A 461,373-nucleotide genomic window follows, 5' to 3' on the forward strand; every position below is an offset into this window, starting at 1 on the left:
TCTTTTTCTTTGTTGTACTCCGTTTTTTCTTCCCCTATTTTTCGGAGGGTATCTCGCAACTCTGTTACCCGACCTAAAAGGTCCTTGCGGGAATGAGGGGTATATTCCTTCCAAAAGTCTTTAAGGGTATGTTCAAACAATTGTAGTTCCTGTAATTTCCCCTTTATTTCTTTCCGTTTGAGGTCAAGATCGTCCCACTTTTGTTCCAACTCCACCAAATAGGATTCCCAGTCTTCGGCCTTTAAGCGCGTATTGAAATGATGGAAGATGTGGGCGGATTCACTTAGCTGGAAGGTAGCGTCCTTTTCCGGTTCCATTTCCATCTGTGACTTGTTTATCAAAATGACTGGGATGGTCAACTCTTCTTTATAATGGCCTAGAGTGGTTTTCACTTTCGTTAGCTGCACGTCCTCAACCAGGATAGAAAATGGAAGCAACGGGTTCTTCTTCAAGAGTTCTTTTTTCGAGGTATCATCCATAGTTGATTTTGTAATCCACTCCACTCCGAGTAGTACCTCGATGTCTCTCTGAACCAGGTAATCTTTGACTCTCTCTAACTCTTGGTGAATATGGTATCCTTTGTTTTCAATGATGGCACGGATTTGTCCTATCTCATCCATTTGAATGGATAACTGAGTCGCTTCATCATCGTACTGACTCTTCAAGCGGTCTAACCTGATTGCAATCAGATCCCTGTCCTCAAACAAGCTATTGCCTACTCGTACCGTGACATACTTATAGGTGCTATCAATTAAGAGTCTTTCTCTTTCAGAAAATTTGTCATAAGCAGCTTCCGCTTCATCCAAGTCTTTTCGCGTCAGTTTTTCTTTCGTGTTGCATTGTTCTAATAGCTGGTCAAGGTCATTGATCCGATTCCTGCACTGTTCCGCTTGTGCTTTATAAAACTCCTCTTCCTTAACAACAGCGCTTAGCTTTTCCTTTAAATGGTGGTGTGTGGTTTGTTCGTCCTCTTTCCAATCCTCAATCAATCCCTGTTTCAACCCTATAAGGTCTTTATCATAGGTTTCCACCTGATGTTGAAGAACCACCTGGCGTTTCCCCAGCTTTTCCATTTCCTGATTGGTCTCGGTCAAGATATCCTGAACTTTTTCCCGTTCCCTTTTAATTCTATATTGTTCCTCTTTCAAGTCCCGTTCCGCCTTTTGATTTTGCTGATACAAATAATAGAATTGGCGGGATAAGGTGTTTCGAATGTTTCCTAATTCCTTTTGCCGTTCTCCTCCCTCGAGCCGCGCTGCCTCCAATTCACTTGTCTTTTTGGCAAGCTTGGTTTGGTTCGTCTGATAATCCTGGTAGGATCTTGCCGCCAGCTGTTCTTTTTCCCTACGCTTTTCACTTTCCAGATTCGCCACAGTTTTAATGAACGTTTCCTCATCCAGTGCCGCTTTTTCTTTAGCTTCCTTATATTTCTTTTCAAGAAGGAACACATCATACGAACGAATTTTCCAATCCAGCTCCTCTTTCGTATCTGCCAGCCTTATTAATTCGGAGACAATACCCTCTAATTCCAAGGCATTGGCTTGGGAACTTTCCAAAAGCGTGAAATACAGTCTGGATAATAGCGTTTGGGACTCAATCAGGGATTGTTTGAGTGCATTGTAATCTTTGCAAACCTGTATAATACCGCCCGCGTTATTATTGATCACTCCATAATCCTGCAGATTTTTCCTCATTTTAGGAAGTTCCATCAAACTATCCTTATATTCGCGGAAAGATTCTTTGAAGGAATACCTTTCCTTTTCATCCGGATACAAGCTCTCCAGTACGGACGGTATTATGAGCTTTTCCAATAGCCTTTGGGTCGTATTGACCTTACCAAAGAAGTCCGTTACCCCGCCCTCCGAACTGTTGACCAATGAGATATTTTTCCATTCGGTAGAAAGGATGTTATAGGATTCCAATTCCTCTTGATAACGGGTGTTGGTGGGAGGCAGATTGACCCCTTTCGACTTTTTCAGTTTTTCTCTTAGCACGTTGTAATTGGCCACTTTACGGTCGATGATAAAAGGGAGGTCCTCTATCCGGTATGCCCCTTCAAATTCATATTCAATGATGTAATTGAAATATTGGTATTCATCCTTTGAATCTGCAGTTTTCTTCCCAGTATTTTCGAAGCAAAAGCCGGTCACAAAGGGAAAGCGCTGTTCATCGTCGTGTACCCATTCTGCCGCAATGTGAATGGTTTGGCCAACCGGAACCATTTCTTTCATACTTCTTTCACCCATCTGATGATTAGGCAAAATCAACTGGTGGATAAACTGGATGATGCTTGATTTTCCTCCGCCATTTTCTAATAAAAAGAGACTGCTCCCCCCGTACAGGTGAAAGGTCTTATCGGTGATAATCTTATTCTTGTCATCTAATCGGATATTGGACAATCGCACTTTATTGACTCTCGGCATAATCAGGCACCCTCTCATTCACTTCATTCAACAGACTTTTAATCTCATTGATCCGGCTCTCTTGATGATAATAGTGGTCGATAATGTGTTTCATTTTTTCCGTCATTACAATTTCTTGTTCTTCCTTCAACACAAGCATTTTTTCTTTCTCCAGAAAGCCGAGCGCTTTTAATAGAAAACCATAATCCATCGTCCGTGCTTTCCTCAATTCTTTGACTTTATCCGTTACTTCCGAAAGGTTGTGCCATTCATTCAGCAAATAAGGGATATTCAATTCATATCGATAAGCTAATTCCAGCTGTTCCTCTTCCGGAATTTGGCTGAATTTGCCCATCCATTCTTTGGCTTTGTTTAAAATATCGTCCACTTTCACAAAGGAACGGGTCTCACCTGTCAGCAAAAATTGGTCGCCGTAAAACTCCGATATGACAAGCATCCAGATAAACTGTGCCAAGTACAGTTCTTTATTGTCACGAAACTTCCCTTTTTCTCTGAGTTCCTCGTTGGTATAACTGAAAGCATCATTGTGTACTTCCGGAACAAAATAGAGCGTATCCTCCACTTTCACAATGATGGCCTGGTCAATCGGCAAAAACACACGTTGCAGGACTTCGCGAATATCCGGGTCTGAATACAGACGGAACAGATCGGCATCCTTCTTTTTCTTTATTTCCCCTTTGATCATTAACTGTTGGTGCAGTTGATAGGCTTTGATCAGCACATCTTCTTCATAAATCATTCCATTTCATCCTTCCGTCGTATGACATAATCCGTGATGATGGTGCCGTCCAAAAAGGTATAGGTTTTGTCGGTTTCATACATCTCAAATTCCTGTATTTCGAGCAGCCCTCGATGTTCTCTTGTCATTTCACACAATAACTGGGTTTCCCGGGTATCCCATATCAATTCCTCTTCGCTTATGAGTTCCAATTTTTTGTAATCGCTTTGATGCAAGGCAATGCTTAGCTCCAGGAACCGTTGTTGATGTTTTTCCTCCAAGTCGACATACGCCTTGAAATTGGTTTTCCTTAGACTTACTAAACCATCAGATACAAAATAAAATTCCTTATCGACCAAGGGAAGAAGTATGAATTTAAGAAGTTCTTTATCCAGTGCAAATTCTTGTTTTTCCCTCAATTCAGCGAGTTGGTTTTGTTTTTGCGCCTCTTCTTCATCTAGTTCAATGATTTCTTCCTCCAAATCTTCAGTCTTCCTCCGAATCGTTTGTGGAGCAAAAGCGAGGAGCGGATTATACGCCTTTGGCACTTTGATGGGCATTATAGGTTTTAAAATTTTCCCGATTTTTTCTTCCGTGATTTTTTTCTCAACCCAGTTTTCCAAAATCTCCTGTTCAAAATGAAAATGTCTCGAAAAGGCATTTTCTATTAATCTTTGAATGGAGTTAGTCAACATGGTAAGCAGCCTGAATTTTTTTGCGAACAACCTTTCATGTCTCGGTGCAGCATGCTGCAATAGCCTGTCTATTTCTAGAACAACATCATAGTTTTTGGTTCCCTTTTTATCCAATACACCGTTGATATAATTCATTTTGACCCGATCAACGTTTTCCTGCAGGTCGGCGATTTGTTCTCTTTCGTTTTTTGTTTGTTCATAGGATCGCTGAAGTCGTGTCTCCATTTCCTTTTGGTTAAAGGCAGATAGCACGTTTCGCTTAATCCTTTCCCCGTACTCATCCATCGCCCGGATTTGGGTGTCAATTTGGAACAACAACTCTTTCGCAATGCTTAAAACTTGTGAGTAAGCACCCTTTTCCAACTGTTGTTTAAAATATAATAAAGTAATAGAGATTTGCATCTCAGAAAAGTACTCTTTCGTTTTAAACAGTAATTCAATTCCTTTATCGGATAGGCGAAGTTTTACTTCTTTATTGGTGTGGTCGGCATAGGTCCAGTTGTCATATTCAATTAATTTAAACCGAACATATTGGATTTCTTTTTTCTGATAGTCCATATAGTCGTAGATAAAGTCTTGGCCGTTATTCCGCAGCTTTTCATCCACAATATAGTTTCTCAGTTCATTAATTTCCTCATGAGTATAGGCTTCCTGATACATCTCGTTCATTAATTGACTTAAAAACTGATTCAACTGATCGTTCGTTACATTTCCACGTTCGGTTAGCATCTTCTCTAACATAAACAGTAAGACACCAAACCCTATTTCCATTAGGTCTAAATCTTTAAACTTTGGATTTTTGCCTTGGTTTAACTCATAGACCGGCAAGAAAAGCACTAAGTTTTGGTAGCGTTCATTCATCCCTTCAAACAGTTTTTTCAATTCCATTCGAAAGCCCCCTTAACACCTCTATACTTAATGACTCTTGCGGTATATATTGATCCTCTTTCAGGTACCGTAGATAAGACTGTTGTTCCTCTTTATCAAAGTTGCTCAAAAAACGGGTAATGGCCTCCTCGTTCCATTCCTGGTCCTTCTTGACCTTGCCGTCTTTTCTCCGTTTCCACATTTCCCTGTAAAATGAGGTCATTAGATTAATTTCCCTATCACACAAAGACTGCACCCGGCAGAATATGCTGATGCCTGTTGGGTCAAAATCCCCGAAATAATAGATCGGTGTTTCCACCGGAACTTGCAATTCATCCATATAGTCTATGGAGCGGGTAATCTTGTTCCCTTCTCCGTACACCAACATAGAAAATCGAATTCCATTCCACGAATAAATCCCTTCTTTAAATAACTTTTTCAAGCTAAAAAAAGTGTCCTTGTTTTCCACGATTAAAATGGAGTTGTTTTCAGCCTGTGTTACGCTGTAGTAAAAAAAGGGTTCATACGTAAAGTAGCAGCATAAGTCCTGGTATGTGATGCCGATATTGGCTAGAATCCTTTTTCCTTTTTTGCTGAATAACAATTTTTCATCCCCAAACAATTGGTAGGACCGTTCATTTACAGACAATACCGGTACACTTTTCCTTTTATTCGTCAGGAATTGGCTAATAGCCATTAATTGACTCTTTTCCTTTTTATATTGATCCGGCCTATTTAAATAATAGGTCATTGATATACTGGTATGATAATTGGTCAACATTTCGTCTTTCAGATGGTCATTTTTTGCCTTTTGTTTTATTTTTTCATATCGATTTAGAATACGGCTATCCATTGAATAGGATTTGGATGATTTTATTGGTTTTACTTTTCCTTCATCCACAAGGTCCAGAATGATATTAGCCATTTCTTTATAAAACAGTGGTGTTCTTAACCCCTCATTTTTCAAATATAATTCGAGCTCCATTACTTCAAATCGTAGTTTTTTTAAATTTGCTATATATTGTTCGATGGTTATTTTCATCTTTGCCTTCTCCACCTTCCACATCTCCTATAATGCCTAATATGAGCATGTTTTCACAGGTAAATAACAAGCTACGGATATATAGACCTAAATATATTCCAAATTTTCACACCCGCACTACCAATTATAAACAATTGTTCTTCTGAATGCCCACATTTATCTGAGTGATTGTTTTGATAGAATAATTTATTAATAATGAAATCTATGATGAATATGGGATAGTAATGCAAGATGCTAGTCGTACTTCAACTATCTATATCATTTATTGTCCTTGGTGTGGTACTAAGTGAAATAGCTCGAAAAGGAGATTATGGTTGGAGTCTCTAGAAAAATTAGGGTATAGTAATCCGTTTAGGCAAAATATACCTAAAAACATATGTCTGGTGAGTTGTACAAGGATAAAAGTATATTATATAAATAATTTTTATGATTTAATGGTTTTTAACTTAACTATTGAACTCCTAACAGTATTTCAAGTTTGGGGGCGATGTTTATAGAGAACATCACCCTAACGCTAACGGGTGCTTTAACACTATAAAAAATAAAATTAAAAAGCCTAAAATATGCAAGTTTTTATAAAAACTAGCATATTTTGGCTTTTCTGACTTCAAAATAGGTACTTCTATTTTCTGCATTTTTCATTTGCCAATTACATACCTTATTAAGCAAAGATATTAAAAAATATATTCCTGTAGGAACGGATTTGAAACTTTTTTTTCATCAGTAACAAATGTGACACTGTACCTTGCTCTTGTTAATGCAACATAAAATCCAGCCTTAGTTTTACTTACAGCTTCCACATTTCCCGTTTTTAAATATTTATTGATAGGTCCGTTGCATAATATGAGTACCCGGTCAAATGTTAACCCTTTTGATTTTCCAAAATTTAAGGCATGAAGATTACCTGGTATTTTTGTCACTTTATTATAACGAAGGATTTTTGGTGAATACATCTCTACATAACTTTGAACATCTTTTGTACGGATAAAAAACAAACCATCATGTCCAGTAACGTTATCATTCAAAGAAATTGTTTTCGGCATATCCGGATAGAGTGAATCAGCCATGTCACAAATAAGTTGATTGCTTCTTCGACATTCTTGCCTATATTCTATCAGACATAATTCTTCTAACTCCCAATTTTTGAATAACTCAAAAATGTGTTCACCTTTAAATTTTTTATTTTTTCTTGCGTTATTAGTGAAATATGTTGCTTGACGATTATCTCCAACCATTATTGTTTTTATGTTGGAGGTAAGCAATAAATACAGTAAATCCAAATCTGGACCTGCAAGATCTTGAATTTCGTCTATCATTATAATATCGTATAATCCTTCTAATCTACTAATAACAGCACCTTTTGATTCCTTATTAACACGACAAATAAAGTCACAAATCTTATCAGTGTAGATACGGTTTCCTGATTTAAAATAGTATCTTTCAATATCGCTTTTTGCAATCCATTGGGAAGATTGACCAGAAACAAATTCAATATTTTCGATTCTTTTTTTGTCATATAATACATTTTGATAGGGTCTGACACACTCATGCAATAAGAATGAAAACCAGGTTTGAATCTTTACATTGGTGGGAATATAGCCTAATTCCTGAAAGAATTTCTTTCTAATTTCCTCCGAATTATCGATTGTAAAAGTTGTAATTAAAATACGTTCTTTCCCATTCATAATAGCTGTTTTTACTAATTCGGTTGTTTTTCCAGACCCAGCTGCAGCAATAATTATTTTATTATTTAATTGCATCTTGTATATACTCCGGTATTTTAAGGTCTTCGTTTGTATCGAAAAGCATCATTGCACAGTCGCTCTTATTTTTTTCCATGTATTTCATCATTTCGGATTTACTTTTTTTCTTTGTTCCAAAGATTCTATTTAATAAATCCAGGTCATTATATAGACATATTTGGGGTTCTAATGTTGGATAATCAGTGTTCTTACCATAACAAATCTTAATAGTTGGATGGTCATCTAAATATGTTTTATATTTCTTATTAATGTTTTGCTCAATATCTCCATCATTGTCTGTAACTACCACCACATTTTTTCCTAGCATGTCAGCAATTTCAAGAAATCTTTTAAACGAAAGTCCTCTCACGGTTATGACATCAATTCCATGTTCAATCGGCAAACATTTATGCTTAAGTAAATAGGCTTTTTGAACAATTAATTCATCTGATGGACCCTCGACTAAAATAGCTCTTTTTGACAATAAAAGTCTTAACGTATCATAACCTGGAAGTTTTTTAAAATATTCGTATGTATCTTCATTCAACTCTTTTAAATTCATATGTTTTTGTTCATTTAATAAAATCACTTTATCCAATCCTAGCTTATTTAGAACATAAGTGCTGTGGGTCGTAACCAATATTTGTTTTCCTTCACACTTTTTATTTATTTCACTTATTAATTTGCTCATGTTAGTAAAGGACAAGTGGTTTTCCGGTTCTTCGATTAGTATAATTTGAGCTTCTTTTGCCCGTGTTTCTAGTGCAAGTTTCAACTTAACAGCATTTTGTTCCCCTTTACCAATTAAGTCAAAAGGAATATCATCCAAATATGCTGTTAAATTTGATTCCCAGCCATTCTTCTGTGAAATATCTAATGAAACCTTTAGTTCTTTGTCCGATATTTCTCCTGTTTTAAGTGAAAGGTTTTCATTTAAATCCAAAATTGATGGTATTTCCGAGAACCTTTCTTTTAAGCTCCTATAGTTTAATGTTAGAGCAACTCGGTCTTTTAGTTCTAGCGTATCGCCAATTACATTTGATACATATCTTGTAGCACCATACATTGCACTGCTTTTCGTTGTATCAATTAATAAACATTTAACCGGAACACTTCTTGATGTGATCTGATTATATGCGAATGAAAACCAATTTACTTTGTAATACTCGACCGGGACGGTTTTAATTTGTTCCGAATCCTTTATGTATTGTTTGTATTCCTCTGCATATTCTTCATCAAACTCAATGGAAAGGCTAATACCACAATAATCTTCTCTTCGTGAATTATTTGTTCCTTTTAAATTAATGGTTTGTTCTGTTTCCTTTAAATAGACTTCAATTAATATCTTTGGTGGTTCAGCGTTCTGACGATTAATTATTCTTGAAATATAATCAGCTACTGCTGCATGATTAAAAATATATGGATTTAATTCATTGTAAATACTTTTACCATTCAGATTGCCACTCATTGCTAGATTAATAGCTTCAAGTATAGTTGATTTACCCTGTTCATTGTTTCCGACAATAATGTTCATAGATTCATTAAGTGGCATAAACAGTTCTTGGATTGATTTGAAATTTTTAATTAAGATTTTTTCTATCAATTGCTACACCCCATTAATTTATTAATACCATTTAGTAATCCCACTTTATATTTAGAAGATTGTTCCAATTAGTAATTATACATTATTTTACTAACTTATCAGATTTTGTTGAAAAATTTAAGAAAAATGACACCAATAAAATTTTTGAATTGTAAGATTAAAAAAATTAATAGAATTGGTTATAAAAGAAAATCATGAAAAAGGGGATAGCACATGAAGTTTTCGAATGCTTTTATAGAAATGGATACATATATTCGAACAAATTTACATTCAATCTCATGTAAAGAAATTTTCAAATCAAAAAGACTTTTACAGCATTGTTGAAACATTAAGTGGAAGTACAGCGAACCTAACGGGTATTACAGAATTACTAGTTTTTAGATTTCTTTATCATGCCCTAGGGATGACCTCAAGAGTAGAAAATAAATCAGTACGTGATATTAACAATTCATTATTTATTGGAAAAAGTATACAGGAATTAACGGAAAAATCCAAGAGCCAGATATTGTAATTGAGCAAAATAACGTAATCCAGTATCTTTTCTCAATTAAAAATCTAATGAGCACTGTAAACCCTACAAATAATGAAAGAGAAAGTTCTTTAGTCCGAGATCTAATCAAAATAAATGGAGTTTGTACCACAGCCATTCAAGATATTTTTAGAATTAATAATATTAGGCATGGAGCAAACAGTAATTTTAGATCTATAACGGTTATTTATTCCGAAGTACCTAAAAGGCACCAGAAAGCGATTGACTTAATTCATGATAATTTCACTTGGCACAGTTTTTTAATACTTGAAAACAATAATAATTTTTTCCTTGACGAACTAAATGAAAAGCTGGATTTTACAATCTGCAGATAATCAAAATGTCATTCAGGGTTTTTTACTGAAAGATAAGAAAAGTGAAGTTTTCCGCTTAATTCAACAATAATGACATGTTGTTAACAATAAATAAAGAAAAGAAGAGGAGTGGGCATCCCACTCCTTTTATTACGACATGCTTTTGTTTTTTTAACACGACAAGTATTTTTCCCCTCAGCTAAGAACTATTATGATCTTCTTATTCAACTACCATGAAAATTAACTTCTGTGAGATCCGAAAAATGTTAATACTTAAACAGACGCAGCTCATTCATCTTTTTAAAAGGGGAGAGCGGCTGATCTTTGGTGTTTATATACTTGTGTTAATGGATTAGGAAGCTCCTATTATTTTAACCGTATAGCCTAAGTTTTCTAGTCTTCGAACCGAATGGTGTACAAATGACCTTTGATAGATTAACACCTAATATCAAAGCAAGAAATACCATTACTTATAAAGTGAAAAATAGAAATTATGTTGCTAAATTTGTTCCACCAACATTTAGATTAGAACCTGTATTTGCTGAGGAATTAAGTAAAATAGATAATAATGAAGAAACTATTATAAATTCTCAAATAGATGAATTACGGAAAGAATTTCTTATTTCCAGACTTAAATATTGGGTGGATTTCGGCAAAAGACAACCAAAAGGATTGAGAAATTCAGGAGATTGGGAATAAACCTTTTGTTATTCGAAGTAAGGATGCGATTATTAAAAATCTGCCTAACCAAAAAAACAGCAGTTTCCAAGTATATTGGAGCTGCTGATTTTTAATTTTATCGGATTATAAGTTTAGAGTTGTAAATCGCGTATTTACAACGTTAAGAGTTCGTCATAATAAAAATCCCAAAACAAAAATAAAAATCTTAAACATTCTTATGCTATAATGTGGTAAAAAATCGAATATTTTGAGAGGGAAATATGCGATACAAAATTGATTTCGGCCTAGCTTTTGCAATATGTATAATAATCATGATATTAGGTCAGGTTTGGACTTATCTTGGGGAACTTCCGGAAGCATTTACTTATGGAAGTATTGTTTATAAAGTGGTTGCCACACTATTTTTCATTTTAACAAACCTATCCATCGGTACAGCAGCAGCTATCGTATTTTACTTCATGCAACAGTTTATCGAAAAAAAGAAAACCTTTGAAACATACACCGATCTTCGAGCTGATTCATATCAATTGCTTTACGTTAATATGATGATCCTTAGAGATATACACGGGTTTGAGGAATTGAAAAAAGGTCAACAAAGATATGCAGATTTTTTCTATACATTAGACGCACCTCTACTTTTCGAAGTTTATAAAAACATTCAAGAGAAAGAGTTTAAAAATAATCTTAAAGAATATTTTTAAATGCACCGAAAGAAAGATTACAAAAAATTATGGTGAGGTTTGAAAAGACAATTCAATCCTTAGAGACTAAGAAGGATAAAAGGTACTTTAAGGGTAGTAAAGACTTAATTGAATCTGTAACTGTAAGTTTTCGGGATGATGGAGATTTTGCGATAAGTTTTGAGTGGATTATAAATGCAAAAAGTGATAAAGAGAAAGCAAATTATGTAGAAGCAACGGTTGATGATTATTTGTATGTTTTACAATCAAGTATTGAACTTCATGAAGAAGTACAAGAATTTATTAATTGTATAGAAAAGAAGAAAATAATCAAATTTATGCGAATGCTTGATTAAAATAAGATTGCCCTCCAGTTAATAATCTGGAGGTTTTTTTATTTTGTTTCAATAGAGTACAGTCTATTGAGACATATTCAAAGTACCTCTAAATTAGGATTTATAATGTCTTATAAGACTTGTATCAAAATGCTTAACGTTGTAAATGCGGTTTCCTGACGCTACTCCTAAAAGAAAAAAATCTGTACTGTTGTGCAGCTAATGCTTATGCACTTCCATTTCAGGGATAGCTTTGTATCAATAGCCTTTATTCTTTTGAGATTGTGAAGTGATACACCTAAACTAAAGAAGCAGGTTCAATAATCTCTTCGAAAGAAAGATTTATGGGGAGAAAACCCCCAATACCGAAAATTATATGGTGCCATTACGAGGCGCGGTGGAACGGCGCATTTCTAGGAAAATTATTATATGTCATCTTAAAACAGCAGCCTTTTACGGCTGCTGTATTGGTTATTCATGCGTATTTTTTTAATATGTTTGAATCAAACGGAACCAACCGTATCTCTTCCGGCGGGATTCTTTTTCGTTTGAGATATGCCGGGTGCCAAGGATACCACGTCATCGGTTTCCCCCGGTCAATTTGCACCAGCCGGTCATGATGACTCTCCAGCATTCGCCGGAATTCCTCTGGCAGCAAAATCTTTGTTTTTCCTTTCACCAATCCTCCCCAACCAATCCAAACAAAGGTTTCACTGTTTTCCAATACAGTGGATATGATGTTGAAATTAAGTGAATCAAAGAGGGAGCCTTTTAAATTTTTGGGATTCCCCGTTACTCTTGGGTCAAGATTCAAAATGGCAAATCCCGATTCGTTGCGTGCCTTACAGACTTTTCGGATATAGCTGACGGTTTGATCTTTTCCATCTATGGTGGAACCGTTATACATAAGAAGTGTGAGGCTTGGGACTTCTTCCTCGTAATAATAGCGTTTCGGTTCATTTTTAGAGATGATGCTGATGCCGTGTTCTGTTTTTGTTTCGATTAAACTCCCAAGTTCGAGCAGGTGTTGTCGCATCGTTTTTTCTCCTTTCTTCTCTATTATTCCCAACTTCTGAATAAAAATAGATTAGTTTGTGTATAAAGCAAAGGACCAGCCTTTCTTACCCTTTTTATCATCATATAGAAAACGGTGGCGACAAAACGGTCCAAAAAGAGACAATCTCAGATAGATTGTCTTTTTTGCTTTAAGTATACTCAGTCATATTTCTGTAACCAACGTATGATTTTGGTACATACGTTTCGATAATTTTAATTTCCATCTATTCCTCCAAGTACGTTATCGACTATTTAGCTTTTTGTTTCAATGCAATAGCTTTTGACCGACGCTCGTTTAAATCGATAAAGTGAGTTTCACTTATGTTCCTTTCCTCTGATCGCAAACGTTCAAACGCTTCGTCAATAATGGCAATTTCATTATCATAATCTTTTAGTTTTCTATAGGTCATTGCATATGACCTATATAATGCCGGTGCATTATAGCCGTTGTAACGGGCTTTATCAAATAATTCAATAGCTCCTTCTAGGTTACCCGCCTTCCGTTCCGCTTCACCTTTTTCCCAAAAAGGGAACCCTTTGTCAAAGCCTTTATCCCAGTCGTGCAAGTTTTTGATATCTTTAAGCGGAACCCGGTTGTGGATAGGATGTACCGGTTCCTCTTTGGTTGATATATCATCCACTTCACCAAATTTCTCTTTTAAAAATTTCCAAACATCTATTAAATGATACGCAGGTATGTTTCGCCCGATTCTCTCTAATGCTTTTTCCTGGTCTATCTGATAATTCGTTACATAATCATCCCCTATAAATATCCAAGCCGTAACCGACTTTGCAAACTGGTTTTTGAGTATTTTGTTTCCGTTTGTTGATAGTAATGTTTTGGTTTCACTTAAGTATTTATCTAGATTCCCCCGATAAATAATGTCTATCTCGTCTCGCATACTTCGCGTGATAAAAACGACCCCTTTTAAATTCTCAAACGTAACTTTATCAAATGGTCGAGACTTTATTCCAAAGTAATGATAGTCAATTTCACTCGAATATAGATGCGGAGCGGTTTCAAATTTGATTTCAGGCGTATTGGGGCTGCGATTATATCCGTTATCTCTTTTAGCAAAGAGCGGGGTTATCCGATTCGTTAGTCGATCATTTGTTTCATTCAGAATCCTGGTCATTTCCTGAGTTTCTAACTCTATGGCTTGTTCCTCGGTCAACCCAGTTCCCACAAAGCGAACGTCGGTATCATATAGTTTGCGGATTTTTTCAGCTTCATAGGCTCGGTCGTGAAACTCTTTATACCGATTGCCACGGCCTTTTCCAACATAGAATATTTCGCCAGTCTTTTTGATAAACCATTCATACACATAAAAATCTGTTGTGGTGCTGCCAGTTGAAACGCCTACAGGCGATGAAGAAAAAGTGATTCCGTTGTCTTCATCAAATGAAAACCCGAAAGATAAACCACCGATAGGTTGTTTATTATTTTTTTCTCCTTCTAGTGATTCACTCATATCTTCGAATTCTTTCTGAACATCTCTCTGCTTTTCAGTATTTTTATCCCCAAATAATTTGCTTAAAATTCTCATTTCAATAGCCTCTTTCTAATTTAATAGATAAGACAACCTGTGCTCAGACTTCACTTATGGACTGATAAAAAATGAAATTATGGTCAATGATAGAGAGAGACACCCCCATATAATTGTTGATTCGTATCTTTGGATATTTTCACTCACCCGTGTCCTCACAATAGGTTGGCGGAGGGCACTCCATATTACCGTATATAGTTTCCCTCTGGTCTGAAAAAGGAACGTTGGGATCATATTCGTCCGAGTTTATTTTGTTTCTTTCTTCCTCTGGCAATTCAAAAGATGCATCTGTTGATTCATAGCCTATTTTTGTATACAATTCTTGTCTGGCCAGACCAATGTCATTTTCCAAAATAACATTAAGCTGCGCAACAAAATTATTGCTCATTGGAGTTTGAACCTTTTGCAAAGCCAAGTGAAGTTTATCAGCTTTTAGCAAAGTATCATTAAAATCCTGAATCAAAGCCTGATCCTCTGGTACTTTCAAATTTCTAACCACTTGCAATCTTTGAAAAATGTCATTTAGCCGGTTTTGTGTATCAGCTATATCCGTTTGTTTTACCCCCGTCAGACCATTTAATAATACGTACTTTTCGTACATTTTCACTTGCTCCTCGGCTAATAGGGCCACTCCATTCAAATGAGTATTCACCGTTTCCTTGAATATGTTCTTTTCTTCCTCCGTTACTGCCTTTGTGGGTTCAACAGCCTGTTCCTGTTGTTTTGGAACCTTCTCTGTTTGTTTTTCTTGGGCCTCACTGTTTTCGGATGTAACCGTTGCCTTTCTTCCTTCAGATTTGTCTTCCCCGGATAAAGAAGGTGTACATCCCGCCAAAATAAGAATTAAACTTATAATGAAAGCGTATTTCTTCATATGCTCTCCACCTTCATACTTCTTTTATTTCATATTTTATTATAAATTAAATTTCCTAAATTTCCCTCCAATTAATTATCGAACAACCAATTATCTTAAATGGTTCACCGCTAAACTACCAGGTAAATCGGCAATTGCCACAAAATACTTAAAAGAAGAAAATTGGTACACTGTAATACCTGTTGGTGGGGATATTCCTTTTAATACTGATGAAGAAAAGCAGAAAATTGCGGAAAAATATGAGAAGGCTTATAAAGAAGAAATACCCTTCAAAATCAATTCAGTTTAGTATTTGAAAAACGCTTGATAATTCAAGCGTTTTTCTTGTCATTTAAATGGGTAATGTGTACGTCTTTGGATCACTTTGAAAAGATTCATCGGATATAATTCTTATAAAGTATCAGAGCATGTGAAGGAAAATGAAAACAGTTGCTTAAGCAAAAAATTGCTCAAAACGGACGTTTTTTGTGATTCCCATTATTGGAGCGACTAACACATGCAGAAGGTTGCTTAGCGTTATATCGTACTCTCAACTGGGCTTAACTAAGTCTTAATTTGATGGACATGTGGTTGCTGCCTAGTAATCGAAAATTCCTAAACCCTAATTCCTTATTACAGATACCTTTACCAATATCTGAAACATCATCACAAAAATAAGCGTTAATTCTAAAATAAGCGTTAATCCTTCTTGGATCAACGCCATGTTAATTAATAAATTTCCAGCAAAACTTGCCTTCTGTATGTTCAATTTCGTTATTTGATTTCGTTCAAATGTTCTTCCAGACGATTCCAAGTATCTGTAATGCCTTGCAGCATACCCATTTCCATTACGGACTGGAGCGCCTCTGCGGAAACATATTCTCCACGGTTAATTAATTTTGTTTTGCCGTCCACATCCACAAATTCCAGTGTCACTTCAGTAGATGGCATTTCCTCGTTAATAGTCCCTTCAGCATCGGAAAAGTAGTCAGTATAGCTGATGCTCTCCGGCTCGCTAATTTCCTTGTATATCCCCTTGCCCCAAGATTCCATGCCATAGAATTGTCCCTGATTCCGATCAACACACTTCATACAATAATGCCATACTCCACCAGGTCTGAAGTCAACGCTGCAAACTGGGAGCTCCCAGCCTCTCGGACCCCACCAATGTTTCAGGTGTTCCGGCTCTTTAAACATTTTAAAGACAAGCTCGCGCGGTGCATCGAATACGCGCTCCAATACCAGCACTCGTTCATCTTCAACTCTTGAAAGCATTGCATTATTTGACATTGTTACTCCTCCATCAGAAACTGTATTTGTAAAACCGTCTGTAACTCATGAAACAGATCTTGTTGAGCTTACTCCATATTTATGCCATCAATTCAAAGGTTTTTTGCCCTGCAATACGTTAAGGTAATCATCCAGCCTATCCATTCGGCTTTCCCATAATCGGCGGTAGGAGTCAAGCCACCTATCCAGTTCTTGAAAAGGTTCGGGTCTAATCCTATAAATCCGGCGGTTAGCGATCGGCTGAACCTCTACGAGACCAGCGTCACAAAGAACACGCAGATGCTTGGAGGTTTGAGGCTGGTTTAAATCAAGCTTTTTTGCAATATCCCCCACCGGAAGTGCTCCTTCCAGCAGCAGGTCAATGATATCCAGGCGGTTGGGCTCAGCCAGGGCACTGAAAATTTGCCCGTTCATGTTGAATCATCTCCCAGCGTTATTGTGTTCACTTTTTCCATTTCTATTGTCGATCCCACCCCCCGCTTCCTTATAGTAACTTTCTTTAATAACAATATACACCATCCGGAATATTCCTGTAAAGGAATATTATAAATAATTATAAAAATAGGCTATATGGACCTATAAAGGCCTTCTTCATAAGCAAAAAATTCAATCAGCAAAGCAGGATTATAGTCTTGAATATTTTTTCCAAGAATAGTATTAATAGACATCTTAAACGATATTTATGTATTACCTGAATAATTAGGAGGGATTTTTTCTGAAAGCAATCGTATATCAAAAATATGGTTCTCCAGATAATCTTAGATTTACAGATATAGATAAACCAGTTCCCAAGGATCATGAGGTACTCGTCAAGGTACACGCAGCATCTGTGAATTACGGGAATCTTGTACTTTTAAAAGGAAAACCATACCTGGTCCGCTTTGCCTACGGTCTTCTAAAACCAAAGCACACGATACCAGGAGGTGACATAGCCGGTCAGGTGGAAGCAGTGGGCAAAGAAGTCACACAGTTTCAGCCAGGCGATAATGTGTACGGAGACCTATCCGGCTCCGGCTGGGGCGGTTATGCTGAATATGTATCTGTCCCTGAAAAGGCCCTTGCATTAAAACCAGCCAATATTTCCTTCGAGGAAGCAGCCGCAGTGCCTATGGCGGGAGTCACAGCTTTACAGGCCTTAAGGGATAAAGGAAACATTCAAGTAGGACAAAAGGTCTTGATTTATGGTGCCTCAGGCGGTGTGGGAACTTTCGCCGTACAAATTGCCAAATCATTTGGTACTGAGGTTACCGGCGTGTGCAGTACAAGAAATTTAGACATTTTGCATGCTATTGGAGCGGACCATGCCATCGATTATAAGAAGGAGGATTTCACCAAAAGGACAGAGAAGTATGACCTGATTCTGGCTGTTAACGGGTATCAGCCGATTTCAGTTTATAAGCGGGCTTTAAGATCCAATGGAATTTATGTGCTTGCCGGAGGTTCAGGAGCACAATTTACACAGGCAATGGTCATGGGCCCGTGGATTTCTTTAACAGGAAATAAAAAAATGAGCAACATGCTGCAGAGGCAAAATCAGAAAGACCTGATTTATATGAAAGAACTTCTTGAAGCCGGCAAAGTAAAGACGGTCATTGATCGATCTTTTAAATTAAGTGAAGTGGACAAAGCTTTCAGATACTTTGAAGAAGGTCACACTCAAGGAAAGGTGATCATTAAAATCTCAGATGCTTATTAACGGATAAATCCCATTATAATATTGAGCAGACTCTAGCAGATCTATTTTACAATTTTGATGATTTTCGAGGGTATAGAATTAATAGCTTATTTTAATGAAAGCATCATTCATCAGTATGGATGGACACTTGCCTATTCCTTTCTTTTTAACCTTATGACTTTTTCATTGCTGCCCATCCATAAATGGAAGCCATGGGCTGCCTGGGTTTTAGCATTTATAAGCATTCTTCTTCTATGGATAATCTTTGATCCCCCGCTTCCTCAGTAAATGAATCAGCTCCGCTGCCCAGACATATAGGAAGCGGGTCCAAATTAAAAGGATGGCGGAGTCACAGAGAAAAGAATAGCAGCTTTTTCATCAAAGTTATTTTCCCACTTATGTTTCATATAAGCTGGTATTTTGACACTGTCACCAGCTTCTAATATATATTCTGCTTCATTCAGATACACCTTAATTTTCCCTTCCAATACATAAGCAACCTCTTCCCCTTTATGCTCCAATAGCTTCTCCGACGAGGAGGTGTCCGGAGGGATATTCATGATCGCTGTTGCCAGTGTACCGGTAAAATCAGGCGACAATAATTCATAGGAAAGGTTTTCAACAATCATATGTTTACGTTCATTGAATCGCACGACTAAATCTTCTGTTTTCGTCTCTTCGAGTAAAAAACTAAAGGTCGGAACATCAAGGGCTTTGGCTAAAACCTTCAGGGTCTGTATCGAAGGATTCGCTATTCCCCGTTCAATCTGGCTTAACATGGAAGGTGTAATTTCAGCTATTTTGGCTAATTCTCTGCTGCTATAGCCCTTCTCCTTCCTGAATTTCTCCACTTTTTTGCCAATATCAATATTTTCCATAACCCCGCTCCTTAAATTTTTTAAAATATTTGAACAAAATATCATCATCTTGTGTTAAATTAAATTTAACATTTGTTAAATTATATTTTAACACATCAGCAAGGAGTGAAGAAAATGAATGATTTCTTTACGTTTTTGGTTCTTTCATTGTTTGTGGTAATGAGTCCCGGAATCGATACAGCTCTTATTACAAAAAGGACGATTGCAGACGGAAGAGCAGATGGCTATAAAATGGGACTTGGAATTACTGTCGGTTCTTTAGTGCATACCTTTGCGGCTGCTTTCGGTCTATCAGCCATCTTAATGCAGTCTGCTGCAGCATTTGAAATCATAAAATATGCAGGTGCTGTCTATTTGATCTATCTCGGGTTAACTTCGTTCATCTCGATGAAAAAGAAGATAGATACTGGTATAGAAACTGAAGTTAAATCAAATATGAAAAAGTCTGCTTTTAAACAGGGACTCCTTTCAAATGTGCTCAATCCCAAGGTTGCGATGTTTTTCTTAACCTTTCTGCCGCAATTTGTGAAGACAGGCGAAAACGCATCACAACAGCTGATCATCATGGGAATTATATACACACTGCTGAGCATATCCTGGTTTTTCATATACGTATACTTCATAAATTACATGCGGGAATGGCTTATGTCCCCGAAAGTTCAAAGGGTTATGGATAAAGCAACAGGGCTTGTGCTAATTGGATTTGGATTAAAGTTAGCCTTGGATAAACAGCATTAAACCATTGGGTAAATCCAATGGTTTTTTCTTTTTGATCCCAAAATAATTTGTTCTTGTCACATAAATACTGTATGATACATAGTATAAACCATATAGTGTATGACATATAGTATATCAAGCGAGGTGATTGAATGAGTACGCTGCTGAATTCGTTAACAACAGAACTTCGGAGAGGAACATTGACACTCGCGGTGTTGAGCCAGCTGCGGACACCGCAATACGGGTATTCGCTGGTTCAATTATTGGAGGACTCCGGCATAAATATTGATCAGAGCACGTTATATCCATTGCTGCGGCGTCTGGAAAAACAGGAGCTTGTGACAAGCAGCTGGGATCATACCGAAAGCCGGCCGCGCAAGTATTATGTTTTGAGCGAACTGGGACTGGAGACTTTTCTAAAGCTAAGAGAGGAATGGATCAAGAATTCGAAACAGCTATTCGGGCTGTTGAAAGGGGATGAGGAAGATGAATTTAATTGAGGTATATATACAGGAAGTGACCAGGAGGCTGCCTGAAAAGAGCCGTGCGGATATCGCACTCGAGCTGCAGTCTACGATTGGGGATATGCTTCCGGATGATTACAATGAGGAGGATGTTAAGGAGGTCCTCGGTAAAGTGGGAAGCCCTGCCGCTTTAGCGGCCGGATACCGGGATCAGCCGATGCATCTCATCGGGCCGCGCTATTTTGATGTTTATGTGTCATTATTAAAAATGATCCTGCCGATTGCCGCAGCGATTGCATTGATTTCCGTTGCTGCCGAGTTCATTTTTGACTTTAACCGCGATGATACCATCATCAATGCGGTGCTCGGTTTCATGGGATATGGGATTTGGAGACTGATTGAAGTGGCTGTTCAGGTATTTTTCTGGCTGACGATTGTATTCGCCGTTATTGAGAGGATGGATAAAGGAAAAGAGCAGCATCCTTTATCTCCAAGCTTAAAACCATGGACAACGGAAGACTTGAAAAGCATCACCTATATTCCGAAGAAGAAAGCCATTTCCAAGTTCGAGGTTTTCGGAAGCTTAATGTGGACAGCAATTTGGGCAACCCTTTACTTTTATGCAGACCGGCTAATGGGTGTCTATAGAGGCGGCGGTGAAGGACTGGAGTTTCAGATTGCCGCAGTCAACCAGGACGTTCTGCTCGGATACTGGCCTATCGTTGTGGTCATCATTGCGCTCGAAGTGGCATTGGCACTCTACAAATTAATCATTGGCCAATGGACGAAAAGGATGGCGATCTTCAACACCGTCCTTGAATTGTTCGCCACCATCGTATTCATCTTTATTCTACTGAACCCGAATTTGCTCCAGCAGGAATTTACAGCATACATGACCGATTTATTCTCGATTTCAGCCGCACAATTTAAAAACTGGATGCTTGGCGGCATCATGATTGTATTTATCTTTTATGCAGGAATGAGTATATATGATGGGATTCGTAAATCCAGAATACAATAAAGTGATGTCCACAATCATAATGCCTGTTCTCAAAAAAATAGAGAACAGGCATAATTAAATAGATTATAGAATTTTGACATTATCAGAAGAATATGATTCTGGCCGGCTGCTAATCTCGGTAAAGTGATCAGGTGCTACTTTTGCTTTGATTTTCATTGCAATGACATAAACAAGTGCAGAAGCAATTATTGACTGGACAGCTGGGAGGCCAAAAGAATGTACATATTGAGTATAATAGCCAACCAAAGTTCCTACTGCCAATGCAATGGTCGCCATCCAATTCCATCCTTTATTGTCGGTCCATTGCTGTTTTCTGATAAAAAAGAAATCTGCCATCATAACACCGCCAATGGCTGGATAAATTAAAGCCGTCATATAAAGAAAATCCATAAAATAATCCAGTATGCCTACTAAAGCAATGACAATGGAAATGATCGTACCAGCCAAAGTCAGCAATGCTCTCCCTTTATTGGAGTTAACATTCAGCATATTAGCCAACGCCAGACCCATACTATAGTTATTTACTAATTGACTAGTCCAAGTCGCTAACCATAAGATGAGGAATCCCCATACCGGAAATCCTAAGTTCATCATGACATTTACAATATCGGCATCGCCAACCCCAATGGACATGATGGCGCCAACATAAAAAAGCGGGAAACCAACAGCTATTATACCCAAGGGTATTAGTACATTGTCTTTTACAGAAGGCTTTGCATAACGTGTATAATCTGAGGCAATAACCCATTGTGAAACGTTTATACCAATAACTAAACTGACGGCAGCAAGAAAACTCATTTGTGGTTCAGGGTTCCAGGATGCTATCTTTTCCCAGCCGATATTTTTTAAAGCATAGAAAATACCGCCTGCAATTAATAATAATCCAGCTGGGACAGCTAAATAATCTGTCCACTTCATGGATGAGTATCCAATAATGGATGGAAGTGCAAATAGAAGGCCAGCAATGATTGTTACAATGGCCCAAAGGAACCACTCAGTCTTATAATCTATTCCAAACATCGCTGCTATTGCATTTCCTGCAACAGCTGTCTGGAGCGCCCACCACCCCATTGAAACGATGAATATAGTCAAGCCTACAATAAATCTTGCCTGATTTGAACCAAAGCTTGTTCTGGCAATTACTGACGATGAGCGTCCAGTTTTTGCACCGATGTATCCTGAAAGAGCATTACCGATCCATTGGAAAATAAACAAAGCTGCTGCCAAGATCCAGAATAGCTTTCCGAGACCAAAGCTTGCTGTCAATGTTGCACCTACCATTAAAACCGGAATTGTAAATTCAAGTCCCCCAAAAATGATTGCAGGTGATATCCAGTGCTGCCTTTCATTTATTGGCACGGAAGCGAGAGCTTCATCTTTTCCTCCGCTTTTCCTTAAAGACACATCCTCCATCCCTGTCCAACTCCTTTTTATTTTATATCGGAATATTCTGTAAAATCTTCTTATAATAAAGACCTTGCCCATGCAAGGTCTTTATGGTGAAAGTTGTTAACCAACCAATACCCACACAATTTCACAATCCTCATCACTGTCATTGTAGGCAATATGTTCTTGCCCTGCAGGAATAAAGGTTGCATCTCCGCTTGAAACCCGATAAGTTCTTCCCTTCGTTTCTGTTACAATTGAACCTTTTACTATAATCGAATATTCATTTTCTTTATGATTAGAAACTCCTGTTAAAGGGACTCGCTTTCCTGGTGGAATGACAACCGTACCAACTTTCAAGTCTCCAGTTAATGCTTTTTGTGAGAATACTGTTTTAAGAGGAACTGCGGCATTCGAATCAGTCTGGATATTCTCTATATTTAGTACATCCACTTTACTCACCTCTATTCTGGCGTTCTTCTGTTAAACCTTCGACTTCATATGTTTTATCATTTACTATTACCCCAAAGTCAGCTTCTGCCTGCGCTGCAGTGATATAACCATTCCTTACATCATCGGCTACCTTTTCTGCAGGGCGGCTAAAAGGATCTCCATAGCCTCCGCCTGTGGCAGTCACCAATTTAACCACATCGCCCTTGTTCAACGGGTACCTAGGATAGATGCCAAATGGGCCATCGACTTCACCATTTGCTTTTTCAATATAAACTTTGTTAGCTGAACCTTCCTTGCCCTCATTCATTCCCCATGGAACAAACTTATTTCGTCCAAATGTTACAGAAACCATTTGATTGTCAGTTAAGGCTTTATATGAACGAATAACACCTGAACCGCCAATATACTCTCCTGCTCCTGCTCCATCCGTATGCAAGCTGTACTCATCAACCATAATTCCATACCTTGTTTCAGCCACTTCAACTGGGACATTATATGTTTCACCATCACCAATGCAGAATTGCCCTCTTGCACCATCCTGACCTTCAGATGCACCCCAGCCGCCAACAGAAGGCTCAACAATTAAAAATGGTTCATCTGTATCCTGATGCAATCCTGATAATACAACCGAACAAACAGATAAAAGGTGACCGGCATTTAGCCTATGAGGAATAACTGGAGCAAGAGCTTTCCATATCAAATCTGCTCCTGCAAGCATGCTCTCCCAATAGATTGAAACAGGAGCTGGCCGTTCTGCTGAAAGAACTGAACCTTTATCCGTAATAACCTCCAATGGACGAAACACTCCATCGTTCGCATCTTGCGATGGGTTCGTAATGGCAAGGAAAATAGTTCTTACTGCCGAGACAAGTGCAGTATAAGAACAGTTAACAGGTCCTGGAACCTGAGGATGGCTGCCTCTAAAATCAGCAACAAATTTATCATCAGAGATGGTTACTTTAACTTTGATCTTGAATGGCCCATTTCCAAAACCGTCATCATCAATAAACCCTTCTGCATTAAAAGTGCCTTTTGGCAGTTTGGTTAATTCCTGACGGGCAAGCTGTTCTCCGTGGTCAAGCAGATAATCAACTGATGACAAAAATAATTGCTTCCCATGCTTTTCACATAATTCCTTAACACGTTTTTCACCTGTTTTAAGGGCAGCAACCTGAGCCCACATATCCCCCAGTGACAATTCCGGGAATCGGACATTGGCTTCGATGATATCGACAATAGCCTGATTGATTTCACCTTCATTGAAGAGCTTTACACTTGGAAACTGCAAGCCTTCCTGAAATATATCTGTAGCATCGTTGCTGAAGGAACCTGGATCTTTTCCTCCTACTTCTGTCCAATGAGCCTTATTGGCAGAGAAAGCAACAATTTCTCCTTTATAAAATATGGGCATGACAAGTCCAACATCGGAAAGGTGGGAACCGCCTCCGCCATAAGAATCATTAATGATGATAATATCGCCCTCTTTAAGCTTTCCATTCCCGAATTTCTTGAGTGTTTGCTTTACCATATCTGAAAGCATGCCAATAAATCCTGTAACTCCATTGCCTTGTGTTAACAGCTGCCCTTTCGCATCGGTAAGCCCGCTTGCATAATCCAGGACTTCATAAATAATGGGGCTCATTGATGTTTTTGCAAGTGCAATAAACATCTCATCTCCGATGGCAACAAGCGAATCTTTTACAATCTCAAGTGTAAATGGATCTACTTTACTGCGAACAATTTGCGTCATTTATTCCACCCCTGTTTCAATGATTAAATTTCCATACTCATCTACAGTCAAGGACTGACCTGGATAAATAACCGTAGAAGCAGACTGCTCCTCTACTATGGCTGGCCCGGAAATTTGCATGCCTTTACCAAATAAACTGCGGTGATATACCTTTGTTTCAATCCAGCCTTCCTCTTCAAAATAGACCGGCCGTGTTTCTTTGTAAGCTTCCTGGATATTGCTGTTTATAGAATTTATTTTTTTCATTTTAGGCTTTAGTACCTTCCCAAATGCTGTTAAATGCAGATTAACAATTTCTGCTGGTGTTCCTTCAAGCTTAAAAGTATAGTGCTGTTCATGAAGATCACCAAAGCGCTTAACCACTTCTATCAGGGTTTCATCAGACCATTCCCCGTTCGGAACAGGAACCTTTACAGTATGCTCTTGCCCAAGATATCGGATATCTGCAAACCTCGTAAATAACACCTTTTCTTCCGATACGCCCTCTTCCTGATATTGTTTAAGTGCTTGTACTTCAATTGAATTCCATTCTTTATTTAACTCAATAGGATTAAGTTCATTTATTCTTCTAATATATGTTTGGATGTAGTCATGCCTTAAGTCAGTCATTAGCATTCCCCATGCTGAAAACACAGATGAAGCTACTGGTACAATTACTTTTTTAACACCCAGTTCTTTAGCCAAAGCAGGTGCATGCATTGATCCTCCGCCGCCAAAAGCGACCAATGAGAATTCACGGGGATTATGTCCTTTTCTTACTGATATAAGCTTTAATGCATTCAACATATTGGAGTTCGCAATTCGAATAATCCCTAATGCAGCTTCTTCAACCGTCATTTCAAAATGATCGGCAACTTTCTCTTTAATGGCAGCCTTTACTTTATCTAAATCTACTTCATAGTCGAAGTTTTTCGGAGAAAGCCTTCCTGTTACAAGGTTCGCATCGGTGGTTGTTGGTTCCGTTCCACCTTGGCCATACGCTACTGGACCAGGTAAAGCGCCTGCAGATTGAGGACCAACCTTTAAAGACCCTGCTCCATCTATCCATGCGATTGAACCGCCACCATTGCCAATTTCAACAATATCAACAACCGGAACTTTTATTGGATAACCAGCACTCCGCTCATTTTTTTCGATAAAATAATCAGTTGAAACCTTTACTTCTCCCTGATTAATCAATGAACATTTTGCTGTGGTTCCGCCAATATCAAAAGCAATGATATTTTTCTCATTCAAGATTTCACCAAGAACTGCAGCACCATAAATCCCGGCTACAGGTCCGGACTCTACCATATTAATAGGGGTTTGTTTTGCACTATTAAAGGTTGTTGTACCGCCGTTTGACTGCATTATGTAATTCTGGCTGTCAGTCTTGTTTTCTACTAATTTATTATGTAGACGGTTTACATAGGTAGCCGCAATCGGCTTAACATATGAATTAAGAACCGTAGTACTGGTCCGCTCATATTCCCGCCATTCCTTTGTCACTTCATATGATGCTGTAACGGCTGCTTCAGGCCATAGCTTTTTTATTAATTCCACTGTCTCAATTTCATGAACAGGATTAACATAAGAGTGTAAGTAGGCGACAGCAATAGCTTCTACTCTTTGTTCCTTGAAATAGTTCACAACCTCAGCCACCTGTTCCTTATTTAACGGGGACAACACCTCACCTTTATAATTCAGGCGCTCCTCTACTTCCTGGCGTAAATAACGCTCAACAAAAGGCACCGGCTTTTCGTATCGAACATTAAATAGATCCGGGCGGTTTCCTCTTGCAATTTCAAGCACATCACGGAAACCTTTGGTTGTAATTAAACCTGTCTTGACGCCTTTACGTTCAGTAAGTGCATTGATAATAACTGTTGTACCATGGATAAATGTCTTGATAGCTGTCTGATCGATCCCGCTTTTCTCAATAACATCAATTACACCCTTTTCAAAATTGGGAGGTGTGGTATGGCTTTTAGCAACACCTATTTCTCCATCCTCATTGACATAAACAAGGTCAGTGAAAGTTCCGCCAATATCTGTAGCTACACGCATGATATTCCACCTTTCATTAAATAAGATATTTATAATCAGCCAATTAAAAAATAACTGGCGTCAAAACACAGAGTAATCTTGATTCTTCATTTATAGGATTTTCCATCGTGTGCGGGTAAGTGGATGGAAAGTGAATGGAATCACCTTCCCTGACAATATATTCCTTCCCATCTACATGAAAAATAACAAATCCCTTTAATACGTAATAATATTCCTCACCTGGATGGCCAAATTGCTGTATCTGTTTTTGGTTGGGGGCCAATGTAACCAGGAGCGGTTCAAGGCTTCTGCCCGGAAATTCACCGTTTACGCGAACATAAGTAAACTCCGAGCCCTTGATATTAAACGGCTTATGCTCACTGGCCTTCACCATAAAATTCTGATTTGGTTTCTCGTCTTCGAAAAACTCAGAAATTTTAACATTTAATGCATCCGCTATTTTTTTTAAAGAGGTAATAGCTAATGAAGTTGCCCCTCTCTCTACTTGAGAAAGAAAGCTGATTGACAAATCAGTACGTTCACTTAATTCCTTTAGGGTATAGCCATGCTGAAGTCTTAAATCTTTAATTTTCTTATAAATTTCTTCCATAATGAACTCCTTTGAAGCAGAACTGAAAAATTATAGTGTGGGTGTAATTAAGTTTTAGTAATACTGTAATTAAAAAGTATAATATCATAAAATATTTAAAATTAAAAGAAAATTTAAAATAAATATTCAAGCTATTATTAATTTTATAAGGTAATGTTGTCTATTGGCTCTCATTGGTAATCTTTACCCTCCCAACTGCTAATCTGGGAACAAGAAAAAGACACACTGAATGCCAGTGTGTTTGTTTTCCTTTTTATAAATCAAATATAATCCCCATAATCGAGTAAATAATAACCGTCGAAAACAGGACTGTCATATGGACAAGTGAAAAGATAAACAGTGATTTTGCCCATTTTTCCGGATCCATCCGTTTATAGCCGTATACACTGAGTGCCAGCCAGGCAATTCCCAAAAGCAGGGCCACCAGCATAAGGCCAATGCTTAAGGAACCTAACAGAAAACTGATACCAATTAAAATGATTAAATAAATATTCGTCTGAATATACGTTCTTCTGACCCCTTTTACAACGGGCAGCATCGGAACGTTTGCCGCTTTATATTCATCATGCTTTCGAATGGCAATCGCATAGAAGTGCGGCATTTGCCAAATGACGGTGATGATAAATAGGCCAAGGATCGCAGGATGCGTGATATCCGGATGGATGGCAGCCCAGCCAATGAGCGGCGGCATCGCACCGGAAATGCTTCCGATCTCCGTATTGTAAATGGTTCTTCTCTTGCTCCACATCGTATAAGGGACCACATAAAAAAACAGCCCCAAAAACCCAAGCAAGCCCGCTAAAGGAGTCGTGAAAGCAAGAGCGAGGATTCCAAAAACAGACATAAAGGCACCAAGCCACAATACCTGCTTTGGCTTGATTTCCCCTGTGACAGTTGGTCTGCTTTGGGTCCGCTTCATAATCGAGTCGATGTCCCGGTCATATAAATTATTAAAAGCCCCGGCTGCCCCCATTACCAGGCTTGAGCCAATAAAGGCCAGTAAAATCTCAGGCAGCTTCTCCAAAAGGCCGAAGTCATAGGTATATAAGGCCAATGTTAATCCTGCAAACATCGGGATCAGGTTTGATTTAATAATCCCGGTCTTGACTGTCAGTGCGAGGATCTTTGATAAAGACCGTCCCTGCATTTTCAGGGTTGCTTCCTCTTTCATGATCGATCTATTCCCCTTTTACTAATTATCTCTCTTCTCTATCTAAAAAAATACTAATTAGATTAACAGTATACACTTATTATAACAGGTGTTGCCACTTAATGATTTCTGAAAAATCACTGTGCTGAATCCTGATTGCAAATTGAAAAGAGAACCTTGCTCAGGTGCATAGTTCTCTTTGTCCATTCTACCATTATTCACATTGTAAAGGGGCTTATAATCGTGACAGCTTTGTATCACTTTCTGGATAATCAGCCTAAAAAATAATTCCGCCGTCTCAGCCATGAATGATATCTTCAGGATTTTCAGCCGAGATGCTCCAGCCGGCTAGAAGGAAAATTAAAACACTTTTCCTCTTTATCCGGTACGGTACATGAAGGTCCGGTGCTTGTATTTTTTGGAACAAACTATAGAAGATGAAGTATTATGAAGTATTTTTGAAGAGGATTCATTGATTGTTCAGCTTATAAATCTGCCGGGAGTGTTCTGAAATTTTTTGATCATAATATGCAAGATCATGCTTAGAAGCCATGGATGTTCTGATATCGTCAATCTGTTTAATCGCTTGATCTGCTTTGGTTTCAATTACAGACAATTTTTCATTCGTTTCAGTCATTTTTACATTTGTGGCAGCAACACTATGAATTAGTTGCTGGATAAGGTCTTCATGTCTTTTTAGGTCTGCTGTCAGCCTCTTATCCATTGAGCTGATCTTTTGGTCCATGGTGTCCAGCCTTTTGCCCATAGAAATAACTTTATCATCTAATGATTCAAGCTTGTTCAAAATTATATTAAGCGTTTTTTCCAAATCTCTCACCTCCTCTTATTGATGATTATATCAGGTTTGCAGGTATTATGTCGAAATCCTGCAGAAATGCAAGGTATCAAATTTACATGAACAAAATCTGCTGCAGTACTTCATTTGGACTCCTTTCATAAACTTTTGCCGATTGGAGTTGTTCCCCCCGTAGAAGTTCACCTAATTAAAGAATTTTAGTTGCAAGGAATCCTAATAAATGTAAATAATCTAAGTAAGCCATAGAAAGAACCCCTCTTTTTTAACTAAAGCGGGGTTTGGCTTCAATTTTCCTTCTACATTTACCTTACTAGCTTTTCTATTGGTTTATTCATTCTTATCTCCCAAGGGTCCTCACATAATAATGGACCATATTTCGTTTTTACCAGCATTGTGGCTGAACCTTTTGCATACTCCAATAAAGAAAACGAACCCGCTGGTGTTTCAGCCTGAATATCTACTCTTGCAGGGCAGCTCTTCATTTCATTTACGATCTGTGCTGCAATATTAACAGGAATCGGCTTTGGAGCACGTACCACAATGTCAAGATCGCTCCCAGATGTGACAGTCTCCAATCCGGTGGCCAGTTCAAACCCCACACTTCCACCTGGCCCCCATACAATCTTATGTTTCTCCAATATCTCACTTGCTATTTTAAGAGAGAAGAATACTGGTGATTGCTTATTTTCCCAAAGAGAGATTTCAGCTAAATGTTCGGGCTTGATTTGGTGAATAAAAGCGTCAATCGGTATAAACGCACCGAATCTTTCACTCCTTGCCTTCCCCCTGATCCCTATAGCGATCTGCCCGTCGGGTGCATTTGCCCTGCGGACAACCACATATGAGGCCATGCTCAATGCTTGAATCGCCCAGTCCGGAATTGGAGAATGGCTTATGAGATGTTTTGCTTCAATCTTCAATAAATCATGTGGCTCGATCACCATTGCTCCTCCAGCATCTTTCTGACTAAAATGGAAGCGGATCTTCCTCCCTCTTTAGCAATATCCGAGGAAAGCCGGCTGCTTAAATCTCGCGGACTATTTTGGATGTCCTCGATTGCTGCCTGTATACTTCTATAGATTGCATCACGATCTGCTTCCTCTGGTGCATCAGCATTGATATCGGAAATCAGTTCATGGAGTGCTCCCAATTTTTTAAATGACCGGATATCATAGGCCATTGACGGCACTTTTTTTGTAGCTTCTTCAAGTTCTTCAATGGTTCTCTGCGTGATTCTTGCAGCTGATTTCTTGGACATCACATGTACATTGACACCTTCATCATCCAAGGCGATTAATCGGTTCGCCTGCAATCCATGGGATAAAAATGCACCTGAAATAGCCTTGCCTGGAATAAACGCAATAACTGGATGACCGGCTAATCTTGCTGTTGCATATGCATCTGCAGCTGCAGCACATGCCTGATGGATTCCCAAAAGCTCTTCACGGTACCCATAAGCCTGGCTTGGAACATCAACTACCGCTACAATTGCACGTTTTTCTTCTTTATATTTATCTTCTTCTATCGCATCACGGACATGCCTGGCGATCATCCATCCCTGCTCGAGCCCAAACTCTCCTGAACGTGCTCTTGGGAATCGGCTTGATTCATCTGGAACAACAGCAAGGAAACGAACAGGCCAGCCTCCAACTTTTACATCAGAAGTTAAAACCGAAGGAACTGATCCAACATTTTTGCTTCCGTCTGTCAAAAGGTTAAACCATCTATGCCCCCTGCTTTTGATTGTCTCAGAGTCTTGAGCCTTAATGTTATGGGATTTCTTTGACTGATAGTATTCTGAGTCTGCCCAGTAAGCCTGAACTTTCTGAGGAGTGAGCATTTCTGAAGTATTTATGGAGCTAAGAAAATCAAGATATCTTTCTACCTGTGAGCTTCTCTGCTTTTCCACACGTCCCTGCAGGATAGCAGAAAATATGGCTTCTCTGAAAGAACTGATGTCATCCTTAGCCTCTATATCCGCAAAACCGGCAGCCACCCTTTGTCTGCCTCCAATCGTATTCCAAATCAGCTGGCGATCTGTTGAATCAAACTCCTGTATCCCAGCTTCCTGCTCGATTACCTCTGGTCCATTTAATCCAAGCCGGCCTTCACGCGTGATTATTAACGTACTGCATAAACCTGCGTTAATGGACATCCCGCCAAAAGCGCCAATTTTCCCGGGAATGACTCCTATAACAGGCACGTATTCCCTTAATGCCACGATCGCTGCGCCTATTTCGGCAATGGATAAGAGGCCATAGTTGGCTTCCTGGAGTCTGACACCCCCTGTATCAAAGATAAAAATGGGATAAAACGGATTGCCGGCCTTATTTTCTTCAAGTGCCATCTCTAAAGCACCAGCTATCTTCGCACCGGAAACTTCTCCGATTCCGCCTCCCTGAAAGCTGCCTTCAATGGATACAACTACTGCCGTACGTCCATTTAGCTTTCCTTTGCCGATCACAACCCCATCATCACTTTGGGGAACAATGCCCTGCGGTTCCAGGTGAGGGGATTCAAGACCTTCGAATGGTCCCAAAAGCTCCCTGAATGTGCCTTCATCCATAAGCACTCTTGCACGCTCTCTGCCTCCGCACTCTACAAAGCTATTTTTTAATGTATCCAGCATTTCTGCCCACCTCCAATGCCTGTGAAAGCCTCAATGATACAACGCCCGGAGTTGCACCAAAATCATTGATTTTAATGTTTGCTGAAATAGCATGATTGCTAAAAAATCGTTCTAATACCTTTTCCCATATTTGATTGAAGCCTGTTGTACCAGTACGGACTGTCACATCTGCATATCCCTGGTCAGATGGCTCCATTAAAATCTCCAGGTCTCCTGATCCTACAACTCCCACATGGGCATTTGATTCAAGCATTTGAGTTGCAGGAAAACGAAAGTTCAATTTCTCCATACGGCAGCTCTCCTTCTGCTATATTTGTAAGGTTTTTAATCTCTTAAACTCGTTTTTCTCATTCTGATCCAGATAGTCCAAAAAGATAGCAGCGGCAAGCAAATCAGCGCTCCCGCCGGGTGATACATTCATGCTGCATAATGATTGATCCAATTGTTCTAATAGCTGCCACCCTTTGTCGGCAGAAACTCCTCCTGCCAATACTATTTCCTTTGCATGAGCCTTTGTGAATTCGAGGGCTTCCGCGCTTCCCCTATGCAAAATACACGTGTCATTTAACTCTGCCATCAGCGCAACAAGTACGTTTAACCTGCAAAAATTCTCCTTCAAACCTCTTTTTCTTGATTCATCAAGAACTGGCAGCGCTATCTGTCTTATATGAGGAAAACCTTGCTCGGCCTCTCCCCTTGCTCCATCCACTCCAAACCTTGCTTTAACCCGGCTGCCATTTGTTTTATCAGCAGGCAGGTTTCGATCTTCATATAGAGCAAGCTCTCCTGCCTGAACCGCTACCTCTTTGCCTGGGCTTTTCCCCAGATCCATTGCAGCACTTGAAACTAGCAGACCTAATGCCCATATCGCTCCTTTATGGGTATTTACGCCACCCGTGGCCTGGAACATATCCTGTTCACCCCGCCTGCCAATCATGGCGATCTCTTCGCGCAGCTCCTGAGAAGGGGTCCGGTTAAAGCTTGTTTCAGCTATTTCCCTGAATGTATCTTCAAGTGCAATAGCTGACCGTATCATTGTGTTTAAGGACATATCTCTATGCGAACCGGAGTTTTTCTTATCGACCAGTCCTGGTTTTGGCGTCAGCTCAGCCTCTTCTATCAGTGATTGTACTGCCAGCTTTCCAAGATATAGGCTGTAAGATTCTAAGTCTTTCATTATTTCCATTCAGCCCCTTTTACCAGCTTCTAAATTTAGCAGGCGGTTCATATAACCCTTCCGACCATTCCACAAGCTCCTCAACATTTTTAGCAGCCAGCAGTGATCGTTTTGCATCGGTCCTTCTAATTCCGAGATCCTCCGGAAGAGCGATTAACCCTTCTCTTCTTAATTTTTCCGTCCCTTTTACATCGTGCTTCATGCCGATAGGGGTTACACCCGCAATGGCTGCGATTGCCTGCCTCCGCTCCTCCATGCTGTCCGTTTTATATAGATAGGCAATGCCCTCCTCTGTGACTATATGTGTCACATCATGCCCATAAATCATGACAGGCGCAGTTTCAAGGCCTATATCTGCTTTAGCGCCAACAGCATCCAGCGATTCAACAAATACAGGTTTATTTCCGTTTTGGAAGGTTTCAACTACCTGAACAACCAATTTTCTTCCGCGTGCAAGAGGGTCAGTATCCGTCATCATGTCAAGCCACGCTTGAGAGGAATGGCGCCTTCCTCCCGGATCATGTCCCATGTTCGGCGCTCCTCCAAAGCCGGCAAGGCGCCCCCTCGTTACGGTTGAAGAATTCCCTGCTTCGTCAATCTGCAGGCTAGAGCCTACAAATAGATCAACAGCATATTGTCCTGCAAGCTGGCAAAGTGTCCGGTTTGAGCGCAAGCTTCCATCATGGCCAGTAAAAAACACATCACGCCGGGCAGCGACGTATTTTTCCATCCCTACTTCCCCGCCAAAGCAATGGACACTCTCTACCCATCCGCTTTCAATAGCCGGGATGAGTGTAGGATGAGGATTCAAAGCCCAATGCCTGCAAATTTTCCCCTTCAAGCCTAATGATTCACCGTAGGTAGGGAGAAGCAGTTCTATCGCGGCAGTATTATAGCCTATCCCGTGATTCAGAGATTTTACTCCGTGTTTTTCATAGATTCCCCTTATGACCATCATGGCCTGCAGAATCTGAATATCTGTAATATGGCGAGGGTCACGTGTAAATAGCGGCTCAAGCTGATAAGGCTTGTCGGCAACAACAACAAAATCAATCCAAGAGCCTGGAATGTCCACCCGAGGCAATTCATCAGTCAATTCATTCACCTGGGCAATGACAATTCCGCTGCTGAAGCCTGCTGCTTCAACAAGAGTCGGAGTTTCCTCCGTATTTGGCCCTGTATATAAGTTGCCTTCTGCATCGGCTTTATCCGCAGCCACTAAAGCCACTGAAGGAATCAAGTCAATGAAGAGCCTTCCATATAACTCTACATATGTATGAATCTCGCCCATTGTCAGTTTCCCGTCTTCAAGCATTTGCGCCATCCTAAGGCTTTGCGGGCCAGCATAAGAAAAATCCACTTTGCTGGCAATGCCCCGCTCAAATATATCCAGGTGTTCAGGACGGGAAATACTGGACATGATCATGTGCAAATCGAATATTTTTTTCGGGTCAGCCTGAGCAAGAGCAGCTGAAAGGAAGGATGCCTGTTTTTGATTGTTTCCTTCCAGCACCACCCGATCTCCCGGCATAATCAGTGTTTCAAGAGCCTCGACAATTTGGCGGGTTGGAATAATTCGATTGCTGGTGATGCCCTTCATTTTCTCTAATCGTTTTTGCTTGGTTTCAAGACGTGTATTCCAGGATCGCTGTTTGGCAGCCTGCATGATAAAATCCCCTTTCTATTTAAAAATTTTATTTTAAGAACAAAATCTCTTTGCCAGGAAAAGGCAATTGTCTAACCCGTTTTCATCCACGGAAACAGAGTGGGCACCAGGCAGTGTTCTTTTATTTAAAGTGGTCAGGACATTCCCTGGGGGCATCTCGATCAAAAGCCTTGTGCCATGCTCACAAAGCAAAGAGCTGATTTCATACCAGCGGACTGGATGCGAAACATTAAAAGCGAGGTCTTCTCGAATTTGCTCAGAATCCCTTAATAGCCTTGCTGTCCGATTTGCGGCATATGGGATATAAGGGACACGGATATTGACAGAAGCAAGCTTGTCATATAAGGAATCTCCGACAGAATTCAGCAATGGACAATGTGATGGCACACTTACATTCAGAAGCTCGGCCGTCCTTGCACCACGTTGACCGGCTTGATCAAGAACCTCTTTGATGCCTGGAATGGAGCCGGAAATGGTTACTTGATCTGCTGCATTTATATTCGAGGGATATACCGGATTCTCTTCTGAAGAAATGGCTGCAGCTATTTCGTTTACAGTCCTGGCATCAAAACCAGTAATCACCCCCATCCCATAACCCGATGGAAAAGCCTGTTCCATTAGCTCTCCTCTCAGCTTTACAATCTCCAAAGCATCGGTAAAATCCATAGCCCCGCAAATAACTGCAGCTCCAAAGGCTCCGGCTGAATGACCTGCAACAAAATCCGGCATCACCCCTTCTGCTTTAAATGCTTTTGATACAGCCACTGACGCAATAAGCAAAGACAATTGAACTGAAACAGTGGACTTTAAGGCTTTGTCAGTATCAAGATCCAAGACATTTTCACCGATTCCTTCTCTTGCTTCCTGCAGAACTTCAAGAGCGGCTGGATGGTCCGGCAGGCTATGCAGCATACCAATTTTTTGGGAGCCCTGGCCGGGAAATACGAATGCAAGCTTCATTTCATTCCCTCCCGCTTGCCCATCTTTCTTTTCATGCTGGCTATTACATCCTGATTATGCCTTGTCAGCAAATCTGCTGCCTCGTCTAATTTTCCATCTTTTAAGAGGCCAATTAACATATCATGTTCACGCACTGACTTTTCGATATTCCCCTGGCTGGCAAATGAAAGACTCTGTATTCTCAACAATGGCCATCCAAGCCGGGAATACATGGTCTTAATTGTTTCACTTTTGCTCATTTCTACAAGTGCAGTATGAAAGGAGTGGTTCAGCTGCGTGTACTGATGAACATCCGTAACATCGTTCATCTTGTCTAGAAGTTCTTTCATTTTTTTCAGCCAATGCCGATCGATTCCGTTTCTGCTGATTCTATCCATAGCCATTGACTCCAGCATTATACGAATTTCAAGCAAATCATAAATTTCGTTTTCAGTATAATCCTTAACGATGGCTCCTTTTCGGGGTATCCTTTCCACAAGCCCTTCAATCGAAAGCAAGTAAATGGCCTCTCTTACTGGTGCACGGCTTGTTCCATACTCTTCAGCATAAATATGCTCAATCAATTTATCCCCAGGAACCAGCTCTCCCTTTATGATTTGTTCGGTGATATGCTCCGCTATATGATTTGATAAAGCATTTTGACTAAATTTATCTGCTTTCATGACACTGTCTCCTTCAATACAAAATGTTTGGTCGACTGTCGATTTAATTATACCTTTCCATTTTGAATAATTCAATATTTTGAGAAAATTGTAAAAATTAATTGACTTATTCTTTTCATTCGTTTTATTATGAGTTCTAGGAATACAGTCGACTGTAGATTACAAAAATGCAAACGCTTTCTTTACTTCAAACAATTTATACGACCCCTAAGTCCAGTCAGATTATTGGTCTCATTTGCCGCTCTGTTCCTTAGCCCAAAGCAAAAAATTAAAAGGAGAGATGAAATGGTTATTTACGGGGTTGCTTTGTTATCTATCTGCTTATTATCGGGTGTATTTTTCGGAGATCTTCTTGGAAATTTTCTTGGGATCGACGCAAATGTCGGCGGTGTAGGCATTGCTATGCTGATGTTAATACTTCTGGTTGAATACTTAAAGAAGAAAGATAGATTAAAGACTCCGACCCAGGAAGGGGTATCGTTCTGGAGTGCCATGTATATTCCCATCGTTATTGCCATGTCGGCACAGCAAAATGTGGTCGCTGCCCTGGATGGAGGACCTCTTGCCCTAACCGCGGGAGTAGCTGCAGTCGTCATCAGCTGGGCTGTTGTACCTCTTTTAAGCAAGGGCGGCAATGCAAACGAAACGCTGGAAAGTGAAATGACTGGAGGGGATCAGCGTGTTAGAAACATTAGGTAATGCTCTTACAGACAATGGTCTCATCGTTGCTTTTACTGTCGTAGGGCTGACAATGCTAGTTTCTTATTACCTCTCTGATAAACTAACAAAAGGAAGAATACATGGGTCAGCAATTGCCATAGCTCTTGGGTTAGTGCTCGCATATATAGGCGGAGTGGTAACTGGAGGAGAAAAAGGCCTATCAGACATCGGCATTTTCGCTGGAATCGGATTAATGGGCGGAGGCATGCTCCGTGACTTTGCCATTGTGGCAACTGCCTTTGGCGCCAATTTCAGTGAAATCAAAAAAGCTGGTATAAATGGCGTTATCTCCCTCTTCTTGGGTGTAGTCCTCTCCTTTGTGATCGGAGTAGGAATTGCCCTGGCATTTGGATATACAGACGCGGTCAGCCTTACAACGATTGGTGCCGGAACTGCAACGTACATAGTTGGGCCAGTAACAGGAACGGCGATTGGAGCCAGCTCTGAAGTGATCACTCTCAGTATAGCAGCGGGTTTAGTAAAATCTATTCTTACGATGATCGGAACTCCTTTTGTAGCAAAATACATTGGCCTTAATAACCCTCGTACGGCAATGGTATACGGAGGGGTAATGGGGACTACAAGCGGAGTAGCCGGAGGATTGGCTGCAACTGATCCAAAGCTGGTGCCTTATGGTGCGGTTACTGCAACCTTTTACACTGGACTGGGCTGTCTGATGGCACCATCTGTTTTATTTTTAATGACAAAAGCAGTGTTTGGCTAGGTGTATCAAATAATTAGGAAGTTCCTTTTTAAAAGCGGCATTGGGCCGCTTTTTCCTATTATTATCACTGTACTAAAATAGACAAATTCCCTATTTTGCGCCTGACCCTAGCTTTATCATAAAAGGAACAGGCGCTATATTCTACTACTCTTTCTTCCGTGTAATGATATAAATGCGCTTCCCTTTTTCAACCGAGTAGGTGTCCGTTGTTCTTTCCATAATAAAGCTAAAGGTGTTTACGGTGCGCTTGGTTATTCTTGATTCCAGCTTCTCTGTCCGATCATATTTGAAAGAAAGTTCCTTTTCAGCAGAATTCAGTTTAAAACAATGGCCGCCACTTACATAAACACTTGAAAGATCCTGGTCTTCAGGCATGATGGCTTCTACATGATGAAGAGCAAACCACACACATTCCTCCTGACCCGGCGAAGTATGCGGAAACCAGTACATGTCAATCTCTCCTGGAATTCGTACAGGTACAGCCTTGCACGGGCCAAGTATTGCTCTCGAGCCGCTTATGGCACCATTCAGGTCAAACCCATAATACTTAAGGCTTTCATCAAGGATCTCTATCGGTTTCATATCTACTGTAAATGTATAATTTCCTTCCAAAACCAAACTGCGGCATTCGCCTTTGTCATTAAATTCTGCTCTAATCGATTTAGTTTCGGGAATTATGATATATCTGCTGATTATAGTCGTTTCCATTATAAGTACATCCTCCTCTTAACTTAACTATTTAAAAAATGCAAATTAAGGAGTATACTAACTTAAGAGCTGGTATACTCCAACTCACCGAGACTCTCAGGCTAATGTCTGCCGGACCCGCCTGAGGGTTTTTTATGTTGTTTACATATTTCTCACCTCCTTTTTGTCTCCAGCCAATTTGAAATCTCATCTATGTTTCTTTTGCTTTTATCCAGGTAAAAGAATTCTCCTCTTACAGTTCCATTAAATCTTCGCCATTCCTGATTCCCGGTGCTCCAATCCAATCCCTTAATGCTATCCATTCTCTCAGTTAGGCTTTGTTTTTTTGCGGAAAGTGATTGATTCTCCCATTCTTTGTTTACGTATAATGCAATGGCCTGAATAAGCGGAAAGCTCGCCAGCATGGTTTCATGGTAGTATCCGATTCTATTAGGAGGATGAAAGGTAAAGAGTTTTTCAAGCCAAAGATTCACGATATCCATGTACGTTTCATCTTCAGCTCCGGCATCCTCTTTCCATTCTTCCGGTCTGCTTAAAAGCTTCCCCGCCAGAAAAGTGGCCACAAGCAAACGCAGCTGTGATAGTGAGAGGAACTTTTTATTTGCCGGCCGTATGATAGCCCTCTTTTCCGTTTCCACCCCTGCTGATATTAACTGGGCATTGGATTGGAGAATACGGTTGGTAATCCCGTTTAAGCTGTTTCTGGAATCATAGGCGATTCGCTTGGATAATGCCACTTGTTTTCCTTTTGTGTTCAAATCTATGAAAAGCTGATTCTCGTCCTCTGTGGAGAGACCTTCGAGGACCTGAATGGCTACTTCTGTCTTCTCCAATAAATATTGAAGATGATATGCATTTTTGATCTCTTCATCTTTCTCACTTTTCATGCTCATAAAAATTTGATCTTCCAGCTGGAGCAATGCCTTCATTCGGTGTGATCCATCTACGATACTTAAGCTGTCTGGAATTTCACCTCCTAAAGTCCCCTCTTTGACTGCAGCTACAAGCGGCGGCAGGTAAATTTCTCCCCCGGCTGCATTTGAGAAGATATATTTTTTAATCCGTCTGACCTGAAGCTGGTTCGTATCTCTCAGAATTAGCCTTCCATCTTTATGCATGCGGACCAGCTCTGAGACAGACAGTGTTATAAAAGACTGCCTCTTTGAAAAGATGTCATGAACGATCACGTAATAGCCCTCCCTGTTCAATCTTCTTTTTAAACTCCAATGAGGTCTGCTGAATTTTTCTTGTGGAAGAATGCCCTTTAATTTTAGAAGCGCCGGAGTCAAACAGATGCCGGAACACGGGATCATTGTGCTTCCAGCTGCACTCATATTTTAAGTTTTTTAGTTCTTGTATGGCCTCTATGTAGGATAAGTTATGCATTCTGGTCAGCTGGTTGGCACAATAAGCAAGTGCAATCTGTATCCCTGAGTAACCGCTTACAAACTTGATTCTGTTAGCGCTTTTCTTAGGGAAAATTTGCTTCCATAATCGAAAAAATTCTATTGCGATCTCTTCTGCTTCCTTCGGATTGCATCTGTAATAGGGGGGACCTTTTTTTACAGTTAAAATGCCTTCAAATAAGGCAATGATGCATTTCTTCATGGTGGCTAATGATGTAAGTGCGGAGTTGTGAATGGAAATTCTGGAAAGGCTTTGTTCAATTTCAAAAATATGTTGAAGCTGGCTTGCAACGTTTCTTGTCAGCTCAGTATATTGATCACGCTGATCATAAAGCATAATCTGCCCGATATGAGCTTCTCTTCTTTCAGTATTGATATCAGTGAAAAGCTGTCGCTCTTCAGACGCAGTCAAATCCAGGAATACCTGCATGGCAACTGGATATTCTTTCAGTTTTTCAATATATGACTGCAGCATCACTGCCTCATCAAGCAGCCCTGTTTCTTCAGCAGATTCTTTTCTTGATTTCAGATGGCTTATAGCAGAAGAAATACTTGCACTGCGATGCTGGCCATCGATGATGTAAAGCTTGCTGCCGGGAGTCAGTTCCCATCCATCTGCCGTTTCCTTAATCGCTCCTCTGGCAGAAAAAACGAATGGTGAAAAATAAAAGTCCTTGCCTCCTTCCAGCGATTGGATAATAAACTCTCTTATCTCTACCCGCCTTTTTGGATCCAGCTTTCTTTGAACTTCTTCGTCCACTTCAAAAATCGCTTCCAAAGTAGCATAGCGCAACTGTGTGGCCAGTACCTTTTTACCAAACTGAGTGCATGCCGATCCCATAATTCTGGTTAATACACCAATATTTGTCATATTCCTCACCCCGAGGTCTATTATAGGCATGTTGTCTGATTATTGTAAATTCATTTTTTCCCTTTACATTTGCGTCGTTGCTTCTTAGGCTCGATTTTGTTGACTCAGCCTGTTTTCATACTATTGACAGAGGCTTGAAGAAAAAATATAATATGTTTTTTCAAATTTCGGACTGAAAACAGGTCTATTTCTTGTGATGTATGTCACAAGGAACTCCTCGTCTCCCACTTTTCAGCCATTGTCAGAAAAGTCATGTGTAAAATAAGGAAATTTATTTTCCAAATTTGAATATTTTGTGACATGCCCAATTAGACAAATTGAGTATGAAAAGAGCCAGCAGCTGTTCCGGCTCATTTATAAATAAAAAAAAGCGTACCTTAGTTTCCAAGGCACGCCAATTTCATTAGTTTTAAGATTCTTCCTCTGTCACTTCCATGGCATCCGGATAGATGATTTGGGATTTTCCCCGTATACATGTGCCTGTTGTTTTTAAAGCAGTTAAAATCCTTTTCCAGGGAACAAAAAAAGACCTAAAATGGGAAGGATTTGCACACAAAGGTACATTCTGTCCTTAACTCATTTTAGGTCTTGCCTGCCAGTCAGCCACAACCCTGCATAATTTGATTTTTTATGATTAATCTAGACTATTTGATCCTATCTATCAAGATAAGATTTTATCTTTTTATGGCCACAGGTACATTTACATCATCAACATTAATATGTCCCCATCCGCCAGTTTCAAAGTCGACAACCTTAATGTATAACTCTTCACCAATATAATCCGAAGCATCCCAGTAAACCCTACGATAGGCTTCCCAGTTTCCGCCTGTTTCCTTTATTAACTCTTTGCCGTCTGAAGCTCTTACCAATGCAATATAAAGCCTGTCGATATTAGCTCCACCACCGATAAGAAAATCAATTTTTCCATTTCCGCCTAACACAAAGTTCTCAGATTTTAAGACTCCTGTCAGTGAATCCCCGCCTTTTTCGCCATTAAAACCCCATAAATGGTATCGTTCCGGGTCGATTCGGTCTGCTGCTTGGTTAAAAGGGCCTCCCCATCCCCAATCGTCCTTCTTGGTTACGTGTTCATTACTAAAAGCATTACCCTCTACAACAGTCCATCCTGTTAAATCCCCTGTTTGGAAATCATGGTTAGGTAATTCTGTACTTTCCGGTACAGGATTTCCGCCATCATCCGAATCTGGCCAATAGGCTGGAACCGTTTCTCCGTATGCCGAACCAAGTTCCCATACCTTCATCGATACCACTTTAGCCTTTCCGCCACTACTCCATAACTCAAGGCCCAGTGCATCGGAAAGTGTTGGATATACACGGGATGTGATGCTTTTTTCACCATTTGCATAGGCTTCAATCATCGACCGATCCAGATAAATATGAAGCTTGAGATTCTCTTTTCCTATCTTAAGCTCTCCGCCCTGTACACCTTTTTGAATATCCGGATCAAGACTTGACTTGTTTCTATCAATATTAAGTGCCTGGTTCTTAACATCATAGAATAGTAACGTTTCTTCCTTTTCATCGGATGACTTTCTAAGCTTTAGGCCCACTTGCTCAGCAGCGGCTGGTTTGATTTCCAATTGAATTTCCAACTGATCGCCTTTAACGTTCTTTAATAATGTGTTGGCTTTATCCGTTTTCATATTCTTAATCGAAACAAGTTTCTTCTTCCTTAAGGATTTTAATTCAGATATTGGTTTTATTCCTAATCCGCCTTCTGAGTTTAATGAAAGCTCAAGCGGCAGCCCGGCATTATGAGCCCAGCCAGCATCATAATGCTGCTGCTCCGTCCGGCGGTCTTGTGCAATACTAAAGAGAATAGAGCGTCCTTTTCCATCAACCATCCCGCTTGGTCCTGTAAAGTGTTCCCCGTAATCAAATTGTTTTGGGTCCGTATGGTCAGGAGCAAACTCTAGTTTTTCTTTATCCCATGTTCCAATCCAATACCATACATATTTCACATTGTGCGGACTATATCCATCGAACCATGGATTAATAAAGAAAACATATTTTTCAACACCTTTTGCATCCTTACCTAATGGCAGAAAGACTGGCAGCTCCCAAACTTGGCCCGTTTTCGGAAATTGTTCATAATTTCCAACCAGCAGCGGCTTTTTGTATTCCCAATTTTTCAGGTCTTTAGAGGTATAAAGAAGTGCAGTTCCCCCTGCTCCTTTAATACCTGATCCAACGAGCTGGTACCATATATCTCCATCTTTCCAAACATATGGATCACGGAATTGGCCGTACCATACCTCGCCTTCTTCTGCCGGCAGATTTGGTTCTTGTACAGTAACTGGCTTGTCATACATCAGCCATTCTTTCAATTCCGGGTCTTCAGGATCCTTACTAGTCGCAAGACCTGTCATTTGATTCGGAAACTTCTTATCATCCCCAGCTGTAAAAAGCAATACTGGATTTCCTTCAGCATCAACCGCTGATCCCCCAGACCAAACACCATCTGGGGCAATGGAATTTCCATCAGGTGACAGTGCTATTGGAGCATCCTCCCAATGGACCATATCATCACTTACAGCATGCCCCCAATGAATTTGATGCCAATATGGCCCTTGAGGATTATTTTGATAGAATAGATGATATTTCCCATTATAGTAGAACGGCGCATGAGGCTCGTTCATCCAATGCTCTGGTGCAATGAAGTGATATTGCGGGCGGTACCGGTCCCCATCATACCTGCTCCGATTCGGAGCTAAATCAGGTATTGGAAGTTGATGACTCTCAAAATTACGTAAAAAGGAGTCATAATTTTCTTTAACTTTTTCTCCTGACAAAGGATGGTTATACATCTTTACTTCGTCAATCATTCCGTTAAACATATTGGCCGTGAAAGCTCCGTTTATTATGGCAGCACTATTATGTTTTCCGATTAATAAGTCATTTGATGATGGGGTGATCGCCCCTTTTGGTGTGGCCGTCTCCCCGACCAATTCGCCATTTAAAAAGAGCTTCATTTTTTGCTCAGCCTTATCAAAGGTGGCAACAATATACGACCATTTATTTCTTTCAAGAGGTTTGTTTTCGGCGCTCCAAACTTCCTTCCATTCACCATTAATACTTGCCTGGAACGACCATTTCCCATGTCGTCCCATTCCAAGAATATAGCCTTCACTTGCGGATTTATTGTGTTGATTAACGATAGCTGACAATTGGCCGAGATCGCCCCATTCATAAGATCTTGGAGCAACCCATGCTTCTATCGTAAGAGCATCTGTTGGCTTAATAACCTCATCAGCAGGCCTCGTAATCCATGTAGAATATCCATCGAACAGTAAAGCCTTGTTTCGAATCCCATCCCTCCATAAAGGATCTGTCGATGGCTTGTATAGAGCATTCGTGAACACATATGAAATAGGGTCTTCCATTCCTCTTACTTGGTCTTTTGTTTTTGATCCACTGCCCTCATCCAACGGCCAGCTTGCTATTAAACCCGTATTTTTCACATGGAAATCATCCACGTTTATATGACCCCATTCGCCTGTTGAATGATCAACCACTTTAATATAGACTTCTTCTCCCAAGTAACTCGCTGCATCCCACTTGATCCGGGTGTATGCTTCACTCTCATTCCAATTGGTGTTCGTTGCTTTCATTAGTTCTTTATCATCTGAAGCTCTAACTAAGGCGACATATAAGTTATTAATATCATTTCCACCGCCAATAAGGAAATTGATTTCACCAGTTCCCGAAAGTTTGAAGTTAGCGGATTTAAGTACGCCCGTTTGCCCATCCCCTCCATCCTTTGCACCCCACAAGTGATAGTTGTTCACATGGTTAAACGGTCCGCCCCAGCCCCAATCTTTATCAGCTGTGACATCTTGATTAGTGAAGGCATCTCCTTCCACAATAGTCCACCCTGTTAAATCACCCGTCTCAAAATCTGGATTTTGAATCGTATCGGTTATCACTGGGTCATTATTTAAAACATGAAAATCATCCACATTAATGTGCCCAAATCCTCCAGAATGATAGTCTGCAATTTTAATATACATTGCTTCTCCGATATATTCCGATGCATCCCAACTGACTCTTCGATAGGCTTCAGTATTGGAACCAGTAGCTTTAAAAAGCTCTTTGCCATCAGACGCCCGGACTAGGGCAACATATAGCTTGTTTATATCCTGTCCCCCGCCGGCAAGGAAATCAATCATTCCATTTCCCCCTAGCTTGAATACTGAAGATTTCATGACACCTGTACGAAAATCAGAGTTTGCCTCACTCGCTGCCCCGGCAAATCCCCAAACATGGTAGGCTCCTTGTTGCTGAAAAGGGCCGCCCCAGAAGCTTGCAGCATTAGATACTGGATTATCAAATGCTGCCCCTACTTCGGTCCATCCTGATAAATCGCAAGTCTCAAAATCTGGATTTTCTATTTCATATGGCAGACTGTCTCCATCAACGTCAATCTGGTCAATTTTTGAAACAAAAGAGGCGTTTTTCAAATCGTATACCGTTAATGATTTTAGGGAAACTTCCCCACCAGTTGAGTAAAGTTCAAGAGATTGATTTTTAGGATCAGGGAAGAATTGATCCGTTATCACCACATGGCCGTCATTGCCAAATACTTCAACAGATGCCCGGTCAACAATTAAATGGATTTTAACGGTTTGATCAATAGCTGTTAACGGCGCTTCATGTCTGGCAGCAAAATCACCGTTAAAACTGGATTCACCCGCATCGGAACGGTCAACAAACAATTTACTATTGCCTATATCATAACCAACCTTTGTTTCCCCGCTCGCCCCTTTTCGAATATTAAAACCAAACTCGGTTACCGCCGTTGAATTCAAATCAAATTCAGCGATCATTTCATAGGCATCTCCAGTCACATTCGATAATACATTTTCTCCAGGAGTGATCACTTTATTTTCCATAACTTGCGGAGTACCCCTAAGACTCGCCAGTTCCATTACAGGTTTTTGTTTAAGGCGAATCCCTTCTCCCTCAACCGTTGATAAGGTAAGTTCACGCGGAATCGACATTGTTCCTCTGAATGAGGATGTTGGAATATCCTGCCCATATTTCCAGTTATTCATCCACCCAAGCCATAAACGGCGTCCATCAGGAACATCACTCCATGAAACAGCCGCATAAAAATCAGCGCCATAATCGGCCCAGAGAACTTTACCCGGATCATTGGCATTGGTGAAAGTCTTCCCATCAAAATCACCAATAAAATACTGCATCCCTGAACCGCCGGCAGGGGCCCCTTCACTGATACTGACAGCCAATACCCACTTTTTCTTTGTCGGATCTCCATCAACCGGAAGGGCAAATAAATCCGGACATTCCCATGTTCCCGCATGGGAGCCGTCATGGTTTCCAAATTCACTTACTTTCGTCCAGGCTTTTAAATCTCTCGAGTTATAAAAATAAATGCGGTCACCGGCTGAAATAACCATGATCCACGTCTTTGTTTCCTCATGCCAAAATACCTTCGGGTCCCGGAAAACATCAACCCCATCTGACATCGGGATAACCGGATTTCCTTCATACTTTGTCCAAGTACGGCCATTATCGTTACTATACGCTAAACTTTGAACTTGATGACCGCCTTTTTCTTGTGTAAAAACTGCAACCATCGGCGGTTTCGAATCCTTTCCAAACCCGGTCGTATTGTTCCAATCAATAACGGTACTTCCAGACCAGATAAAGCCTTTTTCATCCGGATAGAGAGCAATCGGCAAGTGTTCCCAATTGACCAAGTCTTTACTTACCGCATGTCCCCAATACATCGGCCCCCACTTTGGTTCAGTGGGATTATGCTGATAAAACAGATGATACTCCCCATCGTAATACACCATGCCGTTGGGATCATTCATCCAGTTTTTTTCCGGAGAAAAGTGAAATTTCGATCGAAAAGGTTCATTTTCACTAACATCAGATAAAATGGATGTCTCATCCGATTCAGCCTTACTAGAAACAGTAGGCATAAACATCGAAATCATTAAGGAAAAAATGACCACAATCGATAATCCTCGATTTTTTACCTTTTGCTTCAACCCTGTTCACCCTCCAACATTTAATTGTCTCTTTCTTCAGAGAATGTGCTTACAAATAAACTGATAAGAGTTGAGGCTAATAATGATAGATTCAACGCCCCAATTCGTTCCTTTCATATTTAAGCAGCTGGTTAAACCACATTTGACATAAGTAATAAATCGCATAGGCTGTGAAACTTCCAGTGAACAAAATGGTAACTGGATAAAAATAGAACAGAGCTGTCTCTGCTCCAACAATGATCAATAATAGAACTGTTAAGACCGGGTTCATAAGTGAAAAAAGAAAGGCATTGCGAATCACGTTCTTCCAGCTTAGTTCGAAATGGACCATAATCGGAAAAAGATAAATAGAGATTGAACTAAACAACAAAAAGCCAACGACTAAAATGACATACAGAATAAGCTGACGATCAGAACTGCTTGGATCGATGATCCTATAATCAAAATATAAGAAAAGTGCCAGTGCCGACCACATAATAGAGATAACGAAGCTTTGTTTAAAATTCTCCTTAAACATTTTCAAAAAGCTCTTTAAAATACCGTCCGTTTCCTTTTGTAAGATTCGGTAACGGACAACACCAAACATGGCTGCTGTTGCAGGAAAAAAGGTAACCAGGGGGAGCATGGTTATTACCCATAGCAAATTTAGCAGAACTAAATCTGAGATCGCATTTAATGCAGAATATAATCTATTGTTTAAACTGTTCATCCTGTCATTCCCCCTGTCACCTTTTCACTGCCTTATCGCCACACAGATTTTAACGTGTAAAGCTCTAACGATTTCAATTTAACCTTTCCATTTTTTGCATAAAGCTCGATTTGCTTACTATCTTGATTTGGTAAGATTAAGTCTGTAATTACCGACACACCATCGTTCCCGAACAATTCTACAGACAACTGATCCACTAAAACATGTAAGGTGATCTGATGATTCTCCGGCAGCAGAATGGACTCATGTTTCCCGGCGAAGTCCTCATGGAAAACCGCCTCTCCCGAATGGGTTCGATCTACAAATAAGGTTTGGTTTACCTGGCTATATCCAATAATCGTTTCTTCATTAGTACCCTTGCAAACCTTGAATCCAAATTCTTCGGCCGATCCAATTTCAAACTTGGCAATGATTTCGAATGTATTGCTTTTAATATTTGCCAAAAGACTTTGCTCAGGAACTACTACTTCGTTTTCTAGCACTTCCTTATCATGACGAAGACTCTGTAATTCACGAATCGGCTTTTGCACGAGCCTAATCCCTTCCACTGTTTTTTTTAACTCTAGTACTCTAGGAATCGTCATCGCACTTCGCCATTCTTTTGTAGGGATAACCTGGGCATAACGCCAGTTACTCATCCAGCCAATGTAGATCCTTCTTCCGTCCTCAGCCGGAATATCTGACCAGCTGACCCCCGCATAATTATCGCGGCCATGGTCAATCCAAAGAGTCGCCTCCGGCTCGTGATAATTGAAAAATGTTTTCCCATCAAAGTCACCAATAAAATATTGCGTTCTCGATCCTTCTTTATATTTTGGGTCATTGCCAATGCTGACAAATAACACCCATTTTTTCTGATTGGAATCACCGTCAACAGGCAATTCAAACAAGTCGGGACACTCCCAAACACCCTGATGGGAGCCATGTCCTGCTCCAAATTCACTGGCAAACTCCCATGAAATTAAATTTTGGGAACAATACACTCTAACCGTTTGCCCTGCGGCTAATACCATGACCCATTGATTGGTCTCACGATGCCAGAACACTTTTGGATCACGAAAATCTGTAATACTTTCTTCTTGAAGAACAGGGTTTCCTTCATATTTTACCCATGTGCGTCCATTGTCTTTGCTATAGGCAAGACTCTGCCTTTGTCGTGGCCGATTTGAATCAGGGTATGTATCCGCATGGGTAAAAATCGCCACTAACCCCGATTTCCCATCAAAGAAACCGCTAGTATCGTTCCAATCTACCACAGCGCTGCCAGAAAAAATCGTCCCATGATCATCTGGAGCTAAAGCAATTGGGAGATGCTCCCAATGAACAAGATCTTTACTTACCGCATGTCCCCAATGCATCGGCCCCCATGTTGTTCCATTGGGATGATATTGATAGAATAAATGATATTCCCCATTATAAAACACCATCCCATTCGGGTCATTCATCCAGTTTCTTTCTGGAGTGAAGTGGAACTGGGGTCTGTATTTTTCGGTATAATACTGTTGTTTTTCCAAAACGTTATTCATTTACGTTCTTCCTTTCTCAGGAATTCTTTTTAAAAACCTTTCAACCTGATCGATTGTTGGAATACTTGGAATTCCACCTTTTCCTTCTGTCGTTAGTGCCCCCATTGAGTTAGCGAAAGTAACCACTTCTTCAAAGTCTGCTGCCGTTAAATGATCTAACGGTTTATTTATTTCAAGGAATTGATATAACACACCGCCAACAAAAGCATCCCCTGCTCCTGTTGTATCAACAACGTTTACTTCATATCCTTCTTTTTGGCCAGATACGTGTTTGCTTCGATAAAAACAGCCTTCTTGGCCAAGAGTTACAAATATAACAGCTGTGCCATATTGTTCCTGTAAAACTTCCGTTCCTTTTGCCGCATCACGATAACCAGTTAAAAATTCCAGCTCTTCCTCTGATATTTTCACTATATCTGCATATTCAAATCCCTTTAAAATCTGCCGTTTCGCTTCATCATGTGACCGCCATAAAGGAATTCGCAAATTAGGATCATAAGAAACTGTCACCTTGTGCTTTTTTGCATATTCCAATGCAGTAAAAGTAGCAGCAGCTGCAGGTTCATTCGTTAATGATAAGGAACCGAAATGAAAGATTCGGGATTGTTGAATTGTCTCCTCATCAATTTCATCTTTCTCCAGCATGATATCAGCTCCTGGATTCCGGTAAAAACTAAAGGAACGATCCCCTTTTTCATCCAGATGAACAAAAGCCAGTGTGGTATTGACAGTTTCCGAGAATAAAAGATTACTAATATCAATCTTTTGGTCTTCTAGGACACACTTGAGCAGATGGCCAAATTGATCCTGGCCCACTTTTCCAATAAACGCCGTTTTCTTATTTAATCTGGAGAGTGCCACAAGGACATTGGCCGGTGCCCCGCCAGGGTTGGTCTCAAATAATACATGCCCCTTTTCCGAATGACCGGAGGGGGTAAAATCAATTAATACTTCACCTAAAGCCGTGACATCATACATGTACATCATCCCATTTTTTATTTTTTCAAAGAAAAGCCAGACAACTAGGGAGGTCTGGCTTTTTATCAGGATTATTGCTTGTTATAGCGGTCCAATCCCTTTTGGTAAACTTTCATTAATTTATCGAGTCCCATATCATTTAATTGCTTCACATACGCATCCCATTCTTTTTCAATACCGCCCTCGACCAACCATTGCGCTTCTTTCTGTTTCACAAATGCTTTAATTTCAGGCTCAATCGTATTAATCACTTCCAGTTCTTCAGGACTAAAGAAGATGGATGGGTAATTTTCCTGTACCATATACGGTTTGTAATACTGATCAAGTATTTGCAATCTTTCCTTCGCTCTTGGCTCCATATCTACCACTTTTCCAAAGTGGTCTTTTAGAACGGCAAACGGACCGCCTGGAGCAACCTTTTGACGCAATTCACCCATAGCCACGCCAGCAGGAAGCTCTTTATTCACTAACATGCCATTTGCATCTTCCTCGTAAATTTCACCGATAGGACCCCAGTTAATTTGGGCAGACATTTTTGGTTCATACAATTCATCAACCCAACGCATGGTAACCTCTGGGTTTTTGTTTGCTGATGTAATAACGAAAGCATCCCTGCCATACTCAGAATAATTGGAACGTCCAATGACAATCTTGCCATCCTTCCCTTTTAAAGGAGGCATAACGACGTAGTCTTTCACTCGATCAGCACCAACTACTTCTGTATTTTCCCACCAAATGAATGAGCCTAGGATTGGATCCTGTGTTTTCCCTTTAGCAAATAGCTGCTCCGTCTTTTGAGTTACAACCTCAGGGTCAATTAAACCTTCTTTTACCCATCGGTTATAATACTTAATCGCTTCTTTAAATTCTGGCTGAATCGCTGCATAGATTACTTTTCCATCTCTCACGACGCGGTGATCCGCTTCAAATGGTGCATCCGGCAGGCCAAATAATCCGATTAAGTCCCCTTCATTCCCGCACCAGCCGTTATACCAGAAAGTCAGGCCAATTTCATCTTGCTTTCCATTTCCATTCGGATCTTTTTCCTTAAATGCTTTTAGCACATCATGGTATTCTTCTAAGTTAGTTGGCATTTCAAGGCCTAGTTTTTCTAACCATGTTTTATTAATGAACATAATGTTAGGCATTCCGATAAGATCCATCTCTTCCGCACGTGGCAAGGAATAAATATGACCATCAGGTGCGGTTACCACTTTTTTTAAATCGGGTCTTTGTTCGAACAGCTTCTTTAAATTAGGAGCATATTTGTCAATTAACTCCTCTAAAGGTATAATGGTTCCGTTTTGGCCATATTGAACAAGGTCATGATCACTAAATCCAGAGGCATAAAACGCATCTGGCAGATCACCGCTTGCCAGCATTAAATTTTTCTTTTCTTGATATCCATCTCCAGGGATATTATTCCATTTTATTTTTACGTTCGTTGCTTCTTGAAGTCGGTCAAAAATGACCATTTCTGAATAGTCAGGTGCTAAAGGTGCCTTTGGTGAAACAATGTGTAACGTAACTTCTTTGTCGACAATCGGTAAGCCTGTTTCATTAAAGACAGCCTTTTCAGATGGATCTGTCTTAGCGGAGTCGTTGTTAGAGCATCCTGTCATTGCTAATGAAGCACTTAACCCTAATACCAATGCCATGGAAACTTTCTTTTTGTTACTCTTAATTCTTTTCTTCATCGATTTAAGCATTGATTTTCCTCCTCGTTTAATAAAAAGTTTTCTATTAACCTTTAATTCCGCCAATCATAACACCTTTCACAAAATACTTTTGGACAAATGGATATACGATTAAAAGCGGAATAGAAGCTACAATAATCACACCGTATTTAATTAACTCTGAGACTCGTTGCTTCGCTGCCAATGATTCCAAGTCACTGATCATCATCGTGGATGCTTCATTTTGAATTAAGATGTTTCGTAAGATTAATTGAAGCGGATATAAATTTTCATTATTTAAGTAGATTAATGCATCAAAGTAAGAATTCCAGTGTCCAACTGCATAGAATAACACCATTACAGCGACAATTGGTTTGGATAGCGGCAGGACAATCTTCCAGAAAAACTTGGCATCGGAACAGCCGTCCATTTTGGCTGCTTCTAGCAGCTCGTTAGGAATCGAAGTCTCGAAAAAGGTTTTCGCTACAATCACATTCCATACGGCTACAGCCTTCGGCAAGATTAATGCCCACATTGTATTAAGTAAACCTAAATTTTTTACTACTAAATAAGTAGGGATTAAACCGCCTGAGAAAAACATCGTCATTAGAAACAAGAACATGATCACATTTCTTCCATATAAATCTTTTCTGGATAAGGCATAGGCTGCCATTAGGGTAAAAGAAACATTTACGATTGTTCCAACAACTGTATAGACGATAGAGTTCTTATAACCCAGCCATATCTTGCTATCCTGAAAGATCCGTTCATATCCTTCGAAGGTAAGTTCTTTTGGCAGCAGCCATACCTTACCATCGTAAATCATATTGGGATCACTAAATGAAGCAATCACGATAAAGTACAAAGGATAAACTACCAATATTAAGATGATTGCAACCAGGAAGACATTAATAATATCAAACACCTTATCTTCCTTTGACCTTCTTGTAACCTTCTTATTTTTCAAAGCCAGTAAACCCATTTTTCCTGCACCTCCCTTACCATAAGCCTGTACCGGATAATTTCTTCGCGAACTTATTGACTGCTATTAATAAAATTAAGTTAATCACTGAATTAAACAATCCAACTGCGGCCGCAAAACTATATTGCGCCTGCTGTAAACCCATCTTATAAACATAGGTTGGGATAATTTCTGCTGCCGGCTGGTTCATCGGTGTTTGTAAAAGATAGGCTTTTTCAAATCCAATATTCATAATGTTGCCAACTGATAAAATTAATAGAATAACAGCCGTAGGCATAATGGCTGGAATATCCACATGAAAGATCCGCTGCCACTTATTAGCCCCATCCATAACCGCAGCTTCATGCAGTTCCGGACTGACTCCTGCTAAAGCTGCCAGATAAATAATGGCAGCCCATCCTGTTTCTTGCCAAACACCAGAAGCGATATACAATGGTTTAAACCAATCCGGTTTTGCCATAAACGAAATCGGATCGCCGCCGAAGATCAGGATTAAGTTATTAATAAGTCCATTGTTTGAAAAGAAAACATAGATCATACCTGCTAATACAACCACTGAGATAAAATGCGGTGCATAAACTACGGTCTGAACGAAACGTTTGTACTTTTCACTCCTAATTTGATTCAACATCAGAGCAAGAAAAATCGGAAGCGGGAAACCAACGATTAATTGAGTAACGCTGAGACCAAGCGTGTTTTTTATAAGGGTCCAAAATTGATAGGAATCGAAGAATCGCTCAAAATGCTTAAATCCGACCCAAGGACTTCCCATAATCCCTTTTGTTGCCACAAAATCTTTAAAAGCAATTAATACTCCATACATCGGGACATAATGGAATACAATAAAATAAATTAATGCCGGTAAAATAAATAAGTAGAGCTGGTAATTGCTCAAGATTTTTTTTAACTTTATTCTTTTTTTACTTTGCATAGGTGAATCAATCACATGATTTGCCTTCCTTGCCAATTCCATCCCCTTACCCCGCTTTCATGTATTTTTTTGTTAAATTATAACTAAGATTTAATAAATCACTTACTCTTGCATTCTGTTGAAACGTTTCCAATATGATTTTAAAAAAATATAAAAAGCTTATTTGTTCTCATTCTTTACTTAAAAAGGGCTCGATAAATCTCCTGTTCAAACATATTTAATCGGAAACGTTTCCAATTAAATATCGTTATACCGGAAACGTTTCCAACCTAGGGTTAAAAAAATTCTTGTTAAGTCGTTTCTCCTTCTCTGAACATGACAGGAATTCGATAAATCTCTTGCTCCAGTGTTTTTCCTTCAATCTTTCTTAAGAGAAGTTTCACAGACATTCTGGCCATTTCTTCAACAGGCTGTCGGATCGTTGATAGAATCGGGTGAAACAGCTTATTATCTTGAATTCCATCATAACCGATTACTTTTACATCCTCAGGAGTTCGTATTCCGTATTGTTTAGCTTTATCAATATATTTGGCGGCTAATAGATCAGTATTAGCAAATACCCCGGAAATATGGCGATGTTCATTTATTTTAAAGAAATTTTCGAAATATTCATCGTCATTATAAACAGTATCATTCTCCTCATAAATGATATTTTCAATCCCTTGAGCCTTTGCTTCATCGATAAATCCTTTTTTCCGAAGTTCGACCTCACTGTATGCAGAACTAATGATTCCAAGATACGCTACTTTTTTTGCTCCTGCCTTTACTAGTTCTTTTAAGGCAATGCGGCCGCCAGTATAGTTATCTGAAGTCACACATGTGATTTTTTTTCCAAAATGGCGGTCAATGCTGATGATCGGAATATCGGTGCTTACACTATCTTCGATGTCATTGTAAGTGATTCCAATAATGCCTGCTACTTTATTTTGATTGAGCATGTCTAAATAATAAAGCTCTTTGTCAGGCCTGCCTCCGCTATTGCAGAGCATCAATTTATACCCTTCCCGATCAAGCTCATCTTCAATATAATAGGCTAGTTCCGAGAAAAACGGATGCCATATACTAGGGAGTAATAACGCAACCATTGTTGATTTCTGCATTTTAAAGTTTCTTGCCACTTCATTAGGTATGTAATTTAATTGTTTGATCGCAGCATTTACTTTCTCCCGTGTTTCGTTCCTTACATTCGGATGATTGTTAATGACTCGTGAAACAGTGCCAACTCCAACTCCCGCCAGGTCTGCAACATTTTTTAAACTTGGCACTACAACTACCTCCAATATTAAAGCGATTTCATAATCTTATGATATCACTAGTTTGGAAACGTTTCAACGGTTTTTTTATAAAAATATAAATATTCAAAAAAATAGCTGAGAATATTCCTTCTCAGCCATTTTCCCTTTCAGATATGCTGTTTTGAACCTTTGGCCGAGCCTCTGCCGCATCACTAAGAGTGGAATTGTAAATACGGCCTGCATTTTTTTCCTCAACTGCATCTCCGTCTACAAGGACTAATTCACCCACACTACTGGGTTTGTTCAATTATATCTGAAATAAAAGTATAAATATTCGGAGGATATTCAGCAATACGATGAACTAAATATAAATACCATTCACTGCCATATGTTACATAAACTTTAGCTTGGATATTATCCTCCTTTAAAGATCTTAATAGGTCAGGTCGAACCCCATCTAACATCTCTACTTCAACATTCGGACTATAAAGAAATCCTTTTGCTTTCAGGTCCATCAATATATTTTCATCATGTGTAGCAACAGACAATGGATGATTACGATCCATACACATAGATACAAATTCTATATATCGTTTATTTAACTCTTCGGATCTTGGAATATATATACCTTCAGACTCTTGATAAGCCCCCTTTACTAAACGTATTCTGCCCGAGGTTTTTAATAGGCCATTTAGGTCAATAGATGAACGCTTCAAATGAACTTGTAATACTATACCAACATTTGAGAATGAATTTGATATTCTATTAAATAGTGATAAAATTTTATCTGTTTTTGTGATTCTTCCATACTTATCATTAGTTGAATATTATGCTTTTGTGCTTCTTTTGCTAATTCTTCTAAATTACTAAATGCTACTGCATCAGAAATCATCATTCCGATATGTGAAAGATCAAATGATACGGTAGCCTTCATTTGATTATTCCCGAGATCTTTTATTAATTCTTTGAATTCATTTTTGGCAAGCATACATTCTTCTTCGGTTGTTGTATTTTCGCCAATAAATTCTAATGAAACCTGATACCCTTTGTTATATAGATTTATAACACGCTCTATCCCTTCCGAACGTGTTTCTCCAGCCACAAATCGGTTAGCACCTTTAATAAATATCGGGAAAAGTTCTTTTGAATTTTGAAAATAGGCTTTTAGTTCTTGATCTCTAGCAATCGATTTGAGAGCTTTGGAAAAGCGACTTTCTTCATTAAGCATAAAATGATCACATCCTTATTTTTATCTTATTTGGGATTACGTTTTTCCGATGATGACTTTTTACCCGCGAAAATCAAACTCCTGCATTTGAGTTGAATCTCACATGAAAATAGTAATAAATGCGGGAAAATATTAAAGCAGATCATTTATCATTATGAATAAAAATATCCCTGTATTGTCCGGGTGTTAATCCAATAAATTCCATAAAGAAATTACTAAAATGACTTTGATCGGCAAAGCCTGTCTCTATTGCTGCATCAAGTGGTTTTACCCCCTGTTCCAATCGTTTCTTTGCTTCATTAATACGTACCGTTTGTAAATAACGATACGGGGTAATCCCTCGAATTCGGGTAAATGATCGCAACAAAGAGTATTTGTTCATATTAGCGATCTTTGCTAAATCATCTAAAGCAATATGTTCTGCATAATGTACTTCTAGGTAGTCACAGACATTTTCAATTTCTTGTTTAATAGCAATCGGTTCTGTATCTTCAATGGCTTCGGTATATTCTTCAATAAGCTGCTGAATAAGAAAATAAAAAGTTTCTTCCTTCTCAAAATCTGATATTTCATCCATAATCATCTGGTGAAGATTATGCAACAATTGAGCTTTTTCACTGCAATATGCAACAGGAGAAGCAAAGGAAGGTAGATAATCTTGCCCTGTGATCTCTTTTGTAACTTTTCGCATGATTTCAGGCTTGATATTCAAGCAGCGATAATCTAATGTTTCGTTGTCAATTGATTCACAGGCATGATTGTCCATAGGGTTAAAAAATATAACATCACCGGCACCTATTACATATTCTTTGTTCTTACAAGATAATCGTCTTTGACCACTCTCTATAAACCCAATCACATAATATTCATGGAAGTGGTTCGGAAATTTTTGCATGATACCTTCAAAACGATAAGCTTCTATTTGTAAATCATGATCAAAACGTACCGTTCTTTCTTCCTTTCCCATACGAACAACCCCCTTTTGATTTCTGATAGTTAGTGTAACACATTTGGTTAAGGCTCTCTTGTAAGATATTGACTAATAAAAAATGGCATGGCAGAACTGCCACACCATTCATTTTATTAATATTAAATCTGCAGCTATAAAAGATTCTTGATGACACCCAAAAGTTTCTTTTATCCTGTTTTTCCCTTAACTACCTTTCTTCATTGAGAGAACTAAAAAAATGCTTTAATAATTAATTTACTGCCTATTTTTCTAATTGGTTGTGCTCTAATGATAGAAATTATTGATGAATTTTTCGGTAGTGCCCCATAGAGGATATGAAGCACTCCGTACTGGAAGCTGTCCATAGGCGTCCATTGGAAATAAACGGTCCATCTTCAACTTATTTTTTAGAAAATTGTTATCTTTGGCTTCTTAAAGCATAAACATCAGTATCCAGTAACAGAAAAGAGGGAGAGCCATGTCCTTTATCGGATTTGAACTTATAGCCAAAAGAGCATGGACCGTTTTGCCAGGCCACACTTTTTCAATGTCCATCCTATGGAACAAAAAAAAAATCCCTTCATCCATCGGAAGAGACATCTATCATGAACCTGGACTGATTCTCCCTGATAAAAGAATTGCAGCTACAGGGAGGATTCACCATCTGTCTGAAAATACAATAAATCACTATGAACCTTTACAAACTGCCCCTTGTAACCTTATTTGCCGGCCGGAATTCCCCCTGGAGGATCTTAAAATTGAACTTCTTGCGCCGAAGAAAGGGATTATGGAACCCATTCATCAAACGGCCGTTCTACTCTTGTGGAGTAAAGAAAACAATCTTATAAGAAAAACAGAGCTCCACCTGGATCCCCAATCAATTGAAAGTAACCCTCCATATCAATATTTTATGGATCTTTCTTTTTTACTAGGTAAAATTTAGGTTTATAAAGCAAGGCAATCTGCTGCCTTAAAGCAAAAATTGCCTTTCTTTACATTGGCTCGGAGCATCAAACTAATATCGGCGTTAAGAAATAAACTATTAAAAACGCTGTCAATATACGCATAACAATTCCTAATACAGCTGCTCCCAATGCTTCTTTTTCACTGAGGTCAGAATTAGCTGCCCATATAACCGGGATTTGACCAAAGATTGTTGACAGGGGTAATCCCGATGACGCCAGCACAAAAGATCCAATCACCAAGCGCGGATCCAACGAACCCGCAACTTCTGATAACTGGGCCATTGCAAGCGCCGGACTAGCCAAAATTGAAAGAATACCAGTCTCCGGGTGAATATTTAGAGCTAACAATACTGTTGACAAGCCGGACTCAAATTTTGACCAAATTCCGATGTAGTCCAAAACACCAATAGCAGCAAACACGACAGCGGCAGCCGGTATAATGAGAAGGAATAAAAGCTCTGCTCCCTCCCTGGCAGCATTAAATAGAGTGGGTAAAAAGCCAGTCTTTGGCGTAAATTGAGGCAGCTTTGCAATTTGGACAGCTCTCGTATCCCGGTAAATGGTTTTAGATAGAAGAAACGGAACAACAATGACAGGCATGAAAACAGCTAGCACAACCACTACAAAGGCATTGGCCCCTACAGCCGTTAAAGCAACCATGCCTAACATAAATGTAGCAAAAGACTGCTGGGATTGAACCATGGTTGCTACCGCAATTTTTTGCTCATCCTTTGTCGCTCCTGAACGGATCAAAATCGGTCCGGCAATTTTTCCGGCAGCATTAATATCACCAAGAATATTATATATACTTGGAATGATAACAGCTGAATTAACCTTCATCAGCTTTGTAACAGGGATGAATATCCGAATTAACGCATCCGTAAATCCCAGCCTCTCCAGTACCCGGCCTATAATGACACTAACAATTATCGAAACTCCTACAGTGCCGGTTAAAAATATCTCTACGATAACCGGGAAAACTTTATCGACAATGGAAGTAAATAACCCGGCTAATGTTCCTGGAGTGATTAACAATACCAGCAGTGAGATTATGACTAAACCAAGACCTACTACTTCGATTTGTGTCCATTTTCTCGTTAAAGGAATCGGGGCACTAGTCTCTTCTATTTCTAAATTTTTTTGTACTAATGATTTAACCTCGCTCATCTACCTGCACTCCTTTTTTATAGTGTATGGACAGCCGTTTTTTTCAATAGATAACCAGTAGCCATTTCTTCTGCATATTTTTTTAAATGAGGAGATCCCATTTCATTTATGGACACGCTTGTCACACGTTCCCGGAAAACAACGACTTCAACACCTGGCATCAGTTTGTCTAAGGCATAAGCTAAGGGTAAGCCATTTTCGAGTATTTCTAACACATGGCAGTTGCCAATAATAAAATTAAGTCCTAACTCTTTAGCAGTTTCAATCAGGGGATGTCCATCATAAACCCGGCTAATGGAGGCGAGAACAGTGTCAGCCTCCGGGTGTTCTTTGATGACTTGACGCAAATGATCAGGGGAAAATCCAGTATGCGGGAAAATGTGCACAATATTGTTCACGGGGCTGGTTTCTTCTCCATAAACAATCCTCCCGCGTGTCACTGTACTCGTTTCAGTCAGAGATGAAATATTTCGTATCTCCTTTTCAGTATGTAATAGTTCCTCTTCATCCCTTAGTCCCATAAAATTATCCAGCCGTGTTAAAATATCTCCTAGCGTTTTCACCTCTGGGAGTACTTTTCCTACATATAAAATATTTCCGTGTACTCCTCCATAAGAAACTTCTGTCCGGTATACCTGATGGCCGTGCAAAAAAGGGATACCAGGATGTAATCCATGGAAAGCTTCATGCAATTCAAATGCAGCTACATTATAGAGATCCAGATAGTTTTTCAGTATAACACCACCTGAATTAGCTGCTTCAGCTATCGGATGATGAGCAACAATGGCATCGACACCAGTAGCTCCAGCAAGTTCGATACATCCTTCTGTCATTGTCATAGCAACTGCTATTTTTTTTACTTCTTTTTTCATATCTCCATAGACAAGACCAGGCGTTTCAATGATCTCTTTTCCGGGAATGTTGGAAGACTTCATGATGACAAAGGGATGCTCACCTCTCGTAATATCGTTTAGAGATTTAATCACTCTTCCTCCTGTAAGCTCATCCAGCGCAATTAATACATCTTCTACTGTTTTCATAATGTTGTTGCCTCCTCTATTTTTTTTATAAAAAAAACCGTCAGCACAAAACAAACAGACGCTAGTCTGAAAGCTTGTACTGACGGTTTTTATGCACTCTTAAGAGTTCAATGGACCAGTCACCATTATTTAATTACCTGGAAATATAGGCACTTGTATCCCGATCCAGGGTAATGATAGTTCCTGAGAGTTCAGTAACGGGATCATAGTCCTTTAATATAGAAAGTACCTTCATCCCATATTTTTCTTCAAGGACATTCCTTAAATGTTCCTTATAACTATCTATGATGGCAATGTCAGTCATTCGGGTTACAAAGCGATTAATCTCGTCCAAATGTTTAAGAGATGGAATTCTCTTATGATAGGCGAAAATTAATATCTTATCCCCCAAAAAGTCGATTCGTTGACTTTTGACACCAATGTTAAACAAAAGAAGGTTGATATTGTTATAGTCCTTGATAAGTTCCTGTTTAAATGGGCCAGCAGTCCAACTCATTTACACACACCATCTTTTTGAAATTTCAGAATCATTTGATAAATAGAATTTAACATAGTTAAAACTATCTGTAAAGTGTTTATATTAAAAATATATTTTACTAGATAAAATCTTTGAACATTATATCTTCTGCCTTCAGAGGTCCTGCACAATAGTCAGCTGAACACTACTCATTCCGCCTGCTTTCCAAGGTTTTTATTGTTACACTTCAAGCAGCTTCTCCCCTAATTACAACCATCTTTATACTTTCTAAATTACTTAGGCACTCCAGTGGATTTTCTTTAAGCAAAATTAGATTGGCCCTGTAGCCCTCTTTAATTTGCCCAACGTCACGTCCTAAAATTTTCCCGGCATTAACCGTAGCTGTTTTTAGCACCTTTTTTGCATCAGGAACCATCTCATACATGGTATACAATTCATCCAGCAGCGCCCGGTGAAATGTGCATGGTGAACCTGCATCTGAACCGGCACCAACCAGGATATTCCGGTTAAAATAGGATTCAAATGCATTCCGATGAATGCTGACAATTTCCTCTGCTTTGTCTCGAGCATAAGAAGGAATCCCTTCCTGTGTTGCAATTTGCTTATAGACGAACAATGTTGGAATCCAGGCGGTATTCCGTTCTTCCATTAAGGCAACTAGTTCATCATCTAAAAAATGACCATGCTCAATCGTATCTACACCCGCAAGTATCGAATTAAGTATTCCATCACGGCCAATCGCATGGGACGCAACTTTGAGTCCAAAACGATGTGCCTCTTTACAGATGACTTCTTGCTCCTCCAGGCTAAGCTCTGCATTGCCGACTTGTTCCCCTTCTATTCTTCCATAAACCCCGCCAGTAGAACTTACTTTAATCACTTCAGCACCTTTAAAAATTTGTTCACGTACTCCCTTTAACGCCTCATCCTTCCCATCGACAAATCTTGCCCAGAACGGATCATGCCCGCCTGTCATGGTTAATGTTTTTCCGCTGGCAATCACATCAGGACCTGAAATGAGCCCCCTTTTAATCCCTTTTGCAACATGCAAAGCAATGTCATCAATGGAGCCAATGTCCCTGACAGTCGTTATTCCGTGCTGGAGATATGTTTGACAATTGGAAACAGCCCTTATCAGCATCTGCTCATAGCCTTCTGTTTCGGAGGTTTGAACTGGATTTAATGAACCGTCCCACATCATATGAATATGTAAATCTATTAAGCCTGGAGCGAGAAACCCTCCATTTCCATCGATGACCTTTACGTTGCCTGGCAGTTGGGATTCAGGGATAATTTCCTTTATCAAACCATCCTTTATCCAAAGAGCTAAACCCTTCTTACAATCCAATTCTTCGCCATATAATAGCTGTACATTTGATATCACAAACTCCATCACATGTTCCTCCTATCACTTTAAAAGGAAGAAGTATAATACTTCTCCCTTTCTCGTTTGGTATATGAGTTAAAAAAGCAGGGACTGCATATCACGCGGATATTCTGTAATTAATCGGCATCCATCAGTAGTAATGAGAACGGTATCAGAGTGTCTAAAACCGCCAACCCCCGGTATATAAATCCCAGGTTCAATCGAGAATGCCATTCTTTCCTCTACCACATCATGATGGTCATATCGCAAAAATGGCTGCTCATGAGCTGATACACCTATTCCATGTCCCGTTCGGTGAATCGCATATTTTTCAAGTCCCGCTTTTTCAAACACTTGACGGGCAACACCATCTACCTCTGAAAATTTTACACCTGGTTTAATAAATTCTATGGCACGCTGCTGAGCTTCTATTGCAGTTTGAAATGCCTTTTCCTGTTGGGATGTTGGCTTCCCGACAATCACGGTTCTCTCTAACTCTGCACGATATCCATTTAGCCCAACCTGTCTGCTGTGAATAATGACATCTCCCGCTTCAATTTTCCTTGTGTTGGAGAAGACGTGCGGCATAATGCTTCGTTTTAACCCGGAAGGCGACATAACAACTACATCAATAACCGAATCCGGATATTGTGCAGCAGTTGCTTCAAACAGTGCCGCATTTCCCGCTGCATCAATTTCCATTTCTGTAGTTCCCGCTTGAATTTGCGCTAATGACTGGCTCACTGCCAGGTTCACTAATTGTCCGGCCTGCTCCAGCATGTGAATTTCTTCTTCATCCTTGATAAATCGCATTTGATAAATGAATTGCCCAATGTCAACTACCTGATAGCCAGATTCCTGAAGGTAGAGAAGAACCTCACCCGGAATAAAGGCTACATCCACACCAATTTTTGATGAGGCAGGACTTCGATTAAGCAATGCACGTATATGCTCAATAGGCGAAGTCTCATCTCTGCCAGCACCAGGATGCTCATAATAGACTAGAACATCATCTACGTGTGAATGTTCCAGTGCATGGGTTTCTTCAAGGCCAGGAACAATCATGGCTGTCTTTTCCTGTAAATGAAATATAATTGGCCGGGAGTATATGAGAGCTTTAAAATTCGTTAAATAAAATTGATGGTCAGGATTAAATACAAATACCGCTGATATTGCTTGTTCTTTCATATACTCTTTTAATCGATTGATTCGTTTCGTTGAATCCATGCTTTCCAACTCCTTTTAAAGTCATATTAGCTTGTATGATCTGTCGTAAGGTCTGCTGAGACATTTTTGTTTCTGGTTGCCAGGCTGACAATAATGAGTGTTAAAACGGACAATGGCAAGGCAAACAGGACACTATTCCAATCTAAAGGACGGTTAAGACCGATTTCCCAAATCATAGTTGCAGAACCACCCACAATCATGGAGCTTATCACGCCTGCTTTTGTTGCATTCTTCCATAAAACGGTTGCAAGAATGGCAGGAGTTAAGGACGCGCCATACATAGTATACGAATACATTTGGATGGCCAGGACGCTTGGGAAGAATTGCCCTAACACATACGCAAGGACACCTAATACCACGACAATGACACGGTTGTACCACAGAAGTTTACTTTCTGATAGTTTACTTTTTCTTGAGCGCTGGATTAAGTCACTAACAATATTTCCTGACGCTGATAACAGGTAAGAAGTAGCTGTTGTGATAATAAAGGCAACTGCTGAACAAAGAATGAGCAATCCGACTACAAGGGGTACACCATCAATCGCAAGCGATAAAATGGCTGTATCAGGTTTAATGGCTGGAAAAAGCACAATGGAGGTAGTTGCTAAGATGATCGTTAAACTAATGACAAAAATATTTCCAATAAAAAATCCGATTGTGGATTTCCGGGCTACGTTCGGATCTTTCGCTGCGGAAAATCGCTGATACATGTTTTGATCACCCAGAACGAGTAAAAACAATGGCAGGAAGAAACCGAGAAGCTGCGGAAATGATAATCCGCCATTCCATGTCTTATTTGTCTCCGGCAAAGATAGAGCTAATCCTTCAAAGCCTCCGACAGCATTTAATGCAAAGGGAACCCCGAATAGAAAGCCAATGATAATTAGGACGGCACTAAGTGCATCTGAATAAGCAACCGAAAATAGTCCGCCGCTTACGGTTAAGAAGATAACTAGAGCACACATAATGATGGCGCCAACTTCCAATGGAATGCCGGTAGTTAATTGCAGCACATATGCTCCGCCTGTGAACTGATAGGCTGTTATTCCGACAAAGGCGAAGATGATAATAACGGATGATATATAAAGAGCTGTTTTTCCGAAACGCCTTTCCAATAGTTCCGGTACTGTATAGATCTCAATCTTTCGAATCTTGGAAGCTATAAAATACAAAATGATAGCTCCAACAATTCCGCCTGAAAGATTGAAAATAGCGGCAAACGGTCCGTACTGGTAAATAAAGCTCGCTCCGCCGACTACAGTTCCAGACCCAACAAACGTTGCGAGAAGTGTACCCATTACGACGAATAGCGGCAAGCTTCGGCCTGCAACCATGAAATCATCACTGTTTTTCACCGATTTTTTTGCGAAATACACACCAATCAACGCCATGAAAACCAGGTAAATAACAACTGCAACTAAATAAATGTTCAATAAGCTCACTCCCTTTTACTATTTTTATATAAGGCTGTGTGGAAGCTTAATGCAATTTAACCTTGGAACAAGCGATCCATGTTACCTAATTAATTTTCTTAAGACACGGTGTATACAAGGGAGACTCCACAATCGCAGAGCCCCATTACAGCTTACAGAAATCATGACCCAATAGCTTGAACAGTGTACGTTAGCTAACCAAAACACCATTTTTCATAACAAGCTTGTCTCCCCGCAAACTATTTAAATCATTTAAAGGATTGCTGTCTACAATCAGCAAATCTGCGAACTTTCCTGGAGAAATACTGCCACGCTGATCTTCAATCCCCAGGCATTCAGCAGCAACATTCGTAGATGCTTTGATGACTTCCATTTCCGACATTCCCGCTTCATGCATAATCGCTAATTCATCATAATAATAGCGAGGCGGGGTTAATGGAGAGCCACAATCAGTACCTGTCGCAATCTTCACTCCGATTTGAACTGCCTCCTGCAGCATGGAGAAATGCGGTCCCACTACCTGCTTAGCTTTTTCAAGAGCATATGCCGGAATGTCTGGGCTGCTTATAAGCTGTCTCATAACAGCCATTGTCGGCACTAAAAAAGTTCCTTGGTTCTTCATGATTTCAAGAGCTTGACGATCTGCGTAAATTCCATGCTCAATTGTGTCAATCCCAACCTCTAAACAATTCATGATTCCTTCAATTCCATCTGCATGAGCAGAGACCTTCTTATTTTTCTTTAGTGCCTCTTCTTTTGCAGCACTCAGTTCTTCTATTGTTAACTGAACGGAACCAGGTTCTTCCCCTTTTGTATAAATACCCCCAGTTGCCATCACTTTCACCAGGTCTGCCCCTTCCTTGAGCACCCTTCTAGTATTCTTGCGTACTTCGTCCGGCCCGTCCGATTCGTAGCCTAAATAATAGACATGCCCGCCTGTCATGCAAATAGGCGCCCCCGAAGCAATAATGGTAGGCCCTGAAAGCAAGCCGGAATCAATGACATTTCTTACATGCAATACGGTTCGATCCGGTGCACCCAAATCTCTTACCGTAGTGACTCCTAATTTCAGTGTATCTACTGCATGCTTGTAGGCTTCCAAAGCAATCCTGTCATTTTCTTCATTTTTTATGACGGATTGCGGGTCTGCACTGCCATTCCAAACGAGATGTACATGACAGTCAATCAGGCCGGGAAGTATATGTTTTCCGGTACAATCAATGACTTCAAACCCTTCTGTATCACCTGGCTCCCCTTGCTGCACCTCTGAAATTTTCCCATTTTCAACCTTAATGTATGAATTCTCCACCACCTCATCATTCAGTCCGTCAATAATGCTGCCATTTTTTAAGATCCATTTCGTGTTAGCTGGCATTTTAAAGCCCTCCTATTATTTGATTATTCAAAATCATAACAATAGAAAGATTATTTATCATTGTATACTATAAACAAAAAAGAGACAGTAATTTGTCTCTTTTAAACAATTCTATTGGAATTGAACTGCCTTCTGTTTATAGCTGTGTATAGAAAATGCCAGCATCAGCATCGAATAATTGGATGGATTTTGAATATCCACATGCATTAATTCAGTTATTTTCTGCAATCTGTACTTTACAGTATTAGGATGTACAAATAATTCACTGCTCGATTTTTGCAGGTTGAAAAAATGTTTTAAGTATATAAATAGTGTTTCGGTTAACGAAGCGTTTTTTTCCTGATCATAGGCAAACAATGGACCCAGTAATTCTTCATCAAAGTTTTGAAACAAATGATGTGATTGTAAATTGTAGGCTATTTTCTCAATCCCCATCTCATCCCAAAACACCAATTGTGCATCATGAATTTGGCCATGCATTAAGCCTATTGATGATTGTTCAAACATAGCTTTAATTTTGCTGCAATGGTTCACTTCTTCTATTGCACTTACTCCAATACGGATACCTGGATAATCTGTCAGGATTTTTGCTAACCTATCTCTGTCTAAAATCGAATCGATTACCCCGACAATTTTTCTGTTATAAATCCATAATCGGGAGTTTGTTTCATTTTCTATTAAGAGCTCAGAAAGCATTTGAAGTTTTGACTGAAGTGTTTCCGGAGAGGAGGATTGCACCTGGAAAATGCATCTTACTTTCTTAAGGTCCATATAGAAGTCAGATAGATTTTTATCATCGGACTCACCTTGAAAAATACTTTCCAGCATTTCTATATCTTTGCTTTTTTGATAGTGAAGCAATGTATTTTTATTATAGGCAGCTAAGCTTAAGGCACGTATACCGTTCTTAATGACCTCTTCTGAATACTTATCCGCCGTTCCATTTTGACAAATAATCAGATAACCAAGAAAGCTCATCTTAGAAAACAACGGGGCTATCTTGAAATTCTGATCAGAAGAGCTATCCATCTTCACAGCAATATTCGTTTCACGATTGGTGAAGCGTACTTTTAACACGTTCTCTTTATGCTGGTTTATGATTAAATTAATCAGGTGCTTAATCTCATCTCTGGTTTGCTCTTTCGTTTTCCAATACGCCATCAAATCAAAATACGGGTCTAACACGCACACAACATTGTTTATATATTCTCCTATTACTTTTACAATTGAATTCAAATCCTTTTCCAGGAGAACAATTTCCATCAGTTTTTCATTTAATTTATGTATTTTCGAAGCCTGTTCATTTTCCTTCTTATTTACCAGCTTATTATATTTTTCGTGGATGATATAGTATGGGACCTCTTGGGGGATTTCAAAAAGCGGGAAAGAATGGGTATTGGAGTAGTCAACAATTTCTATCGGAATTGTTTTCAATGCTGCTGTATGAAAACCAATTGCACTAATTCCGATTTCCTGCATCCATTCTAAATGGCTAATAATTTGATTCACATTCTTAAAAGCGTGAAAAGTGGTCATTACAAACCCTTTTTCTTTCATACGGGATGTTTTTTCAGTAAGCTCCATGCTTGTTAAGTAGGCAATCTCTTTATTCATATTTTGCCTGCCGCCGCTCACCAGCAAAATATGATCCCTTTCTAACACATCTGCAAACTCTTTGACTGTAATCATAAGATTCCCCCCTTTGGATAAATACTTATCTATGAATTTCTTATGTGTATCCAATAGTTTGTTTATATTATAAAGGCAACTTCTGCTAAATAAAATGGATAAAACTACATGAATGGTGATTTAAACATGTATGGGGTACAGCTGTGGGCTGTACCCCATTATTAAGACCAATCAATCGATCTTTTACCGTATGAAATACCCCACAAGAATCGACCCGGCACTATACACCAGCAACAAAGCCATTATCACATTAAACTGACTCCTGTACTTCGCCAGGAAGGATTGAAAAATGGATCCAAAGACACTCCAGCAAAAGGTACTCAGGAAACCAACAAATGCAAGGAAAATGGAAAAGAAAATCAGGCTCGTATGTGATGTGTGGTATGGGAGGATGAAGGTTGATATAACTGTAACCCCATATAAGATCCCCTTCGGATTAATAAATTGTAAAAGCATCCCGATTAAAAAGCCGTTTTGCTTTCCATCATTATTGTTTTGATTATCAGATTTACTGTTCATCATTTTCAGGGCCAAAAACAGCATATAAATGACCCCAATGATGGTCATGATCAATTCAATCCTTGGAATGAAATGATGAAGCAATAGATTAAAATAACTGCAAAGTATCATAATGACAAAGAACCCCGCGCTTACCCCCAAACAAAATCGAATCGTATTTCTTAAACCGAACCGGTTAGCGAATACCATGGCCATAATATTGTTTGGACCTGGAGTAAAGCTGGTAACAAAAACATATAAGAAAAAAGATAATAAAGACATAGCTCCTTTCCTCCTTCGCATGTATGTTATAATGTACAAAAACGACAATATAACGATTTACTACATATTGTATATCACGGACGTTATATTGTACAGATGAAAGGAATGCAAGCATGGAGGAAATTCATTTAATTCTTGCTAAGAATTTAAAAGCATTTCGAGAAAACAAAAAATTAAGTTTAGAGAAGGTGGCCGAATTAACGGGAGTAAGCAAAACGATGATCGGCCAAATTGAACGGGGCGAATCAAGCCCGACCATCACAACCATTTGGAAGATTGCAAATGGACTAAAGATCTCTTTTACCTCCCTGATTAATCATCCCCAGCCGGATACTCAGCTTGTTTTAAAGAAGGAAATTCAGACATTATCGGAGGATAATGGCAGGTATCGGGTATATCCTTACTTCCCTTTCGAAAACGATAAAAGATTTGAAGTGTACACCGTCGAAATTGACAAAGGAGGATACCTTAGTGCTGAACCACATATCGAGGGAACCGAAGAGTTGATTGTGGTCTTTGATGGGGAAATAACCATACGGGTTAATAACGATGAATTTACATTAGAAAGCGGTGACTCCATCAGATTCAAAGCGGATAGGCCCCACACCTATCATAATTCAGGGAAATCATTGGCACGTGTCAGTATGATTTTATTTTATCCGGCAGAATAAATGCGTTGCTGTGATTGGCGTAAATTTAACTGAAATCTTAAATTGACAAACCCTTCCGCACAAAAAGCAGCCTCCCGGGGCTGCTTTTGTGTTACTCATACTGTAAATTTGACCAATAAAGTTTGTATTCTAAGGTTTTTCCAGTAATAGCGCAATTCCTTGCCCACCGCCTATACAAAGTGATGCAAGCCCATATTTCACATCCCTTTCATTCATCTCCATTGCCAGTGAATAACTAATTCGGGCTCCACTCGTTCCAACCGGATGTCCCAGAGCGATTGCTCCACCATTCACATTGACGAATTCCTGATCCAATTTCAATTCTTTGATCACAGCCAATGACTGTGCCGCAAATGCTTCATTGAGCTCAATTAGGCCAATATCATTCCAGCTCAGTCCCGCTTTTTTCAAGGCGATCTGCATGGCAGGTACAGGACCAATTCCCATTGTTTCAGGATCAACACCGGCAATACCCCAGGAAACGATTCGAGCCAGCGGCTTTTTCCTGTGCTTCTTGACGTAAGATTCACTAGCCAGAACAACAGCAGCCGCTCCATCATTGATTCCGCTTGCATTCCCTGCCGTTACAGTTCCATCCTTTTTAAAAGCTGTCTTAAGCTTCCCCATTTTTTCAACATTTGTATCCGGTCGAATATGTTCATCCAGATCTACCACAACTTCTTTCTTTTTTTGCTTAACTGTCACGGGCACGATTTCTTTTGCAAAGCGTCCAGATTCAGCTGCTTTTGCCGCTTTTGCATGAGATTCCACTGCAAACCGGTCTTGCTCTTTTCGCGAGATCGAATAACGCTCAGCGAGATTTTCAGCCGTAACGCCCATCCCATAGCCAATATACGAATCTGTTAAAGTTCCCCAAAGCATATCATCAACAGGAGGTGCCCCGCCTGGAGATCCCCAGCGTGTGTGGCGAAGAACATGAGGAGATTGGCTCATATTCTCTGTTCCTCCAGCAAGTGCCACCTCCGCATCTCCGTGTATGATGGTCATGGCACTCGATACAATCGCCTGCATCCCCGAACCGCAAAGCCGGTTCACGGTTAATGCGGGTGTACTCTGAGGAATGCCGCTCTTCAGACCGATATGACGAGCTAAATAGGAGGATGATTGATTCGTATGAATGACATTTCCAAACGTAACATCCTTAATATCCTCCTCTGACACTTGACTACGTTTCATCGCTTCTTTTGCTGCGTGGACAGCAAGATCAATATCGGTAATGTCTTTAAATGATCCTCCGAATTCAGTAAAAGGTGTGCGAGCACCATCGAGTATATAGATTCCTTGCATAAAGATTTCCTCCTTCAAATGTCTATTAATTACCGCACGACCGTTCTTTCCTTTCACACTCTTTCTTGCTGCTTTGATTTTAATAGCAGCTGGTCAATGAGTTTCTCATCTCTATCAAAGATATAATCATCCATGCTTCCATTTGGATAAGAGAAGAATCCCTCTCCACTTTTAACCCCAAACTTTTCTGCATCTACCTTACTTTCAAGTGCTGGATATTCTTTGATACCTGAGGCAATGGCAGGCTGCAGCTGTTCCATCACCTTCACCCATACGTCCAATCCGCCAAAATCCATAATTTCCAATAGGCCGCTTTGTGCCAATCGGAATCCTGGGCCATAGGCTACAGCCCGGTCAATATCCTCCTTTGTTGCAACATCATCTTCAAGAAGACTCAAAACTTCTCTGGCCATCGCAATTTGAATTCGGTTCGCAACAAGGCCAGGAAGCTCTTTTTTCACATCAATCGTGACTTTTCCGCATTGAGTTAAAAATTGCTTCACTTTCGCATACACTGCCGGGTCGGTCTCATCCGTCTGAAGCAATTCAACAAGCGGGACAATGTGGGCAGGATTGAACCAGTGTGTCAGCAGGCTTCTCGAACGATGCTTCTGAACATCGCGAATAATGTCTGTTAATTTTAAGCTTGATGTGTTGGAAACGAAGATCGTATCCTCCGGAAATAATTCATCCATTTCTTTAAAAAGGCGCTGTTTCACTTCAAGGATTTCAACCACGCATTCTGTGACCATATCGGCTTCTGCTGCGTCTCTTAAGGAAGTGGTAACCGTCAGCTGTTTCATAATTTCTTTAGCGTGAGCATATTGCACTGGATCCTTCCGATAAAAGATTTCTGCATACTTTTCGATCTTTTCTTTCGCTTTTACAAGTGCATCTTCCGATTGGTCAACTAGAATAACATTTTGATTGTTTTGAGCAAATTGAAAGGCAATGCCGTATCCCATTGTGCCTGCACCAATAATGGCAATTTGTTTAAACATAGTCATTACATCCTCTCTTAATAGAATAATGAAGCAATAATAATAGTCGGGATTGCTGCTATAACAGGAGCCATAACGGCGGTTGCAAAAATATGGCGATAAGCATCTTTATGAGTCAATCCGACAACCGCGAGAATCGTGATAACAGCACCATTGTGCGGAAGTGCATCAAATCCGCCCGACGCCATTGCGGCGATCCGGTGTAGAATTTCTGGATCCAGACCCATATCAAAATAGGTTTTTCCGAGCGTTTCCATGGCAATGCCAAGTCCCCCTGAAGCTGATCCAGTAATTCCCGCAAGCAATGTAGTCGCCAGGTATAATGAAATGAATGGAGATCCCGGTATACTAGTTAGCCAATCAGATACAACCGCAAATCCTGCAGTAGCAGCAATGACCGTGCCATACCCTACATCAGCACTTGTATTAACGATTGGCAGAACCGTATTCGTGGCACCAACATTGATAGTCCTGAATTTCTTCTCAATAAATGGCCAAAACAGCACAAAGCAGACAGCTACTGACAACATCAGGGTTAAAAGGACATCGAGCTTAAAGGCATTTAAAGAAACAAGTAAAAATACGGGTGGAAGGATGCTGACAAATAAAGGAGGCAGTTTTTTATCAGCATACTGATCTGTCATTTCCTGCTTTGGATTCTTATCCAGATTTTTCATATTGCTGTACGTTTCTCCACGGCTTTCTGCACGTTTTAATGCAAAACGCAAGTACCACACATTGATGATAATGACGAGAATCGTAGCAATGATCCCAAGCAGCGGGGCTGCCGTAACCGTTGTACCGAAATATTTAGTGGGAATGATGTTCTGGATGGAGGGGGTTCCTGGTGTCATCGTCATCGTAAAAGTCGCAATTCCAAAAAAGAATGCACCGACAAATAAGTGCCACGGTACTTCCAGCTCTTTGAATAATGGCTTTGCGATCGGAAGCATCGCGAAGATTACCACAAAAACATTGATCCCGCCATAAGTAAGAATGGCACTAATAACCACAACGGCGATAAGGACTTTAAACTTGCTTTCACGGCCAATTATTTTCAAAAGTGCTTCTGCAATTTTTCTCGCTGCACCACTGTCCTCCATGAACTTTCCGAAAAGAGCAGCAAATAGGAAAATCAAATAATAGTTTTTCGCAAAGTTGATAAACCCGGCCATATAGCTTTCCTGCATCCCTTCAAGAAATGGCATGCCATTTAAAAGAATGACAATAATACTCGCTATCGGTGCAATGATGATAATGCTGAAGCCGCGCAAGGCCATGAATATTAAAATCCCCAATGACAGCAGGATCGTAAAGACGCTCCACAATTCCACTCAATTTCCCCCTTTTTTAAAAAAATCTCTTAATCTATTTTTATTTTCTTAATAAATTTTTTTGGATTTTTCCTATAGAGGTTCGAGGGAAATCGTCTACAAAACGGAACTCCTGTGGAACTTTAAAATATGAGAGCCTTTCTTTGCAGAATTCATAAAGCTCATCGAAAGAAACCTCTTTTCCTTCAGAACATCTGATATATGCCACAACGATTTCTTCACGTAATGAATCAGGCTCGCCAACCACAGCGCACTCTTCGACAGCTGCGTGATTTGATAGCACATTCTCAACCTCTATTGAAGAAATATTTTCTCCGGCACGCTTAATCATGTCCTTGTTCCGGTCAACAAACCAAATAAATCCTTCCTCATTGTAATAGCCTTTGTCCCCAGTATGAAGGTAGCCATCCTGCAAGGTTTTGGCTGTAGCTTCTGGATTCTTATAGTAACCCTTCATCAGGGATGGACTTTTAATAATAATCTCTCCTACTTCTCCTGGCATTGCTTCTTCGCCATTTTCCCTGATAATCTTTACTTCATGACCAAGGCCGGGCTTCCCAATCGGGACAATCCCTGAAGCAGAATCCGTAATCATTTCCTCATGAAGGGGTGTAACGATATTGGTAGTGATCGACTCGGTCATGCCATACCATTGATAAAGCTTTATGCCAAATCTCTCCTGGAACTTGACCAAATCCTGATAGGTAACGAATAACCCATATCCAGCTTTGCGAAGAGTATGTTCCTTATCAGCAGGGTGGTCTGGGCATTCAAGGAGCATTTTAATAATAGTTGCCACCAGACTTGAAACAGTTGGCCGGTACCGTTTCACATCATCCCAAAAGGTGGATGATTTAAACCTTTCCAATAGGATAATAGTTCCTCCTGCAGCAAGCATGGCCATTGATGTATAGTATTGAGAGTTTGCATGGAAGAGCGGCAAAAAGATTAAGTAGCGGTCTTCGGATGTTAACTGCTGATACAAGACAGATGAATGCCCGGCAAACAAGTAGTTTTCGTGAGTAATCAGTACCCCTTTTGGCTTTGCAGTTGTTCCTGATGTATACATAATGCAGGCAACGTCCTCAGGGTAGACCGGTTCACCGGATGGGGTAAACTGGCATTTCTCTTTTTCTCTTTTCCAATTCTCGTCATCCTTTTGAATAAAAAGAAGCGATTGAGCTTCTGCCACCATCAGGTGCTGTTCATTGACCAGGTTCCCTTCATAAATAAACCCCTTTGAATCAGAATGGCTTAAGAAATACTCCAATTCAGTTGGTGTCGAGGCTGTGTTGATCGGCAAAAGAATGGCACCAATGGCCGCACAGCTGAACCAGGTCTCGTAGAATAAAGGAGAATTGGGGAGAAAAGCAGCGACTGTATCACCTTTTCGAATTCCTTTATCCACCAGCCAGCCCGCCATCTTTTCTGTTTGATTGAGAAATTGATGATACGTGATGGATTCATCTTTAAAAACAATGAATTCCTTATCCGGATATCTTTCTGTTTGTTTTTTCAGCAATGAGTGCAAAGTCAATATTCCGTAAGTAAGCAAATAGAACCACCCTCCCTTTTGAATGCGCTTTCAAAACATTAAAAGTTTATATAGACTATAGTCTTTAGTTGATATTTTTACAGACCGCAGTCTACGTGTCAATATTTTTTATATTCAGAATTTAGTTTATTTATGTTCATTATCCCAAAACCTTTAGAATGATATAATCATTTCAAAAAGAAAAAGGCTCCTCCAGGGATGCCTTTTTCCTTTTAATCTTTTACTTTTTTAACCCTTTGATCACCGCATCAAATAAAAACCTCTGTTCATTCTGCAGTGAAAAAGCACCCTTATTGATGCCCCAGTCATATAGAATTCCTCTTATGGTACGGGCGAAGATATTAACCATTTCCGGAGTGGAAAGGTCCCTGCGGAATTCCCCACCCTTTTTTCCATCATCACATAACTTTCCAAGGATTTGATAGAGCGGTCTATCAGGTATTAAAAAAAAGCTATCTGCTTCTACATTGAGTTCATGCTCGTAAATAGTTCTTATAACGTCCCAGCCAAGATTGGTTTCAATATATTCCATCTGTTTAAAGAAAAACCAGCGCAGTTTTTCCTCAGCAGAGTTGAATAAATGAAATTGCGGCTCCAATTCTTGAACATAATAATGGTCCACTTCCTGAAATTTTTCAAAGAATATATCATGTTTGCTTTTAAAATGATTGTAAAATGCGCCTTTGGATGTTTGGGATTTTTCAATAATCTCATCGACTGTTACATTGCTGAAGCTCTTCTCTTGAAAAAGCTCCAATGCCACATTTAATATTCTTTTCTTTGTCTCTAATGCTTGCAGCTGCCTTTTATTCACCCGACAATCACCACTTTTCAGAAAATTAAAAATAAACTTGACAATTAGACTGTGGTTTGTAAAACTACACTCATAGACTATAGTTTATATATTCTCAAGTGTTTGATGCTTCGTCAACATGTTTTTACTCTGAAATGTAAGCGCTTCATTACAAAGCAGTTACCAAGTAACAGACTCATGAGTATAAGAAGGAGGATTTAGATGTTAAGATCCATTTCGCAAAGCTTTAAAGTTGGTGTTGAGAAGTACTTACCGAATGCATTTATCTTTGCCTTGCTCCTTACTCTGATCGTTTTAGCTATGGGGATGATCATGACGGGAGAAAGCTTCTTTGGCATGATAGAACACTGGTACAACGGGTTTTGGGGCTTTTTAGCGTTTACCACACAAATGATCTTAATCATTATTACGGGTTACGCGCTCGTGAAGGCACCCCTTGTCCAAAAATGGGTTCAAAAAGGAGCGATCGTTCCCAAAACGCAAAAGTCCGCAATCATCATTACCATGATTGTCGCTGCTGTCGGCGGATACCTTAGCTGGGGGTTAGGATTTGTATTAGGTACACTTTTTGCCATGGAAGTAGCAAGAAACGTCCAGACAGCAGACTTTCGCATTCTCATTGCAGCAGCTTACACCGCAACAATCGCCATACTCCCAATCAGCATTACATTGACTGCACCTCTCCTAGTGAATACTCCACAGCACTCCTTAGAAGAGAAAATCGGACTAATACCATTAACAGAAACAATCTTAAGCCCGACCATGCTGTTTGTGGCATTAGTCGGCTTGGCAGCTGTCATTTTTGCCTATATAAAAATGATGCCTAAATCGGATGAAGTCGTTCCATTTTACAGAAACGATGAAATCGCCGCCAGCTTGGAAGCATCTCCTGTTGCAGTTGGAGAAAATCCAACTATTGCAGATCGATTGGATAATAGTAAAGTTTTAAACTATCTAATTGTTGCAATTGGTGCGATCTGGCTATTTATGTATTTCTCAAAAAGTGGGTTCAATCTCGACCTTAACATTCTGAACTTTGGCTTTATTATTCTTGGCCTGGCCTTACATGGCTCTCCAAAAAGCTATATTAGCGCGATTACCAGCGCCATGCCTTCAGCTGGCGGAATCGCCCTGCAATTTCCTTTCTACGCTGGAATCATGGGGATGATGATCGGCTCTGGTTTAATTGTCATGATATCAAACGGCATTGTGGCTATTTCAAATGAATTTACCTTTCCGTTTTTCAGTCTGTTGTCTGCCTCTATTGTTAATATTTTCGTGCCTTCAGCCGGGGGCCAGTGGCAAATCCAGGGCCCAATCATGGTTGAAGCGGCACAATCAATGGGAATCCCTGTATCAGTAGCCATCAACACGGTCTCCATAGGAGATCTAGTAACAAACTTACTGCAGCCCTTCTTTGTTCTCCCTGCTTTAGGTTTGTCTGGGTTGTCTTTGAAAGATATTTGGGGATATTGTTTAGTATCGCTTATTATTTTGTTTGTGATTGCTGTGGTTGGGGTTACTTTTATTCCGATGATATTATAACAAACAAATTGAATGATAAAAAATGGCCTAACCAATAGCCTGCTTGCTTTAATCCCTCCATAGTAGTCGCGTCTTGCTTCTTCCGTGGTTTCATCATTGAATACAGGCGGGTGGCAGGGGTGTGAAATGAAAGAAAAGCTTACTGGTTTGCGTAACGTTGTGTAAGTGACATTATAATTGGTTGGATGTAAGGTCCTGCCATTTACAAAATATAAATTTATTAATTTCAAACTAAACCTTCGCCGTATATAAAAGAAAACAATAATCAACTTTTCAGTCCATTGACACTCTTAATCTTTCCGGATTTTTGGTATATTAACAGATGAGAATATTTGGAAGGGGAGAAAAGAATGAATGAACTAGTGTTTAAACAGTTTGAGAAGACAAGAGGTTATTTTATTAAAAAGATCGAGTCAGTATCAAAGGATGTAGCAAGTATACAGCCAGACGGTTTTAACAACACGATTCATTGGCATATTGGCCATGTATTAACGGTCTGTGAACAGTTTATGTTCGGCTTTCCCCGCAAAACGACCCATATCCCTGCAAACTATATTGAATTATTTGGGAACGGTACAAAGCCGGCTGATTGGAAAGGTGATATACCTGAAGCAGATGAGATCATTATACAGCTGAAGGATCAATTGGTCCGAATACAGCAAATTCCAGCTGAACGGTTAAATGAAAAGCTGGATAAACCATTTTTGGGACTTGAAACCTTTGGTGAATTAGCCGAATTTGCGTTGTTTCATGAGGCAAACCATTTAGGGCATATTCAAGCGATGGAACGGGTTATTCATCATACAGGAGTAAAGAACTAAAAAAGGAAAGATCATTTTAACTTTAGTCTTATAAGTTACAAAGGGTGCCCATCGATATTACGTACAGCACCATTGGGCATCCTTTCTTATCTAAATCTAATCTCTCGTCCCCAGAACATCTGTATTTGGCGGTTCATACCCCAACTTGCAAAAGTCCAAAAGCACTTCTCGATTCTCTTTGACCCATTCGTATTCTTTCCGCTCCATTGTATCCGTCCTCTTTTCTTTCTACTCTTTACTTTGCCTGGAACCCTGGACTTTTCGAATATAGATGATCTGTCCAATATGATAAGTGTTATGTGTGCACAAATTTGATACCCCCCCCACCAAAGCGCATCTACAGGAAAATGGGGGATTTGTTCATGCAATTTTGATTCCGTGGCTGCCTCAATCTCATTTTGCCACTAAGCTAATCCCTCGTCTAATCGTCGTACAAGTTCTTGCCATTTCATTTCGGTAAAATCTTCAGCAAAAAACCAAAAACACTTAAACGGCCTTAGCCCTATGAAATATAGAGCTAAAGCCGCCTAAAGCTTTTTTTTATTGCCACTGTCTACTTGACAGGGGGCAGATCACATGAAAATGCATTACTAAACTGAGGGACAGGCACTCATTACCGCTCCTTTTCCTTAAAAAACAATTGTTTTGTTTTCATTAACAATAATCCGGTCTTCTAAATGCCATTTAACCGCCCTGGCAAGAACACTTCGTTCAATAGAACGTCCGCTCTTTTTTAGATCATCTATATGATCCCGGTGGTCAACACGCTTGATATCTTGTTCAATGATTGGTCCTTCGTCAAGATCGTTTGTAACATAATGAGACGTTGCCCCAATTATTTTTACTCCGCGCTGATGGGCTCGATCATATGGCCTCGCTCCAACAAATGCAGGAAGGAAAGAGTGATGAATATTAATGATCTTGAATGGATGAGCCCCAACAAAGGCTGGCGTCAAAATTTGCATATATCTTGCTAAGATGATTAAGTCAATATCAAATTCTTTTAAAAGCTGCAGCTGTCTTTCTTCAACTTCCTCTCTATTTTCTTTACTTGCTGGTATGTAAAAGAATGGAATATGCAAGGATTCTGCAATTTGTCTTGCTTCCTCGTGATTGCTCACAATAAGAGCGATGTCGGTAAGCAAATCACCACTTTGCCATTCCCATAACAGCTCACGTAAACAATGAAGTTCTTTTGATACGAAAATAGCTGTCTTCTTCAATTCATAAACAAATGCTAATTTCCATTCCATTGAAAATGTTTCTGCGATTTCCTTAAATTGACTCTTCAACTCTTCTTCCTTCGACTGTAAACCAGGACATTCAAACTCGATTCGTATAAAAAAGGTTCCACCCTCTGGATTTGTCGAATATTGACTCGATTCAATAATATTAGCATCATGCTGGAACAGAAACTTGGATACAGCAGCCACAATACCCGGTTGATCAGGACAATTGATAAGCAGCCGCCCCCTGTTTTTTTGACTCTCTCTAAATACTTGAAGTTGATCTTGAATAGTTGAATTCATATGAATCTCCTTTTTTAATTTTAATAACTATAATAGACTTATTGTTTTGGATTTAAAAGCATATTTTTATTTTTTATAAAGTTATTTATTTGGTTTTATAGGATAGTAAACATGGAGTAAAGCTGAAATCTTGGTGCCAGCCCTTTCAATGGAATGGATAGACAGGCACTTCTTCGAGTGGAATGTATACGAGAAAGAGCTACTCGAATAAGCGGCAGCTCTTCTTTAAAGTTGGCTCTTTTCTAAAAAATTGTTGTTTTTTTATGATTTTGTGATTAAAAAAGAAACAAATTTTGAGAAAACAGCCTTAAAGTTAAATAGGTTAATGATTGGATTCGACCTTACAGAAAAGGGCCGTGTCTACCCTGCAAATAATAAAGGTGCCCTCCTACGGTGAGTTAATTCTTAAACACACCGGGGGTTTGGCACCTCTTGGGCAGTCCAATGGAAACTTCCATCATGCAGATACATGTCAAAAACGGTTCCCTTACTTTCTTCCCGAAAGCAAAAGAACCGTCCCTAGTTTCCCATACTCACATTCCAAACTTCTTTAGTCTTTTATAAAAGGTACTTCGTGGAATGCCAAGGAATTTTGCTGCTGCTGTTACATTTCCATTTGTCCGTTTTAATGCGTCCAGCATTAAATCTCTTTGTATTTTCTCACGTGCGTTTAATCTTGTTTCTTCCGCGCTGCTTTCTTCAATCGGATACTCTGGAAGGGATGGATGATTCAAGTTTAATAGCTCTAAGGGCTGTTCTAAAGGGTGATGGTCTGAAAGTTGTACAGGAAGCATAATGTGCAGCCTCTCTAGCAGGTTGGTCAGTTCCCTTATATTTCCCGGCCAGTCATAGTCTCTTAAACTAGTCATCAGATCTTGAATGCCCATACTATTTAAGCTCCAATTGTTTCTTCGGCAAATATACTTAATAAGATACGGGATATCTTCTCTTCTATTTCTTAAAGGCGGAACATCAATCGGATATACATTTAACCGGTAATATAGGTCTTCCCGGAATTCTCTCCGTTTTACAAGATCCGTAATGTCACGATGTGTGGCCGTTATAATCCGGATATCCAAAGGTACTTCTTTAGTGCCGCCAATCGGAGTAACTTTCTTTTCCTGTAGGACCCGCAGTAAAGCGACCTGCATCGTATGCGAAATTTCACCAATTTCATCAAGAAAAATCGTTCCCCTTTGAGCCTGTTCAAATTTCCCTTTATACCCTTGACGCTTGGCCCCGGTAAATGCCCCCTCTGCATACCCAAAGAGCTCACTTTCCATAAGGTCTTTAGGAATGGCCCCGCAATTCAAAGAGATGAAAGGACCGTTTTTGCGGGGGCTGTTTTCGTGAATGGCTCTTGCAACCATCTCTTTCCCTGTACCCGTTTCCCCTGAAATGAATACGGTAGCATCGGTTGGAGCTACGAGCTTTACTTTTTGTAACGTTCTTTGAAAAACCTCGCTTATTCCACATTCCCCTTTAAATACAAAGGAGTCTGCTGATCTTGTTGAAGTAGAGAATACGTGTTGATAAGGAGTATTTACTTCTGACAGAAAAAAGCAGATTCCATTCATGCCATTGTCTTCATTTAGATAGAGTGGTATTTCAGCATTAATATGATATCTGTTATGCAGCATTTCCTGCAGATTCATTCCAATGATATGTGGTATTTTCTCACGAATGGGTTTACTTGCGGATATGATTTGTTTGTGTTTATTGCATACAATGAAGAGCTGGCTGCGATGGGACTCAGCTAATTGGGCCGCTTGCTGGATAAGAGTGATTTCTTTGCTGTGGGATCTCTTTATTAAATCTTTTTCAATAGCATAAGCAATCGAAGTAACCATGCCAATCATAAAAGGATGAGATTGATCTACGGGACATGATACATCAATGACACCGAGTAATCCTCCATTGTCATCCAAGATGGGAGTCGCAGAGCAGCTCCATTGATGAGAAGCCACAGAGTAATGCTCAGGGCCCTGAATCATGACGGCTTCTTTGGTTTCCAATGCCGTTCCGATTGCATTTGTCCCGACAGCAGCCTCAGTCCAGCGTACGCCTTCCATAAAGTTAATTCTGCGGGCATCCTTTAATGTTTTATCGTTCCCCAAAAGGGATATTACATATCCATCGGGATCGACCAATAGTGCCATCATGCCTGAACTTTTTATCATCGGATCCATCTTCTTTAAATAAGGGTCAGTCATTTCTATTAGCAGTGAATTTTGAGCTTTCTTATTATGCAGTTCCTTTTCAGTTAATAAATGCATGCCTTTATTTAAATATGGGTTTACTCTTTCTTTTTTACATCGGTACCAGGATTCCAATATTCGTTTGTCTAATCGCGCTTTATCAAGAACACCTTCATGAACAAATCGCTTCCAAGTATCAAAATAAAAAGTTGTATCCATGGAGCCCCCTCAACTAGAAAAGATTTTCCGGCATACATTTTGTTTCATTAGAAAAAGAGCAGCTAGTAGCTGGGTGTTAGCAGGCAATTTTCAAGTTAATTATATTAAATTATGTATCCGCTTTCAATAAACAAGGGTCCCTTATTATGAATATTCAAAAAAATAAACTTCGCGCATAAGCACGAAGCCTGAAATCATCTTATAATGATGGATCTACCAATATTTTAATTTGGTTTTTATTTTTCGTAAGTGCTTCAAACCCTTCAGTAACGATTTGATCAAGGGGAATTTTTTTCGTGATTAACTTTGTTGCTTTAATTTGCCCATTCGCAAGCAATTGAATAACTTGCGGGAAGATGTTTCGATAAGCTATGATACTAGTCATCTTTCTCTCTGTTAGAATAAATTGGTTTACAGGAATGCTGGCAGGCTTTTCCCATATGCTGATATTCACTACATTCCCTTCAGGTTTTGTCGATTCAATTGCGGTATGAATAGCAGCCTCAATTCCAGCTACCTCAAATGCAACATCCACTCCAAGCCCATCAGTAAATTCTTTTACGGCTTGAATAGGGTCTCTTTCTATAGGATCAATGACAAGGTCTGCTCCAGCCTGTTTGGCAAAATCCCTTCTTTCTGGAGAAACCTCGACCGCAAAGATTTTACTTGCACCCGCTGCCTTAGCTGCTTGAATAACCAATAATCCAATTGGCCCTGTACCAATAACAGCGACTGAATCCCCAATTTTCAAGTCACTTTGGCGGACAGCGTGAACGGCAACAGCTGCCGGCTCAACAAGAGCTGCTTGTTCCCAGGTCATATTGTCCGGTATTTTATGAATCATTTTAGATGGCACCACACTGTATTCTGAGAAGCCGCCTACTCCGCCAGAGAGACCTATAAAACCTAATTGTTCACAAACATTATAATGTCCCTTGCGGCAAGAGTGACATGATCCGCAGCTGTAAATCGGCTCTACACACACGCGGTCACCCACTTCTATTCCAGTTACATCTTCCCCAACGGCAGCGACCACCCCGGCAAACTCATGGCCCATGACAATCGGCGCTTTATCCTTTGATATTGGGTGGGGTTCTTCTGCCGGGATAAAAATGGGACCTGCCAAATATTCATGCAGATCTGACCCGCATATGCCACAATATGAAACCTTTATTTTCACCTGATCTTTTTCCGGAGAAGGCTCAGGGATTGTTTCCACACGAATATCTTTTGTATCATACCAAAGAGCAGCCTTCATCATATACCTCCCTTTTTATACATGCACAGCATGACCAACAGCACTTAGCAGCGCTTCATGAACTGCTTCGGAAAGGGTTGGATGTGCAGCGATGAAATTTCCCATCAGGTCTGCTGTCAATTCTGCATGAAGCATGATAGCTCCTTGCCCTATAAGCTCTGTTGCATGGGCTCCCACGATGGAAATACCAAGGATTTCTCCGAATTCCGAATCGATAATGACCTTTACTTTTCCAGCCTGTTCATTGGCGATAAGCGCCTTGCCATTTGCCGAGAATGGAAACTCACCTATTCTGATATCACCATATTGTTCTCTTGCCTGCTTTTCAGTTAAGCCAACACCAGCAATTTCAGGTGATGTGTAAATACAGCGGGGAACAGCGATGGCATGAACCACATCATCCATCCCGCAGGCATTTAAAGCCGCCACTTTTCCTTCATGGAAAGCCATATGGGCAAGCTGAATTCCACCGACTACGTCACCGCATGCATAAATGGAAGGGATGTTTGTTTGCATATGATCATTAACATGGATCCCCTGATTGGAAAAGTTAACCCCTACACCTTCTAAACCCAAGTGATTGACTCTAGGCTTGCGGCCAATGGAAACGAGAACCAGGTCTGCCTGAATTTCATGGAGTCCCTTATCGTCTTTAATGAACGCTTTCTTTCGGGCTGATTCCAGATCCTTGAGAGCGGCAGAAGTGTAAATCGCTGCACCGTCTTCTTCAAGCTGTTTATGTAAGACACCAGCGATATCCTCATCTTCGCCTGGAAGGAGCTGACCCGCCATCTCGACAATGGTCACTTTTGTACCCATTCTGCTGAAAATACTGGCAAACTCACAGCCTATTACACCACCGCCGACAATCAGCAGCGAGGATGGAATCGACTGAAGCGACATTGCCTGGCCGCTATGAATAACCCATTCTCCATCAAAGGGAGCGAAGGGCAATGGGGCAGGTTCGGAACCTGCCGCTATGATTATTTTATCTCCCTTTATCTCTTGCTGATTTCCATTGCTCACAACCTGCAGAACTTGACTTGTCTTGAAAGAGGCCGTTCCTTTAATTACCTTCACTTTATTTTTCTTCATTAAATATTGAATTCCTTGAACAAGAGTTGAAACGATCCTGTTTTTACGATCCTGGACTGCATCCCAATCAATTTCTATTTGCCCAGATGGCAGACGAATCCCAAACTTATTGGCATGATATAGCTGACTGTACACTTCAGCACTTTCTAACAGAGATTTTGTTGGCATACAGCCTTCATTTAAACATGTTCCTCCAAGAGGCCCTTGGTCAATAATGGTAACTTCCTGTCCCTGCTGGGCAGCAGTAATGGCAGCTACATATCCAGCAGGTCCACCTCCAATAATTGCGATCGATCCCAAAGCATTCCCTTCTTTCTATAAAAGCATCGTAACCGGCTCTTCCAAAAATTGTTTGACTGTTTGTAAAAACGCTGCAGCCGGGGCTCCATCAAGGACACGGTGGTCAAACGTCAGACTGAGAGGCAGGATGCTTCTTTTTTCTATTGTTTCCCCCTTAAAAACCGGAGTATCATAGACAGCGCCGACCCCAAGAATCCCTGATTCTGGCGGATTTAAGATTGGGGTAAAATGCTCAATTCCGTAAGAGCCAAGATTACTGATTGTAAATGTAGATCCCTGCATCTCTTCGCTGCTCAGCTGCCCACCTCTTGCCTTTTGTGCCAAAGTTTTAATGCTACTTGACAATTCAATGAGCGAACACTTTTCAGAATGGCGAATAACTGGAACAACTAAGCCCTTATCAATAGCAACTGCCATTCCAAGATGCACATGCTTAAATAAATGGATTGTTTCATTGATATAGGCACTATTCATATGCGGATGCTGCTGAAGCGAAAGCACCACTGCCCGAGCGATAAAGTCAGTCACCGTCAGTTTATTCTCATAACGGTTTTGGACCGTTTCGGCTGTTTGCTTCTGCAATGAGATTAATTCCGTTACATCCACCTTCATGTTCATCGTCAGCTGTGCGGTCTGCTGCAGGCTATCATGCATTCTGCCTGCAATAACCTTTCGAATGCCAGAAACCTTCATTTCCTGAGCCTGTTCAGATGATTCCAAGACGGATGTGTCCATTTGCTTCTCTTCTGCCTTTTGCACACGGGATTGTTTCATAGCTTCCTGGACATCTTCCTTTGTAATTCTTCCTCCAGGTCCTGTGCCCTGGATTTCACTAATATTGATGCCGCCTGCTTCTGCCATTTTTCTGGCTACTGGAGAGATTTTTACGCGGTCTCCACCGGTTTTCACCTGCTTGCTCTTCACTGGTGTTTCTTTTACTGGAGATTCATCTGCTGTAGGCTCCTCAGTTTGTACAGAGTCACTCACCGGAGCAATTTTTTCACCAGGATGGCCGATATAACAAATAACAGCTCCTGGCGGGACTCCTTCCCCTTCAGGAACGGCAATTTCCAATAATGTTCCTTCTGCTGGAGATTCTACATCAATTTCAATTTTTTCCGAGCTGACACTTGCAATCGGTTCTCCTTTTCCAACCCGATCCCCGACCTGCTTGTTCCATATGGATACCGTTCCTTCCTTCATGGCCATTCCCAATTTTGGCATTACAACTTCTACTGACATGGTTATCCCGCCTTCCCATTACACTTCAAGAGGTGTTCCTAATAACTCCGATACCACTTTCACCACTCGTTCTGCTTTTGGCAGATAAAGATCCTCAAGCGGCGGAGAGAATGGTACGGGAGTATGAGGAGCTGTGATCCGTTTGATTGGTGCATCAAGGTGATCGAATCCTTTGTCAGCCACCAGTGCGGCTATATCTGTCGCTATACTGCACCTAGGATTCGCTTCATCAATCACAATGAGTCTATTTGTCTTTTCTACTGATGAAAGAATCGTTTCTTCATCCAATGGCGAAAGGCTCCGCGGATCGACAACTTCAATTTCAATTCCTTTTTGAGAAAGCTGTTCCGCAGCCTCCAATGCGGTATGAACCTGCTTCCCTATGGCTACAACCGTCACGTCCGAACCTTCCCTTTTAATATCTGCTTTGCCGATTGGAATCGTATAATAGCCTTCCGGGACATCACCTGTTAAGTTATAGAGGGTCTTGTCTTCAAAAAAGATGACAGGGTCATTATCCTCGATTGCTGCAAGCAATAATCCCTTTGCTTCATATGGGGTTGATGGAACGACCACTTTCACACCAGGGATTGCAGTAAATAGTGCATATAAACTTTGAGAATGCTGGGCAGCGGCTCTAAATCCTGCGCCATGCATCGTTCTGATTGTGACCGGAACCTGGGCCTTACCGCCAAACATGTAACGGAATTTTGCACCCTGATTTAAAACCTCGTCCAAGCAGCTTCCGATAAAATCATTAAACATTAATTCGGCAATGGGACGCAGTCCGGTAGATGCAGCAGCCATTGCAGCTCCCATATATCCCGCTTCCGTAATCGGTGTATCTAAAATCCGCTCCCGCCCAAACTCCTGGACAAGACCTTTCGTGACCCCAAGCACACCGCCCCATGCATCTTCATCCTGCAAGTGGTCCACCTGAGCTCCGCCGGCAACATCCTCACCCATTAGAATGACATTCTCATCCTTGCGCATCGCTAGTTTCATAGCCTCATTGATGGCCCCTGACATACTTAACTTTCTTGTCATGAAAGACTCCTCCTTTTATTTAAAGTGTCCTTTAGTCAAAACATTGTCTTGTATACTCTTAAAACTAATAAGAGACGTATACGTCCGTTAACAGCTCGGATGTATTCGGATATGGACTTTCTTCACTGAACTTTACAGCCTGGTTCACTGCTGCCTCAACAGATTTTTCAATTGACTCGACTTCACTTTCAGCAAGCAGCTGCTCATTTAACAGATGCTTTCTAAAGAGGAGAATGGCGTCTTTGTCCTGCTTATGCTCTGCTTTTTCCTGATCTGCTTTGTAGGTTTGGGCGTCCCCTTCAAAATGGCCATAATTCCGGTATGTCACACATTCAATCAGTGTCGGACCTTCCCCGCGTCTTGCCCGCTGAACAGCTTCTTCGGCAGCCTGGTAGACAGCCAGAACATCCTTCCCATCCACCTTGATGCCAGGAATATTGTAGGCAATTGCCCGGTCCACAATGGACTTACAGCTCGATGCATACGAAAATGGCGTCGCTTCCGCATATCCATTGTTTTCAGCAACGAAGACAACCGGAAGCTTCCAGATCGCAGCCAGATTAATTCCCTCATGGAAGGTCCCATGGTTTTGGGCACCGTCACCAAAGAAGCAAACGCTTACATTATCAGTCTTTTTATACTTGGCTGTTAGTGCTGAACCACAGGCGAGCGGAAATCCTCCACCTACAATTCCATTGGCTCCAAGCATGCCTTTATCAAAGTCGGCAATATGCATGGAACCTCCCTTGCCTTTACATAGCCCTGTGACTTTTCCATAAATTTCAGCCATCATACCATCCAAATCACAGCCTTTAGCAATGCAGTGCCCATGTCCGCGATGGGTGCTTGTTATGCTGTCCTTGTCATTTAAATGCGCACAAACCCCAACAGCGACCGCTTCCTCACCTGCATATAAATGAACAAATCCTGGCAGGATTCCTTTTGCAAACTGCTCATGAACTCGATCCTCAAACTGACGGATCTCAACCATTTTTTGATACATCCACTGGGCTTTCTCCTTTGATAAAGCTACATCTTTACTGCTTTCCAATGCTTTCATTCTTTCAGCCTCCTTGGAAAAATAGATTTCAACTAAATCAGTTGCAAGAACCGTGCCAAGATAGTAAGCCGCTAAATCCAGCAATTTTGTATAAGTTTACTCAAAAAAAAATAGACAAAACGAGACAGTGTCTCGATTTGTCTACTTATGTTTCTATTAAAAAGGTTTTCTATTTTGCAAACGGAAGAAGCCAGCCAGCTTACCTCCTGCCTCGTTCACCCAAATTAATCCCTATCCCCATATATATAACTGCAATCAGCAGCATCAACGAAACCGGCAGCAAAATACCACCCCAGCCTGCACCAAATAGAGCAGCAACCATCATGGCTTCGAGTCTAAAAAGCCTCTTTAATAATAAAGAGGACGATTGTTTATTGCGGATAAATAGAAGTCTAAATAAAATTACCGATAAGGGATCTGATAAAAATAAAAATAGAATTGATACTTTTCTATAATGTTGAATAGTTTGGATGCATATAAACCCGTTTAACCTGGACAAACTACCTGCACGAGCAAGGCCAGTCCTCCACAAACCACATCCAACAAGATCAGGTCCTTGCTCGCATGCTGATGAGATGATTGCATGTTCAACTGGATTGATAAATATACTTTTTCGAATATATATTTTGTAGTTGCTCTGCTATTTATTCTTATTTCTCTTTAGCTTTAGCAGTTGCTTTTGTTTATAGAGCTTAGAAAAAAAGTAAATGAAACTGCTTAAATATTTACTAAAATAAAACATTTCACCTTTGATATTTTTGGTATAATTTAGTAATAAAATTCAAAGGTGGTTAATATGAACTATTTTTTAAGTTTTGTTCTAGCTGTATCTCTTACTTCTTTGTCTTATTTTTTCGGCAGTATCATTACTAAGAATGCCATTTCTGTTTTAGCAGCATTCATAATTGGAACTTCAGTGGTATCTTTAGGATCCATTACGGAAGCATTAGGTGCCCCCATCTGGTTAATTGTGTTAATACCTTTTCCTGTTGGGATGTTTCTGCTCTATCTTTTTATGAAAAAACCTTTGACTATTTGGTTTCTTACCTATATAACAACATTAGCTTTGTATTCTGTCATTCACGTAATAATGAGTTACTTTTTTAATTTCCACTCATTAATTCCTGCTTGGAAATTGTCTTAATTTAATTTTACGGGGATCCTCTTAAGGGATTCCCTGAAACCACCGTCATCAAAGTCATGAATTGGTGCACAAGGAAAGCTAAGATGCAGCCTCCTTGGAAAATTTATTTCATCTACTTTTTTCGTGCCAAAAAAAGAAGTCAATTCTGTGTAAAAACGTTCAAAAAAATAGACAAAACGAGACATTGTCTCTTTTTGTCTCAGTTTGTAGACAAAAGGGGTTCGGAATAGTCTCATTCCGAACCTCTTTTTTGATTTTTTATTGGATTTGAAGGGATTTTAGAGAATTCTAGACCTCTCCGAGGTCATCATTTAGGCCATTTCTGGACTTTGCCAAGTCCAGTTGGCCATCTTCTTCAAATTCATGGCAGCGAAAGTAAGCATCGCCTGCATCGACAATTTTTTAAGTCCCCTTAGGGTTGTCCAACGCATGCCATGCTTTTCTTTTGCATCTGCGAATACACGTTCAATTGTTTCTTTGCGTTTCTCATAGATCGGTTTGACGTCTTGATGGTGACGAAGGTGATCTGCTTCTTCCACGTGTTCCTCCCACACATGTCGTTGAATCAGTTTTTGATGTGCTTGACTCTGTGTGCATTGAGACAAGAAAGGGCATCCAGCACAAATTCGCGGATCTGATTTATATTGACGATACCCTTCCTTTGTAGTCGTTGTATATTTTAATATCTCACCAGCTGGGCAAATGTAACAGTCAAAATGCTCGTCATAAACATACTCATGTTTTCTGAAGTAACCCTCTTTTGTGCGAGGTCGTGTGTAAGGTAAAGCAGGTGTGATATCGTTTTTCAATAAGTAGCTCGTGATGGCAGGTGTTTTATAAGCGTCGTCTGCAACAGCTTCTGGTTTACTAACTTTCTCGATGACTTGTTCAACCAATGGCTCTAAAATATGACTATCATGCGTGTTACCCGGGGTTACAATTGTGCCTAGCACGAAGCCGTTGCGGTCTGCGGCCGCATGGAAAGAATAGGCGAACTGTTTTGTACGCTCATCTTTTACATAGTAGCCACTCTCTGGGTCCGTTGTACTCTCCTTAATTTCTTTGTATTCTTCCTTATCAAACTTATCTGGTGGAAACGGCTTTTTTCCATGATCCTCACGGTCTTGGTTAATCTCCTCTTGAAGGCGTTCTTGATAGGCACGTGTTTCTTTTCGAACAACTTTCTTTTCAAATTTGCGCTTATTTGCACTCGCTTTTACATGCGTAGAATCTACAAAAACGTGTTCAGCACTAATTAAATTCTTTTCAGTTGCAGTTTTTAAGATTCGGTAAAATATCTGTTCAAAGAGATCGGTGTTTTTAAATCGGCGCTCATAGTTTTACCGAAAGTTGAGAAGTGAGGAACTTTATCGTGGAAACCATAGCCTAAAAACCATCGATAAGCCATATTCGTTTTCAATTCTTCAATTGTTTGACGCATGGAGCGAATACCGAAGGTATATTGAATAAATGAGAGTTTAATTAATATTACAGGGTCAATACTTGGGCGCCCTACCTCTGAATACATATCTTTTACCAAGTCATAGATGAATGAGAAATCAATCGCAGCCTCAATTTTGCGAACCAAATGGTCCGCTGGTACAAGTTCGTCTAAAGCAATCATTTCAATTTGATCCCGTTGAATTGGATTATGTTTTGAAAGCATTTTACTCACCTCAAGCATTGTATTACTTCTATTTTAAAATAAAAAAGACTGAAGACAAGCACGATTTTCATCGAGTTTGTCGACAGTCTGAGACAAAACGAGACATTGTCTCTTTTTGTCTATTTTTATTTCTTTTAATAAGGAAGAGAGCTAAAGGGTAAATGAAAGAACCTAGCCTATGCCTTACCTCCTACCACGTTCTCCTAAATTTATCCCAATCCCCATATAAATAACAGCAATTAACATCATTAACGAAACCGGCAGCAGAATCTCACTCCAGCCTGCACCAAAGAGAGCAGCATCCATCATAGCCTCAACCGCATAACCCATTGGGAACAGGTCAGCAAAAAAGGTGAATACCGGATTATCCATTACACCCGGCGGTACATATACACCGCTGATAATCGGGATCAGCGGAATAACAGATGGATAAACCATATTGAATTTTTCCGGCGTTTTGGTAAAGCCGGCAACAAGCATAGCCAGGCTTACACTGCTTAATGTAAAGACGGCGGCTATCGTCAGAATGATTGAAAGCGGCCCTATTTCATAGTTCATGACATATTCGAATATCAGAAAAACAGCGGCCATTTGAAAAAATCCAATGAAAAAACTATACAGTAAATGACCGGTATACATATTTGTTTTACTTACTGGGGAAAGATTCAAACGGTTCCAAACCCCGCTAACTTTATCCGCATTAATGCCATTAACCTTAAATCCAATGGTGAACATGGCAATAAACAGGGTAAAGCCAAACAGGAGCTGGGTCCCCATATTATGGCTAGTCAATTCTCCGCCATTCACGCTTTTGGTGTTAACGGTCAGGGGCGGTTTTTCCAGGTAGCGATCGATTTCTTCTCTTAATTCAGCTGTATTTGCTGAGCCTGCGATCGCCTGAAGCTGTGCTTCCTCCGTAAATACTTTATGAACCTCCTGCTCGATCAGCTGAATGTTGGGCATATCTGATGCGGTTATTAAGCGATAATCCTGTTCCATTAATAGAATGGCAACATCCCTTTTCCCCTCTCTAACCTGTTCACGTGCTTCCCCTTCTTCTGATATAACATATTCAGTATTTTCATTATCCTTATTTAATAACTTTACCCATTTTTGTTCAATCTCCTCTGCATTTGGCCCGGAGGCAAACACAGAAACAGTGGTATTCGTCTGCCAGGCTGAGTTTCCGAAAATGAGCGTAGCTAAGATGCTCAGGCCAATAAATGTCAGGATTAGGAGCGGCTTTCGTTTGTCCTTTAGAAATTGCGCGTAAAACACTGGATACATCAGCTTCGCCCCCTTTTTGGAAAGATTAACACACTGATGGCAAAACAAATAATAAAAACACCCATAAGAAAAGTAATCGGGAATAGCAAGTCATTGAAATGGCTATATTGAACCCATTCAATAAGGGCTGTCTGTGTCAGGCCATTTGGTGTCCATTCGCCGATTTTTTGAATAGGCTCCGGAAGTCCTTCCAGCGGGAAGAAGCTTCCGCCCAGAACGCCAAACCCCATAATGACCAGGGTAGATATACCACTTGCTGCGTTAGTGTCGCTTAAATGGAGTGTAAGAGCCGTAAATAAAGCGGAAAGTCCCCCTACCGTTAAGGCAAATGCGATCAGGACAACCATTAATCCAGCCCAAAACGTGAATGATTTATCCGGAAATACATCTAACAGCAATTGAACAACCGTCAGGGTAATCGCGAATTGCAGAATGGCGAGAATAAAAGCTGATACCGTTTTCCCAATTAAGAAGGACAACGGATGGCTATTCGTTAATAAAATCCGGTTGAACACCTGCTCCCGCTTTTCTGTCATCGTTTTTAACGAAACCGTTTGAGCCATAAATAAGGCAAAAAGAGTGCCAATTGCGATCGTGAAATATTGGGAAATGGTATACGCATCAGCACCATCATCCCCTTCAACCACTTCCTTGCCTCCCTTTGGCAAAATGGGTTCTGCTGTGGCCTGGACTCCTTTACTCCCAAGGGCAAACTGCGTATTTACCGTATTTACAAAGGTATGGACGACCTCTTGAAGGGTGCTGACCTCTGCCGATTCCTCCTCGGCTAAAATGGTTACGGACCCCTGAGATGTTTCCCCTAATAGAACACCGGATAACGATTCAAACGTAAACCCTTCTGGAATTTTAATAATCGCATCCAGTTCCCCGTTTTTCACTTGTTCCGCTGCTTCCTGTTCACTGAAGTCCTTTACATTCACCCATTCCTTCAAATCAGAGCTGTTCAGAAAATCATGAATAAGCTTTACAGGATCAAGCTGATCTGCTCCTGCAAGTACTGCACTTTTTTCTTCAGGTGATAACCCCTTTGCTTCCACAGCAGCTGCAAATTGTCCCTTCCCCTTCTTCACATCATCCTCCTGCACCACTGAAATATCTATTTGCATCGCTTTTTCATCCTTAAAAAGGCCTGAAAAGGCAAAATTCAAGATCACAATGATCAGGATGGGGAGCAATAATGCCATTAAGATCTCTTTGCGGTCTCTCCAGAAAACCAGAAGATCTTTTTTTATAAAAGCACCCATTTTTCACCTCTCCTTAATCCCGCAATGTTTTACCTGTAAGGTGCAGAAAGACGTCCTCCAGGCTTGGAATTTCTACTTGATAGTTCATGATTTGAATGCCTTCTTTTTCAGCAGCGTGCACAAGGCTGCTTAAAAGATGATGATTCTTTTTCGCCAGAATGCGAAGGCCCTCACTCGTTTGTTCCACTTGAAGAACATCCGGCAATGTTTTAATTTTATCCGTGAATGCTTCACTTCTCTTGCTGAGCTGAACCACGATGGTATCTTCACTGGATAAAATACTCAGCAATTCTTCCTTGCTCCCAGTAGCAATAATTTTTCCATGGTCCATGACGTAGACCCTATTGCATAATTGCTCGACTTCCTCCATGTAATGGCTCGTATACAGGACGGTAGTGCCTTGGGTTTGATTTAATTCCCGAACAGTTTCTAATATATGGTTTCGTGACTGGGGGTCAATGCCGACAGTCGGTTCATCGAGTATGAGGATTTTCGGATTATGAAGCAGCGCAGCAGCGATGTTGATTCTTCGTTTCATTCCGCCTGAAAAGGTTTTAATCAGCTCCTTTTGGCGATCCTTTAAGCCGACCATATCCAGCACTTCCTGAATACGGACTTCCAGGGTCTCTTTCTCCACCCGGTAGGCTTTTCCGAAAAACTTCAGGTTTTCATACGCTGATAACTCCTCGTATAAAGCGATTTCCTGAGGTACTACTCCCAGAACTTTTCGAAGATCTGAAGGGTTTTGGATCGTGCTTTTCCCATCAAGCTTCACATCCCCGGAAGTCGGCTTAATGAGGGATGCAATCATGGAAATCGTTGTTGATTTACCCGCACCATTCGGCCCCAGCAGGCCGACTGATTCGCCTGCATGCAAGTATAGGTTAATTTCATCCACCACTTTTTTATCTTTAAAGCTTTTCGTCAGTTTTACGGTTTCGAGCATGGTTCCACACTCCTTTATTTAGTTGATAGGTTCAGGATATAAAAAAGGAAACAGCATCACTACTGTCTCCCGTCACGAGATATGTATTTCACCATTACTTTCATCATTTTATCTGATTTAGACAAGGTTATGGCGGATGGCATAGATGGCGAGCTGTGTCCGGTCTCTTAAATCCAGCTTCGTCAAAATCTGGCTGGTATTATTTTTTACGGTGCCTGTGGAAATGGCAAGCCGTTCTGCGATTTCGTTATTGCTGAGCCCTTCTCCAATGCATTTTAGGATGGCCCGTTCCCTGGGTGTTAGGGAAGGATCCGGTTTCTTGGTGTCCTGCTGTTTCATTAACTGGGGAACGACCTTTGCAGCCACCCCTTCTTCTATGGATAACCCGCCCTTAAGTGCGCTTCGGATCGAACGGAGCAGCGAATCCGTGTCACCGTTTTTTAGAATGTAGCCGCTCACGCCTATTCGAAGGGCCTCCATGACATAATCATCGTCATCAAAGGTAGTCAGCATTAAGATCTTTGTTTGGGGCCAGCGGGATTGGATGATCTTTGCCGCTTTTAGTCCATCCATTACAGGCATACGGATATCAAGAATGGCAATGTCAAATTGCATTTTTTCACAAAGGGCTATGGCTTCTTTGCCGTTATCTGTTTCGCCTGTGACTTTGAATTCAGGTTCGGTTTCAATCATCATTTTTAAGCCCTGTCTTACCATTACCTGGTCTTCTGCCAGGAGTATTCGAATCATGGTTATCACCTGCACACGATAATTTTTGACTTTTTCTTAACTATTGGTATAAGTGCTTTTGAATGGAGCCCGTTGATTTCCGCTGCAGGCACTCGCTTTCCGTGGGGCTACCGGGAGCCTCCTCGCCGCTGCGCGTCTGCGGGGTCTCCCCTGGTTCGCTACTCCCACAGGAGTCTCGCACCTTCCGCTTCAATCAACTCAGTGATAATACTTAAATAAGCGCTCAAAAGCCTTTACGAGAATTACCTTATTTTAATGAATCCGTTAACTATGAAATGTCCTTCAGTTTGGTACACCTTCATTCCACCATTATGTTTCTCTAACCGCTCTCGCATTTGGCTTAGTCCAAAGCCTTCCTGGTAGCCATCCGTTCCAGTAGCCGGGTTCCGAATTTCGAATCGGAATATTCTGCCGCCTGGTGCTTCGAAGGTGATTTCTGCTTCTTTCGCATCACTATGCTTCATGATATTGGTTAATGCTTCCTGTACTGATCTGTAGATTACAAAGGATTGTTCACCAGTCAACGGAGCAGAAAAGGCACCGTATTTTACGGAGAAATGAATGTGCATCATATTTTCCAGTTCGAGCCTGCGAATTAACCGCAGGATGCCTGGAAGCCCGCCGGTGTCGTTTGCCTTAAGAGATTTTACGGCCCTGCGTGTTTCGTTGAGGCTTTCGTTAGCCAGTTCCTTTAATGATTCTACTCTTTCCTGTTCGTTTTCAGAGGTTTGCAGACGAAACATTTCCAGCTGCATGATAAGGGCGGTCAGCTTATGACCAACTGAATCATGGATTTCATGGGCAATCAGGACTCGCTCCTCTTGCCTGGCAAGCTCCTCCTCTGACACAGCTCGCCGTTTTAAATCGCGAAATTCACTGAAAATAGCCTCGTGGCGTGCTTCAAGATCCATTAGATGTTCCTTGGTTTTTTTAAAATGGATGAGAGCAATCAAAAGGAATATGATATATACAGTTATGAAAGTCTGAAGGAACCCGCCCAGATTACTGTATAAAGTGGTGAACCCTAATGCGAATGCACCAATTGCCCCATTCACTATACTGTATCGAAACGGAAGCCGATAAAAGCCCTCAGCGATTAGAAGGGAAAGGATGAGAATAAGAAAGGGATTAAACTGATCATTGTAGGGAAATAGGGTTGCTACTGCAATAACCGTTTTAGTACCTAATATGAAAAATAAAACAATGGGCTTTTTCTCGATCAATGGAACGAGAAAAAAGAGCAGGAAGTAAAATGTTACCCCAAAAAGGTAAAATGGTAATTGATTTATGGGAAGGTTAAGATAAGCAATAGCAAAAGGCCAAACAACCATATTTAATAGGATCCAAAGCCAGTAGGATTTCATATTATGACCCCATTTCTTTAGGGTTTACAACTGTAAATTTTATCATTTAATAACCAAATTAACCATATTTTGTTCTTACAAGCAATGTGGTTCAGATATAATATATATAAATTCCAAGTCTTATAGTAAATTCACCTGTTTTTGAAAAAGTAGCCCTTCATTTACTGCTATATATTTACTAGAATGCGGTATTTCAACTCCTCAGCCGTTTATAGTTAGTAAGAAAACAAAATCTTCCTAAGCCATCACATTAAGTACCACGAGTTATGTTTCAGGAGCACCTCTGCTATTTGTCACAAAAACTCTCCTTACCTCGTTTTATTTTTGTAGCCTATGCTTTAAATCAGCATTTGGCACAATAAGATTGGAAGTGAAATGATGCAGGAAATGTACATGCAATATAAAGGATTGCTGTTTAAGCTCGCCTATCAATTGACAGGATCTGCCTCTGATGCAGAGGATGTTGTGCATGATGTGTTTTTGAAATTATATGATGTTCCGAAGGAGAAGCTATCCGAGCCTAAAGCTTATCTTTGTAAAATGGTCACAAATCGATGTTATGATTTACAAAAATCAGCGCGCAAAAAACGGGAGCAGTATTTTGGAGAGTGGCTTCCAGAGCCCCTGTTTCATTCGAGTTCGAGTGATGATTCCATCGATTCAGTCGAGCGGTGTGATTTATTGTCTTATGCGATGATTGTACTGCTTGAACGGCTTACACCAACGGAGCGTGTTGTTTTTGTCCTGCGTGAGGCACTCGGCTTTGACTATGAAGAAATTGCTGAGCTCATGGAAAAAAGCACGGTGAATTGCCGTAAACTGTTCAGTCGTGCCCGTGCAAAAATGGGGATTACCTCTGAAGAGCTTGTTCATACTGAAACAGCCCCTAATGAACTGATTACTGACTTTCTGGCAGCACTCAAACAGGGGAACATGAAGCGTATGGTATCTATGCTGGATCCTAATGTTATACTGGTCTCTGATGGTGGAGGAAAAGCAAAGGCTGCTATTTTTCCAATTAAAACGAGTGATCGCGTTGTACGCTTTCTTCTCGGCGTTTTACGCAAAGCATCAACGTTTGAGGGAATTCCACAAATTGAAATCAGTCAAATTAACGAACAGCCTGCTTTTATACAACGTTCTAATGATGGCATTCATACGGTGGGAATCATTCATACAGAGGGAAATTTGATCCGGAACATATACATTGTCCGAAACCCAGACAAACTGAAGCATACAGGAGTATAAACATAGATTTCATTCGGGTTCTATTTATACGGAGACCGATAAGATGGTTGCTTCCATCTTACCGGTCTTTTTTTGTACGGCTTAAACTGCAGAAGCCCATGATAATTACGGGTTTATACCGCTCATAGTCCAGCTTTAGTCAATCCAAAAGCTGCGTCAGCAGAACCCGGTACCGTTTTGAAAGCTATGCTGATACGGTTCCAGGCATTGATTGCCATGATGGAGAAGGTAAGATCTGATAGTTCTTTTTCTGATAGCTGCTCACGAACACTGTCATAAATGTCATTAGGAACACCGTGTGCAGGCAGCTTAGTCAAAATCTCAGTCCATTCAAGCGCTGCTCGTTCGCGTGGGCTAAACAGAGTGGATTCGCGCCAAATCGGGATATGATAAAGGCGAAGCTCACCCTCGCCATGGATCTTTGCCTGCTTGATATGCATATCCACGCAAAATGCACATCCATTCATTTGTGAAGCTCTAATGTGAACGAGATGAATGATTTTCTCCTCAATTGAACTTTCCTTCTCCACATTGCTCAGTGCAATCATCTTGTTGAAAAATTCTGGTGAATGTTGCATGTAATTAATACGTTGTGTCATATTGTTGTACCCCTTTTCTTTTTTTGATTGATTTTCTACTGGCGTATTAAATAGGTCATAAAAAATTGGCCCATTCGTTACGCCTCAAGACTAAAGGTAACTTATTAATTCTAGCTTTCGGGAGTTACTATTTCGCTCACTACCTTGCCATCTTTCACCTCCCTCTCTTAATCTCGCTCATATATATAACGATGGTGGAATTCTTTTTGTGACATCCTGACTACCATACAACCTAAGACATGAATTATAGTCACTAAGATTCAAGCTAAATACAAAACGGTTCTTTTACTTTCCTTACGAAAGCAAAAGAACCGTCCTATTTATCATATGCTTACATTCCAAACTTCTTCAACCTTAAATATTCATATACCCGGACTGCAAATCACTGAGAAACTTATCTTTTCTCCTAGACGATTACTTATATATTCGATCCATCTGAAAAGACCTTATACAATTTTCAGTTAGGTCATATAGTAATATATAATAAAGCCCTCTTCATATAATATTTTAATTGGTTAAGAAGTAGCGTTTATAGAAAAAAATCCCATAACCCATATCTTTTTCCCCATGTTATAATATGCAGTTGGATTATGCATTTTTTGTAAAAAATTGTAGTTTTTGCTGAAAGAATCGAGTGTTCTCTTTTTTTTCATTAAATCACAAAAAGTTACGATGAATCATAGTTTTAAAACGGCACCGCTATAGAATCCGCATAAATATAGGTAAGTAAATCAACCTCATATTCAGTGTAATTTGGATCAAGTTGGTTTCCATCCCAGCGTCTTCCGAATACTTCTTCAACGAGAATCTCCATTCCGCCTTCTGCATATTCTTCGATACGTTTTCTTGCTTTTCGCGGGAAGTCATATTCTTCGAATGCCTCAATGTTTTTGCCTAATTCTTCATCGCTAAGAATGATGGAATAGACCGTAGCTTTTTGTTTAACTTTTAGATAATTCGTTCTAAGTTCACGGCCACGTTCGCCTACTGAAGCTTTGCGGTTCTTCTTGAAACCAATGCTGGCACATAGCAAAAAGAGATCCTGGTATTTTACTTCAAATTTCGTGTTGAAGTGAAAATAGATTTCTTCATACTTCTTACTTGTATAGACCAATGCCTGATCAGCTAAAAAGTCCATTGTTTACCCCCTGGTTGACATAGTTTCATTTATTTGGACAGGTACAATGTTAGAGTGACCTGGTTCAATTTGCTCTAGCTTATACCATTTCCCAAGCTTGCCAGTACTCTTGAAACGGATCTCTTCTGTTCTGGAAAGTTCTGTATCGGTTAAGAGCAGTACCCATTGTGAAGTCAAATTAGGGACATTATCGATCAAATGGTCGCGATTATTCCCGGAAATACGGCCAAATGGCGTGTCCATGAATAGCGGGAAGTTAATATCCTCTGATCCACCCGCTGCAACCTTTGCCAGTGAGGTGATAAACGATAATGCAACAACCTGGCGCTGACCTTGTGAGATATCCTGAGTGATATTGATGTTATCCCAACCAATAATAGCAATCTCGTATTTTTCATTAATGTCAATACGCTTAACTAAATCTTTATCTTTTCGATCAATCAGAATCTTGAAGATTTCGGTCGTTTCTGTTGTTAGCTTCAAGCGCATATCGTCGCTGTATTCTTTAAATAATACTTCGAATTGGTTCTTTAGTGTTTCGATGTATTGAAGAATCTTAGAATCAATCCGTAAGCTCTCATTGTCTCGAAGCAAGCGGGTAAATTCCTTTTCCAATGCATCGAGCTGCTTTTCCTTTTCTGCCGACTGAAATGTTAATGAGTTCACATCAACCTCAAGATCACGAAGGTAACCTTTCTTTTCATTCAATGTACTTTCTAGACTCCTGAGGTTCTCCTGTTCCTGGGCTTTTTGCTGAACATCACTGTTATACTTATCAATCTCACGTTCGATTTCTTCAATTCCGTCCTTGATCTCTCGGAACTCGCGAAGCTTTGTTTCAATCGCATTCATAATCTCTTGTTCCTCCATTCCATAATCATGAATGCTAGAAGTAATTTGCGTGATTAACGGTGTTAATTCTGAACGTTTAAAGTTGTTTTTCAGCAGTTCAATATGTGTAAAATGCTCCTTGTTTTCATGCAGGTTGTTTCCACAGCAAGCACAAACCAGCTCATTTAGAGACTTTTCGATAACTTCGATAGGAATTAAATCCTTTTGATCCACTAAAATTTGATCTAGATAATTTTTCACCGAATAGTAGGTATCCTTCATCATTATGTGGAACCCATTCGAAATGAGTTCGGTTTTAATTTCATTCTTCTTGTCCTTAGCCAGTCGTACATGAAGGTTTTTCTTTTCCTTCTCTGTATTCAATTTTTCTTGAATCCTTTTTACATCCTGGTTCTCAGCAAGCTGGGCTTCAATCCGTTCAATTTCAAGCGAGCATGATACCATATTCTCTTCCTTTAGGCTCACCTTTTCCTGGATGTTGGCGATTTCAGTTGTCAAGGCATCAATATCATTTTGCTTTCTGGTTAGATCCAGACTTTGAGATGAAGAAGTAATTCTCCGTTTTTCAGAAGAATGCAGCCTCTTTAGAAGATTGATAGCTGCTTCCAGTTTGTCGATCTGAAGAAGCTTCACAATTCCGTTTTTAACCTCTTCCTTCACCTTTGCATCTGTTTTGGCCAACGTCTCAATCTTTTCGGCATCAAACAGAAAGAAATCCTTAATGCTTTCATCCAAAATTGTATTCATGATATTTTTAATTTCGTTTTCATCTGTAATCGGCTCAGCAGAATAATTTCCATGTACATCCACAATATTAAGCTCTACATCCATGATCTTCTCTGTAATATCCTTGCCTGCCTTGTACCCTCTCGCAAATCGCTGGATGACATACGTTTTCCCTTTATGCTCAAAAGTAATTTTCACTGAGCAATCGATCGGCATATTCGGATTTCGTTCCATCGCCAACAGATTAACAAGGTGGATTTTTTCCTTCGGGTTATCCTGTTGGATATGGGTGCTACCGTACAAACCAAACATTAATGCACGGAAAATACCCGTTTTCCCTTTTCCGTTTTCACCGAATACGATGGTGATATTCTGATCACCTTTGGCAAATTCAATCTTTTGGTCTCCATAAAACTGGCGGAAGTTTTGAAGCGCAATTTCAATTAGTTTCATTTCACTTCCTCCTCTAAGACCAACTCACGGATTTCATCGCGAATTAACTCTTCAATGCTGGCATTGGATCTGCGTCCGGCCTCCAATTCCTGAAGGAGGATTCTTGCAACATCTGACAGTTCCCCAGGAAACAGTTTAATTTTTTTCTCTATATCTTTATTTATGTTCATTATATAGCCCCCATTGTCGTTTGAAATTCTCTGTATACTTCCCAAGGCAGCTTATCCATCAAGTATTCAAGAGAATAAGCACTGAGTTCTCTTCCTACAACCTCCCTTGCCGTGTAGCTATTGATCGCGTACTGAGAGAATTCTGCAAACCTCGGTATTTCTTTTGAAGCAATGGATTTAAAGAGCTGGTCACTGGTATTTCTAGGCAAAACAACGAAATCATAAATTTCTGCAATGTTTTTGCCAGGATACGTCCGCAATATTCGCCCGCGCCGCTGGACGAATTCACGTGGATTCGAAGTGCTCGCAACGAAATAGGCGGTCCTTGTGCTCGGGACGTCAACCCCTTCATCCAAACATTTTATTGCAACGAGAATTTGTATCGCCCCATTGTCAAATGACTTAAGAATTTGCATTCTGTCCTGAAGGCTGACCTTCGAATCGAAGCGATGCACACGATAGCCAAGACTCGCCAGCTGTCCTGTAATCATTTCAACCTCGCCTGGTGCACAATAAACGAGTATATGAGAAACATCCTCTCTTTTTTTCTCACGGAAAATATTAAGAAGTTTTTCCTTTTTGTTTTCCGCTTTGCTCAGTATTAGAGCACGCTTCCGGTTCAGGTCACTAATCTCTTCATTGTCGGGTTTTTCCTGACCGAAAAGAGTAATTATCCTCTTCGTATATCTCTCATATCTCTCAATCTCGTCTTCTGTCAAGTCAATTATAAAAGGTTTATAGGTATACTCAGTGAGAGCACCGTTCCTAATGGCCGTCTTCATATCATATTCATAGACGGTATCACCAAAGAAGTCCTTAATATAGTTCGTACCGGCTTCATCCCACCAGCGGTCTGGAGTTGCTGACAGCCCAAGTTTAGCATCTATGCTTCCGAGCTTATTATTTCTGAGGCTGCTGACTCCAAAATAATGGCACTCATCGGCAATCAGGAATCCTTTTCCTCTTATTTTTTCTACCATGCTATTAAACTCTTCAGATGCTGCACTTCGATAAGTAGTAATCACAACATGCTTAAGAACGAACCCTGCATTGAAATCCCTGACATCCGTTTGTAGCTTTCCATACCATGATCTTTTACTCCCAAAGCAGGTAGTAAAACTTGTAAACCCGAGCAAGCGGCAGTTTTCCTCCCACTGCTCAACAAGATGGGTAAACGGCACAATGATCGTCAGGAAGATGCGGCCTTGTACTTTAAAAAACTCGTTCGCAATCATCAGACTCGTAATCGTTTTTCCTGTTCCAGTGGCCATTTCTAATATCCCATTCCAGTTATTGGCTTTAACCGCATCTATTGCTTCCTGCTGATAAGGACGAGGAATAATCTCATGGCGTTTTATTGGCTTCCTCTCCTTTTTATAACCGGTAATTTTTTCTTTAAGGATGTCAGGCATCTCAATGATCGTTAGGCCATTCGTCGTATTGTTCCATAGTCTTTCAAAGTCCTCAACCATATCATCAATACGAGTCCTGTCATAATCCTTCCAAAAAACATCTATTTTTTCAAAATTATCGCGGATACCGCCAAGTGTTTCATTTGCAGATCCAGAAAAAGCAATACGATTGCACGCCTGATCATAAAAAATACCAAACTTCTCATGATACAAGCTATTGTTATCAGTAAAAGCGATCTTTATATCTAGTTTGTTTTCAAAAATAAGCCATGCCAATGTATTAAGGGGATCCTCACGAATTGTGTCCTCACACATGTCAATTTCGCGGAGAAGACTGCTTGCAATAACGTCATATTTGGCTCTGTATCCCAAACGAATGACCTCAATATCCTCTGCTGTCAAATGAGGGCTCGCAATCAGTCTTATATATCCGTCTGAATGCAAGAAGGTTTCAAGCCCTTTGGCGATTACACCAAGACTGGAGCTGGTAAAATAACCCACGGCACGATCATATTGTACTGACCTTTCGATCACCTTGCTGTAAAAGTCAGCGTGAATCTGGTCTGCATCTGAACGGTATTTAAATTTCAAATTCAGACTCTCAAACGACATGACTATCACCCTTCTTTACTGTTACATAGCCAAGAACATCGAATTCAAGCTTTTCTGAGTTTCGAATTTCATATGGCAGAACCTTTTTGTGGTTATATTCCTGCTCTCTGACAATTCCATTCGCCATTAAATAATCATAAATGCTAATTTCGTGCATATTTCCTGTGTATTCATTTTCAAGAATATACAGCACCAGGTTTTCAAACGTCTTAAGCGGACTATTCTCTTTAACGACTATCAATTTATCATAACGGTAATCGCTAATATTCTTCTTTATCTGTCTGTATCCACACAGCTCAAGCATACTTGTCAGCAAGAAGGGATTCCACCTGAATTGGATTGAAGGAAGCTTTCTTCTATACCCCTTAAGATTGTTGATTGCAATATATGCTTTTCCCCCTTGGACTTCTTCAGAAAAGGCCTTTATCTCCTGTAAAACTTCATCAGTTACCTCAAACTTTTTAGAAGGATAGAGAACATTAAAGTCCACCTCAGTAAACAGACCATGATTCATTATTCTTTTCATGATGTTTCCGACCATTATTTCCTTATAACCATATTCCAGTAAAAGATCTCTTATTTCCTGTCTTGAGGTTTCGCCTGGAAATTTATCCTCAATGACTTTATCTACAGAATCATATTTGCATCCGTCCAAGTATAAAAAATTCGTATGGCCTTTTACAATTGGAATCATTTTTTTAATAATGGCGGGAAGTTTACCAGGTTCATCAATCCCTTTATTTCTCAAAAGAACCGATAACTTCCGATCAAACACCATATCCTTATACAGCTTATTTACTGTGGTAAAGCCTTCTTCGAATCCAGCTAAAAAGAACTGTTTTAATTGTTCTAATTCTGTCTCTGAAAAATTCAATTTCTCTACCAGGATGACGGAATTTGTTCCCCAGGGAATGAGCTGATCTGATTGGCCAACTGTTAAATCTATTTTATACAAAGGCTTCATGACTTCCAGTAGCTGATTCTTCGTACATTGACCGCCGTGTTTCTTCATGTATTCAATTAAGCTGTCTTCACGGCTTAATTTTGCATTTTCATTCCTGAAAATATTTAACGTATTGCCTTTACCAATAATGAATTTGTCATCAAGGTAATAGCGAATTAAGGAGTATAAATGCAGTTTGCTAATGATACCAAGCTTTTCAATCCGCCTGTGAAAATGTTCATATATTTCCTCTGTGTTCACAACTTCCTTAATCTCAAATTGCTCATTAAGATAGTCTTCAATCTGAGATATGAACTCTACATCGAAACTTTCGCTATCAAAGTATTGGAATGTTGAACTGTTCACGAGGATAACATCTTCAGTATCCCTAATTCTTGCGTCAATTGATCGAAGAGTTGTACCAAGATTATAAGCTAAGTGTTTCTTGGCTAACTGTTGCAGATAGGCTGCACCCTCTTCATCTACCCGCAAAGGCTCTTTAATATGATGTTCAAACATATAGTTCAGCACCTGATTCATGGACAGGCGAGATCTTGAGTAGACTTCGCCATATCTTATATAGCGTTCCTTTTCGAACATACGCTGAAGCATTTCTTCCGTTGGATTTTCGATTCCGATTGTCTGAAGTATTTCTTCTAAAGACTGATGGAAATCTGTTGCCGAAAAAACCACTGGAAGATCATCAAAAAATCCTTCGACTTGTTTAAGGTCCTTTTTATCAACATCAGATAAAAAGAAGATTCCCAATCGATCATAGTAATCCAATAATATATTTTCTTGTTTTAATAGTCCTACAATAAATGAAAACTCCGAACCGACAAGCTCGACGAACTGATCTCCGGTGATAAATGCTTCATGAGGGGATAAAACTTTTACGATCTCAGGGAAATGCTGTCTTTTAAGGTAAGCAGCCATCTTTTTGATCGCTTTTTTTGCGACTTGTCTTACTCTTTCTCTCGAAACTCCAAATTGCTTACCGGTTTCATCAAGGGTCATCCCCATTCCATATCGGTGCATAATAATACTATAGTCCCTATCCGGAAGGTTTGTGTTCATATTACTAATAATCGCGCTAGGTGTCTTTTGTTTCATAAGCAGTTGTGACAAACTCATAAGGAGCTGCGGTTCGAATTCTACTTTTAGCATCGACAATTCTTTGCCTTCAATTTCTTTAATCGTCAAAAGACTGGTCGATTTGGTTTGAAAACCGTAATTATAGAATAGAGCCTGTACTTGTATTTCTTTAATCGCTTCAAAAATCTCTCCTGATTGGAATAAGTTATCTGTTCTATCAGACTTATTATCTGCATATAAACCAAGTACTTTCATAACATCTTCAAACTTCTTCTTTCCTACTTTTGGCTGTTTGGAATAATCATATAAGTGTTCTGATGTGATTTGTCCAAGAGTAGCAATTCGCCTAAATTCACAGTAATGCCTGAAGGTAGTGTACTTCCGCTCCATGAAGATCTCTTCAATCTTAAGATTTGCTGCATGCAAACCTACGGACAAAGGATCTTCTTGGTCTGCAAATACACCCTCTGCCTGATGAAGAGCAAGCTCGGCACTCAACCTTTTCTCAACAGCCACTACGCGATTCTCTCCAACACCTTTTGTATTTTTAAAATCCAACAAGTGTTGACCCATAATATCGAAGATTGACTCAATGGAATGATCCGCGCAGAACATACGAAAAGAGCGGTATATATTTTCATGGAATACTGCATTTATGCTAGTTAGAGATTGTTTGTTATGTTCCTGATTCCCCAAGCCCTTATGTAATTCAAGTCGCTTTTCCACGATTTCTTTTACTACCTTGACTTTTCCAACTCCTACGCCCCTCATCATGCCATATTCATTAAAGTGGCTATCTGTAAGTTCGTTAATCGTCTTAATGCCCTTTTGTTTGCAAAAAGCAAAAAATGACCTATATTTAAAATCCGTAAAAATATCTTCAATAATGATTGAAGGGACAGAATCATCAGATCGAATACCTCCAGAAAGGAAAAGATTCAATCTCTCCTCAATAGCATTAACCTTTCCGACACCAACACCAAGCTGATATGCATAACCCCCAAGGTGCTTCTCTGTTATCTCTTCAACAAATTGAATACTGGCTTCTTTGCAATACTTTCGAAAAGTATTATATTGATTGTCTGCAAATACCACATCTATCGAATTCTCTGTTTCTAGATTGATACTTTCCCCATTTGCACTTTCTTTTTGGAGCAATTTATTTAGACGTTCCTTTACTTGGTTAAACTTGGCTGGGCTGACACCTTTTCTTCGTTTATGCTCTTCCAGATGATTTGGAGAAATGTCTGTGATATACGTAATTCCTATTCTTGAGCAAAAATTACGGAACATCCAAAATCGATCTTCTGAAAATGCTTCGGTAATTTTTATTTGCTTTTCGGCCCCTGGTTCTTCCTCTTTCGTTACATCTTCAAGGACAGATTTTGGTTCCTCATTTCCATTGGGCAAAAATGGAGTTGCTGTTTCATTAATTACACCACTGGCAGCTTCCTTCAAATTAAAACCAGCCTTTGACAGCTCCTTTTCTAGCAGAGCAAGATCAATATTTCGATTAATGGTTTTAAAGCCTTCAATTGGCACGTAATGAAAAAACTGATCAGTATCAACCTTGAACCTCTGATTGAACCCTGACAGCCCAAGAATCTGGTAATCAATTTTCTGGAACATTCCATTATTATCTGGTGAGTAAATTACAACTTCGGTTGAAACCACACTGGAAGGCAGGATATTATTTGGTTTTTCTGTATGGAAAGAAAAACCCCTTAACGAAAGCTCTTCTACAATATTAATAAATTCAAATTTATTTGAAACATAAAGTGTTCTTAAAGGGTCCAAGGATAACTGCTTCAGGGAAATCTGCTGGCACTTTGAAAGAAATGCTTTCAGACGTCCATCCTGCAAATCATCCAACGACTGCAAAACAGCCGGTATCTGTATATAATCATTCATGGATGCCCACCGACCCCTCTCTATTTTTATTCATATACTTCTATTTTACTATACAAATTGGAAGAGATCGACAGGGATTGACAAATTGGTAGGGATATTAGTTAAAAAGCGTCAGCCTCCCGTAGCCAAATAGAAGGATTTGTCCACGAGGGTTGCTTGACGCCACATCTTCCAGAGATGATTGGTTTGATGTAAGCCTCTTTTTAAAGTTAACCATATTTAACCGACTTCCATATTATTTACAATTATACCTTTTAATATACAATTAATTACTATTAATATCTTAATTCCCTTATTGAACTACTTCATGATTCTAATTTATAACAAAGAGTCCTTCTATTTATTTATTACTCTTAAATTATTAAATAAATTATTTTATAAGATAAAGATATACAAAACTATCCAAGAAATGTCACAAGGGCTTTAACCATCTCCTATGGAGATATCCAAAAGATACTAATTAATACTTAAAGTGGTAATCACCTTTTCACAATTTAAATAAAAAGAACTTCTGAACTGATAACTAGTTTTGATTTGAAGTTTAGGCTGTAAAATGTAATTACAATTGAATTATTAATATTAGCGCGAAAATAATTCCTTTCTGTTTTATTTGTTTATAACAATTTATTAAAGGTAATAATAATTAAAAATGGAAGGAGTATATTATGGCGGATAAGATTACAAAGGAACAACGAAGAAAAACATGCAGGCTATTAAATCTATATCAAAACTCGAAAGTATAGTTTCGAAAGAATTGTGGAAAAAAGGATTTCGCTTCAGAAGAAATTCTAAAGATTTATTTGGAAAACCTGATATTTCTATTAAGAAGTATAGAGTAGCAATCTTTATAGACTCTTGTTTTTGGCATCAATGCCCCTTACATGCTATTATGCCAAAAAGCAATACTGATTATTGGATAAAGAAACTTGCTAGGAACATTGAACGGGACAAGGAAGTTGATGAATACTATAAGAAGAAATGCTGGAACATTAAGAGAGTCTGGGAACATGAAATAAAAAATGACTTGGAAAAGGTAATAATGGAGTTAGGTGAGTTTATTGCCGTTGCCCAAGAACAAGTAAAAAGAGACCCCAAGGGATCTCTTTAAACTGATAAGGAAGTTTTGTTTGTTTTTACTTCAGTGTTTTCATATGCACTATTAAGTGCTGCAATCATACTTGTAGCAAGTCTTTTAATGACAGGAACACTTACTGCATTTCCTGCTTGCTTGTAAATATGAGAGTTTGCCATTTTTTCTGGAATTTTATAATCATCATCAACAGGAAATCCTTGAAACCTTAATGCTTCCTTAGGAGTTAATTTCCTATATCCCCAATCATCTACAATCAAAGGTACGTTATGCCCACCTGTTCCCATGTTAGCAGTCAAAGTAGGACAAACATTACTTTGATTTTCTCTAATATAAATTCTTCTTAATTGATAAACAGTATCTCTACGAGTCATTGCTTCTTGTATCATAGCGTAATATTGACTATTAGAAGTGTAATAAAAAGCAGGATCTTGTTTTTTATCACGATCTAAAATATTGTCAATTGTATTAGTTAGCGGAATTTTTTCTGGCCAAACGAAATTATTTAATGCCTCTTCATCCTTGAATCCAACAATAAAAATACGTTCCCGATTTTGCGGAATATTACCATATTCCATTGTATTCATAACTTTACTGTCAATATGATATCCACTTTCTCTAAGCATTTGTTCTATAACTCTAAATGTATTACCGTTATCGTGTCCTTTTAGATTTTTTACATTTTCTAAAAAGAATGCCTTTGGCTCCTTTGCACGAATAAAACGAACTACGTCAAAAAATAAAGTGCCTCGTGGGTCAATTGCCTCCGTATACCCCCCACATTCTGGGCAAAGGGCTCCATTAACATATTCATTATAAGTAACGCTATGCTCATGTTCACATTCATGACATTTATATTTCATCCCGTGACGGTTTCCTGCTACAGAAAATGCAACACACGGCCAGCCTGCCGTTAATACATCCACTTTCGGCATTTCGTGTTCACTTACTTTACGGATATCTTCTTCTTTCAATGTATGCTTAAAGTTCTCTCTATAAGTAATACAAGCATTCTTGTCCATTTCATTGGCCCATAAAATATTCATACCTGCTTGTTCAAACCCTTTGTCTATTCCACCTATTCCAGCAAATAGTGATGCAACTGTATATGGCATTCACAGTCCTCCTACCAAATCGAATATATGTTCTCTTATTTGAGATATATTTATTATATTATCATATATTGTCGATTTTAGCTTAAATACTAAATTCTTTCAAGTAATTTTATTTCTTATCGATAACGTCTCACCTTACGAATTTAGTAATTTAATGAATCCACTTTTGTATAGAGCAATTGTAGGTATTAATTTTTTGAAACTATTTAAACACAAAATTTTCTATTAAAAAGTCAATAAAATACAAAATTATATATAAGATCCCTAATTCTTAAACTCTTCCTCAAAATCAGCATATGAGCCTTTACTGGCAAAATTAATCTTAAACCGATAATCATCTATTTTAGTGACAAGTGCAGAGTCTATCCCCACCCGGTCTAGATCCTCATATGTAACTAGTCGACCAACAGGAACCTGTAAAATAGTACGTAGAATCCAATGACCTAATAATTTGTTAGGTTTTGACATAAATCCCTTTCCGCCTGACTGACATACTTTTGCGTCAATCTCTTTTCCATCTGGAAGTACTAAAATAAACGGCTCCTTTTCATCAGAATGGGGATCGTAAGGGAAGAATCCTTCAAATTGCTGATGTATCCAACTAGGAATCGGAATATAAACTTCGTCTTCATGTCTATCTCGACCTCCTGCATTCCACTGATTTAAGCCACTCTTTTCTTCCACTTTTCCAGATCGTGCGCTGTAAAGAGGTAGATAAATTTGTTCAAATTTCTCGTCTTGTTCATGTGCGATATAGTATTCTTCACTTTGGTCAGTTAACAATAATTGGAAGGGATCATCTAATACCTCTACATCAAACTTAGCAATAGGATTATTACATAAAAATTGTTTATATAAAGTAGATTTAGCAATATAGAATTTATAATGATTATACTTATCTTTAAAGAAAATGTTTTTATCAGTTGTCTTCTTTCTGTCTAACTTTATTGATGCCAAATCAATATAATGCATCTCTTCTTCATGTATTTCAAACATACCATCTTTTCGTGTCACTAAATGGTAAATCTTCTTAGATGTATTGTGTGCACGTTCTGTTGCCGCTATTCTGTTATTTCTAAGCTCAGCAATTTTTAGCATTATATTTTCTTCATTCAAACCTCTGAACTTTTCAATATCTTTGTTAAACTCTGCAACCTTTTCAAATTTCTTTCCGTTACCATGGACAAAGGTCTTCAGTCCTATACCCACACTACCTTTAAAGGCATCAAAAGAAATATCACCCCTTGATAAATTATTTGCATTAAGAGCCCTACAGAATATATTTTCTGCTGCTCGATAATATAGGTAGGGGGTTCTACTTTCACTAAATAAATTTGATAATGACCCTACTACTTGTAATAGTTTAATGTATTCCTTTTGCTCTTCTTGGCTCTGTTTATCAAAAAACAATTTCAATGTACCTCCAGTATCTAAATAATCAAATTATAGCAAATTATGTAAGGAAACTAAAAGAGGAATTTCTTTAAATGTTTCTTTATCTGTAATGATGATTTAATATCCTATATATTAATTTTTGAAAGTTTTGTGAACTAACAAGATTATCTCTCCTAAAAATAATAGAATATATTGACAGGAGGGATATTGTGGAAAAATTGATTAAAAAGCTACAACCACATTGTGTTAAGTGTGGAGAACCATTCTGGGAAGAAGATATTGTCCACACAGACACAATGTTTGAACAAATCCAACATATTGAGTGCTTTATATTTAAACCAGAATACATAAAAGAAACGGGAACCTTTGGTGATATAGTAAGAGAACACCAAGAATATAAAAAAATTTTTCTTGTCTTAAGAAGAGGTATGGCTCTTCATTAATTTAATATCTTTATATTCATATAACTAATAAACATGTTAAGAAATGAAATAAAATAACTTAAGTTGAAATTAATAAAACAAAACACCCTCTATCTCATTTATACAAGATAAGGGTGTTTTATGGTTAAATTAGGGTTTTGAGTTCCTTAGAGCATGTAGCTTTGTACTGAATCCAACATGCTTCCTGCTTCGCCCACTGCGTCACGTTCCGCTCTCCGGCAGATTCTTTCAGATAGGACAAAGTCTTATCTGCAATGATACGGATAATATCATCCCATTTTTCTGATAGTGATTGTTCTTCCCATACACCAACCAAATCAATTTGCTCGCTGTAGATATGGTGAAGCATTGCCACAGTATAATAAATGACGTTTGCCTTATAGCCTCTCAGCTTCATTTCATCAACGATTTCTTTGACGCGCTGATTAATGATGGCTCTGGCAATTAATTTCTGATAGACGGATAGAGTAATCTTATCCTGTGTGCTGCCGCTCCAGAAGCTCTTGTTCAGATCCATGAACTTCTTGAATGCTTCCTCTCCGCCCTTACTGGAAACGTGAGGATAGCCTTCCCATGACATGAAGTATTTAGCCAGATCGACTTTTGTAAGGACTTTATCTTTCGGATACTGCTTTTTGAAATCGGTCTGTTCTTTTCCTCGCTTGCGGCGGTTGATATCCACCATATACTGGCCTCTGGCACGTTCGAAGTACCATTTGCTTTCTGGTCTTCTTCCGTCTTTTGCAGGAATCCAGATATTGCGCGAAAATTTCTCAAGGTCGGACATGAAGCGTGTATTGGCCAATAGATCCGATTTATTGATCTTATTTTGCGTATTGGCATATTGTGAAATTCGGGAAATCATTTCATCTTCCAGCAGGTGCTGATCTTTTGAAACAAATTCGTTAACCTGAAGGATTGTAAGTTTTGCCTGGACGTATACATCCTTTAGGCTGATTCCCTCTTTATAAGCCTTATGGATGGAAGCCGTCGTTTGGCCGCCGTTTACAATTTGCCAGCCGCTAAGACCTGTTATTTTATATTGATTTACTCCATCTTTTACAGGCTCAAAGTCGCCTGTTCGGGCTACAGTTGAAATGCCGTTGTTATAGGCGACAAACATTTTCCGCTGGAATGGATCTTTAAGCGTATCGCGTATGCCCTTGTTGGTTCCGCCCCTTGCCTGCAGGAATGAACGAACATTTCGCTCAACAAGCTTTTGGCCCCATTCGTCATAGGATTTAGCAAGAAGCTCAGCTGAAATATAGCCTACATAACAGTCAAATTCCTTTACACCGCTTGAAGGGTCAGGAACAAACATCATTTCAAATGTTTCACCGTAATCTCTCTCAAAATCAATGTAGTCTGTCTCTATAGCCTGCTCAGATGTGATCAGCTGCTGGACTCGGTCAATATCCCATACTTGAACATTCACGGTCTCAATGCCAGGAATTGTCATTTCTACCGGCTTGTTTGAAGCATAGTACATATTTGTCACTACAAAAATATTAATCTCGTTTAAGCTGTCTATTTCTTCATCAATGACTTTAGCAAGGTCGTAAGCTTCCAAAGAATGGTCAATTGTTTGAAGAAGGGACTTGGCATTTGTGACAAAACGCTTCGCCCGATTGGCGATTTCTGCAACAGCAGTCATGTTGATTGAAAGCAGATCTTCCTCATTCTGCTCAAAATTATAATCAGCCACAAACAGATCTAATACATGATTTTCGTCATCAAAAGAATAGGCATTTACGGCAATGTTTTTTCCCGTATCCTTATAAGGAGGGATCAGGATTTCCGGATCATCCGGCCTGTCCATAAAGGAAATCATTTTTTCCAGGAATGGAACCTGATAGCTGCCTGTTTTTATCGCTTTTTCTTCCAGCTCCTCCATGAAATCGAGGAGAAATTCTTTTCTTTGTCTAGTTTCTATCATCTTTTACCCTTCCACTCTAAACATTTGGTATATGGTTTCTGGATCTTTCTCATAATCGGAACAATGAGTCAGATCAATATTATAACTTACATGGGAAATTCCCTTCGGCAGATGTTCCTTTAAAAGACGAGGGAAATCTTCCCCAGCTTCGTAAACCTCTGTTTTTTCCACGAAAAATAAGATATCGCCATATTCTTCTTCTCTAAAACCAAGATCAGTCATCAAATCACTATAAATAAGGGCGATTCTTTCAGATCGCTCCGCAAGCTTGGCCCGGACTTGTCCTGCCAGCTCCTGGAGGCTCATGCCATGTGTCCTGCTTTGTTCGAGGAAACAGACATATAGATAAATAGAAGATACGGCTTCACTTAGCTTCAGCTGGTTCTCATTAGATATTTTAATGGTTTTTGATAGTTTATCAATGACGGTTTTGATCTCGAGCCCGCATCTGGTGCCTTTGAAGTCAATTCTTCCCTTTGTCGGACCTTCCCACTGTTCAATAATGAGAGGAGGCTGGCCAGGGTGCTTATCAAGCCATTCATTGATAAACCATAATTCTCCAAAGAGCCCCCGCTGCTGTTCTTCAGAAAGCCGCTTAAATCCTCCGCGCTGGAAGAAAGTCCTCCATCGATCAAGTACTTTATAGACAGTCGAAAACAGAGATTCTTCCTTTTCAGCTACTAAATGTTCAGCGAGATTCTGGAGGACAACATCAAAAATTTCGGAGCTTTGTTCGTCCTCCTGTCTGATCACGAGGAAATAATGCTGCTTAAGCAGGAAAAGCTTCTCAAAATATTCTACTTTGACTGACATGCCTCGCCATTTCGGCAGTGCTTTTTCCTGATTATCGTCCCATGCTTCCGTGCCCAGATCAATGTATAGCTGGCGGTGATGATTCGCAGGATCAATTCCTGCAAACATGACAGGGCTCTCGTAAGTCAGGACATTCAGCTTATATACTTCACTGTCATCCTGGCTTTTAAGCTCTTGGATCATTTGTTCAAACTCTATTTTTAGGTTCAACACAGCTACTCTCCTTAAATAAAGTTATTTAGACCGTTTTATTAGTCTGGTAGACATTTGTATCGTCAATTTCAGTCCCAGGGAAAGAGAATGCAATTCCAATAGGCACCAGTTTTGACGAGAATCCGGCATCCAGACTGTTAAAGATCGGCACTTCTGGATGCAGAGGATAAATTAGCATTAACCCCTTTTCCTTGTCACGCATTCTGCGTTTCTCTGTACGGTCTTTGATTCCTTTAATTTCTTCATAATCAAGATCCATGTATTCGTGGTTTGGAGACACAATGGCCCCAATGTCTCTGATTTGATCCTTGCTCTCAGGCGCTTTCACTTTCTTACCAAGAGCAGCTGCCGATTTCAAATTGATCTTCCCTAAATCAACAGGATAATCTGATAGTCCAGAAGCTGATGAAGGATCCCCTTCTACTACTGCAACTGTCCAATCCGTCAGCTCTCCCTCTTTATTCACACGGTCAATATAATCGGCTATTAAAACAGAATTAACGATATTGCTGTCAGCAGTCTGATATTCTGACAGATATTCTTTAATCATGTCTGAATTAACGCCAGATGCAGCATAAAAGTTTGTTCTTCTGTAAGTTGTCTTTTCTAAAGGAAGCTTATTTGCCAGCTTGACAGTGGCATCCATATTTCCTTTAATGACTTCTTCACTTGGATCAAAAAGCCTTGTCTGCTGAAGGGTACCTGCATAAATCACATTAGAAGATACTGCATTTCTCATTTTCAGCGGGCTTGTCAGCTTCATCGTTGGATGGCTAAGCATCTTAACTGCATATTCAGAAGGTGTTTTTTTCATTGCAGCAAGACGGTCGAATTCCTGGCGCAGCTGAATCATCGCAATGGCCAGATGTTCAAAATTTGAAGCAATCTCATCTGACGTATAGATGCGGCAAAGATCCATGTATCCCTTCCTGTATCCAAACCAGCGCCCCATCTGCATGAGTGTGTCATACATAAGCGTGTTACGGTAGTAATAGGTGATGCTTAAGCCTTCCAGGGTAAGACCGCGGGATAATTTGTCTCCGCCTACGGCTATTACATTCAGGCCATCTTCTTTATATTGGTGGTAATCCAAAGCATCCCGGCTGTTACCGTTAATTTCGAAAACTTGGATCGTCTCACAGCATTTTCTCAGTTCTTCATATACTTCATCCCAGCTGAATTCTGGATGGTTTTCATTTGGCCAATCCCTGCTAGTAGGAAGGATATCATTTTCATAAAGCTCCTGCAGCTCTGCAATCACACTGCTTTCAGGATTATACTGAAGCTGTTTTGAGATGGCATCAAAGGTACGCAACACTTCATCTTTCACACTTGACTGAACGTCCTTGAAGCGTGAAGTATGAATAAGCATCGAATTATGCTTCTTTCTTTGCCCTCTCAAATTGCGGACAGCAATCACAAGCAGGAATTCCAGCATAGCTTCACGCATCTGCGGAGGCACCTCTTCAAACTTATCTGCATCAGATTTCTTTTTAATTGTCGTAAATACCTCAAGATCTTCCTGGCGTAAATGGCGGATCAGGCTTGGGCGAGTATCTTCAGCATCCTCTTCCACATTGAAGTATTCTTCAGGTCCGCAATATTCCTTCGGCTTTGGCAGGCCGACAAGGAAATCTTTCGGATATAGGTCGTCCCCTTCTGCCTCTGTACTTCCCTCTTTACTGATAAGAAGGTTTGCGAAAGGTGTTGCTGTATAGCCTGCAAATGCTTTGCGCTTAAATACTTCAAGTATTTGCCTGATCAGACGGTTGATCGTTTTCGGATCTTCATTTTTGTCTGGATTGGAAGTGTCAACGGATGCCTGGTCAGCCTCATCATCAATAATTAAGACTGGGATATCCAGATTATATAAATCACGGTGATTGATTAATTGATCTCTAAGCGATTCCAGAACGGTTTTGTTTTTCTTGACAACCATCAGCGTTGGCGAGTTCAGGTTGCTGGTTCCTCTTTGGCTGGACTTGATATCATTTACTTCTGTTGTCCAGGATGAAATGATATGCTCTGCGGTATTCGCATAAATTTGTGCAACTCCGATTGGATTGCCATCCTTATCTGTCCGGTTCCCGATTACCTCTTCATTCAAGCGGATCTGTGTTTGGGCTCTTAAGTCATTATGAATACCTGACAGTACAATGATCAGCTTATAGCCGACATCATAAGCCTTGTTGATCAAGCCAGTGAAGTTAGCTGTTTTACCAGACTGGACATATCCTAATACAAGTCCTCGCTTATCGAATGGCTCCATGGACTTTGGATTTCCAATCGAAGCCATAATCTGATTGGTTGTTTCATCAATGGCGGTAACCGCCTCAAGCGGCCAATTTTTAGCTTCGGACAGATATCTGCGGTACCTGGTCCAGAAAAATCCGCTTGCTGCCATTTTAGGCTCAAACCAGCTTTTTTCTTTCGAGTTCCTCATGACATAATCCTTGGGAACCTCCAAGCCAATTTTGTATTTCATGAACATTTCCAGAGACCATTTTTGGAATTGTGCATCATCAATTGGACCAAACCCGGATGCCAATACTCTCGCTAATTCAAGTGCTTTTTCTGCAGCTTCCTCCGAAGTTGCAGAGTGGGCTTTCAACATATAATAGTTATTCGTAAAGGCCTGTTCGAACAGGCTCTTATTATCAATTCCTGACAATCAAATTCGCCTCCGTTGTGATTGCTTTTAAGGTTGCCCGGTTCAGGCCGTCAAAGGCCGGCTGAGTTAAAAGAATGTTAAACAGCTGTTCTTCATTATCAGCCACATTCAGCTTCAGCATGGAAGAAGCAAATTGGATAACCAGCTCTTTCTGGCTGTCAGGCACTTCCTGCACTTCCTCTTCCGGAACCTTTGGAGAATCTATAATATTGCTTGGCGAGCCAAGCTGAATAAATTTAAGATACAAGTTTAATAGCTTTGCATTTTCATCATCCAGATTTTTAAGCAGTTCAGAAAGGATCGGATGATTTCGGTTCAAAATAAATTGCGGGCCATCTTCGCTTCCTGATTGCTCCCATGTATTCAGGCTGCCTTTTATGGAAGGATTCCTTGGACCCGGCTGGGTGCGGAAATAGAATATATCTCTTGAAACTTTACGTGCAATGGATGAAATGGCCTCAAGCCTTCTTTTTGCATCTTCAGGCAGGTTAATGCCCGACTTTTTGATATCCACCTGCCAGTCAGAGTCCGCAGCATTCGGAAGATCAATGCGCACCCTGGCAAGCTGTGAAGCTGCATCCTTCGGGAATAGACCCATCCAATCTCCGAAGTATAGAAGGCGATTTTCACGGTAAATATATAATCCCTGGTGATCACGCCAGCCTTTATACCCGCCCGCCTTCTTGTACTCCGGCTCTGTTAGATGAGAAGCATGCGGCAAAATAAAGTACTGTACTTTAATTCGGTTTTCATTGATCCTAAGCATCTGCATTTCGCCTTCCATGGTATTTGGATGATACCGCATGAAGGGATCCCATGGCACAATATCCTTTCCGTTAATGAACATCTCAACTTCGCTTTTTTCTAGAATCGAATGGAATACAAATTCTAGATGCCTATTAATCCGGGACACTTTATTATAGAAGCTGGTTTCTTTCAGCTTGCGTTTGCCGCCATAACCCATAAAGCGGTCAAGCTTATCAATGCAGACAATAGTTCCGCTTTCAGGTTCAATGTCACCCATTTTAGCTTTTACTTCTTCCGGTATCCTGGTGAAAAGCTGCCATTCATTGCATTCCGATACATGATCCAGGTCCCAGCATCTTTCGTTATAAACTCCATCTTTTTTGGACAGAACACTTAACCGTTTCCCTAGCGAAAAGGATGCAGTCTTTAAACCCATTCCAAATCGTCCGAGTTCATTTGCACCCCTTTTTGCTCTCGGATCCTTAGATCCAATATTCATGGCTGTCTGGAGCATCTCTTCATCCATGCCCGAGCCATTATCAGAAATTGTAATCATTCCATCACTTTCGCCATAGGCGAAATTAATATGTATTTTAACTGCCCTTGCGTCCAGGCTATTGTCAACTAAATCAGCAATCGCTGTATTTGCATTATATCCAATCGAACGAAGCGCTTGAATAACAGGCGCCGCAGAAGGTCTCGTCAGTACGGTTTCCATTCGAATAACTCCGTTTCATTACTAGGTTTGTAACAATTATAACAAAAATTTAATATATAAATAGGTAGAGATGGGGATTTACTTATTTTTACAGAGTGAAAAAAATTTTAATATAAAAGCTTATCGGAATGGAGTTCCAGATCTTTATGTAAATAGACTATCAAAGAACCCTATCAAAAAATAAAAAGGGTCTTAAGAAAATAGATAATTTAGGTGAAAAAAGACAGAAATAAATTCTGTCTCTGTTCATTCCATAGATTTTGTGTTTTTTGAATGTGAGATGTTTTGAATTAAGGCAATCCATTAGTTCTTTCAGAAATCACCTCACATAATCAGCCAAAAGCATCATCCACCCTAAACAAAACAGTAAAAGGAACCGACTCATTAAAATAATAAGCAGTCTCCCCCCTGTACTGAGTAACATCAATAATTTCAGGTATATCTATTGATCTTAAAGTTACTCTCAGTCTTTCAATAGATTTGATAAAGGTGTTCTTTCAGCTAGCTCCTCGGGAGAACTTGAGAGAAATTAAATTATAGGCGATACACTTTGAGTCAGCCAAGACATAATAGTATTAAAGAGAACCTACTTTTTCTATTTCTTTCTTCTTTTTCTCTTCTAGTTCTTCTTTAACTTTTTGTTCTATCAGTTCTTCAAACAAATCATCATAAGCTTCCTCTAAGTATATTTTACGAAACCTTTCACCAATCATGGTCTTTTCATCTCGTTTAACGATATGTTTATATAAATCTTTTACTAACTTTCTAGCTTCACCAAACTTATTTTCACCATCAGAAGTTTCATATATTATTTGATATATTGTTTCAGTTTTTTATCATTCGATACGTCACCAATACCTATGGCATTCTCAAAGTTTGATATTGAACAGAATATTCTCAGGTTTCTATCTCCCTTGAGTCTATATATTTTTTTACAATTCGTATGTTGAGCCTTTAAAGTGGAAGAAGAGTACCTTGTATGATTGTCCACATCATGTAAAACATCGTAATTTGAGTTAAACTGATTTAAAACTTTCATCAAGGTTCCAATTGTAGATTTACCCCTTGCACGAATAATATGTACGTTCTCATTCTCTAACTTAGCAAAATGTTTAAATGCAATATACTCCGTATCCCCTTCAACAATCAATACTTTATCTGCAAAGAAAAATTCATTAACATAAGAGTCTACATAGTTTAAAATTTTCATATTTTGAATATCATCATCATCAAATTGCTCGCTAATAGATTTATATAATTGAATTGCTTCTTTTTCACCAACACGGAAAACTTGAATAGAGGTATGTCTCTCAGATAAATCGATAAGTATTGGAGAATGGGTAGAAATCATTAGTGGCATTTTTTCACCGATTTTATATAGAGAACGACTTAATGCTCGAACTGCTTCTGGATGTAAGAAAGCTTCCGGTTCATCTATCAGTAATAATTTATTATCATTTTCACCCATGAGCTTTTTTTCTATCATGTTTTGAATGAGGTATATTAGACTCATCCGTTGTAAACCAGTCCCTTGATTTGCTAGTGGCATTTTAGCTTGTTTATTATTGTCAATATGAACACTTGAATTTGTTGACTTTAATATGTCTGTTGAAGAAAAGCCTTCACTCTCGCCACCTACTACATTTAAGGATAAATGTTCGGTAGAAAATAGAACTCGCAAGTTATCCGAGACATCATTACTTACTTGTTCTAGAAGTTTATCAGTGCTTAATTTAAGTTTTCTTAAAAACTCAGGGTAAGACTTTCTGATTTGAGCATATTCCTGTGCTAATTGGAACATTTCTTTCTCTACTTCAGGGTCTCCATTAAAACCCTCAAGCTTTTGTAAATCGTTTTTGATTATCTCAGTATATATGTTTTGAATTAAATCGTTAATATCATCAGGTAACATTGATGGGGTAATATAAAATGGTTTATTGTTTAAAATTTCTTCTAAAGTGTTTTTCAATTTATGGTTGTTTTTAATTTCAACACCATTTTCATCATAAAAACTAGGAGCAGATTCCTCTTTATATTTCTTTACGATAGATATTTTATCTTCTTCAGACTCAAATACCGCTTTTAGGACAATGTTCTGCCCACGTGTAGAAAAACAATCATTAGGGATAGTTTTTGCCTTAGTCTCTTTTTGAAAAAAACAATTGATAGCTTCTAATACAGTTGATTTACCTGTATTATTTCTTCCAGTTAATATAGCAATTGAGTCTTTTGAAAAATCGATGGTAAAGGTCTCTTTGAAAACCTTATAATTGGTTACACTAAAATTTGTTAATCTCACCAAACATTCCCCCTTTATATGTTGTTTAAATTCTACCATATATACCCTTCTTTTTGAGTGCTGGTCATTACAAGAAATTATAAAATCAATAAAACACTATCATTGAGATAGGTACTCTATAGAAACAACCTATGTTCTCACAAAAAAAGAGTCTGCATTGAGCTAACTCTATATTAGTAAGAGATAAGAGGACCTAGTCCCCTCTTTAAATAACGTATTAACGCAGCCGGGATCAGTACCTTTCTTTCAGCTGTGATGATAGGTGCCAACACGCATATAGATGGGTTCTGTTCTTGGCGGGGTCTTTAAAATTGTGTTCTTATTCAGCTTGTTTAGTAATGACGAGCATGACAAGCATTTTGAGCATCCTGGCCGTATCCTTTTTGGTTGGAGCGGTAATGGGTGCGCTCCCAGGCGGCGGTATGATTGGCGAGATGCTGACCTTGAGTGTGTTTGGTTTTCCGCCAGTTAATGTGGCATTAAGTTATTTTGATAATTAAAACATTTTTAAAAACAATAGCCTAATTCTTCGCTAAACATATGAAGGGTTTAGGCTTTTTTATCTTTAAAAAAAGCAGAATTGGTACATGTTTATGCCAATATCCAAATAAGAGAAATAGCAGCCAATTCCCCTCACATGTTAAAATCCTAAATATATATTCTAGTAAAGGAATGAATGGCTATTAATCTCCCTGACAAGGTGAAAAACCTGCCCTTAACTCCGGGCGTATATCTGATGAAGGATTCGCAGGGTCAAATTCTGTATGTGGGGAAGGCGAAAAATCTAAAGAATCGGGTTCAGTCTTATTTCCGGAACTCTAAAAATCATTCTCCAAAGATTAAAAAGCTGGTCAAACACTTAAGGGATTTTGACTATATCCTGACAGATACTGAATTCGAGGCTTTTATGCTTGAATGCCAATTAATTCAAAACATGAAGCCGCTATATAATCGAATGATGAAGAGTCCGCAGTCATTCATTTATATCTCGATCAGCCTTACCGGCAAGCACCGTAAGATTGATATTGCCTATAATCCCATTGAGAATGACGACAAGGCTTATTTTGGCCCTTTTACAAGCCGAAGCAATGTAGAAAGAGCTCTCCGGGGGTTAAAGGAATGCTTTAAGTTGAACTGCAGTAACCCCAATGGAAAGAACACTGCTTGCCTGAATTATTCCTTAGGCTCCTGCCTTGGCCGGTGTCTTGGGGGGCCTGCGGAACAACAGTACAATGACATCCTGGACAGGTTTATCGGTTTTCTGAAAGGCACTGACATGAGTATTCTAGAGGACATGAATCAAATGATGTTGAATGCCTCTGAAGCATTTGATTTTGAAGCGGCATCCGCCTATCGGGATCATACACAGGCGGTAAGCTCCCTGTTAAAAAAAGAAAAAGTGATCGAATTCACCGAAGAGAATCATAATATCGTCGCTATCGAAAGATTAACAGATTCAACGAATAAACTTTTCCTTATTAAAAGGACGGATATTCTGTTCAGCCACAACTATGATGCAGCAGGCAACATTGAGGAAAAAATAAAAACGAACATTTTAGCTTATTTTAAACAAGATGAAGCAAATGAAGCCCGAGACGTTAGCAGACATGAAATCGATGCTGCGCATATTGTTTACCGTTATTTACACAGCGGCAGCTGCTCTTATCTCATCATTCCAGAAAACTGGCTGGACTCTGAGAATCATTCCACCCTGGATCTGGAACTAGAGGATTTACTAAATAATCCTCAATACTTTCAGCCCCCTTTATAAAAATGAATAAGGGGGCTGTTTCTAATTACCTTCTCTTCGAATGGTTTTCTCTCAAACAAACGACTTTTTCTTTTCTGTCACCGCTTCAATCGAATCTCTCATGATTTGAATCATTTTCCTGATTTGATCATCAGTACTCGCCAGAGGCGGCATAAAGACGATTACATCCCCAAGCGGTCTTGTCAGCATGCCCCTTTTTCTCATTTCCAGTGTTGAATGATACCCCATTCGGCTTTCCCATGGGAAAGGCTTCCCTGTTTCTTTATCCTGAACTAGCTCAATGCCGCACATCAGTCCTAATTGGCGGATGTCTCCTGCATGTTTGAGGCTTTTTAATGCAACTAATTCAGATTGAATGACTTCTGCTTTTCTTGCTGCCTGTTCTGCAAGGTTTTCTTTTTCATAGATTTTCAGGTTAGCCAAGGCTACTGCACATCCGAGCTGATTGCCTGTGTAGGAATGCCCATGGAAGAATGTTTTCATTTCTTCATATTCCCCATAAAACTCCTGATAAATTTCCTCTGTCGTGAGTGTGGCAGCCAGCGGGAGATAACCGCCTGTGATCCCTTTCGCAACGGTCATGATATCCGGCTGAACGCCTTCATGCTCGACTGCAAACATCTTTCCTGTCCGGCCAAAGCCTGTCGCGACCTCATCCACAATTAAAAGGATATTAAATTCACGGCATAGCTCTTCTACCCCTTTAAGATAGCCACTAGGCATGACATTCATGCCGCCTGCTCCCTGGATAAGCGGTTCGAGTGTTATGGCTGCAATTTCTTCATGATGATCCCGGAAAATGGCTCTTAGGTCTGTTAATGCCCTTTCTTTAACTTCTGCTTCACCTGAATAAGGACTCCGGTATTGGAGAGGAAATGGAGCTTTTAAGGTTGGAAACATTAATGATCCATACACGCGGTGGAATAAATCAACATTCCCGATACTGATGGCTCCAATTGTATCTCCATGATAATTGTTCGTGAGCGTGACGAATTTCTTTTTCTTTTGTTTTCCTTTATTTTGCCAATATTGATAGGCCATTTTGATGGCGATTTCTACTGAAGTTGCCCCGGAATCTGAATAGAATACCCGCTGCAAATTCTCCGGTGTGATCTCTATAAGCTTCTCAGCAAGCCGGATGGCAGGAACATTCGCTGCTCCTAAAAGTGTGGAATGAGCGATTAAATCAAGCTGCTCCATTATCGCCTCATTCAATTCCTTTTTCCGGTGGCCGTGCACATTTAGCCAAAGTGAGGAGTAGCCATCCAAATATTCTTTCCCATTAATATCTTTCAGAATGATCCCTTCCCCGCTTTCAATGATCAGCGGATCCCTCTCATAGTCTGTCATTTGTGTAAACGGAAGCCATAGATGCTTCATGCTGCTTTCTAAAAGATTTGCCTGCTCTCTCAATTACTGTCCCCCTCCATTAGCTTTGAAAATAGATGTTCAAGCATTTCTGAATCACCAAAGGCAGATAATGGATTTTCTAGGTATGGGATCATCCCTAAAACAGGCACCTTGGTCATAAGCTCAATCATTCGTATGTTGTCCTGCTCAACCTTTGTATCCTCTATTGTCATCTGATTCATGATAATGCCGATCACATTTATCCCTTCTTGTTTTAATCTTTCAGCTGTCAGAACGGTGTGGTTGATTGTGCCTACCCCGGTCCTTGCCACAATCACAACTGGAGCGGACAGTTCTTTCATTAAATCAAGCATGTTGTATCCATCGTCCCTTAAAGGAACGATGACTCCGCCAGCACCTTCTATTAATACAAATTCATTCTCCCTTGACAGCCGCTGATAATGCTCAATGATCTTATTAACCTCTATTTCTATTTCCTCTTCCCTTGCTGCCAGATGCGGGGAGCATGGTTTTTTTAATAGATATGTAGTGGAAGCTGCTAATTCCGGATTGGCCAGTTTATAAAACTCAACATCTGGTGCGCAAAGCACGTCATGAATGATTTCAGCTCCACTTTGCACAGGCTTATATGCAGCCGCCTGGATGCCTTTCTTTGTTAAATAGGCTAAAAGAAGAGCGGCAGCTGTGGTTTTTCCTGCATCAGTATCTGTGCCTGTAATAAAGAGACTTCTAATAAATATTCCTCCTTTTATATGTTAACCATATTTACAATTAAGTTAACATATGAGAATATTATATTCAACTTATTGTCAACTAAAAAATATTAATGGTTGACATAAAAGGAGGCTCATATGAAAGATTTAAAGACTCAAGATTTGGTTCTTTGCGGCCTTTTTGCTGCTTTAATGGGCATGGGCGCAAATCTGTCCCCATTTCTCATGATCGGGAGTGTTCCTATTACTTTACAGCTTCTCTTTGCTATTTTAGCCGGGGCAGTGCTAGGGAGCAGAAAAGGATCAATTGCTATGCTGGTCTATGTGTTTGTTGGTTTAATAGGTGCACCTGTTTTTGCACAGTTTAAAGGAGGCCCTGCCCAGTTATTAAGCCCGACCTTCGGCTTTGTGCTGTCTTTTGTGGCTGTTGCTTATGTTACTGGAAAATGGGTTGGGGATTCTCAACTAGTTAAACAAAAGCATTATTTAATGGCAGGAACTTTAAGCCTATTTTGCAACTACATAATTGGAACCAACTGGATGTATTTTGCTCTTCTTCTTTGGGCTGATGCACCGGCAGGATTTAGCTACCGTATGGCCTGGGGCTGGATGCTTGCCTATTTTCCTCTCGACCTGGCCGTAACGGCTTTATCCTTTTTCCTCGTTCCAAAGCTGAAACAGGCACTTAGAAGGACACATTATCTTAACACCGATATGTGACAGCCATTTTGATTCTTCATGTAAAGGAGCCTAATCGACAGGTTATAAAAACCGCTGATTAGGCTCCTCAATCGTGCTTAGGTTGTGAGCAAAAAAAAGAAACTGTTTTTCCAACAGTTTCAACTTAATTATCCGTTTTCATCTTAATAATTTTTCCACTTATTAGACTCTTCAGCCGACTGGGTTCTTCTTAGCTATCAGAGCCTCTTACTTGCTTTACTACACTAAAAGGGGCCCATGTTAGAAATCCTAATTTTATATAAAAAGGCAAACTCACTACTTTTGTTGGCGAGTTTGTCTTTTTATCGTTTTCAGGTTTCACTCGATATCTCGTACTAGATAAATCATTCTTAATTAAGGATGCGATTGAAGTATTATGAAGTGATCTTTTACATTATGGAGTTAATTGTCTTCTGAAAAGCCTATCTCGTTAGAAATAAAAAGCTTAAGGCTTCCAACCGTTGGTTCATTTTCATCCTCGTTAAAAACATTTAATTTCACTTCAAAATCAACTGCATCTTTTGGTATTTTTACTATTTTTGAGTTCTTGCCATCGAGGTCATCAAAAATGAGTTCATTTACAACATCATCCTCTTCATATAAACGCATGCCTATTTCGAGTGATATAGAGGAATCAAAATTCCATGTCCAGTCGTAATCAATATAGATTTGGACTTCATCAGTCGTATAAATGCCAAAAGCATAAGCTTCATGCGTTTTCAAAGGTCCAAGCTTTTCTACAAAGGGCTTAATGATATGGGTTTCTGTATCAGCTGCATGAGGATCAAATATTGATGAATCATCGTCCCTGATAAATAAACTGCCCCGCAAACGAATGTTCCTGAACATATCTGAAGGCGGTGACCACTCTTTTAAAAGTGGACTGTCATTCACAATTACACATTGTCTCTCCTCTATATTAATACCTTTTATTGCTTTATTCATTAAATTGCATGGATCTGTATTATGGATCTTATCAGCAGGATCCGGATTAATTGGATCATCATACTTTCCATTTTCACGAACCAATAGAGCATGATTGGTTAATGGATGATCTAAGAAAAGATCTTACATCCATCTGCTTTCTCAAACTCTGCTCTTGCTTCATCCTAAAAAGTGTGTGGGGCCTGTCCCCCAAGTACGGTAACAATTTAACGAACCGGGGGACAGGCCCCCATGTTCTAAAATTCAGCTGCTGATTAAGTGGGTAGCTTGGATCATCAAGAAGATGCTTATTATAGGCCTGCTGAAATAGCGGACAGCAGAGCCATCCAATTTCAATTCTGTTGCTTCTCATAAACTGTTTTCATCACCTACTCTGGCATATTTTTGCTATTAGTCAGCATACTAGGTATAGCTCAACCTATTCATTTACTTTTTCTAGAGCCTTAAACTTTAATTTACTTCAGTGGGGGATTTTCATGTTTTGGAAAAAGGAAAAAAAGCAGACACTTCAAAAAGGACAGCAAAATCTCTCACTGGGACTATTAAAGGAGATTCTAGCCAATCTGGAAGACGCTGAGATTGTTGAGAGGCAAAAACCAGAAGGCCAATGTTTCACCTTCATTTACATAAGAACTTTGATAGATCAGGAAAGAATGAATGAAGCTTTATTCGAACCAGTGCTCCATTGTACAAATGAGTCAATCCAAGATTGTATTTCAACTTCTAAGGCAGAAGAAATATTCACTTTGGGGGAAGCTGAAAAACAATTATTGGCTGGGTCCGTTATTATTTTTGATTCGCTTAAGAAACAATGGTGGAGTGTCCTTCTTACAAATAATCTGGGACGCTCTATTGAAACTTCTGACACGGAAACAATATTATATGGGGCGAAAGACAGCTTTAGCGAGCAGCTGGATACGAATATTACCCTTATTCGCAGAAGGCTTCCGGTTACTGAATTAAAGTCGGAAAAGTTAAAGGTAGGTTCGTTAAGTGAAACGACGGTTGTCCTCATGTATATGGAGGGCGTAACAAATCCCGAGTTTGTATCGATTGCCAAGGAAAAAATTAATAAAATCGATTTCGATCTTTTTTTTGATTCTTCACAGATTGCTGCTTTTATGGAGGATCATCAGAACAGTATATTTCCACAGTTCCAGCAGACCGACCGGCCGGATGTCTGTGCTTATTCTTTAGGAATTGGCAAGCTGATTATTCTTGTCGATAATACTCCTTTCGTGTTGATTGGCCCAGTTACATTCTTTCATCTGTTCCAATCACCGGAGGACTATATTAACCGCTGGCCTGTCGCCAGTTTCTTACGCTTAATCCGTTATATCAGCTTTATTTTATCGATAACACTTATCCCGCTCTATGTAGCACTGACTACCCATCACTATCAAATGCTGCCCCTGCAAATTCTATTTGTTTTAGTAGAATCCAGAAGTAAATTGCCGTTTACTCCATTTTGGGAAGCATTGCTCATGCTGATTATTCTCGAAATTATCAAAGAAGCCAGCTTGCGGATGCCGACTAAATCCAGTCAGACACTTGGCGTAATCGGAGGAATTGTCATTGGACAGGCGGCCGTAGAGGCTGGCTTTGCCAGCAAAGTACTGATTGTGCTGGTAGGTGTATCAGCAATTGCCTCCTTCCTAGTCCCTAATTATCTCGTGACAAAAGCGAACACGATGATTCAATTTGTATTTTTGCTCCTCTCTTCATTTCTCGGAGTATTTGGAATAGTCCTGGGGATGATCATCATTTTGGCACATCTGAACAGTCTTACATCACTTAGACAGCCCTATTTTGCCCCAGTGGCTCCTTTATACTGGAAAGATTGGATTGACCTATTTATTCGTGGCCCTTTAACAAAAATGAAAACCAGGCCCGACCATTTGCACCCTTTCCAGAAATGGCGTTACAGCAAAAGGAGATGATCTAATGACTTCTATTTCTATAGAAAATAACACGTCTTCCTTTAATGGCATTTATGTGTTTTTTATCGCGAATCGGCTTCAGCTGCTTTATTTTTTATATGTAATGCCAACTGTTTTAACCCACCCATATATGATATGGGGTATTATTTTGGTGGGCATATTCTCTCAATTAAATTTAATCCTATTATCAAAATGGTTATCATCAGAGCATGCTTCAAAAGGGTATCCAGGTTTTGTACATCTATTCGGACAATGGATGATGCGTGTTTTTGCAGCAGTCGGCATCGTTGTGATTGGAATTAAAGTAACGGTTGTCACATTAGGATACGTTGAAATTATTCATCAGTTTGTGTTTCCCTCTATGAATCCAAATTGGCTGATTGTATTTATCATGGCAGTTTGCTGCTATACAGCATCACTGGGAATGGGTAATGCCATTCGTTTTTCCGTAATCGCCTTTCTCTGTTCCATATGGATGATCTTGCTTTTTTATACTTTTTTCATGCCGCCCATTGCTTCACTTCCCGACCTATATCCTTTAATTCCTGAAGATTGGTCAAATATTTCCTGGAAGGGCTTGCTGCTCATATGGTCATCTTTGTCCGGTCCGGAATATATCGTTTGTATCGCTCATTTACTGAACCCAAGAGGCAGCTTTCTTAAATATTTTACATTTGCCAATACATTATCAGTATTAGAATACCTGGTTTTATTTATAGCCTCTCTATTCTTTTTTGGATCCAAGTTCTTAAGCTTAAGCAAATTTCCTATTGTTACGATGGCTAGATATCTTCAATCTCCAATATTTGAAAGAGTTGATATCATTTTGATATGTTTGAATATCTTCAACTTAGTGTTTGGGGTTTCAATCTTTTTGCTATGTTTCTATGGCGCTCTCCGCATTTTAGGGAAAAAGCTGCAAACCAATCATTCCAAATGGGGAATTCAAATCATCTGCATCATCGCCTCAGTATGGCTAATTGCTGCAAACAAATGGATCTGGAGAGAAGAACATCAAAGCTTATTGCTTAATCTTGAAATATGGGGCAGTTCCCTTACGTACCTTCTGGTCCCCTTATTCCTTCTTATTTTCAGCAGAAAAAAGAGGGGCTTATAGAATATGGCATATTTAAAAAAGTCTATATGGATGACTATAGTATACTGTGTGATCTTGATCACTGGATGTGCTCCTTATCTGGAAAATAACGAAATTGAAGAAATTGCTCCAGTGATTTTTTGGTCACTGGATGCCGCCGAAGAGGGAAAGCTTGAAGCAACCACAGTCGTACCTCCTTTAGTTCAGGAAAAAAAACGCATCCTGACCATGCAGGTAGACCTGCTGAAGCAAAGCGGAAAAGGCTTTAACCTAAGGTATTACAGAGAGTTGAAGGTTGGGCAGCTTCGGGTTCTGTTAATTAATGAAGAGCTTGCAAAAAAAGGATTGAGGCCAATTATTAATACCATATTTACGGATCCTGACATTTCTCAGCGACTCTATCTCGTTATCGTTCAGGGAGATGTTAAAGATTATATTAAGGAAGAAATAGAAAGCCAGGAAAACCTGGATTACTTCCTTTATCGCATGTTAAAACACTACGAGAGAAAGCGGCAAGGCCAGCTGTCGATTGTAAATCTGCATCAATTCATGCAAAAGCTGTATTCCCCCTTTTCTGATCCAATCCTGCCAGTGTTCAAGGCAGAGAATGGAAATTTCAATTATGAAGGTACAGCTATTTTTCAAAATGACAAGCTAATCTCTGTCGTTACTGATTCAGATGATGAAATCTACCAGCTTATAGGGAATGATTATTATCTAAAATACCTTCCCATACCAAAACTATCTGTCGTATTAGGCCATGTGCGCACAAATGTAGATGTCACCTTCAACCGGGACTTTACAGAAATGAATTTCAAAGTAGAGCTGAAAGGCAGAATAGATGAGTATCAGGGTGAAAAGAATCTTAATGATTTGGATGATTTAGCAGAGATCACTAACGAAATTAATTCCCATCTTGAAACCCAAACCAAAGCATTTCTGCAAAAAAACCAGGAGTGGCAAACCGACCCGTTAGACATTGGAGCCAGAACATTAACCCCTTTCTCAAGGCCGATAGAGAAAAAAGAATGGAGGGAAAAATGGAGAAATCTGCAGATCAAGGTTAAATACCAGATGGATTTAGAACCGTTAATTAATATTCAGGAATGAAAAAGACCGCAGCCAGCAAAGTGAATGCTGGCTACGGTTATTTCTTTTAATATTTTTCAGCAACAAAATGAACGAATGTTGCTTTCGTGCAGCCATTACACTTCCTTTAACATTTTGCTTTTAATTCTCTCAAATTAAATAAAACCGGATGTGTCATTTTTAATTATCATTGGTCACTTAGAAACCGCCCCAGCCTCAACCAGCAAATCTACAAGATGAACAGCTCTTACACTCTTCTCAAGCCCTTCCCTTTGAATACCTAATTTCATTTGCAGCAGGCAGCCTGGATTGGCTGTTACAATTATGGAAGTATTGGTCTCTTTTACGTTTTTCATTTTACTGTCCAATATTTCCATGGAATCCTCGTAGTTAACAATATTATAGATGCCAGCAGAACCGCAGCACCGTTCTTTGTCATTCATTTCACGGTACCCTTTGCTTTTTACTTGCTTTAATAAAGATAATGGCTCATTTTTCACCTTTTGAACATTGATCATATGACAGGATGGCTGAAAGGTTATGGTTCCATTCACTTCCTTTGTAAAGCTCAAACCATCTAATTCAGATAGCACCTGTGAAATATCTCTTACCTTATTAGAGAAAGCTTGTGCACTTCTTTCCCACTCTATGTCTCCCTTAAATAGTTCACCATATTCCAAAAGAGTCGCACCGCATCCACCAGCATTGTTAACGATATAGTCTGTTTTTTCCTTTTCAAATGCCTCTATATTTCTTTTGGCAAGAAGTTTAGCGTCCGCTATTTTTCCGGCATGGGCATGCAGTGCACCACAGCACGTCTGATTTACAGGAATAAGTACGGCAGCTCCTGCCTTGGTCAGCAGGTCGATTGTATTCCTATTCGTCTCATAGAAGATGGCATCCATTACACAGCCGGTAATAAATCCAACAGTGACTTTCCTGGAACCAATGGCTTTGAAGAGGCGAGCCCTGTTTTTCCGTTCTGCGGGAGATGGAAGATCAGGGAGAACGGACTCAAATTTCCCTAGATGAAGCGGAGCAAATTGGGTTATTCCTGTTCTTTGTGCCATTTTTTGCATCCCGGACTTTTGATAAAGCCATGAAAGATATCCAATTGTATTCATCCATCTCTTTGATGGAAACATTTGATCAAAAATCAATGATTCACTTAACTTTTGTGTTATCGATTTTTGTTCTGCATTTTCTAAAACTTCTTTAGCGCCTTCTAAAATCTTCCCATACTGAACGCTGGTGGGACAGGCTGTTTCGCAGGCGCGGCATCCAAGGCATTTTTCGATTGGTTCCCGCAAATCCTCTGCCTTGATCTTGTCTTCTGCCAGCATTTTGACAAGATTAATGCGGCCACGCGGCGAATGCACCTCGCTCTTCATCGTTTCGTAAGTGGGGCAAACTGGCAAGCAATATCCGCATTGAACACAATTAAACGTCTCATCATAATGTAATTTGCTTTGTAGACCCGCTGCAGCTTTCATTCCCTCAGCACCAGCTTCTGGCCTTCTTCAGGAAAGATTTTACCGGGATTTAAAATGTTATTCGGGTCCCATATTTTTTTAATTCTTTTCATCATATCAAGACCGGCTGCACCCAATTCCATTTCCATAAAAGGAGCTTTTAGTGTTCCAATCCCGTGTTCACCAGAGAGTGTCCCTCCTAGTTCAACAGCAGCTTTAAAAATTTCCTCAACTGCTTTTTCAACCCGGATCATTTCCTCCGTATCTCTTTTATCACAGATAATATTTGGATGAAGGTTTCCGTCACCGGCATGTCCAAACACGACTAGATGAATATCATATTTCTCCCGGATTTCCTTTAGTTTTTGGAACATATCGGGAATCTTGCTGCGGGGTACTGTTGCATCTTCAGATACTTTAGTTGGTTTTATCTTTACAATAGCCGGGGAAACCAGCTTTCTTGCCTTCCAGTAACTCTGTGCTTCGTCCTGATTTTCTGCTATTTTCACTTTTACAGATTCAAAGCCTTTAAAAATCACTTCTATTTTTTTCATTTCTTCTTCAATAGCCAGAGGATGGCCATCAAGTTCTATTAAGAGAATGGCTTCTGCATCAATAGGGAGCCCCAGCGGCTGATAGTTCTCCACAGCTATTATGGAAGACTGATCCATGATTTCCATTTTGGCCGGAAGGATACCGGAAGTTAATATTTTCGAAATCGCTTGTCCTGACTGGACAAGATCATCAAAGACAGCCATCATGGTCTTTGATGCTGGAGGCTTTGGCACTAATTTCAGTGTCGCTTCCGTAATGATCCCAAGCGTACCTTCCGATCCAACGATCAATTTTGTTAAGTCATATCCAGTTACATTTTTTATTGTCTTTCCGCCTGTTCTAATGATTTCTCCCTCAGGGGTTACCACTTCCAAGCCGATAACATAATCCTTCGTTACCCCATATTTCAAGCCCCTTGGTCCGCCAGAATTTTCTGCTAAATTTCCACCAATTGTTGATACATGGGCACTGCTTGGATCAGGGGGGTACATGAGTCCAAACTTTTCTGCTTCTTGATTGATGCTCGCTGTCAGTACACCTGGTGATACGACTGCCACCAAATCATCAGGATAGATTTTCAAATTACCATTCCATTGGGACATGTCTAAAACCATCCCACCCTTAACAGGGAGAGGACCTCCACTTAATGAAGTCCCCTGACCTCTGGGGTATACTGGTATGTTAAATGTATTGGCCAACTTTAGAAGTGAAGAAATCTCCTCCTTATTTTTCACCTGGATGACCACTTCAGGAAGATAGCTGCCGAATGAAGCATCATAACTATAACTATATCGATCAGCCAAACTCGTAAAAATTTGGTCTGAAGGTATTATGCTTCTTATTTCCTCCATTAATAATTCCATTCTGATGGCCCCTTTGGTTATCCAATATTGAGCGACACAAACTTCTCTTCCAGATACTCCATCATTCCGTACTTGCCCCCTTCTCTTCCTACGCCGCTTTCCTTCATTCCTCCGAACGGGGCTTGTGCTGTTGTCGGCATGGCATCATTAATGCCAATAATGCCATATTCGAGAGATTCCATTACCCGGAAAGCGCGATTTAAATCAGAAGTGTAGCAGTAAGATGCAAGTCCGTATTCTGGATGATTTGCCCGTTTGATTGCTTCCTCTTCCGTTTCGAAGGTGAAAATCGGCACCACTGGGCCAAATGTTTCTTCTCTTGCAATCTTCATCGATTCATTTGCATGCTGTATAACAGTAGGCTGATAGAATACACCTTTAGCATTCATATCAGCCTGGGACCCTCCGCAAATAACCACACCGCCTTTTTCTTTGGCATCCTCCACATGTTCCATTACTTTATCAAGGCTCGCTTCATTAATTAATGGTCCAATATCTGTATCATCATCCATGCCATTCCCGATCTGCAGACGATTTACCTTTTCTGCAAACAAGCGGGTAAATTCATCTGCGGCCTTTTGCTGAACATAAATCCGGTTTGTGCATACACACGTTTGTCCAGCATTCCTGAACTTGCTTGCAACCGCTGCTTCTGCGGCTTTCTCTAAATCAGCATCCTCAAATACGATAAAAGGGGCATGACCGCCTAATTCCATTGAAACTTTTTTGACGGTATTTGACGCGTCCCTCATCAGTTTTTTCCCAACCGCCGTTGAACCTGTGAATGTCAGTTTCCGCACCTGCTTGCTGTCTAATAAAGTTTGGGCAATCTCATTAGAAGGTCCAATAATCAAATTGGCTACTCCTTTTGGTAAACCAGCCTGATGAATGGCTTCAAAAATTTTCACGGCCGTTAAGGGAGTAGCTGAAGCTGGTTTTAGGATGACAGGACATCCGGCAGCTAACGCTGGTGCAATTTTGCGGGTAACCATGGCGGCTGGAAAGTTCCAGGGTGTAATTGCGCCCGTCACTCCAACCGGCTCCTGCAGTACGAGTATGCGCTTATCTCGGCTGGAAGCTGGAATCGTCTCTCCATAAATACGCTTGGCTTCCTCTGCATACCAATCCATATAGGAAATCGCCAGTTTTACTTCACCAATGGATTCTTTCAGGGGTTTGCCCATCTCTTTCGTAATGGTTACTGCCAGATCTTCTTCTCTGTCTCTTAGACAATCTGCAATTTTTCTAAGATATTGCGATTTCTCAACTGCGCTTGTTTTCTTCCAGTCTTGAAAGGCAGCGGATGCGGCCTGGATTGCTTCCTCGGCTTCTTCCTTTCCTCCATAAGCGACAGCACCGAATTTTTCTAAAGTAGCAGGATTATACACAGTAATCGATTCATTTTTATAGGAAGATTTCCATTCTCCATTAATATATAGCATGACCGTTCTCCTTTTTAGCGAGTTGCTGCAATCCTTCTTTCAGTACAGAAACTGCTTGATCAAGTTCCTCTTTTAATACCGTTACAGACGGGATAAACCGCAAAACATTCTTCTCAGTGCCGCAGGTTAAAAGAATGACTCCATGTTCTAAAGCAAAATTCTTCAGCCAATTTACAGTAGTGGCATCCGGGCGGCCTTTTTCATCCGTGAACTCTATGCCAATCATCAAGCCCAGACCTCTAACATCGCCAATTCCGGCAAACTCTGACTGTAAATCATATAATTGCTGTTTTAGATATCCCCCTAAAGTTTGGGCGTTATCTATTCCTTCCCGTTTTAAAATTTCTATGGAAGCCAAGGCTGCCGCACACGAAACAGGGTTTCCGCCGTAAGTGCCTCCATGTGTTCCCGGTTCCCATTTTTCCATAATTTCTTTCTTAGCAATGATGGCACTTAAAGGGAAGCCTGAAGCAATTCCCTTTCCTAAGGTAAGAATGTCCGGCTCTACTCCAAAGTGTTCATAGGCAAACATTTTCCCTGTTCTTCCGAATCCGGTCTGAACTTCATCAAAAATAAGCAATATCCCATGCTGATCACAGATTTCTCTTATTTGTTTCAAAAATTCTTTCGGGGGTACAATATACCCTCCCTCTCCCTGTACAGGTTCAAGGATTATGGCAGCCACCTGGGATGGAGCAACTTGATACTGAAATACTTCATTGATACTTTGAATACACCTTTTCGTCTCTTCTTCATAACTTAGCCCGGTTCTAAAAGAATATGGATATTCACAAGCATATACGCTTGGAAGAAGTCCTTCATAATCCTGACGATAAGCTGAGCTTGAGAAAGTAATCGATGTCGCTGCGAGTGTGCGTCCATGGAATCCCCGTTTGAATGATAGGATGGCTGGACGCTTTGTCGCTTTTTTCGCTAATTTGATTGCTCCCTCATTCGCTTCTGCTCCGCTATTTGAAAAGTACACCATTTTCTGTGTTCCGGTTAATTCGTTCAGTTCCTCCGCTAATTGAATATAGGATGGATAGTAGGCCACATTATGGCCAACATGAATCATCGCATCCAGCTGCTGCTTCACTGCTTCAATTACCTCGGGATGACAGTGTCCAACATTATTTACTCCTACACCACTGGCAAAATCGAGATATTTCTTCCCGTTCTCGTCCTCTAGGGTTGAGCCATATGCTTTCGTTACACCTATCTTCGTTGCTCTGTTGGCAGCAGGGGGCAGAACAAGGTCGCCTCTTTCTGCTAGACTTTTATTCTTTTCAATCATAATGACTCCTCACTCTCTTCACGATAATCGCGTTTCCATAGCTCGATGTATTCTTCTGCATTTTTTTCCAGGTCATGTATTTCATTTTCTGTTAATTCACGCACGATTTTGGCAGGAACTCCAACAGCTAAGCTGCCTATAGGAATTACTTTCCCTGGAGGAACTAACGCACCCGCTCCAACTTGTGCTCCCTTTTCAATGACAGCACCATCTAAAATAATAGAACCAATGCCAATCAAAGCTCCATCTTCAATAGTACAGGCATGTAGAATGGCACCATGACCTACTGTAACCATTTTCCCTATCCTTAAAGGAGCATCAGGTGTCACATGGCAGATGCAGCCGTCCTGGATATTGCTTCCTTCACCTATTTCGATAAAATTATCATCGTCTGCTCTTAAGACTGATTGAGGCCAGACACTGACATTTTTGGCTATTCTGACGTCGCCAATCACTTGTGCCGAGCCATGAATCATGGTTTCGGCATGAATGGATGGAACCCGCCCTTTTAATTGTTCTATCATGAATATCCTTCTCCTTAATGAAAATCAGGATTTATTTATTTCACACATTATTGAGCTGCGAGTCCTAATTCTTTTAAGATCTCTTCCTTATGCTCTCCCAGCACAGGAGCAGCTTTCGCAATCTTTCCAGGTGTCTTTGATAGTTTTACAGGAATGCCTAATGCTTTTATTTTCCCGGCAACAGGGTGCACAACCTCTTCTATCATTCTTCTGGATAGTGTGTGCTGGTCAGTTAAAGATTCGGGATAGGTATTTATTGGGCCAGCAGGAATTCCCGCTTTCTCAAATTTTTCCAGCCAGTAATGTCTCGGATTCAGACTCGTCTTCTCTTCAATTAATCGGACAAATTCATTTAAGTGCTGAATTCGAGAGGCATCATCAACAAATCGGTCATCAGATAAGAATTCAGGTCTGCCGATGATCTGGCAAAATACTGGCCAATGATGTGGTGTATCTGCACCAACAGTAAAATAACCATCACTGGCACGAAATGCCTGATATGGAGCAGACAAGCGGTGTCCGCTTCCGGTAGGTGCAGGTGTTTCTCCCGTAAACCAATATTGGGTGCTTTCCCAAACCGATAATGCGAGTCCCGTATCATATAAAGAAGCGTCAATATACTGCCCCTCATTGGAATGAACCCTGGAATACAATGCGGATAAGATACCATAGACAGAAAACAGGCCAGAACCCAGATCGATAATCGGAAGGCCGCATTTAACAGGGTTGCCATTCCTTTCACCTGTCACACTCATAATACCGGTCATTCCCTGTGCGATTAAGTCATAACCGCCACGGGAAGAATAAGGGCCATACTGGCCAAACCCAGAAATAGAGCAGTAGATCAGTTTTGGGTTAATCTGATTAAGTGTTTCATAGTCTACGCCTAGACGCTTAACTACCCCAGGGCGGAAATTTTCTATCAAAATATCCGCGGTTTCAATTAACTTATAAAACACTTTCTGATCTTCGCCATCTTTTAAATCAAGCGTTATGCTGCGCTTGTTCCGATTGATCGCCATAAACGCACCGCTTTCCCCTTCCTTATAAGGGGACCATCTTCTGGTGCTTTCACCTTTTGGCGGTTCAACCTTTATGACATCAGCTCCCATATCGGCCAGCAGCATTCCGCAATAAGGCCCTGCCATGACCTGGCTTAAGTCAATTACTCTAATGCCTTCCAATGCACTCATTCAAACCATCTCCTTCTTTAAAATGGATTCCACTCTCTCAAAGTCTATTTAAGGCTTTATCTTCAAATAAATAGAGTTCCTGATTATCCAGAATGAGTTTGCCGTCGATTTCGACCCGCGGATCCTTTACGACCATATCGTAATGCCCTTTGGCCTTCACAGTTCCCCCGATATATGCATTCGTACCTAAAGCAATGTGGATCGTTCCATAAACCCCTTCATCACTTAGCATGCTGTTTTCCAATTCACATTCTGGATTCATGCCAATGCCAAACTCACCGGCAAAATAGATATTCCCTTCGTCATCATTCTTTTCCATTAGTATTTTCCTGAATTGCTCCGCTTCTCTGCCTCCTGTAATCGAAACCGCCTTTCCTTCCTTAAATACCACTTCAACTGGAGTCTCCATTAGACCCACCCCTGGAATACTCCCATCTACCACTAAAATTCCTTCAGCGGTTCCTTCAACCGGAGCAATGCTGGATTCGATGCAGTGAGCTGCCGAAACATCCGTACTGTTTGCAAACCCTGTTAGGGCTCTGCCTGGCCTGCCTTTGATGGAAAATCTTAAATCTGTGCCAAGGGCTGTCGTGATATGGACAAATTCACCAGCTGTCAATATGTCTGCCAGTTTCTCAACTTGAGGTCTTAGTGCAGCAAAGTCAGCACGCAGCACCTTGCTTAATAAAATGTCTTCATGTGCTTCAGGCAAGATTAATACTCGGGCTCCTGCCTTTTGTGCATCATGGCGGGCTTTTGTATGGGCAATGTTATAGGTTGTCGGTGCGATGATCACATCGGCTTCCTTCATAGCCGCTGCGACTGCATCCGGCAATGCATCTCCATGCCCTGTCCTCGGCGGCATTGAGATCGTGATGGGTTCAGCGTCGAGTGAACAGACCACAGATGCCAGAACTTTTGTGATTCCATCCGTTAAAAAATCTGTCAGGATGACAACTTTTTCTCCGCTCTTAACACCTGCCAGAACTTTTACGAGTGCTGTAGCGGCCGGGTACATTAGTGCTTCTTTCATTTTTTAAAACAACTCCCTGATTCATCAATTTTTATAAAGTTTAAACCTATATCCCTTTAAATACTGGCGGCTTTTTGTTAAAGAACGATTCAATCGCATGCTTGTGATCCCATGTATCCTGGCATTCAATAAACGCATCCAGTTCCTGTTCCATTGCTTCCTGCCACTCAAAATCCATGGTTTTCTGAATCGTGTTCTTCGCATGTCTTACTGCGATTGGAGCACGGGAAGCAATCAGCTGTGCCCATTCATGCGCTTCTGTTAATAAATTGTCAGGGGATACAACCCTGCTCGCTAACCCTCTTTGCAATGCTTCTTCAGCTGTTATCGTTCTGCCTGTCAATATCACTTCCTTGGCATATGCTTCACCCAATAGCCTGACTAACCGGGTTGGTCCGACAACCAGTCCAACCTTTACCCCTGCCGCACAAAGCTTTGCACGTTCCGACATGATGCGAATATCACAGGCTAAGGCAAGCTCGAACCCTCCGCCAAATGCATAGCCATTAACTGCAGCAATCACAGGCTGGGGCATTTCGTTGACAATATCGTATATTCTGCAATCTTCCTCTAAGAAATGCCGGACAGATTCAGGAGTCAGCTCACCTTCCTCGTTTAAATCGGCTCCTGCACAAAATGCCCGATCCCCTTCTCCAGTAAGGACAATAACCCGGACATCCGAGGAGGTTTTAAGCTCCTCCATATAGGGAACAAACTCTTGCCGAAACTCTTTCGTCAAAATATTCATTGGCGGGTTTTTAATGGTAATGGTGCAAATAAAATCGGATATTTCAGCATGAATTTTTTCCAACCTTTTCATCACCCTTCTAAGATTCCTGTTCGAGCTCAGCAGAGATTTTTATTTTTTTCCTGGGTATATCCTCCAGACGTCCATCTATGCCTTTGCTTCTTTGATACTTATCCCATAAAATAACGGCTATTGGGCATAATATCGAGGTAGTAATAGTAGAAATGGAAATTTGTATTGTGGCTAAATTGGCAATTTCCTGAAAACTTTGAGCCTTTTCCACCGTCATCAGACCTGCACCCGCTGCCACTGATGCTGCCGCTGCGATTGCAGCAGGTGTTCCCACTGCGTTCCCTGCCGTTGATGCTTCTGCAACAGGGCCAATCGTACTTTTTTCTCCAAATAACCTATAGACCAGGATTCCGGTTAATGCGGTAAAAATGACTGTGGCAAACCCGAGAGCCAAACCTCCCCAAACAGCTTCAGGATTAAAGAAACTCATGAAATTCATTCCTGCTCCAAGACAGAAAGCAAAGAATGGTACAAGCAGCGTTTCACCAGGCTTTAAAAACTCCCGAATGTCTTCATCCAGATTTCCCAACAGCATTCCTAAAGCAATTGGAAGCAGGACAGCTATGAATGCGATTAAAGGAAAATTAACGCCAACCATCCCCAAAGCCAGCATGGTGAAAAAAGGACCGTCATTCAGAGTTAATACGGAAATGGCTCCAACATCTGACCGATTCCCGTATTGCCCTGTCAAAACGGCATACATTCCTTCATTTCCATTGGTCATGGCAGCAATAATAGCCAGGGTAGATAATCCAAGCAGACCGTTCATTGGGTCAAAAAATACCCCAAATAAAATACCGATCGCAATCCCGGTTAAACACTTGCTTCCTGTTAATAGAATTCCTTTCTTTAAGGCCTTTCCGCCTACTCGCAAATTCATCTGGCTGCCTGCACAAAATAAGAACAAGCCAATGAGTGTTAACGTTCCTGTTTTAAAGAGTGCTTCCGAGAATCCTCCGATTTTCATAAACTCATAAATTCCTTCTTCAACCGGCGATACCCCTATGCTTTTAAGGAAATTCATTATAAATGGAATGTGAAGCTGATCAATCGTATTAAATAAAGCGCCAAGCATCAGCGGAATGACCATCAGACCTCCGGGCACTTTTTCAATTGTTTGCTTTATCCTCATTTAAATCACCGCCATATCTATTATTTGATTTCCTTTTAAATCAAACTCTTTATATCCTATCTCTTCATCTTTCATTGAATCATTGGATCATTTAGGAGTGTAAATAATAATTACGTTTTTCAAGGTAATCGAATATACATAAGTTTTTCAAACACCACATAAATGAATCCAATCATCCCTATAGATACTAATGTGGCCGTATACCAGCGAACTTCCTTATAATACAGCATGCCGATGAGTAAAAAGATTAAAGTAGAATACAGAAAACCTATAAAAGGTATTAACAGAAAGACATAAACAACTGTCAATAGCAGATATAGTATCCCTCTTTTAACTTCCTGAATAGAGGCAGAACCTGTTTCCTCTTCCTCCTCTTTTTTCTTTCTGACCGCTTGGACAAACTGCCAGATTGATAGACCTATCAAACTATAGCCGAGCAGCATGGGAAATGAACGAGATGAATTTAAAAAATGTTCTCCTGGCGGGAATTTATAGCTGCCTATTACAAAAAAGAGGCCAATCGCGAAAACAATGCCCGCCAAAAGATAATCTTTATTTATCCGCATCTTTTCTCCTTTCCATCACTCTTTTGGCCGGCTAATTCCTACTTCTTCCGGTGACCGTTTTCCCACACCAATATCCCAAAGCAGCCAGCTTGTTTTTTCCGTGATTTCTTTTGTATATTCCTGACTATCATCAATATCTGTGAGGACAATTGCCCTTTTCTTTGCAAATTCCTTAAATTCATCACTGCTGATCGCCTTGTTATATGCCTCTCTAATTTTAGTAATGATTTCTTCAGGTGTTCCGCGCTTCACAGCTGGCCCCCACCAGGTTCCTTCCGGTACATATTTTTGCAAATCAGAGACAAAATCAGTGACGGGCGGGATTGATTCAAGGTCATCCACTTCAAACGGTTTATTATCCATAACAGCCAGTGAACGTAAATCCCCTGCCCGAAGCAGATCCACTACCTCGTTAACCCCGCTGATTGAAAAATCCACCTCACCTTTCATGGCAGCCATGGCAGCATTTGAACCAGAATCATACGTAATAATTTCGGCATCTCCACCCACGACACTATTCACTATCTCCAGAGTGAGGTGCCAGGGGTCCCCAATCGCAGCTACACCAACCTTCGCATTTCCATCTTTTAATAGCTGAACCACATCATCAAAGGTTTTCAGGTCAGATTTGTCTTTAACTGTAAAATTAGCAATCCCCATTGCGCCAATTCCAATTTGCTCGAAATCCTTGTATGTTAAATCAGTCATGCCCATTGTTGGAAATACACGGACCAGATCTGTTTGAAATAGGATGGTGTGTCCGTCAGACTCTTGTTCGTTAACATATTCAAGGGCCAATGCACTGGAGGCTCCAGGCATATTTCTCACCGCAATGGATTCCCCTAATTCCTCCTGAAGGATTGGCTGCAGGGTCCGGGCCATTGTGTCAGTCCCGCCTCCCTCACCAAAACCAACAATGATTTCTATTGGCTCTGAAGGGTATGCACCTTCTGCTTCCTTGTTGCCAGAAGCCTTTTGATTTGATTGATTACCAGAACAGGCACCTAATATCAGAACCCCTGAAAATAGAGTCAGAAACATCATTTTTAGTTTCATAAGTTTGCCCCCTTAGGCTTTATTTTCCCCCACAAATGTTTTAAGCGTTTTGTCAGGAATGAATTTTGATTTAACAGCAGAAATACAATACAGACCAGCAAGAAAAGACTAATTGGGCGTGTGAAGAATGGCCCGAACGAATAATCCGCACTCACCATGGCTCTTCGGAAATTCTGTTCCGCCATTAAACCAAGGATCAATCCTAACACTAATGGAGGGGCAGCCAGCCCGACTTTACGCATAAGAAAACCGATGATGCCAAAAAGAAACATAATTCCAATATCAAATGGCCTGTTGTTAACTGCAAATGTCCCTACCACACTAAATACCGTAACAATCAGCAAAACTATACTTCTGGGAACTGATAGAATTTTCTGAAACAAATAAGAAAAAAATAATCCAAACACAAGCATAAACGCAGCAGATATCGTTAAAATGATAAAAAACTGATTTAATATATCCGGATTTTGTGTCAGTAAAAGCGGACCCGGCTGCAATCCGTGAAGCAAAAGCCCTCCTATAATAACTGCCGTGACTGCATCACCAGGGATACCAAGTATTAACATCGGTATATATGTACCTGGCACACAAGCGTTATTCGCCGTTTCTGCAGCAACGATTCCTTCTGGATTTCCCTTGCCAAAAGTCTCAGGCTTCTTGCTTCTCCGGCGGGCCACATCGTAGGAAACCCAGGCAGCTACATCAGCCCCAACCCCCGGTATCGCTCCTATCGCTGCTCCTATTACTGAAGATCTTCCGCCGGCGGGCAAAAACTTTACTAACATCTTCCACGGGGGGAAAATAGATTGGAATTTCTCCGCTTTTAAAGGCTTCTTCAGCTGCATAATAGAGTCGATTACCTCAGCTATTCCGAATACTCCGATTAAGACTGCAATTAGACTAAAACCATCCATGAGTGCACTTTCTCCAAAAGTAAAACGCTGGGCGCCTGTGATCTTATCCATTCCTACAGTGGCTAAAGCTAATCCTAATATCCCGGAAATAAGCCCTTTCGACAGTGATGCAGCCGTTAGGTTTGCACTGAGAATAATTCCAAACATGGCTAGTAGAAAATACTCCCATGATCCGAAATTCATACTTAAATCCAGCAGGAGCGGCGCCCCTATCAGAAATAAAACAGCAGCCAGAATAGTACCTAAAAAGGATTGGAAGGTTGCCAGTCCTCTTGCCAGTCCTCCCTCCCCTCGCTGAGCCATTGGATAACCATCCATAGCAGTCGCAGCTGAGGCAGGCGTACCTGGGATATTTAAGAAGATGGCTGGCGTGGACCCGCCATAGGTTCCTCCTATATGAACCGAAACAATTAGAACCATTGCTTCTATCCATTCCATCCCCCAGGTAAATGAAATCAGCAAGGATACTCCCATGGTAGTAGTGAGACCCGGAAGTGCGCCTACTGCCATTCCGGCAACTGTGCCAAAAAGAAACAAAAGCATGATTTTAACTGTAAAGAAACTGGCCAGCGATTCGCCAATTAGACTTATTTCTCCCAAATAAACCTCCTCCCCCTACTCTATATAGAGTTCTCCGTCTTTCATAAGGATTTTCCCATCCACTTTGATAGTCGGTTTTCGAATCACTAAATCACAATGCCCCGGGGCTCTGATACTGCTTCCAAATGTGATTCCATTGCCAATTCCAATATGCATCGTTCCGAACTCTGCCTCGTCTTCCAGCTGGCCTCCTCTTCCAATTTTCGCCTTTGGGTTCATGCCAATTCCCATTTCCACTGCGCAATATACATTGGGATGATTGTAACTTTCCAGCGTTTGCTTAAGCATTTCAGCATCTTCTTTTCCTTCAATGGAAATGATTCTTCCTTCTCTAAAGACGACTTTAACTGGATCTTCACAAGCCCTTCCCGGCACAATGGCCCCATCAATGTACATGATGCCTTCTGTAGTTCCTTCTATTGGTGCCACTGCTGTTTCAATGCAAGGAGGGGGTGAAATACTTCCAGGTTCATGACAAATTCCAGTTTGAGGTACGGCATGACGACCTGATATGGACATGGTCAGCTCTGTACCTAAATGGGTTGTGATGCTCAATCGTTCTCCTTCTTCTAGAATGGCGGATACTTTATCGATTATTTTCTTTTGTGCAAAATAATCGATATCCAGCGAACCATCTAAGAAAACCTCTTCATTTGCATCGGGCATAAATATTAATCTTGCACCTGCATTACTTGCTTCTTTTCTGGCAGTTGAATGATTAATAGAAAAAGTCGTCGGAGCAACGATCGCATCAGCTGCTTTCATTGCTTCTGCAATGATTCTTGGCGGTTCATCGCCATGCCTTGTGGTGGGATTCATGATTGTCATAACAACCTCTGCTCCCATCCCTTCACCAGCAAGTGCGAAAACCTCTCCAATTTCTGTCGTATTTGTATCCGTTAGAATCAATAGGTTTTCTCCAGGCTTTACATTTAGACATGTCTTCAATAAAGTCTGCACGGACTTCATCATAAACATTTTATTTATGATTTTCATTGCACTCCCCCTCGTATTTTTACTACAACTAGTTAGACTGCAAGTACCGTGCCAAGTTATGAATTTTCTATATTTTTCATTAACCCCCCCTGTATATAAGGGATATACAGGACAACTTCTATATTATTGAAAACATCATCATGATCCATTGTTCGCAAATTGCAAAAAAAACATAGAAGATCTGTCCAGATTATAAAGAAAAGACAAATCTACTATGTTTTTAACGTAATCGCAATTTGCGAACTATAATTGCATTTTGCGATTAAGCTCGTATTTATTAATTTTCCTGTATAGGGTTGCTACATTTATACCAAGTTCATCTGCTGCTTGTTTTTTTCCATTCAATGTATCACTATATCTCTTTAATACATCCATTATCATTCTTTCTTCCATTTCTGCTAGAGTAATATTTTCTTTATCACCATTCAGGTGATTTTGTACACGGATTCTTGGAGGCAGGTTTTCTACTTTAATCCAGTGATCAGTTGCCATATTTATGGCATATTCCACAGCATTTTGAAGTTCACGTATATTACCGGGCCAGTTGTACGAACATAGCATATTCTCCGCATCAGGAGTGAAACCTCTCACTTTTTTTTCAGTAATTTTGTCATAGTGCTGTACAAAATGCTGTAGAAGGACGAGAATATCACCATCTCTTTCCCTCAATGGAGGAATATGAAGCGGAATGACACTTAGCCTAAAAAATAAATCCTGCCGAAATTCCCCATCAGCTACCATTTTTTCTAAGTTTTTATGGGTTGCTGCAACGACCCTAATATCGATATCTATTGAGTTATTAGAACCAATTCGTTCGATTTTTCTTTCCTCTAACACTCTTAACAGCTTCACTTGTAAATGCAATGGCATATCACCTATTTCGTCCAGAAAAATGGTGCCTCCTTGTGCCATTTCAAATTTTCCAGGCTTACCGTTTTTCCTTGCACCCGTAAACGCACCCTCGCTATAGCCAAACAATTCACTTTCCAGTAAATGTTCAGGAATAGCTGCACAATTAATGGCCCGAAATGGTTTATTTACTCTTTTGCTTTCTTGATGAAGCGCTCTGGCAAAAAGCTCCTTCCCTGTTCCGCTCTCCCCCAAAAAGATGACTGTAGAATCTGTTGCCGCAACTTTTTTGGCTGCAGCCTTTGTCTGCAATATAGCAGGGCTTTTTCCCACAATAATATCGAATGTAGAATCATCTACCTCTGATGTTATAGAATAGGCAAACTTTTGAACTTCAGCTAAATCTTTGAGCGTAATCGCACATCCAATAATTTGGCTGTTATGGATCAAAGGGTTAGCACTGATAATGACTTGAATCATTTTTCCATTCACAACAAGAGAACATTCTTTATCGGAGTATCCTTGTCCAGTTGAAAATACCTTTGTAATCGGGAGATTTTGAATAACTTCTGAAATATTCAAAGATAATACATTGTGTTTTTTTATATTTAGTATTTTTTCTGCAGAACGATTCATCTCTAAAATGTACCCTTTCTGATCAACAGCAATGATTCCCTCGTACATGGATTGGATCGTCACTTGCAGCATTTGTGAGGTTGATAAATATTTCTTTAAAAGTGATGTTCCATTTATTTTGCTGCTGATTAAATCTGCCATTTTCCCGAGATAATTTGATAAAATACGATGCTTCTCTTTAAATTCATTTTTTTGTTTTTCAGAGAATGCCGTTAAACTGATAACCCCGACAATTTCGCCCTCATGTGTTAATGGATATGAAACATCTGATTTTTCAGGGCAATTTTGATGAAGGATACAGCTTTTACATACGTCATGAAAACCTGGCTCTAAATTGTAAACAGGCTGATTTGTTTTTAAGACTTCTGCGATGATATGCCCTCGAACTGGCTCACCCACAACTGCATGCGTGCCCCCACCTGTGGCCGTAACAACAACTTTATTTTTATCATAGATAATCACTTCTAAAGACAAAACAGATTTAATGGCTTCTGCTACTAAGTTCACTTCTTCTTGAATTTCAAAAAGGATTGATTTACCCATTCACATCCTCCTCGTACATTAATTCCTCCTAATTAGCAGGAAAGTTTATCAGTCATTACAAAATTGCAGGATAATATATATCATTCGATTCGAAACGAGAAAAACCTCTGGAAAATTCTGAATATTCATTAAGTGTTTAAAATTATATATATCTCTCTCTGCAAAGAAATGTATCAATTAAATAGTTTAATATTATGATGCAAAACATTTGGACAAGACACTTTACAAAATTGCATTAAGACATTGTACACGGATGCCTGCACCCAAGTCTTACCCAATATACAAAAAGAAGCTGCTCACTTTGAGCAGCTTCTCACAGATTATACACTTTGCTCCATTATTGAAGGAATTAAAATTCCAAAAGGACGATGACTGCCATGTATCAGCTCACATATTCATTCCCATAAGCCTCATCCACCCTAAACAAAACAGTAAAAGGAACCGATTCATTAAAATAATAAGCAGTCTCCCCCCTGTACTGAGTAACATCAATAATCTCTGGTATATCTATTGATCTTAGAGTTACTCTCAGTCTTTCTATAGAATTGATAAAGGTGTTCTTCTTCACCTCTCCATCACTGCCAGTCCTTCCATAAAAATCACGCATATTGATTCTCGTGCATGGATTATCCTTGCTGGATGAGAGCAGGAAATGTCTGAACATATTGGCCTGGGTTGGGGTGATAATGACTTCCTCCCCATTAAATAAGAGAATATTTTCGCGGTCATTAAAGTACAGGACCAGTTCATTAGATTCACTATTTTCGTAGAGGTCTTCACATGCTTCCTTTGAACATGTTCCGGTATTATTTTTAGAGATTTTGTAGAAAGCGTGGTTCTGTAAGTATTTTTCATTCGTTGCCAATGTTTCAAATAATGGCGACAGCTCTGGATTCGGTAGCTGCTCCTCCGGCAAATATGGGAGTTTTTCCATCGTTTCATAAGTCTGGTTGGCAACGTATAAAGCACTGTTGGCCAAATACATATGGGCATGGAATTCCTGCTGCTGATTAAGGGCGTATCTTGGATCATTCAGCAGCTGCTTGTTCAGGGCTTGCTGAAAATAGCGTACTGCTGATCCATACTTGCCATGTTTATAAGCCAGAAAACCAAGACGATAATAGGCAATCGGAAGTTTTTGCTCTAAACCGATGGCCCTGATCAGCGACTCTACAGCATCACCGTCATCCTTGAAGTGATTCATTTTTATGTAGGGACCGAATTTAATAAGATGGGATACAAAAACATTTTTAGTATGCTGAAGGGAATGTTCATATTGTGGTCCATTATTTCTCGCTAAACTTTTTAGCTTTTTATACATGGTTTCATAGACGATCACCAGCTGCTTGTAATAGCCGTAATCGCTTTTTTCCCCGTTTTCGTGAAGATCCTGTTCAAGCAATTCCAGCTCGTCCAGGGTTAAGTCTTTTATCTTTAAAGTCCTCATCCCTACACCTCACTTCTATTAAAAGGTGCCAGCTTTGACACCGCATCTATTATGTATCAGGAACACTTTCAACTATATAGAATTCACTCCTCCGTTTCGCGCGAATATTGTCGAATGAAATATGAATTTTTTGTAGCGAATCTTATCATTTATGGTCGCTTAGCTCTTTTAATTTCTCCCAAATTACCTAAGCTTGAAAAACACGAACAAATGTTTTATAATTTACCTATAATATCCAACGAACGGAGGAATGAATGATGTACGTAACCATTTCAGACTATATTAATGAGTGGAATAGAGAGGCAGTGCTGACGCAAAAGGTTTTGGACGGATTAACAGATGACTCTTTACAGCAGCAAGTCTATCCAGAAGGACGCACCTTAGGGCGAATTGCCTGGCATTTAACAGCAAGTATTCCAGATTATTTAGCTCATTTCGGGTTAAAAATGGAAAAGGCTGAAAATGAAGAAAATGTCCCCGCTTCGGCAAAAGAAATTGCGGATACATTTAAAAAGCTGAGTGAGGAAGCAGCTCTGGCCATTAATCAGCAATGGACAGATGACTCATTGAGCCAGACACAGAATGCATTTGGAAGAGAAGAAACCAATGCTCAAATTTTGATGGGATTAATCAAACACATTGTGCATCATCGTGGACAATTAACCATTCTCATCCGTCAGGCAGGATTAAAGCCATTTGGAGTTTATGGTCCGCCAAAAGAAGATTGGGTTAATTTAGGTGTCACGAATCCGCCGCTATAAAGGTGAAAGAGGAAAACGCTCGGAGATGGCCGGGCGTTTTTCTTAGTTTCTAGATAAAGGGCTATCCTAAGCAGCCCTTTCTATTTCCCTTTTCTACTTCTCCTTCCTCCCCTTTTATCAAATGACCATATTAATAAATTCTGTTAAACCAGAAGAAAATCCAAGCAGCGCCACTATATATAAGAACCCGAGGATAATGGTCCATCTTTCAAAATGGTATAAGTCTTTTAGGGCAGCTGCCATCAATAGGAACAAAAAAAGAGCCTAGCCTCTACAGTACGTTAATACTCCAACGAACCGAAGGACAGGCCCACATGTTTATAAAAAGATTAAACTTAAAGCTATCTCCTTTAAATGAGGTTGATCTGCCCATAAAATGAAGTAATTGTAGGTTTCTCCTTGGATTGTAATGGGAGTTGGATACCTTACGATTAAAGCTGATTGATTCAGCATTTCTGCTGGCTGGTCCGCAGAGGGAAAAATGTAGCAGGCTTCCTGGTTTTGAATTCGAGACTTCAAGATGCTTGGCATGGATCCATAGGGCCTTAATGGATGGAAAGCTTCTCCATGGCACACCTCATCTAAGTTTTCACCTGCTGAAATCGCTGATATTTGAAAAAAGCCGTCAGCACCTTCGTATCTTTCCTCGTTCACTTTTCGCCAGTTTGACGGATATTGGAAACGAATCTTGTAGGCAGTGTTCGTATATGTGTTCTTTTGGGTGCCATCCAATATGGCAGTTGGAGACCATTGAAGTGACTGAATGTTAACTCCTGCAATTAGCCGTATCGGGACGGGGTGACGGAGGTCGATAGCCCACAATTCACTTGCAAATTCCTGTTCCTTGCATCCACTAAGATAGGCTATTTTTGTTCCGTCTGTTGACCACGTGACAGGCGATGCAAAACAATTGGAAATAGCCCAAATTCGATCCTCTTCTCCTCGCCTCCCCACCGTTCGAACTTGTGAAAAATACCCGCGATCTTCAAAGGCGGTAGAGCTATAGGCAATTTTCAAAGAATCAGGTGACCATGTCGGATAATAATTTTTTGCAAGGGGCCCGCCTTTTACTTCAACCACATTGCCTGTTGAAAGCTCGATGGTGTGAATAATGGAGATGCTGACACCTGGTGTTGTATAAAGAACAAAGCTTCCGTTGGGTGATAGCTGGGCATTATTAAGCCGCCCTCCTGTGTTACGTGTAATTTGCTGTTTCCCAGTTCCGTCGGTTTGAATTCGGTAAAGCTGACTAATTCCTGATGCATCCGGTGCCTGGAATAACAGTTCCCTGCCATTCGGAAACCATTGAACATCTGTTGAGTCAGGCTGTTGAATGCTTTGCGCTTGATGAGACAGAACGTTGTACATGATAATGCGACCTTGCTTCGTATAAGCAATTTGGCTGCTGTCAGGCGACCAATCCAATTTGAATTCAACACCTTCTTCCATCTGGTCGATTTGAGCGATCGCACCAGATGCAACATCCACAACATATATAATTCTGTTCTTTCCAATAAACGCAATTCTCCTGCTATTGGCTGACCATTCTGGACTTGAAAAAGAGTCACCCAATCCACTGGTGAGCTGCACGTTCTCTCCTGTCCGGGGATTATATAACCAAATATCATATTGCCCTCCTCGATCAGCAGTATAGGCAATCAGGCCTTGGCCACCAGGAGGGGCGTATGGAATCCTTAACTTCATTCCGGGAAATAGCTGTGAGGATGGAAGCTGGTTTACAATCCGAATAAGCTCAGTATTTGGCTCCCCATTCGTAATGACATTAAAACGAATCGCAAGCCGATAAAGTGTATCCCCTTGCTGGACGTTATAATATGGAACACCTGGCGGAACCTTTAATAATTGACCGGCCTGAATGACATAGGGTGGCTGAAGCTGATTCGCCTCTATGATAACTATAGGAGGAACTTTGTAAAATTGTGAAATTCGATACACTGAATCTCCTTGCCTAACACGCACAGCATCAACCCCAGGTGGAACGGACAGCTGCTGACCTATATAAATCGTGTAAGGGGGCTTCAAATTATTTGCCGCAATAAGGGAATCGGCCGGGATTTCCCATCTCCTGGAAATCCCGTACAGCGTATCACCTGAACGTACTGTATAAAAAATTTGCATGATCTTCACTTCCCAAAGAATAAATTTCCATTGAGGAATTAAATGCGCACACACTATCTGCCCATATTCTATTCAATCGAAAGTGCGAGGTTCAGTGCAAATGAGGAAGAATTAGATAAAAAAGAAATTTAATTACTATATAGATAGCTCTATTACAAATCTATAGCATGATTCAATTCAAGAAAAGCCTGAAGGAATCATTATTAGCGAAAATAATTGTGGTAAAAAGATAAAAAACCTTCAAATGGGAAGGTCTTTTACTAAGCAGCCCTCTCTACTTCGTCATCGCTAGTTCTTTAAGAATTCGATGATTCCCGCTCCTGCAAAGGCACCATCCAGGGTTTCTAATCCTCCGATTATCGTCATTAAGATGGCATCCACTGTGGCTTCATTTGAGAAAACAATATGCATTCCATATTTCGATGATAATCGAATTATTTAGCTCTTATAATAGAAATGAAGCAAAAAGAAACTTAATCCAAATCAGGAAAAGGAGCTTAATTTTATGAGGACCAAAGAACAATCATTAAAGGCAGAAACCTTTCGCCGCTTACATCAGCAATCATCCACCTTTGTTCTGCCAAACGCATGGGATGTAATCAGTGCAAAAATGTTTGAAGAATGCGGCTTTAAAGCAATTGGAACAACAAGTGCAGGCATTGCTGCATCTTTGGGGTATTTGGATGGGCAAAGTATACCGCTTAGAAAAATGGTTGAAACGATTGAAAACATCGCCAAATCAGTAAAAGTTCCTGTGAGCGCAGACATTGAGGCAGGTTATGGACAGACGGTTGAAGAGGTTTTAGAGACCGTAAAAGCAGTAGTTTCTGCTGGGGCTATCGGGATAAATCTGGAGGACGGTACAGGTGATCCTAAACGGCCTATATTTGAAACTTCATCACAAGTGGAAAAAATAGCAGCTATCAAAGAGCTTTCGGAATCCAGAAATATGCCGTTATTTATCAATGCACGAACAGATCTATATTGGTTAAATATTGGGGATTCTTCAACTCGTTTACAGGAAGCTGTAAAGCGGGGAAAAGCCTATCAAGATGCAGGGGCAGATTGCATTTTCATTCCTGGCTTAACTGATAGGAAGATTATTAAGATGATAAGAGAAGAAATTTCATGTCCGATCAACTTATTGGTTGACCCAGAGATGCCTTCTATATCGGAGTTATCTGAGATAGGAATTGAAAGGCTTAGCTGTGGATCCGTCCCATTCAGAGCCACCCTAACATACTTACGGACTATCAGTGAAGAGATAGTAAACCGCCAGACCTTTCATCACATGACAAATGGCGATGTTCTTTCTTATAGGAGGTTAACTGAATTCATTCAATAAATACTTCTAATACCCAACAACAAAATGATGAGTTTTGAGAAGCCGATTTTCCTATAATCATGAAATCGGCTTTTTGTTCTCCTTCCCGTTTTAATAATTTTCCGGGAATGTTTTAGGGTGTTTGACTCTAATTATTAACTATCAATAGACCTGTTGGTTACCGGCGGTTCATTAAGCCAGTCTTTCCTTACCAATAACTTAAACCCTTTCTCTGAATAGCCTTCCACCTGATCAATTAATTCCTTTAGTGTTTTCACGTGACTTTTTTTATAACTGGAAACCACAGCAGTTTGCAGATTGCCGATTCCGATGGGATTTAAGAACATGATTAAGTTAGCCATTAGTTTATCTGAAAATGGGGATTTATTCACCTTATGAACGTGAGCCTCTAAACCGGTGGTTGTTGGGACTCCGTTTTCTCTATATATTTGGGATAAAACATCCACTTGATGATAGGACAATTTAATCCCATCCTGCAAAAAGCTCTTTGTATCTTCATCCTTGGCAGCATCCGAAAAAGCAGTGCATAGAGCTAAACCAACATTATTACATTGAAATGAACCAAACATACTTGCTAATTCAACAGCATTAAGCGGCCTCTGCTGGGTTGATGCCACTTTAAATAACTTGCTTTCTCTGTCTTCAGCATTTGTGTATGAAAAAGACCTGTTTTGCAGTAAACCTTTGTGCTCCAGCAAATTTAAAATAGAAATGTCAATTTGAATTAACTTATTGAGTATTTCTTTAAAGAAATTCTTAACCTTTGGGACGGTTAAGTCTGTATATTGAAAAGAAAGGATACCCAGTCCATTACTGGTTATATGCTTAATTATTTCTATCATTAATTGATCAGAAAATATCTTTTCTGAGGGGCTATGTAAATCATTTTCACTAAAAAACGGTGTAACATTTAATCCATTATCAGATAAGAACTGCAAAGCCTCTTGTTCCTGGAATGATGAAAGTGCTTTAATCTCAGTTAAAACATCCTTCAAATCAGTATCTTCAGCAGTTTCAATCAGATTTCCCAAAAAAACATTAACCATATTTGAACTTGCGTGTAAGTACCAAAGAAAGCCTAGTTCGTTTAAATTCATCTAAAAGGCCCCTCCACAATTTATTTTCTTTTCTTAGTTTGTAATAGAAAATGGTAATTATTCATTAAATAGTCATCTTACATTGCCTATTATTAAAGCGCTTAACAATAAGATGGCTGCCCTGCTTAAAATGGTTCCATGTGTTTTTTCCTTATTATCTTCATTAAAATAACACCCACACTGACACCTGGTATTACACACAATATCGGAAGCCAAATAGGCCCTAATAATACCCCAAAAAGCTTAAAGGTAGAGGAATATATACACCCCACTGTAACAAAGTAAGCTGAAGACACAAACGGAAGAAAAGAATAGCTTTTTTTCCCTCCTCCCGCATCTTTAAAGGAATCCCACATAGCAAAGAAATACAAACAAGGGTAAAACATCAGCCACAAATAATCGGTTTCTGCTATTGCCTTCTCAATATCTCCATGAAAACTTGAAATAATGACCCCGTTGAAATTCGCTTGTACATTTATAAGGAACTCTAAAAATACAATAACCATTCCCTTTATCAGTTTCCCATTTAAAAATTGCCCAAAACCAGGAAGTGCAATACTCCATAATAGCATTTCTATAGATGTCGCCATACTATTCAAGCCCCTTACCATGTTTCTTATAGGTGTTCTCTTCCTGTAATCCCCTTATAAAGAGCAGCAAACTAATTGCCATCTGCCTGAAGATATCAATTAATATTGCTCAGAATCACACTTATTATTATGTAAGCACTCTTCTCAAACTAAACTCCCTTTTAATAGTAGAAAAAAAGCTGCCGAATCGGCAGCTGGATTTTAATGCACTCTTGATTAGGTTCGAAGAGCTTAGTAATAGATTAGGGATTTATCATGTCCGAATAAGTGCGATTATATCTGACGGAATACAGCAGCACATATATAACAATTAATGCAGCAAACAGGTTCAGCACAATCAGCGACTGGTTCAAACTGAAAAATTGAGTAAGCGCTCCGACTCCAATCACGGGAACGATAAATCCTGAGTATGCACACAAATAAAAAACCGAAATGACTCGTGGCCGTTCTTTTGGTTCCGGTAACTGTCCGGCAAGCCGCAGGGCGATTTGAAAGGTCCATCCGCCCCCCATAGACTGGATGAAAATGCCTGTCCAGAGCAGCGGCAAGCTTGATGTTAACCCGGAAGAAACAATAACCCATGACCCTATTGCAAGAAGCAGAATGCCGAATCTCATACGTGTAATAGGGTGACCCGGCCAAGGAATCAACTGAGCCAAGGCTGCTCCACTGAGAAGCACGAAAATGATTAACCCGGAAACAGCAAGGTTGGACGTATGAATGACATTCTTTACGAAATTAGGAATAAGAGCAAACGCGATTCCTTGAATTGTGAAAACTGTGAAGATAGGCAATCCGGCCATTGAGAAAAATGGAGAACGAATATTGTCTGGCACACCAAGCGATATCTTCGTTTTTACACGTTTTTGTTCATTGGAAACAGCATCTTTCGGAATAGATTCCAGCACGATTAGTGAGATGATAAGCAGGATGAGCAGAATCCAAAATGGCAGGTAGAGTGGCAGGTAATGTATATATTGCACGATCAAACCCGCGATAGCTGGTCCCAGACCGAAACCAATGAGAATCGTAACACCTGATAATTTGAGAGCTGCACCTATTTGGCTCGGAGATGTTTGCTTCATTAGAAAAGCAGCAGCTGTACCTGTAAAGGCTCCGTATGCGATTCCTTCCAATGACCTGGCGACATAGAGCATCCAGGAATGATTGCCAGCCATGAAGAATAAGGTAGATGCGATGGAGATCCATATACTGATGCGAACAACCCTTTTTAATCCCCACGTGCTGCCTTTTTCTCCCGCAATAAACAAAGTCGGCAGCAAGAATGCAGCATAAATGGCAAACAAGATCGTGATTTGCAGACTGTTCAGCCGGTAAGCCTCACTATACAGAGGGAATAACGGGGTAATAAAGGTAGCCCCGCACGACATCAAAAGAGAAACCAATAGCATTCTTTTCACTGTGGCAATCCCCACTTTCAATAATATATTACTTACTAGAAGGTAAGTTTCATTTTTTAAATCCAGCAAAAGTGTTTTTATAAACATAGAAATACATCTCATATTTTCTTTACGATATTGAAGTATTCTTCCAATGTCCATTTCTTTTCATAAATTACTTTTGCAGCCTCGGAACCGACATAGCGGAAATGCCAGGGTTCATATTGGTATCCAGTGATGGTTTCCTTTCCTTTGGGATATCGGAGAATAAAGCCGTAGCGGTGTGCATTTTCAGCCAGCCACTTTCCTTCGTTTGTTTCTCCAAATTTCTCTGATAGTTCCAAATTGGCGCTTCTGCTTGAGATATCCATCGATAGGCCTGTCTGATGTTCACTGCTGCCTGGAATCGCAACAGCTTGGACAGCTTTTTCTTTCCCAGCTCTTTTCACCTCTGCTTCAAACACTTGAGACTGCCGCGCATAAGAGCGGTAGCCGGAAACGGCAAACAGCTCTGCTCCTTCCTTTAATGCTTCTGCAAAAAGAGTTTCCAGAGCCTTGGCAGCATCCTGGCGCATATAGCTTTTTTCCACATCTAATTTTCCAAATGAAAAGGCAACTTCAGGAATCACCAATTGCAGCGGTTCATAGCTTTCTGGGAGACTGAATTGTTTATTCACAAGAACCAGTACATTCTCGGGATTCTGAATGACATTACGGTCATTGACCACTTTAACTTCATTGAAATAGGAAGCTTCCAATGAAAGGGGATCCTTTTCGGCAGACATTTCGTTTTTGCTTTCCGTGCCTTCATTCTGTGAAGCACCTTCTTTATCTACTTCACTTCCGTCGGGAACAGCTTCTTTCTCCGAATTGCCCTCCAAACTTTTCTCCTCTTGCAGTAAAGGGATTTTGTCTGTTAGCTGCTTAACTTTATCCTTATATCGATCGAGCTGGCTGCAGCCAGAGAGAAGGAAAGCTAGTGTTCCTGCGAAAATTAGTATCTTTATCAATTACAGTCACCCCCTTTGTCAAAAACCAACCTATAAAAATGAAGCATATTTTTTACTTACTAGAAGGTAAGTATTTCTCTTTAAAAAAACCGTTACTACGGTTTTGTTAAGAAACGATTTAACTGATTTAGTACTTCGACTAATACCTCATCACCCAGAACACGTCTGTATAATAATGCTCCCTTAACACTTGATAATATCGTTACCGCTAACTGATGGGCATCTTCAGAGCTATTTATGATATTTGCCGTTTGTGCCTCCGCTACTAATTCTTTCATTACCTTGAGTTCCAGTCTGCTGACTTCCTCAATCTTTTCTTGTACAGCAGAAGGCAAAGATTCATAATCCGTCTGCAGCGAAGAAATCGGACAAATTTCATTACACTCGAATCTTTGAGCTTGCTGTTCAATGAACTGCTTCAGCTTCTCTTCAGCGGACACCGGCGAATTTTTAATTAACATCAAAGATTCCTGAAGTCTCAATAAAATACGTTCTGTAACTGCGACTCCTAAATCCTCCTTCTTCTCGAAGTGATAGTGAATACTTGCTTTGGTCACCCCAAGCTGTTTAGAAATGTCATCATAGCTGAAGGCTACATACCCTTTTTGCTGGATCAATTTAATGGCTAAGTCTACAATCTGTTTTTTTCTGTTTTCCATGCCCCAATAGTAACTTACTAATAGGTAAGTGTCAAGATGAAGGGTCAAGAGTCAAAATTCAAATAAAATCTCTCTCTTCATTGTTGTTTTGCTTCAGAGCCAGTTGAAGAATCCTTTAATTTTTAATTTTCCTTTAAACTTAATTGACTGTTATCGAAAAGGAAAAGGATCTTCGGTTAATGATCCTATAGGTGCTTGTTCAACTATAGCGCCCTATAATAGATGACATGTAAATAATTAATAATTATCTGTGTCATATTAAAATGTAAAGTTCCCTATATGAGGTGATATTATGGAATATGCATTTCAAATATTAAAAGTCCTAGGACGAATTGTTACCATTTTGCCACTAGCACTATTTGCAACACTTTATATGGGAAAACGCTCCATAGGTGAATTGCCGGTATTTGATTTTTTAGTCATTTTAACCTTGGGTGCAGTAGTTGGTGCTGATATTGCAGACCCAAAGATTAATCATATATATACAGCGATTGCCATTATTGCAATAGCTTTACTGCAGAAATTAATTGCAACCTGGAAAATCAAAAATCGTAAAATAGGCCGTTTGTTAACATTTGAACCTACAATTGTCATTTATCAAGGACAATTTTTAGTGAACAAAATGAAAAAAATACAATATTCGATTGATACCATTTTACAGATGTTAAGAGAACATCAAATTTTCAATGTAAAGGATGTTGAATTAGCTATAGTTGAAGCAAATGGAAATCTATCTGTTAAAATGTATCCTGAAAAGGAAGCTGCACGAGTCGAACATATTCATCCTCAACCGAATATTTTTAATAAGGGCATTGATGTACCAGTTGTTATTGATGGAGAGATATATGAAAAAGTCCTGCACTCAAGAAATTTAAATGAATCATGGCTTTATGAGGAATTAGAAAGAAAAAATATTTTCGATGTAAAGGATGTCTTTTATGCAGCTGTTAACGATATGAATGAACTATATGTATGCATAAAAACCACAAATAATCTTCAAAACCTTCCGCCTATTCAACATTAGAAAAGGAAGGTTTTGAAGTTTTATATTTCTAATTTAACCCTAACTATTATTTAGCCTCTTTTTCAATATAAGGGCCATTTACATGAAGAAAGTGCATCTCTTATTCAAGAAAAGCGCCCTTTCATGAATTACTAAAATGGCCTTAAATTTTTCACTTTTCATTCGAAGACGGTCACAAATACCCCATCCATATTGTTGCCTGAAATCTCATAATAGCTATCGTCCGGTACGTTAATCGTCCTCGATTGAGGTATCGGGTAATAAGTAATCGTGTATTTTTCCCCATTCATATTCACAGAGATTTGTTTTTCTTCTTTTAGATAATCTAAGTATTCCTCTAAAGCAAATTTTTTTTCCTTCATAATCGCACTATGCGGCAGGCCAACATAGCGGATATGCCAGGGTTCATATTGAATTCCTGTTACGTCTGTCTTGTCCTTTGGATAACGCAGGATGAACCCGTATTTCCAGGCATTTTCTTCGATCCACTTTCCTTCAGGTGCATCGGCCATTTTCATTTGAGTAGATCCTACATCAAGCGATAAGCCCAAATTATGCTCGCTATAGCCTGCTGGCAAGGCATAGTCAGAACCCATCTCCTGATAAAGCACACTTTGTTCTTCAAAGCCTCGAAAGCCGCTGGTAATAGAGAAATTTCGAACTCCTTCTGTTTCTGCAGCATCGATCATCTCTGAAAATTCACGTGCAACGTCCTCTGACAGAAATATTTCGCTGTTTAACAAGCCATATCCCCTTGTCCGTTCACTTTGCTCAGATAGATTGATGACATCTGATTTAATACTTTCCGGGTGAACCGGATATTTATTATTAACCAAAAGCAAATTTCCTTGATAGATTTGTTCTTCTGCTATCTCTTTTTGGCTATGTTCAGAGGTCCTTCCATCCTCATTGTCATTTTCAAGTTGATCATCATTTTGTATTTTTACTTTTGGTTCAAAAAAAGAGTCCACATTTACGAATGTTAACCCCAGGCAAACTAATAGTAAAAAACCCCACTTCTTCATTTTTCAGCTTCCTCCTTATTCTTCCTTGCTTAAAGAATAGGAAAAACTATTTAAAAAAAGAGTAGGGTAAATTTTAAATTTTTCTTAAAACCTGTACTAACAGCTAATCTTCAATCATTATTTCACTTTCCTTTGGCAGGCGAACCTCAAAGATTGTCCTGATGACATTGCTCTCAACCGTAATGGTACCATTATGCTGTTCCAGAATATTCTTCGCTATGAACAGGCCAAGACCGGTGCTTTCTTCCTGATGCGTTCGTGATTTGTCACCGGTATAGAACATATCAAAGAGATGCGGGAGTTCCTCCGGAGGAATGCTGTCTCCATAATTCACCACTTGAACGACCACTTCATCCCCATCAATTGTGCCGTTAATATCGACATACTGGCCTTCATTTCCATAACGGATGGCATTCGTTAGTAGATTTTCAAACACACGTGCTATCAATTCACCATCACCTAAAATGGGCAAATGGGGTGTGCTATCCATACGGGCAGCCAAATGATTCTTTTTGAATGCAGGATACAGTTCTTCCTTTAATTGATTAAGCAGGTCCGTTAAATTTAGTCTCTTTCTTTCAACTGGAAGCATGCCATAATTCATTCTGGTTATTTCGAATAATTCATCAATCAGCCTTTCTAAACGCTGAGATTTCGTAAAGGCAATGGTCAAAAAATGCCTGACTTGTTCTTCGGTCAAGCTCTCATCCTTAAGGATCAAATCCAAATAGCCTAAAACAGAGGTAAGCGGAGTCCGCAAATCATGAGCCAGATTTACGACCAATTGATCCTTGCTGCTTTCCGAAAAATCTCCTCTTTCTACAGCTTGTTTCAATTTTTCACTTGCCAGATTAATATCATGGGCAATATCCCGAAATTCATCATTTGACTCTATTTGAACTTGATGTGAAAAGTCGCCCTGGGAGAGATGATGAATTCCGGTTGAAATCTCGTTAAAATAGCTGGAATATCGCTTCGTGAGTAAATAAAAGAACATGAACGAAAGCGGGATAAACAGCAGTAAAAAGAAGTTAATGTCGCCAAATTGTTTCATGATTTTCCGATAAAATTCCAGCCGGTCACCAAACTGGGCATTCGCGTGATAATAGAATTGAAGTGATTTAAAGACTATAAACGTTATAAGTCCAGAAAAAATCATACTTAAACCAAATAAAAGCACCATTTTTGAACGAAAGCTGCGCACCATTTTATCCATTAAAGGAATACCCGACTCCCCACACGGTTTTTATCCATTTGTGGTTCTGTTTGCCTTCTTCCAGTTTTTTTCGCAGCGTGCGAATATGTACCATGACTGTATTGCCGCTTTCAAAGTAGGCTTCACCCCACACCTGCTGAAAAATATTTTCCACACTATACACTTTTTTTGGATGACTCGCAAGCAAATACAAAATATCAAACTCTTTCGGCGTAAGCTCAATGCTTTCACCATATAGGGTCACTGTGCGCTGATCAGGAGTAATCACTAACCCGCCATATTCCAGCCAGGTTTTATGATCTGCTTTCGGCTGATTCAGCTGTATAAAACGCCGGAGCTGAGCATTTACACGGGCAACCAATTCGATTGGGGTGAATGGTTTCGTCATATAATCATCTGCTCCAATGACCAGTCCCTGTACTTTATCAAAATCAGAGGTTTTAGCACTCAAAAAGATGATGGGCATGTTATGCTGCTCGCGAATGCGGCGGGTTACTTCATATCCATCCATTTTCGGCATCATAATATCCAAAATCAGCAAATCAATCTGTTGAGTCCCGACAACACGAACAGCCTCTTGTCCATCCGAAACTTTAATAACATGATACCCTTCTTTTTCTAAATGAATGGCAATCAGATCAGCAATGTCCTCCTCATCATCCGCAATTAATATCGAAATATCTCTCATCTTCCCACTCCTACTAAATAAAAATGATCATACAGCTGTAAATCAAGTCTTATCCATTTTCTATTATTTCCGTTTCTTTTTCAAAAATATGGTCACATTGTGCAAATAAACATACAGCCATAATAAAAATGTTAAAGTGCATACAATTTTTGATAGGACTAATAATAACTAGTAACACATGTTAGGAGTACATTTGTTTATGAACAAGGAAAAAAATAATCTAAATCCTGCAGAAAATCAAACACCTGCCGAGATAGTAAAAAGAGCCAAAAAATCATCTGATTTTAAAGAGATTAAAAAAAATGTTTCCGGAGTCCGGATAGTCATTTTATACTTCACTTCACTAATCGATCACAAGACGATGGAACATGTATTTCTTCCATATATTAATGAATGCGAAAAAAAGACTGACCAGGCTTTTGATTTTAATCAATTTAAAAACAGCCTTCCGCTTGAAGATGTTATTAGAACAAAGGAAGCAAAAGAAATCGAAGAAAAAATTCATCAAGGATATGTCCTAATTAAATTTGAGAATACCTCTGAAGATTGTCTTTTAGTGAATGTAAGCAATTTATCTAAAGGGATAAGAGAATCTAACGAAACTGAGAATGAATTTAATGTTATCGGCCCAAAATTAGGGTTTGTTGAGAGTCTTGATACCAATATTCTTTTACTTCGAACTAAGGTAAAGTCTCCTTTATTAACTACTGAAGAGATCGTGCTGGGCACGCTGTCAAAAACAAGAATAATGATTGTTTATTTAGATGGCATTACAAATGAACAACATATAGAAAACGTAAAAAAAAGGCTCTCTGAAATAGATTTTGATATCATTTTTGATACTTCTGCTTTAGTCCAGCTAATTAAGGAAAATTCTTATACTCCTTTTCCACTTTACTTTTCTTCAGAGAGGCTGGATAGAATTTCTTATTCACTCACTTCCGGCCAAGTCGTTATCTTTAGTGATGGTTCACCATACGCAGTATCCGGACCTACTACCATATTCGATTTTTTTCTCTCATCCGAAGATTATTATTATAACTGGATTATTGGGTCTTTCTTCCGTTTTACACGAATACTTGCGATCATCTTTTCAATCTTTTCTTCCGCCATTTATGTTGCGGTTATGACGTTTCATTATGAGGTGGTGCCTGCGGATTTACTGGGTCCGCTAATAGAGTCCAGAGCAAACGTTCCATTTCCGCCGCTGCTGGAGGTTCTTTTTTTAGAATTGACCATTGAATTATTAAGAGAGGCAGGAGCCCGATTGCCTACTAAAGTAGGACAGACATTGGGCATTGTTGGCGGTATTGTCATTGGACAGGCAGCTGTAATGGCAGCACTGACAAGTAATATTTTATTAATCATTGTCGCTTTAGCAGCCTTAGCTTCATTCACAACACCAGCTATCGTTATGTCCAACACCATTCGAATTTTAAGATTTCCCTTTATCATCATGTCATCATTCCTAGGCGGGCTAGGTATCATGATAGGTTTTGCCGTGCTGCTATGTCATTTGTTTAAATTAAAATCATTTGATACTCCTTACATGGTTCCTTTGCACCCGTTTCGCAGCAATAGTCTTGCGGATAGTATCATAAGGTCCCCTTATAATAAATTAAACAAAAGGCCAGATTTTTTGAGACCTAAAGATAAAATTAAATATTCACCAAAAGAGAGTAACAAAAAGAAGGAAGATATTAATGACGAATAACACATTAGTTAAAATGGGTATTGTTGTTCTAACTCTAATTCTGGCTGGATGTGTACCTCACAATATTATTAATGAAGTCTCTCTGATGCATAATGTAGGATATGACAAAGAAGATGAGATGCTAAAGGCAAGTGTTGTTTATCCAAATTATGCCGAGAGTGATAATCCTGCTTTAATCACAGCTGCAGCTAAAAATCCATCCAGTCTGCAGGAAGAACTTAGCCATAAGTCTCAATTTCCATTTGAAATAGGTCAAGTAAGGGTAATGATATTTGGGGATCAACTAAGCAGAGATGGTTTAGCTTCCATATTAGACCCCATCTGTAAGGATCCAAAAATTGGCATAGTAAGAATTGTCATTACAGATGGAACTCCAGATTTAATACTAAGTAAAACACTTAATGAGAGTCCGCTATTCTTAATGAATTTGATTGATAAAAGTATTGAAAATGAAGGAATTCCTGAATCTAACTCCCATGTAATGTATGACCAGTTTTTTGGAAGTGGAATTGATATGTCCTTTCCAAATCTTACAGTTGATTCTAAAGGGAAAATTAAAGTCGATGGTATGGGGATTTTTAAAGGTGAAAAATTAGCTTTTAGGATTTCCGAAAAAGAAACCTTCTTATTAAAATTAATGACGGATAAAAACAAAAGGGGAGTATATAGTTTTGACCTCAACATGCATGGACACAAAGCTAATATTGGGGTCAGAACGAACTATGGAAAACACAAGGTGAAATTCATCAAGGAGAACCTCAGGGAACAAGTTAGAGTAAGCCTAAATTTAGATGTAGAACTTGATGCTTTGCCTGAATGGATCAATTTAGAAGATGAAAAGGATCTTAAATTATTTAAAACCGCCTTACAGAAATCAATTTCAAACGATGCTGAATTACTTCTCAAGGATTTTCAAACAAATGGTGTAGATCCTTTAGGTTTAGGAAGAGTGTATAAAGCAAATCACAGAAATTATTCTGAAAAGAGTTTTTACGATCGGATATATCCTAATATGACATATGAGGTAAATACCAAAATTGTTGTAAGGCAAACTGGGGTGGGAAATTAGTGAACGTAAAAGTAGAAAAACAATTTCAAGTTTCGGCTTTTTTCACATTTTTTCTCATTCACTCTTCACAAACCGGAGTTGGTATCCTAAATTTTCAAAGCCAGGTTATTAAACATGCTGAGCAGGACGCCTGGATTTCTTTAATTATAACCTGGGCTGCAACCCATATCATACTCTATATTATTTTTAAGCTATTAGGCGGGGGAACTAATGATTTAGTAGCTGTTCATCAGTATTGCTTTGGAAAAGCGATTGGCAGCATAATGTCTGTCATGGCATTGGTTTATTTCTGGCTGGCTTCTTTGACAGTCCTCCGTGCATATATTGAGGTCATCCAAATATGGGTGTATCCTTCAATAAAAACTTGGCAGCTATGTTTCGTTTTCGGACTCACATTTTATTATATTATCTCAAGCGGCTTTCGCAGTTTAACCGGCTTTAGTTTCTGGGGAGTTATATTGCCTGCTTTTTTGTTCTTTTTAATCTACTTCCCATTGATGCATGCGAATTATATTTACCTGCTCCCCGCCTTTAGTCATTCCCTAAGTGAGCTATTTTTATCTTCTAAAGGGTATGCCCTGCTTTTTCTTGGTTTCGAGTGGATCCTAATGTATTATCCCTTCCTTAGGAGTTCAAATAACAGAGATATTTCAAAATGGGCGTATCTTGGCAATATATATACTCTCATTGTGTACCTAATTATAACGTTAATATCATTCTTATACTTTAATCAAGAGGTATTACAGCATTTACCTTGGCCCACTCTTATGATGGTTAAGATCGTTAAATTCTCTTTCCTGGAAAGATTTGAATATGTATTCATCTTTATTTGGCTGTTAGTGATCATATCCCCTATATGTATTTCTTTGTGGGCATGTACAAGAATCGTAAAAAGAACTTTCTCAATTCCTCCTAAAGCGACTTTGCTATTCTTGCTTATTGCAGAGATGATTGTTTCTATATACCTTCAGGAATTTAAGAGTATTGATTATCTTGTCAATTTTACTTCTAATGTGGGAATTGGTTTTGTATATGTGTATCTGCCGCTCCTTCTTATTATAAAATGGATTAAGAATCATTTTATGAAAAATAGGTTAAACAAAATCTAATTCCTAATGCAAAAAAGAATGCCTATCTTGTTAAAAGATAGGCACTCTTGGTGTATGAAAAAAACCGGGATGCTGATTAACCAACAACGTTGGAGGTTACTTCGATATTACCTTGAGTTGCTTTGGCATAAGGACAAACCTTATGAGCTTCCGCAACGACTTCTTCTGCCACGCTTGTTTCAACGCCCTTTACAGTGATATCCATTGTAATGGCCAGCACATATCCATCGTTCGCATCCTTGCCAAGCGTAACTTGTGAAGCAATATTTATACCGTCTGTTTTAATGTTCCTTTTCCTAAGGACAGTGCCCATCGCTCCCTGGAAGCATGCGGCAAACCCTGCAGCGAACAGCTGCTCCGGATTGGTTCCAGCTCCGTCCCCGCCTAATTCCTTTGGATATCTCAAGTCTACATTCAGATTGTTATCGTCAGATACCGCTTTTCCATCTCTTCCGCCTTGAACATTTACAGTAGCCGTGTATAATTTCTTTTCTATTTTCATCATTTTTAAAACTCCCCTTTTTATAATGGATTAGTATTTTTTTTTGCTTCAATATTTCCACAAGTAGCTTTTGCATTAAGGGCGAACTTTATGAGCCCGGCAATGACTTTTTCTATAACGCTAGTCTTTGCCCTTCTCTTTCGGCTTGAAGGATCACCTTTTCTTTACTTACTAGAAGGTAAGTTACCCTTAAAAAAAGACAATCATTAAGACAAGGAACTGTTGGAGATATTATTTTTCAGTTGCTACATTCCCCATTGCAATTGAAATTCTATTCCAGCTGTTGATTTGATTGATGATTAGAACAAGGTCAATATATTGTTTCTCATCATAATGTTCACGTACTCGATGATAAAGCTCATCTGGCACTCGTTTCGCCGGGATTAAAGTTATGTGCTCTGTTAATTCAAGAGCTGCTTTTTCTGCTTCAGTGTAAAATGTGCACTCTCTCCATGCACTAATGCAATATAAACGCTGTTCCGTTTCTCCCATTTTTCTCGCATCCGCTGTATGCATGTTAATGCAATAGGCACAGCCATTTATTTGTGAAGCCCGAATTTTTATAAGTTCACGAAGTTTACGGTCTAAACCTGTCGTTTTCGTATACTTCTCCATTTCCATCATTATTTTCATTGCCTCTGGTGCTAAATTGTAATAATCAATTCGTTGTTCCAATATCAATTCCTCCTTAAAGCTGATTCAACAAATAATTGAACCGCATTTTGAAATTTCAATTGTGGATAGCATCAATCAGCGATTGATATTATCTATAATAAATTGTAGACTTTATTATGTCAAACCTCTTTTCATGTTAATTAGTACCAATTGATCATGTTTGACAAAGAAATAAAAAATTTCTAAGATTGATTAAAATAGTCCCATTTATGAAGAGGTGTTCGTAATGCAGTATAGTATTGGGGTTGAATACGCACTTCACTGCCTTGTATATTTAATTGATAATACAGAGGATTCTTCCATTGGCATAAAGGAACTCTCCACTTTCCAAGGGATTTCCGAAACGTATCTTTCAAAGATTTTCAGTAAATTATCAAAGAACGGTATTGTTAGCTCAGTTCCTGGAGTTAAGGGCGGTTATAAACTTGCTAAATCTCCAGAAGAAATATCTTTTTGGGATGTAATTGAAGCAGTTGAAGGTCCCAAGCCGATTTTTCAATGCAAAAACATTAAAGATAATGGTTATTTGTATAGAGAAAATATCTGCTCTTCGGGTACCTCCTCTTGTACCATCAATTTAGTTATGCTCTCAGCAGAAGAAAAAATGCGTGATTTCCTCCGCAGTAAAACACTTTCATGGCTAAATGAAGAGCTTGATCGTGTCTTGCCAAATCAAGTACGTGAAAATACCCGGAAATATTTTTCCAAGAACAGCCTATAATACCAACCTCTCCTGAAATTCCTTGATTTTGATGGAGAGGTTTATTCTTTTTCTATGTTCTATTGATAACTATGACCGCTTCCATAGCCTGATCCGCATTGGATTTATCAGCTCTCACACCAGCTTAAGAACGTTTTTTCACAACATTAAAGATCATGGTTTTGATATTAACCCCCCGTTCAATATCCCGAAAAAAATAAGTGGTCTTGCAATTAATAAAAAACCTTACCCATGATGGCAAGGTTTCCAGAATCTTCTTATCCCACACTATGCAGCCCTCTCCATTTCCCTTTTCTTCTTCTCCCTCCTCCCCTTTTTCAACGTGAACTTTTTAATAACTCCTGCTAAACCGGAAGGGAACCCAAGAAGCACCACTATATATAAGAATCCGAGGATAATCGTCCATCGTTCAAAGATGGGGAAAGTCATCGCAAGCTCAGAAAGATAATGTCTTAAAAATTCGATGATCCCCGCTCCTGCTATGGCACCAGCCAGGGTTCCCATTCCCCCGATCATCGTCATTAAGAGAGCATCAAGGGTAACTTCAATAGAAAAGACATTGGTATTAATGAACCGTAGTGACACTGCATAAAGTGCGCCGCTTAAGGAAGCTGCCACTCCAGCCGTCACGCTGGCAATCAGTTTGTAATGAAGTGTTTGATACCCCAGTGCTTCTGCACGATATTCATTCTGGGAAATGGCTTTTAGCACCTTGCCAGTGGACGATTCTGTAAAAAGCTTCAGCAGGATGAAAACAACGGCTACACTAATGAGTGTAATGTAATAGAAAGAAGTACGGTCTTTGAATATGTCAGGCACACTGAAGGTAAAACCGTCTCCGCCATGCGTCAGTCCCCTCCATTTCTCTGCCAATACAAGAAAGAGCTGTGATACTGCCAGTGTCAGCATCGCATAAAAGTGGCTTTTGAGCCTTAGTGATAATAAACCAATGATATAGCTAACCAAAGCGGATAGGATGATGCCTATAACCAATCCAATTAAAAAGTTTGGCAGAGTTGCATCCAGCTTATTAAAAATGAGAGCCGTGCTGTACGCGCCGATTCCAAAGAACATGCAATGACCAAAGGAAACAATGCCGGTATACCCTAACAGAATATCAAAGCTCATCGCAAATATGGCAAAAATGAAGATTTGAGTAAGTAAAATCAGTGTGCTTCGGGAGTCGTTAACAAAGGGAAACAGAAGCATGAAAAGCAGAATCGCAAGCCCCCAGTACAGCGGCACTTTATGAAATACACCTCTCATACAGCACTCCCCTTTTCTCCCAGCAGCCCTGTTGGTTTCACCAATAATACGATAGCCAATAGGAGCATATTCAATGCCAGTGACAAATCAGGCATATAATAAGCCATAAACGCTCCCGATACTCCTACGATCAGGGAAGCCAGTGCCGATCCCTGCAGGCTGCCCATTCCGCCAATGATGACCACAATGAAAGCCAGTATGGCATACTGCATGCCCATTTCCGCAAAAACGACTCCAGAATACGGCGCTAATAGCGCTCCGCCTAAAGCAGCCAATCCGGCACCGAGCAGGAATACGAATGTAAAAAGTCCTTTTACATTGATTCCGAGCGCCTGAACCATTTCCTTATCCAGCACTCCAGCCCTGATCATAAGTCCAATCTGCGTACGGCTGAGCAAAAGCCATAATGCCAGATACAGCAGCAGTCCAACAACGATTACAAAAACACGGTATTTAATGATGATGATTCCATCAAACTGATAGCTCCCTTCAAGCCATCCCGGAAGGTTTACCCGTATAGGATTCGGTCCCCAGAAAATTTTGATGCTTTCAGATAATACCAGCATCCCGCCTAATGTAATCAGCAGCTGCCGGACATGATTCCCATAGACAGGACGGATCAGGAATCTTTCCAATACCCATCCCAAGACCATTCCGACTGCAACTGCACCCGCTATCGCTAATAGAAAACTGTTTGTTTCTTTAAAGATCCACGCTCCTGAGAAAGCGCCCCAGACGAATAATCCTCCATGGGCAAAGTTCAATACACTCATCAGTCCAAAGATTAAGGTAAGTCCGGCAGCCAGAAGGAATATCAGCAGCCCTGTTGAAACCCCATTGACCAATAAATTAATAAAGACTTCCATTTCCAGCCCCCCTTCACTGCTTACGCGATGCCCAAGTATTTCTGGCAGGTTTCCTTGTCTTCTTTTAGATCCTGCATCCAGCCATCATGGACTATTTTTCCGTCATCCATAATGTAAAAATAATCACCGATCTCGCTTGCCATCAGGAAGTTCTGCTCCACTAGCAGAATCGTCGTTTTTTCCTTCATTTTCATGATCGATTCCATCAGCTTTTCAACCATGATCGGCGATAATCCTTTGCTTGGCTCATCAATCAGAAGCAGTCCATCTCCATTGATATACGCCCTGGCAATCGCCAGCATCTGCTTTTGACCACCGGAAAGCAAACCGCTTTTCTTGCGCCAGAACTTCTTCAAATCCGGGAAAAGCTCCAGCATCCACTCCATTTTTTCTTCCGTCTCACCTGTGCTTTTGGCCTTGGCCAAATTCAGGGTTTCTTCTACAGTCAGTGCACTGAATATTCCCTGATTTTCCGGCACATAGCCGATTCCTTTTCTGGAGATCAGGTGGGTAGGGATTCCGCTGATCTTCTGATCGTGATAATGCACGGAACCCGTGGTGGATGGGTTAAAGCCCATGATGGTGCGCAGTGTTGTCGTTTTGCCTGCTCCATTTCTCCCGAACAGGACGGTGATGCTTCCCTCTTCCACGGACATGGACACACCCTGAAGAATGTGATATTGACCCAAATAGGTCTCCAGATTATCCAGTTTTAATAGACTCACGATGCAAGCCTCCTAAATATGCCGTCTGAACTCTTTGATCCTTAATAATTTCCTTCGGATTGCCGCTGGCCAGAAGCTCTCCATTGAATAGCACCACAAGGGTATCGGACAGATGCATGACCATCTCCATTTTGTGTTCGATTAATACAATCGTGTACATGCCTTCCTTCTTAATGTTCTCTATCACTTCCAGAATGGCAGGGATCTCTTCAATCGATATGCCTGCTGTCGGTTCATCAAGGAGAAGCAATTCCGTTTTGAGAGCCAGCAGCATGGCCAGCTCCAGTTTTCGTTTTTCCCCATGCGCCAGATCCTGTGCCAGCACATCTTCCTTGCCGCTTAGCATGCACCTCTCCATGGCCGCTTTTGCTTCATCCTGCTGGCGGTTCATGAAAGAAAGCCTTGGAAAGATCGAGTAGTAATCTTTACTTGATGATTGGATGGCCAGTCTGATATTTTCGAGCACCGTCAGTTCCGGAAAAATATTGGTGAGCTGGAAGGAGCGGCCAATGCCCCTTCTCGCCCGTAATGGTACAGAGAGCCTGGTTATATTGTCTTTCTTAAAATAAATCTCTCCCATTGTCGGTGGGATCTGGCCGCTCAGCAAGTTAAAGAGTGTGGTCTTGCCAGCCCCATTTGGACCGATAATCGAAGTCAGCTTGCCTCGCTCTATTTCCAGGTTCACTTCTTTTATGACATCATGCTCTCCAAAAGAAACAGATAGGCTTTTTGTTTCCAGAATATTTTCCAACTTGGCGACCCCTCCCATGTATCTAACTATTCTGAATTTTTAATTTCCATTTCTGATTGGCGGCTCGGTTTCTTCCATATTCAATTCCCTGATCAGGACCGGCACCGGATGATCCACACCCTCCTGTTCCTCCAGGGTTACTGCATATAGGGACTGCAATGCCTGATGATCCTCAGCCCGGAATTTCATCGTTCCTTTCGGTGTCTCAAATTCCATATTTTCCATTGTGCTAATCAGACCATCCACATCTTTGTCGCCCTCTGTTTTCTTTAGTGCCTCCACAATGGAAATGGCAGCTGTCATTCCGCCAGCAGTAAACAGGTCAGGAATCTCACCGTCAAATTTTTTCTTATGTTCTTCCACCAGCCAGTCATTTACTTCATTATCCGGCAGGGTATGATAGTAAATGGAAAAACCGCTCATGCCAACCAAAGAATCCATCGTCTTTAAGGAAGCTATGTCCTGCGCCGCAGTGGATATTTTAATTCCCTGCTCCTCCAGCTGCATATCTTTTAACTGTTTCCATGGGGCATTGGATCCTGCCCAGACGATATAAAGGTAATCCGGCTTTTCATTTATAATGCTTTGAATATTCGCTGTGAAATCAGTGGAATTTGGGTCTGCATATTGTTCATTCACAATGGTGGCACCAAGCTTCTCCGCTCCTTCTTTAAAAGCAGCGATTCCTTCCCGTCCATAGGCATTATCCTGTGCGAAGGTCGCGATTTTCACATCTTTTTCAGCGATTGAAGCTGCACCGGCAACGGCATCCTGAGACGAATTTCTTCCAGTCCTGAAGATATACTTGTTCCAGTTCTGACCGGTGATGCTATCAGCAACCGCAGGCTCCACCACCATGATCTTTTCATATTCTTCAGCCAGCGGCAATACTGCCAGTGTGTCACCAGAGCTTGAGGACCCCACTAAGAAATCCACTTCATCCTCTTCCAGCAGTTTTGTCGCTTTTCTTACCGCGACATCTGGCTTTGTTTCTGTATCTTCCACAATGAACTCGATCTTTTTGCCTGCGACTTCATTGGACCCCTCGGTTGCATAATCGAGCCCCAGTTCAAATCCAGCAACTGTTTGCTTTCCGTAGGTCTCTAGCGGACCGGTTAAGGAAGCAAGCACACCAATTTTGACCGCTTCTTCTTCTGAACTCGCTGTGTCTCCGGAACATCCGGTTATGAATAAAAGAGTGAGCACGATGAAGAGTCTTAATACCGACTTAATGCCATGCACCTTACACTTCACTTCCCATTCCCCCTATTTTAATTTTCTTTTCTAAAGAACTGTATTTTATGAAGCAGTCCGTCTGCGACAATAATGTTCCCGCTGCTGTCTATATCAAGACCCTGAGGTGAAAAGAAATGTCCGTCTTCACCGCTGAAAGTTCCAAACTGCTCTATGAATCTGCCATTTTCATCATAGACATTCATGCGGTTGTTGGAAGTATCCGTCACATACACACGGTCCTGTTCATCAATGGCAATGCCTGTAGGCAAGAACAGATCACCCGCTTCTTCGCCCCAATTTTCCAATGGATCCAGGTGGCCGCTTCCGCCGTTTGTTCCCCACTTGGTAATAAATTGGCCATTATTATCGAATTTCTGAACGCGATTGTTGATCCGGTCCACTGCGTACACATTGTCTTTAGAATCGATCGCCAGCTGCATCGGCTGAGAGAATTCGCCATTGCCAGTCCCTTTTCTGCCCCATTCTTTCATATACACGAAAAAGGAATTAAACTTTTGGATCCGATTATTTTCAGAGTCTGACACAAAGATATTGCCTTTGCTGTCAACTGCTACCCCGCTTGGGAATTGGAAATAGCCGCTTAATGTTCCTAAAGATCCATAGGCTGTGAGAAAGGTCCCTGCATTGGAGAACTTTTGAATGCGGTGATTCACTGAGTCTGCCACATATACATTGTCATACCGGTCAACCGCAATTTGTCTCGGCACAAAAAATTGACCTGCATAACTGCCGTAGCCAAAAGGTCCACCTGTCCCGTACATGCTTCCCCATTTGCTTACCAGACTTCCGCTTGCATTATACTTCAGGATTCTATGATTAAAGGAATCTGAAACAAACACATTTCCCTTTGAATCGCTTTGAACATCGTAAGGCCCTGCATATTGTTTGTCACCATACCGGCCTAATCCGATTGTCATTTTATACGAGATGCTCAATCCTATTTCCTTGTAGACTTCAATTCGGTTATTGCCTGTATCGGTAATAAATAAATCTCCATCCTGATCTGGCAGGATCTGGTTCGGATACACTAAATTGGGGAAAATTCCTGTTGTATAGAGAAACCGGTCAGAAGAGTCAAATTTCATGATTCGGTTGTTATAGGTGTCCGCTACATACAATGCTCCAGAGCTAGGCTCAAAGTTTATTCCCCTTGGATGGTAAAACTGATAAGAACCTAATCCAGGTTCAAGCCCGCCTATTTTTCGCTTGAAGCTGCCGTTCTGATCGAACACTTGAATTCGATTGTTGTACGTATCGGCTACATAAACTTCACCACTATTGTTTATGGCAATGCCTTGCGGGAGAGCCATCTGGCCATTGCCTTTTCCATACGAACCGATCGTTAGGAGATACTGCCCCTCGGAATTATACTTTTGAATGCGATGGTTAAATTCATCTGTAATGTAATAGTTGTTCTGCTGGTCTATCGCAATTTCTCTTGGAAAGCCAAATTGATTATTCCCTTCTCCTTTAGTTCCCCAGCTGTTGATAAACTTGAATTGAGAATCGAACTTCTGAATTCGGTAGTTGCCTGTATCAGCCACCAGAATGTTCCCTTCTCGATCAATGGCAATGCCAAAAGGCATATTGAATTCTCCCGGTGAATGGCCAAGGGATCCAAATGTCCCCAGGATTTTGCCGGAGGAATCCATTTTTACTATGCGATGATTCCCCATATCTGCCATATAAAGATTACCGGAGGTATCTTTGGCTAAAGCAACCGGAGTCCGAAACATATTGGAAGAATCAGTTTCATTTCCCCATGCCTGCTGAAAGCTATAGGAAGCTTCTGCAAATCCGATGCCAGTGCCCATAAGGGAAAAAAGAAGGAGAAACAGGACTATCCTCTTTATCCTTTTCATCTTTTCTCTCCTCTCCATTGAACTACAGTTGCAGCCCACGTATACCCAGTTCCCGCACTGACTGCTACCGCTAAGTCTCCAGGATTCAAAAGTCCCTGTTCCTGTGCAAAATGCAGCCCTATGCATGGGTCAAGTGAAGACATGTGACCATGGTGATTTAAGTAGATAGCTTTTTCTTCAGGAAGTTCGAGTGATTGTAAGAGTTCTTTGAACATGGAACGTTTGGTGTGCAGTGGCAATAGGAGTTTCATATCTTGAGGAGTATAACCACTTCTATGAAGTGCTTCGCGAACTACATGATCAAAATTTGCAATCGATACAGGATCGAGTCTTTCTTTCATGGATTGCGGATCCTTCACATCAATATAATGAAGGTTTTTTTCTACTGTTTCGCGGCTGGCAAAATGTTTTGAGCCTCCAGCAGGCGTTCGGACATCATCATGGAAGGAACCGTCTGTCAGGATGGCACTCTTCAGTATTTCACTCTGGGAGCAATCCCTGGTGACCAGTGCAGCTGTTCCTCCATCGGCAAAGTTGAACATGAACCGTGACCGCGGATTCTCATAATCCACGATCTGCGATTCTTTACATCCCCCAACAAGCAGGATGTTTTGAATCGACTGGTCTGAAGCAATCATGTCCTTTGCCACCTTTAAGGCAATCGGAAAACAGGAGCTGACATTCATGATTTCAAACGCATAGGCATTTTTCGCCCCTAATTCATGCTGTATTTTCGGAGCACTGGACCAGACATAATAATCCTTATGAGGACTGCCAAAATAGATCACGACATCGATGGACAGCGGGTCAATCCCTTCGATCGCCTGCCTTCCTGCAGCAATGGCCAAGTCGGAGGCATGCAGGCTATCATCTGCAACATGCTTCTGGACCAAACCGAACTTTTCGATAATCACCTGTTCAGGTATGCCCGTCTTTACAGCCAGATCTGCTGCCGTTTCGATTCCAGGAGGAAAAAATACTCCTGTTGCTATAATGCCAATTCCCATCAGATTACCCCTCCATCTTCAGGCACCATCATCTTGGCCATGCCTGTCAAAACTTTTGTTCCATCCTGATTAAAGCACTCTGTCAGCAGTGTCAGTATTCGCCTTTCGCTGTCAATCTCCTGAACCGTTCCTTTTGCGGTAATCGTATCGCCTATAAAAACTGGCGCCTTAAACCGGATGGTCTGTTCAACATAAATGGATCCTTTTCCGGGCAGATGCACACCCAATAGCTGGGATAATAGACTGGATGTTAAGAGACCATGGGCTATGCGCTTTTTAAATCTCGTTTTTTTGGCGTATTCCCCGTCTATGTGGACCGGGTTGAAATCGCCGCTCAACCCTGCAAACATCACAAAATCTGTTTCTGTAATGGTTTTGCTGCAGGAGGCCTGCTGGCCGACACTATAACTGTTCACCTTTTCACCCTCTTACTAAAAGTTGTGTTTTCTGTATTTTTCCCGTGGCATTTTTCGGGAGCTCGTTTAAAAATGTTACTTTCTTTGGAATCTTATATTTTGCAAGATTCCCGTGACAGTGTTGAACAACATCATCTTCAGTTAAAGCGCTTCCATTTTCTTTTACAATAAACGCTTCAGGCACTTCACCCCAAAGTGGATCAGCATTCCCAACCACGGCAACCTCAGCTACATCTCTTAATTGACTGATCACTTGCTCCACTTCAAGCGGGTAGATATTTTCCCCGCCGGAAATAATCATTTCTTTCTTCCGGCCTACAATGAATAGGAACCCTTCTTCATCCGTTTTGGCTAAATCCCCTGTCAGAAGCCATCCATCTTTCAGTGCATCCTCAGTGGCATCAGGCCGGTTCCAATATTCCTTCATGATATTTGGCCCTCTCACCGCAAGCTCGCCAACTTCACCTTTTGGAGCAGCTTCGCCCTCTGAATCTATCAGCTTATATTCGGAAAATAACACCGGCTTGCCGATGGACCCTCTTTTCCGCGGTGCGTCTTCTTTTGTGAGCATAAATAGAGTAGGAGACGTCTCCGTCATTCCAAAGCCCTGTCCGAAGAGGAAGCCTTTATCAAAATAGGCATCTATTAATTCACGCGGACATGGGGCTCCTCCATTATAGAACCAGCGGACTGTGCTTAAATCAGCCGTTTTGAATGATGGGCTTGTCAGCAGTGCCTGATGAATGGTCGGAACTCCCATCACAATGGACACCATATGCTTTTCAATCAACACGAGCGCTTTTTCAGGCTCAAACTTGCCAGGGATGACAATGGTTCCGCCTGAAAACAGGGACGGAAATGCAAACAGCCCGATTCCCCCAATATGAAACAGCGGAAGCAGCACGATGCAGCGATCCTCTGACGTTAAATCGATCGCAAGCTTATTATTCACCGCATTCCAGAACATATTGCTCTGTGTCAGCACGGCCCCTTTCGGTTTGCCGGTGGTCCCGGAGGTGTAGCAGATAATGTATGGAGCTTCCTCGTCAATTGGATTCTCATTAGTAAAGCTCGTTTGAGTAACCTCCCATAAATCCTCCATAAACTCGAAACTCTGAAGTTCGCTTTGTTCAACAAGGGAGGACGCAAACTCTGCATTCTCCTTTTCGGCAAAAATCAGCTTTGAGCCGCTGTCGTTGAGCTGGAAAACCAGTTCCTTTGCACTTAGCCGAATATTGAGCGGGACGGCCACACATTCTGCCTTTGCAATGGCAAATAGAAGGACTATGTATTCAATCCGGTTGTGCGACAGAATGGCGATGCGTTCTCCTTTTCTTCCCTGCAGCTTTTCATAAATTTTCACAGCAGCTGAATCGATCATTTTATCCAGCTGCCTGTAGGACACCTTTTCGTTATCTGTTATGACTGCTGTTCGATCTGGATGTGTATATGCCCATTTCTGAATCCAATAGGCAATCCCTTTCATCGAACTCCCCCTCTTTACTTTTTTAGCCCTTGGAAGATAAGTGTCATCGCAGCATCAAATGCTTCTTCAGGAACTTCTTTCTTTTCCCAATACACCCATCTCATGCCGAGGAACTGTCCAATCGACATTAAGCAGTAAGCAACTGTCTCCTGGTCCAGGTCCTTAAACTCTCCCGCTTCAATCCCTTGAGACAGACTCTTTAAAAATCCGTTTGCCAGCTTCCCGTAATACCAGCGAAACAGCTCCTGATCCACCACAACAGCCTGCTGGACAATGCTGTATAAATTCGGATGATTTTTGACCCAGCTGAAGAAAGCAAAAAAGCCATTTCGCTGTGCTTCCTCAAAAGATGAGCTTCCTGCCATACCTTCCTTAATTGCAATGCGCAGATCCCGGCTGTAGCTGCGGATCAGCTCATCATAAATATCTTTCTTTGAAGGAAAGTAATTATAAAAGGTTCCCTGGGCAACCTTGGCTTCCTGTGAAATATTGACGATGGAAGTTTCAAAATATCCCTTCTGCCCAAAGACCTCTTCAGCAGCTTTTAATAATTTTTCACGCGTTTCAATCCCTCTTGGAGTTAGTGCTTTTTCCTCAGTCACATTTTTAACTGACACCTGAATCACCTCTCAACTTTATTATAAATAATATTCTTAAAATTACAACAATAAAATTTAAAAAATTTGCAGGCTGAAAATAGTTTGTTTTTAGAACTGAGCTAAAATAACCCCGTGCATATTTATGACGGGGTTAAATAATTCATCAAATTAGACCTTCAATTAATCTATTAAAGTGATTTTCCCAATCCTATCACACTCCAGTGCAAACCAGATGGTTTTCCCATCGCTGCTTGAAATCCCATGCGGTTCAGCATTTGGAGTTTCAATCGGATACTCCTTAATAATCCCATTGTCTGTAATTCTTCCAATCTTATTTGCTCCCCACTCTGTAAACCATAAATCGTTTCCTGCCCCTGCTGTGATGGCATGCGGGCGGGCGTTCGCGGTTGGAATTTCAAATTCTGTGATTTCTCCAGATGTGCTGATACGTCCTATTTTATTGCCGATAATCTCCACAAACCACAGTGCACCATCGTTTCCTTTCGTAATTCCAACCGGCCCGGAAGCTGGTGTAGGAACTTTAAACTCTGTCACTTCTCCATTTTCCGTAATTCTTCCGATGGCATTATTTTGGTTTTCTGTGAACCATAATGCATTATCGGATCCCAGCGTAATAAATGATGGGTAAGAACCTTGTGTGGGAAGGTCGTATTCATTGATTGAACCGTCTTCCTGAATGCGCCCAATACGATTTCCATTCATTTCGGTAAACCAGATATCTCCGTTCGGCCCTTCTGTAATCCCATAGGGTGCTGAATCTGGATGGGGTAAGGGATATTCTTGAATAGTGCCTTCTTTCGTTATTCTCCCTATGTTGTTTGCTGCATTCTCGGTAAACCAGACCTCTCCTTTTGACGACACCATTACACACATGACTTGTGCATTCGGTGTCGGCAGCGGGTACTCTGTCAGTTCCCCATCCAATCCAATGCAGCTTACCTTATTGGCTTTATGCTGTGTAAACCAGACTTCCCCCTTGTCTGAAACAGCGATTCCGTATGGACCTGTATCTTTACTGGCAAGATTTATTTCCTGCAATTTAAATTCCATACTGTTCCCTCCAATTGCTATTATTTTTCAAGGCTGTTTTCGTAAAGTTTGTTGCTTTATAATAACTAAGTTTAATTTACTGAGTTGATTGGAGCGGAGGGCACTTGACTCCTGCGGGAGGAGAGGGAGCGGGAGACCCCGCAGGCGAAGCCGAGGAGGCTCCCGTTCCTCCCCGCGGAAAGCAAGTGTCCGCAGTGGAAATCAACGGACAAAATTCATATACAAAACAACAACCTTTTAGAAAACGGCCTTTTTCCCAAACAAAAAGCCTCCTATCTCGTTTTTCCGAGACAGGAGGCAATGCAGCACATAAATAGACTTAAATAGGCGTATCGATTCGTTCAGCCCTTTTCAAGTCAAAAAGCACACACATTAATCCTATCTCAGAAAAACAATCGATAAATAAAGCCCGTTCAAGAGAACTGACTCTGGAGCTAAAATATCGACTTTCTCTAAAGCTAAGATTATAGGATCATGTGCTTTTCTTCACCCTTTCGACTATTGGATAATTTCACTGTAAGATATTTACTGATTGAAGTCAAATGGTGCTTGGTCAAAGTCGGATATACTTAGCCTTAGAAAGGCGAATCAGACAGAATATAAAGAAATATTCCAGCAGCCTTCTTTTGAGGCACAATTTAATTATATAATAGAGTTTCGTAATATATAGAAAGGTTGAGACATCATGAAAAAGGTTTTATCAAACTACAAACTAACCATCTTCCTGCTCCTTTCCATCCTGATCGGAGGCATAGCCGGAGTGGTTTTTGGCCCGAAGACAGCGGTAGTGAAGCCGTTTGGGGATTTATTCATAAATTTATTGTTTATGATCATTGTGCCGCTCGTCTTTTTTAGCATCGCTTCGAGCCTTGCGAATATGGGCGGAATGAAAAGGCTCGGGAAGATTATGGGCGGAATTTTTACAGTCTTTTTTATTACGGCTGTCATTTCCGCCATCCTGGGGTTCATCGGGATCTCGATTGTGGATCCGCTCAAGAATACAGATATCTCTGCCGTTAAAAGCATTATGACTGAGGCAGCAATCGACCCTGAGGCAGAAGAAGTCACGTTCCTCGGTCAGCTGGTCCAGGCGTTCACGGTGCCTGATTTCCAGATGCTGTTTTCGAAAAATAACATGCTGCAGCTGATTGTGTTCTCGATTTTATTCGGATTGGCAACTGCGATGTCTGGTGAAAAAGGCAAGCCGATTGCGAATCTTCTTTCTTCTGGTTCAGCTGTCATGATGAAGATCGTTGGATTTGTGATGTACTATGCGCCAATTGGTCTTGGCTGTTATTTCGCGACCATCATTGGTGAGCTTGGCCCGCAGATTCTTGGCGGATATGTACGTGTGTTTGTCCTTTATCTTGTATTAACACTAATTTACTTCTTTGGTTTCTTTACGCTGTATGCCTTTGCGGCTGGCGGTAAGGATGGGGTCAAGGTGTTCTGGAAAAATGCAATCACTCCTTCTGTCAGTGCGATTGCCACATGCTCCAGTGCAGCATGCATTCCAATTAACCTTGCGGCTGTGAGAAAAATGGGTGTTCCGCAGGATATTGCTGAGACGATGATTCCGCTTGGGGCTAACACGCATAAAGATGGTTCTGTTCTTGGCGGAGTGTTTAAGATTGTTTTCCTGTTCAGCCTGTTTGGAAAAGACATGTCGAGCATGACAAGCATTCTGACCATTCTTGCTGTTTCATTCCTGGTTGGAGCTGTTATGGGGGCAATTCCTGGCGGCGGGATGATTGGGGAGATGCTCATCTTAAGTGTGTTCGGTTTCCCTCCTGAAGTGCTGCCGATCATCGCAGTCATCTCTACGATCATTGATGCACCGGCAACTCTTTTGAATTCAGCTGGCAACACGGTTTCGGCCATGATGGTCAGCCGAATTGTTGAGGGGAAGAATTGGCTGAAGGAATCTATGTCATTGAAATAATGCTGCTTCAGAAATCAAATAAGCGAGGCTGGAATCGGTACTCCCATTCCAACCTCGCTTTTTAACCTATCATTCAATAAAATACATCTTTCCGTTGATTTCAAGTGATACAGATGATTGTTTCATTTCTTCCTTTAAAGCCCTGGCATAGTCCACTACCTGCTTAATCTTTTTCTTGTCAAGATCCTCTGCAAAGCTGTACACAATGGTCACTTTTTCCTTTACAAGCTGCTCATCCTCAGATAGCCATGCTCCTGTTCCATCAACAGCTGTTGCCCCTCCAAACATTCCAGAGAATTTTTCTAGAGTTTTGTTCACATAGGGAGTATTATCAATTGGCTGATCAACATCATAGGTGGATGGTACATAAATTTTTACCACGTCTTCAAGATAATATTGCCCTTTTAAGGCCGAAGAGTACTTACCGCTCTCTGCTTCCGGCTGACCTGCAGCATAAACAGCACTTCCCAAAAAGCAAATGAAAAGGATTAGGGGGATCATCCAATAGGCAAATCTTTTCCTTTGCAACACAGCCACTCCTTTGTTTGTAAGTTCGCTGACGAAACACCGGTGCCTTCCTCTAAATGATTATAGCTTCTGGTTTTGAACAAATCATGGTATATTTTTACTTAATTTCAATAATTTTGATGTCCTTAAGTGTATCCTTTTAACTAAATCACTCCGGCCGCTATAAAAGAAAAAAGGAATAACGCGATTTATACACGCCATTCCCTTTTTGTCAGCCCTTTAGTTTTTTGTTATATCCTTTGTCACCATACGGCTGCAGCTCCTCCAGCCACTTTTCTTCCAGCTTTTCCAGGGCTTCCTTCTCGTTGAAATACGGATCATTTTTCTTTTTCAGCTTCTCCAGAATGGCGATTTCAAAAGCCTCTTTCCCATACTGATTCCACTCGTCCTGCAGCTCCCGATTAGGCATATAGCCGTTTGTTTCAAGTGAAAATTTTACTCCATTCAAGCTTTTTAAATTATTCGTGCTGCCAATGAAGATTTTATTGTTCACTTTATTCTTTATTTGATAAACCCCTGCTTCAATGGGCGTTTCTTTAAACTGCTGTTTTAATTCTCTTTTCCGTTCCATGATAATCCCCCGTTTTTCTATTTTTTAAGCCAATACTCGCTGCCATCCAGCTTTCGGTCCAAAAATCCATAGTCGATCAAGTATCTCCTGATCAGAGCATAATCCTCATAAAAGTCCTTCAATGCCTGATTTAACTCTTTCTCGCCATATGTGTGCTTAGGCTGAAGCTGCCTGGCAATCTCCCGCAGCACAATCATCCTTTGCTTCTCCTTTGGCGGAAACTTTACGAGAGGTTTATCAGTGCCTTCAGGGAAGTATTTTTTGAGAATCTTATCCTGTTCTTCCTGTGTAATGTTGTAGCGGTCATCCACCATTGTCGCTGTTTTATGGACAGGCAGGAACGCTGGTGCATACTCATCCTTTTCCTTCAGCAATTCCATGATCGCCAGGAAAGTCTTAGCCTGCCGTTCTTTTTCTTTTAAGGCAAAGCGGTGATGGCGAATGGTCGAGGTGCTCCCCATGTCCAGTTCTTTCTGAATGTCCTTATCGCTTTTTCCCTGATAAAAAAGCTGCAGAAGACTCTTTTGATGATCAGTAAGCCCTGTAAGCTTCTTATCCATGAACAGCAAATAATCAAACACCGAGTTATGAGTCGTTTCGATATGAATGCGCAAATACCGTTCCGCTTCGTAAAATCGATCTTTATACGGATAGACAATTCCTTTTTCCGTCTTTTCCCCGCATAGCAGGCATGTAAATGAATCCTTTTCTTCAATATATCCCTGTTTTAGCTCCTCCAAAGAAGCCTCCCAGAATAAATTTGATAATTCCATTAGCCAAAACACATCCTAATCAGTTTGAAAATAAACAAACTATCACTTTGTTTGCCCTATGTTAAACATATTAAAATAAAGTTTAATTTTAGTCAACCACAAAACAAACATACCAATAATATGTTTATTTATTTCCAAACGAAAATCAAAAAGGTTTGTGCATACAGTGATAACATACACAGACAAATAAATAAAGACCTCCGGTTAAGAAGGTCTAGAATCTCCCTTTACGAATATGCTCATTGCCCCAGGGATTTTAACTTCCTCTTTTTTCAAAGTCCCTGTAATGTATGATCTCAGAAAGAATCTTACATCCATTTGCTTTCTCAAACTCCGTTCTGGCTTCATCCTTATTGTCATACTCAAACATTTTGACTTTGTCATGTAAAAAAAGTGTTAGAATCCACAAATCTTATACCTCCCTGGTTATAAAGATGCTTGAAGAATGAGCACAATCCGCAGAACCCCCTATAGTTTAAAGGTATGAAGTTTATGAGAGTAAGATGATTGTGTTCATTTTAAGAACAGATTAAAAGCAACCGTAATCAGCCAGCCGAGTGCAAAAGTAAGGGAAATATATGTACCGACATAAAGTAAAACCTCCGCCATGATTCCTCCCCCAATGATTTTGACTTGGATTTTTCTTTATAAGTGGGTATATTCTCGCTGCTAAGGATTGTCAAATCGTATTAAAACTAAAAGTACTTAGCCGTTTTCATCTCCCTTCCTTTTAAAATAATGTCATTATATCAAGTGGTTTTTAAAAATATGTCGAACAATTGGATCTTCAACGATTTGTAAATAGAGTGTTAACTTCCTTTAATAAATCTAATTTTTGTATTATAACTGATAAATAGTTGTCTATTTTTTCCGCTGCCAATTTGCGCTGATGCGGATTAATTGATTAACTAAACAGAAAAAAAGCCTATTTCCACATAGGCTTTTAAAAATTTGATCATTGTTTCTTTCCATTCATCCATCCGTGAAACGCAGAGATCAATCCGATAAATAAGCTGTATCCCAAAAAGGTATAAAGGTGGTGCCAGTCTTCTGCATGAACAAACAGGCCCATGGCCTCTGCCATTTTTTCCAGGGCTGCCATTGCTAAACTGATGGACAAAACAAAAATTCCTTTTAACCAGCCCTTCAGACTTTGCATGATTTTTAATAAAGGAATCATGAAGATAGGAAGGATTGCCAGGGTGAACAGAATATTGATTGAAAATATGGCTGAGAATGGCCGGATCGGGAAGTAGTATATCCCCTTCCCGATGAAATACAGATCTAAGTATGTGCCTAACAACGATGCCAATAGCATGGCCGGCATATAGGTTCTAATTCCAGACGGCTTTTTTGGCAAGGGCTGCGAGCTCGAGCCTTTCAAGTGTTTTACAGTATGCATGCTGGATCTCCCCATTGATCATATCGTCTAACTCCAGAAAATACTCCAATACATGAAAATCTCTAAACCAATCACCTAATTCTGTTTCAGGCTGGCTCACATTTTTCCAGGCAGTTTCAAGGCTTGGGCTATAAATCCGTCTTCCACCCGGCCGCAGCTTGCACGATTTTAATTGAAACTGATATTGCTCGCCCGGCAGCCCTTCATGGACATCATTGAAAATATGCGGCCAATAATCCTTCCTTGAACCAGTATGGGGGTTAGCATATGCCCATTGTTCCGTTAGGGCGAGCACCTCTTTGTCCTTAAACAGGACTTCATACAGTTTTTTCCCTAATAGGATCCGTTCATGAAGCGATTCAAAATGATTCAATGTCTGGCCCTTCATATGGGTAACGCCATTCTTTTCATAAGGAAAAAGGATGTGATTCAAGGACAACAGCTCCTGCAGCTTAAATTCAAGCTTTTGAAAAACCTCTTGTTTATATAGCTGATTTTGAATCACTCTTTTTTCTAAATAGCTTTGTTCATTTATGATAAGGGCAATGGTGAGAATGTAAGGATCAGGCTTTCTCCAAAAACAGCTCCAGACCGTTTCCATGAAGATGGAAATATTAAGGAACGGAAACAGGAAAAATAATGGCTTATTTCTTTTCAGGCTTTCCCGATAAATCAGGAATTGCGGATAGGCATCCTGAAAAATGAGCCAATTCCCTCTTTCCAGAAAGGAAAAGAAAGAATGTTTTTCGCGATCCGGTACTAATCGGGACAGAATCTCCCCTTTTAAATCGGTCATATTCCAGCCGCCATTTCGTGAAACCATATGTCCTAAAAACGCCCAATGGATTTCCGGATGCTTCCGATAGAAATCAAGATAGGCTTTTGTTCTGGTGACATTATTTAGATTCCAGCGCTTTGTCTCCCGTTTAATTTGGCTGAGTATCCCCTTCTCCTCATCCGAAAGACTTTTCGGTTTTTGAATTCCTGTCCTTTTCTTTAATTCTTCCTTTAACCAGCCCATTGGGGATTTCCCTTGTTTCTTTTGAAAAAAGATGAGCATCCCCTCCTCCATGAATTCTCTTTCAGCCATATGAATATGTATCTGTATCTAAAGGAAACATTTTACTTGAGAGGAATGTGCATGAAATGACTGATACAGTTTCCGGCATTAACGATCTCATCACCCTATTAAGAAAAGACCAGTCACATGATGGTTCCTGGAATTATCCATTTGAAACTGGTATTTCAACAGATGCTTATATGATCATTTTATTAAGGACACTGGAGATACATGATGAAAAATTAATACAGGGGCTGGCAGCAAGGATCATAAGCAAGCAAGAGGAAAATGGCGCCTGGAAGATTTTTGAGGATGAAAAGGATGGAAATGCCACCTCCACTCTGGAGGCCTATTACGGGCTTCTTTATTCAGGCTATATTCAGAAGGAAGATCCCAGGATGAAAGCTGCCAGGAAATTTATACTGGAGCATGGCGGAATGGAGAGCGTAAATGTTTTTACAAAAATTATGCTTTCCTCTACGGGACAATATCCATGGCCTGACTCCTTTCCGGTTCCCGTGGAGATTATGCTTCTTCCTCTTTCCTTCCCCTTTAACTTTTATCAGTTTTCCGTGTATGGGCGTGTGAATCTGGCTCCGATTTTGATTCTGGCAGAGAAAAAGTTCAGCATCAAAACGAAAAATAGCCCTGACCTTTCAGATCTACTATTAACAAGGTCAGGAGTAGTCCCATGGGATATCCAGCCAGAATACCGGTCATTATTATCATTCATCAAAGAAGGCGTTGAAGATCTTTTAGGACTGTCTGAACAGTTTCACTCATTGGCTATGGAACGGGCAAAAAAATATATGCTCGAGCGGATTGAACCGGATGGAACATTCTATAGTTATTTCAGCTCAACCTTTTTAATGATATTTGCGCTCTTGTCTCTTGGCTATTCCAAGGATGATCACATTATAAAAAAGGCGGTCGCAGGACTGAAATCGCTCAGGACTGATATTGCCGGCCTCCCCCATATCCAGTACGCTAACGCCAGTGTCTGGAATACTTCCCTGATTAATACCGCTCTTCAATTGGCCGGCCTTTCGCCAGAAGATCCTGCTGTAAAGAAAGCAAAAACCTATTTGCTGAAGCGGCAGCATGATCAGTTTGGGGATTGGGTCATCCATAATCCGAATGCTTTGCCGGGCGGATGGGGCTTTTCCGACGTAAACACCCGCAATCCCGATGTAGACGATACAACTGCTTCGTTAAGAGCGATAGCCAGAAGTGTTCAGGATAGTTCAGTCAATCAGGAAGCCTGGGATCGGGGCATTCAGTGGCTATTATCTATGCAGAATGAGGATGGCGGATGGCCTTCTTTTGAGAGGAACACCGGGAATCCATGGCTCGGCTTCCTTCCGATTGAAAAGGGTGAATATATGTTTGGAGATCCAACCTCTGCCGACCTGACCGGGAGGACTCTGGAGTTTTTGGGGAATTATACAAATCTGCCTGTTGCTGACCCTTTGTATAAAAACGCGGTAAACTGGTTGTTGGACAATCAGGAACAAGATGGCGCCTGGTATGGCAGATGGGGTATTTGCTATCTTTATGGCACGTGGGCGGCAGTAACAGGGCTTATCGCGTCTGGCCTTTCAAGAGACCATCCTTCCATTCAAAAAGCAACTGACTGGCTGAAGGGAATTCAAAATGAGGATGGCGGCTGGGGGGAATCATGCCTGAGCGACAGCGAAAAATCATATGTTCCTTTGAATGCAAGTACCATAACAGACACGGCATGGGCACTGGATGCTTTAATTGCAGCCGAGGACCAGCCAACAGATGCAATCCAAAAAGGAATTCATTACCTGGCCCATTCAATCGATAAAGAAGATTGGACAACAGCCTATCCAAAAGGGCAGGCCATGGCAGGAAGCTTTTACATCCATTATCATAGCTATCGGTATATCTTTCCTCTTATGGCTTTGGCCCAATATCATAGGAAGTTCGGTCAATGATATACCGCAGAGGAAGATTTAGCCCTGCCTTCTTTTAGTTTTTCAGGCAAAAAAAGGCGCCTGCCTAATAACATAAAGGGTTCCGTTTTGAGGTGCTTTTCAAAAAAACTGCACCGAAATGACAGCCCATTTTTACAACGTAAATGGCATATAAAAAAGCAAAACTCGCTCTAAAATGGCGAGTTTGCTTTGTAATAAATTACCCGTTCTTATTGAACTAAAGCAGCCGTTCGTATTATAAGGTCAACTAGAAATGAAAATATTTCTGGTTGATACTTCATAGGCATAGGGGGTAGTAAATTGATGTTTCTTTATATTTAGTAGTTCATACTCACCTGCAAAACAGCTACCAATATAAAAAAAATCCTCTGTATATTCTTCATCATTATTCGGTATTTCTACATTACAACCAATGTAGGAAGCCAAACTCATTTCGACTCACGGAGAAAAAAAGACTTATAATCCACTAACCAATCACTTACATAAATTGGTGAATGAGTCGAATTAGTCCAAATGAAATCACAGCCATTGGGGACGGCTCCATATAGAGATGCTTCGTCATGTCGGTACTGGCGTGGCTATGGGGAACGCCAGCGATAGGGTTAAGGCAGCAGCTGATTTTGTTACTGGGCACCACGAAAATGATGGATTAACTGAGTTTATAGAACGCTATCTTCTTAAATCATATGCGATTTAGAGTATATTTATAAAAAAATGACAGGTTTCATTCATACCTGTCATTTTTTTAATAGCAATATTTATTTAATAGAGTCCAGTTTAGCTTCTCCTTCTAACGGGAAATATTCAGGGATCCATAACGGCATTTTCAGTCAATGGCTATTTAATGATCCTTCCTTAAACGAAAATTTGTTTCTTCTTAAGATGATGTTTAAGACTTTCCATCAGCATATCTTCTTTTATAATTTTTTTGTTAAGTATCCTAACTTCATCAACCATTAATAGCCTCATATCTTCTACAATGTATTTTGCTAAAAGCCATATATAAACACCCCTATTCTTCATATTTTGCATACAAAAATACAGGGTAATCTCACTTGTCTAAATTTCCTGAAGATATTTTTTGCAGTAACGGCTCCTCCGTTTAAAGCTATCTATACCTATCATACTCAGCCACAAAGCTTCCAGTTCTTCCGCTATTGAACGTTAAATCTTTGGCTTTGCACAAACTGATTTCCCTCTTGTGCCACTAGCCATATCGTAAAGGTGTATTCACCTTTATTTAAAGATGGTAGCTTTACATCAAATGACAGCGACTCACCTGGCAAAATCCTGATTTCTTTTAATACTTGCAAAAAGAACTTTCCATCAGAATATCGGTATACCCTTCCCAATTCTCGGCTGGAAATTTCAAATTCATATAATTGGCTCGTATTAAAATGCAGAATTGCTACTTCACTTCCTTCATTTTTTATTTCATAGGTAAAAATTAGATTTTCATCGTCCGATTCATTTAGAATAAGTGAAGGTCTTAAATTTTTCATAGTTTGCCCATCCTTTACATTTCGTATTTGGGATTTAATTTTCATATATGTTTCTTATTCTATGACTTTTGTTTCTTTAACATTTGATTGCTTTATCGATAAGTTATTATTTATAAGTATATTATGTTTATTATTACCTCTAGTTTTCAAAGTTGGGGCCTAATTTTAAAAACCCCAAATCTCCCGCGTGTTTATAGTAGTTTTGATGGATTTATCAGCAAAATTCAAGTGAAATCCAGAGATCCATTCATTCTTAGTAGTTCTTTAGAACCTCAAAATAACCCCAATTGCTAATCCTTTTTGTGAGCTTTACAATTTTACTAACCTCTTAGTCTAACCATCCTTATCGAAAAATCCTTCCACATATTTTTCAAGATCCTAAGAAAAAGTCTTCTATTCTATTACCCTTTGAAAGAGGTGATGATACTTCGTAATCCATTAAAAACTATTTGAGCTACATACCATCTTCATTTTTTCATCAAGATTCTCTTCTTTGCAGTCTATAAAAATTTGGTGGAATAGGAGAATGTCAATGAAAAAGCTAACTAAGAAAACTCTTTTAGCTGGTTCTTTAGCTACTATTATGCTTTCAGGGTCTATTTTTCAAGTAAATGCACTTGGAGCACCTGCGAATGAAACAGGCTTGGAAAAGTCAAGTACAGCAATTAGTAACAATATCACAGATAATCATGAAATTACGCTTATTACTGGTGATGTAGTGAAGGTTTCTACTCTTGATAACGGAAAATATATCATTAACGTAGATCCAGCTGAAGAGAATGGCGAAGGTGTCAGGGTGATGACCATTGGAGAGGATACATTTGTTTTCCCGAACTCTGCCATGCCGTACCTTGCTGCTGGAAAACTAGATCAGGACTTATTCAATATTACAAAATTGAGGGAATATGGCTATGATGACAAGAATTTAGCATCGTTACCTGTTATCGTAGAATACGAAGAGTCAAAGGCTAGAACCTTCTCCAAAGCCGTTGCTCCAAAAGGATCGAAAAAAGTTCGCGAATTAGAAAGCATTAATGGTGCTGCACTTTCAGCAGAGAAAAAACAGGCGGATACATTCTGGGAGGATGTCACCGTGGAAAGCACCAGTAATGAACCTGAAAAAGCCTCTCTCTTTAAGTATGGTGTAGAAAAAATCTGGCTAGATGGACGTGTTGAAGCATCACTGGATAAAAGCGTTCCGCAAATTGAGGCTGATACAGCATGGGAAGCTGGCTATACAGGTAAAGGTGTAAAGGTGGCCGTACTTGATACTGGAATTGATGCTGTGCACCCTGACATAGTCAATCAAATAGATGAAGCAGTTAGCTTTGTTCCAGATGAAGATGTGAAAGACGTCAATGGACATGGTACCCATGTTGCCTCCACTGTGCTTGGAACAGGTGCAGCTGATAGTAAATACAAGGGCGTTGCTCCTGATGCGCGTTTACTTGTAGGGAAAGTATTGAGTAATCAAGGATTTGGACAAGACTCCTGGATTATCGATGGGATGGAATGGGCATCCGAGAATGCGAAGATTGTTAACATGAGTCTTGGAAGCAGTGAGCCAAGTGATGGGACAGACCCTATGGCTCAGGCAGTAAATAGGCTTAGCGAAGAAAAAGGTACACTATTTGTTATCGCAGCAGGAAATAGCGGAGGAGAAGGCACGATTGGTTCTCCTGGGGCGGCAGATTCTGCGTTAACAGTTGGAGCTGTTGATAAATCTGATCAGCTTGCTTACTTCTCTTCTAAAGGACCACGCTATGGAGATATGGCCGTAAAACCTGATTTATCAGCTCCTGGTGTGGGAATTGTGGCTGCACGCTCTCAATATTCTTCTGGCAGCGGATCATACAAAAGTTTAAATGGAACATCTATGGCTACACCTCATGTGGCCGGTGCTGCTGCTATCCTAGCACAAAAGCATCCAGAATGGGATGGAGATACCATAAAACAAGCCCTGATGAATACGACAAAGAAGCTTGATGCTTACCAGCCTTTTCATGTAGGAACTGGACGAGTGAACGTTGCTGCTGCTTTGAACACACAGTTGCGGGCAACTGGTTCGATCTCATTCGGCTTCTTCAAATGGCCACATGATCAATCAGCTCCTGTAGAAAAAGGCGTTACGTATACAAATGATAGTGAACAAGATATCACTCTAGAGCTGGAAGCGACATTTACGAATGCCCAAGGTACAGAAGCTCCAGCCGGGTTGCTGACCCTTTCTGAAAAAACAATCACAGTTCCAGCGGGAGGAAGTGCAGACGTAAAAGTGAAGCTCGATTCAAAATTGGGCGAAACTGGATCCCGTTATCAAGGTTATTTAACAGCTAAGGTAAATGGAGAAACAGCTGTACGGACTACAATGGGAATGGTTAAGGAAGATGAAAGATATCCGCTCACATTAAAGGCAACAGACCGTGACGGTACTCCAGGACTGGCATATGTAGTGTTATTCAGTGAGAATATGGAACCTTGGGTTTATGCTGTTAATGGATCCTTGGAGCTTCGCCTGCCACCAGGCACTTATTCCGCAATGTCCCTTATGGATGTGGATGTCGACACTGACCACGCTGGTGTAGCCCTTGTTGGAGATCCAGAAGTGAAATTGAATGGCCCACAAACAGTCGAGCTCGATGCAAGGAAAGCAAATGAAATATCCGCAGAAGTACCTAAGGAAGTAGAAGCGAACTACCGCAGAATAGAATATTATCGTACCCTTGGTGACCAGAAACTGAACAGTGGTTATTTGTTGCCGGTATGGGTTGATAAGATGTATGCAGTCCCAACAGAAGAAGTTGAAACTGGATATTTTGAGCAGCTCACTCGCTGGCGACTTGCAAAGCCATATCTGACGATTAAATTTAACGGCATGGAACTGGATGATATTCCATTAGCTGGAGGTACATTGTTAGATGGAAAGTATAACATATCCACCGTTTATGCAGGCAAGGGTAGTTCCACTGACTTTGGAGCATTGGATGTGCAAGATAAAGCCGTCGTTGTCGAGCGAAATGATGAAGTGACTCCTTCCGAACAAGCTACTGCTGCTGCAGCTGCCGGGGCAAAATTACTAATCATCGTCAACAATGAAGATAAAGAATTTAGTGTCTATGCAGGTACAGCAGATTACACAGACAACCCAATAGCAGTTGCTGCTGTCAGCAAAAAGGAAGGAGCAAAGCTAGTTCAAGCTGCAAGTTCAGGAAATGTTATGCTTCAGGTTGAGGGAAATGTCAATTCTCCTTATGTTTATGACCTAGTAGATGCCCATAAAGGATCGATCCCGACCGATCTGACCTATGCACCAAAGAATAAGGATTTAGCTACCATCGATAGTCGCTACAATTCACATGTCCAAGCAGCAGGTGGAGAGTTCCGATATGACTTGCGTCCGCATACATTTGGAGCTGTAGGTTTCATGTACAAAATAAACTATCCTTCTGCTCGAACTGAATATGTGTCAGCAACAGAGGATTCACGATGGTATCACCAGGCAAATGTGCTTGATGCAACATGGCAAATTCGTCAGCCATTGGCTACTTATTCAAAAGGGCAAAAATTAAAAGAAAACTGGTTCTCTCCTGTCGTCCGACCAAGCTTGGGTGAAGGCTATTGGGCTCCAAAACGTCAAGGCAGTGGCCTTCAAATTAACGTCCCTGCATGGGCTGATGCCGGAAAAGGAAACACCGGTGGTACAGAATATGATGTATCTGTACAAAATCAGTCGTCGAAATTGTACCTGAGTGATACCCTGCTGAAAGAAGGAAAAGGACAGGCGCTAGCTGCATATACTGGCATACCAAAAGAACGTACACAATTCCGCTATGTTACGGATGCAAAACGTGATGAAAATCGCTGGAATACGTCGGTCCGCACGCATACTGAATGGACCTTCTGGACGGAAGAATTACAAGATGCTTGGCAATATAATCTTCCATTCCTTACTCTGGATTACCAAGTGGATACAGATGTAAATGGAAATGCTAAAGTAAATGTCCCTACTAGCCTTAGCCTATCGGTAGGAAAAGTTAAGGATGCAATAGGTTATGGAAAGGTGGAAGGTGCCACATTAGAAGTATCATTCGATGAAGGTATTTCATGGAAAAAAGTGAAACTAACACAAAGCGGAGACAATTTTGAGGCAACAATCGAAAACCCTATAAATGCAAAATCGGTTTCTCTCAAAGCAAGTGCTTGGGATGATGAAGGGAACAAAATCACTCAAGAAATCATTAAAGCTTACGGACTGAAATAATTCGCTAAAAAAGATGCTCGCTTTTAAAGGGGCATCTTTTTTAATATAAGAGTGCCCATTTTTCTACACCCCACAGTGCAACTTGCCAAACCTCGGTGAACTGTGAATGCTGAAGGCGGGGGTCACTCTTTTCTGGTCGAACCCAGAACCTCCAAATAGTGCTGATTGTACATAATGCCTAGGATATTCCCAAAATTTAAATCAATTCCTTTAATTCATAAAAAGAATCATTTATTGCATCATTTACAATCTTGCCTTCTCCTGATTGTCTTGGTGCTGGTAGTATTAGTCTTTCAGTTTCAATGTGTAAGGGTATGTCTAATAACAATTAATTCATTTCCATTTCTTTCATTTTTTTTTCTGAAAATAACCTTCCCTTTAGTTTGATAAAGATCTTTACTTAAATTCACTGGAACATGGCGATCTAATTCATCATGTATCATGTCTTTATTGGTAATAATTCAACAGGGGATGTCAGCCTATAACGTTCCGTCACTTCATCAGGGGATCCACCTATTAGTGCAGCTACATGACTTTTCATTCTATTTTGTTCAAGGATTTCCCACATCAACTGTATGGTCGTCTAATGTTTCTTTCTACACCAGCAATAATATTTACCTTTAACCCCCATACCTCTCCGCAATTAGTGATATATACCCTTCCTTTGTAGAAATAGTTTTTGATACTATACGAAATGCTCCTTCATATCCTTTTCCCGTTTTACTTACCCGGATCATATGCATTTTTTGTAAAAAAGTAAGGAAAAATATTTATTGTGTCCTTCAGTAACCTTTGTCATGACGGTTTAAACCTTTCCTGATCAGACAAATTGGCTAAAAAATTTAATATTAATAAGTAATTGAGGTGACAGTACATGCCAATGATCAATATGAACAGTGCCAGCCTATATTATACTGTAAAAGGAAGCGGAACTCCGATTGTTTTTATCCACCCGCCTGTATTGACTTCAGTAAACTTCAAATATCAATTAGAAGAACTTTCAAAAAATTTTCAGATAATTACTTTTGATATACGCGGACACGGAAAAAGCCCACACTCCCCTGAACCAATAACCTATCCACTGATTATTGAGGATATCATTCGACTATTGGACCACCTTAATATAAATAAAGCGTTTTTATGCGGATATTCTACGGGCGGTTCTATTGTTTTAGAATTCATGCTGACGTTTCCTGAAAGAGCTTTAGGGGGAATTTCAATTGGGGCAATGCCCGATGTAAATGACGATTACTTGAGAAAGAAGATTTCTTTAGGAATCAAGCTTTCAAGCAAAGGGGCTATTAACTTATTAGCCTGGTCCATCTCCTGGAATAATTCAAATAATATAAAGCTGTTTAAAAATATGTTTTCAGAAGCAAAAAAAGGGGATTACCGCAACATTGAGCAATATTACCGCTATAGTCTAAAATACAATTGTATCAATCAGCTTAATGAGATTAATTTGCCTATCTTATTGGTTTATGGCAAGAAGGATAAGCCCTTTCATTCCTATGCAAGGCAATTGCATGAGAAACTGCCCCAAAACGAATTGCACTTTATCGAGAATGTTGACCACCGTATCCCAACCAAGGCTGCAAAAGAACTTAACCGGCTAATTTTTCAATTTGTAACAAAGACGCTTTCCTTATATTAGAAAAACGCCCTTTAATGGAATAACTTAAATATGCTCTCCACCCTAAAGCCATTTAATTTTATTAAACGAATTGTCAAATGAAAGGGAGAAACATTAAAAACAGGACTGTTTAGATATTGTTTTTAGCTTTAGAAATAAGTTGAGGGTCGAGGCTTTTTCTATTGAGGACCTCCTTTTCAAGTTCACCATTTCCCTTAAGATTATTTATAAACATATTCTATGGGCAAAATACGGTTTCCTTCTTTCACTAATATGCCCGTTAGTCGAATAAGAAAACCGCATCACGCTGTCCCAGTAATACACCCGCACGTTTTTGTAAAATCGTTACTGCTATATTTCTCTAACATAATTTCGCGCTACGCCTCTTTCGAATGCATCCAAATGGTTCATTGATGCATTTCTTAACTGTGTAAATACTGTTCTTACATCTGTTGGAAGAATTAAAGAAAGAAATTTATTATACATACTTATATTCTCTATCTCCCCTTGTACTCCAAAAGCAAAAGCGTTTTTTATTGTTTCTGGGGCAGTAACAAACATTCTTGAAATATCTTCTGGAATAGGTACTTGATATCGTTGAAAAAGAGGGAGTAACGCACTAATATGCCTTAATTCAGCTTCTTGGATTCGGGCAAATGTACGTATATAACCAAAGGTTAAAAGAATATTATTATACCTAGCCTGAGCAAGAAATTCGTCTTGTAAAGCATAAGTTAGCATCTGAGACAAGGTTAGTGTTGGGGCATTCAAAGCCCCTTTGGCTCCATAGTCGTTAACATTTTGTCTTTCTAATGATTGTTGCAAATTATGATAAGGGGGTTGATTATGGGAGTAATAATTTTTCGCATACATTGATTGTATCTTCACCTCTTAAATTATTTTCCTGCTTCTGAGTAGCTGTTTTAGCTCATCGTGCTCCTAATTCAAAGTTATTCTCTTATTAGGGTATATATAAGGAATCGAAATGTACCTTGGATACTCGAAGAGGCCTATTAACATTAATAAGTACATTCCTCTTATACCGTACATAAGATAATTTATTAATAATAAATAATATGAAGGGATTGAGGAAAGTGTACTATGTGCCATATACGTATCAATATCCTTATTATGCAAATGCACCATCGCATACTTACGGAAATCCAACTGGTTATGGGGCTCTTTCTAATGATTTGGCATTCCGTTCTTATCGGTCATTTTATGGTGATTGCAGAAACGTATTAAAAGATTATGGAGCAAACCCATTTGTTATAAATATCAATGAGGCAGCCAAACAAAACAACACATATCGTACTGCACTATGGACAGGAAATCATTTGCAAGTTACATTAATGAGTCTTAATGTTGGTGAAGATATCGGATTGGAAATTCACCCTGATGTGGATCAATTCTTACGTGTTGAACAAGGTCAGGGGATTGTACAAATGGGAAAAAGTAAAGATAATTTAAGTTTCCAATGGAGAATCTTCGATGACTCTGCTATTATGATACCGGCTGGAATGTGGCACAATGTCACAAATACAGGAAATATTCCGTTGAAACTATACTCCATATATGCCCCGCCAAACCATCCATTTGGTACAGTTCATAAAACGAAGGCAGATGCAATGGCAATCGAAGAAGATTTGGCTAATGGAAATGGGAAAACAGTAACTTTCGGAAAGACTCCAGATGAATGGGTAAGACATACGGAGTTTTTGGTAAAAGAAGGCTTGGAGGACGTTAAAAGAGGAATAAATATGACACACATTCTTCAAGAGTTTATTCTAATGGGAGTTCTTGTAGGGAAGGGGTATTCTCCTGAAAAAGCATATGAAACAGTAGAAGAATGGGAACGTACAGGAGAATCCAAACTTCTTCAGGAAAGCAAAAATATGTAGAGCAACCGTAATTCAAAATCAGATGTTTTTGTTGAATAATGATATATTATTTCCTGCCTGCATTAAAAACTCGTCAGTCGTGACGAGTTTTTTTGTGTTACTTTGCGACATTTATATTGTCAAGTCGTGTGTCAATTTAGCTTCAAATATTAAAAATGCACCTTAAATAGAACCTTTATGGCAAATACATCTTTTTTCCTTGTTCAACTCCCTCAGTTTAATACGGTTTACTCACGAATGCTCGCTTATTCGCAGGATTTCATCCTCCATGGATATATATTTCTAAATTGAAAAGAGTAGATTCTGGACAAATGGCTACGTGAAGACATAGTTAAATAGAGGAGTAGGATAATACTCCAAATTCTACCATATGATGCACTTCTCCACGCCAGCCCTTGGAGGCTTTCCCTCCCATGTCTCAACGGGTCAATTGCCCTCTCATTCCTTCGTCATGCCTATCCAAGGGGTGGAGGCCAGTTATGCTAACCTGATGGGTCAGTGCCCTTTTGTTGAACAAACCTGATACTCCGTACATATTTGAAATCCTGCGAATAAGCCAACACTCGACCTTTAAAAATATAAGGGGTAATGATTCTCTTCGAAAAAAAGTGAATTGAACTACGCTGCCAACTCAGTTAACGGCTGGACCTTCTTGGCACAATAAGCTTCGTTTTTTCGCGCTATCCCTACAAAGATCCTAGCTAACTTCCCGATCAGCTTCATTATAGATTTCATTTTTTTCATTTTCTTGACCTTAACATTATTCGAGTGGAGGGCTTTAAATTCCGGGTTGTTCATTACCAGACTCATAGTAGCTAAATAGAGGAAACGTCTTAACCTTGATCTTCCACGCTTTGAAATGATAATTTGCCCTTTCCACTTCCCTGAACTGGCTTCGGCTAGATGGAGTCCTGCATGGCGAAGTAAAGAGTTGCCGTGTGAAAAACCACTTAAATCTCCTGCTTCCCCTAAAATACCAGCTAACGAAATTTCACTAATTCCCTTAATCATAAGTAACTTATTCGCGAAAGGAATTTTAGGTAGTTCATCCTTAATTGCCAGCTCAACTCTTTCAAGTTGTTGAATCGCAAGGTTATACTCTTCAGTAATTGTTCAAGATGAAATTTATAAGCTTCTAATGCTTGCCTTGTACCAACTGATTTCCTGGCTACATTGAGGAGTAAATAGGCTTTCTTTAATCCAGGCTGTCGCTTCATCAGTAACTTCCACCCGGCCACGATCTCTTCAGGCTTCATGGAACCCAGTTCCATCGGAGATGGGAAAAGCCGAAGTGTTGCGATGGCCCCTTTAGCAGTGATGTCTTTAAATACTTGCCTAAGCTCGGGGAAGACAATATCCACCCAGCGATTCAATTGATTAATCGAGCTTACAAGCCTCTTAACAATGACATCCCGATTTGACATGAGCACCCTGAGCTTTTCAAACGACTCAGAAGTATTCCTCACAAAGGCATAGTAACCGTTCTTCACCATATCGGCTGTTACAAGAGCGTCTTTTTTATCACTCTTTGATTGGGTATTATCACGGTTTTCTTTATTTCTTTTCACCAAATGAGGGTTAACTGTCACTACCTCAATATCTTGTTTCATCAGCCATTTAGAAAGGTTAATCCAATAATGACCGGTAGGTTCCATACCAACTATGGCAGCCTCAAGTTTATGTAATCTTTTAATGCTATTAATCCAGATTAACAGGGACGAAAATCCCTCTTCGTTGTTTGGAAAAGTGATTGGATCTCCTACTACAATCCCACGGAAATTCACTGCTCTGGCTACGTGAAATTGTTGTGCAATATCCACACCAACCACAAGATGTTTATCAGTAATTCTTTCTATTAGTTGATTTTGTTTGTCCTGCATTTTAAACTTCATAGTAAGGGTTCCTCCTAAGTTTGAGTTAGAGTCGTGTCTTACTCATATCTTACTGAGGAGCCCTATTTTTTTCAAAGCTCAAAAATAACGATCTACAGGAATGCTAACCTGCACCTTTAGTAAAATAAGAAAAGCCGCCTAAGATGGCAGCTGAATCTTTAATTAATGCACGTAAATAAGAGAATTTATTGATCATTCAATTATTATCCCAGCCATAAACGAGTTCATTGAGTTTCTTTCCGGCAATCTTAACTTCAATTTTATCAATTATCTTACCGCCCATTGCCTCATAAAATAACCTTGAATTTTTATTTTCTAAAACAAAAACAAGCATTGTATTTATTCCTAATTTCTCTAATTCCTTAATTACTGACTTAGCAAGTGACTTACCTATTCCTTGCCCTTTGAACTCTTTCAAAATATAGATTGAACAAAGTTCTCCCTGACATTCTTTATATTTTCCACTCCTCATTATGGCCGCTAATCGGGGGCAATTCATTTACTGCGAGCAGAATGATCTTCTAATCTAGCTGATTAAATTCCCCCTCAGCCATGGACGTGCCCGGTAGAAGCCAATCGGGATTTGGATAAGACTGGTTTTTCCCTGTGATTCCATCCTGTAAATTTCATCACACATTTTCGCATCAAACCCGAGAAGGGGATGCCCGCCCATTCCAAGGGCTGTCGCTGCTAAAAGCAGCCGCTGCACAAGCATTCCCGCTTCCATTTGCTGGATGCGATAGCCTCTGTAGCCCATTGCCGTTTTATAGAAATTTTTATCCCCTGCTACATGAAAGCAGAGCGGGACTTGGTACAGATTCACATTGCCAGCAGGCATTCCGTATTGAAGCGCAAGTCGATGATCTCCGGGATTAAGCTCCCGGAGCGAATGAGCATCGCTGTCATAATAATAAGCTCCATCCGGAATCCCTTCGACATTATTCAAACACACATATAGAGTTACTCGTGACGTGCGCTTTTCAAGTGCCATATCTAAGTCGTTTCGATACAAGCAGGATTCGGTCGCCTCCTGAAGCAGTGCGGCAAGCTGCTCCTGGCTAACCTTTCCCGAAACGAAATCCATGTCCGGTGAAAATCGCTCCCGGCAGACTGACGCCAAATCATACGATATCCTATTTACATGAGGAAGAGACACTGACCGCCCCTCACAATTGGTCTCATGAGGAATGATTTGACGAAACGATTTAGCTGATTCCTGCATCGACGCTTTATTGATGCTGGTTAACATCGGAAATTCTTTCACTCTGTTTGACCTGACCCATTCATTAGTCTGAATTGAGGTTACTTCCTCGCACAATTCGGAGGCAGAGGCCATTCCGTCCCTGCTGCTTCTGTTCGCAGCCCAGCTGGTCGGTTCAACTGACAGCGGGATAACGGCATATACGCTCTCCTCCTGATCAGACAGTCCAAGGAGATGGTTAAGGGCACGATCAAGAAATTGGAAATAAACTCCCGCGGCAAAACCAAACCTCTTTGTAACCTCCAATAACTGTCCAATCACTACACCTGCATCCAAGCCCTGCAGACGATAAGAAAAGTTATTGTATTTAAAGTAATTTTTCCAGAACATGGTCGTCACAAATACAGTCCCAAAACAAGATGACACATCACAGCGATTGCCAAGAGCACGGGCTATATAGGAATCAAAATTACCCTTACGCAGCAGCACCAGGCGGTGGTGCAGCACATCATAGTGGTAGATCCCCTCCGGCAACTCATCCAATTTCAGAAACATGTATAGTTCGTTAGGGTACAGCGCTCCGCCAGAAGGTACAGACCGCCGAAACGACTGCATAAATCCATCCGCTTCTTCACTCGTACCAATTGGGGAGACAGATTGGCTAAACTGATTCAGGCCGAATGTATACCAAAGAAAATGACCGATTATCCTAATGTCAGGCTTTGCCGGTGCCTCCCATTCTTCAAGAGAAAGGGGAACCTCCAGTGACAGGGGAACAACTGGCAAGCCTCGGTAAAGCTTATAGGCAAGCGGCGCATCTTCCCAATCCACTTCCCAATCTGGCGGGCTTATTTGGTCAATATCAAAATGCAAATTGTGCAGAAATGTATCTGGATTCATCCTTTTTACCTCCCGGTCAGGGCTTACGGAAATGGGTGGGGATGCGGATTAAGCTGTTCAAGTGTGAGTGGTTCTTTTGCATATCCAAGTTTCATTGGAACCTTTAACACCCTCTCAAGCCCTGTTACACGTGTCAGGTGGTGTCCAAATGTCATTGGCAGCATCCCCGGAATCAGCACTTTGACACAATGCAATCCGCTCCTGCTTATTTCCGGTGTCGTCTGATCCACCACTATTACATCAAGATTTTGCCGGTGCAATGCCTGTAGAAGGTCCTGCAGATCATCTGTCAGGTCTGCATGTCTCCTCTCCCGCTTGAACTCCTCGGAAAACGTTCTGAGTGGACGGTTTTCATCCAGCAAAAACTTCAGGCGCTCTTCCGCTTCCGGTAAACCGTAAAGCATCCCATGGTCATCCATTTTGCCGACGAGGGAAGAATTTTGCAGCATTTGCCGTAAATCCGTCTTGTTCGCTTCAAACTTATCGTCCAGTGTCCCCATCATTCCAGCTAACTCATGAACCGCGCTTTTTACCGCCCTTACCGGGTCGGGATGGGCCCCGGCCGCACAAATGATATTCAATCCTTTTCTCTTCCTGTTTTTCGCCATCGCCCAAACACTTGGAATTCCATGCTCCATTGTCGCGTTATACAAATGCAGATCATATCCCGCCACTGTCCTTACCCGATCAATCATCAGCTGCAATTCCTGGTCATTGGAGGAATAAGGATCAAGACGCGGAAGGGCAAGCTGTCCGTACCATGTCATCAGGAATGAATCACGCTCCACCACTTCTAAAATACCGTAGAAAATCGCTTCTTCCAGGCTGCCACCCAGTGCGCATCCGTTGGACGTTTCATAGACAAATCCATTCCCGCAGCCCAAGCTGTAATAAGCAAGCAGCTCAGGAACCAAAATCGGGCGCTCCTGCAATAACGAATAACCCCATACCCAATTCATAGGGATATCAGGATTAAATTTTTTAAAAGGAAAGTGCGGACGTGCATATTGTACATCCGTATGCACACCTACTTTTAGAGGATTAAGAGCCCGATCCTCCAGGTTGCGGAAACTGTTATAGACTGCTGTCCTCTTTCCACGTGGTGATATGCCGCAGGAACGCTCAAGCCCCTCCAGGATTGCTGTCAGCTCGCTCACCTTATAGGAATGTGTGCGGCCTGCCACGCCTTCGTCCCCTCTAAACAACGGCAGGTTTACGACTACATCCGCAAAAGGCGGCGTGAAATCATACATTTTACCATTTAACAAACCAGTCCGCGGATCCAGATAATTTTTGACGAGTGTTTGATCTAAATCTTCCAATGAGCGGCAGCGGTAACTGTCTGCGCTTATTTTCGGATTTGGCTTTATGGAAATACTCGCAGCTGCCTGTGAATCTTCAGGCAAGGAGCTGCACACTGGGCACAATGAATCCGGCAGAATGAGGTGGCAAGAGGTTTTAAGTGTTTTCATGCTGATCAAATACATTCGTCCTTCCAGGTCCTCCAAGCTGCCCTCCAGGACCCTTTTTACCTCGGACACAAGCAGGTGGGACATCTGTAAAAGTCCCGTGCGCGATGACCATGGGTCACGCTTTAATCCGCTGCTCCCTTCAAGTCTCTGCTGCAGTTCCCACATCTCTTCCCGGTCACGCCCTGCCAGGAGTTTTCTAGTGTCCGCACACTGTGAGCACCCCGGCGCGGTCGGGTGAACGAATGGGCCAATCACACCCTCTCCAAATGAAACAAAGCCCCTCAGCCAGGGAATACCTGATGATCGTGACACCTCTTCCGCCTTTTTATGAACGGCTGGCATCCAGGTATCGTGCAGCACCAGAATCAAATCAGCCCCGTCCGGCAGTTCAGGCTCGAAATTCATATGACGAACTACCTTATATCCGGCGGGCAGTTCTTTGCTTACGCTGTCCGCCAGCAGTCCTTCTCCGACAACTACTACGACAGCACTCACTGAGATTCCTCCTCTCGTATGAACACCCCAAACACCCCTGCCAGACTCTCTTTCAAAAATGGATCGAACGAAAATTCACAGACTAAGAGCCGTTTGCTGTTCTCTTCCAGCACCTGTCTGGCAGAAAGCAAAACCTGGGATTGTTCCTTCTCCTCACAAGGAGGAATGACAATACATTGAGGCTCCTTTTCTACCAGAAGCACAGATGATACTTCCACTGCAGTCGCCTTATGTCTGCCCATGTCGTTTTGCACCTGTATGATCGCATGCTGCAGCGCTTTCCTCAGAGCTAATGTTCTATTAAAGCCAACACTGCCAAACCAGCGATCGTTCGTGTCGACCCAGACCACAGGGAAGCCGGACACTCCCTCACCCTGGCAGATTTTCGGTGCTCCCTGAATCGTTGTCAATGCGTCCAAATAGAACCTGCAGCGCTCATCTTCTACTGCACTCAAATGCAGTGGAACAACTGCATTCTGATCCGCTTGCCGCTTAGCCAGATCCTCTTCCAAACACCTCTCCAGACCGCGTAAAACACCCTCTGCAAATGTTTCCCCCGCTCCAATTCCGGCAAATTCATTTAAATCTAAACTATTATCCTTTATTTCGCGATTTGGAGGCAGTTCAAGCCGGCAAGCCATCCGCGACACATACGCTTCAATCCCGGTCAAACCTGCTTCCCGGCGTGCCTCGTCATGCCTCAAATCTGTACAGATTATATTTGGCAGGAGCTCTGCCGGGCCCTTTGACAACGGGTCTGCTGCCTGCACTTCACACTGCGCCAGCGGAAGCTGCTTTAGATCCCCTTCCTCCCATTTATGAAAAATCCCAGATTCTTTGGAAGTCAATTGGCTGAAAAGAAGAAACAAACTGTCAGTCTTATTTCTTCCGGAACTCTGTCCGATCCTCTGATCAACATCTTGAATCCATTCCACAGCTGTATTTCCGGTCAGTATCGGATGAGGCAAGAAGGAATGCCAATTTCCTTCAAGCGTCTCCAGATTAAGCAGGAAAAACTGATTTCTCTGTTCAGCACTGGTCAATCCAGTAACCTCTTTAAACAGTTCAAACACGATCAAATTTGCCAGCATGGCTCCTGCCGTGGAGGAGATGGTGTGCAGTTGCTTGTCTTCGCAAAACGCGGTTTGATGTACTCGATGCCAGGCAGACTCCCAGCACCCTTCTGATTCCGGATGCACGAGCGGACCCGCCATACCAGCCTGCTTGTGGAAAATAGCAGGAAGAAATATCTTCTTCTCTTTCCTGCAAGCAGCATGTATAACCTGCAGCTCCTCTACATTTCCTGCTTCCGAGACATATAAAATGGAATCATACGGCTGTATCAATTCCTCCCAGGATCGATCTTCCTCACTCTCGCGGGTTACCTCCTCTGCAGAAACTTCGGGGTCTGTTTGCCGGGCATATGCGACAATCTCCTTCAGTCGCTTTGTGTTAGTCGATTCAGGGTCTGTAATGACCATATGAACCTTAGGCAATCCGGACTCAATCAGTGAAGAAACCAGCGAAACAAAAAAAGGGCCTGAACCTGCTGCCAGCACTTTTGCCTGCCGGTAGGCCTGGAAACGGTATGCACCCGAATCACCGAAGTTATCCAATAATTCGATCTGGGAGGAATACTTTTTAAGAACATGCTCTTCCAATTGATGAGAGTGGTCCTGGCTTACGTCCCGCACAAAGCCGTTACGGTAAAGCACTTCTGCAATTTCAAACACTCGATCCCTATGCGGGCCCGGCAAACCGGCTGTCAATTCCCCCAGCGAATACTCGCCATTAAACATTTGCATCAGCTTTTGAACCCACTGATCAATCATACTGCCTTCCATGCGGAAGGAGCTTTCATTATTCCGAAAATACACACCTTTGGCTGGATCAGGGATAAAAAACGTGTCCCTTTTTACCTTCAGCCGCATAGAAGGGGTCAAATTTTTCATTTCGCTCCTCCTTACCCGTAAACTGTTCCTATTTATGAAACATTCCTTCTTTATCATCCTATGTACCGAGATTTGTCTCATATGTCTGCCTTCTACAAGAAAAGCCCCTGCATGCGTCTGCAGGGACTCCTTTTTTGATTGTCCAGCCAGTTTTTTTATAAAACTGGCATTATAGATAAGGCTAGCGTCCGCCGCAGCGTCCACCGCAACGCCCTCCACAGCGACCGCCGCACCTGAAACAGTTAGAACAGCGGAAACAATTAAAACAGTTAAAACAGTTGAAGCAGGTAAAGAAAAAGCAGCTAAAGCCAAAACCAAAACCAGCGCATAACCGAGACTGATCACTATAGATCTGGTTTTGATCCCATGGAACCACCTCGTTCGCATGGAAATCACCAACATTCAACATTTGAAGTTCTCTTTGAAAATCATTCATGTTCATACCTCCGTATTTATTTAATAAGATGTGCCCGCAACATAAAGGGGCATAATGAAGAACATCAGAAATCAACAGTAATTAACATTATTCCATCAATTCTTCGAATGCTCTCCTCATCAAAATATGTGCAGGGATGGGGTATTGTTACTGAATCAAACACCCAGATTTATTGGTTTTCATTTAACCATCCAGAAAGGAAAGATGTCCTAACGGTTCTAATCGTAATGGACAAACCGGGATATAGATATTATGAAAAAACATAATTAGTCGAACAAAGTTGAGTTATTGATCATTGATCAAATACGCTAACCTTTCATGAATTGCGGTCAAATTCCAGGAATGGACCTCCTTGCCTGGGCAATACTAAATAAGCAATGCCACTTTCACTGGAGGGCAGAAACTTGAATAACACCTGGCTATCTCTTATACCATTTATCATCGTAATCGGAATGTCCATCTGGCTAAAAAACATCCTGCCAGGGTTAGTGGTCGGCATTCTTGCCGGCTCGATCATTGTATCAGCCGATTTGCTGACTGGAACCGAACAGTCTGTTTCCTACATCGTTGCCACTCTCTCCGATAAAACCAATATCAAGATTATCGGATTTTTATATTTATTTGGCGGCCTTGTCGGGATGATGAATATTGCAGGAGGAATTAAGGGGTTTTCGGAATGGGCCGGGAAAAGGATCCGTTCAGAACGCGGACTGCTGGTGTTTATTTGGATTACTCTCCCCTTTACTTTCATGATGCCGATGTTTCGAATCATGATGATTGGACCGATCATTAAATCCCTGATTAAAAAGATGAACCTGTCCAAGCAAAAAGTGGGCATGACGCTGGATATTTCAACTGAATCAGTGATTGTGCTGCTTCCTGTTGCGACAGCATTTGTGGGATTCATGGTGTCTCTGGTTGAGGGCGGAATCAGCGGGCTGAACCTTGATATGTCAGCCTATGAGATATTCTTATTAAGCATTTTGTTCAACTTTTATGCCATCATAATGCTTCTGATCGGAATTGTGCAGACATTCTGGCCGCGAAAAAAAAAAATCAGGCAGGAACAAACTCAAATAGATCTTGAAGAAAAAGAGCATGAGTTCCATCGCATGGGAATTAAGAAAGAATTGTCGCTTGTAAAAGCACAGCCTTGGCATTTAATTTTCCCGGTCTTCTTATTGCTTGCTTTTTCACTGTTCCTATTATGGAAGGATGGCATGGCTCAGGGCGCAGAAACGGTTTTTGAGGCCTTTTCAATGGCAGATGCCACTTTTGTAATGCTGCTCGCTGTTTTTATTACCCTCGTTTTAACCTTTATTTTTTACATAATAAGACGGGAGAAGATGAACGAAATTCTTTATCATTTTTATGATGGAGGCAATCAGATGATGGAGGCGATCAGTCTGCTCATTCTGATTTGGGCGCTGACCCTGGCTGCGGAGGATCTTGGATTTTCCGAATTCATTGGGAGTTCACTGGGAAGCTTCCTGCCTGCCTTCCTGACTCCAGCGGCCATCTTTGTTCTCGGGTCTGTGGTTGGTTACTTTATTGGAAGTTCCTGGGGAACATGGGGACTGTTCATGCCATTAGGAATCACTCTCGCAATTTCCACAGGGGCATCCATCCCCTTAACAGTTGGAGCGGTTTTTGCAAGCGGAGCATTTGGGGCTTTAACTTCACCGCTTGGAGATACGACGATTACAACTGCCTCGATACTCGATATGGATCTGGTTGATTATGCCCGGTATAAATTAAAAGTCTCAGCTATTGGCGCTGTGATTGCAGCGGGGCTTTTCATTGGAAGCGGAATATTCATTTCTTAAGGGGACGGTATGCACTTGGGCAAAGTGCTGCATTCCCTTTTCCTCTTATGCACATAGTGACTCTTGCAGGTGAATATACTGCAATGAATCCTATTGCAGGGGGGCGGAGAGATGACTGGGAACAAAAAGGCGGACTTAACGACTGATCAAATGCTGAATGTGATTAATTTTGGTCTTAGAAAGACACAATCACCAAAGCATATCATCATAGTTGGTGCAGGAATGGCTGGCCTGGTTGCCGGTTCTTTACTAAAGGATTCCGGTCATAAGATCACAATCCTTGAAGCAAATAACAGAATCGGCGGACGTGTTTATACCATTCGCTCCCCTTTCAGCAGCGGATTATACTTTAATGCCGGGCCGATGCGGATTCCCCAGGTCCATTCATTGACCCTGGAGTATATTAAAAAATTCAGGCTTCCCATAAACGTTTTTATCAATCGAAATCCAATGGATGTTCTATACGCAAACGGCATAAGAACACGTCTTGAATTGTTTGAACGCTACCCGGGCATTTTAAGATTTCCCGTACAATTAAATGAGAGGGGAAAATCTGCCGAAGAACTTCTGCTTACAGTCGTCCAGCCTTTTATTGACTTTATCAACAAAGACCCGGCAAGAAATTGGCCGATTCTGGAAAAACAATATGAAAAATATTCGTTTGGCTATATATTAAACACTTACTTTTCAGCAGGTGCGATTGACATGATCGGTGTGCTTCTGGACTTGGAGGCCTTTATGGGCATGTCTTTCACTGAAGTTTTACGTGAGCTAACCATATTCACTTCTCCTGGATCTTATTATGAAATTACAGGCGGAATGGACCGATTGCCAAAGGCTTTCCTACCTCAATTGAAAGATGATATTCATCTCCATCAAAAAATGACTGGAATCGTTCAGGCTCCAAACAATGTTGCCATTCAAGTAACCCATCAGCAATCCAAGGTGCCATCAAGCATAACTGGAGACCTTGCCATCGTGACCATCCCCTTTTCCGTTTTGCGATTTGTGAATGTAGAGCCCTTTCATTCATTTTCTTATTATAAGCGCAGAGCCATTCGCGAGCTAAATTATATAGCAGCAACAAAAATTGCTATTGAGTTTAAGAGCCGATTCTGGGAAAAAGAAGGCCAGCTTGGCGGGAAAACGATTACGGACCTGCCGATTCGATTTTCCTTTCTCCCAAGTCACGGGATTGGCACAAGAGGACCTGCTATCCTCATAGCCAGCTATACTTGGGCGGATGAAGCTCTTACGTGGGATAGTCAGCCGGAAGAAGCTCGGATTGGATATGTGCTGAAAAATCTTGCGGAAATTTACGGAAATCAGGTTTATACCCAATTTGTCACGGGGGCTTCCTTCAGCTGGGGACAGAATCCATATGCCAGCGGTGGATTTTCATTCTTTGAACCTGGGCAGGAAACCGAATTGTATCCCAGCATCGTTGCACCGGAGGGGCGTGTCCATTTTGCCGGGGAGCACACATCCAAAAACCGGACGTGGATACAAGGGGCAATCGAATCCGGAATACGAGCTGCCTATGAGGTGAATGATTTGCCTAAGTAAGTAATTTTCAATTACTTGATGTAATGGCAGATTAGAAACTACTTCTGCTTAAAGTTTCAAAGTTATGAGCGAAACCTCGGTTTTATCGGCGATAGATTACCATAATATTCGGTCAGATTATTTGCCGGAATCCGTTAAGCAAGGAAGAAAAAGCGATCTCTCCAAAAACGGAGGATCGCCTTCATACCATTAGACATTATTCCTGCTTTCTATTTCTAATCTCTTTCTGAACCTTTCGCAGTGCCTTTTTCGATCCTCTCTCCAGATCATGCTGCAGCTTCTGTTCATGGTAACTGGTAAATAAGGTATTCATATCATACCCTTCTGGATAAAGCTCGCTTGCTTTAATATCCAATTCAATTCGCTTACTGTTCACTTCCACTATTTCATCTTTATAGAACAGCTTGATGTTATTGAATTTATCTATTGGCTCATACACAATGGCGTAATCATCCTGGCTGATCATTTTTACCCTGTCACCGATTTCATAATGATATTCTTCTATGTCCTGCTTCACTTCAATCACTGGCTTCTTTATTCTGTTCTCTCTTACTGCTTCCAGATTATAATCCTTGTTTTCAATATACATTTGCGCACGCTTCAGGACATGTTCGCGGATATTCATCTTTCTGGAAATCCAAAGCGCATTGCTCTCTCCTGATTCACCTATTAAGAGCTTATACACCGGCTTCAATTCCGCACTGTCGAATAACATGGCAGCATTCATAAAATCATCATGCATTTCAGAATAACGTTTAATCTCACCGTAGTGAGTAGTGGCAATCGTGATGCATCCCATATGATAAAACTCTTCTAAAATGGCGATTGCTAAAGCGGCCCCTTCATTCGGCTCTGTTCCGCTTCCAATCTCATCGAATAACAGCAGCGTATTATTCGTGGAAGCACTCATGATCTCTGAAATATTTTTCATATGGGAAGAAAAGGTGCTCAAGGCGTTCTCTATGCTTTGATTATCACCAATATCAACAAACACATTGTCAAAAATAGCGATTTCACTTCCCGATTTTGCCATAATATGAAACCCGGACATGACAGCCAGAGTGAGGATTCCGATTGTCTTTAAGACAACGGTTTTCCCGCCCGCATTTGGGCCTGTTATGACTAAGCTTCTATAATCCTTCCCGATTTCAAAATCCAGCGGGACAATGTTTCCTTCTAATAAGGGGTGCTTGCTGCTTACTAATTTGATATACCCATGATTATTAATCTCCGGTTCAACGGCGTCCGTACTTTTGCTGTACTTCGCTTTCGCAAAAATCATGTCATACTGGCTGATGCATTCAATATTGATGCGGATCTCATGAATGGATTCGAGAATCGCTCCGGAAAGCGTGGCTAAGATTTGATATTCCTCTACCGACTCCTCCGATTTTAGCATCGCCAATTCAACATTAAGCTTTGAAACTGCATCAGGCTCTATGAATACAGTGGACCCTTTTGAAGATGTTTCGATTACTGTTCCTGCTACCTGATTTTTAAAGGATGCTTTGATCGGAATCGTAAAACGGTCATCCTTCTTGCTGATATAGAATTCTTGAATGTATTCCTTATTTGCTCCGCTGCGCAAAAACTTATTCAAACGTTCCTCGATTTTTCCTTCTGTTTTCGCAATGTGACTTCTAATTCGTTTCAGCTCTTTGCTGGCCCCTGAATCAACCATGTTTCCTTTAATCGCATATAAGATTTCTTCTTCGATATTTCTAAATTCAGTCATAGATAGTGCATAAGTGTAGAGGACTGGCGCAAAAAATTCTTTATCAGCCATAAACTTTTTGATTTTCCGGCAGCCTCTTAAAAAATCGGATACAGCGTTTAACTCGGATGGAGTTAATATGATGCCTTTTTCCAATTTTTCAATATGGCTTGTGATATTGGAGATGCCGGTTAATGGCAGATGCTTTTCGGCGTCCAACAACCTTCGGGCCTCGCTTGTTTCATTTAAGCGGTTGCGGACGGCTTTCATATTCGAGCTCGGCTGTAACCGGTCGATCAGCTCTTTCCCCAAACTGCTGACGCAATGCTGCTTCACTTTATTCTTCAATTCGTGGTATTGTAATTTTTCAAAAGTCATTTTATTCATATTCTCTGCCTCATTCCAAATAAAATAGCCCGCAAAAGCCTTCCCCACCTCCAATGTGAATTGGGTAGAAAGCTTCCGCGGGCGTACTATTTCGAACAGGCATAAACAAACTAAAACCTAAAGCAGGCTTAGTGTCTTAATTTCTGCGCTACACGAATATATAGAAATGGAAGCAGTCTGATAGTAGGTATTCAAACAAGTTATGTTTGAAAAAAGGCATTCTTAATAAACTGGCTAAAACCAGAAAATAAACACCTTATTCAACTAATAACAATTAGTTGACACCTACTACCGACATACTCCACCACACCTTTTTGTATTATGAGATTAATGTAGCACGGAACTGCCAGTCTCGTCAAACTACTTTTGGAATTATTTGTACATTGTTTAAGGCTCATTTCGTATAAATTGTTGTTTTTCGTCTATCAATGTTGTCCGTTGATTTCCGCTCCAGGCTGCTCGCTTTCCGCGGGGCGGGCGGTGAGCCTCCTCGACGCTGCACGTCTGCGGGGTCTCACCTGTCCCGCTACTCCCGCAGGAGTCTCGCACCTTCCGCTACAATCAACTCAGTAATTAATAATATACAAAAAGCCACAAACCCTGCGAAAACAGCCTTGTTTATAAAGCTGTTTTTCCTAAAGAGAAGTGCACCTTCCCCAAAAGGCGCACTTTCTTTCAATTTGAATCTTTACTCTGTTTCCTCTTCAGTTCCTTCTTCAGTGCCTTCTTCTGTTCCCGTATCTTCAGTTTCTTCTGTGTTCGTCTCTTCCGGATCCTCTTCATTGCTGCAGCCTGTAGCCACACTTGTAATCATTAAAGCTGCCATCAAAGCTAATACCCATTTTTTCATTTCCATTTCCTCCTTGGCTGCTATATTTGTTACAGTAGTAATCATAGAAGAATCCGAACGGAAATAGAAGATTATAATCCATTTTTTTACATACATTAACCTTCTTTTAAGAAAGTTCATGAAAATAAAACATAGCTTTTTCAAATAGCGGGACTAAGAGCCCTTCACAAGTAAATAGATTAGAACTCATGATCTATGTTAGTACCTAATAACTATTGGCGATCACATGCCCAGGAATTATTCTCCTCCATCGTCTCCACCATCATCGCTGTCTCCCATATCATTCTCATCGCCTTTCCCGCCATTATCAGTTTCATCAAAGTAGCCTTTAATGGAATTCAGCATGTTATTGATTGTATTTTCACTTTCATTCAAATGATGAGCATGTAAGAAACTCTCCAAAGTAAATACCTGTACCGCTTGTTTTTTATATCTGGATATAAAGTAGAGGCAAAGTATTATCATTATTACTATTAAAATTAATGCCAGACCCCAGTCTTTTATCAATACAACCTCATCTCCTTACTTTTTCTTTTCTAATAACTATGAAATTACCGTGTTCTTCAAGTTTAAAAACACGGTAGAATACAAAGAATGTCTGTCAAGATTGGATAGTACGCATTAAAGAAGTAAAGGAAACTTTGTAAAAGTCTTAGAAATATTTTTTTAATCGAATTCCATACAAAGTATAATTGATTTCTTTACATTTACCTTTCTATTGACCTCCTTTTTCGAGGAATAGTTCTAACAGTATCCCTTTCCAATTTACTGCGGTTTCTATAGATTAATGGTTTCAAATCAAATATTCAGAATCAGGGTTTTTCATCTCGTCCACTTAGCTTTCACATCAGAAGATAGATCCCAGGGAATCATCTTCTTTCATCTTCACATGCTTCATATAGACAAGATTATTGACACCACTTCTTTTACTGTGCTTTTGAGGTATACGCAGAAACTCTGCAAAGCCCAGTTTTTCATAAAGCTTGATGGCGTTTGTATTGGTATCTGCTACCTCTAGAACATATTCGTCGTATGAAGTAGAATCCATAATCGTTTTTAGCAGTTCAGTTGCCACACGCTGTCCTCTATAATTTACCGACGTTGCCACAAACTCTATTGCACCCATTTTTTCAGATATTTGAAAGGGATATTGCTTTTTCTCAAATTCATTTTTGAGAATAATATAAGCAATACTTCCCATGATTAAACCAAGATGCTTTCTAAATTCACTATATTTCAATTTCACTGAAGGTGTATTGTTTGTACAGGCGGCTATAGCCGCAATATTATTGTCAACTGCAGCCGTATAGAAGACCTCTGTATTAAACATATGGACAAATGTCCTGTAAAGTTTAGCTTTATCCTTTGAAAAATAATTCAGCCACTGATAGAAGCCGTCTACAAAGATTGTACTCATCTCATTACTTATATTACTTTCTGCCTCACAAGCACGAATAATATTCATAGTCTATCCCTCTATTCTTTGTGAATGTTTCAGCTCGATAAATAAAAAACACAAATCTATACACTGAGTTTACCTGGATTTAATATTAAGAGGATATGATTGGTTTACAACGAATGAGGAGGCAGTATAAATGAATATGCGTGCAATATTTATTGATATGGATGGTACACTTCTTAAAGCCTCAAACTGCATTTCCCGCCGAAATATGGAAGCCATTTATCGGCTCATAGATCAGGGAGTCATGGTGTTTCTAGCCACTGGCCGACACTATGAAGTAACCGCTCCCTACCATAAAGAAATTGGATTACAAACTCCGATGATCTGTTTGAATGGTGCTGCTATTCACGATGCAGAGACAGGAAGAGCTACGCAAATAAAAACCGTACGATTGAATGAGGAACGCTTTCACCATCTGACCGCAGAAAGTCCATGTAATGTTATGATCCATACAGCAGCTGGGCTATATTGTAAGGAAACAAATGAAGAAATCGATTATTGGACGAAAATTGGGCAAATTCCGCCGCAGTATATTGGAGATTTAAGACAGGCAGCTTATCAGGATGTTCTTAAATATAGTGTTCGAACAGGTTCACCAAGTCCTGAAATATCCGCTTTGTTTAAAACCGAAGCAGGAGTCATCGATTGGAATGACGGGTTTGAGCTGGTCGCTCCTGGTGTTTCCAAATGGTCTGCTATAAAAAGCTTACTTGCCGAATTTCAAATTAATCCAAATGAAGTCGCAGCCATTGGAGACGGCCCCAATGATATAGAGATGCTTCGTCATGTCGGTACTGGTGTGGCGATGGGGAACGCTGGCGAAAAGGTTAAAGCAGCAGCTGATTTTGTTACAGAGCATCACGAAAATGATGGATTAGCTGAGTTTATTGAACGTTATCTTCTTAAATCTTATGCGATTTAATGTATTTTATAGGACTTTTCGTAATAAAAAAAGACAGGTGTAATTAGTACCTGTCATTTTTTAATAGCAATATTTTTAGTTTAGTAAGGGTTACAAATAATACCCCAGCACACGTAATACCACATTACTCAGCAGGTTGCATTCCGCTAAAGCCCATTTCACATTAGGCACCGATTATTTTTATTATCTTTCGCACTCTCTCAGGATCAATCTGATGATCGTAGCTGGATTGGAAACGGACTCCTGTACCAAAATGAACTTCAGTGACTGGCACCTCATCCAAAAATGCTGTTATATTTTCAATTGAAAGTCCTGCACCAGCCATGATCTTTAAATGGCTATCTGCTGTAAGCTCATTTAGCTTCCTCAATCTTGCTGCTGCATTTGCAGCACTGCGCTCTCCCCCAGAGGTCAGGATTCTCGATATTTGCGGATACTGCTTGATGATTTCCATAGCCGCAAATTGATCATCGGCCTCATCAAAGGCACGGTGGAAGGTAATATCCATTCCATCTGCTGCATCGATTAGCCGCTTTAGATAATCGATATGTACTTGGTTGTTATGTGTGAGAACTCCAAATACTACGCCTGCCGCACCTAATTTTTTGCAGATGTCAATATCCTGAATCATGACTTCTATGTCCTCTTCCGAATAGCAAAACCCGCGGCTGTGCGGACGAATCATTACATTCACTGGGATCTTTAATTCTTTGCACACTCTTTCAATGACGCCATAACCTGGTGTCAGGCCCCCCTCTGCGAGCCCGGTTACCAGTTCAATTCTGCCTGCGCCGGCTTCCTGGGCAATTAGCGCATCACTTAGGGTGTCTGCGATCACTTCTATTAACATGTTTATGTATCTCCTTTAATAGTGCTTTCCCATTGTTTGAACTTAATTAATTTAAAGGCAATTTCTCAGACTGGAATATTTCCTGTATAGATCCCACTTCCATTCCAGCATCATTTCGAATAACCGAAGGCCTTAGGTTTCTCAGCTTTTTAATGGTTTCGTGATTGCTATATTGTATTTGTTCAAGAATAGATGCTACAATGTTTGGCCAGACGTCCTCAGATCCATTTAAAACTTTGAGGGCAAATCCAGCCCGTTCTTTTTTTAGCCCGAAGCAATACACACCCTGGGCTCCGCCTTTAGCAACAATATTCTTGTCTTCCAATAAAATCGAACAGATAAAATGCTGGGATGCAACCATATTAAACTGGTTATTCATAATGTCCGTCATTTTATGAACTGCCTGCTGGAGCTGAGGATCTTGAATCAGATCGGGACAAGCCAGCTTCAGGTATACTTCAGACATCTTTTTTAAAGGAATGGCAAAAACGGGAGCCCCGCAGCCATCAATTCCAATATGAATATTAGAGACAGGAATACCCGATAAATGAGAAAGAATATCCATGATATGCTTTTGCAGGGGATGGTCTTCTTTCCAGTATCCCTCCACTGGAAATCCCCATTCACGGCATACTGTAATAAATCCCATATGTTTGCCTGCGCAATTGTGATAAAGCTTTCTTTTCTGAATCCCTTGTCTGATCATCTCTTCTCTTGGCTGTATATTTAAAGGATAAGAAGGAGGGCAATAAAGTTCTTCTTCCTTTACAGGGAGTTTTGCTAACATCGATTCCAGAGCCTCAATATGGTAGGGTTCTCCTCGATGGGAAGCTGTAAACAATGCTGCTTCCTGCTCTGTTAATCCGTATTTCGCAATTATGTCAGTCAAAAAAACGGGCAGCGCCTGGATTGGCTTCGAAGCAGAGCGAAAGTATGTGTAATGCTCTTCGTCGCCAACCTGGTAAAAGGATTCTAATTGATCATTCATACCACAAATGATCCCTGTATGAATATTCTCAACGATTCCTCCCCTGACTTCCTCTACTAATGCAGTGTATTTCACTTCAGTTCTCTCCTTAATATTGGCTTATCTACTCAATCTCCAGCATAAGATTTTGGGCCTGTATGGCCGCCCCAAGAACAACTCCGTTATCACTCAATTCCGAATATACGATTCTCACCGATTGCTTCAATGGCTCCCATATATACAACTCACATTTTTGCTCAATGGCTTCCTTCATTTCAGGAAGTTTTTCAATCGTATTGCCGCTCAAAATAATGACTTCAGGATTATACAGACAAAGGAGATTGCTGATGGCCAAAGCAATATAAGTGGAGGCTCTATCCATAATATTTAATGCCCAGGGCTCACGGTTCCGGTAGGATTGGAACACATCTTCTATAGAAGAAATATCCTTCACCTTCCTGCTGTCAGCAAGAATCGCCCCTTCAGAAATATAGGTTGCCAGACAGCCTATTTTGCCGCAATTGCAGACATTGCCTGTAGGATCAATCACTGTATGCCCGATTTCCCCTGCATTATTGGTTTCCCCTCTGTAAATTTCTCCATTAAGCATGATAGAAGAACCAATTCCTGAACCAATTCCTACTAATATTGAATTCTGCGAATCCTTTGCTTTGCCTGTAAAGCTCTCAGCCACAATCTTCATTTTTAATTCATTATCAACAATGACATTAAAAGAGGTAAGCTTTTGCAGATCTTCAGCCAGGCTTGCATCTTTCCACTTTAACTGATCAGATACCTTCACAATCCCGTTTTTATAATCTATATATCCTGGCAAACCGACTGCCAGGCCAATTATCTTATTTGCAGGAATCTGGTTTTCTTCCATGTTTTTTCGAATGATCGCGTTTATTTTATGAAGTGTTTCGGAGTAACTCTCTGATTCATTTCTAATATTCTTATGTATTGAAACCAATTCACCAACATAATTGACAATTCCAACCTTCAGCAGTGATTTATCTATTTCAATGCCAATTGTATAAAGCACATCACCGCATACTTCCAGCAGGGTTGCTTTTCTCCCGACTCCGGATGCAACCGCTTCTGTTTCCTTTACGTAGCCCTGCAGCTGAAGCTCACTGACAATTCGTGTTATGGAAGTCGGACTCATCCCCGTCATTTTAGCGATATCAATCCTTGATATAGGAGACTTAGTTTTTAAAATATCAAGAACGAGATTCTTATTTTGTCTTTTCATTAATAGCTGATCGTGTTTCTCCATTATCCTACCTTCTTTATGCCTGCAGATTTAGACTTACCACTCTGAAGGTGCATTTAAAGAATCGTGTTGACTCTCGCCTTCATTTGGAAAACCAACATCATCCTTTAAAACTTGAGCACTTTTTCTGTGCCAGTTCATTTAAGCTTCCAAAAGAGAAATCATCACTTATCTCTTTTGGAAGCTATCATTGGAAATCCCTATCTCATTATACACTTTGTTCAAAGCATGAATCCATTTACCTAAAGCTTTTAATGAATCCTACTGCTTCCGCAATGTCACTGATTGGATTTTGGTTCACTTCTCTTTCAATGGTTAAGTACCCTTGATAATTGATTTCGTTCAAAGCATTGAAGTAAGCCTGGAAATCAACGTCTCCATTTCCGAGCGGCAGCTCCCTAAAATACTCACCTGAAGCAACCATTTCTGCAATTTCCGCATGGTCTGTGCCGCCGCCATAGCCAAGGAACCCGTATACATCACGGGGATCAGCAGGCTTTAGCCTCTTGCCATCCTTCACATGTGTATGGACAATATAATCCTTAAGGAGCCTTACACCGTCAGCAGGATCATCACCGGTTACCATCACCATATTCGCCGGATCAAAGTTAACTGATACCCCATTCGTGCTCAGGGTATCCAGAAAGTTTTTGAGCCTGGCAGATGGTTCAGGACCTGTCTCAATGGCAAAGTAGGCATTCATGCTTCTAGCGTAAACAGCGAGTTCTTCACATGCTGTCTGCATGGCTTCATATATGGGGCTGTCATGCTCTTCAGGAATAATGCCAATATGGGTCGTCACAATATTTGTTCCCAATTCTGCTGCGAGATCCAAAATGCGTTTGGATTTTTCGATTTTAATTGGATTTTGTTCAGCATCCTGAAACCCATGTCCCCCCAGGTCACCGCAAAGTGCCGATATTTCCAGGCCAATGGAATCTAAATAGCTCTTAAGTTTTTTACGTGAAGTCTGATCCATATTTTCAGGAGCCATTTCTCCTTCAACCGCATATATTTGTACACCATCAGCCCCCATATCCTTGCAGACTTTAAGTCCTTCGTACAAGGGCAGCCGCAGGCTATCCACCATAACACCAATTTTATTTGAGAGTTTTACAGTCTCCATTTTAAGCAAATGTCACCTCACTTTTCTTATCAGCCGCTTCATAAATGCCAGCGAGGATCTTCATCATTTCCACCCCATCTTCAACTGGCGCCAAAGGATTTGTTCCTGCTATACAGCTCGAAACAAAGGAATCGATCTGATTCTGAAAGGCATTGGCAAAATCAAATGTTAAATGATCCATTTGCGGGTGAATATTCAAAATGGTGTTATTTTCTTCACTTATAATGGCCAATTCAGGCTCCAGTTCTGCGCCGCCTTTTGTGCCATATAATTTGACTCCAATTTCATCTTTTTTCGCATGAAGTGTATAGGATACATCCACAAGTATAGATGCTCCGTTCTCAAAGGTAATCAGGGCGTTCGCTAAATCTTCTACTGTATTCCGGTCTTTATGATAATCTGCCGCTTTATAAAAACTTAAATACTCGACATTTCCTCTGTTCCCCAGCTTACTGTATACGTTACCGGAAATAGACTTCACTTTTGGACGGCCCATCAGGTACCAGCACACATCGATTACATGGACACCAAGGTCAATTAAAGGGCCACCCCCTGACCGATCCTTGTCTGCGAACCAGCCTCCGGGATTCCCCAGACGGCGCAGACACGAGGCTTTTGCATAATAAATGTCGCCTAATGTCCCGTTATCAATAAATGATTTCAGCACTTTCGTATTTGTAGCAAATCTTCGGACAAACCCTACCTGCAGGGTTTTCTCACTATTCCTCGCAGCTGCTTCCACTTTCAGGGCTTCTTCAACATTCATGGCCAAAGGCTTTTCTACCAGGACATGTTTTCCAGCATTGAGTGCGCCAACTGATATCTCTGCATGGCTATTATTCCAGGTGCAAATGCTCACTGCATCGACATTTGGGTCACTGTACACTTCTTCTATATTCCTATATACATGGCTGATCCCATATTGCAGCGCCTTCGCTTCCGCTCTTTCCGCAGAATAATCAAAAACCCCGTACAGAACGGCGTCAGGATTATTGGCAAAAGACTTGAAGTGCATATCAGATATCGATCCGGTTCCTATGATACAGACTCTTAAAGGCTCCAATTTCTTCACCCTTTCAACACTGGCTTAGAATCATTCACTGCTTGCACTTCATTCCATAACCTTCTTACATTATCCATGCCAATTTTGGAACCAGTCCTGCAATCTTCCATGCCTTCAAATTCCACTGTCAAATAACCGTCATAACCGGAACCTTTTATCAATCTAATAATCTCACGTATATTTAGATCTCCGTGGCCAACGATGGCTCCGCGCAGATAGTTTTCATTTACAGTCCTGAACCAGACTCCATCACCCGGATCCTCAAAATATGGGCGAATATAGAAATCTTTTAAATGGACCGTTGCTGCGTATTTTAGATTCTTTTTCACCCCAACAAGCGGATCCTCATCAATGCAAAGGAAGTTGCCGACATCGAGAGTTGTTTTGAAATTCGGCCGGTTAACCGCATGAATGACCCGCTGTACCCGGTCGCTCGATTGGACATTGAATCCGTGGTTTTCAATGGTTGTCGTAATGCCGAATTGTGCTGCATAATCTGCGATTTGCCGGCTTCCTTCTACTAACTTATCAAAATGCTCTTCGAAGTAGTGAATCGTCATTTCTTCCGGCTTTAGCTGAAATGCTGTAACATCATGGCGCATAATCTTAATGCCCATGAGATTGACTATATCCACATGCTCTTTCAGCCGCTCCACTTCTTGTTCGAATGCTTCCTGTGTCGGCTGAACCAAATTGGCCGGCAGGGAATAGGCAGAAAGTTCAATCCCAGCTGCTTCTGCTCTTGTCTTAATTTGATGTGCCAGCTCCGCATTATCCACGACCGAGAAGCCATAAGGAACAATCTCCATGTGCTCCCCGCCATTTTCGGCAATCCAGTCGATCACATCCAGAACCGTCATATTGCCATCTCTTAATTCTCTTACTAAACTGTACGTGCTAAGTCCAACCTTCATGAAAATCCTCTCCTATTTCCATTATTTTTATAGTGAATTTGCAGGAATGCTGATATACCGCCAAGTGACCGATATATTAAAAATGTGACCGATAAAATTAAATTCTGACCGATATCTCCGAAAACTGACCGATATTATGAAAAGTTGACCGATAAACAGGGCAATGTGACCGATAAATTCCTGCAGAGCGAAAAATCCTTAAAAAAAATCTCATTGAATCGGCACTAAATATGGGTTTGGCTAATCCACTAAATGACATGCAACAAAATGATCATCAGCCAACCCTTTTTTCACCTCTGGTTCCACAGTTCTGCAAATATCCATACATGCAGGACATCTTGTATGAAAGCGGCACCCGGAAGGCGGGTTAACCGGACTCGGCAAGTCTCCCTGCAGGACAATCCGCTCCCTTCTCAATCTCGGATCCGGGACTGGAACAGAAGATAGAAGTGCTTTTGTATAAGGATGCTGCGGATTTGAGAAGATGACATCCTTGGGCCCTGATTCAACGATTGTGCCAAGATACATGACCCCGATGTTGTCGCTGATGTGTTCGACTACACTTAAATCATGTGATATAAATAGGTAGGTAAGATTAAATTCAGTCTGCAAATCCTTTAATAAGTTAAGGATTTGAGATTGAATGGAAACATCAAGAGCGGATACGGGTTCATCAGCTATAATGAGCTTAGGCTTCATAATCAGTGCCCTGGCAATGCCGATCCGCTGTCGCTGTCCTCCACTGAATTCATGAGCATACCGGTCTGCATGATGTTCTGTCAGTCCAACGACTTCGAGCATTTCTGAAACTAGATGATTCCGTTCCGCTTTTGATAGTTTCGTATGGATCACAAGCGGTTCAGCAATAATCTCTCTTACTTTCATTCTTGGATTAAGAGATGCATAGGGGTCCTGAAAGATCATCTGCACCTTTTTTCTTACCAATTTCAGCTGTGATTCTTTCTTTTGTGAAATTTCTTCGCCATCAATCCAGATTTCACCGTGACTGGGAGTCAGCAGCCTTGAGATCAGCCGTCCTGTTGTAGACTTGCCGCACCCGCTTTCTCCAACGAGACTGTAGGTAGTTCCCTGTTCGATGCCGAACGACACATCATGAACTGCCTTTAATGATCTCTTTTTGGCAAACATGCCGCCCGGAAGCGTGAATGACTTTTTCAGCCCGTTTATTTTCAGCAGTGTCTCAGGCATATACATTCTTCCTCCCTTCTTCAATCATCCAGCAGCTGCACATTCTCCCATTTCCCAAATCATTGGCATTCGGCTCTTCCTCAAAACAAATAGCCATGGCCTCATTGCATCTTGGAGCAAATTTGCAGCCCTTTGGCATATTGCTGGGATCGGGCACATTCCCTTTAATGGATGTCAGTTTATCCTTCCTCTGCCCGATTTTTGGAACCGATCCTATCAGTCCTTTCGTATAAGGATGCTTCGGGCTTTCAAATAAATCGAATACATTCGCTTCCTCTACTACCCGGCCTGCATACATGACTGCTACCCGGTCACACATTTCCGCCACTACACCCAAATCATGGGTTATTAATAGAACGGACATGCCTTCCTCTCGCTGCAGCTGTTTCATCAATTCCAATATCTGCGCCTGAATTGTTACATCCAGTGCAGTTGTCGGCTCATCTGCTATTAGGAGCTGTGGATTGCAGGACATGGCCATGGCAATCATAATCCTTTGCCGCATCCCTCCAGACAGCTGATGGGGAAATTCATAAACGATTTCCTCCGCCCGGGGAATCCCAACTTTCTTTAAAATAAAAATCACATGCTCCTTCGCCTGTTTTTCGTTTAAATCAAGATGCAGCCGGATGGGCTCCAGCAGCTGTTCTCCTATTTTCATTACGGGATTTAATGAAGTCATCGGCTCCTGAAAAATCATGGCCATTTGTTTTCCGCGGATCTTTCTCATTTCCCTCTCTGATTTATGAGTAAGTTCCTCGCCTTTGAAGGAAATGCTTCCGCCCGATATTTCTCCGCTTGTGCCTTTAAATAATTTCATAATCGACAGGGAGGTTAAACTTTTGCCGCAGCCGGATTCCCCTACGAGCCCAAGTACCTCTCCTTTATTGATATGAAAACTGACACCCCGCAAAATTTTCAGCTTTTGCTTATCCTTTGTAAATTGCGTCTCCAGCTGGTTAACCTGCAATAGCTTCTCCATTTTTTCAATCTCCCTTACTCATTCTTCGTTTTAGGGTCCAGGACATCCCGGAGCCCATCTCCGACAAGATTGAAAGCAAGCACGGTCAAAAAGATCGCTAATCCCGGCATCATGACAACATGGGAAGCTGTTCCTAAATAATCACGGCCAAGGCTGAGCATTGCACCCCAATCAGGTGTTTCAGGACTGGCACCGAGACCCAGAAAACTTAAACTGGAGGCCGCTAAGATTGCCGTTCCAATTCTCATCGTAATAAACACGATTAAACTTCCAAGAGTTTCAGGAAAAATATGCTTGAACATAATCCTCCGGTGCGAGGCCCCCATTGATTTCGCCGCTTCCACAAAGACGGTCTCTTTCCCCTCTAATGTCGAGCCTCTCACCAGTCTTGCAAAAGATGGGATGCTGAAAACGGACACGGCAATCACCACATTTGTTAATCCCGGTCCTAAAATGGCCACGATGGCGATTGCCAGCAGCAGATCCGGAAACGCAAACATGACATCACTGCCGCGCATAATAAGACGATCCAGCCAGCCGCCAAAATAACCGCTCATTAATCCAAGAATGATTCCTCCAGCCGCTCCCAAAAAAACAGCCAGAAAACTGACACCAAGCGATATTCTCGCACCGACGAGCAAACGGCTGAAAATATCCCGCCCGTATTCATCCGTGCCAGCCCAGTGTTCTTTGCTTGGCCCCTGCAGCGTCGAGTTGTAATCCGGCTCGTATGGATCATAGGGTGCAATATACGGTCCAATGATGGCGATGATGATCAGCAGCAGAATAAAAATGCTTGCCCAAAATGCCGTTTTTTGCTTTTTCCAATTCTTAAAGAATTCTTTAACAGGTGAGTATTTTTTCTTTGGAATCACTGGGGTATAGGCATTTACTTCTTTTATTATTTCCATGATTCCCCTCCTCTAGGAAACGTAGCGTATTTTCGGATTCAGCATACTGTACATGATATCTACGATTAAATTAACAAGAATAAATTCAATGGAAAATAGCAATAGCTCCGCCTGAATGACTGGATAGTCTCTGAAGGCAATGGAATCAATCAACAATCTCCCCATTCCCGGAAAGCTAAAAACAGTCTCCACTACAACCGATCCGCCCAGCAGGAAGCCAAACTGCAGTCCGGCAATGGTTACGACGGGAATTAAAGAGTTTCTCAATGCATGCTTTGGAATGACTACAGATTCCTTGAGGCCTTTCGCTCTTCCGGTACGGATAAAATCTGCTCTTAACGTCTCAAGCAAAGATGACCTGGTAAACCTGGCAAGCATGGACATAATGCCTGCCCCTAAAGTGATTGAAGGCAATATATAGCTTTTCCAGCTCTCGGCTCCGCCTGTTGGAAGCCATCCCAGCTGGACAGAAAAAATCTGGATAAGAATCAAACCAAGCCAGAATCCCGGCATGGAAATTCCAGAAACGGCTGTGACCATCCCAAGATAATCCGGCCATTTATTTTTGAATACCGCTGACAGTGTGCCTATTAATAAGCCAAGCACCAATGCCCAGCCCATGCTCATAAACGTTAAATAGATGGACGGCATAAAGCGGTCTGCAAACATCTCTGAAACCGGAAGACCTGTCTTTAAGGAAGTCCCCAAATCTCCTTGAAATAAATTGCTCATGTATGTAATGTATTGATCCCAAATCGGTTTATCGAGCCCCAATTCCGCTCTGATAATAGTAACTTCTTCTAGAGTTGCATCCTTTCCGGCAACTAATCTGGCAGGGTCTCCAGGAATTAAATGAGTGAAGAAAAAGATTAATATTGAAACAATAAATAGGATTGGGATCATTTCCAGGATTCTCTTTAATATATATTGAAGCAAAATGAAAACCCCTTTCTTAGAAAGGAAGAGGCATTTGGTGTAAAACCTTTGCCTCTTCTGATTGCCTGGCTTTTACTTAAGATTCGCGTCTGTCACATTAATTCCGCCTGTTGGAGAAATGAAGACACCCTCGACATTGGACCTTGAACCTGCAAGAATCTCATCTACCCCAAGGAAAATCCAAGGTGCATCTTTGTAGATAGTTGATTGAATATTGCTGTAGATTTCTGCCTGCTTGTCAGGATCTGCTGTTTGATTTACCTCTGTAATCCACTTATCTACATCATCATTTTTGTAGTATGCAGTATTCGCTCCATCCGGCGGGAATGAGCTGCTGCTGAACAATGGCTTCGTTGCATTGGTCGTGTCGGATGGATACGCAGACCAGCTGACATACCACATTTGCACCTTTGCCTCTTCCGGTGTTTGAGCTCCATAAATCTCATCTGACAACGTGCCTTCTTCCATTGACTTAATCTCAACTGTAATGCCAATTTCTTTTAATTGCTGTTGGATAAACTGCATTCCCTTCAATGTGTCTGAATTGGTGTTTCCCCAAATTTCAGCATTGAAGCCATCTTCAAATCCAGCCTCTTTCATTAATTTCTTTGCTTTCTCAATGTTGTGATCATAGGTTTCCTGTTTGGAGTAGAACTGGGTTTTGCTTGGAATTATTGAGTCCAGCGGCAAGCCGTAGCCGGAATTTACAACACTTATAAAAGCCTCTTTATTCACAGCATAGTTAATTGCCTGGCGAATGCGGACGTCATCATACGGTTCTTTCATCGTATTGATGGATACATATCGGGCAATCGTGGAAGGAATTTTATGAATTTCAACGTCTGAATTGCTCTCCAATTCCTTTAAGTTTTGTACTGGCGCTGGATAGATCACATGTGCTTCGCCTGTTTTAAGCATAGCTACACGAGAGCCATTTTCCGGAACAGGCTTGTACGTAATCTTTTTCACACGATCAGCCTTATTCCAATAATCATCAAATCTTTCAACTGTTAAATGGTCTCCCTGAACCCATTCCACAAACTTGAATGGACCGGTGCCAACTGGTGTTTTGCCAATATCACTGGAAGAATCATTGATTAACTTCGGACTTAAGATTTTAGCGGAAACAAATCTTGTCAGCATTCCTGCATATGGTTCTTTTAATGTGACTTTTACTTGATAATCATCAATCACATCAATGCTGGTAATAAGATTAAATCCGCGGCTATTTAAACGGAGGCTTTCATCATTCATAATCCTTTCAAAGCTGGTTTTAACCGCTTCTGCATTGAACGGCTCCCCATCATGGAAGGTAACACCCTGACGAAGCTTGAAAGAATATTCCAGTGCATCATCACTGACACTGTATTCCTCAGCCAGCTGCGGAATGATTTGCCCTTCTTCATCCGATCCCAGCAATCCCTCTAACATGGCCGTCTGGACGGAATTTGAATTCGTATCGCCCGTATTATGCGGGTCCATGGATATGAAGTTTTCGTTAACTGCAATAACTAATTCCTGATCCTTGCCGCTGGCTGATTTCCCTGAATTCTCCTTTTCAGAAGTTCCGCCGCTTTCTTCGCTGGAACAGCCAGCCAGTAAGATCGCAGATACTAAAGCAACAAACAGCATTTTCCACACGTTTACCCTTCTCAAATTGCTTTCCCCCTCGAACAATTTTGTCTTTTTTGCTTTTCTCAGAAGTTTAATCTAAAAGAGTTTAAAATCGACAATTATTTTCACCATGTTAGTAAATATGTAAAATATTATATGTATTTTTCATTCTTTAGTTTATTTTACATATTATTTTCTCCACTGATGAAAATAATTAAATTCATTATAGATTGATAATCTTGTAATTTCAATAGTAAATTCTGAAAATTTTATATTTTTAATTTCTCATCTATTTTTTTCAAAAACTCACAGAACATAATTTTTAACCAGCGAGAGTCATAATGTAAAGCAACATATAAAAGACCAGGCACATTAGGGCCTGGTCAAATAATGGCTTATTCACTATGCTGTTTTAAGCTTTCTCTTAATCTTAGCGGCAAAGATTTCAAGGATTATCGCAACAGCCAGGATAAAATAAGTAATTGTCCCGATCTCCCGCATATCCAGGTAAAAGCTGCTTGCCATGAACATGTCAAATCCAATTCCGCCGGCTCCTGCTGCTGCTCCCATGGCAACGGCTACTGCAAAGTTAATCTCAAAGCGGAGAAATGTCCAGGAAATCATATAGGTGATGGAGGATGGAATCACAGCTTGGAAGACAATTTGCCACCAATTGGCTCCGCTCGCCTGCAGCGCTTCAATCACTCCCCTATCCAATTCTTCAAAGGACTCTGAATAGGCTTTGATTAAATAGCCGATCGAGTGAAAGGTCATTCCAATAACTGCAGCTGTACTTCCAAGGCCGGCTGCAACCGCAAAGATCAGGACCCACAAGACGGTCGGCACGGCTCTTATAAATGCGACCATGCTTTTAATGACTATTGAAACCTTTTTCGAAGACAGATTCTCAGCCGCCAGCAATCCAAAAAGAACTGCGATGATGGCGCCAAACAAGGTAGTCAGAAAAGCCAGGCCGAGTGTAACCATAACTTGATAAAGGGCATGGCCAAAGGAGAAATGCTTCAAGTGCGGTTCAAGGAATATGGTTTTTAAATTGGCGAATGTGCCGAGAAGCGCTTCCATAAAGTCCAGTTCCTTATAATCAAAGCTGTAAAATGCATAGACTGTCAGCGCAGCGAGAATAAAGAGGGTTAATCTCGTCACAATAGCGGGTTTATTCAAAGGTTTAGCCGGCATTCTTTGGCCAAGCAGATGGTCAGCTGGTGCTGAGACATTACTGAGCTGTTCCTTCACCTCCATTACAAAATCACCTTCCTTACATAATTGGATGCATATTCGATCAAAAGGATAGCGGCTATGATGACAACAACGACCAAACTTGCTGTGTCATAAGCCAAACTTTTATAGTATAAGTTGAATGTAAATCCGATTCCAGATCCTGTCAGCAGTCCAATTAATGTGGCACTGCGGATATTCGTTTCGATCATGAACAAAATCCAGCTGATTAATTGCGGAATGCTTGATGGAATTACCGATTGAAAGATGATGGAAAAGTAGCCTGCGCCTGTCGCTTTTAACGCCTCCACAGAACCCCCGCTCACTTCATCAATTGTTTCGGTAAAAGCTCTGGTTAAGAATCCAAATGACCCAAAGAACAAAGCAAAATAACCAGTTAACGCGCTTTGTCCAAAAGAAAACAGCAAAATCAGTGCCCATGCGGCAACATCGATGTTTCGAAAGACAGTGGCAATTCCTCTTGTAATAGCTCCAAAAAAGGCATTTACCCTTGTTGTATTTGAACCGAAAATGGAAAATAATAGGGCGAATACAGCAGCTGCTGTCGTGGCCGCAATCGAAACCAGGAGTGTTTCCTGCAGCTTTTCAAGAATAACTGGCAGCTTTTCTAAGGATTCTGCGGTTGGATAAAAGTTCGCCATTCCCCATTGAATAGCTTTCGGTATTGAAGCAAAGCCCTTTAAAGCATTGTACTCAGTAATGATCATAGCAAGGATCGTCACGGCTCCAAGGAGTAATAGGAAGGCAAGTGTGTTTCGTTTCTTCTTAGCAAAAATATCAGCCTGCATGGATGCCTCCTATGTCAAAGATTAAATCATCCGCTTCTGATCCATATATCCGCTGAATGTCTTCAGAAGTCATTCCTTTAGCCGTTCCGTTATATACTGCCTGCCCCTTGTTAATGCCGATAATTCGATCAGAATATTTGATGGCCACATCAACCTGATGAAGATTTACAACAACGGTAATGCCCATTGTTGTTGAAACCTTCTTCAAATGATCCATGATCACTTTCGCCGAATTAGGATCCAGGGACGCAATGGGTTCGTCGCACAAGAGCATCCGCGGATTTTGGATAAGCGCGCGCGCTATCCCTACCCTCTGTTTTTGCCCTCCGCTTAATTGGTCTGCACGCTTATAAATCATTTCGTTCAGGCCAAGCACATTCAAAATCTGGATTGCCTGCTGCTTTTCCTCTTCGCTGTAAAGTCCCAACACGCCAGCCAATGTTGATTTGGTTCCCAATTTTCCGTGCAGAGTGTTCTCGATTACCGTCAATCGATTGACTAAATTATAGTGCTGAAAGATCATGCCAATTTTGGTGCGGACCTGCTTTAATTCCTTTTTCTTCAGGTTCATTACATGGAGATCCTGGAAGCGGATGTCTCCGCCGGTAGCATCAATCATGCGGTTGATGCAGCGGAGGAGAGTTGATTTCCCTGCTCCTGATGGGCCGATAATGGAAACGAACTCCCCTTCCTGAACTGAGAAGCTTACATCAGTTAATGCTTTCGAATCTTTGCCAAATTGCTTTGTAAGGTGATTAACTTCCAATAATGCTGTCATGAGTTAACCCCTCCTATCCAATTGTTTTATGCTGCTTAATCGGGCAGTAAATCTTCCATAAATGGCTGGCCCTGCTGATGGCTGATTCCCTTTATTTTGCTAGCTCACGGATTGGGTTGAACCACTTATCTTCTACTCCAACCAGACGTTCATTTCCGGACTTTTTGCTGAATAATCCGGAAAATTCGGAGTCCTCCGGAACGAAGATTTTTTCGTTATTTGCCACTTTGTCTGAAGTCATAATTTCAAGCAGCTGTGTTTGGTCTTCTACGCTCAATGTGCCGGAATTGATTACAAATGGTGCATTTAATACAGGGGTTACTGAGATTAAGCAGAATTCTTTTCCTGCAACCGTATTCAATGGCTCAGCTGCATCATCTTTAACCTTGTAAACTGCGCCTTGCTTGTTCACTTCACCTTCTGCCAGCTCCACATAATTGTTCACACATGTATCACAGAATGCCGCAACGTCCGCTTTGCCGCTTAATAGATTGACAGCAGAACCCTGGTGAGAGCCGCCAAATAATACTTCACTGAAGAACTTGTCCTCTCCGCCTTCAAGCAAATCCTCTGCTGTCAAACTCTTAAACTCTTCTTTGTCGCTGAAATAATCAGTAATGCCTGTAGATGGAACCTTGAATCCTGATGTTGAACTGTTCGAAACAAAGGAGAATCTCTTTCCTTGAATATTGTCTATGGCAAACTCCCCGCCATTTTTGTATTCATCCGCATTTTCCTTCTGAACAGCCAGCCAGCTGTAATACACAGCGTCCTCCAAAGTGCCGGACTCGCCGCTTGGAACAACCAGCGGAAGAACCTTTTCATTCTTGTTATGTGCTTCTATGTATCCTTGTGCACCAAGGAACGCCATATCTGCGTTGCCGTTCGCAATCGCTTCAATTGCCACAATATAATCAGTCGTTGTTTGATGCTCTACATTCTTGCCTGTTTTTTCTTCTATCAGTTTCCCAATTTCGTCACGGGCTTCTCCTAAATCAGCGCCTGATTCGTTTGGAAGCCAGGCGATCGTCAGCGTATCGTCCTTCTCTGAGTTCGCTGTAAACGAGCATCCTGCAAATACAGCGGTCATCACAATTGAAAGCAAAAATAGCGCCATTTTCTTCATGATTTTTCCCCTCTCTTATTTAGAAAAGTTTTTATAATACCATCGACCTAACTATAGCGAAAGAATATTAATCTACTGATAAGGCATTATGAGAAATCGTTAAGCACTGGTAAAGAATTAATGAGACAATGTAAATACACCATTCTGCATGTTGTATTCCCTATCACATAAGTTGTTCATAAATTCGAGATCATGGAATATTCCGAGCATCGTCGTGCCTTCATTCATTAATTGTTCTATTAAAATTTTCACCTTGATTTTAGATTCATAGTCCAGGCTTGCTGTTGGTTCATCCAGAAGAAGCAGTCTCGGCTTCTTGACCATCGCACGCGCAATATTCAGCCTGAGCTTTTCCCCGCCTGAGAAGGTGGCAGGATAGCTGTCCCAAAGCTCTGGATCCAGCTCGAAATGTGATAGAATCCCCTCCGTCTCTTTCTCAGCCTGATCCTGATCCCGTCCCATTTCAACGATGGCCTGCTTAACAAGCTGTCTGGCAGTCGTTCTTGGCATTACATTCAGAAATTGAGACACATAGCCAATTTCATGCTTGCGCAGATAAATCATTTGTCTATTTGTTGCCTCTGCCAAATTGAGAGGACCGAACTTTTTGGAATTGTACCAAATGCTCCCATCCTGAAGGCTGTAGGTTCCAAAAATGCATTTCAATATCGTCGATTTTCCGCTCCCGCTTTTTCCTGTAATCCCGATGAACTCTCCTTCTCTTAACCTGATATCAATGCCGCTCACTGCATGAATATTTTTCCCGAGGTTATGAAGGGTAAATGATTTGGACAGATCTTTGATTTCCAATAGATTCTCCACCGATCCACCTGCTTTCTCTTTGTAGTATTACAGCTTGAAATCAAATTCTGTAATTTGTTTTTTGAATAAGCTTCCCATCAACGAACACGCCCGTTATGACTGGAAAATCGTCAGCCAATTTTTCAATAATCAATAGGTCAGCCTTCTTTCCTATCTCGATCGAACCGATTTCTTCATCCATGTTTACGGCTTTGGCCGGATTAATTGTGACAAGTCTGATCATTTCTGCAAGATCCATCCCATAATTCCTTGCCAGTTCAAAAATGGCATGAAGCATAGCCGCCGGATAATAATCACTGCACAATATATCAATCGAATCGTTCTGAATCGCATCTGCTGCACCCAGATTACCGCTGTGGGAGCCTCCGAGCAGAACATTTGGGGCACCGGCCATCGTATACATGCCAAGCTCCTTCGCTTTATACGCTACCTCCTGAGTAATTGGAAATTCGCTGATCGTCGTGCCGAAGCTCTTCACCAGCTCGAGTTTTTCTAAACTGTCATCATCATGTGAAGCAACTGCTATCCCATGTGCACGCGCGTGCTCGGCAATCTCCTTCATATCCAGGGCAGAGAGCTTTTCCTTTGTTTGGTGATTTTGGATTAAAACATCTATAGCGGCATCGCTCATGCTGTTATAACTTTTTACCGTGTTACGGTAGATTTCCAGATGACGATATTGGCCCTGTCCTGGTGTATGGTCCATAAACGAAATCAAATGCACCTTATTTTCGCTGATATAGCTTTTGAGGTTCTCGATTTCATCCACATTATCAATCTCCATCCTTGCGTGGAAACGATGGCGCACAAGATGCTTTGTACTGTGTGTCTCATCAATCAGGTCAATGAGCTTTCTGACATTTTCCGGTTCCCGAATCGGCTTGTATGCATATTCTGTTTCTTTATAGAGGGAAAGAGAATGGAACATCGTTGTGATCCCATGGGATATGAGCTCCTTCTCTGCTTCCCTGAGACTTAAATGAAAGTTCATTAAAGACGTTGGCCTCGGTGCTGCCATATGTTCAATATAATCGGAATGGATATCGATAAATCCCGGTGAAACATATCCGCCCGCTGCATCTATCACCTCCAGGGATTCTTCAAATTTCATTTCTCCCTTTGGAGCAATTCTGCTGATTCGATCATCCTCTATCAGAAGATCATAGCCTTGCAGAATAGTATCCTCTGTAATTAGTTTTCCGTTTGTAATGACGTACAAGTGTGCTTCCCCCTAATTTGAGATTTTCCGATTATCCTTAAAGAAGCGAGTGAACCAAGCTTTGAGTAAATGGAGCTTGAGGGTCTTCCAGTATTTGATCTGTCAGCCCCTGTTCAATAACCTGTCCTTCCAGCATCACCAATGTTCTGTCGGCGAGCATCCGAATAACGCCCAAATCATGTGAAACCAGAACGATACTTATATTCATTTCCCGCTGCAGGCTCTGAATTAAGTCCAAAACGCTTGCCTGTACGGATAGATCCAATCCCGTCGTAACCTCATCAAGAAGGAGAATCGGCGGCTGATTAGAAAGTGCCTTGGCAATTTGCACACGCTGCTGCATTCCCCCGGAAAAATTCTTCGGAGCTTCTTTCCGGCGATGGACAGGAATATTCACCTTGCTGAGCAGCTCTGATCCCCTGGCTTCCATCATTCCCACATTCCTGCTGCCGGCAGCAATCAATTTTTCGGCAATATTTCCAATCGAAGAAAAGTCGATTTTTAAACCCAATAAAGGGTTTTGATAGACTTTCCCCATTAAATGGTTGCGGATATACCGTTTTTGCTGGGAAGACTCCTTAAAAAGATTCTTCACCCCATTCTGATAGGAAGAAATATAAGCTTCCCCTGAGGTCGTTTCCTGGTCAAAGTACAGGCATTGCATTAAGGTGGACTTGCCGCTTCCGCTTTCCCCTACAATCCCAAGCACCTCTCCCGGGTAGACATCGAAGGACACATCCCTGCACGCATACACCGTTCCGCACACACTGCAGTAATTTTTGATCAGGGTCACCGCTTCAGGGTTCCTGCAATGATCGCAGCCAGGACCGAATTGCTTGTTTAAGTTTTTAATAGATAAGACCGGAACCTCAAATTCAGTCATTTAATTCACTCCTGCCTTTTCAGCTTCGTTTAATATTTCACAGCAATAGCTGGTATCATTGCACTGATAAAACGTCTCTCCCGTTGCCTCATCGATCAGTTCGTCAAGGAACACTCCCTCAGACCCGCATAATCTGCAGCATTTATCATGAAAGCTTTCCCCTTCAAACGGATAATCTTCAAAATCCAGGGAAACGATTCTCGTATAGGGTGGAACTGCATATATCTTCTTCTCCCGTCCTGCTCCCAATAAAATAAGTGCTTCGTTTTCATCCATTTTCGGATTGTCAAAGCGCGGGATCGGGCTTGGTGCCATTACATAGCGGTCGTGAACCATGACCGGATGATCTGCACCTGTTGTCATGCTTCCGTATTTTATGATCTGTTCAAAGAGCATGAGCCAGGCACCGCTGTATTCTTTTTCCGCATGCAGCTTTTTCGTTTCATGCTCGCTCGGTTCAAAATAACGGAGCGGTTCAGGAAGCGGTACCTGCAAAACAAGGATTTGGTCCGTTCTCAGCGGCACCTCAGGAATTCTGTGACGTGATTGGATGATGGTTGCCTGAGAGGTATGGTCCGTTATTTGGACATCAGTTGTATCCTTTACAAGCTTTTTAATGCTGACTGCATTGACAGATTCATCTGATCCCTGATCGATCACCTTCAATACATCCTCTTTCCCGATCAGTGAGAGTGTCAGCTGCAGGCCTCCTGTCCCCCAGCCTCTTCCAATCGGCATTTCCCTTGATGCAAATGGAACCTGATAACCTGGGATTGCAATCGCTTTTAATGTGGCTCTTCTAATCTCCCGCTTCGAACCTTCGTCAAAGAAAGCAAAGTTATAGGCGTTATTCATATGCTTGCACCTCTTCCCGTTCTTCTGCATTCGCTGCTTTAGTCTTTCTCACACTGTCAAGCTTCGACTGGAACGTTACATAATGCGGCATCTTCAAGTGTGATATAAAGCCAGTTGACTCCACAGAATCAATATGGAGGAGGACAAATTCCTCATTATGGCTGGGAAAGCTACTATCAGGATGCTCGAGGCAATTATCCAGAATGCCCATGGCGATCGCTTTCGTCTCATTCTGTCCGAAACACAATCCATATCCAATTTCAAACTCCAATTCTTTTCTTCCTTTGTCCTTTTCGGTCATGAATGGCATCAGCATTTCTGCTTCTGTTGCTTTAATCTCGCCAATGTAATATTCATCTTCACCACTGCGGGCTTCATTCGGATGCTCAATATTTATTGGGAGGCTTCCAACTCTCAGCTCTCCGACAGTTGGATGGAGAGCACCATATCCTCGGATGACCGCATAGGCGAGTGAAGTAACAGCTCCCGTCTCTCCTCTTGTCAGAATTTGCAGGCGCTGGCTTCTGCTTGATGGAAACTCAAGGCTTTCCCTTGTCACATCATCAGGCTCAGCATCATTGTTTTCAAGTGGAGGAATCAAGCCTTCTTTCCTCAAATAATCCAGCACCTTAGGTAATACAAGATCAAGGTCCTGCTGCAGTTCATCAAATGGGATATTGCCTGAAGCGTAAGATGACAGCCATTCTTTTACCGTTTGTTCAGTTTCCTTCATTAAATTAAAATCCAGGAGCCGGTGGGTATAGTCGGTTGTAGCGCCAAGGATCTGCCCGCCCGGAATATCCTTGAAGCTGGCTGAAATCCGGCGTTCAACCTTCATTTCCCCGGTTTCAATGATTTTCGAGCAGTACTTTCTCGGAAGGGTTGAGCGGTATGCGCGAAGCAGGAATACCGCTTCTTCCGGATTTCCTTCAGCCTGCTTGATCGCTAATGCGGCAAGCTTTTCATCATATAAGCTGCTCTCTGACATCACCTGATCGATTAAGCCTCTCATCCCGCCTTCAATCTGGCCGGTCTCTAGCACTTGCTCCTTGTGAAGCCTTTCATATTTCAAGCGTTTAATCGACTCTTCAATGGCCTGTGTCCCGCCTTTTACTGCTACATAACCCATTCTTTCTCCACCTCCCTGCTTTCTGTTATTTGAGTCGTTCTTGGCAGTGATAAAAGCTGATGATTACGGTCCACGAATACCAGATCAACCCCAGTAGGATACTCTTTATTTTTTTCACTTCGTCTTTCAATCCAATTTCCTGTTAGATCTATACTGATTCCGGTGCTTGTTTGAATGCCAGGTCCTTTTAAAAGCAGGTCATCACCGGCCGTAATCGCTCCTGTTTCTGCTATTATCACTGTGGACTTGTGCGGGTTTGCGAACGTGCCTGGGTTTGCATTTTCAATAGCATCTTCCAGCGAGCCTTCCCCGGCATCCTTCAGGAGAAATAAATAATCTGCCTGATCCGCTTGCACCGCTTTTGCGAATGTTAATTGATTTATTTCATTTTCAACTGCTGCAGCATCACTGCCGTACACTTTAAACGTCACCTCAGGATCAAGCAGCGTTAGTGCCAGCAGTAAAATCGAGCTTGAGCAGCCAGCTGTTTTCTCTCCGTCCAGCATTGCTGCCTCCTTGCCCAGGTCTGATATCAATCCTGGCCTTGAAGTGGAATCGACTAATTTTCTATATACAGCTTGCAGGTCATGAACAACATCTAATTTCAACGCCTGTTCCTCCTTCTATTAAACATCCATCGTCTCAAAGCTTACTTTTGTTCTTAAAATTTCTTCATTCTTTGCTTTTCTTTTCTGTTCTATATAGTACTTTTCAATTTCGAGTATCCCGGCCCATGGTTTGGTTTCGGGAAGATCCCCGAGAAATGCAGCGTCAATCACGGCAAGATGATAAGCCAGATCTGAATGATCACCTTTCACAATCCCTATACCGATCTTTCCTTCCACCTTAACCTTGCATTCTGTAACGAGCACTTCTCCTAAATAAAACAGGCTTTTCCTGGAAGTCTCCCGAACCTTTAACATCACAAGTCCATGTTCCGGCTCCTGTAAAACAGAAACTGAATAGTTTTGTTCAATTTCATTCGCTAAAGATTTTGCCAATTCATGTGAACCTTCAATCAAAATTTCTGTACGCTGTTTTCTTTTCACCTTTTGGCCTCCATCTGTTTTTGTTCTGCACCTTAAATCTATCTTGTTGCCAAGCTGGCAGATGTAAAAGAAGTGTAAATTATGTAAGAGTTTTATTAACCTGATATTTGCTCCAAAGCCAATTTATATTAAATAAGTAAAGCAATCGCTTCTATATTTGATTCTCGAGAATTCCAATACTGTTCCCGACTCCTTGTCCATACAGAGGGACTCCAGGAGCAGAAGCGGAATTAAACTCGAGCATTGCAGAATTTTTCGTTCAGATTCAATCGAAAAAACCACACTCAGCTGACTTTGGCCTGAAGTGAACTCTTTATAGCCATGCGTTTTGTAATAATGAAAAATAGAGGTGATTCCTGGTCCATCCCCATCAATTTGCGGAAAAACAGATTTGGCTGCATAAGATGTATGCAAGGCAATCGGGCAGCCGTCCACGATTCTTAATCTTGAAATTTTATAGACTTCATCCTGCGGATTTACTTTTAACGAATGATAGATATCAGATTCATAGGAGATTTTTTCAAAGCCAATATTCTCCGACCTGAAGTCATATTCAAGCTCCTTCATCTTTTCACTAAAGCTGATATCCCCTGTTAAAATCAGCGGAATCTGCTGCTTCCTATTTTGGACATAACTGCCCCTTCCCTGCTTTGAAAAAATGAACCCCAGATCCTGCAATTGTTCATACGCTTTCCGTACAACCATCCTTGGAATCCTATATTGATCTGCAAGCTCATTCTCAGAAGGAAGTTTTTCATTTGGTTTGTACTTCCCTTCCTTTATTTGTGTAATCAGCTCATCTACCAGCATCATTTTTTCACTCATACAGGCGGCGCCCCTTTCGAAATCCAGAAACAATTTAAGTCTAAAGAATGAATTTAAATGGAAAGTTACGTAATTGTAATTTTTTTATGAATATAAAAAAGACCCAATCTTTTTGGTGACTGGGTCTTTGTAAGTCTGTATTTAGCTTCCAAATTTCCTGATAAAACCTTCCGTATCATTTAATTCTTCAAAATGGGCTTCAAGCTTCTCCCTTGGCCAATCCCACCACGCAATTTCAAACAGTTTATCAGCTGTCTTTTCAGAAAACCTTCTTTTTAATGGCTTTGCCGGCACGCCCGCTGCAATCGTATAGGGTTCAACATCCTTTGTAACGACAGCCCCGGAACCGATGACTGCCCCCGTGCCAATTTCGACACCCTTCATGATGATTGCACCGTGCCCAATCCATACATCATGGCCTATTTTAACCCGGTTTGTACGGCGCCAATCAAAAAATTCAAGATCATCCTGATTGCCGAAGCCATAGTCGACTTTCCGATAGGTCATATGATGCTGGGTCACCCGGTCCATCGGATGCTGAACAGGATTAATGCATGCATGAGAAGCAATGGAACAGAACTTACCGATTTCAGTATAGTTGACAGTCACATCATCCATTGTATAAGTGTAGTCGCCAAATTTCGATTCGATAATTTTATTTCTTTCTCCGATTGACGTCCATTCTCCCGCATAGCTGTCAATGATGAAGCTGGAATGATGTACAGCAGGAGAAACAGAGAGCTTTTCATCCTTTTTTGGTTTAAAAATCATTGACATGTGCTTATCCCACTCCTTTATTAATGTGGCGCCTATAATCGCTGGCTTTTCAGTCTCTGCCGTCTTGCAGCTAATTCATGCACTCTCTCCACACCAGGAGACATGCTTCCAAGCACTACCGGTTTCTCGCCGTATGCACCATGAAAGTCGGATCCTCCAGTCATGATTAATCCATATTGTATGGCCAGTTTCCTTGCCATTTCTTCATGCTGTCCGCTGTGAAGGGGGTGCCAGACTTCTATCCCCTGCAGGCCGGCTTCAACCAGCTCAGGCACCTTTTCAAAGTTCCCGTATTGGCCAGGGTGGGCAAGTACGGGAACACCGCCTGCTTCAAGAATTGCCTCAACAGCAAGCCTCGCATCCACATATTCCATCGGGATAAAAGCCACTCCTTTCGATTCTCCATTTTGACCGCGGCTAAATAATTTTTTATAAAGTGAACCGTAAATGGAATCAGCATATCCAGCCTCTATAAGGGCTGCCATGATATGCTGTTTATAAACTCCGGTTCCACCCTCAGAAAGCTCCAGACAGCGCTCCCATGTAATGCTGTATCCTGCTGAAATCAGCCTTTGAACCATTTCCACCGAAAGCTTATGCCTCCGCTCAATGATCGGCTGGCACAGCTTTTCAATTGCCTTATGCCCAGGTTCAATAAAATAGCCCAGAATGTGAACCCGGCGTCCCCTGTCAAAGTCAAAAGCAGAAATTTCAATACCGGGGATCACCTCTACTCCATACCTCTTTCCTCGCTCAATTGCTTCCTGCAGCCCTTTTGTCGTGTCATGGTTCGTAATGGCCAAGTATGAAACCTCATTGGCAATGGCCAGATTCAATACCTCATCAATCGATAGCGGGCAATCAGAAACATTCGTATGGCAATGCAGCTCTGCTTTCATTTTCATTCCTCCTAATGATAGCCTTTTTTACTAGAATAACTTGGTGCCAAGCCAGATAGGTTAATGGGGTGTAAATTTCTGTTAAGATTATGTAATTCTCATTTTTCAGTTTAGTGGAACTGCCTTATTAAAAGCCCGGCATTAAAGCAACTGACCGATATATTGGAAAATTGACCGATATACTTAAAAATTGACCGATATATCGGGAAAGTGACTGATATATGCTATTTCTGACCGATAAACTTCCGAAAGTAGCCGATATCCCTATTTTTACTAGACTAGATGACGTAACAAACGTCTTTTTTAACGAAGAATTTAAGAAAAAACAGGAAGACAGCTATTTTTCAAAAAAATCTTCACGAAATAGGGCCAACTTCAAAAAAGCAGGCCCATTTCTGTTTTGTTATTTAGTTTTGCTGCTGTCTTCCTGGTTCTCTGACAGCAATTCTTTTGTTGAGCTTTTAAATTCCCTCAAAGTCGAGCCGAATGCTCGGCCAATTTCCGGCAGCTTTGATGGACCGAAAATGATAAGTGCGATAACTAATACTAATATTAGTCCAGGTATACCTATATTTTGCAGCATGTTCATCCCTCCTGCTGAGTTTGTTACTAATCGTCTTTATCAAACGGGATTTGCGGCAGCAGCCATTGTTTTCGTCTTCCCTAAAGCTCTCAAAGGCTTCTTACATACATTCCCATAAGCATCCAGTGCATGCACCTCAATTTGATAGGCTGTATTTGCCTGTAATCCTTCAATTGTTAATGTTAACGGGTTTGGCACAGGATCTTTATAGAATTCCGAGAAAGCAAGAAATTCCTTCACGACTTCCTCTGAATTTGCATGTCTTGCCACTACCTTGTAGTCATGAACCAGCAGGTCATCCTTCGCTTGCGTAAACATAATGGCCATGCCAGTGGCTGATGTCATTTCATGATTAATGGAAAGCATCGCATCTTTTGTAAAAAAAGGCGCTTTCATATCTCTGTCTTCTGTGTAAGTAAATTTCCGCTTATTTGCCGGATAGTTTATTTCAAATGGCTCTCCTGTCCAATCATTATGATGAATATCGCGGCGCCTAATCAGCACCTTATTATTATAGACTTCTACAACTAATGCCTGATTCAGGACATCTGCACCTTCAGGCACTTCCCCTTGAATTCTGCCGGCATCCAGCCACAAATAGGCACCAGTTGATGTTCCAATTGAAGTAAAATCCTTCTGGTGAATGATTCTCGGGTCATCAAGAGGATAGTGCGTATGACCGGAAAATGAGATGACTTGCGGATATTCCTTTAAAGTGTTGTAAAAAAGGTCTCTATTTTGAGTAAAGCCCCATTCGCTTCCATAAACCGTCCCTTTAATCGGCTGATGGTGAAAGACAAAAATTGGCTTTTTCCAATCATCTTCATGCGCAATCTTCAGCTTCTCACCCAGCCAATTAATTTGTTCAACGGAAAAGGTGCCCTCTGTTAATCCATCTTCTGTTCCCAGAATGATAAAATGGTAGCCTTTGATTACCTTGTGATAGTAGATAGATTCCATGCCTGTTTTTGCCAGGAATCGCTTTTGTGCATCTGCTGCAGATAAGCCATTCCAATAGTCATGATTCCCTATAGAAAACATGGAAACGGCACCTGGCTGTTTGTGGACATTATAAGCTGACATAAACTTATCGAATTCGGATGCATATCCATAATCTGTTAAATCTCCCACAACCAAAAAAGCATCCTGCTTCGGAATAGCCTTATTTAGTTGTTCTAAAGTTGTTATAAACTTTTCAAGTGTTTTATTGCTGCTGTTATGGATATGGATGTCACTAATAACAGGGAAAACTAAATCCGGTTTCTTGCCAGCAGAGTTCATGATCGAAGCAGAAGAGGCAGCACTTGCTGTAATTAAATTAAAAGAGTTGGCAAGAGATAATCCAATTGTTGCACTGGCAGCTAAGGTAGTTTTCTGCAAAAAAGCACGGCGATCCATTTCTTTTATAAATATATTTCCATCTTTTTGTCCAGTCCGATTATCTTTCATGATTTATAAACTCCTTCTCCCATTTTTCCAGACTCCTCTTAACACAGTCCCTTATAAACACCAGAGGCCTGCTTTAGCCTATTTTTTCTCCAGCGGCAGCGGATCAATGCTCTGGTCGTTGGCTGTTAAATCAATTCCGTAGTCTTTGGCAAAAACCATATGTGTATCGACCAAAACACCTTCATGATTTTCATCTAAATTAAACACTCTCGCTCCCCGAAGTCTGTTTCTGTCCGGTCCTGAAAGGCCGTAAGTGCCAAAACCGGTATTCCCGGCATACCCAAGCAGAATTCCATAGTAGCTGCCGCAATATGTATTAATATGGTCATGGCCGCAGAATACTCCTTTCACATCCCCTCTATCCAGCATGGCTGTAAACAAGCCGCTGTTTATCGGGCCGGGGCACTCATCTTCATTCCGCTCTCCATTGATTTGATGCCTGGCCACAGCCAAATCATGCCCGGCTTGTGTTCTGCCGTCCACACTGCCCCACCACATAAAACGGTGCTCCCATAGAGGAATATGAATGAATACAAGAGAAGGCACTTTAAAGCCATAGCGCTTTTCTATTGCTTTGGATCTTTCATAATACCAATTGACCTGATTAAATCGCAGCCAATCCCATGTTGGATAGCCCTTGAAATCCTGGCCGGCGATCGTTTGAGGGGCATATCTGCCGCTGTCTAAAAGCCAGAGATTAAATGCTGCCTTATTCCCACTGGATTTTTTGATTAATAGATTCATATTTCCTGTTCCCGTAATGCCTTTTTGTCCAGGTGTGTTCATATTATGCTTGTATTTCATATAGAACTTGAGCATATCACTCTCATCCATGCCGCTCTTTGGAGTTGAGTCCTCATCATGATTTCCAAAGGTAGCCGCCCAGCGGATCTTCCTTTGCTCCATTGGCTGGACGACATTATTCATAGCTTGCTTCATTTCCAATTCTGTGTCACAGCCGCCTGTTATATTGTCACCATTTAAAACGACAAAATCAGGCTTCTCAGAATCCAGCACCTTTTCCATGAGCTGTATGGTCCGTCTGTCGATCCGTTCATCATCCTGAGTATCATTGAATTGTACAACTTTAAATTTCCCATTGGAATTGAAGGAAAGCCTCGGTCCTTCCAGCTTTTCACTTATCTCTGCTGCTTGAACCCTGTCTTCGAATAAGTCTCCCGGAAAACCTGCAGCTGCCATGGTTAAAGCTAAGGTTCCTGCTCCTCCCGCTTTAATAAATGCCCTTCTGTCCATTCCTTTGCTTTCATTTTCTTTCTTCATCAGCCTTACCTCCATGAATTGATAAAAAATTTCCCCTACGGTTAAAATCCTAGAGCAAATCTATTAAAGCAGTATTAATATCAATAGATTGTTTAGTAAAGAAAACAAAGGCAAAAAGATAAACAAAAATGTTATTTTCAATTTTTCATCTGAGATTAATAGGAGGGAAGAATGAAATTCGGGACTTTCCTCTCTTTGTATTCTTTTGTTTTCATTTCTGTTTTAAAACTTTTATATAAATTAATATTTTTGACCTCAATTTTTAAAACTTCAGCCCTATAATTATCCATAACATGAAAGGGGGGTTGCCAATAATGAAAAAAGGGTTCGTTGCGGAAAGGCACAGGAGGATTATCAGGGAATTAGAAATAAAAAATAAAGTGAGTGTAGCGGATCTCTCCAGAAAATTAAGTGTAACGCCTGAAACAATCCGGAGTGACTTGAGACGGCTAGAGAAGAGAAACAAATTGCGGAGAATTCATGGAGGAGCGATATGCTATTTTGGCTTAGAGAAGGAGCAGCAGTTTAATAAAAGGATTGGCATAAGCCTTCCCATTAAAAAGAAAATTGGTGAAGCTGCTGCAAGCTTTATTTCAGATGGAGAAACAATCGTTTTGGATGTCGGCTCCACAACTCTTCATATTGCCGGTTCGGTTGAAAATGTTGAGAATGTAACAATCGTAACCAATTCCTTGCCTGCCGCAGACATATTAAATACCAGAATGGAACATAAACTGTTCAATGGCAGGGTCATTCTGATTGGCGGGACCGTGAATCCTCTGCAGCGCTCAACCTCAGGTTCACTAACTAATCAGATGCTGGAACACTTTTACTTTGACAAGGCTTTTATCTCATGTGGAGGAATGAACCGCGATGGTATATGCGATTATACTATTGATGAAGCTGCCGCCTCTTCCATCATGATAAAAAGATCTAAACAGGTTTATGTAGCAGCCGATTCCTCAAAACTGAATCAGAGGGCATTTTTCCATATCAGCCCTTTTTCGGCTATTGATTTTGTCATTACTGATGCCGATTTACCGTACGATTGGCCGGAGGAGGAAATCAAATTCAATGGGCTGAGATGGGTGAAAGTCTTTACATAAATTAGATTTGTTTATTTTCCTTTAATTGGGTTACATTAAAAGCATAGTCAAAATGGGGAGGCTATTTCATGAGCGAAAAAACTCCACAGGATGTAAACCGCATTCAGGAAGAAGCACAAAAACAGGATCGTGAAGCGAAGAAAGCACAGGAAGTTGTTGAAGATGCCATTTCCAAAATGACACCGCAGCGGCAGTATGAAAAAGAAAAGGAACAGAATAAACGATAAAAAGGAAAAGCCTTATTCCTGCCCGCCAGCAGGGATAAGGCTTCATTTCTCATAAGATTTTTATATACACACCTTCTTTAGCTTTTTCATATGCTTTTTGTCCTCTGTTTTTAACGTCTTCTGACAGTTTTGATGCTCTGATCAGCTTGCTGTTAATCAATACGGAAGGGTCAATCAATCTCATTTTCCCTTTGAAGTGAATATTATAGTCTGACCTGTTTTCTTCTGCCCTGACCTTATGATCAATTTTTTTTAGGAGACGCTGCACTTCCCGGTCCTCTGATTCCCTAATTTTTACTAATACCTCTTCATCTTTGCCAAGCAGATTATCCAAATGAAGAAGTTTCTTTTCAAGAGATCTTTTTAGGATCTTTGCAAGAGAGTCATTGGCATAAATATTTAAGGGTTCCATGAAGAAATCAATGACTTCTCTATAATAAGTTTTTACAAACCACTCAGCTGCCCCAATATCAGATATGTACATCCGGCCCTCAACAACTGTCAGATGCTCCAGAAAATGATGCGCTTCTTCTAAAGAAATATAACCATATCGGTACATATCCCTTAACGTGTAGTCCAGCCGGTCTGCACAAAGTTCGGGTGCCGGCTGTTCTAATAAAGTCCATTGTGAATCCTCAAAAAGGATACTTTCATAATCAAGATGATGCCTTTTTAAAATGGCCGGGATCTCAGATTCAAGGACAACACGCTCAAAAATATGTTCATGATAATCTTCTGCTTCATTTTCCAAAACCCCATCAATCACATGAGAAAAGGCAGTGTGAGAAACATCATGAAGCAAACCGGCAATTTGCTCTTCCAAAGAACCGCCCAGTTTCCTTATTAACAGCATCACGCCTAATGAATGTTCGTACCTCGTTACATTCCATTTTTCATTGACAAGATAGCTCGCTCCGCCCTGGTGTACACCTTTCAACCTTTGCACCGGCTTGCTGTTGATTAATTCTTCTAATACTTTTTCAAGCTTGTATTCTCCGTAAAGCTCATCTTCAACCAGCATAAATCCTCCTGCTTTGATAAATATGTACTTACATTATATATGGTTTAAAGAAAAAAGCCCTAATCCCGCAGGATTAAGGCTTCATTTTCCGCGGATCCTTTTTTGTTCAGCTGCCTGCATGTATTGCATCGGTAAATAAGTAATAAAAAAGACAAGCAGCGCAGCAGCTTCAAGCGTTACATAGTACCAGACACCGTTCCCGAAAAACGACAGCAGGGTTTTTGTTTCTGTCGGGCTGGCTAAATAGAAGAAATTTGTCCCAAGCAGCATATTCAAAAAGAAGACTGGCACCGCAATTACGTTGAGTGTTAAAAAGCCTGTCAGCACTGCTTTCTTAGGAACCCTGTATCCTTCAAACAAAATAAAATAGAATACGGCAAGCGGAATGGCTGAATGATGAAGAAAGTATTTGATGTAGCGGTAATGAGGAAATTGGTAAACCATATCAGGTGTCACCATGCTTAAAATTGGAGGAATTGTACCAATAAAATACAGCAGCCAAAAAGCCTTTTTATTAGGCTTTAAAAACAGGTAAAGAGCAATGAAAGTGCTCAAAGAACATAGCTGGAGAGGCAGATCTGCCACATCCCACTGATTTGTCAGAACCAGCCATATATGATGCGTCACTTCACAAGCCAGCAGCGCACCAAACAGCACCCATTTTATGATTTTCTGATAGGCCATAAGCACCTGACTGTAATACACCAGCCACCAGGCGGTAAAAAAGAAAAGAATCAGTGTAACAAGGTGCATAAGCGAAAACATTTCAAATCCCTGCATACCCGTTACCGAAAACATGATGTCATCACCCCTCAATATGCATTGAAGTGCTGTTTCATTCATTGTATTCACGGCCGCGAAAATTAACACGGATAATATGCGGAAAAACGAGATTTTATACACGGTAAAGAGGGAAAATTATGTTAACCTTTAAGGGGAAGTTTTATGGGATAGGAATGTGTTTTATTCCGGAAATTGAAAAGAGTGTTGACATTACTATTTCTATTTTTGGATCAGGATAAATCAAAAAAGCAGAGTAAATTCAATTTGAATTCCTCTGCTTTTTCTTGTGCTCACGCATGCAGCTCTTCAAAAGCCTGATACACATTGGCTTTTACCTGAATGCCATTCAGCTTAATGCCCAGCGTGACTATCGTCTGCGCCACTTCCGGACGGATTCCGGTAATGATCGTTTTTACCCCAATCAGCGAGAGTGCTTCAATTACTTTAAACAGCTGATCTGCCACCATCGTATCGACAATCATCACGCCTGAAATGTCTAAAATTAAATGCGACAGCTTCAGGTTCGCAGACTGTTTTAACGTTTCTTCCATCAGAAGCCGCGCTCTCTCTGTATCAATGTTGCCAATTAACGGCAGGATGCCAACCCCTTTTGAAAGCGGAACAACCGGGACAGATAACTCAAGGAAAGCCTGCTTTGCATTTTCGAGTGTTACCTGATGGTATTTGACATAAGACATGCTGAAGCAATGGATGGAATGATCCAGCAGGGGATCTATCAAATAGATAACCTTAAAAACCTCTGCTGCCGGCATCTCAAGCTCCATCATAGATTCCTCTAAAGATTTCCAGATATGTTTCCGATAATAACCCGCATCCTTTAAAGCTTCATCCAAAGGGATTCCAAGCTTAAAGAAATATTCTCCTGTCTCCTTGCACCATTTCTCAATCTTTTCCATCGTTTTATCTTTATTATCATGGTTCAGTAAAGCTTCACCGAACAATCCAATAAACTCAGCACGAATCTGAATAATCTGCGCTTCCATTTTGTCAGCCTGCATTCTCTCGATTTCCGTCATCTCTACACCGATCATTCGATCCCTATGCAGATTTTTCGCTATCATATCTTTCTCTCTTAAAATCTTTTCCCCTAAAAGACGCATCTGATTACTCATGTTCTCCCCCTATAGTACTTAGATTTAATCCATTAAGAATGGGTCCGCTTCATCCTAAACATATTTCTTTACCCGTGCGTGTTTTAGATAAACCTCTTAATTTAAAATTATTTAAGATAATTTGAGGGAGAGTTGTGATTAACTACGATTTGGGCCGCGGCATTATCTTCGTTAAATATTTCGATTAACTACCATTTTTCTTGGCCTGCCGGCATTTAGTCTTTATACATTCTGATTAACTACCATTTTCGTTCGGCACTTCGATTTTTTGTCGTTAATCGTTCTGATTAACTACCACTTTCGCTTGCCTCTCGGATTTTTGGTCGTTATTCCTTTTGTTTAACTACCATTTTTCATTGGTCTCTGGATTTTTCGTCGTTAACCCTTCTGATTAACTACCATTTACGCTTGCCTCACGGATTTTTCGGCGTTAATCCTTCTGATTAACTACCATTTTTCTTGATTACTGGATTTTTCATCGTTATCGCTGCACCATTGCTACCATTTTCCGACCACTCCATTTCTTTCGACGCCATCTCACCGTCACCACCTCTGTCCGCCCATTTTCACCATGGACACTCACCTGCCTTATCCCATTTTGAATATAGTGTAGGAGTCAGAAGGGGGTGACTAAGATCAACAGTCTATATACTGCGAACTCCTCCCGCATGCATAGTTTAGAAGATTGGCAGCAGATTGCTTTTGATAGATTTCAGACAAAGATGACGGATAAAGAAAGGCCTTTCCCCTGCATACCTGCAACTATCGGGTTTGCCAAAAATCAGCTCCGTTATGGGTTTGCGGACGATCCAAGGGATCCTGCCTCCATTCAGCATACCGAAGCCATGCTGAAGGAATTCTCTATACATTCAAGAGAATTCGGAAGCTACACTTCGCTGATCATTTTTTACAATACAAGGGATGATTTGAGTGTGGAGGAATATGAGCAGCTTTTTTGGGAGCAGCTCACAGGGTTATCTGAGATGGATCATGCTGAGTGGCCAAACGAAATCCCAAAAGACCCGCATGATCCACTTTGGGAGTTTTGCTTTCACGGAGAAAAGTACTTTGTCTATTGTGCCACCCCTGCGCATAAAAATCGGCAGAGCCGGCATTTTGATACGATGATGCTCGCCATCACACCGAGGTGGGTTCTGCAGGAGTTCATGAAAAAGGAAACATTAGCATCCCGCCTTAAAAATCAAATCCGCAAACGGCTGCAAAGATATGATGCCGTCTCCATCCATCCTGACCTGAACAGTTATGGCGCCAATGACAATTTTGAATGGAAGCAATATTTCCTTCGGGACGATGACACCACGATCTCGAAATGCCCCTTTCATCGTCTTCTGAAAACTTCAAAGAATAAATAGGAGGACGGAAGCCGCTTCTGTTCTCTATTTGTTTTTTGTATCAATATAAAGAGTGCCATCCTGCTGAACTTGTGCAAAAAATACATCTTCGATTGATTGGATATTCTCTTTTTGCAGTTCTCTGTCAAGCCAATTCCTATCAATTTTTAATTTTGAAAGGTTTTCTGTGTTGACTTTTCCATCAGAGATGACTTCTGTAGGCAAAGGAAAAAGGACTTTTTTTGGTCTGCTAATGTTTAGATCCCTCTTCGTAACCGGCTGTTCGCTTTCCTTTTTCAAAATAGATAATTCTCCGTTTGTCTCCAAGATTGCGTAATCAACATTCTTAAGAGAAAATATATCCTTCTGCCTTAATAATGCCTGAAGCTCATCAAGATCCACCCTCGATTCTTTGAGTGCCCCTTCCATTATCCTGCCAGCCTTAATGACAATCAATGGATCACCCGTTGTGACTCTTCTTCCCTGTTTTGATTTAAGGTCGATCATATCCAGCATTATGGTGAAAAGAGTCCAAATAATCAATGCGATTACCCCATCTTTGATAAGCGTGCTTTCATTCACAGCAAGGTTTCCAGCGATAGATCCGATTCCAATGGCAGTTGTCCAGTTGAAAAAAGTCATTTGGCCAATTTCCTTTCGTCCCATCAGCCTTGCTAATAAAAAGAGTACTAAAAACGCAATGGTTACCCGCAGAATAGTCTCATTTACCGTCATCATCCATCACCCCGCTATTTAATTTCTGATATGGCCCCCCTAACCAGGCTGCCTTCATATAATTGTATTTTCTTTACAAACCGCTTATTTCATACGCATTTGCTAAATGTAAACAAAAGTTGATCTTAAGTTTATTTTCATTTTGTAAGATAGGCATTGAAATAAGTTAAGGAGGCATTCATGTGAAAAAACTGCTGCATTCAATTACAGATTGGGTTTCCACCAAACGGGGAATGTGGATTACCATTATCGCCTGGCTTGTGCTGATGATTGGCTTAAGTGCAGGTCCAAAGCTTGGCGATTATAAAACAAATAATTTCCAGTCACTTCCTGATGAGGCGAAATCCATTATTGCCGAAAATAAAACAGAGGAATATTTTCCAAACAAACAAGGAACTCCTGGCATCCTGGTTTTCCATAATGAAAATGGCGAGGTCGATATCGAAGAAGTTAAACAGATATTAGAAGGGATCATGCTTGAAGACATCGATGGAATCAAGACAATTATCGATATCAGCAAGCTGCCGCCTCAAGCCTTGGGTTCTTTCATTTCTGAAGATAAGTCCACGATGATTGTGCCAATGGAGCTTGAAAACGGACTTGGCAATGACCAGTATGCCGAGATCAACGACCATGCTTCAGAGGTCGGAAATAAAATTGCAGAGGATCTTGAAAGTACTGCATTTTATATTACCGGTCCAGCCGGCATTGCCGGAGATACGGTCAAGCTTTTTGAACAGGCGGACTTTGTTCTCCTGATTGCCACTGTTCTCATTATTCTTGTATTGCTTATAGCGATTTACCGATCACCACTGCTTGCAGTCATACCGCTTCTGGCAACGGCGATTGTCTACCAGGTTGTAAACCAAAGTATAGCTTTCATGGGTGCTGGCGGACTGGAGGTTAACAGCCAGACGACCTCGATCATGAGCATTTTGCTGTTTGCTGCTGTTATTGATTATTCATTATTTGTTTTCTCCCGTTATCGCGAGGAGCTCAACCATTACGAAAACAAATATGAAGCAATGAAGCATGCGATGCGCGCAACAGGCGAGCCTGTTTTCTTTGCGGGCGGAACCGTTCTTGCGGCCATGCTGGTTCTGTTTTTCGCGGATTTCCGGGATTATCAGAACTTTGCTCCTATTTTCGGAACAGCAATGTTTTTTATCATGCTCGCATCAATTACGCTGGTTCCAGCTTTATTCACCCTGTTCGGGCGCAAGGCTTTTTGGCCGAAAGTTCCTCAATACGGAACTGAAACAGAAGTTAAACATAAAGTCTGGGGGCCAATTGCCAGATTCGTGGTGAACAAGCCGGGCCTCTCAGGCGGAATTGTCGGCATTTTTATGCTTATCACAGCGTTAAATATTTTTAACCTTGATTATGAATTTGATATGGTTAAAAAATTCCCGGATGACCTGCCATCCCGTGTCGGCTATGAAATAGTCGAATCCAGATTTGATAAAGGAGAACTGGCTCCTTCTACACTTCTGATTGTCAGTGATCAAAAATTGAATGAAACCGATGCAAGTGCGATAACCGATAAGCTGCAGGGATTTGATGAAATAGCTTCTGCCCGCCTGTCAGCACTCTCAGAAGACGGCAAGGCTGCAAAAATGAGTGTCGCATTTTCCATTAATCCCTATTCAACTGAAGCCATAACCTTTATGGAAAATTTGCGTGACGACACACCTGCGCTGCTGAAAGAAGCTGGTGTGGAAGCTGAATCTTACTACAGCGGGGTCACTGCGAAAATAGTGGACGAACAGGATGTCAACAACGGTGATATAATAAAAATTGTTCTGCTTGAGACGGTTCTGATTCTTGCGCTGTTATTTGCACTTACGAAATCCATCAAGATGCCGATCTACATGATGGCAACCATTCTGCTCTCATTTGTCTCAGCTTTAGGACTGGGGATATTCCTTGTTGATGTATTATTCGGCTTTGAATCCATCAGTTCGCGTGTGCCTGTCTATTCATTCATTTTCCTTGTAGCATTGGGGATTGATTATAACATCATCCTTGTTTCACGCTTTATCGAGGAAAGGAAGACACATAGAGTCAAAGACGCACTTGAAATTGCCATCGGGAATACCGGCGGCGTCATTTCTTCGGCTGGCCTCATCCTGGCTGCTACATTTGCTGCCCTGATGACCATGCCGATTGCGGACTTATTCGTTTTTGGTTTCATCGTTGCCATGGGAATATTGATTGACACCTTCCTTGTTAGGGGGATGCTGCTTCCGGCATTAATTCTGTTTTTTGAAAAAGACAAGGAGACTTCCGGGCAAAAAATTTCGGAATAGAGAGAGGGTCCCTCCCTATTCCCCTGTGAGGAGGCCCAATAATGAAAATACTTGTCGTAGACGATGATGTGAATATACAGAAACTCGTCACGATTCATCTAAATCGTGAAGGCTATCAAGTTCTGCGCGCAAACAATGCTCAAGAAGCATTAGCACTCTTAGAAGAACAAACCGCGGATTTAGCGGTTGTCGATGTTATGATGCCTGGTATGGATGGATTCGAACTCACCAGGCTTCTGACAGATGACTTCGGAATCCCTGTTATTCTTTTAACGGCGAAGGGGCAGCTCAGTGATAAAGAGCAGGGCTTTTTATCCGGATCTGAAGATTATATTGTAAAGCCGTTTGAAGTGAAGGAGCTCCTTTTCCGGGTAGCCGTCGTGTTAAGAAGAGCCGAGCGGGCGATGGAAACAGTCGTCAAAGCCGGAAACCTGTTAATTGACAGAAAAAGCTTTGAAGTGGAAATCAATCAGGAGACCATCCTTTTTCCATTAAAGGAATTTGAGCTGCTCAGCTTGCTTTCGGCACGAAAAAATAAAATCACCCAGCGGGCTGCATTGATCGAACAGGCTTGGGGAGCGGATTATGAGGGCAGCGAACAGACTTTAAATACCCACATCAACCGAATTCGCGACCGTTTGAAAAAATACCGGGCAACCGTTGAGATCCAGACAGTTCGCGGCATTGGGTATAAGCTCGAGGAAATAAAATGAAGACTCTCTACAGGAAATTCATTGCAGCCACACTTGTGATCTTAGCCATAAGCATCGTGCTTTCGTTCAGTTTAACCAATTGGGTCTATATGACTTCGACAAAGGGGAAAATCGACAGGCAAAATGTTGTGATTGCAGAGGAAATCGCTAATGGCCTGGAGCATATGCATTCCTCTGGCCCTGCTTATGAAACTTACTTAAATTCCATGAGCAAGCTCGGCTATCAGCTCTATATCGTGACGGAATCGGGTGAAGGGGAATTCTTCGGGCAGCCGTTCAATAGGACCGAACTGCCTGAGGAAGCTACAAAAGTGCTGACCGATCAGGAAGTCTATCATGGTATGGATAGCTTTGCCGGCCAATTTCTGATGATGGGCCATTTTTCAAACGATCTGGAAAATACCGTCGGGGTCCCTTTTACCATGAACGATCAGAATTACGGGCTTTTCCTTCGCCCGAATAATAAGCTGCTCTTCTCGGACATTCATATGATTTTCGCGTGGTTCTTTGTCGCCATTGCCGTAGTCAGCATCACTGGGGTGATCTGGTTCGCCAAGCATCTTATCAAGCCGATAACAAAGCTGACGGAAGCGACCAGGGAAATCACCCGGGAGAATTTCAACTTCCCATTGAATATTGATCGCAGGGATGAAATTGGGCAGCTGGCAGAAAGCTTCAGCCGCATGCAGGATCAGCTGCAGCACAATGACGAGGCACGCAAGTCGTTCATCAACAATGTGTCTCATGACTTTCAGTCCCCTCTTATGAATATTCAAGGGTATGCAGAACTTCTGCAGACACAGAAGCTGTCAGACGAAGAACATTTCGAATATGTACAGATTATCGATCAGGAGTCGAAGCGGCTCTCCAATCTGACCAAACAGCTTTTGCTTCTGACTTCCCTTGACCAGAAATCGTATCCGATGAAGCTTTCAGAAGTAAAATTGGACGAACAAATCAAGGAAACCATCCGCAGGCATCAATGGCGGCTGGAGGAAAAGGAAATTGAGGTTTCATATAAGCTATCGCCTGTCATTTTTAAGGGAGATCCAGAGCTGATGGTGAATATCTGGGACAACCTGCTGACAAATGCGATAAAATATAACTCTCATGGCGGAAGCATTTTGATCAGCCTGTCTCAAACCGAATCAGCCATTGAAGTCGTTTTTAAAGACACCGGGATCGGAATTTCCGAGGATAAGATCAGCCAGATTTTCGACCGCTTTTACCGGGTGGACTCGGCAAGAAAGAAAGATGGCACAGGACTCGGGCTTTCGATTGTGAAACAGATTATCGAGCTGCATAATGGGGAAATCAGGGCAGACAGCCAGGCTGGAAAAGGAACCACTTTTACCATTACATTTTTCAGGGAGAAACATCGGGAGGAATAAAAAACTATGGAACAAAAATGGAGCATCAGATTAATAAGATTTGCAGCCATCTTTGGCATTATCGGGACCTATCTTGGATCGCATATGTCCGGGCAGATGGATTATTCTTTAAGGCCAATTCATGCCCACATCCTGCTGGTAGGATGGCTTTCCGTATTTGCATGGGGAATCTTTTATAAAGTATACCGCGTAAAATATAAAAAGCTTGTTTCTATTCACAGCATACTTGGAATGGCAGGATCACTCGGATTGACAATCGGAATGTGGATGTATACATTAAATCCATTTAATTTAGGAGATACGCTTGTTCTGGTCTTCTTCATAGTGGGCGGAACCTTGCTTCTGCTAGCCTTTGCACTGTTTGTGGCTATTACCTTTTTGACTGAAAAAACTTCGGAACGTTAAGTTAAAAAAGCAATGCAATCCTCTTTTGGAGGCTGCATTGCTTTTTTGTTTTAGTTACCTATTCTGCAATAAATTCCAATAGGTTTTAGCTTCTGCTTCCAGAACTTTTAACCTCTTATAATAGTCAGGAAACTCGTTAAGATGCGCCAATGCAATTTTTCCCGTAAGAAGCGGGTCATCTCCTGTAACGTCAGATTGGCTTGACTGTTTCCCATGTTCAAGTTCTATATTTACGCCCATCCAGAATTCGTTCAAATCAAACCTGCTTTTTGTAAAATTGATTCCTAACAGTAATGCAATGGCTGCTGCTTCCTCTTTGGAAAAGCTTGCTCTTGCTCTGTTGAAATGATTACTTCGAGAAGCCTGATGGTTAACATGGCTGTTACTATAGTGATGCAAGTACGGATTATATGAATAATACACAAACATTCACTCCTAAATGCTAGTTACCATAATGTATGTGAATAATCTATTTAGGAGCATGGGTTAGATCAAATAAAAAAGGGCCCCCAAAGGCCCTCTCCTAACAGCATCTTCCCGTATTTCCGATCATCGAAATCCCGCTTCCGTTTCCGCTTCGCTCTAAAACAAGGTCTTCGGTGTTTGGTTCAATAATAGGGTCGATTGCTACTTTGATTTCATTGATTGTGACTATAATATCATCTGCTGCCGGCTCATCCAGAGCCAGTCCTATTCTTGGCTGTCCTCAGCCATAGCCGTCAAAAAAGATGCGGACGCTGCTGGCATTTTGTTCATCCAGCATTTTTCTTAATTCATCCCGTGCATTGTCAGTGATTATCAAGCCTGTTCCCTCCCTTTGGATGTTTTTTAGTATATTATTTACTTTCCTGTTTCGGCAAATGTTTTAATGCGGCCGCCAATTTCATCACGGACACGCTGGAAGAAAGCCCACTTTTCTTCTTCTGTTCCTTCTGCTTTTGCAGGATCATCAAATCCCCAGTGCTCGCGCTTTACATGAGGTGGAGTCATTGGGCATTTATCAGCTGCGTCTCCGCAAAGCGTTACAACCAAATCTGCATTATTTAGAATTTCAGGATCAATGATATCAGAAGTCTGATTGGAAATATCAATTCCCGCTTCTTTCATTGCTTTTACTGCGTTAGGATTCAAACCATGTGCTTCAATGCCTGCACTATAAACATTCCATTCATCACCTAAATGCTGCTTTGCCCATCCTTCTGCCATCTGGCTGCGGCATGAGTTGCCTGTGCATAGGAAGTAGATTGTTTTTTTAGTCATGTTGAAGTTCTCCTTTTAGTAAGTTTTTTAAATTATCTGTAACCAAATATATAGACCAACTAATGTGATAAATAATGTTGGAATGGTTAAAACAATTCCTGTTTTAAAGTACGTTCCCCATGAGATTTTTACTCCCTTTAAGGATAATACATGAAGCCAAAGCAAGGTTGCCAGTGAACCAATCGGCGTGATTTTTGGTCCTAAATCAGATCCAATCACGTTCGCATAAATAAGGGCTTCACGCATGATTCCGCTTGTATTCGTATCAGCAATGGCCAGGGCATCAATCATAACGGTTGGCATATTGTTCATGACAGAAGAAAGGATGGCCGCAATGAATCCCATTCCGATCGTTGCCGCAAAAAGTCCCTGGTCAGCTGTCATTTGAATTAAATCAGCCAATACAATTGTAAGGCCCGCGTTTCTTAGTCCGTAAACCACTACATACATGCCTATTGAAAAGAAAACAATTGCCCATGGTGCGCCCTTGATGACAGTTCGTGTATTCACGGCCGGGCTTCTTCTCGCCATAATCAGGAAGAAAATCGTTATAATACCTGCGATGAATGAAACTGGAACACCAATCCATTCACTTGCAAAATAACCTATTAATAAGATGCCTAAAACAAGCCAAGACAATCGGAACATTTTGCTGTCTTTAACTGCTTCTGCTGGTTTTTTCAGATGAGATAAATCATAATTCTTTGGTATGCTTTTTCTAAAGTATAAGAATAAGACCAAAATGCTGGCTGCCAGTGAAAAGAAGTTCGGAATAATCATGCGGGACGCATATTCCACAAAGCCGATGCCAAAGAAATCAGCTGAGACAATATTAACAAGGTTGCTGACAACCAATGGCAGGGACGTTGTATCCGCAATAAATCCGCTGGCAATGATAAACGGAAAAACCATTTTTTCATTGAAATTAAGGTTTCTCACCATGGCAAGGACGATTGGCGTAAGAATGAGTGCCGCTCCATCATTCGCAAAGAATGCTGCAACAACTGATCCCAAAATGGAAACGTAAATGAACATCTTCACTCCGTTTCCCTTTGCCGCTCTCGCCATATGTAAAGCGGCCCACTCGAAAAACCCGATTTCATCTAAAATAAGAGAGATAATGATGATGGCAATAAAGGTTAATGTAGCATTCCAGACAATGGATGTAACATCTATGACATCATTGAAGTCCACCACCCCAGCAATTAAAGCGAGAATGGCTCCGCCGCATGCTGACCAGCCGATGGATAGCCCTCTTGGCTGCCAAATGACTAATATGAGGGTGCCTAAGAAAATCACCGATGCTAGAATTATTTGAGTCAATGTGTTTCCCCCTCTTACTCACAGGAAATTCGCAATCCCTGTTCTTCCAATTCTTCTAATAAATAATCTTGGCCTGGAAGGTGATCGAGCACAGTCTGAACCAATGGGTAGTAGTCACTATCCTTATTCAATGAATAAATAATCCACTGACCCCTCCTGGTTTCCTTAACCACACCTGCATCTTTTAGTTTCCTGAGATGCTGGCTAATGGCTGGCTGGCTCATTTTAAAAATCTCCACAAACTCACACACACAACAATCATGGTTATTTAAAAGTTTGACCATTGTGAGCCGCGTTTTATCGCCTAATAATTTTAAAATGGATGCTGCTTTGTCCATTTCAACTGTGGACACTCTCATGATCTTATCACCTCCGCTTTGCACATATTAATATATAATGATTTGCTTATATAAGTAAATAGTTTTTTCTTATTTACGAAAACTTTACATATAGTTTGGTTTTTAATTTCAGCTGTATTCGTTTGGTTTGCCGGTTTTGAAAAAACGAGAAGTTTTATTTGTGTGGCTGCCTTACTTTATACTTTTTCAGACAGGGAATGTTCCCGGGAAGAGCTGACTGAAGATCACTCTCCATTCATTCAGTCAGGAAAGGAAGAAATCTAGGAGCTCCTGTCTGAACCTTGACCAACTTCGGACTGATAATCAGGAAATCCGGAAGATCCTGTCCGAACTTAGTCCAACTTCGGACTGATGATCAGGAAATCCGAGAGATCCTGTCCGAACTTAGTCCAACTTCGGACTCATAAACTAGAAATCCGAGAAATCCTGTCCGAACCTTGTCCAACTTCGGACTGACAATCATGAAATCCAAGAGTTCCTGTCCGAACCTAGTCCAACTTCGGACTGATAATCAGGAAATCCGGAAGATCCTGTCCGAACTTAGTCCAACTTCGGACTGATGATCAGGAAATCCGGGAGATCTTGTCCGAACTTAGTCCAACTTCGGACTGATGATCACGAAATCCGGGAGATCCTGTCCGAACTTAGTCCAACTTCGGACTGATAATCTGGAAATCTGAGTTATCCTGTCCAAACCTAACCTAACTTCGAACTCACAATCATGAAATCCAAGAGTTCCTGTCCGAACCTAACCTAACTTCGGACTGACAATCATGAAATCCAAGAGTACCTGTCCGAACTTAGTCCAACTTCGGACTGATAATCAGGAAATCCGGGGGATCCTGTCCGAACCTGGCATCCCACCGAACTTTTAAGAAAACCCAACAAAAAAACGGCTAAACTATTAGCCGCACCTTAATTTAAAGCAGTTTTTCCATAGCCATCACATCAACAAATGCTCCATCCAAAACACCCTGGTTTTGAAATGTACCTACTTCACGATACCCCATTTTTTTGTACAGTCCCTGTCCCAGACCATTAAATGGAAAAGTAAACAAAACCAGCTTATGGAATTTGTTTTCTCTAGCTTTCATTTCTAGAGCAGAAAGCAGATTCCCGCCTGCTCCTTTGCCTCTGAATGCCCTGGAGATATAGACTGATAGATCTGCCACTCCATCATATGCACAGCGGCTGCTATACGGATTCAGAGAAGCCCAGCCTATCACTTGACCCCCTGTTTCTGCAGCAAGTACACAATATCGCCCTTGATGCTGTTCAAACCAGTTTGTCATATAGGAAAGGTCTTTTGCCTCTGTTTCCAATGTAGCGATGCGATCTTCTATTCCCTGATTATAAATCTCCATAATCTCTTCCAAATCTGTCTTTCTCGCTAAACGAACAACAGTCTCACTGATCATTGCAGGTCCCCCGCTAATAAGATTCATAGATCTCTTTTTTTATAAATGTGTTTAACCTCTTTGCTAAAACTGTCCAAATCGCGGCTAAAATAAGCAGTATGATCGAACCGCCCCAATATAAAAATGTAAAACCAGCCTCTAATTGGATTAATATGTAACTAATCGCCGGTCCTAAAGCTGCCCCCACATCTTGAGAGATGGAGTATATCGTAAGGAAAGAAACCACGTTTGCAGTTTTTGCTGTGTCCAGGGCAATCGTGTCCAGAATGGTTAATAAAATAGTAGCTCCAGCCATCACAAGAAGAGTAACGGCTATCCACAGCCCTAATGGAAGTCTAATGGATACCATTCCAAAGATAAATCCTGCAGAGATTAAAGAAACGATAAAAATCGGCAGCCTCCCCCGCGCTCCATCAGACCAGTGCCCCACTGTCCTTCCCAGAAAAGGTTCCCATGTCCATCTTACCGCTTGGATTATCCCTGATAATAATGTAACACTGACAACCACATTCCATATTGATATTCTCTCTCCGTAAAAATGTTCAATCAAGGAACTCAGTGTGGATGTCACTATTCCTTGATATAACATGGCAATGAGAAAACCTGAAACAATAATGGATGCTTTATATCCGGCCTTTCCAATAAAAGGCTTCTCTTCAGCCATTCTATCTTTCTTTTCAGGAGTCTCCCCATCCTGATTTATATTAGAATTCAGCATTAAAGGCAGCCCCAATAGGGACAATAACCCAAATGCAATTGAAACCGTGCTCAAACCTATAATCGGAACGAGGAAGCCCCCAATCAGCATTCCGACCAGGCTTCCTGTTCGGTAGAGCCCGTTATATAAGCCCATAGAACTTCCACGCTTATTGTTTTCAGCATATACGGCAACAACCGACAATCCGCCGATTCGAAAAAATGACCAGGCAATCCCCCATAATGCACGGAGAATCACCCAGGCAGCAAATCCTTCGAAAACACCGTAGCCTATCGTTGTGAATCCGCCTAACAGGACGGCAATGATCAGGCCAGCCTTTAATGAAATATGTTTATACATCCAGCCTGCTAATGGATTAAAAGGCAATCGTATGAAACGGTTTATTGATAGGAGCACACCTACTTGCCAAATGGAATCCTGGCCTGCACTTTCCCAATAAATAGGCAAGGCAATATACAGCATGGAATCACCTAAAAGACTTAAAGCTGTAACTATGGCGACTATTATTATAGGATTTGAAGATAATTGATTTTTAATAGCCGCCATAAGTCATTCTCTCCTTTCTTAATCATTCGAATGATTCAGTAAATCCCGATAAGCCAAAAGAAATTGTGTATACGTTTCCTTCCCCATTTCACTTTCGCGCAATCGAAACAGCCTTTCAAACGTTCTATCTTTAGCTTCCTCAACAGAACAACCAAATGCATTCATGAGTAATTTCATATATGAAATAAAATATTCTTTTTTGAGCGCTCCAGCATGATTGATGGTCATTGGCATCACCTTTATTAGGGAAGTAATTCTCCCCTTTAATTAATTGCAACAAGAAAAATCAGGTTCATCACAGGAGCTTTTTAGATTAACACTGCAAACACCCGTTTCCGGCAAATCCAGCTCCACTTTTTCAGCAGCGGCGATATCACCGCTTAGATGAGCTGCCACTGACCTAACCTGCTCATAGCCTGTCGCCATCAAGAAGGTTGGAGCACGGCCATAGCTTTTTGAACCCACGATATAAAAATTCTTCTCAGGCTGTCTTAACTCCTTTTCTCCATGGGGGCGAACCGTACCGCAGCTATGAATATTAGGATCAATTAATGGTGCTAGTGCTTCTACGCTTTCAGTTGAAGAATCTATGGAAGTACGGAGTTCATTTATGATTGAAAAATCCGGACGGCTTCCTGTATTGACAATCATTTCATCGATTCCATCCAGGCTGCCCGGCTTGCCATTTTGAATGCCTATTAACTCGATTCCCGTTTCTGACTTTTTGACCAACTGGATGCGAAATGGAGTAATGACCTCCACTTGACCATTATCAACCAATTGGTGGATTCTGCTTCCGAGGCGGCCGCGTGCTTCAAGTGCATCTTTTTCTTCTCCTCCGTAGGCATCCTCAACCTGATTTCTTCTCATAATCCATAGAATTTCCGTTTCGGGATAAGAATCTTTCAATGTGGCTAAATCCAGCAAGGAATTAATCGCTGAATGGCCTCCCCCGACAACTGCTATGCGCTTATTCCGATAGCGCTGCTGCTCACTCCCTAATATATCGGGTATTCCATAAAATATCTTTTCCTTCAGTTCCTTCTCATCAGCCAGCCATATTCCGCTTGAGGAAGCTGGATTAGGATTTCCCCAGGTGCCTGCTGCATCAATTACTGCTCTCGATTCGAATGTTTTGTACTCTCCATTCTGCTCAGCATGGATGACATAAGGGGAATTTTCCCTATTTGCAGTTTTCATTTTATCGGTGTCTTTTCTGCCAACTGATAAAACTTTCGTATTAAGGTGAATGAAAGGCTTTATCTCAGGTAACCTTGACAGTGGCTTTAGATATTGTTCAACTAGTTCCTCCCCGGAAGGCAAAGCTTCCAATTGCGGCTGTACCCAGCCATTGGCGCTTAATAACCTGGCAGCAGCTTTATCAATATTGTATCGCCAAGGTGAGAATAAGCGAATATGACCCCAGCTCTTAATATTGGCTCCAGCTTGCTTCCCCGACTCCAGCAAAATAAATGATTTCCCCCTGCTTGCCAGGTGTGCAGCAGCTGCCAGCCCAACCGGTCCGGCGCCAATTATAGCAACAGGCAACTCTCTTCCTTCATCCTTGCTTCGTGAAGACTTTTCTGACTCGTTTTTCTTAGGCGTGCAGCATCCTTTGACAACAAAAAGATCATTCTGATTAGTCATGCTTTCTCCTCTTTTCTCCAAATTAGGATTGATTAATTTTACTTGCAATATGCAAGTATTACACCCAGGGGATTTACCCCTGCATTGGCTTACAGCATGCACTGGACTTTGCCATCGCATTATTTAACAAATGAATCGAGCGGATGACTGTTTCTTTTTCAAACTCATTCATTTGGGAAAAAACCTCATGTAAAAATGAATTCATCTGCTGATCTATTGAACCTGCAATATACTTGCCTTCAGCAGTCAGCGAAAGAATACTGATTCTCTTATCAGCAGGATCAGGCATTTTCTTTACTAAATTCATCTTGACTAAAGACTGAACCTGCCTGCTGAAAGTAGTAATTTCCGTCCCTAACGTATCTGCAATCTGCTGCATGGACGGGTTATGCTGATTGTCAATCTCATAAAGAATATGGCTTTGAATGAGGGAAATATCGCAACCGCCGACACTGCAGCAATTCTTATTAAGTAAACCAAAACGGCGCGTCATTACTTGAAACAAACTGCGAAGATTTTCCATTATTTTCACCTCTTGGTTACATTATAGCTATATTATTTGTAATTTGCAACTAATTTTTTGAATTTTTTTACCAAAAAAGCAGACCCCCATTTTTCAGGTCTGCTTCCGATATGATCATAGCTTAATAAGTACTTAAGATGTCAACCCCAGACCAATAACTCCAATTAATATAAACGCCAGGGATAAAAATTGTTTATATCCGAATTTTTCTTTAAACCAGAACAAACCAGCCAGCGTAATGCCAATGCTCCCTACTCCTGTCCAAATAGCATAGGCCACACCGGCTGGAATCCTTTGCATGGCCATAGATAAGCAGAAGAAAGAGAAAATAAAACCAACTACCATTACAACGATCGGCCATTTCTTTCTCGTTCCATCCATGTATTTCATGGCGATTGTGGCGATCACTTCTTCGATCCCCGCCAGGACCAATAATCCCCATGCCATTAAGATTCACCTCTCGCTTCAGTGTTTTCCTGTTTCGTAAAAGTCTTCATGCCAATAATTCCTGCCAATAAAATCACCAGAAAGAATACTTGAGTTACCGAAAAAGGCTCCCCCATTATCACACCTAAAATATAAGTGCCTACAGTTCCAATCCCGACGAATACGGTATAAGCCGCCGCAACAGGAATTACCTTATATGATCGGATTAATAATATGAAACTTGCTGCTATCAGCACAGTGGTAATCGTCCAATCCAGAATTGAATCTGCATATTTTAAACCTGAAGCCCACAATACTTCAAGGATGCCGGCTGCAAATACTAACATCCATTTCATTTGCCCTCAACTCCCTCTGAATGACAGTCAGTCATTTTTCTTTAAAGAAAAATTATTGGAAGCAGTCCAATAATTTTAGCACGTGATTAATGATTTCCTGATAAATTTAAAAAGCTCTTCTTTATAAACAGTCAGGGACTCATCCTGCTCGCCGCCAATATAATATCTTTCAGCAGCATTTTCGATCAGGTTAATGATGGTCCTTGAGGTCCACTTGACATTAATGTCTGCATAAATTTCTTCTTTCTGAACTGCCTTGCTGATTTCAATCTCAAGCCATTCGTAATATGGCCGATATACCTCTTCCCATTTTTCCAGGGAATGATTGACAGCGAGTCCTGAGTATACAAGTACTATAATATCTTTATGTTCATCTGTAACCTTAAAGGTCTCATCAATTACGGCATCTAAAGTGCTCCAGAAGCTTTCTGCTCCCTGCACCTTTCTCTTCATCCGATCCAGTATTTTGGTGAGAAGTGAATTGGCGATCGCAGGAACCAAATCACTCTTTGAAGAAAAATATAAATAGAATGTTCCCTGAGCGATGCCTGCTTTCTTAACGATCTCTGATACCGAGGATTTTTCAAGGCCTTTTTCAGAAATAACCTCTATAGAAGCATTCAGTATTCTACTGTATTTATCATCTGGCCGATCCTGCAAGATCATTCCCTCCTTATCCAATAGTGACTGACTGTCATTCATTATACCAATCCTTTCCCTTTCTATCAAGAATAATGAAAAGTCCCTTGAAACTTGGTATTTTTCCAGAACTAATTACTTTGCACAAAGTATAATATCGATTATACTAAATTTGTAAACGCTTTTTAAAAAGAGAAATTAAGGGGGAAATATAATGGGTAAATTCGATAATAAAATTGTATTGGTTACTGGTGGAGCATCCGGCATGGGAAAACGAATGACTGAGCTTTTAGTCGAAGAAGGCGCTTATGTTATTGCAGCGGACATTAATAAAGAGCTCTTGGACGTTGTCAGCCAAAATGATTCAGTGGAAGGCAAATTGCTGAATGTCATGTCAGAGGATGATTGGAAAAAGGCAGTGGAAGAAATCGTTGCCGATCATAGCAGAATCGATGTCCTTATTAATAATGCCGGCATTTCAAGTGAAAAGCCTATGGATGATGTGACAATTGAAGATTGGGATCTCATGATGCGCATCAATGGGTTCGGTCCATTTGCAGGAATGAAGCATGTTTTGCCTCAGATGGTCAAACAGCAAAGCGGTGCGGTTGTGAATATTTCCAGCTACACAGCCATGGTTGGAATGGGAACAAACACGTACACTGCTTCAAAAGGGGCTGTCAGAGCCATCTCCAGAGCGGCAAGCACACAGTTTGGCCGTTTCGGTATCAGGGTTAATGCCGTTTTCCCTGGAGTTATTAAAACGCCAATGACAGAAAACCTGTCAGAATCCAGTGAAGTGCTGCAAAGATTAATTCAGGCAACTCCGCTCCAAAGACTTGGTGAAGCTGATGACGTGGCACGCGCTGTATTGTTCCTTGCTTCAGATGATGCTTCTTATATTACAGGAGCTGAACTAGTTATTGACGGCGGGTTTTCTGCACAATAGAAAAGCGGAAGGCGCCCGGTGCTAGACAGTTATCTAACTTCAGATTAGATAAACCTATCCTTAAACAAAGAAACTGTCCAAGCGGACAGTTTCTTTTTGCTTATGTTAACTTTTGCGTTCCCCCGTCTACCATAAATGTCTGTCCGGTAATGTAGGAGCTGCTTTCGCTGCTTAAGAATACAGCCACTTCCCCAATATCCTTTTCAGGGTCTCCCATGCGGCCAAGCGGGATTCCATTGAGTACCTGCTCATATTGATCAGGGAAGTTCTCGCTCCAATTTTTCACGCCTTCAGTATAAGCAATTGGTGAGATTAAATTCACATTAATCTGATCCTTAGCCCACTCATTTGCAACGGTTCGCGTTAAACCGCGGATCGCTTCTTTAGCAGATCCATAGGAGGCCTGGTTAACCTGGCCCGAAATGCCGGCACCTGAAGCAAAGTTAATCACGAATCCTTTATTTTCCTTAAGCTGTTCATATGAGGCTTGCATTAAATGGACAGTAGGGTAAAATCCTGTATTAAGGGATAATTCAAAGTCTTCCAGTGTTGTATTCACAAAAGGCATCTGTCTGGAAACATGCGCGTTGTTGACAAGGATGTCCAATTTTCCATACAGTGAGATTGTCTCCTGCACAAGCTCAACGGCATTTTCCTTTCGGGATATGTCTTTTTCAATAAAATGAATCAATCCAAACTGACTTAATTGCTTTACAGCCGCTTCACCGGCTTCCCGGTTGATATCTGCAATCACAACTTTGGCGCCATGTTTCAGCATGGCTGAGGCTATGCCCTTGCCAATACCGCCGGCACCGCCTGTAATTAATGCAACTTTGCCCTTTAGATTCATATGATCTCCTCCTCACCTTTATTATAAATCCATTTATTACTTTGCGCAAAGTAATTGTTTAAAAGGAGCTGCTTTTATGTCCATGCAAATCGTGATACTCGGTCTTTTAAAAGAGAAAGAATATCATCCCTATGAAATGAAAAAAGTCATTTTAGAACACAAATGGGATCAGCTATTCCCCGTTACGGACGGCAATTTATATCACGCCATCCGCAAACTCGAAAAGCACAAGTGGATCCAGGCGGAAAAGCAGGAACAGGTGAATAACCGCCCAAACCGTACCGTCTACCAAATTACTGAAGAAGGAAAAACTCAGCTTTCAGAAGACATCATTGAGGTGTTTAAAAAGCGGATGCCTGAACCCCGCTCCCTTTATCCGGCCCTATTATTTATCGAATCACCCGAAGTCCCTGCAGCAGCGGAGCATATTAAATCCTGGATCTCCGAGCTGAAGGCAGAAAGTGAAGGGAAGCATGACTACCAGGACGTCATTCCGAACCTGATCCAGGAGCATTATAAAGGATTAAATGAGTTTTATTTGAATTGGCTTAATAAAGTTCTCGATGCATTAGAATCAGTTTAAGAATAGAAGTAAGGGGGGCTTCCCCTTGCTATTTTATTTTTTATATACCCGGCTGTTTCCTCCTCGGATTTACCCCCCTCTAATAAACTGTAAAAATATTGCCATTTTGCTTAAAAGCTATGTACTTTTAGACTAAAAACAATTATACTATTCTGAATATTATCTTTTCGTTACGCGAAGGATTTTAAGGAGTGTCTTTAGTTGAGAAGTTCAGCAAAATTTGATTTAAAAACATTTTTCCTGATGGCCGGCATTATTTTTGTGGCTTTTAATTTACGCCCTGCGATTACATCAGTCGGGCCATTGATCGGAGCAATCCGGGAGGAAACGGGAATTTCCAATAGTGCAGCAGGCCTTCTGACTACCCTTCCGCTCGTTGCCTTCGCCCTGCTCTCTCCTTTTGTTCCGAGGATTGCCCAAAAGCTTGGAAGTGAATGGAGCATTCTTTTGGGTTTGACTATTTTGGGAGCCGGCATTGCGGCCCGTTCTTTGGGAATGCTTCCGCCGCTGTACATAGGAACTATTTTAATAGGTTTAGGCGTAGGTCTTTGCAATGTGCTTCTTCCTGGAATGGTCAAGGAAAAGTTTCCGCAGAAGGTTGGCCTGCTTACTGGCATTTATACATTTTCAATGGGGATTTGTGCAGGGCTTGCGCCAGGATTCAGTATCCCGCTTGCAGAAAATCTTGGTCTGGGATGGAGGCTTTCACTTAGTGTATGGACCATCTTAATACTTATCGCTATTATTGTCTGGCTTCCTCAGATCAGATTACGAAAGATAAAAACGGAAGCACCTAAAGTATCTGCACCAAAGGGTTCTATCTGGTCCTCACCCATCGCATGGCAGGTCACACTGTTTATGGGATTGCAATCAATGGTCTATTTCAGCACCACCACCTGGCTCCCCGAAATTCTTCATAGCCAGGGACGGGAAATCGCCGCCGCTGGATGGATGGTAACGGTTTTCCAGTTTTCAGGACTCCCTGTTAATTTTATTATTCCCGTTCTTGCCGATCGGCTTCCTAACCAAAAGGGGATTGCTCTTGGCATCGGCATTTTCACTTTTGCCGGCATAACGGGTCTCCTGATGAATGTCAATGGCATCATCTCTAACATCAGTATTGTTCTTCTCGGGATTGGTCTTGGAGCAGCGATCAGTCATTCCTTAACCCTGATCGGCCTTCGTGCTGAAAATGCCAAACAGGCAGCCAGCCTTTCAGGAATGGCTCAATCAGTCGGCTACATGCTTGCCGCGGCAGGACCGATTCTTATCGGCTCACTGTATGATCTGTTCCACTCCTGGACCGTTCCACTGATCTTCCTTATGGTCATTACTGCTATCTTTACTATTTCCGGAATTGGGGCAGGCCGAGATCAATTTGTTCTGCAGGATAAGCACCATAAACAGAAAAAGACAGCTTCCACTATTGCATAAATCATAAAACAGCAGCCGGTTCCCTTAGACCTGCTGCTGTTTTACTTTCAGTCAGTTTGCCTTAACCTAATCATTCATAACAAAATAAGCTATGATTGCGGCTAAAATTCCAGCAGTCAGCTTTCCAAAAATCATGGGAACAATGAAGCTTTTGTCCACAGCGGCAACGAAGCCCAGATGACTCCCCATCACAAAGGAGCCGCTTACTGCAAAAGCTGTATTGATGACTTTCCCCCTCGCATCAAGAAGGTCAAACTTTGAGAACATCGGAACATGGTGAGCCAATGATGATAATAATCCGACTAGAGATTGATGCGTGAGGCCAATTTTATTGCCTGCTTTTTCAAATGGCTGTTTCAGCACATGCTGCAGAAAGAAGACCAATGGAAATGCACCAGCAAGCATGATGGTAATATTCCCGATGGTTTTAAAGCTCTCATGAATAGGAACTAAGTTCTTAATAAATTCAACTCCTGTTAGTGTTTGGAAAATCACAATGACTAAGCCTGATATTAATACAACCTCAATGATTTTTGAGAACCCAATGAACATTTTCGTTGTAGCTTTGGGAATTTTTAATAATGAGATCATGATAATAATGGATAATAGAATCGTTGGAAGCAGGTTTTTAATCATCCATACTAAATGAAAACCAGAAATAAATCCGCCAATCAAGCAGCCAATTGGAATAGTCATTAAGCCGATCAAGATACCTTTTGCAAAATTGGCCTGGTCTTTTTTTTGAATTAAATTTAATGCAACAGGGATGGTGAACACCAATGTTGGCCCCATCATGGTACCTAAAAACACCCAGGAAAAATTTGCTGCATCCATATCATTTGCCATTTCAGTCGCAAGTTTATAACCGCCCATATCCAGAGCAAAGAGTGTTGATGCAAACATGGAAGGGTCAGCCCCAAAAAAGGAATAAACAGGTGATATAATTGGTATTAATATATCTGCCAATACAGGAGATATAGAAATAATGCCAATCATCGATAATGAAAGGGCTCCCATACTATAAAAAGCTTTTGAAAACTCTTCTCCAATCTTAAACTTGTTTCCTAAAATCCTATCGATTCCACCAATTGCAACAAATATAGCTATTAAATAAACAATGAAATTCTCCATTTCTGTCCCACCTTGATGTTTAAGAACCAGATCGAAATCCGGCTCTTTCATGCTGCAGTTTTGAGCATCACGCTCCTCAGCTTACCTTGTAAGTTATTATTTCCAATCAGCAGTTTTCCCTTTTACGACATGCAACTTTTTCTGAAACTTCGTTAATACCTCTTTTCCTTCTACTCCTATCACCACATCATCCTCTATTCTCACCCCGCCTACACCTGGGATATAGATGCCTGGTTCTACAGTCAGCACCATACCTTCCCGGAGAATTTCCTCATTTTCAGCGTGTAAAGAAGGTTCTTCATGCACTTCTATTCCCAGGCCATGACCAATTCTATGAGGAAAGTATTTCGCATATCCTCCATCACTTATTACGGTTCTCGCCGCTTCATCTATTTTTCTCATTTTATTGCCTGCCCTGCACTCCTGCAGAGCTGCCAAATTAGCTTTCAACACTAATTCATACATCTCTTTGACTTCGTCCCTTAATTCTTTAAAGACAAATGTTCTGGTGATATCCGAACAATATCCTTCGTATTTAACACCTAAATCAAATATGATGGTATCTCCGGGCTGCAGTTTATTCTCCCCAGGAACTCCATGAGGATTGCTTGAATTGCTGCCAAAAAGCACCATTGTGCTGAAAGACATATCACGCAATCCTGCTTTTTTTAATTTATATTCAATTTCACCCAGCACCTCTAACTCTGATACACCTTCATATAAAGCGTCAATTCCTGCCTGTATTGCATAATCCGCATATTGGGCTGCTATCCTTAATTTTTTTATTTCTTCAGGGCTTTTTCTAATTCTCATTTCAGAAAGCGCCTGATCTAAATTTTGCAGCTGAATATTTGGCAGCATTTGCTGCAGCATACGTACATATTTAAGAGAGATAAACGTCTCTTCTACTGCAAAATCTGTGATCATGCTTATTTTCTCATCAAAATATTCTGCCATCATTCGCCAGACATTATCTGAATCCTTATAACAGATATAGTCATATCTCCAGCCCGCTTCCAGGAGCATTTTCAACTCCATTTCAGGCAATACAATTAGAGGGGATTGTCCAGGAAAAATGAAAATTCCTACAAAACGTTCATGCGGATCGTAATCAAAACCAGTTAAGTAAAAAATGTTCTGCCGTGATGTAATGAGTCCCCCCGTCCAGTTTCTCTTTACTAAAAATTTCTCTAAAGATGCTATTTTGTTATTCATAAAAATTCTCCTTTCTCTTATTCAATATGATGCAATTATCGTGCCAACCTCAACAAGCATTTATGGCAAGCTCCTTATGTGAATGGGATGTTCATTTTCATTTACACCAATACGTTAAGTGTAAAGATTTCTTTACAATAAAAAAGAAGAAAGAAATCATCGGTGATCCCTCTCTTCTTCTTATTACCAATCGGTTATATTTAATTTTTTCATCTTATTATATAAAGTAGTTCTTGTTATGCCTAACCGCTTTGCCGCTTCTGATTTATTTCCATTTTCGCCTTTTAATGCATCAAGGATTTTTTGTTTTTCGAATCTGTTTATTTCGTTCTGCAATTCATTTGCCGGCGGCAAGAACAAATGAGGTTTCTCCTTTAATATCTTTTCCGGCAGTGTATTAGGCAATATGGAACCATTTTCAGATAAAAGAACCATTCTATCGACTGCATTTCTTAACTCTCTAATATTCCCCTTCCATTCATACTCCAGCAGCAATTGTGTAATTTGTGGTGCTATAAAAGTAATGTCCAGACCATATTTTAATGATGACTCATGAATGAAAAGATGGAATAACTCTAAAATATCTTGTCTTCTTTTTCTTAATGGCGGGATAAATATCGTTAATGTATTCAGTCTGTAAAACAAGTCTTCTCTGAACTCGCCTCTCTCAGCCATCGCTTCTAAATTCTTATTGGTTGCAGCTATTATTCTGCATTTGGCCTCTTTCACCTTCAAACCGCCTACAGAATAATAGGCCTTGTTTTCCAGGACCCTCAGCAATTTCACCTGCTGATCTAAAGGTAAATCTCCCACTTCATCCAGAAACAATGTTCCTTCATCAGCAAGTTCAATTTTTCCAGGCTTCCCGTTCGGATCTCCCCCTGAAAAAGCGCCTTTTTCATAACCAAATAATTCACTTTCAAATAACGCTGGAGAAATGGCACCGCAATTCAAAGCGATAAAAGGTTTCGATAATCGGCATTCGTCATGTATCGCCTTTGCAAATACTTCTTTTCCCACGCCTGTTTCACCCAGCAGTAATACATTCTGATCGGTTTTAGCCATCTTTTTCGCCAGCGAAACGGCATTTTTTATTTCAATACTCGACCCTTTAATCTTTTGAAAGGGATCAATTGCATTATTAAGTCTGGAAACTTCGTTTTGCAGCTGCTGGATTTTAGATGAAGCACTCAATAACTCTTTGCTCAGCATGACATGGCTCGTTATGTCAGTTTCGGCCGCTACAGCACCAATAATGTCACCATTAACTACAACCGGATTAATATTTATCAGTACAAAAAGATCTTCTCTTGGTTTATGAAGATGATGCTTAAATGTTTTGCCAGTCAGAAGTGTTTCTTGGTTTAAAAGCATTTCTTCAGGAAAGAATTTTTTCATGTTTTCTCCCAGAATATCCTCTTTGCGGATAGAGAATATTTTTTCAGCCCCTTCTGTCCAGACAATTGTTTTCCCTTCCTTGTCCACTACTGAAACCGAATTCTCAATGGTATCGATTATAGTATGAAAATAAGCCTGTAATTCCTCGAAATCACTGCTGAGTTCCTTCAACAAATCCTGACACTTAACATAGCCGATTATTTTGCTGTCAGAGTCAGTGAACACAATTAGCTCAGTTAATAAACCCTTTTCCAAAAGGCTTAAATCGAAATCATCCAAAGAGATTAATACACACTTTTTCCAATATAAATCTTTACCATACTTTTTATAGAAGGAATACTCCTCTCTGTCCATATAGGATAATTCACTGTCCTTATACTGAAGTAATACCATGTTTTCTTTATAATCATTGTCATGTTCAAAGCAGAAATCAGTGCGCAAATACTTTTTTAATTTTGTCATAGGATTTCACCGTCCAGGTAATTCAATAACTTCTTTCCTGATTTTATTATAGGATTCACAGAAATCAAAATATTAAAATGCTCATGGCCTTCGCGATAAAGAAGCATAAAAACAGCAGCCTGAGCATTGGCTGCTGTTTTTATCAGTAATTGACTCTATGTTATTTCCCCTGATTCATCAGCGCATTAAAATCAGGCATAGTTGGATTGGAAAGATAGTGGCCGCCCTCCACTTGAATCGTCTGGCCAGTAATGAATTTTGACTCATCTGATGCAAGGAATAAGACTGTGTATCCAATATCATCCGCTTCCCCATGATAGGATAGAGCGTTGTATTTTTCGAACATATCCAGCACCTGCGGCGGAATATTGTTTTTAGCCGCTGGAGTTAATATCAGCCCAGGAGCTACCGCGTTGGTCCGTATTGTGCAGCAATGTACTTTGACAGGTTTACAACAGCTGCTTTAGATGCACCATATGCCGACCGTATCGTATCTGCAGCAAATGCTGACATGGAAGCTGTATTTATAATCGAACCGCCGCCTGCCTCAATCATATGCGCAATAGCAAACCGGGTGCCCAGGAGTACACTTTTGGTGTTCACATTCATTAAACGGTCCCAAACAATCACTTTTGAGTTAGACTTTGAGGACAATTCAGGATAATCCAAACAAAACTAACTAGTAAAAAGTTTAACACAAGTTTTTTTAATTCCTATATTTTCAGAAAAATATTGTCCCGATAAAAAGGACAGCAAGTTCCTATAACCTGCTGTCCTTTTTAATCTATAAAGTATCTTTATTTATTATTAGTTAAAACTTCTTCTGCACTGTTTTGATATTTCAGCTCTTTTGCCTTTTCCCTTGCTAATCCGGCACTTCCTGAGAAGGGCAAGAAAGTAACTTTATAGCGGAATGCTTTAGGTTTTAACTCATATTCAGGCAATGGTCCAGGCCCGCAGCTATTGCTTCCAATTCCATTCACCTGATAATCCAGATTTAAAGTTATATAGCTTCGCTTCTTTAATTGGTATAAATGCTTTGCTGCTTCAAGATCTTCCTTTGTATAATAATGCGCACTGAAATTCATTGGGTGATCCCCCGCAGCCAACAATCCAAGGCTCATGCCATTATGGAAGCTTGCCCATTCTGTATCTGATCGGTTGCCATTTTCCTGAGGGTGTATATACGGGAAGAAAAGATTTTCGACTTTCATGCTGTATTCACCTATTTTGCAGGCAAGCTTACTGTCCGGATAACTTTCCCCTGGGCCTCTTCCAAACCATGATGCATGTGATAAATCAAGAGGAAGCTTCATTTCAATGCCGACTTTAGGCCACGTTGCAGGGAGGCTGCCATACGGCTGACCCTCAACAGCTATTTCTACCTGGCCATTTGCATGAATAGTATAATCATAACTGCCATTAACTCCCCAGGCCATCACCCTTGGTGCCACTTTTGCTTCCACCCTGATTTTTACTCTGTTTCGGTCGGTTTGTTCAACTGTTATTGAACGGGCATCATGCTCCATCATATGAAGATACGATTCTTTCCATTCCTTTGATATATACATTTCATTATCGGTCATCGCACGCCAGAAGTTCATCTTTGGTCCCGCTTTCATCAAGCTTTGTCCCTTGAAGCTCCAGCTTGTAATTGTTCCTTCTGCCTTTGAAAATGTCAGCTCAAACTCTGAACCTTCCACTATAATAGCTGCTCTGGTTTCATGAATGGCAAGTGGTCCGTACCTAAGGTTGTATTCATTTATATCTGTGGCACTTGTCTTCAGCTGCGGCAGCTTGTATTGTGCCCAACTTATTTCATGTCCTTGCTTAGCCCATGGAAAATCTCTCTTCAGGCTGAACGACAGATTCAGATATGGATTTTCTCCGTAAGCAAGAAAATTTTTATTATATGGAATATGAAGCTGGTAACTTTGGCCTGCAGAAATAGAAGGCAATGACATTGAACCGCTATCCAGCACAGAAACTCCATCCATAATACTCCAAGAAAGGAATAAATGGTCCAGGCTAATAAAATCATAGCGATTTTCAATGATTACAATACCGTTTTCAAGGTCAACTGCTTTCGTTTTAACTGGCTCAATAACCTTTTTATATTGGTGCAAACTTGGGGAAGGTGTTCTATCCGGGAGGAGCAATCCATCCAGGCAGAAGTTTCCGTTATTTGGCTCATCTCCAAAATCCCCTCCGTAGGCATAAAATTCTCCGCCATCTTCTGTGTATTGTCGTAAGCCGTGGTCAATCCATTCCCATATAAAGCCGCCTTGAAGACGTTTATATTGGTAAAAGGCATCCCAATATTCCTTTAAGCCGCCAGGACCATTTCCCATTGCATGTGCATATTCACACAATATATGGGGTTTTTCCCAATTTTCTTCGTTAGCAAAACCGATTATTTTTTCAACAGATGAGTACATGGTACTGAAAATATCAGCTGCCTCAGTATCACGGTCACCTTCATAATGTACGATTCTAGTAGAATCCAATTGCTTGCACCTTTTATACATGGCTTTAAAATTGGAGCCAAAACCAGATTCATTGCCAAGTGACCACATGATGATGCTCGGATGATTCTTATCCCGCTCCACCATTCGTTCCATTCTGTCAGCATATGCTGCTTCCCATTCAGGATCATTACTGAGAAGGTTTGCATCTCCTGTCAGCTCAAAGCCATGGCATTCAAGATCGGTTTCATCAATGACATATAAACCATATTCATCGCACAAATCATAAAAGCGGGGGTCATTCGGGTAATGAGCGGTACGAACGGCATTAATATTATATTGCTTCATCATAATGATATCTTGTTTCATAGTTTCATAACAAACTGTTCGGCCAGTATCAGGATCATGGTCATGGCGATTAACACCCTTAAACATCACCACTTTCCCATTTATCATTAGATTTCTTTCTTTTATTTCAACTTTCCGAAAGCCGATCTTATAAGAAATCGTTTCTATAACTTCTCCCAGTTCATTCTTTAAAATTAGAAGAAGCGTATACAAATGAGGCTCCTCGGCTGACCATTTTTTTGGTGTATGGATATGGGAAGTGTGGAAAAGCTGTTTTTCTTTCATTTGGCCAATTTCTTCGCCCTGTGAAACAGTGCCTTGTTCCACACAAGCTGATTCGTCAAAGATTTTATATTCAATTTGGAATTTCTGCGGTTTTTCATTTGTATTTTTTAACTTAATATCGATATTAAATGAGCCATCTTCATACTGATCATCCAATTCAGCCCTAACAAAAAAATCATAGACATGAAGCTTGGGCACAGATAATAAATAAACATCCCGGAAAATGCCGCTTAGCCACCACATGTCCTGATCTTCCAAATATGAGCCATCACTCCATTGGTATACTTGAACTGCAATGATATTTTTGCCCTCTTTCAAAAATGATGTAATGTCAAACTCAGATGTTAAGCGGCTCCCTTTACTGAACCCGGCTTCATGGCCGTTTACCCATAAATGAAAGGAACTGTCTACTCCCTCAAAGCAGAGATGCACATTCTGGCTTTCCCACCCTTCTGGAAGAAAGAACTCCTTCCTGTAGCATCCTGTTGGATTCTTTTCCGGCACAATCGGCGGATTTACAGGAAAAGGATAATATAGATCTGTATAATGAGGTTTTCCATATCCCTGGAGCTGCCATAATCCCGGTACCTGGATTTGATCCATGCTGCTTGAATCAAAATCCTCTCTAAAAAAATCTTTTGGTGCCAGGATCGGATGCTCAGCATAAACAAATTTCCATTTGCCGTTCAGCAAATAAAAGGAGGAAGCCATTTCACGATTCATTTTCAACGCTTCCCTTTCATCCCTGTAAGACACAAAATGAGTTCTTGGTTTTAACCTGTGTTTATGCAAAATAAGCTGATTATTAATATCTTCTCTTGTAAACACTGTATATTCCATTCATATCACCTCTGTATGCTTGTTTATTCTTTAACAGAACCGCCCAAGATGCCCGAAATAAAATGCTTCTGCATAAGCAGAAAAATAATCATAATCGGGATGGTCGATAACGTTGTTCCCAGCATTACCTGCCCATAATCAATACGGGCCATTCCTATCAAACTTGATAAGGCAACAGGAAGCGTGAACATTTCTTTGCTATTAAGCGTAATGAGTGGCCAAATTAGGCTATTCCACTGAGACATGAAAAGAAATATTGAAGCAGCCGCTAGAGCTGGCCGAACTACCGGCAAAATGACCGTAAAGAATATCCTTACCTCTCCAGCCCCATCTACTCTTGATGCCTCAATCAGGGAGTCTGGAACCGCCTTCATATTTTGCCTCATCAAATAAATGGCAAAAGGCGAAGCAAGACTCGGAAGAATAATTGCTTGATAGGTATTCAGCCAATTAAAGCTGACCATCATTTCAAATAAAGGAATCAAGGTCACTTGATACGGTATCATCAAGGAGCATAATATAACAAAAAAAATTAGGTTCCGTCCTCTAAAACGGAATTTCGCAAACGCATAGCCTGCCATCGAACATATAAGTGTGCTAAGCACAGTAAAAACGACAGCTATGAATAAGGAGTTCCAGAAAATTTTCACTATCCCCAGTGAATCATTAAATGACCTGAAATTTTCTGCCAGATGATCCCCAGGCAGTATTTTAGGCGGGACATGGAAAATTTCTCCTGACTTCAGTGTTGAACCAACGATCATCCAGTAGAAGGGGGCAATAGATATAACGACACCCACTAAAAGCAAAACATAAATCCAGATTTTAGACGATATATTTTTGGTTGATTTCATTCTTCCAAATCACCTACCCATTTCATCTGTATCCAGGAAATCACCGCAATAATTATGACTAAAATATAGGCGATAGCCGATGCATAGCCAAACTCGAAATACTTGAATCCAGTTTCGTATAAATAAAGGGTAATGGTCATGGTTGCACTATTCGGCCCGCCTTGTGTCAAAATGAATGGCTCATCAAAAAGCTGGAGAGTCCCGATTGTCGACATAACCACAGTGAAAATAAAGACAGGCTTTAATTGGGGGATTGTGATAAGAAAAAACTGCTTTACCTTACTTGCCCCATCAATGCTTGCTGCTTCATACAATTCTTTAGGAATGGCCTGTAATCCTGCAAGAAAAATGACCATATTGTATCCAGTCCATCTCCAAGTCATGACTACAATAACCGAGACTTTTGCCCAAAAAGGAGAAGTAAGCCAATGAATGGGCTCCAGCCCCATCAAGGACAGGAGATAGTTAATTAAACCGAAATGCTCGTCCAATAAAATCATAAAGACTATTGATGCAGCTACGAGAGCTGTAATTGCGGGCATAAAATAAGCTATACGGAAAAATGCCTTAAATCTCACTATTGATGAGTGAAGACCTACAGCAATCAGCAAAGAGATAAAGAGCATGATGGGCACCTGAACAATCAAAATTTCAAAAGTATTCAAAAGAGATTTATAGAATACAGGGTCGTGAAATAACCTCGTATAATTCGCAAATCCAACAAACGTCTTTTCAGCTCCCCTTACCTCCTGGAAGCTTAAAATAAAGGAAGAAATCACAGGGTAAATAGTAAATATAATGATTAATATCAGAGAAGGTCCAATAAAAAAATATGGTGCATTTTTTGGTGTAATGAGAGTTTTTCTTTTTTTAACGTTTACCCGATAATTTGCAGCGGTGCTAATTATTTTTTCCGGTTGAGCCATACTGACACCCCTAACGAATTGGATAGATTCTTCCTGCTGTAAAGGAGGAGATGAGAATTCAGCTTCACTCTCATCTCCTTTAGAAAAGCGCAAGCGCCTTGCCCACCCCCGACAAGCAAAAGACGAGCCTCACGGAAAGGTGTTATTTGCCTTTTTGGGAGGATTGGCCCAAATGTGAAGGCGACTGTCCAGGGACGACAAGCATAAGACGAGCCCTGCAAGAAGGTGTTCTTTCCTTCTGGAAGGGATTGGCTTATGTCTCGAGTCCCTAGGAGCCGCAACTAGACAAGCTTGTGACCTCGAGGGGGTAGGCGCTGGAGCTAGACAGTAATCGACTTTCAGAAAATTTTCTTATTTGTTATAAAAAACGCTTATTTTTTTATTTCATTTTTCAGTTGATTTTTAGCATCTTTCAGCGCAGATTCTACTTTTTTATCTTCCAGCAAAATAGCTGCCTGGGTATTGCTCATCATTGAGCTTCCACGTGCATAATTCTCATCGAGAGTAATTTCCGGAACCTGTTCCACAATATCAGCGAATTTTTTGAAAATGGGACTATTATTAAAATATTCGCTATTTTCGTTAAGGATTGGTGATTCATACGTTTTCTTTAACGAAGGAAATAATCCGAATTTTTCAAAGCCCAGCAGCTGGGTTTCTTCATCGGTAGTAAAAAACTCTACAAAGGCGTATGCAGCTGATTGGTTTTCGCTATAAGAAGGAATTAGCAGGGATGAACCTCCAACATTCGCGTATCTTGTACCTCCTTCAGAAAAGCCCGGCAAATAAAATACATCCCATTTCTCCTTTAAGTCAGGGGCCTGATCCATGATTGTACCGGCATACCATACACCGTAAGGAACAGTCGCGACGCTTCCATTTACAGTCGCCGTAACAATGCCATCCCATCCGCTGTTGTTAAGGATTAAATCATTTTCATGAAAGCTTTTGATTACTTCCATTGCCCGAATAGCCTCATCTGAGTCAAGCAATATATTTCCTTCTTTATCAAAATAAGAGATTCCCTGCTGCTGCAGCATCATATGAAAGACTCCGTCATAGTTTGCAATATCGATAGGCAGAAGCATGGCACCAGTAGCGTCTTTTATTTTCTTTCCTGCTTCAATATAATCATTCCATGTTTTAATAGAATTAGGATCTACATTGGCTTTCTCAAAAAAATCGGTACGGTAGAACACTCCCGCAGGCCCGATATCCCAAGGTGCTGCGATCAAATTCCCCTCTTTATCCTGAACTGAAGCAATTTTGGCTGGATTGAAAGCATCCTTATATTTGTCGTAGCCAAGTTGGTCAAGCTTTGTGAAACCATCAGGAAACTGGTGGATATATCCTGGGATTCTCTCATCCTCCATGAGGACCACATCAGGCAGCCCTGATCCTCTGGCAGCCATGCCAACGGTTAGTTTCTCATATAAATCGCCGCTGCTGAAATCTTCCACCTTCACTTCCACATCCGGATACTGTTTCTTGAATTTTTCGACAGATAGTTTCATTGTTTCAGCAGCTACATCCCACCCCCAAACAGTAATTGTCCCTGACGGATGGTCGGTATCACCAGTCTTCGCTTCATTTCCATTTGATTTGTTGGAGCAGGCCGAAACGAACAAAAGAAGCAGGATCAAGATGAAAGGTAATGTTTTCTTCATTTTCAACTCCCCTTTTCTATTCATTAGTGTGATGGGAGGCTAATTTTATCTTTTTCATATTTACCTCCGTTTTTTTTTACACACTTTGATGCTCTTTCGCCTTTTTAAGATATGAACGCCAGGTGATGCACCATTTCTTCGGGTTATCCAGAAAATCCCGTTCATCAATTTTATGAATCGTGCTATTATGCGGGGCATTTTTAATGATGTCAGGATTTTCATAGGCTTCTTTTGAGATTTGCTCCAAAGCGGCGATATATTCATCCAAGTCCTGTTTAGAGTATGATTCTGTCGGCTCAAGAGTAAACGGCTGTTTCACAATGTATGGATGATGGCTGGTCCAGTAATGCAGCCCAAAATCGGTCATTCGCAATTGGACGTCTTCTGTTGTTATTCCTGTTTCCTTTGTCAGCTGCTCCCAGCTGTAGCGGACCTGTTCGAGCCTGTGGCCCTTCACATATGGTGCACCTGCCCCTTTGATATTCAGCACCCTGTGATACATATAGTTATTGTTAAGTACAGCAATTTTGGCCACTTCCTTTAAACCTTCAGGACCAAGAGAGCGAATCCATGCATAGGAACGCAAGACCGTTTGGGCCACACCATGAAAAGCACGGACTTTGCCGATGGAATGCTTTAAATCATATTTTAAAGTGTATTTGTCATCTTTATATTCAACAATTGGCACTGGCAGATATTCTTTTAGTGCTTCTGTAACACCGAGTGCACCTGTTGCAGGACCGCCACACATATGCGGGGCAGCAAAGGTTTTATGAAGATTGAAGAAGCACATGTCAAAGCCCGCTTCCTTTGCTCTTGTAATACCCAACAGTCCATTGGCATTGGCCTGGTCATAATAGCAAATTCCCCCAGCATCATGGACTATTTTTGTAAACTCTTTAATTTTCGGATTGAAAATTCCTGTATCTTCAGGATTTGCTACTACAAATCCTGCTGTCCTTTCCGATACCGCAGCTTTTAATTTTTCGATATCTGGAAAGCCATTTTCATCCGGATGCAGGGTGATAATCTTATAGCCCTTTACAACTGCAGTTGCTGCTTGGGATGGGTGAGAGAATATAGTTGTAATAATTTCATTTCTCTGATCGCCCTCTCCTCTTTGCTCATGATATTTTCTCACGATGGATGCCATTGCGAACAATGCTTGAGTTCCGCCGCTTGGCTGGAATGAGAAATAATCCATTCCAGAAATCTCTCTCATGCAAAGATCAAGGTTATAGAAAATTTCCAGCATTCCCTGTACAGTACTTTCAGGCTGGAGGGGATGCAATTTCATTATTTTAGAATTACGTATAAGCATTTCATTTATTTTTGGGATATACTTCATAGTACAGGTTCCCTGGCCAATTTCCACATTGAAATCAGAACCAAGCGTTTCCTGAGAAAGCCGCAAATAATGCCTTAACACTTTGGCCTGGCCTATTTCAGGAATAGACGGTTTGCTTTTCCTTTGCATGGATTCAGGTATGATGGAAATTCCATCGCCAACCGCTAGTGCAATTTCTTCATTAACAGGCGGGGGCTCCACTCCTTTTTCCCCAGACTGATGAAGCTCAAAGATAATGGGCTCATTCCATTTTGCCTGATGAAAATCTCTGGTTTTGCTGTTACGGTTAATTAATTTCATGAATAAAACTCCTCTCTTTAATATCTTTTATTTCTCTAAAACTCCCTTTAACGATGCAGCCAGGTAATCAATATCTTCTTTTGTATGGATCTCGGTTACACAAAATAATGCCGTCTGGCCAAGCTCGGGAAATTCTTTTGACAGATCTTTTCCGCCAAAAATTTTACACTCCAGCAGCCCTTGATTAATCTCTTCGATGGTTTTGCCTGTTTTGTTGAAATCAACAATAAATTCTTTAAAAAATGGAGACTCGAACAGTGATCCTTTTACACTCTGTATCTTATTTATTTCCTTTACGGCATACTGGCTGTTTTGCATGATGGTCTGGCCGACTTCCTGTATGCCACTTGGCCCCATTAAAGCTAAATAGACACCTGCGGTAATTCCCCATAACGCTGTCTGCGTTCCTACCGATTCTTTCCCCTTTTCACGATGAGCAAAGGAAGTTCGTTCGTAGGCGACATCTCCAAATCCGTATTCGCCTTCCTTTACAGTCGGTACGATCCCGAATAGCCGGGAAGGATATTCATTAATGAATGTTTCATCATCATGTGTTGCAATAAATCCTGCCTGGCCGCCGCTGTAATTCATATGCATGCCAAGAGGCTGAAGATCTCCGCACACAATATCCGCCCCATAATGGCCTGGAGGTGCCAGCACACCAAGTGAAATCGGATCAACACCAACAATCATCAAGGCTTTTTTCTCTTTTAAAAGCTTCGATATTTCAGGTCCTTGTGATTCAATAAATCCAAGGTAAGATGGATTTTCCAGATAGAGTGCTGCAACATCATAATTTAACTTAGCTTTAAGATCTTCAAGATCCATCAAACCCGATTTAATGTCAAAGTCCACAAATTCGCATTCCAGTTCAGGTGATCCATAATTCATGATGATCTTACTCCGTTCAGGAGCGACCGATTTTGCCAATAAAATTTTCTTCCTGCCAGTTATCCGGCCCGCCATCCTGGCAGAAGTGGCGGCTGCCTGTCCCCAATCGAAAGTAGGCACATTCACTACATCCATATCAACTAATTCAGCTAATAAGCTTTGATATTCAAAGAGTGCCTGATACCGTCCATGGTCTTCATAAGGTTCACCTGCATAGGCAGTTAAAAATTCAGAACGCTGATTAATTTCATCACAAACCGCCGGTATAAAATGCTGCCAGCAGCCGGCACCCAAGAAATTCACATACTCATTGGCCCCTGTGTTCTTATTTAGCGATTTTTCGATGTGGCGGCGCAGCTCCCATTCTGTAAGCGCTTTCGGAATATGCATTTCTTCCTTCAGTTTAATCTCATCTGGTATACAGGAGTAAAGCTCATCAACTGTGTTTGCTCCAATCACCTTTAACATTTTTTCTTGAACTTCCGGTACCATATTCGGTATATAAGGATGTACTTTTTGCGGCATTGTTTATAACCTCCTGGTAAAATTAATATGTTTGTTGAACTCTGCCTTCATTCCAGTTAAGCGAGCCCTCCGCCATCGACGATTAATTCTGTACCTGTAACCCATGATGACAGATCGCTGGCAAGGTAAAGGACACCTTTTGCAATATCCTTTGGTGTTCCAATCCTTGCTAATGGCCTTCCAATTGCAGATGAAGCAAGAAATGAATCTTCCTGCTGTTTTAGCTGCTTGGCTTCTTCCCTTAGAAGAGGGGTATCTGTATCACCAGGGCAGATACAGTTGACCCGGATGTTTGCCGGCCCGTGATCAATGGCCATCGCTTTAGTCAGGTTTACTACACCTGCTTTGGCGGCGCAGTATGCAGCTGCCTGATCTCCCCCTTTTATCCCCCAGCCAGAACCGGTGTTAATAATACTGCCTCCGCCACCCTTTTGCATCAGAGGGATTAAAAATTTCGATAAGAGGAATACACCTTTTAAAGAAACATCAATAACCAGATCCCATTCCTGTTCCTCTAAATCAACTACTGATTTTCTTTTAATCACACCTGCATTATTAAATAGAACGTCTACCGTAGGGTAATGTTCTTCAAGATACTCTTTAACTGTTATGCAATCATGAATATTCGTTACATCACACTTGACAAACTCTGCAGCATATCCTTTGCTTTTAATGTCGCTGGCTGCTTTTTTACCATTTTTCTCGTTAATATCCAGCAAAATAACCTTCGCACCCACCTCACCCAATAGCATGGCGGTTTCAAAGCCTATTCCTGAAGCACCACCAGTTACGACACATACCTTATTATTTAATTGAAAATAATCTAAATGTGACATGATTAACCTCCTTTGATTCTTATTTATTTTAATTAACAAAGTGAAAATGCTATTTAATAGCTTAAAATCCTTAAAGAGAAGAAATGGTTTCCCGGTTTTTTACAAACTCTATAAATCTTTTGAAAGCTTTTTTTCCCTTCAGATCCCGTTTAAATACTGCAGCATGCTCCAAAACCTTTAAAAACACCATTCCTATTTCCTTCTTAATGATTTGCTGGACATTGCCTGAATGAATATCAGGATACTTCTCCCTAATTTCCAACGCCCACTCTGCATGCTTGGCTGCAGCAGAGTCCTTAGTCAGCTTCTCAATTGCATAGCCATTTTGAAGCCACTTTGATACGGTTTCCAGCTCCTCCGTCAAGCGTCCGGGAAGAACGGCAAGGCCCATCACTTCAATTAAGCCGATATTTTCTTTTTTTACATGGTGAACCTCTTCATGAGGATGAAAGATTCCAAATGGATATCTTTCTGTTTGACGATTATTTCTGAGAACTAAGTCCAACTGGAACTCATTTCCCTTTTTTCTTGCAACAGGCGTAATTGTGTTATGTGCAAGTTGACCCGTAAAAGCCTTGATATCAACGGATTCATCTGAATATCCTTGCCAAGCGGACAATATGCTTCCTCCAAGTTCTGCTAAAGATTTCCTGTCACTGCCTATAAGGCGGATGACAGACATTGGCCATCTGACAATGCCTCCTTTAATAGATTCAAAACCCGGGAAGGTACACTCATAATCCAGATCAGCTTGTTCCATAGGAAAGGAATGATTGCCGCCCTGAAAGTGATCATGGCTCAAGATTGATCCTCCTACAATTGGCTTATCTGCATTCGATCCAATGAAATAGTGAGGAAATTGCTCAGTAAAATCAAGCAGGCACTCGAATGTATGTTGTGAGATTTTCATTGGCCTATGGTCTTTGGCAAATATGATTGCATGCTCCGTGTAATAAATATATGGAGAATATTGCAGATACCAATCCTCTTGCTTCAATCTTAAAGGTATCGTCCTTAATGTTTGTCTTGCAGGGTGATCAGCCCTCCCTTCATAGCCTTCGTTTTCTTTGCATAGCAGGCATTCAGGATAAATTGTTTCCTGATTTATGCTTTCTTTTATAATGGCCTGGGGATCCTTTTCAGGTTTTGACAGATTCACCGTCACTTCCAATTCACCATAATCAGTGCTGACCATCCAGTGATCATTTTTGGCTATGCGGTCATTTCTAATATAATTTGAGTCCTGCGCTAAACGATATAAATACGATGTTGCCGTTTCAGGACCTGCATGCCTATGCAGAAATGCAAAAGTATCCGCCACTTCTGATGGCCTTGGCATCATAGCTCCCATTAGCTTTGTATCTAATAAATCGCGATAAGTGACAGAATTGATCTCCAGCCGCCCATTATCAGCTGCCCATTTCAAAATCCTTTCAAGAATTTCATCGAGCCGCTTTTCTCTAGAACCAGTTGGCGGAGGGGCATTCCATTTTTCCAGCTCTAATATGCTCAACAGCTGATTCCGGACAAACTCCCGATCATACAAAAAATATAATTTTCTTTCCACTCCATAATCCAGCAGCTCCTGAATATAGGAAAAGATTTTATCATCCAACAACATCTCTCCTTTCTTCATTTCTTCTGAAAGGCTCATCTTCCTTATCGGTCCTGATAGCCCTCCGGGAATAGCTGCACCCATTTCCAGGCACTTTCAATGATTGAATGAATAGATGTATATACGGGACACCATCCTAATTCCTCTTTTGCTTTAAGGGAAGATGCTTGAAGGATTGCCGGGTCTCCAGGGCGTCTTGGCCAAATTTCGGCATCTATGTCCTTCTTTGTCGGCATCAAGTATTTCCCTGACAGAAAACCCGCGACCATTTCCCAAATTGTAAATCCGGCTGATGTTCTTTTCCCTAAGTTTTTCTAGAGCCAAAATATGTGCATCTGCTAGATCCACGACATGAATATAGTCTCGAATACAAGTACCATCTGGTGTTTGATAATCGTCTCCGTAAATTAGCAGCTTATCTCTTTTGCCGCATGCAGCCTCAAGGATAATGGGAATCAGGTGAGTTTCAGGAAAATGATCCTCTCCAATTTCTCCGGATAAATGAGCTCCTGCAACGTTAAAATACCGGAGTATCATAAAGCGGATTCCATATGCCTGTTCACACCAGCGAAGCAATTTTTCAATAGCCAATTTTGTTTCGCCATATGGATTCTCAGGCTTGGTTCGCTCTGTTTCTGTTATAGGAATATTCTCGGGTTCCCCGTATACTGCTGCTGTGGAGGAGAACACCAATTTGTCCACCCCAAAAGACTTCATGGTTTTTAACAGGCACAAAGTTCCAAATAAATTGTTATCATAATACTTTAGAGGATCTTTCATGCTCTCTCCCACAAGGGAATTGGCGGCAAAATGCATCACTGCTTCAATGGAAGCAGATCCAAAAACCTTTTCTAAAAAGACGTGATCCCGAATATCTCCCTGAAAAAATGTGCATCCTCCCGGTACGGCTTTTCTATGGCCTGTTTCCAGATTATCGATGACTATCACTTCTTCGTTTCTATCAAGCAGTTGTCTCACAGCATGACTCCCCACATACCCTGCTCCGCCAACAACTAAAACAGCCATTTATTCACGTTCCTTTCAACTTATCTTCCTGGCGCCGCTTCCAATTTGCACTTGGTAGAAATCCGCCTGGATTCCAAAGTTTTCATAATATATACCCCCAACATTCTCCTTGAAGGAATTAACATTCTGTTTCTCAATAATATTTATCGTGCATCCCCCAAAGCCGGCACCTGTCATCCTGGCACCTATTGCCCCTTCTTTCCATGCGGCCTCTACAAGGAGATCCAATTCCTTTGAAGAGACTTCATAATCATCCCTGAGAGAAAGATGCGATTGATTCATAAGTAATCCTAAACCCGCCATGTCTCCATTTTTCATTTTTTGGACAGCTTGTTTGGTTCTATCGTTCTCGTAAACCGCATGCTTTGCACGTTTGCGGAAAGTGTCAGATCTAATGTAAGTTTTATAAGCTTCAAATTCCCGGACCGAAACTTCCCCAAGTGAGTTCACAGATAACACTGTTTGAAGATCAGCGAGAGCCAATTCACATTCTGTTCGCCTTTCATTATATTTTGAATCTGCCAATCCCCTGCTCTTGTTTGTATTTGCAATAATGAGTTCCAAATCTGCCAGCATGACCGGGCTATATGTATAATCTAATGTTTGGCAGTCCAGGAGGATTGCATGATCTTTTTTCCCCATCCCTATCGCAAACTGATCCATTATTCCGCAATTAACACCGATATACCGATTTTCAGCCTGCTGGCTTAATTTAACCATTGTCAGCATATCCAGATTTAAATGAAAAAGGTCATTTAGAAGTACGGCAGTCACAAGTTCAATGGATGCTGAGGAAGAAAGGCCTGCTTTATTAGGAATATTGCCTAAGTAAACAACATCAAATCCTTTCACTATCCAGCTTCCATGCCTTTGAAAGGTGTCAATCACGCCCTTCGGGTAATTGGCCCAGAAATGGTTTATATCATATTGGAGGTGGCCAATCTTCACTTCCAATACTCCATGTTCGGAAAAATTTTTCGAAAACATCCGGATCTTCCCATCGGAACGCTTTCTGGCAACAGCATAGGTTCCCACCGTTAAAGCACATGGAAATACAAACCCTCCATTATAATCCGTATGCTCTCCAATTAAGTTCACTCTTCCGGGAGCAAAATAAATCTGCAGCTCACCAAAATGGCCAAATTTCTCATTGAAAAGGCGAATGGCTTCCTCCATAAAAACTTCCTCGCTATCTTAGTTAATTAATTTACTTTATAAACTTATTATAAAATTACAATCTTTTCAGAAAATTGTCAATAATATTCTCGAAATCTATCATCCTTTTTATCTGTTCCACCAAAACTATTCAGCGAACTAAAATATCAGGCCTTAAATAACTGGATTTCCCGTATTTAACCTCCAAGTAGTCCCATGTCTTTGTTTCAGTTAAAAATTCAATGCCATTAGGCAGAACGAGAATCGTATCTTCTGATTTTATACCTGGTAAAGCAGGGTTCCAGGCATATGCCTGGTTTTCCATCACCACTTCAGTTGAGACAAGAGTAGCCAGATATTCTCTTGATGAGTACCCTGTTAATCCTCCTTGATGCAGAAGCTTCCAATCTTCAGGGAAGCCAGCAAGACCATATTGCTTGATTCCTTCTTTAATGATACTGCTAATTCTCTTGCCTGGAACTGTGTTTGCGTTCATTACAGCATCAATCCTCGCCAGCTTTCCCTTATTGACAATAAGATGCGGAGGGAGTGGTCCAAAATGAACAAACCTTGTTGCATTTGCAACCAATCCCCCTCTTTCTGCACAAATGACTATCATAATATATTTGTCCAATTTTTTATTTGTTGGAATCGGGTGGCGGTATTTAAAGATTCGCTCATCAGCGGCCGCTAATGCCACCTGCACATTCAGGTCCCGTTCAAGCGCTTTCCTGAATAATAGTGCACAAGTCTCTAATTCTGTCATACCTCGTTTCAATTCTTTGCAGGTTTGTTCAAGAATGCTTGCCGTATCCTGGCAAACACCCCTATAGTTCTCGATTTCCTTTTCACTTAAAACAGAACGGATAACTGAAAGGTCTTTATCAGCCATTTTCCAATCCCGAAATGGAAGATCGGTGACAACATGTTTTCCTGCGGTAAGTTTATTAATAATACCTTCAGACGATTCATACCACTCTGTGATGAGGGTATCAAACTCAAAGCTCAAATTTCTGCATTCTTCTTCCAGCATTCTCCTTTTTTCCATTTTATTCGTGATGAGAAAATTCTTGTCTTTTAAGATTAACCAGTCCGCAACCCCATTTGGTTCACACAATAAAATGTGGTTTTTTCTTCCCTCTGTCAGCCATGAAAAGTTGTTTCTCTTTCTAAGCAGGATACCGTCATAACCGTTTTGTTCCAGATATTTCTTAATTTTGTTAATAGGCTGCATCATTTAATCTTCCTCCCAGAGTAACTTTATTAATTAATTTTACTAATTATGTTATAATGAATGCAATCCTTTTTCCAACTTATAAAAAAAATAATGTAAACTATTTATAATCGTATTTTTTGGAGGTCGAAGTATTTGCAAAAAGGCACTTTTCAATGGATGAAATCAATAAATAAAACAATTGTTTTAAATAAAATTCGAATGAGCGGTCCTATATCCCGCGCGCAGATTGCAAAAGAAACAAATCTTACACCACCTACTGTCAGCAGTATTGTGAAGGAATTGTTGCATGAGCATTTTGTTGTCGAGAGCCAGCAGGGGCAATCCAGCGGCGGCCGCAAACCGACCATGCTTGTTCTTAACCATCAAGGGTTTTATGTCCTGGGCGTGGATGTGGGTCCAGTCAAAATACGGACCGTTTTAACGGATTTAAATGGGAAAGTGTTATTTAGCCATTCTGCATATTTGCCTTCATACGTTACCAATAAAACACTGCTCGACTTACTGAAAACAGAAATTTCCAATATGCTGAAAAATGCAGCAGACTCAACAGGCAAGTTACTTGGAATAGGAATCGGCATGCATGGAGTAGTTGATCATAAGCATGGAAACAGTTTGTTTGCACCAAGTCTAAATTTGCGCAATATAGCCATTAAGGAAGAATTGGAACATTATTTCCAAGTGACCGTAAGGGTAGAAAATGATGCCAGGGTGATGGCGCTTGGGGAAACTTGGTTTGTAAGTGATCAGAATGACAGCGGAACGGTGGTTACGATAAATGTAGGAAATGGAATAGGTGCGGGTATTGTCGTAGATGGCAAACTTCTGCATGGCGAGCATAATTTGGCTGGGGAAATTGGCCATATGTCCATTGATTTAGGAGGCAGCAAATGCACATGCGGCAATTTTGGCTGCCTGCAAACTTTAGCATCCGGGACGGCCATTAAAGAACGTGCACTGAAGGAATTAACGATGGGCAAAGAAAGTTATCTGAACGAAATCGTCGATGGAGATCTAGACAGGATTGAAGCCCGGACAGTCTACCAGGCAGCCTGTCATGGAGATTCTTTGAGCATTGATTTATTGACGAACACAGGAATTTATCTTGGCATCGGCATTACCAATTTAATTCATCTATTAAACCCCAATAAAATAATTATAACCGGAGGAATTTCCAATGCAAAAGACTTTCTTTTACCTTCCATAAAAGAAACCGTGGCTGCCCGGGCTCTGACGGTGCAAGCCAAAAACACGGAAATTGTTGCATCCAAGCTTGGTGAGTACTCGGCTGCGATTGGATCAGTCGTGCTGATTTTATCCGATATGTTTTCAGCTGATCTGGTTGAGTGCTGAATAAACGCAGTTAAGCAGGAATCATTTTTTTTACATCTCTTGCTTTTAACTGCCCTTACAAAAACCCCGTCCTAATGAACGGGGTTTTACTTTATTACTTTATGAATTAAATTAATTTCCATCGGTTCCATCGTTTAATTCACTGGCAAGGATCAGAAAGACACTGGAGGTCCAGGTGAAAGCAGGATCCCTCAATCCCGCCCCTGTCAAGGCGTTGAAATTTTCCGCCATGCCGGATTGGGCCGCCATCTCGCAAAACTTTATCGCTGTTTTTCTTGAAAGTTCATACTCCCCAATCGCTTTTAGCCCTTCTGTCAATAGCATGGTAGAAGGCGCCCATATCGGACCTCTCCAATAGCCATCAGGCCGATAAAAGGGACTATTGATGCATTCAGTTGCAAATCCGTGCTCTGTTTCAAATTGATGCTTAGTAATCAAACTATCTAATAAAATTGTTTTTTGGGCATCCGTTAATCTATCTCCTAATATAAACGGAATAAACAAAATAAGGCTTTCTGACATAACTTGCTTATGGGAATTTGAAAGGCAAGCCCGGAATCCCCCATCTGTCCAAAAGTGCTCCATCATTTTCGTAAACATTTCATTTGCTTTCTTTTTCCATCTAAATGCATCTTCATTTTTTCCCAGCTTATTGGCGATAGATTCCAATACATCCATTTGAATAATTAGGAAGGCGGACAAATCCGGCGTTTCTACTGGCTTACCTTCACAAAACACAGTGCTGTTATCCCAGCCGCTATCATTGCCATGATTATACTGGGGAATGCCATCCTGGTCATGATCCCTGTACCGGAACCACCAATCAGTCCATTTGGCCAAGGGATGATACACTTCTGCCAGCCTATCCTCTGAAATCCAATCGGAACGATCCATCATCCACTTGAGTGTCCAGCCATGTATTGGAGGCTTACAACAGTTCCAAAATGAATACTGGTCATTAGAAAAATCAGGCAATGCACCACTTTCATCCTGCAAATCAAAAAACAAACAATATTGATCCCAGGCCAATTGAGGCTGATTCTGGATTAATGCCATCGCATTAAAGCAATGGTCCCAGCTCCAAATATTAGTCATCCAATTTTTAGACATATACATTGCTGGGCGTGTCAGCAATCCCTCTGCATTTACAATGGAAGACCATGTGATATATGCAGCAGCTTCTCTGGCATTTTCATAATGTTCCGGTACCTTTAGCGTGTTCTCTTTCCATATTTCAAAATCCTCTGCTGCACTTTGAGCAGATGAATGAAAGCTCGTTTCAATACTCAAATCTTTCTCATAGTTAATTTTATAATCTGTTAAAGCCACTTCATAAGCTTTATTAAGGTGGGCCGGGCTGCATAGTATTCTAAAAAATTTGCTTTTTTCCTCTTCAAATGGGGCATCAACCTCAATTTTTCCTTCGATCGGGATTAAGCGGAATCTCCGTTTTTCTGCAAAGCTATTTATTTCCAAAGTGCCGTCCGGACATGCTAGTGCATAATCGTAAAATCCTGTATATGCGCTTAATTCCAGCCTAACCCCATATCCTCTCATGCGGATTGTACGTTCCGAGCTAAAGCAAACCTCTAAAATTCCAGCATTAGCAGATATCCTCATTAAATGGGGAGTCATTTCAACCTCGTAATTCTGATGTTTATCTGTCTCATCCAATAAGTTAATTTTGAAAACAGCGCCTGTCTTTTCATCTCCCCCTCTGATCATGCGAATGTATAATGCATTCGAATCATGGCCCCGTTTATGAATTGGCGATATGACCAGATAGGAACCTCTGCGGCTGAATGGAAGTCTCATCTCTTTCACTTTCATTTAATTTCCCTCCGAAAGAACCAAAATGGACAATTCATTTCTTTTATTTAAAACCAGTTGATGATACACCATTGACGATATATTTTTGGGCAAAGAAAAATAAAATAAGCGGCGGCAAGCTAATCAGGAAAGTTACTGCCATGATTCCTTCCATATTTACATCATACATTCCATTAAATTGGGCTAACCCCAGTGTTAATGTATATTTGCTTTGATCATTCAGGAAGATTAGAGGTCCCAAGTAATCATTCCAGCTTGATAGGAAGTTAAAGACCCCGATAAGTACGATAATTGGCCACATTAATGGCAAATGAATCCGATAATAAATTTGGAAAGAATTCGCTCCATCCATCCGTGCCGCCTCATCCAATTCTTTAGGTATTGACATAATGAACTGACGCAGAAGAAAAATGTAGAATGGGGCACCAAACCAGGCTGGCACTATCAGCGGCTTTAAGGTGTTGATCCACCCAAAATAATTGAATTCCATATATTGCGGGATCATTGTTACTTCCCATGGAATCATCATCGTGGCTAATAGCACCATAAAAAGAAAATCCCTCCCTTTAAATTTGAATCTGGCAAACCCATAGGCTATTAATGTAGAGGACACAATTTGTCCGATTGTTGTTAAAAACGTCACGATCACACTATTCATTAAAAAAGTATTAAAAGGCTGGCTGTTCCAGGCCTTGCCAAAGTTCTCAAATTGCCAAGAGGATGGAAACCACTTTGGAGGAAACATATATAATTCATCAGGAGACTTTAAAGCTGTTGTTACCATCCAGAAAAAAGGCGCTAAAAACAGCAGGGATAAAAATACTAAAACGATATATAAAGTTCCGCTGCGGATTAATCGCTTGCTTTTCAAAAGGATCACCTCTTTTCATTACTTAGAATTCTTGACTTCATTTTCATAATAAACCCAAGCGGAAGAAGATTTAAAAACCAGCATGGTCAAAAACAGCACAATCAGGAACATGATCCATGCGTTAGCTGATGAATAGCCCATTTTAAAGTATTTAAAAGCATTTTCATAGACATACATTGCGTAGAAATAAGTGGAACCAAGCGGCCCTCCGCCTGTCAGGACCAGGGCAAGCGTCAATTGCTGAAAAGCGCTGATGATGGTGGTAATAAGATTAAATAACAAGGTTGGCGTTAGCAGAGGCAACGTTATTTTAAAGAAGCAATATACTTTGCCGGCTCCATCTATTTCAGCTGCCTCATACAAATCCTTGGGGATATTTTTTAACCCCGCAAGGAATATCAGCATCATCGTACCTTGTCCCCACAAACTAGCAATAACCATTGCCAGCAGTGCCCATTTTTGGTTATTAAGCCAATCCGGCCCCTCAATTCCTGCTAACGAAAGAAAGTAATTTAAAATTCCGTACTCCCCGTTATACACCCATCCCCAAATCATCGCTAAAGCAACACCGGAAATAACAGAGGGTACGTAAAAAAAGGTTCTGAACAATGAGCTTGCTTTTAGCTTTTTATTAAGAAGAATTGCGAGAAATAAAGACATGATAATATTAAGCGGAACAAACAGCATGGCAAATTTTACTGTCACCCAAAGGGAATGCCAGAAAAGGGGGTCATCCGTAAACATCGTGGCATAATTTGAAAAACCAACAAATGTTTTTTCACCCACAATCGGCCAGTCAAAAAAGCTAATAAAAAGGGAAAATAATAGCGGTCCCAATGTAAATAACAACAAACCGGCAATCCATGGCGATATGAAAAAATATGGGGCAAGCCTGCCCCAATTCATTTTTCTTTTGGTCTGTACGGAAACATTTTCTGTGCTGACGATTAAATCTTGCTTCATGGTACCCCTCCAGGCTATTGGCCTACATATTTTTCAGAATCCTCGACTGCTTTATTTAATAGTTCATCTGCTTCCTGGCCAAGCATTACGGCATTTATGGCAGCCGATAAATTTCGGTTAATTTCATTCCAATTGGAATTCAAAAGGAAAGCAGGTGTATTGGATGAATTCTCCAGCATCATATAAAATGGCTTGTATAACTCATCTTCAGCAGTTTTATTTGCTTCCACCACGCTCTTGCGCACAGGTAAATCTGCTGTTCTCATCTGAATGGCTTTATCAGAAGAATAAAACTTTACAAATTCCCATGCCAATTCCTTCTCCTTGGAATCTTTTGCGATTGATACTGCCGAAGAGGCAATTAAACCTTTAACAGGCTTGCTTCCAAACGCAGGCATTGCCACTGTGCCCACATCAATGCCGGCCTCTTTAAAGCCTTCGAGCGGCCAAATGCCGCTTATATACATACCTAGCTTTCCAGCTTTAAAAATATCTGTTCCGCTCTGCTGATTTTTGCCTCCAGTCAAGACCGCTGTGCCCTCTTTCACCAAATCGCCGTAAATTTGGATCGCTTCTATGGTTTCAGGGCTATTCATAAATCCGTCAATCTTCTTGCCATCTTCACTGACAAAGCTTCCGCCATTGCTCCAAACCGTTCCCTGCAAATCATACGTATCCGGCTCTGCTGTAACCCCAAATCCATATTGCTTTTTGCCTTTATCTGTAAGTTTTTTGGCAATTTCCTTAAACTCATCCCATGTCCAGCCTTCTTTAGGATATGAAATGTTATGTTGATCAAATAATTTTTTATTATAATAGACAACCATGGTGGTAAAACCAGCTGGCATCCCATACAATTCCCCATCCACACTGGAGTAATTGAACAACCCTTCATAAAAATCATCCATCTTGATAGAAGAATCCTTGTCCACATAAGGATTAAGAGGCTCTAAAGATTGGTGGTAAGTGGAAAAGTCCCACATATACATAACATCTGGAGGATTCTTTGCTCCAAATGAAGCTGCAAGCTTTTGATCAAACCCGTCACCGTATGCTTCCACCTGGACTTTTACGTCAGGGTTTTCCTTTTCAAATTCTTTTGCAATATCCTGCTGAATTTTTAATGTTTCACCTGAGTCCCATGTAGCGAAACGAAGAACCGTTTTCCCATCTTTATCTTTTCCGTCACTTGAGGTTGTATTGGAACTGCAGGCTGCAGTCATCCATATAACCGCCATAATGATTAAAACATTCCACCACTTTTTCTGTTTCAATGACCTTCCCCCTTTTAAGTATCTAAATTTTCAAAAAATATAACCGCTTTCATTGTAACTTTTTTGAAAGCGGTTAAAAACAGCAATTCGTTTCTTCAATTGTGCATTTTTGTTTAACTGAGGGATTTATTTGTTTGGTTATTTTCGGTTTTTTGTTTTATTCGAAATTCAGAGGGTGTAATTCCACAACAGCGCTTGAACCATTTACTGAAATACTTAGCATCAGGGATGCCAGTCAAATCGGCAATATCCTGGATCGTTAACGGAGAGGAACTCAAAAGTCTTTTTGACATAACTACCCTCTTGCTGTTAATAAATGATTGAATGCCTAATCCTGTTTTACTCTTAAACAGAGTGCTCAAATAGCTTCTGCTTACTCCTGCAGCTGCGGCTATTTCTGTTACTGATATAGGTGTGGATAAATGTTTAACGATATAGTCTATTGCATATAGTATAACCTTTGGATACTCTCTGCAGTTCCCTTGAAGATGCTGCACATTACTTATTGCCCGAATGGAAGCCATCCATTCCTCTTTCCCGCAAAAAGGCCCGGCGTACTTCCAATTATTGAAAAATCGATCTTTATTTTCATCAGATAAATAACTAAGAAGACGGACTTGATATGCTGCCTCAATAAAGAAAACTATTCGATCTTCCGATAGGCTCAAGTAAAGATTATTGGACGACTTAACCGGAAAATCAAGAGGATTAGCGGTCTTATCTAGTATATATACATAAAACGGAGAATCTAACCATTTCCATTCTTTCTTAAAGAAGATATCTGCATCTAAAAGAAAATCTTTCTCTTCAATATCTCCCTGAAGCCATAACAATAACTTCTTTTGAAAACTGGGAATTTGCTCGGGAACTTTGCCCCTTATTTCCTTGTTAAATACTGAGAGAAAATGGTTCAGCTCTTCATCTTCAAAAGCTGTTTTCAGTAAATAGCCTGATGCTCCTAATTTAATGCCTTCTTGAGCAAATTCAAAATCCTTATGACAGCTTAGCAGCAAAATTTTTGTTTGAGGAAATTCAGCTTTAATTTTTCTAGCTAAATCAAGGCCATTTTCCTCTGGCATCACAATATCTGTAATCACTATTTCCGGCTCATGTTTTAAAAACTCTTCCCAGCCTCTTTTTCCATTAGGAGCTTCCGCTGCGACTCTCATTCCATATTTGTCCCAATCAACTGTCGCCTTTAGGCCCTTGCGGACAATCGTATCATCATCGACGAGCAAGACCTTTAACTCATGTGTGTTCTCTTTCATTCTTAACCCACCTTTTTGGCCAATAGATTGAAATTGCTGTTCCTTTTCCTATTTCAGAATCTGCTTCTATCAGAAAATGTTTGCCAAAGTGGAATCTGAACTTTTGGTAAATATTATCTAAACCAATTCCTCCTTTTTTTAAAGAAGAAGGTTTCTTAAACAAGGATTCCAGCTTTTCCTGGTGAATTCCTTTTCCATTATCCTTTAAGATCAGCTGGAAACTGGATTGTTTCTCTAGCACATGAAGAGAGATCTCTCCTGTTCCATCTTCAAAAGCATGAAAAAAGATATTTTCAATCATCGGCTGAATAGTCATTCTGGGAATCAAAGCGTCTCCTAATCCGCTTTCCATTTCAGTCTGAAAGGTGAAATGTGCCCCATACCTTAATTCTTGTATAGCAAGATAGTGTTTAAGCGCTTTCAATTCATCTTCTAAGGAAACAAGACCAATATCAAAATTAAGATTTCCTTCTAATACCATAATTAGATGAGTCAGCATTTTGCTAATTTCCGGGTTTCCGTCGAGCCTGGCTTTCCACTGAATGATATTTAAAGTATTAAAAAGCAAATGGGGATTGATTTGATAATGCACTGCTCTCATTTCAGCTTGAAGCTTAATCGCTTCTTTTTCTTTAACTTCCTCAACAAGCTGATTAATCTGAAATATCATTCTATTGAAATGGTAACCTAGCTGTCCTATTTCATCTTCTGTCTCAATAGATGGATTTGAATCCAGGCTTCCTTTTCTCACATCATCCATGGCAAGCTTCAATCTTAAAATCTTGCTGGAAAATTGTCTGGAAAATAAAAAAGATAGAGCGAGCGCCAGCAATAGTGCAAATACCGCTCCAATCATAACGACACGAAAAATGATTGCTGATGACCTGTAAAATTCATCCTGAGGAATTCTAAATCGGATGGTCCAGTTATTGGTGAAAGTTGTTTCCTTCCAAATGATATCACTCGATTGGTCTTTTCTTTTACTTATGGTTGCATAAAAGTATTCCCCCGCTTCATTTTGGATAGATATGCGGGCTTTCAGATCGTCTTCTAAAACTTTTACCATTGAAAAAATTTCATCTGCATCCGCCTCAATTAAAAGATAACTATGATTTAATACTCCATGTGTATTTAAAGGCATCAATAATCCGATTAATCTATCCGGATTATTTGATTTATAATGATCAGATTTATAGACGGCAACTTCCGTTTTTCCTCCTGCAATTGCCTGTTTCCAAATCTCCCTTTGCTTAAAGGTTTTAATATCAATATTGAAATCACCAAAATAATAACCTGAGGAAGTGATTAAATAGATCCCTTTAATGTTTCCTTTTTTATGGATTTCCATTAAACGCTCCAAATTACTTTCTTCCTTAAAATCCAGGTAAGTTTGCGGTTCCTGAGAACTAAGCTTAACTGATGTCTGATCAGCAATATATTGCTTGATCGCCGCGGCGCTGAAAAACATGTCGTTAAATGTGCGGTCAAGTTCTTTTTGTATTTTCTCACCGGCAAAGTGATTGTAATTTTTCAGCTGTTCGTTTACTACTTTTGATGACTGGTAAAATGAAATGGCTCCTAAAGCCAATAAGGGAATTAGTGCTGCGAGCAGAAACATAAATAGAAGCTTACTCTGGATATTTAAAAATACTAAATGGTTAAAAATGTTGGTAGTCCACTTATTTCTCATCGCCATTATCCTTTTTAAAAGGATAATATCGCATTGAACGGTAAAATGGAATAATTATTTTTATTATTCCGACACTTTTGAAATCCTTTTGAATAATTATTCATGCCACTTTAGCAGGACAAAATAGGTTACGCTGCAGGTAAATTTAGTCCTCTTGATAAAGAGTAAGGAATCAATATTCCCATAATGATTTTATATACAGACTTAATCTATTTCATTTACCAATGGCAGGTTGGCGGTTGTTTGATTCCCCCCTGATTTGAGGAATTCAGAAAAAATTTAAATTTATATCGAACCGTTTTATCACTTCCATCGTTATCTGAATTGAAAAGATTAAATAACGGAGGGATTAATCATGAAAACAAAAATTCATTTTTGCACAATTCTTTTAGCTGGCATACTTTTTGCAGGATGCAGCTCTCAGGAAAAACCAGAAAGCTCAGATGCAAAGGAACAAGCACAAGAAACAACAACAGAGGTTAACAACGAGGCAGAAAAAGATCTTGCAGAATCGGATACAGAACTTCAACTGATGGAAAACGAAAAAATTGGTAAATATCTTACAAATGCTGAAGGTATGGCACTTTACTACTTTGCAAAAGATCAGCCAAATACATCAAATTGCAGTGGGGATTGCCTTGAAAACTGGCCTGCTTTCTACTCTGAAGACCTTGCAGTTCCGGAAGGATTTAATAAAGAAGACTTCGGAACGATTACTCGCGCTGACAATGGTGAGAAACAAACGACCTACAAAGGTTATCCGCTCTACTACTTCGTAAAGGACGGAGCATCTGGTGATGTAAAGGGACAAGGCGTCAAAGATGTTTGGTTTATTGTTAACAGCGAAACATCATTTGCACAATAATGGATGCTGCTGAAGGAACTGCCTGGTTTATCGGCAGTTCTTTTTTTCCTCCCTATCAAATTTTTCCGCCACTCTATGTTAAGATTTATTCTAAATAATTTCGTTTAATAAGGGAGAGGTTTCCGGCAATGAAGTCTAAGTCAGATGAAGAACTAATAGAATTAATTGTTCATAATCATCGGCCAGCACTTGAGGAGCTGTATGACCGATATGTAAAACTTATTTACAGCTTCTCCATAAAAATAACCAAGGGAGATACGGAAAAAACGAAAGAAATTGTTCAGCAAGTATTCCTTCGGCTTTGGACGACAAAAAGCACCTATAATCCATCACATGGACAGTTTGCGAGCTGGCTTCTCACTATAACCCGTAACATTTCCATTGATCTTATCCGTAAAGAACAAAAATATAAAGGGGCGGTCCAACTAGAGCTAGCTGAATGGAATCAAATGAAAGCCCCTCAGTCTGAGGGGGTTCAGCAGCAAGTAACCAAAAATATTTTAAAACAGCAAATTCAAGAAGCAAAACGGCACCTATCTGAACCGCAGCAGCGCCTGATCAACTTATTGTATTGGGAAGGCTATTCCTTAAGTGAAATTGCAGAACTTGAACAAAAGCCGCTTGGTACAATTAAAAGCCGTCTGCATGAAGCCTTAAAAAAGCTTCGGAATAATTTAAACGGGAAATTAGGGGGGGTTGGGCATGGAGAATAAATGCGGTAATCTATCATTATATATTATCAATGAACTTACAAACCAAGATAAAAAACAGTTTGAAGGCCATCTGCTAAAATGCTCCAAATGCCAGCAGGAACTGAAATCCATACAAGAAACTTGGCAAATGCTTTCTTATGATGCAGAAGAAACAGAAGTACCAGAATCATTGAAGTCACAGGTGATGGATTTTGTCTTTGAAGAAAATGAATTTCTAAAACATGAAGAAAAAAAAGAAGCCGAACCAAATAGCTTTAAAGAACGATTTTTATCAGTTACCAAAAAGCATTTTTCTCCCATATCCACTGCTTTGACTGCTATTTTAATCATTAGCTTAATTGGGTTTTATTGGAACAACCTCCAAATGAAAGATACAATTAAATCATTAGAAAATAAAGCTGCTGATCCGACACAAATTGTTACGACTTATTCTTTAAAAGGGCAAAGCTTAGCTGCTTCTGCTACCGGCAGCGCATACCTTCTTCAGGAAGGTACGGAAACAAGTCTTGTCATTACTTTGAACAATTTGCCTATTATAAAGAACAATGAAGTATACCAGGTATGGCTGTTACAAAACGGAAATCGGCAAAGTGCCGGCACTTTGATACCAGATCAAAACGGGAGCGGCCTTATCACCTACCGCCTGCCTTCAGATTATTCGTTTGAAGATATTGGGATTACATTGGAACCTAATCCATTTAACACTCAGCCGCAAGGGCAAAAAGTGCTGGGGACCTAATATAATGAAATAAACCTGCCCAATGAAATTTAGGGCAGGTTTAAACTCATTATTTTTCAGCTAATTTCTCTTTAAATGACTCTAATTTTTCCTTTGTTTCGGTAACCAGTTCCTTCATTTTGGTAGAGTCAACCTGATCTTTTTGAGATTCACTAATTAGTGGATATAAGCTTTCTTCAATACTTTCGTAGTCTTGGGGAAAATTCTCCTCCACTTTCTTCTCAATCTCATCCCAGTTTTCCTCAAGGTCTTTGCCTGTTTTTTGTATCAGTTCCGAGTTTTCCTCCTTATTTTCCAAATTAGCTTGTAAATCTTCCAGAACCGCCATTACCTCATCACTGCCATTTAAAAGCTCATCAGCCATTTGTCCGTCTGAGTTGTTCGCTTTTGAATTTTCCTGTGTCTCATTCTCTCCATTTGAACTGCAGCCAGCTGCCATTATAACGACCACTACTATTGATATATATGAAAGTATTTTTTTCACTTGAACCCTCCTCGCCCATTTCATTCCCTCTATTTTGATTCATCAAACTGGATAAGAAGTCACAGACAGTTGTTTTTCGATAAAAATATAGTCATCTTTAATTGAACATTCGCCTCCTACTTCCATCCCCATTTTTGAAAAATCTTATGGGCTGATTCAGTTTGCAGATATTTTATAAATTTTTTTGCCTCTTTTTTATTCTGCGACGCTTTGGCAATAGCAATGGGGGTTCCTCTGAATATCTTTTCCTCATCAGGCAATTCAATTAATTCCGTTTCATCCCTCAAGCGATAATGCCAGGACTCATATGTGATCCATGCATCCAGCTTTGAATTTGTTTTCCAAAGATCAATGGCTTCAGCACTGGTTTTGACTGAAATATCAATGTTTTGATTTAATCCAGCGATCAGCCCCTTACTTCCTGCCAGGTCTTCCCAAAGGCCAAGCTGGCCAGCACCGTTAACATCCACTATATTAACTCCTGGCTTTGCTAAATCCTCAAGCGACTCTATTTTTTGGGGGTTTCCTTTTCTCACCAGAATACCAGCAGCACGAGGATACAGCTCTGTTCGTGATTTTTCGTCTATCATTCCAGGATGGTTAAACACAAAGTTTTGCATCATATACTCTGAACCGCCATAAATGATGTCTGCATTCTCCTTTGCCTGCTGAATCCAATTGGATTCAGGTCCAGCCGTTACGTTCACCCTGATTCCTGTTTCCGCTGAAAACTTTTCTGCAGCCTCCTTTATCGGGCCCAAAGGACCACCAGGACCATAAACTTGAACAGCTTCAGTCTGTGCGGCTTCAACAGAAGAATTTGCCGGATCTCCGGAATTCGAATATGCCGTAAAACCCGCTGCACCGGCCATAACAAATAGACAAACCATCAGGAAAGAAAACTTTTTCATTCATGAAAACCTCCATCTAATTTTTCAGGCTAAAGCCTGTTATAAATGGAAACGTACTGAATGGACAAACGGTTCGCTTTACTTGGTAAAATGAGCATTAATAACTACTTTAGAAATCCTGCAAATGTTCTCTATAGTATGGTTCTGGATAAGCTACGCATGCTATATCACCACTTTTCAGGTTTTACAGGTTATTCATTTCATTCAATACCATGCCCTGGCCAATACCCTTATTGCTTCAAATAACTCTTCTTCAGATAGTAAGGCAAAACCAAGCAATACAGTTTGACCGTCATTTTCTCCAAATTGAGATACAGGATAAATTTTTATTCCTGCCTCTAAGGCTTTACTGATCAGCTGCTGTTCATTCATTTCATTATTTGGCCGAAGTAATATATGCAAGCCTGAATCCTGTCCGATTACCTCAGCACAAGGAGGAGAATACTTAGATATAGCTGCCATGAGACTGTCGCGTTTTTTACGATAAACGACCCTCATTTTCTGAATATGCTTATCCCAGGAATCCTCCTGAAGAAATTTAATCAAAATTTCCTGATCTGTCCGGGAAACAGTTTGGGCATAAAAGAAATAATCTTCCTGATAAATCTTCAGCAAAGGTCTTGGCAGGACCATATAACTAATCCTTAGAGAGGGAAGCAGGGCTTTTGAGAATGTGCCCATATAAATTACTTTTTCATCCTTATCCAATCCCTGCAGGGCAGGAATCGGCTTGCCTGTGTAGCGGAATTCACTGTCATAATCATCTTCAATGATATAACGGCCAGGCTTTTCCTTTGCCCATTTTAAAAGCTGCATTCTTCTGGCAATAGGCATAATCATACCGCATGGGAATTGATGCGATGGAGTGACAAAGACGATGTTTGCTCCTGTATTTTTCAGCTTTGATAAAATAAGTCCATCTTTATCGAGAGGAATGTCCCTCACATTGTCCATTCCTTTTTCAAAGATGACGAGCTTGCGGTGATATCCCGGATTTTCGACAGCAAAAATACTTCCATCCAGCAGCTGCAATAAATTTTTCATTAAATATTGTGTTCCAGATCCAAGAATGATTTGGCTGGGGGAACAGTTTACACCCCTGGATTTATAAAGATACTTCGCAATCTGGTTCCGCAATTCCAGCTCTCCTTGAGGATGGCCAAGCAATAGAACCTCGCCATTATCCTTTGTCAGGACTTGATTTGTTAATTTCCGGAACACAGAAAATGGGAACGTCCTAATATCCACCCCGGAATGAGTAAAATGATAAAGGTATTTACCCTCTATATGCTGCTTTTCTTCAGCGAGAGGCTCTTCATTTTCTGAAGCAAAATGGTATTGTTCAACTGCACACACAAAATATCCTTTGCGTGCCTTTGATTCGATGTACCCTTCAGCCATAAGCTGTTCATATGCAGATTCAATTGTGTTCTCACTGACCTGAAGATATCTGGCAAATTTCCTTTTGGAAGGGAGCTTTGCCATTACCGCCAGATTGCCTGTCTTAATTTCATTTTTAATATATTTATATAATTGCACATATAGTGGCTCACCGCTTGTAAAGTCTAGATTTGGCGTTAACTCGGACATCCATCTGACCCCCTTCTATAATAAAAATCTGACCCTTCTAACAACACCAGTTATTATCTATAATACATGATAATAATTAAAACAGTAAGGAGACACTCAACATGAGCAATTCACGCAGGCTGGGGCTGGCCATGATCATAAGCGGAGCTTTTTTGTGGGGATTATCTGGTCCAATGCTGCAGTGGTTTTTTCAGGAAACCCACTTATCATCAAGCGATTATTTAGTTGTCAGATTGATTACGGCAGGCATTTTCACGCTCATTTTCTTATCATGCCGGAAAGTAAATGTATTTGCGATATGGAAATATCCCCGCCACTGGATACAGCTTCTTCTTTTTGCTGTTTTGGGGATGCTTGGAGGGCAATATGCTTTTATTGAAACCATTCAGGTGAGCAATGCCGTTACAGCAACCCTGTTTCAATTTGCTGGTCCGGTGCTGATTACGATTTATGTGGCAATTGAGTCCAGAAGATGGCCAGCCAAGATCCATTTGCTGGCCATTGTCACCGCTCTATCAGGAATTTTTCTGCTTATTACCAATGGAACTCTGGACCAGGTTCTCTTATCAGATAAGGCTTTATTGATCGGTTTTCTAACGGCGCTTGGATTTGCCTTTTATACATTGCAGCCAGTTTCTCTCATTAAGACCTGGGGAACGATGACAATCATAGGCTGGGGAATGCTGCTTGGCGGAATCCTCCTATATTTTCTGATGCCATCATTCAGCGTTGCCAACATGGCAGGAGCCCTTAATATTGGTACATTATCTATGTTAATTAGCATCATTGTGATAAGCACCCTCTCCTTTTTGCTCTATATAGGGAGTCTGAAGTATCTTTCCCCCACAGAAACCAGTCTTTTATCCAGTATTGAGCCTCTTGTGGCAGCTTTGATATCCTTCCTGTGGCTAAAAGAAACATTCGGAAGCTATCAATTGCTTGGCGGTGTTTTCATCATTGCAGGAGTACTATTCCTATCAATGAAAGAAAAAGAAGAGGAAGTCATTATTTTGCAGCAAAAAGGGGCTTAAGCCATACAATTTTGAATCATTAAGAAATCCAATAAGCCTTATTAAACAATCGGTGAAGCGGTTCTCCTTTCCTATGATACGGTTAAGATATCAAATGAACGAAAGGGGAACTTTCTGTGGAAGCACAAAAAATTCAGGAATATGTAATAGAAGAACCTAAAAAAAAACAAAAGGCTATCGGATTTGCGAAAGGATTATCGCTGACCCTCCTCCTTGCGGTTCTGGCTGGCCAAATTGCCAATCTTCCCTTTTTCTCCATTCTCGGAATCATGATCCTCTCCATTCTGCTGGGAGGCATTTGGGGAAATACGCTATCTGTACCTGTGGACGCTCATTCAGGTATACAGTTTTCAAGCAAGGTATTGCTTCGTGCAGGGATTATTTTACTGGGCTTTAGGCTGAATTTGCAGGAAATTATATCAGCAGGTTTTTCCATCATGATCATCGATGTTGTGGTCATCGTCTTTACCATGAGTTTCATCCTGCTTTTGGGCAAAGCGTTCAGAATCAATAAGAAATTGTCAGCTTTACTTGCTGCAGGCACTGCTATTTGCGGAGCAGCAGCTATTATTGCGATTGCGCCAATTGTCAAAAGCAAGGAAGAGCAAACCGCTGTTGCAGTATCATGCATAGCCGTTTTAGGGACCATTGGGGCCATTTTGTATATTGTTTTATTTCCCTTGCTGCCTATTAGCGAGCAGGAATATGGTGTATTAGCCGGGGCAACACTGCACGAACTTGCCCATGTAGTGGCGGCAGGTGTTCCAGGCGGAGATGTCAGCAGTGACTCTGCCATACTGGTTAAACTCGGAAGAGTATTATTGCTGATACCAGTTGCCCTTATCATAAGCTTTGTTTACAGCAGAAAAAACAGCGGCAAAAGCCGGAATATAGGGAAGCTGCCAATCCCATGGTTTATTTTCGGATTTCTCCTTACCAGCCTGATCAATACTATTTTCTCCATACCCGGCAGCATCATCAGCATCTTTTTATTACTGAGCACCTACCTCCTCGCAATGGGTATGGCAGGGCTGGGGCTTAATATTAAATGGAAAGACTTTGTGAAAGTAGGCTTTAAACCAGTGGCTGTTGCCATTGCAGGCTTCCTGGGTCTTCTTGCCATAACCCCACTGCTGCTCTTACTATATAAAATTTTTTAAATGTCCCCTAATCGATTACAATAGATAGAGGGAAGTTACATGTTTGAAGGAGGATACCCATGAACCTCGACTATCTTAAAGTATTTTATGTTACCGCAAATAATAAAAGTTTTTCCCAGACTGCCAAAGATCTTCACCTCTCTCAATCAAGTGTCAGCCTTCAAATCAAACAACTCGAAGAACAGTGGGATTGTCAGCTCTTTGAACGGACAACAAAAAAAATCTCGCTGACTCCTGCAGGAGAAATCCTCTATCATAAAGTCAAAAAGCTGATAGCTTTAATGAATGAAACTGAAAATGAACTTGAAGAATTAAAGGGAAGTGTACATGGGGACTTAAAGGTCGGAGCCAGCTTAACTATCGGGGAGCATGTCCTCCCCTTTTTATTAGCCGACTTTTCGAACCTCTATCCAAAAGTCAGCCTGCATTTAAATGTATATAACTCCAGGCATATCGTTGAGAAGCTGTTAAATCATGAAATCAATTTAGGGTTCATTGAATCCATGCTCTCCTACCCAGCCTTAAAACAAGTTCCTTTTGCCAAAGATGAGTTGATTATCATAGCCTCTCCTGAGAATAAATTCATTAAGACGGATAATATAACCATCGAGGAGCTGCTGTCAGTTCCTATTATTATCCGGGAAAAAGGTTCAGGAACAAGGCAAGTGATGGAGGATTCCTTTAGAAGATGCCATGTAGATGCATCCAAATTGAATGTCATTATGGAACTGAAACACACCGAAGCCATTAAATCCTGCGTAGAAGCAGGATTAGGTATTTCCATCATCTCAAAGTCTGCTGTAAAAAAAGAACTGCGGCTCGGGACTTTAAAACAATTAAATATAGACGGAATTACAATGCAGCGGGACTTTTACATGATCTATCATGAGGAAGCCCTGAAACATACCAGCAGAAAGCTGATGGAATTTATATCATCGAGACAATGAGGGATTAAATAAGGCAAAACGATAAGACATAAAAAGCTCAGAGCCTCAGACTCTGAGCTTTTATATATTAAGCATCTATTTTTATAGTAACCTGGCTATCAGTCTTATCTCCCATCCCATTTGTACCTGTACTGCCTAAAATATAATAATCAAGTGTACTTTTTGGTATTTGATTGTATTCTTTCCTTTTATAAAGATAGAATGCTAATCCTAATACTGTCCAAACGATTAAGGCGATCAGCGAAGGTGCTCCAAGTGCTGATGGAGACCCAGGAACGAGCAGCAATCCAAGAAATGCAAGTCCGCTTAGTGCACCTATCAGAGCAACCAGTTTTTTGCCGGGTGAGACCATTTTTCCATCGGCTGCTTCTGTCCAGCTGAATAGCTTATAGGCTGTGTAACAAGTATAAAAGTAGGCAATGGTTACTCCTGTTGCTGACATGTCAACTATCCATAATAGGACGGGACGCCCAAACCACGGAGCAAACAGGCACAGGGCACACGTGAACAGAACTCCTACATAAGGGGTGCCATGCTTCGGGTGAAGCCTGGAAAATGCTTTTGGAACTACTTTAGCTCTCCCCATCGCAAACAATAAACGGCTGGAAGATACATAGAATCCGTTAAGGCCTGTGAATACACCCATACAAAGGGATATTGCGAGCAGAAGCACTCCGAAGGCACCTAAAGTATCAGAGATGACATCACCTGTCCCCCAAATCGGCTTTCCGGCAACAAGGTTTTGCCATGGCATTGCTACTGCTGTTGCAATAATCATGAAGGAGTATAAGACACAAGCTACAATTAACGAATATATGATAAGCTTGAATGCCTTCTTAGGAGGAAAATTAAACTCTTCAGCCGCCTGCGGAATGTTATCAAAACCAACATATGCCCATGGAGCAATCGCTATGATTGCGATGATTCCAGTTAGAGCAGGAATCCCCGGTTTAAAAAAAGGCTGAAGATTTGACAGATCTGAAGATGGACTTAAAATCATGCTGATGGTGAGCAGAAACACACCGGCAACGAGGATAATACAAAATATATATTGGAGACTGCCAGAAATGGAAGCACCCTTTATATTAAAATAGGCAAAGATTAGAAGTGCTGCAGTCGCAATCACTACTTCACCCAGATATACCTGCCAGCCGCCTATTTCATATAACAAACCGATATTTGTCAGCGAGGGAAGCATAAACTTACCGAGCAAGGCCAATGCAGATGCATTCAGGGCGACAATACAAATATAGCCAAGAGTCAGAAACCATCCGCAAATAAATGCATGTTTCCTCCCAAACCCGATATATGCATAAGCAAACTCACCGCCGGAAACAGGATACTTTTCAATTAAAACTCCGTAGCTGACTGCAATCACCATCATTAATAAAGCACCAATGGTTAACCCGATCACCGCACCAATCGGCCCTGCTTTCCCCATCCATTCAGCCGGCAGAATAAAGGCTCCCCAGCCAATGGCAGAACCAAGCGCGATAGCCCACACCCATTGCGGCTTAAACGTTTTTTCAAGCTGTACCCTTTCTTCCATGTTTTCCCCTCCATTATTAAGGCTTCTCACAAAATCTATTAAGGACTGCTTAATCTTGTTGAGTTAATGCCTTATCCTTAAACAGAGCAAAAGCTGACCCCCAGCTTTTGCTTCAGTATTGAGGATTTTTTGAATAGCGGTTATCTATGAATGAGTATAAGCTTTTTCTGTATTTTCCCACACAACCTTACCGGAAATAATGGTCGCCAATATAGGAATATCTTTTAATTCCATTGCTGGACAGGTAAGAGGATCGGCATCCAGGACAACAAAATCTCCTCTTTTTCCTTCTTCAATCGTGCCAGCAGAATCTTCTTCAAAGTTCAGAGCTGCCCCGTAAGATGTCATCGCTTTTAAAGCATCCAGAACATCAATTTTTTGATATTCTCCAAGCACATTACCTTCTAAAGTGATGCGGTTCACAGCCGCCCATATGGAAAACAGGGGCGAAATTGGGGTAATAGGACAATCAGAATGCAGTGTGAACAGCAAATTGCGGTCAACCGCATCAGCCAAAGGATTAATTCTAGCCGCTCTCTTTTCACCCAGGAATAATCTGCGGTGCCGATCTCCCCAAAAGTAAACATGATTGATGAAAAAGGAAGCAGCAACACCTAATCTTTGCATAGCATCAAGGTCTTCACTGCCTGCAGTCTGTACATGTTCAATCCGATGCCTGTGGTCTTCCATCGGACTTTTTGACAAAACATAATCGAAAGCCTCAAGGATAGATCCGATTGCCCGATCTCCATTTCCATGAATCGCAATCCTAAATCCTCTATTATGGAGATCCAGCATTTCTTCTGCAAATGTGTCCTGATCATGCAGCAGCTCACCATATACAGATTCATCACAATTATAAGGTTCGCGGAGTGCACCGGTAAGTCCCTGGATGGATCCATCCTGAAATAATTTGGCACTATCCAGTGATACCCTGTTTTTAGTGCGTCTCTTTAATTCAAGATCGAGCTGATCTGCAGTATACCCGGAAAAAGCACTTCCTTCTCTTAAAAGATGATGCAAGATCATTAGCCGCATATTCATCGGATTCTTTCCTGAATTAATGGCCGCAATATGCGCATTTAATTCCTCTATTCCTCTGTCCAGGCCCACACCGGCATCTGTACATGTGGTTATCCCTTGAGACAGGTACACCTTCGCCGCATTCCCGATATTCTTGATTTGTTCATCGCTTGACGGGGAAGGCAGCACTGGAAATATAAATTCCAGGGCAGGAATTTCGTGAATAACACCGTCCAGTCTACCATTACCATCACGTGTAAAGTACCCGCCATGCGGATTCGAAATGCTTTCATCAATTCCAGCCAATTCAAGAGCTTTGGAATTTGCAGCACCAAAGTGCCCTGAAATATGCCGGATAAAAACGGGATTGTTCGGGGCTGCATGATCTAAATCAGACCTGTTCGGATGTCTTTTGTCCTCCAGGAGGGTATCATCATATCCCCACCCCATGATCCATTCTCCAGGTTTTGCTTTACCGGCCCTTTCTCTTATTTTTTCCTTTATATCACCAATGTTTTTATTCCTTGGGGATCTGCAATCAACATAATTCAGCATTTGCCCATACATTAATAAATGACTATGTGTATCTATAAAACCAGGAAGCAAAGCAGCCCCTTTTAAATCCAAGATCTCAATATCAGGACCATCTGGAACTTCCGTACGATCCGGTTCGGTTTTATCCCAAATTTTTTCGATGATGCCATTTCTGACAAGCAATGATTTTGCCTTAGTATTATGTTTATCAAGCGTGATGATATTTGCATTTTTTATGATAAGGATACTCACCCTTATCCCTCCTTATTAGACAGCTTTGTTTTCTGCTGAATCGATATCGTCTATCTTTCTATTTGCTGAAGGAAGGTCTTCCCAGTAAACAGCCTTTACATTTTCTGCTGATGAATGTTTGGTCCAGAAACTAATCATGACAAGCGAACAAAAAGATATGATAAAGCCGGGTATTGTCTGATCTATTCCTGTATTGAGAAGAGGCCAAAGTATGGTAGTGAAACAAGCCAGAAGCATACTGGAAATGACAGCGGTGTTGGTTGTCCTTTTCCAAAACATAATGGCCAGAAACGGAAACACAAGAGTTGTTGCTGACAGTCTGAGTGCCCATTGATACATGCTGACAATATCTGTTAATGCAAAGGCAACTAACAGTGATAATACCGATATAATCACTACACTCAAGCGGGAAACAAACATCATTTGCTTTTCCGTAGCATCGGGATTTAATAGCCGGTGATACAAATCCTGAGTAATATTAGAGCTTCCTTGTAAAATGAAGGAGTCTGCACCTGTCATCAGTGCTGATAGGAGTCCGATCAGAATAATGCCGCCAATATAAGGAGGAAGCATTTCCACGGTTACATAGGAGAAAATTAAGTCTGGATGAATATCGGCTGGCACAAATTGCCTTGCCATAATTCCTATACTATAAGGAAGAACAGAAATACATAGGGTAATGGCATAACCGGTTAAGCCAGCTTTAATGGCTATATCTTCTGTCTTAGAAGCAAAGATCCGCTGCCATGTGGATTGCCAAACTAAGTAGAATGGAGCCACAGAAAGAGCAAATAGCAGGACATCCCCGAGTCCATTCGCACCAAGCGGAGTCAAAAAATCTCTCGGCGTGTTACTGAGGATGTGTTCCATCCCTCCGCCAAATTGCAAGGCAGCATATGCAAGCATAACAATCCCTACAATCAGAATTACGCTTTGAATGGCATCCGTTACAATTGTTGCTACTAGGCCGCCCAAAATCGTAAAGCCGAGAATCAAAATAAAAGACAGCACAATTCCCGTTTTCACGTTCATATTAAAAGCAATGCTGAATACGGTACTCATCCCTACAATCTGCAGGGCAGTAGTGGGAACTGAATATATGAAAGCAGATAACACTGATGGAATGATACCGGTTTTTGCTCCAAATCTTTCACTAAAAAGGTCCGCAAGTGTATATAATCTCTGTCTTCTTAATGGACGGCTAAAAAAGAAGATCAAGAGCATACTGACAAGCATGGCTGGTAAAGCAAATTTAAAAAATCCAGATACGCCCATTGTGAATCCCATTCCAATCCAGCCAATAAAAACGGCAGCACCGCAATTCGTGCTGATGATTGTTCCGACAATATTCCAAAAGCCCATATTCCAGCCTGCAATTAAATAACTGTCAGAGGTTTTAATTTTTGTAAAATAATAGATTCCAATTGCGAACATGAATATGAAATACGCTAAAATGTATCCAAAATACCAGCTCATCGACTGCCTCCTTTATTTTTCTTAATATTCTGTAAATTATTGGCAGTAATATACGGAACATCTTCTACTTAATTCCACTATATCGGTCACTTTCCCATGATTATCGGTCAGATTTTGAACTTATCGGTCAACTTTACTATTTATCGGTCAATTTTTATTTTTATCGGCCACTTTTCCAATATATCGGTCAGTTCGCGTCATAGCAACTTTCTCATATCAGCACTGTAACGACATACTTCAAACTCGTAAGCTTTCTTTTAAAAGGAGCTTAATCAAATCTATTAAGCTCCTTTCATTTTACCTACCAGTTTTTATGATCAAGGTGAGCATATTTCGGCAGAAGACGAGTCGGCATCTTTAACGCGTCTTTGCGGAATGGAGGTGCCAATTGTGTGCCATCCACTTGAATATCAATGACTGTCGGTTTATTGGATTCTAATGCACGGAGAATAGCTGGCCCTACGTCTTCAGGTTTGTCTACACTAATTCCCTGTGCCCCCATGGACCTTGCCACCTCTGCAAAATCCGGATTCTGGATATCCGCTCCTACAAAGCGATTATTATAAAAATCTACTTGGTTTTTCTTTTCCGCACACCAGGCATTGTTATTAAAAACACATGCAACTACTGGAATGTTCTCCTCCACAGCCGTACTTACTTCATGCAGGCTCATTCCCCATGCGCCATCCCCTACGATAGCTACTACAGGGCTATTCGGATTTGCAAGCTTTGCACCTAATGCTGACGGATAGGCAAAGCCTGTATTCCCAAATGTTAAGGCTGCAACATGCTTGCGGCCGGAATTGAATTTTAAATAGGCATTTGCGGTAGAAGATACATTCCCGATATCTGTAGTAACAATTGCGTTTTCCGGAAGGACCTTCGTAAGCTCCAGGAGTGCCCTGCGCGGATTAATTGGATTTCCTTCCACCATGGCCAGATCGACAAGTTCTTTTTCCCATTGCTCTTTTTCATTTGTGACTCTTGCTATTCTCTCAGAATTGAATTGCTTATTTGGCACTTTTTCTTTTAGCCGTTTTGCGATTTCAACTGAAGCTGCTTTTGCATCTCCAATGATCCCGATCTCTACTGGATGGGTCCTGGCAATATTGCGGGGATTGATATCGATTTGGATAATCTTTGCGTCTTTCGGAAAGTAATCAATGTCATAGCATGGCAATGTTCCAAAGACAGATAATCTAGTACCGATAGCGAGCACCACATCTGCATCCTTTAATGTGTTCATAGCTGCTTTTGACCCCATATACCCAATAGGTCCAACCGCTAAAGGCTCATTTGCCGGGAAGGCATCATTATGCATATATGAAACAGCTACAGGAATCGTTAAATGATCGGCAATTTCCTTCACTGTCTCTATTCCATCTGAATCCACTACCCCCCTGCCGGAAATGATGACAGGGTTCTTGGCAGAAGCAAGCAATTCCACAGCCTGATCAATCTGTTCTAATGATCCGCAGCCCCTATTATCAACACGATACTGATGAGGTTCAAGGATTACATCTTCCACTTCCCCATAAAAATAGTCCCGCGGAATATCAAATAGCACTGGACCTCTCTCTGCGTAAGCGATTCTAAAGGCAGTCCTCAGGCAATCCGCCACCCGCCCCGGATGTGTGACCCTAACTGTTTCCTTCGTGATCGCTTTAAAAACTGAAACCTGATCGCACTCCTGGAAACCGTCCCATCCAACGGTAGGTGTTCCAGCTGAAGGAGAAATGACGACCATAGGAGTGTGAGCCTGATTCGCTGCCGCAACCGACGTTACCATATTTGTGATTCCTGGTCCATTCTGGCCAATCACCACCCCGGCAACTCCGCTTACTCGAGTATAGGCATCTTCCATGTGGGCAGCGCTTTGCTCATGCCGTACACCGATGAAGCGGATCCCGGCAGTCGGAAGCAAGTCTAATAGATCCATGAAGGCGGATCCCAAAATCCCGGAAATATGTGTGACACCTTCTTTAACTAATGTTTCTACAATTGCCTCACTTGGTGTCATTTTCACCTTTTTTGTTTTGATTACTGCTAATTCTTTTTCTGCTTTTGCCATTACGAGCACTTCCTTTCCGGTTTATGAAGTTCCATTTATATAAATTGATAGGAGCCATGTTAAAAAAGCTCGTATCCAGATTCAGCTCTCGGTCTAAATTTCCTTTAAGGCATTTTCGACAGTTTGGACAACGAATCTTAAATCTTCTTCTGTAGATGAAAGCGGCGGAGCTATAATAAGGACATTATTGAAACCAGGCACTGTATCCCCATTTCTGCCAATGATTAAGCCTTTTTCTTTACATAGTGCAATGACCTTTGCCATTAAATGATCAGAAGCTGGCTGTTTCGTTTCCTTGTCTTCAACCATTTCAATGCCATATAAGAAACCGGCGCTTCTGACTTCGCCTACATTTTTATGAGACTGCAACTCTTTTAAGCTGCCTAAAATGCTTTCACCCAGCACCTCTACCCTGCTGACAATATTCTCTCTTTCGATGATCTCGATATTTTTCAATGCTACCGCGCAGCTTGCCGGATGTCCCCCGTATGTTGAGACATGGCGGAAATGGTTATCTGTACCTTGCGCCTTAAATTTTTCATAAATTCTGGAATGAACTGCTGTTGCTCCAAGCGGAAGATAGCCGCTGGTCAACCCTTTAGCCATCGTTACGATATCAGGCTGAACACCATCCGAATGCATAAATCCAAACATTTTGCCCGTTCGCCCGAATCCGGATACAACCTCATCCATTATCAGCAGGACATCATGTTTTTTGCAGATTTGTGCCACCCTCTGCAGATACTCAGGAGATGGGATAATAACCCCCCCGCCTGAAATGAAAGGCTCCATTATTATCGCAGCAACCGTTTCGGCACCTTCCCATTGAATGACCTGGTCAATCATGTCAGCTGCAACTTTATCGCAATCCTTCACATCCTCGCCAAATGGACAGCGATAGCTGTAGGGAGGCGGAACATGCAGGAATCCCGGCATGCCAGGATCGTATTTCACTCTCCTGTTGGCCTGTGCAGTAGCACTTAATGCACCTAAAGTTGAACCATGATAGGCACGGTAGCGCGAAATAAATTTATATTTACCCGGATTGCCATTCTGATTATGATATTGCCTTGCTATTTTGAATGCGGTTTCATTCGCTTCGGAACCGCTATTTGAGAAAAAGGTTTTATAGGAATCCCCCAGCAAGTCACTAATTTTTGCAGATAACTTAATGGCTGGTGCATGGCTTAATGTCAGAGGGAAATACGACAGCTGCATCATTTGCTCTGCAGCGGCCTCTGCAATTTCTTTCCGGCCATGTCCCAGGTTCAGACACCAAAGACCGGATACACCATCCAAATATCGATTACCATCCATATCAGTAAACCATGAGCCTTCACCTGATTTGGCAATCATCGGACTGCTTCCTTCTGTATGCCGGCTCATCGCATGCCATAAGTGTTCCTGATCCTGATCAGTTAACTTTTTGTTATCATTCAGTTCTACTGTAGACATATTGCTTGCCTCCTTCTATTTTATAAACATTCAGGTTTGCATCTTATGGGAATCATGTTGCGGCTGGAATTTTGTGAGTTAATTCATGGGTGGGTGTATAAGGGTAGTTATGCGCCTCTGCAACTCTCTGATTAGTGACCTTTCCATTCATGGTATTGACCCCTTTTTCAAGAAAAGGATACTTTAAAATAGAATTTTCAATCCCAGTATTTGCGAGCATTAAGGCATATGGTGCTGTAGTATTGGCGAGGGCGTAGGTGGAAGTTCTTGCTACAGCGCCCGGAATGTTTGGAACCGCATAATGCAAAACACCATGCTTTACATATGTTGGAGAATCATGTGAGGTAATATGATCAATGGTTTCAATTGAACCGCCCTGATCAATGGCAACATCAATAATGACCGAATTCTTTTCCATTTGCATAACCATTTCTTCGGTTACTAACTGAGGTGCTTTTGCACCGGGGATGAGAACAGCCCCTATCACTAAATCGGCAAGTTTTACTTCCTGGGCGATATTGAACGGATTTGACATGACCGTCCTCACCCTGCCAGAAAAAAGATCGTCCAGCTGGCGGAGTCTTTCAGCACTTATGTCAATGATGCTAACATCTGCACCGAGGCCAACTGCCATTTTTGCGGCATTTGTTCCAACAACTCCACCGCCAATAATCACCACTTTTCCAGGCTTCACACCAGGAACACCGCCTAAAAGGACTCCTTTTCCACCATGAATCTTTTCAAGAAATTGAGCTCCAAGCTGGACAGACATCCTTCCCGCAACTTCGCTCATTGGAGTTAGGAGAGGCAATGATTTGTTATCCAGCTGAATGGTTTCATAAGCAACCGAGGTAACTTTTTTATCGACCAAATCCTTTGTCAATTCAGGTTCGGCTGCCAGATGCAAGTAAGTAAAGAGAATTAATCCTTTTCGAAAATATCGGTATTCATCTGGCTGCGGCTCTTTAACCTTCATGACCATATCCGCAGACCAGGCCTCTTTTGCACTTGAAACAACCGTTGCACCAGCTTTTTCATATTCCTGGTCAGAGATGCCGCTTCCTGCACCTGCACCCTTCTCAATCCAGACCGTATGGCCGGCATTAACAAATGCAGAAACACTTGCTGGAACAACGGAAACCCGGTTTTCATTATTCTTTACTTCCTTTGGCACACCAATAATCATGTCATCACTCCATCCTGCAAAATAGAAATATTAATCTTCTCGTCATGACGTCATGTCGTCCGTACCAGTTGTTGTATGACTAGCCTCAGTTGTAATTAAAACACAACCATTATTACTTTTCAATATTTTCTAAAAATTTTATATTATCGGAATTATCAATAGGTATTATTGTAAAATTGAATAACACTGCATTTAACTATAATTCTTTGATAGTTTTATTCTAAATGAGTACATATCCGAACGAAAATAAGCAGAATAGTATTCTATTAAGCTTCCATTAATGTCTGATAATAACCGTTCTATGTGAAGCACACTTAGGGAACATGGGACACCAAGCAGGTCTGCTTCTTCTTTAGATAAATAAGTACTTGTAATCATCTGTTCAGCTTCTGCAAACTTTAAGTCTAAACTTTGCTCAAGCAGATCATACAATGTCCCCTTTTCAATATCATATTGGGCGAGATTTTCACCAATTTCAATAGGGTAATACTGACTTTCAAGGGCCAATGGCTTATCGTTTGCATAGCGAATTCGCTTTATAAAGTATGCCTCTGTAAGTCCGCTGGCTTCCACGATTTCTTTTGCTGGAACAACAATGCCATTGTCCAATAATTTTGCATCAGGCTTCATCCCCATTTTTTTAATCACTTCTGTTGTACTGGTAATATTCCCAAGCCACTCTTCAATCGGTTTCTTTGAAATAAAAGTGCCTTTTCCGTGGACTTTTTTTAGCACACCTTCGTTAACTAAATGCGAAACTGCCTCTCTCACTGTGCTTCTGCTCACTTTATATGTATCCATCAACTCTCTTTCACTTGGAATTTTCTCATTGAAAGAACGATTGTCTATTAGCTCCTGCAGCTTATTTTTTAGTTGTATGTGAAGCGGAATAGGACTTTTGGAATCTAACTCTGTCATAATGAATGCCTCCTTACTATTTTTCAAAAAATCAAAATGTATAATTAATTATATAGATTACCCGAATTAATATCCATCCATTTACAGCAGATCCTCATGAGGAAATTTGCAAATTTTACTATTAACATTTAGTACAGTCAGCAGATTATTTGGAGAACCCACGAAAAAATGATATTAATTTAATTAGAGTCAATTAATTGGAAAAGGATGATTAAAAATGGATCACTTCATGAAACGGGCTATAGAACTGGCCATTAATAATGTAAAAGACGGCGGCCAGCCCTTCGGTGCCGTTCTGGTGAAAGATCAGGACATCATTGCTGAAGGCGTGAATGAATTGCATAAAAAGCATGATGTCAGCGGGCATGCTGAAATGCTCGCTATCCGGCGGGCACAGGAGCAGTTTCAAACGAATGATTTAGCCGGCTTTACGATGTATGCAAGCGGAGAACCTTGTCCGATGTGTTTAACTGCCATGTATTTCGCAGGCATCGATAAGGTGTACTATTGCCAATCAGTTGACGACGCTTTTAATGCAGGTTTAGGCAAGTCTAAAATGATTTATGAGGATTTGAAAAACGCAAGAGATGAACGGGGACTCAAAATATTGCAAATTCCATTAAATGAGGATCAAGACAATCCAATGAAGCTTTGGAAAGAGAAAGTTTAACAATTAACATCCCATCTGCTTAAAGATGGGATGCTAATTGTTTTTTTAGTTTTGGTCACCCTTTGATATTCTCACTCATTCTTTTAACAAACATCGTCAAAAAATAGGCTGCATAAGCAATCGAGATATCGATCAGAAAGATATAGAATTGATTCATTCCTTTTTTAAAATGCACCATACCGACCCGTTCCTCAAGAGTGGCAAATCCAAAGGCAAAAACAGCACTTGCTAAAATCGTGTAAAGCAGAAAGCTTTTCTTGTGGTTCGTGCAGTACTGATAGATCAGCAGGAAACCGACCGGTAAAGCTGATGCTGTCATGTTCAGTGCATAGGGAAACATGGGAAATAAAAAATGGGTGTGAACAAAATAACTATATCGCTCCAAAAAGCTGTCGGCGTACGTCCAAAGTATATGCACGGTATATCCAAAGAAGAAATTTTCAAATATTCTGGTCCGGTCAACTGATAGATATACAATAACGAGAGGCAGCACCATAAGTGCCAAAACCACCCAATACTGCCAGGTTCCAAGACCTGAATATTCTCTCTAGTAGGAAGAAATGAGTGCATTCATCTTTTCACTTTGCAAATATATTTGCTCCCAGTATTCACTATAACTCATAGAATTACCTCCAAAAACGCATCATCATCTTAAAAGAATTATGCATAATCATAGTTTTCTACCCGTGCATCAATAAGCATTTTTTTAAATGTATCTCCTTTTTGAACCCCTAATATCCTCTGACCATATTCAAGGAAAGACATAAGCTCGTTTTCCGATAAATGGCTCATATTCAGCGGAAATTGTTCCATCCCTTTTACCTCATCCATAATCTGATCCAATAGTTCCTTTCCGCTCTTAGAAATAGCCACACACTTATAGCGGAGCTGCTCTTTATTGGCCGTGATTTCGATCAGTCCTTTTTCCTTTAACGGTTTTAAAAGCCTGGTTACAGTCGATAGATGCCAGCATCCCAGTTCACTTATTTGGGTCGGGCTTAGTTTTTGATTATGAGTGCCAAGCAGAAACAAAATATGCTGCTGAGCAGGCGTCAGCTTAAACTTCTTTTCAAGCTCCGCCCAATTCTTTTCCATGCAGAAGTATAGTGCCCTTATGACAAGCAATGTCTGCTGTTTCAATAGAATGTTCATCCTCTTTCCCCTCACTTGCAGATGCAATTGTATTTACAAGTATTGTTTGAGAGATGGTTAATTTTATGCAAAAAAAATAGAGGTTCACTTTCCTGCCTCTATTTTCGTCCTATTCTTTTTTCCACAGAGTTTCTGATTGACTCTATCATCTCCTCAGACAAATTCGCTGGAAGTGACGAGCCATCATTAAATACCCAGGCGTTGATCACCTCAAGATCTGCTTTTTTAAATGTTATGCTATAAGTATTATTTTCCTGGAGAAATTCAGTTGTGACATATTCTTCTCCATCAAATTCATCATCAATAATCATGCTGGTAATTTCGTATGGATTCACAAGTAATCTCCTTCAGCTTTTTTACCACTTAGGATGCACCTGGCTCATCAAATTATTCGAAAATGTTTAGGACTTCATTATAATGGTATCTATGGTTTTATAAGCAACAAAAAATGTTGCAAGGGAGTATGCGGCTTCTGTGATGCCGAATAAAAAAACAGAACTTCCAAAGATAATGGTATTCATTAAAAGGATGCATTGCCCGATGGTTAAAGGCAAACGCTCGCTGAATAAAATCGCCAAAACTTCTGTACCATCCAGACAGGCTCCAAACCGTATAATGAGACCCACTCCCATTCCCAGCAAAAGGCCTCCCAGAATAATGATCAGCAGGGGATGGTTAGTCACTTCCTCAAATGGGGCCAATATGTATGTCTCCCCTGCCAGCAAGGAACTGGCAAACAGGCTTAACACCAAAAATCTTCCCCCTAAAAAGAAAAAGCCTGCCACTAAAAAGGGGAGATTCAACAGCAGGATCAAGGCACCCACATCTACATGAAAGACATGTGAAAGGATGATGCTCAATCCAACAATACCTCCATCAATAACATAATTTTTCACAAGGAATAATTGCAGGGAAACAGCCACAAGTGTTGTTCCGAATATGATAATCAGCCCATTTTTAAAGGTGGAAAAATTACCCTTTCGTCTTTGGCTTAAATAGTATTGAACGCTATTTCTATACACTGGCCATCTCCTTTTGTTCAGACTGGCTTATGTATTGAAATATATTCCCAAAAATCAATAAAATGCAGAAGCCTTCTTTCTATTTTAATAGTTTTCAAGTAAAAAAAAGATAGAATTCCTTCATATCAGAGTGTAAAATATATTCAGCCAGTTGAAAAACTGACACAGACATCCATTTGTATAGGAGGAAGGAACGCACAAATAGGAATACTTCAAGCAGCCTTTAAATATATTTAATTTTCAGAAAACTAAATAAAAAGAGGTTGATTTACATGGAAATGGATGCATCTTATAAAGAACAAACGATTTTTGATCATGTTGGAAATAAGATTATTACAGAAGATCGGGAAATTCATATAATTGCCAGATTTGCAGAACCATTGATCGTGGTTCTGGGAAATGTTTTGAGCGATGAAGAATGTGACCAGCTGATTCAGCAATCAAAAGATCGCATGCAGCGTTCAAAAGTTGCCAACTCCATTGAAGTTGATGAACTAAGAACCAGCAGCAGTACTTTTTTCCATGAAGGGGAAAATGAAATTGTCGCGAGAATTGAAAAAAGAGTATCCCAAATCATGAACATTCCAGTTGAGCATGGTGAAGGGCTGCAGATCCTCAATTATAAAATAGGCCAGGAATATAAAGCTCATTTTGACTTCTTCTCTTCAACCAGCAGAGCAGCAAGCAATCCGAGAATCAGCACGCTTGTCATGTACCTGAATGATGTGGAACAGGGCGGGGAAACGTATTTTCCAAAGCTTAACTTCTCCGTTTCTCCACAAAAAGGCATGGCAGTGTATTTTGAATACTTTTATAATGATCAGAACTTAAACGACCTGACGCTTCATGGCGGAGCACCTGTTATCATCGGTGATAAATGGGCAGCTACGCAATGGATGAGGAGAAAGAAATTATAGATAGAAAAACACTTGGGAAAATCTTTCTCCAAGTGTTTTTTAAAATACAAATCATTTGTAATTGTCCAGCTTCAGCGCCTGCCACCATCGAGGTCACGAAACGGGGGTGGGCAAGGCGCTTCTGCTTTTCTTAGAACCACAGTCTCTTATGATAGTCATAATCAGAGGTATCGTAACTCTCTTCCCCTTCTAAATTAGGGGCACACTTTTCACAAGGTTCTTCCTGCTGGCCATGTTCACATTGTTCCATTAAAAGTTCCACCTGAACGCATCCCCTTTCCTATCTGTTATTTTAATTATATTGAAAGCGTTTACAGATGTCTTGTACAATTTGTTGGAAAATCGTTAGAAAGTGCCTATCCAATGGCACATTTTAACGTCAAAAACAGACATTCCTGTCGCATTTTTGTTGAATGTGTAATCCGAATATAATACTTAAGTGCCTCCTTCCGGGTATATGCCTACTTCATCATACTCCCGGACAACTCCACCTTATGTATCTTTTATAAATAACCATTAATTTTTTCTTACTCAAGGTCTCCAGTTATAAGCAAACCCTATGATTCTTTCAGCAAAAAAAGCCATCAAATCAATCGTGAATTGCAGGCAAGCTTCTATGTACATGCAATACTGGGAATGATTACGGAATGGATAAATCATGGGTTTGAATATGATTCAAACTATATGTCGGAACAGCTGCTGAAATTCTTAAAGAGCAGACATGGAGATGATGTGTTCAAATTAACTTGAATGAAACAAATGTCAACTATTTCCATTAAATCATCGTAAATCGCGTTTATACCATAAAAAAACAAACACATTTTTTCATCCCACCCCCAAAATTATATAATGACAACCTAAATTTTTGTTGATGGTCATTTTTTGTCGAAATAATGATCCGCTGAATGTTTGGAGTAAATTGTATTTACACTCCTAAAGCTATTAATTAATACATAATTCGACATTACTTCTTGGGAGGAATGAATGTGGATCGTTTTTTCAGGTGGATTGTCAGATCTTTGTTTGCACCTGTCTCCGGAAATGCAGGAGCGATTGCAAGTACTCTAGGTTTTTTTCTGGCATTTTTACCTTTGGATAGTTTTAGTATTCCATTATTGTTTGTTTGTTCACTGCTGCTGCGCCTAAATATTATTGCCTTATTCCTGGGCACTCTGATTACTGTTTTTATACCTTACATACACGAGCTGCCTTTAATGGATTTTGGCCCATTTGAAGATTACTGGTTCATTTCATCACTTAAAAGCAATATATTAACCTCGGAATCAATTGCATCAGGAATCTTCGGAGGTTTGGTAGGACTAGTCTGCTATTTTTTCTTCCACTGGTTTTATAACCTGGGGCTGAAAAAAAATGAGGAAAAACAGGAATATATATTTCTTGACCCTGCTAAAAGCCGGTGGTCCCTCATTAAACGAATGAGTGCGGGCTTCACTCTATTAATTGTTATTATATTTACATTTTTTATAGAGAGCATGAATACAACTCCCAAGTTTCCTGAGCTGCATCTGGATCAAAGCCCATCAAGTACAGATATAGATCCGATTAACAATGCCTTTAGTGAAGAAGATTTGGCATCTCAGATTCAAAAGATAAATTCTGAAGCAGATAAATCAGAAAAGCTAAACATGTCACAAACTACACAAAAACAAGAGGTGTATGGATTCTATGTCAATTGGGACAAGAATAGCAAAACATCCTTCAAGAAAAATAAAGAGTCCATAACCACTCTAGTCCCTGAGTGGATGCATGTTACACCAGATCTATATCTCAAGTCCTCAATTGACTGGTCCATTGTAAAAGAAGCAAATAAACATGAAATCAAAATTCTGCCATTAGTGAATAATTTTATAGACAACAAATGGGATTCAGATGTTCTCCACCGATTATTCACGGCTCCAGGTGCTGAAGACCGCTTTATAGAAGACATGCTTTTTTATGTGAAAATAAATGAATTTGAAGGTATTAATATTGACTTTGAAGCAATTAAACCAGCTGACAAGGATCATTTTACTCAGTTCATGAGTAAGGTTTATAAAGCCTTCCACAAGGAAGGTTTAATGGTGACATTGGATGTTCCGCCGAATGATGAAAGCTACGATTATGCTTCTTTAGCAAAATACGCTGACCGTGTGATTGTCATGCTCTATGACCAGCATTATTCCATGAGCACACCAGGTCCTGTCGCTCAAACGGATTGGGTAAAGGAGAACTTGAATCAAGCTGATATTCCCTCCGGAAAATTGGTTGCAGGCTTAGGAACATACGGTTACGACTGGGAAGAAGATTCTGGTAAGCCCGCAGCTGACTTGACTTTTGGAGATATTATGAAGCTGGGGAGTGAGGCTAACCTCAATATCAATTGGAGTAAGGAAGCTGGAAACCCGTACTTACGGTACAGACAAAATGGAAAAAATCATACTGTCTGGTTTTTGGATGCTGCTACATTTTATAACCAGATGAACCTTGCAATAAATCACGGCTCTACCGGAATAGCAATATGGCGTCTGGGTTCCGAGGATCCCTCTATCTGGAGATTTCTTAACAAGCCTAAGGAAAACATTAATCCTTCTCCAGTGCTAAGTACTATTGAAAGTCCTTTCTCAGCACTTCATACAGGGAACGGAGAGGTTTTGAAAATCGCTTCACAAACTGAAAAAGGAAAAAGGACGATAGAAATGGATTCCAATGGAATGATAAAAAAGGAATCCTATGTTAAATATCCAAAGCCTTTTGAAGTAATCCGCCATGGTAATTCCAGCAAAAAAGAAATCGTCCTTACTTTTGATGACGGTCCGGATCCAGCCTACACACCAAAAATATTGGACATATTGAAGAGGTATGAGGTAAAAGGCACCTTTTTTATCGTTGGAGAAAATGCAATGATGCATCCTCAGCTGGTTAACAGGATTTATGATGAAGGGCACGAAATCGGAAATCATACCTTTACACACCCTGATATTACATCCATCACACCATCTCGTTTACGTATGGAATTGAATGCAACTCAACGCTTAATTCAAGGCATAACCGGTCATTCTATGACTCTTTTTCGCCCACCATACATAGCAGATACGGAACTGGGTACAAGAAACGAGCAGCTTCCTATTATGGAAGCTCAGAAGCTAGGCTATACCATGGTCGGCCAATCCATTGACTCTGGTGATTGGCAAGGGTCTTCAGCAGATGAACTTGTAAATCGAACATTGGATCAGCTGTCCCAAGGTAACGTAATTTTGCTTCATGATGCTGGCGGTGACCGCTCCAAAACAGTGGAAGCCCTTCCGATTATTATTGAAACACTTAAAAATCGCGGCTACACATTTACGACAACTGCTGGTTTAATTGGGAAAACTGATAATGAGATCATGCCTTTTGCTGATCAGGAAAACCCTTATTCTGTTTATGATAAAGCGGTATTTAAGGTCATTAAAAGCTGGAACACTGGAATTAGCTTTTTGTTTTACTCAGCCATTCTTTTAGGTATTTTTCGTATTATTTTTCTTGTTTTCCTGTCCAGGAAACAGGTCAAAAGGTATAAAGAGACCAAGATTGACCCTGGCTTTACTCCACATGTCAGTGTAGTAATTGCTGCTTATAATGAGGAAAAAGTCATTTGCAAAACCGTAGATTCAATTTTATCCAGTGACTATCCGGATTTTGAAATATTGATTATAGATGATGGCTCAAAGGATCATACTGCTCGTGCAGTTGAAGAATCTTTTGCAGATAACCCCCGCGTGAGGTTAATTAAGAAAAACAATGGCGGAAAATCTTCGGCTGTTAACCTTGGATTTAAGGAAGCTAAGGGGGAAATAGTGATTGCTTTAGATGCTGATACCCTCATTGCAGAAAATGCCATTTCTTTGCTTGTTAGCCATTTTAAAGATGATCAAGTGGCTGCTGTTTCGGGTAATGTAAAGGTTGGCAATAAGGGGAATCTCCTAACGAACTGGCAGCATATTGAATATGTGACAGGCTTTAACCTGGAAAGAAGAGCCTTTGCAGCTCTCAATTGCATTACCGTTGTACCAGGTGCCATCGGTGCATGGAAAAAGTCTGCAGTTGAAGAAGCTGGTTACTTTAGTGAGGATACACTTGCAGAGGATACGGATATCACACTTGCACTATTGCGCAAAGGGAAGAAAATTGAATTCGAAGAAAAGGCTTATGCTTATACAGAAGTGCCTGAAGATATTAAAAGCCTGGCAAAGCAGCGCTACAGATGGGTATATGGTACTCTCCAATGCCTTTGGAAACATCGTGAGGCATTATTTAACAAAAAACATCATTCATTAGGCTATGTTGCTCTTCCTAACATGTGGCTCTTTCAATATGTTTATCAAACCATTTCTCCTATTGCAGAAATATTGTTTATCTTTGCCCTTTTCAGCACAAAACCTGAAAAAGCAGCCATTGGATTTGTTCTTTTTTACTTGATGGATTTCTTTACCTCCCTATATGCTTTCAGGCTGGAGAAAGAAAGCCCTAAACCACTGGCCTCATTGTTTTTACAGAGAATTTTATATAAACAGCTGATGACCTATGTGGTCGTAAAATCGATATTCTCCGCCATAAAAGGTGTAACCGTTGGCTGGAATAAACTTAAACGAAAAGGCAATGTAACCCAGGATAATTCTATTGTGAATAGTAAATGAATATAAAGGCCTTTCCCAATATTGGGAGAGGCCTTTTGCTAAATAATTTATAACAATGAAAGGATAAAAGGATCACCTCCTAATGATGATCCTTTTAGAAAGATTTACAGATTCTTTCCATTGTTTTCTTTGTCTTCTTTTCCTTGGCTAGCCCGATTGCTCTCTGCTTTTTCTTTGGCGGCTTGGGAAACTTGCTGACCATGGTTGAGTGTTTTTGCAGCAGGACTTGTTGTGCTACTTCCTCCCGTGCCAGAGGCAGGTGTGCTTGGATCATTTGTGCTGGTCTCAGGTTTCGTTGCTTCATTTGTTGTCTTGCTTCCCGCAGGTGCAGAGGCTGGCTCCGGTGCTGATGGTTTTTCGTTTGAGGCAGATACAGCTTTTGAAACAGGATTTACAGCAGGTTTTCGATTGGATATTTCGGTATTCGTTTGAACAGCAACAATCATCTTATTGCTTTTCTCTTCCTTTTTTAATGATTCTTCAAAAGCAGGAGCATCTTCAGTAATCGGCTTTTGTTTCTCATTCTCTTGCGCAGCCAGTATTTTTGCTTCCCCCTTTTTGTCAATTTGTCTGTTTACTTCAGGTTTTTGTTGAATACCTGATAAAACAGAAGAGTGTTCCTCTGAAAAAAGTTTAGTAGCTTTCAGCATGCCATTGGCAACAGAAAACGTGATAGACCCTGCTATTACCATCGCAAGGGCTCCTTTAGCTGGTGATTTCATATTTTTCTCCTCGTGACTTGTGTTTGATTATATTCAAAGAATACGAAGGAGAATCTTTATATTATGGGGGTATAATATAATAGTTTTTAGAGTTAATTTCATTATTTGCTTACTTCTGAAAAACTGCCATTCCTTAAAATTTTTATGAGCTGCCTGGCAGTGAACTGCTGGAAATGTCGTAAAACAGTCAGACTTATACAATATTTAAATTATGATGAGACTTGGCTATTTTGTCCGGACAATTACCTGTATTAGAAAAGAACCATCTGAATTGAACTGTACCCCCATTTACGGACAGTTTTAAAAAAGCGCCTATGCGGCTAGTAAGTGACCTCGGTATTGTACCGGGGTCATTTTATTTAAGCCCCATTGATAACGGTGATGATTATAATCTTCGATTACTCGCTCTACTTCCTTCGTTACATCCTTTAAATTATCCAGTGATTTATACTCTGCCAGATCTTTAAAATGTCCAAAGAAGCTCTCCATTGGTGCGTTATCCCAACAGTTTCCCTTTCGAGACATTGATTGAGTTAAGCCAAGCTCTTTCACTTTGCTTTGGAATAGAGGATGAGTGTAGTGCATACCTTGGTCAGAATGTAATATGGCTTCAGGGTGAAAATAATTGCCAACAGTGCCTCCAACTTTTTCAACGTCTTATAGACGATGTCCATATCTAATGACGTGGACAGGTGGTACGCAATAATTTCCCTTGTAGCTCCGTCCTTTACGCAGGATAAATATGCTCTTTGACCCTTTCCATAATAGAGATATGTAATGTCAGTAAGCAGGACTTTCCCTGGTTCCTCCTGATTGAATTCTCGGTTAAGCAGGTTCGGGCAGGTTCGATGTTCCTGGGTTGCCTTGGCCATCTTTCGATAAGGGTTGGCTTTCCTTACTTTTGTTTCAAGATTATATTTTGCCATCAAACGCCTAATCTTTTTGTGGTTCATTACAGCTGAATAATCATTCTCCAGGATCATTTTAATCTGGAGGGCACCTACTTTTTCTTTTTTGCTTATAAATATTTCTTGAATCAACTCTATGTCCAGTTCATCCTGCTCATCACGTTGTGCCCGTAAATGTGCAGCCTTCAACCAATCATAGTAGCCACTTCTGCTAACACCTGCCAGCTCACACAAGTAGGAAACAGCTTTCTTTAACTGATGTATTCTGATGGTTTTCTCGATTAGAGAAAACTTTACAGCTGTCGTTAGAATCGTTTCTTCTTCAAGGCCTGCCTTTCTAGTTCTTCCAGCTTTTTTAAGAAATCATTCTCTGCCTCAAGGAATTTAATCCTTGCCTCAGCCTTCCTTAGTTTCTCCTCAATGGAAAGTTGCTTTGAAGAAGGACGTCCAGTACTCCCTTTACCACGACGTTCCGTAAGGAGACCTTTCTCTCCATACCTTTCAAATGTTTCTCTCCAGCGCTGCAGGCAACGTTTGGGCTGTTCTTTGCCAATCATCTCAAGATCAAAGCCTTGTTCAATAAAGATTTGCGATGGTGGTTTTCCATTTTTGTAATCCTTAACTGCTTTTAGCTTAAATCCCGGACTATAGGAGATTGACCTTTCAGAAGCGTTCAAAACATTGGGATTCTTCTCAAGCTCTTTAATTTGGAATTCATTATAAATATTCTTACTCATGATAATCCTCCGCCTATATTCATTAAATCTATTGAAACACAAAAAACCCCAGATAGGGGCACTTTTTTATCAGTGTCCGCTATCCGGGGTACAGTTCAAATGATCAAGATGGTTCTTTTCTTATGCCTGAAACTCCTTATTATCAATTTTAATTATAGCATCATTAGAATCCGCAGCAATTTTTTTCGTTTCATTCACTAGCTCCAGAATATTTCCGCAGCATTTCTGTGCTCCTTTAATAACCAGTGGAGTTCCTAACCTGTCCAGACCTAAGCCTTTGGATATGAATCTCCCGATAGTCATAGCAAGCGGGACTGCAGGTGAAGTATCAGAGAGGACGATTTTATCATTAATTCCTATATGGCTGTTTAATAAATGGCAAAAGTGATGCTTGTTTCAACTGCCAGCTTAGAAGATCTCCTTCCAAGGGTGTACACCTGATTTCCTTCGTCATCCTCACCATGAAAAATAAATTTTCCTGCATCCTTCTTTGTCAATTTATTAAAATACGGCAGCTCAATTATTTCTTCTTTTTCCAGTTTGCGGTGCTGAATGATTTTCAGATGGTATGCCGCTGCCAGGGATGTTGTATGAGTTCCCCCAAAATCATGGTAGATATAAATCATCATCTTCCTCTCCCTATTCATCAGTCTTCCTCAATGCAAGGATTAATTATTAGCTCCTCTGCAATAAATTTTCCTGGACTTTATTCATATTTTACTCAATTAAGATTTTTTAATTAGTTAATGAGTATATTTCTCATAAGAACACCTGCAAATTTAACTATCTAAACAAGTAAAGGCTGCCCCCAGGCAGCCATTTTGAGTTTGCTATAGTTTTTCTCCGTTTGACTCTATCACATCTTTATACCAATAAAAAGATTTCTTCTTTTTTCGTTCCAATGTTCCGCTGCCATCATCATGCTTGTCCACATAAATATAGCCATAGCGTTTTGAAAACTCGCCTGTTGACATGCTGACCATATCGATGCAGCCCCAGCTTGTATAGCCCATTAGCTCGACGCCATCTTCTATAGCTTCACCCATTGCTTTTATATGCTCGCGAAGATAGTCAATCCGGTAGTCGTCATGGATGCTGCCATCCTCTTCTTCCTTGTCATAGGCCCCAAGTCCATTTTCTACGACAAATAGCGGTTTCTGATAGCGGTCATATAACTGGTTCAAGCTGATCCGCAAACCTTCAGGGTCGATTTCCCAGCCCCAGTCACTTGTTTCCAGGAACGGGTTCCTTACCCCGCCAATGATGTTCCCTTCCGACGAATCGGCATCTGTTTTAACCTTCTTTTCAGTGCGGGACATATAATAGCTGAAGCCAATATAATCAACAGTGCCCTCCTTTAACAAATCCAGGTCGCCTTCCTGTATGTCCAGGCTGATATGATTTTCCCTAAAGTATCTTTTAATAAAAGCCGGGTACTCCCCGCGCACTTGTACATCACCACAAAAGTAATTGAAAAGCTGCTCTTCCTGCAGAGCATACATGACATTTTCCGGTTTGCTGTCATAAGCATACACAGGCGCAAATAAAATCATGCAGCCAATTTTTGACTCAGGAGTGATCTCATGGCATGCCTTTACAGCGATTGCGCTTGCGACCAATTGATGGTGATAGGCCTGGAAGGTCGGCTGATATTTATCTTCTTCACATTGATAGGAGAAGCCAAGCCCATTAATCGGCATGACCAATCCGCTATTGATCTCATTAAAAGTCATCCAGTACTTTACTTTATCTTTATACCTGCTCAGAATCGCTTTAGCGTACCTCTCAAAAAAACTGACAACTTTGCGGTTTCTCCACCCGCCATATTCTTTAACTAAATGAAGAGGCATTTCATAATGAGAGATCGTTACAACCGGCTCAATCCCATATTTCTGCAATTCATCAAAAACACGATCATAAAAAGCAAGTCCTTCTTCATTTGGCTCCGTCTCATCGCCATTCGGAAAAATGCGGGTCCAGGCTATCGACATGCGGAATGCCTTGAAGCCCATCTCAGCAAATAAGGCAATATCTTCTTCATATCGATGATAGAAATCGATTGCTTCATGATTGGGATAATAAAATTGATCCTCATGAATTTCGAAGTCAAACCCAGGCTTCATTAAGATATTGTATCGTTCTTTTCCTCCAGGAAGGACATCCGCAATATTCAATCCTTTATTCCCTTCCTTATATCCACCTTCAATTTGGTTCGCTGCAGTGGCGCCTCCCCACAAAAAACCTTTAGGAAAATCGTATTTTTTCATTTCATTACCTCCAATACCTGCTATTTTTTAATATTTGTTTAAATGGATTTTTTATGTTACCCGAAAAGGGATATAGAAGAAGCTTAAATCGATACAAGCTAAACCCATAAATTAAAGGTATTTTCCATTGTATGGAGAATATGTAAAATAAACACAATGAAAGCGGTGAGTAGATGAAATCAATTGCTTCCCCGATTGCAAGCAAAGTGAACAATGTTTTTATTCATGTCAGCGACCTGAAAAGGTCGGCTGAATGGTATAGCACACTGCTTGGATTGCCTTTTAATAAGGATACTGTAGAATCCCCGGTATACAACATTCCTGTCACCTCTGAAACCGGTCTTACATTGGATGACCACACCTTTGATCCATCATTCAGCCTGGATCCTTCCGGTCACGTTTTATTTAATTTCTTCGTCCAGGATATTGATGAGGCATACACTTTTGTTAAAGATCAGGGAATCACCATTGTAAAGGAAATAGAGCGGATTGGAGATTTTGCTTATTTCAACTTTCAGGACTTAGATGGAAATGTATTGATGATCTGCAATTGTTAATGATTAAATCTGTGGCTATATGGCCATGGATTTTTTTATTTACAGCATTCTCCGCTGGACATCCCCCTGCACCTGGCGTATACTAGCCATATTTATGTAAAAGATTAACAGCTTCATAGAAAGAAAGGTGTTTAACATGATTCACAATCCCACTGGAAAAGAGAGGCTTGCGCTGGCTTTTCTTCTCAGCATGCTTGGAATTTTGGGACCATTCAATATTGATATGTATTTGCCAGGCTTTCCAGATATCGCTGATGATTTCAGTGCCCGAGCTTCACTTGTTCAGATGAGTTTAACAGCCTGTTTGATTGGACTTGCGGCCGGACAGGTTATTGTCGGACCGCTCAGTGATTCGCATGGAAGAAGAAAACCTCTTCTAATCGGGATCTCTCTCTTTGCCGTATCTTCCCTTTTATGCGCCATTTCACCAAATATTGCAGCCTTTATTGCAGCCCGCTTTCTGCAGGGATTAACCGCCTCTGCTGGAATCGTCCTATCCCGCGCTGTTGTCCGTGATGTGTTCAGCGGAAAAGAGCTCACGAAATTTTTTGCCTTGCTTATGGTCATTAATGCAACGGCTCCGATGATAGCGCCAATGACAGGCGGTGCCCTGCTTCTGATTCCTTTCGCAAGCTGGGAAACCATATTTTATTTTCTAAGCTTTTTGGGATTATTTATTACCATTGTTATCTATTTCCGATTAAAAGAAACCCTTCCTCCAGAAAAACGGGTCCCAAGCTCCATTGGAAATTCCGTTAAAAGCATGGGTGGCCTTTTCAGGGACCGTTCCTTCATCGGGTATGCCCTTATCGTAGGATTCATACATGGCGGAAGCTTTGCTTATGTTTCGGGGACACCTTTTGTTTATCAGGGGATTTATGGAGTATCGCCTCAGGTGTTCAGCATCCTGTTTGGCATTAATGGATTGGCCATTATTACGGGGAGTTTCCTAATTGGCCGCCTGGCAGGTGTCATTCCGGAAAGAAGCCTGCTCCGGACAGCCGTCTGCATTGCCGTCAGTGCCACTTCTTTACTTTTAATCATGACCATCCTTAAAGGGCCGCTATTCATGCTTGTCATTCCGATTTTTATCTATATGACCTCAATGGGGATGATCATCACCAGCTCGTTTACATTGGCCATGAAAAATCAGGGGCACCGTGCTGGCAGTGCCAGCGCCGTTATTGGCATGCTTCCTTTAGTGCTGGGTTCAGCTGTTTCCCCTTTGGTGAGCATTGATGAAACCACTGCCGTACCAATGGGTGCCATCTTATTTATTACATCATTCATCGGCTTTGTTTTCTTCTTCACGTTAACGAAAGAAAAAACAAAAAGAAGCAGACAGAACCTGAAGCTGCATGCGGAGGGATAATTCCCTCCGGCTCCCATGCCGATTATAAAACTCTAATCTTTTACTTCCTCGATAATCGAATGACCTTCAGTCCCTTCATCATCCTGCCATTGCCATTTTTCATATAGCCTGATGCGGCCGTCCTGCAATATTTCAGGTTTTGAATGACATTTCCCGCCGCGTATTTCATTTTTGTTATTCACATGATTATATCTAAATTCTAAACTGCCATCTTCATTTACAATTCCAATAATTGTCCCCTGAATAATCTCTCCCCCGCCATAAGCAGCAGATATAATGTTTCCCTCCTGTTTATACTGAAAAAAGGTCTTTGATGATACTTCACCATTCTCTGTATTTTGAACAGAAACAAAGGTACGGCCATTGTAGTTCATTAAAATATCCTCCCGGCGGATTGGTTTTTAAACTCAAACCCAATATGTATTCCAAAACTCCAGTGCTTCTACAAATCCCCTTTTAAAATAGAGTACATATACAAATCATCAAATTTTCCATTTGTATATTCATAATGCCTAAGCAAACCTTCTCTCGTGAATCCCTGCCTCTCAACCAGCTTCTGGGATGAGAGATTTTTAGGCTCTATCAGGGCTTCTATCCTTTCAAGCTCAAGGTGTTCAAATCCGAATTTCAAAACCCTCTCAAGGGCTTCATTGGCTATCCCTTTTCCCCAATGCTCTCTGCTTAGTTCATAACCGACTTCACTTCGGAAATGTCTGGGATTCCTATTTAGGAAACCGCAGCTCCCGATGACCTTCCCGGAATCCTTTAGGGTGATGCCCCAGCGCATTCCTGTGCGATTTTTATAAATGGATTTATACCATTCTATTTCACCCAGCACCTCTTCGACAGATTCACAGGCCGAGATTCCCATATGCTTTACAACCATGTGATCTGACAGGTATACAAACATATCTTTTGCATCTTCTTCAGTTGCTTCTCTTAAAATTAATCTTTCTGTTTCAAGAATCGGAAATACTGTTTCCAACGGATTGCCTCCTCTGCTTTATATCTTTCTTCAACTATACCAAATTGCTGTAAAAAAATCCTATCATATGGAAATTACTTCAAACCCAGCTTTATCCATGTTAAACTCTATTATTAGTAAAACTTAAACAAAGAGGAGAATTTCTGTGAAACGTTATGCTTTATGGCTGCTGTTTGCCGCATTGATTCTTTCAGCATGCAGCAATGACAAAGAGAAAGCGGCAGCTGATTTATCAGGTAAAGAAGAACAGAAACAAGAAGACAATAAAGAAAAAAAGCAGGAAAGCATTTTAGCAGAGTCTGAGAATATTAATTTAGAGATTTCTGAAGAAAGCCTGCTGAACTTGGCCCCTGGAACACTAATGGAAGGGCTCACATACGAAAAGGACATTGAGGCAATTGAATTTAATGTGCCTGAAACTGATCCTGAGCTTATAAGCAAGATGACCCCCAAACTGGAAGAGCTGACGAAAGAAGCCAAAGATACAGACTCGATTAAAAAAGGGCTTCTTTCCCTGCTGGCGAGTCCGAATTATAAAAACATCATTGAAAAGTCCAATGCCTACAAACCGGATTTTGAAGAGCCTTACCTGCCGGATCCCACTAAATCAGAACCTGGGGAAGAAGAAAAGGCATCAGAACAGGCCATTATTCTTCTTGATGCCAGCTCAAGCATGCTGCTGCAGGCAGGCGGCAAAATGAAAATGGATATTGCTAAAAGTGCCGTAAAGAGTTTCGCCCAAACAATTGGCCAAAGCAGCGAAGTTTCCCTTGTTGTATATGGCCATAAAGGCTCTGAAGCGGACGCTGATAAAGAAATTTCCTGTACAGGAGTAGAGGAAGTCTACCCGATGGGGAAATATTCCAAGAAGGAGTTCCACGAAGCCGTTGATTCATTTGAAAGCAAAGGCTGGACACCTCTTGCAGGTGCCATTCAAAAGGCTGCAGAAATGAGCAGCGGTTATGACGGGTCAACAACGATCTACATTGTCAGTGACGGTGCCGAAACATGTGATGGCGACCCCGTCCAGGCCAGTAAAAACCTTGTGAAAAACAACAGCAGCAATACTGTTAATATCATTGGGTTTGATGTAGATGGAAAAGCCGAGAACCAATTAAAAGCAGTAGCCGAAGCCGGCAATGGGGAATATTTAAAAGCGGACAACCCGGATGAATTGAAAAACACGATCCAATACGAGTGGCTTCCTTCTGCAGGAGACCTGGCCTGGGCATTTACATTGTCGCCAAGCCCATGGGAAATGATGGATGAGTATGAACTGGGAGAAGTTTATCCCCGCCAAATATTTACGATCGGCAGGCGTGAAGCACATCGAATCCTTGATGCTGTTACAGTCATGGGAGACAATGGCTGGATCACTGATGAGCAGCGATCAGAACTTCGTGATTGGGGCTATGAACGAAGCGAGCAAATGAAGGACCTCTATTTAGAACTCTATGAAAAAAACCGAAATACAGCTGATGCACAAAGTGATGAAATCAAGCAGAGAGTCGACGAATGGGTTGAAAAAATGAAGGCTCTAAAGAAAGAGCGCGGTGACATTTGGTAAAAGACTTATGAAATTAAGATTGCTCAGGGCTAAATGCTCTGAGCATTTTTTGTTTGAACAAAGTTATAAAACTCTTAATATTGCAAAATTTGTCCAATTATGTGATAAAATGTAATGGTAAAAATTAACTCACCCAAGGAGGTCAGTGCTTTGTTCAGTGCAGGTGTTTTAGGTATCGGTGTAAACATACCACAAAATATTATAACGAATGAGATGATTGCCAAACGTTTCGGTATTACACACGAAGAAATTTGCAGAAAAACGGGCATACTGGAAAGACGCTACGAATCTCCAGACTCATCACTTACAGATATGTGCGAAATTGCTGGAAAACGTGCGATAGCAGACGCAGGGGTCAACCCGAAGGATATTGACATGGTGATTATTGGAACAAACACACATGACACCCACATTACGGCTGCGCTGGTTCAGGACAGAATCGGTGCTGCACAATGTGCGGGACTGGACCTTCATTCAGGCTGTTCCAGCTTTATCACAGCCCTGGCAACCGGGGCCCAATTTGTTCAGACAGGATTGTATAAAAACGTATTAGTCATTGCTGTCGACAAATGCTCCTCCCTCTTGAATCCGATGGATAAAAAGACGGCGCTGCTGTTTTCAGATGGAGCTGCTGCTGTTGTCTTAGGCCAGGTGGATAAAAGCAATGGTATTCTTGGCATCCATATGCAAATGGATGGAAGCGGGGGAAAATATCTTCATCTTGATGAAAACAAGCACATCAAAATGGACGGAAGAGCCGTTTTTGAATTTGCAGTAGACAGATTTCCCCAAGCGGTTCATAAAGTTTTGGAACTATCTGGCCTGAGCTTGCAGGAAGTCGATTTCATCATCCCTCACCAATCCAACTTGCGGATTATTGAAGCAGGAACAGCACGCCTGGGCTTTCCTATGGAAAAAGTTCATACCAAAACCATACAATATTACGGAAACTCTTCTGCACCTACGATAGCTATTGGTCTTCATGAAGAAGTGAAGGAAGGCAAAATAAAAGACGGGGATGTGGTTGTACTGGCTGGATATGGTGCAGGTCTCGGCTGGGGAGCCATTGTCATGCGCTGGGGACAAACATCGAAACAGCTAATTTAAGGCCGCCTAAATGGGGCTTTTTTATTATTTTACAGCACCATAGAGGGGAGGAATTAATCCTCTTTGGAAGCATAGCTGTTCATTAAAGTAAAATGCCTGTTCAGCTCGTTTTCATTTATGGAAATCCTGATCGATAAGTCTTTTGTTCGCAAAACATACTCTTTAATGCCAATAAATTCAGATTCAGCAATCAGGTAAAAGTGCGTTCCCTTCTTTAATCCTTTAAAATGATTCTTTAATTTATATTTTTTCATGATCTTATCTTGGTGCTCCTATAGCTTTTCAGATTAGATGAGATTGAATCTCTAGAATAGATATTATACACCTTTAAGCAGCAAATGTTCATGAAAACAGAAAAATGCGGCCATCCTGATCGGCCGCCTAACTTTTTTCTATTCTGCTGCTGAAAGCTGTTCTTTGGATTTGAGCACCTGGATATAAACTCCTGTCAGTGTTTGAGTCAGCAGAAAGATAGGAAATGAATGAGCGATCCGATACCCTTTCTGCAGCGTAATGATTCCCGCGGCAGTTAACACCCATTGAAAGAAAACTCCTAATAAAGCCCAGACCAAAACATAAATAATGAATGTTTTTTTCCCGATCTTCATTTTTTCATAAAAGTAAAAAAAGAAGTAGCCAAATGGGGCGAATAATAAATAATAAAGAACATCTGTCACTTCATAATTATTTAAATCGTTTATCTTATAAAAATCAGTCCTGCCTCCGCCTATTGTGAAATCATATAGAATACCGATGGACATTCCCCAAAGAAGGCTCAAGATTCTGATTTGCTTAGCCAGCTTATCCGGCCTTCTTATAAGTAAAAAATAAACAAAATAGGCAGCAGCAGTAGTTATTAAGAGAAAGAGCTCATTGCCGCCGAAATTTTCCCATAATTTCATGCTTCATTCACCCCTCTTGTTTTAAGCTGCCCAAAATGCTTCAGTAAGTATTGAACCACTAAATGCAGGAGAATTAGATAAATAATCTCATAGCCGATATTCCACTTTTTATATTCCACAATGTCAAAGTAAAGGGCAATCACCACAGCCACGACAAGGAACAAGACTGACAGGGTGGTTTTAAATAATTTTGAACCAAAGGAAGGCGCTGTCCTGAATAAATTCATTGTAATAGCAACCGTGAGCGGAAGAGTTATGCTTCTATGTATTAAGAAAGCGGAATTATCTAAGATCTGCTGGGAAATCTTCGCCATATTTAATTCTTCATACACAATCCAGGTAAAATTGATATGAATGACTAATGCCACCAAATAGACGAAGGTATTTTCAATAAATGTCAGCTTTTTATTCATTGATGTAAACAGCATTAGCACCAGCCAGGCTAAAGAAACTATAAGTACAAATCCCATGTAACATCAGCCCCATACTTTTTTGTTAGTTTTGGCTGGGAGAAGTACAATTATTCTGGTGTTAGTTCTTGGGGTTTGGACTGGGTTCTATTGGAACGAGCATCGGGTTCAGTCTGGTTGTTTCAGAATTCATTTTCTCATATCGGAAGGTGAGCCAAGTTCGGACTCACTACCTCGAATTTCTTACTCTTCCGTCCGAAGGTGCGCCTAGTTCGGACTCATTCTCTCGGTTTTCTTTCTCTCCTGTCCGAAGGTGAGTCAAGTTCGGACTCACTCCCTCGGATTTCTTTCTCCCCTGTCCGAAGGTGCGCCAGGTTCGGACTCACTCTCTCGAATTTCTTCTCCTCCTGTCCGAAGGCGAGCCAGGTTCGGACTCACTCTCTCGAATTTCTTCTCCTCCTGTCCGAAGGCGAGCTAAGTTCGGACTCATTCTCTCGGTTTTCTTTCTCTCACGTCCGAAGGCGAGCCAGGTTCGGACTCACTCTCTCGGATTTCTTCTCCTCCAGTCCGAAGGCGAGCCAGGTTCGGACTCACTCTCTCGAATTTCTTCTCCTCCTGTCCGAAGGCGAGCTAAGTTCGGACTCATTCTCTCGGTTTTCTTTCTCTCCTGTCCGAAGGCGAGCCAGGTTCGGACTCACTCTCTCGGATTTCTTCTCCTCCTGTCCGAAGGTGAGCCAATTTCGGACTCACTCTCTCGAATTTCTTCTCCTCCTGTCCGAATGTGCACCGGCTTCTGACTGGTTCCATAGATACTCTCTTTCGCCTGTCCGATTTGTAACCATTCTGATTAGTGCCTTCGTTACTCAGAATCAACACAACAAAAAGAACGGCTGGGATCAGCCGCTTCAACCATCATTCTGCTATACGGTTTGCCGTTCGATCAGCTTCACCGATATCTCCTCATGTGTGTGCTTTTCACCATCAATTGCTTGAAGAAGCAGCTGCCGTCCCATTTGAACCAGCGGTATTTCAAGTGTTGTAATGTGCATGATTTTGGCTATTGGCTGGTTATCAAATCCCATGATTGCCAGGTCATCCGGAATATGGATGCCTTTTTCCCTGCAGGAGGTTACAATTCCGGCAGCAGCAAAATCACTTGTTACCAGCAAAGCTGTCGGTGGATTATCCATGTTCGATAACCGGCGAACCACTTCTTCGCCATGCTCAAAATTCAGACACTCATAAAAGATATATTCTTCATAATACGGTTCGCCAATTCGTTTTAAAAAATCTGCATAAGCCTTTCCGCGCTGCCTGCTGTTGGCACCCGTCTTTCTTCCAATACAATACCCGATTTTCTGATGCCCTTTATTATGTAAGTACTCTAAAGCATTAGAGAAACTCAAGTAATGGTCGATAAAGGTAGAGGACACATTTTGATTCCTCGCATCTTCACAGAGAACAATGGGGCCATACTCCGTAAACTGATTGATGACATCCCATTCGCATATTCTTGAACAAATGATTAAAGAGTCGATTTGTTTATGCTGCAGCATTTTTAGAGCTTCAATCTCCCTGTCTTCCTCGTAATTTGTTTGAAAAAGAACTAATTTATAGTTGTTTTTCATGGCCTCATTTGCAATCCCTTCTACAAGCAGGCCGAAATAAGGGTGATTGGTAAAAGGAACCACGACCCCTATAAGAAGTGTTTCCCCTTTGCTTAAATGAACAGCATTGATATTCCGCTGATAATTGAATTCCTCCATTGCCCGCAAGACAGCTTCCCTTTTATCCTCACTCACATAAGGATGATTATTCAGCACTCTGGAAACGGTCGTAACTGAAACTCCTGCCTTTTTAGCGATGTCTTTTATATTTGCCATAAAACCACCTAATTTTTTTCGCTTTTTTCTTGCTCTGAAATGCGTTTCATAATTTAAGCTTTTTTTAACAACTAAAGGAGGTATCCTATATGTTCATTCTAACTGGAATCTTATATCTGGTTCTATTATGCAGTTCGATTCTTGCCTTGTCATCTATTCCTATTTCTCTTTATCCGAGAAAAAAGGGTACAAACAAAGACATTTATGTAAAAGATTATTACAGACTTCTCTTTGATGTCTATGGCGATGACTCATCACATAAGTAACTGGCAGGAGTTTTCCATTTTCCTGCTGTACATATTTCTTTTAAAATTAACAGCCTCCCTTTTGATGAAATTTCCGTGTATAGTAACATGTATCCAAAAGCGAAAGGAAGGCATGGCATGTTTTTAAAAATTACAAAAGAGCAGCAGCAAAAGATGATCGAGGATATCCAGATTTTTTTCTCTGAAGAAAGAGATGAGGAAATATCTGAGTTCGGTGCAGAAAGGGTGCTGGATTTTGTTAAAGAGTCATTGGCCCCGCATTTCTACAATGCAGCGATTTCAGATGTAAAGCATGTAGTGGAGCAGCAATATGCTTCAATGGAGGATGAAATCCTGACTCTCGAGCGTCCTATAAAGTAATTGATTGTTGAAGTTTCAATTTATAGCAGTCTAACGGGCATAAGACTCCCTCATCAAGACTCAAAGGTTTCGAATGAGGATGTACGGGAGTCCAACTGCCCATACAGGTCTGATTGGTTCAGCTAACATTCAATCTTAAACATCGGATTTATTCTCAACCTATTTCTTATCATTAAATACGTCATTCACAAACATGGCAGAGTTGCCGCTCGAATCAAAAAAGATTGTCCACAGCAGAATAAACGGAAAAGCAGCGACCCATACTGCAAATTTGAACATTTTCTTCATTATTACCCCCATCCTCCCACGTCCAGTTTCTTACATTATATCAAGATTCCACCTTATTTTCTAATAATTCCAGTTATTCGAAATGATAGCGTTACCAGTGTAAATAAACTTTAATACTATGTCATCTGCTTGTTATTTTTCTGAAATTGTTCAGTGATATGATGTTTTTGACTGCTAAAAAGATTTTATAGAGAGTGAGCATGAAGGATGAACATTATTGATGCTGTGGCACAATTACATAAAGCTGGAATAAAGGCGAATGGCGCAGACGTTGAGCGCTGGATAGAAGAAGGAAAAATTAAAGCGGAACGAAGTCCGAGGAGGCAAATCAGCTACACAATAAAGACGAAGGATCTCACTGATTTCATCATCAAAAAACAAGAAGAGCTTTATCAGCAAAAACTCGAAGGGATCCTCCTGCAAGTTAAAGATCTTAAAGGACAAATGGAGATCCTGAATACCCGTGTCCAAATAGAGGAATCCAAAGTTAAATCATTGAAGAAAATGATACAAGCACAGAACTTGATCGCCGATGAAGAAATCAAGCCTGCGAAGCTTCTTGGCCTGAAACCTGATGAGGATATGCAATTGATCCGAAAAGAATTCAAGAAACTTCTAAAAGCCCTCCATCCAGACCGGGGTGGTGATGAAAGGCTTTTTAAGGTGTTTACTGAACATTATAAAAACATCTTCTAGAATTCTAAACGTTTGATATGGAATATACATACATCTTATTTCCGGCTCTTAGGAATGTTTTTTCCTTTTTCATGCCAGCTTTTTCTGCAACACGGATAGAAGCAAGATTTTTCACATTTATAATGGAAACCAGCTTTTTATATTTTAAGCTTTTAAACCCATATTCTTTACAGGCTAATGCCGCTTCCGTCGCATAGCCTTTTCCCCATTCACGCCTGGTAAACAAATAGCCAATCTCCATTTCTATAATGCCCCCTGTATCCTGAGGGGTAATTCCGCACTGCCCCAAAAACCTGCCGGATGTTTTTTCTTCAGCAATCCAAAGGCCCACACCATATGTCCGATAATCGTGCAGGGTCCAGCTGATCCAATCTTCGGCCTGCTCTCTCGTTTTTGTTGAGCGATAAAATCTCATGGCCTCCGGGTCAGAAAAGATTTCCATTAAATAAGACAGGTCGCTACTTTTCATCTTTCTTAAAATTAATCTGTCTGTTTTTAATATAGGGATGGACACACGATCTTTCCCCTTTCATCATTGCTCGCTTTCATTAAAACTCAATTCTGGACCCTCTGCCATTGATTTATCACTTTCATACATTTTTGTGCAGAGTTCACCGTAGTAAGCAATCATTCATCTCCCCCTCCATGCTTTTATATCTTATCCCTTCCTCGACAGCCCAGATGTGGTGCTCGTGAACAAGTACTTCTGCTAATCTTCGAATTTCAATCCACTTCATTACATGGTCTTCTTCAGTCGGCTCTTGTATTTTATCCGCCAGACCAGCCAGATAAAAATACCCGTCACTTAGCATTGGCCTTTTCTTGGTCTGCGGCAAATAGCTCTTTGCATTACCGATAAACAAGAAATTTGAAATCTCATAGCCGGTCTCTTCCAGCACTTCTCTTTTCAGGCATTCGATTTCACTTTCACCTTTTTCTATTCCTCCGCCTGGCAGAAAGTAATGGCCAGACTGAGTTTGCACAGTTAATACCTTTTCATTTTCTGAATTGAAAATTACAGCGTAAGCACCTTTGCGTATTTTATAATCAAGTTCTTTTATTTGGTTCCCGAATACATTGTTCATTCTCTTACCTTCTTTGTATAATGGCTGCTTGTATCAGTAATTCAGTCTTGCTTTCAAAGTTTCACCAATCATTTATTCCACATTCTTATGTGATTATCCTTTATAAAGAATGCCAAAATCAGTAAATAAAAATCTGAATTTTCGTATTGCGAATTAAATTCAAAATTTTTAAAATAAAACAGAAAACATCTTTGAAAATTAGGGAGACACACATGAACCGTAAAATTTTTCTGTATGTAAAAGCTTTTTCCGATTTGGGTACGTTCATGGACCTGATTGCCATTAATGTGCTCATGTATGCGGCCACCGGAAGCTCTGCCTGGCTTGCAGCGACAATGGCCATCAGGACACTTGGCGGCGTTTTATCAAGTCTTTTCTCAGGGGTTCTGGCCGATCGCTTTGACCGCCGAAAAATTATGATTTGGACGGATGTATTCCGTGCTGTCATCATTTTAGGCTTAATACCTTTTCCAAATCCAATCATGATTCTCATTGTTTGCTTCTTTATCGGATTGACATCAAGCTTTTTTGCAGTTAGCTACAGCGCAGAAATTCCTCAGATTTTTGGCGAGGATAAAGTACTGGAGACGAATGCGTTAATTTCCCGATTAACATCTGTCAGCCTGGTGTTTGGTTTTATCGGGGCTGGAGTTATAACTGATTTCCTCGGATACCAGGTAACTTTAATCATTGATGCCACAACCTACGTCATTTCAGCACTCGTTCTATTAAAAATGAAATGGCAAACCTCGGAATCAGCCGTAAATAAAAGGATCAGCAGCGGCTTTAAAGAGAAACTTGCCAGCATTAGCAGAGATTTGAAAGAAGTTTATTCCTTTATTTTGCTGAAGCAGATGCTGCTTCTTGTCAATATTGTCTTCCTAATTGGGGCATTCGCAGGTGCTTCGCATAATTTGGGGATTCCGCTGCTGGCCGAAAATATAGATAGCAGCAAACAAAGTTTTTACTACGGGTTAATCTGGGGTGTATGGGGAATTGGATCAGTATTAGCAACCATGATTCTGCCAAAATTGAAAAGCCTCCGGGAAAACCGCCTTTATTTTGCATGCTTTGTATCCGCCATGCTTATGTCCGCAGGTTTTATCACCTTCCTGTCCAATCATAGCTTATGGATCATTCTGCCGTTTGCCTTTTTAACTGGTATTTTTGATGCGGGTTTCACGACTCTGCATGCCACAATCCTGCAAAAGACAGACAACCATATCAGAGGCAGAATTTTTGGAGTAGGAATGCTTTTAAAATCATTGGGCTTTGCACTTGGATTTGTTGCCGCCCCTCTTGTACTGGAAGTATTCTCATTAGCTAAAATGGTTTGGCTCTTCCATAGGACATTAATATCTGCAAGCATTCTCGTCCTGATTTTTGCTGCGGGGAGCCATAAAAAAGTTAAGAGAATGAGTCAAGGTGTATAAGTTAGAGCCCAGTTCATGAACTGGGCCAGCTTTATTTTGCATGAACTTAGATTGACGAGGTGCAAACACGTACTTAACCAAAAAGGTAAACCTCATCCCCTGCCGAAATTTCACCTATTTTCTTGACTGAGGAATACACACCAAAGTGATTATCCCTTTCTCTAATAACCTTTTTATGCAAACTTGGATCCCTCTCCCCGCTCTCAGGATCTACAGTAATAATCATACACCGTTCGCAATGCCGCTTAACTTTAATCTCCGCACTTCCAATTTTCATTGTCTTCCCAAACCATTTATCCTCAGCAAAAGGATCATCCTTTATCAGGGAAATGACTAAATTCGGGCGAAACCGCTGGAAGTCCAGCTTCTCTTTGCCCCACATCTCTTTCATTTTTTGCAGGGACGCGTCTGTCACTAATAGAATATTTTCCTCTTCAATTGCCCCTTCAGGTACATGGGCAGGACTATATTTCACTGGAGTGATTTTTCTGGAAGAATGGTCCTCAATTTCTTTTAACAATTCTTCATCATCCCAGGGGATCCGTCTGCCGTCCGGGGTAGTAATACTTACTGGAGGAAATAGGTTCTCATTTTCCTCTCCCATAAACCCTGCTTTATACCTGACCATTTCCGGATACTGAGTAATCGTTAAATATTTCCCTGGCCTTGATTCATCCAGGTAGGCATGGCTGCGATCCCCATACAGTCCATAATCCATTACCTTTGTTTTTACCACACTTTCCCCGTGAAAGCTTTTCACCGGATAGCGGACAATCTCTTTAACATGTCCTATTAGCACCTTCCATTCCACTCCCTTCAACCAATAGAAATATCCATGACAGCGGGTTCGGCTGTCATGGATATCATTTACTGCGGCCGTTTTGTTTGTCGCTTTGCTTTTTCATTCCTGTCCGATTGAATAATCTTTTCACGGACGTCAGGAGGTATGGACGCAGATGTTCGTTTTGGCTCAGATTTCACCTTTAACCCTCCCTCTTTATTTAACGACTTTATAGCGCTTATGGCTGATCACCGTTTTTATGGGCTCATCCTTTTTCGGATTAATTCCAAGCTCCACAATGACTGAGTTATCCCGTACCACGATTACTCTGCCTTTTTTCCCTTTTTCGGAACCGCTTAAGATGCTAATCGTATCGCCGACATCTGCTTTTTTTCCTTTGCTTACCTTTTCTGTTTCTTCAGCCATCTCGATTCTCCTTTAAAAAATTATAATTTTTTTGCCGATTTTCACTATGTCGCTAGTATTGCCGTTTCCCTCTTCTGCAAAACCATAATATTTAAAATGAATGGACGTTTTCTTAAGAAAAATGATCAAGCACCAATGAAGCCAGCAAACCGATTGCTGCAATAAATCCGGTCATCGGACCGCTGTCCTCAAAGGCTTCAGGCATCATCGTGGATGCAACCATGGCAATAATCGCGCCACCTGCAAATCCTGCAATTCCTGACAGGACCTCTTTTGAAGCTTCAGCCAAAAATATGTATCCAGCCATCGAAGCAATTCCCGAAATGACAAATACCGAACTCCAAAGGAGGATGATTTTCTTTTTTGAATAGCCGCTTTTTTTCATTCCCGAGGTACTGGAAAGGCCTTCTGGAAAATTGCTGATAAAAATGGCTGTCACCAAAAGGAAACTCACCTTACCTCCTTCAAGCAGGCTTGTTCCGATCATGATTGATTCTGGTATGGCATCCATTATGGTTCCCGTAAAAAGGACTATTCCGCTGCTGGCTGCTGCTTTATGGCTGGATCTTTTCCGGTTCTTAGCCCCCTTGTTTGAAATCATGATGTCAAAAAGGGTAAAGATAATAGCTCCAGCCACAAATCCAATGCCAGTCGGCAATAAGCCGCCGTTATCGACTGACTCCCCGAGAAGTTCATATGAGGCTGCACCAATCAGGACACCTGTTCCGAATGCCATAATGTATCCGATCATTTTTTTCCGGATGGGCAAAAACATAGCTGCCAATGCGCCTAAAAGGACTGCTGATCCAGAGACCCCTCCCCATAGTGCAGCATTCCACATCAAGTTCACCCCTTCCATTTTGTTTTGTCTTCTTTAATTATTTCCTTTTGGTCCTTCCTAAAAACCACTATTCAGAATAAGATTAAAAAAGCAGAACCTCGAGGGTTCTGCTTAACTCTATCTAATGGTTTTTAATGCACCGCTCCAGGATATCACCTGGTCAATCATTGCATTCACATTATCGAGATGAAGATCTTGAGGTTTAAATACTGTACCATTTTCAAAATCAGTAAATAAAGACAATGTTGGATGTGTGCGCACATCAGCAATCATCAATTCACCCATGATTCCGCGCAGGTGTTCAGCAGCTCTCGCACCGCCAGTTGATCCATAGCTTACAATTCCTGCAGCTTTATTGTTCCAAGGTTCACGAGCTAGATCAAGTGCATTTTTTAATGCCCCTGTAATACTGTGGTTGTATTCTTGGACGATGAATATGAATCCATCCAGACTGTTAAGCTTCTCATTCCATTCAGCAATTCCCGGTGAATCTGCTTCACCTAAGAATGGCAATTTGAAATCAGCTATATCAATAATCTCATAATTGGCATCCCCGCGTCTATCGGCAATCTCTTTTACCCATGAACCGACCTGAGGGCTAACTCTCCCCTGACGTGTGCTTCCTAAGATAATCCCAATGTTTAATTTCTCGCTCATTGTTTGTTCCTCCTTAGATTTTCTTCCAAATAATTGATTAAAAAAACCCATGACTCACACCACCTGATGATAATTTAAACTCCTAAAATAATTCGATTCCCTGAAGGGTCTTCCGTAATCACCTGATTATTTTCAACAGATACAGCCGCACCTATCTTTTTCAAATTTTCCACTGCCTGATCTATGGCTGCTTCATTTTCAAAAATGAGCTTGAAGGATTGAAGCCCAACACTATTGGCTGAAGGCTGCGGTGCTCCTACTCCATTCCATGTATTCAAACCAATATGGTGGTGATATTTTCCACTCGAAATGAACAGTGCCTGTGTGCCATATCGGCAGACTGCTTCAAATCCCAGCCCCTCTGTGTAAAACGTTTCGGTATCCGCCAGTTCTGCCACATGCAAATGGATATGCCCCATGACCGTACCGCCAGGCAGGCCTCTCCAGGACTGCTGCTGCCCAATTGACAGCAGGTCAGGGAAGTCCAGAGGATCAACGGTCATATTTACTTCCCCGTTTTTCCATGTCCATTCGGAAGGATTACGGTCAGTGTAGATTTCTATCCCATTGCCATCCGGATCTGACAGATAGAGTGCTTCGCTGACAAGGTGATCAGATGATCCAAATTGCAGCCCAATCTCGACGAAATGGCGCACTATCTTAGCCAAATCAGAACGCTTTGGAAGGAGCAGGGCGAAATGATACAAACCTGTTGTTCTTCCCGTTGCTGGTTCAACATTTTCCGGCTGTTCGATGGTCAGTAATGCAGTTTTGCCATCAGCTGTCAGCTGGGCTGTTCTTTCTGTTTTTGTTAACACTTTAAATCCGATTACTTCTTTATAGAATGCTAGAGAACGTTCCAGATCCTGTACTTTCAGATTAACCTGAGCTACAAAAGTTATAGGTTTTTGGTGAAAATTCATGTGAATTCTCCTCCCATTAGTTTGTATTTGATTGTGTTATTTTGCTCTCTAGAGACAGTGGTGATTCCTTAGCTAATACAAAATAGATCGATGCAGCAAGCAAGATTAAATCTAATTCATATCCCGCCATTTGACCGTTCCCCAGCAGGCCTGCGGACAGCTTAGCAGTAAAGATAGCTCCCAGCATGATGAAAGCAAATAGTACAGAAACAATTTTGGTGCCAATACCTAAAATAAGCGCTATGCCTCCTGCCAGCTCGATTACGGCAACGGCATAAGCCATAAAACCAGGAATACCGATACTATCGAAGAAACCGGCAGTATTGCTTATGCCTCCCTGAAATTTTGATAATCCATGAATAAAGAAAATAAATCCTAAAATTACACGCAGAATGAAATGGCCTAATTCGTTTTTGTTCATGTTTTCCTCCTTGAATATTACGTTAGTTACTTACTTTATGTAAGTTAGTATATTATTGATATTTGTTTTCGTCAAGTAATTATTTTATAAAAAGTGATTTAATTATTTCCGGTTTATGACTATAATAAGAAACAAGGAGTGATTATTATGGAAAAGTCGCTAATTTGTCCAAGATTTGAAAAAGCCATTGGCATATTGAGCCAGCGCTGGACCGGATTGATCATTTATCAATTGCTTAACGGGCCACAGCGGTTCTGCAGTATAGAATCCTCTATCGGGATAAGCGGCAAAGTTCTTTCAGACCGGTTAAAGGACCTGGAGAATGAAGGGGTCGTAAAACGCGAAGTTTACCCTGAGACTCCTGTAAGAATCGAATATTCCCTGACAGAAAAAGGCCTGGCCATGGAGCCGCTAATGAAAGAAATCGAAAAATGGTCGCAGAACTGGTTATAGGCTTAATTTATATATGAATATCAAAAAAGAGTCTTCCCTATTTGGAAGACTCTTTTTTGCGTTATCTCTTTGATCGTGTTTATTCCTATTTTGACTGGGGAGCGAGTTCGGACTCATTTTTTCTGATTCTTGAATCTTCTGTCCGAAGGTGCCTCGACTTCGGACTCAATTCCTCGGATTTATCCTTACCCTGTCCGAAGGTGGTCTGTGTTCGGACTCATTCTCTCGGAATCTTGCTTCTTCTGTCCGAAGGTGCCTCGACTTCGGACTCAGTTCCTCGGATTTATCCTTACCCTGTCCGAAGGTGGGCCGTGTTCGGACTCATTCCCTCGAAATCTTGCTTCTTCTGTCCAAAGGTGCTCCGACTTCGGACTCAATTCCTCGGATTTATCCCTACCCTGTCCGAAGGTGGGCCGTGTTCGGACTCATTCTCTCAGAACTTGCTTCTTCTGTCCGAAGGTGCCCCGACTTCGGACTCAATTCCTCGGATTTATCCTTACCCTGTCCGAAGGTGGGCCGTGTTCGGACTCATTCTCTCAGAATCTTGCTTCTTCTGTCCGAAGGTGCCCCGACTTCGGACTCAATTCCTCGGATTTATCCTTACCCTGTCCGAAGATGGTCCTTGTTCGGACTCATTCTCTCGGATTCTTACTCAGCTTGTCCAAGGGCGCTCCCGGATTCGTCCTTCTCATGTCCAAATAAGGAAATAGCCAATTTACTTTCCTTTTATCTCTGAAATATACTGTTTTACAACTTCATACACATAATCCTGGTTGGCGGCCGCAGTGTTGGGATCGTATTGGCCTCCGTTTGTTTTGTTATTAGAAAGAATACGAATTCCCAGGAATGGAACATCGTATGCTCCGGCAATCTGCGCTGCTGCGGCGCCTTCCATTTCTTCTACTGATGTTCCGTAGTTTTCATGAAACCATCGGATGCGGTCAACTTCGTTATTCCATAGGTCCGCTGAACCGATTGTCCCCTCGACTACTTTGCCTTTCTTGTGCTTATCTTTTACTGCTTTGGCAGCAGCAAGAAGATTTTCATCTCCCTTATAATAACGAATCTTTTCTGCATCAGGGTCTTCACCGGCACTTCCCTCAGAAGCCATCAGGTCCATTGGAATCCAATTCGTTGGTTCAATCCCTTCCCCTTCTTCCAAATGACCAGTCTTCAATGATCCGATATTAACTGTTCTTTCTCCTAAAACGATATCATACACATTCAAGCTCGGATCATGGCCGCCTGAAGTCCCCTGATTGATGATGGCGGCTGGATCATACTTTTCAATAGCGATTGCTGTGGCAGCCGCTGTATTTTCCATGCCTTTTCCGGTTTTAGCAACAATAACTGGGTACTTGTCCAGCTTTCCTTTATAAAAAACAAAGTTCCCTGATTTTTCAACTTTAACTTTATCTAATCGTTCAGCAAACTTTTCGGCCTCGATTGGCATTGGCCCTTGGATAAGAATTGGCTTTTGGGCACCTTCAGCCTCTGTTTCTAATTTTGTGGCCGAAGAGCATCCTGCAAGCATCGCTGCAGACAGTGCTGCAATCGCAGCGAGTGAAGCTAATTTCTTTTTCATTGTACGTTCTCCCCTTTTCTTGTTGTCTAATACACCCGAAGTTCTGATCATAGAAAAAGGCCTGTAAAAGCAGAATGGTTTCTACCTTCCAGACCATAGAGTTAAAGCAGCTGCAATAAACTTGCAGTTATTCCTATACTTTAACCCGTAGTCCGGTTCTTTCATTGGGAACCAGGTAGAAACACTCAGACCATATTACCGAGCATATACGAGTGATGAAATTAGTAAGATTACAATGCCAATATAACAAATATCTTGTGGGAATTCAACAAAAATACGAACAATTAGTACATATTCACTATTTAATATTCGTAATTAGGTAATATAAATCCATAAAAAAACCTCCAGTTTAAAACTGGAGGTTGCAATGATTATGCTGCTTTTTTGGCTTCAGCAGAATGCGATTGGCTGTTATTCTTTATTGCTGCAGCAGCCAAACCGATCAGACCACCTGCGATAGCAGGAACAATCCAGCCTAACCCAACATCATATAAAGGAAGGATCGCACTGAATAGGTCATTGATTGGCGCAAACGTAATGCCTGCTGCATTCAAACCATCAAACAAACTTACCACAAATGTGAAAAGCATGCTTCCCTGGTAAACTTCTTTCTTGCCTTTAAAAATCGGATGCAGGAAAGTAAGAGCCATCAATGCAATGGCCAATGGATAGATTCCCACCAATACAGGTACGGAAATCGCGATAAGCTGGCTTAAGCCAAAGTTGGCAAATACCGCACTGAAAATAGATAAAACAATTACGAACATTTTGTATGAAACTCTTGGCATCAGTTTATTGAAGTATGAAGAACAAGCTGTAATTAAACCGATACTGGTTGTCAAACATGCTCCAAAAACAATGACACTTAAAAGCAGCGCACCAAATGAGCCAAAGTAATGAGAAGATGCACCTGATAGAACAGCACCGCCGTTATCCAATGCTCCAAGACCGCTGACACTTGAAGCCCCAATAAAGGAAAGCGATGTATAAATAACTGCTAATAAACCAGAAGCAATCACACCTGCCTTCGCAATGGATACCATGATATCCTTCTTGGTTACTGCGCCTTTTTCTTTAACAGCATTTACAACGATAATACCGAATACAAATGCTGCCAGTGCATCCATTGTCAAATAGCCTTCCTGGAACCCTTTAAAGAACGCACCATTCATATAGGCTTCAGTCGGAGCCTGGAATGTACCCATTGGATTAAAGAATGCAGCGCCAATTAAAACTGCGATTACAATTAGAAGAATCGGTGTTAAATATTTTCCTACGATATCAACAATCTTTGAAGAATTTAAAGAGAAAAAAGCGGTAATTCCAAAGAAAATAATTGAAAATACGATTAAGCCAACTGATCCGCTTCCTTCTGATAGATATGGCTTAATTCCGATTTCGTATGACACTGTAGCTGTTCTCGGAATGGCAAAAAGCGGTCCAATTGATAAGTATAGGGCCACTGTGAAGGCCAGTCCGAACAATGGATTGACACGGCTCGCCAGTGATTGCAGATCACTTTTTCCCGAGAAGCCCAAAGCCAGTATACCAAGAAGAGGCAAACCTACACCTGTCATGATGAAGCCAGCGTTCGCTGACCACACATTCGTTCCTGCTGATTGCCCAAGCATCGCAGGGAAAATTAAGTTTCCTGCCCCAAAAAATAAGGCAAAGAGCATAAAACCTACTGTCACAATATATGAGAATGGTATTTTGCTTGTCATTTCAATTCCTCCTATTTAATCTGTCCGTCTTAAATGATTCACTTATTTTGTTAAATTTAAATTTTCTGAATAATTATAGCGCTGTAACATTATTATTTTTGTACGCTAGTAATATATTGCATAACTCAAGATAACATATTCAAAATACTTATGCAATATATCGCACAAAAGTTTTTGTCGAATCATGCGATATATTGAATTTTCCAAGATACTTCTATATACTAAATTTATAATCTATTGGAAATAACTATAATTTCACAGATAAATTGCATGAAATGAAAAGGTGGTTACAGCTATGCCGATACCCTCCAATTATTCATCACCTACCCGTGTGTCAGCCAAGGATCGCGCCTTCTCCCAAATCCAGGAATGGATTATTGACGGCACACTCCAGCCGAAAGAAAAATTGAATGATGCCGATCTTGCCAAAGCATTAGGCGTCAGCCGAACCCCCATCAGGGAAGCTCTTCAGCTGCTGAATGTTCAGGGGTTTGTCGAAATGTTTCCCGGAGTTGGAACGCAGGTCACTTCAGTTAATCCTGAAGATATTAGTAAAATCCTGCCCCCATTAGGCGTATTGCAAGCACTTGCTGCAGAATTGGCTGCTCCTGTTATCAGCCAGGAAACGATTAATATACTTAGGGATATTAATCATAAATTCGCTAAAGCTCTAATTGCAGGAGATACCTTCACAGCTTTGAAGCAGGATGAGAAGTTTCATAATATTATTATAGATCTTGCTCAGAACCCTTATATTTCGAATACAGCTTCCATGCTTCAGGCTCATGTCATGCGGCTTTACTACAATAAAACAATTATTTTGAAGGAACGTTCTATAGAAGAACATGAAGATATATTAAAAGCTTTTGAACAAAAAGACAGAGAAAAGGCCGGACACATTGCACGCGTCAACTGGCTTCGGGCAATTGACGAGTACTACTCTGAGGAAAAATGATCAAACGGAAAAAGCAGCCTCCATCGGCTGCTTTTTCTTTTTTTCTAGCTTTTATAGATAATTTCATCGATAATCCCGTATTCCTTTGCTTCTTCGGCAGTCATGAAATAATCGCGGTCCGTGTCCCGCGCCACTTTTTCTGCAGGCTGGCCAGTTCTTTCTGCAATAATTCCATTAATATGCTCCCTCAGTTTTAAGATCCGCTTCGCCGAAATTTCGATTTCGGTTGCCTGGCCGCGAGCACCGCCCAGAGGCTGATGAATCATGATTTCACTGTTCGGCAGACTGTAGCGTTTCCCTTTTTTCCCTGCCAGAAGGAGCATCGCACCAAATGACGCGGCCATTCCTGTGCAAATTGTTCTCACATCAGGCTTTATATATTGAATCGTATCGTAGATGGCAAATCCTGCGGTTGTCGAACCGCCCGGACTATTAATATAAAGGGAGATATCTTTTTCAGGAGATTCTGCTGCAAGAAAAAGCAGCTGGGCAATCACACTATTGGCAACCACATCATTTATTTCTTCTCCTATCATGATAATCCTGTCTTTTAACAGCCGTGAGTAAATATCATATGAACGTTCTCCCTTGCTTGACTGCTCAATAACATATGGTATTGCTGTCACCTGTATCCCTCCAGTTCATTGCGGATCTATGCCGCCATGCAGAGAGTATTAGAAGGAGATGGAACTGGCAGTACAGGCTTCTGGGCATGACTTTCCAGGGATCGCAGGAAAGGTATGGTTTTTACCAGGATGGACGGATCTTCCGCAGCCACTGATTGCTGCAGCAGATGAAAAAGCTTTTCTTCTTCATCATTTGCAAAAGAATCCTCAGTCTCATCTTCAACTGGGAGCTGAAGCTGCTTCCGTGCACGGTTCAGCGAGGACTTCACTGCAAATTCAGTGGTCTGCAGGATATCCGCAATCTCTTTTGTTTTGTATCGAAACCCTTCCTTCAGCGTAAAAATAACAGCCTGCTTTAATGTCAGACGGTTAATGAGATGGCTGATTGCTTCTCCTCCATTGGTGCTGGAATTCTTCTTTTCACTTTCAGGCGACTCTTCCAGCTGTTCCCGCTTTCTGTTTCGAAGAATGTCCATCCAGCAATTATAGGCAATCTTCTTCAAAAGAGCCTGATTGATTTTCTCCGGAGAATAGCTTTTATAAGCGCGGATGATTGCCTCATGGGCAAGATCGTCCCCGTCCCAGCTGTTCTGTGCAAGAAACCGGCTATAACGCTGCAGTGAAGGATAGATATCTGCAATACAGCTTTCCTTCTGCTTTAAGAAATCCCTTGATTCAGCCTGAACTTTCTCTTGCTTCATAAACCTGTTCACTCCTTTAATACATCTCTGCTTCTATAACGGAATAAGAGAACTAAAAGATACGGGGTAATTATAATTTATTATCATTTTATTCTAAGGATAGCTGATATTATCCTGCTCATATACCTTTTTTGATTTCAGTCCAAAAAAAAGCCCCAATCCCATTGGAATTGAGGCTGCAGTTTTATATAATTCGTGACGTAACAATGCCTTCAATTTGATTGATCTGTTCAAGCAGTCCAGGGACCACTTCGCCATTGACTTTATTATCGATATCGATCATGGTATACGCATATTCACCGCGGCTGCGGTTCACCATGTCTGCGATGTTCAGCTGGTAGCTTGAAATGGCAAGCGTGATTTGGCCGACCATATTTGGGATGTTTTTATGAAAAGCAGTGACACGCCGCTTGCCTGTGTAAGGAAGAGCAGCATTTGGGAAGTTCACTGAGTTTTTAACATTGCCTGTTTCAAGGAAGTGTTTCACCTGTCGTGCTGCCATGACAGCGCAGTTTTCCTCAGATTCTTTTGTTGAAGCGCCAAGGTGCGGAATTGCCACAGCGTTTTTCATTTTCAGGACATTTTCATTTGGGAAGTCTGTAATATACTTGCCCACTTTTCCGCTTTCAAGGGCAGCTGCCATATCTGATTCATTCACAAGCTCTCCTCGTGAGAAATTCAAAATGTGAACACCATTTTTCATCATGCTGAATGTAGCTTCATTGAACATTTCTCTTGTATCATCGGTTAATGGAACATGTACAGTGATATAATCGGATTCTGCAAACACCTGCTCAATGGTCATGGCACGCTGGACATTGCGGGACAAGTTCCAGGCAGTGTCAACAGAAATAAATGGATCAAAGCCTACGACATCCATATCAAGTTCAAGTGCATCATTGGCCACAAGTGCCCCGATTGCTCCCAATCCGATGACACCGAGAGTTTTCCCTTTAATTTCTTTTCCGACAAATTGCTTTTTCCCTGCTTCAACAAGCTTTGGAATCTGGTCTCCTTCATCTTTCAGCGTTTTGGTCCAGGCGATGCCGGCAAAAAGATTGCGGGATGACGCCATTAAGGAAGTAAGCACCATTTCTTTCACTGCATTCGCATTGGCACCAGGTGTATTAAAAACAACAATTCCCTGCTCAGTGCATTTCTCCACCGGGATATTATTCACACCCGCGCCTGCACGGGCAATAGCTTTTAATCGATCGCCCAATTCCATTGAATGCATATTAAAGCTGCGAAGGACAATGGCATCCGGATTGCCGCTTTCATTATCGATTGTAAATTGATCCTTGTTAAACACCTCAAGACCGCTTGGCGCAATCGCATTCAACGTTTTAATCGTCTTTACTCTGTCTAAAGTCATGGTACTCACTGGATTCTCCCCTTTTCAACTAACTTTGTCAGATTTTAAAACAGAAAGAGGCAAGGGTAGAATCCCTTACCTCTGCCCAGGCGAACGGCTTCGACACTATGTGCTCCCTCGCGGTGATCCGCGTCTCGCCAGTTACACATAGCCTTTTCGGTTTTTTAAATCTTATCAAAGTCTTCTGAAAACTTCAACCCTTTAAAGCGCTTACATTAATAAAATTAATTTTTATTTTTCTACAGTATATTTTTCTTATTTTGTACACTATGCTTTAAAGTGGAATTGTTTTAATCACGTTATATAAATGAAAAAACATGTTAAACCTATTAAGTATCCTGATGTCTGTGGGTGAAGCAAATGCGTACTTTATTCGGTCTTTTATCACTCTTAGCCGGTACAATCGGCCTGATTGTGTTTCTCGATTATCTTCAAGGCCATTCACTTTTCGAATCCTGGCAAAGCATAAAAATTGTTTTTTCTTCTGCAAAAGGTGAAGATTATTTTCTTTTAGTTACTTTTATTTTGGGGTTATTCCTTTTATTCTGGCTGCATGTAAAAAAGAAAAAATAGTTGCTTTTAAATTTTATGCTCTTTCCATTTACGCCGAATTACAGCCACTATAAGCAATAGGATAGGAATGGCTAGTTGGAAGGCAATATGTAAAGTATACGGAACGATTTTCAGTCCTTCATCCAGATGGCTTTGATAGCTTGGTGCAATGATAATGGAAGAAAGACATATTATTCCCCCGACAAAATAGGATGTAAAAGCATTCGGCTTTAGCTTAAAAAGGTTATTCATTCCGATTACTGCACTATAGAAGAAAACTCCAACTTTAATAAATCCCAGAAAGACAATCAATAGTATGATTAGGGGATCAAGACGCTGAATAAATCCCGCAATTTGAATATAGCCTACTGCAGCCAATGCCGGGAAAGCCGACCGGTCAAGAAGATCGGGCCCAAGAATACAAATTAATGTAATGGTATTAATGGTTAAGTAAAGACCAACAAATCCAATTGCCAAACTTCCAGCCTTCATAATTTTTGTTTCCCGTTTTATTAAAGGAAAGATCATAGAAAATAGGACCAGTTCTCCATAAGGAACTGTCATATTAACCGGAAAAATCTCTTTGATTATAGGCTTCCACCCATTTGCCAGGACAGGTCTTAAATTTTCTGCGTGAATCAAATCACTGATCGCATAGAAGATAATGATCAGGAATAAAGTGACTGAAATGATTGCAAAGCATATAACCCCTGCCTTCGCAAACACTTCAAGGCCTAAATTAACTGCATATATCAACGCGAATACCATACAAATACCCAGCGTAATAATTGATGTCTTTGCATAAGGAGAACTGATCAGCAATTCTTCAATATCACGCAATACTCTTGAGGCTATATAAATGAAATAAATGATGTACATATAACTTATGATGCTTCCCGGGTATTTCCCTAGAATTTTTTTCACATACTCTGTTAATGGTAAAGCCGGATACTGTTTGTAAAGACGGTAATAGACTGCAAATAATAATAGTCCTGTAACCGGCGAAAGAATGGTAACAATCCAGGCATCCTGCTTTGCGCCGCTGCCGAGATCCAAAAAGACAGCAGTGCCAAACATAAATAAGACCATCAGGCAGAACAATTGTATTCCATCGATCTTCTCTTTCGGCATAACCACTTCACTTCCCAAATTATTGTAGTTTATATGGATCTGTCAGCATACCTGAGTTAGATATATTGGCCTCTACATTTACTTCTATTTCTGCATTGCTGAAAATTGTATTCCATTCTTTTTCGTGTTTTTTCCAATACCTTGAATCATCTTTTGATAGCTCTTTACCAAAACCAAATACATCTGCTTCCAATTCCTGTGCCTTGGTAATCGTTTCCCTAATTTGGTTTTCCGCCTCCTTTTCCAACTTCTTTTCAAGCTTTATCAATTCTTCATTATTACTGATTTCCAAATAACATTCTAATTCAGAAATCTTCCCGCTTAACTTTGCATTGACAATTAAAGTCGGTTCCGGTTTTAACTCTGTCTTAATGTCACTCTTTATCCCCTCCGTTGTAATCGTCATATTCTTTTTCCCTTTACAAGTCAGCGGAAATGATGTACTTTCAACGGCAGATGTGATCAAATGGGCTGTCCTTGCGAATTCCCCGTCAAACCAGCCTGCCAGTTGATCTTTCTTAAATATTGCCAAACCGCTTACCTCAACAATTGAAGGCTTAATATTCTGCAGATTGGCAGTTTGATCATCGGATTTTAAGGGATGACTTAATTTTACTCCTGAAAGCATAAGGTTTTGGCCTTCGCCTGATAAAAGGGAAATGGCCCTGTAGATAGGGATTTCTTCTGAAATGGCGTACATTTTTTGATTATTTTCGCTTGTGCTTATGATGCTTTTTGTTGGGTTGGATTCGAGAGGCTCCACTACGCCCAGAACTTCTTCAGCAGTAGAATCTCTTGCAATAAAAACAGGAAATGTGGAACGTGACTCCCCTCTTTCAAACACATCAAATATGAGCCCCATCCCTTCTCTCGCAAAAGCTTCCCCTATGATAATCAGGGAGAGGTGAGTTACCCTGTTCTCCCTTGGAATGATGACAGACGCCATGCGATATGCTTCAATAAACGTTTCAGCTTCTACTGTATAATTAATAACAGGAAGGCTGCCGCCACCAGTTTGTGAAAAGTAGCTCGGATTTATTACTTGATATGTGACCCGATAGCCTGTTTCCCTTTCCTTTGGCAGGTCAATGCCTATTGCAACGATTAAACCAATCTCATTTAACTCTCTATAATTGGAACAGCCAGATAGTAAACCAATAATCAACAGTACTGAAATGATTTTGCTCATTGTAGATCCCTGCTCTTTTAATTGACTTTATTTGATCGATTGGACCCGCTTGGACGTTTCAGTAAAGAAGGGGACCCTATCCGGATTAAACTGTCTTTTAAATCACTGAATCTTACCGGTGAAAATGGAGCAAAATACGGGACTCCTACTGACTTTAGGCTGCACAGGTGCAGAATAATGCATAATGAAACTAGGATAATACCGTAAAAGCCTATAAAAGCAGCTGCAAAAATAACGATAAAACGCAATCCGCGTGCTGTATTCACAATATTGGGGTTTGGCAGTGTGAAGCTGCTGATGGCAGTAGTTGCCACGATAATCACTATTGCAGCTGAAACAAAACCTGCTTCGACTGCCGCCTGACCTAATATAAGCGCTCCTACAATGGAAACAGCTGGACCAATTGCCCTTGGCATTCGAATCCCGGCTTCCCGTAAGACTTCGAAGGCAAGTTCCATCAGCAGTAATTCAACGATAGCCGGAAAAGGAACCTGTTCTCTTTGAGCCATAAGTGTCACCATCAATGTAGTTGGAATTAAACCATGGTGATGCGTAATAAGCGCCAGATAAATGGCCGATGCATACATGTTTACGTAAAATGAGCCAATCCGAATGATTCTTAAAAATGAACTCACCAAGTAGTTGGCATAGTAATCTTCAGGAGAATGAAAAAATTGTATTAATAAAGCAGGCAGAATTAAGGCAAATGGTGTTCCCTGTATGATAATCGCTATTTTGCCTTCTAAAAGGTTAGCGGACACCACATCTGGCCTCTCTGAACTTTGGAATAGGGGAAATATGGTTTTCCTATTGTCCTTTATTACTTCTTCCACATAATTTGTATCGAGGATACTATCTATGTCGATTTTACTAATTCTCATCTTCACTTCCCTGACAATGTCTTTATCTGCTATCCCTTCCATATATAAGATGCCTATATTGGTTTTGGTCACTTTCCCTGCCTTTGTCTGTTCAATTCTTAATTTGTTGTTTTGAATTCTTGAACGGATTAGAGAGATATTCGTTCCTAAATTCTCTGTAAAGCCATCCTTTGGTCCTTTAATCACCGTTTGCGTGGTAGGTTCTGTAATTGACCTAGATTGAATTTTTCTCGTTCCCGCAATAATTGCCTCTGAATGCCCCTCAATCAAAATTACTGTGTCCCCGCCCAGCAGATTATCCACTATTTCCGGCCATTCATTCATTAAATTGATTTTAGACACTGAAATAATTTGAGTAATTTCTTCAGGCAATTTCCCAGAATGTACATATTTCTTTTCATAAATAAAGGCCAGGATTGGATGCAGAACATTGTCATGCAAGCTTTGTTCGTCAACAATCCCCTGGATATGTATGATGGCTGCATTTCCATGCTCAGCTATGGTTAAATTTCGAACAGATAGATCTGAACTGTCGCCAAACTGCTCTTTTAAGTATTGAATATTGAAATGAACACTCTTGCTTACCTTTTTATGCTGGCTATGATGTTTCCTGAACACAGTAAATCTCCTTTGGGAAGATGATATTGTTTTTTAGTGTGCCCGGTACAATTTGGATTATTGCCGATAACATAAAAAAACCTAACCAATCTGGCTAGGTTTACCATCTTAAATTAATCGGAATTCTTTTACTTCCGAATCAGGGGCACATTCATAATCGCCAGAATACTCGACAAGTCCAATCTCGCAATTTTTGCCGATTTTTACATTTTTCCCTCTTACGACAAGAGCTGCTGTGCCTTCGAGTTCGATGTCATCCCCTTCAATTAAATCCGCCTCCAGCTTCAAGGGAAAGATGGATTTGATTAATTTAAATAGGGTTTCTCTATGCTGTACCACCTTAATTTTTCTGCCGCCAATCTCTTTCGCTTTACTGTCTCCAAAAAGCTTAATATCAATCGTCTCTGCATTCAGTAAACCATCTACCGAAAAAGACCCTTCTGCACGGAAAACCTCCGCTTCACAGTCTCCTTCAATCGTTACTTTCCCATTCACAACCATTACTTCGCATTTTACAGAGCCTCCAATCGAGGATTTCCCAGCGACCTCAAGCTTTTGGCTGCTGACAGCTTCAGAAATCCCAGCAGAGCCATTGATAATCAGGGATTCAGCTTTAACAGCTCCATGGATTTTTGCTGCACCACTGATCTTTCCCTTTTCGGTTTTGACGTTTCCATGGATAGTGCCCGTACCGTTACAATGGAATCTCTCGCATTCAATATCACTGTTTACAGTTCCCTTGCCATTTAATTCAACCTTTTCAAATGAACCTCCATTAGACGATCCAACTCCATTAATAATTAAGTTCCCTAGCGTTTTCATATTCACAGCAAATTTTCCCCCTATGCCAATTTGGATTTTAATTCCTCTGCACAATGCTCTATCGATAAAGTGGCTGCCACTTTTGTTCCTTTTTCAAGCAGGACTTGCTCCCCGTTAACCGAAACCAGGCAGCTGGACATTCCAAGTTTGCGAATAAAGCAGATAACAGCTTTTGGCTGCTGCAGGATACTTTGATGATCGTTCAATAACTGAAGGAGCATTTTCCCTTCCTCTATATGGATATCTCCCGATTCAAGCAGGATGGAAAGTATATAAAGCTTCAAAATCTCATGGTAATTGTATTCCTTAAGCTCCCCCTGTGTTTCGAGAAAGATATTCATAACCGGTTCAGAAGCTATCCCTTTAGCAATCAGACTTTCCTTTGTCAGCTTCAGATGTGAAGCATTAAGAGAAAACACATCTGCCAGCTCATCCAGCGAAAGGCTATCCTTCATCTTTTGTATTTTATCGACCCGCTCCAGAATTTTCTCTTTTGGGAAAAAAGTCTCCTGTCCTGTAAAAGTTGATTTTCTGACAAACCAATCCTCCGGTATCAGGCTTTTCCTTTTCCACCGATAAAGCTGCCCATAAGAAATACCCGTTAAATCCAGGACTTCTTTTTTTGAAATTAATTCATCGCTCAATTCCAGGACTCCTTTCTGGTGGTACCATTGTAACATAACACTGTTACGTTAAGAATATTATTTTATTCATTTTTTCCTGAGTTTTTTCGACAAAATCCTGGTTTTGCACCATAAAATCAATCCTGGATGCACTCCCCTCAACAAAACAATGTTCTATTGACACAAAAAGACCTGGCTCTCTATAGAACCAGGCTTCTCTTCATTCGTATATTTTTAAAAGGTTATACTGTTTTCCAAGATACTGATAATTTTGCCTGCGGTACATTTCCTTTGGAGTATCTTCTCCATCTGCAACAAGAATGATGGTTTTATCCTTAAACTGATCCATTACAGATTTCTGCAGACGGCTTCCTATGCCCTTTTTCTGAAAATCCTCATGGACCATCAATCCATCAATTTCAGCTGTGTATTCCTTGATAACCACATCTACCGATCCGGCAGCTTTCCCTTTATAAAATGCAATGAACTGCTTAATACTTTCATCGTTAAAATTCCTTAAATGCTGATCTTTCTTTTTCTCGGCATAATTAATCCCGTAAACCGAATCCTGCTCATGCTGGAATTCAAGATAATCATTCCATGTTTTATCCGTAACATTTTCAACTAAAATTTCTTCTTTATCCTGAACATCAGGAAAATCACCTGGACGAATCGCAAATAACTCTAAGTAACCAACTGAATAATCATCATCTTTCTCAAAAAAGGCCAGAAGTTCTCCAGAAAGCTCCTCGTCATCAGGAAAATAAAATCTTACATGCTTTTGGCCATATTTTTGATGAAAATCTCTTAAATATTGATGTGCCTCCTCAAACTCTTGAACAGAAGGCATTCTTTTAAAAGCAAGAAAGTTGCTGTCATACTGCAGGAGCATGTCAGGGTTATGGCTGTGAATAAAAAGTTCATTTTCCAGAACAATGTGTCCCGGTTTATGGATATTATTAAAAGTGATTTTTTCCATCGGCTTCTCCTAAAATAGCAAACACTTTAGTTTTGCAAAAATTTATATTCTTTATCTGTAATTAGCACATCGTGACAGCGCATTAAATTATTCTTTAATTCCAGAGGGGTACTGCTGTTTTCATAAGCACACAGGGAAATCATGCCATGTTCAGAAATTACCTTGTCAACTTTCTTTTCATACGCTTCCACTAACGGAATATAGTCCTTCACATTTCCCCATTCAACCAGGCCCCATGTGAAAATCTTTGCACCGCTTTCCAAATAAGGATGTATGTTTTGGAGAAAAAAATTCAACACTGTTTCAGGATTAAAATCCCCGTTCGAATAATAAAAATCAAAGTTATTCGCGAAGTGGACTCTCTTTAATTCCTCGTTGTTTAACAGCTTTCTTATCTCTTTATCGATATGAAGGAAATTACGGTCATTTTCCACAAATAAAACATGTCCGCCGCTTTTGGCACCTGCAGATATATAAGAGACTGCATTTTGAAGATAGCAATCTATTTGATCGAATTGATAAAGAATATGGCCGCCGTTTGAACTTTTAAGATCACCTATTAAATCAATTAACCATTCATTCATTAAAATTACCCCTTATAACTCAAAGATGTTTGATTTATTATACCACCGTCACTAAAATCATTTTTGATTATTATTTTGAGATATCCTTTCTCTAATCTTTATCAAATATTTCATCAATTTTGTCTGCATAAAAGGTAATTGCTTTTTTATATTGCAAAACTTCTGGGTCATCAGAGGTTTCGGCCACACACTTTAAGAGCAGCTCCATTGCTTGGCTATGCTGGCCTAAATTATGGAGCGTCATGGAATAAAAAACCTGGATTGCACGATTAGCCGGAAACTGGGAGATTCCTTTCTGGAACACCAACTTTGACTTTTCATATTCCCCAAGTGTCCGGTATGTGCTCCCAAGACCCAAAATAGCGCCTGGCAGATCTGATTCAGGCAGCCCAAGTTCGATCGCTTTTTCATAATAAGAAACAGCTTTCGATTCCTCCCCTAAAACGTCAAAACTCCAGCCGCACTGATAATGAATGACTGGGTTTACAGGATACTCTTCAGCCAATTTTACAAGCAGAAGGTTGGAATCTTTGTATTTTCCGAGATTGCGAAGTACAATCACTTTTTCTAAGTCCGTGCTCATAGGTACCTCCGATCACCGCTTTCTTTCTATTATATCTAAAAATTGAAAATAACGGGTATGGTAAGGCTTCAACTTTTCTGCAAAAATGGAATTAAGGCTCTCTGCACTGTTCTTTCACTTCAACCGAAGTTATTTCGTCAAACATGACCTTCTCAAGAAACCCATCTTCCAATTCCAGATAAATTTTTCTGCTGATGCCATCCAGCCTGTTTACCCTCCCTGTGTATTCGCAGAAAAATCCTCCACGCCAGACTTTTACTTTTAGAAAGAAGGCAAATTCCATTGCATAGTTAATTTTGTTTTCATAATCCTCCAATTCATATTCATCAATAAGCGGCCTGTTTTGTGCCATTTGTTCAGTTTCCAATTTTCTTAGCATCGCCCGGTGTTCCGGCATGAAGTGGGCTGGCTGCCATTTTATTTTCCCTCTGTCCTTTAGCGGCATAGTAAATCCCTCCATCCTCTATTATAGAACATTTGTTCTGTTTTTAAACCTGTAAAGCATAAAACCTCAAGCTGGTTCATTTGGATAATAAAAGTACGAGTGGTAAAATGATCTTTAACTCTCTGAAAAGATTGGTGAAACAATGAAGCAGTTTCCTATAAAACACCGGTGGCTCGGACGTTTGCTGGCATCCGATCCCGGGCTTATCCGATTTCAAAAAGCTGGACGGGCCACTTTAAGTTTAATGGCTTCAGTCTTTACGACTTTGTTCATCATGCAATTGGCTGGTGCTGATGCTGCTCTCACTCCGGCGATAGTGTCTGGAATGGCAGGCATGCTTGGCATCATGATTGTGATGGATGACTCAAAAAAAGGTAAAATGCTCACAACTGGCTTACTTGGACTTTCAGCCATGGCAGGGGTATCGATCGGTTCCCTATTGGCGGGAAGCACGGTCTTTGTCGATATTACAATGGTTCTGTTAATCTTCTTAAGCTTTTATTTGACCCGCTTTGGGGTGCGATATTTTTCTCTATGCATGATTGCATTCATGACACTTTATTTTTCATCTATTCTAAAGTTATCAGGCAGTCAGCTTCCATCCTTTTACTTCGGCATCTGGATTGGGGTCGCGTATGCTTTTCTGTTCAATTTCATCCTTTTTCAGGACACCGCGAAAAACCTGAAAAGAAGCATTCGCTCCTTTCATTTCCAAAGCAATTTTACGTTCAACCTGTTAATTGAGGGGATGCAAGCCAAGGAAATGACTCCTCAACAACGGGAGGAATTGCAGAGAAACGTGCTGAAGCTCAGGGATTATGCTGTCATGGTTTCGGAGTATGTAAATGATGAAGATGTTCAAAAATTATGGCCAGGGCTGACCTCTACTCAGCTGAGGTTATATATATTTGATGCAGGTATGCTGATTGAAACACTGACAGACTCAATTCGAAGCTTAAAAAAAGCGAATGCCCTTGAAATTGATGAGCTGAGAAAACTCCTGGTTTGGGTAACCCGTTCTCTTCGTGATGCTGAGGTTCTTGCCCAACAATATGAAGAACAAAATCTTCGTGAAGCAGAGCTTGCTGTACAGGCCCTTCGCCTGCTTATTATTGATTTGTTCAACCGGGAAGACAAACCTGCAGGATGGCTGTTTTTGATCAGGCGGATCGAGTCCATTGCGAACCATGTCATCGAGGGCGGCATAACCATACAGCAGGCACTTCATAAAGTGAAAGACAATGAGATTAAATCATCCGAAGAGGCAGCTGAAGGCGAAACTGAAGATGAACCATCTGAAGAAGATAAGGGCATCAAACCTTCCACCAAAAAAGCTTTTCAGGCATTGACTGCTGCAATCATTTCCATCATTGCCGGCCAGATTCTTTCGCCTGACCAGCCTTATTGGGTTCTTTTAACAGCTTTTATTGTTTTGCTCGGAACGGAATCGATCGGGCGCATTTATACGAAAGGTTTTCAGCGTTCGGTTGGAACAATTATTGGAGCAGTAATTGGATTTACACTTGCAAGAATGGTCAGCGGCCATTCCGTCCTGGAAATTACGCTGATTTTTGCAGCGGTTTTTTTCGCCTTTTATTTGTTTGAGGTCTCCTATACGTTAATGAGCATGTTTATAACGATGCTGGTTGCTTTTATGTATGACCTTTTACTGGGAGGAATTACATTTTCCCTTATCAGTGCAAGAGTTATCGATACAATTGCCGGTGCCGGCATTGCATTCGGAGTTTCCTTATTTATTTTCCCAAAGAAAACGAAGGAAAAAGTGGCGGATACCATAAATGATTACCTTCAAGAACTGAAACCGTATGTCACTGAGTATGTGCGAAGCTTCCGGGAAGATGTGAACGTTAAGGAGCTTTCAGGCAAAGGCTTCTTATTGGATCAAAAACTTAAAACTATAAATGTTGAAGCGCAATCCCTGATAAAGAAACCCGGATCCCCGCGCCATGCTGATGTTAACAGATGGATTACACTATTTTCAGCCATCAATTACTATGCAAGACACCTTGTGGCTTCCTCCTACCGAAAAGGATTCGACTATCCCGATGAGCTGGTCGATGTTTTTATAAGGATTGAAGAAAAGCTTGAATTAAATATTGAGACATTAATGGATCTCATTAAAGACAGCGGAGACGGCATGCTTGTCTATAGTCTTGAAAATGAAAGGGAACAAATTGAACGATTGGCACCAGCAAGGCAGCAATCCCAGCGTGATTTGATTCATCACCTATATTTCATCTGGAGAATCAACAAAGCGATTATCGAATTGGCAGAAGATCTGGGTGCAGGGAAGGAGCAATGATGCTCCTTCTTTTTTATATGAATGAGTCGCTGCTCTTTCAGGATCAATAATAGATTAATTTGTACATTCGCATTCTCAATGTACCTCCAAAAAAAGAGCGATGCACTAAATGCATCACCCTGAATATGTTCATTTTTTTATTTTGAGCAGCCGTAAACTATTCAGGGTTACCCCAGAAAAATTATTCAGACATTAATTTGAATATTGTATGAAAAAAGGAATCGGATTGCATGCTCCGATTCCTTTTATTTCTTTACTTCTTCTTTCAGTTTTATCAATAATTCATCCGAATTCTCCGCTGCAATCAGTTTCCCGTCTACCAGGGCATAGGGTGATTGCCTGCATTCTTTGCATCTGCTCTGGCATTCGTATTCTTTATAGTTAATATTCTTCTGGCTCAGAAATTGATTAAATGCAGCAAAACTTTCTTCTTTTAAAAATTCATCCAGATTCCGCTGACAAAATTCAACCGAAGCCGTTTTTTGCTTTGAGAATAGTTTGTTGATGAGTTTCACCTGATCAAACTTCCTTCTGATTTTTCTTTAAAAACTCTAATGGCAGTATATATTGCTTTCCCTTCCCCTTCCTGCATATTTCGGGGACTTCATAATTATATCGAATCTGCTGCCCCTCTGTCGTCTTTATTGCTTCATTTCCAACAATTTTAAATAAAGTCTCATATGCAAACCTGTTAGTAATTTATTATACTATTATTAATGAAGGAACTGAATCGATTTACCTGGTAATTCAGATGGTTCAAATGTTTAAATTGCACATAAACTGATTCTCTTTAGAGTGCCGTTTTAAATTCTTATAGATTCCATGGCGACCGTTTTCTTTCCGCTCCTCTCATTTTCGGCTTCATGACAACCTCATGGCGACCATTTTCCCCTCGCTCCAAGATTTTTCGGCTTCAAGACCTTCACAAAAAAACAGGAAGAGCATCCCACTCTATCCTGCACCGGCCACAATCTTAATTTTAATTTTTACCCTCCACATTTCTTCTCATTTTCGTTAAAACATCGTCAACAATTCTCAGCTCTTCCTTCGTAATACCCGATGTGACGATCGAGTGAAATTCCTCTGTGATTGGATATACATGCTCACTGAGATTTTTGCCGCTTTCAGTTAGATAGACATTCAGAGATCTGCTGTCTTCCTTATTCATGCTTTTTTTGATAAACCCTTTCTTTTCAAGACTGCTCAGCATTCTGGTAATGTTGGATTTATCTTTATCCAGCCGCCTGGAAATTTCGTTTTGGCTTAATCCGTCTTCTTCCCAGAGAAGCATAAGAATAAGGTTCTGCTCAGGGGCAATATTTAAGTGGGCTAATTTAGTCTTAATATAGCTTGTTAAGTTCAGGTCTGTTTGATGGATCTTAATGCTTATATAGTCATTAAATCTGGTTTTCATTTAAAATCCCCTATCCTCTTTATGGTGGCATTTTATTGAAATCTGTCTAATACACCAGATAACTTTCCTTCACTTATCCAATCATGATTTTTTCTTCAGCATATTTAAAATTAGCTTTCTCTCTTCTTCTGGCAAGTGCGAAAGCAAGAGTTAAAGGACCCACCCTGCCTGCAAACATCATGAAAGAAATTAATGCCTTGCCGAGTGTACTAAGTTCCGTGGTTAATCCAAGAGACATCCCAACAGTGCCGAAAGCAGAAATCACTTCAAATAGAAGCATATTCAGCGGTGCATTTTCTGTTAAAGAAAGAAGAAATAGAACCAATGCTATTAATCCCATAGAGTACACTGTAATCGTAAAGGCCCGAAAAATTAATTCCTTCGGGATTCTTCTGCCCATCAGATTAACTTCTTCATCTTCTTTAATGAGAGCTCTGACAGCAAGCAGGATCAAAGCAAAGGTTGTTACTTTAATGCCTCCTGCCGTTCCGCCTGATCCTCCGCCAATAAACATTAGAAGCATGGTTATAAGCTGAGAGCCCATTGTCAGCTCACCTGTATTAAGCGAATTAAAGCCAGCGGTTCTTGGAACGACTCCATGAAAATAAGATCCTAAAAGTTTTTCCTTCATTCCCAAGTCACCAATTGTCGCGGGATTATTGAATTCTAAAAGAAATATGAAAACTGTGCCTAAAATATTTAGAATCAGTGTCATCAGCAAAACCAGTTTCGTATGGAGAGAAAGTTTCCGTAAGCTTTTATTGATTTTTAAATCAAGCAGCACGATATAGCCAATCCCCCCGATGATAAACAGCGAGCTTAACGTCATAATGACAGTAAAGTCCCCTGCATAACCCGTAACACTGCTAAAGTCGCCCATAATATCAAACCCGGCATTATTAAAAGCTGAGACCGAATGAAAAGCCCCATAATATAAAGATTGCGGAAATCCAAAATCTTCAGCCCAGCGAACAGCCAAAATGATGGCACCAATTGCTTCTACAATCAGAGTAAAAGCCACTACGAATTTTACGAGTCGGACCATCCCTTCAATTGTAAGCTGATTTAATGATTCCTGTATCATCAGCCTTCCTTTTAAGCCAATACTTTTCCCAAGCATAATGGCAATGAGAACTCCAAAGGTCATAAAACCAAGTCCGCCTATTTGTATAAGAGCCATAAGAACTACCTGGCCAAAAACAGTAAAAGTTGTTTGTGTATCCACGACGACTAAACCTGTTACACATACAGCAGAAGTCGCTTCAAATAATGCATCAATAAACGATAAATGATGCCTGTCACTAGTCGAAAAAGGCAGCATAAGCAGCAGGGTGCCAATGGCTATTAGAATTAAAAAGCCAACAGACAAAGCCTGTGCAGGATTCATCCTGATCCATGCGCTGGGGCGCTCAATTCTTCTTGTCCTTCTGGTTTCTTTGTACATGGTCCATAATCTCCTCATTAAAATGGTAATGGTAACATCATTGAAAAAGCTTATACTCCATGCCTCTCAAATCTGCCAATTCCTTTATTGTGTCCCATTACAATCAGGACGTCTCCCTTTAAAATAACCTCTTCAGCTGGCGGAGTAACGATTATTTCCTTCCCGCGCTGAATCCCCACGATATTACAGCCATACTTAGCCCGTATATTCAATTCTGATAGGGATTTATTGGCTATTTTATCTGAAGCCACTATCTCTACCATACTGTAATCTTCAGACAGCTCAATATAATCGATCATTTTTTCCGAAACAATATGGTGGGCAATCCGCTTTGCCATATCCCGCTCCGGATGGATAACACGATCGACGCCAATTTTATCGAGCACCCTGGCATGGTACTCATTATGTGCCTTTGCCCATACCTTCGGAATCCCCATTTCTTTTAATAACAGGGATGTCAATATGCTGGATTCAATGTTTTCACCAAATGAAACAAAAGCGTGATCAATATTTTTTATCCCTGATTGCTTTATCGCAGCTTCATCAATACCATTGATTTGAACCGCATATGTCACAAACTGTGCGTATTGATTCACTTTCTCCTGATCGACATCAATTGCGAGCACTTCCACTCCCAATTCATGAAATTCCTTTACGAGACTTCCGCCAAAGCGGCCTAAACCAAATACAGCATACTGTTTTTTCATTGAAGAAATTCCCTTCTTTTTGAAAATGAACACAAAAAAACCACTCTTAAAAAAAGAATGGCCAATGGTTTCCATCAACCCTTCTCTCGATTCGGCTTACGGAGTTAGCTGTCGGATTAGGGATTGAGAGTATCCCTTCTTAGCTTTAATATGCTAAGATTCACCCCAAGATAAACAAGGTTTATCAAAATTGGTTCCCCCGCTCTTAATGATTCAGCAAAAAGGTTTACTATGAAATTAATAAATATAAATTACTCCCATGGTAATCTCTTGTCAATCTTTTTTTACATAGCAGGTAAAATAAAAAGCACTTCCCTGTAACGGAAAGTGCTTTCCCTATGATTATTCCCAAATCGCTGTTGCCCACTCGGGATGATCTATAAATGGATTGCGGTTATGCTGGTAATCAGAATAGATGATTTCGTTTCTTCTCCGCTCGTTATCGTCTACTGGATCTTCCTTATGCCATTGAAGCAGGACAGACATTTTGCCATGATAAGGAGCAGAGCCATTATTGACCTGATTGTTTAGCTCCAGATCCACTTCTCCGCTGTCTCCTTCATAACGGACAGCCATATAAAAAAGCATCCTCGCAACATCGCCTTTTACTGCATCCCTAGGTTCCCAGGAATCTGAATCATAGTAGTTTCCCAGTGCCTCTGAATGCTGGGTGCCCCCATGGTCAAAGTCAAGATTCCCTCTCGAGCTATTTACAGAAGCATCTGTTGGCCGCAAATGATGCAAGTCTGTTCCCGCACCCATCGCTGTACCAAAATCCCCATGCGATTTTGCCCAAACATGCTCCCTGTTCCAATCATTGACGCCAGAACCATTGGTGAATTTCCCCTGAGAGCGGCCAGTATACAAAAGAATGACGTTATTGGAATTGGCAGGATCTTCATCGGTCTCGCGCAGTGCTTCCCATACATTCGAATAGGAAATTTCCGTGTGGTCATCAATGATCGTATGGAGGGCTGTTTTTAAAGCCTTTCCTGTTTTTCCGTTTGCAGCATCATAATATCCTCCTGGTTCAGGGCCGGGATCGGCTGTTCCATCACCAGCTTGTTCGAAGGCCGTCCCATCTTTTAGCCCCGGATGAGAAAAATAGGCGGTAAGCGTTCCGGTTACCTTGATTTTTTCTCCAATCAAAGATGGATTGGATTTTAAGCCGAAAGCTGAGCGAAACGTGAAAGGAATTTGAACATAAAGCATCCTAGCTGTGCTGGTCTCTGATGGACTATCCGCCAGGGCCAAAGCATAGTCATTTGGAAACCCGCTGGAAATAACTGTATTTGCCGCAGTCGGCTGTCCAACCACATAGCCTTGAACCGTTTTGGAAGAGCTGTTTTGAGTATTGATTCCCTGTGAAACGGAATAAGGTGATGACCAGGAGCCATCCCCGGCAGCTGCCCTGGTTATTGAATTTTGAATGGGCTGCATCACGGTCAGAATGACAGTAACCAGAATAAAAGTTAACAACAGGCCTTTTTTCTTACGATTCAGCATTCAGTCGCCTCCATATTTTTTTGAAAGGACTTATGAATAATCAGAAAAGTCGCAATCATCTCCAAGTATAAATGAACACCTTCGGCCATAGCATGAGGTATTGGTCCCAAAACTTTACAGTTTTACAATACTTAACAATGATGCAATTTATTTTAAAGTGCTTACTTTTTTAAAATGCCCAAATACTCAATCCAAGGACCAACATCTGTCCTGTACCTATTTGCCAATACTCTTGAAATCTGTGAAATATGCGTAAGGTCATGCACAGCCCAAGTGGAAATCAATTCCCTGACTCTTACTGGACCAAATGCCGGATGAAGCCCTTTCTTTTCGAAATGAGTTTCCAGATCAGTTATACCTCTAAGTGTGGCCAAATTCTTCATTCTAAGGGTCTTAAAGACTTCAAGCTTTTCTTCAAGTGATAGATCCTCTGACACATTTAAATGAGCAAAACGGTCAAATGGAGGAAATGGCTTGCTTTCCCCTTCCTGCAGAATAAATTTCAGTCGAGGAATCCAATTTTTCTCCTCCCCATCAATCAAATGATCAACCACTTCGGCTGCATTCCACGTGCCATCCCCTTCATTGCCATTAAGCCATTCCGAAGAAAGACCGCTTAGTATTGCAACTAGCGTATGGGGTGTACGTTCAAGAATCTCAATAGCTTCTCTTAAATTAAAATTCATATAGCACTCCCTTTTAAACAGATTAGATCAGATACAAACACTGCGCGTCTGTATAGGTATATACATCTAACCTTCTCTAAAAGTCTTTTTCGATCTCTTTCATTATAGTAAAGGGGCCATATGATTTATTTGATGGCACCACAAGTGTTATCCCGCTTTTAGGATAATAGGCAGAATGAAAGCTGACTCCCGGGTCATAGCCCATGAGGTGATATTTGAAGATGGCTTCGTTATTCTTGCTGATCCATAATCCGTAGCCGTAATACTCATTCTCATCTGCTTTGGCATGCGGAGTCATTAGCTTTTCTGTATACTCCTCGCTCAGAAGCTTATCATTACACAATGCTTCCCAAAATAAGATCATATCCTGAGCAGTAACATAGGCTCCTCCGTCAGAACCGCCTCTGATGGGCAATGAATAAATATTGGTTCTCCATGTCCCACCTTCTTCATTATCTATATATCCAATTGCTGTATTTTCAGGAAGATTGTCAAATCGGAAAAAGCCTGAATCCTTCATTCCACATGGTTCAAAAATATGGGATTGGATATAATCCTGGAAACTCATTCCTGTCTTCTTCTCTATAATCAAACCCAAAAGTATAAATCCGGCATTATTATAATGAAATTTCTCCCCCGGCTTGAACATCATCTTTTTATTCTGGAACATAGGAAGAAAATCTCTAAGATGATTTAATAGGTACATTGGCCTTTCTTTCCACAGGTCCTCAAAATCCTCCATAACTGACTCATCAAAATAGTCAGGCACTCCAGAAGAATGGGTTAACAGGTGATGAATGGTAATTGTCTCATCAAAGAAGGGAAAAACATCCTCCAATACATCTTTAAGTCTTGTTTCGAATGATATGAATCCATTCTCGACCAATTGACAAATGCCAACCGCCGTAAAAATCTTACATCCGGAGGCGATGCCAAACCTGGTACCTGGATTATTGGGGGTTTCATTTGCTCTATCAGCATCCCCCTCTGCTAATTGAAGGATTATATCCTCCTTTTCTTTAACAAGTATGACACCAGAAAAACCAACATCTTTAATTACAGAACTTAACCTTTTATCATCATTCCTAATTAACATGAGTACTCCCCTTTAAGGTATTATTCCAATGACCTAAAGCAATTGCGGGACAGTAATAGCGGACTTTATAAAAACATATCACAAATTTCCATATTTTTGTTAAAAATAGCGATTCTTCCAAACAGAAGTCGCTTAACCATTTAGTATTTTATAAATATTTCTCAAAAGCAGTAATAGTCAGTGATTCATTTATTTCAATTTTCTCAAGCTCTTTAAAACCATTCTTTATATAAAAAGCGACAGCAGGGGTATTCTTAGAGCCTGTTGTGACAATCATTTTTTCAATCTTCGGCCTCAGTTCAATGAAGTTCAGCAGCTTTTGTGCAATTCCCTTTCTAAAATGTTCAGGATGTACAATCAGTCTATGAATATCTAAAATATTATTATCCTCTTTAAACGATATCGCACCGCATAATTTTTCACCAATAAAATACCCAAAGAAGGTCTCTCCGGTTATTCGCAAGGCATCAGCCGTATCCTTCAAAGGCGGTAAATCAGAACATCCAATGATTTCAGCTTCAATTTTATACGCGGGAAGCTGTACGCCTAGAACCTGCTCAGCAGCTTTTCGATCTTTAATATTTATTTCCTTAATCATTATGGTCCCTCTTTTTATATTAGTTTTATAATTAATTTCTCTATCAAAGATAATTTCCCTTTTTTTTGGACGAATGAAGGCATTCCAATATAAAATCATAACTAAAGGGGTGAATTGGATGAATTTAAAATATGAAGTGATAACAGAAGACAAAATCAGCCTTTGCAGGGATTTATGCAATGAGCTGATGGCTTTCCAGAAATCTAAGGCACATATAACACCTGAGCGCTTTGACAGCATGAATTTTGAAACAAGAATGATTCCATCCGTAAAATCTGCTATACATAATTATATTGTGATTGTTAAGGACGATGAAGAAATCGTGGGCTATGTCTATTCCAATGTTTCTCCTAAAGAAGCCTACTCCAATGATTTCGCCACTTTTTTTGATTTAACTTCAGTCGGAAAAGACAATGTTGGCTGCTTATCACAATTCTATATAAAAGATGGCTATAAACAATATGGAATTGGATCAGTGCTTTTTAACATGTCGATGGAATGGTTAATTCAATTTAAAGATGTTGAAGATTATTTTATTTATGTGTCAAATGGGAATACAGAGGCCCTTCAATTTTATACACGCAAAGGATTTACTGTTAGTCACGATATTCTGGACGGCTTTATTACAGTTTTGCGCAAATAGGAAATACCATTCCCCCAGAAGCTGACAACAGGAAAAGACCTTTCCAATAATTAATAAGCTGCCGAACCAATTGGATAAATGCAGAAGCGAATATAATCCAGCGGAAATCTTAGCTGGATTTTTATTATGCATATTTTCAACAGCAAATTCCCCATAACCCATATACCCATAATCCTTAAAAATAATGGTGGACATTATAATAAATCTTGTTATAATTCAATAAGAAATTACTTTGAAAAGGGTGCTTTATGGGAAATACATGCAGATATGTTGTAAGTGCCACTGGGAAGAACGGCGAGACTTATTATACGCAATGCAAGGATAAAGAAGAGTTAAAAGAGTGGCTGGCCGAACATGAAGACAAGCTGAATAAGAAGGAACTGAAAGTGAAGGACAAAAAAAGACATCCTCTTTTAAGCTGGCTTAACTTCTAACCTTATTGCTCAAAAATCAAATTGACCTTTCCTATTAAATTACTATTTTAATTATAGTAATCATAGATAAGAAAATCGTATGATTTACAACTTTTATGATTATTATTAATATATTAAAAAAACATTTATAATTTTTCGCTTAATCTTAATTGAGCGGGGGAACCAACTGTACTTTTTTAATAAAAGTACCTGGGGTGAATCCTTTTACAGGTAGGGTACTCTCAAGACCCGAACCCGACAGCTAACCTCGTAAGCGTGTTGAGAGGGAAACACTGCAAAAATGCACAGTGGTTATTACCTCTGTGTTTTTTTGTTGCCATTTTTAGTTAGGTTTACGTTTTTTGGGGGTAATATAGGAAAGGCAAAATATTTTTTTGTGCTTAGTTTACATTTTTTTACATCATTCATTGGAGGAACGTGTATGAAATTATCTACTAAAATTATTCTTGCTCTAATCGCCGGAGGAATTACAGGTCTTTTGATTAACTTATTTGCACCTGGCATTTTCCCCGAGCTTGACAAGTTTTTATTTACTCCGCTGGGAAAAATCTTTTTAAATCTCATCAATATGCTGGTTGTTCCGATCGTCTTCTTTTCCATCACTCTTGGGACAGCAGGCCTCGGTGATCCTAAGAAGTTAGGAAGAATCGGGATTAAGACAATCTCCTACTTCCTGGTTACCACCAGCATTGCAATCGTCATCGGTCTTGCTTTGGCAGCAGTTTTCCAGCCAGGGAACGTTGGTGAATTTGACGTTACAAACGTGGAGTACGAATCAAAAGAAGCTCCTCCTGTCTCAGAGACACTATTAAATATTATTCCAACCAATCCGGTAAAAGCCTTTACGGAAGGGAACATGCTTCAGATTATCACTTTTTCCATTTTTGTCGGATTTGCATTAACCATGCTTGGCAATAAAACAAAAGGCATATTAAACCTTATTGAACAAGGCAATGACATGATGATGTACCTTGTTAACCTGGTTATGAGGTTTGCCCCTTATGGAACGTTCGGACTCATCGTTTCTGCTGTAGGCAGTCAGGGTCTAAGTGCCATTAAAGCTATGGGACTTTATATGATCGTAGTTCTTCTTGCATTATTTATACATGCGATCTTAACCTATGGAGGTTCTATTGCTTTACTTGCAAAGAAAAACCCACTATGGTTCTTTAAAGGCTTTGCGCCGGCCATGGGTGTTGCTTTCAGTACATCAAGCAGTAATGCGACACTGCCGATTTCCATGAATACTGCCCAGAAAAATCTGAAAGTTCCTGAATCAATCAGCAGCTTTGTTCAGCCTCTCGGTGCAACCATCAACATGGATGGAACAGCCATCATGCAGGGTGTTGCAACTATTTTCATTGCACAGGTATATAATGTTGATTTAACATTGACACAGCTAATCACGGTTGTCCTTACTGCCGTTCTTGCCAGCGTTGGTACAGCTGGTGTGCCTGGTGTCGGTTTGATTATGCTTGCGATGGTCCTTAACTCTGTCAATCTTCCTGTCGAAGGTATCGCATTAATCATTGGTATTGACCGTCTGCTTGATATGACCCGAACAGCAGTCAATATTACAGGTGATGCTGCATGTGCGGTGATTGTAGCGGAAACAGAAGCAAAGAAAGAGGCTGTTAAAGCCTAAATGCAAAATAGCACCGGTTATCCGGTGTTATTTTTTTGTGGAAATCTCTTCCTCCCTGCTTGCTTCTTTATTCAAATTCATTGATTTTCTATTATTTTTTAGTATAATTAGTTTCATAACCATCACGTAACAGTTTGGAGGAATCCTCATGGGGCTGAGAAGTTAAGAATAGGAGAGTTGGCTGAAAAAGCAAAGGTTACTAAGAGAACGATTGATTACTATACTTCACTTGGCCTGCTAAAAGCAGAACGTTCCCCTTCAAATTATCGCTATTATGATTATTCCGCCATCGAACGTATTGCTTTTATCGAAAAATGTAAAGCGGATGGTTTGTCGCTGGAGGAAATAAAGAAAAAAGTTATCAGCCGATTTTCTGAAGAGGTAGATGTTCTTGAACTAAGGCTCAAAATTCAGGATCTGGAGGAAGATGTGACAAAAGCACTTTCTCAGCTTAAAAAATCTGATCCCGAAAAATACGAATATGTCAAAAAGAATATTTCACATGAAAGCTTATCATTAATTCAGACATTGCTTTTACTGCTCAACTGATATCCTGTGCCAAAACTGTTTTTTTGGTTTTTTGGAGCATTATGGATATCTATTTGGGCACAATTTAAGTAGTGAACTTTATAAGGGTTATTACCATTTTAGGAGGTGTATGTCTTACTTTAGTAAGACTGCTCGTTGACAACCATAAATTTATTACTGATTGCACTATTAATAGCATTAACCGCATTCTTCGTAGCAACTGAGTTTGCGATTGTAAAAGTACGTGTTTCCCGAATTGATCAGCTGATTGCTGAGGGCAATAAAAGGGCTATTGCAGCTAAGAGAGTCGTCACTCACCTTGATGAGTATTTATCTGCCTGTCAGTTAGGTATTACCATTACCGCATTAGGTTTGGGCTGGCTTGGTGAGCCGACAGTTGAAAAATTATTGCACCCGGTATTTGAAAGATTTGAAATCGCCGAATCGCTTACCCATATTTTATCCTTTGGCATTGCCTTTGCTTTAGTCACCTTCCTGCATGTGGTTGTAGGGGAGCTTGCACCAAAAACCGTTGCCATTCAAAAAGCTGAGGCAGTTACAATGGCGTTCGCAACACCGATTATTTGGTTCTATCGTTTGATGTTCCCTTTCATTTGGTTCTTAAATGGATCTGCTCGGGTACTGGTTGGCATATTTGGTTTAAAACCGGCTTCTGAGCATGAAATCGCCCATTCTGAAGAAGAACTGCGAATCCTTTTATCCGAGAGTTATAAAAGCGGTGAGATCAACAAAAATGAGTTAAAGTACGTGAACAATATCTTTGAATTTGATGAAAGAATTGCGAAAGAAATAATGGTTCCGCGTACTGAGATGATTACGATTTCCTCGGATGATACACTGGCAGATATTATGCAAACCATCCAAACAGAGAATTACACGCGATATCCAGTTGAAGATGGGGATAAAGACAATATTCGAGGGTTTATTAATGTAAAAGAATTTCTGACGGCCAGTCTTACAAACAAGATCACCCCGGAGAATCTTGAGCTTGACTCGTTTATTAACCCGGTTATCCATGTAATTGAAAGCATTCCGATTCATGACCTGCTTGTAAAAATGCAAAAAGAACGCATCCATATTGCCATTTTAATGGATGAATATGGCGGAACTTCCGGATTAGTTACTGTTGAAGACATTCTCGAAGAAATTGTCGGAGAAATTCGTGATGAATTTGATGAAGACGAAGTTCCTGAAATTAGAAAGCTAAACGATAACCATTATATTCTGGATTCTAAGCTTCTTATAGACGATGTCAATAATCTGCTTGGCACAGATTTTGAGCATGAAGATGTTGATACAATCGGTGGCTGGTTCCTGACACAGCATATGGAAGCAGAGATAGGAACAGAGATTGAAGCTGATGGATTCACATTCAAGGTCCACGAAAAAGATGGGCACCAGCTTCATTATCTGGAGGTTTTTAAAAGCAAGCCCCTATTAGCCTAGGAAAAACGGCGGCTCCGATTTCGGCAGCTGCCGTTTCTTTTTTGCATGTCTATATAAATACTTGATTGTTTTCCTATTACCCGTTAGACTGACTTATGTACGTTTTATATCTTTGAATTTCGTGAACTGTCTAGCGCAAGCACCTACCCCCTCGAGGTGTCGGGGGTGAGCAAGGCGCTTGCGCTTTTCTTATTAATCAACAGGATGTGTGGCTATGTCAGAAATTATCATCAGCTTTATTGATTTCTTAAAACAGTTTTCTTACTTTGGAATTTTGCTTTCATTATGCTTTGAATTTATCCCGGCAGAAGTGGTTCTTCCTTTGGCAGGCTTTTGGGTCTTCCAGGGAGACTTTAATTATTATTTAGTCGTATTAGCAGGTACAGTGGGAGGAACGATTGGACCGCTGACATTATATGCATTGGGCCGATATGGCGGCCGCCCAATGGTTTTAAAATACGGAAAATATTTCTTAGTTTCGCAAAAACAGATTGATGCTTCGGACAAGTTTTTTGAAAAATATGGCGCAGGGGTAGCTTTCTTCGCCCGTTTTATGCCAGTTGTCCGTACAGCGATATCCATTCCATGCGGGATGGCCAAAATGAATGTGTGGAAGTTCTCTACCTATACATTCCTGGCAATGCTGCCGATTACCGCATTCTATGTTTATTTGGGATACAAACTGGGCCCTCATTATAAAGAAGCAGAGGAAATCTTTAATAGCTATGCCTTGCCGCTAGCCCTGATCATTATTGCCGGAATCATTATTGTGTTCACTTACAAATATGTAAGCAAGCGCAAGAAGAGCCAAAGCATATAAATATAAAAACCAACGGCACTGAATCGACAGTGCCGTTTTCTATTTATGTTTTATACAAAAAACTTTGAAGCCCAGGCAATGTAATACGCACCAGGTATAAACATGATTTGTGCAAGGACTGTTCCAATCAATCTGGAGGTAACCATCAAAATACCTAAAAGGTCATATATTTTTCAGAAAATAACCATAGTCTCAAATATTCTTTCTTTTAAGACTATGGTACCTTATGTGAAGATTACTTGTTTAGTTTTTTACTTCCTAATTTCTGATGAAACTTTGGATCTTTTGGAATACTGGGATCCACGCCTCTTAGTGGTGGAATTATTGCACACATTAACTGAATCGGGATAATATATTCATAGGTTTTATAATAAAGGTGGTTAATAAACTCAGCATTCATATTTCGAGAGTTTTCATCAGACTCGCATCCAATTACATAGATATTTTCAGTCCAGTCAGATAGAACCTCTATCATTTTCTTTACTCGTTTTTCTACACCAGTATCTAAAATAATAATAGTAGAATCTTCATTGACCGCATTATAAATACCATGAATAAATTCTTCGAACTCGTACCCAGATACCGGAATTCTTAGTGTTTCTAACAACTTCAGGGCACTTTCTAATGTATCGCCATAGATTTCACTTGTCCCAATAACTCGAATTTCTTTAGCATTAAATAATTTTTCTTTATTCGCTTCAATCCATTTATAAGACTTATCGTATGTCTTCAAAAACTGATTTGCGCTCTTCTCTATTTCAATGATTTCTGCATTATATTCTGCGGATGTAATTTTATTTGTTTCTCTTGCAAGTTGCAGTGCAAATAGAGTCAGGTTTAACTTAGTTGTGTAAAATCCTTTTGTTTTTGCTCCTGCTGTTTCCTCACCACATTTAACTGTCAGGATAAAATCCGCTACCTCATCAATTAATGCATTTTCTTGCCCAGCCATAGAAGCTATAATACATCCTGATTCTTTTGCTAGTTTCATAGCATTGTAAGTTGAGTAACTGCTTCCACCTTGTGATATACCAATTAATATTGTTTTTGAAGAATCCCCTATGAAGGTTTCTCTGCTAATAGCAAATGGATAATAGACATCTACACGAACACCCATTAAGGACTGCATTAACTTTTGTACTTGGAGGCCAGAATGATAACTTGTACCCGAGCCGGTAACTACAACACGGTCAATTTCTTTATTTTTTACTTCAGCAAATAATTGATCTGCACCTTGAATAATCTCTCTCATTTTTTCCGGGGTTTCTTGCATGTAATCTTCAATTTTCATTTTTCACTCTTCCTCTCTCTATTAAAGTAATCCAATCCAATGCAGAAGTATTCCGACAACGATAATGCCCAAGGTTAGTTTGGTAATACTAACTTTTCTTTTCATTAAGCCATATATGACAAAAGTAGCTATTAAAGGTAGCATATTTGGTAATATTTGATCCAATATATCTTGAAGAACTACCTTTGCCCCGTTAATGTCAAATTCGAGTGGGGTTGTCAGCTTTAACATGGTTGCGACCATTCCTCCAACTACCATTAACCCAACAGTAGTGGTCATCGCCATAATCTTTTCCATTAAACCTTCTTTTTGTATTCTTTCAAGGGAATTTACCCCAACACGGTATCCCAGTTTTAACCCAGCAATTCTTAAAAAGAGGTGGGGAATGTTAAATAATATCAAAAACAAAATAGGTCCAAAAATGTTCCCCTGTGTTGCAAGAGAAACACCAATCCCTGCTGCAATAATTCGGAAGGTCCCCCAAAAAAGCGAGTCACCAATCCCAGCCAGTGGACCCATAAGCGATGCTTTAACCGCATTTATTGAATTCGAATCAAAATTGGAATCGTTAGCATTTTGCTCTTCCATGGCTGCGGATATCCCCATAATGGTTGTTGATACAGCTGGGGTTGTATTAAATATCTCTAAATGTCTATTTAGGGCTTTTACCTGGTCATCGTGCTTGTCATATAATTTCTTGATGACAGGAATCATAGCATAGGCATATCCTAAGTTTTGCATCCGTTCATAGTTAAAGGCTCCTTGAAGGGCAAAGGATCTCCAAAACACTTGACGTAGTTCTTTTTTAGTTATTTTTTTGGGACTACTCAAAGTCGATCTCCCCTTCCGTTAAGTTATTGTTGTTACCCTTTTGGTCATTAGCTTGATTATTACTGTTATTATTAATAACAAGATTAACGATAATAGCTATACATGCCCCAAATAACGCAATGGCTGTGATATTTAAGTCTAAGAAAGAGGCTGCTAAGAACCCGAGGAAAAAGTAAACGCCCATCTTTTTAGAAAACAGCATATCGAGTAGTAAAGCAAAACCAACTGCAGGTAATAATTTTCCAGCAACCTCTAACCCGCCAAGAATCGTTTCAGGAACTGATTCAATCATATTTTTTACTTGCTCGGCCCCTAGGATAATGGCTAAGACGGTTGGAATAAAAACACTTAAGAAAAACAAAATTGGAGGAATCCACATCATTATTGTTACTCCCCGGAAGTTTGCTTTTGCAGCATAGTTGTCAGCCCTATGCATAAAATAAGTATTAATAATCCTTACCAATACACCAAGCGATTGAGCCAAAACGGCAATCGGAACAGCTAGGACCAGTGCAACTTCAACACCTTGACCGGATATAATCGCAAATGCAGTTCCAAGTACCCCGCCTGTTACAATGTCAGGAGGAGTTGCTGCACCAATTCCGGCAATACCCATCCAGATTAATTCAAGCTGTGCTCCAATGATGACACCTTGCTGAACATCTCCTAAAACCAAGCCTACTAACAGACCCAGAACTAAAGGACGTTCTAGCATTAGTACTCCAAAAATCCGGCTATCCAATATTCCAATTCCAGCAATAATTCCCAACATAATTGCTTGAGCTGCCATCAAAAACCCCTCCTTTTATCCTTTTAAATCATATCCTTTAGCCCCTTCTTCTTATCACGAGGCAGCATTCTAAATTCGAGTTCTATTCCCATCTCTTCCATTTCCTTTAAATTTGCAAGATCTTGGTCATCTACTGCTACTAAGTCTGTTAACTTTCTTTTACCTTCTGAATAACGCAATCCGCCAACATTTACCTCATTGATAACCCCTTCTGAAAGCCTTGCAAGTTCAACGGCATCACTAGTATTCTTCACAAGAACTAGAACCTTACTTTTTTGTGATTGTGAAAATTTTTGTGCAATCTCTCCGGATTCTTGAACCCCTCGAATATACAGTTTTACGTTGGAAGGCTTGGCTAGATTAAGTGCCATCGCTTTCATTTGGTCATTTTTAGCTTCATCATTAACGACGAGTATTACATTAACCCCGAGAGCTGAGGTCCAGCCATATGCTACTTGACCGTGAATTAGGCGATCGTCAATCCTTAATAGTGAAATCATCACTCATACTTCCTTTCTGGGATTTTAGTAAGTTATTAATATGGATAATTCCATTCTGTGCCGCGCTTATACCTTCTGCAATTGTATCTGCAACGCTTTTTTCCTCGCCTGCCAAGATCATAGTGAGTATCATTGGCAAGTTTAAGCCAGTGATTATGTCAAAATCATCCATTTCAAGAAGCAGTTCGGTACAAAGATTTGTAACACTACCGCCAAACACATCTGTCAATACAATAAAATGCTCGCCCTCTTTTTTGGTGCTTAATATGTCTTTCAATTCCTCTTTCGCCATATCTCCGGACTTAAGTTTTGTCATCCCAAAATATGAAACGTTCGTCTGCTTGCCAGCAATCAGCTCTACAGTTTCGATAAATGCTTGAGATAACTCTCCATGAGTGGCGATTAAAAAATGTTTCATATACTATCCCCCTTAATTTATTTATCTTTTAATAATGCAAAAAGCATGCCAACTAGTGACATGCTTGAAAAATATTTTTATATTTTATACTAATTCTTTGTTGCGCGGCACATTAGGCTTGATAATATTGTAGATATAACCTATCTCTGCCATCGTCATTTGCACACTATAATTATCTTCCAGCACACTAAATGCACTTTTGATCCACTTAATTTCCTTAGTGTGATTATTTAGAAATTCATCTAAATTTGGATATTCAGATATCGGTGCTTTTCTTATTAATCGCTCAATCATACAGCTTACATGAACAAATAATGCTATTTTTTTGTCATTTGGTAGATTCTTCCCTATCTGTTTTTCAAGTTGATTTATTCCGTATTCTACTTTACGAATAATTTTTTCAGTATCAAGGATAGTCAAGGAATCAATAACTCTGCCAAGAGAAAAGTTCATGATAATTCTATCGTTTACTTTACGTATTGTGTCGGCATCGGCTATTTTATCGAATATTCGAAACACATCACCTTCTCCCTTACCAGAAATAATATCTTCTAATGAAATAAAATTAACTTCCTCTATTTCTGGATTTTCTGTTCCGACTATAGCTAATACTTCATAAATTCTTAAGGGCGCCTCATTCATTCCGTTTTGTTTCAGCCGGTCAAAATCATGTGCTATCACTTTAATATCTAATAAATCTCCAATGCTTTCAGAAAGAAGTTGTTGAATTTGTGTTGCCGTCCCAATTCCAGTAAAGCAAGAAGTTACAATAGCATATTCTTTCCCATTTGTAGGGTAATACAGATTAATACTTGGTTTTGCAGACTTTTTAAGAGGTTCTACCATTTCCTCTATGGTTCTTCCCTGTATTACATAATTTCCAATTTCCAAAGCAGCTGGTGTCGAAACTTGGTCAACAAAAAGAAGTGGACCATCAATCTTATCTTTTATATGGTCATGGATTAAACTCAATGAGCCCATATCGACTAAAACAACTAAACCCGTCGAAGTATCCTGTTCCTCCATATATTGAAGCATCTTTTCTGTAATATCTCTCACGGTTGCATCAACAGGCATATCAATAGAATCAAAGACATTTACCCCTAATAAACGATTGCATACATTTGCTATGCTGCTCGCAGTTGCATAGCCATGGGCAATAATCATAGCTTTTATCCGGTTATGGAAATGGTTTATTTTCGCCTTACATAAAAATAATGTCATCATTATAATATCTTCAAAATATAAATGAACGTCCATGCGTTTTTCAATAAATAACATCACTTTAGAAACAATTGAGTATTCCATTTTATAATGATCTTTAATGAATTGAAGTATGCGTTGAGATAGAAGCTGTTCCTCTTTCGATAACTGAAAAGGATTAGATTTAAAGAATAAATAGGATGACAATGTATAGACACTGTTACCATCATATTTTACATAATAATTCAATTCCAAATATCTAAAGATATCCTGCATCGTTGAAAGAATAATTTCCATCATTAAATTATTTGATTCGTTAGGTCGCTCAAATATTAACCTATCCATCATTGCCGTTATCTCATCAGTACATTTTTCGATAAATACCGATTCTTCGAATTGATTATTTTCAAATTTCAAAAAATACTTTAAACAATTCTGGTAGGTTTGTTCAATAAGAGTAATTTTCATTTCATTTACATGGCTGAAAAACTGCTTACTACTTGGTGAAAAAAGCACACTTCCTTCCCTCGTAGAGTAGTTATTAAAGAGAGAAGATGAGTTCTTGAAAATATGCTTAGGTAAATCCTGCAGGGTTACAAAAATCTTATCCATTGTTTTCGACTTCTTAGAGAAAGCAAATCCGCAAGCATATTTTACCGTATTCTTACATTCACCGATATTGCCGCTATAATGATATTTACTTAATAAATCAAGAGTCTTATTGGTCACCTCAATCGGTATACCAAGTAATTTACTCTCTTCCATAAAGAAATGGTGAATAAACTGTTTTTTCTCATCCGGACCACGATCTTCAAGACTAGGTATATTTACTTTAATTGGGATTCTCCTTAAGAAAGTCTCTAAAAAAACGGACAAACTTTCGGTAGTTGCGAACACCAATCGTACCTTGGACTTTCTAACTATATTCGTTTCACCTAATCGAGTAAATGTCCCCTGGTCCATAAAAGTAAACAGCTTCTCTTGACCTTCTTTATTCAAACGATGGACTTCATCCAAAAACAAGATACCATTATTCGCTTGTTCAATAAGACCCACCTGGTCCTTCAAGGCGCCTGTAAAAGCCCCTTTAGAATGTCCAAATAAATAGCTTGATAATAGTTCTGGATTATTTGCATACTGAGCACAATTAAATACAAAAAAAGGAGCCTGATCTTCAATGATATTTTGCGTTCGTGAATAATCATATATAAGCTTTGCGAAAAATGTTTTCCCTACTCCAGTTGGTCCTAAGAGTAATAAGGGCAAACCCATACTTGGATAGTGAATGGCCGTTTTGACTTGCTCAATAGACTCTTTCAAACTCTTCTCATATCCAATTAGCTTTTTAAAAATCTCCTCTGGTTTGGGAATAAGCTCTTTTTCTATCGATTGCAAACTATCATAAACAGTATGTTTCAAACTCCCGTATTGTTTTTCTAACGTTTCTCTATGTATAAAACAAACGGGGCGAGTATTTATTTTTAATAAGATACCATCTTTAGAAAGCTCATTTAATAACCTGCTTGCTCTTGTACGATCTATCTCAAAATGAACCGCTACTGCCTCTGTTTGATATGGTTCAAGGCAGCTGTCCTTTTTAAATGAAAACCTGCGAGTGACCTCTTTCATATAGATTACAACCTCATTTCTCATTGCTTTTCCCCCTTCCGTACTTTCGATGAATTGTTAATGCTTGCAAAATTTCAAATAAAACTTTTTTAATTATAACTTAATTTAATCTATTTTTTGCAGCTGGTTTTTGTATGTAATACTAATTAATTTATTTCTACAGTTCTACAGTAGGATGTTAACATTTTGCTCACATAGAGGATTTTAACGGAGGCTTCTCATAAGTTGAGCAAACTTGTGTGATGCTTCTATTTTTACTTTTTGTGTTAAAATGAAGATAAAAATTTTTTTCTGAACAAAGCAAAGAATTTGTCTCTAAGCGTCTTAATCCAATGATATCGGTCATTAATTGTTAATTGATGTTACCGTAAAAAACGGATAGATGACCCCGTTTTAAATAACATTCAAAGGTTAACGACAGAAAATATTATTGATGATGCTTTTTCTTCTAGTGTATTGAAGGGAGCGTGAGCGGAAAAAATGTACACTGTTCTTACATATTTTGTTTCCCTTTTTGTCATTGTGATATCAGTATTTATTACACTTTTTATCAAGAATGAACTAGAGCGAATGTTTCGAGAAAAAATAATATGGTCCCTTTTCATATATGTAATGTGCTTATTACCTTAATGGTTTCTTTTGCAAGACATGCTGTAATAACTATTTATATCATTGGGAATGAACTCAATTGGATACTACAACTTGTAATCCTCATGTTCATTATCTTACCAATTTATATTTTAGGGCACTTTGCATTTGAAAAATATAAATTAGTGTATCAAAAATACATAACCGCTGAGAGCGGGAAAGTTATTGTACTTAACGAAAAGTACTTAAAAAAGAAAAAGTGGCCTTCAAAATTCAAAAATTATAATGACTTTTCTAGGGAAAAGTAAATCAAGGGAATATAAAAAAAGAGTTTTTTCTTGGGTTAAGTAAACCCAGGGAACCTTTTAGGTATTTTATCGAAGGATTGGAGCAATAAAGATGAAAAATGAGCAATATTGGGTTTCAAAACTTGGATTAACTCCCCATCCAGAAGGCGGATATTATAAAAGAACGTTTGAATCAGAGGAATGTACTTCTGATCAAGAATTGTCTGTGAATTTTGTGGGAACACGTAAGCTCTATACAAGCATTTATTTTTTATTAACGTCTAATGATGTGTCCCACTTTCATCGATTGAAATCGGATGAATTATGGTATTTTCACGCTGGAAGTCCATTAACCATTCATGTCATCCATGAAAATAGTGAATATGAAGAAATTAAATTAGGAATAAACCTTGATAATGGAGAAGTACCTCAAGCTTTAGTTCCGAAAAATTCAATCTTTGGTTCGTCTGTTATGGAGGAGGATACATTCTCACTAGTAGGTTGTATGGTTTCTCCAGGCTTTGAATTTCAGGATTTTGAAATGTTCACACAAGCCGACCTTTTATCAAAATATCCTCAATATAAGGAAATTATTTTAAAGTTAGCATATGAAAAGATTCCTGAATAGAGGTTAAATGTATCCCGTATTAACTGGCAGTAAGACGCCTACTCTCAAGGATTAGAGAGCAAGGCGAAACAGCTCTGTATATCCAATAAACGTTGGTGTTTATAGGAAAGAATAGACCAAATTAGTAGGTTTCTTTTTCTTAGCCTCTATGGGTTGGATAATGTGGAAAAACAAACCCGAAAGCAATAACAATAAAAAAAGTGCCCAACCCAGATGTTATAAAGGAAAAAGGCACTTTTTCTATTTTTTATTCTCTATCTAATAATCCTCCAAGGTCCTCAGCCACTCTTAATACTCTTCCAGACGAAACATTATTATAAGTTCTTGTTCGCTGCAATCGCCATTTAAAGTAAGCATTCAACTAAGGGTCAGTACAAAATACAAAACATCCTTTTTTGTCCTCTGGTCATAAGAGTCCGGTAAGTATTGCGTATAATTTGGTCAGCTGCTGCTTGTGCTTTCTTAGAGTCTTTTTTGCTATAGTTTTAATGCCACTTAAAGATTGACCTGTCTTGGCACGTGGATTACCTTGCCACTCTCATTAGTTAAGTCGGAATTAATGATGACACAGCATACTTAAACAATTCTCAAGGAACCTTTTACACTATTTCATGCCAAAATTCCTATTCAACTAATTGCCCGAGTCCTTTAAGATGAAATAGAAGAAAATGGAATTTACAATGTGGAGCTGATTCTATTGAAGGTATTAGAAGCAGATTCCTTGCTTGCAGGAATCAACGAGACGAGCAATCAATTATCTATCCTTAAAAATCATGTAAATCAAGTTCAGATATCCATCCAGGAGCTGGTGTCTCTGGAAGATGCTTTTAAAGGGCAGGGCGGCCAGGCTATACGTGCGTTTTACCAGGAATGCCACCAGCCTTTTCTGCAATTCCTTGAATCCTGGATTGACGAGTATCAATCCTATTTAAAAAGTTTCATAGGTTCATTGCGGGATCTTGAACCCTCCCCATCAGGCTTTATCCGCCAGGAATTCCTGGAGCATGAGCTCAAACAGGGGCTGAGGAACACTCTTCAGATCACTGTTGAACTGACACAAGAAGCGAATGATATCATGAAGTCCGTAAGCGATATTGTAGCGCTTCCGCTGCTGGAGGATGGCCGCTTTATTCATGCATCAAAGAGAGCTGAGGATTCAAGCCAAGAAACCCTTGAAAAACTGGAGGAATTTGACCATCGGGAAACGGCTGCACTGGACCCTCTCCTGCATGATCTAACTCTTATGAACCAGTACATTCAAAAAATGGCGGGCATGTTCCAAAGCAGTAGCCTATCTATATCTCATTACCATCCAAAGGCTCTCACTTGGAAGGATTTCCATGAGGAAGTATCGAATCCTAACCCAGAAAGCGAGGAAAGTATCCTTCAAGATATGGCTAAAGGAGTCATCGAGGGTGCATCCAAAGCTGTAGAGGATACATGGGAAGGACTGAAGTCAACTTATGAGCTGGGACGGACCATCATGGGTCCGTTCAGTCCGCTGTTTTTGGGCAATGAATTGCTGTTTAACCGTGACCAGCTACTCGAAAACCAAAGGAAGCACCAGGAATTTTATTTGGGCATTTTAAATGACCCCATTGGAAAAGTACGCCAGGCTCTTGATATGCCGAAATACATATGGTCCGCTGTCACCAGCGCCTGGGAGCGGGATGTCATAAATGGGGATGCCAAAAGCCGGACAGCCTTCTTTACCTATGGCCTAACTTCCCTTGGAATTGGTATTCTTGGGGATAAAGGGATAGGGAAAGCAGGAACCATTGCTAAGACGGTTGGCCAGGCAGGTAAAGGAGAGAAGGCACTTTCTATTTACACGCCGGTTCAGACACCGGCATTGGCAGGAGGAGGACTGGCTCAGGGGCCAGTGCCGTATAATGTTCTTTATGATCCGTTGACTAAGATTAAGACGGTGACTGATGATGTGTTTGGTGCTAAGGGTACGGGTAATTCTGTAAGTGATTATATTGATGATATGATCGTGAATGGAAATGTAGATTCCATTAAAATGAATAAGCTTAAAAATGCAATTCAAAATAATACATTTAGTGTAGATGAACTGTCTGAGATTAGAAAAAAGATGTCTGAATTAGGCATTACTAAAGAATATGATGAAGCATTAATTAAAATGGATTTTGGTAAGTATCTCAGAGGATTAATAGGTGATCCACCTACTGCTATGATCGATCCACATGCACATCATATTTTATTTAAAAAGGGTTTAGGTGAGGCTCAACAAAAACTCGTTCAAGAAGGTCAAGAAATATTAAGAAAATATGGTATTGACCCTGTAATTGGTAAAGAAAATCTAGTTTGGGCACCAAATAGAGTTGCCGGACAACATAGTATTGCAGCTCTGGAGAATGTTGTAGATCAGTTGAAAGCAGTTGATGCGGCAGGTGCAGATTTAGATGATATCATTGAAATACTAGAAGACCTTGGAAAACAAGCTGCTTCTAGGAGATAGAGGTTAAAGGAGAAATTAATATGGATAAGACTCAATTTGCTAAAGATATTAGAAGTGCCATAAAAAGTGGGCAATTGGATACTTTAAGAGATTTACTTAAGAAAGACCCAGATATGTTAACATGGATGACACCTTTTGGTACATGGTTACATGTAGCGGCAGCACATGGACATTTAGAGATAGTAGAATATCTTATTAATACAGGAATAGATGTTAATGCACAAGGTGGAACTTTTTCTACAAATGCTCTTGAAAGAGCGACTGCAAAAGGACATTTAGATATTGCTAAATATCTAATTAGTAAGAATGTGGAGATTGATATTAGTGAACCAGATAGAAATCCTCTGTTTGCTGCAATATATGGTGGGCATTTGGAGATTGTTAAATTGTTAGTTGAGAATAATATAGATATATCTATAAAATACTCTGGTGAAACCATGAAAGATATGGATGCCTATGCATTTGCCATAGAAAGAGGACAAACAGAAATTGCTGAATATTTAAAACGAAAGATGGACGAAACAGAATAATAAAGAGTTACGGTAAATAAGCCTAAAATCAAGAAATTAATAGGCTCACTTATTTAAAAAGAAATAGAAATAGTAATTAATAAACTATAGAGCACCTGATTGTCTTTTAGGCAGCAAGTGCTTTTTTGTAAGAAATTACTACTTTGGACAACATGAAAATTGATTTTATGAAATTCATAACTGATGAAGGTTGTACCTTTAAGGCATTCTGTTTTAATACTTGGTTTGTGAAAATAATAACGATAACTAGGTAAGATGACATTTTACATGCCAAGAGGATTACGATACTGCCAAACCCATAATCTAAAGAGAATGCCAAAGCACGTGGCGATAAAAGGTAGGTTACGTAAGAAGGTATAAGAGGTTTGTTACATGAGGATAAAATTGATGCAGGGATAGTTTTTACTGACGAAGATGAATATTTTCCTGATTATCCTGAATTCAAAGAGAAAAATGTTGAGATGAGAGTTGACAGAATCAGTATAGAATTTTTAAATACAACTTAATAATAATTGATAAGCTATTTGGTATTAGTGTGTTTTTAAACGGTATTTAAAACCTTGATGCCTTTCTAAATACAACAGCCCCCCCCCTAATACGATGAAGAGATGCTGTTTTGTAAATGCCTACATGAATTGTCTGTATCATTGTTTCATTGTCCTTAGAGTAGAAATATTTCTAACCCTAATACTCCCCTCTAACAACAAAAAACGATCCCCGAATAACCCCCGCCAGTTTAGACTTCAGCCTGTCAAACTTAAACTTCCCTTCTAACTCCTTTGGTACTTCCATCCCCTCAGAGAGCTTAAAACCCACAGCACGTTTCTTAGGATCATCAATGGTATACATGACATTGACACTAAGGTCATCCTCATAAAAGACGTAGGTCCATTTGATATTTTCGACTTGAAATTGGGAAGTTTCTAAAGGTTTGGCTGCAAATTCTATATCACGTTCTTTTTTCAAGATATGGTTTACATAATCAAGGGTTTCCTGGCTTTCACTGGCAGGAACAACGGTAAATTTGGTCTGATAATTAATGTGCAATTTCATATTTTATAATCCAAAACCGCCCATATAGTTAGTTTGAGATTTTATCTTTAAATGCGAAACTAAATAAATCTACATACTTTATTTCTTCGAGATCAATTAAAAAATTTAAATTCTGCTTTATTATATCTTTGGTATCCAACTCTACTTGAGCCTCTACCCTTTCGCCGTTCGGCAAATATAATTTTCACTGTGAAGGATTCCTTCTGCTATTAAGATAAGCGGTACTATCACTTGAAAAAAACGGGTATTCAAGCAGAAGTTCATTAGCTCCCCCAAGGAAATGGAAATTAACATTAGAATATAAATTAAATATTCGATCCAAAGTAGCTCTACAGTGGTTCAAACCTTTCTTCATTAAAGGAATTAACCCTCCAAGTGCTATCACCTCATGTTCTTCATCTACTAACATTTCTAAGGACTTTAGTGAATCCGAAACCTGAAATACAGGGATGAGGTTTGCTCCTGGAACCATGGCCTTTAATTTAGCATAATTTTCTTTTGTGGCTTCCGGATCTCCTATTACATCTAAGGGGAAGAACCCTATAATTCTTGGATTATTCTTATTTGCATTAATAAAGTCTGCATACCCTTTCAATATCATATCCTGTTCAGTTTGTTCATCAAAAAGGGATAGATTTTGTAACCCTTTCTTACATTTTTGATTATGGAGAGAAAAGCTTCCGCTATCTATATATGCATATAAATTATATCTATCTAATTGCTTTAGACAGTTAGGCCCTGACTGCAGGATTTGAAAGAAATTAAAAAGCACAAAATTTCCTCCTATTTTTTTAAGCAGCTGCAACCCATTCTTTTCTCTTTCAAGTCCACTTGCCCAAAAACGCAGTGTTTTAAGGGATAAACGGTACCCTTCTCTTAACTTCAAGAACCATGCAATATGATGAAAAATCCTATTTATCATTCCAAATAGTGCTGATGAGTAGCTAGAGAAACCCTCCATATCCTTTCTAATTATGGTTCTTTTAAATAATGTAAAAGAAATAGCACGTCTTAGTTGCCCTCTGGTTATTGAAATAGAGCTCCCCTTTTGCTTTTTAACAGTAATAGAATTTTTACCATATTGAACAATATAATTAGTTATGCCACTGGCCGTATTATAATAGCCAGCTTTCATCATTTCCCGCTTAAACTTGCGTTCATAACTTCTTGCACTTGTTTGGTACTTTACAATCATTCCTCATCCCTACCTTTGCTGTTAGTAGTGCTTCTAAGCTAAACCTAATGAATTTCAACCTAACAATCTTCAGTAAGATCCTGCAGGGCGTTCTTTTCATTAATGTAAATAGTCACTTCTTCGGCCGGTATTCCATAGTTTACTCCGCCAACTATTAATTCTCTCTTAGATTCCTCCAGGACTGCATACTGAACATACACTTTTTCTTTATGTTCCCAGCCACTTAGAATTGCTTCAGCATCCTTTCTGCAGAAAAATAAATTATCAAACACTCGGTAAACCTTTTTGATGATCATTGTTATCCTCCTTAAAAAGTAATGGAAAATGCAAAAAACGCACTTTACCCAAAGGATTAAATTAACTACGATAGTAGTTTTAATCACTTGGATAAAGTGCGTTCAAAAATGAAAGATAATAACGCCCGCATGGGTGTTAGTAAAAATAAAAAGAAGAAGTATGAGTCTAGTATATCATCCCGATTAGTCATAAAAAAGGAAAGATTACAGTCATTTGTTTTCCGCTTCCTTTTTTTAATGCGATAGTGTTTAACCGAGGAATATTAAAAAGGCATAAGGTAACCTGATTTTATTTATACAGAATTTTCATAAAATTCTGTTGACAAATGTGACCAATTAAAATTAATATGTAAACAAGTTGTTATTAGCAACTAAATTTATGAACTAAGGAACTAAACTACATGAATGAAAAATCGAAAAAATTAAGAAGTTTAACCGTTTTTATCTTAATGTTGTTGGTTTGTATGCTCAGTATTCAAAAGGAAGCCCCTATTCAATGTCAGAAGCGATGATTTTATATGAGATAGATAAAAGGAAGAGATGTACAGCTTCTCAATTATCTGGGTATTTCGACTTCGATAAAGGCTATGTAAGTAGAATGATACATAAGCTAAGCAAACAAAAACTTATTGAACGAGTATCGGATAACCAAGATAAACGAAAGAAATATTTGCATATCACTGAAAAAGGGCAAAAAGTTCTTAAAGAACTTTCAGATAATGCCAGCCATGATGTAAGGAGGATGATTGAAAAAATTGATTTGGAACAAGTAAATTCTCTTATTCAATCAATGGAAGAAATCGAGAAAATTTTATCAGCCAATAAAGGAGGAAGATTTGATGAGGAAAAATAAGGTCCTGATAACATTTCTTTTAATCATTACGATGTTATTGGCAGCATGTACAGAAGGTACGAATGTGGATGGTAATTCCAGTAGTTCATCAGATTCCAGTTCAGATGCTACTAGTCAGGGTCCCCTTGTCATCGGTTTTGAAGCAGACGCTACCACACTTCTAGCAAACCACGATGTCAACTACACCACAGATACGCTAATTCGTAATATTTATGATCCACTGATTGATCGAGATTCTCAAACAGCTGAATTTGCCCCTGTTCTTGCAGAGGAATGGAAAAATATAGACGAAAAAACATGGTACTTAAAGCTGAAAGAAGGAGTTAAGTTCCATAACGGAGCAGATTTTAATGCAAATGCAGTTAAATTTAGTATCGACTACATCTTAGATGAAAGTAACGGGTCATTTTACCGTTCAAGATGGGCTAACGTTGAAGAGGTCGTTGTACTTTCAGATTACGAAGTTGAGATCCATACATCCGTGCCTTTTCCAAGCTTAATCCAACGAATTGCAGAAGATTTGCTCATCATGGAACCTGGCTATGTTGAAGAAGTAGGTATAGAGAAAGCATCAAGCGAACCAGTTGGTACAGGGGCGTATACGTTTGTTGAATGGTCAAGAGATAACCATTTGAAATTAAAAGCTTTTGAAGACTATTGGCAAGGAAAACCTGGGATTGAGGAAGTTGAGTTCCGAATTATTCCGGAATTTAGCGCAAGGATGTCTGCTTTTATGAGTGGAGAAATATATTTATTTAAGAACATCCCTGTCGACTCAGTTAAACAATTTGAAAGTAATGAAGTAAAACAGATTTCTTCTTCACGTATCAATTACTTAGCATTATCGAACCTTGTCGATGGTCCATTAAAAGATGTCAAAGTTAGACAAGCTATTAATCACGCTATCAATGGAAATGAACTTCTAGAAACTGTATTAAGTGGGTATGGATCGAGAATTACAGGACCGCTGTCCCAATTGAATTCTGATTATGCTGAAACTAAAGAATACGACTATGCCCCAGATCTTGCCGTAAAGTTAATTGAAGAAGCTGGCTATAGTCCAGAAGAATTAACATTAACATTGGATACACCAAGTGGTCGATATCCAATGGACTCCCATATTGCTCAAGCCATTGCCTCGCAATTACAAAGTATCGGGATCAATGTAGAAGTAAGGGTGAATGAATGGGGACAGCATTTGGAGAAGATTCAAAAAAGAGAAACTGGTGATATGTTCATTCTTGGATGGGGACCAGCTTTCGATGCCCAGTCAACAATTGAAAACTTGTTCACTTTAGATGCGCCATACAGTAGTTTTTACCAGGAGAATATTGAGAAAAAGATTAAGGAAACAAACCAATTGTTTGATCAAGAAGCGCGCTATGCTGGATACGCTAAGCTTCAGCAGCAGTTAGTAGAACAAGCCGCTTGGGTTCCATTATGGCAACAAGCGGACCTTTACGCTGTTAAATCTTCTTTAAATTTCTCACCTCGTGTTGATGAGAAAATGAACGTGTTTGAGATGTCATGGAACTAAATTTATAGTTTCAAAGAAGAGAGGGTCCCCTTCTCTCTTCTTTTATTCCAAGGGATAAGGCGGGGTGCTACTATGTTAGATTTTATAATTAAAAGATTAATACAAGTGGTCATCGTTGTATTTCTTGCTCTAACAGCAGTCTTCTTTTTAATTCGTCTTTCGGGAGATCCGACCACACTATTCCTCCCGCCTGATGCGCCAAGGGAACAAATTGAAGAATATCGTGAGTTATTAGGATTTAACCGTCCACTATATGTTCAATACACTGACTTCATGAAAGGCGCCATTCAAGGTGATTTTGGAGAATCTTTAAGAAGTGGCGACGATGCTCTAGGACTTGTTTTAGAAAGAATGCCAGCAACTTTTCAATTAGCATTCTCAGCATTGTTATTATCAATCATCATCGCTATTCCACTTGGTGTTCTATCTGCATATAAACGAAACACCCTATTTGATAAAGCAAGTGTAGGGATTACGGTTATCGGTCAGGCTATCCCCAGTTTTTGGTTTGGTTTAATTTTAATTTTTATTTTTGCTGCTCAACTAAAATTATTTCCATCGAGTGGAGGCGGCTCTGTTAATCACATGGTGCTTCCAGTTATTACACTAGCTTTGTATAGCGTATCGCGTTTTGTCCGCTTTACTCGATCGGCCATGCTAGATGTATTAAATAAAGACTATATCCGAACAACCAAAGCAGCTGGAACACCAACATCCACGCTAATTATGAAATACGCCTTAAAAAATTCTTTGATTCCGATCCTCACATTAATTGCACTTGATCTCGGTGTTTTATTAGGCGGCGCTGTCATTACGGAAGCTGTTTTTTCTTGGCCTGGTGTAGGAAGACTATTACACCAGTCATTAATGAATCGAGATTTCCCAATTGTATTGGCTGGGGTATTTATCATTGCCATCATTTATGCAGTCATCAACTTTATTACAGATATTTTATATGCATATGTGAACCCCCAAATTAGAGTGAAGTAGGTGAAGATGTGGAAACCAGTACAATTACAACTACTAATAAATCAATTGATATGAAATTTAAAAAGAAATCTAAATTCAAGGATTTCTTTCGAAAACTGTCAAAAAGCTGGGCTGGGTTGCTCGGTTTTTGCATAATTATCTTTTTAGTAGTTCTCAGTCTATTTGGGCAATGGATTGCCCCTTTTGATCCTATGGATGCTCCATTACGAGATCGTCTTTTACCTCCTTTTACAGACGGTCACATATTAGGAACCGATCAATTAGGAAGAGATATACTTTCTAGAATCATAGCAGGTACAAAAGTATCCTTAATCATAGGGTTAGCCACAGCTTTATTAGCCGGGGTCATTGGCACCATCATCGGTGTGATTGCAGGATACTTTAGGGGCTGGATTGATATAGTTCTAATGCGAATTGTGGATGTTCAATTAAGTTTCCCATTTATCTTATTAGTACTCGTCATAAGTGCAATACTTGGAGCAGGACTTACAAACATTATCATATCTCTTGCTTTAGCGGGATGGGTTATTTTTGCCAGAGTTATTCGTAGTGAAGTGTTGGCTTTGAGAGAAAAGGAATTTATTACAGCAGCAATCGCAACTGGTGTGCCGAAATTCGAGATATTAGTAAGACATATCCTTCCTAATATCTTTACACCCATCATTATTTTAATCTCTTTACAAATGGGCACATACATTATCGCAGAAGCATCCGTAAGTTTCTTAGGATTCGGAGTTCAACCGCCCACTCCTGCATGGGGCAATATGCTTAATGAAGGAAAAGATTATATTTTTAGTTCTTGGTGGTTAATCACATTCCCGGGTATTGCGATTATCCTCACTACACTTGGGGTTAATTTATTCGGTGACTGGTTAAGGGATACACTTGATCCAGAACTTAAAGGCGAATAATAGGAGGTGAAAAAAAATGACTGAAGTACTTCTTGAAATCAAAAATCTTGGTATCCAATTTAATACAGGGGAAGGTACCGTTCAACCGATTCGAGGGGTAAATTTCTCCTTGAAAAAAAGTGAAACTCTTGGGGTTGTTGGTGAATCTGGTAGTGGAAAAAGTGTTACTTCTTTAGCGATAATGGGACTTTTACCAGAGAAAAAAAGCAAGATTGTTTCTGGGAGTATTCATTTTAATAATATAGATGTAACCACTCTAGATAATCACCAATACAGAAAACTTCGCGGGAATGAAATATCCATGATATTCCAGGAACCAATGACCTCTCTCAATCCTGTTTTTACAATAGGTGAACAATTAAGTGAGCCACTAAAACAGCATAAAAAAATGCCAAAAAAAGAAAGAAAAGAAGCCATCATCAATATGTTAAAGCAAGTGGGCATTCCAAGAGCGGAACAGATTATTAACGAATATCCTCATCAATTATCAGGCGGTATGAGGCAACGCATAATGATTTCATTAGCCCTTTTATGCGATCCTAAACTCCTCATTTGCGATGAACCTACTACTGCTTTAGATGTAACCATTCAAGCACAAATCTTAGAACTGATGAAACAGATTAAAGCTGAAAAAGATATGAGTCTTCTTTTTATCACACATGATTTGGGTGTGGTAGCAGAAATGTGCGATCGTGTTGTGGTCATGTATGCTGGAGAGATTGTTGAAGTGGCAGAGATCCATGAACTATTTGACAATCCCCTACATCCATATACAAAAGGTCTAATCCATTCTCTTCCGACGAATAATTCTAGAAAAAGCAAACTCTATTCCATTAACGGACAAGTACCTAGGCCTGATGAAATTGGAGAAGGCTGCACATTCGCCAATCGATGTCCATATGCATTTGATAAATGCACTGTGAGCGCCCCACCTACTTTTTCAATGGGAGAGCATTTAAGTAAATGTTGGCTACAAGAGTCCTTTCGGCAGGTGAATATTCAATGACGGAAAAGTCCTTACTAGAAGTTAAGAATCTTAAAAAATACTATGAAATATCACAAGGTCTTTTTAAGCCGAAGCTAGTAGTAAAGGCGGTAGACGATATTAGTTTTTCTATTAATAAAGGAGAAACTTTTGCCCTAGTTGGAGAATCTGGTTGCGGAAAATCGACTACTGGAAGAACCATATTAAGGTTAACTGGAGCAACTTCAGGTGAAATCCGCTACAAGGGGCAAGACCTTCTAGCATTACGAACTGAAAAAATGCGCTCATTACGGAAAGAGACGCAAATGGTCTTTCAGGATCCGTACGCTTCTCTTAATCCTAAGATGACCATTAAACAAATCTTAATGGAACCGCTCCGTGTCCATAAGAAATTTCATCCTGACGAACGATTGGAGAAAATTATCGAGATTCTAGAAATCGTCGGTCTCTCTAAAACACATCTTGATCGGCACCCTAATGAATTTTCCGGTGGACAAAGGCAGCGGATCGGCATAGCCAGGACTGTTATTTTAAACCCAGACTTTATTATAGCAGACGAACCAGTTTCTGCTCTTGATGTATCTGTTCAATCACAAGTTATTAATTTAATGCTCGAGCTACAAAAAGATTTTGGTTTGACATACTTATTTATTTCCCACGATTTAAGTGTAGTTAAACATATGACAGACCGAGTTGCAGTTATGTATCTTGGGAAAATTGTAGAATTAGCCGACACTGAAGAATTGTTTTCAAATCCAAAGCACCCTTATACTCAGGCATTAATCTCAGCTATCCCTGTATCTCACCCTAGAGAAGTGAAAGAACGAATCGTATTGAAAGGAGATGTTCCTAACCCTGCCAATCCACCTTCTGGATGCACGTTCCACACAAGATGCCCATTTGTCATGGAAAAGTGTAAATCTATTGAACCTTCACTCACAGAAATAGCTACAGGTCATACCGCAAGCTGCCATCTATATACCAATAACAAGGAGGAAAAAACAAATGCTATTATCTATTCCTAAATACGAATTTAAAGAAAGACAAGAAAAGTTTAAAAGCATTTACAAAGGAAAGGGATGTGATGCTTCCGTTCTTTTCTCTGTAACAGATATCTTTTACTTAACTGGATTTCATTTTCATCCTACCGAGAGACCTATTGGTTTGCTGATTGATCCGCAAGATAAAGTTCACTTATTTGTTCCAGCTTTAGAGCATGAACATGCGGAAGAATATAGTGTTGTGGATTATGTACATTCATATCCTGAATATCCGGGAATTAAGCACCCGATGGAGTATTTCAAAGAAATCTTAATAGAATATGGGTTTGAGAATAAAACGTTTGGTTATGATTCTTTAGGCTATGGCTCCCCAATGGGCTATCGCGGTCCTGCTATAGATCAGCTAATCGACTCAAAGCAATTTGTTTCTTTACATGGTGTAGTTCAAGAAATGAGATTTATTAAGAGTCCAAATGAAATAGAATTAATTAAAGAATCCTGTCGCTGGGGAAATCTAGTGCACCGCTTGCTCCAAAAGTATACCAAAAGTGGTTTAAGTGAAATTGAAATTACTAGTAAGGCTTCGAATGAAGCAACAAAAGCCATGATTGATACGCTTGGACCCGATTATAAACCACATGGTCAAACACCTTACGCTGTTTTTCGCGGTCAAGTCGGTCCAGAATCTGCTTTCCCCCATGCCGTAACACAAAATATCGTATTAAAAAAAGGAGACACTCTAGTAACGGGAGCAGCATCCAGTGTTTTTGGATATACAAGTGAGTTAGAGCGAGTCATGTTCGTCGAAGAATATTCTAAAGAGCAGGAAAAATATTTTCACCATATGTATAAAGCCCAAGAAGTTGCATTTAAAGCTATCGAACCTGGAAGAACGTACTCTGATGTTGAAAAAGATGTTCAAGCATATTTCAAAGAGAACAACTTAACAGAATTAACGAGACACCATACCGGCCACAACATCGGAATATTAGGGCATGAAGCACCGTTTTTCGACTTAGGTGATCACACATTACTAGAACCTGGCATGGTTGTTACCGTTGAGCCTGGAATATATGTGAAGGGCTTAGGTGGCTTTAGACACTCTGATACGGTTCTTGTGACAGAAGATGGTATTGAAATGTTGACCTATTACCCGAGAGACCTCCAATCTTTAATTTGTTACTAAAGGAGTTATCCTTAATACCAATAATGAATGACTCAATCTTTCTGAAAGGACGGTTGAGTCATTATAATTTTTTTCTGAGGTAATATAAATGAAATTGTTTATTTCGGCCAGTGGAACTTAAAAAGTAATGGAAAATGCAAAAAACGTACTTTACCCAAAGGATTAATTAACTACGATAGTAGTTTTAATCACTTGGATAATGTGCGTTCATTAATTAAAGATAATAACGCCCGCCTGGGTGTTAGTAAAAATGAAAAGAAGAAGTAATAGTCTAGTATACCCTCCTCATAAGCCATAAAAAAGGAAAGATTGAAGTCATTTGTTTTCCGCTCTCTTTTCTTTTAAAACTTCGATTATCTTTTCGTTTTCCTTTGCCACTTTAAATCCCATATCTTTACCGAATGTCTTCTTTTGACCCTTTATACCCTTATCATCTCCCATAGCTATCCTCCTTATATAAGAAGTATATCCATGGACCTTTTGCAATATGACCATAAAAAAAGCAAAGGCGTTTTGCCTTTGCTTCCAGTCTCTATTGGTTATTTAACAACTCTAACACCTTTTTATTCATTTCATTTACACCACTAAATGAGTCTCCAGGTGCAACTTTGGTTAATTCTTTCCGCGATTATTAATTGCAGTGGTTTCTCCAGAGGGAGTAACCATTCTGCCTGCTCGGCCTCTATACTTCTTAACCTTTTTTCTTGAATGAGCAATTCTGCTAGCAATCATAGTTAATCATTCTCCATTGGATTGATTATATTTAATTATACCACTAATACTCTATTAACACATCTCCCATTCAAAAATACTGATGAGATTGACAATATTAAGAGCATCAATTCCCGTTACTTCAACATCTTTGCTGCTAACTAAAGCTAAGTAGGTATGCTGGCCATAAAAAGGAACAATAAATAATTCTTCTATGACCAATGGCAAGCTTTCTGCATCAGCTAGTCGGTTCGAGACATAATGGAAATTCCTTTTAAATTCGAAAACTTGGCTTTCCCGTGCACCACATTATCTGACATGACAGAAATTTTCGGGTCCACAAAAATGGATAGAAGGATCGTTGCCACACCGTTTATGAGTCCGGATGCCATTATAGCAGTATTTGAACTAACCGTTGTGAGCAAGGAAGCATATAGGGCTGCCAGTACTCCAATCGTATATATGGCTGTCACAAACATATTGAATAAAAATAGCCGTTTTGGTATTTCACTTAGTTTAAGCCCATTCAAATAGGAGATTCTCGGAATCTTAAAATGTTTAAATTCTCTTAGCCGATTTCCAATTAAATCCGATTTTCAGTAATGAAGGAACCGAACCTTCCTCTTCGGCAAGACGGATTATCGCTCTTGAAAAAATGGCTATGAACGTTGGGAGCAATAGGATTCCAATAATGGTCCCTATTGTGGATGCCCCTATTAACACCCTGAATTGACTTTCCACAAAACCGAGAAAGTTTTGTTCAGGCGCAGTATCAATAATACTGCCAAGCAATGGCTGCTGATCCATGTTTGCCATTCGTGAAACAATGACAATGGTACTGAACAAAGAAAGCCCTGATGCTATCAGCTTGACCCTGGCACCCGATAATCGGACTGCATAAGCCAGTGTTTCAATACTATGTATAAGGATAATAAATAAAGAAGTAAACACGATCTTCCCCGTCATTAGATCCAAAAAGAACACTTCTTTCAGTTTTCCTTATTATACCATTAGGTTGAATATGTTTGAAGCGTGAGGAAAAAGATGATTTCCCTCCCGATTGCAAATGAATACACCGCCTATTTTCCAGCATCGTGTTTGTCGAGCATTTCCTTAAGAAATTCATCAGATTTCCCTCTCGGAATACTAAGGCTTTCCCACTCCCCGTTTTTAATTAGCTTGCCAATATAAACAATCTGTCCAACATGATAAGAATAATGTGCCATCTGCCTTTCTATTGCATCCATAACCATATGGCTCTCACCTCGAATAGTGATATTTTTAAGCAGATCCTGCTCTTTTAAACTATCTAAAGCGGAAAACAGTACCTTCCACCCTTTTTCCCAAATCAATATTAGTTCATCCTTTGAAGCTATGGCTGTCGAAAACTCCTCATCCCTGTTTCGATAAGGCTTTTCTCCATCTGATGTCAAAAAATCGGTCCACCGTGAAACCATATTGCCGCTCATATGCCTGATAATTACCGCTGTACTATTGGACTCTTCATTGCAAGCCCGATTCAATTCCTCCTTGGAAAGCCGCTGAATGGTTATATCCGCTAATTCCTTCACAGCCTGGAATCTATTCTTTACGATCATTAGATAATTTGCACCTAAGCTCATAGTATGGCCTCCTTCTTTTTAACTTCAGTAAGATTGGACTCATTAGAAACCTAATGGGAAAATAAGATGCAGACTGATGAAACCGTTTTTGAAGCAGATGCAGGATTAACTCCTCTTTTCCTTCGGCCCTTGTCTTTTTCGTCGTTATTCTTCTTGATTAACTACCCTTTTCCTTCGACCCGTGTCCTTTTCGTCGTTATTCATCCCGATTAACTACCATTTTCCTTCGACCCTCTTCCTTTTCGTCGTTATTCATCCCAATTAACTACCATTTCCCTTCGACCCTTGTCTTTTTCGTCGTTATTCATCCCGATTAACTACCATTTTCCTTCGACCCTCTTCCTTTTCGTCTATATTTTTCTTGATTAACTCCCATTTTCCTTCGACACTCTTCTTTTTCGTCGTTATTCATCCCGATTAATTACTATTTCAATTGAACCCCTGCCTTTTTCGTCAATATCGATGCTGAAAGCGATGCCTTAAAGCACCGCACTATCTTTTTCTCTGAATAAGCCCAAACCCAAGCCCAACTGAATCCACCAGATAGGCAAGATAAAAATCATCAAATTCCATTTTGTCCCTTACCACCATTGCCCCATTTTCTTTTGCAAGTGAGATGGATTCATCAATCGATTCCACTTCAATCTGAATCCGGGTACCATGCGGGTAATCGTTTGGCCCTTTACTGATGCCCCCATTTACGGATTGATTTTGGTCATTTCCTGTCTTGACTGGCCAATATCCCCAATTCGGTTCTTCAATCTCCCATCCGAAAACTTTGGAATAAAACTCAGCTGCTTTTTCCGGATCCTGGCTGTTTAATTCAAATCCGATTACTTTTGCCATAGGTATCGCCTTCTTTCTTCTATTAACATGCTATGTTTCAATCAACCATTCCGAGTATCTTTTCCACCCAATCATCATGTTCTTCCAGCCCAACCTTGTGACAAAGACATGCATGTACTCTTCTGAATTCCGGGAAAATGCTTGCCATCGCCTTCATAATTTCAGAGGGTTCCTGACTGCTGAACCATTCCTCCAGGAGTTTTAGCTGCCAGGCTTCCAGTTTGCTCCTTGTTCCCTGCAATCTGGCCCAGTCTCCGAAGGTATTTGGCTGCACCCCTGCTTCCATATGCCATGCAGTTATCAAGGATAATCGGAGATTGTCCAGGCAGTGCAAAGCATAATATATCTCCCCCCGGCTCACTCTTCTGTATATCTCATGTATATATGCAAAAAATTTATTTCTCCAGCTTTCTACTTCCTCATGAGTGGGCTGGTAAGTTAAACCTTTTGACTTTTCCGATAATGCAAGCATTACTCCATCCGTATCATGAACAATCTTTATATTTTGAAGCCATACAGATGGCTGGAGCTGTTGGGAACGATAATAAAATGCATCTACTTTAATAAAATTAGTATAGTGTGCAACAGTATGTGACGCACGGGGATTATCTTCGAAGAATAAAACATTTCCCCATTTTTTCGCCCTTCCCTTTTTATTAAGCCTATATTCCTCAAATACCTCATCATTCACGACAATCCGCAGATCAATGTCTGAAAATAAATCCGTACTGTTCTCTCCAATTGAACCGCCATAAAAAACATGCAATACATTTTGATCATGTATCAAATCCTTTTCAATAGAATGCATTATTCTTTCTCTATGTCGTGGAAGTTCAGAATCTCTTCCTTTGTATTTAGCAAATAATCCCATTCACACCTGGCCAACTCCCTTATACATTATTCCTTCTATACCTTACCGATTCTGCTGTTTCTACCAGTTACCTGTCATGTGTTCAGTATGCTCACCGTAAATTCCTGCTTTCTGCTTTAATATTTTTCAGTCTTTTAAAATCCTTGCTTAAACATGCTTGTTTAAAGCGCTTTGTCTGCTTGAGGCTGTTAATGTCAGAGCGATTATCATAAGATAGCTGAATATGAAAATAGTTAACATACTCAAGGATGGCAAAGATATAGATAAAGGCGGCAATCGTCAGTCCCTGAGGGGTTGATGGATGCCACATATAATAATCTGCTATGAAGGCAGCCGGAATTATTATTATCAATGCAATGTTCCATTTTTTTATGGCCCATAACTGCTCAACTAGCCTGATCGGGGCAGCTGATGTATTTTCCTTTTTTAGGCGCTTCCATTTTACAAACCAATAAATGGATCCTTGAAGGAGTAAGAACTCCAGCAGCAGAAATGATGACTAGAAAGAAAATAGTGAATATAAATGAAGATCAGGATATGTATAATTCACCAGATAACTGATAAAAACAAACATTATGAGGCTCGTCGTTTCTCCGGTAAAAAGATATGAAAGTCTCTTCAATAATCTATTCCTCACCTAAATTCCTCACTTCCGGGTAAAGATATCACTAAAAAGTAATACGAATTTTCTCAAAAATAGTTTCAAAAAAAATCCCAGCCGAGGCGGCTGGAGATTTTTTTATATTGCTTTTTTAGGATTAGGCCCATATTTATTTGATCCAGGTTCACTGTCCATTAGAGTAAAGATGAGGATAATAATCCCTCCGATTAAAGGAATCAAAGATATTAAAATCCACCAGCCGCTTTTCCCGGTGTCGTGCAGTCTTCTGACAGTTACAGAAAGACTCGGAATTATCATAATCAGAGAGAAGAGAGTTGTAAGGATTCCAATGTCCTCTGTAATCTCCAATCCAAACATCATCTCAATAATAGTTAAAATGATTGAGATCACAAATGTAAACAAAATAAACATCCAATATTCCCTTCTTCTCGACCTACCGCTGAAATTGAATGATTCTCTAAGAACATTAATAAACGCATTCATGCTGTTTTCACCTCCGCTGTACACATCCATCTATTATATCAATAATAAAAACCGTTTTTCAGCAGGGAAAAATATGGTTTTATATCGGAAATTGAATGAAATTGAGATCTCCCCCCAAAATGCAAGAAAAGTCTCCTGCCTCTGATAATCGAAGCTGTGGTTTTGTTCATTTTTTCTCATATTACCAGATAAGGACTGGCACAGAATATTTTTATGCGGCGTATTTCTATAGTGGTGATGAACTTGAAAATACTCAAAACAATCCGAGATGTGATAAAGCACGAGGCCAAGAATTTCTTCGATAACAGAATGGCCAGGCATAAAGATAGGCTCCCAAACAGATAAATGAGCTTCCTGCACAAGCAGGAAGCTTTAATTTGACCTAATAAAATGCAAATGCCAGCGCACAAATACAAAAGCTGCAAAATAATAGATGGCAGAATACCACCATTTCCAGGAGAAATAATTTGGCATGTACCTAATTACAATCAGATTAATGGCCAAAGAAAGATAAGGAAACCAATACATACAATGAACCGCCTTTGATTGTTTCAATACTTTTTATGTAAAGAACTTTTATGCTCTAATAAAATTATAAATTTATAAAATAATACGAGAGACAACAGAAGAAATGGGTCAACAATAATCGAATACCATATCTTCCATGTACCATAGTTAAAGTAACCCCATGGTTCAGGAAGCAGAGCCGCCATTTCATAAAGGATAATTCCCGCAACAAAGAAAAGTAGATAAACCATTTTTTTAAGAACGCCCTTTGAAAAAGGGTATCCATTCAAAAAAATGATGTTCACCGGCGGAATTAAAAATAACCTCGGCAGCAAGCCTACCCATTCAACACCTGGAGAAAAGTACCAATAATGATGATGTTTAAATTCAACAATTAAATCAAATAACATCTGAAAAGCTATCGTAAAAGTCCAGATTTGCAATATTTGGCTGGGAGTCATTTTTTTATTTATTTTGAAGGCAGCCATATTAAAAACGATTATTGAAGCTATAAGTAAGATCATAAGTATTCCTTATATCTCTTTCTCGAAAGTTTTTATTATTATTTCCTAATTCGGCCGTCTGCTATGCAAAAGCAGAGAGGACAATTGACCTGATATTGCCCGTAAAGATAAATTAAAAAAGAGCAAACGGCCGATCTTATTGGCCAATTGCTCTCTTTTTCGTTGTTATGCGCCCATTTGCACCATCATTTTCAGCTGCTTTCGAGCCCTGAAGATCCTGGTTTTTACAGTTGATGGATTTAAATTAAGCATAGCCGCTATTTCCCTTTCCTTTAATCCCCGGTCTATTTTCAGCAAAAGAATATCTCTATAGCTGCCTGTCAGCTGCTTTACGGCTCCGGTGATTTCTTCAGCAGCAAAGCCGGATTCAACTTCCTGCTCCACATTCTGTTTCGCAGCTACACCGAGGCATTCAAGCATGTCCTGCTCCATCGGCACAGCAGCTTTCCGCCTTTCTCTGCGAATAACGTCCAGGGCGGTCCTTCGGGCAATGACAGACAGCCATGCCCCCGCTTTTTCTTCATCGATAATCGTTTCCGCTTTCTTCATGGCTTTAATAAAAGTTTCTTGAACGATATCCTCTGCAAGATAAGCGTCTCTTGTCATCGAGAAACATATATGATAAAGGCGTTTATAATGACACGTATACAGCTCGGTAATATCCATAATTCATCCTCTTCCCTTACTCCTCTATATTCAGTGAAATGATCACCTTGAACAAGTCACCATCTGTATCTATTTCAAGATTTCCATCATGAAGATCAATAATCGATTTGGCAATGGCAAGGCCCAGGCCAGTGCCATCTGTATGCCTTGATTTATCTCCTCGTTTAAAACGCTCGAAAAGTTCTTCACTTTGATCGTCCAATTCATATTTAGAAACATTTTTAAACGTAATGACTGCCTTGCCTTTCATTTTCGTTATCGCAATATAGACCCGTGAATTTTCCAAAGAATATTTCAGGATATTGCCTATTAAATTATCATAGACACGCCAGAGCTTTTGCCCATCCACATATGCTATTGCCGGATGATCAGGCTTGGTTACGCGGAAATGCAGATTAGATTCACTAATGGCGTTATCATGCTCTGCAAGCGCCTGCTGCAGCAGCTGGACGAGGTCCACTCTTTCCTTCCGAAGCTCAATATTGCCGCTCGCCATTTTCGAGACTTCGAATAAATCATCAATCAAACCTTTTAATCGTTTTGACTTTCGGTCAATGATTTCAAGGTAGGCTGAGCGATCGTCTTGTGAAACCTCACCTGACTTCAGAAGCTCCGTATACGTAATAATTGAAGTCAATGGTGTTCTTAAATCATGGCTGACATTTGTAATCAGTTCCGTTTTCAGCCTCTCACTTTTTGCCTGTTCGCTTAGAGATGTTTTAACACCCTGCTTCAATATATTAATGTTTCCTGCGAGTGCAGCCAGAACACCTTTTCCTTTAACTGGCAAGTCCTGTCCCATGTGGCCCGAAGCCAATTCATTTGCGGTCTCGACAATTCGGTTGAAATAGCCAACGCGTCTGATTAGTGCCATAACAAGCGGAACACCTGCAAAAGCTAAAACCATTACATAAAATAGGGCAAAAAGCGGGTGGAAGAACATGACGATCGAACCCATTCCCATTCCAAAGATGATTAATAGAACAACAAACAGCTGCGTCCCTGTACTCCGGTTTAAAAAGGCTTCCTGCAGGCTGGTTTTCAAACCGCCAGCCGCTCTATAAACCAGACTCTTTCTCAAAACTGCCTTTGCGTTTTCCCAGTCTTTAAATTCATCAGCAATATATTTCAGCTGCACAATTGTCAGACCGCAAAGTACCGATGCTCCCAGAAGCACAATAATCAATTCAATAACACGCGGCAGGATATTGTAGGAGTCTATTAGAAAATCATTTATCAGAAAGAGCGCCAAAATGCTGCCCATTACTGCAAACCCCAGGAAGATTATTCTTAAATCTATAGGCAGCTTATTATATAAAGGCTCCCACCTTTTGATTTCAGCTGAAAGGGCCTTTGACTTTCTGCCAGCAATCAATGCAGCGATAACGGCCAAAACCGCTGAGCCGCCATAAATTAATAATACAATCTGCTTTTGTTTGAAATGATTATTTTGGTCAATGAACATATTTGAATCAGGAAGGTTTTTAGCCAGACCTATTTGTCCTTTAAAGTAGCCTGATTGCGATTCTGTCAGGGACTGTTCAAACTCCTCATACCCCCCCATAATAAAATGAAGGAAATAATTTTTGTCCATGGTGTAATCGGTACGATAAACCATCTCTTTTTTCATTACTTCATCCGGAGACTCATTTTTGGACAAACTTAAATTCGTGTATACTTCACCAGTGGAAGTGTCCTCAAAATAATAAGTAAATGAATCCTCATAAAAATCATACTGATCCCGCAATTGTTCTTTTTCCTTGAAAAACTCTTCTATCTTTTCTTCTTTTTCTTTTATCACTTTGGGGCGTACGTGTTCATCACTCTCAAAGTTCTTCGTAATATCCTCGATTCTTTTGTTCATCTGATCGGTTAAAGCCTTGGCAAATTCATTATTTTCAGTGTCCTTTGCCTCTTGGATTCTATATTCATATTGGCTTCTAATATTATCTATTTGTTCAGGCAGAGTCCCATAACGATAGCGATGTTCATTAATGTCCTCTTCCGACACCTCGATTGCTTCCTTAGCACTTTCGAGGGTAACATTATTCAGTTCGAACATTTCCAGGTATCCGGCATACTGATCCAAATCACTTCTAAACTGATTTGTGTGAAAATAGTCCGGGTTCGCATATTCCCTTCCGTTTATGAGAACAGACAAAACGCCGCTCGCTCCGAAAGCAAATAAAACCGTTATCATCGCAATGATGAATTTATTTTTCCATCTTGTATCCAATTCCCCATACCACCTTTAAATATCTCGGATTCTTCGGATCGATTTCAATCTTTTCACGGATTTTCCGAATATGGACTGCCACCGTATTTTCTGCGTTATAGCACGGCTCGTTCCATACCCGTTCATAAATTTCATTAATGGAAAAAACACGTCCGGCATTCGTCATTAAAAGTTCCACAATTTTATACTCGATCGGAGTCATTTTCACTGGCTCGCCATTAACACTCACTTCTTTTGCTTCCTTATCCAGCACCAGACCGTTCAGATCGATCACCTTTTTTACTCCTTCAAACGTTCCGAATGTCACATATCTTCTCAGCTGCGATTTCACACGGGCAACCAATTCCATGGGATTGAAAGGCTTGGTCACATAATCATCAGCTCCAACCTGCAGCCCCAGGATTTTATCTGTATCCTCTGTTTTGGCACTCAGAATAATAATCGGAATGTTTTTCTTTTCGCGAATTTTATATGTAGCTGAAATGCCGTCGAGCTTTGGCATCATGACATCCAAAATGATCAGATGCACCTGGTTCTCATTCAATATCTCCAGAGCTTCGATTCCATCTTTCGCTTTCAAGACGGTTATGCCTTCATTTTTAAGATAAATTTCAATGGCATCTCTTATCTCTTTTTCATCATCTACGACGAGTACATAATAGTTATCCATAATCCCCCTGCTTTCAAGGTGCTCATTTCATATTTTTATACTAAACGCAAAATCTTAACATTAATGTAATAGAAATCTTAAGAATTTCTTAAGATTGAATCTGCATTTCTTAAGTTTGACATCCCTTTCATTTTATAATGGATGGAAATGGAAATATAGACTTGTTATTGTAAGCCATAAAAAAGCACCATCCGCCAGCTGACCTTGCTGGTGAATGGTGCAAAAGATTAATTACAGCTTTTAATACGAACGAACAGGCGAAACAAGCTGAATATACGACTCGTCGCTGACAGGCTTGACTATAACAGGCTTCATTGAACCGCTGAAGCATAAAAGAACATGCTCTTCCAGTATAGCTTTTAGGGCATCCATTAAAAAGTTTCCATCAAGTGATATGGATAGTTCCCGCTCGCCAGTAATTTCTAATAGAGGCTGTGTTTCTTCAATTTTTCCAATGGCAGAGGAAACAGAAGATATTTTCAATGTTCCTTCTTTTATCTCCAAGAGGACATTGTTATTCTTCCATTCGAGGGCAAACAGGCAGGCGCGGTCAATTCCCTTTAATAGTTTCTTTACATCCAGTTTTATAACTGTTTTCGCTTCATTAGGGATAAGTCCCGTTACATCCGGATACTTGCCTTCAATAAGCCGTGAACAGAGCATGATTGATTTTGTTTTGAATACTAAATAGCTCTCTGATGAGAAGATTTGTATTTCGCTTTCTTCCTGATGAGCCAATAGCTTTAAAAGTTCCTTAAGGCTTGAGCCTGGAACAATGAAAGACCCTTTGGAAGCAGAAACGATCCTTGTCTCCAGAAATGCTAATCGATGTGAGTCAGTTGCCGCACACGAAAAGTGATTTTCATTAACAATCATATGCACTCCTGTGAGCACCGGCCTTGTATCATTCTTTGAAACTGCAAACACGGTCTGCTTTATCATTCCCGATAATTTAGCAGAGGAAATTTCGATCCCGTGCGAATTTTCAATTTCAGGAAGTTTTGGATACTCTACAGCTGGAAAACCATTTATGTATGTGATGATTTCATCTGAAATGATTGTCACGTTATGCTTTTCATTGACTTTGATATGTATGTCACCCGGCAGCTTTCTAATTAGCTCTGTCAGATATCTGGATGTTACTACAATACTGCCAGTCTTTACTATTTCCAGTACAGCCCCTTCATGAGCAGCAGGAATAACCTTTTCAATCACAATATCAGAGTTGCTTCCGGTGAGTGTTAAATGGTCCTCGCATGCAGTCAGCTTTATCCCGGTCAAAATAGGAACAGGTGTCTTAGCAGAAATTGCACTGCTCACTTCTCCAATTGCTTTATTAAAATAATCATTCTTAATTTTAAACTCCATTCATATCCCACCTAATTTTATCGATAGGGTATTCCTTCGACAAAATTCCTGAAAATTCCTTTTACCTTATCAGCTTAACTTTGTTTGAAACAGCTCCAAGGGATAAAGTTTATCAGCTTTTACGGCATTTAGGATTTGCCTTATGACTTTGGCATCGCGAAGTTCCTCGTCTTTCAAGCTATTAAGGTTTGACAGGTTCACCCACGTGCTATCGGCAATTTCTTCTTCCTGTAGGTTTAAAAAGCCCTCTCTTATTTGAGCAATAAAATGGAATAAGATGACCTGATGGTCCGTACTGCTGATAAAGTTATAGATTCCAGTTGTATGGGTCAGGTTTACGTCCAAGCCCGTTTCTTCTTTAACTTCCCTGCAGGCAGCCGCAAGGATATCTTCCCCTTTTTCAACACGGCCAGACGGGAAATTCCATTTATTCTTTACAATGGCTTTATTCTCTTTTATCATCAGCACTTTGCCTTCTTGTATAATTGATGTGCTGACAACAAGCACGATTTCGTTCTGTGTCATTCGGCATCTCTTCTTTCCTTTTGATTCACCCAATGCTGTGGTCTCTTCAATACCTTTGGCAGCTTCGTATACATATCCCCTTTTGCTGAATTAACCTGAGCCTGTGTTAGAAAAATACTTCCCATTAGATTGGCTCCGCTTAAATTTGCGTCCCTAAAGTCCGCACCAATAAGATCCGTATATCTTAAGTCAGCTTTGCGCAGGTCAGCTGCAATAAACAAGGCACCTCTTAAATTCGCTCCGCACAACACCTCACCGCTTAATTTGGCTCCGATAAAATCTCGCCGGCCCCTATATTTTTTCGAGGATTTTTGAGTCAATCCTGCGTTCTTCCTGACAAACTCACTGGCTTTTAGAAGCAGCTTATTGACTTCACCCCTATGTGCCTGGACATCAATATCCATAATTAAACCCGGTCCCATAGTAGTTAAATCCTCTGTTTTGTCCAAAATGTCTCTGACTTCACCATGAATAGGCATAGCGGCTTTTAAATATAGAATTTCTGTTAAGTAGAAAAGCATTTCATGAAGCTGATGCATAATGGGAAACACATCAAACATCTCTTTCTCAAGTCCGGGATGGCTGCGCCAGTCTCTATTCTTAAAAGTGTTTTGAGATACTTTTTGGCCTGCTCCAAAGCATTCAAATGAGGTGCATCCTCTGAAGCCTTTTCCCCTGAGGTCTGCATGTATTTGACAGCGAAAATCAGCTTGCAGATTGGGACATGGCTTACCTGCTTCCTTATCCAAAGCAAAGTCTGCAGATTTTGCATAAGGGATGGCCACACAGCAAAGCCCAAAACAATTTTCACAATCGGGTATTAAATTACTCATTTGCTTAGGCAAAACACGCACTTCCTTTCGTTCAAAGTTCAGGAAAGATTTCAGTAATATTTTTTTCATTTGTTACTGTTCTTGACTTTCCTGCCGTTAATGTTTATTCTTTCTGCAAATGGAAATTATTCTTAATAACTCATTATTAAGGAGTGACTTCATGTCCAGGAATAAATATAAAGAAAAGGCAATGAGTGCCGTAAGCAAGCTAAAATCCAATCTTAAAGGGAAACTTTATGAAATGGCAGACATTCCTTCCGTTTCTGTTAGGCAGCTGTCAGATTTCATCCTGCAGCATCCCGATACACAAATAACAAAGAAAGAACTCCTTGGAAACACCTACACTTTCTACCGTCTAAATGCGAATGATGACTTTCTGTATATGGAAACAATTAATGAACGGATTCTTCAATTGGATGGATCCTCACATGGAAAAAGATTTGTCTCTTATCGATCTTATCGGGATTCCCATAACTTGAACACTCCAATGAGGATGACATAACGGCCTCACTCAAGTGAGCTTCACATCAAGGGAAGCTCACCTATTTTTGATTGCTGCTGATTGGCTTATAAGATATTTTGACAGTTTAATAGTCTCTTCGATTTGGTCACGCTTTGTTGTATAAAGTCTATTTTTCTCACCTCTGCGAATATTAATGGCATCCACTATGATTGGGTGCCATTTTTCAGGCAAATGCTTTAAGGAGTACTCCCCAGCCCCTTGCTTAGAGATAATATCCTTCTCTCTCAATGTGTAAAATTGGCGCAATATGCCGAGCACCGTCCATTCAACTTCTTTATCAATCTCAGAGTCGGCTATTTGTGTAAGTTCATCAATCGATTTCTCGAATGTCCGGATTCGATTTGCCCAATAAGTATTCATGTTCTCATAAGTGTATGAAACCAAGTCATTGTCATTTATCTCTATAACCGGAACATCCCCATAAATGACAATACCCTTCTCTTTTAAAAGCCACAAGGTGACTGGATTCAGGAAATGCCCATAATTCATTGTCCCGTTATTATAGAAGAAACATTCACAAAGCGTTCCCAGGTCATTTTGAGCTAAATAAACCCCATCCATCTCAGAAAACTGATATTTGTATGCTATTATCCTATGGATCTCCTTAGCCTTTTTCAATTCTGATTCAGTTAAACCTCTTTGTGTAACCGCAATAAAATCAATATCGCTTGATCCTTCTACAAAAGCATCCAGTGCAAGCGATCCGTGCAAATAAAGGCCTGCAAGCTGATTGGGCATATATTCATTTACTAAATCTATATACTCATTTAATAGATCATCAACCACTATTGGAAGTTCTCTCATTTACACTTCTCCCCTAACTTCTGATAGAAAAAGCCTTTCACACATCATTTTAAAACACAGAATCATCTTTTCTATATCGGTTTGCCCCATATTATGGAACCAGTATCGATATTATTAAGTTTACTAAATAAATGAATTTTTTCAAAAAAAGTAACGTATTAAATAGAAGGTTAGGAATTTTGCATGATGCTGATATCCAACTTGTCATGAAAGCGGGGAAAATGAATGACTGTGTTAGAAGTAAGAAATCTACAAAAATCCTTTGGCCAAATAAAGGCTGTCCAGGATATAAGTTTCTCGGTTAATGCCGGGGAAGTCTTCACGATTATCGGTCCAAACGGAGCTGGCAAAACGACTACACTGGAAATGATTGAGGGCCTTGTTTCCCCCGATAATGGTGAAATACATTTTGGCGGGCTCGATTGGAATAAGCATGCAGTTTCAATAAAGAAGAAAATTGGCGTTCAGCCTCAGTCAAGTGCCATGTTTGATTTATTATCACCAGAAGAAAACCTAAACCTTTTTGCATCCTTTTACGACAATGCCCGTCCAGTTAAAGAAATACTGGAAATAGTCAATCTTACTGAGCACCGCAAAAATCATGTAAAAAAACTTTCAGGCGGCCAGAGGCAAAGACTTGCCATTGGACTGGCGCTGATTAGTGACCCTGAAATCATTTTTCTGGATGAACCGACTACCGGTCTTGATCCACAGGCCAGAAGAAACATTTGGGATATCATTCTTCATCTTAAAGAACTAGGCAAAACGACCATCCTTACCACTCATTACATGGAAGAAGCAGAGAAATTAAGTGATCGTGTATGCATCGTGGACCAGGGGAACGTGATCACACTTGACTCCCCTTCCGCACTCATAGAGAAACTTACAGATGAACGGGAAATAAGGTTGAGTTTTCTTGATGGCGAAGGTGCTGCAGAGGATGCTGATATGTTCTCGAAGGATCTGGAATCCGTATCCAAAACGGAACGGGAAGGGGCTACTCTGAAAATATGGGCAGCAAAGCCTGAAGAAACCCTTTTGGACTTATTTAAGTTTACAAAAGAAAAATCATACGGGGTGGAACAGGTCTCCATACGGGAAATGAGCCTGGAAGATGTGTTTATTGCGTTTACCGGCAAAGAATGGAGGGATTAAGATTAATAGATACCATCAATTTAAAATGATGTTTTTGGCACAGCTGAAATTAACTCTTCGCGAAAAACAGGCATGGTTCTGGGGCATCTTTTTCCCGGTTATCCTAATGGTTATCTTCATGGTCATCTTCAGCGGAAATTCAGATGAAGAGTTTAAAACTGAAGTGGCTGTTGTGGATCCAAGCCCGAATCCAGCTTCAGAGATGATGCTTTCACAAATCAGCGGACTTCCCGTTTTTGAAGTCAAATCAGGTAAGCCTGTCACAAGGGATAAAGCGGAGGAATGGGTAAAAGATCAGGAAGTGGATGCCGCCATCATCCTGCCGGAGTCAGCAGAAGCTTCCTCTGTTTTCCTTGTAATAAATAAAGAAAATGAACAGGGTGCCGCAGCCCAGGCAGTTTCCGGCATTCTGGATAAGTTTGTCCAGCAGGCCAATTTAATGGCTGCAGGTGCTTCTCCGAAATATGATTTGCAATATGAATCGATAACCTCTGGCACCAATGAACTGGATTATACAGATTTCCTTTTAACCGGGATGATTGCTTTATCCATTGCCCAGGGGGGCATGTTTGGAATGGTGGATCTGGTGGAAATGCGCAGAAAGGGATTAATCAAAAGGCTGCGAATGACACCGGCAAATATGGGCATCTTCGGATTAAGTGATATGGTTATGAGGCTGTTGTTCAGTATTGTGCAAATCATCCTGCTTTCATTAATAGGTGTCCTCGTATTTGGCGCTAATCTTTATATTAATCCTTTTACCTTGATTATCGTATTCCTGATCGGGGCTTTATCCTTTAATGCACTTGGCTACTTCTTCTCATCTTTCAGCAAAACGACAGAAGCTTATATGGGAGTAGCCAATATCTGCAGTTTTCTTATGATGTTTTTAAGCGGTGTGTTCTTCCCTATTGAAACGATGCCTGAATGGATCCAGCCAATATCCAGCATCCTGCCGCTAACCTATTTTGCTGAAGGCTTAAGGGAAAGCATGGTGTATGAAACCGGCATTGCTACTGCAGCACTTTGGGCAGGAATAGGCGTGATGGTGATATGGGGAGCGATTACCTTCCTTCTGGGATCGCTGCTTTATAAAAGGAAGGCGATTGCAGCAGATAGATAAAAATAATGGGTCCGGCTGCCTATAATCAGGCTGCTGGACCTCATGGTTATAACCTTAGTAAAAACATTTAGAGAAACCACCTAATACTAGCCCCTCTCAAAACTTTTTCGATGACAAATCTTCATGGTCAGTAGCCATAGGCGGTGTTTCAAACCAGCCTTGTTCTATTAAGAGATTCATCCCGTCTTCTGCCAGCAATCCAATTTCGACAATCATTCGTGCATAGTTTGCTGAAATATCCCTTCGCTGGGCCATGGACATCGCTTCCCCATAATAGCCAATAGAAGCAGATAGAAGGGTTGAGATATGATACATCATAAGTTTATCAGAAAAGGGAGGAATCGTTGAATCCGTTACTTCTGCCTCAAATGTCCTAGGGATATTCAAATTCGACTGGGTTAATATCCCAGATAAAATCTCAAGATGTTTGCGGCATATTTGTCTGCTTCTTTCCATATATTTTTGAACATCTTTAGATTGGGCTACTTGTCCAAATCCAAGTTCTAAAACAATTTTCATCATCGCTTTCTGCATATTCAAGTAAATTCCGCTGATTTCAATCGCATTTATAGGTCTCCGCTTCCCGAACCATCCAGTTAAGTAACTCTGTTTCTCTACAAAGTCAATCTCCTGATGGTTGTTTAATATCGGCGGTTTGACGATTACTCCTTTCTGAATTAAAACATCTGCAGAACGATCATGTAATTCCATCGTTTCATCTATAACCTGCCTCATATACTTTCTAATGTCTGCCCGGGTAGCGTTACCTAAGGCACCTGCATATCTTGTCCCCCCATGTATAGCCATAATATGTATGTATACCCCCATATAGATATCAGTAAATAATAACGGGGCATCCACATGAACATCTTTGTCAGTAAAACCAACAGGTATAGGCTGATTCACACTTGATAGGAACCCTTTAATTTTTTTTATGTGGCTTTCTGATAATTTAAGGGCAAATTCAAGTACTTTGCGGATCTCTTTGTCCTTTATATGAATTAAAAAATACCGCAGGATACAAACGGCAAGACTATCATTCACATATTGGGACCAAAGGGTTGCGTGTTCGGCTGCAGTAAGCTTATCTTCATAATTTCCGCCAGGCATATCTTTCCCTCCTGCACTTTGTCTGATATATTGTTCCCTACCCTTACCAGATTTATTAAAAAGATTTCCTGCTTCATATCTAGCGCGATAAGAAATTCTCCCCCCATTGCCTCATCCCTAAGACACTCCAAGCTCATTAAGACCATGCTAAAAAAATGATTCAAAGAACCAAAAAGGTGAAACCACCTAGGTTTCACCTCAAACTCGCCAATTATAAATTCTCAAAAAACACTCTGATTACATCGGCTCCCCCAATAAAGGTTCCCAGCGAGCTTCCCAGATTGGATAGGACAACAATCAGTAAAATCCGGCTTACTTTGTTTCTCCAGAATCCTTTAACACTGAATACATCTTCAGATAAGGTTTCAAAATCCCTTACATTCGGGCGCCGTATATAAGCCTGAGTCAGTCCCGCAAACCAGCCTGCTGCAAGAAGGGGGTTCAGTGATGTAATTGGCGCTGCAACAAAGGCAGTTAAAATTGTCAGCGGATGTCCCATTGCAATGGCAGCCCCCAGTGCTGACAAGGAGCCATTCCAGATAATCCAGCTGATAGTCTGTGCAAGACCCGCAGAAGGATTTGCGAAGAATGTATAGGCGATTATGGCTAAAATGAACACCGGAATACTCCAGCCAATTATCTTTGGAACATTGGATTTTGGAGGACGCTCAGTCAATTTGGCCATGTCCTGTTCTTTTTTGATTTCCTCTTTGATACCCGGTACATGGGCCGCCCCAAGCACCGCTACTATTTTTTCTCCTGGTGCATCTTTAATTTTTTGTGCCAGGTATAGATCCCGCTCGTCAATGAGCGGTTTCTTTAATCGCGGAAAACTATCTGTAAATTCATTTAGAATCGCATTTATCGTATCCTGATTTTTCATTTTCTCAAGTTCTTCTTCAGTTATGGTATCTTTGCTGAAAATACTTGCTATTACTTGACTAAGAAGCAGTGATTTTCCTTTTAATCCGAGGTTGCCCCAAATCCTTGCAAAGGTAATCTGGATATTCCGGTCCGCCAGAACAAGCTTTGCGCCTGCAGCCTTGGCTGATTCAATTCCCTGAATCATTTCCTGGCCGGCTTTAATGCCGAATTGGTCAGCCATGCGGTTTTGAAAGGATGAAATCGCCAGATTCATTAAAAGCAGTGATGCCTTCTTCTCCTTAATTACCTGGATGATATCCATTTCCTTCCACTTGCTGCCTTCTGTAATCGACTGATATCTCTGTTCATCCAATTCCACACAAACAGAGTCAGGCTGTTCAGTCTCAATGACTTCCTTCACCTGTTCTGCACTGTGCTTTGAAACATGTGCTGTTCCTATCAGTATGTATTCTTTGCCGTCTAAATGAATCCTCGTTATGTTTTCCTCTGACATAAATACCTTCCTTAGATACAAATTCTATTATGTATGCTTATAGCTCAATGTATTGTTCATTATACCATGAACTGTTTCAAGTATGCCCAGGATAATAAACTGTGAGGGGAATTTAGCCCTAAATAACAAAATAATCTATTTACCCCTAAACAGAACAAATGTTTTGATATAATATAAGAATGCATGAAAAAAATGCAAATATATTATAAAGGTGGAAATTATATTGAATGGTACCGCCCATGCAGCTATTGGAGCAGCAGCAGGATACGTGGTTGCGAACACTGTTCATGCCAGCCCCTCCACAACTCTATTATTAGTAGGCCTCGGGAGCGTTTCTGGATTAATCCCGGACCTCGACATTGATGGAAAACTTCGTGACCGGCTTACACTATCACATGAAGTCGTTCGGACAGTTGCCCAAATCATAGGAATTTTAATGATCATATATAGCTTCTATGAGGGCTCCCCGAAAGAGAAATGGCTGGGAATCGCTATAGGAATCAGTATGACTGCCATTTCGGCGAAAATCAGGCAAAAGCATATGCTAACCATTACGGGAATTGGCGTCCTGGCGGGAGGCATCTCTTTGCAGGAACTTTGGCTGATATTATTTGGGATTTATATATTGATAGCTTCCTTCGTTTCCCACCGCAGTTATACTCATTCCATCCTGGGTGTTATTTTTTTCGGATTCATCTCTTCTAAATTTGAAACATCACTTGGCATAGAAGGGGTATTTTATACATGCCTTGCCGGTTATATAAGCCATTTGATTGCCGATTTAAAATTGCTTCCATTTAATAAAAAGGGCATAAAGCTTTTTCTCCCGGTTTCGTCGAAAGAGATCTAAGAAAGACAACCGCTCAGAATTTGAGCGGTTAGTTTTTAATTGGAATGTATACTTCTACATCCTCATCCTCATTTTCAATCGGATAATAAATTTCCAAAATATAATGATCAAAGGACTCCCGCTGATGACCTTGCTCATTAATCCAGTTGTTAAGCCGCGCATACAGATCGCCCATCTCAGCTGCCTTCCCTCTAATGGATGCATACTTATGCTGTACCTCCAAATATTCCATCCCATCTGGTAATGTATCAGCTTTATCATGAACTAAGTAACCGACAAAAAATATTCCCTCTAAGTGGGCTTCCCCTCTCTTAGGTTCATAAATGGACACTTCAATTCCACTGCTATGCTGTACAAGATGGCCCTGCTTCAAGAAGCTCTGAGCTGCTTCAGGCACCAAATGGGCATAATCCTTAAAAAGACCCTTGTTCCTTATGACTGCTGCTTTAAACTCCTGCGAAACAACTTTACACATTAGGAATCCCTCCAAATTTTTAATACTAAGGATTTCTCTAACTTTTGGAAAATCCCTCCTTTAAATCTTGATAGATTGAAAAGGCTTTTTTCTCATAGATTGTTGTTTTTGCTCATGAATTCAGCCCGTTGATTTCCGCTGCGGGCACTTGCTTTCCGCGGGGCGTGCGGTGAGCCTCCTCGTCGCTTTGCGCCTGCGGGGTCTCACCTGTCCCGCTGCTCCCGCAGGACACTGAATAAACTTCCTCGAATCAACACCGCACGAAGGAAATGCGTCAGCATTTTCGAGGATCAAGTGCCCTCCGCTCCAATCAACTCAGCAAATTAAACTAAGTAAATAAAAAGCACCAAAATATACGAAAACAGCCATAAAAAAGACGCGTCTCAAGAGTCGCGTCTTCCTTACTAAACTTTAAATGACCATCCTCTGTCTGCCATTGCCTTGCGGAGTTTTGCCATGGCATTCGGGCCCATTCCGTGAAGATCCAGCAATTCTGCTTCAGTGGCACCGGTTAACTGTTCCAGTGTAAAATAGCCTGCCCCTTCAAGTGCACGCACTGCTGGCTTTGCCAGCTTTTCAGGGAAGCCGCTCCCCTTCAGATTATTTTCAGCCATGATTTTTCTCCTTTTAGATCATTAATATTTCGCGTATATCTTCTTCCGTCAGGCTTCCGGCTGCACTATCATTCGAATCGATAATTTCTTCAATTAAGTTTTTCTTCTTATCCTGAAGTTCATTCATCTTCTCTTCGATAGTGCCTCTCGACAATAATTTTATTACCTGGACGGTATTTTTCTGTCCTATGCGATGAGCCCGGTCGGCTGCCTGTTCCTCAACGGCAGGGTTCCACCACAAATCATATAAGATGACTGTATCTGCACCAGTCAAATTTAGACCCGTACCGCCTGCCTTCAATGAAATAAGGAAAAAATCGCGCTCTCCCTCATTAAATCGGCGGCAGATTTCCACCCTTTCCCCGGAAGGTGTCTGTCCATCCAGGTAGAAAAACGGCAGGCCCAGAAGGGCAAGTTCTCTTCCAATAAGGTCAAGCATTTTAGTGAACTGCGAAAAGATAAGCACTCTTCTGCCAGACATTCTGGATTCTTCTATAATTCTCTTGAGCTGTTCAAATTTTGCCGAACCCCCTTTATATCCATCCACAAATAAAGCAGGGTGGCAGCAAATCTGACGGAGCCGTGTCAAACCGGCAAGAATTCTAATACGATTTTTTCTAAGAGTGTCTTTATTTAAGTGCTTTAAGGTATCTTCTCTCAATTTTGCCAGATAAGCCGCATAGAGCTTCTTCTGCTCCGGCAGCAATTCAGCCGAATCAATAAGCTCCATCTTTTCAGGCAGCTCTGAAAGAACATCTTCTTTCAGCCTCCTGAGCATGAAGGGACGTACCCTTCTGGCAATCGTCTTCCTTGTTAAATTTCCATAATCCTTTAAGCCGCCAAACAATTCAGGGAAGACGACATGAAAAATAGACCACAGTTCTTCCGCAGAATTTTCAACGGGTGTGCCTGTTAAAGCAAAGCGATATTTGGCTTTAATTTTCTTTACTGCTTTCGCTGTTTGAGTTACCGGATTTTTAAATGCCTGTGCTTCGTCGAAAAAAACCGTGTAAAAATCCTGCATCTCATACCATTTAATATCTTTAAGCACCAGCGGATAGGAAGTTATCACCACATCAATGCCAGATAAGTCCTTCTGAAGCTCCGCCCGGTCATTTTGAGTTCCGTCGATGACAATTGCCTGGACATCCGGTGTGAATTTCGTCAGTTCACTTAACCAGTTATACGTTAAGGATGAAGGGCACACAATAAGTGCCGGACCGGTATATTCCCGAATATCCTTAAGATCAGACTGAATAAACGCAATGCTTTGCAGTGTCTTTCCCAGTCCCATATCATCAGCCAAGATGCCGCCAAATTCATAATGCGCCATTGTCTTTAACCATTTAAAGCCGTTTTTCTGATATTCCCTCAAAATAGGATTCAGAATTTCCGGCACGGGAGTCTGAAGGCATGATGGACTCTCAAGCTCTGCTAAAAACTCCCTGAAGGATTCCTCATGACGGAACATCTCCTGATCCCCAACAGCGTCCAGCATTCTAAGACCTGATACAATCGGCATGTTCAAACCGCTCTCCAGATCCTCAGCCTGTTCGGGCACAGCTTTCAGAAAACGCTGGATTTCCTCAAATTCTCTTGTTTCCAAAGATAGGAGCGTGCCATTTTTCAGGCGATAGAATTTCCGTTTTTCCTCCAGTGCAAATAATACATCCCGTATCTCCTGGTCATCTATGCCGGTCAATTCAAACTTGAATTCCAGCCAATTCGTCCGCTCTTTTTTCATTTTTATCCGAATCTGCGGTTTGGCATTCTCCCTGAAAATCCGGTTTCTGACAGACGTAGTCGCATATATTTGCATCAGTTTCTGCAGTTTAGGGACAACATGATAAAGGAATTCATATTCCAGCTCTTCATTTTGCAGAAAATAGCCGCCATCCGTCTTTGCAAAGGAGCTTTCCTCCATAAGCTGAAGGATCTCATCCTCTAATTCCACATCTCTAATAATCCGCGTGCCGCCCTTCGGCTCTCTTCTCTTCAGCGGATTGATCACGATATTTTCATAATGAAATTCAATTCCTGCCAGAAGCCGGTTCCGCAGACGATCTAAGTATAGCTTGGCAATCAAAGGTGTTTTCATAAATCTTTGTGACATGTCTTCAGAAATATGGACATCCCCCAGCTTTCTCAGTCCAGGGACCACTTTTTCCAGAAACAGTTCCATTTGTGCAGCAGCAATCGGAATCTGGCTTCTCCCGGCTGACTCCAGCATTTGTGTTAAATCATATAAGCGCTGGCAATCTTCTTTCTTGAGCGTGATTAATTTGCCGCCAGATAGAACAGCATAATACGAATCCAGGATCAGCATTCGATCCAGCCCAAATACATTTAAATAACATTTTTCTTCTTTTTCGATAAGTTCAAACCTTAAAGGCAGCCGTTCCTTTGAAAAAGCCATCCTTTCAAATGTTTTCCCCATTATCTCAAGCCTTACTTTTTCAGCGAGCGATAAAACAGGCTTCAGCCGTTCCCACGATGATGGAGGGATTAAGAGCATATGCTTGCTCGCAGTATAATCGAAATCATCCATTAAAGCATTTATATAAATGGATTCATCGTGTATAACCTGTATCAGCTGCTGAAGGACTGCATCAGCTTCTGGCGGGAAACAATGCAAAGCGGGGTCGCAGGTAAAAGATAATGATAATAAGCTTGGTTTCCCCTCTTTGACTGAGTGGAGAAATTGCCGGATATCAAGGACAGCGAGTTGGCCGATGGAACATTTTATTGCTAACAAATAATGCCCCTTCCCCAAATGAACAGGCACACATGTGAATTCAGGATGGAGCACCTGCCTGTTTTCAAAATGAAGCTGGTGTCCGCTTGACCTTCTTGGCTGTTCACTGAAAAGTGTCATGAGACCATCAGTTAAGGCGTGTTCGGGAGAAACTTCAAGGGTGCCTGCTGAATCCTTTATCATGGGCGACCTGTACTGCTGCATTTCATAAATTGCCAGCAGCACAGCGGCTGCATGCTGGCATTCTTTATCAAACGAAGCTAGCTTTGGACAGCTGCACAACGTCTTAAAACTGTTTCCTGATGTCTTCTCAACCGAAACAAAAAAATCCTCACCAGCAGATACTGTTGCTTCACAAATCTTATTATTGTATTTATTTATCGTTACCTTTTTATTACGGAAAAAAGCGTCCCCTCTTTTGAAGGAGACAGTGCCGCACATTTCCTTTATCAATTTGTGAGTCAATTTAATATCCACAAACGTTCTCCTTCCGGGAATATGTATACTTAAATTGTATCACAGTCATCTGTCATAAATCATTTCATATAACACAAAAAGGGAGAGCATATCCCCCTTTTAGATCGTCATTTATACAGTTATTTAAGATCCCCTTCCAGCCTCGTAATCAGCTTATAGAATTTGACCATCACTAAAAGCAGCATGGGATCAAGTAAAGCTGCATGCCATAATCTCCACCAGCCATAATTAAAATATCCCCAGGGCTCGGGTAATAAAGCGATGACTTCATACAGTAAAATGGCAACTGCCCAAAAACTAATATAAGAAAATCGTTTAATAAGATCCCCTCTGAAAGGATACCAATTCAGAAACATCATGTTAACTGGGGGTACCAGAACAATATGTGCCAGCAGTCCTCCCCAGTTTGGCTCCTTATCAAAGTACCAATATCCCCAGTACTTAAACTCAATCATTACATCAAATACCAGCTGAGCTGAAATAGTGAATGTCCATATATGTAAAATTTGATTTTTAGTCAGACGCTTTTCTGTTGTAAATGCAATGAAATTAAAAAGAATGGCAGCTATTATCAGTCCAATCATGAGCAGAATCCTTTTTATTTGTTAATGTCTCTTAGATGGCTTTTCTTATTCATGATTTGGTAACATTATTCATATACCAATTCATATTAGAAGGAGATCTTGATGGAGTGCTCATTACTTTCAAAGTATCTTCCGGCCATTGAAAAGCTGCCAAAAGGCAAGCCGCTGACAAAGGATCAATTAATGACTGAAGAGTTCTTAATAAGTCAGAATGGGGATTTGGACATATATTATGCCCCGCACAACGAATATATCAATAATGACGCGAATATTGTCATCGTCGGGATTACTCCTGGATGGAGCCAAATGAGGATTGCCTTTGAATCATTCATAAAAGGACTGGCTGCTGAAAAAGAGCTTAATGCAATCCTGAAGGAGACCAAAAAGGCTGCCAGTTTTGCAGGAGGGATGAGGAGAAATCTAATAAGCATGCTTGATCAATGCGGTTTATATGAAGCACTGCACATAGATGGCTCTGATACACTTTTCGAACGAAATAGATCGCTCCTTCACACCACTTCTGTTCTAAAATATCCGGTCTTCTGCCGTGGCAATAATTATACCGGACACCAGCCTGATCTTTTAAAAACAGCGATGCTTGCCGAGTACGCAACAGAAGTATTCCCAGAAGAGCTGACTCAAATAAATAACCATGCACTCATTATTCCGCTGGGAATAACCGCCGAAAGGATCATCCGCCATCTATACACAGCCAAACAACTTACAGGACATACCATATTATTTGGCTTTCCGCATCCTTCTGGCGCAAATGGACACCGGGCTAAGCAGTTTGAACAGAACAAATATGCTATGACAGATTTAATTAGAAGATGGGGAGAACAGCTATAATCAAAGAGTATTTTTCCTCCTTTTAACCATTAAAAAACTGCTTTAACCTATTTTAGAGGTTAAGCAGTCCCTGCCTTAAGGCTGTTTCTCAAGTGCCAATTTAATGCCAAAGCCCATTAAAACCACACCAGAAACTCCTTGAATCGCATTATTAACAGAAGGTTTTTTCAGCCAGGCCCTGAAGAAGTCAATCAAATATACATAGAAAAAGAACCAGATGATTGTTATAAGACTATATATTAAGCCCATCGCAAGGAATTGCGTAAAGTGATTCCCTTCCGGACTTAAAAATTGAGGAAAAAATGTTAAAAAGAATACAGCTACTTTTGGGTTGGACACACAAGTGAAAAATCCTTGCAGAAAATGCGATTTGTTCTTCTTATGCTTTTTCTCCATATCAGCTGGTTTTTGTTTAATCGATAGAGATTTTAACGAAATGATGCCCAAATAAATAAGATATATCGCACCAGCATACTTAATAAAAGAAAAAATGTAAGCGGAATTTACAATTAATGCCGATAAGCCAAATACAACGGCCATTGTATGGACCAGCAGCCCAGCGACAGATCCGAACATCGTTTTAATGCCGCTTTTTTTCCCGCTTGAGATCGTATTTTGAATCAGGATTCCTGTATCAGGTCCAGGCAAAATGACGAGCAGAAACGACATAAACAGAAATAATAATATATTCTCCATATCCCATCCACCTCATAAAAATTATTAAAAATATTATATCAGCTTTCATGAAGTTTATTATAAAAAAAGAGCAGTTTCCATAAAGGAAAATCTGCTCTAATCATCTTATGCTTTTACTTTTTCTAATCTTTCTTCCACTTCCGCCTCGGAAAGGCCGTGTTCAGCAACATAACGGTTTCTTGGGTGCGTGCGGCATTCATCAGAACAGCTGCGCATATATTTATGCTCGTTTTCTTCAGAGCATAGGATCTTTTTATTGCATGCAGGATTTGCACAGTTGACATAGCGTTCACAAGGATCACCAGTGTAGTAATCCTTCCCTACGATTACATGCTCCTTGTGGTTAACGGGAACGCCAATGCGGTCATCGAATACATAAAGCTGGCCGTCCCAGAGCTCTCCCTGTACTTCAGGATCCTTTCCATAAGTGACAATTCCTCCGTGAAGCTGGGCTACATCTTCAAATCCTTCTTTTACAAGCCAGCCGGAGAACTTTTCACAGCGGATGCCGCCTGTGCAATACGTAATGATCTTTTTATCGCCAAGCAATTCTTTATTTTCACGGACCCAATCCGGCAGATCGCGGAAATTTTTGATATCCGGCCTGATCGCCCCTCTAAAGTGGCCAAGATCATACTCATAATCATTTCGTGCATCTAACACAATTGTGTCTTCATCCTGAAGTCTTTCGAAGAACTCTTTTGGCTCCAGGTATTTGCCAGTAAGCTCGTTCGGGTTCACATCGTCTTCAAGGCGAAGCGTTACAAGCTCGGAACGTGCACGAACCTTCATTTTAGGGAATTCATGTCCATCTGCTTCATCTATTTTGAAAACCATCTCCGCAAAGCGCGGATCCTGCTTCATTGCTTCCATATAGCGGTCGGTCTGTTCCACTGGTCCGGAGACAGTCCCATTTATGCCTTCATTCGCAACAAGAATACGCCCCTTAAGGCCCAGCTCATTGCAAAAAGCTTTATGCTCCTTTGCGAACTCCTCAGGGTCCTCAATTGGAACATACATGTAGTAAAGTAGAACTCTGTATGGTTTTTGACTCATTTGTATTTCCACCTATCACTTAATATTTGCAAGATATATCTGTTAATAGGTTAAAACAATATATACTTACCTAGATAAGTATAACAGATGATGTCAAGTTTCAAAATTTTAGCGGTGCGAAATAGTAATGAAGCTTAATTCAATTCCCATGTGAACCACTTTCCATGCCCCTCTGTTTGGCCGACCAAATTCTTATATTCTCTGGAATCCAGATAATAATCAAGATGCAGATTCCGGTCCTGGATATTGTTATAAAGATGAAAGATATCCTGGCTTTGTCCGCTTGCTTTTATTTTTGCAAGCAGGTTCTCTTTTACTTCTGCGGGCATTTGATTCCCCACATGGGTGTGGAAAACACAGATTGAATGTTCTTCAGGTATACCTTCAATCAGACTTGGCAAAAGCTCAACTCCATCTCCTTCAATCAGGCTGATTGGATTTGCTTTCACACATTGGGCAGCTTTTTCGAATAAAGTTCTTCTCTCCTGGTGTTCAGGCCAGATAAGTGATTTCAGCCACAGAAAATCTTCCCCATTATTCAGGTCATTTATATGCAGATCAACTCCAGTTCTTGAAGCTACCGGCGGCAATTCTGCCGGTAAAATCGGGACATGGCCTCCTTTAATTTCAGAGGTTAAATGAACATTCGCGCTTGGATTCCCAAATGTTTTTCCGGTTCCATAAGAGTAGCTGTATTTATCCCAAAGAAGCTGCAGGCCGGCGCTTGTTCCGATTTCAATCAAGGCCAGGGGCTTTTCGGTTTGCTGAAAAATCCAGGCAAACACAGGGTATAAGTAAGCACAGCGCCTAACTTCATTCGTCTGGACTATTTTTGCTTTTACTATTTCTTCAATTTCCTGTGAATTTAGCCTGCAGAAATCTCTAAAGCTATGGAAAGACTTCTGAGGGTTTCTTGGATTCTCCACTAAACTTGGATAGAATTCCTTAAGTTCATGCTCTTTCCCTTTTAACAGCAGGTAATGAATGGCCCCCAGAAATAAATTCGGCACAGGCTGGCCGTCTCTCGCTTCAGATGCCAAAACCAGCAATTCTTCATCCTCTGCAATCTTATAAGACAAGAACTCATAAAGATTACTTGAACTGTGACATTCATATTGTCCAAATGTTTTGAATCTGGATGCCAGATTAGGTGTTACCATTCTACTTCCCCTCCGTTATGAGATGTAAGTATCTGCATTCCAGTGCTTTGAACCTGTTTTCCTCTTTCCGATCCACCCAGCTTTTTGAAGTTCCCTCGCAATTAAAAGATTGAAAAAACCGTGACCTACGAGAACAGCAAAGTGATGTTCTTTTGCAATAGAGGTTAATGTTAATGATGCTTGCTTTGCCCGCAGCTTTGCATCCCTGTATGATTCACAGCCCTGTGAATAGCCGCATAACCATAGTAATCTTAATAACACAGCCCAGGTATTTGGCCTTAATTTCATACCCGGCAAATTACCGGCAGGAATGGGCAATTCAGATTCCCTGAATAATGGATCTGCTTGTATTTTCGCAGAAGGATTTATGCTTCTGGCCGACTCGATTGACCTTTTTAAATCACTTGTGAGTAAAAAAGATGCTGAAATCCCTTTTTCTATTGCATTAGAAGAGCAAGTCTCACCCTCAAGAATCCCTAAATGGTTATACGTTTCAACCCATTTTTTAAATTCACGGCTATTCATGCGGTGATCTGCCATTAGCGATGACCTGCCATGTCTGATAAGTGTTATTTCCATTTAAATACCCCAAAATTTATATATTTTTTTTCTTTATGGATAATTTAATTAACATGGAGGTGAATACCATGCGGGAACAAGAATATCCAAACGTAAAACTCGGCGGCAAAAAGGTACACGAAAAAGGAAATGGCGGAGACCAGGTCCGTGGACATGAACAGGAAAACAGAAACGGCACATTTAATACTAACTCTAAATCAGATAGATAATGGAATGACGGGACACCCTCAAAGTGGGAGGGTGTCTTTTGCTGTTATGTAATTATGTGCTGCTGTTTTTATAATTAGATGTCCAATCCCTTTTTCTGATGATGTAATGGAAATATTGTTCTCCGTCGATTTCCATTTCTCCAGAAAGCTGAAATCCGCACTTTTGCAGAACCCTAATGGAACTGGAATTGCTTGTTAATGCAACGGCATTTAGTGTCTCAAGAACTGTTTTCTCAAAAAGAAATCCCATTAGCCCTTTTGCAGCAAGCGTGGAATATCCTTTATTTCGGTAGTGTTTTGAGATGGCATAGCCAATTTCCCTGTTCGGCTCCGGCAATTCATCTTTTATTCCTGTGTTGCAAAAACCAATAAACTCTCCAGTTTCCTTTAGTATGATTCCCAAGTTCAAAAATCCTGCATCTTTCAGGTGAGGCATCGAGGACCTGAACTTTTTATTCGCAGGAATTTCATAATTCTCCATCCAGTTAATCCGCTGCTCAAGCGTAGCCTGCGCACCCGGAATAAACTCATTAACTTCAGGCTGTAAAGTAATTTCATAAAGCGCTGATACATCTTCCATCCTGTATTCCCTAAGGATGATCTCACAGCAATCTATCATTATTTCTTCAATCATTTTTTCATCTCCATTGGGTACACATCCAGTGTGTGTTCTTCGATCAAATCTATGTTTCTTTTATTTTTAACATATTCCAGGTCTTCTATAGCTTTCTGCATTTAATAATAAAAGAAGCTGGTATAGCTCTCGTTTTTTCATAGGAATACCATCGGTTGGCATGCCGCTGAATATCTTCCTCAGTAAGTCTGACGTCTTCAATTACCTTTTCAATTGCAAACCCGTTTTCTATTAATAGATTGATATATGTACTTAATTTATATTGCTGCATAATGGCAGGCTGATTCCAGGCTATGTGCTGATAGGAGCCTTCCTCATGATAGGATTTATCCATAATTAATGCTCCATTTTCAGCTTTAATCCGGTTATACATCGGATGTTCCCAGCTGAAAATAAACATCCCGCGTGATTTAAGGTAGGAATGAACGTTTTTTAGCGTCTTGTCTAAATTCGTGGTCCAGCCAATCGCATAGATGGAAAAAACGACATCGAAATAATCAGCAGGGATTCCAGGATTTTGTTCCATCGGGGATTCAAACAGCTTTACTTGTGAAGAAGAATTTACTAGAAGTTCCTTTGCGGATTCGATTTGCTTAGAGGATAAATCCAATCCCCATAATTCACCTGCTCCGCGCTTATCCAGGTATTCTAAGGAATGGCCGCTTCCGCACCCAATTTCCAGCATCTTTAAGCAGCGCACATCTCCGAACAATTGAAGATCATCTTCAGTTGGCGCCAGCGGTCCATATTCAGGAAGCGGATTACGCCCATAAAATCTTTTAGCCGCTTCGTCCCAGCTTTTCTTATTTAAATCCAGGGTTTCATTAATCATAAATAACTCCTTTATACAGAAAAATAGTAAACTTCTTCCTCGCCCCAAATCTCTCCGGTGGGGGAAAAACCAAAGTTTTTATACAGCTTCCTTGCGTGATGATTATCTTTATGAACAGTTAAGCGAATTTCCTTGCAGTGAGAAAATTTAGTTTTTATCCAGCTGATCATCTCGGCTAATGCTGCCTGTCCATAACCCCTGCCCTGATAATTCTGGTCAATAAAAAAACCGTTTATCCAATACATGTTATCCGTATTCGGTTCATAGGCATGCATAATAAAACCGACCATTTTTTCATTGTCATATATTGAGAATGGGATATACTCTACTGCATCCCCATCTGGTTTTATATATACCTTTGCAAGTGAAACAGCCGCTGAAGGAACGAAATCACGCTGCGATTCTTTAACCTTCATCTTAATGGCTTCTTCCCAGTTGTCTCTTGTGACGGGTTTTAACTCAATGTTCATTTCTGCAGCACCTACTTATAATTTCCTGTTTTTATCACCAGACTTAATAATGATGCTTACATAAGCGGCTTCCCCGCTTTCAAAGTGGTTTTGAATTTGTGACAAATCAATCTCTTTCTCAATCCGAACAACCTTTGCTTCTTTAGGGAGCAATTTAACGTTAATAGGTTCACCGCTGTTCACTAGTGAAAGCATCTGGAAATCCTCTTCAGTTAAATATCTCTCATAAAAGCCGATAGTAAAAGACACTTCATCATTGCTGTAATTTTCAAATGGCAGCTCACAAATTCCCTGCAATGTTTCTTCACTAATCATTTCAAATTTACACAGACTTTCATCTTTAACATAAGAAACGGCATAAATGCCATCTGCCAGCGTTTTTTGGTAGGCTTCCGCCAGAAAAGGAGGAAGAAGGGAAACGATGATGATAACGGCAAAGAAAGATCGCAAATGATATCTTTCAAGTGAACGATGAAGAAAGACCATGCCCAGCACAAGTAAAAGGAGAATGAAAACCCCTGTAAAATGAAATCCATCTGCTGATTTAATCGGAATGTTTAATATCATTAATGCTGCTTCACCTAGTGGATTTTCATGCGGAAAAGGAAAGTTTAAAGCTATGGAAATAACGATTAAGGCAAGCGATGCCACAAAGAGTTTTTTATTTTTTATCAAGGCAGATTCCCCTTTACTCCTTTTTTGCGGATCCAAACGATGCCCCAAAAGCAACTCCCATGGCAATACCCAATGCCCAATTTTCAAAAAGCATTCCAAAAACTAATCCCAGCGACAGACCATATGCCATTCCGCTTCCTGAAAGGCCCCAATTTTTTTTGTTCATAACGTTTAACCGCCTTTAATTGTTTTACCTTATTTACGAACAAAAGGAACTTTAGTTTCATATTTTTGGAAAACGGGCAGACGGTTCATTCGATAGTCAATTTACTCTTAAAAATTCCAATCTTCTATTGTTCAGGAAAAAGACTGCCGGGAAGGCAGTCTTTAAAAATTATACAATCGTATCCAGCAGCTCTACATCTAAATCCTCAATACACTTCCAGCTATGATGGATTTCTATGTGCCACTTATTTTTCAGCCGCTTGTATCCCTTTTCTTCAATCCAGCTGTGCAATTCCCTATAAGAATTTCTAATCTCATCATTAGATCCTTTGTGCCGGATAGAGGCATATTTTTGCGGAGGTATTTCTAATGAGAACATACCATCAGGAACACTGATAAATTCCTCCACCTCAATGCCAATCCAATATCCGTCTTCTTCAGGACAGTCTTCCTCCACTTTGAAGGCACCAACTAGCCGATCTGGTTTTAAAGCTCCCTTTATTTCTGTAAGGCGGCCAGATAATAGTTTAATAGCCTGTGGAATTTCAGCTGGATACTGATCCGGCGGGCATAAGACGCGGATTCCTATCAGTTTTAATTCTCCGAGTTCTGTCTCAGCCGCTCGCAAAGTCAAATCAGACATCTTTTCTCTCCTTATTAAGCAACAGGCAATGCAAGTTCTCTAAACCTATCAACTGCTTTTTGGATATCTGCTTCAAAGCCCACTTCGTTCATTGTTTCACCGATCAGCACAATGGCTTTTTCAAGCATGTCTTCAGTCGTATTCCCCATATGGCCTATTCGGAACGCTTTTCCTGCCAGATGAGCCAGGGCTCCGGCAACAATGACACCTTTTTTCGCAAGAGATGCACGGAATTCAGCATCATCCATTCCTTCAGGGTAAAGGATACAGCTGAGAGTTGCTGCTGCAGCATTTTCATCGGCAATTGCCTTCATTCCATATTCAGCAAGTGCAGCCCTGACAGCTTTACCATATGCTTCATGGCGCTTGTAGCGATTGTCCATTCCTTCAGCCAAGACCAGTTTCATGCCCTCATCATAGGCATAAATCAAATTAACAGGCGGCGTTGCAAAGTACTTTTGGGGGTCATGCATAATTGGAATCCAATTATAGATATCGCAATAGTAGGCAGGGACCCGTTCCATTTGTTCCCTGGCAGCCAGTGCTGTCCCATTGAATGCGACAACAGCAAGTCCTGGCGGGACACCAATCGCCTTCTGTGAACCTGTCAAAACGACATCAATTTTCCCTTCGCCATATGACTTGCTCATATCCTCCTCCATTGCCGCTGTCGCACAGACCCCATCCAAAATGACAAGAGCCCCGTGCTTTTTAATGATAGGAACTAATGTATCCAAGTCAGCCGCAACACCAGTAGAAGTATCAGCATGGGTAATCGTCACAGCTTTATAGGAATGGGACGCAAGTTTTTCCTCAACAGCTGCGGGATCCACCTGCTTTCCCCATTCGGACTGAATGATATCTGCCTTAATTCCGAACGCCTTGGCTAAGTGCTGAAAACGATCGCCGAAGAAGCCCTGACTTATAATCAAAAGCCTTTCTCCAGCAGCAACCGTGTTGACCAGAGCCATTTCCATGGCAATCGTCCCTGAGCCAGAGATTACAAACACTTCCCCATCCGTCTTCAGCATCTCCCTGGTCTTCTCAATCGCATTTTTATAAATAGCAGCAAACCTGGGATCCGTATGCCCCCTTGTCTCCTGTACCATCGCATCATAAATCGAATCCACAACAGGCGTAGGCCCAGGAATCAAAAGCATTTCCTCGTTTGGCATGATAAATCCTCCTTTGGTTGGTAAGTAGATATCTAAATGTTTCGACATTTGATTTTAAAAACCTCTATTCTTATTATCAATTGATAAATTCATATTTTCTGTTCTTATATCCCCCGGTGTGGGGAAGTTCCAAAGAGTTGAGTATTCGTGTAGCAACAGTAATAGATTCTATTTGAAGAAAACTTCTAAGTTCCCTGTTTGTTATCCTGGTTCCAAATATCAAACTATAATCTTTAATGGCATTAATGTGGGCCTCTTTACAATTTCTCCTGCATTCTTTACAATGCCAAGTCCGCTTTACCCTTATCATAGGCAAAAGGTTGCAGTTAGGACAAAATACACCAGTTGCGACATCTTCCTTATTGATTTGAAATCTGTCTAAAATAGATGATCCTGATCTAACACTTGCCTTCTTTAAGAGTCGGATTGATTTCTTAAGTTGTTTTTCAGAGATTTGATTTTCGGAGATATTTGTTTCAATTTGTATTATTTTTGATGGCAGTACTTCTTTATGGATGACTTTTTGACTGAGGTTTACATTTGGGGGAATTGATTTAATTCCAGTATGAGGATTAGTGATTACAACTTTTAAAAAAATAGGTAACTGTCCAAGACCATTTTCAGCAAACCATTTTTTTAGTTGGTTTTCCTGACGATTCACTTGAACAATGGGACACGGAAAAACACTTTCTTCCCCATCCTTATTGCGAAATAGCTGATTATAAATTGTATCAAAATGGAGAATGCCAGATATATTTTTCACTTCTAAAATTAAAGCGAACTTTAGGGACAATATTAATGTATCCATTTGAAAATACCGGTTCGCATCAGGCAAACGAAGATCGTGCAGAATATAGTAACGCTTATCGTTTAAAAATCCCAAAGGAAAATCAAGAGAAGTCTCACCTTTGAATCCAGCTTTCCGTTTACTGATTTCTTCTTTTATTAGGGGTATTTTTGGATGGTGAGGTGCCAATCTGCGAAGAAGAGCTTCTAATTTGAGAATCACAAGGGGAATTTCACGCTGTTTTACAATCATTTTTTCACTCCAATCTACATTAATCTTGATTAGATTTCTACTTATTGAGAAAAATCCCTTCTTTTTATTCATTGTGATGGATTTATTTTCGGATAAGTTTTTTTACTTGCTTATAAGGACCTTTTTCTTTCTGATGGATGAATTTACTTTCGTATAAGCTCTTTTTATTTTCGTTTAGCTTTCGTTTATCTTACTTGAACAAAAAAAAGACAGGGCCCCCGCCCCGTCTTTCTCAAGCTCAATCATGAAAATTAGTCCCGTCCGTTGTCGCTTCAATAATCCCCGCCCGGACCACGAAGTCGCCAAAATGTTCGCCATCCTGACGTTCACGGGCGTAGCGCGGCAGGATGATGCGCAGCTCGTTCAGGATTTCTTCTTCGCCAATGTTTTCGCGGTACATTTTGCTGAGGCGGCTGCCGTCAAATGCTGCCCCGAGATACATATTGTACTTGCCGACCGCCTTACCGATAAAGCCGATTTCGCCGAGCGCGTGACGCGCGCATCCGTTCGGGCAGCCGGTCATGCGGATAGTGATTTCTTCGTTCCGCAAGCCTGCTTTATCGGCGATTTCATCAATTTTATCGACCAATCCAGGAAGATAGCGCTCTGCTTCTGCCATTGCCAGACCGCATGTCGGCAGGGCCACACAGGCCATGGATCCGCGGCGCAAAGCACTATAGCGGCTTCCGTCTGTTAAGCCATATTCATTAATCAGCGCCTCGATCTTTGCCTTATCTTTTGTTGACACACTTCCGATAATCAGGTTCTGATTGGCAGTCAGCCTGAAATCACCTTTATGAACTTTGGCGATCTCCCGCAATGCTGTTTTCAGTTTATATCCGTCGAAGTCTGCCACACGCCCGCCTTCTATGAACATCGTAAAATGCCATTTACCGCGGACACCCTTTACCCATCCGTAGCGGTCTCCGTTGGAATCAAACTTGAATCCGCGAGCTTCATCCAGTTTCCAGCCCAGCCGGTTTTCCAGCTCTACAATAACTGTTTCCAGACCAAGGCGGTCAACCGTATATTTAAAACGGGCATTTTTCCGGACTGAGCGGTTGCCGTAATCGCGCTGAATCGTAATTACCTTCTCGGCCACTTCGTAAATCTTATCAGGTGTCACAAAGCCGATTACTTTTGAAAGCTGCGGATAGGTAGCCTTATCTCCATGGGAGAAGCCCATTCCGCCGCCGATTGCCACGTTAAAGCCTGCCAGCTTGCCGTTTTCCACAATAGCAATGAAGCCGAGATCCTGTGAAAAGACATCAATATCATTGGAAGGCGGCACAGCAATCCCGATTTTAAATTTACGGGGCAAATAAAGCGGGCCATACATAGGCTCAACCTCTTCATCCACTTCAGGAGAGCCGGCTACTTTTTCTTCATCCAGCCAAATTTCATGATAGGCACGTGTGCGAGGCAGAAGATCGTTACTTAGCATCTTTGCCAGCTCATACACTTCCGAATGAATCTCCGATTGATCGGGATTGGAGATGCACATTACATTACGGTTCACATCGCCGCATGCCGCTATCGTATCAAGCATCGTCGAATGGATTGCCTGGATTGTCTTTTTCATATTCCATTTTAGGATTCCATGCATCTGGAAGGTCTGTCGTGTAGTCAGTTTTAAGGTGCCGTTGCCATATTTCTCAGCTAAATCATCCATGACAAGCCATTGCTCTGGTGTTGCGACTCCACCAGGAAGGCGCAGCCGGAGCATAAACTGGTAGGCAGGTTCAAGCTTCTGCCTCTGGCGTTCATTCCGCAGATCCCGGTCATCCTGCAGATAGCTCCCGTGGTGCTTCATTAATCTATTATCATCATCGGGAATTCCGGCGCTGATCCTGTCCTGCATAACTTCCGCCAGCGTTCCGCGCAAATAGTTGCTTCGATCCTTAATTCCCTCAACATCACTCGGAGGGCCATCCGGTGCTTTTAAGTTTGGGTTTACCATGCTGTAAAACTCCTTTCCTTCCAAATCAATATACGTCGCGCTGGTAGCGTTTATTTTTCTGCATGTCGGCAAGATATCCTGAAGCCTGATCGCGGCTCATACCGCCTTCTTTTTCTATAATATCTATGAGTGTGTTATGGACATCATGAGCCATGTTTTTCTCATCACCGCAGATATAGACGGCTGCGCCTTCCTGAAGCCACTGGAATAATTCCTTGCTATTTTCCTGCATTCTATGCTGAACATAAACCTTCTCATCATCATCACGGGAAAAAGCGACATCCAGCTTCGACAAGACTCCTTCCTTTAGCCACTTTTGCCATTCAGTCTGATAAAGGAAATCAGTCACAAAATGCTGGTCGCCAAAGAATAGCCATGATTTCCCATCCGCGCCGCTTTCTTCACGCTCCTGCATAAATGATCGGAACGGTGCAATTCCGGTTCCAGGACCAACCATAATGATTGGTGTGTTCGGATTTTCAGGCAGTTTAAAGTTTTCATTGTGCTGAATAAATACTGGCAGTGTATCGCCAGGCTGAAGACGTTCCGCACATAAAATGGAGCAGACACCTTTGCGTTCACGGCCATGGGCATCATAGCGGACAGCACCGATTGTTAAATGAACTTCATCGGGATTCGCCTCGAAGCTGCTGGAAATGGAATAAAGACGCGCAGGCATCTTACGCAGTATAGAGACAAACTCCTGTGCCGAACTGTTCCATGGTTTAAAGTCACGGACTAAATCAATTAAGTCACGGCCGTCCATATAGGATTTCAGTTGATTGCTGTCTGACACAAGCTGGAGCAGATTTTCATTTCCAGAAAGTTTTGCAGCCTTTTCAACTAGCGGTTTGGTCAGGACAGTAATCTCAAAGTGAGCCGTAAGCGCTTCTTTTAACGTTACTGTTTCCTCCTTCACTCTGACTGCTTCCTCAGGATCCCAGCTCATCTCAGCTAAAAGCAGGTCAACCAATTCAGGATCGTTTTCAGGGTATACCCCTAGGCTGTCACCAGGCTGATAAGTCAGACCTGAACCCTCTAGAGAAATCTCGAGATGGCGGGTTTCTTTATTGGAGCCGCGTCCATTGAGATTCAGATTTTCCAGAACTTCTGCCCGGAAAGGATTGGACCGGGAATAGACTGACTCGGCAGGTGCTGAAGCTGAAACAGAAGCTGCTGCTGCAGGTGAAGGACTGCTGCTTTCCCCTTCGCTCAAACCTGCTAAAACTGCTTCCGCCCACTCGGAAGCTGGTTCTTCAAAATCAAGATCACAGTCCACTCTCGGCGTTATTCTTGTTCCGCCAAGCTCCTCGAGACGTTTATCAAAATCTTTTCCCGTTTGGCAGAAGAATTCATATGAGCTGTCGCCAAGAGCCAGAACTGAGTATCGGAAGTCTTCCAGTTTTGGAGCCCTTTTTCCGTGAACAAATTCATGGAATGTCAAAGCGTTGTCTGGCGGATCTCCCTCACCATGGGTACTTACGACAATTAACAGGTTTTTGACCTTTTTAAGATTATTGGGCTTAAAGTCACTCATTGCTGAAACCATTACTTGAAAGCCTCTCTCCTCAAGCGTTTTTCCAGCTTTTTTGGCCAGATTCTGCGCATTCCCGGTTTGTGATCCAAATAAGATGGTCACTTCTTTTGGAATGGCCGGCGACGCTGCCGGTGCGGGACGCTCTTCCACTGCCGGGGCAGCCTGCAATGATGAGGACTGTATTGCGGCAAGATACCCGCTCAGCCAGAGGGATTGTGTCTCTGTCAGAGTCGGAAGAAGACGATTAAGGAGCTCTGTCTGCTCCTGATTAAACGGACTGTTCATTACCTGAAGTTGCAACATGATCCACCTCGCAAACCAGCGCAAAAGGCTGGTTTTATAGTATTTCTTTAAATTTCCTCTTTTCCTATAAAAAAAGTCGGTTTTATACGCAAAAAATATATATCTATTACTTTACCGAATGATATTCCATTAGTAAAATAGATATTAATTATCGCAGCTATTAATATTACTAATTGTAGAAAGGGTGATATTTTGTACTATGATGCGTTAAAAACATTTGTCACATTGGCTGAAGTGAAAAATTTTACGAAGACAGCCGAGCTCCTTCTTATGTCTCAGCCCAGTGTCAGCCTGCATATCAAAAATCTGGAAAAAGAATTTCAGACCAAACTATTTCAACGCTCTCCAAAATACTTGAAAATTACGCCCAGCGGTGAAATATTATATGACCGGGCCAAGCAGATGATTACCATTTACGAGCAAACCAGGCAGGAAATTTTAGAGCAGCAAAACACCATTAAAGGAGATCTGAAAATTGCGGCCAGTTTCACTATAGGGGAATACATCCTGCCTCCCCTGCTGCTTGATTTGCAGAATCAGTATCCTGAGCTGAATCTCCAGGTGACGATTGCCAATACGGAGGAAGTTGTTCAGTCAACACGGTCCCATCATGTGGATATAGGGTTAATAGAGGGCCAGACAAATGAAAGAGAGCTTATCGTGACTCCCTTTTTAGAGGATGAATTATTTATTGTGACTTCCAACCAGCATCCATTGGTACAAAAAGAAGAAGCAACCATTGCTGACCTTCAAGATCAGGCATGGATCATGAGGGAAAACGGATCAGGGACACGTGAGTATTTTAACCATGTAGTCAGATCAAATGGTCTTAAGGTGAAATCACTTTTAACGATCAGCAGCAACCAGGGGATAAAAGAAACACTCATCAACGGGCTGGGAATAAGCATTCTTTCTGGAAGCGTCGTTGAAAGGGACGTTAAACAAAATAACCTGTCTATAATCAAGGTGAAAAATCAGGAATTCAAACGCACTCTTTCCTATGTTCTTTCCCCCATCATGCAGGAAAAAAAGAATGTCAGTATTTTTATCGAAGCACTCGGCGAAAAATGGAAGCACCCTAAGGGAAAATAGCCTTTTTTGAACAAGCTTTTTTTCACACTAGTCCCACTTTATTCATATATTATAGTAGCGAGGTGTATAAAATCTGCCCATTTTATTCAAAATAAGGAAAAAATGGCTGAGGTGAAAAAGATGGGATTATTGAATGCCTTTAATGAATGGCGCGAAAGCAGATATCAAAATCATGTCAATCGCATGAAGGAAGAAAATAAGTGTCCTGACTGTTACGGCAGGGGTTTTTCACTCTATCCGGGGAATGAATTCGCTTATCATGCAAACCAATTTGACTGCCAGGGCTGCAATGGAACCGGACTGTATTCAGAATGGAATAGTTTATCATAATATAATGGCCATGATCCTCATGCTTCTTATGGATCATGGCCTTATTTTGGATTTTAAGCTAATGCCTTGTTTGACTCGAATTCTTTTTTAATTTGTTTTAAAAGCTCCTGATTGGTTAACACTTCATACCCCGTAAGAGCCATTGCCTTCGCTCCAAGGATCATGGCTTCTCTAGCCTGCTCACTCATAGCAGCTTCTCGGAATTCATGTGTGTGGCAGGCATATGCCTCATTGCAGATTTTAATATAAGGATGAATGGAAGGTGCCGCCTGGCTGACATTCCCCATGTCAAGAGAACCTGACCCGTCCTTCTGTTCCAGAATTTCCTCCTCATTCACACCAAGGGAAATCAGTTCTTTATTGAATGCTTCTGATAAGGGGCTGTTCGTAACCATATCATCATAAGAGAACTCATAAAATGACCACTTCATTTCGGCACCAGTCTGCAGAGCTGCCCCTTCTGCACATTTCTTGACCTTTTCTACAAGTTCATTCACATATTCACGTTTGGCTGCACGAACATAAAATTGGGCAACCGCATAGTCCGGAACCACGTTTGCGGCTTTGCCCCCTTCCGTGATAATGCCATGGATTCTGACATCAGGTTTGATATGCTGGCGCAGAGCGTTTATACTGCTAAACGTTTGCAGGACAGCGTCCAAAGCATTTATTCCCAAATGCGGGCTGGCAGCTGCATGTGCTGATTTCCCAAAAAATTCAAACTGTATGGCATCCATTGCCAGTGATGACCCGCTCTTCACATAATTGTCAAGGGGATGAACCATGATCGCTGCATCCAAAACATCAAAAATACCCGCTTCGGCCATGGTCACCTTACCGCCCTTCGTCTCCTCTGCCGGCGTGCCAAAGACAATAACCTTTCCCCCAGTTTCATGAATCACTTTACTTAGTCCTATTCCTGCAGCAATCCCCATCGTGCCGATTAGATTATGACCGCATGCATGCCCTACTTCAGGCAGTGCATCGTATTCTGACATATACCCAATCACAGGACCTTCTTTCCCGCTGTCATAAGTTGCCGTAAATGCAGTCGGTAAACCGCAGGTGCCGATTTCTACAGAAAAACCATGCCTTTCAAGCTCCTCTGTCAATACTTTGCATGCCTTGTACTCTTCATGTCCCAGTTCGGGATTCTCACCAATATAAGTGCTTATTCTATAAAAGTCGTCTTGAAGTTCATCAATTTGTTTAATAATCAGATTCTTTCCCATGAATTATCTGCTCTCCTAATCCGCAATTCTATATATTTATTCATCAATAGTTATAATAATACAATACTATTTTGTTTTCAGCAGGAAAATATGACTTCTATTTCGTTATTTTTTCCAGTGGCCGCTCAATGATCAGCGCATCTTCCCAGTCCTTGCACACATCCACCCAGGCTTTTGCATCTGAATATGTATTAATTTCAGCAGGTGTCAGTTCAATGGCGGAATTGCTGCTTCCGCATGCAGGGAAAAGGGTCTCGAATCTTTTCATAGATTCATCCAGATATACATCCAGGTCATTTTTCAGTCCAAATGGACACACTCCGCCTACGGCATGGCCGGTCTGTTCGAGAACTTCCTCCGCTGAAAGCATCCGAGGTTTGAAACCGAACGTTTTCCGGAACTTCTTGTTATCAATTTTGGCATCGCCTGCTGCCACCACAAGAATTGCTTCATCCCCATCACCTCTGAAGGAAAGAGTCTTGGCAATTTGTGCAGGGCTGACACCGATTGTTTCAGCAGCCTGTTCCACTGTTGCGCTTAAAGAATCAAACTCCATTACATCTTGTTCCCGATCCCATTTTTTAAAATGGGTTTTCACACTTTCAATTGACATTCAAACTCACCCTTCCCCTAAGTCCATAAAATCTTATATATATTCAATATTTATACTTTATAGTTGTCTATTTTAACATACAATCAGATCATGTCACCGGGATAATTTCTTTTTATCAGAAGATTCGCATTTGCTCTTATTGGTTTCTTGCAATAATATAAATTTATATATTGAAACCACAGATTTAAAGAAGGATTATGTATGAAACAGACTATTCCATATAAATTTATAGGAGGAAGAATTGCCAAAACCGGACTGGCTGTTTTTATAACAGCTTTTATTTGCCATATGCTGGATTGGCCAGCCATGTTTGCTGTGATTACGGCCATCGTTACAATTGAGCCCACTGTTGCGGACTCCATTCGGAAAGCATATGTCAGGTTTCCGGCGGCAGCTATTGGTGCGGGATTTGCTGTATTATTTACGTTCATTTTCGGGGACAGCCCGTACAGTTATGCTTCCGTATCGCTTACGACAATCATTGTCTGCCATAAGCTTAAACTTCATGATGGAATGCTGGTGGCTACATTGACGGGTGTCGCTATGATCTCAACGGTACAGGACCATTATCTGTCCTCTTTTTTCATTCGATTGGGGACAACCACAATCGGTATTGTCGTTTCTACAGCAGTTAACTTTTTTGTCATGCCGCCCAATTACTCCAAATCAATTATAAAAAATATACATGCGCTTTACAGACGATCCGGTGACATTTTACACAAAAGAGGCCTTGAAATTTTTAATTCACAGGGATCTGATGGCACTGTCCGTTCTGATTTTCAAAGACTTATTAAAGATATCGATAAAACGGAAACTTTATGCCATTATCAAAAAGCTGAATATAGGTATCACCGATTTAGCCGTGAGGATATGCGCAACTTTCATTATGAATATAAAAAACTGACTATTTTAAGGCAGATTACCTATCACGTGGGAAACTTGATCTTTCTGCCGACTGGCCTGCCGGAGCTGGAGGAGGACAGGAAAAAGGCTGCCGTTGCTGTTCTTGATGATATAAAAGACAGCCTATATGACCCGGGATTTCTTATTTCAGAAAGCCATCATAAAAAAATCAGCGAAGTAACACAGTGGTTTATTGAGCAAAAACAGCTGAACCCTGCGGGCGGTTTAAAACCGCGCACACACCACCATGTCCAGCCTGAAACAGCCATTCTATATGAGATTCTCTCTATCCATGACTTAATTGAGGAATTGAATCAAATTCAGACTATGGAAATTAAGCACCGGAAGCTTTTAAAAGTCCCCCTTGAAGCAGGTGCCCATAAAAGGCGGGGAGCAGGCATGAATGAATAAATGAAGACCGGGAATTCAAATCCCCGGTCTTTTCTTTCGTTAGGAAGGTATACTCGCTTTATCGAGCAAATATCCTGCTATTATTCTTGTTAATACATCACGGTCCATTTGCAGCATGGGAACCCCTGCAGCTGCAAGCAGCTTTTCCGTATTGTCTGATGGGAAATCAATGGTCCGCTGGAAATAACTGTGGAAAATGCTCATTGAATCATGAAAAGCCTTTTCTTCATTTGTCATTTCTGCAGATGATCCAGGGACACACATCTCCAATTGCGGAAAATCCAGTACCTCTTTTACTATTTCATATACATCTGATTGCAGAGGCGGGTTAGGGTTTGTAATATTGTATATCCCGCCATTTTCTGCATGAATCAAGGCGGCATCCAATGTATCTATAACATAATTCACTGGCACAAAATTCTGGGCAACTTCAGGATCCAAATAGATTCTGCAGCTTTGGCTGTCTTGTCTTCGCTTGGCCCGTTTTTTTAAGATCTTGATGCCTTTTAGAAATCCATATAAGCCGAAGTTTGTATCCGCTTCACCTGTTCTGGAATCACCGATGATAATACCGGGACGGAGAATAACAATATCAAGTTTATCCCGGAATGTATATACTAGGTGTTCTGCCTCGCATTTGGAAGCTTCATAGGGATTTACAAAACGCCTGTCCGCAGAGTAAAGAGCCTCCGTCCCCAAAATCTCTGTCCCAACCGTATAGGCGGTACTGATATATAAAACTTTTGGACAATTTATTTCCAAAGCAAGATTCAGAACATTTTCTGTTCCTCCCACATTCACTTTAAAAGTCGTATCCCGATCCTTTTCATCAAATGATAGAAGTGCTGCACTATGGTATAAGGCATCCATCTTTCCTTTTAAGGAATTCACAAGTTCTCTATTTAATCCAAGATGCTCTTCTGTAACATCGCCTTCCAATATATGAATCTGCCTGGAAAAATCGCTTCCTTCGCCTTGCATGAAGGCATCCAGCCGCTTTCTGCTCCTGACTAATAAATAAAGTTCATGCCCCTGTTCCAAAAGCTTTAATGAAAGCTTTTTCCCTAAAAAACCGTTTGCACCTGTAATTAGTATATTCAAAGAAGAATCGCAACCTTTCTATCTAACATCCCTGTAAAAACTTTAGCGGGAAATGCATTTAAAAGCAATGGAAATACATTCACCTGAATTGGTTCTGCATGTTCATAAATAACAGAAGCGCCTGGTTTTTCCCCAGGCGCCTTTTTTAGGATAAGTATTTTTGTTTTCTCTCATTCTTTTCATCCCTGTCGCATACTCCCTGAAAAGGACAGGCTGGACACTCATTCATATTGTACAAATCCGAAAACTGCTTTGTGTCTTCAAGAAGCGTCTTCATCATCTGCAGATAGTTTAATCCCGCTTCAAGGCTATCTTTATTTGGATTGAAAACATGCCTTTCACCATCCATTAATGTCACGACCTCAATTCTGGCCGGCCTTATACCAAATACCTTTTCTGAAAAAACCACAGTTAAATGACAATAAAGCTCAAGCATTTGCTCGTCAGCATCCACCAGAAATTTCTTCACTATAAAAGAATCCTGCTGCCATTCCGCGACATCGAAAGTTAAAGAAAGATCTACATTCAGCTCTTTAAGATTCATTTTAAACCTTTCATACAAAAACAGCGGCTGAGCTATTTCAGATTCACTGCTTAAGTTTCTCATTAAACCATCTGTTACGGCTGCAGCAGCCATATAATATTGGAGCTGGGTATCAAACATGCGCAGCTCCAGCCTTTCCCAATATTGATCGATCAGCATCAGAACATTTGCAGGGGTCCGATGGCTTTGCGGCAGCTGAAAATAGGATGAAACGACTTTATTGATAATATGCTGAATGGCCTGACGCCAGCCAAGAGGATGTTTTTTCTTTTCAATATGTGTGTAATAAAATTTATAAGGGCACCGGATAAAGTCCGTTAGATTCTGGTCAGTCATTGTGCGGACGGATACTTGAGGGTTTTTGATCAACTCCTCGCCTCCTTAAATCAAAACTATGTATGAATGAAAACAATTATCATCTAGCTTTATTTTAATTGATAATGATTATCAAAATCAACATGTTTTAAAAAATAAATAAAAAAACACCTCCAGTTTGAAGGCGTCTCCTTATTTGTATGGCTCATCCTGCTTTTCATAGGGATAGATCACCTCTTTGTCCAGGTCCATTTGTTTTAGAAAATGATCATGTATGAATTGTCTGATTTCCATAAGCTCTGAACCTGTCGGAAATGCAGAAACATTTATGGCTGGCAGGTCCCCTATCAGCTTGGATGAATGATTCAAATCGGTTGAAATGACCAGATCGAACTCTTCATATTCTGAAATTAAATCGATGCTTGATGAATCAAGCGTTGATATAGAAAGCTGTTTGCCAAAATGATATTTTAGCACTTCCCTAATATAATCCTTTTCATAATATGTCCGGCACACAAGCGCAGCCTGTATTACATGCCTATTCCTCCTTCGCAGAATAGCAGCCTGGAGAAGTGTAAAGATTTCAAGAACATCCAGCTTTTTAAAAATAAGAGGGACTTTAGAGAATGTTTTGAATCCCAGGTCCTCTATCGTTTTGAAAAGTGGATTAGTCTCATAATATGGCAGGTATTGTATCATTGAGCTATGGAGTGTTTCGGTATTTAATTCTTTTTCAAGATAAATTCTCTTAAATGTCTGGTAAATGTGAAATAAAAAGATATCATCATCTGTTAAATTGAAGCCAGCTATATTGGAAAGGTTTTCTAAGTAGACAGAAAAAGGGTGCTCCCTTTCGCCTATCCTCCTCGTGCGGAGATAACGCAGATGCTGCGATCTATTCGTCGGCCTTTCCTCACTCATTAAATAAATGGCAAAGAATAGTATTTCCTGGAGCTGTGTTTCCCTGGATGGAATTTTGGCTTTAGCCATATAGTGCACTAATTCTTTAGCCGCGAGGAAAAATTTACTTTCCTTATACGCATCCACCAAAGTTTTTGGAAACGAAACAAAATAGCCCATAGACATACGCAAATTTGAAATATATAAAATCATTTTGAGGCGTTGAATAGCTCCTGTCCGGAGAGTCATCGAATAGCTCGAGGTCAGCTCCATCAATGCCGACTGAAAATCCCCGGAATGCAGCCAATCCTTCTCAGCATCCGGTTTAAAGCTCATTAAATCTAAGTATTGCATGATAAAACGCCTGATATTTCTTTCATCTCCGACTACTTTGAAAGGACTCGAAGTTAATGTAAGCTGTGATTCCTTCAAAACCTCCTGAAGCTTTTCAATGTGGCGGTATGCGGTTGAACGGCTTACATGCACTTCATTGGATATCAGAGAAATGTCTATTCCATCGCTTAATAAAATCAGCTTTAACGTATGGAAATAAGTATTCTTATCGCGAATTTCTCTCAAAATGCTTTCCAGAGTGCCGCTTTCAGGCTTTCTCAGCCTAACGCCAAAAGTCTCATGCTTTTCCAGCTTCCAATCCTCCGGCAGAATCGTCTCCAGGAATTCCAAATCACGCCATATCGTGCTTTTTGAAAAACCTGTTCGTTCTGCCAGTTGAGCTAAACTGATCCATTTATTTTCACTGAGCAAATGAAAGATTAAATCTGAGTAGCGTTTATAAAACCGGTTCATTTTATCACCTATCTTTTCAAGCTCTTCAAAGTTATCTTTTCTATTACCGTCTTTGCTTACTCATCCTTTACTGCTATCTCAACGTAAAAAAAGGCATGTTCAGGAGAACATGCCTTTAAAGTAAAGGGTGAATTTCGAATTACACATTGGTTCTAACCGATTCTGACCCAGCCCTTTTTGATGGCGAGAAGGACTGCCTGTGTCCGATCATGAACTTTTATCTTTCTCAAAATGCTGCTTACATGATTTTTAACCGTTTTATCGCTAATAAAAAGCGCTTTACTGATGCCAGTATTGCTATTCCCATCTGCCAGCAGCTGAAGCACCTCGCATTCGCGGCGAGTCAATATATGCAGTGGACGCTGATAATTCTGACTTGACGCATGATTGCTGCCTGAATTTAATTCTGTAAGCCTTTTGTATTCCTTTATAATATTTTGCGTAACCTTGGGATCCAGATAACTGCCTCCACTGGCAACAATCCTGATCGCTTCGATTAGCCCTTTTGCACCAATATCTTTAAGCAGGTATCCGGCTGCACCATTCTGGAGCACCCTCGTGACATAATTCTCATCATCATAAAAAGATAAAATAATGACTTTGCTTTTTGATTTGTTTTCATTCAGCTTATCCGTTGCTTTGATGCCATTCATATTAGGCATATCGATATCCATAATCATAACGTCAGGCTTATAATTCTTATCAATTATGAGAGCATCACGGCCATCTTCCCCTTCAGCAACTACTTCAAGGTCCTCTTCCATTTCCAGTATCCGTTTGACCCCTTCTCTGAAGAGCTTATGATCATCTACAATCGCAATTTTTAGCGCCATTTCCCTGTTCACCTGCTCGGATGTATTCTGAACCAATAAAATCTACCAAACCTATTTTACAAAAGTTTTTTCAAAGAATAGTTCCAAATATGAGGCTTGGTGTTTCATTATAGAAATTTGCTGGATGCCCCCAGACGTCCATCAAATAATCTGAATTTTATGTTATGATCGAAATACTATAAGGAAGGAGTATGTGGACATGAACTCTTACAGCAAAACCTTAAATGGTGTTTTCCCATCCGTTTGCTCCTTGGATTGCCCCGATCAATGCGGCCTTCTCGTACATAAAAAAGAAGGAAAAATCGTAAAAATTGAAGGAGATCCCAATCATCCAGTGACACAGGGGAATATTTGCAATAAAGTCCGCAGCATGCCATCAAGGATCTATGATAAAAATCGCCTCAAATATCCAATGAAGCGTGCTGGCACCAAAGGTGATGGCCACTTTGAACGGATTGGGTGGAAAGAGGCGATAGACACGATCACCTCCCGATGGAAGGACCTAATTGTCAACAATGGCCCTGAAAGCATCCTGCCATATAGTTTCTACGGAAATATGGGCAGATTAAACGCAGAAGGAATGGACCGCCGTTTCTTCCATAAACTCGGAGCATCACGCCTTGACAGGACGATTTGTCAATCTGCCGGTACAGCTGGATATACGTATACAATGGGCGGGAGCTTTGGAATGGATCCGGAGGATACCATCCATTCAAAGCTCATTATTCTATGGGGCATTAATGCAGTCAGCACCAACATGCATCAAATGATTCTCGCTCAAAAAGCAAGAAAAAGTGGTGCGAAAATCGTTGTGATTGACGTCCATAAAAACCAGACTGGAAAAATGGCCGACTGGTTTATACCGATTACTCCCGGCACTGATGCTGCCCTGGCCCTTGGCATGATGCATGTCTTGTTTGCCGAAAATTTGGCGGATGAGAACTTTCTGAAAAAGTATACGGTTGGCCACCAGGAACTTCGTGAACATGTGAAGGAATATGATCCTGAAACAGTAGCCGGCATAACAGGTGTGCCGAAAGATGATATTTACAAATTAGCCCGTATGTATGGAAAGACTTCCCCTGCTTTTATCCGAATCGGCAACGGGCCACAGCATCACGACAATGGCGGAATGTGCATCCGCACCATTTCCTGTCTTCCTGCAATTACAGGACACTGGCTCTTAAAAGGCGGCGGTGCCATTAAGGGAAACTCCGGCTATCTTGCTTTTAATACTGGAGCTCTTCAAAGGCCTGACCTCCTGCACAAAAAGGATACACGCCTCATTAATATGAATCGGATCGGTTCGGCACTGCTTGAACTGGAAAAACCGATTAAATCTATGTACGTCTATGGAACCAACCCTGCTCTTGTTGCACCAGAAGGAAATAAAGTCCGTCAAGGGCTGCTGAGGGAGGATCTGTTCCTTGTTGTCCATGATCTGTTCTTAACCGAAACGGCAAAGTATGCTGATATTGTACTGCCGGCGGCTTCTTCTTTTGAGAATACGGACATATATTCATCCTATTGGCACCACTACATGCAAATTCAGGAGCCAGTCATTGAACCATACGGCGAGTCAAAATCTAATGTCGAAGTGTTTCGGCTTCTTGCAGAAGAAATGGGCTTACATGATGCTGTATTTAAAGAAACGGAAGAAGAAATGATTGATGCCGCATTAGATTTTCCGGCTAACCCCTTAATTGAGGAAATAAATGCTGAATCCCTGAAGAAAACCAAGTTTATCAAAGCGAGGGTAAAACCGCTTTTTCCAGGCAGGCTGCCCACGCCCAGCGGAAAAATAGAATTATTCTCGCAGAGAATGAAAGATGATGGATATCCTCCTCTGCCGACATACATACCGCTGAAGGAAGAAAATAAATTCCCTTTTCTGTTTGTGCCTGCACCGAACCATAACTTTTTGAATTCAACTTTTTCCAATAATACAAAACATGCAGCGATGGAGAAGGAACCGCGTCTTCACATAAATACAAGGGATGCTATAAATGCTGAAATTAAAGATGGTGACTTGGTTCGTATTTGGAATGAACGAGGGGAATGCGAACTTAAAGCGGCTGTTGGAGAACTTGTCCTTCCTGGTACAGTTGTTTCACAGGGCATATGGGCAGACGTCCCTGGAACAAATCATCTGGTCAATTCGCTGACTCCGGACCGGCTTTCTGATATGGGCGGCGGTGCCGTGTTCTTTTCAGGCCGGGTAAATGTTTCGAAAATCAGTAAAGATATTGACTAACCCCTGCAAAAATGCAGGGGTTTTTGTATTCTATGAAGCATTGTTAGGCTTAACATCAAAATCCTCTATGTATGAATCAATATCCGATGTATCTTTCAGGGCAATGACTTTTTTTCCTTCTGCAGCAAACCTGTCAAGCCGCTCAGCCATTTTCTTTTTGCGGGGTCCGTAAGTTGTCAGAATGAATTTTATAAACTTCCAGTCCATTTTCTCCTTGCATCCTGCTGCCATATCAGGCCGTGTTTTACCAAGATTGGTCAGCCATCTCTTCAATACCCTGTACAGACAGAGATACAGGGGAAGTTCTAGATATATGACTGTATCACACGCAGCTCCCCTGATTTCAAAAGTATTGCTGTAATTGCCTTCAATAATCCACTGCTGTTTTTTCACAAGTTCACGCTGGGCATCCGAAAATTCTTGAAGTCCGCTTTCCACCCAGCCGGGCTTCCAGAATACAGCATCCAGATGATGTACCTCAATGCCTGTTTTTTCACCTAATTTTCTGGCAAATGTTGATTTTCCTGCGCCTGCTGAAATCCCAATCACCATAATTCTTTTCAAATTATCAGGCTCCTTTCCAAAGCTGATTGATGACTTAGCCCAGTCTTTACGGAAAAGAATAATAACCACTTTAAAGGAAAAAATATCAACCATAGTCAATAAACGTACGAGGGAGGCAATCCCATGCAAAAGAATAAAACACGTCTCACAGCAGCTGAAATTGCATCTTTGTGGACTTCCTTTATGAATGACAGCATGGCTAAGTGCATTTTAGGGTTTATGCTTAAAGATCTGGAAGATAAAGAAATTAAGGGAGCAGTCCAATACGCATATGATTTGACCGCCACCCATTTAAACAAACTTGTCAAGTTTTTTCAGCAGAGTGAGCTGCCGGTGCCTAATGGTTTTTCTGATAACGACGTCATTATGTCTGCACCGTGGCTCTTTTCTGATATATTTTGTTTAACCTATATAAACCATATGGCTCGGACAGGTCTTATTTCTTATGGCGGCTTTCTCTCCATGAGTTCACGGGAAGACATATGTGAGTACTTTACAAATGGGCTTCATGAAACTTCCGTTCTATATAATAAGTCAACCCGGATTGCCCTTAGCAAAGGCCTGCTGGCAAGGCACCCTTCTATTGAAACGCCCCCTGTGACTGAATATATAGACAGCAAGAGTTATTTAAGCGGGCTGAATCCTTTGTCCAATAAAAGACCTTTAAATGCAATAGAAATATCACATCTATATATGAATGTCATGACCAATGCCATGGGGGTAAACTTAAGCCTCAGTTTTGCTCAGACCTCACCAGTAAAAGAGGTTTCAGATTTTATGCTCAGAGGTGCGGAAATAGCTAATAAACATATTAAAATCTTTACAGATATCCTGCTGCAAAATGATATTCCAACCCCCCGTCTGCCTGATGTCAGTGTCAGCAATTCGGTTACACAGACTTTTTCAGATAAGCTGATTATGTTCCATATGAGTTTAATCAGTGCTGCGGGAACCGGAAATTATGCTACAGCAGCAGCTGCCAGCCAGCGCAGCGATCTGGCAATTAATTATGAACGCTTGTCCATTGAAATTGCCAAATATGCCAAAACGGGAGCAGACATTATGATTAAACATCATTGGATGGAAAAGCCGCCCGGCACAAAAGACCGAAAAAAATTAGCTCAGAATAAAAACGGATCATGATGGAAAAAGGAGCTGGCCTGCTCTTTTTCCTTATGGTTCACCATATGACCTTTTCATTGCTGAGTTCAAAGCCTGAACAAGTGTTTCATGCCATCCCTCGGAATAATCAGCTATTTGCAGAGGATCGACCAGCATCCTTTCTGATGACTCATACCGTGCTTCAAAGTCGAGCATCCTTTCTATATTCATATGATAAAATACCTGATAGCCTATTTTGGGATATGCGCTTCTTTCAGTCCACAGCAGATTTTCACTATGGTCTGCGATAATATATCCCAAATGTGTGCACTGCCCTTCCACATAACCTTCTTCCATGGCTTCTCTCTTAAAACATTGTTCGGGGCTTTCACCCTTTTCTATGTGTCCGCCGGGAATATCCCACCCCCGGTTCTGCAAATTTACTAATAAAACCTTTTCTTCCAAAAAGCAAAACCCATGGGCGCTCGTAATTAATTCTCTCTCTGGAGGATATGCTGCCTCCTTCCAGGTTAATTTTATCCTTGCTCCGCCCCAATCCACGTAAGCAGCAGTCATATATTTACCTCTCTTTTTTTTAATCCGCTTGATTACATTCAACACTTGTGGTTTTATTTCCTCTTTTGCAGCTAAGTGGTTCCTGCTTAAAGATTTTTCTTGAAAAGTGCTATAATATGAAAGTATTTAAAAAAGAAGGGCTTGATCATATGGCAATAACAAAGAAAAAACGGGTATTAAAAGAGATAAGACAGCTCATCATGATCACGATAGGTGCGGTGATTGCAGCGGCAGGACTTGAGTTTTTCCTCGTCCCCAATAATATTCTCGATGGCGGGGTTATCGGTCTTTCCATTATCGCTGCTGAACTGACCGGGATGACCATGAGTATATTCTTGATTGTTTTAAACCTGCCATTTCTCTATATCGGCTTCCGTAAAATAGGAATGAAATTTACGATACATACGTTATACGGTGTTATAGTTTTATCTGCCAGTACCGCTTACCTGCATCATTTTGAGCCGGTTACCAATGATTTATTTTTAGCGACAGTCATTGGAGCTGTCATTCTCGGTACAGGGGTCGGCCTTGTGATCAGAACTGGCGGAGCTTTGGATGGATCAGAAATCATCGCCATCCTAGTCAGCAAGAAGCGTCCAGTGTCTGTCGGCCAATTTATCATGATTGTCAACGTATTTATATTTATTCTTGCGGCCTTCCTCGTTTTCAGCTGGGAAACAGCCATGTACTCCATTATCACCTATTATATTGCTTATAAAATGATTGATATCGTTGTGGAAGGTATGGAAGAGCTGAAGTCGGTTACGATCATTTCTGATACGCCTGAAGAAATCTCTGCAGAGCTTATGAAGCAATTGGGGCGGGGAATGACCTATATTCAGGGCCAGGGTGTTTTTACTGGTGAGCCGAAAAAAATCATTTATACCATCGTAACACGGATTGAATTATCTACGCTCCGTTCGATTGTGGAAGATATCGACCCGAATGCATTAGTGGCTATAGAAAATATTGCCGATGTCAGCGGCAGCAACTTTGACAAGGGTACAGCGCATTAAATGTAAATTGAAAAAGCAGGCTCCCTTCACATGCATCAGTGATGGAGACTGCTTTTTTTGCTATAAAAACAGCAGCAAGCTGAGCGCCATGACGGCCATTCCTGCCACAAGACCATAAATGGAGGTATGGGCTTCATCATACTTCTTGGCAGCCGGCAATAATTCATCGAGAGAAATGAACACCATTATTCCGGCAACTGCGGCAAAAATGACACCAAACATTACATCGTTTAAATATGGCATTAAAATCAAGTATGCCACAAATGCGCCAATTGGCTCTGACAGACCTGATAAAAATGAAAGCTTAAAAGCCTTCTTCTTGCTCCCAGTGGCATAATAGACAGGAACTGAGACAGCAATCCCCTCTGGAATATTATGGATTGCGATAGCCGCCGCAATGGCGATTCCAAGCGATGGGTCCTGGAGTGCAGATGTAAAAGTTGCAATTCCTTCCGGGAAGTTATGAATCGCAATCGCCAAAGCCGCAAAGGTCCCCATTTTTAAGAGTGCCGGATCTTCGACGACCTTGCCTGCATCATTCATTTCTTCAACTGTTCTTACTTCATGCGGGTTATCCTTTTTAGGAATAAACCGATCAATTAACGCAATGAGGATTATCCCCCCAAAAAAACCTCCAACAGTTGCCCAGTTGCCGTTTACTTGACCTAATGCTCCTACAAGTGCATCTTTTGCTTTTACAAAGATTTCAATCATGGAGACATAAATCATTACACCTGCGGAAAAGCCAAGTGCCAATGATAAAAACTTCGTATTCGTTCTAGAAGTAAAAAAAGCCATTAAACTGCCAATACCTGTCGCTAAGCCGGCAAACAATGTGAGACCTAATGCAAATAATACTTCCTGCGACATTTCACTCTCTCCTTTTTCACTGTTGCCAAAAAGTTTCTCCAGGGCAACTTTTGCCTTAAAAAAATATATATCCAAGATTACTAAAAGTATATGCGCCTATCTTAAAAAGTTTACTTTGGTAAACATTTTATCTCCAACGCAAACCAAAAGCAATAAAAATAACTCTGCAATTCATTTTTCTTCAATATTATAAGAATGATTCAGGAAAATGTGCATTATAAAAAGCAAAAAAACCTCCGCCATTTACCACAGCGAAGATCAATCCCAGAAACACTTTAATTTGAAAAGTTCCTGAAAGTACCCTCATACTGATAAAAAGGCTGCAGGGGTTATATCAGGGACTGCTTTCCATGCGTGCTGCTAAAAAGCGGACAGCTGAAGGATGAAGCAGGGTATCGGCATCAAGCGTGATAACATACTCTGTTGTCACATGCTGCAGTCATTTGTTTAATGCATGGAATTTTCCCGGCTTAGATTCCTTTAAAACTATGATTTCAATGTTAAGCTCTTTTTTAGCCCTTACTAATTCACAATAGGTATTATCTGAAGAACGATTATCTATAACAATAGCTTTAATTTTGCCTTTATAATCCTGGCTCGTCACATAGCTTAACGTCTGAAAGATTGTACTGCAGAAAAGAGGTGGCTGAATACTAACTTTTTATTAATGGAGACATATAATTTTTTTCTTCCGCGTCTTGCCATCGGTTTGATGGGTGTTAGACTTGGCTGCATAGGCTCACCTTCAGAATAATATATTTAATTAAAAAATATATTATTTTGAAGGTGAAGTATCGCGGTAAATAATACCAGAATCCCAGCCGGATGAATCTTGCAATTCTGACGCATGGGTTCGAGAATATTCATATGCTGAACTTCCTATTACTCCGGGTAGGTATCCCTTAAAAAATCAATTGATTGAACAATTAATTCCTTTAGCACTTCTACATCGATATCTGCAATCTTATTTATGTAAACACAAGCTTTTCCAGTTGTATGTTTCCCAAACCGTTCAAGCAATTCATCTCTTTTTTTATCCCCGGGTGCAAAATAAAGGCTGATTTTTGCCTTTCTTGGCGAAAAGCCAACAAGTGGTGCATCCCCTTCATGACCAGTTGCATATTTATAATGATACGAACCAAAGCCAATGATGCTTGGTCCCCACATTTTTGCCTGATAGCCTGTCGTTTCTGTAAAGATATCCAGCAGCCTATATGCATCCTCCCTCTTTTTAGGACTCTCAACCTTTTCTATAAATTCAATTACACTATTATCGTTCTCCTTTGTTTTAACTTCGTACATAATAGGCCAACTCCTTATTTGGATTTGAATAGTACTTCTCTAAAAAACAGGTAATGTCCTTCTGAAAACCAATCTCCCAGCAAAAAAAGAGCAACCATATGATTGGTCCTCACCCGCTTCTTATTTTAGAAAGGTACCTTCCATATACTCCTTATAAGCGGTTCTAATTTCTTCTTCAGTGTTCATAACAAACGGTCCACGTGCAACAACCTTTTCTTTGACTGGCTCGCCTGCATATAGTAAAAAGCGCAAAGGCTCTTCGGCTTTAACGAAAATTTCGCTTCCAGCGTTCCCGCCATCTCCCAATTCAAGAACCTGGCCTTTTGCTGCATGTGCTTCATTTTCTCCAAAAACCCCGCTGCCTTCTAAAATATAGATGAAGCCCTTGTAGCTTCCAGGCAGGTCTTGCGAGGCTGCCGTACCTTTTTTCATCCTTGCTTCAACCATCGTTACAGGCACATGATTTATGGCAGGAGATACAACCCCCTTCGAGGATCCGGAGAAGACTTTAAAAATAACGCCCTCTTCCTCTCTTACAGGAACTTCACTGCCTTTAAGATTTTGATATCTTGGCGCTGTCATTTTCTTCTCGCTGGGAAGATTGATCCACAGCTGCAGCGAATGGGCAGTTATTCCTTCTAATGGCACTTCGTTATGAACGACACCGCTGCCTGCTGTCATCCATTGAACATCACCAGGCCCTAACACGCCTCCCTCACCGGAATGACTATCGAAATGCTCAATAGCCCCTTCAATGACATAAGTTACGGTTTCTATGCCGCGATGGGGATGGACGTCAAACGCGCCCTTTTGGAATTTATCCTCCATCATCAGTAGGAATGGGTCAAACTTTTCCCAATTCCCTGGTTCTATCACAGGGCCTGCTGCATGAATGGGACTATGCTCCTGCAGATTTACTTTCCTGATAGAAGCAATTTCCCGCTTAGTTATTTCCTCACTTTCCATATGCCATTTCTCCCCTTTACATGTAAAGGGAGCAATTGTAAGACAATTGCTCCCTCTATGATTATTGATTACCTTTTTTAACCCATCCGGCAACTGTGACAGTTCTTTTCGCCTGATGCTTAACAGCTTCCTTCACATCTTCAATCATTTTTCCATCCTGGTCAACCGTTACGCTTGTTCCATATGGATTGCCGCCTGCTCCGAAGAGAACCGGATCTGTATAACCAGGAGCAGCCACAATCGCACCCCAATGATACATTGTAGTATAAAGCGAAAGAATAGTTGCTTCCTGGCCGCCATGCGGATTTTGGGCTGATGTCATTGCGCTTACTGCCTTATTCGCAAGCTTTCCTTTCGCCCAAAGACCGCCAGTTGTATCAAGGAACTGCTTCATTTGGGAAGGCATATTGCCGAAACGGGTCGGTACGCTGAATATAATGGCATCTGCCCATTCTAGATCGTCTGGCTTAATTTCAGGTACATCCTTTGTCGCCTCGACAGTTGCTTTCCATGCAGGATTGCCTTCAATTGCTGATTGCGGCGCCAGTTCTGGAACCTTAAAAACTTTAACTTCCGCACCAGCTTCTTTGCCGCCTTCCTCCGCCCATTTAGACAATTGATAGTTTGTTCCGCCCATGCTGTAAAAAATGACTGCCAATTTTACATTTTCCATATTACTCGTCTCCTTTTTAGTTGAATTTCCAAATAACCTTGATAGGATACCCATGTCTGCACCGCCTATTCTTTCAATTCTCTTCCCTTATATTCATTAGATTAACTATTTTTATATTTGTTTATACCAGCGGGCTGCAGCCTGAACTTCACCCATGGTTAATTGGTGACCAAAACTTTCCCAGTGAAGTTCGACTTTCGCTCCTGCACTTTCCAATAAAGACTGTAAATCAGTGGATTCTTCTGCCGGACAAATCGGGTCATTGGTTCCTGCCGCGATAAATACTGATGTTCCGCTAAGATCAGGCAGTTCAGCACCACGCCTTGGAACCATCGGATGGTGCAGAATCGCTGCTTTTAAGGAGTTTTCATGATGGAATAATAAGCTTCCTGCAATATTAGCTCCATTTGAATAGCCAATTGCCACAATGTTTTCACGCTCAAATTCGTATTTTTGTACAGCTTCATCTAAAAAGCCGTTTAATTCTTTTGTGCGGAAAATCAGATCTTTTTCATCAAAGACACCTTCTGCCAGCCTGCGGAAAAATCTCGGCATACCATTTTCCAGCACATTTCCGCGCACACTTAGAACAGAGGCTTCCGGATCAATATGCCCTGCAAGCGGAAGCAGGTCAGTTTCTGTACCTCCCGTTCCGTGAAGCAGCAATAATACAGGTTTAGAAGGATCTTTTCCTTTTTGAAAAATATGTTTCATAGTATCTTCCCCTCTTCGTTTTAATCCAGTTCCCTAACTTTAATAGGGATTAATTTCCGCTCGATGCGATTTCTCATATCCTCATATTGTTCAGGAAGCATCAGCTTCTCTCCCATTTTCCCAGGTGATTCGTCATGAGCAAATCCAGGAGGGTCGGTTGCAATCTCAAAAAGAATTTCCCCTTGCTCCCGAAAATAAATGGCATTAAAATAATTCCGGTCCCTGACTGGCGTCACGCCATAGCCATTTGACCTCACATATTCCTGCCACTCCAATTGATCCTCGTCATCTTCTGACCGCCAGGCGATATGATGGACAGTGCCGACACCCATCTGGCCGCGCTTGCCGGAAATCTTTTTCAGGTCTATGACATTGCCGATTTGAGCTGAGGATTGGAATCGGATCATTTCTCCTTCTTCCCCAATGCGTTCAAGGCCCATTACCCTTTCAAGCAGATGTGCAGTTTGTTCAGGCTGGGATGAATAAAGAGTCGCCCCGGCAAAACCCTTTATTGCAACATCAGGAGTGATGCCTCCAAAAGACCATGTATTAAGCTCTCCCTCATCTCTTTCCACCATTTCTAATACCAGGCCATGTGGATCAAGAAGCTTTATTGATTCTTCTCCGAATCTTTTTTCTATTGTGTAAGAAATTTTGAATTTCTTAAATCTGTCTTGCCAAAATCCAAGGGCACCCTTGGGAATGGCATAGGAGGTGACCCTAACCTGCCATCCCCTATGACTCCCGGGAAGGCATTTGCCCATGGAAAGAAAGTAATAATTGTCCCAGGCTTTCCTTCTTCATTGCCAAAGTACAGATGATAAGTCCCGGGGTCATCAAAATTCACGGTCTGCTTGACCATTCTCAAACCTAGTACTCCTGCATAGAAATCTACATTCTCCTGCGGATGGCCGACGATGGCAGTGATATGATGGATCCCACTAGTTTTTCTGCCCACTCTTTACACCTCTCCCTATTTAATGTAACCTAAGTTCAGCCAATAAAACTCATTTCAATTCAAATATTTTCATTTCAAGATATTAAACCGCAATTTAAATATCTGTTCGTCTTTTCACTTTTTCAAGTAAATTTATTAAATGATCCAGCTCAGCTGAATTCAATTCTTCAAAAAAAGAGTTCACCCATTGCTGGTGTTTCGGCATAATCTCTTCCAATAACTTATTTCCTTTGTCAGTTAAACCAATATGAATCGCCCGGCGGTCATTCGGACATGCGATCCGTTTGGCATATCCCTTTTCCACAAGCTTATCAATTACATAAGTCATCGAGCCGCTCGTAATTAGTATCCTCTTACCAATTTCGTGTATCGTTTGCATATCTTTGTGGTATAGAGCTTCCAGCACAGAAAACTCGGTCATGCTAAGGCTATAATTGGTGATACTGTCCTTAATGCATTCATGGATGGACTTGGATGTCTGCATGAGAATCAGGAATGCCGGGTTAGGGCACGACCTTTCCATATTATCACCTACCTCAATACCTCGAATTAATTTATCTTGATTTCGAGATAATTATAAAATACATTTATGATTGTGTCAATCTTCCGATTTGAAGAACTCTTTCTTCATTCTGCAGTGAAAACGCACTGAATATATTATTTCATTCAGCATATTGACTTCATATTTAACATAAAGGTATATATGAATTATAATATTAGAATTTTCCGATAAATAAAGGGGTGAGGGAATGTATAATGCATACTGCCGAATGTATCAAAAAACCTTCAAGCTGGTATCGCCTTTTCTGCCATGGCGGGAACCTGAATTATTAGAAGGTGCCAATAGCCTGGACAAGCTTCCTGATCTTATTAAGAGGAAAAACATCAGCAGAATTCTGATTGTAACTGACAGCGGCATCAGCGCTCTTGGCCTAATGAATGGTTTGCTGTTAAATTTACAGAAAAAGAACATTGTATTTTTTATATATGATAAAACCATTCCAAATCCGACAATTACTAATATTGAAGAAGCACTGGAAGTATATAAAAAGAATGACTGCCAGGGGATTATTGCTTTTGGCGGGGGTTCTCCGATGGATTGCGCCAAAGGAGTTGGTGCAAGAGCTGTGAAGCCAAAGAAAAGCATTTCACAATTAAAAGGCCAATTTAAGGTTAGAAAAGAGCTCCCTCCCCTTTTTGCAGTTCCAACCACAGCAGGTACTGGAAGTGAAGCCACTGTTGCAGCGGTCATTACCGACAGCAAATCACATGAAAAATATGCGATCATTGATTTGAACCTAATCCCGCATTATGCAGTTCTTGACCCCTTGATAACATTAAAAATGCCACCTCATATAACAGCAGCAACCGGTATGGATGCACTAACCCATGCCGTCGAAGCCTACATTGGCAGAAGCAATACAGCAGAGACTAGAAAATTCAGCATCGATGCAGTCCGGCTAATTTATGATAATCTTTATGAAACATACAAGAATGGCGAAAACCTGACGGCAAGAGCCAATATGCAAAAAGCTGCTTATCTCGCAGGACTGGCTTTCACCAGGGCCTATGTTGGCAATGTTCATGCTATTGCCCATACGCTCGGAGGTTTTTATTCGGTCCCTCACGGTTTGGCAAATGCCATCATCCTTCCATATGTCCTGGAGCATTATGGAGAGGCAGTGTGGAATCCTTTGGCTGAGCTGGCAGAGGCTGCTGGTATCGGCGATGCAGCAGATTCGGCTGAAGAAAATGCAAAGAACTTTATCCTCAGCATAAAATCCCTAAACAGCAGAATGGGGATTCCGCCAAAAGTGAGCGGAATTCAAGACAGTGACATTCCCATCATGGCTGAACGTGCCTTAAAGGAAGCAAATCCCCTGTATCCTGTTCCGAAAATCTTCAGCAGAGATGATATGTTTAGACTGTACCAGCTGATAAAAGATTAAGAGTCAGATTGCACTTGACTGCAATCTGCCTTTCTAAAACCGTTTCTTTATAAAATTCATGAATACAAGCATGGAAGTTGATATCAGTAATATAATTGAAACCCACATCCACGCCATTTCCATATCCCCTGAATCCATAGCAACGTAGATCGCGGTGGGAAGTGTTTGTGTCTTTCCGGGAATATTGCCTGCAAACATTAATGTGGCCCCAAATTCTCCTATTGCCCTTGCAAAGCTTAATATTGCTCCTGTCATGATGGCTTTAGAAGCCAGCGGCATCGTTACATACAGAAAAACCTTTAAATCTGATGCACCATCGACTCTTGAGGCGTCTTCAATCTCATTGTCAATGGATTCAAAACCAGCCCTTGCAGATTGATACATCAGAGGAAAGGCTACTACGGCCGCTGCAATAACAGCAGCCCACCACGTGAAAATAACTGGCCCGTTAAACAGCCATTCAATCCCTCGGCCGACGAAAGATTGCTTTCCGAAAACCACAATCAGCAGAAATCCTACAACGGAAGGCGGAAGGACCAATGGCAAAAGCAGCAAAGTATCTATAATTGCCTGGCCTTTAAACGTCCGATTTGCCATCAATTTTGCAGCTAAAACCCCTATCACTAAAACAGCGAGAAGCGATATAGAGGCAATTTCCAGTGAGAGTTTAACCGGTGACCAAAAGTATTCGGATTGAATCATTTCAGCAGGTAAGAAAAACCGTATTGCTCCATTTTAGACATACCTTGTTCAGATTGCATAAATCCGTAGAAAAGCTGTGCCGCTTCCCGGTTTTTACTCTCATTTAAAACTCCCAGCGGATAGAAAATAACCATATAAACTCCTTTGTAAATAGAAATACATCTGTTAAATATAATATACCTTATCATTATAAATGAAAAATTAAGAGCAGCATTCTATTAACTTGGATTTTTTGTGTCAAAAGTCATATTTAGATTTTTATAGTAAATCACTGTTGCCTCCAAATGGCCATGGGCAGACTGTGCGAAGCCTGGTATGATGCCTGCTTTAACATATCCTGCTGATTGATAAAGGATATTGGAAACATCTCCTTCTCTTGTATCAAGCACAAGCAGGCTTCGGCCCTCCTGCTTCGCTTTATCTTCTGCGGCTTTTAATAGCAGGCGTCCCAGACCCTTTCTGCGGATGGAGGGATCAGTCATTAATTTTGCAATCTCCGCACGATGGATTCCATTTTCTTTCTGGCATAAATGGAGCTGGATTGTTCCGGCAGCTTTCCCATCCATTACAGCTAAAAACAAAACCACATCATTATTATTTATTAAATCCTCCCAATATTCCTCTGCCTTATCTTGATCAAGCGGGGGCAGAAACCCTATTGACGCTCCCTCATTTACCACCTCAATTAATAGTTTGGACAGCTCTTTTTTATATCCTTCAATGGATTTAACCTCGAAAATATCCATTCCCATTCACCCGTTTCTTTAATTTATCAAACAAATCCGCTTCTAGCGAATCTAATACATTAACATTCCATATAAGTAAAAAGTTCTCCTCCCTTCCTCAAAACAAAACTCCAAATAAAAAGCTCTGCCAAAAATTTCAGGCAAAGCTTTCATTATGCTTTTATCGGAACCAGCCCTTCATCTTAAACCACCAAAACATGCCCAAGGCAATAATAAACATTAAAAACAGCGTTTCAAAGTATCCATATTTCCATGTTAATTCCGGCATGTTTTCAAAATTCATTCCGTAAATGCCCGCTATGAAGGTTAATGGCATGAATATAGTGGTTATCACGGTAAGGACTCTCATCACCCGGTTTGTCTGATGTGAGTTGATCGATAAATAACTGTCACGGATATCGGTCGTCAATTCCCTGTTTCCATCAATCATTTCAGTCAATTTCAATAAGTGGTCATGAATATCAGCAAAGTATTCGTATCTTTCCTTTACCCCTTTAAGTCTATGGGAATTAATTACACGGTATATTAAATCCCGCATCGGAATGACAGTATATCTTATCTGCAATAAATGATGGCGTATATCAAATAATTTCTCCAATAATTCTTCCATAGTTTCATCATTTGGATTATCTTCAATGAGACTCAAACGATCTTCCAGCTGATAAACGATGGGAAAGTAATTATCCACTATTTTATCAATGATATGGTACATGACCAGATAGGGGTCCCATTTATTAATTTTCTTACTCAGGCTCAGCCTTTCCCAAACATCATTCATTTCTTTGGAGAGCTCATGGTGGTACGATACTATGTAATTTGAACCAATGAAAAAGTTGATTTCCTGCTTATCTTCGTTAATATGATTTAAGCTATGGGTGACAAAAAAGCTGTAGTCTTCATAATAATCCATTTTGGGGCGCTGGAGTTTGACAACACAATCCTCTATTGCCAGGGGATGAAAATGAAAAGTCTTGTCGAGTTCAGCTGTTTCCTCCTCGGTTGGCTGATCAAAATCAACCCAAAACCACTTATAACTTTCCCACTCTGCTTTCAGCCTCTCAAATGTAATATCTTTCTGCAGTTCATTTTTTTTATTAACAGCTTGTATTCTAATCATGATTGTCTCCTAGTCTTTCCATTCTGTAAACGTATTTTTTCCACTTTTGATAACGATATCCTAGTGAGGACTCTTCCACTGGGATATTTAATATTTACCTCTTCACCTTGCTCTGTTAAACAAGAAAATATTTTGCTTATTCAAGTCAGTTTACCATTACTAATTCGGTAAAAATAAAATAAATACCTCTATATCTGGCTGCTTTAACGCTTTTATCCCAAAAAGTAATTTTAATTAACAAAAAATATTGACTTATCTAAACTTATTTGATAAATTATTTTCAAATAATAAGTCGCTGACGAGAAGAGTAAGACAGGAATGCTGTTCCAAAGAGAGCCGGCATATGGTGAAAGCCGGTGTCCAGTACCTGATCCGAAGATCATCTCTGAGATGCAAAGCTGAAATACAGTAAGCTTTGACGGGTTTTCCGCCGTTACAATGGAACGCGTATGATTGTACGTAGCTGAGTGCTGCAGTTTTGAACTGCGGAATTAGGGTGGTATCGCGAGTATAGACTCGTCCCTTTCTGGGGACGGGTCTTTTTATTTTTATATAAAGGAGTTTGAACAACTTATGAAGAAATTTGACAGCTTTTTCATCGGCCTCATGTTATTCTCAATGTTTTTTGGAGCAGGTAATTTAATATTCCCTCCTTATCTCGGTGCCTTATCTGGTACTTCCTTTTGGCTTGCCATGGCAGGTTTTATTCTGACTGCTGTAGGCTTGCCATTTATTGTACTGCTCGCCATCTCCTTGGCAAAGGGTGGAATTGATGCGATTGCCAGCCGGGTTCATCCTCTTTTCGGCACTTTATTTATGGTTATCATCTACCTATCCATTGGACCCTTCCTCGCTATTCCCAGAAATGCAGGTGTTGCTTTCGAGATGGGTGTCATGCCATTTGTTAATGATTCATGGAACCTATCACTAGTTTTGTTTACGTATTCCGCATTATTTTTCTTGCTTGTGTATGTTGTCAGTTTAAATCCGGCCAAAATGGAAAGATTCATGGGCCGCTGGATTACTCCCGTTCTGCTGCTGTCAGTTGTTATCCTTTGTACAGCTGTATTCATGAATTTCGACACAAAGCAGCTGGCTCCATCTGGCGGTTATGACAGCGGGGCATTCTTTAAGGGTTTCCTGGAAGGCTATAACACAATGGATGCCCTTGCCGCTCTTGCCTTTGGAATCGTAATTCTTACTGCCATCCAGAAAAAAGGTGTACATGACGAAAAGCAATTATCCCGCTATACACTAAGAGCGGCAATAATAGCTGGCGGGTTGCTGGCTGCCGTTTATATTTCCCTTGCTTTATTGGGAGTTAAAATTGCTGCTAATGGCACTTTTGAAAACGGGACAGCGATTTTATCATCTGCCTCCACCCTGTTATTCGGAAAAGCTGGAACGGCATTCATCGGTGCAATTTTCACTCTTGCCTGTTTTACGACTGTAGTAGGCTTAACATCTGCCTGCGGACAATATTTTTCAAAACTGCTGCCAAAGGTAAGCTATAAATTAGTCATCACTGCCGTAACCCTGATCGGTTTCACCTTATCAAATCTTGGGTTAAATCAAATTCTCAAAGTATCTGTTCCTTTCCTGGTAACAGCTTATCCTTTAACCATTGTGCTGATTACCCTGAGCTTCTTTAATGGCTTTTTCCGAAACCCGCGAAAAGTTTACGGGAGTGCGATTTTATTCACAGGAATATTTGCAGCGCTGGGAGGTTTAAGCACCTTTGGCTTGGATCTCGGAGCCCTTCAAACCCTTAGGGAAGTATTGCCTTTCGCATCTGTTGGAATGGAATGGGTTGTACCAGCTGCAGCAGGTACTGCACTGGGCATCCTTCTAAGCAAAACTGACAGGCAACAGCCGGATTCAGCAAAACAGATGGATGTAAAAGCTTCTTTATAAAGAAAAAACCAGGCTGCTTAAACAGCCTGGTTTTCCTATTCCTTCACCTCAAAATTCAGGCGGCTCCATCAATACTTAATATTAATTCCCGCTTTCTAATGGAGAGTTTTCACAAACCCGGTACTCTTTGCCTGATAGCCTAAACTTATATAAAATTGATGAGAGTCTTCGCGCTCAGTCCTGTTTCCGCTATTTAGGACGATTCCGGCAGCCCCCAATTGTCCTGCAAAATTTTCCACAGCCAGCATCAGCTTCTTGCCTGCACCAATCCCTCTGTAATCTTTATCAGTAACTAAAGCTATAACCCGGATATGAATGCCGTCAGTATTGTATAAATGACCTGTATGGAATCCAACCATGCCAATAACCTTATCTTTTAGGCATGCCACTAATGTGCAGTAATCAGGATGTGAGCCGATCATATTAAGCCTCGTTTCCATCTGTTCTTCCGATACAGGATAACCCAAGTCTCCCATTAAACGGGCAAGCTTGGGAAGATCCTCAATAGCTGCTTTCCTGGTATGTATTTTATGCTCCATTTTTCACCTTCCTGCCTTCACACGGTTTTATTCCCTTATCCAGATTGCCTTTGTATATCCAATTTTCAAACCTGCTTTTTCCATATTATTCTGGCTTGCCGAACCAAACCTTGCCTGACCTGTCACCAGCTCGGAATTATTTGTAATCGCTTGATAGATTCGGGCTTGAATAAGCGCGCTGTGGACTCCCCTGTTTCTAAAAGAAGGCAAAACAGCAGCAGCCGCAAGATTTGCTACCCCTTCTTCCATAAAAATAACACCTATTCCAGCTGGTTCATTGTTTACAAATGCGAGGTAAAAGACCCAGTTTTCATTGCCATAAAGCACCTCATTATTTTCAG

421 protein-coding genes, 14 pseudogenes, 4 riboswitches and 1 other annotated feature (2 of these 440 cut by a window edge) are annotated in these 461,373 nt (G+C 40.5%); of the genes and pseudogenes, 105 read left to right on the forward strand and 330 right to left on the reverse strand.

Going from position 1 to position 461,373, the window contains the following annotated elements:
* The 4 genes in view from IRB79_RS16795 to IRB79_RS16810 are tightly spaced (each overlapping or abutting the next) and all read right to left on the reverse strand, a layout consistent with a single transcriptional unit that may run on beyond the window.
* On the reverse strand, nt 1–2,423 hold the 5' portion of the coding sequence (locus IRB79_RS16795; protein WP_243503571.1) for a coiled-coil domain-containing protein. Its footprint begins 1,921 nt before the window's first position; 2,423 of the gene's 4,344 nt are visible here — the first part of the coding sequence; it begins with the start codon at nt 2,421–2,423; the stop codon falls past the left edge of the window.
* Nucleotides 2,407–3,162, reverse strand: coding sequence for a DUF6063 family protein (locus tag IRB79_RS16800; protein WP_243503572.1), 756 nt, complete (start codon nt 3,160–3,162; stop codon nt 2,407–2,409). Before IRB79_RS16800 ends, IRB79_RS16795 begins: the two co-directional genes overlap by 17 nt.
* Nucleotides 3,159–4,724, reverse strand: a complete 1,566-nt coding sequence (locus IRB79_RS16805) for a hypothetical protein (RefSeq protein WP_243503573.1) — start codon at nt 4,722–4,724, stop codon at nt 3,159–3,161. Before IRB79_RS16805 ends, IRB79_RS16800 begins: the two co-directional genes overlap by 4 nt.
* Entirely contained in the window at nt 4,702–5,760 is a 1,059-nt protein-coding gene (locus IRB79_RS16810; RefSeq protein ID WP_243503574.1) for a Wadjet anti-phage system protein JetD domain-containing protein, read from the reverse strand. Before IRB79_RS16810 ends, IRB79_RS16805 begins: the two co-directional genes overlap by 23 nt.
* A gap of 209 nt (nt 5,761–5,969) precedes the next feature.
* On the opposite strand from IRB79_RS16810, the gene IRB79_RS28235 reads away from it, so the two are divergent.
* A complete protein-coding gene (locus IRB79_RS28235; protein ID WP_431833441.1) occupies nt 5,970–6,035 on the forward strand; it encodes a hypothetical protein in 66 nt (21 codons plus the stop codon).
* Between the two features lie 384 nt (nt 6,036–6,419).
* Here the strand turns inward: IRB79_RS28235 and IRB79_RS16815 are convergent, their stop codons facing one another.
* Both IRB79_RS16815 and IRB79_RS16820 read right to left on the reverse strand, forming a co-directional pair.
* Nucleotides 6,420–7,505, reverse strand: a complete 1,086-nt coding sequence (locus tag IRB79_RS16815) for a UvrD-helicase domain-containing protein (RefSeq protein WP_243503575.1) — start codon at nt 7,503–7,505, stop codon at nt 6,420–6,422.
* Nucleotides 7,492–9,090, reverse strand: coding sequence for an ATP-dependent nuclease (locus IRB79_RS16820; protein ID WP_243503576.1), 1,599 nt, complete (start codon nt 9,088–9,090; stop codon nt 7,492–7,494). Before IRB79_RS16820 ends, IRB79_RS16815 begins: the two co-directional genes overlap by 14 nt.
* Before the next feature lie 1,263 nt (nt 9,091–10,353).
* Here IRB79_RS16820 and IRB79_RS16825 point away from each other — a divergent pair.
* The 3 genes from IRB79_RS16825 (at nt 10,354) to IRB79_RS16835 (ending at nt 11,650) form a co-directional block, all read left to right on the forward strand.
* A complete protein-coding gene (locus IRB79_RS16825) occupies nt 10,354–10,632 on the forward strand; it encodes a hypothetical protein (protein ID WP_243503577.1) in 279 nt (92 codons plus the stop codon).
* A 242-nt stretch (nt 10,633–10,874) separates the two neighbouring features.
* Entirely contained in the window at nt 10,875–11,315 is a 441-nt protein-coding gene (locus tag IRB79_RS16830) for a hypothetical protein (protein ID WP_243503579.1), read from the forward strand.
* 29 nt (nt 11,316–11,344) lie between these two features.
* On the forward strand, nt 11,345–11,650 hold the full coding sequence (locus tag IRB79_RS16835; protein ID WP_243503580.1) for a hypothetical protein: 306 nt from the start codon (nt 11,345–11,347) through the stop codon (nt 11,648–11,650).
* Between the two features lie 454 nt (nt 11,651–12,104).
* Here IRB79_RS16835 and IRB79_RS16840 read toward each other — a convergent pair whose 3' ends face one another.
* The 3 genes from IRB79_RS16840 to IRB79_RS16850 form a co-directional block, all read right to left on the reverse strand.
* Nucleotides 12,105–12,665 (reverse strand): DUF1643 domain-containing protein, encoded by a 561-nt coding sequence (locus IRB79_RS16840; protein ID WP_243503581.1) that lies wholly within the window; start codon nt 12,663–12,665, stop codon nt 12,105–12,107.
* Nucleotides 12,666–12,933: 268 nt separating this feature from the next.
* Nucleotides 12,934–14,232 carry a GIY-YIG nuclease family protein gene (locus tag IRB79_RS16845; protein ID WP_243503583.1) on the reverse strand — a complete coding sequence of 433 codons (1,299 nt, stop codon included), beginning with the start codon at nt 14,230–14,232 and terminating at the stop codon, nt 12,934–12,936.
* 139 nt (nt 14,233–14,371) lie between these two features.
* Nucleotides 14,372–15,106, reverse strand: coding sequence for a membrane lipoprotein lipid attachment site-containing protein (locus IRB79_RS16850; RefSeq protein WP_243503585.1), 735 nt, complete (start codon nt 15,104–15,106; stop codon nt 14,372–14,374).
* Between IRB79_RS16850 and IRB79_RS16855 the strand changes: the two genes are divergently transcribed.
* The gene (locus IRB79_RS16855; protein WP_243503586.1) at nt 15,087–15,395 is read left to right on the forward strand and encodes a hypothetical protein; all 309 of its coding nucleotides are present in this window, start codon (nt 15,087–15,089) and stop codon (nt 15,393–15,395) included. The genes IRB79_RS16850 and IRB79_RS16855 overlap by 20 nt on opposite strands.
* Before the next feature lie 464 nt (nt 15,396–15,859).
* Here the strand turns inward: IRB79_RS16855 and IRB79_RS16860 are convergent, their stop codons facing one another.
* Both IRB79_RS16860 and IRB79_RS16865 read right to left on the reverse strand, forming a co-directional pair.
* Entirely contained in the window at nt 15,860–16,375 is a 516-nt protein-coding gene (locus tag IRB79_RS16860; protein ID WP_019382113.1) for an SRPBCC domain-containing protein, read from the reverse strand.
* 87 nt (nt 16,376–16,462) lie between these two features.
* Nucleotides 16,463–16,789, reverse strand: a complete 327-nt coding sequence (locus IRB79_RS16865) for an ArsR/SmtB family transcription factor (protein ID WP_243503587.1) — start codon at nt 16,787–16,789, stop codon at nt 16,463–16,465.
* 301 nt (nt 16,790–17,090) lie between these two features.
* Here IRB79_RS16865 and IRB79_RS16870 point away from each other — a divergent pair, with 301 nt between their 5' ends.
* Nucleotides 17,091–18,071 carry an NAD(P)-dependent alcohol dehydrogenase gene (locus IRB79_RS16870; RefSeq protein ID WP_243509494.1) on the forward strand — a complete coding sequence of 327 codons (981 nt, stop codon included), beginning with the start codon at nt 17,091–17,093 and terminating at the stop codon, nt 18,069–18,071.
* A gap of 311 nt (nt 18,072–18,382) precedes the next feature.
* Here IRB79_RS16870 and IRB79_RS16875 read toward each other — a convergent pair whose 3' ends face one another.
* A complete protein-coding gene (locus IRB79_RS16875) occupies nt 18,383–18,928 on the reverse strand; it encodes a cupin domain-containing protein (RefSeq protein WP_243503588.1) in 546 nt (181 codons plus the stop codon).
* A gap of 114 nt (nt 18,929–19,042) precedes the next feature.
* Between IRB79_RS16875 and IRB79_RS16880 the strand changes: the two genes are divergently transcribed.
* The 3 genes from IRB79_RS16880 to IRB79_RS16890 all read left to right on the forward strand — a co-directional run bounded on the left by IRB79_RS16880 (nt 19,043) and on the right by IRB79_RS16890 (nt 21,130).
* Nucleotides 19,043–19,666 carry a LysE family translocator gene (locus IRB79_RS16880; RefSeq protein WP_243503589.1) on the forward strand — a complete coding sequence of 208 codons (624 nt, stop codon included), beginning with the start codon at nt 19,043–19,045 and terminating at the stop codon, nt 19,664–19,666.
* Between the two features lie 131 nt (nt 19,667–19,797).
* Nucleotides 19,798–20,145, forward strand: coding sequence for a PadR family transcriptional regulator (locus tag IRB79_RS16885; RefSeq protein ID WP_243503590.1), 348 nt, complete (start codon nt 19,798–19,800; stop codon nt 20,143–20,145).
* Nucleotides 20,132–21,130: a hypothetical protein gene (locus tag IRB79_RS16890; RefSeq protein WP_243503591.1), complete on the forward strand. Its 999-nt coding sequence runs from the start codon at nt 20,132–20,134 to the stop codon at nt 21,128–21,130. Before IRB79_RS16885 ends, IRB79_RS16890 begins: the two co-directional genes overlap by 14 nt.
* Nucleotides 21,131–21,193: 63 nt before the next feature.
* Here IRB79_RS16890 and IRB79_RS16895 read toward each other — a convergent pair whose 3' ends face one another.
* The 14 genes from IRB79_RS16895 to IRB79_RS16960 all read right to left on the reverse strand — a co-directional run bounded on the left by IRB79_RS16895 (nt 21,194) and on the right by IRB79_RS16960 (nt 36,415).
* Nucleotides 21,194–22,543 (reverse strand): purine-cytosine permease family protein, encoded by a 1,350-nt coding sequence (locus IRB79_RS16895; RefSeq protein WP_243503592.1) that lies wholly within the window; start codon nt 22,541–22,543, stop codon nt 21,194–21,196.
* A 96-nt stretch (nt 22,544–22,639) separates the two neighbouring features.
* Nucleotides 22,640–22,969 (reverse strand): cupin domain-containing protein, encoded by a 330-nt coding sequence (locus IRB79_RS16900; RefSeq protein WP_243503593.1) that lies wholly within the window; start codon nt 22,967–22,969, stop codon nt 22,640–22,642.
* A gap of 1 nt (nt 22,970) precedes the next feature.
* The gene (locus tag IRB79_RS16905) at nt 22,971–24,719 is read right to left on the reverse strand and encodes a hydantoinase B/oxoprolinase family protein (RefSeq protein ID WP_243503594.1); all 1,749 of its coding nucleotides are present in this window, start codon (nt 24,717–24,719) and stop codon (nt 22,971–22,973) included.
* Complete coding sequence (locus IRB79_RS16910; protein ID WP_243503595.1) at nt 24,720–26,765, reverse strand: hydantoinase/oxoprolinase family protein; 2,046 nt, start codon at nt 26,763–26,765, stop codon at nt 24,720–24,722.
* A 43-nt stretch (nt 26,766–26,808) separates the two neighbouring features.
* Entirely contained in the window at nt 26,809–27,354 is a 546-nt protein-coding gene (locus IRB79_RS16915; protein WP_243503596.1) for a helix-turn-helix domain-containing protein, read from the reverse strand.
* 253 nt (nt 27,355–27,607) lie between these two features.
* Entirely contained in the window at nt 27,608–28,525 is a 918-nt protein-coding gene (gene cyoE / locus IRB79_RS16920) for a heme o synthase (protein WP_243503597.1), read from the reverse strand.
* A gap of 448 nt (nt 28,526–28,973) precedes the next feature.
* A complete protein-coding gene (locus tag IRB79_RS16925) occupies nt 28,974–29,333 on the reverse strand; it encodes a hypothetical protein (RefSeq protein ID WP_243503598.1) in 360 nt (119 codons plus the stop codon).
* Between the two features lie 290 nt (nt 29,334–29,623).
* Nucleotides 29,624–30,265: a malonate decarboxylase holo-ACP synthase gene (locus IRB79_RS16930; RefSeq protein WP_243503599.1), complete on the reverse strand. Its 642-nt coding sequence runs from the start codon at nt 30,263–30,265 to the stop codon at nt 29,624–29,626.
* Complete coding sequence (locus IRB79_RS16935) at nt 30,259–31,950, reverse strand: biotin-independent malonate decarboxylase subunit beta (RefSeq protein WP_243503600.1); 1,692 nt, start codon at nt 31,948–31,950, stop codon at nt 30,259–30,261. Before IRB79_RS16935 ends, IRB79_RS16930 begins: the two co-directional genes overlap by 7 nt.
* Nucleotides 31,928–32,239, reverse strand: coding sequence for a malonate decarboxylase subunit delta (locus tag IRB79_RS16940; protein WP_243503601.1), 312 nt, complete (start codon nt 32,237–32,239; stop codon nt 31,928–31,930). The genes IRB79_RS16935 and IRB79_RS16940 overlap by 23 nt, the downstream gene beginning before the upstream one ends.
* Nucleotides 32,240–32,257: 18 nt before the next feature.
* Nucleotides 32,258–33,136, reverse strand: a complete 879-nt coding sequence (locus tag IRB79_RS16945; protein ID WP_347815334.1) for a triphosphoribosyl-dephospho-CoA synthase — start codon at nt 33,134–33,136, stop codon at nt 32,258–32,260.
* 10 nt (nt 33,137–33,146) lie between these two features.
* Nucleotides 33,147–34,793 (reverse strand): malonate decarboxylase subunit alpha, encoded by a 1,647-nt coding sequence (mdcA, locus tag IRB79_RS16950; RefSeq protein ID WP_243503602.1) that lies wholly within the window; start codon nt 34,791–34,793, stop codon nt 33,147–33,149.
* Nucleotides 34,794–34,826: 33 nt separating this feature from the next.
* A complete protein-coding gene (gene mdcH / locus IRB79_RS16955; protein ID WP_243503603.1) occupies nt 34,827–35,753 on the reverse strand; it encodes a malonate decarboxylase subunit epsilon in 927 nt (308 codons plus the stop codon).
* Nucleotides 35,750–36,415, reverse strand: coding sequence for a GntR family transcriptional regulator (locus IRB79_RS16960; RefSeq protein ID WP_243503605.1), 666 nt, complete (start codon nt 36,413–36,415; stop codon nt 35,750–35,752). The genes mdcH and IRB79_RS16960 overlap by 4 nt, the downstream gene beginning before the upstream one ends.
* Nucleotides 36,416–36,700: 285 nt before the next feature.
* On the opposite strand from IRB79_RS16960, the gene madL reads away from it, so the two are divergent.
* Together madL and madM are read left to right on the forward strand one after the other, a co-directional pair.
* Entirely contained in the window at nt 36,701–37,114 is a 414-nt protein-coding gene (gene madL, locus IRB79_RS16965; protein ID WP_206844073.1) for a malonate transporter subunit MadL, read from the forward strand.
* On the forward strand, nt 37,095–37,859 hold the full coding sequence (gene madM / locus IRB79_RS16970; RefSeq protein ID WP_243503606.1) for a malonate transporter subunit MadM: 765 nt from the start codon (nt 37,095–37,097) through the stop codon (nt 37,857–37,859). The genes madL and madM overlap by 20 nt, the downstream gene beginning before the upstream one ends.
* A 144-nt stretch (nt 37,860–38,003) precedes the next feature.
* Here madM and IRB79_RS16975 read toward each other — a convergent pair whose 3' ends face one another.
* The 14 genes from IRB79_RS16975 to IRB79_RS17035 all read right to left on the reverse strand — a co-directional run bounded on the left by IRB79_RS16975 (nt 38,004) and on the right by IRB79_RS17035 (nt 57,117).
* Complete coding sequence (locus IRB79_RS16975) at nt 38,004–38,567, reverse strand: competence protein ComK (protein ID WP_243503608.1); 564 nt, start codon at nt 38,565–38,567, stop codon at nt 38,004–38,006.
* Between the two features lie 152 nt (nt 38,568–38,719).
* The gene (locus IRB79_RS16980; RefSeq protein WP_243503610.1) at nt 38,720–39,754 is read right to left on the reverse strand and encodes a DNA sulfur modification protein DndB; all 1,035 of its coding nucleotides are present in this window, start codon (nt 39,752–39,754) and stop codon (nt 38,720–38,722) included.
* Nucleotides 39,741–40,844 carry a DNA sulfur modification protein DndB gene (locus IRB79_RS16985; RefSeq protein ID WP_243503611.1) on the reverse strand — a complete coding sequence of 368 codons (1,104 nt, stop codon included), beginning with the start codon at nt 40,842–40,844 and terminating at the stop codon, nt 39,741–39,743. The genes IRB79_RS16980 and IRB79_RS16985 overlap by 14 nt, the downstream gene beginning before the upstream one ends.
* A 674-nt stretch (nt 40,845–41,518) precedes the next feature.
* Nucleotides 41,519–46,885, reverse strand: a complete 5,367-nt coding sequence (locus IRB79_RS16990) for a GH32 C-terminal domain-containing protein (protein ID WP_243503612.1) — start codon at nt 46,883–46,885, stop codon at nt 41,519–41,521.
* A 91-nt stretch (nt 46,886–46,976) separates the two neighbouring features.
* Nucleotides 46,977–47,594 (reverse strand): YesL family protein, encoded by a 618-nt coding sequence (locus tag IRB79_RS16995; RefSeq protein ID WP_243503613.1) that lies wholly within the window; start codon nt 47,592–47,594, stop codon nt 46,977–46,979.
* 32 nt (nt 47,595–47,626) lie between these two features.
* Nucleotides 47,627–49,120 (reverse strand): glycoside hydrolase family 32 protein, encoded by a 1,494-nt coding sequence (locus tag IRB79_RS17000; RefSeq protein ID WP_243503614.1) that lies wholly within the window; start codon nt 49,118–49,120, stop codon nt 47,627–47,629.
* Complete coding sequence (locus IRB79_RS17005) at nt 49,121–50,098, reverse strand: PfkB family carbohydrate kinase (RefSeq protein ID WP_243503615.1); 978 nt, start codon at nt 50,096–50,098, stop codon at nt 49,121–49,123.
* A gap of 71 nt (nt 50,099–50,169) precedes the next feature.
* Nucleotides 50,170–51,807 carry an ABC transporter substrate-binding protein gene (locus IRB79_RS17010; RefSeq protein WP_243503616.1) on the reverse strand — a complete coding sequence of 546 codons (1,638 nt, stop codon included), beginning with the start codon at nt 51,805–51,807 and terminating at the stop codon, nt 50,170–50,172.
* Nucleotides 51,808–51,841: 34 nt separating this feature from the next.
* Nucleotides 51,842–52,756, reverse strand: coding sequence for a carbohydrate ABC transporter permease (locus IRB79_RS17015; RefSeq protein WP_243503618.1), 915 nt, complete (start codon nt 52,754–52,756; stop codon nt 51,842–51,844).
* A 16-nt stretch (nt 52,757–52,772) separates the two neighbouring features.
* The gene (locus IRB79_RS17020; RefSeq protein ID WP_243509498.1) at nt 52,773–53,687 is read right to left on the reverse strand and encodes an ABC transporter permease; all 915 of its coding nucleotides are present in this window, start codon (nt 53,685–53,687) and stop codon (nt 52,773–52,775) included.
* Between the two features lie 290 nt (nt 53,688–53,977).
* Nucleotides 53,978–54,952 carry a LacI family DNA-binding transcriptional regulator gene (locus IRB79_RS17025; protein WP_243503619.1) on the reverse strand — a complete coding sequence of 325 codons (975 nt, stop codon included), beginning with the start codon at nt 54,950–54,952 and terminating at the stop codon, nt 53,978–53,980.
* A 260-nt stretch (nt 54,953–55,212) separates the two neighbouring features.
* Nucleotides 55,213–55,638, reverse strand: a complete 426-nt coding sequence (locus tag IRB79_RS28175; RefSeq protein WP_347815335.1) for a proline dehydrogenase family protein — start codon at nt 55,636–55,638, stop codon at nt 55,213–55,215.
* 14 nt (nt 55,639–55,652) lie between these two features.
* Nucleotides 55,653–56,150, reverse strand: coding sequence for a proline dehydrogenase family protein (locus IRB79_RS28180; RefSeq protein ID WP_347815336.1), 498 nt, complete (start codon nt 56,148–56,150; stop codon nt 55,653–55,655).
* Nucleotides 56,151–56,292: 142 nt separating this feature from the next.
* Complete coding sequence (locus IRB79_RS17035) at nt 56,293–57,117, reverse strand: AraC family transcriptional regulator (RefSeq protein ID WP_243503621.1); 825 nt, start codon at nt 57,115–57,117, stop codon at nt 56,293–56,295.
* Between the two features lie 460 nt (nt 57,118–57,577).
* Between IRB79_RS17035 and IRB79_RS17040 the strand changes: the two genes are divergently transcribed.
* Nucleotides 57,578–58,042 (forward strand): hypothetical protein, encoded by a 465-nt coding sequence (locus IRB79_RS17040; protein WP_243503622.1) that lies wholly within the window; start codon nt 57,578–57,580, stop codon nt 58,040–58,042.
* A gap of 67 nt (nt 58,043–58,109) precedes the next feature.
* Here the strand turns inward: IRB79_RS17040 and IRB79_RS17045 are convergent, their stop codons facing one another.
* The 9 genes from IRB79_RS17045 to IRB79_RS17085 all read right to left on the reverse strand — a co-directional run bounded on the left by IRB79_RS17045 (nt 58,110) and on the right by IRB79_RS17085 (nt 68,619).
* The gene (locus IRB79_RS17045; RefSeq protein WP_243503623.1) at nt 58,110–59,231 is read right to left on the reverse strand and encodes a hypothetical protein; all 1,122 of its coding nucleotides are present in this window, start codon (nt 59,229–59,231) and stop codon (nt 58,110–58,112) included.
* A gap of 17 nt (nt 59,232–59,248) precedes the next feature.
* Nucleotides 59,249–60,271, reverse strand: coding sequence for a Nif3-like dinuclear metal center hexameric protein (locus tag IRB79_RS17050; protein ID WP_243503624.1), 1,023 nt, complete (start codon nt 60,269–60,271; stop codon nt 59,249–59,251).
* A gap of 133 nt (nt 60,272–60,404) precedes the next feature.
* Complete coding sequence (locus IRB79_RS17055) at nt 60,405–60,767, reverse strand: Na-translocating system protein MpsC family protein (protein WP_009333910.1); 363 nt, start codon at nt 60,765–60,767, stop codon at nt 60,405–60,407.
* 208 nt (nt 60,768–60,975) lie between these two features.
* Nucleotides 60,976–62,142, reverse strand: a complete 1,167-nt coding sequence (locus tag IRB79_RS17060) for a metal-dependent hydrolase family protein (RefSeq protein WP_243503625.1) — start codon at nt 62,140–62,142, stop codon at nt 60,976–60,978.
* A 69-nt stretch (nt 62,143–62,211) separates the two neighbouring features.
* A complete protein-coding gene (locus IRB79_RS17065; protein ID WP_243503626.1) occupies nt 62,212–63,342 on the reverse strand; it encodes a M24 family metallopeptidase in 1,131 nt (376 codons plus the stop codon).
* Nucleotides 63,343–63,368: 26 nt separating this feature from the next.
* Nucleotides 63,369–64,775: a sodium:solute symporter family protein gene (locus IRB79_RS17070; RefSeq protein ID WP_243503627.1), complete on the reverse strand. Its 1,407-nt coding sequence runs from the start codon at nt 64,773–64,775 to the stop codon at nt 63,369–63,371.
* Nucleotides 64,776–64,965: 190 nt separating this feature from the next.
* On the reverse strand, nt 64,966–66,150 hold the full coding sequence (locus IRB79_RS17075) for a metal-dependent hydrolase family protein (RefSeq protein ID WP_243503628.1): 1,185 nt from the start codon (nt 66,148–66,150) through the stop codon (nt 64,966–64,968).
* Between the two features lie 111 nt (nt 66,151–66,261).
* Nucleotides 66,262–67,839 carry a helix-turn-helix domain-containing protein gene (locus IRB79_RS17080; protein WP_243503629.1) on the reverse strand — a complete coding sequence of 526 codons (1,578 nt, stop codon included), beginning with the start codon at nt 67,837–67,839 and terminating at the stop codon, nt 66,262–66,264.
* Nucleotides 67,840–68,022: 183 nt separating this feature from the next.
* Nucleotides 68,023–68,619 carry a LysE family transporter gene (locus tag IRB79_RS17085; RefSeq protein ID WP_243503630.1) on the reverse strand — a complete coding sequence of 199 codons (597 nt, stop codon included), beginning with the start codon at nt 68,617–68,619 and terminating at the stop codon, nt 68,023–68,025.
* 113 nt (nt 68,620–68,732) lie between these two features.
* Here IRB79_RS17085 and IRB79_RS17090 point away from each other — a divergent pair, with 113 nt between their 5' ends.
* The gene (locus IRB79_RS17090) at nt 68,733–69,290 is read left to right on the forward strand and encodes a helix-turn-helix domain-containing protein (protein WP_243503631.1); all 558 of its coding nucleotides are present in this window, start codon (nt 68,733–68,735) and stop codon (nt 69,288–69,290) included.
* A 129-nt stretch (nt 69,291–69,419) separates the two neighbouring features.
* On the opposite strand, the gene IRB79_RS17095 is transcribed toward IRB79_RS17090, so the two are convergent.
* The 5 genes from IRB79_RS17095 to IRB79_RS17115 form a co-directional block, all read right to left on the reverse strand.
* The gene (locus tag IRB79_RS17095; protein WP_243503632.1) at nt 69,420–70,598 is read right to left on the reverse strand and encodes a thiolase family protein; all 1,179 of its coding nucleotides are present in this window, start codon (nt 70,596–70,598) and stop codon (nt 69,420–69,422) included.
* 53 nt (nt 70,599–70,651) lie between these two features.
* Nucleotides 70,652–71,599, reverse strand: coding sequence for a 3-hydroxyacyl-CoA dehydrogenase family protein (locus IRB79_RS17100; RefSeq protein ID WP_243503633.1), 948 nt, complete (start codon nt 71,597–71,599; stop codon nt 70,652–70,654).
* A 17-nt stretch (nt 71,600–71,616) separates the two neighbouring features.
* Nucleotides 71,617–72,933, reverse strand: coding sequence for a GntP family permease (locus IRB79_RS17105; protein WP_243503634.1), 1,317 nt, complete (start codon nt 72,931–72,933; stop codon nt 71,617–71,619).
* A gap of 40 nt (nt 72,934–72,973) precedes the next feature.
* Nucleotides 72,974–74,488, reverse strand: a complete 1,515-nt coding sequence (locus tag IRB79_RS17110) for a class I adenylate-forming enzyme family protein (protein WP_243503635.1) — start codon at nt 74,486–74,488, stop codon at nt 72,974–72,976.
* Between the two features lie 220 nt (nt 74,489–74,708).
* Complete coding sequence (locus IRB79_RS17115; RefSeq protein WP_243503637.1) at nt 74,709–75,302, reverse strand: TetR/AcrR family transcriptional regulator; 594 nt, start codon at nt 75,300–75,302, stop codon at nt 74,709–74,711.
* A 201-nt stretch (nt 75,303–75,503) separates the two neighbouring features.
* Here IRB79_RS17115 and IRB79_RS17120 point away from each other — a divergent pair, with 201 nt between their 5' ends.
* Both IRB79_RS17120 and IRB79_RS17125 read left to right on the forward strand, forming a co-directional pair.
* Nucleotides 75,504–76,847 carry a short-chain fatty acid transporter gene (locus tag IRB79_RS17120; RefSeq protein WP_243503638.1) on the forward strand — a complete coding sequence of 448 codons (1,344 nt, stop codon included), beginning with the start codon at nt 75,504–75,506 and terminating at the stop codon, nt 76,845–76,847.
* Nucleotides 76,848–77,197: 350 nt separating this feature from the next.
* Complete coding sequence (locus IRB79_RS17125; protein ID WP_243503639.1) at nt 77,198–77,668, forward strand: DinB family protein; 471 nt, start codon at nt 77,198–77,200, stop codon at nt 77,666–77,668.
* 629 nt (nt 77,669–78,297) lie between these two features.
* Here IRB79_RS17125 and purU read toward each other — a convergent pair.
* The 7 genes from purU to IRB79_RS17160 form a co-directional block, all read right to left on the reverse strand.
* On the reverse strand, nt 78,298–79,197 hold the full coding sequence (purU, locus tag IRB79_RS17130; protein WP_243503640.1) for a formyltetrahydrofolate deformylase: 900 nt from the start codon (nt 79,195–79,197) through the stop codon (nt 78,298–78,300).
* Nucleotides 79,198–79,730: 533 nt separating this feature from the next.
* The gene (locus IRB79_RS17135; RefSeq protein WP_243503641.1) at nt 79,731–81,614 is read right to left on the reverse strand and encodes a sigma-54-dependent Fis family transcriptional regulator; all 1,884 of its coding nucleotides are present in this window, start codon (nt 81,612–81,614) and stop codon (nt 79,731–79,733) included.
* A 199-nt stretch (nt 81,615–81,813) separates the two neighbouring features.
* Entirely contained in the window at nt 81,814–82,872 is a 1,059-nt protein-coding gene (locus IRB79_RS17140) for a 2,3-butanediol dehydrogenase (protein WP_243509500.1), read from the reverse strand.
* 15 nt (nt 82,873–82,887) lie between these two features.
* Entirely contained in the window at nt 82,888–84,267 is a 1,380-nt protein-coding gene (gene lpdA / locus IRB79_RS17145; protein ID WP_243503642.1) for a dihydrolipoyl dehydrogenase, read from the reverse strand.
* 15 nt (nt 84,268–84,282) lie between these two features.
* A complete protein-coding gene (locus IRB79_RS17150; protein WP_243503643.1) occupies nt 84,283–85,509 on the reverse strand; it encodes a dihydrolipoamide acetyltransferase family protein in 1,227 nt (408 codons plus the stop codon).
* Nucleotides 85,510–85,527: 18 nt separating this feature from the next.
* Entirely contained in the window at nt 85,528–86,556 is a 1,029-nt protein-coding gene (locus IRB79_RS17155) for an alpha-ketoacid dehydrogenase subunit beta (protein ID WP_243503645.1), read from the reverse strand.
* Between the two features lie 64 nt (nt 86,557–86,620).
* The gene (locus IRB79_RS17160) at nt 86,621–87,616 is read right to left on the reverse strand and encodes a thiamine pyrophosphate-dependent dehydrogenase E1 component subunit alpha (RefSeq protein ID WP_243503646.1); all 996 of its coding nucleotides are present in this window, start codon (nt 87,614–87,616) and stop codon (nt 86,621–86,623) included.
* Nucleotides 87,617–88,412: 796 nt separating this feature from the next.
* Here IRB79_RS17160 and IRB79_RS17165 point away from each other — a divergent pair.
* Entirely contained in the window at nt 88,413–88,760 is a 348-nt protein-coding gene (locus tag IRB79_RS17165; protein ID WP_243503648.1) for a hypothetical protein, read from the forward strand.
* Nucleotides 88,761–89,071: 311 nt separating this feature from the next.
* Here the strand turns inward: IRB79_RS17165 and IRB79_RS17170 are convergent.
* The 6 genes and pseudogenes from IRB79_RS17170 to IRB79_RS17195 all read right to left on the reverse strand — a co-directional run bounded on the left by IRB79_RS17170 (nt 89,072) and on the right by IRB79_RS17195 (nt 96,038).
* Nucleotides 89,072–90,426: pseudogene (locus IRB79_RS17170) on the reverse strand (IS1182 family transposase).
* Nucleotides 90,427–90,609: 183 nt separating this feature from the next.
* A complete protein-coding gene (locus IRB79_RS17175) occupies nt 90,610–91,713 on the reverse strand; it encodes an ABC transporter permease (protein WP_243503649.1) in 1,104 nt (367 codons plus the stop codon).
* Nucleotides 91,713–92,978, reverse strand: a complete 1,266-nt coding sequence (locus IRB79_RS17180; RefSeq protein ID WP_243503650.1) for an ABC transporter permease — start codon at nt 92,976–92,978, stop codon at nt 91,713–91,715. Before IRB79_RS17180 ends, IRB79_RS17175 begins: the two co-directional genes overlap by 1 nt.
* A gap of 13 nt (nt 92,979–92,991) precedes the next feature.
* Nucleotides 92,992–93,924, reverse strand: coding sequence for an ABC transporter ATP-binding protein (locus IRB79_RS17185; protein WP_243503652.1), 933 nt, complete (start codon nt 93,922–93,924; stop codon nt 92,992–92,994).
* A gap of 117 nt (nt 93,925–94,041) precedes the next feature.
* Entirely contained in the window at nt 94,042–94,674 is a 633-nt protein-coding gene (locus IRB79_RS17190; RefSeq protein WP_243503653.1) for a response regulator, read from the reverse strand.
* Between the two features lie 242 nt (nt 94,675–94,916).
* Nucleotides 94,917–96,038: a sensor histidine kinase gene (locus IRB79_RS17195; RefSeq protein ID WP_243503654.1), complete on the reverse strand. Its 1,122-nt coding sequence runs from the start codon at nt 96,036–96,038 to the stop codon at nt 94,917–94,919.
* 378 nt (nt 96,039–96,416) lie between these two features.
* Here IRB79_RS17195 and sigJ point away from each other — a divergent pair, with 378 nt between their 5' ends.
* Nucleotides 96,417–97,286 (forward strand): RNA polymerase sigma factor SigJ, encoded by an 870-nt coding sequence (sigJ, locus tag IRB79_RS17200; RefSeq protein ID WP_243509502.1) that lies wholly within the window; start codon nt 96,417–96,419, stop codon nt 97,284–97,286.
* A 122-nt stretch (nt 97,287–97,408) separates the two neighbouring features.
* Here sigJ and IRB79_RS17205 read toward each other — a convergent pair whose 3' ends face one another.
* The 6 genes from IRB79_RS17205 to IRB79_RS17230 all read right to left on the reverse strand — a co-directional run bounded on the left by IRB79_RS17205 (nt 97,409) and on the right by IRB79_RS17230 (nt 107,197).
* Nucleotides 97,409–97,885: a carboxymuconolactone decarboxylase family protein gene (locus IRB79_RS17205; RefSeq protein WP_243503655.1), complete on the reverse strand. Its 477-nt coding sequence runs from the start codon at nt 97,883–97,885 to the stop codon at nt 97,409–97,411.
* A gap of 685 nt (nt 97,886–98,570) precedes the next feature.
* On the reverse strand, nt 98,571–99,023 hold the full coding sequence (locus tag IRB79_RS17210; protein WP_243503656.1) for a hypothetical protein: 453 nt from the start codon (nt 99,021–99,023) through the stop codon (nt 98,571–98,573).
* Nucleotides 99,024–99,026: 3 nt separating this feature from the next.
* Nucleotides 99,027–101,054, reverse strand: coding sequence for an AAA family ATPase (locus IRB79_RS17215; RefSeq protein WP_243503657.1), 2,028 nt, complete (start codon nt 101,052–101,054; stop codon nt 99,027–99,029).
* Nucleotides 101,051–101,224, reverse strand: coding sequence for a hypothetical protein (locus IRB79_RS17220; RefSeq protein ID WP_243503658.1), 174 nt, complete (start codon nt 101,222–101,224; stop codon nt 101,051–101,053). The genes IRB79_RS17215 and IRB79_RS17220 overlap by 4 nt, the downstream gene beginning before the upstream one ends.
* A complete protein-coding gene (locus IRB79_RS17225; protein ID WP_243503659.1) occupies nt 101,224–103,248 on the reverse strand; it encodes a DEAD/DEAH box helicase family protein in 2,025 nt (674 codons plus the stop codon). Before IRB79_RS17225 ends, IRB79_RS17220 begins: the two co-directional genes overlap by 1 nt.
* Nucleotides 103,238–107,197: a sigma factor-like helix-turn-helix DNA-binding protein gene (locus IRB79_RS17230; protein ID WP_243503661.1), complete on the reverse strand. Its 3,960-nt coding sequence runs from the start codon at nt 107,195–107,197 to the stop codon at nt 103,238–103,240. The genes IRB79_RS17225 and IRB79_RS17230 overlap by 11 nt, the downstream gene beginning before the upstream one ends.
* Nucleotides 107,198–107,900: 703 nt before the next feature.
* Between IRB79_RS17230 and IRB79_RS17235 the strand changes: the two genes are divergently transcribed.
* Nucleotides 107,901–108,305 (forward strand): very short patch repair endonuclease, encoded by a 405-nt coding sequence (locus tag IRB79_RS17235; RefSeq protein ID WP_347815337.1) that lies wholly within the window; start codon nt 107,901–107,903, stop codon nt 108,303–108,305.
* On the opposite strand, the gene IRB79_RS17240 is transcribed toward IRB79_RS17235, so the two are convergent.
* Complete coding sequence (locus IRB79_RS17240) at nt 108,302–109,402, reverse strand: DNA cytosine methyltransferase (RefSeq protein ID WP_243503662.1); 1,101 nt, start codon at nt 109,400–109,402, stop codon at nt 108,302–108,304. The genes IRB79_RS17235 and IRB79_RS17240 overlap by 4 nt on opposite strands.
* 264 nt (nt 109,403–109,666) lie before the next feature.
* The gene (locus IRB79_RS17245) at nt 109,667–110,812 is read right to left on the reverse strand and encodes a phospholipase D-like domain-containing protein (protein WP_243503663.1); all 1,146 of its coding nucleotides are present in this window, start codon (nt 110,810–110,812) and stop codon (nt 109,667–109,669) included.
* 194 nt (nt 110,813–111,006) lie between these two features.
* Here IRB79_RS17245 and IRB79_RS17250 point away from each other — a divergent pair, with 194 nt between their 5' ends.
* On the forward strand, nt 111,007–111,240 hold the full coding sequence (locus tag IRB79_RS17250) for a hypothetical protein (RefSeq protein WP_243503664.1): 234 nt from the start codon (nt 111,007–111,009) through the stop codon (nt 111,238–111,240).
* Nucleotides 111,241–111,364: 124 nt separating this feature from the next.
* Here IRB79_RS17250 and IRB79_RS17255 read toward each other — a convergent pair whose 3' ends face one another.
* The 6 genes from IRB79_RS17255 to IRB79_RS17280 all read right to left on the reverse strand — a co-directional run bounded on the left by IRB79_RS17255 (nt 111,365) and on the right by IRB79_RS17280 (nt 120,637).
* Nucleotides 111,365–113,176: an AIPR family protein gene (locus IRB79_RS17255; RefSeq protein ID WP_243503665.1), complete on the reverse strand. Its 1,812-nt coding sequence runs from the start codon at nt 113,174–113,176 to the stop codon at nt 111,365–111,367.
* Between the two features lie 3 nt (nt 113,177–113,179).
* Entirely contained in the window at nt 113,180–114,202 is a 1,023-nt protein-coding gene (locus IRB79_RS17260) for a PD-(D/E)XK motif protein (RefSeq protein WP_243503666.1), read from the reverse strand.
* A gap of 25 nt (nt 114,203–114,227) precedes the next feature.
* Nucleotides 114,228–116,873: a Z1 domain-containing protein gene (locus IRB79_RS17265; RefSeq protein ID WP_243503667.1), complete on the reverse strand. Its 2,646-nt coding sequence runs from the start codon at nt 116,871–116,873 to the stop codon at nt 114,228–114,230.
* On the reverse strand, nt 116,860–118,338 hold the full coding sequence (locus tag IRB79_RS17270; protein ID WP_243503668.1) for an ATP-binding protein: 1,479 nt from the start codon (nt 118,336–118,338) through the stop codon (nt 116,860–116,862). The genes IRB79_RS17265 and IRB79_RS17270 overlap by 14 nt, the downstream gene beginning before the upstream one ends.
* A gap of 575 nt (nt 118,339–118,913) precedes the next feature.
* Nucleotides 118,914–119,051, reverse strand: a complete 138-nt coding sequence (locus IRB79_RS17275) for a hypothetical protein (protein WP_243503669.1) — start codon at nt 119,049–119,051, stop codon at nt 118,914–118,916.
* A gap of 95 nt (nt 119,052–119,146) precedes the next feature.
* On the reverse strand, nt 119,147–120,637 hold the full coding sequence (locus IRB79_RS17280) for an ATP-dependent nuclease (protein WP_243503671.1): 1,491 nt from the start codon (nt 120,635–120,637) through the stop codon (nt 119,147–119,149).
* Nucleotides 120,638–120,883: 246 nt separating this feature from the next.
* Here IRB79_RS17280 and IRB79_RS17285 point away from each other — a divergent pair.
* Together IRB79_RS17285 and IRB79_RS17290 are read left to right on the forward strand one after the other, a co-directional pair.
* Nucleotides 120,884–121,104 (forward strand): annotated as a pseudogene (locus tag IRB79_RS17285) (cation:dicarboxylate symporter family transporter); the annotation flags it as partial.
* A 269-nt stretch (nt 121,105–121,373) separates the two neighbouring features.
* Nucleotides 121,374–122,408, forward strand: coding sequence for a GIY-YIG nuclease family protein (locus IRB79_RS17290; protein WP_243503672.1), 1,035 nt, complete (start codon nt 121,374–121,376; stop codon nt 122,406–122,408).
* A 51-nt stretch (nt 122,409–122,459) separates the two neighbouring features.
* Here the strand turns inward: IRB79_RS17290 and bioA are convergent, their stop codons facing one another.
* A complete protein-coding gene (gene bioA, locus IRB79_RS17295) occupies nt 122,460–123,788 on the reverse strand; it encodes an adenosylmethionine--8-amino-7-oxononanoate transaminase (protein WP_243509504.1) in 1,329 nt (442 codons plus the stop codon).
* 29 nt (nt 123,789–123,817) lie between these two features.
* On the reverse strand, nt 123,818–124,531 hold the full coding sequence (bioD, locus tag IRB79_RS17300) for a dethiobiotin synthase (protein WP_347815360.1): 714 nt from the start codon (nt 124,529–124,531) through the stop codon (nt 123,818–123,820).
* A 99-nt stretch (nt 124,532–124,630) separates the two neighbouring features.
* On the opposite strand from bioD, the gene IRB79_RS17305 reads away from it, so the two are divergent.
* The gene (locus IRB79_RS17305; protein ID WP_243503673.1) at nt 124,631–125,212 is read left to right on the forward strand and encodes a biotin transporter BioY; all 582 of its coding nucleotides are present in this window, start codon (nt 124,631–124,633) and stop codon (nt 125,210–125,212) included.
* A 402-nt stretch (nt 125,213–125,614) separates the two neighbouring features.
* Here IRB79_RS17305 and IRB79_RS17310 read toward each other — a convergent pair whose 3' ends face one another.
* Nucleotides 125,615–126,241: a hypothetical protein gene (locus IRB79_RS17310; protein ID WP_243503674.1), complete on the reverse strand. Its 627-nt coding sequence runs from the start codon at nt 126,239–126,241 to the stop codon at nt 125,615–125,617.
* 392 nt (nt 126,242–126,633) lie between these two features.
* On the opposite strand from IRB79_RS17310, the gene IRB79_RS17315 reads away from it, so the two are divergent.
* Genes IRB79_RS17315 through IRB79_RS17325 form a run of 3 tightly spaced genes read left to right on the forward strand, consistent with a single transcriptional unit; the run spans nt 126,634 to nt 130,303 of the window.
* A complete protein-coding gene (locus IRB79_RS17315; RefSeq protein ID WP_243503675.1) occupies nt 126,634–128,097 on the forward strand; it encodes a spore germination protein in 1,464 nt (487 codons plus the stop codon).
* 4 nt (nt 128,098–128,101) lie between these two features.
* Nucleotides 128,102–129,214 carry a GerAB/ArcD/ProY family transporter gene (locus tag IRB79_RS17320; protein WP_243503676.1) on the forward strand — a complete coding sequence of 371 codons (1,113 nt, stop codon included), beginning with the start codon at nt 128,102–128,104 and terminating at the stop codon, nt 129,212–129,214.
* Between the two features lie 3 nt (nt 129,215–129,217).
* Nucleotides 129,218–130,303, forward strand: a complete 1,086-nt coding sequence (locus tag IRB79_RS17325; RefSeq protein ID WP_243503678.1) for a Ger(x)C family spore germination protein — start codon at nt 129,218–129,220, stop codon at nt 130,301–130,303.
* Nucleotides 130,304–130,476: 173 nt separating this feature from the next.
* On the opposite strand, the gene IRB79_RS17330 is transcribed toward IRB79_RS17325, so the two are convergent.
* From IRB79_RS17330 to IRB79_RS17400, 15 genes are all read right to left on the reverse strand, one after another.
* Complete coding sequence (locus tag IRB79_RS17330) at nt 130,477–131,775, reverse strand: (Fe-S)-binding protein (RefSeq protein WP_243503679.1); 1,299 nt, start codon at nt 131,773–131,775, stop codon at nt 130,477–130,479.
* Nucleotides 131,772–133,172 carry an FAD-binding oxidoreductase gene (locus tag IRB79_RS17335; protein WP_243503680.1) on the reverse strand — a complete coding sequence of 467 codons (1,401 nt, stop codon included), beginning with the start codon at nt 133,170–133,172 and terminating at the stop codon, nt 131,772–131,774. The genes IRB79_RS17330 and IRB79_RS17335 overlap by 4 nt, the downstream gene beginning before the upstream one ends.
* Before the next feature lie 17 nt (nt 133,173–133,189).
* Nucleotides 133,190–134,614, reverse strand: coding sequence for an NAD-dependent succinate-semialdehyde dehydrogenase (locus IRB79_RS17340; RefSeq protein ID WP_243503681.1), 1,425 nt, complete (start codon nt 134,612–134,614; stop codon nt 133,190–133,192).
* A complete protein-coding gene (locus IRB79_RS17345) occupies nt 134,601–135,908 on the reverse strand; it encodes an aspartate aminotransferase family protein (protein ID WP_243503682.1) in 1,308 nt (435 codons plus the stop codon). Before IRB79_RS17345 ends, IRB79_RS17340 begins: the two co-directional genes overlap by 14 nt.
* Nucleotides 135,905–136,432 carry a gamma carbonic anhydrase family protein gene (locus IRB79_RS17350; RefSeq protein ID WP_243503683.1) on the reverse strand — a complete coding sequence of 176 codons (528 nt, stop codon included), beginning with the start codon at nt 136,430–136,432 and terminating at the stop codon, nt 135,905–135,907. Before IRB79_RS17350 ends, IRB79_RS17345 begins: the two co-directional genes overlap by 4 nt.
* A gap of 47 nt (nt 136,433–136,479) precedes the next feature.
* A complete protein-coding gene (locus IRB79_RS17355; RefSeq protein WP_243503684.1) occupies nt 136,480–137,625 on the reverse strand; it encodes a CaiB/BaiF CoA transferase family protein in 1,146 nt (381 codons plus the stop codon).
* Nucleotides 137,626–137,662: 37 nt separating this feature from the next.
* Complete coding sequence (locus IRB79_RS17360; RefSeq protein WP_243503685.1) at nt 137,663–138,658, reverse strand: aminopeptidase; 996 nt, start codon at nt 138,656–138,658, stop codon at nt 137,663–137,665.
* A 46-nt stretch (nt 138,659–138,704) separates the two neighbouring features.
* Entirely contained in the window at nt 138,705–139,469 is a 765-nt protein-coding gene (locus IRB79_RS17365) for an enoyl-CoA hydratase/isomerase family protein (RefSeq protein WP_243503687.1), read from the reverse strand.
* Between the two features lie 16 nt (nt 139,470–139,485).
* Complete coding sequence (locus IRB79_RS17370; RefSeq protein ID WP_243503688.1) at nt 139,486–140,610, reverse strand: 2-keto-3-deoxygluconate permease; 1,125 nt, start codon at nt 140,608–140,610, stop codon at nt 139,486–139,488.
* Between the two features lie 119 nt (nt 140,611–140,729).
* Entirely contained in the window at nt 140,730–141,176 is a 447-nt protein-coding gene (locus IRB79_RS17375) for a tripartite tricarboxylate transporter TctB family protein (protein ID WP_243503689.1), read from the reverse strand.
* A gap of 15 nt (nt 141,177–141,191) precedes the next feature.
* Nucleotides 141,192–142,232: a tripartite tricarboxylate transporter substrate binding protein gene (locus tag IRB79_RS17380; RefSeq protein WP_243503690.1), complete on the reverse strand. Its 1,041-nt coding sequence runs from the start codon at nt 142,230–142,232 to the stop codon at nt 141,192–141,194.
* The gene (locus IRB79_RS17385) at nt 142,229–143,746 is read right to left on the reverse strand and encodes a tripartite tricarboxylate transporter permease (protein WP_243503691.1); all 1,518 of its coding nucleotides are present in this window, start codon (nt 143,744–143,746) and stop codon (nt 142,229–142,231) included. The genes IRB79_RS17380 and IRB79_RS17385 overlap by 4 nt, the downstream gene beginning before the upstream one ends.
* Nucleotides 143,747–143,761: 15 nt before the next feature.
* Nucleotides 143,762–144,742 (reverse strand): aminopeptidase, encoded by a 981-nt coding sequence (locus tag IRB79_RS17390; protein ID WP_243503692.1) that lies wholly within the window; start codon nt 144,740–144,742, stop codon nt 143,762–143,764.
* A 243-nt stretch (nt 144,743–144,985) separates the two neighbouring features.
* A complete protein-coding gene (locus IRB79_RS17395; RefSeq protein ID WP_243503693.1) occupies nt 144,986–146,770 on the reverse strand; it encodes a sigma-54-dependent Fis family transcriptional regulator in 1,785 nt (594 codons plus the stop codon).
* A gap of 382 nt (nt 146,771–147,152) precedes the next feature.
* On the reverse strand, nt 147,153–148,217 hold the full coding sequence (locus tag IRB79_RS17400) for a tetratricopeptide repeat protein (protein ID WP_243503694.1): 1,065 nt from the start codon (nt 148,215–148,217) through the stop codon (nt 147,153–147,155).
* 257 nt (nt 148,218–148,474) lie between these two features.
* Between IRB79_RS17400 and IRB79_RS17405 the strand changes: the two genes are divergently transcribed.
* A complete protein-coding gene (locus IRB79_RS17405) occupies nt 148,475–148,978 on the forward strand; it encodes a DinB family protein (RefSeq protein WP_243509508.1) in 504 nt (167 codons plus the stop codon).
* 318 nt (nt 148,979–149,296) lie between these two features.
* On the opposite strand, the gene IRB79_RS17410 is transcribed toward IRB79_RS17405, so the two are convergent.
* Both IRB79_RS17410 and IRB79_RS17415 read right to left on the reverse strand, forming a co-directional pair.
* Complete coding sequence (locus tag IRB79_RS17410) at nt 149,297–151,117, reverse strand: LysM peptidoglycan-binding domain-containing protein (protein ID WP_243503695.1); 1,821 nt, start codon at nt 151,115–151,117, stop codon at nt 149,297–149,299.
* Nucleotides 151,118–151,405: 288 nt separating this feature from the next.
* Nucleotides 151,406–151,528 (reverse strand): hypothetical protein, encoded by a 123-nt coding sequence (locus IRB79_RS17415; RefSeq protein WP_430538225.1) that lies wholly within the window; start codon nt 151,526–151,528, stop codon nt 151,406–151,408.
* Nucleotides 151,529–151,622: 94 nt separating this feature from the next.
* On the opposite strand from IRB79_RS17415, the gene IRB79_RS17420 reads away from it, so the two are divergent.
* Nucleotides 151,623–152,462 (forward strand): isocitrate lyase/PEP mutase family protein, encoded by an 840-nt coding sequence (locus IRB79_RS17420; protein ID WP_243503696.1) that lies wholly within the window; start codon nt 151,623–151,625, stop codon nt 152,460–152,462.
* Nucleotides 152,463–152,596: 134 nt separating this feature from the next.
* Here the strand turns inward: IRB79_RS17420 and IRB79_RS17425 are convergent, their stop codons facing one another.
* The 5 genes from IRB79_RS17425 to IRB79_RS17445 form a co-directional block, all read right to left on the reverse strand.
* Nucleotides 152,597–153,559: a DUF3231 family protein gene (locus IRB79_RS17425; protein ID WP_243503697.1), complete on the reverse strand. Its 963-nt coding sequence runs from the start codon at nt 153,557–153,559 to the stop codon at nt 152,597–152,599.
* Between the two features lie 125 nt (nt 153,560–153,684).
* Nucleotides 153,685–154,149, reverse strand: coding sequence for a hypothetical protein (locus tag IRB79_RS17430; protein ID WP_243503698.1), 465 nt, complete (start codon nt 154,147–154,149; stop codon nt 153,685–153,687).
* Nucleotides 154,150–154,391: 242 nt separating this feature from the next.
* Nucleotides 154,392–155,657 (reverse strand): MFS transporter, encoded by a 1,266-nt coding sequence (locus tag IRB79_RS17435; protein WP_243503699.1) that lies wholly within the window; start codon nt 155,655–155,657, stop codon nt 154,392–154,394.
* An 11-nt stretch (nt 155,658–155,668) separates the two neighbouring features.
* Nucleotides 155,669–156,559 (reverse strand): M15 family metallopeptidase, encoded by an 891-nt coding sequence (locus IRB79_RS17440; protein ID WP_243503700.1) that lies wholly within the window; start codon nt 156,557–156,559, stop codon nt 155,669–155,671.
* A 95-nt stretch (nt 156,560–156,654) separates the two neighbouring features.
* The gene (locus IRB79_RS17445; protein ID WP_243503701.1) at nt 156,655–157,218 is read right to left on the reverse strand and encodes a TetR/AcrR family transcriptional regulator; all 564 of its coding nucleotides are present in this window, start codon (nt 157,216–157,218) and stop codon (nt 156,655–156,657) included.
* 292 nt (nt 157,219–157,510) lie between these two features.
* Here IRB79_RS17445 and IRB79_RS17450 point away from each other — a divergent pair, with 292 nt between their 5' ends.
* On the forward strand, nt 157,511–158,242 hold the full coding sequence (locus IRB79_RS17450; protein WP_243503702.1) for a DUF421 domain-containing protein: 732 nt from the start codon (nt 157,511–157,513) through the stop codon (nt 158,240–158,242).
* A gap of 158 nt (nt 158,243–158,400) precedes the next feature.
* Here IRB79_RS17450 and vanY read toward each other — a convergent pair whose 3' ends face one another.
* The 3 genes from vanY to vanR form a co-directional block, all read right to left on the reverse strand.
* Nucleotides 158,401–159,267: a VanY-A/VanY-F/VanY-M family D-Ala-D-Ala carboxypeptidase gene (gene vanY / locus IRB79_RS17455; protein WP_243503703.1), complete on the reverse strand. Its 867-nt coding sequence runs from the start codon at nt 159,265–159,267 to the stop codon at nt 158,401–158,403.
* 103 nt (nt 159,268–159,370) lie between these two features.
* Complete coding sequence (locus IRB79_RS17460; protein WP_243503704.1) at nt 159,371–160,483, reverse strand: sensor histidine kinase; 1,113 nt, start codon at nt 160,481–160,483, stop codon at nt 159,371–159,373.
* Nucleotides 160,476–161,171, reverse strand: coding sequence for a vancomycin resistance response regulator transcription factor, VanR-F/VanR-M family (gene vanR, locus IRB79_RS17465; protein ID WP_243503705.1), 696 nt, complete (start codon nt 161,169–161,171; stop codon nt 160,476–160,478). The genes IRB79_RS17460 and vanR overlap by 8 nt, the downstream gene beginning before the upstream one ends.
* Nucleotides 161,172–161,370: 199 nt before the next feature.
* Here vanR and IRB79_RS17470 point away from each other — a divergent pair, with 199 nt between their 5' ends.
* Genes IRB79_RS17470 through IRB79_RS17480 form a run of 3 tightly spaced genes read left to right on the forward strand, consistent with a single transcriptional unit; the run spans nt 161,371 to nt 165,063 of the window.
* Complete coding sequence (locus tag IRB79_RS17470; protein ID WP_243503706.1) at nt 161,371–162,885, forward strand: spore germination protein; 1,515 nt, start codon at nt 161,371–161,373, stop codon at nt 162,883–162,885.
* On the forward strand, nt 162,875–163,954 hold the full coding sequence (locus tag IRB79_RS17475) for a Ger(x)C family spore germination protein (RefSeq protein WP_243503707.1): 1,080 nt from the start codon (nt 162,875–162,877) through the stop codon (nt 163,952–163,954). The genes IRB79_RS17470 and IRB79_RS17475 overlap by 11 nt, the downstream gene beginning before the upstream one ends.
* Nucleotides 163,954–165,063 (forward strand): GerAB/ArcD/ProY family transporter, encoded by a 1,110-nt coding sequence (locus IRB79_RS17480; RefSeq protein ID WP_243503708.1) that lies wholly within the window; start codon nt 163,954–163,956, stop codon nt 165,061–165,063. The genes IRB79_RS17475 and IRB79_RS17480 overlap by 1 nt, the downstream gene beginning before the upstream one ends.
* Before the next feature lie 76 nt (nt 165,064–165,139).
* Here the strand turns inward: IRB79_RS17480 and IRB79_RS17485 are convergent, their stop codons facing one another.
* Both IRB79_RS17485 and IRB79_RS17490 read right to left on the reverse strand, forming a co-directional pair.
* Nucleotides 165,140–165,568, reverse strand: a complete 429-nt coding sequence (locus IRB79_RS17485; protein WP_279401026.1) for an organic hydroperoxide resistance protein — start codon at nt 165,566–165,568, stop codon at nt 165,140–165,142.
* A 228-nt stretch (nt 165,569–165,796) separates the two neighbouring features.
* Nucleotides 165,797–166,240 carry a carboxymuconolactone decarboxylase family protein gene (locus tag IRB79_RS17490; RefSeq protein WP_243503709.1) on the reverse strand — a complete coding sequence of 148 codons (444 nt, stop codon included), beginning with the start codon at nt 166,238–166,240 and terminating at the stop codon, nt 165,797–165,799.
* A 226-nt stretch (nt 166,241–166,466) separates the two neighbouring features.
* On the opposite strand from IRB79_RS17490, the gene IRB79_RS17495 reads away from it, so the two are divergent.
* Complete coding sequence (locus IRB79_RS17495) at nt 166,467–166,961, forward strand: Rrf2 family transcriptional regulator (RefSeq protein ID WP_243503711.1); 495 nt, start codon at nt 166,467–166,469, stop codon at nt 166,959–166,961.
* A gap of 267 nt (nt 166,962–167,228) precedes the next feature.
* Here the strand turns inward: IRB79_RS17495 and IRB79_RS17500 are convergent, their stop codons facing one another.
* The 11 genes from IRB79_RS17500 to IRB79_RS17550 form a co-directional block, all read right to left on the reverse strand.
* Nucleotides 167,229–168,170 (reverse strand): branched-chain amino acid ABC transporter permease, encoded by a 942-nt coding sequence (locus IRB79_RS17500; protein ID WP_431833442.1) that lies wholly within the window; start codon nt 168,168–168,170, stop codon nt 167,229–167,231.
* 53 nt (nt 168,171–168,223) lie between these two features.
* Nucleotides 168,224–169,093 (reverse strand): branched-chain amino acid ABC transporter permease, encoded by an 870-nt coding sequence (locus IRB79_RS17505; RefSeq protein WP_243503712.1) that lies wholly within the window; start codon nt 169,091–169,093, stop codon nt 168,224–168,226.
* A gap of 20 nt (nt 169,094–169,113) precedes the next feature.
* The gene (locus IRB79_RS17510) at nt 169,114–169,818 is read right to left on the reverse strand and encodes an ABC transporter ATP-binding protein (protein ID WP_243503713.1); all 705 of its coding nucleotides are present in this window, start codon (nt 169,816–169,818) and stop codon (nt 169,114–169,116) included.
* Nucleotides 169,796–170,569 (reverse strand): ABC transporter ATP-binding protein, encoded by a 774-nt coding sequence (locus IRB79_RS17515; RefSeq protein ID WP_243503714.1) that lies wholly within the window; start codon nt 170,567–170,569, stop codon nt 169,796–169,798. Before IRB79_RS17515 ends, IRB79_RS17510 begins: the two co-directional genes overlap by 23 nt.
* A gap of 39 nt (nt 170,570–170,608) precedes the next feature.
* Complete coding sequence (locus tag IRB79_RS17520; protein WP_431833443.1) at nt 170,609–171,811, reverse strand: substrate-binding domain-containing protein; 1,203 nt, start codon at nt 171,809–171,811, stop codon at nt 170,609–170,611.
* A 29-nt stretch (nt 171,812–171,840) separates the two neighbouring features.
* On the reverse strand, nt 171,841–173,640 hold the full coding sequence (locus IRB79_RS17525; RefSeq protein WP_243509514.1) for a 6-bladed beta-propeller: 1,800 nt from the start codon (nt 173,638–173,640) through the stop codon (nt 171,841–171,843).
* Nucleotides 173,641–173,684: 44 nt separating this feature from the next.
* Nucleotides 173,685–174,695, reverse strand: a complete 1,011-nt coding sequence (locus tag IRB79_RS17530; protein WP_243503716.1) for a 3-oxoacyl-ACP synthase — start codon at nt 174,693–174,695, stop codon at nt 173,685–173,687.
* The gene (locus IRB79_RS17535; protein ID WP_243503717.1) at nt 174,695–175,111 is read right to left on the reverse strand and encodes a MaoC family dehydratase; all 417 of its coding nucleotides are present in this window, start codon (nt 175,109–175,111) and stop codon (nt 174,695–174,697) included. Before IRB79_RS17535 ends, IRB79_RS17530 begins: the two co-directional genes overlap by 1 nt.
* Before the next feature lie 4 nt (nt 175,112–175,115).
* The gene (locus IRB79_RS17540) at nt 175,116–176,597 is read right to left on the reverse strand and encodes an o-succinylbenzoate--CoA ligase (protein ID WP_243503718.1); all 1,482 of its coding nucleotides are present in this window, start codon (nt 176,595–176,597) and stop codon (nt 175,116–175,118) included.
* A 14-nt stretch (nt 176,598–176,611) separates the two neighbouring features.
* The gene (locus IRB79_RS17545) at nt 176,612–177,214 is read right to left on the reverse strand and encodes a TetR/AcrR family transcriptional regulator (RefSeq protein ID WP_243503719.1); all 603 of its coding nucleotides are present in this window, start codon (nt 177,212–177,214) and stop codon (nt 176,612–176,614) included.
* A 162-nt stretch (nt 177,215–177,376) separates the two neighbouring features.
* Nucleotides 177,377–178,267 carry a Vgb family protein gene (locus IRB79_RS17550; RefSeq protein ID WP_243503721.1) on the reverse strand — a complete coding sequence of 297 codons (891 nt, stop codon included), beginning with the start codon at nt 178,265–178,267 and terminating at the stop codon, nt 177,377–177,379.
* Nucleotides 178,268–178,952: 685 nt separating this feature from the next.
* Between IRB79_RS17550 and IRB79_RS17555 the strand changes: the two genes are divergently transcribed.
* A complete protein-coding gene (locus IRB79_RS17555; protein WP_243503722.1) occupies nt 178,953–180,209 on the forward strand; it encodes a dicarboxylate/amino acid:cation symporter in 1,257 nt (418 codons plus the stop codon).
* 69 nt (nt 180,210–180,278) lie between these two features.
* Here the strand turns inward: IRB79_RS17555 and IRB79_RS17560 are convergent, their stop codons facing one another.
* The 6 genes from IRB79_RS17560 to IRB79_RS17585 all read right to left on the reverse strand — a co-directional run bounded on the left by IRB79_RS17560 (nt 180,279) and on the right by IRB79_RS17585 (nt 184,543).
* Entirely contained in the window at nt 180,279–180,737 is a 459-nt protein-coding gene (locus IRB79_RS17560; protein WP_243503723.1) for a DUF3574 domain-containing protein, read from the reverse strand.
* Nucleotides 180,738–180,948: 211 nt separating this feature from the next.
* On the reverse strand, nt 180,949–181,308 hold the full coding sequence (locus IRB79_RS17565; RefSeq protein ID WP_243503724.1) for a GIY-YIG nuclease family protein: 360 nt from the start codon (nt 181,306–181,308) through the stop codon (nt 180,949–180,951).
* A 17-nt stretch (nt 181,309–181,325) separates the two neighbouring features.
* Entirely contained in the window at nt 181,326–182,081 is a 756-nt protein-coding gene (locus IRB79_RS17570; RefSeq protein ID WP_243503725.1) for a DUF2087 domain-containing protein, read from the reverse strand.
* Between the two features lie 256 nt (nt 182,082–182,337).
* A complete protein-coding gene (locus IRB79_RS17575) occupies nt 182,338–182,490 on the reverse strand; it encodes a hypothetical protein (protein ID WP_206844786.1) in 153 nt (50 codons plus the stop codon).
* A gap of 546 nt (nt 182,491–183,036) precedes the next feature.
* A complete protein-coding gene (locus IRB79_RS17580) occupies nt 183,037–183,483 on the reverse strand; it encodes a CBO0543 family protein (RefSeq protein WP_243503726.1) in 447 nt (148 codons plus the stop codon).
* Complete coding sequence (locus IRB79_RS17585; RefSeq protein WP_243503727.1) at nt 183,416–184,543, reverse strand: DUF2515 family protein; 1,128 nt, start codon at nt 184,541–184,543, stop codon at nt 183,416–183,418. The genes IRB79_RS17580 and IRB79_RS17585 overlap by 68 nt, the downstream gene beginning before the upstream one ends.
* An 86-nt stretch (nt 184,544–184,629) precedes the next feature.
* On the opposite strand from IRB79_RS17585, the gene shc reads away from it, so the two are divergent.
* Nucleotides 184,630–186,504: a squalene--hopene cyclase gene (gene shc / locus IRB79_RS17590; protein ID WP_243503728.1), complete on the forward strand. Its 1,875-nt coding sequence runs from the start codon at nt 184,630–184,632 to the stop codon at nt 186,502–186,504.
* A 580-nt stretch (nt 186,505–187,084) separates the two neighbouring features.
* On the forward strand, nt 187,085–187,201 hold the full coding sequence (locus IRB79_RS17595; protein ID WP_243509516.1) for an HAD family hydrolase: 117 nt from the start codon (nt 187,085–187,087) through the stop codon (nt 187,199–187,201).
* A 457-nt stretch (nt 187,202–187,658) separates the two neighbouring features.
* Here the strand turns inward: IRB79_RS17595 and IRB79_RS17600 are convergent, their stop codons facing one another.
* Nucleotides 187,659–188,006 (reverse strand): BsuPI-related putative proteinase inhibitor, encoded by a 348-nt coding sequence (locus IRB79_RS17600; RefSeq protein ID WP_243503729.1) that lies wholly within the window; start codon nt 188,004–188,006, stop codon nt 187,659–187,661.
* 532 nt (nt 188,007–188,538) lie between these two features.
* On the opposite strand from IRB79_RS17600, the gene IRB79_RS17605 reads away from it, so the two are divergent.
* Both IRB79_RS17605 and IRB79_RS17615 read left to right on the forward strand, forming a co-directional pair.
* Nucleotides 188,539–192,267, forward strand: a complete 3,729-nt coding sequence (locus IRB79_RS17605) for a S8 family peptidase (RefSeq protein WP_243503730.1) — start codon at nt 188,539–188,541, stop codon at nt 192,265–192,267.
* A gap of 874 nt (nt 192,268–193,141) precedes the next feature.
* Nucleotides 193,142–193,921 carry an alpha/beta fold hydrolase gene (locus IRB79_RS17615; protein ID WP_243503731.1) on the forward strand — a complete coding sequence of 260 codons (780 nt, stop codon included), beginning with the start codon at nt 193,142–193,144 and terminating at the stop codon, nt 193,919–193,921.
* A gap of 330 nt (nt 193,922–194,251) precedes the next feature.
* Here IRB79_RS17615 and IRB79_RS17620 read toward each other — a convergent pair.
* Nucleotides 194,252–194,704: pseudogene (locus tag IRB79_RS17620) on the reverse strand (ferritin family protein); the annotation flags it as partial.
* A 290-nt stretch (nt 194,705–194,994) separates the two neighbouring features.
* Here IRB79_RS17620 and IRB79_RS17625 point away from each other — a divergent pair.
* Entirely contained in the window at nt 194,995–195,801 is an 807-nt protein-coding gene (locus IRB79_RS17625; RefSeq protein ID WP_243503733.1) for a cupin domain-containing protein, read from the forward strand.
* 618 nt (nt 195,802–196,419) lie between these two features.
* Here IRB79_RS17625 and IRB79_RS17630 read toward each other — a convergent pair.
* From IRB79_RS17630 to IRB79_RS17655, 6 genes and pseudogenes are all read right to left on the reverse strand, one after another.
* Nucleotides 196,420–197,693: pseudogene (locus tag IRB79_RS17630) on the reverse strand (IS110 family transposase).
* 196 nt (nt 197,694–197,889) lie between these two features.
* Nucleotides 197,890–198,165, reverse strand: coding sequence for a GNAT family N-acetyltransferase (locus tag IRB79_RS17635; protein ID WP_243503735.1), 276 nt, complete (start codon nt 198,163–198,165; stop codon nt 197,890–197,892).
* 54 nt (nt 198,166–198,219) lie between these two features.
* Complete coding sequence (locus IRB79_RS17640; RefSeq protein ID WP_243503737.1) at nt 198,220–199,794, reverse strand: SagB/ThcOx family dehydrogenase; 1,575 nt, start codon at nt 199,792–199,794, stop codon at nt 198,220–198,222.
* Between the two features lie 23 nt (nt 199,795–199,817).
* Nucleotides 199,818–201,761 (reverse strand): TOMM precursor leader peptide-binding protein, encoded by a 1,944-nt coding sequence (locus IRB79_RS17645; RefSeq protein WP_243503739.1) that lies wholly within the window; start codon nt 201,759–201,761, stop codon nt 199,818–199,820.
* Nucleotides 201,758–203,713, reverse strand: a complete 1,956-nt coding sequence (locus IRB79_RS17650) for a putative thiazole-containing bacteriocin maturation protein (protein ID WP_243503740.1) — start codon at nt 203,711–203,713, stop codon at nt 201,758–201,760. The genes IRB79_RS17645 and IRB79_RS17650 overlap by 4 nt, the downstream gene beginning before the upstream one ends.
* Before the next feature lie 181 nt (nt 203,714–203,894).
* Nucleotides 203,895–204,155: a heterocycloanthracin/sonorensin family bacteriocin gene (locus IRB79_RS17655; protein WP_347815338.1), complete on the reverse strand. Its 261-nt coding sequence runs from the start codon at nt 204,153–204,155 to the stop codon at nt 203,895–203,897.
* Nucleotides 204,156–204,553: 398 nt separating this feature from the next.
* Here IRB79_RS17655 and IRB79_RS17660 point away from each other — a divergent pair, with 398 nt between their 5' ends.
* Both IRB79_RS17660 and IRB79_RS17665 read left to right on the forward strand, forming a co-directional pair.
* Nucleotides 204,554–205,975 (forward strand): Na+/H+ antiporter NhaC family protein, encoded by a 1,422-nt coding sequence (locus IRB79_RS17660; protein WP_243503742.1) that lies wholly within the window; start codon nt 204,554–204,556, stop codon nt 205,973–205,975.
* Between the two features lie 111 nt (nt 205,976–206,086).
* Nucleotides 206,087–207,541, forward strand: coding sequence for a flavin monoamine oxidase family protein (locus IRB79_RS17665; protein ID WP_243503743.1), 1,455 nt, complete (start codon nt 206,087–206,089; stop codon nt 207,539–207,541).
* A 196-nt stretch (nt 207,542–207,737) separates the two neighbouring features.
* On the opposite strand, the gene IRB79_RS17670 is transcribed toward IRB79_RS17665, so the two are convergent.
* The 4 genes from IRB79_RS17670 to IRB79_RS17685 form a co-directional block, all read right to left on the reverse strand.
* Nucleotides 207,738–209,642, reverse strand: coding sequence for an endonuclease MutS2 (locus IRB79_RS17670; protein ID WP_243503744.1), 1,905 nt, complete (start codon nt 209,640–209,642; stop codon nt 207,738–207,740).
* Between the two features lie 688 nt (nt 209,643–210,330).
* Complete coding sequence (locus IRB79_RS17675; protein ID WP_243503745.1) at nt 210,331–210,492, reverse strand: hypothetical protein; 162 nt, start codon at nt 210,490–210,492, stop codon at nt 210,331–210,333.
* Between the two features lie 237 nt (nt 210,493–210,729).
* Nucleotides 210,730–210,999 (reverse strand): hypothetical protein, encoded by a 270-nt coding sequence (locus IRB79_RS17680; RefSeq protein WP_243503746.1) that lies wholly within the window; start codon nt 210,997–210,999, stop codon nt 210,730–210,732.
* Nucleotides 211,000–211,339: 340 nt separating this feature from the next.
* Complete coding sequence (locus IRB79_RS17685; RefSeq protein WP_243503747.1) at nt 211,340–211,957, reverse strand: GNAT family N-acetyltransferase; 618 nt, start codon at nt 211,955–211,957, stop codon at nt 211,340–211,342.
* Between the two features lie 130 nt (nt 211,958–212,087).
* Between IRB79_RS17685 and IRB79_RS17690 the strand changes: the two genes are divergently transcribed.
* Nucleotides 212,088–212,876, forward strand: coding sequence for an HAD family hydrolase (locus IRB79_RS17690; RefSeq protein ID WP_243503748.1), 789 nt, complete (start codon nt 212,088–212,090; stop codon nt 212,874–212,876).
* A 163-nt stretch (nt 212,877–213,039) separates the two neighbouring features.
* On the opposite strand, the gene IRB79_RS17695 is transcribed toward IRB79_RS17690, so the two are convergent.
* The 28 genes from IRB79_RS17695 to IRB79_RS17830 form a co-directional block, all read right to left on the reverse strand.
* Nucleotides 213,040–213,726, reverse strand: a complete 687-nt coding sequence (locus IRB79_RS17695; protein ID WP_243503749.1) for a copper homeostasis protein CutC — start codon at nt 213,724–213,726, stop codon at nt 213,040–213,042.
* Between the two features lie 46 nt (nt 213,727–213,772).
* On the reverse strand, nt 213,773–214,789 hold the full coding sequence (locus IRB79_RS17700; protein ID WP_243503750.1) for an asparaginase: 1,017 nt from the start codon (nt 214,787–214,789) through the stop codon (nt 213,773–213,775).
* Between the two features lie 28 nt (nt 214,790–214,817).
* Nucleotides 214,818–215,972 carry an ROK family transcriptional regulator gene (locus IRB79_RS17705; RefSeq protein ID WP_243503752.1) on the reverse strand — a complete coding sequence of 385 codons (1,155 nt, stop codon included), beginning with the start codon at nt 215,970–215,972 and terminating at the stop codon, nt 214,818–214,820.
* Between the two features lie 235 nt (nt 215,973–216,207).
* On the reverse strand, nt 216,208–217,095 hold the full coding sequence (locus tag IRB79_RS17710) for a sugar phosphate isomerase/epimerase family protein (RefSeq protein ID WP_243503754.1): 888 nt from the start codon (nt 217,093–217,095) through the stop codon (nt 216,208–216,210).
* A 1-nt stretch (nt 217,096) separates the two neighbouring features.
* Complete coding sequence (locus IRB79_RS17715) at nt 217,097–218,158, reverse strand: Gfo/Idh/MocA family protein (RefSeq protein ID WP_243503755.1); 1,062 nt, start codon at nt 218,156–218,158, stop codon at nt 217,097–217,099.
* Between the two features lie 5 nt (nt 218,159–218,163).
* Nucleotides 218,164–219,072 (reverse strand): sugar phosphate isomerase/epimerase family protein, encoded by a 909-nt coding sequence (locus IRB79_RS17720; RefSeq protein WP_243503756.1) that lies wholly within the window; start codon nt 219,070–219,072, stop codon nt 218,164–218,166.
* 240 nt (nt 219,073–219,312) lie between these two features.
* The gene (locus IRB79_RS17725) at nt 219,313–220,281 is read right to left on the reverse strand and encodes an ABC transporter ATP-binding protein (RefSeq protein WP_243509521.1); all 969 of its coding nucleotides are present in this window, start codon (nt 220,279–220,281) and stop codon (nt 219,313–219,315) included.
* Complete coding sequence (locus IRB79_RS17730) at nt 220,274–221,263, reverse strand: ABC transporter ATP-binding protein (protein WP_243503757.1); 990 nt, start codon at nt 221,261–221,263, stop codon at nt 220,274–220,276. The genes IRB79_RS17725 and IRB79_RS17730 overlap by 8 nt, the downstream gene beginning before the upstream one ends.
* A gap of 14 nt (nt 221,264–221,277) precedes the next feature.
* The gene (locus IRB79_RS17735; protein WP_243503758.1) at nt 221,278–222,174 is read right to left on the reverse strand and encodes an ABC transporter permease; all 897 of its coding nucleotides are present in this window, start codon (nt 222,172–222,174) and stop codon (nt 221,278–221,280) included.
* A 12-nt stretch (nt 222,175–222,186) separates the two neighbouring features.
* On the reverse strand, nt 222,187–223,110 hold the full coding sequence (gene gsiC, locus IRB79_RS17740) for a glutathione ABC transporter permease GsiC (protein ID WP_197200834.1): 924 nt from the start codon (nt 223,108–223,110) through the stop codon (nt 222,187–222,189).
* A gap of 72 nt (nt 223,111–223,182) precedes the next feature.
* The gene (locus tag IRB79_RS17745) at nt 223,183–224,766 is read right to left on the reverse strand and encodes a glutathione ABC transporter substrate-binding protein (RefSeq protein ID WP_243503759.1); all 1,584 of its coding nucleotides are present in this window, start codon (nt 224,764–224,766) and stop codon (nt 223,183–223,185) included.
* Between the two features lie 360 nt (nt 224,767–225,126).
* Nucleotides 225,127–225,984, reverse strand: coding sequence for a PhnE/PtxC family ABC transporter permease (locus tag IRB79_RS17750; protein ID WP_243503760.1), 858 nt, complete (start codon nt 225,982–225,984; stop codon nt 225,127–225,129).
* The gene (locus tag IRB79_RS17755) at nt 225,984–226,769 is read right to left on the reverse strand and encodes a PhnE/PtxC family ABC transporter permease (RefSeq protein WP_113881563.1); all 786 of its coding nucleotides are present in this window, start codon (nt 226,767–226,769) and stop codon (nt 225,984–225,986) included. The genes IRB79_RS17750 and IRB79_RS17755 overlap by 1 nt, the downstream gene beginning before the upstream one ends.
* Nucleotides 226,759–227,547 (reverse strand): phosphonate ABC transporter ATP-binding protein, encoded by a 789-nt coding sequence (gene phnC, locus IRB79_RS17760; RefSeq protein WP_243503761.1) that lies wholly within the window; start codon nt 227,545–227,547, stop codon nt 226,759–226,761. The genes IRB79_RS17755 and phnC overlap by 11 nt, the downstream gene beginning before the upstream one ends.
* 91 nt (nt 227,548–227,638) lie before the next feature.
* Nucleotides 227,639–228,673 carry a phosphate/phosphite/phosphonate ABC transporter substrate-binding protein gene (gene phnD, locus IRB79_RS17765; protein ID WP_243503762.1) on the reverse strand — a complete coding sequence of 345 codons (1,035 nt, stop codon included), beginning with the start codon at nt 228,671–228,673 and terminating at the stop codon, nt 227,639–227,641.
* Between the two features lie 117 nt (nt 228,674–228,790).
* Nucleotides 228,791–229,495: a phosphonate C-P lyase system protein PhnL gene (locus IRB79_RS17770; protein WP_243503763.1), complete on the reverse strand. Its 705-nt coding sequence runs from the start codon at nt 229,493–229,495 to the stop codon at nt 228,791–228,793.
* Nucleotides 229,496–229,535: 40 nt separating this feature from the next.
* On the reverse strand, nt 229,536–230,714 hold the full coding sequence (gene phnM, locus IRB79_RS17775) for a phosphonate metabolism protein PhnM (RefSeq protein ID WP_243503764.1): 1,179 nt from the start codon (nt 230,712–230,714) through the stop codon (nt 229,536–229,538).
* A gap of 37 nt (nt 230,715–230,751) precedes the next feature.
* The gene (locus IRB79_RS17780; protein WP_243503765.1) at nt 230,752–231,597 is read right to left on the reverse strand and encodes an ATP-binding cassette domain-containing protein; all 846 of its coding nucleotides are present in this window, start codon (nt 231,595–231,597) and stop codon (nt 230,752–230,754) included.
* Nucleotides 231,598–232,452 (reverse strand): alpha-D-ribose 1-methylphosphonate 5-phosphate C-P-lyase PhnJ, encoded by an 855-nt coding sequence (locus tag IRB79_RS17785; protein ID WP_243503766.1) that lies wholly within the window; start codon nt 232,450–232,452, stop codon nt 231,598–231,600. It lies immediately after the preceding gene.
* Nucleotides 232,445–233,581 carry a carbon-phosphorus lyase complex subunit PhnI gene (locus tag IRB79_RS17790; protein ID WP_243503767.1) on the reverse strand — a complete coding sequence of 379 codons (1,137 nt, stop codon included), beginning with the start codon at nt 233,579–233,581 and terminating at the stop codon, nt 232,445–232,447. Before IRB79_RS17790 ends, IRB79_RS17785 begins: the two co-directional genes overlap by 8 nt.
* Nucleotides 233,569–234,189, reverse strand: coding sequence for a phosphonate C-P lyase system protein PhnH (gene phnH, locus IRB79_RS17795; protein WP_243503768.1), 621 nt, complete (start codon nt 234,187–234,189; stop codon nt 233,569–233,571). The genes IRB79_RS17790 and phnH overlap by 13 nt, the downstream gene beginning before the upstream one ends.
* Nucleotides 234,190–234,207: 18 nt before the next feature.
* The gene (gene phnG / locus IRB79_RS17800; protein WP_243503769.1) at nt 234,208–234,630 is read right to left on the reverse strand and encodes a phosphonate C-P lyase system protein PhnG; all 423 of its coding nucleotides are present in this window, start codon (nt 234,628–234,630) and stop codon (nt 234,208–234,210) included.
* A 123-nt stretch (nt 234,631–234,753) separates the two neighbouring features.
* The gene (locus IRB79_RS17805) at nt 234,754–235,455 is read right to left on the reverse strand and encodes a GntR family transcriptional regulator (RefSeq protein ID WP_243503770.1); all 702 of its coding nucleotides are present in this window, start codon (nt 235,453–235,455) and stop codon (nt 234,754–234,756) included.
* Between the two features lie 141 nt (nt 235,456–235,596).
* The gene (locus IRB79_RS17810) at nt 235,597–236,232 is read right to left on the reverse strand and encodes a DapH/DapD/GlmU-related protein (protein ID WP_243503771.1); all 636 of its coding nucleotides are present in this window, start codon (nt 236,230–236,232) and stop codon (nt 235,597–235,599) included.
* 32 nt (nt 236,233–236,264) lie between these two features.
* A complete protein-coding gene (locus tag IRB79_RS17815; RefSeq protein ID WP_243503772.1) occupies nt 236,265–237,131 on the reverse strand; it encodes a PHP domain-containing protein in 867 nt (288 codons plus the stop codon).
* A gap of 403 nt (nt 237,132–237,534) precedes the next feature.
* Nucleotides 237,535–237,714: a twin-arginine translocase TatA/TatE family subunit gene (locus IRB79_RS17820; RefSeq protein WP_053435217.1), complete on the reverse strand. Its 180-nt coding sequence runs from the start codon at nt 237,712–237,714 to the stop codon at nt 237,535–237,537.
* A gap of 39 nt (nt 237,715–237,753) precedes the next feature.
* On the reverse strand, nt 237,754–239,163 hold the full coding sequence (locus IRB79_RS17825; protein ID WP_243503773.1) for a metallophosphoesterase: 1,410 nt from the start codon (nt 239,161–239,163) through the stop codon (nt 237,754–237,756).
* Between the two features lie 78 nt (nt 239,164–239,241).
* A complete protein-coding gene (locus IRB79_RS17830; protein WP_243503775.1) occupies nt 239,242–240,444 on the reverse strand; it encodes a metallophosphoesterase family protein in 1,203 nt (400 codons plus the stop codon).
* A gap of 314 nt (nt 240,445–240,758) precedes the next feature.
* Between IRB79_RS17830 and IRB79_RS17835 the strand changes: the two genes are divergently transcribed.
* Both IRB79_RS17835 and IRB79_RS17840 read left to right on the forward strand, forming a co-directional pair.
* Nucleotides 240,759–241,550: a DeoR/GlpR family DNA-binding transcription regulator gene (locus IRB79_RS17835; protein ID WP_243503776.1), complete on the forward strand. Its 792-nt coding sequence runs from the start codon at nt 240,759–240,761 to the stop codon at nt 241,548–241,550.
* Nucleotides 241,551–241,618: 68 nt separating this feature from the next.
* A complete protein-coding gene (locus IRB79_RS17840) occupies nt 241,619–241,777 on the forward strand; it encodes a hypothetical protein (protein WP_243503778.1) in 159 nt (52 codons plus the stop codon).
* 49 nt (nt 241,778–241,826) lie between these two features.
* Here IRB79_RS17840 and IRB79_RS17845 read toward each other — a convergent pair whose 3' ends face one another.
* The 3 genes from IRB79_RS17845 to IRB79_RS17855 form a co-directional block, all read right to left on the reverse strand.
* Complete coding sequence (locus IRB79_RS17845) at nt 241,827–242,798, reverse strand: HD domain-containing protein (RefSeq protein ID WP_243503779.1); 972 nt, start codon at nt 242,796–242,798, stop codon at nt 241,827–241,829.
* Between the two features lie 81 nt (nt 242,799–242,879).
* The gene (locus IRB79_RS17850) at nt 242,880–243,596 is read right to left on the reverse strand and encodes a YwaF family protein (RefSeq protein ID WP_243503780.1); all 717 of its coding nucleotides are present in this window, start codon (nt 243,594–243,596) and stop codon (nt 242,880–242,882) included.
* 275 nt (nt 243,597–243,871) lie between these two features.
* The gene (locus tag IRB79_RS17855; RefSeq protein ID WP_197200877.1) at nt 243,872–244,714 is read right to left on the reverse strand and encodes an STAS domain-containing protein; all 843 of its coding nucleotides are present in this window, start codon (nt 244,712–244,714) and stop codon (nt 243,872–243,874) included.
* A 668-nt stretch (nt 244,715–245,382) separates the two neighbouring features.
* Here IRB79_RS17855 and IRB79_RS17860 point away from each other — a divergent pair.
* Complete coding sequence (locus IRB79_RS17860) at nt 245,383–246,087, forward strand: YqcI/YcgG family protein (protein ID WP_431833444.1); 705 nt, start codon at nt 245,383–245,385, stop codon at nt 246,085–246,087.
* 24 nt (nt 246,088–246,111) lie between these two features.
* On the opposite strand, the gene IRB79_RS17865 is transcribed toward IRB79_RS17860, so the two are convergent.
* A complete protein-coding gene (locus IRB79_RS17865) occupies nt 246,112–246,801 on the reverse strand; it encodes a YetF domain-containing protein (RefSeq protein ID WP_243509525.1) in 690 nt (229 codons plus the stop codon).
* Between the two features lie 182 nt (nt 246,802–246,983).
* Between IRB79_RS17865 and IRB79_RS17870 the strand changes: the two genes are divergently transcribed.
* From IRB79_RS17870 to IRB79_RS17885, 4 genes are read left to right on the forward strand one after another with little or no spacing between them, the layout of a single operon-like run.
* Nucleotides 246,984–249,110, forward strand: a complete 2,127-nt coding sequence (locus tag IRB79_RS17870; protein WP_243503781.1) for an MMPL family transporter — start codon at nt 246,984–246,986, stop codon at nt 249,108–249,110.
* Nucleotides 249,111–249,151: 41 nt separating this feature from the next.
* Nucleotides 249,152–249,823 (forward strand): response regulator transcription factor, encoded by a 672-nt coding sequence (locus IRB79_RS17875; protein ID WP_243503782.1) that lies wholly within the window; start codon nt 249,152–249,154, stop codon nt 249,821–249,823.
* Nucleotides 249,820–251,214, forward strand: coding sequence for a sensor histidine kinase (locus IRB79_RS17880; protein ID WP_243503783.1), 1,395 nt, complete (start codon nt 249,820–249,822; stop codon nt 251,212–251,214). The genes IRB79_RS17875 and IRB79_RS17880 overlap by 4 nt, the downstream gene beginning before the upstream one ends.
* A gap of 6 nt (nt 251,215–251,220) precedes the next feature.
* On the forward strand, nt 251,221–251,619 hold the full coding sequence (locus IRB79_RS17885; protein WP_243503785.1) for a hypothetical protein: 399 nt from the start codon (nt 251,221–251,223) through the stop codon (nt 251,617–251,619).
* 54 nt (nt 251,620–251,673) lie between these two features.
* On the opposite strand, the gene IRB79_RS17890 is transcribed toward IRB79_RS17885, so the two are convergent.
* From IRB79_RS17890 to IRB79_RS17945, 12 genes are all read right to left on the reverse strand, one after another.
* Complete coding sequence (locus IRB79_RS17890; RefSeq protein WP_243503786.1) at nt 251,674–252,042, reverse strand: DUF5661 family protein; 369 nt, start codon at nt 252,040–252,042, stop codon at nt 251,674–251,676.
* A gap of 417 nt (nt 252,043–252,459) precedes the next feature.
* Nucleotides 252,460–252,879 carry an arsenate reductase (thioredoxin) gene (arsC, locus tag IRB79_RS17895; RefSeq protein WP_243503787.1) on the reverse strand — a complete coding sequence of 140 codons (420 nt, stop codon included), beginning with the start codon at nt 252,877–252,879 and terminating at the stop codon, nt 252,460–252,462.
* A gap of 27 nt (nt 252,880–252,906) precedes the next feature.
* Entirely contained in the window at nt 252,907–254,202 is a 1,296-nt protein-coding gene (locus IRB79_RS17900; protein WP_252215313.1) for an arsenic transporter, read from the reverse strand.
* 14 nt (nt 254,203–254,216) lie between these two features.
* Nucleotides 254,217–254,561, reverse strand: a complete 345-nt coding sequence (locus tag IRB79_RS17905) for an ArsR/SmtB family transcription factor (protein ID WP_243503788.1) — start codon at nt 254,559–254,561, stop codon at nt 254,217–254,219.
* Between the two features lie 920 nt (nt 254,562–255,481).
* Nucleotides 255,482–255,979 carry an arsinothricin resistance N-acetyltransferase ArsN1 family A gene (locus IRB79_RS17910; RefSeq protein ID WP_243503791.1) on the reverse strand — a complete coding sequence of 166 codons (498 nt, stop codon included), beginning with the start codon at nt 255,977–255,979 and terminating at the stop codon, nt 255,482–255,484.
* Nucleotides 255,980–255,992: 13 nt separating this feature from the next.
* Complete coding sequence (locus IRB79_RS17915) at nt 255,993–257,243, reverse strand: MFS transporter (protein ID WP_243503792.1); 1,251 nt, start codon at nt 257,241–257,243, stop codon at nt 255,993–255,995.
* An 18-nt stretch (nt 257,244–257,261) separates the two neighbouring features.
* Nucleotides 257,262–257,471, reverse strand: a complete 210-nt coding sequence (locus tag IRB79_RS17920; protein ID WP_243503793.1) for a hypothetical protein — start codon at nt 257,469–257,471, stop codon at nt 257,262–257,264.
* Nucleotides 257,472–257,510: 39 nt separating this feature from the next.
* A complete protein-coding gene (locus tag IRB79_RS17925) occupies nt 257,511–258,890 on the reverse strand; it encodes an FAD-dependent oxidoreductase (protein WP_243503794.1) in 1,380 nt (459 codons plus the stop codon).
* A gap of 73 nt (nt 258,891–258,963) precedes the next feature.
* Nucleotides 258,964–259,413, reverse strand: a complete 450-nt coding sequence (locus IRB79_RS17930) for a MarR family winged helix-turn-helix transcriptional regulator (RefSeq protein ID WP_243503795.1) — start codon at nt 259,411–259,413, stop codon at nt 258,964–258,966.
* A gap of 132 nt (nt 259,414–259,545) precedes the next feature.
* Nucleotides 259,546–259,860: a DMT family transporter gene (locus tag IRB79_RS17935; protein WP_243503796.1), complete on the reverse strand. Its 315-nt coding sequence runs from the start codon at nt 259,858–259,860 to the stop codon at nt 259,546–259,548.
* The gene (locus tag IRB79_RS17940) at nt 259,860–260,195 is read right to left on the reverse strand and encodes a DMT family transporter (protein WP_243503797.1); all 336 of its coding nucleotides are present in this window, start codon (nt 260,193–260,195) and stop codon (nt 259,860–259,862) included. Before IRB79_RS17940 ends, IRB79_RS17935 begins: the two co-directional genes overlap by 1 nt.
* A 75-nt stretch (nt 260,196–260,270) precedes the next feature.
* On the reverse strand, nt 260,271–260,855 hold the full coding sequence (locus IRB79_RS17945; protein ID WP_243503798.1) for a TetR/AcrR family transcriptional regulator: 585 nt from the start codon (nt 260,853–260,855) through the stop codon (nt 260,271–260,273).
* Nucleotides 260,856–261,048: 193 nt separating this feature from the next.
* On the opposite strand from IRB79_RS17945, the gene IRB79_RS17950 reads away from it, so the two are divergent.
* Complete coding sequence (locus tag IRB79_RS17950; protein ID WP_243503800.1) at nt 261,049–261,783, forward strand: SDR family NAD(P)-dependent oxidoreductase; 735 nt, start codon at nt 261,049–261,051, stop codon at nt 261,781–261,783.
* Between the two features lie 100 nt (nt 261,784–261,883).
* Here the strand turns inward: IRB79_RS17950 and IRB79_RS17955 are convergent, their stop codons facing one another.
* Nucleotides 261,884–262,633, reverse strand: coding sequence for an SDR family NAD(P)-dependent oxidoreductase (locus tag IRB79_RS17955; protein ID WP_243503801.1), 750 nt, complete (start codon nt 262,631–262,633; stop codon nt 261,884–261,886).
* A gap of 76 nt (nt 262,634–262,709) precedes the next feature.
* Between IRB79_RS17955 and IRB79_RS17960 the strand changes: the two genes are divergently transcribed.
* Both IRB79_RS17960 and IRB79_RS17965 read left to right on the forward strand, forming a co-directional pair.
* Nucleotides 262,710–263,216, forward strand: a complete 507-nt coding sequence (locus IRB79_RS17960; protein ID WP_243503802.1) for a PadR family transcriptional regulator — start codon at nt 262,710–262,712, stop codon at nt 263,214–263,216.
* 243 nt (nt 263,217–263,459) lie between these two features.
* Nucleotides 263,460–264,650, forward strand: a complete 1,191-nt coding sequence (locus IRB79_RS17965; protein ID WP_243509529.1) for a CynX/NimT family MFS transporter — start codon at nt 263,460–263,462, stop codon at nt 264,648–264,650.
* A 66-nt stretch (nt 264,651–264,716) separates the two neighbouring features.
* Here the strand turns inward: IRB79_RS17965 and eutH are convergent, their stop codons facing one another.
* From eutH to IRB79_RS18040, 15 genes and pseudogenes are all read right to left on the reverse strand, one after another.
* Nucleotides 264,717–265,781, reverse strand: a complete 1,065-nt coding sequence (eutH, locus tag IRB79_RS17970) for an ethanolamine utilization protein EutH (protein ID WP_243503803.1) — start codon at nt 265,779–265,781, stop codon at nt 264,717–264,719.
* Nucleotides 265,782–265,877: 96 nt separating this feature from the next.
* The gene (locus tag IRB79_RS17975; protein ID WP_243503804.1) at nt 265,878–266,996 is read right to left on the reverse strand and encodes a M24 family metallopeptidase; all 1,119 of its coding nucleotides are present in this window, start codon (nt 266,994–266,996) and stop codon (nt 265,878–265,880) included.
* 183 nt (nt 266,997–267,179) lie between these two features.
* Nucleotides 267,180–268,856, reverse strand: coding sequence for a sigma-54 interaction domain-containing protein (locus IRB79_RS17980; RefSeq protein WP_243503806.1), 1,677 nt, complete (start codon nt 268,854–268,856; stop codon nt 267,180–267,182).
* A 160-nt stretch (nt 268,857–269,016) separates the two neighbouring features.
* Nucleotides 269,017–269,477: pseudogene (locus IRB79_RS17985) on the reverse strand (SDR family NAD(P)-dependent oxidoreductase); the annotation flags it as partial.
* Between the two features lie 176 nt (nt 269,478–269,653).
* Complete coding sequence (gene ebgA, locus IRB79_RS17990) at nt 269,654–272,794, reverse strand: beta-galactosidase subunit alpha (RefSeq protein ID WP_243503807.1); 3,141 nt, start codon at nt 272,792–272,794, stop codon at nt 269,654–269,656.
* 23 nt (nt 272,795–272,817) lie between these two features.
* Nucleotides 272,818–273,648, reverse strand: a complete 831-nt coding sequence (locus IRB79_RS17995) for a carbohydrate ABC transporter permease (protein WP_243503808.1) — start codon at nt 273,646–273,648, stop codon at nt 272,818–272,820.
* Nucleotides 273,645–274,667 carry a carbohydrate ABC transporter permease gene (locus tag IRB79_RS18000; protein WP_243503809.1) on the reverse strand — a complete coding sequence of 341 codons (1,023 nt, stop codon included), beginning with the start codon at nt 274,665–274,667 and terminating at the stop codon, nt 273,645–273,647. Before IRB79_RS18000 ends, IRB79_RS17995 begins: the two co-directional genes overlap by 4 nt.
* A gap of 278 nt (nt 274,668–274,945) precedes the next feature.
* Nucleotides 274,946–276,241, reverse strand: a complete 1,296-nt coding sequence (locus IRB79_RS18005; RefSeq protein WP_243503810.1) for an ABC transporter substrate-binding protein — start codon at nt 276,239–276,241, stop codon at nt 274,946–274,948.
* Between the two features lie 76 nt (nt 276,242–276,317).
* The gene (gcvPB, locus tag IRB79_RS18010) at nt 276,318–277,889 is read right to left on the reverse strand and encodes an aminomethyl-transferring glycine dehydrogenase subunit GcvPB (protein WP_243503811.1); all 1,572 of its coding nucleotides are present in this window, start codon (nt 277,887–277,889) and stop codon (nt 276,318–276,320) included.
* 27 nt (nt 277,890–277,916) lie between these two features.
* Complete coding sequence (gcvPA, locus tag IRB79_RS18015) at nt 277,917–279,305, reverse strand: aminomethyl-transferring glycine dehydrogenase subunit GcvPA (RefSeq protein WP_243503812.1); 1,389 nt, start codon at nt 279,303–279,305, stop codon at nt 277,917–277,919.
* Between the two features lie 56 nt (nt 279,306–279,361).
* Nucleotides 279,362–280,141: an SDR family NAD(P)-dependent oxidoreductase gene (locus IRB79_RS18020; protein WP_243503813.1), complete on the reverse strand. Its 780-nt coding sequence runs from the start codon at nt 280,139–280,141 to the stop codon at nt 279,362–279,364.
* Nucleotides 280,142–280,211: 70 nt separating this feature from the next.
* Complete coding sequence (locus IRB79_RS18025) at nt 280,212–281,762, reverse strand: UDP-glucose--hexose-1-phosphate uridylyltransferase (protein ID WP_431833445.1); 1,551 nt, start codon at nt 281,760–281,762, stop codon at nt 280,212–280,214.
* Between the two features lie 38 nt (nt 281,763–281,800).
* Nucleotides 281,801–282,782 (reverse strand): annotated as a pseudogene (galE, locus tag IRB79_RS18030) (UDP-glucose 4-epimerase GalE).
* Nucleotides 282,783–282,797: 15 nt separating this feature from the next.
* The gene (locus IRB79_RS18035) at nt 282,798–283,958 is read right to left on the reverse strand and encodes a galactokinase (protein ID WP_243503815.1); all 1,161 of its coding nucleotides are present in this window, start codon (nt 283,956–283,958) and stop codon (nt 282,798–282,800) included.
* 130 nt (nt 283,959–284,088) lie between these two features.
* Nucleotides 284,089–285,174 (reverse strand): M24 family metallopeptidase, encoded by a 1,086-nt coding sequence (locus IRB79_RS18040; RefSeq protein WP_243503816.1) that lies wholly within the window; start codon nt 285,172–285,174, stop codon nt 284,089–284,091.
* Between the two features lie 132 nt (nt 285,175–285,306).
* Between IRB79_RS18040 and IRB79_RS18045 the strand changes: the two genes are divergently transcribed.
* Nucleotides 285,307–286,524: an ROK family transcriptional regulator gene (locus tag IRB79_RS18045; protein ID WP_243503818.1), complete on the forward strand. Its 1,218-nt coding sequence runs from the start codon at nt 285,307–285,309 to the stop codon at nt 286,522–286,524.
* A gap of 111 nt (nt 286,525–286,635) precedes the next feature.
* Here IRB79_RS18045 and IRB79_RS18050 read toward each other — a convergent pair whose 3' ends face one another.
* The 6 genes from IRB79_RS18050 to IRB79_RS18075 all read right to left on the reverse strand — a co-directional run bounded on the left by IRB79_RS18050 (nt 286,636) and on the right by IRB79_RS18075 (nt 294,420).
* Entirely contained in the window at nt 286,636–288,354 is a 1,719-nt protein-coding gene (locus IRB79_RS18050) for an amylo-alpha-1,6-glucosidase (RefSeq protein WP_243503819.1), read from the reverse strand.
* A 43-nt stretch (nt 288,355–288,397) separates the two neighbouring features.
* Complete coding sequence (locus IRB79_RS18055; protein WP_243503820.1) at nt 288,398–289,225, reverse strand: carbohydrate ABC transporter permease; 828 nt, start codon at nt 289,223–289,225, stop codon at nt 288,398–288,400.
* An 18-nt stretch (nt 289,226–289,243) separates the two neighbouring features.
* A complete protein-coding gene (locus tag IRB79_RS18060) occupies nt 289,244–290,131 on the reverse strand; it encodes a carbohydrate ABC transporter permease (RefSeq protein ID WP_431833446.1) in 888 nt (295 codons plus the stop codon).
* Nucleotides 290,132–290,202: 71 nt separating this feature from the next.
* Complete coding sequence (locus IRB79_RS18065) at nt 290,203–291,411, reverse strand: ABC transporter substrate-binding protein (RefSeq protein WP_243509530.1); 1,209 nt, start codon at nt 291,409–291,411, stop codon at nt 290,203–290,205.
* A gap of 164 nt (nt 291,412–291,575) precedes the next feature.
* A complete protein-coding gene (locus tag IRB79_RS18070; protein ID WP_243503822.1) occupies nt 291,576–292,730 on the reverse strand; it encodes a response regulator transcription factor in 1,155 nt (384 codons plus the stop codon).
* Nucleotides 292,711–294,420, reverse strand: a complete 1,710-nt coding sequence (locus IRB79_RS18075) for a sensor histidine kinase (protein ID WP_243503823.1) — start codon at nt 294,418–294,420, stop codon at nt 292,711–292,713. Before IRB79_RS18075 ends, IRB79_RS18070 begins: the two co-directional genes overlap by 20 nt.
* A 355-nt stretch (nt 294,421–294,775) precedes the next feature.
* On the opposite strand from IRB79_RS18075, the gene IRB79_RS18080 reads away from it, so the two are divergent.
* From IRB79_RS18080 to IRB79_RS18090, 3 genes are all read left to right on the forward strand, one after another.
* Nucleotides 294,776–295,285, forward strand: a complete 510-nt coding sequence (locus IRB79_RS18080) for a COG4315 family predicted lipoprotein (RefSeq protein ID WP_243503824.1) — start codon at nt 294,776–294,778, stop codon at nt 295,283–295,285.
* A 128-nt stretch (nt 295,286–295,413) separates the two neighbouring features.
* Entirely contained in the window at nt 295,414–295,998 is a 585-nt protein-coding gene (locus IRB79_RS18085) for an RNA polymerase sigma factor (protein ID WP_243503826.1), read from the forward strand.
* On the forward strand, nt 295,988–296,737 hold the full coding sequence (locus IRB79_RS18090) for an anti-sigma factor (RefSeq protein WP_243503827.1): 750 nt from the start codon (nt 295,988–295,990) through the stop codon (nt 296,735–296,737). The genes IRB79_RS18085 and IRB79_RS18090 overlap by 11 nt, the downstream gene beginning before the upstream one ends.
* A gap of 49 nt (nt 296,738–296,786) precedes the next feature.
* On the opposite strand, the gene IRB79_RS18095 is transcribed toward IRB79_RS18090, so the two are convergent.
* The 3 genes from IRB79_RS18095 to IRB79_RS18105 all read right to left on the reverse strand — a co-directional run bounded on the left by IRB79_RS18095 (nt 296,787) and on the right by IRB79_RS18105 (nt 299,722).
* Nucleotides 296,787–297,221: a hypothetical protein gene (locus IRB79_RS18095; RefSeq protein WP_243503829.1), complete on the reverse strand. Its 435-nt coding sequence runs from the start codon at nt 297,219–297,221 to the stop codon at nt 296,787–296,789.
* Nucleotides 297,222–297,337: 116 nt separating this feature from the next.
* Nucleotides 297,338–298,132, reverse strand: a complete 795-nt coding sequence (locus IRB79_RS18100) for an extracellular solute-binding protein (RefSeq protein ID WP_243503831.1) — start codon at nt 298,130–298,132, stop codon at nt 297,338–297,340.
* A gap of 204 nt (nt 298,133–298,336) precedes the next feature.
* A complete protein-coding gene (locus IRB79_RS18105; protein WP_243503833.1) occupies nt 298,337–299,722 on the reverse strand; it encodes a MocR-like pyridoxine biosynthesis transcription factor PdxR in 1,386 nt (461 codons plus the stop codon).
* A gap of 101 nt (nt 299,723–299,823) precedes the next feature.
* Between IRB79_RS18105 and IRB79_RS18110 the strand changes: the two genes are divergently transcribed.
* The 3 genes from IRB79_RS18110 (at nt 299,824) to IRB79_RS18120 (ending at nt 302,860) form a co-directional block, all read left to right on the forward strand.
* Nucleotides 299,824–300,753, forward strand: coding sequence for a DMT family transporter (locus tag IRB79_RS18110; RefSeq protein WP_243503834.1), 930 nt, complete (start codon nt 299,824–299,826; stop codon nt 300,751–300,753).
* A 116-nt stretch (nt 300,754–300,869) separates the two neighbouring features.
* Nucleotides 300,870–301,913, forward strand: coding sequence for a YeiH family protein (locus IRB79_RS18115; protein ID WP_243503836.1), 1,044 nt, complete (start codon nt 300,870–300,872; stop codon nt 301,911–301,913).
* A 59-nt stretch (nt 301,914–301,972) separates the two neighbouring features.
* Nucleotides 301,973–302,860, forward strand: coding sequence for a selenium metabolism-associated LysR family transcriptional regulator (locus tag IRB79_RS18120; protein WP_243503838.1), 888 nt, complete (start codon nt 301,973–301,975; stop codon nt 302,858–302,860).
* Between the two features lie 67 nt (nt 302,861–302,927).
* Here IRB79_RS18120 and IRB79_RS18125 read toward each other — a convergent pair whose 3' ends face one another.
* From IRB79_RS18125 to IRB79_RS18155, 7 genes are all read right to left on the reverse strand, one after another.
* Nucleotides 302,928–304,409, reverse strand: coding sequence for an APC family permease (locus tag IRB79_RS18125; protein ID WP_243503840.1), 1,482 nt, complete (start codon nt 304,407–304,409; stop codon nt 302,928–302,930).
* Between the two features lie 144 nt (nt 304,410–304,553).
* Nucleotides 304,554–306,218, reverse strand: a complete 1,665-nt coding sequence (locus IRB79_RS18130; protein WP_243503842.1) for an amidohydrolase — start codon at nt 306,216–306,218, stop codon at nt 304,554–304,556.
* A 15-nt stretch (nt 306,219–306,233) separates the two neighbouring features.
* A complete protein-coding gene (locus IRB79_RS18135; protein ID WP_243503844.1) occupies nt 306,234–307,694 on the reverse strand; it encodes a sodium:solute symporter family protein in 1,461 nt (486 codons plus the stop codon).
* Between the two features lie 301 nt (nt 307,695–307,995).
* Nucleotides 307,996–309,765: a sulfoacetaldehyde acetyltransferase gene (xsc, locus tag IRB79_RS18140; RefSeq protein WP_243503846.1), complete on the reverse strand. Its 1,770-nt coding sequence runs from the start codon at nt 309,763–309,765 to the stop codon at nt 307,996–307,998.
* A 93-nt stretch (nt 309,766–309,858) separates the two neighbouring features.
* Nucleotides 309,859–311,220, reverse strand: a complete 1,362-nt coding sequence (locus IRB79_RS18145; RefSeq protein WP_243503848.1) for an aspartate aminotransferase family protein — start codon at nt 311,218–311,220, stop codon at nt 309,859–309,861.
* 52 nt (nt 311,221–311,272) lie between these two features.
* Nucleotides 311,273–312,406, reverse strand: a complete 1,134-nt coding sequence (gene ald / locus IRB79_RS18150) for an alanine dehydrogenase (RefSeq protein WP_243503850.1) — start codon at nt 312,404–312,406, stop codon at nt 311,273–311,275.
* A 192-nt stretch (nt 312,407–312,598) separates the two neighbouring features.
* Entirely contained in the window at nt 312,599–313,324 is a 726-nt protein-coding gene (locus IRB79_RS18155) for a GntR family transcriptional regulator (RefSeq protein WP_243503853.1), read from the reverse strand.
* 217 nt (nt 313,325–313,541) lie between these two features.
* Here IRB79_RS18155 and IRB79_RS18160 point away from each other — a divergent pair, with 217 nt between their 5' ends.
* Nucleotides 313,542–313,994 (forward strand): nucleoside deaminase, encoded by a 453-nt coding sequence (locus tag IRB79_RS18160; RefSeq protein WP_243503855.1) that lies wholly within the window; start codon nt 313,542–313,544, stop codon nt 313,992–313,994.
* Between the two features lie 55 nt (nt 313,995–314,049).
* Here the strand turns inward: IRB79_RS18160 and IRB79_RS18165 are convergent, their stop codons facing one another.
* The 4 genes from IRB79_RS18165 to IRB79_RS18180 form a co-directional block, all read right to left on the reverse strand.
* On the reverse strand, nt 314,050–314,499 hold the full coding sequence (locus IRB79_RS18165) for a hypothetical protein (protein ID WP_243503857.1): 450 nt from the start codon (nt 314,497–314,499) through the stop codon (nt 314,050–314,052).
* A 155-nt stretch (nt 314,500–314,654) separates the two neighbouring features.
* Nucleotides 314,655–315,146, reverse strand: a complete 492-nt coding sequence (locus tag IRB79_RS18170) for a MarR family winged helix-turn-helix transcriptional regulator (RefSeq protein ID WP_243503858.1) — start codon at nt 315,144–315,146, stop codon at nt 314,655–314,657.
* A 98-nt stretch (nt 315,147–315,244) separates the two neighbouring features.
* The gene (locus IRB79_RS18175) at nt 315,245–315,481 is read right to left on the reverse strand and encodes a hypothetical protein (RefSeq protein WP_243503859.1); all 237 of its coding nucleotides are present in this window, start codon (nt 315,479–315,481) and stop codon (nt 315,245–315,247) included.
* A gap of 66 nt (nt 315,482–315,547) precedes the next feature.
* Nucleotides 315,548–316,168: a YitT family protein gene (locus tag IRB79_RS18180; RefSeq protein ID WP_243503860.1), complete on the reverse strand. Its 621-nt coding sequence runs from the start codon at nt 316,166–316,168 to the stop codon at nt 315,548–315,550.
* Between the two features lie 272 nt (nt 316,169–316,440).
* On the opposite strand from IRB79_RS18180, the gene IRB79_RS18185 reads away from it, so the two are divergent.
* The 3 genes from IRB79_RS18185 to IRB79_RS18195 all read left to right on the forward strand — a co-directional run bounded on the left by IRB79_RS18185 (nt 316,441) and on the right by IRB79_RS18195 (nt 321,761).
* Entirely contained in the window at nt 316,441–317,085 is a 645-nt protein-coding gene (locus tag IRB79_RS18185; protein ID WP_243503861.1) for a 2OG-Fe(II) oxygenase, read from the forward strand.
* Nucleotides 317,086–317,721: 636 nt separating this feature from the next.
* A complete protein-coding gene (locus IRB79_RS18190) occupies nt 317,722–317,835 on the forward strand; it encodes a hypothetical protein (protein ID WP_347815339.1) in 114 nt (37 codons plus the stop codon).
* Between the two features lie 236 nt (nt 317,836–318,071).
* Nucleotides 318,072–321,761, forward strand: a complete 3,690-nt coding sequence (locus IRB79_RS18195; protein ID WP_431833391.1) for a polysaccharide deacetylase family protein — start codon at nt 318,072–318,074, stop codon at nt 321,759–321,761.
* 104 nt (nt 321,762–321,865) lie between these two features.
* Here the strand turns inward: IRB79_RS18195 and IRB79_RS18200 are convergent, their stop codons facing one another.
* The 4 genes and pseudogenes from IRB79_RS18200 to IRB79_RS18215 form a co-directional block, all read right to left on the reverse strand.
* Nucleotides 321,866–322,483 carry a hypothetical protein gene (locus IRB79_RS18200; protein WP_243503865.1) on the reverse strand — a complete coding sequence of 206 codons (618 nt, stop codon included), beginning with the start codon at nt 322,481–322,483 and terminating at the stop codon, nt 321,866–321,868.
* Between the two features lie 312 nt (nt 322,484–322,795).
* Nucleotides 322,796–324,128, reverse strand: a pseudogene (locus IRB79_RS18205) (IS3 family transposase).
* Nucleotides 324,129–324,248: 120 nt separating this feature from the next.
* Nucleotides 324,249–324,754 (reverse strand): annotated as a pseudogene (locus IRB79_RS18210) (DUF3189 family protein).
* A 204-nt stretch (nt 324,755–324,958) separates the two neighbouring features.
* On the reverse strand, nt 324,959–326,395 hold the full coding sequence (locus IRB79_RS18215) for a glycoside hydrolase family 1 protein (protein WP_243503867.1): 1,437 nt from the start codon (nt 326,393–326,395) through the stop codon (nt 324,959–324,961).
* 173 nt (nt 326,396–326,568) lie between these two features.
* On the opposite strand from IRB79_RS18215, the gene IRB79_RS18220 reads away from it, so the two are divergent.
* Together IRB79_RS18220 and IRB79_RS18225 are read left to right on the forward strand one after the other, a co-directional pair.
* The gene (locus tag IRB79_RS18220) at nt 326,569–326,952 is read left to right on the forward strand and encodes a VOC family protein (RefSeq protein WP_243503868.1); all 384 of its coding nucleotides are present in this window, start codon (nt 326,569–326,571) and stop codon (nt 326,950–326,952) included.
* Nucleotides 326,953–327,088: 136 nt separating this feature from the next.
* A complete protein-coding gene (locus IRB79_RS18225; protein ID WP_243503870.1) occupies nt 327,089–328,324 on the forward strand; it encodes a Bcr/CflA family efflux MFS transporter in 1,236 nt (411 codons plus the stop codon).
* A gap of 32 nt (nt 328,325–328,356) precedes the next feature.
* On the opposite strand, the gene IRB79_RS18230 is transcribed toward IRB79_RS18225, so the two are convergent.
* The gene (locus IRB79_RS18230) at nt 328,357–328,698 is read right to left on the reverse strand and encodes an avidin-fold protein (RefSeq protein WP_243503871.1); all 342 of its coding nucleotides are present in this window, start codon (nt 328,696–328,698) and stop codon (nt 328,357–328,359) included.
* A 68-nt stretch (nt 328,699–328,766) separates the two neighbouring features.
* Nucleotides 328,767–329,309: a GNAT family N-acetyltransferase gene (locus IRB79_RS18235; RefSeq protein ID WP_243503873.1), complete on the reverse strand. Its 543-nt coding sequence runs from the start codon at nt 329,307–329,309 to the stop codon at nt 328,767–328,769.
* A 145-nt stretch (nt 329,310–329,454) separates the two neighbouring features.
* On the opposite strand from IRB79_RS18235, the gene IRB79_RS18240 reads away from it, so the two are divergent.
* Complete coding sequence (locus IRB79_RS18240; protein WP_243503875.1) at nt 329,455–330,876, forward strand: vWA domain-containing protein; 1,422 nt, start codon at nt 329,455–329,457, stop codon at nt 330,874–330,876.
* Between the two features lie 150 nt (nt 330,877–331,026).
* Nucleotides 331,027–331,983 (forward strand): 3-oxoacyl-ACP synthase III family protein, encoded by a 957-nt coding sequence (locus IRB79_RS18245; RefSeq protein WP_243503877.1) that lies wholly within the window; start codon nt 331,027–331,029, stop codon nt 331,981–331,983.
* Between the two features lie 53 nt (nt 331,984–332,036).
* On the opposite strand, the gene IRB79_RS18250 is transcribed toward IRB79_RS18245, so the two are convergent.
* From IRB79_RS18250 to IRB79_RS18265, 4 genes are all read right to left on the reverse strand, one after another.
* The gene (locus tag IRB79_RS18250; protein WP_243503879.1) at nt 332,037–332,237 is read right to left on the reverse strand and encodes a hypothetical protein; all 201 of its coding nucleotides are present in this window, start codon (nt 332,235–332,237) and stop codon (nt 332,037–332,039) included.
* A gap of 138 nt (nt 332,238–332,375) precedes the next feature.
* Nucleotides 332,376–332,885, reverse strand: a complete 510-nt coding sequence (locus IRB79_RS18255; RefSeq protein ID WP_243503882.1) for a hypothetical protein — start codon at nt 332,883–332,885, stop codon at nt 332,376–332,378.
* Nucleotides 332,882–333,355, reverse strand: a complete 474-nt coding sequence (locus IRB79_RS18260; protein ID WP_243503884.1) for a hypothetical protein — start codon at nt 333,353–333,355, stop codon at nt 332,882–332,884. The genes IRB79_RS18255 and IRB79_RS18260 overlap by 4 nt, the downstream gene beginning before the upstream one ends.
* A gap of 860 nt (nt 333,356–334,215) precedes the next feature.
* Nucleotides 334,216–335,178 carry a LacI family DNA-binding transcriptional regulator gene (locus IRB79_RS18265; RefSeq protein WP_243503885.1) on the reverse strand — a complete coding sequence of 321 codons (963 nt, stop codon included), beginning with the start codon at nt 335,176–335,178 and terminating at the stop codon, nt 334,216–334,218.
* 89 nt (nt 335,179–335,267) lie between these two features.
* Between IRB79_RS18265 and IRB79_RS18270 the strand changes: the two genes are divergently transcribed.
* Both IRB79_RS18270 and IRB79_RS18275 read left to right on the forward strand, forming a co-directional pair.
* The gene (locus tag IRB79_RS18270; protein WP_243503888.1) at nt 335,268–335,444 is read left to right on the forward strand and encodes a hypothetical protein; all 177 of its coding nucleotides are present in this window, start codon (nt 335,268–335,270) and stop codon (nt 335,442–335,444) included.
* A 117-nt stretch (nt 335,445–335,561) separates the two neighbouring features.
* Nucleotides 335,562–335,804 (forward strand): DUF2164 domain-containing protein, encoded by a 243-nt coding sequence (locus IRB79_RS18275; protein WP_019382696.1) that lies wholly within the window; start codon nt 335,562–335,564, stop codon nt 335,802–335,804.
* A 159-nt stretch (nt 335,805–335,963) separates the two neighbouring features.
* On the opposite strand, the gene IRB79_RS28060 is transcribed toward IRB79_RS18275, so the two are convergent.
* Complete coding sequence (locus IRB79_RS28060) at nt 335,964–336,092, reverse strand: hypothetical protein (protein WP_279401027.1); 129 nt, start codon at nt 336,090–336,092, stop codon at nt 335,964–335,966.
* A 207-nt stretch (nt 336,093–336,299) separates the two neighbouring features.
* Between IRB79_RS28060 and IRB79_RS18280 the strand changes: the two genes are divergently transcribed.
* On the forward strand, nt 336,300–336,788 hold the full coding sequence (locus tag IRB79_RS18280; RefSeq protein WP_243503890.1) for a J domain-containing protein: 489 nt from the start codon (nt 336,300–336,302) through the stop codon (nt 336,786–336,788).
* A gap of 4 nt (nt 336,789–336,792) precedes the next feature.
* Here the strand turns inward: IRB79_RS18280 and IRB79_RS18285 are convergent, their stop codons facing one another.
* From IRB79_RS18285 to IRB79_RS18295, 3 genes and pseudogenes are all read right to left on the reverse strand, one after another.
* Nucleotides 336,793–337,296, reverse strand: a complete 504-nt coding sequence (locus IRB79_RS18285) for a GNAT family N-acetyltransferase (protein WP_431833447.1) — start codon at nt 337,294–337,296, stop codon at nt 336,793–336,795.
* Between the two features lie 42 nt (nt 337,297–337,338).
* Nucleotides 337,339–337,419 (reverse strand): annotated as a pseudogene (locus IRB79_RS18290) (SAM-dependent methyltransferase); the annotation flags it as partial.
* Nucleotides 337,400–337,873, reverse strand: a complete 474-nt coding sequence (locus tag IRB79_RS18295; protein ID WP_243503893.1) for an NUDIX hydrolase — start codon at nt 337,871–337,873, stop codon at nt 337,400–337,402. The gene IRB79_RS18295 and the pseudogene IRB79_RS18290, both read right to left, overlap by 20 nt.
* A gap of 212 nt (nt 337,874–338,085) precedes the next feature.
* On the opposite strand from IRB79_RS18295, the gene IRB79_RS18300 reads away from it, so the two are divergent.
* Complete coding sequence (locus IRB79_RS18300; protein WP_243503894.1) at nt 338,086–339,306, forward strand: MFS transporter; 1,221 nt, start codon at nt 338,086–338,088, stop codon at nt 339,304–339,306.
* Between the two features lie 73 nt (nt 339,307–339,379).
* On the opposite strand, the gene IRB79_RS18305 is transcribed toward IRB79_RS18300, so the two are convergent.
* The 6 genes from IRB79_RS18305 to IRB79_RS18330 form a co-directional block, all read right to left on the reverse strand.
* Nucleotides 339,380–340,105: an MOSC domain-containing protein gene (locus IRB79_RS18305; RefSeq protein ID WP_243503895.1), complete on the reverse strand. Its 726-nt coding sequence runs from the start codon at nt 340,103–340,105 to the stop codon at nt 339,380–339,382.
* 198 nt (nt 340,106–340,303) lie between these two features.
* Nucleotides 340,304–340,513, reverse strand: coding sequence for a DUF2187 family protein (locus IRB79_RS18310; RefSeq protein ID WP_221881670.1), 210 nt, complete (start codon nt 340,511–340,513; stop codon nt 340,304–340,306).
* Between the two features lie 112 nt (nt 340,514–340,625).
* Entirely contained in the window at nt 340,626–341,354 is a 729-nt protein-coding gene (locus tag IRB79_RS18315) for a ZIP family metal transporter (RefSeq protein ID WP_243503897.1), read from the reverse strand.
* A gap of 117 nt (nt 341,355–341,471) precedes the next feature.
* On the reverse strand, nt 341,472–342,062 hold the full coding sequence (locus IRB79_RS18320; RefSeq protein ID WP_243503898.1) for an NADPH-dependent FMN reductase: 591 nt from the start codon (nt 342,060–342,062) through the stop codon (nt 341,472–341,474).
* 23 nt (nt 342,063–342,085) lie between these two features.
* Nucleotides 342,086–342,934, reverse strand: coding sequence for a VOC family protein (locus IRB79_RS18325; protein ID WP_243503899.1), 849 nt, complete (start codon nt 342,932–342,934; stop codon nt 342,086–342,088).
* Between the two features lie 16 nt (nt 342,935–342,950).
* Nucleotides 342,951–343,355, reverse strand: a complete 405-nt coding sequence (locus IRB79_RS18330) for a DoxX family protein (RefSeq protein WP_243503900.1) — start codon at nt 343,353–343,355, stop codon at nt 342,951–342,953.
* A gap of 147 nt (nt 343,356–343,502) precedes the next feature.
* Between IRB79_RS18330 and IRB79_RS18335 the strand changes: the two genes are divergently transcribed.
* Nucleotides 343,503–343,808 carry a winged helix-turn-helix transcriptional regulator gene (locus IRB79_RS18335; RefSeq protein WP_019382679.1) on the forward strand — a complete coding sequence of 102 codons (306 nt, stop codon included), beginning with the start codon at nt 343,503–343,505 and terminating at the stop codon, nt 343,806–343,808.
* Nucleotides 343,809–344,523: 715 nt separating this feature from the next.
* On the opposite strand, the gene IRB79_RS18340 is transcribed toward IRB79_RS18335, so the two are convergent.
* Nucleotides 344,524–345,393: a 5'-methylthioadenosine/S-adenosylhomocysteine nucleosidase gene (locus tag IRB79_RS18340; RefSeq protein ID WP_243503901.1), complete on the reverse strand. Its 870-nt coding sequence runs from the start codon at nt 345,391–345,393 to the stop codon at nt 344,524–344,526.
* Between the two features lie 128 nt (nt 345,394–345,521).
* Nucleotides 345,522–345,625, reverse strand: a riboswitch (purine riboswitch).
* A gap of 139 nt (nt 345,626–345,764) precedes the next feature.
* Nucleotides 345,765–347,117, reverse strand: coding sequence for a branched-chain amino acid transport system II carrier protein (brnQ, locus tag IRB79_RS18345; RefSeq protein WP_243503902.1), 1,353 nt, complete (start codon nt 347,115–347,117; stop codon nt 345,765–345,767).
* Nucleotides 347,118–347,412: 295 nt separating this feature from the next.
* On the opposite strand from brnQ (IRB79_RS18345), the gene IRB79_RS18350 reads away from it, so the two are divergent.
* Nucleotides 347,413–348,072, forward strand: a complete 660-nt coding sequence (locus tag IRB79_RS18350) for a GntR family transcriptional regulator (RefSeq protein ID WP_009333678.1) — start codon at nt 347,413–347,415, stop codon at nt 348,070–348,072.
* 44 nt (nt 348,073–348,116) lie between these two features.
* Here the strand turns inward: IRB79_RS18350 and clpP are convergent, their stop codons facing one another.
* The 3 genes from clpP to IRB79_RS18365 all read right to left on the reverse strand — a co-directional run bounded on the left by clpP (nt 348,117) and on the right by IRB79_RS18365 (nt 350,783).
* Entirely contained in the window at nt 348,117–348,698 is a 582-nt protein-coding gene (clpP, locus tag IRB79_RS18355) for an ATP-dependent Clp endopeptidase proteolytic subunit ClpP (RefSeq protein ID WP_275720303.1), read from the reverse strand.
* Between the two features lie 26 nt (nt 348,699–348,724).
* Nucleotides 348,725–349,399: a sigma-70 family RNA polymerase sigma factor gene (locus IRB79_RS18360; RefSeq protein WP_243503903.1), complete on the reverse strand. Its 675-nt coding sequence runs from the start codon at nt 349,397–349,399 to the stop codon at nt 348,725–348,727.
* Between the two features lie 184 nt (nt 349,400–349,583).
* On the reverse strand, nt 349,584–350,783 hold the full coding sequence (locus tag IRB79_RS18365; RefSeq protein WP_243503904.1) for a phosphoglycerate dehydrogenase: 1,200 nt from the start codon (nt 350,781–350,783) through the stop codon (nt 349,584–349,586).
* Between the two features lie 67 nt (nt 350,784–350,850).
* Nucleotides 350,851–350,929, reverse strand: a riboswitch (ZMP/ZTP riboswitch).
* Between the two features lie 205 nt (nt 350,930–351,134).
* On the opposite strand from IRB79_RS18365, the gene IRB79_RS18370 reads away from it, so the two are divergent.
* A complete protein-coding gene (locus tag IRB79_RS18370) occupies nt 351,135–351,347 on the forward strand; it encodes a YczF family membrane protein (RefSeq protein ID WP_243503905.1) in 213 nt (70 codons plus the stop codon).
* 6 nt (nt 351,348–351,353) lie between these two features.
* Here the strand turns inward: IRB79_RS18370 and IRB79_RS18375 are convergent, their stop codons facing one another.
* The 9 genes from IRB79_RS18375 to IRB79_RS18415 all read right to left on the reverse strand — a co-directional run bounded on the left by IRB79_RS18375 (nt 351,354) and on the right by IRB79_RS18415 (nt 359,181).
* Entirely contained in the window at nt 351,354–352,457 is a 1,104-nt protein-coding gene (locus tag IRB79_RS18375; protein WP_243503907.1) for a GerAB/ArcD/ProY family transporter, read from the reverse strand.
* A 19-nt stretch (nt 352,458–352,476) separates the two neighbouring features.
* A complete protein-coding gene (locus IRB79_RS18380; protein WP_243503910.1) occupies nt 352,477–353,646 on the reverse strand; it encodes a Ger(x)C family spore germination protein in 1,170 nt (389 codons plus the stop codon).
* A 17-nt stretch (nt 353,647–353,663) separates the two neighbouring features.
* On the reverse strand, nt 353,664–355,145 hold the full coding sequence (locus IRB79_RS18385) for a spore germination protein (RefSeq protein WP_243503911.1): 1,482 nt from the start codon (nt 355,143–355,145) through the stop codon (nt 353,664–353,666).
* 108 nt (nt 355,146–355,253) lie between these two features.
* Nucleotides 355,254–355,967, reverse strand: a complete 714-nt coding sequence (locus IRB79_RS18390; protein ID WP_243509532.1) for a polymer-forming cytoskeletal protein — start codon at nt 355,965–355,967, stop codon at nt 355,254–355,256.
* 20 nt (nt 355,968–355,987) lie between these two features.
* Nucleotides 355,988–356,611, reverse strand: a complete 624-nt coding sequence (locus IRB79_RS18395; RefSeq protein WP_243503913.1) for a YhbD family protein — start codon at nt 356,609–356,611, stop codon at nt 355,988–355,990.
* Nucleotides 356,612–356,810: 199 nt separating this feature from the next.
* Entirely contained in the window at nt 356,811–357,569 is a 759-nt protein-coding gene (locus tag IRB79_RS18400) for a GNAT family N-acetyltransferase (protein WP_243503915.1), read from the reverse strand.
* Nucleotides 357,570–357,595: 26 nt separating this feature from the next.
* Complete coding sequence (locus IRB79_RS18405) at nt 357,596–358,153, reverse strand: MEDS domain-containing protein (protein ID WP_243503916.1); 558 nt, start codon at nt 358,151–358,153, stop codon at nt 357,596–357,598.
* Nucleotides 358,154–358,244: 91 nt separating this feature from the next.
* Nucleotides 358,245–358,736 carry a tetratricopeptide repeat protein gene (locus IRB79_RS18410; RefSeq protein ID WP_243503917.1) on the reverse strand — a complete coding sequence of 164 codons (492 nt, stop codon included), beginning with the start codon at nt 358,734–358,736 and terminating at the stop codon, nt 358,245–358,247.
* Between the two features lie 91 nt (nt 358,737–358,827).
* Nucleotides 358,828–359,181 carry a YolD-like family protein gene (locus IRB79_RS18415; RefSeq protein WP_243503918.1) on the reverse strand — a complete coding sequence of 118 codons (354 nt, stop codon included), beginning with the start codon at nt 359,179–359,181 and terminating at the stop codon, nt 358,828–358,830.
* A gap of 142 nt (nt 359,182–359,323) precedes the next feature.
* Here IRB79_RS18415 and IRB79_RS18420 point away from each other — a divergent pair, with 142 nt between their 5' ends.
* Nucleotides 359,324–361,504 (forward strand): FUSC family protein, encoded by a 2,181-nt coding sequence (locus IRB79_RS18420; protein ID WP_243503919.1) that lies wholly within the window; start codon nt 359,324–359,326, stop codon nt 361,502–361,504.
* Between the two features lie 245 nt (nt 361,505–361,749).
* Here IRB79_RS18420 and IRB79_RS18425 read toward each other — a convergent pair whose 3' ends face one another.
* The 8 genes from IRB79_RS18425 to IRB79_RS18460 form a co-directional block, all read right to left on the reverse strand.
* On the reverse strand, nt 361,750–362,019 hold the full coding sequence (locus tag IRB79_RS18425; RefSeq protein ID WP_243503920.1) for a DUF1450 domain-containing protein: 270 nt from the start codon (nt 362,017–362,019) through the stop codon (nt 361,750–361,752).
* A 464-nt stretch (nt 362,020–362,483) separates the two neighbouring features.
* Entirely contained in the window at nt 362,484–362,918 is a 435-nt protein-coding gene (locus IRB79_RS18430; RefSeq protein ID WP_243503921.1) for a MarR family winged helix-turn-helix transcriptional regulator, read from the reverse strand.
* Nucleotides 362,919–362,991: 73 nt separating this feature from the next.
* The gene (locus IRB79_RS18435; RefSeq protein ID WP_243503923.1) at nt 362,992–364,362 is read right to left on the reverse strand and encodes a TrkH family potassium uptake protein; all 1,371 of its coding nucleotides are present in this window, start codon (nt 364,360–364,362) and stop codon (nt 362,992–362,994) included.
* Between the two features lie 50 nt (nt 364,363–364,412).
* Entirely contained in the window at nt 364,413–365,069 is a 657-nt protein-coding gene (locus IRB79_RS18440; protein ID WP_243503924.1) for a potassium channel family protein, read from the reverse strand.
* Between the two features lie 78 nt (nt 365,070–365,147).
* Nucleotides 365,148–365,298: riboswitch (cyclic di-AMP (ydaO/yuaA leader) on the reverse strand.
* A gap of 113 nt (nt 365,299–365,411) precedes the next feature.
* Nucleotides 365,412–366,575, reverse strand: a complete 1,164-nt coding sequence (locus IRB79_RS18445; protein ID WP_243503925.1) for an endonuclease — start codon at nt 366,573–366,575, stop codon at nt 365,412–365,414.
* Nucleotides 366,576–366,736: 161 nt separating this feature from the next.
* Nucleotides 366,737–367,261, reverse strand: coding sequence for a DinB family protein (locus IRB79_RS18450; protein WP_243503926.1), 525 nt, complete (start codon nt 367,259–367,261; stop codon nt 366,737–366,739).
* 76 nt (nt 367,262–367,337) lie between these two features.
* Nucleotides 367,338–368,357, reverse strand: a complete 1,020-nt coding sequence (locus tag IRB79_RS18455) for a serine hydrolase domain-containing protein (RefSeq protein WP_243503927.1) — start codon at nt 368,355–368,357, stop codon at nt 367,338–367,340.
* Between the two features lie 148 nt (nt 368,358–368,505).
* Nucleotides 368,506–368,955 (reverse strand): GNAT family N-acetyltransferase, encoded by a 450-nt coding sequence (locus IRB79_RS18460; protein WP_243503928.1) that lies wholly within the window; start codon nt 368,953–368,955, stop codon nt 368,506–368,508.
* 118 nt (nt 368,956–369,073) lie between these two features.
* On the opposite strand from IRB79_RS18460, the gene IRB79_RS18465 reads away from it, so the two are divergent.
* The 6 genes from IRB79_RS18465 (at nt 369,074) to IRB79_RS18490 (ending at nt 374,492) form a co-directional block, all read left to right on the forward strand.
* On the forward strand, nt 369,074–369,598 hold the full coding sequence (locus IRB79_RS18465) for a GNAT family N-acetyltransferase (protein ID WP_243503929.1): 525 nt from the start codon (nt 369,074–369,076) through the stop codon (nt 369,596–369,598).
* Between the two features lie 248 nt (nt 369,599–369,846).
* Nucleotides 369,847–370,032 (forward strand): hypothetical protein, encoded by a 186-nt coding sequence (locus tag IRB79_RS18470; protein ID WP_009333656.1) that lies wholly within the window; start codon nt 369,847–369,849, stop codon nt 370,030–370,032.
* A gap of 126 nt (nt 370,033–370,158) precedes the next feature.
* Nucleotides 370,159–370,304: riboswitch (cyclic di-AMP (ydaO/yuaA leader) on the forward strand.
* Nucleotides 370,305–370,453: 149 nt separating this feature from the next.
* Complete coding sequence (locus IRB79_RS18475) at nt 370,454–371,677, forward strand: dicarboxylate/amino acid:cation symporter (protein ID WP_019382662.1); 1,224 nt, start codon at nt 370,454–370,456, stop codon at nt 371,675–371,677.
* A 177-nt stretch (nt 371,678–371,854) separates the two neighbouring features.
* Nucleotides 371,855–372,226 carry a MerR family transcriptional regulator gene (locus IRB79_RS18480; RefSeq protein ID WP_221881732.1) on the forward strand — a complete coding sequence of 124 codons (372 nt, stop codon included), beginning with the start codon at nt 371,855–371,857 and terminating at the stop codon, nt 372,224–372,226.
* 135 nt (nt 372,227–372,361) lie between these two features.
* Nucleotides 372,362–373,672, forward strand: coding sequence for a hemolysin family protein (locus IRB79_RS18485; RefSeq protein WP_243503930.1), 1,311 nt, complete (start codon nt 372,362–372,364; stop codon nt 373,670–373,672).
* Between the two features lie 214 nt (nt 373,673–373,886).
* Entirely contained in the window at nt 373,887–374,492 is a 606-nt protein-coding gene (locus IRB79_RS18490) for a DedA family protein (RefSeq protein ID WP_243503931.1), read from the forward strand.
* 50 nt (nt 374,493–374,542) lie between these two features.
* Here the strand turns inward: IRB79_RS18490 and IRB79_RS18495 are convergent.
* From IRB79_RS18495 to IRB79_RS18525, 7 genes and pseudogenes are all read right to left on the reverse strand, one after another.
* Nucleotides 374,543–374,644, reverse strand: a pseudogene (locus tag IRB79_RS18495) (lipid II flippase family protein); the annotation flags it as partial.
* A gap of 83 nt (nt 374,645–374,727) precedes the next feature.
* A complete protein-coding gene (locus IRB79_RS18500; RefSeq protein WP_243503932.1) occupies nt 374,728–375,783 on the reverse strand; it encodes an SIS domain-containing protein in 1,056 nt (351 codons plus the stop codon).
* Nucleotides 375,784–375,804: 21 nt separating this feature from the next.
* Nucleotides 375,805–376,614, reverse strand: coding sequence for a PTS system mannose/fructose/sorbose family transporter subunit IID (locus IRB79_RS18505; RefSeq protein WP_243503933.1), 810 nt, complete (start codon nt 376,612–376,614; stop codon nt 375,805–375,807).
* On the reverse strand, nt 376,607–377,404 hold the full coding sequence (locus tag IRB79_RS18510) for a PTS mannose/fructose/sorbose/N-acetylgalactosamine transporter subunit IIC (protein ID WP_243503935.1): 798 nt from the start codon (nt 377,402–377,404) through the stop codon (nt 376,607–376,609). The genes IRB79_RS18505 and IRB79_RS18510 overlap by 8 nt, the downstream gene beginning before the upstream one ends.
* A 23-nt stretch (nt 377,405–377,427) precedes the next feature.
* Nucleotides 377,428–377,904, reverse strand: a complete 477-nt coding sequence (locus IRB79_RS18515; protein WP_243503937.1) for a PTS sugar transporter subunit IIB — start codon at nt 377,902–377,904, stop codon at nt 377,428–377,430.
* Nucleotides 377,882–378,322 carry a PTS sugar transporter subunit IIA gene (locus IRB79_RS18520; protein ID WP_243503938.1) on the reverse strand — a complete coding sequence of 147 codons (441 nt, stop codon included), beginning with the start codon at nt 378,320–378,322 and terminating at the stop codon, nt 377,882–377,884. Before IRB79_RS18520 ends, IRB79_RS18515 begins: the two co-directional genes overlap by 23 nt.
* An 84-nt stretch (nt 378,323–378,406) precedes the next feature.
* Nucleotides 378,407–381,178, reverse strand: a complete 2,772-nt coding sequence (locus tag IRB79_RS18525; RefSeq protein ID WP_243503940.1) for a sigma 54-interacting transcriptional regulator — start codon at nt 381,176–381,178, stop codon at nt 378,407–378,409.
* A 963-nt stretch (nt 381,179–382,141) separates the two neighbouring features.
* Between IRB79_RS18525 and IRB79_RS18530 the strand changes: the two genes are divergently transcribed.
* Nucleotides 382,142–382,657 carry a cupin domain-containing protein gene (locus IRB79_RS18530; protein ID WP_243503942.1) on the forward strand — a complete coding sequence of 172 codons (516 nt, stop codon included), beginning with the start codon at nt 382,142–382,144 and terminating at the stop codon, nt 382,655–382,657.
* 368 nt (nt 382,658–383,025) lie between these two features.
* Here IRB79_RS18530 and IRB79_RS28185 read toward each other — a convergent pair whose 3' ends face one another.
* Nucleotides 383,026–383,094: a hypothetical protein gene (locus IRB79_RS28185; protein WP_347815361.1), complete on the reverse strand. Its 69-nt coding sequence runs from the start codon at nt 383,092–383,094 to the stop codon at nt 383,026–383,028.
* A gap of 260 nt (nt 383,095–383,354) precedes the next feature.
* On the opposite strand from IRB79_RS28185, the gene IRB79_RS18535 reads away from it, so the two are divergent.
* The 3 genes from IRB79_RS18535 (at nt 383,355) to IRB79_RS18545 (ending at nt 386,175) form a co-directional block, all read left to right on the forward strand.
* Complete coding sequence (locus IRB79_RS18535) at nt 383,355–385,139, forward strand: T7SS effector LXG polymorphic toxin (RefSeq protein ID WP_243503943.1); 1,785 nt, start codon at nt 383,355–383,357, stop codon at nt 385,137–385,139.
* A gap of 20 nt (nt 385,140–385,159) precedes the next feature.
* Nucleotides 385,160–385,669 carry an ankyrin repeat domain-containing protein gene (locus IRB79_RS18540; protein WP_243503945.1) on the forward strand — a complete coding sequence of 170 codons (510 nt, stop codon included), beginning with the start codon at nt 385,160–385,162 and terminating at the stop codon, nt 385,667–385,669.
* A 365-nt stretch (nt 385,670–386,034) separates the two neighbouring features.
* On the forward strand, nt 386,035–386,175 hold the full coding sequence (locus IRB79_RS18545; RefSeq protein WP_243503947.1) for a hypothetical protein: 141 nt from the start codon (nt 386,035–386,037) through the stop codon (nt 386,173–386,175).
* 178 nt (nt 386,176–386,353) lie between these two features.
* On the opposite strand, the pseudogene IRB79_RS18550 reads toward IRB79_RS18545, so the two are convergent.
* The 3 genes and pseudogenes from IRB79_RS18550 to IRB79_RS18560 form a co-directional block, all read right to left on the reverse strand.
* A pseudogene (locus IRB79_RS18550) lies at nt 386,354–386,704 on the reverse strand (phage tail protein); the annotation flags it as partial.
* Nucleotides 386,705–386,906: 202 nt separating this feature from the next.
* On the reverse strand, nt 386,907–387,917 hold the full coding sequence (locus tag IRB79_RS18555) for a hypothetical protein (RefSeq protein ID WP_243503949.1): 1,011 nt from the start codon (nt 387,915–387,917) through the stop codon (nt 386,907–386,909).
* Between the two features lie 59 nt (nt 387,918–387,976).
* Nucleotides 387,977–388,213 carry a winged helix DNA-binding domain-containing protein gene (locus tag IRB79_RS18560; RefSeq protein WP_243503950.1) on the reverse strand — a complete coding sequence of 79 codons (237 nt, stop codon included), beginning with the start codon at nt 388,211–388,213 and terminating at the stop codon, nt 387,977–387,979.
* A 496-nt stretch (nt 388,214–388,709) separates the two neighbouring features.
* Between IRB79_RS18560 and IRB79_RS18565 the strand changes: the two genes are divergently transcribed.
* From IRB79_RS18565 to IRB79_RS18595, 7 genes are all read left to right on the forward strand, one after another.
* Nucleotides 388,710–389,066 carry a MarR family winged helix-turn-helix transcriptional regulator gene (locus IRB79_RS18565; RefSeq protein ID WP_243503951.1) on the forward strand — a complete coding sequence of 119 codons (357 nt, stop codon included), beginning with the start codon at nt 388,710–388,712 and terminating at the stop codon, nt 389,064–389,066.
* A complete protein-coding gene (locus IRB79_RS18570) occupies nt 389,053–390,603 on the forward strand; it encodes an ABC transporter substrate-binding protein (RefSeq protein ID WP_243503953.1) in 1,551 nt (516 codons plus the stop codon). Before IRB79_RS18565 ends, IRB79_RS18570 begins: the two co-directional genes overlap by 14 nt.
* Nucleotides 390,604–390,675: 72 nt before the next feature.
* A complete protein-coding gene (locus IRB79_RS18575) occupies nt 390,676–391,593 on the forward strand; it encodes an ABC transporter permease (RefSeq protein ID WP_243503955.1) in 918 nt (305 codons plus the stop codon).
* Between the two features lie 8 nt (nt 391,594–391,601).
* Nucleotides 391,602–392,504 (forward strand): ABC transporter permease, encoded by a 903-nt coding sequence (locus tag IRB79_RS18580; protein ID WP_243503956.1) that lies wholly within the window; start codon nt 391,602–391,604, stop codon nt 392,502–392,504.
* 16 nt (nt 392,505–392,520) lie between these two features.
* Nucleotides 392,521–393,510, forward strand: a complete 990-nt coding sequence (locus tag IRB79_RS18585) for an ABC transporter ATP-binding protein (protein ID WP_243503957.1) — start codon at nt 392,521–392,523, stop codon at nt 393,508–393,510.
* Nucleotides 393,507–394,514 (forward strand): ABC transporter ATP-binding protein, encoded by a 1,008-nt coding sequence (locus tag IRB79_RS18590; RefSeq protein ID WP_243503958.1) that lies wholly within the window; start codon nt 393,507–393,509, stop codon nt 394,512–394,514. The genes IRB79_RS18585 and IRB79_RS18590 overlap by 4 nt, the downstream gene beginning before the upstream one ends.
* Nucleotides 394,495–395,676, forward strand: coding sequence for a M24 family metallopeptidase (locus tag IRB79_RS18595; RefSeq protein WP_243503960.1), 1,182 nt, complete (start codon nt 394,495–394,497; stop codon nt 395,674–395,676). Before IRB79_RS18590 ends, IRB79_RS18595 begins: the two co-directional genes overlap by 20 nt.
* Before the next feature lie 315 nt (nt 395,677–395,991).
* Here IRB79_RS18595 and IRB79_RS28065 read toward each other — a convergent pair whose 3' ends face one another.
* The 15 genes and pseudogenes from IRB79_RS28065 to IRB79_RS18665 form a co-directional block, all read right to left on the reverse strand.
* A complete protein-coding gene (locus IRB79_RS28065) occupies nt 395,992–396,117 on the reverse strand; it encodes a hypothetical protein (RefSeq protein WP_279401028.1) in 126 nt (41 codons plus the stop codon).
* A gap of 345 nt (nt 396,118–396,462) precedes the next feature.
* The gene (locus IRB79_RS18600; protein WP_243503961.1) at nt 396,463–396,615 is read right to left on the reverse strand and encodes a type II toxin-antitoxin system SpoIISA family toxin; all 153 of its coding nucleotides are present in this window, start codon (nt 396,613–396,615) and stop codon (nt 396,463–396,465) included.
* Between the two features lie 20 nt (nt 396,616–396,635).
* Nucleotides 396,636–397,362: pseudogene (locus tag IRB79_RS18605) on the reverse strand (lipid II flippase family protein); the annotation flags it as partial.
* Between the two features lie 104 nt (nt 397,363–397,466).
* Nucleotides 397,467–398,009 (reverse strand): DUF1572 family protein, encoded by a 543-nt coding sequence (locus IRB79_RS18610; RefSeq protein ID WP_243503962.1) that lies wholly within the window; start codon nt 398,007–398,009, stop codon nt 397,467–397,469.
* 492 nt (nt 398,010–398,501) lie between these two features.
* On the reverse strand, nt 398,502–398,855 hold the full coding sequence (locus tag IRB79_RS18615; protein ID WP_243503964.1) for a VOC family protein: 354 nt from the start codon (nt 398,853–398,855) through the stop codon (nt 398,502–398,504).
* A 37-nt stretch (nt 398,856–398,892) separates the two neighbouring features.
* On the reverse strand, nt 398,893–399,726 hold the full coding sequence (locus tag IRB79_RS18620) for an aminoglycoside 6-adenylyltransferase (RefSeq protein WP_243503966.1): 834 nt from the start codon (nt 399,724–399,726) through the stop codon (nt 398,893–398,895).
* 91 nt (nt 399,727–399,817) lie between these two features.
* A pseudogene (locus IRB79_RS18625) lies at nt 399,818–400,363 on the reverse strand (general stress protein).
* Nucleotides 400,364–400,465: 102 nt separating this feature from the next.
* Nucleotides 400,466–400,831, reverse strand: coding sequence for a DUF805 domain-containing protein (locus tag IRB79_RS18630; protein ID WP_243503967.1), 366 nt, complete (start codon nt 400,829–400,831; stop codon nt 400,466–400,468).
* Between the two features lie 551 nt (nt 400,832–401,382).
* Nucleotides 401,383–401,862, reverse strand: a complete 480-nt coding sequence (locus IRB79_RS18635) for a hypothetical protein (RefSeq protein WP_243503969.1) — start codon at nt 401,860–401,862, stop codon at nt 401,383–401,385.
* A gap of 165 nt (nt 401,863–402,027) precedes the next feature.
* Nucleotides 402,028–402,528 (reverse strand): RNA polymerase sigma factor, encoded by a 501-nt coding sequence (locus IRB79_RS18640; RefSeq protein WP_197249428.1) that lies wholly within the window; start codon nt 402,526–402,528, stop codon nt 402,028–402,030.
* 16 nt (nt 402,529–402,544) lie between these two features.
* A complete protein-coding gene (locus tag IRB79_RS18645; protein WP_243503970.1) occupies nt 402,545–404,764 on the reverse strand; it encodes a sensor histidine kinase in 2,220 nt (739 codons plus the stop codon).
* The gene (locus IRB79_RS18650; RefSeq protein ID WP_243503972.1) at nt 404,742–405,434 is read right to left on the reverse strand and encodes a response regulator transcription factor; all 693 of its coding nucleotides are present in this window, start codon (nt 405,432–405,434) and stop codon (nt 404,742–404,744) included. The genes IRB79_RS18645 and IRB79_RS18650 overlap by 23 nt, the downstream gene beginning before the upstream one ends.
* A gap of 240 nt (nt 405,435–405,674) precedes the next feature.
* Complete coding sequence (gene dnaN / locus IRB79_RS18655) at nt 405,675–406,802, reverse strand: DNA polymerase III subunit beta (protein ID WP_243503973.1); 1,128 nt, start codon at nt 406,800–406,802, stop codon at nt 405,675–405,677.
* A gap of 69 nt (nt 406,803–406,871) precedes the next feature.
* Nucleotides 406,872–407,327: an NUDIX hydrolase gene (locus IRB79_RS18660; RefSeq protein ID WP_243503976.1), complete on the reverse strand. Its 456-nt coding sequence runs from the start codon at nt 407,325–407,327 to the stop codon at nt 406,872–406,874.
* Entirely contained in the window at nt 407,324–408,160 is an 837-nt protein-coding gene (locus IRB79_RS18665; RefSeq protein ID WP_243509534.1) for a pentapeptide repeat-containing protein, read from the reverse strand. Before IRB79_RS18665 ends, IRB79_RS18660 begins: the two co-directional genes overlap by 4 nt.
* Nucleotides 408,161–408,320: 160 nt before the next feature.
* Between IRB79_RS18665 and IRB79_RS18670 the strand changes: the two genes are divergently transcribed.
* A complete protein-coding gene (locus tag IRB79_RS18670) occupies nt 408,321–408,662 on the forward strand; it encodes a hypothetical protein (protein WP_243503977.1) in 342 nt (113 codons plus the stop codon).
* Nucleotides 408,663–408,698: 36 nt separating this feature from the next.
* On the opposite strand, the gene IRB79_RS18675 is transcribed toward IRB79_RS18670, so the two are convergent.
* Nucleotides 408,699–409,487: an aminoglycoside adenylyltransferase domain-containing protein gene (locus tag IRB79_RS18675; protein ID WP_243503979.1), complete on the reverse strand. Its 789-nt coding sequence runs from the start codon at nt 409,485–409,487 to the stop codon at nt 408,699–408,701.
* 225 nt (nt 409,488–409,712) lie between these two features.
* On the opposite strand from IRB79_RS18675, the gene IRB79_RS18680 reads away from it, so the two are divergent.
* Complete coding sequence (locus tag IRB79_RS18680; RefSeq protein ID WP_243503981.1) at nt 409,713–410,642, forward strand: ABC transporter ATP-binding protein; 930 nt, start codon at nt 409,713–409,715, stop codon at nt 410,640–410,642.
* Nucleotides 410,602–411,765, forward strand: a complete 1,164-nt coding sequence (locus tag IRB79_RS18685; protein ID WP_243503982.1) for an ABC transporter permease — start codon at nt 410,602–410,604, stop codon at nt 411,763–411,765. The genes IRB79_RS18680 and IRB79_RS18685 overlap by 41 nt, the downstream gene beginning before the upstream one ends.
* Before the next feature lie 96 nt (nt 411,766–411,861).
* Here the strand turns inward: IRB79_RS18685 and IRB79_RS18690 are convergent, their stop codons facing one another.
* Complete coding sequence (locus tag IRB79_RS18690) at nt 411,862–412,875, reverse strand: DUF3231 family protein (RefSeq protein ID WP_243503983.1); 1,014 nt, start codon at nt 412,873–412,875, stop codon at nt 411,862–411,864.
* Nucleotides 412,876–413,086: 211 nt separating this feature from the next.
* On the reverse strand, nt 413,087–414,253 hold the full coding sequence (locus tag IRB79_RS18695) for a TraB/GumN family protein (protein WP_243503984.1): 1,167 nt from the start codon (nt 414,251–414,253) through the stop codon (nt 413,087–413,089).
* A 223-nt stretch (nt 414,254–414,476) separates the two neighbouring features.
* Between IRB79_RS18695 and IRB79_RS18700 the strand changes: the two genes are divergently transcribed.
* Nucleotides 414,477–415,103 carry a metal-dependent hydrolase gene (locus IRB79_RS18700; protein WP_243503985.1) on the forward strand — a complete coding sequence of 209 codons (627 nt, stop codon included), beginning with the start codon at nt 414,477–414,479 and terminating at the stop codon, nt 415,101–415,103.
* A 28-nt stretch (nt 415,104–415,131) separates the two neighbouring features.
* Here the strand turns inward: IRB79_RS18700 and IRB79_RS18705 are convergent, their stop codons facing one another.
* The 4 genes from IRB79_RS18705 to IRB79_RS18720 all read right to left on the reverse strand — a co-directional run bounded on the left by IRB79_RS18705 (nt 415,132) and on the right by IRB79_RS18720 (nt 420,008).
* Nucleotides 415,132–415,578 (reverse strand): GyrI-like domain-containing protein, encoded by a 447-nt coding sequence (locus tag IRB79_RS18705; RefSeq protein ID WP_243503986.1) that lies wholly within the window; start codon nt 415,576–415,578, stop codon nt 415,132–415,134.
* Nucleotides 415,579–415,982: 404 nt separating this feature from the next.
* Nucleotides 415,983–416,192: a helix-hairpin-helix domain-containing protein gene (locus tag IRB79_RS18710; RefSeq protein WP_243503987.1), complete on the reverse strand. Its 210-nt coding sequence runs from the start codon at nt 416,190–416,192 to the stop codon at nt 415,983–415,985.
* Nucleotides 416,193–416,205: 13 nt separating this feature from the next.
* A complete protein-coding gene (locus IRB79_RS18715) occupies nt 416,206–419,424 on the reverse strand; it encodes a DEAD/DEAH box helicase (protein WP_243503988.1) in 3,219 nt (1,072 codons plus the stop codon).
* Nucleotides 419,425–419,543: 119 nt separating this feature from the next.
* Entirely contained in the window at nt 419,544–420,008 is a 465-nt protein-coding gene (locus tag IRB79_RS18720; protein WP_243503990.1) for a hypothetical protein, read from the reverse strand.
* Nucleotides 420,009–420,110: 102 nt separating this feature from the next.
* Here IRB79_RS18720 and IRB79_RS18725 point away from each other — a divergent pair, with 102 nt between their 5' ends.
* The gene (locus IRB79_RS18725) at nt 420,111–420,857 is read left to right on the forward strand and encodes a uracil-DNA glycosylase family protein (RefSeq protein WP_243503992.1); all 747 of its coding nucleotides are present in this window, start codon (nt 420,111–420,113) and stop codon (nt 420,855–420,857) included.
* A 75-nt stretch (nt 420,858–420,932) separates the two neighbouring features.
* Here the strand turns inward: IRB79_RS18725 and IRB79_RS18730 are convergent, their stop codons facing one another.
* The 4 genes from IRB79_RS18730 to IRB79_RS18745 all read right to left on the reverse strand — a co-directional run bounded on the left by IRB79_RS18730 (nt 420,933) and on the right by IRB79_RS18745 (nt 424,348).
* Nucleotides 420,933–421,553 (reverse strand): LysE family translocator, encoded by a 621-nt coding sequence (locus tag IRB79_RS18730; protein ID WP_243503996.1) that lies wholly within the window; start codon nt 421,551–421,553, stop codon nt 420,933–420,935.
* Between the two features lie 105 nt (nt 421,554–421,658).
* A complete protein-coding gene (locus IRB79_RS18735; protein ID WP_243503998.1) occupies nt 421,659–422,609 on the reverse strand; it encodes an oxygen-dependent tRNA uridine(34) hydroxylase TrhO in 951 nt (316 codons plus the stop codon).
* Between the two features lie 134 nt (nt 422,610–422,743).
* A complete protein-coding gene (locus IRB79_RS18740; RefSeq protein ID WP_243504002.1) occupies nt 422,744–423,769 on the reverse strand; it encodes a DUF2332 domain-containing protein in 1,026 nt (341 codons plus the stop codon).
* Nucleotides 423,770–423,784: 15 nt separating this feature from the next.
* A complete protein-coding gene (locus IRB79_RS18745; protein WP_243504004.1) occupies nt 423,785–424,348 on the reverse strand; it encodes a histidine phosphatase family protein in 564 nt (187 codons plus the stop codon).
* Between the two features lie 68 nt (nt 424,349–424,416).
* Here IRB79_RS18745 and IRB79_RS18750 point away from each other — a divergent pair, with 68 nt between their 5' ends.
* Entirely contained in the window at nt 424,417–424,557 is a 141-nt protein-coding gene (locus IRB79_RS18750; protein WP_243504006.1) for a hypothetical protein, read from the forward strand.
* A 52-nt stretch (nt 424,558–424,609) separates the two neighbouring features.
* Here IRB79_RS18750 and IRB79_RS18755 read toward each other — a convergent pair whose 3' ends face one another.
* The 10 genes from IRB79_RS18755 to IRB79_RS18800 all read right to left on the reverse strand — a co-directional run bounded on the left by IRB79_RS18755 (nt 424,610) and on the right by IRB79_RS18800 (nt 433,987).
* Nucleotides 424,610–425,191, reverse strand: a complete 582-nt coding sequence (locus IRB79_RS18755) for a GNAT family N-acetyltransferase (RefSeq protein ID WP_243504008.1) — start codon at nt 425,189–425,191, stop codon at nt 424,610–424,612.
* A gap of 85 nt (nt 425,192–425,276) precedes the next feature.
* Entirely contained in the window at nt 425,277–426,023 is a 747-nt protein-coding gene (locus IRB79_RS18760) for a class I SAM-dependent methyltransferase (protein ID WP_243504010.1), read from the reverse strand.
* Nucleotides 426,024–426,034: 11 nt separating this feature from the next.
* Nucleotides 426,035–426,493 (reverse strand): GNAT family N-acetyltransferase, encoded by a 459-nt coding sequence (locus IRB79_RS18765; RefSeq protein WP_243504011.1) that lies wholly within the window; start codon nt 426,491–426,493, stop codon nt 426,035–426,037.
* Nucleotides 426,494–426,508: 15 nt separating this feature from the next.
* Nucleotides 426,509–427,168, reverse strand: a complete 660-nt coding sequence (locus IRB79_RS18770) for a hypothetical protein (RefSeq protein ID WP_243504013.1) — start codon at nt 427,166–427,168, stop codon at nt 426,509–426,511.
* Nucleotides 427,169–427,181: 13 nt separating this feature from the next.
* Nucleotides 427,182–427,334 (reverse strand): glycine zipper domain-containing protein, encoded by a 153-nt coding sequence (locus IRB79_RS18775; protein WP_243504014.1) that lies wholly within the window; start codon nt 427,332–427,334, stop codon nt 427,182–427,184.
* A gap of 168 nt (nt 427,335–427,502) precedes the next feature.
* A complete protein-coding gene (locus IRB79_RS18780; RefSeq protein ID WP_243504015.1) occupies nt 427,503–427,976 on the reverse strand; it encodes a GyrI-like domain-containing protein in 474 nt (157 codons plus the stop codon).
* A 14-nt stretch (nt 427,977–427,990) separates the two neighbouring features.
* A complete protein-coding gene (locus IRB79_RS18785) occupies nt 427,991–429,151 on the reverse strand; it encodes a pyridoxal-phosphate-dependent aminotransferase family protein (protein ID WP_243504017.1) in 1,161 nt (386 codons plus the stop codon).
* Nucleotides 429,152–429,227: 76 nt separating this feature from the next.
* Entirely contained in the window at nt 429,228–430,190 is a 963-nt protein-coding gene (locus IRB79_RS18790) for a nuclease-related domain-containing protein (RefSeq protein WP_243504018.1), read from the reverse strand.
* A 238-nt stretch (nt 430,191–430,428) separates the two neighbouring features.
* Nucleotides 430,429–432,150, reverse strand: coding sequence for an assimilatory sulfite reductase (NADPH) hemoprotein subunit (cysI, locus tag IRB79_RS18795; RefSeq protein WP_243504019.1), 1,722 nt, complete (start codon nt 432,148–432,150; stop codon nt 430,429–430,431).
* Between the two features lie 25 nt (nt 432,151–432,175).
* A complete protein-coding gene (locus tag IRB79_RS18800; RefSeq protein ID WP_243509537.1) occupies nt 432,176–433,987 on the reverse strand; it encodes an assimilatory sulfite reductase (NADPH) flavoprotein subunit in 1,812 nt (603 codons plus the stop codon).
* A 195-nt stretch (nt 433,988–434,182) separates the two neighbouring features.
* Between IRB79_RS18800 and IRB79_RS18805 the strand changes: the two genes are divergently transcribed.
* Both IRB79_RS18805 and IRB79_RS18810 read left to right on the forward strand, forming a co-directional pair.
* Nucleotides 434,183–435,082 carry a LysR family transcriptional regulator gene (locus IRB79_RS18805; RefSeq protein WP_243504021.1) on the forward strand — a complete coding sequence of 300 codons (900 nt, stop codon included), beginning with the start codon at nt 434,183–434,185 and terminating at the stop codon, nt 435,080–435,082.
* Between the two features lie 120 nt (nt 435,083–435,202).
* Complete coding sequence (locus IRB79_RS18810; RefSeq protein WP_113881403.1) at nt 435,203–435,412, forward strand: methionine aminopeptidase; 210 nt, start codon at nt 435,203–435,205, stop codon at nt 435,410–435,412.
* A gap of 53 nt (nt 435,413–435,465) precedes the next feature.
* Here IRB79_RS18810 and IRB79_RS18815 read toward each other — a convergent pair whose 3' ends face one another.
* Complete coding sequence (locus IRB79_RS18815) at nt 435,466–436,644, reverse strand: M20 family metallopeptidase (protein ID WP_243504023.1); 1,179 nt, start codon at nt 436,642–436,644, stop codon at nt 435,466–435,468.
* Nucleotides 436,645–436,741: 97 nt separating this feature from the next.
* A complete protein-coding gene (locus IRB79_RS18820) occupies nt 436,742–437,257 on the reverse strand; it encodes a YbaK/EbsC family protein (protein WP_243504025.1) in 516 nt (171 codons plus the stop codon).
* A 201-nt stretch (nt 437,258–437,458) separates the two neighbouring features.
* Between IRB79_RS18820 and IRB79_RS18825 the strand changes: the two genes are divergently transcribed.
* A complete protein-coding gene (locus IRB79_RS18825; RefSeq protein ID WP_243504027.1) occupies nt 437,459–438,571 on the forward strand; it encodes an FUSC family protein in 1,113 nt (370 codons plus the stop codon).
* A 39-nt stretch (nt 438,572–438,610) separates the two neighbouring features.
* On the opposite strand, the gene IRB79_RS18830 is transcribed toward IRB79_RS18825, so the two are convergent.
* The 4 genes from IRB79_RS18830 to IRB79_RS18845 form a co-directional block, all read right to left on the reverse strand.
* Nucleotides 438,611–439,672 (reverse strand): SDR family oxidoreductase, encoded by a 1,062-nt coding sequence (locus tag IRB79_RS18830; RefSeq protein WP_243504030.1) that lies wholly within the window; start codon nt 439,670–439,672, stop codon nt 438,611–438,613.
* A 145-nt stretch (nt 439,673–439,817) separates the two neighbouring features.
* The gene (locus IRB79_RS18835) at nt 439,818–440,585 is read right to left on the reverse strand and encodes a hypothetical protein (protein WP_243504032.1); all 768 of its coding nucleotides are present in this window, start codon (nt 440,583–440,585) and stop codon (nt 439,818–439,820) included.
* Nucleotides 440,586–440,723: 138 nt separating this feature from the next.
* Nucleotides 440,724–442,238 carry an AcpB/EbpR/MafR family transcriptional regulator gene (locus IRB79_RS18840; RefSeq protein ID WP_243504033.1) on the reverse strand — a complete coding sequence of 505 codons (1,515 nt, stop codon included), beginning with the start codon at nt 442,236–442,238 and terminating at the stop codon, nt 440,724–440,726.
* A 152-nt stretch (nt 442,239–442,390) separates the two neighbouring features.
* On the reverse strand, nt 442,391–443,071 hold the full coding sequence (locus tag IRB79_RS18845) for a response regulator (protein ID WP_243504034.1): 681 nt from the start codon (nt 443,069–443,071) through the stop codon (nt 442,391–442,393).
* 199 nt (nt 443,072–443,270) lie between these two features.
* Between IRB79_RS18845 and IRB79_RS18850 the strand changes: the two genes are divergently transcribed.
* On the forward strand, nt 443,271–445,325 hold the full coding sequence (locus IRB79_RS18850; protein WP_243504035.1) for a molybdopterin-containing oxidoreductase family protein: 2,055 nt from the start codon (nt 443,271–443,273) through the stop codon (nt 445,323–445,325).
* A gap of 30 nt (nt 445,326–445,355) precedes the next feature.
* Here the strand turns inward: IRB79_RS18850 and IRB79_RS18855 are convergent, their stop codons facing one another.
* Nucleotides 445,356–445,889 carry a P-loop NTPase family protein gene (locus tag IRB79_RS18855; protein ID WP_243504036.1) on the reverse strand — a complete coding sequence of 178 codons (534 nt, stop codon included), beginning with the start codon at nt 445,887–445,889 and terminating at the stop codon, nt 445,356–445,358.
* A 123-nt stretch (nt 445,890–446,012) separates the two neighbouring features.
* Between IRB79_RS18855 and IRB79_RS18860 the strand changes: the two genes are divergently transcribed.
* On the forward strand, nt 446,013–447,032 hold the full coding sequence (locus tag IRB79_RS18860; protein WP_243504037.1) for a DUF3231 family protein: 1,020 nt from the start codon (nt 446,013–446,015) through the stop codon (nt 447,030–447,032).
* 30 nt (nt 447,033–447,062) lie between these two features.
* On the opposite strand, the gene IRB79_RS18865 is transcribed toward IRB79_RS18860, so the two are convergent.
* A complete protein-coding gene (locus tag IRB79_RS18865; RefSeq protein ID WP_243504038.1) occupies nt 447,063–447,566 on the reverse strand; it encodes an NUDIX hydrolase in 504 nt (167 codons plus the stop codon).
* Between the two features lie 149 nt (nt 447,567–447,715).
* On the opposite strand from IRB79_RS18865, the gene IRB79_RS18870 reads away from it, so the two are divergent.
* Nucleotides 447,716–448,582 carry a YitT family protein gene (locus IRB79_RS18870; protein WP_243509539.1) on the forward strand — a complete coding sequence of 289 codons (867 nt, stop codon included), beginning with the start codon at nt 447,716–447,718 and terminating at the stop codon, nt 448,580–448,582.
* Nucleotides 448,583–448,642: 60 nt separating this feature from the next.
* Here the strand turns inward: IRB79_RS18870 and zupT are convergent, their stop codons facing one another.
* The 7 genes and pseudogenes from zupT to IRB79_RS18905 all read right to left on the reverse strand — a co-directional run bounded on the left by zupT (nt 448,643) and on the right by IRB79_RS18905 (nt 454,588).
* A complete protein-coding gene (gene zupT, locus IRB79_RS18875) occupies nt 448,643–449,452 on the reverse strand; it encodes a zinc transporter ZupT (RefSeq protein ID WP_243504039.1) in 810 nt (269 codons plus the stop codon).
* Nucleotides 449,453–450,334: 882 nt separating this feature from the next.
* On the reverse strand, nt 450,335–450,754 hold the full coding sequence (locus IRB79_RS18880; RefSeq protein ID WP_243504041.1) for a DUF1801 domain-containing protein: 420 nt from the start codon (nt 450,752–450,754) through the stop codon (nt 450,335–450,337).
* Between the two features lie 120 nt (nt 450,755–450,874).
* Entirely contained in the window at nt 450,875–451,720 is an 846-nt protein-coding gene (locus IRB79_RS18885; RefSeq protein WP_243504043.1) for a pirin family protein, read from the reverse strand.
* Nucleotides 451,721–451,781: 61 nt separating this feature from the next.
* The gene (gene wrbA, locus IRB79_RS18890; RefSeq protein WP_243504045.1) at nt 451,782–452,393 is read right to left on the reverse strand and encodes an NAD(P)H:quinone oxidoreductase; all 612 of its coding nucleotides are present in this window, start codon (nt 452,391–452,393) and stop codon (nt 451,782–451,784) included.
* Between the two features lie 111 nt (nt 452,394–452,504).
* Nucleotides 452,505–453,107, reverse strand: a complete 603-nt coding sequence (locus IRB79_RS18895) for an alpha/beta hydrolase (RefSeq protein WP_243504047.1) — start codon at nt 453,105–453,107, stop codon at nt 452,505–452,507.
* Nucleotides 453,108–453,127: 20 nt separating this feature from the next.
* A pseudogene (locus IRB79_RS18900) lies at nt 453,128–454,065 on the reverse strand (ring-cleaving dioxygenase).
* A gap of 94 nt (nt 454,066–454,159) precedes the next feature.
* The gene (locus IRB79_RS18905; RefSeq protein WP_243504049.1) at nt 454,160–454,588 is read right to left on the reverse strand and encodes a MarR family winged helix-turn-helix transcriptional regulator; all 429 of its coding nucleotides are present in this window, start codon (nt 454,586–454,588) and stop codon (nt 454,160–454,162) included.
* A gap of 226 nt (nt 454,589–454,814) precedes the next feature.
* Here IRB79_RS18905 and IRB79_RS18910 point away from each other — a divergent pair, with 226 nt between their 5' ends.
* Entirely contained in the window at nt 454,815–456,014 is a 1,200-nt protein-coding gene (locus tag IRB79_RS18910; protein WP_243504051.1) for an iron-containing alcohol dehydrogenase, read from the forward strand.
* Between the two features lie 33 nt (nt 456,015–456,047).
* On the opposite strand, the gene modB is transcribed toward IRB79_RS18910, so the two are convergent.
* The 4 genes from modB to corA all read right to left on the reverse strand — a co-directional run bounded on the left by modB (nt 456,048) and on the right by corA (nt 458,579).
* On the reverse strand, nt 456,048–456,716 hold the full coding sequence (modB, locus tag IRB79_RS18915) for a molybdate ABC transporter permease subunit (protein ID WP_243504053.1): 669 nt from the start codon (nt 456,714–456,716) through the stop codon (nt 456,048–456,050).
* Nucleotides 456,713–456,850 carry a substrate-binding domain-containing protein gene (locus IRB79_RS18920; RefSeq protein WP_243504055.1) on the reverse strand — a complete coding sequence of 46 codons (138 nt, stop codon included), beginning with the start codon at nt 456,848–456,850 and terminating at the stop codon, nt 456,713–456,715. The genes modB and IRB79_RS18920 overlap by 4 nt, the downstream gene beginning before the upstream one ends.
* 84 nt (nt 456,851–456,934) lie before the next feature.
* A complete protein-coding gene (locus IRB79_RS18925) occupies nt 456,935–457,462 on the reverse strand; it encodes a GNAT family N-acetyltransferase (protein ID WP_243504056.1) in 528 nt (175 codons plus the stop codon).
* Nucleotides 457,463–457,622: 160 nt separating this feature from the next.
* A complete protein-coding gene (gene corA, locus IRB79_RS18930) occupies nt 457,623–458,579 on the reverse strand; it encodes a magnesium/cobalt transporter CorA (protein WP_243504058.1) in 957 nt (318 codons plus the stop codon).
* A 286-nt stretch (nt 458,580–458,865) separates the two neighbouring features.
* Nucleotides 458,866–459,106 (forward strand) — a binding site (T-box leader).
* Between the two features lie 46 nt (nt 459,107–459,152).
* Here corA and brnQ (IRB79_RS18935) point away from each other — a divergent pair.
* On the forward strand, nt 459,153–460,493 hold the full coding sequence (gene brnQ / locus IRB79_RS18935) for a branched-chain amino acid transport system II carrier protein (protein ID WP_243504060.1): 1,341 nt from the start codon (nt 459,153–459,155) through the stop codon (nt 460,491–460,493).
* Nucleotides 460,494–460,588: 95 nt separating this feature from the next.
* On the opposite strand, the gene IRB79_RS18940 is transcribed toward brnQ (IRB79_RS18935), so the two are convergent.
* A complete protein-coding gene (locus IRB79_RS18940) occupies nt 460,589–461,032 on the reverse strand; it encodes a GNAT family N-acetyltransferase (protein WP_243504062.1) in 444 nt (147 codons plus the stop codon).
* A 27-nt stretch (nt 461,033–461,059) separates the two neighbouring features.
* A protein-coding gene (locus IRB79_RS18945) for a GNAT family N-acetyltransferase (RefSeq protein WP_243504064.1) crosses the window boundary here: on the reverse strand, nt 461,060–461,373 show its 3' portion. It continues 496 nt past the right edge of the window; 314 of the gene's 810 nt are visible here — the last part of the coding sequence; its start codon lies off the right edge, out of view; it ends in the stop codon at nt 461,060–461,062.

It is taken from the genome of Cytobacillus oceanisediminis (assembly GCF_022811925.1).
In the GTDB taxonomy this organism is placed as follows: domain Bacteria; phylum Bacillota; class Bacilli; order Bacillales; family Cytobacillaceae; genus Cytobacillus; species Cytobacillus oceanisediminis_D.

Coding starts and splice junctions, on each gene's coding strand:
- IRB79_RS16800 (WP_243503572.1), bottom strand. CDS start 3,162: ATGATTTATGAAGAAGATGTGCTGATCAAAGCCTATCAACTGCACCAA.
- IRB79_RS16805 (WP_243503573.1), bottom strand. CDS start 4,724: ATGGAATTGAAAAAACTGTTTGAAGGGATGAATGAACGCTACCAAAAC.
- IRB79_RS16815 (WP_243503575.1), bottom strand. CDS start 7,505: ATGCAATTAAATAATAAAATAATTATTGCTGCAGCTGGGTCTGGAAAA.
- IRB79_RS16825 (WP_243503577.1), top strand. CDS start 10,354: ATGACCTTTGATAGATTAACACCTAATATCAAAGCAAGAAATACCATT.
- IRB79_RS16830 (WP_243503579.1), top strand. CDS start 10,875: ATGCGATACAAAATTGATTTCGGCCTAGCTTTTGCAATATGTATAATA.
- IRB79_RS16835 (WP_243503580.1), top strand. CDS start 11,345: ATGGTGAGGTTTGAAAAGACAATTCAATCCTTAGAGACTAAGAAGGAT.
- IRB79_RS16840 (WP_243503581.1), bottom strand. CDS start 12,665: ATGCGACAACACCTGCTCGAACTTGGGAGTTTAATCGAAACAAAAACA.
- IRB79_RS16845 (WP_243503583.1), bottom strand. CDS start 14,232: ATGAGAATTTTAAGCAAATTATTTGGGGATAAAAATACTGAAAAGCAG.
- IRB79_RS16855 (WP_243503586.1), top strand. CDS start 15,087: ATGAAAGCGTATTTCTTCATATGCTCTCCACCTTCATACTTCTTTTAT.
- IRB79_RS16850 (WP_243503585.1), bottom strand. CDS start 15,106: ATGAAGAAATACGCTTTCATTATAAGTTTAATTCTTATTTTGGCGGGA.
- IRB79_RS16860 (WP_019382113.1), bottom strand. CDS start 16,375: ATGTCAAATAATGCAATGCTTTCAAGAGTTGAAGATGAACGAGTGCTG.
- IRB79_RS16865 (WP_243503587.1), bottom strand. CDS start 16,789: ATGAACGGGCAAATTTTCAGTGCCCTGGCTGAGCCCAACCGCCTGGAT.
- IRB79_RS16875 (WP_243503588.1), bottom strand. CDS start 18,928: ATGGAAAATATTGATATTGGCAAAAAAGTGGAGAAATTCAGGAAGGAG.
- IRB79_RS16880 (WP_243503589.1), top strand. CDS start 19,043: ATGAATGATTTCTTTACGTTTTTGGTTCTTTCATTGTTTGTGGTAATG.
- IRB79_RS16885 (WP_243503590.1), top strand. CDS start 19,798: ATGAGTACGCTGCTGAATTCGTTAACAACAGAACTTCGGAGAGGAACA.
- IRB79_RS16890 (WP_243503591.1), top strand. CDS start 20,132: ATGAATTTAATTGAGGTATATATACAGGAAGTGACCAGGAGGCTGCCT.
- IRB79_RS16895 (WP_243503592.1), bottom strand. CDS start 22,543: ATGGAGGATGTGTCTTTAAGGAAAAGCGGAGGAAAAGATGAAGCTCTC.
- IRB79_RS16905 (WP_243503594.1), bottom strand. CDS start 24,719: ATGACGCAAATTGTTCGCAGTAAAGTAGATCCATTTACACTTGAGATT.
- IRB79_RS16910 (WP_243503595.1), bottom strand. CDS start 26,765: ATGCGTGTAGCTACAGATATTGGCGGAACTTTCACTGACCTTGTTTAT.
- IRB79_RS16915 (WP_243503596.1), bottom strand. CDS start 27,354: ATGGAAGAAATTTATAAGAAAATTAAAGATTTAAGACTTCAGCATGGC.
- cyoE (WP_243503597.1), bottom strand. CDS start 28,525: ATGAAAGAGGAAGCAACCCTGAAAATGCAGGGACGGTCTTTATCAAAG.
- IRB79_RS16930 (WP_243503599.1), bottom strand. CDS start 30,265: ATGGTGATCGAGCCACATGATTTATTGAAGATTGAAGCAAAACATCTC.
- IRB79_RS16935 (WP_243503600.1), bottom strand. CDS start 31,950: ATGCTGGATACATTAAAAAATAGCTTTGTAGAGTGCGGAGGCAGAGAG.
- IRB79_RS16940 (WP_243503601.1), bottom strand. CDS start 32,239: ATGGAGAAATTGAACTTTCGTTTTCCTGCAACTCAAATGCTTGAATCA.
- IRB79_RS16945 (WP_347815334.1), bottom strand. CDS start 33,136: ATGGAAATAATGAAAGACTTAGAATCTTACAGCCTATATCTTGGAAAG.
- mdcA (WP_243503602.1), bottom strand. CDS start 34,793: ATGCAGGCTGCCAAACAGCGATCCTGGAATACACGTCTTGAAACCAAG.
- mdcH (WP_243503603.1), bottom strand. CDS start 35,753: ATGAAGCTTGCATTCGTATTTCCCGGCCAGGGCTCCCAAAAAATTGGT.
- IRB79_RS16960 (WP_243503605.1), bottom strand. CDS start 36,415: ATGAAAGCAGATAAATTTAGTCAAAATGCTTTATCAAATCATATAGCG.
- madL (WP_206844073.1), top strand. CDS start 36,701: ATGGTTATTTACGGGGTTGCTTTGTTATCTATCTGCTTATTATCGGGT.
- IRB79_RS16975 (WP_243503608.1), bottom strand. CDS start 38,567: ATGGAAACGACTATAATCAGCAGATATATCATAATTCCCGAAACTAAA.
- IRB79_RS16985 (WP_243503611.1), bottom strand. CDS start 40,844: ATGACAAATATTGGTGTATTAACCAGAATTATGGGATCGGCATGCACT.
- IRB79_RS16995 (WP_243503613.1), bottom strand. CDS start 47,594: ATGAACAGTTTAAACAATAGATTATATTCTGCATTAAATGCGATCTCA.
- IRB79_RS17000 (WP_243503614.1), bottom strand. CDS start 49,120: ATGAATAACGTTTTGGAAAAACAACAGTATTATACCGAAAAATACAGA.
- IRB79_RS17005 (WP_243503615.1), bottom strand. CDS start 50,098: ATGTATGATGTCACGGCTTTAGGTGAAGTATTAATTGATTTTACCCCC.
- IRB79_RS17010 (WP_243503616.1), bottom strand. CDS start 51,807: ATGCTTAAATCGATGAAGAAAAGAATTAAGAGTAACAAAAAGAAAGTT.
- IRB79_RS17015 (WP_243503618.1), bottom strand. CDS start 52,756: ATGGGTTTACTGGCTTTGAAAAATAAGAAGGTTACAAGAAGGTCAAAG.
- IRB79_RS17020 (WP_243509498.1), bottom strand. CDS start 53,687: ATGCAAAGTAAAAAAAGAATAAAGTTAAAAAAAATCTTGAGCAATTAC.
- IRB79_RS28180 (WP_347815336.1), bottom strand. CDS start 56,150: ATGCTTAATGAAGAAAGTCGCTTTTCCAAAGCTCTCAAATCGATTGCT.
- IRB79_RS17035 (WP_243503621.1), bottom strand. CDS start 57,117: ATGGGAAAGGAAGAAAGAACGGTACGTTTTGATCATGATTTACAAATA.
- IRB79_RS17040 (WP_243503622.1), top strand. CDS start 57,578: ATGTCCTTTATCGGATTTGAACTTATAGCCAAAAGAGCATGGACCGTT.
- IRB79_RS17045 (WP_243503623.1), bottom strand. CDS start 59,231: ATGAGCGAGGTTAAATCATTAGTACAAAAAAATTTAGAAATAGAAGAG.
- IRB79_RS17050 (WP_243503624.1), bottom strand. CDS start 60,271: ATGAAAACAGTAGAAGATGTATTAATTGCGCTGGATGAGCTTACAGGA.
- IRB79_RS17055 (WP_009333910.1), bottom strand. CDS start 60,767: ATGAGTTGGACTGCTGGCCCATTTAAACAGGAACTTATCAAGGACTAT.
- IRB79_RS17060 (WP_243503625.1), bottom strand. CDS start 62,142: ATGGAGTTTGTGATATCAAATGTACAGCTATTATATGGCGAAGAATTG.
- IRB79_RS17065 (WP_243503626.1), bottom strand. CDS start 63,342: ATGGATTCAACGAAACGAATCAATCGATTAAAAGAGTATATGAAAGAA.
- IRB79_RS17075 (WP_243503628.1), bottom strand. CDS start 66,150: ATGCCAGCTAACACGAAATGGATCTTAAAAAATGGCAGCATTATTGAC.
- IRB79_RS17080 (WP_243503629.1), bottom strand. CDS start 67,839: ATGATTACAGTCAAAGAGTTTGCAGATGTGTTAGAAAGGGATCATATT.
- IRB79_RS17085 (WP_243503630.1), bottom strand. CDS start 68,619: ATGTCTTTATTATCTTTTTTCTTATATGTTTTTGTTACCAGCTTTACT.
- IRB79_RS17090 (WP_243503631.1), top strand. CDS start 68,733: ATGGAGGAAATTCATTTAATTCTTGCTAAGAATTTAAAAGCATTTCGA.
- IRB79_RS17095 (WP_243503632.1), bottom strand. CDS start 70,598: ATGCAAGGAATCTATATACTCGATGGTGCTCGCACACCTTTTACTGAA.
- IRB79_RS17100 (WP_243503633.1), bottom strand. CDS start 71,599: ATGTTTAAACAAATTGCCATTATTGGTGCAGGCACAATGGGATACGGC.
- IRB79_RS17120 (WP_243503638.1), top strand. CDS start 75,504: ATGTTAAGATCCATTTCGCAAAGCTTTAAAGTTGGTGTTGAGAAGTAC.
- IRB79_RS17125 (WP_243503639.1), top strand. CDS start 77,198: ATGAATGAACTAGTGTTTAAACAGTTTGAGAAGACAAGAGGTTATTTT.
- purU (WP_243503640.1), bottom strand. CDS start 79,197: ATGAATTCAACTATTCAAGATCAACTTCAAGTATTTAGAGAGAGTCAA.
- IRB79_RS17135 (WP_243503641.1), bottom strand. CDS start 81,614: ATGGATACAACTTTTTATTTTGATACTTGGAAGCGATTTGTTCATGAA.
- IRB79_RS17140 (WP_243509500.1), bottom strand. CDS start 82,872: ATGAAGGCTGCTCTTTGGTATGATACAAAAGATATTCGTGTGGAAACA.
- IRB79_RS17150 (WP_243503643.1), bottom strand. CDS start 85,509: ATGTCAGTAGAAGTTGTAATGCCAAAATTGGGAATGGCCATGAAGGAA.
- IRB79_RS17155 (WP_243503645.1), bottom strand. CDS start 86,556: ATGACAAGAAAGTTAAGTATGTCAGGGGCCATCAATGAGGCTATGAAA.
- IRB79_RS17160 (WP_243503646.1), bottom strand. CDS start 87,616: ATGAAAGCATTGGAAAGCAGTAAAGATGTAGCTTTATCAAAGGAGAAA.
- IRB79_RS17165 (WP_243503648.1), top strand. CDS start 88,413: ATGAACTATTTTTTAAGTTTTGTTCTAGCTGTATCTCTTACTTCTTTG.
- IRB79_RS17175 (WP_243503649.1), bottom strand. CDS start 91,713: ATGTATCCAGTGTTTTACGCGCAATTTCTAAAGGACAAACGAAAGCCG.
- IRB79_RS17180 (WP_243503650.1), bottom strand. CDS start 92,978: ATGGGTGCTTTTATAAAAAAAGATCTTCTGGTTTTCTGGAGAGACCGC.
- IRB79_RS17185 (WP_243503652.1), bottom strand. CDS start 93,924: ATGCTCGAAACCGTAAAACTGACGAAAAGCTTTAAAGATAAAAAAGTG.
- IRB79_RS17190 (WP_243503653.1), bottom strand. CDS start 94,674: ATGATTCGAATACTCCTGGCAGAAGACCAGGTAATGGTAAGACAGGGC.
- IRB79_RS17195 (WP_243503654.1), bottom strand. CDS start 96,038: ATGAAATCCTACTGGCTTTGGATCCTATTAAATATGGTTGTTTGGCCT.
- sigJ (WP_243509502.1), top strand. CDS start 96,417: ATGCAGGAAATGTACATGCAATATAAAGGATTGCTGTTTAAGCTCGCC.
- IRB79_RS17205 (WP_243503655.1), bottom strand. CDS start 97,885: ATGACACAACGTATTAATTACATGCAACATTCACCAGAATTTTTCAAC.
- IRB79_RS17210 (WP_243503656.1), bottom strand. CDS start 99,023: ATGGACTTTTTAGCTGATCAGGCATTGGTCTATACAAGTAAGAAGTAT.
- IRB79_RS17215 (WP_243503657.1), bottom strand. CDS start 101,054: ATGAAACTAATTGAAATTGCGCTTCAAAACTTCCGCCAGTTTTATGGA.
- IRB79_RS17220 (WP_243503658.1), bottom strand. CDS start 101,224: ATGAACATAAATAAAGATATAGAGAAAAAAATTAAACTGTTTCCTGGG.
- IRB79_RS17225 (WP_243503659.1), bottom strand. CDS start 103,248: ATGTCGTTTGAGAGTCTGAATTTGAAATTTAAATACCGTTCAGATGCA.
- IRB79_RS17230 (WP_243503661.1), bottom strand. CDS start 107,197: ATGAATGATTATATACAGATACCGGCTGTTTTGCAGTCGTTGGATGAT.
- IRB79_RS17235 (WP_347815337.1), top strand. CDS start 107,901: ATGCAGGCTATTAAATCTATATCAAAACTCGAAAGTATAGTTTCGAAA.
- IRB79_RS17240 (WP_243503662.1), bottom strand. CDS start 109,402: ATGCCATATACAGTTGCATCACTATTTGCTGGAATAGGTGGAATAGAC.
- IRB79_RS17255 (WP_243503665.1), bottom strand. CDS start 113,176: ATGATAGAAACTAGACAAAGAAAAGAATTTCTCCTCGATTTCATGGAG.
- IRB79_RS17270 (WP_243503668.1), bottom strand. CDS start 118,338: ATGGAAACCGTACTGACGAGACCTTCTGCGGCGCCTGTTATTCAAGCG.
- IRB79_RS17275 (WP_243503669.1), bottom strand. CDS start 119,051: ATGATTGGTGAAAGGTTTCGTAAAATATACTTAGAGGAAGCTTATGAT.
- IRB79_RS17290 (WP_243503672.1), top strand. CDS start 121,374: ATGAAGGATTCGCAGGGTCAAATTCTGTATGTGGGGAAGGCGAAAAAT.
- bioA (WP_243509504.1), bottom strand. CDS start 123,788: ATGAAGCATCTATGGCTTCCGTTTACACAAATGACAGACTATGAGAGG.
- IRB79_RS17305 (WP_243503673.1), top strand. CDS start 124,631: ATGAAAGATTTAAAGACTCAAGATTTGGTTCTTTGCGGCCTTTTTGCT.
- IRB79_RS17315 (WP_243503675.1), top strand. CDS start 126,634: ATGTTTTGGAAAAAGGAAAAAAAGCAGACACTTCAAAAAGGACAGCAA.
- IRB79_RS17320 (WP_243503676.1), top strand. CDS start 128,102: ATGACTTCTATTTCTATAGAAAATAACACGTCTTCCTTTAATGGCATT.
- IRB79_RS17325 (WP_243503678.1), top strand. CDS start 129,218: ATGGCATATTTAAAAAAGTCTATATGGATGACTATAGTATACTGTGTG.
- IRB79_RS17330 (WP_243503679.1), bottom strand. CDS start 131,775: ATGAAAGCTGCAGCGGGTCTACAAAGCAAATTACATTATGATGAGACG.
- IRB79_RS17335 (WP_243503680.1), bottom strand. CDS start 133,172: ATGGAATTATTAATGGAGGAAATAAGAAGCATAATACCTTCAGACCAA.
- IRB79_RS17340 (WP_243503681.1), bottom strand. CDS start 134,614: ATGCTATATATTAATGGAGAATGGAAATCTTCCTATAAAAATGAATCG.
- IRB79_RS17345 (WP_243503682.1), bottom strand. CDS start 135,908: ATGATTGAAAAGAATAAAAGTCTAGCAGAAAGAGGCGACCTTGTTCTG.
- IRB79_RS17350 (WP_243503683.1), bottom strand. CDS start 136,432: ATGATAGAACAATTAAAAGGGCGGGTTCCATCCATTCATGCCGAAACC.
- IRB79_RS17355 (WP_243503684.1), bottom strand. CDS start 137,625: ATGAGTGCATTGGAAGGCATTAGAGTAATTGACTTAAGCCAGGTCATG.
- IRB79_RS17360 (WP_243503685.1), bottom strand. CDS start 138,658: ATGAAAGAAGCACTAATGTACCCGGCCGCTACAGCACTCGTAAAAGTT.
- IRB79_RS17370 (WP_243503688.1), bottom strand. CDS start 140,610: ATGAGGATAAAGCAAACAATTGAAAAAGTGCCCGGAGGTCTGATGGTC.
- IRB79_RS17375 (WP_243503689.1), bottom strand. CDS start 141,176: ATGCGGATAAATAAAGATTATCTTTTGGCGGGCATTGTTTTCGCGATT.
- IRB79_RS17380 (WP_243503690.1), bottom strand. CDS start 142,232: ATGAAACTAAAAATGATGTTTCTGACTCTATTTTCAGGGGTTCTGATA.
- IRB79_RS17390 (WP_243503692.1), bottom strand. CDS start 144,742: ATGAAAATCATAAATAAAATGTTTATGATGAAGTCCGTGCAGACTTTA.
- IRB79_RS17395 (WP_243503693.1), bottom strand. CDS start 146,770: ATGGGTAAATCAATCCTTTTTGAAATTCAAGAAGAAGTGAACTTAGTA.
- IRB79_RS17400 (WP_243503694.1), bottom strand. CDS start 148,217: ATGAGGACTTTAAAGATAAAAGACTTAACCCTGGACGAGCTGGAATTG.
- IRB79_RS17405 (WP_243509508.1), top strand. CDS start 148,475: ATGTACGTAACCATTTCAGACTATATTAATGAGTGGAATAGAGAGGCA.
- IRB79_RS17410 (WP_243503695.1), bottom strand. CDS start 151,117: ATGCAAATTTTTTATACAGTACGTTCAGGTGATACGCTGTACGGGATT.
- IRB79_RS17415 (WP_430538225.1), bottom strand. CDS start 151,528: ATGCATATTGTTTTCTCAAATGAAGCCACAGTGGATGCCATCTTAATG.
- IRB79_RS17420 (WP_243503696.1), top strand. CDS start 151,623: ATGAGGACCAAAGAACAATCATTAAAGGCAGAAACCTTTCGCCGCTTA.
- IRB79_RS17425 (WP_243503697.1), bottom strand. CDS start 153,559: ATGAATTTAAACGAACTAGGCTTTCTTTGGTACTTACACGCAAGTTCA.
- IRB79_RS17430 (WP_243503698.1), bottom strand. CDS start 154,149: ATGGCGACATCTATAGAAATGCTATTATGGAGTATTGCACTTCCTGGT.
- IRB79_RS17435 (WP_243503699.1), bottom strand. CDS start 155,657: ATGTTTATAAAAACACTTTTGCTGGATTTAAAAAATGAAACTTACCTT.
- IRB79_RS17445 (WP_243503701.1), bottom strand. CDS start 157,218: ATGGAAAACAGAAAAAAACAGATTGTAGACTTAGCCATTAAATTGATC.
- IRB79_RS17450 (WP_243503702.1), top strand. CDS start 157,511: ATGGAATATGCATTTCAAATATTAAAAGTCCTAGGACGAATTGTTACC.
- vanY (WP_243503703.1), bottom strand. CDS start 159,267: ATGAAGAAGTGGGGTTTTTTACTATTAGTTTGCCTGGGGTTAACATTC.
- IRB79_RS17460 (WP_243503704.1), bottom strand. CDS start 160,483: ATGGATAAAATGGTGCGCAGCTTTCGTTCAAAAATGGTGCTTTTATTT.
- vanR (WP_243503705.1), bottom strand. CDS start 161,171: ATGAGAGATATTTCGATATTAATTGCGGATGATGAGGAGGACATTGCT.
- IRB79_RS17470 (WP_243503706.1), top strand. CDS start 161,371: ATGAACAAGGAAAAAAATAATCTAAATCCTGCAGAAAATCAAACACCT.
- IRB79_RS17475 (WP_243503707.1), top strand. CDS start 162,875: ATGACGAATAACACATTAGTTAAAATGGGTATTGTTGTTCTAACTCTA.
- IRB79_RS17485 (WP_279401026.1), bottom strand. CDS start 165,568: ATGATGAAAATAGAAAAGAAATTATACACGGCTACTGTAAATGTTCAA.
- IRB79_RS17495 (WP_243503711.1), top strand. CDS start 166,467: ATGCAGTATAGTATTGGGGTTGAATACGCACTTCACTGCCTTGTATAT.
- IRB79_RS17500 (WP_431833442.1), bottom strand. CDS start 168,170: ATGCTTCTGTTTCCCTTTGTTAACGACTCCCGAAGCACACTGATTTTA.
- IRB79_RS17505 (WP_243503712.1), bottom strand. CDS start 169,093: ATGGAAGTCTTTATTAATTTATTGGTCAATGGGGTTTCAACAGGGCTG.
- IRB79_RS17525 (WP_243509514.1), bottom strand. CDS start 173,640: ATGGGCACTGGCATCGGATTTGCAGAAGCTTCCTATAGCTTTCAGCAG.
- IRB79_RS17530 (WP_243503716.1), bottom strand. CDS start 174,695: ATGGGAATTGGCATTATAGCAACAGGAGTATTTTTTCCTCCTGGAATC.
- IRB79_RS17540 (WP_243503718.1), bottom strand. CDS start 176,597: ATGAAAGGGATTGCCTATTGGATTCAGAAATGGGCATATACACATCCA.
- IRB79_RS17550 (WP_243503721.1), bottom strand. CDS start 178,267: ATGGAATTTAAATTGCAGGAAATAAATCTTGCCAGTAAAGATACAGGT.
- IRB79_RS17555 (WP_243503722.1), top strand. CDS start 178,953: ATGAAAAAGGTTTTATCAAACTACAAACTAACCATCTTCCTGCTCCTT.
- IRB79_RS17565 (WP_243503724.1), bottom strand. CDS start 181,308: ATGGAACGGAAAAGAGAATTAAAACAGCAGTTTAAAGAAACGCCCATT.
- IRB79_RS17570 (WP_243503725.1), bottom strand. CDS start 182,081: ATGGAATTATCAAATTTATTCTGGGAGGCTTCTTTGGAGGAGCTAAAA.
- IRB79_RS17580 (WP_243503726.1), bottom strand. CDS start 183,483: ATGCATACTGTAAAACACTTGAAAGGCTCGAGCTCGCAGCCCTTGCCA.
- IRB79_RS17585 (WP_243503727.1), bottom strand. CDS start 184,543: ATGCTCATCTTTTTTCAAAAGAAACAAGGGAAATCCCCAATGGGCTGG.
- shc (WP_243503728.1), top strand. CDS start 184,630: ATGACTGATACAGTTTCCGGCATTAACGATCTCATCACCCTATTAAGA.
- IRB79_RS17595 (WP_243509516.1), top strand. CDS start 187,085: ATGGGGAACGCCAGCGATAGGGTTAAGGCAGCAGCTGATTTTGTTACT.
- IRB79_RS17600 (WP_243503729.1), bottom strand. CDS start 188,006: ATGAAAAATTTAAGACCTTCACTTATTCTAAATGAATCGGACGATGAA.
- IRB79_RS17605 (WP_243503730.1), top strand. CDS start 188,539: ATGAAAAAGCTAACTAAGAAAACTCTTTTAGCTGGTTCTTTAGCTACT.
- IRB79_RS17615 (WP_243503731.1), top strand. CDS start 193,142: ATGCCAATGATCAATATGAACAGTGCCAGCCTATATTATACTGTAAAA.
- IRB79_RS17635 (WP_243503735.1), bottom strand. CDS start 198,165: ATGAGGAGTGGAAAATATAAAGAATGTCAGGGAGAACTTTGTTCAATC.
- IRB79_RS17640 (WP_243503737.1), bottom strand. CDS start 199,794: ATGAATCCAGATACATTTCTGCACAATTTGCATTTTGATATTGACCAA.
- IRB79_RS17650 (WP_243503740.1), bottom strand. CDS start 203,713: ATGAAAAATTTGACCCCTTCTATGCGGCTGAAGGTAAAAAGGGACACG.
- IRB79_RS17655 (WP_347815338.1), bottom strand. CDS start 204,155: ATGAACATGAATGATTTTCAAAGAGAACTTCAAATGTTGAATGTTGGT.
- IRB79_RS17665 (WP_243503743.1), top strand. CDS start 206,087: ATGACTGGGAACAAAAAGGCGGACTTAACGACTGATCAAATGCTGAAT.
- IRB79_RS17670 (WP_243503744.1), bottom strand. CDS start 209,642: ATGAATAAAATGACTTTTGAAAAATTACAATACCACGAATTGAAGAAT.
- IRB79_RS17675 (WP_243503745.1), bottom strand. CDS start 210,492: ATGAAAAAATGGGTATTAGCTTTGATGGCAGCTTTAATGATTACAAGT.
- IRB79_RS17685 (WP_243503747.1), bottom strand. CDS start 211,957: ATGAATATTATTCGTGCTTGTGAGGCAGAAAGTAATATAAGTAATGAG.
- IRB79_RS17690 (WP_243503748.1), top strand. CDS start 212,088: ATGAATATGCGTGCAATATTTATTGATATGGATGGTACACTTCTTAAA.
- IRB79_RS17695 (WP_243503749.1), bottom strand. CDS start 213,726: ATGTTAATAGAAGTGATCGCAGACACCCTAAGTGATGCGCTAATTGCC.
- IRB79_RS17705 (WP_243503752.1), bottom strand. CDS start 215,972: ATGGAGAAACACGATCAGCTATTAATGAAAAGACAAAATAAGAATCTC.
- IRB79_RS17710 (WP_243503754.1), bottom strand. CDS start 217,095: ATGGAGACTGTAAAACTCTCAAATAAAATTGGTGTTATGGTGGATAGC.
- IRB79_RS17720 (WP_243503756.1), bottom strand. CDS start 219,072: ATGAAGGTTGGACTTAGCACGTACAGTTTAGTAAGAGAATTAAGAGAT.
- IRB79_RS17725 (WP_243509521.1), bottom strand. CDS start 220,281: ATGCCTGAGACACTGCTGAAAATAAACGGGCTGAAAAAGTCATTCACG.
- IRB79_RS17730 (WP_243503757.1), bottom strand. CDS start 221,263: ATGGAGAAGCTATTGCAGGTTAACCAGCTGGAGACGCAATTTACAAAG.
- IRB79_RS17735 (WP_243503758.1), bottom strand. CDS start 222,174: ATGGAAATAATAAAAGAAGTAAATGCCTATACCCCAGTGATTCCAAAG.
- IRB79_RS17750 (WP_243503760.1), bottom strand. CDS start 225,984: ATGGAGGTGAAGGAACAGCTCAGTAATGTCTCAGCACCAGCTGACCAT.
- IRB79_RS17755 (WP_113881563.1), bottom strand. CDS start 226,769: ATGCAGGCTGATATTTTTGCTAAGAAGAAACGAAACACACTTGCCTTC.
- phnC (WP_243503761.1), bottom strand. CDS start 227,547: ATGACAGCATTATTGGAAGTTAATCACCTTACAAAGCAATTTGGCAAA.
- phnD (WP_243503762.1), bottom strand. CDS start 228,673: ATGAAGAAAATGGCGCTATTTTTGCTTTCAATTGTGATGACCGCTGTA.
- IRB79_RS17780 (WP_243503765.1), bottom strand. CDS start 231,597: ATGACTGAATTTGAGGTTCCGGTCTTATCTATTAAAAACTTAAACAAG.
- IRB79_RS17785 (WP_243503766.1), bottom strand. CDS start 232,452: ATGAATAACGCCTATAACTTTGCTTTCTTTGACGAAGGTTCGAAGCGG.
- IRB79_RS17790 (WP_243503767.1), bottom strand. CDS start 233,581: ATGGGTTATGTAGCAGTAAAAGGCGGGACACAGGCCATTGAAGAGTCG.
- IRB79_RS17805 (WP_243503770.1), bottom strand. CDS start 235,455: ATGAGTGAAAAAATGATGCTGGTAGATGAGCTGATTACACAAATAAAG.
- IRB79_RS17810 (WP_243503771.1), bottom strand. CDS start 236,232: ATGTCAATGATTTTTAAACCAAAAAAGGATGAAAAGCTCTCTGTTTCT.
- IRB79_RS17815 (WP_243503772.1), bottom strand. CDS start 237,131: ATGAAAGCAGAGCTGCATTGCCATACGAATGTTTCTGATTGCCCGCTA.
- IRB79_RS17820 (WP_053435217.1), bottom strand. CDS start 237,714: ATGCTGCAAAATATAGGTATACCTGGACTAATATTAGTATTAGTTATC.
- IRB79_RS17825 (WP_243503773.1), bottom strand. CDS start 239,163: ATGAAAGATAATCGGACTGGACAAAAAGATGGAAATATATTTATAAAA.
- IRB79_RS17830 (WP_243503775.1), bottom strand. CDS start 240,444: ATGAAGAAAGAAAATGAAAGCAAAGGAATGGACAGAAGGGCATTTATT.
- IRB79_RS17835 (WP_243503776.1), top strand. CDS start 240,759: ATGAAAAAAGGGTTCGTTGCGGAAAGGCACAGGAGGATTATCAGGGAA.
- IRB79_RS17840 (WP_243503778.1), top strand. CDS start 241,619: ATGAGCGAAAAAACTCCACAGGATGTAAACCGCATTCAGGAAGAAGCA.
- IRB79_RS17845 (WP_243503779.1), bottom strand. CDS start 242,798: ATGCTGGTTGAAGATGAGCTTTACGGAGAATACAAGCTTGAAAAAGTA.
- IRB79_RS17850 (WP_243503780.1), bottom strand. CDS start 243,596: ATGTTTTCGGTAACGGGTATGCAGGGATTTGAAATGTTTTCGCTTATG.
- IRB79_RS17855 (WP_197200877.1), bottom strand. CDS start 244,714: ATGAGTAATCAGATGCGTCTTTTAGGGGAAAAGATTTTAAGAGAGAAA.
- IRB79_RS17860 (WP_431833444.1), top strand. CDS start 245,383: ATGCATAGTTTAGAAGATTGGCAGCAGATTGCTTTTGATAGATTTCAG.
- IRB79_RS17865 (WP_243509525.1), bottom strand. CDS start 246,801: ATGACGGTAAATGAGACTATTCTGCGGGTAACCATTGCGTTTTTAGTA.
- IRB79_RS17875 (WP_243503782.1), top strand. CDS start 249,152: ATGAAAATACTTGTCGTAGACGATGATGTGAATATACAGAAACTCGTC.
- IRB79_RS17880 (WP_243503783.1), top strand. CDS start 249,820: ATGAAGACTCTCTACAGGAAATTCATTGCAGCCACACTTGTGATCTTA.
- IRB79_RS17885 (WP_243503785.1), top strand. CDS start 251,221: ATGGAACAAAAATGGAGCATCAGATTAATAAGATTTGCAGCCATCTTT.
- arsC (WP_243503787.1), bottom strand. CDS start 252,879: ATGACTAAAAAAACAATCTACTTCCTATGCACAGGCAACTCATGCCGC.
- IRB79_RS17905 (WP_243503788.1), bottom strand. CDS start 254,561: ATGAGAGTGTCCACAGTTGAAATGGACAAAGCAGCATCCATTTTAAAA.
- IRB79_RS17910 (WP_243503791.1), bottom strand. CDS start 255,979: ATGATCAGTGAGACTGTTGTTCGTTTAGCGAGAAAGACAGATTTGGAA.
- IRB79_RS17915 (WP_243503792.1), bottom strand. CDS start 257,243: ATGGCGGCTATTAAAAATCAATTATCTTCAAATCCTATAATAATAGTC.
- IRB79_RS17920 (WP_243503793.1), bottom strand. CDS start 257,471: ATGACCATCAATCATGCTGGAGCGCTCAAAAAAGAATATTTTATTTCA.
- IRB79_RS17925 (WP_243503794.1), bottom strand. CDS start 258,890: ATGACTAATCAGAATGATCTTTTTGTTGTCAAAGGATGCTGCACGCCT.
- IRB79_RS17930 (WP_243503795.1), bottom strand. CDS start 259,413: ATGGAAAATCTTCGCAGTTTGTTTCAAGTAATGACGCGCCGTTTTGGT.
- IRB79_RS17935 (WP_243503796.1), bottom strand. CDS start 259,860: ATGGCATGGGGATTATTGGTCCTGGCGGGGATCGAAGAAGTGATCGCC.
- IRB79_RS17940 (WP_243503797.1), bottom strand. CDS start 260,195: ATGAAATGGATGTTAGTATTTGCAGCCGGCATCCTTGAAGTATTGTGG.
- IRB79_RS17950 (WP_243503800.1), top strand. CDS start 261,049: ATGGGTAAATTCGATAATAAAATTGTATTGGTTACTGGTGGAGCATCC.
- IRB79_RS17955 (WP_243503801.1), bottom strand. CDS start 262,633: ATGAATCTAAAGGGCAAAGTTGCATTAATTACAGGCGGTGCCGGCGGT.
- IRB79_RS17960 (WP_243503802.1), top strand. CDS start 262,710: ATGTCCATGCAAATCGTGATACTCGGTCTTTTAAAAGAGAAAGAATAT.
- IRB79_RS17965 (WP_243509529.1), top strand. CDS start 263,460: ATGGCCGGCATTATTTTTGTGGCTTTTAATTTACGCCCTGCGATTACA.
- eutH (WP_243503803.1), bottom strand. CDS start 265,781: ATGGAGAATTTCATTGTTTATTTAATAGCTATATTTGTTGCAATTGGT.
- IRB79_RS17975 (WP_243503804.1), bottom strand. CDS start 266,996: ATGAATAACAAAATAGCATCTTTAGAGAAATTTTTAGTAAAGAGAAAC.
- IRB79_RS17980 (WP_243503806.1), bottom strand. CDS start 268,856: ATGACAAAATTAAAAAAGTATTTGCGCACTGATTTCTGCTTTGAACAT.
- ebgA (WP_243503807.1), bottom strand. CDS start 272,794: ATGGAATATACAGTGTTTACAAGAGAAGATATTAATAATCAGCTTATT.
- IRB79_RS17995 (WP_243503808.1), bottom strand. CDS start 273,648: ATGAAATCAACCAAAAATATATCGTCTAAAATCTGGATTTATGTTTTG.
- IRB79_RS18005 (WP_243503810.1), bottom strand. CDS start 276,241: ATGAAGAAAACATTACCTTTCATCTTGATCCTGCTTCTTTTGTTCGTT.
- gcvPB (WP_243503811.1), bottom strand. CDS start 277,889: ATGAAATTAATTAACCGTAACAGCAAAACCAGAGATTTTCATCAGGCA.
- gcvPA (WP_243503812.1), bottom strand. CDS start 279,305: ATGCCGCAAAAAGTACATCCTTATATACCGAATATGGTACCGGAAGTT.
- IRB79_RS18020 (WP_243503813.1), bottom strand. CDS start 280,141: ATGTCACATTTAGATTATTTTCAATTAAATAATAAGGTATGTGTCGTA.
- IRB79_RS18025 (WP_431833445.1), bottom strand. CDS start 281,762: ATGTTGTTGGATGATAAAATCTTTTCCTATATTCAGGAGCTGCTGGAT.
- IRB79_RS18035 (WP_243503815.1), bottom strand. CDS start 283,958: ATGGAGGAAGCCATTCGCCTTTTCAATGAGAAATTTGGCCATTTTGGT.
- IRB79_RS18040 (WP_243503816.1), bottom strand. CDS start 285,174: ATGATGCAGCCTATTAACAAAATTAAGAAATATCTGGAACAAAACGGT.
- IRB79_RS18050 (WP_243503819.1), bottom strand. CDS start 288,354: ATGAAAGTGAAAGAGATGAGACTTCCATTCAGCCGCAGAGGTTCCTAT.
- IRB79_RS18060 (WP_431833446.1), bottom strand. CDS start 290,131: ATGAATTGGGGCAGGCTTGCCCCATATTTTTTCATATCGCCATGGATT.
- IRB79_RS18065 (WP_243509530.1), bottom strand. CDS start 291,411: ATGACTGCAGCCTGCAGTTCCAATACAACCTCAAGTGACGGAAAAGAT.
- IRB79_RS18070 (WP_243503822.1), bottom strand. CDS start 292,730: ATGAAAGAGAACACACATGAGTTAAAGGTCTTGCTCGTCGATGATGAT.
- IRB79_RS18075 (WP_243503823.1), bottom strand. CDS start 294,420: ATGAGAAATAAGTGGACTACCAACATTTTTAACCATTTAGTATTTTTA.
- IRB79_RS18080 (WP_243503824.1), top strand. CDS start 294,776: ATGAAAACAAAAATTCATTTTTGCACAATTCTTTTAGCTGGCATACTT.
- IRB79_RS18085 (WP_243503826.1), top strand. CDS start 295,414: ATGAAGTCTAAGTCAGATGAAGAACTAATAGAATTAATTGTTCATAAT.
- IRB79_RS18090 (WP_243503827.1), top strand. CDS start 295,988: ATGGAGAATAAATGCGGTAATCTATCATTATATATTATCAATGAACTT.
- IRB79_RS18100 (WP_243503831.1), bottom strand. CDS start 298,132: ATGAAAAAGTTTTCTTTCCTGATGGTTTGTCTATTTGTTATGGCCGGT.
- IRB79_RS18105 (WP_243503833.1), bottom strand. CDS start 299,722: ATGTCCGAGTTAACGCCAAATCTAGACTTTACAAGCGGTGAGCCACTA.
- IRB79_RS18110 (WP_243503834.1), top strand. CDS start 299,824: ATGAGCAATTCACGCAGGCTGGGGCTGGCCATGATCATAAGCGGAGCT.
- IRB79_RS18120 (WP_243503838.1), top strand. CDS start 301,973: ATGAACCTCGACTATCTTAAAGTATTTTATGTTACCGCAAATAATAAA.
- IRB79_RS18125 (WP_243503840.1), bottom strand. CDS start 304,409: ATGGAAGAAAGGGTACAGCTTGAAAAAACGTTTAAGCCGCAATGGGTG.
- IRB79_RS18135 (WP_243503844.1), bottom strand. CDS start 307,694: ATGAGCTGGTATTTTGGATACATTTTAGCGTATTTCATATTCATGTTC.
- xsc (WP_243503846.1), bottom strand. CDS start 309,765: ATGGCAAAAGCAGAAAAAGAATTAGCAGTAATCAAAACAAAAAAGGTG.
- IRB79_RS18145 (WP_243503848.1), bottom strand. CDS start 311,220: ATGTCTACAGTAGAACTGAATGATAACAAAAAGTTAACTGATCAGGAT.
- ald (WP_243503850.1), bottom strand. CDS start 312,406: ATGATTATTGGTGTGCCAAAGGAAGTAAAGAATAATGAAAACCGGGTT.
- IRB79_RS18155 (WP_243503853.1), bottom strand. CDS start 313,324: ATGACAGAGTTAGATTCCAAAAGTCCTATTCCGCTTCACATACAACTA.
- IRB79_RS18160 (WP_243503855.1), top strand. CDS start 313,542: ATGGATCACTTCATGAAACGGGCTATAGAACTGGCCATTAATAATGTA.
- IRB79_RS18170 (WP_243503858.1), bottom strand. CDS start 315,146: ATGAACATTCTATTGAAACAGCAGACATTGCTTGTCATAAGGGCACTA.
- IRB79_RS18185 (WP_243503861.1), top strand. CDS start 316,441: ATGGAAATGGATGCATCTTATAAAGAACAAACGATTTTTGATCATGTT.
- IRB79_RS18190 (WP_347815339.1), top strand. CDS start 317,722: ATGATTACGGAATGGATAAATCATGGGTTTGAATATGATTCAAACTAT.
- IRB79_RS18200 (WP_243503865.1), bottom strand. CDS start 322,483: ATGAAATCACCAGCTAAAGGAGCCCTTGCGATGGTAATAGCAGGGTCT.
- IRB79_RS18215 (WP_243503867.1), bottom strand. CDS start 326,395: ATGAAAAAATACGATTTTCCTAAAGGTTTTTTGTGGGGAGGCGCCACT.
- IRB79_RS18220 (WP_243503868.1), top strand. CDS start 326,569: ATGAAATCAATTGCTTCCCCGATTGCAAGCAAAGTGAACAATGTTTTT.
- IRB79_RS18225 (WP_243503870.1), top strand. CDS start 327,089: ATGATTCACAATCCCACTGGAAAAGAGAGGCTTGCGCTGGCTTTTCTT.
- IRB79_RS18230 (WP_243503871.1), bottom strand. CDS start 328,698: ATGAACTACAATGGCCGTACCTTTGTTTCTGTTCAAAATACAGAGAAT.
- IRB79_RS18250 (WP_243503879.1), bottom strand. CDS start 332,237: ATGAAAAAATATAAATTAAAGAATCATTTTAAAGGATTAAAGAAGGGA.
- IRB79_RS18255 (WP_243503882.1), bottom strand. CDS start 332,885: ATGAAATTATGGGAAAATTTCGGCGGCAATGAGCTCTTTCTCTTAATA.
- IRB79_RS18260 (WP_243503884.1), bottom strand. CDS start 333,355: ATGGGATTTGTACTTATAGTTTCTTTAGCCTGGCTGGTGCTAATGCTG.
- IRB79_RS18265 (WP_243503885.1), bottom strand. CDS start 335,178: ATGGCAAATATAAAAGACATCGCTAAAAAGGCAGGAGTTTCAGTTACG.
- IRB79_RS18270 (WP_243503888.1), top strand. CDS start 335,268: ATGTTCATTCTAACTGGAATCTTATATCTGGTTCTATTATGCAGTTCG.
- IRB79_RS18275 (WP_019382696.1), top strand. CDS start 335,562: ATGTTTTTAAAAATTACAAAAGAGCAGCAGCAAAAGATGATCGAGGAT.
- IRB79_RS28060 (WP_279401027.1), bottom strand. CDS start 336,092: ATGAAGAAAATGTTCAAATTTGCAGTATGGGTCGCTGCTTTTCCGTTT.
- IRB79_RS18280 (WP_243503890.1), top strand. CDS start 336,300: ATGAACATTATTGATGCTGTGGCACAATTACATAAAGCTGGAATAAAG.
- IRB79_RS18295 (WP_243503893.1), bottom strand. CDS start 337,873: ATGAACAATGTATTCGGGAACCAAATAAAAGAACTTGATTATAAAATA.
- IRB79_RS18300 (WP_243503894.1), top strand. CDS start 338,086: ATGAACCGTAAAATTTTTCTGTATGTAAAAGCTTTTTCCGATTTGGGT.
- IRB79_RS18310 (WP_221881670.1), bottom strand. CDS start 340,513: ATGGCTGAAGAAACAGAAAAGGTAAGCAAAGGAAAAAAAGCAGATGTC.
- IRB79_RS18315 (WP_243503897.1), bottom strand. CDS start 341,354: ATGTGGAATGCTGCACTATGGGGAGGGGTCTCTGGATCAGCAGTCCTT.
- IRB79_RS18320 (WP_243503898.1), bottom strand. CDS start 342,062: ATGGGTTTTTTTAATCAATTATTTGGAAGAAAATCTAAGGAGGAACAA.
- IRB79_RS18325 (WP_243503899.1), bottom strand. CDS start 342,934: ATGAATTTTCACCAAAAACCTATAACTTTTGTAGCTCAGGTTAATCTG.
- IRB79_RS18330 (WP_243503900.1), bottom strand. CDS start 343,355: ATGAACAAAAACGAATTAGGCCATTTCATTCTGCGTGTAATTTTAGGA.
- IRB79_RS18335 (WP_019382679.1), top strand. CDS start 343,503: ATGGAAAAGTCGCTAATTTGTCCAAGATTTGAAAAAGCCATTGGCATA.
- IRB79_RS18340 (WP_243503901.1), bottom strand. CDS start 345,393: ATGAAAAAGAAATTAGCTTCACTCGCTGCGATTGCAGCACTGTCTGCA.
- brnQ (WP_243503902.1), bottom strand. CDS start 347,117: ATGACAAGCAAAATACCATTCTCATATATTGTGACAGTAGGTTTTATG.
- IRB79_RS18350 (WP_009333678.1), top strand. CDS start 347,413: ATGCCGATACCCTCCAATTATTCATCACCTACCCGTGTGTCAGCCAAG.
- IRB79_RS18360 (WP_243503903.1), bottom strand. CDS start 349,399: ATGAAGCAAGAGAAAGTTCAGGCTGAATCAAGGGATTTCTTAAAGCAG.
- IRB79_RS18370 (WP_243503905.1), top strand. CDS start 351,135: ATGCGTACTTTATTCGGTCTTTTATCACTCTTAGCCGGTACAATCGGC.
- IRB79_RS18375 (WP_243503907.1), bottom strand. CDS start 352,457: ATGCCGAAAGAGAAGATCGATGGAATACAATTGTTCTGCCTGATGGTC.
- IRB79_RS18380 (WP_243503910.1), bottom strand. CDS start 353,646: ATGAGCAAAATCATTTCAGTACTGTTGATTATTGGTTTACTATCTGGC.
- IRB79_RS18390 (WP_243509532.1), bottom strand. CDS start 355,967: ATGAAAACGCTAGGGAACTTAATTATTAATGGAGTTGGATCGTCTAAT.
- IRB79_RS18400 (WP_243503915.1), bottom strand. CDS start 357,569: ATGGAAAAAATCACTTTTAATAATATCCATAAACCGGGACACATTGTT.
- IRB79_RS18405 (WP_243503916.1), bottom strand. CDS start 358,153: ATGAATGAATGGTTAATTGATTTAATAGGTGATCTTAAAAGTTCAAAC.
- IRB79_RS18410 (WP_243503917.1), bottom strand. CDS start 358,736: ATGAGCACGGACTTAGAAAAAGTGATTGTACTTCGCAATCTCGGAAAA.
- IRB79_RS18415 (WP_243503918.1), bottom strand. CDS start 359,181: ATGCCGCTAAAGGACAGAGGGAAAATAAAATGGCAGCCAGCCCACTTC.
- IRB79_RS18420 (WP_243503919.1), top strand. CDS start 359,324: ATGAAGCAGTTTCCTATAAAACACCGGTGGCTCGGACGTTTGCTGGCA.
- IRB79_RS18430 (WP_243503921.1), bottom strand. CDS start 362,918: ATGAAAACCAGATTTAATGACTATATAAGCATTAAGATCCATCAAACA.
- IRB79_RS18435 (WP_243503923.1), bottom strand. CDS start 364,362: ATGTACAAAGAAACCAGAAGGACAAGAAGAATTGAGCGCCCCAGCGCA.
- IRB79_RS18440 (WP_243503924.1), bottom strand. CDS start 365,069: ATGAAAAAACAGTATGCTGTATTTGGTTTAGGCCGCTTTGGCGGAAGT.
- IRB79_RS18445 (WP_243503925.1), bottom strand. CDS start 366,575: ATGCTGAATCGTAAGAAAAAAGGCCTGTTGTTAACTTTTATTCTGGTT.
- IRB79_RS18450 (WP_243503926.1), bottom strand. CDS start 367,261: ATGAATTTTAATTTAAGAGAAGCTATTGAGATTCTTGAACGTACACCC.
- IRB79_RS18455 (WP_243503927.1), bottom strand. CDS start 368,357: ATGTTAATTAGGAATGATGATAAAAGGTTAAGTTCTGTAATTAAAGAT.
- IRB79_RS18460 (WP_243503928.1), bottom strand. CDS start 368,955: ATGATTAAGGAAATAAATATTAAAGATCGAAAAGCTGCTGAGCAGGTT.
- IRB79_RS18465 (WP_243503929.1), top strand. CDS start 369,074: ATGAATTTAAAATATGAAGTGATAACAGAAGACAAAATCAGCCTTTGC.
- IRB79_RS18470 (WP_009333656.1), top strand. CDS start 369,847: ATGGGAAATACATGCAGATATGTTGTAAGTGCCACTGGGAAGAACGGC.
- IRB79_RS18475 (WP_019382662.1), top strand. CDS start 370,454: ATGAAATTATCTACTAAAATTATTCTTGCTCTAATCGCCGGAGGAATT.
- IRB79_RS18490 (WP_243503931.1), top strand. CDS start 373,887: ATGTCAGAAATTATCATCAGCTTTATTGATTTCTTAAAACAGTTTTCT.
- IRB79_RS18500 (WP_243503932.1), bottom strand. CDS start 375,783: ATGAAAATTGAAGATTACATGCAAGAAACCCCGGAAAAAATGAGAGAG.
- IRB79_RS18510 (WP_243503935.1), bottom strand. CDS start 377,404: ATGGCAGCTCAAGCAATTATGTTGGGAATTATTGCTGGAATTGGAATA.
- IRB79_RS18515 (WP_243503937.1), bottom strand. CDS start 377,904: ATGATTTCACTATTAAGGATTGACGATCGCCTAATTCACGGTCAAGTA.
- IRB79_RS18520 (WP_243503938.1), bottom strand. CDS start 378,322: ATGAAACATTTTTTAATCGCCACTCATGGAGAGTTATCTCAAGCATTT.
- IRB79_RS18525 (WP_243503940.1), bottom strand. CDS start 381,178: ATGAGAAATGAGGTTGTAATCTATATGAAAGAGGTCACTCGCAGGTTT.
- IRB79_RS18530 (WP_243503942.1), top strand. CDS start 382,142: ATGAAAAATGAGCAATATTGGGTTTCAAAACTTGGATTAACTCCCCAT.
- IRB79_RS18540 (WP_243503945.1), top strand. CDS start 385,160: ATGGATAAGACTCAATTTGCTAAAGATATTAGAAGTGCCATAAAAAGT.
- IRB79_RS18555 (WP_243503949.1), bottom strand. CDS start 387,917: ATGATTGTAAAGTACCAAACAAGTGCAAGAAGTTATGAACGCAAGTTT.
- IRB79_RS18560 (WP_243503950.1), bottom strand. CDS start 388,213: ATGATCATCAAAAAGGTTTACCGAGTGTTTGATAATTTATTTTTCTGC.
- IRB79_RS18565 (WP_243503951.1), top strand. CDS start 388,710: ATGTCAGAAGCGATGATTTTATATGAGATAGATAAAAGGAAGAGATGT.
- IRB79_RS18570 (WP_243503953.1), top strand. CDS start 389,053: ATGAGGAAAAATAAGGTCCTGATAACATTTCTTTTAATCATTACGATG.
- IRB79_RS18575 (WP_243503955.1), top strand. CDS start 390,676: ATGTTAGATTTTATAATTAAAAGATTAATACAAGTGGTCATCGTTGTA.
- IRB79_RS18585 (WP_243503957.1), top strand. CDS start 392,521: ATGACTGAAGTACTTCTTGAAATCAAAAATCTTGGTATCCAATTTAAT.
- IRB79_RS18590 (WP_243503958.1), top strand. CDS start 393,507: ATGACGGAAAAGTCCTTACTAGAAGTTAAGAATCTTAAAAAATACTAT.
- IRB79_RS18595 (WP_243503960.1), top strand. CDS start 394,495: ATGCTATTATCTATTCCTAAATACGAATTTAAAGAAAGACAAGAAAAG.
- IRB79_RS28065 (WP_279401028.1), bottom strand. CDS start 396,117: ATGGGAGATGATAAGGGTATAAAGGGTCAAAAGAAGACATTCGGTAAA.
- IRB79_RS18610 (WP_243503962.1), bottom strand. CDS start 398,009: ATGAGCTTAGGTGCAAATTATCTAATGATCGTAAAGAATAGATTCCAG.
- IRB79_RS18615 (WP_243503964.1), bottom strand. CDS start 398,855: ATGGCAAAAGTAATCGGATTTGAATTAAACAGCCAGGATCCGGAAAAA.
- IRB79_RS18620 (WP_243503966.1), bottom strand. CDS start 399,726: ATGGGATTATTTGCTAAATACAAAGGAAGAGATTCTGAACTTCCACGA.
- IRB79_RS18630 (WP_243503967.1), bottom strand. CDS start 400,831: ATGAATGCGTTTATTAATGTTCTTAGAGAATCATTCAATTTCAGCGGT.
- IRB79_RS18635 (WP_243503969.1), bottom strand. CDS start 401,862: ATGATCTTACTTATAGCTTCAATAATCGTTTTTAATATGGCTGCCTTC.
- IRB79_RS18640 (WP_197249428.1), bottom strand. CDS start 402,528: ATGGATATTACCGAGCTGTATACGTGTCATTATAAACGCCTTTATCAT.
- IRB79_RS18650 (WP_243503972.1), bottom strand. CDS start 405,434: ATGGATAACTATTATGTACTCGTCGTAGATGATGAAAAAGAGATAAGA.
- dnaN (WP_243503973.1), bottom strand. CDS start 406,802: ATGGAGTTTAAAATTAAGAATGATTATTTTAATAAAGCAATTGGAGAA.
- IRB79_RS18660 (WP_243503976.1), bottom strand. CDS start 407,327: ATGACACAGAACGAAATCGTGCTTGTTGTCAGCACATCAATTATACAA.
- IRB79_RS18665 (WP_243509534.1), bottom strand. CDS start 408,160: ATGAGTAATTTAATACCCGATTGTGAAAATTGTTTTGGGCTTTGCTGT.
- IRB79_RS18670 (WP_243503977.1), top strand. CDS start 408,321: ATGTCCAGGAATAAATATAAAGAAAAGGCAATGAGTGCCGTAAGCAAG.
- IRB79_RS18675 (WP_243503979.1), bottom strand. CDS start 409,487: ATGAGAGAACTTCCAATAGTGGTTGATGATCTATTAAATGAGTATATA.
- IRB79_RS18680 (WP_243503981.1), top strand. CDS start 409,713: ATGACTGTGTTAGAAGTAAGAAATCTACAAAAATCCTTTGGCCAAATA.
- IRB79_RS18685 (WP_243503982.1), top strand. CDS start 410,602: ATGTGTTTATTGCGTTTACCGGCAAAGAATGGAGGGATTAAGATTAAT.
- IRB79_RS18690 (WP_243503983.1), bottom strand. CDS start 412,875: ATGCCTGGCGGAAATTATGAAGATAAGCTTACTGCAGCCGAACACGCA.
- IRB79_RS18695 (WP_243503984.1), bottom strand. CDS start 414,253: ATGTCAGAGGAAAACATAACGAGGATTCATTTAGACGGCAAAGAATAC.
- IRB79_RS18705 (WP_243503986.1), bottom strand. CDS start 415,578: ATGTGTAAAGTTGTTTCGCAGGAGTTTAAAGCAGCAGTCATAAGGAAC.
- IRB79_RS18710 (WP_243503987.1), bottom strand. CDS start 416,192: ATGGCTGAAAATAATCTGAAGGGGAGCGGCTTCCCTGAAAAGCTGGCA.
- IRB79_RS18720 (WP_243503990.1), bottom strand. CDS start 420,008: ATGATTGGACTGATAATAGCTGCCATTCTTTTTAATTTCATTGCATTT.
- IRB79_RS18725 (WP_243503992.1), top strand. CDS start 420,111: ATGGAGTGCTCATTACTTTCAAAGTATCTTCCGGCCATTGAAAAGCTG.
- IRB79_RS18730 (WP_243503996.1), bottom strand. CDS start 421,553: ATGGAGAATATATTATTATTTCTGTTTATGTCGTTTCTGCTCGTCATT.
- IRB79_RS18735 (WP_243503998.1), bottom strand. CDS start 422,609: ATGAGTCAAAAACCATACAGAGTTCTACTTTACTACATGTATGTTCCA.
- IRB79_RS18740 (WP_243504002.1), bottom strand. CDS start 423,769: ATGGTAACACCTAATCTGGCATCCAGATTCAAAACATTTGGACAATAT.
- IRB79_RS18745 (WP_243504004.1), bottom strand. CDS start 424,348: ATGGAAATAACACTTATCAGACATGGCAGGTCATCGCTAATGGCAGAT.
- IRB79_RS18750 (WP_243504006.1), top strand. CDS start 424,417: ATGCGGGAACAAGAATATCCAAACGTAAAACTCGGCGGCAAAAAGGTA.
- IRB79_RS18755 (WP_243504008.1), bottom strand. CDS start 425,191: ATGATTGAAGAAATAATGATAGATTGCTGTGAGATCATCCTTAGGGAA.
- IRB79_RS18760 (WP_243504010.1), bottom strand. CDS start 426,023: ATGATTAATGAAACCCTGGATTTAAATAAGAAAAGCTGGGACGAAGCG.
- IRB79_RS18765 (WP_243504011.1), bottom strand. CDS start 426,493: ATGAACATTGAGTTAAAACCCGTCACAAGAGACAACTGGGAAGAAGCC.
- IRB79_RS18775 (WP_243504014.1), bottom strand. CDS start 427,334: ATGAACAAAAAAAATTGGGGCCTTTCAGGAAGCGGAATGGCATATGGT.
- IRB79_RS18780 (WP_243504015.1), bottom strand. CDS start 427,976: ATGTCTGATTTGACTTTGCGAGCGGCTGAGACAGAACTCGGAGAATTA.
- IRB79_RS18785 (WP_243504017.1), bottom strand. CDS start 429,151: ATGCCAAACGAGGAAATGCTTTTGATTCCTGGGCCTACGCCTGTTGTG.
- IRB79_RS18790 (WP_243504018.1), bottom strand. CDS start 430,190: ATGATTGTAAAACAGCGTGAAATTCCCCTTGTGATTCTCAAATTAGAA.
- cysI (WP_243504019.1), bottom strand. CDS start 432,150: ATGGTAAACCCAAACTTAAAAGCACCGGATGGCCCTCCGAGTGATGTT.
- IRB79_RS18810 (WP_113881403.1), top strand. CDS start 435,203: ATGGGATTATTGAATGCCTTTAATGAATGGCGCGAAAGCAGATATCAA.
- IRB79_RS18815 (WP_243504023.1), bottom strand. CDS start 436,644: ATGGGAAAGAATCTGATTATTAAACAAATTGATGAACTTCAAGACGAC.
- IRB79_RS18820 (WP_243504025.1), bottom strand. CDS start 437,257: ATGTCAATTGAAAGTGTGAAAACCCATTTTAAAAAATGGGATCGGGAA.
- IRB79_RS18825 (WP_243504027.1), top strand. CDS start 437,459: ATGAAACAGACTATTCCATATAAATTTATAGGAGGAAGAATTGCCAAA.
- IRB79_RS18840 (WP_243504033.1), bottom strand. CDS start 442,238: ATGAACCGGTTTTATAAACGCTACTCAGATTTAATCTTTCATTTGCTC.
- IRB79_RS18845 (WP_243504034.1), bottom strand. CDS start 443,071: ATGGCGCTAAAAATTGCGATTGTAGATGATCATAAGCTCTTCAGAGAA.
- IRB79_RS18850 (WP_243504035.1), top strand. CDS start 443,271: ATGAACTCTTACAGCAAAACCTTAAATGGTGTTTTCCCATCCGTTTGC.
- IRB79_RS18860 (WP_243504037.1), top strand. CDS start 446,013: ATGCAAAAGAATAAAACACGTCTCACAGCAGCTGAAATTGCATCTTTG.
- IRB79_RS18865 (WP_243504038.1), bottom strand. CDS start 447,566: ATGACTGCTGCTTACGTGGATTGGGGCGGAGCAAGGATAAAATTAACC.
- IRB79_RS18870 (WP_243509539.1), top strand. CDS start 447,716: ATGGCAATAACAAAGAAAAAACGGGTATTAAAAGAGATAAGACAGCTC.
- zupT (WP_243504039.1), bottom strand. CDS start 449,452: ATGTCGCAGGAAGTATTATTTGCATTAGGTCTCACATTGTTTGCCGGC.
- IRB79_RS18880 (WP_243504041.1), bottom strand. CDS start 450,754: ATGTACGAAGTTAAAACAAAGGAGAACGATAATAGTGTAATTGAATTT.
- IRB79_RS18885 (WP_243504043.1), bottom strand. CDS start 451,720: ATGGAAAGTGAGGAAATAACTAAGCGGGAAATTGCTTCTATCAGGAAA.
- wrbA (WP_243504045.1), bottom strand. CDS start 452,393: ATGGAAAATGTAAAATTGGCAGTCATTTTTTACAGCATGGGCGGAACA.
- IRB79_RS18895 (WP_243504047.1), bottom strand. CDS start 453,107: ATGAAACATATTTTTCAAAAAGGAAAAGATCCTTCTAAACCTGTATTA.
- IRB79_RS18905 (WP_243504049.1), bottom strand. CDS start 454,588: ATGGAAAGGTCGTGCCCTAACCCGGCATTCCTGATTCTCATGCAGACA.
- IRB79_RS18910 (WP_243504051.1), top strand. CDS start 454,815: ATGTATAATGCATACTGCCGAATGTATCAAAAAACCTTCAAGCTGGTA.
- modB (WP_243504053.1), bottom strand. CDS start 456,716: ATGATTCAATCCGAATACTTTTGGTCACCGGTTAAACTCTCACTGGAA.
- IRB79_RS18920 (WP_243504055.1), bottom strand. CDS start 456,850: ATGGTTATTTTCTATCCGCTGGGAGTTTTAAATGAGAGTAAAAACCGG.
- IRB79_RS18925 (WP_243504056.1), bottom strand. CDS start 457,462: ATGGATATTTTCGAGGTTAAATCCATTGAAGGATATAAAAAAGAGCTG.
- corA (WP_243504058.1), bottom strand. CDS start 458,579: ATGATTAGAATACAAGCTGTTAATAAAAAAAATGAACTGCAGAAAGAT.
- brnQ (WP_243504060.1), top strand. CDS start 459,153: ATGAAGAAATTTGACAGCTTTTTCATCGGCCTCATGTTATTCTCAATG.
- IRB79_RS18940 (WP_243504062.1), bottom strand. CDS start 461,032: ATGGAGCATAAAATACATACCAGGAAAGCAGCTATTGAGGATCTTCCC.